The sequence below is a fragment of the Micromonospora sp. L31 genome, from assembly GCF_052068075.1.
Lineage (GTDB): Bacteria > Actinomycetota > Actinomycetes > Mycobacteriales > Micromonosporaceae > Micromonospora > Micromonospora purpureochromogenes.
Genome location: NZ_JBQHDC010000005.1, coordinates 56,904 through 518,276 on the forward strand (window position 1 = coordinate 56,904; position 461,373 = coordinate 518,276).

357 protein-coding genes, 9 pseudogenes and 1 riboswitch (2 of these 367 running past the window's edge) are annotated in these 461,373 nt (G+C 73.7%); of the genes and pseudogenes, 177 read left to right on the forward strand and 189 right to left on the reverse strand.

The genetic code is table 11. The features are described from left to right. A protein-coding gene (gene dnaE / locus ACTMS9_RS15560) for a DNA polymerase III subunit alpha (RefSeq protein ID WP_441148108.1) crosses the window boundary here: on the reverse strand, positions 1 to 1,111 show its beginning. Its footprint begins 2,423 nt before the window's first position; only the first 1,111 of its 3,534 coding nucleotides appear in the window; the start codon lies at positions 1,109 to 1,111; the stop codon falls past the left edge of the window. Between the two features lie 242 nt (positions 1,112 to 1,353). Here dnaE and ACTMS9_RS15565 point away from each other — a divergent pair, with 242 nt between their 5' ends. Continuing rightward, positions 1,354 to 1,893: an RNA polymerase sigma factor gene (locus tag ACTMS9_RS15565; protein ID WP_357611287.1), complete on the forward strand. Its 540-nt coding sequence runs from the start codon at positions 1,354 to 1,356 to the stop codon at positions 1,891 to 1,893. Continuing rightward, positions 1,886 to 2,449 (forward strand): hypothetical protein, encoded by a 564-nt coding sequence (locus tag ACTMS9_RS15570; RefSeq protein ID WP_441165290.1) that lies wholly within the window; start codon positions 1,886 to 1,888, stop codon positions 2,447 to 2,449. Before ACTMS9_RS15565 ends, ACTMS9_RS15570 begins: the two co-directional genes overlap by 8 nt. On the opposite strand, the gene ACTMS9_RS15575 is transcribed toward ACTMS9_RS15570, so the two are convergent. Next, positions 2,446 to 3,981 (reverse strand): serine/threonine-protein kinase, encoded by a 1,536-nt coding sequence (locus ACTMS9_RS15575; RefSeq protein ID WP_441165291.1) that lies wholly within the window; start codon positions 3,979 to 3,981, stop codon positions 2,446 to 2,448. The two genes, ACTMS9_RS15570 and ACTMS9_RS15575, sit on opposite strands and share 4 nt — an antisense overlap. A 182-nt stretch (positions 3,982 to 4,163) precedes the next feature. Between ACTMS9_RS15575 and ACTMS9_RS15580 the strand changes: the two genes are divergently transcribed. The 3 genes from ACTMS9_RS15580 (at position 4,164) to ACTMS9_RS15590 (ending at position 6,271) form a co-directional block, all read left to right on the forward strand. Then, entirely contained in the window at positions 4,164 to 4,856 is a 693-nt protein-coding gene (locus ACTMS9_RS15580) for a hypothetical protein (protein WP_441148104.1), read from the forward strand. A 126-nt stretch (positions 4,857 to 4,982) separates the two neighbouring features. Next, positions 4,983 to 5,321 carry a PadR family transcriptional regulator gene (locus tag ACTMS9_RS15585; protein ID WP_441148103.1) on the forward strand — a complete coding sequence of 113 codons (339 nt, stop codon included), beginning with the start codon at positions 4,983 to 4,985 and terminating at the stop codon, positions 5,319 to 5,321. Further along, positions 5,321 to 6,271 (forward strand): permease prefix domain 1-containing protein, encoded by a 951-nt coding sequence (locus ACTMS9_RS15590; protein ID WP_441148102.1) that lies wholly within the window; start codon positions 5,321 to 5,323, stop codon positions 6,269 to 6,271. The genes ACTMS9_RS15585 and ACTMS9_RS15590 overlap by 1 nt, the downstream gene beginning before the upstream one ends. Before the next feature lie 62 nt (positions 6,272 to 6,333). On the opposite strand, the gene ACTMS9_RS15595 is transcribed toward ACTMS9_RS15590, so the two are convergent. Continuing rightward, entirely contained in the window at positions 6,334 to 6,546 is a 213-nt protein-coding gene (locus ACTMS9_RS15595; protein WP_441148101.1) for a DUF397 domain-containing protein, read from the reverse strand. Continuing rightward, a complete protein-coding gene (locus ACTMS9_RS15600; RefSeq protein WP_441148100.1) occupies positions 6,537 to 7,340 on the reverse strand; it encodes a helix-turn-helix domain-containing protein in 804 nt (267 codons plus the stop codon). Before ACTMS9_RS15600 ends, ACTMS9_RS15595 begins: the two co-directional genes overlap by 10 nt. Before the next feature lie 344 nt (positions 7,341 to 7,684). Between ACTMS9_RS15600 and ACTMS9_RS15605 the strand changes: the two genes are divergently transcribed. Next, positions 7,685 to 7,951: a hypothetical protein gene (locus ACTMS9_RS15605; protein WP_441148099.1), complete on the forward strand. Its 267-nt coding sequence runs from the start codon at positions 7,685 to 7,687 to the stop codon at positions 7,949 to 7,951. Positions 7,952 to 7,954: 3 nt separating this feature from the next. Here the strand turns inward: ACTMS9_RS15605 and ACTMS9_RS15610 are convergent, their stop codons facing one another. From ACTMS9_RS15610 to ACTMS9_RS15630, 5 genes are all read right to left on the reverse strand, one after another. After that, positions 7,955 to 8,515 (reverse strand): GNAT family N-acetyltransferase, encoded by a 561-nt coding sequence (locus ACTMS9_RS15610; RefSeq protein ID WP_377611391.1) that lies wholly within the window; start codon positions 8,513 to 8,515, stop codon positions 7,955 to 7,957. Positions 8,516 to 8,803: 288 nt separating this feature from the next. Next, complete coding sequence (locus ACTMS9_RS15615) at positions 8,804 to 9,418, reverse strand: DUF402 domain-containing protein (RefSeq protein WP_441165292.1); 615 nt, start codon at positions 9,416 to 9,418, stop codon at positions 8,804 to 8,806. 5 nt (positions 9,419 to 9,423) lie between these two features. After that, on the reverse strand, positions 9,424 to 10,176 hold the full coding sequence (locus ACTMS9_RS15620; protein ID WP_154938218.1) for a YebC/PmpR family DNA-binding transcriptional regulator: 753 nt from the start codon (positions 10,174 to 10,176) through the stop codon (positions 9,424 to 9,426). Between the two features lie 232 nt (positions 10,177 to 10,408). Beyond that, positions 10,409 to 10,711 (reverse strand): hypothetical protein, encoded by a 303-nt coding sequence (locus tag ACTMS9_RS15625; RefSeq protein ID WP_441165293.1) that lies wholly within the window; start codon positions 10,709 to 10,711, stop codon positions 10,409 to 10,411. Further along, on the reverse strand, positions 10,708 to 11,367 hold the full coding sequence (locus ACTMS9_RS15630; RefSeq protein WP_441165294.1) for an NADPH-dependent FMN reductase: 660 nt from the start codon (positions 11,365 to 11,367) through the stop codon (positions 10,708 to 10,710). The genes ACTMS9_RS15625 and ACTMS9_RS15630 overlap by 4 nt, the downstream gene beginning before the upstream one ends. A gap of 105 nt (positions 11,368 to 11,472) precedes the next feature. Here ACTMS9_RS15630 and ACTMS9_RS15635 point away from each other — a divergent pair, with 105 nt between their 5' ends. After that, complete coding sequence (locus ACTMS9_RS15635; protein ID WP_441148095.1) at positions 11,473 to 12,324, forward strand: helix-turn-helix transcriptional regulator; 852 nt, start codon at positions 11,473 to 11,475, stop codon at positions 12,322 to 12,324. A gap of 57 nt (positions 12,325 to 12,381) precedes the next feature. Here ACTMS9_RS15635 and pdxT read toward each other — a convergent pair whose 3' ends face one another. From pdxT to pgsA, 6 genes are all read right to left on the reverse strand, one after another. Continuing rightward, the gene (gene pdxT / locus ACTMS9_RS15640) at positions 12,382 to 12,990 is read right to left on the reverse strand and encodes a pyridoxal 5'-phosphate synthase glutaminase subunit PdxT (RefSeq protein WP_154938222.1); all 609 of its coding nucleotides are present in this window, start codon (positions 12,988 to 12,990) and stop codon (positions 12,382 to 12,384) included. An 88-nt stretch (positions 12,991 to 13,078) separates the two neighbouring features. Continuing rightward, positions 13,079 to 13,996, reverse strand: coding sequence for a pyridoxal 5'-phosphate synthase lyase subunit PdxS (pdxS, locus tag ACTMS9_RS15645; RefSeq protein WP_441148094.1), 918 nt, complete (start codon positions 13,994 to 13,996; stop codon positions 13,079 to 13,081). 187 nt (positions 13,997 to 14,183) lie between these two features. Next, the gene (locus tag ACTMS9_RS15650; protein WP_211364372.1) at positions 14,184 to 14,678 is read right to left on the reverse strand and encodes a hypothetical protein; all 495 of its coding nucleotides are present in this window, start codon (positions 14,676 to 14,678) and stop codon (positions 14,184 to 14,186) included. A 17-nt stretch (positions 14,679 to 14,695) separates the two neighbouring features. Further along, positions 14,696 to 15,865 (reverse strand): glycosyltransferase family 4 protein, encoded by a 1,170-nt coding sequence (locus ACTMS9_RS15655; RefSeq protein WP_441165295.1) that lies wholly within the window; start codon positions 15,863 to 15,865, stop codon positions 14,696 to 14,698. A gap of 16 nt (positions 15,866 to 15,881) precedes the next feature. Next, positions 15,882 to 16,820: a phosphatidylinositol mannoside acyltransferase gene (locus tag ACTMS9_RS15660; RefSeq protein ID WP_441165296.1), complete on the reverse strand. Its 939-nt coding sequence runs from the start codon at positions 16,818 to 16,820 to the stop codon at positions 15,882 to 15,884. After that, entirely contained in the window at positions 16,817 to 17,437 is a 621-nt protein-coding gene (gene pgsA, locus ACTMS9_RS15665) for a phosphatidylinositol phosphate synthase (RefSeq protein WP_441165297.1), read from the reverse strand. The genes ACTMS9_RS15660 and pgsA overlap by 4 nt, the downstream gene beginning before the upstream one ends. Before the next feature lie 252 nt (positions 17,438 to 17,689). Here pgsA and ACTMS9_RS15670 point away from each other — a divergent pair, with 252 nt between their 5' ends. Then, positions 17,690 to 19,852 (forward strand): elongation factor G-like protein EF-G2, encoded by a 2,163-nt coding sequence (locus tag ACTMS9_RS15670; RefSeq protein WP_441165298.1) that lies wholly within the window; start codon positions 17,690 to 17,692, stop codon positions 19,850 to 19,852. 113 nt (positions 19,853 to 19,965) lie between these two features. Here ACTMS9_RS15670 and ACTMS9_RS15675 read toward each other — a convergent pair whose 3' ends face one another. Then, positions 19,966 to 21,024, reverse strand: a complete 1,059-nt coding sequence (locus tag ACTMS9_RS15675) for an aldo/keto reductase (protein ID WP_441148089.1) — start codon at positions 21,022 to 21,024, stop codon at positions 19,966 to 19,968. Between the two features lie 67 nt (positions 21,025 to 21,091). Here ACTMS9_RS15675 and ACTMS9_RS15680 point away from each other — a divergent pair, with 67 nt between their 5' ends. Beyond that, complete coding sequence (locus ACTMS9_RS15680; RefSeq protein WP_441165299.1) at positions 21,092 to 21,601, forward strand: hypothetical protein; 510 nt, start codon at positions 21,092 to 21,094, stop codon at positions 21,599 to 21,601. 227 nt (positions 21,602 to 21,828) lie between these two features. On the opposite strand, the gene ACTMS9_RS15685 is transcribed toward ACTMS9_RS15680, so the two are convergent. The 3 genes from ACTMS9_RS15685 to thrS all read right to left on the reverse strand — a co-directional run bounded on the left by ACTMS9_RS15685 (position 21,829) and on the right by thrS (position 25,254). Next, positions 21,829 to 22,461, reverse strand: coding sequence for a CG0192-related protein (locus ACTMS9_RS15685; protein WP_441165300.1), 633 nt, complete (start codon positions 22,459 to 22,461; stop codon positions 21,829 to 21,831). Positions 22,462 to 22,511: 50 nt separating this feature from the next. Further along, a complete protein-coding gene (locus ACTMS9_RS15690; RefSeq protein WP_441165301.1) occupies positions 22,512 to 23,081 on the reverse strand; it encodes an HIT family protein in 570 nt (189 codons plus the stop codon). Between the two features lie 166 nt (positions 23,082 to 23,247). Further along, the gene (gene thrS / locus ACTMS9_RS15695) at positions 23,248 to 25,254 is read right to left on the reverse strand and encodes a threonine--tRNA ligase (RefSeq protein ID WP_441165302.1); all 2,007 of its coding nucleotides are present in this window, start codon (positions 25,252 to 25,254) and stop codon (positions 23,248 to 23,250) included. 210 nt (positions 25,255 to 25,464) lie between these two features. On the opposite strand from thrS, the gene ACTMS9_RS15700 reads away from it, so the two are divergent. Next, positions 25,465 to 26,325 carry a DUF1775 domain-containing protein gene (locus ACTMS9_RS15700; protein WP_441165303.1) on the forward strand — a complete coding sequence of 287 codons (861 nt, stop codon included), beginning with the start codon at positions 25,465 to 25,467 and terminating at the stop codon, positions 26,323 to 26,325. A 2-nt stretch (positions 26,326 to 26,327) separates the two neighbouring features. On the opposite strand, the gene ACTMS9_RS15705 is transcribed toward ACTMS9_RS15700, so the two are convergent. After that, the gene (locus ACTMS9_RS15705; protein ID WP_441165304.1) at positions 26,328 to 27,245 is read right to left on the reverse strand and encodes an ADP-ribosylglycohydrolase family protein; all 918 of its coding nucleotides are present in this window, start codon (positions 27,243 to 27,245) and stop codon (positions 26,328 to 26,330) included. Between the two features lie 73 nt (positions 27,246 to 27,318). Between ACTMS9_RS15705 and ACTMS9_RS15710 the strand changes: the two genes are divergently transcribed. The 3 genes from ACTMS9_RS15710 (at position 27,319) to ACTMS9_RS15720 (ending at position 29,919) form a co-directional block, all read left to right on the forward strand. Then, entirely contained in the window at positions 27,319 to 28,008 is a 690-nt protein-coding gene (locus tag ACTMS9_RS15710; RefSeq protein WP_441165305.1) for a response regulator transcription factor, read from the forward strand. Positions 28,009 to 28,037: 29 nt separating this feature from the next. Next, positions 28,038 to 29,441: a HAMP domain-containing sensor histidine kinase gene (locus ACTMS9_RS15715; RefSeq protein ID WP_441148083.1), complete on the forward strand. Its 1,404-nt coding sequence runs from the start codon at positions 28,038 to 28,040 to the stop codon at positions 29,439 to 29,441. 283 nt (positions 29,442 to 29,724) lie between these two features. Beyond that, positions 29,725 to 29,919: a hypothetical protein gene (locus tag ACTMS9_RS15720; protein WP_441148082.1), complete on the forward strand. Its 195-nt coding sequence runs from the start codon at positions 29,725 to 29,727 to the stop codon at positions 29,917 to 29,919. An 81-nt stretch (positions 29,920 to 30,000) separates the two neighbouring features. Here the strand turns inward: ACTMS9_RS15720 and ACTMS9_RS15725 are convergent, their stop codons facing one another. Continuing rightward, complete coding sequence (locus tag ACTMS9_RS15725) at positions 30,001 to 31,026, reverse strand: adenosine deaminase (protein WP_441148081.1); 1,026 nt, start codon at positions 31,024 to 31,026, stop codon at positions 30,001 to 30,003. Beyond that, positions 31,023 to 31,817 carry a trans-aconitate 2-methyltransferase gene (locus ACTMS9_RS15730; RefSeq protein ID WP_441165306.1) on the reverse strand — a complete coding sequence of 265 codons (795 nt, stop codon included), beginning with the start codon at positions 31,815 to 31,817 and terminating at the stop codon, positions 31,023 to 31,025. Before ACTMS9_RS15730 ends, ACTMS9_RS15725 begins: the two co-directional genes overlap by 4 nt. 85 nt (positions 31,818 to 31,902) lie before the next feature. On the opposite strand from ACTMS9_RS15730, the gene ACTMS9_RS15735 reads away from it, so the two are divergent. Both ACTMS9_RS15735 and ACTMS9_RS15740 read left to right on the forward strand, forming a co-directional pair. Continuing rightward, the gene (locus tag ACTMS9_RS15735; protein ID WP_441165307.1) at positions 31,903 to 32,886 is read left to right on the forward strand and encodes an aldo/keto reductase; all 984 of its coding nucleotides are present in this window, start codon (positions 31,903 to 31,905) and stop codon (positions 32,884 to 32,886) included. A gap of 88 nt (positions 32,887 to 32,974) precedes the next feature. Continuing rightward, positions 32,975 to 33,169, forward strand: coding sequence for a hypothetical protein (locus ACTMS9_RS15740; protein WP_441148078.1), 195 nt, complete (start codon positions 32,975 to 32,977; stop codon positions 33,167 to 33,169). 149 nt (positions 33,170 to 33,318) lie between these two features. Here the strand turns inward: ACTMS9_RS15740 and ACTMS9_RS15745 are convergent, their stop codons facing one another. From ACTMS9_RS15745 to ACTMS9_RS15775, 7 genes are all read right to left on the reverse strand, one after another. Then, positions 33,319 to 33,522 carry a cold-shock protein gene (locus tag ACTMS9_RS15745; protein ID WP_007075740.1) on the reverse strand — a complete coding sequence of 68 codons (204 nt, stop codon included), beginning with the start codon at positions 33,520 to 33,522 and terminating at the stop codon, positions 33,319 to 33,321. Between the two features lie 288 nt (positions 33,523 to 33,810). Beyond that, complete coding sequence (locus ACTMS9_RS15750; RefSeq protein ID WP_179804235.1) at positions 33,811 to 34,083, reverse strand: DUF4235 domain-containing protein; 273 nt, start codon at positions 34,081 to 34,083, stop codon at positions 33,811 to 33,813. Then, complete coding sequence (locus tag ACTMS9_RS15755; RefSeq protein ID WP_441148077.1) at positions 34,080 to 34,421, reverse strand: DUF3618 domain-containing protein; 342 nt, start codon at positions 34,419 to 34,421, stop codon at positions 34,080 to 34,082. Before ACTMS9_RS15755 ends, ACTMS9_RS15750 begins: the two co-directional genes overlap by 4 nt. Beyond that, a complete protein-coding gene (locus ACTMS9_RS15760; protein ID WP_357616012.1) occupies positions 34,418 to 34,852 on the reverse strand; it encodes a phage holin family protein in 435 nt (144 codons plus the stop codon). The genes ACTMS9_RS15755 and ACTMS9_RS15760 overlap by 4 nt, the downstream gene beginning before the upstream one ends. 184 nt (positions 34,853 to 35,036) lie before the next feature. Beyond that, positions 35,037 to 36,233, reverse strand: a complete 1,197-nt coding sequence (locus tag ACTMS9_RS15765; RefSeq protein ID WP_441165308.1) for a mechanosensitive ion channel family protein — start codon at positions 36,231 to 36,233, stop codon at positions 35,037 to 35,039. A gap of 68 nt (positions 36,234 to 36,301) precedes the next feature. Further along, positions 36,302 to 37,123 (reverse strand): DUF1206 domain-containing protein, encoded by an 822-nt coding sequence (locus ACTMS9_RS15770; RefSeq protein WP_441165309.1) that lies wholly within the window; start codon positions 37,121 to 37,123, stop codon positions 36,302 to 36,304. Between the two features lie 61 nt (positions 37,124 to 37,184). After that, positions 37,185 to 37,550 (reverse strand): hypothetical protein, encoded by a 366-nt coding sequence (locus tag ACTMS9_RS15775; RefSeq protein WP_441165310.1) that lies wholly within the window; start codon positions 37,548 to 37,550, stop codon positions 37,185 to 37,187. An 83-nt stretch (positions 37,551 to 37,633) separates the two neighbouring features. On the opposite strand from ACTMS9_RS15775, the gene ACTMS9_RS15780 reads away from it, so the two are divergent. After that, on the forward strand, positions 37,634 to 38,860 hold the full coding sequence (locus ACTMS9_RS15780; RefSeq protein ID WP_441165311.1) for a cysteine desulfurase-like protein: 1,227 nt from the start codon (positions 37,634 to 37,636) through the stop codon (positions 38,858 to 38,860). Next, the gene (locus ACTMS9_RS15785) at positions 38,857 to 39,144 is read left to right on the forward strand and encodes a GNAT family N-acetyltransferase (protein WP_441148072.1); all 288 of its coding nucleotides are present in this window, start codon (positions 38,857 to 38,859) and stop codon (positions 39,142 to 39,144) included. Before ACTMS9_RS15780 ends, ACTMS9_RS15785 begins: the two co-directional genes overlap by 4 nt. Positions 39,145 to 39,204: 60 nt before the next feature. On the opposite strand, the gene ACTMS9_RS15790 is transcribed toward ACTMS9_RS15785, so the two are convergent. Continuing rightward, positions 39,205 to 40,689, reverse strand: coding sequence for a glycoside hydrolase family 3 protein (locus ACTMS9_RS15790; protein WP_441148071.1), 1,485 nt, complete (start codon positions 40,687 to 40,689; stop codon positions 39,205 to 39,207). A gap of 141 nt (positions 40,690 to 40,830) precedes the next feature. Here ACTMS9_RS15790 and ACTMS9_RS15795 point away from each other — a divergent pair, with 141 nt between their 5' ends. The 5 genes from ACTMS9_RS15795 (at position 40,831) to ACTMS9_RS15815 (ending at position 45,612) form a co-directional block, all read left to right on the forward strand. After that, complete coding sequence (locus ACTMS9_RS15795; RefSeq protein WP_255541416.1) at positions 40,831 to 40,956, forward strand: hypothetical protein; 126 nt, start codon at positions 40,831 to 40,833, stop codon at positions 40,954 to 40,956. Between the two features lie 78 nt (positions 40,957 to 41,034). Then, complete coding sequence (locus ACTMS9_RS15800; protein WP_441165312.1) at positions 41,035 to 41,985, forward strand: TIGR03557 family F420-dependent LLM class oxidoreductase; 951 nt, start codon at positions 41,035 to 41,037, stop codon at positions 41,983 to 41,985. Between the two features lie 282 nt (positions 41,986 to 42,267). Next, positions 42,268 to 43,899, forward strand: coding sequence for a RecQ family ATP-dependent DNA helicase (locus tag ACTMS9_RS15805; RefSeq protein WP_441165313.1), 1,632 nt, complete (start codon positions 42,268 to 42,270; stop codon positions 43,897 to 43,899). 50 nt (positions 43,900 to 43,949) lie between these two features. Beyond that, positions 43,950 to 44,453 (forward strand): hypothetical protein, encoded by a 504-nt coding sequence (locus ACTMS9_RS15810; RefSeq protein WP_441165314.1) that lies wholly within the window; start codon positions 43,950 to 43,952, stop codon positions 44,451 to 44,453. Positions 44,454 to 44,562: 109 nt separating this feature from the next. Further along, positions 44,563 to 45,612, forward strand: a complete 1,050-nt coding sequence (locus tag ACTMS9_RS15815) for a helix-turn-helix domain-containing protein (RefSeq protein WP_441148067.1) — start codon at positions 44,563 to 44,565, stop codon at positions 45,610 to 45,612. A gap of 175 nt (positions 45,613 to 45,787) precedes the next feature. On the opposite strand, the gene ACTMS9_RS15820 is transcribed toward ACTMS9_RS15815, so the two are convergent. Genes ACTMS9_RS15820 through ACTMS9_RS15855 form a run of 8 tightly spaced genes read right to left on the reverse strand, consistent with a single transcriptional unit; the run spans position 45,788 to position 54,461 of the window. Further along, the gene (locus ACTMS9_RS15820) at positions 45,788 to 46,771 is read right to left on the reverse strand and encodes a DNA topoisomerase IB (protein WP_441165315.1); all 984 of its coding nucleotides are present in this window, start codon (positions 46,769 to 46,771) and stop codon (positions 45,788 to 45,790) included. Next, a complete protein-coding gene (locus ACTMS9_RS15825) occupies positions 46,755 to 47,696 on the reverse strand; it encodes a glycosyltransferase family 9 protein (protein WP_441148065.1) in 942 nt (313 codons plus the stop codon). The genes ACTMS9_RS15820 and ACTMS9_RS15825 overlap by 17 nt, the downstream gene beginning before the upstream one ends. Then, positions 47,693 to 48,391 carry an SDR family oxidoreductase gene (locus ACTMS9_RS15830; RefSeq protein WP_441165316.1) on the reverse strand — a complete coding sequence of 233 codons (699 nt, stop codon included), beginning with the start codon at positions 48,389 to 48,391 and terminating at the stop codon, positions 47,693 to 47,695. Before ACTMS9_RS15830 ends, ACTMS9_RS15825 begins: the two co-directional genes overlap by 4 nt. Then, entirely contained in the window at positions 48,388 to 49,884 is a 1,497-nt protein-coding gene (locus tag ACTMS9_RS15835) for a PfkB family carbohydrate kinase (protein WP_441165317.1), read from the reverse strand. The genes ACTMS9_RS15830 and ACTMS9_RS15835 overlap by 4 nt, the downstream gene beginning before the upstream one ends. Before the next feature lie 11 nt (positions 49,885 to 49,895). Continuing rightward, positions 49,896 to 50,588, reverse strand: a complete 693-nt coding sequence (locus tag ACTMS9_RS15840) for a D-sedoheptulose-7-phosphate isomerase (RefSeq protein WP_441148062.1) — start codon at positions 50,586 to 50,588, stop codon at positions 49,896 to 49,898. Next, entirely contained in the window at positions 50,588 to 51,805 is a 1,218-nt protein-coding gene (locus tag ACTMS9_RS15845) for a glycosyltransferase (RefSeq protein WP_441148061.1), read from the reverse strand. The genes ACTMS9_RS15840 and ACTMS9_RS15845 overlap by 1 nt, the downstream gene beginning before the upstream one ends. Then, entirely contained in the window at positions 51,790 to 52,764 is a 975-nt protein-coding gene (locus ACTMS9_RS15850) for a glycosyltransferase (protein WP_441148060.1), read from the reverse strand. Before ACTMS9_RS15850 ends, ACTMS9_RS15845 begins: the two co-directional genes overlap by 16 nt. Continuing rightward, positions 52,761 to 54,461 carry an HAD-IIIA family hydrolase gene (locus tag ACTMS9_RS15855; RefSeq protein ID WP_441165318.1) on the reverse strand — a complete coding sequence of 567 codons (1,701 nt, stop codon included), beginning with the start codon at positions 54,459 to 54,461 and terminating at the stop codon, positions 52,761 to 52,763. Before ACTMS9_RS15855 ends, ACTMS9_RS15850 begins: the two co-directional genes overlap by 4 nt. A 208-nt stretch (positions 54,462 to 54,669) precedes the next feature. Here ACTMS9_RS15855 and ACTMS9_RS15860 point away from each other — a divergent pair, with 208 nt between their 5' ends. Continuing rightward, positions 54,670 to 55,110, forward strand: coding sequence for an SRPBCC family protein (locus tag ACTMS9_RS15860; protein WP_441148058.1), 441 nt, complete (start codon positions 54,670 to 54,672; stop codon positions 55,108 to 55,110). Positions 55,111 to 55,192: 82 nt separating this feature from the next. Continuing rightward, the gene (locus tag ACTMS9_RS15865; RefSeq protein WP_441148057.1) at positions 55,193 to 55,960 is read left to right on the forward strand and encodes a polyprenol monophosphomannose synthase; all 768 of its coding nucleotides are present in this window, start codon (positions 55,193 to 55,195) and stop codon (positions 55,958 to 55,960) included. A gap of 132 nt (positions 55,961 to 56,092) precedes the next feature. Here ACTMS9_RS15865 and ACTMS9_RS15870 read toward each other — a convergent pair whose 3' ends face one another. Next, complete coding sequence (locus ACTMS9_RS15870; RefSeq protein ID WP_441148056.1) at positions 56,093 to 57,697, reverse strand: phytoene desaturase family protein; 1,605 nt, start codon at positions 57,695 to 57,697, stop codon at positions 56,093 to 56,095. A 72-nt stretch (positions 57,698 to 57,769) separates the two neighbouring features. Here ACTMS9_RS15870 and ACTMS9_RS15875 point away from each other — a divergent pair, with 72 nt between their 5' ends. After that, complete coding sequence (locus tag ACTMS9_RS15875) at positions 57,770 to 59,203, forward strand: aldehyde dehydrogenase family protein (protein ID WP_441165319.1); 1,434 nt, start codon at positions 57,770 to 57,772, stop codon at positions 59,201 to 59,203. Between the two features lie 60 nt (positions 59,204 to 59,263). Here the strand turns inward: ACTMS9_RS15875 and ACTMS9_RS15880 are convergent, their stop codons facing one another. After that, positions 59,264 to 59,686: a ChaB family protein gene (locus ACTMS9_RS15880; protein WP_441148054.1), complete on the reverse strand. Its 423-nt coding sequence runs from the start codon at positions 59,684 to 59,686 to the stop codon at positions 59,264 to 59,266. A 146-nt stretch (positions 59,687 to 59,832) separates the two neighbouring features. On the opposite strand from ACTMS9_RS15880, the gene ACTMS9_RS15885 reads away from it, so the two are divergent. The 4 genes from ACTMS9_RS15885 to ACTMS9_RS15900 all read left to right on the forward strand — a co-directional run bounded on the left by ACTMS9_RS15885 (position 59,833) and on the right by ACTMS9_RS15900 (position 62,206). Next, the gene (locus tag ACTMS9_RS15885) at positions 59,833 to 60,816 is read left to right on the forward strand and encodes a YihY/virulence factor BrkB family protein (RefSeq protein ID WP_441148053.1); all 984 of its coding nucleotides are present in this window, start codon (positions 59,833 to 59,835) and stop codon (positions 60,814 to 60,816) included. Positions 60,817 to 60,874: 58 nt separating this feature from the next. Further along, positions 60,875 to 61,291 (forward strand): DUF2795 domain-containing protein, encoded by a 417-nt coding sequence (locus ACTMS9_RS15890; protein ID WP_210777383.1) that lies wholly within the window; start codon positions 60,875 to 60,877, stop codon positions 61,289 to 61,291. Between the two features lie 52 nt (positions 61,292 to 61,343). After that, positions 61,344 to 61,805, forward strand: a complete 462-nt coding sequence (locus ACTMS9_RS15895; RefSeq protein WP_154938296.1) for an SRPBCC family protein — start codon at positions 61,344 to 61,346, stop codon at positions 61,803 to 61,805. Positions 61,806 to 61,945: 140 nt separating this feature from the next. Beyond that, a complete protein-coding gene (locus tag ACTMS9_RS15900; protein ID WP_441148052.1) occupies positions 61,946 to 62,206 on the forward strand; it encodes a hypothetical protein in 261 nt (86 codons plus the stop codon). Between the two features lie 94 nt (positions 62,207 to 62,300). Here ACTMS9_RS15900 and ACTMS9_RS15905 read toward each other — a convergent pair whose 3' ends face one another. Further along, complete coding sequence (locus ACTMS9_RS15905; RefSeq protein WP_441165320.1) at positions 62,301 to 63,140, reverse strand: MFS transporter; 840 nt, start codon at positions 63,138 to 63,140, stop codon at positions 62,301 to 62,303. 162 nt (positions 63,141 to 63,302) lie between these two features. Between ACTMS9_RS15905 and ACTMS9_RS15910 the strand changes: the two genes are divergently transcribed. After that, positions 63,303 to 63,512: a hypothetical protein gene (locus ACTMS9_RS15910; protein WP_280837228.1), complete on the forward strand. Its 210-nt coding sequence runs from the start codon at positions 63,303 to 63,305 to the stop codon at positions 63,510 to 63,512. A gap of 64 nt (positions 63,513 to 63,576) precedes the next feature. Here the strand turns inward: ACTMS9_RS15910 and ACTMS9_RS15915 are convergent, their stop codons facing one another. Then, positions 63,577 to 64,038, reverse strand: coding sequence for a hypothetical protein (locus ACTMS9_RS15915; protein ID WP_441165321.1), 462 nt, complete (start codon positions 64,036 to 64,038; stop codon positions 63,577 to 63,579). 165 nt (positions 64,039 to 64,203) lie between these two features. Between ACTMS9_RS15915 and ACTMS9_RS15920 the strand changes: the two genes are divergently transcribed. Beyond that, entirely contained in the window at positions 64,204 to 64,572 is a 369-nt protein-coding gene (locus ACTMS9_RS15920) for a DUF6401 family natural product biosynthesis protein (RefSeq protein WP_280837231.1), read from the forward strand. Between the two features lie 68 nt (positions 64,573 to 64,640). Here ACTMS9_RS15920 and ACTMS9_RS15925 read toward each other — a convergent pair whose 3' ends face one another. Next, entirely contained in the window at positions 64,641 to 65,516 is an 876-nt protein-coding gene (locus ACTMS9_RS15925; protein WP_350796623.1) for a mechanosensitive ion channel family protein, read from the reverse strand. 202 nt (positions 65,517 to 65,718) lie between these two features. On the opposite strand from ACTMS9_RS15925, the gene ACTMS9_RS15930 reads away from it, so the two are divergent. The 5 genes and pseudogenes from ACTMS9_RS15930 (at position 65,719) to ACTMS9_RS15950 (ending at position 71,590) form a co-directional block, all read left to right on the forward strand. After that, complete coding sequence (locus ACTMS9_RS15930; protein ID WP_441165322.1) at positions 65,719 to 67,845, forward strand: ATP-binding SpoIIE family protein phosphatase; 2,127 nt, start codon at positions 65,719 to 65,721, stop codon at positions 67,843 to 67,845. A gap of 93 nt (positions 67,846 to 67,938) precedes the next feature. Then, positions 67,939 to 68,115 (forward strand): annotated as a pseudogene (locus ACTMS9_RS15935) (IS607 family transposase); the annotation flags it as partial. A 2-nt stretch (positions 68,116 to 68,117) separates the two neighbouring features. Continuing rightward, on the forward strand, positions 68,118 to 69,524 hold the full coding sequence (gene tnpB / locus ACTMS9_RS15940; protein ID WP_441165470.1) for an IS607 family element RNA-guided endonuclease TnpB: 1,407 nt from the start codon (positions 68,118 to 68,120) through the stop codon (positions 69,522 to 69,524). Then, positions 69,521 to 70,234, forward strand: a complete 714-nt coding sequence (locus ACTMS9_RS15945) for an HAD family hydrolase (protein WP_441165323.1) — start codon at positions 69,521 to 69,523, stop codon at positions 70,232 to 70,234. The genes tnpB and ACTMS9_RS15945 overlap by 4 nt, the downstream gene beginning before the upstream one ends. Before the next feature lie 69 nt (positions 70,235 to 70,303). Continuing rightward, positions 70,304 to 71,590 carry a cation:proton antiporter gene (locus tag ACTMS9_RS15950; RefSeq protein ID WP_280837235.1) on the forward strand — a complete coding sequence of 429 codons (1,287 nt, stop codon included), beginning with the start codon at positions 70,304 to 70,306 and terminating at the stop codon, positions 71,588 to 71,590. Here the strand turns inward: ACTMS9_RS15950 and ACTMS9_RS15955 are convergent. Together ACTMS9_RS15955 and ACTMS9_RS15960 are read right to left on the reverse strand one after the other, a co-directional pair. Further along, the gene (locus ACTMS9_RS15955; protein WP_441165324.1) at positions 71,549 to 72,541 is read right to left on the reverse strand and encodes an anti-sigma factor RsbA family regulatory protein; all 993 of its coding nucleotides are present in this window, start codon (positions 72,539 to 72,541) and stop codon (positions 71,549 to 71,551) included. The genes ACTMS9_RS15950 and ACTMS9_RS15955 overlap by 42 nt on opposite strands. Positions 72,542 to 72,640: 99 nt before the next feature. Beyond that, entirely contained in the window at positions 72,641 to 73,588 is a 948-nt protein-coding gene (locus tag ACTMS9_RS15960; protein ID WP_441165471.1) for an NAD(P)/FAD-dependent oxidoreductase, read from the reverse strand. A 100-nt stretch (positions 73,589 to 73,688) separates the two neighbouring features. Here ACTMS9_RS15960 and ACTMS9_RS15965 point away from each other — a divergent pair, with 100 nt between their 5' ends. Beyond that, the gene (locus tag ACTMS9_RS15965; RefSeq protein ID WP_441165325.1) at positions 73,689 to 73,904 is read left to right on the forward strand and encodes a DUF3072 domain-containing protein; all 216 of its coding nucleotides are present in this window, start codon (positions 73,689 to 73,691) and stop codon (positions 73,902 to 73,904) included. 3 nt (positions 73,905 to 73,907) lie between these two features. Here ACTMS9_RS15965 and ACTMS9_RS15970 read toward each other — a convergent pair whose 3' ends face one another. The 3 genes from ACTMS9_RS15970 to ACTMS9_RS15980 are packed head-to-tail and all read right to left on the reverse strand — an operon-like array spanning position 73,908 to position 77,083. Beyond that, positions 73,908 to 74,408 carry a metallophosphoesterase family protein gene (locus ACTMS9_RS15970; protein WP_280837237.1) on the reverse strand — a complete coding sequence of 167 codons (501 nt, stop codon included), beginning with the start codon at positions 74,406 to 74,408 and terminating at the stop codon, positions 73,908 to 73,910. A 48-nt stretch (positions 74,409 to 74,456) separates the two neighbouring features. Beyond that, complete coding sequence (locus ACTMS9_RS15975; RefSeq protein ID WP_280837238.1) at positions 74,457 to 75,236, reverse strand: glucose 1-dehydrogenase; 780 nt, start codon at positions 75,234 to 75,236, stop codon at positions 74,457 to 74,459. Further along, entirely contained in the window at positions 75,236 to 77,083 is a 1,848-nt protein-coding gene (locus ACTMS9_RS15980) for a glycoside hydrolase family 15 protein (RefSeq protein ID WP_441165326.1), read from the reverse strand. The genes ACTMS9_RS15975 and ACTMS9_RS15980 overlap by 1 nt, the downstream gene beginning before the upstream one ends. A gap of 108 nt (positions 77,084 to 77,191) precedes the next feature. Here ACTMS9_RS15980 and ACTMS9_RS15985 point away from each other — a divergent pair, with 108 nt between their 5' ends. After that, positions 77,192 to 77,779 (forward strand): general stress protein, encoded by a 588-nt coding sequence (locus ACTMS9_RS15985; protein WP_154938322.1) that lies wholly within the window; start codon positions 77,192 to 77,194, stop codon positions 77,777 to 77,779. A gap of 52 nt (positions 77,780 to 77,831) precedes the next feature. Here ACTMS9_RS15985 and ACTMS9_RS15990 read toward each other — a convergent pair whose 3' ends face one another. Continuing rightward, positions 77,832 to 78,422, reverse strand: coding sequence for a DUF1684 domain-containing protein (locus tag ACTMS9_RS15990; RefSeq protein ID WP_441165327.1), 591 nt, complete (start codon positions 78,420 to 78,422; stop codon positions 77,832 to 77,834). Between the two features lie 24 nt (positions 78,423 to 78,446). After that, entirely contained in the window at positions 78,447 to 78,974 is a 528-nt protein-coding gene (locus ACTMS9_RS15995; RefSeq protein ID WP_441148043.1) for a GNAT family N-acetyltransferase, read from the reverse strand. Between the two features lie 186 nt (positions 78,975 to 79,160). Here ACTMS9_RS15995 and ACTMS9_RS16000 point away from each other — a divergent pair, with 186 nt between their 5' ends. Together ACTMS9_RS16000 and ACTMS9_RS16005 are read left to right on the forward strand one after the other, a co-directional pair. Next, entirely contained in the window at positions 79,161 to 79,613 is a 453-nt protein-coding gene (locus tag ACTMS9_RS16000) for a MarR family winged helix-turn-helix transcriptional regulator (protein ID WP_247658476.1), read from the forward strand. Positions 79,614 to 79,623: 10 nt separating this feature from the next. Next, entirely contained in the window at positions 79,624 to 80,610 is a 987-nt protein-coding gene (locus tag ACTMS9_RS16005; protein ID WP_441148042.1) for a pirin family protein, read from the forward strand. 46 nt (positions 80,611 to 80,656) lie between these two features. Here ACTMS9_RS16005 and ACTMS9_RS16010 read toward each other — a convergent pair whose 3' ends face one another. Further along, positions 80,657 to 80,785 (reverse strand): hypothetical protein, encoded by a 129-nt coding sequence (locus ACTMS9_RS16010; protein ID WP_257028442.1) that lies wholly within the window; start codon positions 80,783 to 80,785, stop codon positions 80,657 to 80,659. Positions 80,786 to 80,921: 136 nt separating this feature from the next. Here ACTMS9_RS16010 and ACTMS9_RS16015 point away from each other — a divergent pair, with 136 nt between their 5' ends. Further along, the gene (locus ACTMS9_RS16015; RefSeq protein ID WP_441165472.1) at positions 80,922 to 82,511 is read left to right on the forward strand and encodes a phospholipase D family protein; all 1,590 of its coding nucleotides are present in this window, start codon (positions 80,922 to 80,924) and stop codon (positions 82,509 to 82,511) included. Here the strand turns inward: ACTMS9_RS16015 and ACTMS9_RS16020 are convergent. After that, complete coding sequence (locus ACTMS9_RS16020) at positions 82,440 to 83,216, reverse strand: hypothetical protein (RefSeq protein WP_441165328.1); 777 nt, start codon at positions 83,214 to 83,216, stop codon at positions 82,440 to 82,442. The genes ACTMS9_RS16015 and ACTMS9_RS16020 overlap by 72 nt on opposite strands. A gap of 378 nt (positions 83,217 to 83,594) precedes the next feature. On the opposite strand from ACTMS9_RS16020, the gene ACTMS9_RS16025 reads away from it, so the two are divergent. After that, entirely contained in the window at positions 83,595 to 84,419 is an 825-nt protein-coding gene (locus ACTMS9_RS16025; protein ID WP_441148040.1) for a SigB/SigF/SigG family RNA polymerase sigma factor, read from the forward strand. A 377-nt stretch (positions 84,420 to 84,796) separates the two neighbouring features. On the opposite strand, the gene ACTMS9_RS16030 is transcribed toward ACTMS9_RS16025, so the two are convergent. From ACTMS9_RS16030 to ACTMS9_RS16040, 3 genes are read right to left on the reverse strand one after another with little or no spacing between them, the layout of a single operon-like run. After that, the gene (locus ACTMS9_RS16030) at positions 84,797 to 85,390 is read right to left on the reverse strand and encodes a GNAT family N-acetyltransferase (protein ID WP_441165329.1); all 594 of its coding nucleotides are present in this window, start codon (positions 85,388 to 85,390) and stop codon (positions 84,797 to 84,799) included. Beyond that, positions 85,387 to 86,910: an APC family permease gene (locus ACTMS9_RS16035; RefSeq protein WP_441165330.1), complete on the reverse strand. Its 1,524-nt coding sequence runs from the start codon at positions 86,908 to 86,910 to the stop codon at positions 85,387 to 85,389. Before ACTMS9_RS16035 ends, ACTMS9_RS16030 begins: the two co-directional genes overlap by 4 nt. Before the next feature lie 50 nt (positions 86,911 to 86,960). Continuing rightward, entirely contained in the window at positions 86,961 to 87,587 is a 627-nt protein-coding gene (locus tag ACTMS9_RS16040) for a GOLPH3/VPS74 family protein (RefSeq protein ID WP_441148132.1), read from the reverse strand. Positions 87,588 to 87,731: 144 nt separating this feature from the next. Here ACTMS9_RS16040 and ACTMS9_RS16045 point away from each other — a divergent pair, with 144 nt between their 5' ends. Genes ACTMS9_RS16045 through hrpB form a run of 3 tightly spaced genes read left to right on the forward strand, consistent with a single transcriptional unit; the run spans position 87,732 to position 91,353 of the window. Further along, positions 87,732 to 88,574: a helix-turn-helix domain-containing protein gene (locus ACTMS9_RS16045; RefSeq protein ID WP_441165331.1), complete on the forward strand. Its 843-nt coding sequence runs from the start codon at positions 87,732 to 87,734 to the stop codon at positions 88,572 to 88,574. Between the two features lie 40 nt (positions 88,575 to 88,614). After that, positions 88,615 to 88,815 (forward strand): DUF397 domain-containing protein, encoded by a 201-nt coding sequence (locus tag ACTMS9_RS16050; protein ID WP_441165332.1) that lies wholly within the window; start codon positions 88,615 to 88,617, stop codon positions 88,813 to 88,815. Positions 88,816 to 88,839: 24 nt separating this feature from the next. After that, positions 88,840 to 91,353 carry an ATP-dependent helicase HrpB gene (hrpB, locus tag ACTMS9_RS16055; protein ID WP_441165473.1) on the forward strand — a complete coding sequence of 838 codons (2,514 nt, stop codon included), beginning with the start codon at positions 88,840 to 88,842 and terminating at the stop codon, positions 91,351 to 91,353. Between the two features lie 12 nt (positions 91,354 to 91,365). On the opposite strand, the gene ACTMS9_RS16060 is transcribed toward hrpB, so the two are convergent. Beyond that, a complete protein-coding gene (locus ACTMS9_RS16060; protein WP_441148036.1) occupies positions 91,366 to 92,091 on the reverse strand; it encodes a PP2C family protein-serine/threonine phosphatase in 726 nt (241 codons plus the stop codon). A gap of 243 nt (positions 92,092 to 92,334) precedes the next feature. Between ACTMS9_RS16060 and ACTMS9_RS16065 the strand changes: the two genes are divergently transcribed. Next, positions 92,335 to 94,944 (forward strand): glycoside hydrolase family 9 protein, encoded by a 2,610-nt coding sequence (locus ACTMS9_RS16065; RefSeq protein ID WP_441165333.1) that lies wholly within the window; start codon positions 92,335 to 92,337, stop codon positions 94,942 to 94,944. Between the two features lie 131 nt (positions 94,945 to 95,075). Here the strand turns inward: ACTMS9_RS16065 and ACTMS9_RS16070 are convergent, their stop codons facing one another. Together ACTMS9_RS16070 and ACTMS9_RS16075 are read right to left on the reverse strand one after the other, a co-directional pair. After that, positions 95,076 to 95,588, reverse strand: coding sequence for a GNAT family N-acetyltransferase (locus ACTMS9_RS16070; RefSeq protein WP_441165334.1), 513 nt, complete (start codon positions 95,586 to 95,588; stop codon positions 95,076 to 95,078). 240 nt (positions 95,589 to 95,828) lie between these two features. Next, positions 95,829 to 97,031: a snapalysin family zinc-dependent metalloprotease gene (locus tag ACTMS9_RS16075; RefSeq protein ID WP_441165335.1), complete on the reverse strand. Its 1,203-nt coding sequence runs from the start codon at positions 97,029 to 97,031 to the stop codon at positions 95,829 to 95,831. A gap of 209 nt (positions 97,032 to 97,240) precedes the next feature. On the opposite strand from ACTMS9_RS16075, the gene ACTMS9_RS16080 reads away from it, so the two are divergent. The 3 genes from ACTMS9_RS16080 to ACTMS9_RS16090 all read left to right on the forward strand — a co-directional run bounded on the left by ACTMS9_RS16080 (position 97,241) and on the right by ACTMS9_RS16090 (position 103,523). Then, positions 97,241 to 100,975 (forward strand): S8 family peptidase, encoded by a 3,735-nt coding sequence (locus tag ACTMS9_RS16080; RefSeq protein ID WP_441148033.1) that lies wholly within the window; start codon positions 97,241 to 97,243, stop codon positions 100,973 to 100,975. Between the two features lie 137 nt (positions 100,976 to 101,112). Continuing rightward, positions 101,113 to 102,105 carry a helix-turn-helix domain-containing protein gene (locus tag ACTMS9_RS16085; RefSeq protein ID WP_441148032.1) on the forward strand — a complete coding sequence of 331 codons (993 nt, stop codon included), beginning with the start codon at positions 101,113 to 101,115 and terminating at the stop codon, positions 102,103 to 102,105. Between the two features lie 125 nt (positions 102,106 to 102,230). Then, positions 102,231 to 103,523: an MFS transporter gene (locus ACTMS9_RS16090; RefSeq protein WP_441165336.1), complete on the forward strand. Its 1,293-nt coding sequence runs from the start codon at positions 102,231 to 102,233 to the stop codon at positions 103,521 to 103,523. Positions 103,524 to 103,540: 17 nt separating this feature from the next. On the opposite strand, the gene ACTMS9_RS16095 is transcribed toward ACTMS9_RS16090, so the two are convergent. The 5 genes from ACTMS9_RS16095 to ACTMS9_RS16115 are packed head-to-tail and all read right to left on the reverse strand — an operon-like array spanning position 103,541 to position 108,106. Beyond that, the gene (locus tag ACTMS9_RS16095) at positions 103,541 to 103,798 is read right to left on the reverse strand and encodes a UBP-type zinc finger domain-containing protein (RefSeq protein WP_441148030.1); all 258 of its coding nucleotides are present in this window, start codon (positions 103,796 to 103,798) and stop codon (positions 103,541 to 103,543) included. Further along, the gene (locus tag ACTMS9_RS16100) at positions 103,795 to 105,375 is read right to left on the reverse strand and encodes a Na+/H+ antiporter (RefSeq protein ID WP_441148029.1); all 1,581 of its coding nucleotides are present in this window, start codon (positions 105,373 to 105,375) and stop codon (positions 103,795 to 103,797) included. The genes ACTMS9_RS16095 and ACTMS9_RS16100 overlap by 4 nt, the downstream gene beginning before the upstream one ends. 36 nt (positions 105,376 to 105,411) lie before the next feature. After that, the gene (locus ACTMS9_RS16105; protein ID WP_441148028.1) at positions 105,412 to 106,377 is read right to left on the reverse strand and encodes a TIGR03885 family FMN-dependent LLM class oxidoreductase; all 966 of its coding nucleotides are present in this window, start codon (positions 106,375 to 106,377) and stop codon (positions 105,412 to 105,414) included. A 40-nt stretch (positions 106,378 to 106,417) separates the two neighbouring features. After that, positions 106,418 to 107,830 carry an NADP-dependent succinic semialdehyde dehydrogenase gene (locus tag ACTMS9_RS16110; protein WP_441148027.1) on the reverse strand — a complete coding sequence of 471 codons (1,413 nt, stop codon included), beginning with the start codon at positions 107,828 to 107,830 and terminating at the stop codon, positions 106,418 to 106,420. 12 nt (positions 107,831 to 107,842) lie between these two features. Continuing rightward, positions 107,843 to 108,106, reverse strand: a complete 264-nt coding sequence (locus ACTMS9_RS16115) for a DUF6343 family protein (RefSeq protein WP_179804193.1) — start codon at positions 108,104 to 108,106, stop codon at positions 107,843 to 107,845. Positions 108,107 to 108,550: 444 nt separating this feature from the next. Here ACTMS9_RS16115 and ACTMS9_RS16120 point away from each other — a divergent pair, with 444 nt between their 5' ends. Continuing rightward, a complete protein-coding gene (locus ACTMS9_RS16120; RefSeq protein WP_210778629.1) occupies positions 108,551 to 109,162 on the forward strand; it encodes an antibiotic biosynthesis monooxygenase in 612 nt (203 codons plus the stop codon). Between the two features lie 130 nt (positions 109,163 to 109,292). Next, entirely contained in the window at positions 109,293 to 110,144 is an 852-nt protein-coding gene (locus ACTMS9_RS16125) for a GDSL-type esterase/lipase family protein (RefSeq protein ID WP_441165337.1), read from the forward strand. A 161-nt stretch (positions 110,145 to 110,305) separates the two neighbouring features. On the opposite strand, the gene ACTMS9_RS16130 is transcribed toward ACTMS9_RS16125, so the two are convergent. The 3 genes from ACTMS9_RS16130 to ACTMS9_RS16140 all read right to left on the reverse strand — a co-directional run bounded on the left by ACTMS9_RS16130 (position 110,306) and on the right by ACTMS9_RS16140 (position 112,210). Further along, positions 110,306 to 111,085, reverse strand: coding sequence for an EcsC family protein (locus ACTMS9_RS16130; RefSeq protein ID WP_441165338.1), 780 nt, complete (start codon positions 111,083 to 111,085; stop codon positions 110,306 to 110,308). A 35-nt stretch (positions 111,086 to 111,120) separates the two neighbouring features. Further along, positions 111,121 to 111,267, reverse strand: a complete 147-nt coding sequence (locus tag ACTMS9_RS16135) for a hypothetical protein (protein WP_170285326.1) — start codon at positions 111,265 to 111,267, stop codon at positions 111,121 to 111,123. A 73-nt stretch (positions 111,268 to 111,340) separates the two neighbouring features. Next, a complete protein-coding gene (locus ACTMS9_RS16140; protein WP_441165339.1) occupies positions 111,341 to 112,210 on the reverse strand; it encodes a peptidase M23 in 870 nt (289 codons plus the stop codon). Positions 112,211 to 112,629: 419 nt separating this feature from the next. Here ACTMS9_RS16140 and ACTMS9_RS16145 point away from each other — a divergent pair, with 419 nt between their 5' ends. The 3 genes from ACTMS9_RS16145 (at position 112,630) to ACTMS9_RS16155 (ending at position 114,959) form a co-directional block, all read left to right on the forward strand. Further along, on the forward strand, positions 112,630 to 113,550 hold the full coding sequence (locus ACTMS9_RS16145; protein WP_441148023.1) for a proteasome assembly chaperone family protein: 921 nt from the start codon (positions 112,630 to 112,632) through the stop codon (positions 113,548 to 113,550). Positions 113,551 to 113,743: 193 nt separating this feature from the next. After that, a complete protein-coding gene (locus ACTMS9_RS16150) occupies positions 113,744 to 114,541 on the forward strand; it encodes an exodeoxyribonuclease III (RefSeq protein ID WP_441148022.1) in 798 nt (265 codons plus the stop codon). A gap of 97 nt (positions 114,542 to 114,638) precedes the next feature. Continuing rightward, complete coding sequence (locus tag ACTMS9_RS16155) at positions 114,639 to 114,959, forward strand: antibiotic biosynthesis monooxygenase family protein (RefSeq protein ID WP_441148021.1); 321 nt, start codon at positions 114,639 to 114,641, stop codon at positions 114,957 to 114,959. 12 nt (positions 114,960 to 114,971) lie between these two features. On the opposite strand, the gene ACTMS9_RS16160 is transcribed toward ACTMS9_RS16155, so the two are convergent. Continuing rightward, entirely contained in the window at positions 114,972 to 115,655 is a 684-nt protein-coding gene (locus tag ACTMS9_RS16160) for a class F sortase (protein ID WP_441148020.1), read from the reverse strand. 8 nt (positions 115,656 to 115,663) lie between these two features. Then, the gene (locus tag ACTMS9_RS16165; RefSeq protein WP_441148019.1) at positions 115,664 to 116,251 is read right to left on the reverse strand and encodes a hypothetical protein; all 588 of its coding nucleotides are present in this window, start codon (positions 116,249 to 116,251) and stop codon (positions 115,664 to 115,666) included. Positions 116,252 to 116,383: 132 nt separating this feature from the next. Between ACTMS9_RS16165 and trmB the strand changes: the two genes are divergently transcribed. The 3 genes from trmB (at position 116,384) to ACTMS9_RS16180 (ending at position 120,554) form a co-directional block, all read left to right on the forward strand. Next, positions 116,384 to 117,097, forward strand: a complete 714-nt coding sequence (trmB, locus tag ACTMS9_RS16170) for a tRNA (guanosine(46)-N7)-methyltransferase TrmB (RefSeq protein ID WP_441165340.1) — start codon at positions 116,384 to 116,386, stop codon at positions 117,095 to 117,097. A 184-nt stretch (positions 117,098 to 117,281) separates the two neighbouring features. Further along, a complete protein-coding gene (locus ACTMS9_RS16175; protein ID WP_441165341.1) occupies positions 117,282 to 119,786 on the forward strand; it encodes a DEAD/DEAH box helicase in 2,505 nt (834 codons plus the stop codon). A 120-nt stretch (positions 119,787 to 119,906) separates the two neighbouring features. Next, entirely contained in the window at positions 119,907 to 120,554 is a 648-nt protein-coding gene (locus ACTMS9_RS16180) for a hypothetical protein (protein ID WP_154938380.1), read from the forward strand. A 164-nt stretch (positions 120,555 to 120,718) separates the two neighbouring features. On the opposite strand, the gene ACTMS9_RS16185 is transcribed toward ACTMS9_RS16180, so the two are convergent. From ACTMS9_RS16185 to ACTMS9_RS16210, 6 genes are all read right to left on the reverse strand, one after another. Beyond that, the gene (locus ACTMS9_RS16185; RefSeq protein WP_441165342.1) at positions 120,719 to 122,230 is read right to left on the reverse strand and encodes an MFS transporter; all 1,512 of its coding nucleotides are present in this window, start codon (positions 122,228 to 122,230) and stop codon (positions 120,719 to 120,721) included. Beyond that, positions 122,227 to 124,011 carry an IucA/IucC family protein gene (locus tag ACTMS9_RS16190; protein ID WP_441165343.1) on the reverse strand — a complete coding sequence of 595 codons (1,785 nt, stop codon included), beginning with the start codon at positions 124,009 to 124,011 and terminating at the stop codon, positions 122,227 to 122,229. Before ACTMS9_RS16190 ends, ACTMS9_RS16185 begins: the two co-directional genes overlap by 4 nt. Continuing rightward, positions 124,008 to 124,577, reverse strand: coding sequence for a GNAT family N-acetyltransferase (locus ACTMS9_RS16195; RefSeq protein WP_441148014.1), 570 nt, complete (start codon positions 124,575 to 124,577; stop codon positions 124,008 to 124,010). Before ACTMS9_RS16195 ends, ACTMS9_RS16190 begins: the two co-directional genes overlap by 4 nt. Further along, a complete protein-coding gene (locus tag ACTMS9_RS16200) occupies positions 124,574 to 125,866 on the reverse strand; it encodes a lysine N(6)-hydroxylase/L-ornithine N(5)-oxygenase family protein (protein ID WP_441165344.1) in 1,293 nt (430 codons plus the stop codon). Before ACTMS9_RS16200 ends, ACTMS9_RS16195 begins: the two co-directional genes overlap by 4 nt. 26 nt (positions 125,867 to 125,892) lie before the next feature. Beyond that, entirely contained in the window at positions 125,893 to 127,440 is a 1,548-nt protein-coding gene (locus tag ACTMS9_RS16205; protein WP_441165345.1) for a pyridoxal phosphate-dependent decarboxylase family protein, read from the reverse strand. 114 nt (positions 127,441 to 127,554) lie between these two features. Next, a complete protein-coding gene (locus ACTMS9_RS16210) occupies positions 127,555 to 127,890 on the reverse strand; it encodes a hypothetical protein (protein WP_441165346.1) in 336 nt (111 codons plus the stop codon). A gap of 99 nt (positions 127,891 to 127,989) precedes the next feature. Between ACTMS9_RS16210 and ACTMS9_RS16215 the strand changes: the two genes are divergently transcribed. Beyond that, on the forward strand, positions 127,990 to 130,056 hold the full coding sequence (locus ACTMS9_RS16215; RefSeq protein ID WP_441165347.1) for a penicillin acylase family protein: 2,067 nt from the start codon (positions 127,990 to 127,992) through the stop codon (positions 130,054 to 130,056). Then, positions 130,053 to 130,610 carry a GNAT family N-acetyltransferase gene (locus ACTMS9_RS16220; RefSeq protein WP_441148009.1) on the forward strand — a complete coding sequence of 186 codons (558 nt, stop codon included), beginning with the start codon at positions 130,053 to 130,055 and terminating at the stop codon, positions 130,608 to 130,610. Before ACTMS9_RS16215 ends, ACTMS9_RS16220 begins: the two co-directional genes overlap by 4 nt. 87 nt (positions 130,611 to 130,697) lie before the next feature. Here the strand turns inward: ACTMS9_RS16220 and ACTMS9_RS16225 are convergent, their stop codons facing one another. Genes ACTMS9_RS16225 through ACTMS9_RS16240 form a run of 4 tightly spaced genes read right to left on the reverse strand, consistent with a single transcriptional unit; the run spans position 130,698 to position 134,816 of the window. After that, positions 130,698 to 131,642, reverse strand: a complete 945-nt coding sequence (locus ACTMS9_RS16225; protein ID WP_441165348.1) for an ABC transporter substrate-binding protein — start codon at positions 131,640 to 131,642, stop codon at positions 130,698 to 130,700. Then, positions 131,642 to 132,613, reverse strand: coding sequence for an ATP-binding cassette domain-containing protein (locus ACTMS9_RS16230; protein ID WP_441165349.1), 972 nt, complete (start codon positions 132,611 to 132,613; stop codon positions 131,642 to 131,644). The genes ACTMS9_RS16225 and ACTMS9_RS16230 overlap by 1 nt, the downstream gene beginning before the upstream one ends. A 26-nt stretch (positions 132,614 to 132,639) precedes the next feature. Continuing rightward, on the reverse strand, positions 132,640 to 133,713 hold the full coding sequence (locus ACTMS9_RS16235) for a FecCD family ABC transporter permease (protein ID WP_441148006.1): 1,074 nt from the start codon (positions 133,711 to 133,713) through the stop codon (positions 132,640 to 132,642). A gap of 56 nt (positions 133,714 to 133,769) precedes the next feature. Beyond that, positions 133,770 to 134,816, reverse strand: coding sequence for a FecCD family ABC transporter permease (locus tag ACTMS9_RS16240; RefSeq protein WP_441148005.1), 1,047 nt, complete (start codon positions 134,814 to 134,816; stop codon positions 133,770 to 133,772). A gap of 136 nt (positions 134,817 to 134,952) precedes the next feature. Here ACTMS9_RS16240 and ACTMS9_RS16245 point away from each other — a divergent pair, with 136 nt between their 5' ends. Continuing rightward, positions 134,953 to 135,312 carry a YciI family protein gene (locus ACTMS9_RS16245; RefSeq protein ID WP_441165350.1) on the forward strand — a complete coding sequence of 120 codons (360 nt, stop codon included), beginning with the start codon at positions 134,953 to 134,955 and terminating at the stop codon, positions 135,310 to 135,312. A 55-nt stretch (positions 135,313 to 135,367) separates the two neighbouring features. On the opposite strand, the gene ACTMS9_RS16250 is transcribed toward ACTMS9_RS16245, so the two are convergent. Beyond that, entirely contained in the window at positions 135,368 to 135,841 is a 474-nt protein-coding gene (locus ACTMS9_RS16250) for a cytidine deaminase family protein (protein ID WP_441165351.1), read from the reverse strand. Positions 135,842 to 135,986: 145 nt separating this feature from the next. On the opposite strand from ACTMS9_RS16250, the gene hrpA reads away from it, so the two are divergent. Further along, positions 135,987 to 140,027, forward strand: a complete 4,041-nt coding sequence (hrpA, locus tag ACTMS9_RS16255; RefSeq protein WP_441165352.1) for an ATP-dependent RNA helicase HrpA — start codon at positions 135,987 to 135,989, stop codon at positions 140,025 to 140,027. Between the two features lie 10 nt (positions 140,028 to 140,037). On the opposite strand, the gene ACTMS9_RS16260 is transcribed toward hrpA, so the two are convergent. Next, a complete protein-coding gene (locus ACTMS9_RS16260) occupies positions 140,038 to 141,318 on the reverse strand; it encodes an amidohydrolase family protein (RefSeq protein WP_441165353.1) in 1,281 nt (426 codons plus the stop codon). Positions 141,319 to 141,416: 98 nt separating this feature from the next. Here ACTMS9_RS16260 and ACTMS9_RS16265 point away from each other — a divergent pair, with 98 nt between their 5' ends. Then, complete coding sequence (locus tag ACTMS9_RS16265; RefSeq protein ID WP_441148001.1) at positions 141,417 to 141,935, forward strand: MarR family winged helix-turn-helix transcriptional regulator; 519 nt, start codon at positions 141,417 to 141,419, stop codon at positions 141,933 to 141,935. On the opposite strand, the gene ACTMS9_RS16270 is transcribed toward ACTMS9_RS16265, so the two are convergent. After that, positions 141,932 to 142,861 (reverse strand): LysR family transcriptional regulator, encoded by a 930-nt coding sequence (locus ACTMS9_RS16270; RefSeq protein WP_441165354.1) that lies wholly within the window; start codon positions 142,859 to 142,861, stop codon positions 141,932 to 141,934. The genes ACTMS9_RS16265 and ACTMS9_RS16270 overlap by 4 nt on opposite strands. Positions 142,862 to 142,896: 35 nt before the next feature. Between ACTMS9_RS16270 and ACTMS9_RS16275 the strand changes: the two genes are divergently transcribed. From ACTMS9_RS16275 to ACTMS9_RS16300, 6 genes are all read left to right on the forward strand, one after another. Beyond that, complete coding sequence (locus tag ACTMS9_RS16275; protein ID WP_435828278.1) at positions 142,897 to 143,628, forward strand: succinate dehydrogenase cytochrome b subunit; 732 nt, start codon at positions 142,897 to 142,899, stop codon at positions 143,626 to 143,628. Positions 143,629 to 143,630: 2 nt separating this feature from the next. Beyond that, positions 143,631 to 145,568 (forward strand): fumarate reductase/succinate dehydrogenase flavoprotein subunit, encoded by a 1,938-nt coding sequence (locus ACTMS9_RS16280; RefSeq protein ID WP_441147999.1) that lies wholly within the window; start codon positions 143,631 to 143,633, stop codon positions 145,566 to 145,568. Then, on the forward strand, positions 145,565 to 146,326 hold the full coding sequence (locus ACTMS9_RS16285) for a succinate dehydrogenase/fumarate reductase iron-sulfur subunit (protein ID WP_154938411.1): 762 nt from the start codon (positions 145,565 to 145,567) through the stop codon (positions 146,324 to 146,326). Before ACTMS9_RS16280 ends, ACTMS9_RS16285 begins: the two co-directional genes overlap by 4 nt. A 162-nt stretch (positions 146,327 to 146,488) precedes the next feature. Next, on the forward strand, positions 146,489 to 147,673 hold the full coding sequence (locus tag ACTMS9_RS16290; protein ID WP_441147998.1) for a zinc-dependent alcohol dehydrogenase: 1,185 nt from the start codon (positions 146,489 to 146,491) through the stop codon (positions 147,671 to 147,673). Beyond that, complete coding sequence (locus ACTMS9_RS16295; protein ID WP_441147997.1) at positions 147,670 to 148,623, forward strand: SDR family NAD(P)-dependent oxidoreductase; 954 nt, start codon at positions 147,670 to 147,672, stop codon at positions 148,621 to 148,623. Before ACTMS9_RS16290 ends, ACTMS9_RS16295 begins: the two co-directional genes overlap by 4 nt. Before the next feature lie 295 nt (positions 148,624 to 148,918). Next, positions 148,919 to 150,064 (forward strand): MBL fold metallo-hydrolase, encoded by a 1,146-nt coding sequence (locus tag ACTMS9_RS16300; protein ID WP_280837453.1) that lies wholly within the window; start codon positions 148,919 to 148,921, stop codon positions 150,062 to 150,064. Between the two features lie 49 nt (positions 150,065 to 150,113). Here ACTMS9_RS16300 and ACTMS9_RS16305 read toward each other — a convergent pair whose 3' ends face one another. Next, complete coding sequence (locus ACTMS9_RS16305; RefSeq protein ID WP_441165355.1) at positions 150,114 to 151,625, reverse strand: deoxyguanosinetriphosphate triphosphohydrolase family protein; 1,512 nt, start codon at positions 151,623 to 151,625, stop codon at positions 150,114 to 150,116. 103 nt (positions 151,626 to 151,728) lie between these two features. On the opposite strand from ACTMS9_RS16305, the gene ACTMS9_RS16310 reads away from it, so the two are divergent. Together ACTMS9_RS16310 and ACTMS9_RS16315 are read left to right on the forward strand one after the other, a co-directional pair. Then, entirely contained in the window at positions 151,729 to 154,254 is a 2,526-nt protein-coding gene (locus ACTMS9_RS16310) for a Tex family protein (RefSeq protein ID WP_441165356.1), read from the forward strand. 551 nt (positions 154,255 to 154,805) lie between these two features. Continuing rightward, positions 154,806 to 155,240: a hypothetical protein gene (locus ACTMS9_RS16315; protein WP_441147994.1), complete on the forward strand. Its 435-nt coding sequence runs from the start codon at positions 154,806 to 154,808 to the stop codon at positions 155,238 to 155,240. Here ACTMS9_RS16315 and ACTMS9_RS16320 read toward each other — a convergent pair. Further along, positions 155,203 to 156,174, reverse strand: coding sequence for a DUF389 domain-containing protein (locus ACTMS9_RS16320; protein ID WP_441147993.1), 972 nt, complete (start codon positions 156,172 to 156,174; stop codon positions 155,203 to 155,205). The genes ACTMS9_RS16315 and ACTMS9_RS16320 overlap by 38 nt on opposite strands. A gap of 280 nt (positions 156,175 to 156,454) precedes the next feature. Here ACTMS9_RS16320 and ACTMS9_RS16325 point away from each other — a divergent pair, with 280 nt between their 5' ends. Continuing rightward, positions 156,455 to 158,584, forward strand: a complete 2,130-nt coding sequence (locus ACTMS9_RS16325; RefSeq protein ID WP_441165357.1) for an acyltransferase family protein — start codon at positions 156,455 to 156,457, stop codon at positions 158,582 to 158,584. 436 nt (positions 158,585 to 159,020) lie between these two features. On the opposite strand, the gene ACTMS9_RS16330 is transcribed toward ACTMS9_RS16325, so the two are convergent. The 4 genes from ACTMS9_RS16330 to ACTMS9_RS16345 form a co-directional block, all read right to left on the reverse strand. Further along, positions 159,021 to 159,359 carry a DUF389 domain-containing protein gene (locus tag ACTMS9_RS16330; RefSeq protein WP_441147991.1) on the reverse strand — a complete coding sequence of 113 codons (339 nt, stop codon included), beginning with the start codon at positions 159,357 to 159,359 and terminating at the stop codon, positions 159,021 to 159,023. Positions 159,360 to 159,595: 236 nt separating this feature from the next. After that, positions 159,596 to 160,513 (reverse strand): NAD-dependent epimerase/dehydratase family protein, encoded by a 918-nt coding sequence (locus ACTMS9_RS16335; RefSeq protein WP_441165358.1) that lies wholly within the window; start codon positions 160,511 to 160,513, stop codon positions 159,596 to 159,598. Beyond that, the gene (locus ACTMS9_RS16340) at positions 160,510 to 161,262 is read right to left on the reverse strand and encodes a sugar transferase (RefSeq protein ID WP_154938431.1); all 753 of its coding nucleotides are present in this window, start codon (positions 161,260 to 161,262) and stop codon (positions 160,510 to 160,512) included. Before ACTMS9_RS16340 ends, ACTMS9_RS16335 begins: the two co-directional genes overlap by 4 nt. A 117-nt stretch (positions 161,263 to 161,379) precedes the next feature. Beyond that, positions 161,380 to 162,816, reverse strand: coding sequence for a hypothetical protein (locus tag ACTMS9_RS16345; protein ID WP_441165359.1), 1,437 nt, complete (start codon positions 162,814 to 162,816; stop codon positions 161,380 to 161,382). Positions 162,817 to 163,689: 873 nt separating this feature from the next. On the opposite strand from ACTMS9_RS16345, the gene ACTMS9_RS16350 reads away from it, so the two are divergent. From ACTMS9_RS16350 to ACTMS9_RS16365, 4 genes and pseudogenes are all read left to right on the forward strand, one after another. Further along, a complete protein-coding gene (locus ACTMS9_RS16350) occupies positions 163,690 to 164,739 on the forward strand; it encodes a polysaccharide biosynthesis protein (RefSeq protein WP_154938435.1) in 1,050 nt (349 codons plus the stop codon). 46 nt (positions 164,740 to 164,785) lie between these two features. Beyond that, positions 164,786 to 166,054 (forward strand): glycosyltransferase family 4 protein, encoded by a 1,269-nt coding sequence (locus tag ACTMS9_RS16355; protein WP_441147987.1) that lies wholly within the window; start codon positions 164,786 to 164,788, stop codon positions 166,052 to 166,054. Continuing rightward, positions 166,051 to 166,962 (forward strand): dTDP-4-dehydrorhamnose reductase family protein, encoded by a 912-nt coding sequence (locus ACTMS9_RS16360; protein ID WP_441165360.1) that lies wholly within the window; start codon positions 166,051 to 166,053, stop codon positions 166,960 to 166,962. The genes ACTMS9_RS16355 and ACTMS9_RS16360 overlap by 4 nt, the downstream gene beginning before the upstream one ends. Before the next feature lie 98 nt (positions 166,963 to 167,060). Continuing rightward, a pseudogene (locus ACTMS9_RS16365) lies at positions 167,061 to 167,539 on the forward strand (zinc carboxypeptidase); the annotation flags it as partial. A gap of 67 nt (positions 167,540 to 167,606) precedes the next feature. On the opposite strand, the gene wecB reads toward ACTMS9_RS16365, so the two are convergent. Next, positions 167,607 to 168,728 carry a non-hydrolyzing UDP-N-acetylglucosamine 2-epimerase gene (gene wecB / locus ACTMS9_RS16370; protein ID WP_441147985.1) on the reverse strand — a complete coding sequence of 374 codons (1,122 nt, stop codon included), beginning with the start codon at positions 168,726 to 168,728 and terminating at the stop codon, positions 167,607 to 167,609. Between the two features lie 138 nt (positions 168,729 to 168,866). Beyond that, positions 168,867 to 170,066, reverse strand: coding sequence for a glycosyltransferase family 4 protein (locus ACTMS9_RS16375; RefSeq protein ID WP_441165361.1), 1,200 nt, complete (start codon positions 170,064 to 170,066; stop codon positions 168,867 to 168,869). Between the two features lie 410 nt (positions 170,067 to 170,476). Between ACTMS9_RS16375 and ACTMS9_RS16380 the strand changes: the two genes are divergently transcribed. After that, entirely contained in the window at positions 170,477 to 170,905 is a 429-nt protein-coding gene (locus ACTMS9_RS16380; protein WP_441165362.1) for a hypothetical protein, read from the forward strand. Further along, entirely contained in the window at positions 170,881 to 171,243 is a 363-nt protein-coding gene (locus ACTMS9_RS16385; protein WP_441165363.1) for a hypothetical protein, read from the forward strand. The genes ACTMS9_RS16380 and ACTMS9_RS16385 overlap by 25 nt, the downstream gene beginning before the upstream one ends. A gap of 92 nt (positions 171,244 to 171,335) precedes the next feature. On the opposite strand, the gene ACTMS9_RS16390 is transcribed toward ACTMS9_RS16385, so the two are convergent. Continuing rightward, entirely contained in the window at positions 171,336 to 172,055 is a 720-nt protein-coding gene (locus ACTMS9_RS16390) for a class I SAM-dependent methyltransferase (RefSeq protein ID WP_441165364.1), read from the reverse strand. An 898-nt stretch (positions 172,056 to 172,953) separates the two neighbouring features. On the opposite strand from ACTMS9_RS16390, the gene ACTMS9_RS16395 reads away from it, so the two are divergent. Continuing rightward, positions 172,954 to 174,177: a hypothetical protein gene (locus ACTMS9_RS16395; protein WP_441147983.1), complete on the forward strand. Its 1,224-nt coding sequence runs from the start codon at positions 172,954 to 172,956 to the stop codon at positions 174,175 to 174,177. A 110-nt stretch (positions 174,178 to 174,287) separates the two neighbouring features. On the opposite strand, the gene ACTMS9_RS16400 is transcribed toward ACTMS9_RS16395, so the two are convergent. Continuing rightward, complete coding sequence (locus tag ACTMS9_RS16400) at positions 174,288 to 176,012, reverse strand: asparagine synthase-related protein (protein WP_441165365.1); 1,725 nt, start codon at positions 176,010 to 176,012, stop codon at positions 174,288 to 174,290. 98 nt (positions 176,013 to 176,110) lie between these two features. Further along, positions 176,111 to 176,321: pseudogene (locus tag ACTMS9_RS16405) on the reverse strand (transposase); the annotation flags it as partial. Between the two features lie 396 nt (positions 176,322 to 176,717). On the opposite strand from ACTMS9_RS16405, the gene ACTMS9_RS16410 reads away from it, so the two are divergent. Both ACTMS9_RS16410 and ACTMS9_RS16415 read left to right on the forward strand, forming a co-directional pair. Then, positions 176,718 to 179,834, forward strand: a complete 3,117-nt coding sequence (locus ACTMS9_RS16410; protein ID WP_441147981.1) for a M14 family zinc carboxypeptidase — start codon at positions 176,718 to 176,720, stop codon at positions 179,832 to 179,834. Between the two features lie 89 nt (positions 179,835 to 179,923). Next, complete coding sequence (locus ACTMS9_RS16415; protein WP_441147980.1) at positions 179,924 to 180,853, forward strand: NAD(+)/NADH kinase; 930 nt, start codon at positions 179,924 to 179,926, stop codon at positions 180,851 to 180,853. 12 nt (positions 180,854 to 180,865) lie between these two features. On the opposite strand, the gene pgm is transcribed toward ACTMS9_RS16415, so the two are convergent. Together pgm and glgC are read right to left on the reverse strand one after the other, a co-directional pair. Then, positions 180,866 to 182,509 (reverse strand): phosphoglucomutase (alpha-D-glucose-1,6-bisphosphate-dependent), encoded by a 1,644-nt coding sequence (gene pgm / locus ACTMS9_RS16420; RefSeq protein WP_441147979.1) that lies wholly within the window; start codon positions 182,507 to 182,509, stop codon positions 180,866 to 180,868. A gap of 69 nt (positions 182,510 to 182,578) precedes the next feature. Beyond that, positions 182,579 to 183,811, reverse strand: coding sequence for a glucose-1-phosphate adenylyltransferase (glgC, locus tag ACTMS9_RS16425; RefSeq protein ID WP_280837472.1), 1,233 nt, complete (start codon positions 183,809 to 183,811; stop codon positions 182,579 to 182,581). Positions 183,812 to 183,883: 72 nt separating this feature from the next. Between glgC and glgA the strand changes: the two genes are divergently transcribed. The 4 genes from glgA (at position 183,884) to ACTMS9_RS16445 (ending at position 191,170) form a co-directional block, all read left to right on the forward strand. Continuing rightward, positions 183,884 to 185,092 carry a glycogen synthase gene (gene glgA, locus ACTMS9_RS16430; protein WP_441147978.1) on the forward strand — a complete coding sequence of 403 codons (1,209 nt, stop codon included), beginning with the start codon at positions 183,884 to 183,886 and terminating at the stop codon, positions 185,090 to 185,092. 38 nt (positions 185,093 to 185,130) lie between these two features. Further along, positions 185,131 to 187,224, forward strand: a complete 2,094-nt coding sequence (locus ACTMS9_RS16435; protein ID WP_441147977.1) for a maltotransferase domain-containing protein — start codon at positions 185,131 to 185,133, stop codon at positions 187,222 to 187,224. Further along, entirely contained in the window at positions 187,212 to 189,314 is a 2,103-nt protein-coding gene (gene glgB / locus ACTMS9_RS16440; protein ID WP_441147976.1) for a 1,4-alpha-glucan branching protein GlgB, read from the forward strand. The genes ACTMS9_RS16435 and glgB overlap by 13 nt, the downstream gene beginning before the upstream one ends. A 398-nt stretch (positions 189,315 to 189,712) precedes the next feature. Continuing rightward, positions 189,713 to 191,170: a hypothetical protein gene (locus tag ACTMS9_RS16445; protein WP_441165366.1), complete on the forward strand. Its 1,458-nt coding sequence runs from the start codon at positions 189,713 to 189,715 to the stop codon at positions 191,168 to 191,170. 36 nt (positions 191,171 to 191,206) lie between these two features. Here ACTMS9_RS16445 and ACTMS9_RS16450 read toward each other — a convergent pair whose 3' ends face one another. Then, positions 191,207 to 192,250: an App1 family protein gene (locus ACTMS9_RS16450; RefSeq protein ID WP_441147974.1), complete on the reverse strand. Its 1,044-nt coding sequence runs from the start codon at positions 192,248 to 192,250 to the stop codon at positions 191,207 to 191,209. A gap of 118 nt (positions 192,251 to 192,368) precedes the next feature. Here ACTMS9_RS16450 and ACTMS9_RS16455 point away from each other — a divergent pair, with 118 nt between their 5' ends. The 4 genes from ACTMS9_RS16455 to ACTMS9_RS16470 all read left to right on the forward strand — a co-directional run bounded on the left by ACTMS9_RS16455 (position 192,369) and on the right by ACTMS9_RS16470 (position 196,579). Continuing rightward, a complete protein-coding gene (locus ACTMS9_RS16455) occupies positions 192,369 to 193,991 on the forward strand; it encodes a hypothetical protein (RefSeq protein ID WP_441165367.1) in 1,623 nt (540 codons plus the stop codon). A gap of 22 nt (positions 193,992 to 194,013) precedes the next feature. Continuing rightward, positions 194,014 to 194,808: a peroxide stress protein YaaA gene (gene yaaA, locus ACTMS9_RS16460; RefSeq protein ID WP_441165368.1), complete on the forward strand. Its 795-nt coding sequence runs from the start codon at positions 194,014 to 194,016 to the stop codon at positions 194,806 to 194,808. A gap of 100 nt (positions 194,809 to 194,908) precedes the next feature. Further along, the gene (locus ACTMS9_RS16465) at positions 194,909 to 195,556 is read left to right on the forward strand and encodes a hypothetical protein (protein ID WP_441165369.1); all 648 of its coding nucleotides are present in this window, start codon (positions 194,909 to 194,911) and stop codon (positions 195,554 to 195,556) included. Positions 195,557 to 195,616: 60 nt separating this feature from the next. Further along, complete coding sequence (locus ACTMS9_RS16470; protein WP_441147970.1) at positions 195,617 to 196,579, forward strand: TAXI family TRAP transporter solute-binding subunit; 963 nt, start codon at positions 195,617 to 195,619, stop codon at positions 196,577 to 196,579. Between the two features lie 105 nt (positions 196,580 to 196,684). Here ACTMS9_RS16470 and ACTMS9_RS16475 read toward each other — a convergent pair. Together ACTMS9_RS16475 and ACTMS9_RS16480 are read right to left on the reverse strand one after the other, a co-directional pair. Continuing rightward, positions 196,685 to 198,153, reverse strand: a pseudogene (locus tag ACTMS9_RS16475) (ATP-binding protein); the annotation flags it as partial. 10 nt (positions 198,154 to 198,163) lie between these two features. Continuing rightward, entirely contained in the window at positions 198,164 to 198,820 is a 657-nt protein-coding gene (locus ACTMS9_RS16480; RefSeq protein WP_088962950.1) for a response regulator transcription factor, read from the reverse strand. 132 nt (positions 198,821 to 198,952) lie between these two features. On the opposite strand from ACTMS9_RS16480, the gene ACTMS9_RS16485 reads away from it, so the two are divergent. Continuing rightward, positions 198,953 to 199,291: a DUF952 domain-containing protein gene (locus ACTMS9_RS16485; protein WP_441147969.1), complete on the forward strand. Its 339-nt coding sequence runs from the start codon at positions 198,953 to 198,955 to the stop codon at positions 199,289 to 199,291. Between the two features lie 58 nt (positions 199,292 to 199,349). Here the strand turns inward: ACTMS9_RS16485 and ACTMS9_RS16490 are convergent, their stop codons facing one another. The 3 genes from ACTMS9_RS16490 to ACTMS9_RS16500 all read right to left on the reverse strand — a co-directional run bounded on the left by ACTMS9_RS16490 (position 199,350) and on the right by ACTMS9_RS16500 (position 204,184). Further along, the gene (locus tag ACTMS9_RS16490; RefSeq protein ID WP_441147968.1) at positions 199,350 to 201,107 is read right to left on the reverse strand and encodes a CDP-glycerol glycerophosphotransferase family protein; all 1,758 of its coding nucleotides are present in this window, start codon (positions 201,105 to 201,107) and stop codon (positions 199,350 to 199,352) included. A gap of 219 nt (positions 201,108 to 201,326) precedes the next feature. After that, a complete protein-coding gene (locus ACTMS9_RS16495; protein ID WP_441147967.1) occupies positions 201,327 to 203,411 on the reverse strand; it encodes a DUF6077 domain-containing protein in 2,085 nt (694 codons plus the stop codon). 173 nt (positions 203,412 to 203,584) lie between these two features. Next, complete coding sequence (locus ACTMS9_RS16500; RefSeq protein ID WP_357916184.1) at positions 203,585 to 204,184, reverse strand: TetR/AcrR family transcriptional regulator; 600 nt, start codon at positions 204,182 to 204,184, stop codon at positions 203,585 to 203,587. Between the two features lie 215 nt (positions 204,185 to 204,399). Between ACTMS9_RS16500 and ACTMS9_RS16505 the strand changes: the two genes are divergently transcribed. The 4 genes from ACTMS9_RS16505 to ACTMS9_RS16520 all read left to right on the forward strand — a co-directional run bounded on the left by ACTMS9_RS16505 (position 204,400) and on the right by ACTMS9_RS16520 (position 209,472). Beyond that, a complete protein-coding gene (locus ACTMS9_RS16505; RefSeq protein WP_441165370.1) occupies positions 204,400 to 205,293 on the forward strand; it encodes an ABC transporter permease in 894 nt (297 codons plus the stop codon). Further along, complete coding sequence (locus ACTMS9_RS16510) at positions 205,286 to 206,104, forward strand: ABC transporter ATP-binding protein (RefSeq protein WP_441147965.1); 819 nt, start codon at positions 205,286 to 205,288, stop codon at positions 206,102 to 206,104. The genes ACTMS9_RS16505 and ACTMS9_RS16510 overlap by 8 nt, the downstream gene beginning before the upstream one ends. A gap of 113 nt (positions 206,105 to 206,217) precedes the next feature. After that, entirely contained in the window at positions 206,218 to 207,729 is a 1,512-nt protein-coding gene (locus ACTMS9_RS16515; protein WP_441147964.1) for a D-ribitol-5-phosphate cytidylyltransferase, read from the forward strand. 27 nt (positions 207,730 to 207,756) lie between these two features. Beyond that, positions 207,757 to 209,472, forward strand: a complete 1,716-nt coding sequence (locus tag ACTMS9_RS16520; protein WP_441165371.1) for a CDP-glycerol glycerophosphotransferase family protein — start codon at positions 207,757 to 207,759, stop codon at positions 209,470 to 209,472. Between the two features lie 41 nt (positions 209,473 to 209,513). Here the strand turns inward: ACTMS9_RS16520 and ACTMS9_RS16525 are convergent, their stop codons facing one another. After that, positions 209,514 to 210,095, reverse strand: a complete 582-nt coding sequence (locus ACTMS9_RS16525; protein ID WP_441165372.1) for an HD domain-containing protein — start codon at positions 210,093 to 210,095, stop codon at positions 209,514 to 209,516. Next, complete coding sequence (locus ACTMS9_RS16530; protein WP_441147961.1) at positions 210,092 to 211,222, reverse strand: helix-turn-helix domain-containing protein; 1,131 nt, start codon at positions 211,220 to 211,222, stop codon at positions 210,092 to 210,094. Before ACTMS9_RS16530 ends, ACTMS9_RS16525 begins: the two co-directional genes overlap by 4 nt. Positions 211,223 to 212,013: 791 nt before the next feature. Between ACTMS9_RS16530 and ACTMS9_RS16535 the strand changes: the two genes are divergently transcribed. The 3 genes from ACTMS9_RS16535 to ACTMS9_RS16545 all read left to right on the forward strand — a co-directional run bounded on the left by ACTMS9_RS16535 (position 212,014) and on the right by ACTMS9_RS16545 (position 214,548). After that, positions 212,014 to 212,187, forward strand: a complete 174-nt coding sequence (locus ACTMS9_RS16535; protein WP_441165373.1) for a hypothetical protein — start codon at positions 212,014 to 212,016, stop codon at positions 212,185 to 212,187. A 447-nt stretch (positions 212,188 to 212,634) separates the two neighbouring features. Next, positions 212,635 to 213,492, forward strand: coding sequence for an FG-GAP repeat domain-containing protein (locus tag ACTMS9_RS16540; protein ID WP_441165374.1), 858 nt, complete (start codon positions 212,635 to 212,637; stop codon positions 213,490 to 213,492). A gap of 438 nt (positions 213,493 to 213,930) precedes the next feature. Continuing rightward, on the forward strand, positions 213,931 to 214,548 hold the full coding sequence (locus tag ACTMS9_RS16545; RefSeq protein WP_441165375.1) for a hypothetical protein: 618 nt from the start codon (positions 213,931 to 213,933) through the stop codon (positions 214,546 to 214,548). A gap of 350 nt (positions 214,549 to 214,898) precedes the next feature. Here the strand turns inward: ACTMS9_RS16545 and ACTMS9_RS16550 are convergent, their stop codons facing one another. Together ACTMS9_RS16550 and ACTMS9_RS16555 are read right to left on the reverse strand one after the other, a co-directional pair. After that, entirely contained in the window at positions 214,899 to 215,024 is a 126-nt protein-coding gene (locus ACTMS9_RS16550; protein WP_441165376.1) for a hypothetical protein, read from the reverse strand. A gap of 456 nt (positions 215,025 to 215,480) precedes the next feature. Beyond that, complete coding sequence (locus ACTMS9_RS16555) at positions 215,481 to 216,386, reverse strand: hypothetical protein (protein ID WP_441165377.1); 906 nt, start codon at positions 216,384 to 216,386, stop codon at positions 215,481 to 215,483. 231 nt (positions 216,387 to 216,617) lie between these two features. Between ACTMS9_RS16555 and ACTMS9_RS16560 the strand changes: the two genes are divergently transcribed. Further along, complete coding sequence (locus ACTMS9_RS16560) at positions 216,618 to 217,046, forward strand: PPOX class F420-dependent oxidoreductase (RefSeq protein WP_441147955.1); 429 nt, start codon at positions 216,618 to 216,620, stop codon at positions 217,044 to 217,046. 196 nt (positions 217,047 to 217,242) lie between these two features. On the opposite strand, the gene ACTMS9_RS16565 is transcribed toward ACTMS9_RS16560, so the two are convergent. From ACTMS9_RS16565 to ACTMS9_RS16585, 5 genes are all read right to left on the reverse strand, one after another. Beyond that, the gene (locus ACTMS9_RS16565) at positions 217,243 to 217,998 is read right to left on the reverse strand and encodes an alpha/beta fold hydrolase (protein ID WP_441147954.1); all 756 of its coding nucleotides are present in this window, start codon (positions 217,996 to 217,998) and stop codon (positions 217,243 to 217,245) included. Positions 217,999 to 218,104: 106 nt separating this feature from the next. Then, positions 218,105 to 218,929 (reverse strand): C39 family peptidase, encoded by an 825-nt coding sequence (locus tag ACTMS9_RS16570; protein WP_441165378.1) that lies wholly within the window; start codon positions 218,927 to 218,929, stop codon positions 218,105 to 218,107. A gap of 236 nt (positions 218,930 to 219,165) precedes the next feature. Then, positions 219,166 to 219,306, reverse strand: a riboswitch (cyclic di-AMP (ydaO/yuaA leader). Positions 219,307 to 219,609: 303 nt separating this feature from the next. After that, complete coding sequence (locus ACTMS9_RS16575) at positions 219,610 to 220,368, reverse strand: hypothetical protein (RefSeq protein WP_441147952.1); 759 nt, start codon at positions 220,366 to 220,368, stop codon at positions 219,610 to 219,612. 151 nt (positions 220,369 to 220,519) lie between these two features. Then, complete coding sequence (locus ACTMS9_RS16580) at positions 220,520 to 220,927, reverse strand: hypothetical protein (RefSeq protein WP_441147951.1); 408 nt, start codon at positions 220,925 to 220,927, stop codon at positions 220,520 to 220,522. A gap of 204 nt (positions 220,928 to 221,131) precedes the next feature. Continuing rightward, positions 221,132 to 222,343: an acyltransferase family protein gene (locus tag ACTMS9_RS16585; RefSeq protein ID WP_441165379.1), complete on the reverse strand. Its 1,212-nt coding sequence runs from the start codon at positions 222,341 to 222,343 to the stop codon at positions 221,132 to 221,134. Positions 222,344 to 222,645: 302 nt separating this feature from the next. Between ACTMS9_RS16585 and ACTMS9_RS16590 the strand changes: the two genes are divergently transcribed. The 3 genes from ACTMS9_RS16590 (at position 222,646) to pseI (ending at position 226,386) form a co-directional block, all read left to right on the forward strand. Continuing rightward, positions 222,646 to 223,971 carry a polysaccharide pyruvyl transferase family protein gene (locus ACTMS9_RS16590; RefSeq protein ID WP_441165380.1) on the forward strand — a complete coding sequence of 442 codons (1,326 nt, stop codon included), beginning with the start codon at positions 222,646 to 222,648 and terminating at the stop codon, positions 223,969 to 223,971. Positions 223,972 to 224,060: 89 nt separating this feature from the next. Continuing rightward, positions 224,061 to 225,194, forward strand: a complete 1,134-nt coding sequence (locus ACTMS9_RS16595) for a glycosyltransferase family 2 protein (protein ID WP_441147948.1) — start codon at positions 224,061 to 224,063, stop codon at positions 225,192 to 225,194. Positions 225,195 to 225,336: 142 nt separating this feature from the next. Further along, positions 225,337 to 226,386, forward strand: coding sequence for a pseudaminic acid synthase (pseI, locus tag ACTMS9_RS16600; protein ID WP_441147947.1), 1,050 nt, complete (start codon positions 225,337 to 225,339; stop codon positions 226,384 to 226,386). 209 nt (positions 226,387 to 226,595) lie between these two features. On the opposite strand, the gene ACTMS9_RS16605 is transcribed toward pseI, so the two are convergent. From ACTMS9_RS16605 to ACTMS9_RS16620, 4 genes are read right to left on the reverse strand one after another with little or no spacing between them, the layout of a single operon-like run. Further along, positions 226,596 to 227,033 (reverse strand): hypothetical protein, encoded by a 438-nt coding sequence (locus tag ACTMS9_RS16605; RefSeq protein ID WP_441147946.1) that lies wholly within the window; start codon positions 227,031 to 227,033, stop codon positions 226,596 to 226,598. Then, the gene (locus ACTMS9_RS16610) at positions 227,017 to 227,763 is read right to left on the reverse strand and encodes an SDR family NAD(P)-dependent oxidoreductase (protein ID WP_441147945.1); all 747 of its coding nucleotides are present in this window, start codon (positions 227,761 to 227,763) and stop codon (positions 227,017 to 227,019) included. Before ACTMS9_RS16610 ends, ACTMS9_RS16605 begins: the two co-directional genes overlap by 17 nt. Next, on the reverse strand, positions 227,756 to 228,994 hold the full coding sequence (locus ACTMS9_RS16615; protein WP_441147944.1) for an AMP-binding protein: 1,239 nt from the start codon (positions 228,992 to 228,994) through the stop codon (positions 227,756 to 227,758). The genes ACTMS9_RS16610 and ACTMS9_RS16615 overlap by 8 nt, the downstream gene beginning before the upstream one ends. Beyond that, entirely contained in the window at positions 228,991 to 229,242 is a 252-nt protein-coding gene (locus ACTMS9_RS16620; protein WP_436682724.1) for a phosphopantetheine-binding protein, read from the reverse strand. Before ACTMS9_RS16620 ends, ACTMS9_RS16615 begins: the two co-directional genes overlap by 4 nt. A gap of 89 nt (positions 229,243 to 229,331) precedes the next feature. Between ACTMS9_RS16620 and ACTMS9_RS16625 the strand changes: the two genes are divergently transcribed. Next, positions 229,332 to 229,832, forward strand: a complete 501-nt coding sequence (locus ACTMS9_RS16625) for a GNAT family N-acetyltransferase (protein WP_441165381.1) — start codon at positions 229,332 to 229,334, stop codon at positions 229,830 to 229,832. Between the two features lie 78 nt (positions 229,833 to 229,910). On the opposite strand, the gene ACTMS9_RS16630 is transcribed toward ACTMS9_RS16625, so the two are convergent. After that, positions 229,911 to 231,647: a hypothetical protein gene (locus tag ACTMS9_RS16630; protein ID WP_441147942.1), complete on the reverse strand. Its 1,737-nt coding sequence runs from the start codon at positions 231,645 to 231,647 to the stop codon at positions 229,911 to 229,913. Between the two features lie 338 nt (positions 231,648 to 231,985). Between ACTMS9_RS16630 and pseB the strand changes: the two genes are divergently transcribed. From pseB to ACTMS9_RS16665, 7 genes are read left to right on the forward strand one after another with little or no spacing between them, the layout of a single operon-like run. Then, positions 231,986 to 232,969, forward strand: a complete 984-nt coding sequence (gene pseB / locus ACTMS9_RS16635; protein ID WP_441147941.1) for a UDP-N-acetylglucosamine 4,6-dehydratase (inverting) — start codon at positions 231,986 to 231,988, stop codon at positions 232,967 to 232,969. Then, on the forward strand, positions 232,966 to 234,126 hold the full coding sequence (locus ACTMS9_RS16640) for a DegT/DnrJ/EryC1/StrS family aminotransferase (protein WP_441165382.1): 1,161 nt from the start codon (positions 232,966 to 232,968) through the stop codon (positions 234,124 to 234,126). The genes pseB and ACTMS9_RS16640 overlap by 4 nt, the downstream gene beginning before the upstream one ends. An 11-nt stretch (positions 234,127 to 234,137) precedes the next feature. Beyond that, complete coding sequence (locus tag ACTMS9_RS16645) at positions 234,138 to 234,974, forward strand: hypothetical protein (protein WP_441165383.1); 837 nt, start codon at positions 234,138 to 234,140, stop codon at positions 234,972 to 234,974. Then, entirely contained in the window at positions 234,971 to 236,785 is a 1,815-nt protein-coding gene (locus ACTMS9_RS16650; RefSeq protein WP_441165384.1) for a class I SAM-dependent methyltransferase, read from the forward strand. Before ACTMS9_RS16645 ends, ACTMS9_RS16650 begins: the two co-directional genes overlap by 4 nt. 17 nt (positions 236,786 to 236,802) lie before the next feature. Continuing rightward, positions 236,803 to 237,534 (forward strand): cytidylyltransferase domain-containing protein, encoded by a 732-nt coding sequence (locus tag ACTMS9_RS16655; protein ID WP_441165474.1) that lies wholly within the window; start codon positions 236,803 to 236,805, stop codon positions 237,532 to 237,534. Then, positions 237,531 to 238,601 carry a PseG/SpsG family protein gene (locus ACTMS9_RS16660; protein WP_441148126.1) on the forward strand — a complete coding sequence of 357 codons (1,071 nt, stop codon included), beginning with the start codon at positions 237,531 to 237,533 and terminating at the stop codon, positions 238,599 to 238,601. The genes ACTMS9_RS16655 and ACTMS9_RS16660 overlap by 4 nt, the downstream gene beginning before the upstream one ends. 12 nt (positions 238,602 to 238,613) lie before the next feature. After that, complete coding sequence (locus ACTMS9_RS16665) at positions 238,614 to 239,249, forward strand: alpha-ketoglutarate-dependent dioxygenase AlkB (RefSeq protein ID WP_441165385.1); 636 nt, start codon at positions 238,614 to 238,616, stop codon at positions 239,247 to 239,249. Between the two features lie 198 nt (positions 239,250 to 239,447). On the opposite strand, the gene ACTMS9_RS16670 is transcribed toward ACTMS9_RS16665, so the two are convergent. From ACTMS9_RS16670 to ACTMS9_RS16685, 4 genes are all read right to left on the reverse strand, one after another. Further along, positions 239,448 to 241,934, reverse strand: coding sequence for a DNA gyrase/topoisomerase IV subunit A (locus tag ACTMS9_RS16670; RefSeq protein WP_441147936.1), 2,487 nt, complete (start codon positions 241,932 to 241,934; stop codon positions 239,448 to 239,450). A 31-nt stretch (positions 241,935 to 241,965) separates the two neighbouring features. Next, positions 241,966 to 244,077, reverse strand: a complete 2,112-nt coding sequence (locus ACTMS9_RS16675) for a DNA gyrase/topoisomerase IV subunit B (protein WP_441165386.1) — start codon at positions 244,075 to 244,077, stop codon at positions 241,966 to 241,968. 170 nt (positions 244,078 to 244,247) lie between these two features. Further along, positions 244,248 to 244,889, reverse strand: a complete 642-nt coding sequence (locus ACTMS9_RS16680) for a class I SAM-dependent methyltransferase (protein ID WP_441147934.1) — start codon at positions 244,887 to 244,889, stop codon at positions 244,248 to 244,250. Positions 244,890 to 245,046: 157 nt separating this feature from the next. Next, complete coding sequence (locus tag ACTMS9_RS16685; RefSeq protein ID WP_441165387.1) at positions 245,047 to 245,484, reverse strand: RrF2 family transcriptional regulator; 438 nt, start codon at positions 245,482 to 245,484, stop codon at positions 245,047 to 245,049. Positions 245,485 to 245,630: 146 nt separating this feature from the next. Between ACTMS9_RS16685 and ACTMS9_RS16690 the strand changes: the two are divergent. The 13 genes and pseudogenes from ACTMS9_RS16690 (at position 245,631) to ACTMS9_RS16750 (ending at position 259,472) form a co-directional block, all read left to right on the forward strand. Continuing rightward, positions 245,631 to 246,852 (forward strand): annotated as a pseudogene (locus tag ACTMS9_RS16690) (globin domain-containing protein). 114 nt (positions 246,853 to 246,966) lie between these two features. Next, a complete protein-coding gene (locus tag ACTMS9_RS16695) occupies positions 246,967 to 248,619 on the forward strand; it encodes a carbamoyltransferase family protein (protein WP_441165388.1) in 1,653 nt (550 codons plus the stop codon). Continuing rightward, the gene (locus ACTMS9_RS16700) at positions 248,616 to 249,638 is read left to right on the forward strand and encodes a glycosyltransferase family 2 protein (protein WP_441165389.1); all 1,023 of its coding nucleotides are present in this window, start codon (positions 248,616 to 248,618) and stop codon (positions 249,636 to 249,638) included. The genes ACTMS9_RS16695 and ACTMS9_RS16700 overlap by 4 nt, the downstream gene beginning before the upstream one ends. Next, positions 249,638 to 251,254: an HAD-IIIA family hydrolase gene (locus ACTMS9_RS16705; RefSeq protein ID WP_441165390.1), complete on the forward strand. Its 1,617-nt coding sequence runs from the start codon at positions 249,638 to 249,640 to the stop codon at positions 251,252 to 251,254. Before ACTMS9_RS16700 ends, ACTMS9_RS16705 begins: the two co-directional genes overlap by 1 nt. 9 nt (positions 251,255 to 251,263) lie before the next feature. Next, complete coding sequence (locus tag ACTMS9_RS16710; RefSeq protein ID WP_441165391.1) at positions 251,264 to 252,238, forward strand: glycosyltransferase; 975 nt, start codon at positions 251,264 to 251,266, stop codon at positions 252,236 to 252,238. Beyond that, positions 252,223 to 253,440 carry a glycosyltransferase gene (locus tag ACTMS9_RS16715; RefSeq protein ID WP_441165392.1) on the forward strand — a complete coding sequence of 406 codons (1,218 nt, stop codon included), beginning with the start codon at positions 252,223 to 252,225 and terminating at the stop codon, positions 253,438 to 253,440. The genes ACTMS9_RS16710 and ACTMS9_RS16715 overlap by 16 nt, the downstream gene beginning before the upstream one ends. After that, a complete protein-coding gene (locus ACTMS9_RS16720) occupies positions 253,440 to 254,240 on the forward strand; it encodes a D-sedoheptulose-7-phosphate isomerase (protein WP_441147919.1) in 801 nt (266 codons plus the stop codon). Before ACTMS9_RS16715 ends, ACTMS9_RS16720 begins: the two co-directional genes overlap by 1 nt. After that, the gene (locus ACTMS9_RS16725) at positions 254,237 to 255,652 is read left to right on the forward strand and encodes a PfkB family carbohydrate kinase (protein WP_441165393.1); all 1,416 of its coding nucleotides are present in this window, start codon (positions 254,237 to 254,239) and stop codon (positions 255,650 to 255,652) included. Before ACTMS9_RS16720 ends, ACTMS9_RS16725 begins: the two co-directional genes overlap by 4 nt. Next, entirely contained in the window at positions 255,649 to 256,344 is a 696-nt protein-coding gene (locus ACTMS9_RS16730) for an SDR family oxidoreductase (protein WP_441147915.1), read from the forward strand. The genes ACTMS9_RS16725 and ACTMS9_RS16730 overlap by 4 nt, the downstream gene beginning before the upstream one ends. Then, positions 256,341 to 257,282: a glycosyltransferase family 9 protein gene (locus ACTMS9_RS16735; protein ID WP_441147913.1), complete on the forward strand. Its 942-nt coding sequence runs from the start codon at positions 256,341 to 256,343 to the stop codon at positions 257,280 to 257,282. Before ACTMS9_RS16730 ends, ACTMS9_RS16735 begins: the two co-directional genes overlap by 4 nt. A gap of 20 nt (positions 257,283 to 257,302) precedes the next feature. Beyond that, positions 257,303 to 258,166: an alpha/beta hydrolase family protein gene (locus ACTMS9_RS16740; protein ID WP_441165394.1), complete on the forward strand. Its 864-nt coding sequence runs from the start codon at positions 257,303 to 257,305 to the stop codon at positions 258,164 to 258,166. A gap of 176 nt (positions 258,167 to 258,342) precedes the next feature. Beyond that, positions 258,343 to 258,975: a hypothetical protein gene (locus ACTMS9_RS16745; protein ID WP_334574703.1), complete on the forward strand. Its 633-nt coding sequence runs from the start codon at positions 258,343 to 258,345 to the stop codon at positions 258,973 to 258,975. Positions 258,976 to 259,082: 107 nt separating this feature from the next. After that, a complete protein-coding gene (locus tag ACTMS9_RS16750; RefSeq protein ID WP_441147909.1) occupies positions 259,083 to 259,472 on the forward strand; it encodes a hypothetical protein in 390 nt (129 codons plus the stop codon). A 161-nt stretch (positions 259,473 to 259,633) separates the two neighbouring features. Here the strand turns inward: ACTMS9_RS16750 and ACTMS9_RS16755 are convergent, their stop codons facing one another. Both ACTMS9_RS16755 and ACTMS9_RS16760 read right to left on the reverse strand, forming a co-directional pair. Then, the gene (locus tag ACTMS9_RS16755) at positions 259,634 to 259,864 is read right to left on the reverse strand and encodes a GTPase activator (protein ID WP_210779368.1); all 231 of its coding nucleotides are present in this window, start codon (positions 259,862 to 259,864) and stop codon (positions 259,634 to 259,636) included. Between the two features lie 58 nt (positions 259,865 to 259,922). After that, positions 259,923 to 260,819, reverse strand: a complete 897-nt coding sequence (locus tag ACTMS9_RS16760; RefSeq protein ID WP_441165395.1) for a DUF72 domain-containing protein — start codon at positions 260,817 to 260,819, stop codon at positions 259,923 to 259,925. A 120-nt stretch (positions 260,820 to 260,939) separates the two neighbouring features. Here ACTMS9_RS16760 and ACTMS9_RS16765 point away from each other — a divergent pair, with 120 nt between their 5' ends. From ACTMS9_RS16765 to ACTMS9_RS16775, 3 genes are all read left to right on the forward strand, one after another. Next, complete coding sequence (locus tag ACTMS9_RS16765; protein WP_441147905.1) at positions 260,940 to 261,446, forward strand: DinB family protein; 507 nt, start codon at positions 260,940 to 260,942, stop codon at positions 261,444 to 261,446. Positions 261,447 to 261,670: 224 nt separating this feature from the next. Beyond that, a complete protein-coding gene (locus ACTMS9_RS16770) occupies positions 261,671 to 262,426 on the forward strand; it encodes a hypothetical protein (protein WP_441147903.1) in 756 nt (251 codons plus the stop codon). A 59-nt stretch (positions 262,427 to 262,485) separates the two neighbouring features. Continuing rightward, positions 262,486 to 263,208 (forward strand): Pr6Pr family membrane protein, encoded by a 723-nt coding sequence (locus ACTMS9_RS16775; RefSeq protein WP_441147901.1) that lies wholly within the window; start codon positions 262,486 to 262,488, stop codon positions 263,206 to 263,208. 49 nt (positions 263,209 to 263,257) lie between these two features. Here ACTMS9_RS16775 and ACTMS9_RS16780 read toward each other — a convergent pair whose 3' ends face one another. Both ACTMS9_RS16780 and ACTMS9_RS16785 read right to left on the reverse strand, forming a co-directional pair. After that, positions 263,258 to 265,324 (reverse strand): amylo-alpha-1,6-glucosidase, encoded by a 2,067-nt coding sequence (locus ACTMS9_RS16780; protein ID WP_441165396.1) that lies wholly within the window; start codon positions 265,322 to 265,324, stop codon positions 263,258 to 263,260. Continuing rightward, positions 265,321 to 265,695 carry an SCP2 sterol-binding domain-containing protein gene (locus ACTMS9_RS16785; protein WP_441147897.1) on the reverse strand — a complete coding sequence of 125 codons (375 nt, stop codon included), beginning with the start codon at positions 265,693 to 265,695 and terminating at the stop codon, positions 265,321 to 265,323. The genes ACTMS9_RS16780 and ACTMS9_RS16785 overlap by 4 nt, the downstream gene beginning before the upstream one ends. A gap of 221 nt (positions 265,696 to 265,916) precedes the next feature. Between ACTMS9_RS16785 and ACTMS9_RS16790 the strand changes: the two are divergent. Beyond that, positions 265,917 to 266,821 (forward strand): annotated as a pseudogene (locus ACTMS9_RS16790) (glycoside hydrolase family 88 protein). A 7-nt stretch (positions 266,822 to 266,828) separates the two neighbouring features. Here ACTMS9_RS16790 and ACTMS9_RS16795 read toward each other — a convergent pair. After that, positions 266,829 to 267,338, reverse strand: coding sequence for a mycothiol transferase (locus tag ACTMS9_RS16795; RefSeq protein ID WP_441147895.1), 510 nt, complete (start codon positions 267,336 to 267,338; stop codon positions 266,829 to 266,831). An 81-nt stretch (positions 267,339 to 267,419) separates the two neighbouring features. Between ACTMS9_RS16795 and ACTMS9_RS16800 the strand changes: the two genes are divergently transcribed. Beyond that, entirely contained in the window at positions 267,420 to 267,935 is a 516-nt protein-coding gene (locus ACTMS9_RS16800) for a 2'-5' RNA ligase family protein (protein WP_441147893.1), read from the forward strand. A 46-nt stretch (positions 267,936 to 267,981) separates the two neighbouring features. Then, a complete protein-coding gene (locus ACTMS9_RS16805) occupies positions 267,982 to 268,374 on the forward strand; it encodes an MmcQ/YjbR family DNA-binding protein (RefSeq protein WP_210779555.1) in 393 nt (130 codons plus the stop codon). A gap of 33 nt (positions 268,375 to 268,407) precedes the next feature. On the opposite strand, the gene ACTMS9_RS16810 is transcribed toward ACTMS9_RS16805, so the two are convergent. Further along, entirely contained in the window at positions 268,408 to 268,863 is a 456-nt protein-coding gene (locus ACTMS9_RS16810) for an SRPBCC family protein (protein WP_441165397.1), read from the reverse strand. A gap of 854 nt (positions 268,864 to 269,717) precedes the next feature. On the opposite strand from ACTMS9_RS16810, the gene ACTMS9_RS16815 reads away from it, so the two are divergent. Then, complete coding sequence (locus tag ACTMS9_RS16815) at positions 269,718 to 271,277, forward strand: phenylalanine aminomutase (D-beta-phenylalanine forming) (protein ID WP_441165398.1); 1,560 nt, start codon at positions 269,718 to 269,720, stop codon at positions 271,275 to 271,277. Next, the gene (locus ACTMS9_RS16820; protein ID WP_441165399.1) at positions 271,274 to 272,254 is read left to right on the forward strand and encodes an ACP S-malonyltransferase; all 981 of its coding nucleotides are present in this window, start codon (positions 271,274 to 271,276) and stop codon (positions 272,252 to 272,254) included. The genes ACTMS9_RS16815 and ACTMS9_RS16820 overlap by 4 nt, the downstream gene beginning before the upstream one ends. Positions 272,255 to 272,263: 9 nt before the next feature. Here ACTMS9_RS16820 and ACTMS9_RS16825 read toward each other — a convergent pair whose 3' ends face one another. The 11 genes and pseudogenes from ACTMS9_RS16825 to ACTMS9_RS16875 form a co-directional block, all read right to left on the reverse strand. Beyond that, positions 272,264 to 273,835 carry an amino acid adenylation domain-containing protein gene (locus ACTMS9_RS16825; RefSeq protein WP_441165400.1) on the reverse strand — a complete coding sequence of 524 codons (1,572 nt, stop codon included), beginning with the start codon at positions 273,833 to 273,835 and terminating at the stop codon, positions 272,264 to 272,266. Between the two features lie 17 nt (positions 273,836 to 273,852). Continuing rightward, complete coding sequence (locus ACTMS9_RS16830) at positions 273,853 to 274,755, reverse strand: proline iminopeptidase-family hydrolase (RefSeq protein WP_441165401.1); 903 nt, start codon at positions 274,753 to 274,755, stop codon at positions 273,853 to 273,855. Continuing rightward, entirely contained in the window at positions 274,755 to 275,057 is a 303-nt protein-coding gene (locus tag ACTMS9_RS16835) for a hypothetical protein (RefSeq protein WP_357917058.1), read from the reverse strand. The genes ACTMS9_RS16830 and ACTMS9_RS16835 overlap by 1 nt, the downstream gene beginning before the upstream one ends. A gap of 75 nt (positions 275,058 to 275,132) precedes the next feature. Beyond that, positions 275,133 to 287,147: a type I polyketide synthase gene (locus tag ACTMS9_RS16840; RefSeq protein WP_441165402.1), complete on the reverse strand. Its 12,015-nt coding sequence runs from the start codon at positions 287,145 to 287,147 to the stop codon at positions 275,133 to 275,135. Then, the gene (locus ACTMS9_RS16845; protein ID WP_441165403.1) at positions 287,144 to 303,055 is read right to left on the reverse strand and encodes an SDR family NAD(P)-dependent oxidoreductase; all 15,912 of its coding nucleotides are present in this window, start codon (positions 303,053 to 303,055) and stop codon (positions 287,144 to 287,146) included. Before ACTMS9_RS16845 ends, ACTMS9_RS16840 begins: the two co-directional genes overlap by 4 nt. 23 nt (positions 303,056 to 303,078) lie before the next feature. Further along, positions 303,079 to 307,875: pseudogene (locus tag ACTMS9_RS16850) on the reverse strand (type I polyketide synthase); the annotation flags it as partial. Between the two features lie 6 nt (positions 307,876 to 307,881). Beyond that, the gene (locus ACTMS9_RS16855) at positions 307,882 to 317,193 is read right to left on the reverse strand and encodes an SDR family NAD(P)-dependent oxidoreductase (protein ID WP_441165404.1); all 9,312 of its coding nucleotides are present in this window, start codon (positions 317,191 to 317,193) and stop codon (positions 307,882 to 307,884) included. A gap of 56 nt (positions 317,194 to 317,249) precedes the next feature. Continuing rightward, entirely contained in the window at positions 317,250 to 318,659 is a 1,410-nt protein-coding gene (locus ACTMS9_RS16860; RefSeq protein ID WP_441147876.1) for an NAD(P)/FAD-dependent oxidoreductase, read from the reverse strand. Beyond that, on the reverse strand, positions 318,656 to 319,849 hold the full coding sequence (locus ACTMS9_RS16865) for a DUF993 family protein (RefSeq protein ID WP_210778549.1): 1,194 nt from the start codon (positions 319,847 to 319,849) through the stop codon (positions 318,656 to 318,658). Before ACTMS9_RS16865 ends, ACTMS9_RS16860 begins: the two co-directional genes overlap by 4 nt. Before the next feature lie 134 nt (positions 319,850 to 319,983). Continuing rightward, positions 319,984 to 320,235 (reverse strand): ferredoxin, encoded by a 252-nt coding sequence (locus ACTMS9_RS16870; protein WP_441147874.1) that lies wholly within the window; start codon positions 320,233 to 320,235, stop codon positions 319,984 to 319,986. Next, positions 320,232 to 321,443 (reverse strand): cytochrome P450, encoded by a 1,212-nt coding sequence (locus ACTMS9_RS16875; protein WP_441165405.1) that lies wholly within the window; start codon positions 321,441 to 321,443, stop codon positions 320,232 to 320,234. Before ACTMS9_RS16875 ends, ACTMS9_RS16870 begins: the two co-directional genes overlap by 4 nt. 305 nt (positions 321,444 to 321,748) lie before the next feature. On the opposite strand from ACTMS9_RS16875, the gene ACTMS9_RS16880 reads away from it, so the two are divergent. After that, on the forward strand, positions 321,749 to 322,531 hold the full coding sequence (locus tag ACTMS9_RS16880; protein WP_441165406.1) for a TetR/AcrR family transcriptional regulator: 783 nt from the start codon (positions 321,749 to 321,751) through the stop codon (positions 322,529 to 322,531). Positions 322,532 to 322,767: 236 nt separating this feature from the next. Here ACTMS9_RS16880 and ACTMS9_RS16885 read toward each other — a convergent pair whose 3' ends face one another. The 6 genes and pseudogenes from ACTMS9_RS16885 to ACTMS9_RS16910 all read right to left on the reverse strand — a co-directional run bounded on the left by ACTMS9_RS16885 (position 322,768) and on the right by ACTMS9_RS16910 (position 345,379). Beyond that, the gene (locus ACTMS9_RS16885; RefSeq protein WP_441165407.1) at positions 322,768 to 323,541 is read right to left on the reverse strand and encodes a thioesterase II family protein; all 774 of its coding nucleotides are present in this window, start codon (positions 323,539 to 323,541) and stop codon (positions 322,768 to 322,770) included. Positions 323,542 to 323,647: 106 nt separating this feature from the next. Further along, the gene (locus tag ACTMS9_RS16890) at positions 323,648 to 324,928 is read right to left on the reverse strand and encodes an LLM class flavin-dependent oxidoreductase (protein WP_441165408.1); all 1,281 of its coding nucleotides are present in this window, start codon (positions 324,926 to 324,928) and stop codon (positions 323,648 to 323,650) included. A gap of 127 nt (positions 324,929 to 325,055) precedes the next feature. Then, positions 325,056 to 325,646, reverse strand: a complete 591-nt coding sequence (locus ACTMS9_RS16895; protein ID WP_441147865.1) for a flavin reductase family protein — start codon at positions 325,644 to 325,646, stop codon at positions 325,056 to 325,058. A 20-nt stretch (positions 325,647 to 325,666) separates the two neighbouring features. Next, positions 325,667 to 327,013, reverse strand: a pseudogene (locus ACTMS9_RS16900) (type I polyketide synthase); the annotation flags it as partial. Between the two features lie 26 nt (positions 327,014 to 327,039). Next, positions 327,040 to 343,764, reverse strand: coding sequence for a type I polyketide synthase (locus ACTMS9_RS16905; RefSeq protein ID WP_441165409.1), 16,725 nt, complete (start codon positions 343,762 to 343,764; stop codon positions 327,040 to 327,042). Between the two features lie 76 nt (positions 343,765 to 343,840). After that, positions 343,841 to 345,379, reverse strand: a complete 1,539-nt coding sequence (locus tag ACTMS9_RS16910; RefSeq protein ID WP_441165410.1) for an AMP-binding protein — start codon at positions 345,377 to 345,379, stop codon at positions 343,841 to 343,843. A 104-nt stretch (positions 345,380 to 345,483) separates the two neighbouring features. Between ACTMS9_RS16910 and ACTMS9_RS16915 the strand changes: the two genes are divergently transcribed. Then, positions 345,484 to 345,756: an acyl carrier protein gene (locus ACTMS9_RS16915; RefSeq protein WP_210779689.1), complete on the forward strand. Its 273-nt coding sequence runs from the start codon at positions 345,484 to 345,486 to the stop codon at positions 345,754 to 345,756. 227 nt (positions 345,757 to 345,983) lie between these two features. Here ACTMS9_RS16915 and ACTMS9_RS16920 read toward each other — a convergent pair whose 3' ends face one another. Both ACTMS9_RS16920 and ACTMS9_RS16925 read right to left on the reverse strand, forming a co-directional pair. Then, complete coding sequence (locus ACTMS9_RS16920; protein ID WP_441165411.1) at positions 345,984 to 348,809, reverse strand: AAA family ATPase; 2,826 nt, start codon at positions 348,807 to 348,809, stop codon at positions 345,984 to 345,986. A gap of 1,335 nt (positions 348,810 to 350,144) precedes the next feature. Continuing rightward, positions 350,145 to 352,265, reverse strand: coding sequence for an MMPL family transporter (locus tag ACTMS9_RS16925; protein WP_441165412.1), 2,121 nt, complete (start codon positions 352,263 to 352,265; stop codon positions 350,145 to 350,147). Positions 352,266 to 352,692: 427 nt separating this feature from the next. Here ACTMS9_RS16925 and ACTMS9_RS16930 point away from each other — a divergent pair, with 427 nt between their 5' ends. Continuing rightward, positions 352,693 to 354,261 (forward strand): acyl-CoA carboxylase subunit beta, encoded by a 1,569-nt coding sequence (locus ACTMS9_RS16930; RefSeq protein ID WP_441165413.1) that lies wholly within the window; start codon positions 352,693 to 352,695, stop codon positions 354,259 to 354,261. A 44-nt stretch (positions 354,262 to 354,305) separates the two neighbouring features. Beyond that, positions 354,306 to 354,479, forward strand: a complete 174-nt coding sequence (locus ACTMS9_RS16935; protein ID WP_441165475.1) for an acyl-CoA carboxylase epsilon subunit — start codon at positions 354,306 to 354,308, stop codon at positions 354,477 to 354,479. Between the two features lie 110 nt (positions 354,480 to 354,589). Here ACTMS9_RS16935 and ACTMS9_RS16940 read toward each other — a convergent pair whose 3' ends face one another. Next, positions 354,590 to 354,820 (reverse strand): hypothetical protein, encoded by a 231-nt coding sequence (locus tag ACTMS9_RS16940; protein ID WP_441147849.1) that lies wholly within the window; start codon positions 354,818 to 354,820, stop codon positions 354,590 to 354,592. Positions 354,821 to 355,732: 912 nt separating this feature from the next. Here ACTMS9_RS16940 and ACTMS9_RS16945 point away from each other — a divergent pair. Beyond that, positions 355,733 to 356,710 (forward strand): ATP-binding cassette domain-containing protein, encoded by a 978-nt coding sequence (locus ACTMS9_RS16945; RefSeq protein ID WP_441147847.1) that lies wholly within the window; start codon positions 355,733 to 355,735, stop codon positions 356,708 to 356,710. After that, positions 356,703 to 357,494 (forward strand): ABC transporter permease, encoded by a 792-nt coding sequence (locus ACTMS9_RS16950; protein ID WP_357917113.1) that lies wholly within the window; start codon positions 356,703 to 356,705, stop codon positions 357,492 to 357,494. Before ACTMS9_RS16945 ends, ACTMS9_RS16950 begins: the two co-directional genes overlap by 8 nt. 138 nt (positions 357,495 to 357,632) lie before the next feature. Here ACTMS9_RS16950 and ACTMS9_RS16955 read toward each other — a convergent pair whose 3' ends face one another. Next, positions 357,633 to 358,379: a TylF/MycF/NovP-related O-methyltransferase gene (locus ACTMS9_RS16955; protein ID WP_334575458.1), complete on the reverse strand. Its 747-nt coding sequence runs from the start codon at positions 358,377 to 358,379 to the stop codon at positions 357,633 to 357,635. A gap of 155 nt (positions 358,380 to 358,534) precedes the next feature. After that, entirely contained in the window at positions 358,535 to 359,383 is an 849-nt protein-coding gene (locus ACTMS9_RS16960; protein ID WP_210774616.1) for a mycofactocin-coupled SDR family oxidoreductase, read from the reverse strand. Between the two features lie 270 nt (positions 359,384 to 359,653). Here ACTMS9_RS16960 and ACTMS9_RS16965 point away from each other — a divergent pair, with 270 nt between their 5' ends. Then, the gene (locus ACTMS9_RS16965) at positions 359,654 to 360,457 is read left to right on the forward strand and encodes a hypothetical protein (RefSeq protein WP_441165414.1); all 804 of its coding nucleotides are present in this window, start codon (positions 359,654 to 359,656) and stop codon (positions 360,455 to 360,457) included. Between the two features lie 270 nt (positions 360,458 to 360,727). After that, entirely contained in the window at positions 360,728 to 362,305 is a 1,578-nt protein-coding gene (locus tag ACTMS9_RS16970) for a Na+/H+ antiporter (RefSeq protein ID WP_441165415.1), read from the forward strand. Positions 362,306 to 362,319: 14 nt separating this feature from the next. Here the strand turns inward: ACTMS9_RS16970 and ACTMS9_RS16975 are convergent, their stop codons facing one another. The 3 genes from ACTMS9_RS16975 to ACTMS9_RS16985 form a co-directional block, all read right to left on the reverse strand. After that, entirely contained in the window at positions 362,320 to 362,661 is a 342-nt protein-coding gene (locus ACTMS9_RS16975) for an MmcQ/YjbR family DNA-binding protein (protein WP_441147841.1), read from the reverse strand. Positions 362,662 to 362,700: 39 nt separating this feature from the next. After that, the gene (locus tag ACTMS9_RS16980) at positions 362,701 to 364,080 is read right to left on the reverse strand and encodes an NAD(P)/FAD-dependent oxidoreductase (RefSeq protein ID WP_441147839.1); all 1,380 of its coding nucleotides are present in this window, start codon (positions 364,078 to 364,080) and stop codon (positions 362,701 to 362,703) included. Positions 364,081 to 364,320: 240 nt separating this feature from the next. Then, entirely contained in the window at positions 364,321 to 364,755 is a 435-nt protein-coding gene (locus ACTMS9_RS16985) for a winged helix-turn-helix transcriptional regulator (RefSeq protein ID WP_441147837.1), read from the reverse strand. A gap of 111 nt (positions 364,756 to 364,866) precedes the next feature. On the opposite strand from ACTMS9_RS16985, the gene ACTMS9_RS16990 reads away from it, so the two are divergent. Both ACTMS9_RS16990 and ACTMS9_RS16995 read left to right on the forward strand, forming a co-directional pair. Continuing rightward, positions 364,867 to 365,724, forward strand: a complete 858-nt coding sequence (locus ACTMS9_RS16990) for an SDR family oxidoreductase (RefSeq protein ID WP_441165416.1) — start codon at positions 364,867 to 364,869, stop codon at positions 365,722 to 365,724. 206 nt (positions 365,725 to 365,930) lie between these two features. Further along, entirely contained in the window at positions 365,931 to 367,031 is a 1,101-nt protein-coding gene (locus tag ACTMS9_RS16995; protein ID WP_441165417.1) for an L-dopachrome tautomerase-related protein, read from the forward strand. Between the two features lie 45 nt (positions 367,032 to 367,076). On the opposite strand, the gene ACTMS9_RS17000 is transcribed toward ACTMS9_RS16995, so the two are convergent. Both ACTMS9_RS17000 and ACTMS9_RS17005 read right to left on the reverse strand, forming a co-directional pair. Continuing rightward, the gene (locus ACTMS9_RS17000) at positions 367,077 to 367,199 is read right to left on the reverse strand and encodes a 50S ribosomal protein L36 (RefSeq protein WP_210774610.1); all 123 of its coding nucleotides are present in this window, start codon (positions 367,197 to 367,199) and stop codon (positions 367,077 to 367,079) included. Positions 367,200 to 367,399: 200 nt separating this feature from the next. Further along, entirely contained in the window at positions 367,400 to 368,110 is a 711-nt protein-coding gene (locus ACTMS9_RS17005) for a TetR/AcrR family transcriptional regulator C-terminal domain-containing protein (protein WP_441165418.1), read from the reverse strand. 130 nt (positions 368,111 to 368,240) lie between these two features. Between ACTMS9_RS17005 and ACTMS9_RS17010 the strand changes: the two genes are divergently transcribed. Continuing rightward, positions 368,241 to 368,945 (forward strand): DUF4386 domain-containing protein, encoded by a 705-nt coding sequence (locus ACTMS9_RS17010; protein WP_441165419.1) that lies wholly within the window; start codon positions 368,241 to 368,243, stop codon positions 368,943 to 368,945. 63 nt (positions 368,946 to 369,008) lie between these two features. On the opposite strand, the gene ACTMS9_RS17015 is transcribed toward ACTMS9_RS17010, so the two are convergent. After that, positions 369,009 to 369,755, reverse strand: coding sequence for an ABC transporter permease (locus ACTMS9_RS17015; RefSeq protein ID WP_441165420.1), 747 nt, complete (start codon positions 369,753 to 369,755; stop codon positions 369,009 to 369,011). A gap of 60 nt (positions 369,756 to 369,815) precedes the next feature. Continuing rightward, positions 369,816 to 370,325: a DinB family protein gene (locus tag ACTMS9_RS17020; RefSeq protein WP_441165421.1), complete on the reverse strand. Its 510-nt coding sequence runs from the start codon at positions 370,323 to 370,325 to the stop codon at positions 369,816 to 369,818. A gap of 128 nt (positions 370,326 to 370,453) precedes the next feature. Here ACTMS9_RS17020 and ACTMS9_RS17025 point away from each other — a divergent pair, with 128 nt between their 5' ends. Both ACTMS9_RS17025 and ACTMS9_RS17030 read left to right on the forward strand, forming a co-directional pair. Then, positions 370,454 to 371,509, forward strand: coding sequence for a nitronate monooxygenase (locus ACTMS9_RS17025; RefSeq protein ID WP_441165422.1), 1,056 nt, complete (start codon positions 370,454 to 370,456; stop codon positions 371,507 to 371,509). A gap of 73 nt (positions 371,510 to 371,582) precedes the next feature. Then, positions 371,583 to 372,326, forward strand: a complete 744-nt coding sequence (locus ACTMS9_RS17030; RefSeq protein ID WP_441165423.1) for an N-acetyltransferase — start codon at positions 371,583 to 371,585, stop codon at positions 372,324 to 372,326. Positions 372,327 to 372,330: 4 nt separating this feature from the next. Here ACTMS9_RS17030 and ACTMS9_RS17035 read toward each other — a convergent pair whose 3' ends face one another. From ACTMS9_RS17035 to ACTMS9_RS17055, 5 genes and pseudogenes are all read right to left on the reverse strand, one after another. Continuing rightward, complete coding sequence (locus tag ACTMS9_RS17035; protein ID WP_441165424.1) at positions 372,331 to 372,777, reverse strand: SRPBCC family protein; 447 nt, start codon at positions 372,775 to 372,777, stop codon at positions 372,331 to 372,333. 114 nt (positions 372,778 to 372,891) lie between these two features. Further along, positions 372,892 to 373,353 carry a deaminase gene (locus ACTMS9_RS17040; RefSeq protein WP_441147817.1) on the reverse strand — a complete coding sequence of 154 codons (462 nt, stop codon included), beginning with the start codon at positions 373,351 to 373,353 and terminating at the stop codon, positions 372,892 to 372,894. Next, a pseudogene (locus tag ACTMS9_RS17045) lies at positions 373,350 to 373,730 on the reverse strand (dihydrofolate reductase family protein); the annotation flags it as partial. The gene ACTMS9_RS17040 and the pseudogene ACTMS9_RS17045, both read right to left, overlap by 4 nt. Before the next feature lie 15 nt (positions 373,731 to 373,745). Continuing rightward, entirely contained in the window at positions 373,746 to 374,759 is a 1,014-nt protein-coding gene (locus tag ACTMS9_RS17050; RefSeq protein WP_441147815.1) for a glycosyltransferase, read from the reverse strand. A gap of 111 nt (positions 374,760 to 374,870) precedes the next feature. After that, positions 374,871 to 375,344, reverse strand: coding sequence for a hypothetical protein (locus ACTMS9_RS17055; RefSeq protein ID WP_441147814.1), 474 nt, complete (start codon positions 375,342 to 375,344; stop codon positions 374,871 to 374,873). 128 nt (positions 375,345 to 375,472) lie between these two features. Here ACTMS9_RS17055 and ACTMS9_RS17060 point away from each other — a divergent pair, with 128 nt between their 5' ends. The 3 genes from ACTMS9_RS17060 to ACTMS9_RS17070 all read left to right on the forward strand — a co-directional run bounded on the left by ACTMS9_RS17060 (position 375,473) and on the right by ACTMS9_RS17070 (position 380,260). Next, entirely contained in the window at positions 375,473 to 377,293 is a 1,821-nt protein-coding gene (locus ACTMS9_RS17060) for an FG-GAP-like repeat-containing protein (protein WP_441165425.1), read from the forward strand. A gap of 45 nt (positions 377,294 to 377,338) precedes the next feature. Next, on the forward strand, positions 377,339 to 377,761 hold the full coding sequence (locus ACTMS9_RS17065) for an acyl-CoA thioesterase (protein WP_210774600.1): 423 nt from the start codon (positions 377,339 to 377,341) through the stop codon (positions 377,759 to 377,761). A 216-nt stretch (positions 377,762 to 377,977) separates the two neighbouring features. Further along, positions 377,978 to 380,260, forward strand: a complete 2,283-nt coding sequence (locus ACTMS9_RS17070) for an alkaline phosphatase family protein (protein ID WP_441165426.1) — start codon at positions 377,978 to 377,980, stop codon at positions 380,258 to 380,260. A gap of 16 nt (positions 380,261 to 380,276) precedes the next feature. On the opposite strand, the gene ACTMS9_RS17075 is transcribed toward ACTMS9_RS17070, so the two are convergent. Beyond that, positions 380,277 to 380,858, reverse strand: coding sequence for a DedA family protein (locus tag ACTMS9_RS17075; protein ID WP_441147809.1), 582 nt, complete (start codon positions 380,856 to 380,858; stop codon positions 380,277 to 380,279). After that, positions 380,855 to 381,616 (reverse strand): MBL fold metallo-hydrolase, encoded by a 762-nt coding sequence (locus tag ACTMS9_RS17080; RefSeq protein WP_441147807.1) that lies wholly within the window; start codon positions 381,614 to 381,616, stop codon positions 380,855 to 380,857. Before ACTMS9_RS17080 ends, ACTMS9_RS17075 begins: the two co-directional genes overlap by 4 nt. Before the next feature lie 233 nt (positions 381,617 to 381,849). Here ACTMS9_RS17080 and ACTMS9_RS17085 point away from each other — a divergent pair, with 233 nt between their 5' ends. After that, the gene (locus ACTMS9_RS17085; protein ID WP_441147806.1) at positions 381,850 to 383,697 is read left to right on the forward strand and encodes a thiamine pyrophosphate-requiring protein; all 1,848 of its coding nucleotides are present in this window, start codon (positions 381,850 to 381,852) and stop codon (positions 383,695 to 383,697) included. A 182-nt stretch (positions 383,698 to 383,879) separates the two neighbouring features. Then, positions 383,880 to 384,878, forward strand: coding sequence for a hypothetical protein (locus ACTMS9_RS17090; RefSeq protein WP_441148124.1), 999 nt, complete (start codon positions 383,880 to 383,882; stop codon positions 384,876 to 384,878). A 72-nt stretch (positions 384,879 to 384,950) separates the two neighbouring features. Here the strand turns inward: ACTMS9_RS17090 and ACTMS9_RS17095 are convergent, their stop codons facing one another. After that, positions 384,951 to 385,877 (reverse strand): MBL fold metallo-hydrolase, encoded by a 927-nt coding sequence (locus ACTMS9_RS17095; RefSeq protein ID WP_441165427.1) that lies wholly within the window; start codon positions 385,875 to 385,877, stop codon positions 384,951 to 384,953. A gap of 245 nt (positions 385,878 to 386,122) precedes the next feature. Then, positions 386,123 to 386,683, reverse strand: a complete 561-nt coding sequence (locus ACTMS9_RS17100; protein ID WP_441147804.1) for an NADPH-dependent FMN reductase — start codon at positions 386,681 to 386,683, stop codon at positions 386,123 to 386,125. A 137-nt stretch (positions 386,684 to 386,820) separates the two neighbouring features. On the opposite strand from ACTMS9_RS17100, the gene ACTMS9_RS17105 reads away from it, so the two are divergent. From ACTMS9_RS17105 to ACTMS9_RS17115, 3 genes are all read left to right on the forward strand, one after another. Beyond that, the gene (locus tag ACTMS9_RS17105) at positions 386,821 to 387,285 is read left to right on the forward strand and encodes a MarR family winged helix-turn-helix transcriptional regulator (protein ID WP_441147802.1); all 465 of its coding nucleotides are present in this window, start codon (positions 386,821 to 386,823) and stop codon (positions 387,283 to 387,285) included. A 156-nt stretch (positions 387,286 to 387,441) separates the two neighbouring features. Then, complete coding sequence (locus ACTMS9_RS17110) at positions 387,442 to 390,990, forward strand: glycosyltransferase (protein WP_441165428.1); 3,549 nt, start codon at positions 387,442 to 387,444, stop codon at positions 390,988 to 390,990. Positions 390,991 to 391,176: 186 nt separating this feature from the next. Then, positions 391,177 to 391,941, forward strand: a complete 765-nt coding sequence (locus ACTMS9_RS17115) for a DUF1223 domain-containing protein (RefSeq protein WP_441165429.1) — start codon at positions 391,177 to 391,179, stop codon at positions 391,939 to 391,941. Positions 391,942 to 391,964: 23 nt separating this feature from the next. On the opposite strand, the gene ACTMS9_RS17120 is transcribed toward ACTMS9_RS17115, so the two are convergent. Beyond that, positions 391,965 to 393,155: an MFS transporter gene (locus ACTMS9_RS17120; protein ID WP_441165430.1), complete on the reverse strand. Its 1,191-nt coding sequence runs from the start codon at positions 393,153 to 393,155 to the stop codon at positions 391,965 to 391,967. Between the two features lie 234 nt (positions 393,156 to 393,389). Between ACTMS9_RS17120 and ACTMS9_RS17125 the strand changes: the two genes are divergently transcribed. The 4 genes from ACTMS9_RS17125 to ACTMS9_RS17140 all read left to right on the forward strand — a co-directional run bounded on the left by ACTMS9_RS17125 (position 393,390) and on the right by ACTMS9_RS17140 (position 397,389). Then, positions 393,390 to 393,941 carry a DUF5872 domain-containing protein gene (locus ACTMS9_RS17125; protein ID WP_441165431.1) on the forward strand — a complete coding sequence of 184 codons (552 nt, stop codon included), beginning with the start codon at positions 393,390 to 393,392 and terminating at the stop codon, positions 393,939 to 393,941. Between the two features lie 119 nt (positions 393,942 to 394,060). Beyond that, positions 394,061 to 394,435, forward strand: a complete 375-nt coding sequence (locus ACTMS9_RS17130; RefSeq protein WP_441147792.1) for a PadR family transcriptional regulator — start codon at positions 394,061 to 394,063, stop codon at positions 394,433 to 394,435. Further along, on the forward strand, positions 394,432 to 395,805 hold the full coding sequence (locus ACTMS9_RS17135) for a permease prefix domain 1-containing protein (protein ID WP_441147790.1): 1,374 nt from the start codon (positions 394,432 to 394,434) through the stop codon (positions 395,803 to 395,805). Before ACTMS9_RS17130 ends, ACTMS9_RS17135 begins: the two co-directional genes overlap by 4 nt. 240 nt (positions 395,806 to 396,045) lie before the next feature. Further along, complete coding sequence (locus ACTMS9_RS17140; RefSeq protein WP_441147788.1) at positions 396,046 to 397,389, forward strand: glycoside hydrolase family 18 protein; 1,344 nt, start codon at positions 396,046 to 396,048, stop codon at positions 397,387 to 397,389. An 87-nt stretch (positions 397,390 to 397,476) separates the two neighbouring features. Here ACTMS9_RS17140 and ACTMS9_RS17145 read toward each other — a convergent pair whose 3' ends face one another. The 3 genes from ACTMS9_RS17145 to ACTMS9_RS17155 form a co-directional block, all read right to left on the reverse strand. Next, on the reverse strand, positions 397,477 to 397,947 hold the full coding sequence (locus ACTMS9_RS17145; protein WP_441165432.1) for a phage holin family protein: 471 nt from the start codon (positions 397,945 to 397,947) through the stop codon (positions 397,477 to 397,479). A gap of 143 nt (positions 397,948 to 398,090) precedes the next feature. After that, positions 398,091 to 399,032, reverse strand: coding sequence for an anti-sigma factor RsbA family regulatory protein (locus tag ACTMS9_RS17150; protein ID WP_441165433.1), 942 nt, complete (start codon positions 399,030 to 399,032; stop codon positions 398,091 to 398,093). A gap of 116 nt (positions 399,033 to 399,148) precedes the next feature. Then, positions 399,149 to 400,477 (reverse strand): PP2C family protein-serine/threonine phosphatase, encoded by a 1,329-nt coding sequence (locus tag ACTMS9_RS17155; RefSeq protein WP_441147782.1) that lies wholly within the window; start codon positions 400,475 to 400,477, stop codon positions 399,149 to 399,151. A gap of 313 nt (positions 400,478 to 400,790) precedes the next feature. Here ACTMS9_RS17155 and ACTMS9_RS17160 point away from each other — a divergent pair, with 313 nt between their 5' ends. The 3 genes from ACTMS9_RS17160 (at position 400,791) to ACTMS9_RS17170 (ending at position 404,060) form a co-directional block, all read left to right on the forward strand. Then, positions 400,791 to 401,798: an LLM class flavin-dependent oxidoreductase gene (locus ACTMS9_RS17160; protein ID WP_441165434.1), complete on the forward strand. Its 1,008-nt coding sequence runs from the start codon at positions 400,791 to 400,793 to the stop codon at positions 401,796 to 401,798. Between the two features lie 41 nt (positions 401,799 to 401,839). Further along, entirely contained in the window at positions 401,840 to 402,832 is a 993-nt protein-coding gene (locus tag ACTMS9_RS17165; RefSeq protein WP_441165435.1) for an inositol-3-phosphate synthase, read from the forward strand. An 85-nt stretch (positions 402,833 to 402,917) separates the two neighbouring features. Then, positions 402,918 to 404,060, forward strand: coding sequence for an RNA 3'-terminal phosphate cyclase (locus ACTMS9_RS17170; RefSeq protein ID WP_441165476.1), 1,143 nt, complete (start codon positions 402,918 to 402,920; stop codon positions 404,058 to 404,060). Positions 404,061 to 404,088: 28 nt separating this feature from the next. Here ACTMS9_RS17170 and ACTMS9_RS17175 read toward each other — a convergent pair whose 3' ends face one another. Continuing rightward, on the reverse strand, positions 404,089 to 405,723 hold the full coding sequence (locus ACTMS9_RS17175) for a family 10 glycosylhydrolase (protein ID WP_441165436.1): 1,635 nt from the start codon (positions 405,721 to 405,723) through the stop codon (positions 404,089 to 404,091). Between the two features lie 182 nt (positions 405,724 to 405,905). Between ACTMS9_RS17175 and ACTMS9_RS17180 the strand changes: the two genes are divergently transcribed. Further along, positions 405,906 to 406,565 (forward strand): TOPRIM nucleotidyl transferase/hydrolase domain-containing protein, encoded by a 660-nt coding sequence (locus ACTMS9_RS17180; RefSeq protein ID WP_441147776.1) that lies wholly within the window; start codon positions 405,906 to 405,908, stop codon positions 406,563 to 406,565. Between the two features lie 48 nt (positions 406,566 to 406,613). On the opposite strand, the gene pdxY is transcribed toward ACTMS9_RS17180, so the two are convergent. The 11 genes from pdxY to ACTMS9_RS17235 all read right to left on the reverse strand — a co-directional run bounded on the left by pdxY (position 406,614) and on the right by ACTMS9_RS17235 (position 416,189). After that, on the reverse strand, positions 406,614 to 407,465 hold the full coding sequence (gene pdxY, locus ACTMS9_RS17185) for a pyridoxal kinase PdxY (protein WP_441165437.1): 852 nt from the start codon (positions 407,463 to 407,465) through the stop codon (positions 406,614 to 406,616). 125 nt (positions 407,466 to 407,590) lie between these two features. Next, complete coding sequence (locus ACTMS9_RS17190) at positions 407,591 to 407,881, reverse strand: GNAT family N-acetyltransferase (RefSeq protein ID WP_441165438.1); 291 nt, start codon at positions 407,879 to 407,881, stop codon at positions 407,591 to 407,593. Beyond that, positions 407,874 to 409,307 (reverse strand): multidrug effflux MFS transporter, encoded by a 1,434-nt coding sequence (locus tag ACTMS9_RS17195; RefSeq protein ID WP_441165439.1) that lies wholly within the window; start codon positions 409,305 to 409,307, stop codon positions 407,874 to 407,876. The genes ACTMS9_RS17190 and ACTMS9_RS17195 overlap by 8 nt, the downstream gene beginning before the upstream one ends. A gap of 169 nt (positions 409,308 to 409,476) precedes the next feature. Then, complete coding sequence (locus ACTMS9_RS17200) at positions 409,477 to 410,709, reverse strand: acyl-CoA dehydrogenase family protein (RefSeq protein ID WP_441165440.1); 1,233 nt, start codon at positions 410,707 to 410,709, stop codon at positions 409,477 to 409,479. Next, complete coding sequence (locus ACTMS9_RS17205) at positions 410,709 to 411,737, reverse strand: phosphotransferase family protein (protein ID WP_441165441.1); 1,029 nt, start codon at positions 411,735 to 411,737, stop codon at positions 410,709 to 410,711. Before ACTMS9_RS17205 ends, ACTMS9_RS17200 begins: the two co-directional genes overlap by 1 nt. Further along, positions 411,734 to 412,186 carry a MaoC family dehydratase gene (locus ACTMS9_RS17210; protein ID WP_441165442.1) on the reverse strand — a complete coding sequence of 151 codons (453 nt, stop codon included), beginning with the start codon at positions 412,184 to 412,186 and terminating at the stop codon, positions 411,734 to 411,736. Before ACTMS9_RS17210 ends, ACTMS9_RS17205 begins: the two co-directional genes overlap by 4 nt. Positions 412,187 to 412,203: 17 nt before the next feature. Next, on the reverse strand, positions 412,204 to 412,959 hold the full coding sequence (gene fabG / locus ACTMS9_RS17215; RefSeq protein WP_441147762.1) for a 3-oxoacyl-ACP reductase FabG: 756 nt from the start codon (positions 412,957 to 412,959) through the stop codon (positions 412,204 to 412,206). Then, positions 412,956 to 413,669, reverse strand: coding sequence for an HAD family hydrolase (locus tag ACTMS9_RS17220; RefSeq protein WP_441165443.1), 714 nt, complete (start codon positions 413,667 to 413,669; stop codon positions 412,956 to 412,958). The genes fabG and ACTMS9_RS17220 overlap by 4 nt, the downstream gene beginning before the upstream one ends. Beyond that, positions 413,666 to 414,649, reverse strand: coding sequence for an NADPH:quinone oxidoreductase family protein (locus tag ACTMS9_RS17225; RefSeq protein ID WP_441147759.1), 984 nt, complete (start codon positions 414,647 to 414,649; stop codon positions 413,666 to 413,668). The genes ACTMS9_RS17220 and ACTMS9_RS17225 overlap by 4 nt, the downstream gene beginning before the upstream one ends. After that, complete coding sequence (locus tag ACTMS9_RS17230) at positions 414,646 to 415,428, reverse strand: SDR family oxidoreductase (RefSeq protein ID WP_441147757.1); 783 nt, start codon at positions 415,426 to 415,428, stop codon at positions 414,646 to 414,648. Before ACTMS9_RS17230 ends, ACTMS9_RS17225 begins: the two co-directional genes overlap by 4 nt. Then, positions 415,428 to 416,189 carry an SDR family oxidoreductase gene (locus ACTMS9_RS17235; protein WP_441165444.1) on the reverse strand — a complete coding sequence of 254 codons (762 nt, stop codon included), beginning with the start codon at positions 416,187 to 416,189 and terminating at the stop codon, positions 415,428 to 415,430. Before ACTMS9_RS17235 ends, ACTMS9_RS17230 begins: the two co-directional genes overlap by 1 nt. Before the next feature lie 168 nt (positions 416,190 to 416,357). On the opposite strand from ACTMS9_RS17235, the gene ACTMS9_RS17240 reads away from it, so the two are divergent. Next, positions 416,358 to 416,954, forward strand: coding sequence for a TetR family transcriptional regulator (locus ACTMS9_RS17240; protein ID WP_441147753.1), 597 nt, complete (start codon positions 416,358 to 416,360; stop codon positions 416,952 to 416,954). Between the two features lie 69 nt (positions 416,955 to 417,023). Here ACTMS9_RS17240 and ACTMS9_RS17245 read toward each other — a convergent pair whose 3' ends face one another. Beyond that, entirely contained in the window at positions 417,024 to 417,500 is a 477-nt protein-coding gene (locus ACTMS9_RS17245) for a MarR family winged helix-turn-helix transcriptional regulator (protein ID WP_441165445.1), read from the reverse strand. 102 nt (positions 417,501 to 417,602) lie between these two features. Between ACTMS9_RS17245 and ACTMS9_RS17250 the strand changes: the two genes are divergently transcribed. The 4 genes from ACTMS9_RS17250 to ACTMS9_RS17265 all read left to right on the forward strand — a co-directional run bounded on the left by ACTMS9_RS17250 (position 417,603) and on the right by ACTMS9_RS17265 (position 426,712). Beyond that, positions 417,603 to 418,163 carry an NADPH-dependent FMN reductase gene (locus ACTMS9_RS17250; protein WP_441165446.1) on the forward strand — a complete coding sequence of 187 codons (561 nt, stop codon included), beginning with the start codon at positions 417,603 to 417,605 and terminating at the stop codon, positions 418,161 to 418,163. Between the two features lie 64 nt (positions 418,164 to 418,227). Further along, the gene (locus tag ACTMS9_RS17255; RefSeq protein WP_441147747.1) at positions 418,228 to 418,998 is read left to right on the forward strand and encodes an SDR family NAD(P)-dependent oxidoreductase; all 771 of its coding nucleotides are present in this window, start codon (positions 418,228 to 418,230) and stop codon (positions 418,996 to 418,998) included. A gap of 130 nt (positions 418,999 to 419,128) precedes the next feature. Beyond that, positions 419,129 to 422,293: a hypothetical protein gene (locus tag ACTMS9_RS17260; RefSeq protein WP_441165447.1), complete on the forward strand. Its 3,165-nt coding sequence runs from the start codon at positions 419,129 to 419,131 to the stop codon at positions 422,291 to 422,293. 123 nt (positions 422,294 to 422,416) lie between these two features. Then, positions 422,417 to 426,712, forward strand: coding sequence for a GH92 family glycosyl hydrolase (locus ACTMS9_RS17265; RefSeq protein ID WP_441165448.1), 4,296 nt, complete (start codon positions 422,417 to 422,419; stop codon positions 426,710 to 426,712). 67 nt (positions 426,713 to 426,779) lie between these two features. Here ACTMS9_RS17265 and ACTMS9_RS17270 read toward each other — a convergent pair whose 3' ends face one another. From ACTMS9_RS17270 to ACTMS9_RS17280, 3 genes are all read right to left on the reverse strand, one after another. Continuing rightward, complete coding sequence (locus ACTMS9_RS17270) at positions 426,780 to 428,249, reverse strand: dynamin family protein (RefSeq protein ID WP_441165449.1); 1,470 nt, start codon at positions 428,247 to 428,249, stop codon at positions 426,780 to 426,782. Next, positions 428,246 to 430,099: a dynamin family protein gene (locus ACTMS9_RS17275; protein WP_441165450.1), complete on the reverse strand. Its 1,854-nt coding sequence runs from the start codon at positions 430,097 to 430,099 to the stop codon at positions 428,246 to 428,248. Before ACTMS9_RS17275 ends, ACTMS9_RS17270 begins: the two co-directional genes overlap by 4 nt. A 114-nt stretch (positions 430,100 to 430,213) precedes the next feature. Next, a complete protein-coding gene (locus ACTMS9_RS17280; RefSeq protein WP_441147737.1) occupies positions 430,214 to 431,131 on the reverse strand; it encodes an IniB N-terminal domain-containing protein in 918 nt (305 codons plus the stop codon). A 302-nt stretch (positions 431,132 to 431,433) separates the two neighbouring features. Between ACTMS9_RS17280 and ACTMS9_RS17285 the strand changes: the two genes are divergently transcribed. From ACTMS9_RS17285 to ACTMS9_RS17310, 6 genes are all read left to right on the forward strand, one after another. Further along, positions 431,434 to 432,708: an Hsp70 family protein gene (locus ACTMS9_RS17285; RefSeq protein ID WP_441147735.1), complete on the forward strand. Its 1,275-nt coding sequence runs from the start codon at positions 431,434 to 431,436 to the stop codon at positions 432,706 to 432,708. Continuing rightward, complete coding sequence (locus ACTMS9_RS17290) at positions 432,705 to 435,269, forward strand: LuxR C-terminal-related transcriptional regulator (protein WP_441165451.1); 2,565 nt, start codon at positions 432,705 to 432,707, stop codon at positions 435,267 to 435,269. Before ACTMS9_RS17285 ends, ACTMS9_RS17290 begins: the two co-directional genes overlap by 4 nt. Then, positions 435,266 to 437,125: a nitrate- and nitrite sensing domain-containing protein gene (locus tag ACTMS9_RS17295; protein ID WP_441147731.1), complete on the forward strand. Its 1,860-nt coding sequence runs from the start codon at positions 435,266 to 435,268 to the stop codon at positions 437,123 to 437,125. The genes ACTMS9_RS17290 and ACTMS9_RS17295 overlap by 4 nt, the downstream gene beginning before the upstream one ends. Before the next feature lie 63 nt (positions 437,126 to 437,188). Then, positions 437,189 to 437,569 (forward strand): DUF742 domain-containing protein, encoded by a 381-nt coding sequence (locus ACTMS9_RS17300; RefSeq protein ID WP_441147729.1) that lies wholly within the window; start codon positions 437,189 to 437,191, stop codon positions 437,567 to 437,569. A gap of 56 nt (positions 437,570 to 437,625) precedes the next feature. After that, entirely contained in the window at positions 437,626 to 438,375 is a 750-nt protein-coding gene (locus ACTMS9_RS17305) for a cellulose binding domain-containing protein (RefSeq protein ID WP_441147727.1), read from the forward strand. Positions 438,376 to 438,618: 243 nt separating this feature from the next. Continuing rightward, on the forward strand, positions 438,619 to 439,560 hold the full coding sequence (locus tag ACTMS9_RS17310; RefSeq protein WP_441147725.1) for a TerC/Alx family metal homeostasis membrane protein: 942 nt from the start codon (positions 438,619 to 438,621) through the stop codon (positions 439,558 to 439,560). A gap of 11 nt (positions 439,561 to 439,571) precedes the next feature. Here the strand turns inward: ACTMS9_RS17310 and ACTMS9_RS17315 are convergent, their stop codons facing one another. Both ACTMS9_RS17315 and ACTMS9_RS17320 read right to left on the reverse strand, forming a co-directional pair. Further along, a complete protein-coding gene (locus tag ACTMS9_RS17315; protein ID WP_441165452.1) occupies positions 439,572 to 440,015 on the reverse strand; it encodes a hypothetical protein in 444 nt (147 codons plus the stop codon). Between the two features lie 121 nt (positions 440,016 to 440,136). Further along, positions 440,137 to 440,886 carry an SDR family oxidoreductase gene (locus tag ACTMS9_RS17320; RefSeq protein ID WP_441165453.1) on the reverse strand — a complete coding sequence of 250 codons (750 nt, stop codon included), beginning with the start codon at positions 440,884 to 440,886 and terminating at the stop codon, positions 440,137 to 440,139. A 321-nt stretch (positions 440,887 to 441,207) separates the two neighbouring features. On the opposite strand from ACTMS9_RS17320, the gene ACTMS9_RS17325 reads away from it, so the two are divergent. Beyond that, on the forward strand, positions 441,208 to 444,531 hold the full coding sequence (locus tag ACTMS9_RS17325) for a S8 family serine peptidase (protein ID WP_441165454.1): 3,324 nt from the start codon (positions 441,208 to 441,210) through the stop codon (positions 444,529 to 444,531). Positions 444,532 to 444,574: 43 nt separating this feature from the next. Here the strand turns inward: ACTMS9_RS17325 and ACTMS9_RS17330 are convergent, their stop codons facing one another. The 3 genes from ACTMS9_RS17330 to ACTMS9_RS17340 form a co-directional block, all read right to left on the reverse strand. Continuing rightward, positions 444,575 to 447,397, reverse strand: coding sequence for an AfsR/SARP family transcriptional regulator (locus ACTMS9_RS17330; RefSeq protein WP_441165455.1), 2,823 nt, complete (start codon positions 447,395 to 447,397; stop codon positions 444,575 to 444,577). Positions 447,398 to 447,518: 121 nt separating this feature from the next. Beyond that, positions 447,519 to 447,998, reverse strand: a complete 480-nt coding sequence (locus ACTMS9_RS17335; protein WP_441147718.1) for a sigma-70 family RNA polymerase sigma factor — start codon at positions 447,996 to 447,998, stop codon at positions 447,519 to 447,521. A 302-nt stretch (positions 447,999 to 448,300) separates the two neighbouring features. Next, the gene (locus ACTMS9_RS17340) at positions 448,301 to 450,223 is read right to left on the reverse strand and encodes a BTAD domain-containing putative transcriptional regulator (RefSeq protein ID WP_441147716.1); all 1,923 of its coding nucleotides are present in this window, start codon (positions 450,221 to 450,223) and stop codon (positions 448,301 to 448,303) included. A gap of 302 nt (positions 450,224 to 450,525) precedes the next feature. Here ACTMS9_RS17340 and ACTMS9_RS17345 point away from each other — a divergent pair, with 302 nt between their 5' ends. From ACTMS9_RS17345 to ACTMS9_RS17365, 5 genes are all read left to right on the forward strand, one after another. Continuing rightward, positions 450,526 to 452,151, forward strand: a complete 1,626-nt coding sequence (locus ACTMS9_RS17345; protein WP_441165456.1) for a glycoside hydrolase domain-containing protein — start codon at positions 450,526 to 450,528, stop codon at positions 452,149 to 452,151. Positions 452,152 to 453,271: 1,120 nt separating this feature from the next. Further along, the gene (locus ACTMS9_RS17350) at positions 453,272 to 456,412 is read left to right on the forward strand and encodes a glycosyltransferase (protein WP_441165457.1); all 3,141 of its coding nucleotides are present in this window, start codon (positions 453,272 to 453,274) and stop codon (positions 456,410 to 456,412) included. Positions 456,413 to 456,784: 372 nt separating this feature from the next. Further along, on the forward strand, positions 456,785 to 457,264 hold the full coding sequence (locus tag ACTMS9_RS17355) for a hypothetical protein (protein ID WP_441147712.1): 480 nt from the start codon (positions 456,785 to 456,787) through the stop codon (positions 457,262 to 457,264). A 147-nt stretch (positions 457,265 to 457,411) separates the two neighbouring features. Then, positions 457,412 to 458,182, forward strand: a complete 771-nt coding sequence (locus ACTMS9_RS17360; protein WP_441165458.1) for an arsenate reductase/protein-tyrosine-phosphatase family protein — start codon at positions 457,412 to 457,414, stop codon at positions 458,180 to 458,182. A gap of 13 nt (positions 458,183 to 458,195) precedes the next feature. After that, a complete protein-coding gene (locus tag ACTMS9_RS17365; RefSeq protein WP_441147709.1) occupies positions 458,196 to 458,600 on the forward strand; it encodes a VOC family protein in 405 nt (134 codons plus the stop codon). Between the two features lie 140 nt (positions 458,601 to 458,740). Here ACTMS9_RS17365 and ACTMS9_RS17370 read toward each other — a convergent pair whose 3' ends face one another. Then, positions 458,741 to 459,163: a DUF6223 family protein gene (locus ACTMS9_RS17370; protein WP_441147707.1), complete on the reverse strand. Its 423-nt coding sequence runs from the start codon at positions 459,161 to 459,163 to the stop codon at positions 458,741 to 458,743. A gap of 217 nt (positions 459,164 to 459,380) precedes the next feature. On the opposite strand from ACTMS9_RS17370, the gene ACTMS9_RS17375 reads away from it, so the two are divergent. Both ACTMS9_RS17375 and ACTMS9_RS17380 read left to right on the forward strand, forming a co-directional pair. Further along, positions 459,381 to 460,508, forward strand: a complete 1,128-nt coding sequence (locus ACTMS9_RS17375) for a sensor histidine kinase (RefSeq protein WP_441165459.1) — start codon at positions 459,381 to 459,383, stop codon at positions 460,506 to 460,508. Then, positions 460,505 to 461,167, forward strand: a complete 663-nt coding sequence (locus ACTMS9_RS17380) for a response regulator (RefSeq protein ID WP_441147703.1) — start codon at positions 460,505 to 460,507, stop codon at positions 461,165 to 461,167. Before ACTMS9_RS17375 ends, ACTMS9_RS17380 begins: the two co-directional genes overlap by 4 nt. Positions 461,168 to 461,184: 17 nt before the next feature. Here ACTMS9_RS17380 and ACTMS9_RS17385 read toward each other — a convergent pair whose 3' ends face one another. Then, positions 461,185 to 461,373 carry the 3' portion of an iron chaperone gene (locus tag ACTMS9_RS17385; RefSeq protein ID WP_441147701.1) on the reverse strand. The gene runs 261 nt beyond the window's last position, so the window shows 189 of its 450 coding nt (coding positions 262–450); its start codon lies beyond the right edge, outside the window; the stop codon is at positions 461,185 to 461,187.

The window sequence follows — 461,373 nt, forward strand, 5'->3', positions numbered from 1 at the left end:
TGCCCTGGCTCTTGGCCCACTGGATGAAGTCGGCGACCACGAGGAAGTACGAGGGGAAGCCCATCTGGTTGATGACGCCCAGCTCGTACTCGGCCTGCGCGACGTGCCCCTCCGGGATCCCGTTGGGGTAGCGGCGGGCCAAGCCGGCGAAGGTCTCCTTGCGGAACCAGGACTCCTCGGTCTCCCCCTCGGGCACCGGGAAGCGCGGCATCAGGTTGTGGAACTCGAACATCCCGGTCGGGTCGACCTTCTCGGCGACCAGCAGGGTGTTGCGGCAGCCCTGCTGCCACAGCTCCGAGGAGTCGACCGCGCGCATCTGCTCGGCGGACTTGATGAAGTAGCCGCCGCCCTCGAACCGGAACCGGTTCGGGTCGTCGATGTTGCTGCCGGTCTGCACGCAGAGCAGCACGTCGTGCGCGGTGGCCTGGGCCTCGTGGGTGTAGTGCGAGTCGTTGGTGACCACCGGCGGGATGTCCAGCTTGCGGGCGATCTCGGTGAGCCCGTCGCGGACCCGGCGCTCGATCGAGAGGCCGTGGTCCATGATCTCCAGGAAGTAGTTCTCCTTGCCGAAGATGTCCTGGTAGCTGGCCGCGACCTTGAGCGCCTCGTCGAACTGGCCCAGCCGCAGCCGGGTCTGCACCGCGCCGGAGGGACAGCCGGTGGTGGCCATGATGCCCTCGGCGTGCTCGGCGATCAGCTCCATGTCCATCCGGGGCCACTTGACGTAGTGGCCCTCCATGGAGGCGCGCGAGTTGAGGGTGAAGAGGTTCTTCAGGCCGGTGGCGTTCTTCGCCCACATGGTCTTGTGGGTGATGGCGCCGTTACCCGAGACGTCGTCGCTCTTCTGCTCCGGCCGGCCCCACTTGACCCGCGCCTTGTGGAAGCGCGACTCCGGCGCGACGTACGCCTCGACGCCGAGGATCGGCGTGATGCCGGCGGCCATCGCCTGCTTGTAGAAGTCGTTCGCGCCGTGCATGTTGCCGTGGTCGGTGATCGCCACCGCCGGCATCCCGAGCCGGTTCGCCTCGGCGAAGAGGTCCTTGAGCCGGGCCGCCCCGTCGAGCATCGAGTACTCGGTGTGTACGTGCAGATGCGCGAACGAATCGCCCATGCGTGGCGCCCCCCCGGGTCGGTCTCATGGGTGGTCGGAAGTCGGTCGGCCCACCCTATCCCCGGGCCCACGGACGGCTCCAGCAGCCGCGCGGACAGACCGCCGCCGGGTGGTGTGGATCTCCCGGGGAGCCCGCCCGAGGGGGTCGCGGCCGGGTCGCCTGCCCGACTCGGGGATCCCGGGAAGGCCGGCGCCGCCGTAGCCTGGACGGCACGGCGCACCGGCGGACCGGGGACGGTGTGATGCTTCTCGCGGACGACATCGACGACCTGGCCAGGGCGGCCGCGCGCGGCGAACCGGGCGCGGTCGACGCGCTGCTGGCGGCCGTGCGTCCCGAGGTGCTGCGGCTCTGCGCCCGGCTGCTGCCGCACCGGGAGGATGCCGAGGAGGCGTGCCAGGACGCCCTGCTCGCGCTCGCCCGGGGCATCGGCCGCTTCGAGGGCCGGTCGTCGTTCCACACCTGGCTCTACCGGCTCACCGCCAACCGGGCCCGGTCGACGTACCGGGCGCTGCGCCGGCGCTGGCTGGTCGAGTCCGGCGGCGTGCCGCTGCCCGATCCGCCCGACCCGAGGCGCACCAGCGTGGTCGCCGGCACCCGGCTGGACCTGCTCGACGCGCTGGACGCGGTGCGCCCCGAACTCGCCGAGGCGGTGACGCTGCGCGACGTGCTCGGGCTGAACTACCGCGAGATCGCCGCCCTGCTCGACGTGCCGGAGGGCACCGCGAAGTCCCGCGTCCACCTGGCCCGGAGGCAGGTCCGACAGCGGATGTCCGGTGACTGAGACCGGGCACCGCCGGACCGTCGCCCTGCTCGCGGCCGCCCGCCGCTCGTCGGGTCCGGTGGCCACGCTGGCCGTGCTCGCGGCGGTGGCGGCCTGCGGGCAGACCCCGGTCGCGCCGCTGCCGGTGCGGCCGCCGACCCCGGCGGTCACCCCGTCGACCTCCGCCGCGCCGGCCCCGTCCGCACTCCCCGGCCCGGCCACCCTCGCCGCCACGCCGCGACCGCCCGCCCCGGTCGGACCCGCGCCGACCCGCGGCAGGGGTACCCGCTCACCGTCGCCGAGCCCGCGGTCGAGCGCCTGCCTCGGCCCGGTCCGCTACGACCTGGTCCTCGCCGAGACCGAGGTGGCCCTGCTGAAGTCGCTGTGTCTGGCCGCCGGTGGGGTGCTGCGCATCCAGGGCATCGGCCCGGGCGAGGTGACCGTGGACCGGGAGGACCTGGTCTCCCGCAGCTACGAGGCCGGGGTGGTGGACATCCGGTTCCTGCGCGCCGGCACGGTCCGGGTGACCATCCCGCAGGGCGGCGAGTCCCACCCGGTCGCCGTGGTGGTGGTCTAGTCGCCGGTGGCGCGCACCCGCACCCCGGCCAGCAACGCGTCCACGAAGTCCGTCCCGCCGCCGGGGGGCGGCGCGACCTGCACGTAGAGCAGGGCGTCCCGGCCTGCGGCGAGGCCGGCCGCCTCGACGAGCACCGGCCGGCCGGCCGGGCAGGCGTACCGGGCCACCACCCAGTCGACGCCGGCCTGCCGGGTACGCCGCACCGGCGCGGCCACACAGTCCGCGTGCGGGCGCTCGGCGACGAACCCCTCCGGCGTGGTACGCCGGGCGGCGCTGGCGGAGAGGCCGACGAAGGCGCCCGGCACGTCCGGGTCGGCGGCCCAGCGGCCCGGGTCGGCCGCGACGATCAGCGCCGGTTCGAGCCTGCCGTCGTCGCCGTACTGTCCGGCCCAGCCGGTGCCGGTGGCCCGCCATCCCGCCGGCAGCGCGACGCTGAGCGGCCCGCTGGTCCTCCGGATGCCGTCGGGGTGGGGCCGGCCGCCGTCATTGGCCAGGGCGCCCAGCGCGACGAGCGTCAGGGCGCCCGCACCGGCCAGGCCGAACCGGCGGGCCGGCCCCCGCCCCCGGCGGGCGGCCGGCGCGGCGCTCCCGGCCAATGGCGGGTAGGTCCGGTGTCCCGCGCCCCTCCCCCGGTCGGCCGGGTGTCCGGTGCCCTGCGCCCGGTCGGCCCCATGTCCCGCGCCCGCCGCCCGGTCGGCCCGACGCCCCCCGTGCGACCCGAGGTCGGAGGGGCGCCCGTCGTCCGCGGCGCCGTCGGCCGGAGAGATGGCGCGGCGCAGTGCGGCCCGGAAGGCGTCGGCGTCCGGGTAGCGGTCGGCGGGGCGGAGCGCGGTGGCCCGGCGCAGCACCGACGGCACGGCGGCCGGGACGCCCTGCCGCCACCGGCGTGTCGGGCCGGGAGCGCCGTCGGGGTCGCCGAGCAGCCGCAGCCCGAGCCGACCCAGCCCGAACACGTCGCTGCGGGTGTCCACCACGGCCAGTGGGTCGTCCTGCTCGGGGGCCATGTAGCCGGGCGTCCCGGCCCGGGCGGTCAGCCCGGACGCGGCGGCCAGGGCCTTGGCCAGTCCCAGGTCGGCGATGAGTACCCGCTCGCCGGTCGGACCGGAGGCGAAGAGGATGTTGCCCGGGGTCAGGTCGCGGTGCACCACCCGGTGCCGGTGCAGGACCGCGACCCCGGCGGCGATCTCGCCGAGCAGGGCCAGCGCGTCCGCCGCCGGCAGCGGCCCCGTGCCCAGCCGGTCCCGCAGGCTGCCGCCGTCCGCCCAGGCCAGCACCGCGTACGGGCGGCCGTCGGGCAGTTCGCCGACGCCGTGCACCCGGACCAGCCGGGGGTGGTCGAGCCGCCGCAGCAGCCGCGCCTCGTCCAGGAACCGTTCCCGCACCCGCAGGTCGTGACTCCAGTTCTCGGCCAGCACCTTGATCGCCACCCGGGAGTCCAGGACGGGGTCGTGGCCCAGCCAGACGGTCGCGAACGAGCCCGCGCCGAGCAGTCGCTCGATCCGGTAGGAGCCGATCCACGCCGGAGTGCTCATCGCCCCACCCTCGTCGGCAGTCCCCGCTGCGACGGTAACCGGTGTGGACGGGTGGCGGAGACCGCCCGGGACGGGGGTCCGCCCGACCCAGTGCGGCCCGGTCGGAAACCCGACGAACCGATGTGGCGAGCGGGGAGACGAACAAGACGACAGGACAGCACCACCCACGAAGGAGTTCCGCCATGAACCGTCTGTCGTCCACCGTCCTCACCGGCGCGCTGGCCCTCTGCGCCGTCGTACCCGCGCTGGCCGGCCCGGCCGCCGCGCGGCCCGCCGCCGACGCTCCGACCGCCGTGCGCCCCGGCACCGCCGCCGCCGCTCCGACCCGCTCCGGCACCGCCGCCGGGGCCCCGGCCGCCGTCGCCGTCGCGTCCGCCGACCTCGCCGAGCGGCGTCGTCCCGCCCAGGCCACGATCGTCCAGGTCGCTGGTCCGGTCGACCTGCTCAGCGTCCGGGGCGCCGGACCGTTCCGGATCGGCGCGAGCCTGACCCGCCTCTCGGCCGACGGCCTGATCGACTGGACGGCCGCCGGCTGCGCCGGCGTGGTCCACGCCGGCGTCACCGGCGACTGGGCCGGGAAGATCATGCTCGCCTTCCGGGACGGGCGGCTGGTCGCGGTCGGCACCGCCACCGCGCCGCCCCGCTCGCCGGCCGGAGCGAGCGTCGGCATGTCCTTCGCCGAACTGGAGGAGATCTACGGCCGGCGCGGTGAGCTGATCAGCAACGACGCCGGCGACGCTACGGCGTACCTGGTCCGGTTCGGCAGCCGGGTGGAGCTGTTCACCGGACACCCGATCCGCCCCGGCGTCGGCTGGTTCGAGGCCGGGCGCGCGGACTTCGTCGAGCGCGGCTTCCGGCAGGGCCAGTCCTGCTGAACGACCGCACCGAGGGGCGCCGGCATCCCGCCGGCGCCCCTTGTCGGCGGAGCGACACATCGTTCCCCTCCGGCACGACAGTATTGGGCTCGACAACACTGTGTGGCACACAGTATGGTGTGACGCATGGTTAGCGAGGAGATCCTGCGGACCCATCTCCAGGAGTTGCGCCGCGGCACGGTGGTGGTGGCGAGCCTGGTCGCCCTGCGGCACCCCGACTACGGCTACGCGCTGCTGCAACGGCTGGCCGCGCACGGCTTCCCGGTCGACGCCAACACGCTCTACCCCCTGCTGCGCCGACTGGAGGAGCAGGGCCTGCTGACCAGCGAGTGGAACACCGAGGAGAGTCGCCCGCGCAAGTTCTACCGCACCAGCGAGGAGGGCGAGGCCGTGCTGCGCCGACTCCTCGACGACCTCGCCGCCGTGCAGACCTCCGTCGCCGGGCTGATCGAAGGAGTGGATTGATGAGTTCCCTGACCGACCGTTACGTCGCCGCCACCCTGCGGGCCGTGCCCGCACCACGCCGGGCGGAGATCGCCACCGAGCTGCGCGCCTCCATCGAGGACATGATCGACGACCGGACGGGAGGCGGGCAGGACGCCGCCATGGCCGAGCGGGAGGTGCTCACCGAGCTCGGAAACCCGGAGCAGCTCGCCGCCCGCTACGCCGACCGCCGGTTGCAGCTCATCGGCCCCGCCTACTACCTGGTCTGGCAGCGGCTGCTGAAGCTGCTGCTCTCCTTCGTACCGGCTCTGGTCGGCGTCGTGGTCGGCCTGGTGGAGGCGACCGACGGGGAGAATCCGGGCGGCGCGGTCGGCGCCGGTATCGCCGCAGCCCTCCAGGTGGTGGTCCAGATCGCCTTCTGGGTCACGCTGGTCTTCGCGGTGCTCGAGCGGACCAACGCCTCGCTGGACCTGCCGGCGTGGAGCGTCGACCAACTCCCCGAGGACCGGACCGACCGGCAGATCACGCTGCCCGACGTCGTCGCCGCGATCGGCTGGCTCGTGCTGGTCATCGCGTACCTCCCGATGCAGCACTTCCACTCGTTCGTCCCCGCCGAGGACGGCGGCAACCTGCCGATCCTCGACCCGGCGCTGTGGAGCTTCTGGCTGCCGTTCCTGATCGCCGTGCTGGTCGCCACCGTGGCCCTGGAGATCGCCAAGTACCGGGCCGGGGGCTGGACCTGGCCGCTGGTCACGGTCAACGCGGTGCTGGACCTGGCGTTCGCGGTGCCGGTGGCCTGGCTGCTGCTGACCGACCGGCTGCTCAACCCCGAGTTCGTGGCACGCTTCGAGTGGCTCGGGCGAGGCGACAACCTGGACACGGTGGCGACCGTGGCGGTGGTCGGCACGATCCTGGTCGTGCTCTGGGACATCGTCGACAGCGTGGTCAAGGCGTACCGCAACCGGCACTGAGCCGCAGCGACCGTCGCGGCCCGGCACGCACGGGGGTGCCGGGCCGCGGCACGTCCGCGGGGCTACCGGTCGCCGCCGGGTCGCAGGGTGCCGGCGGTGGCCGCGGCGAGGAAGCCGGTCCACGCCGCGGGGCCGAAGGCCAGCACCGGACCCTGCCGGTCCTTGCTGTCCCGTACGCCGACCACGCCGGGCAGGTTCGTCGCCACCTCGACGCAGGTTGCACCACCGTTGTCGCTGCGGGTGGACTTGCGCCAGACGGCACCGGTCAGGTCCACGACTCCGCCACCTCCCGAATCAGCTGCTGGGACGCCCGGCGGGGCAGCGCCTCGCCCCGCAGACTCTCCCACCTACGTTGAAGGCTATCAACGTCGTCTGAGCGGTCGCTCAGGTGCGCGCGCAGCGGGGTGTCCAGGTGGGCCACCTCGCCGCCCTCCGGGGTCCGGGCCAGGATGAATGCGCCGGCCAGCCCGGCGTGCATGCCGGCGTCGACGGGCACGACGAGCAGGTCGACGTGCGGCAGTTCGGTGACCCGCAGCAGGTGCGCGAACTGCTCCGCCATCACCGCCGGACCACCGATCCGTCGGCGCAGCGCCGCCTCGTCGACGACGAAGACGACCTCGGGCGGGGCGTCCCTGGCCAGCACCGCCTGGCGGGCCAGCCGGGAGGTGAGCCGCTGCTCGATCTCGACCTCCCGCAGCATGCCGCCGCCGGAGAGCACCGCGCGGGCGTACTCCTCGGTCTGCAACAGGCCCGGGATGAGCGACGGCTCGAACCAGCGGATCAGCGTCGCCTCGGCCTCCACCGAGATCCACTCACGGAACCAGGGCGGCGCGGCGTCCGCGCGCACCAGCGCCAGCAGCCGCGCGAAGAACCCGCCGGCCTGCAACGCCGCGTCGACCCGCCCGACGAAGTCCTGCGAGGGCGTGCGGTGCCCGATCTCCACCATGCCGATCAGCGAGGACGAGTAGTTGATCCGCTGCGCCAACTCCTCCTGGCTCAGCCCGCGCTCCTTGCGGACCCGCCGCAGTTCGTCGCCGAGGAACTCCAGGGTCGAAACCTGACCGGTCATCACACCTCCGCCACACACCGGTCCACCGCCGCCAGGCCCCACCACCCCGTCGGGACGATGTCGGCACAGGCGACGGGTGGGGCCCGGATCCCTTCCGACCGTAGTCGTGTCCACAGCAGAGTGTGAACAGGCACGACGGAGGAGGCCCGGATGAAGCCCGTACCCCTGGCACCGCGACACCGCCGCGACTGGTCCCGCTGGGGCCGGTACTGCGTCTGCGGCCTGCGCTGGCGCTGCCCGGACCGGCATGCCCCGGTACCCGTGGCGGAGCCGCCGCCGAGGCCGGTGGCGTACCGCTGCGTCGTCCGCCGGTCCACCGGCCGGCGTCGGTCGGGATGAGGCCGGTGTCCGTCGCGGACCTACGCCGGCACGTCGCCGCCCGGCCCGCGTGGCGGTGCCGGGTCTGCGCGGCGCCCTGGCCGTGCCCGGCCGCGAAGCTGGGCCTGCGGATCGAGTACGCCGACGACCCGGTCGCGCTCTCGGTCCACCTCTGCGGGCTGCTGCACGACGCGGCCGGCGACTGGCTGCGGCTGCACCCCCGACCGGCCGACCCGGCGGAACTCTTCGCCCGCTTCGTCGGCTGGACCCGCCCGTGGCGAGCGTCGCGCTGACGGTCAGCGGGCGGCCCGCCAGTCCCGGGCCAGCAGCGCGTAGACCAGCTCGTCGCACCACTCGCCCTTGACGAACTCGTTCTCCCGCAGGTGCGCCTCACGGCGCATGCCGAGCCGCTCCAGCACCCGGGCCGAGGCGGTGTTGCGGGCGTCCAGCCGGCCGACGATCCGATGCAGGCCCAGCCGGTCGAAGCCGAGCCGCAGCATCTCCCGGGACGCCTCGGTGGCATACCCGCGACCGGCGTGGTCCGGATGCAGCACGTACCCGATCTCGCCCTGCCGGTGCTCGGCGCTCGTCCAGGTCAGCAGCACGTCCCCGACCACCTCACCGGTCTCCCGCCGCACCATGGCCAGGTTCAACACGTCGCCCGGCTCGCGCAGCGCGACGCGCGCCCGCTTGCGGGCCAGCGCCTCCCGGCTGGCGGCCTCGTCGTTGGGACCGAAGTAGAGGTAGCGGGTGACGTCGGGACGGGACTGGTAGGCGTGCAGGGCGTCGAAGTCGTCGGCGGTGAACAGGCGCAGGTCGAGGCGTGCGGTGCGGACGGGAAGGTCGGGAACGAGCATTCCGGCAGGCTACGGCGGCGTGTGCGCCGCGGTCAGCCCAGTTTCGTGACGGTGCGTTCCCGACCGGGCGCTCTCTCCGCAGCTGTGGAGGCGACGGCGTGAAGGGTTCACCCGCGCGGGCCCGGTGACGGTCGCGGTACGGCCGTGGGCACGCCGTCCGGTCGACGCCGGACCCACCGGTTGCCGGCCGGGTACCAGGGTGAGTCGTTCACGACATCAGCTCGAAAGGGCCCGCCGAGGACATCCGGCGGTCAGCCGACGACGCCCGGAAAGCGACTCCGACCGAGATCAGCAGGGGACGGTGTCCCAGCCGGCCGGCAGGCGCGGCGCCGCCCAGGACGGGTCCGGGCGCCAGTCGGCCCAGCCCTCGTCCCACCAGCGCCGGCCCGCGTCGAGCAGGGCGGCGATCCGGTCCCCCTCCCCGCGGATGGCGTCGGCCATGCCCGGGTAGCGCCCCTCGGTGAGGCGCTGGGCGAACATCTCCACGTCCTTCCAGACGTACCGGTCGGCGCCCGCCGGCCACCACAGGTCCAGCTCGTGGTCGAGGGTGTCCACCCCGATCGGGGTACGCCGGAACGGGTCCTGGAGGTTGAAGTACCAACCGGCGAAGGCGCGGTCCTCGCCGGACCAGAAGACGTCCACCGAGTGCGCCTCACCCGGACGCTGGAGCATCAGCTTGCCGTGCCCGGACCAGGCCGTGTGGCCGGCCGTCTGCCAGGGGTGCCGTCCACACGGGAAGGTGCCGCCCTCCGGGAAGCCGAACTCGGCCCCCGGCGGCAGGTAGAGCGCGAGCAGGTCGGCGGAGTCCTCGACGCAGATGGTCGGGCAGCCGAACCAGACCTCGCCGCGCAGCACCTCCCGCCGGACGACCACGTCGCCCGGCGGGAATCGCCGTCCGGTCACCGGGGTCAGGCGTCGACCGCGGCCATGACGTCGTCGGAGACGTCGAAGTTGGCGTAGACGTTCTGCACGTCGTCGCAGTCCTCCAGCACGTCGATCAGCTTGAAGACCTTGCGCGCGCCGTCGGCGTCCAGCGGCACGTTGACGCTGGGGATCAGCGAGGACTCGGCCGACTCGTACTCGATCCCGGCGTCCTGCAGGGCGGTGCGGACCGGAATCAGGTCGGTCGGCTCGGAGACCACCTCGTACGCCTCACCGAGGTCGTTGACCTCCTCCGCGCCCGCGTCGAGCACGGCCATCATGATGTCGTCCTCGGTGGTGCCGGCCTTGGGGACGATCACCACGCCCTTGCGGGAGAACATGTACGACACCGAGCCGGCGTCGGCGAGCGAGCCGCCGTTGCGGGTCAGGGCGGTGCGGACCTCGGTGGCGGCCCGGTTGCGGTTGTCGGTCAGGCACTCGATGAGCATCGCCACGCCGTTCGGGCCGTAGCCCTCGTACATGATCGTCTGCCAGTCGGCGCCGCCGGCCTCCAGGCCGGAGCCCCGCTTGACCGCGCGGTCGATGTTGTCGTTCGGTACCGAGTTCTTCTTGGCCTTCTGGATGGCGTCGTAGAGCGTCGGGTTACCGGCCGGGTCGCCGCCGCCGGTGCGCGCCGCGACCTCGACGTTCTTGATCAGCTTGGCGAACATCTTGCCGCGCTTGGCGTCGATGACCGCCTTCTTGTGCTTGGTCGTCGCCCACTTTGAGTGGCCGGACATCTGTTACCTCCGTTGCTACCCGCCGTCGCATCGACCGCACCGCACGCGCCCCCGCTCCCGCCGGCGCACGCGGAGGTGCCGGTCAGCCCTGGTGGAAGCCGTGGCGGGCAGATGGCCCTGCCGAATCTCGGCAATCCTACCGACGCCCGGCGGCCCGCTGTCACCGCGCCGCGCGCCGCCGGCCGCCCCGCCCGCCCGGAACGGGACGGACGGGACGAAACGGCTGGCCTGGTCAGGGTCCGAAGCCGTACGAACCCAGCACGGTGAACCCGGACGTGGACCGCTCCTCGCACCGGTTCTCCAGCCCGGGCCGGTAGCGGCGGAACGACTCCAGCCCCGGCAACGGCCCCGGCAGCTCGGGTGCCATGGCGATGTCCACGAGACTCCGCTCGTCGTCCAGCTGAAGCGTCACGTACCGCAGCCCGGCCGGCCGGACCCGGGCCACCTCCTCGTGGACGGCCCGGAGCAGGAGCAGGTGCTCCGACAGGTGCTCGGCACGGACCCGGTAGCGGATGAGGATGGTTTCCATGCTCACCGGACCCGCTCCGGGCTTCCGTCCGCCGCCACCGGGTCGCCCGAGCGCGGCTCGCGCGCCCGCATGACGATCTCCGTCAGCATCGCCGACACGTCAGCCGCCCGCCCGGCGGCCGGCGCGATCCGCCCCGGTGCCGTCGGGTCGCCCGGATCCGACCCGGAGAAGTCGAAGTCGGTGAAGACGGTCAGGGAGGCCACCGCGGGCACGACCACCGCCCGAACCTCGGCCAGGATCTGCCGCAGGTGCTCGCCGGCCCGGGTGCCGCCCTGCACGCCGTAGCTCAGCACCCCGGCCGGCTTGCCGTTCCACTCGACGAACAGGTAGTCGACAGCGTTCTTCACCGCGGCGGGGACCGAGTGGTTGTACTCCGGCGTCACGAACACGAACGCGTCGCAGGCCGCAACCGCGACGGACCAGCGACGCGTGTGCGGATTGCGGTAGTCGCCGAACATCGCCGGCACCGGCTCGTCGAGCAGCGGCAGGGCCTGCTCCGCCAGGTCCAGCACCTCGACGACGGCGGTGCCGGCGCGCACCGCGTCGTGCCGCGCCGCCACCTCCCCGACCCACCCGGCGACCGCCGCGCCGCGCCGGCCGGGACGGGTGCTTCCCACGATCAGGCCGATCCGGACCGGCCCTGTCGTCTGTGTTTTCTCCATGCCGACGAGCCTGCGGCCGACCCGTCGGCGGGGGGGAGGCCGCCGCGAGAGTGGCCCCGACAGGGCCACCCAGGCTCCGCGGGACGCTGTCAGACTGGCTCGGTGATGGACGGAGAGTTGGGCGCGTTCCTGCGCAGCCGCCGAGAGGCCGTGCAGCCAGCCCAGGTCGGCCTCGCCACCGGCGCCCGACGGCGCACGCCCGGGCTGCGCCGGGCCGAACTGGCAACGCTTGCCCAGGTCAGCATCGAGTACCTGACCCGCCTGGAACAGGGCCGCGACACCCGGCCGTCGCCCGAGATCCTCGCCGCGCTCGCCGACGCCCTGCTGCTCGACGACGCCGACCGCGAGCACCTGCGGCAGCTGGCGGCGGCGAACCACAGTCGCAGTCTGTGCCCTGGCGAGCGGCCGGCGGTCTCCCGCACGGTCCGCCCGACCGTCCGCGCGGTGCTCGACGCGCTGCGGGACTCCCCCGCGTACGTGCTCAACCGGCTCGGCGACATGCTGGCCTGGAACGATCCGTTCGACCGGCTGGCCCGCCCCCTGGGCCTGTTCGACGGCCACCGCCCCAACCTGGTGTGGTTCGTGCTGTCCGATGAGCGCGCCCGCGACCACTTCCCGGACTGGGCGCAGCTGGCCGACGACCAGGTCGCCGAGCTGCACCGGCTGCGCCAGGGCGACCGGGCCACCGACGACTTCGCCGAGCGGCTCGCCCGCACGGTCGGCGCGCCCTTCACGCAGCGGTGGCAGCGGCGGCCGGTGACCGCGCCGGTCACCGGCGTACGGGGTCTGCGGCATCCGGAGGTGGGGCTGCTGCGACTGACGTACGAGACGCTGGAGTTCGCCGACAGCGACCACCAGCGTCTCGTCGTCCACCTGCCCGCCGACGCGGCCACGGCGGCCGGGTTGGACCGGCTGCAGGGCCGCCTGCCGGGGCACCTGCGGTCGGTGGCCGGCTGAGGTTCGAAGACGGCACCTCCGGTCGGCGGAACCCCGTCGGCCGTCCGTCGGGACCGGTCAGCGGGCGGCCCGCACCAGCTCCACGAAGTACGCGTGCACGCGCAGGTCGCCGGTCAGCTCGGGGTGGAACGAGGTGGCCAGCAGGTTTCCCTGCCGGACCGCCACGATCCGCCCGGCCGTGGGGCCCTGGGTGACCGTGCCGAGCACCTCGACGCCGTCGCCGACCCGCTCGACCCACGGGGCCCGGATGAAGACCGCGTGGAACGGCTCGCCGGCGACCCCGGCGATCTCCACCGGCGCCTCGAACGAGTCGACCTGCCGGCCGAACGCGTTGCGCCGCACGGTCATCTCGATGCCGGCGAAGCCGCGCTGGTCGGGCCGGCCGTCCAGGACCTCGGTGGCCAGCATGATCATGCCGGCGCAGGACCCGTAGACCGGCATGCCACCGGCGATCCGCTTGTCGATCGGCTCGCGCATCTCGAAGATGTCGGCCAGCTTGCTGATCGTGGTGGACTCGCCGCCGGGAATGACCAGCCCGTCGACCGCATCCAGCTCCTGTGCACGGCGTACCGGGCGGGCGTCCGCGCCGGCCCCGGCCAGGGCCGCGACATGCTCGCGGACGTCTCCCTGCAGGGCGAGCACACCGATGACGGGTGCGTCGCTCATCTGAGCGCTCCTTCTGGTTCCTGCGCGACGGCGGGCCGGCGCGCCGGCCCGCCGTGCGTTCCCGGTCCCGGCGTACGCCGGAACCTGCTCACCAACCGCGCTCGGCCAGCCGGTGCGGCTGCGGGATCTCGTCGACGTTGATGCCGACCATCGCCTCGCCGAGGCCGCGGGAGACCTTGGCCAGCACGTCGGGGTCGTCGTGGAAGGTGGTGGCCTTGACGATCGCGGCGGCGCGCTGGGCCGGGTTGCCGGACTTGAAGATGCCGGAGCCGACGAAGACGCCCTCGGCGCCCAGCTGCATCATCATCGCGGCGTCGGCCGGGGTGGCGATACCACCGGCGGTGAAGAGCACCACCGGCAGCTTGCCGGTCTCGGCGACCTCCTTGACCAGCTCGTACGGGGCCTGGAGCTCCTTGGCGGCGACGAACAGCTCGTCGGCCGGCAGCGAGCTGAGCCGGGCGATCTCCTGCCGGATCTTGCGCATGTGCATGGTGGCGTTGGAGACGTCACCGGTGCCGGCCTCGCCCTTGGAGCGGATCATCGCCGCGCCCTCGGTGATCCGGCGCAGCGCCTCGCCGAGGTTGGTCGCGCCGCAGACGAAGGGGACGGTGAAGGCCCACTTGTCGATGTGGTTGGCGTAGTCGGCCGGGGTGAGCACCTCGGACTCGTCGACGTAGTCGACGCCGAGGGACTGCAGGATCTGCGCCTCGACGAAGTGGCCGATCCGGGCCTTGGCCATGACCGGGATGGAGACGGCGTTGATGATGCCGTCGATCATGTCCGGATCGCTCATCCGGGACACCCCGCCCTGGGCGCGGATGTCGGCGGGCACGCGCTCCAGCGCCATCACGGCGACGGCGCCGGCGTCTTCGGCGATCTTGGCCTGCTCGGGGGTGACCACGTCCATGATCACGCCGCCCTTGAGCATCTCGGCCATGCCGCGCTTGACGCGGGCGGTGCCGACGAGGGAGGTGGCGCCGGCGTTCTGGGAGGTGGTTTCGGGCACGGGTTATCGCTCCTCGGACCTGCTCGGGGGGTGGCTACGGCTGATGCTACGGCGGGTGCAACGCCGGGCCGACAGCCAATCAGACCCCCGGTGGCCTGCACTGTGGCTGCCATCACCCGGGATCGGACACCCCACCCGGACCGCCGCCAAACCCGGCAGTCGGCACCAGCGGTGCCGAAAGCCGACGTCAGCTCGCGGGAGCCTCGGCGGCGACCACGAGCGTCGGGTCGTCGACGTCGAAGTAGCGGGGCCACGGGTGTCGGCGCCCCATCCGGCACAGCCGCACCAGCGGCCGGCTGCGCGCCGCCCGGGCGTCGCGGACCAGGTCGGTGTGCACCTGCCGGGCCAGCGCCAGCCGCCGGCTGGCGGCGATCACCGCCTCGCAGACCGGGTCGGCCGGGTCCAGCCGCACCGTGCGCAACTGCCGGGTCAGGTCGTTCTCGGCGGCCTCCCGCTCCTCCGGCGGGGCGTCCAGCGCGATCCGCGCCGCCGCGTACAGCTCGACGCCGTAGCGCCGCTCGGCCAGCACCGCGGCGGCGGCCGCCCGGCGCAGCAGGTGCGCGTCGAGGGCCCGGGCCGCGGACTCCGCCCGGGACTGCAGCCGCTCGACCCGGCCGGCCGTCCAGACCAGGTACGCCGCGACCAGGGCGACGACCACCGTCGCGCCCACCACCCACCACATGTGCGGCATCGTAGTGCTCACACCGCCCCGCCCAGCCCCACCCATTCCTGGTCGATGACCCGGCCGTCGGTGGCCTCGATGGCGGCGGCGTAGACCTCCAGGACCCGGCGAGCGATCACCGGCCAGTCGTAGTGCGCCACCACCTGGTCCCCGCAGGCGGTCAGCGCGGCCCGGCCCGGCGGGTCGTCGAGCAGTTCGGCCAGGGCGGTACGCAGCGCAGCCGCGTCCCCGGTCGGGAAGAGCCGGCCGGCCCGCCCGCCGTCGAGCACCCGGCGGAACGCGTCGAGGTCGCTGGCGACCACCGTGGTGCCGGCGGCCAGCGCCTCGGTGAGGATCATCCCGAAGGACTCCCCGCCGGTGTTCGGGGCGACGTAGAGGTGCACGCTGCGCAGCATCCGGGCCTTCTCCTGCTCGGGCACCATGCCGAGGAAGGTCACCCGGTCGCGCAGCTCGGCCGGGAACCGCCCGAACAGGTCGTCCGGGTCACCGGGGCCGGCCACCAGCAGGCGCAGGCCGGGCCGGTGCGGCGCCAGCGCGACGAAGGCGTCGCGCAGGATCGGGAACCCCTTGCGGGCCTCGGTGAAGCGGCCGAGGAAGCCGAGCGTGCCGCCGGTGCCCGGCGCGCACTCCCCCGGCCAGCCGGGCAGCGGCTCGACGCCGGCGAACTTCGCCACCGCGACCCCGTTGGGGATCTCCACCGCGCCGCCGTCCATGTGCTCGACCTGGACCTTGCGGGCCAGGGCGCTGACCGCGATCCGGGCGGTGATCCGCTCCAGCACGATCTGCAGGACGCCCTGCGCGGCGGCGAGCACCCGGGACCGGGTCATCGCGGTGTGGAAGGTCGCCACCACCGGGCCGTTCGCGGAGAGCACCGCCAGCATCGACAGGCTCAGCGTCAGCGGCTCGTGCACGTGCAGCACGTCGAAGTCGCCCCGGGTGAGCCAGCGGCGCACCCGGGCGGTGGAGACCGGGCCGAACGCGATCCGGGCCACCGACCCGTTGTACGGCAGCGGCACGGCGCGCCCCGCCGAGACCACGTAGGGCGGCAGCGCGGACTCCTCGTCGGCCGGGGCGAGCACGCTCACCTCGTGACCGAGCCCGATCAGTGCCTCGGCGAGGTCCATGACGTGGTTCTGCACCCCACCGGGTACGTCGAAGGAGTACGGGCACACTATGCCGATCCGCACGTAGGCGCCCTTCCCGTCAGGCCTGGCCGGTGACCGGCGCGGGTGGTGTCGCGCCGCTGTCCGTGCTCCGCTGCTCCAGCCACATCCGCTGCAACATGTGCCAGTCTTCCGGATGCCGGGCGATGCCCGCCGCCAGAGCGTCGGCAATCCGCTGGGTCAGCAACCGGACCCGCTGGTCCAACGGCGCCGAGTCCGGGTCCGGCAGCGGCAGCGGACCCTCGAGCGAGGCGCAGGCGGCGTCCGGTTCGTACCACATCGACGCGACGTAGAGCGGGGCGCCGGTGCGGACCGCCAGCAGCGCGGGGCCGGCCGGCATCCGGGTCCGGCCGCCGAAGAAGTCGACCTCCACCCCCCGGGCGGAGAGGTCCCGATCGGCCAGCAGCGGCACCACCGTACCGGCGCGGACCCGGTCCACCAGCACGTCGAAGGCGGGCCGGTCGCCGCCGTGGGTGGGCAGGATCTCCATGCCCAGGCCCTGCCGGAAGGCGAGGAAGCGCTCGTAGACCGCCTCGGGCTTGAGCCGCTCGGCGACGGTGGTGATCGGCCAGCCGGTGGCGGCGACCCAGGCGCCCGCGGCGTCCCAGTTGCCGGCGTGCGGCAGGGCGACCACCGCGCCCCGGCCGGCGGCCACGTCGGCGGCGAGCAGGTCCACCCCGGCCGGGTCCAGCCGGAACCCGGCGAGGATCTGGGCATGGCTCAGCGCCGGCAGCCGGAACGCCTCCATCCAGTACCGGGCGTACGAGCGCATCCCGCGTCGGACCAGCGCGTCCAGCTCCGCCTCGGGCAGGTCGGGGCCGACCACCCGGCGCAGGTTGGCGCGCAGTCGGGCCGTACCCGGGCCGCCTCGGCGGTGGGCGCGGTCCGCGCCCGCGGCGAAGGCCGCGGCCACCACGGGCCGGGGCAGCGCGCGGGCCAGGCGCCAGCCGGCGACGTAGCCGAGCTCGGTGAGGTTCACTCCTTGCCGACCAGCTGGGCCTGCCGGTACACGTGCGCCATGCGCTGCCCCACCGTGAAGATTGAGACGGCGGCGAGCAGCCAGAGCGCGACCTCCAAAGCGGGGTCCACGCCGAGCCCGGTCAGCAGGCCGCCCACCCCCACGATCAGCAGCCGCTCGGTGCGCTCGGCGATGCCCACGTTGGCGGTCATGCCGAGCCCCTCGGCGCGGGCCTTGACGTAGGAGACCAGGCTGCCGGCGGCCAGGCAGAGCAGCGCCGCGGCCACCCCGGAGTAGTCGTGCTCGGTGGCCAGCCAGTACGCCACCGCGCCGAAGACGGCGCTGTCGGCGATCCGGTCCATGCTCGAGTCGAGGAACGCCCCGAACCGGGTGGCACCGCCGCTCATCCGGGCCATCGTCCCGTCGAGCAGGTCGGTGAGCGCGAAGAACGTCACGATGAGGGCGCCGGCGACCAGGTCACCCCGGGCGCCGAAGCCGAGGGCGCCGACGAGCACGCCGAGGGTGCCGGTCACGGTGACCGCGTTGGGGGACACGCCGGCGCGGAGCAGGCCGCGCGCGACCGGCTCCACGACACGGGTCATCCCCGCGCGGGCCGTCACTTGGAAGATCTTCGCCATGGCGGTCCCACGATATCGGCCGGCAGCGGTCGGCGACACAGCCGGTCGTCCGACCCGCGTGGCGCAGGCTTGTGTCGGGTCGGTAACGGGTGTGAGATCGGGTGTGGGGGGTGAGCCAGCTCACCGGCCCACCCGGCTGAATACCCGTCGTCCAGGAGAGCACCGGAGGATATCGCCGCGGCACCCGCCCGGGCCCGCTTCCCCGTCGCGCGCGGCGGTCGCCACCAACCACGCTGAGGGAGGTGCGCCGCGATGGCGCAGAAGAACCAGGAGAAGGGTGTCACCGGCGCGGCGCCGGTGGTGACCGAGCCCAGCAGGGTTCGCAACGTGGTGCTCGTCGGGCACTCCGGGGCGGGCAAGACGACCCTGGTCGAGGCGCTGCTCGCGGCCACCGGCACGATCGGCCGGGCCGGCAGCGTCACCGACGGCACCACCGTCTGCGACCACGACCCGGCGGCGGTACGCCAACAGCGCTCGGTGAGCCTGGCCTGCGCGCCGCTCATGCACCAGGGCGTCAAGGTCAACCTGCTGGACACCCCGGGGTACGGCGACTTCGTCGGCGAGCTGCGGGCCGGCCTGCGGGCCGCCGACGCCGCGCTGTTCGTGGTCTCCGCGGCCGACGGGATGGACATGGCCACCGCCGCCCTGTGGGAGGAGTGCGCCGCGGTGGACATGCCGCGGGCCGTCGCGGTCTCCCGGCTGGACCACCCGCGCGCCGACTTCGACGAGGCGGTGGCGCTGTGCCAGCGGGTGTTCGGCGACAACGTGCTCCCGCTCTACCTGCCGATGCTCGGCGACGACGGCGTGTCGGTGGTCGGCCTGATGGGCCTGATCACCCGCCGGGTCTTCGACTACTCCGCCGGGCTGCCCGCCGCTGTGCGCGAGCCGGACCCGGAGCACCTGCCGGCGATCCTGGAGTCCCGCAACGAGCTGATCGAGGGGGTCATCGCCGAGAGCGAGGACGAGACCCTGATGGACCGCTACCTCGGCGGCGAGGAGATCGACACCGAGGTGCTGATCACCGACCTGGAGAAGGCGGTCACTCGGGGCCACTTCTACCCGGTGGTGCCGGTCTGCGCGGAGACCGGCGTCGGCCTGGACGCGCTGCTGGACGGCCTGGTCGCCGCCTTCCCGTCCCCGCTGGAGCACGAGGTGCCCGCGGTCACCGGCGTGGACGGCTCGCCCCGGCCGCCGCTGAGCTGCGACCCGGACGGTCCGCTGGTCGCCGAGGTGGTCAAGACGACCGTCGACCGGCACGTCGGCCGGGTCTCGCTGGTGCGGGTCTTCTCCGGCACGCTCCGCCCCGACCAGGTGGTGCACGTCTCCGGGCACGGCATGGCCGAACGCGGGCACCCCGACCACGACGCCGACGAGCGGGTCGGGCACATCTACACCCCGCTGGGCGCGACGCTGCGCGAGGTGACCACCTGCGTGGCCGGCGACCTCTGCGCGATCACCAAGTCGGGCAGCGCGGAGACCGGCGACACCATCTCCGCCAAGGAGGAGCCGCTGCTCGTCGCCCCCTGGGCGATGCCCGAGCCGCTGCTGCCGGTGGCGATCGTGGCGAAGAGCCGGGCCGACGAGGACGCCCTGGCCCGCAACCTGGGCCGGCTGGTCGCCGGCGACCCGACGCTGCGCCTGGAGCGCAACCCGGAGACCCACCAGCTGGTGCTCTGGTGCATGGGCGAGGCGCACGCCGACGTGGTCCTCGACCGGCTGCGCAGCGGCGGCGTGGAGCTGGAGACCGAGCCGGTACGGGTGGCGCTGCGCGAGACGCTGACCGTCGGTGGCCGGGGCCACGGCCGGCACGTCAAGCAGTCCGGCGGCCACGGCCAGTACGCCGTCTGCGACATCGAGGTGGAGCCGCTGCCGCGCGGCGGAGGCTTCGAGTTCGTCGACCGGGTGGTCGGCGGGGCGGTCCCGCACAACTACATCCCGTCGGTGGAGAAGGGCGTGCGGGCGCAGATGGAACGCGGCCTGGTGGCCGGCTACCCGGTGGTGGACCTGCGGGTCACCCTCGTCGACGGCAAGGCGCACAGCGTCGACTCCTCCGACGCGGCCTTCCAGACCGCCGGCGCGCTGGCGCTGCGCGACGCCGCCGAGAAGGGGCAGCCGGCGCTGCTGGAGCCGGTGGACGAGGTGGTCATCCGGGTGCCCGACGGCTCCGTCGGCGCGGTGATGGGTGACCTGTCCAGCCGGCGCGGCCGGGTGCTCGGCACCGAGCCCGACCCGGACGCCGACGGGCGCACCCTGGTCCGCGCCGAGGTGCCCGCCACCGAACTGCTCCGCTACGCGGTCGAACTCCGCTCGATGACCCATGGCACGGGCACCTTCACCCGCGACTTCGCCCGCTACGAGCCCATGCCCGCCCACCTGGCCGACCAGGCCCGCAAGGAACACACCACCCGCACCTGACCCACTCCCTCCCCCGGGCCCCTGCGCCGCGCACCTTCAGAGAAGGAGTGCCCATTCCCCGCTGGACAGCCACGCTTTCTCTGAAAGCGCGGATCGTGGGGGCGGCGGAGGGGTCAGGGGCGGGCGGTGGGGATGGGGGGCATCGGCCAGTGGGGGCGGTCGGCGTCGCGCAGGGCGGCGGTGCGCAGGGCGGCGAGCTGACGTTCGACCTCGGCGAAGTGGTCCGGGGCGAGCGGGCCGAGGCGCAGCGCGGCGGCGTTCTCCTCGACCTGGGCGACCGTCCGGCAGCCGGGGATCGGCACCGTCCGGGCGCTGCGGGCCCAGATCCAGCCCAGCGCGCCCTGGCTGAGGGTGCGCCCGTCCGCGGTGAGCGCGCCACGTACCGCCGCGACCCGGCGCAGCCACTCCGGCGCCGGGCGCCCGCCGCGGAACCACTCCAGCCAGGTCGGGGCGACGCCGCGTACGTCGTCGCGGGGCAGCGTGGACGCCGCGGTGTACTTGCCGGTGAGCAGCCCCATCCCGAGCGGGCCCCGGTTGACGCTGGCCAGGTCGTGCTTGTCGCAGACGGCCAGCATCACCGGGGTGTCCCGGAGCACGGAGAGGGTGTGCTGCACGGCGGTGGCGTGCGGGGCCGCCTCGGCGAAGGCCGCCGCCCGGTCGGCCCGGTCGGTGCTCCAGCCGTACGCGCGGACGAGTCCCTCGCCGACCAGGTCCTCCAGCGTGCCGAGCAGCGCCTCCACCCGGGGCAGCGGCAGGTCGCCCAGGTGCAGCTGGTAGAGGTCGATCCGGTCGGTGTCCAGCCGGCGCAGTGAGTCGGTGACCGCCCGGCGCAGGTACGCCGGGGACGGGTCCTCACCGGTGGCCTGGCGGGTCTGCTCGTCGAAGGTGTAGCCCCACTTGGTGGCGATCACGGCCTCGTCCCGCCGACCGGCGAGCGCCCGGCCGAGGACCCGCTCGCCGTGCCCGGCCCCGTACGTGTCGGCGGTGTCGAAGAGGGTCACGCCGAGGTCCAGCGCACGCCGTACGGCCCGGACCGACTCCTCGTCGTCGACCCTGCCCCAGCCCAGCGGCCGGGCGCCCTCGGCCCAGGGGCCACCGATCGCCCAGCACCCCATGCCGAGGGCGCTGACCTCGATGCCGCTGCGGCCCAACGTCCGCGTCGTCACTGCCATCGCCGCATCCTGCCACCTCGAACCGACAGACGGGCGGGAACGTCACCTGTCGTGCAGGATCGACCCCATGGGACGGCTGGGCGTGGACGTCGGCGGTGTGATCATCGAGCTGAGCGACGGGAACGAGGACACCTCGTTCTTCGGAGACAACTACCTGCGCACACCCCCGCTGGACGGGGTGTTCGGGGCACTGGCCGCGCTGGTCCCCCGCTTCGACGAGGTGTACGTGGTGTCGAAGTGCGCCGAGCCGACCGAGCAGCGGACCCGGGACTGGCTGGCCCACCACGACTTCCACGCCCGTACCGGGATCGGCCCGGAGCGGCTGCGCTTCTGCCGTACCCGGCCGGAGAAGGGGCCGATCGCCGCGCAGCTCGGGCTGACCCACTTCGTCGACGACCGGCTGGAGGTGCTGGGCTATCTCGACACGGTGCCGCACCGGTACCTGATGCGGCCCCGGGAGGACGAGGTCGCTGCGCACCGGGCCCATCTGGCCGGGGTGCGGCGGGTCGAGAGCTGGCCGGCGCTGGTGGCGCGGATCTCCGCGGACGCCGGGGAGGGCACCGCCGACCGGCGCTGACCCCGCGACACCCCCCATCCGCCGCGCACCCGATGGCGGTACGGCCCGGCGCGCGGCCGGCGGCCGTCAGCGCTGGGGCGGACAGGAGCCAGCCGTCAGCGCCGGAGCGCGGAGACGCGCGGCGGCCGCCGGCGCCCGAACGCGGAGACGCGCGGCGGCCGCCGGCGCCCGAACGCGGAGACGCGCGGCGGCCGCCGGCGCCCGAACGCGGAGACGAGCGGCGGCCGTCAGCGCCGGATCGCGGAGGCGAGCGGCAACGGGGTCGGCTGGCCCTCCCAGCTGCCGGTCAGCACGGCACCGGCCGGCGAGGTGCCGCGGTCGAGCCGGCGGACGACCGCCAGCTCGACGGTGTCGGTGACGATCAGCGTCGGGTCGGCGTCCACCACCCGGCGGGGCGTACCCACCTCGGGCAGCCCGGGGTCGTCGGCCCCGCTGCTGTCGATGGCCATCGTCGGCGCCCGCCGCTCCTGCCCACCGTTGACCTCGACGTACTCCTGGGCCTGGCCGGATCCGGTGAGGATCGCGGCGGCCAGCGCGGCGGCGTAGACCGGGTCGCCGCAGGCGTCGTAGACCCAGCGCCGGCCGAGCACCGAGTGGGCGGTGGTGCCGACCAGCCGGTCGTCGGCGCCGTCCAGCGGCGCGCCCCGGTAGGTGAGCGGGACCTGGTGGACCGGCCCGTCACCGGCCCGGACGAGCAGGGTCTCGATGCCGACCTCTCCGGCCGGGTCGTCGAACCGGTAGCCCGCGACGCGCACCACCTCGACGCCGGCGGGTCCGTCGTACCAGCCGCGGCCGGGCAGCCACTCGGTGAGCAGTTCCAGCTTCGTGGGGCGCAGCGTGGCGCGGTGCAGCAGGGCCATGCACAAGATCGTATGCCCGACCGGCCGCGCGAGCCGGCCCGGCGCGGGGGTCAGGCCGGCCAGGCCTTGGCGAACAGGTCGCGGGTGTCGGCCAGCAACTGCGGCAGGACCTTCGTCCGGCCGATCACCGGCATGAAGTTGGCGTCGCCGCCCCAGCGCGGCACCACGTGCTGGTGCAGGTGGGCGGCGATGCCGGCGCCGGCGACGCCGCCCTGGTTCATGCCGAGGTTGAACCCGTGCGCGTTGCTGACCGTGCGGACCACCCGCATCGCGGTCTGGGTGTACACGCCCAGCTCGATGGTCTCCGCCGGGTCCAGGTCGGTGTAGTCGGCCACGTGCCGGTACGGGCAGACCAGCAGGTGCCCCGGGTTGTACGGGTAGAGGTTGAGCACCGCGAAGACGCGCTCCCCGCGCGCCACGACCAGGCTCTCCCCCTCGGGCAGGCCGGGGGCCAGGCAGAACGGGCAGCCGGTGGGCTTGTCGTAGCCGCCCTCGGGACGGTCCTCGCCGGAGATGTAGGTCAACCGGTGCGGCGTCCAGAGCCGCTCCAGCCCGTCCGCCAGGCCGGTGTCGCCGGTGATGTCCGTGCCGTCGTCAGAGTGCCGCGCCGCCCCAGTCACACGCCGATCCTACGGTCACCCGACAGACCCCACCCGTCCCCACCGCCCCACCCGAACCGGGCCGCGCTCCCCCTCGCGGGCACCTTCCGAGAAAGGGTGGCCATCCGTCGAGGAACAGCCACCCTTTCTCGGAAAGTGCGTGGATCTTGCGGTCGGCCCCGCGGGGTCAGCTCTTGACGGACGGGCCGGAGTTGGAGCGGGAGCTCACCACGTCCAGCACGTGGGTGACCGCCTCGGCCATCGGCACGCCGTTGCGCTGCGAGCCGTCCCGGTAGCGGAAGGAGACCGTGCCGGCGGCCACGTCGTCGTCGCCGGCGATCACCATGAACGGGATCTTCTGCTGCTGGGCGGTACGGATCTTCTTCTGCATCCGGTCGTCACCCGCGTCCACCTGGGCGCGGATCCCCTCGGCGCGCAGCGCCGCGACGAAGCCGTGCAGGTAGTCGGTGTGGTCCTCGCGGATCGGGATGCCGACCACCTGCACCGGGGCCAGCCAGGCCGGGAAGGCACCCGCGTAGTGCTCGGTGAGCACGCCGAAGAAGCGCTCGATCGAGCCGAAGAGGGCCCGGTGGATCATCACCGGCCGCTGCCGGCTGCCGTCCGCCGCCTGGTACTCCAGGCCGAAGCGCTCCGGCTGGTTGAAGTCGACCTGGATGGTGGACATCTGCCAGGTCCGGCCGATGGCGTCCTTGGCCTGCACCGAGATCTTCGGGCCGTAGAAGGCCGCGCCGCCCGGGTCGGGCACCAGGTCCAGCCCGGACGACTCGGCGGCAATGCGCAGCGCCTCGGTCGCCTCCGCCCAGTCCTCGTCCGACCCGATGAACTTGGGCGAGTCGTCGCGGGTGGACAGCTCCAGGTAGAAGTCGTCCAGGCCGTAGTCGCGCAGCAGGTCCAGCACGAACGACAGCAGGGTGGACAGCTCACCGGGCATCTGCTCACGGGTGCAGTAGATGTGCGAGTCGTCCTGGGTCAGGCCGCGTACCCGGGTCAGGCCGTGCACCACGCCGGACTTCTCGTACCGGTAGACCGTGCCGAACTCGAACAGCCGCAGCGGCAGCTCCCGGTAGGACCGCCCGCGCGCCCGGAAGATCAGGTTGTGCATCGGGCAGTTCATCGCCTTGAGGTAGTAGTCCGCGCCCTCCAGCTGCATGGGCGGGAACATCGTCTCGGCGTAGTAGGGCAGGTGCCCGGAGGTCTCGAACAGGTGCGCCTTGGTGATGTGCGGCGTGTTGACGAACTCGTACCCGGCCGCCTCGTGCCGGCGGCGCGAGTAGTTCTCCATCTCCCGGCGGATGATGCCGCCCTTGGGGTGGAAGACCGCCAGACCCGAGCCGACCTCGTCGGGGAAGCTGAACAGGTCGAGGTCCGCGCCGAGCTTGCGGTGGTCGCGCCGGGCGGCCTCCTCCAGCAGCTTGAGGTACGCCTTCAGCTCGTCCCGGGTCGGCCACGCGGTGCCGTACACCCGCTGCAACTGCGGATTCTTCTCCGACCCCCGCCAGTACGCGGCGGCCGAACGCATCAGCTTGAACGCGCCGATCAGCCGGGTGGTGGGCAGGTGCGGCCCCCGGCACAGGTCGGACCAGCAGACCTTGTCCTCGTTCGCGGCGAGGTTGTCGTAGATGGTCAGCTCGCCGCCGCCCACCTCCATCACCTCGGAGGAGTCCAGCCCCTCCCCCTTGACGTCGATCAGCTCCAGCTTGAACGGCTCGGCGGCCAGCTCGGCCTTCGCCTCGTCGAGGCTGTTGAAGCGGCGACGGCGGAACCGCTGGCCGGACTTGACGATCTCCTGCATGCGCTTCTCGAGCTTGCTCAGGTCGTCCGGCTGGAACGGCTTGTCGACGGCGAAGTCGTAGTAGAAGCCGTTCTCGATGGGCGGGCCGATGCCGAGCTTGGCCTCCGGGAAGACGTCCTGCACGGCCTGGGCGAGCACGTGCGCCGTCGAGTGGCGCAGCACGTTGAGCCCGTCCGGCGAGTCGAGGGTGACCGGCTCGACGCTGGTCTCCTCGGACGGCTTCCAGTCCAGGTCACGCAGCACGCCCTGCGGGTCGCGGACCACCACGATCGCCTTCGGCCCGGCCATGGGCAGCCCGGCCGCGGCCACCGCGTCGGCCGCCGTCGTCCCGGCGGCGACGACGACGGGGTCGGCCACGACGGGGGTACGGGGTGCGGACACGGTGACTCCTCAACTGCAGACGGTACGGATGCTGCCGGTTCCGGCTCCTGCGATGCTATCGGTCGCCCGTTTCCGCCCGGTCGTCGGGAAAGGATGGGCCCGCGTGTCCGACCCGCCGCGCAGATCGTGCCGGCGCGGATTGAACCTTTCCGACCCGCGATCCGAACTACCCGGTGTGGCCGGAAACCGGAGCCGGCCGCGTGGAGACGGATGGGGGCACAGATGGCGATCACCCGCAACGGCGGCCGGCGGGCGGGTCTCGTGCTGGCCGCCGCGGTCGCCGGGGCGCTGGCCTGGCCGGGCGCGGCGCTGGCGGCGGACGTGACGACCACGCCGACGCAGGCGACCCAGGGCGACGCGGTGGAGCTGACCTTCGTGGTGCCGGAGGAGCGGCCCGGCGCGCGCACCGAGAAGATCGAGGTCAAGCTGCCCCCGGACGCGCCGATCGGGGAGGTCTACCCGTTGTCGGTGGACGGCTGGGCGCCCCTGATCACCTCCCGCGACCTGGACGCCCCGGTGGCCGGCATCCACGCGCCCTCGGTGACCACGGTGACCGCCGCGGTGGTCTGGACCCGGGCCGCCGGGAAGCCGCAGCCCGGCCCCGCCCGGCTCGCCCTGGCGATGGGCCCGCTGCCGCAGACCGACCGGATGAGCTTCGAACTGGTGCAGACGTACTCCGACGGCACGGTGGTGCGCTGGGCCGACCCGGCCGGTGGCGCCCACCCGGCCCCGACCCTGGCCCTGCTTCCGGCGGCCCCCGGGGCGGCGACCGGACACGGCCACGGCGGCCCGGACGCCGCGCCGGCCGACGGCGGGGACGAGGCGGCGGCCGACCCGGGCGCGGCGGACGGCGGTCCGAGCGCGGACGTGCTGCTCGGCGGCGGTCTGCTGGTCGGCCTCGGCGGTGGCGCCCTGGTCGGCTGGGCGGTGAGCCGGGGACGGCACCGGGCCGAGCCGGCGGACGACGTCGAGGGCGACCAGCCCGACGGCGAGCCGTCGACGGACGAGCAGCCGGAGGGCGAGCGCTCGCTGACCGACCGGGCCAAGGGCGAGCCGGTGGGGTCGCGCTGAGTTCAGCGCGCCCAGTCCGGCAGCGGCTCCCGCGCCGCCAGCCAGCCGCCGGGCACCCCGCCCGGCGTACCGACCCCGGTGTGGGCGGCGACGATCGCGCCGACGATCGCGGCGGTGGTGTCGACGTCCCCGCCCGCCTCGACGCAGGCCCGGATCGCCGCCGGATAGTCGTCGAGGTGGGTGGCGGCGACCCAGAGGGTGAAGGCCACGGTGTCCTGGGCGGTCACCCGGGAGCCGTTGCCGAGCGCCTCGACGGCCTCCGGCAGCCCCCGGCCGAGCAGCCCGACGGCGCGGCGTACCCGGCGGTGCACCTCGGCGGCCGGGTCCAGCGCGGCGGCGACCGCCGCGAGCAGCCGGGCCGGGTCGGGGCGGTCGCCGTCCAGGCGGGCCCGGGCGGCGAGCGCGGCGGCCACGGCCACCGCCACGGCGCCGGCGATCCCCTCCGGATGGGCGTGGGTGATCTCGGCGGAGGCGCGGGCCTGCGCCGCCGCCCGGGTGGTGGAGTCGGCGAACCAGGCGCCCAGCGGCCCGACCCGCATCGCCGCGCCGTTGCCGCAGGAGCCCTGCCCGTCGAACGCCGACGCGGCGGCCACCGGCCACGGCGTGCCGGCCCGGATCAGTTCGAGCAGCTCGACGGCGCCGGCGCCGTAGCGGCGGGCCGGGTCGTAGCGGGCGGCGAACGCGGCGGCGAGGGCGTCCCGGTCGATCGTGCCGGTGTCGGCCAGGCAGCCCACCACCGAACAGGCCATCTCGGTGTCGTCACTCCACGGCCACGGCCCGGCCGGCAGGCCGTCCCGCCAGGGCGCCACGCCCCGCCCCGGCACGAAGAACATCCCGCCCAGGGCGTCGCCGACGGAGAGACCGGTGAGACTGTCCCGGGCCAGGGCCAGCCGGGTGTCGGGAAACAGGGTGAACGTCATCGTCGTGCCAGCTTGCCCGGTGCGCGGGCCCTCCGCAACGCGATCAACTTGCCACGGGCAGTACGGTGCTGACGTGGCCACCGTGCTCCTGGTCGAAGACGACCACGTCGTACGCGGCGCAATGCTGCGTTCACTCAGCGAGCGGGGGCACGCGGTGCACGCGGTCGGCACGGCGCTGGACGCGCTGCGCCGGGTCGCCGCCGAGACCCCCGACCTCGTCGTGCTCGACCTCGGCCTGCCCGACCTGGACGGCTCGGACGCGCTGCGGATGCTGCGCGGCATCACCGACGTACCGATCATCATCGCCACCGCCCGCGACGACGAGCAGTCGGTGGTCCGGCTGCTGCGGGCCGGCGCGGACGACTACATGGTCAAACCGTTCACCGGCGCGCACCTGGACGCCCGGATCACCACCGTGCTGCGCCGGGTCGGCCGGGCCAGCCGATCGGTGCAGCCGGCGGTGCACACGGTGGGCGGCCTGCGGATGGACGTGGGCGAGCGCAGCGCGGTGCTCGACGGGGAACCGCTGGCGCTGACCCGCAAGGAATTCGACCTGCTGGCGTATCTCGCCGCACGACCCGGCCGGGTAGTGTCCCGGCGGGAGCTCTTGGAGGAGGTATGGCGGCAGCCGTCGGTCGGCGAGGACCAGACCATCGACGTTCACCTGTACTGGCTACGACGAAAGATGGGCGAGTCCGCGGCGAAGCCGCGCTACCTGCGCACCGTGCGGGGGGTGGGCTTCCGACTGGTGGCCCCGGACTGAGGCTGGCGCTGGCCTACCTCACGGCCGGCATGTGCGCGCTGGTCGCGCTGGCGTTCCTGATCCCGCTCGGGGTGAGCCTGCGCGACGACGTCCGCGACGAGGCGCTGGCCGACGCGGCCCGGCGCAGCGCGCTGGTCACCGGAGCGTTGGCGGTCAGCACCGAACCGGCGGCCGTGCGGCGGGCCGTGGAGGCGACCGGGGACGACCCGGCGACCCGGCCGGTGGTGCACGGGCTGGGCGGGGACGAGACGAGCGGCCGGGCCGCCGAGGCGGACCTGCAACGGGCCCGCACGCAGAAACGGTCGGTGGTCACCGACGTCTCCGGCGGGGTGCTGCGGCTGGACCCGGTGGTGCTCGACGGCCAGGTCGCCGTGGTGGAGGTGTTCGTCCCCGAGGCCGACCTCGACGAGGGCTCCGGCGGTACCTGGCTGCTGCTGAGCGCCGTCGCCGTGGCCCTGGTCGGCGCCGCGGTGATCGTGGTGGACCGGGTCGCGGCCCGCGCGGTCGACTCCACCCGGGGGCTGGTCAAGGCGGCCCTGGCCGTCGGCGACGGCGACCTGGGCGTACGCGTCGAGCCGAGCGGCCCGCGGGAGCTGGCCGAGGCCGGGTACGCGTTCAACCGGATGGCCGACCGGCTGGTCGCCTCGCGCACCGACGAACGGGAGCTGGTGGCGGACCTGTCGCACCGGCTGCGGACGCCGCTGACGGTGCTGCGGCTGGACGCCGAGGGGCTGGACTCCGACGACACCAGCGTCGGCTCGTTCACCCCGGCCGAGCTGGACCGACGGCGCACGATCCGGCGCATCCGGCAGGCGATCGTCACCCTCGAGGGCGAGATCGACGTGCTGATCAAGACCACCCGCAAGGCGGTGGCCCACGAGGCCGGGCCGGCGGAGTGCGACGTCAGCGAGGTGGTCCGGGACCGGATGGTGTTCTGGGCGGCGCTGGCCGGCGACCAGAACCGGCCGCACCGGGTCAGCGGCGCCCAGCTGCGCATCCCCGCGCCGGTGCCCCGCGCCGAACTGGCCGCCGCGTTGGACGCGGTGATCGGCAATGTGTTCCGCTACACCCCGCAGGGGACGGCGTTCGAGGTCGCGGTCTCCCGCCGGGACGGCTACGTGGCCATCCGGATCGACGACGCCGGCCCCGGCATCGCCAATCCGGACCGGGCGCTGCGCCGGGGCACCAGCGACCAGGGCTCCACCGGGCTGGGGCTGGACATCGCCAAGCGGGTGGCACTGCAGGCCAACGGTTCGGTGAGCATCGACCGGGCCCGGCTGGGCGGGGCCAGCGTGGTGATGTTGCTGGCCGACCCGGAGGCGACGCCCCGGCAGGTCAACCGCTTCGGGCTGGTCGGCCGGATGGCCCGGGAGGCCCGGGAGCAGAAGACCGGCGGGCGGCGGTGGCCCCGGCAGCGTCCCGCCGACGACTGACCACCACGACGGGCAACGCCGTTCCGGCAGCCGAGACGCCCGGCGGCGGGGCGGGAACCCCATTGGTTGTGGGGTGGCGCAAGTCTTCCTTAGATCCGGGTTAACGCGGGCGCCAGGGCGGCCGGACGCTGCCAGGATCAGGGAGAACCCATCAGCTCCACCGGTCTTGTCGCCCCTGACAACTGCCGGCCGGTGGAGCCCGAGCGCGCGGCGGGGGCACGGTCCCCCCACACCCGCTCCCGCCGCGCGCCCCACCTCTCACCGACAGTCGTGAGGTGCCCCGATGAGCCCGTCCGTGACCCGGCTGCTGCGCTGGGCCGCCGTGGTCGGCGCGGGCATCGCCCTCACGCTCGCGCTCTGGCAGGACCCGGTGCTGGCGCACGGCGGCGCCCCGCCCGCCACCCGGACACCGACCGCCGCCGCACCGGCCGCGCCCACTGCCCCGACCGCTCTCGGACTGGCCGCCTCGGCGCCCTGATGCTCCGGCGGGGACCGGCGCTGGCCGGCCGCCGGCGCGGCCCGGCCGACCTGGCCCGGCCGCGCGACGCGCCCCGAAGGCTCAGCGCGTCCCGGTTGCCGACCAGGCGTCGATCTCGGCGCTGATCCGGGCCTTCTCGCCCGGTTCGAGGAACGAGGCGGTCACCCCGTCCCGGGCCAGCGCGGCCACCCCCTCGGGTCCGACGTCGAGCAGCGCGGCGGCCACCGCGTACTCATCGTTGAGGGTGGTGCCGAACATCGGCGGGTCGTCGGAGTTGATGCTGACCAGCACGCCGGCGTCGACCAGCCGCCGCAGCGGGTGCTCCGCCAGCCGCGCCACGGCCCGGGTACGGACGTTGGAGGTCGGGCAGACCTCCAACGCGATCCGGTGCTCGGCCAGGTACGCCAGCAGCTCCGGGTCCTCGGCGGCGGAGATGCCGTGCCCGATCCGCTCGGCGCCCAGATCACGCAGGGCGTCCCAGACCGTCTGCGGGCCGGTGGTCTCACCCGCGTGCGGCACCGAGCGCAGCCCGGCCGCTCGGGCCTGGTCGAAGTACGGCTTGAACTGCGGCCGGGGCACCCCGATCTCGGGGCCGCCGAGGCCGAAGCTGATCAGCCCGTCCGGCCGCTCCTCCAGCGCGATCCGCAGGGTCTCCTCGGCCGCCGGCAGCCCGGCCTCGCCGGGAATGTCGAAGCACCAGCGCAGGGCGATGCCGAAGTCGGCCTCGGCCCGCTTGCGGGCGTCCTCGATCGCCTCGCAGAACGCCGGGGCGGGGATGCCCCGGCGCACGTGCGAGTACGGGGTGATGGTCAGCTCGGCGTACCGGACCTGCTGGCGGGCCAGTTCGCGGGCCACCTCGTGGGTGAGGATCCAGACGTCCTCCGGGTCGCGGATCAGGTCCACGACGCTGAGGTACACCTCGATGAAGTGGGCGAAGTCGCGGAACGCGAAGTAGTCGACCAGCGCGGCCGGGTCCGCCGGGACCGGGCTGCGGCCCTCGTGCCGGGCCGCCAGCTCGGCGACGATGCGGGGCGAGGCGGAGCCGACGTGGTGCACGTGCAGCTCCACCTTGGGCAGTCCGGCGATGAAGGTGGGCAGGTCGGTCACAGATTCTCCTCTGCGCGGGCGCCGGTACGGGCGACGGTGAAGATCCGGCGGAACGGGAAGTACACCTGCCCCTGCCGCACCGGGTACGCCTCGGCCAGGCGTACCCCCAGCTCGGCCCGGAAGTCCGCCCAGCCGGCGGCGTCCAGCGCGGCCCGGACCGGTCGCAGCGCGGTCCCCTCCATCCAGGCCAGCACCGGGTGGTCGGCGGCGGGGTCGGCCGGCAGCAGGTGCACGTAGACAGTCTCCCAGGCGTCGACCGCGCAGCCGGCGGCGGCCAACGACGCGGCGTACCCGACGGCGTCGTCGACCGGGGTCTCGCGCAGCAGCGGCGCCAGCGTGGCGGCCCAGCGGTCCCGGCGGGCGACCTCGCGCAGCGCCCGGTGCGAGGGGGCGTCGAAGTTGCCCGGGACCTGGAACGCCAGCCAGGCGCCGGCGGGCAGCTCGCGGGCCCAGCGGGCGAGCAGCTCCCGGTGCTCCGGCACCCACTGGAGCACGGCGTTGCAGACGACCACGTCGACGTCGGGTGTGGGGCGCCAGTCCCGGACGTCACCGACGGTGAACTCGACCGGGGTAGCCAGGGCGGCGGCCCGCTCGATCATCTCCGGGGACGAGTCGAGACCGCGGATCTCGGCGGCCGGCCAGCGGGCGGCGAGGGTGGCGGTCAGGGTGCCGGGCCCGCAACCGAGGTCGACCACGGCGCGCGGCCGGTCGGCCGGGACGCGGGCGACGAGGTCGTGGAACGGGCGGGACCGTTCGTCGCCGTAGCGCAGGTAGGTCGTCGGATCCCACATCGCCGCCTCCAAACCGTACGTACGTCTTGCAATGACCCTACGGCCCGCACTGCGGTCCGGCAAGGCGATCACTAGGCTTCCTCCGATGGAACAGCGCAGCTTCGACCGGCTCGGCCGGCAGGTGGGTGTGGTCGGCCTCGGCGCCTGGCAGCTCGGCGCGGACTGGGGTCGGGTCACCGAGAGCGACGCCCTGGCCGTGCTCGCCGCCGCCGTGGACGCCGGAGTGACCTTCCTCGACACCGCCGACGTCTACGGCGACGGGCGCAGCGAGCAGCTGATCGGGCGGTTCCTGCGCGAGCGGCCCGGGCACGGCCTTACCGTGGCCACCAAGATGGGCCGCCGGGTGGAGCAGACGCCCGAGGCCTACACCCTGGACAACTTCCGGGCCTGGACCGACCGGTCCCGGGCCAACCTCGGCACGGACACCCTGGACCTGGTCCAGCTGCACTGCCCGCCCACCGCCGTCTTCGCCGACGACCGGGTCTTCGACGCCCTCGACACGCTCGTCGCCGAAAAGCGCGTCGCCGGGTACGGGGTCAGCGTGGAGACCTGCGACCAGGCGCTCACCGCCATCGCCCGGCCCGGCGTCGCCAGCGTGCAGGTCATCCTCAACGCGGTCCGGCTCAAGCCCCTGGAACGGGTGCTGCCGGCCGCCGCCGCGGCCGGGGTGGGCATCATCGCCCGGGTGCCGCTGGCCAGCGGCCTGCTCTCCGGCCGGTACGACGAACACACCACCTTCGCCGCCGACGACCACCGCAGCTACAACCGGCACGGGGAGAGCTTCGACGTCGGCGAGACCTTCTCCGGCGTCGACTACGACCTCGGCCTGGCGGTCGTGCGGCGGCTCGCCCCGCTGGTCGGCCCGGAGCGCACGATGGCCCAGTTTGCGCTGCGCTGGATCATCGACCAGCCGGGCGTCACCGTGGTCATCCCCGGCGCGCGGGACGCCGCGCAGGCGCGGGGCAACGCCGCCGCGGCCCACCTGCCGCCGCTGACCGCCGCCGAGCGGGACACGGTCCGGGCGGTCTACGACGAGCTGGTCCGTGCCCGGGTGCACGACCGGTGGTGAGCCGCCCCGGGGCGGTGCTCGCGTACCGGCCGGACGGGCCGCATGCTGACCGGAGGCCGGGACCACCGGCGCGGGTGAGGAGGAACCGATGAGGGGCTGGCTGACGCTCGCCCTCGGGCTGCTGGCCGTGGTGGCCGGAGCGGTGTGGACGGTGCAGGGCCTCGGGTACGTCGGCGGCAGCGTGATGACCGACCACCGGATCTGGGCGGTGGTCGGCCCGGTGGTGATCCTGATCGGACTCGTGGTGCTCTGGCGGGGCCTGAAGGCCCGCCGCCGCACCTGACCGAACGCGCAGTAGGCGCCCGACGGGCGCGCGGTGGGCCGGCGCCGGGCCCGGATACGCGGAAAGCCCCGCGTCCCTGCAGGACACGGGGCTTCTCGTCGATCCGGGGGGCCGGATCACCCGGGCCGGCGGCTGCCGACCGGCACTACTCAGATGGGGCGGACCTGCTCGGCCTGCGGACCCTTCTGACCCTGGGCGATCTCGAACTCCACCCGCTGGTTCTCCTCCAGCGTGCGGTAGCCGCTGGTCTGGATGGCCGAGAAGTGGACGAACACGTCAGCACCCCCGCCGTCGACGGTGATGAAGCCGAAGCCCTTGTCAGCGTTGAACCACTTCACGGTTCCCTGCGCCATGTGTATCTCCTTCTAAAACTGGCGGCCGAGCACGCCGTGCGGCCGATTGGCCGTTTTCGAGCAGCGGCGCCTGAGGCGGCCCCCACGAAGGAGACTTCTCCCAACCCACGCCATCTCGCAACAGCCGGGCCAGCTTAACCACGTACGCAAAAACTCTGCACTGCCTAGCGGACGAAATTCTCCGACATGTGACCTGACGGATGCCGAAGATCGCTGGGCGGGTGCCGGCGGCCGTGCGAAAGGCCCCCCACCCGTCGATGCGGTGGGGGGCCTTCGACCCGCTCGGATTCAGTCCGGCCAGCGGCCGGTCAGCCGTCGTACGCCGACCGCGCCGCCGCGGTCCACCGCCGCCCGGACCACCGCGAAGATGGCGCCCTGCAACGCCGCCGCGGCCAGGATCTCGCCCCAGCCGCGGTCCTCGTCGGTCGCGCTGGGGGCCTCGCCGTCGCCGGCCGTCATCGTCCAGACCTGCCGGAAGATCGCCCCGGCGACCGTACCGGCGGCCAGCCCGAGCAACACCCCGACGGGCTTGTACGCGGTCCTGCCGATGCCCCTGCTCATCTGCGCCTCCCCCGGACGATCAGCAGCACGACCACCGCCGCCACGGCACCGGCCGCCACCGTCGCCCACGGCATCGGATTACGCCGGACCACCGCACCCTTCTCCGACGCCTGTGTCCGCGCCACGTCCGCCTTCTGCGCCGCCTGCCCGCGCACCCGGGCGACGGTCTGCGCGGCCTGCTCGCGCATCCGCTCCTTCGCCTGGCCGGCGGACTCCCGCAGCCGGGCCTTCACGTCGGCCCTGGCGGCCAACAACTCCATCGTCTCGCCCAGCTCCACCCGGGTACGCCTGATCTCCTCGCGGAGCGCCTCGGCGTCGCCGGTCCCGTTGCCCGTCATGCCCGTCCCCTGTCCTTCACCGCGGCGGTGACGACGTCCACGTCCGCCCGGAGGCTCTGCACCGTCGACGCCGGCACCGGGGGGACCGCCTGGCTGACCTGCTTCTTGCCCACCAGGGCGAGCACCCCGGCGACCAGGAAGAGCAACACCGCCACGATCAGGGCGGCCAGCCACGCCGGCATGACCAGGTCCAGCAGCAGCACCGCGGTGACGACCAGCGCGCCCAGCCCGTAGAAGGCCAGCGCCCCACCCCCGCCGAAGAGACCGATTCCGATCCCGGCGTGCTTGCCCTTCCGGGTCAACTCCGCCCGGGCCAGCGCCAACTCGTCCCGTACGAGGCGGGAGACCTGCTCGGTGGCCCGCTGCACCAGTTCGGCGGTGGACGGCTCGCTCCCGGTCCGGGACGTCTGTTGGTTCGCGACGTCAGCCATGCTGTCCTCCTTTCATCATCACCGCGCTGTATGCCCGGAGTCGCCGCCCGTCAATCCTGCGCGCAGTGACCAACCACATCTGACCGCAGGTGGACCCGCACCGTCCGGCGAAACGCGGAAGCCGGTACGACGAAGCACCCGCCGACGGCGCGCGGGCCGGTCGGCGGGTGCGGTGGAGGGTGGTTCAGCGGCGGTAGTCGGCGTGCTCCTCGGGGCCGACGAAGGCCTCGCTGCGGGCGTCGCCGTCGTGGCTGCCGCCGAAGACGCGGGCGTCGTCGGGCACCTCCGGCTCCTGGAGCCGGCGCACCGGCCGGCGGGGCTGGGCCCACTGCCAGGGCAGGGCGCCGGCGGCGTCGCCGATCTCGGTGCGGGTCCGGGGCAGGGCCGTGGGGCGGTGGTCCCGGATCCAGCCGACCAGGTGCTCGCGGACCAGGCAGCGCAGGTCCCAGAGGCTGCCCGCGTCGGCGGCGCTGACCAGCGCCCGGACGGTGATCGTGCCGCCGGTCGCGTCGGTCACCTGGAGCACGCAGACCCGGCCGTCCCACAGCTCGGTGCTCTCCACCAGGCGGCGCAGTTCCTCCCGCATCGCCTGCACCGGGACCGCCCAGTCCACCTCGAACTCGGCGGTGCCGAGGACGGCGGCCTCGGTGCGGGTCCAGTTCTGGAACGGCTTGCTGGTGAAGTACGAGGTGGGCAGGATCAGCCGGCGGTCGTCCCAGATCTGCACCACCACGTAGCTCAGGGTCAGCTCCTCGATCCGGCCCCACTCCCCCTCGACCACGACCACGTCGTCGAGGCGTACCGCGTCGCTGAAGGCGAGCTGGAGGCCGGCGATGACGTTGCCGAGCAGGCTCTGGGCGGCCAGCGCGGCGACCACACCCACCACACCGGCGGAGGTCAGCACGCCGGCGCCGATGCCGCGTACGGCGGGGAAGGTCATCAGCATCACGCCGACCGTCAGCACCACGATCACCGCGATGGTCAGCCGGCGCAGCAGCACCACCTGGGTGCGGACCCGGCGGGCGTGCCGGTTGTTCGGCACGTCCACCCGGAACCGGGCCAGGGCGGTGTCCTCGATCGCGACCAGCAGCGCGGCGACCAGCCAGGCCACGGCGGCGACCACGGCCAGCACCAGTGCGTGCAGCACCACCTGCCGCCAGGGCGTGCCGACGGCGTACCCGGTGGTGAACCGGACCGCGAACTGGACGGCGAGGACGGTGCCGGCCACCTGGAACGGGCGGTGCGCGTGCTCGGTGAGCTCGGTCATCAGCAGCGAGCCCCGGCCGAACCGCCGGATCACCCGGTGCACCACCTCGACCAGCAACAGGGCGATCGCCGCCGCGGCAGCCGCGGCGGCGATCGTCTCCAGGTACTCCTGCACGCTCTCTCCCTCCGGCCGGGCTTCGGGCAAAGGCCCTATGGTGCCCGGTGGTTCCGGAATCGGCCAGCTCAGACCTTGCGGTACCGGGACTGGAACAAGCAGAACGTGCCGAAGGCGGCGATGCCGAGGGCGACCAGCACCAGCAGCGCCTGGCCGTAGGACTGGTCGCGCAGGGTGTGCAGCGCGGCGTCCAGGCCGCGGGCCTTCTCCGGGTCGTACTTCAGCGCGGCGACGACGATCAGCACGCCGGCGATGCCGTACGCGACGCCCTTGGCGACGTAGCCGGCGATGCCGAGCCGGCGGGCCACGGTGTGGGTCTTCGGGCTCATCTCGCCGGTCTTGAGGTGCTTCTCGAAGCGCTTGACCAGCCCGTAGATCACCAGACCGACGCCGATCGCGGCGAGCACCAGCCCGGCCAGGCCGACCACCAGCCGGCCGCCGCCGGAGGTCATCAGCTTGCCGGTGAGCGCCTCCTGCTGGTCGGCGCTGTTGGAGCCGGCGTCCTTGAAGACCTTGAAGGCGGTCCAGGCGAAGTAGAGGTAGACGAGCGTCCGGCCGGCGGAGGCGAGCCGCTCCCAGACGCGCTCCCTGCCCTGCTCGACGCGGTGCCCGACGGCTGCTTCCAGGCCCTGCCAGATGGCCATGGCCAGCAGGCCGATCGCGATCAGGGCGACCAGCGTCCTGCCCAGCGGCTGGGCGGCGATGGTCCGCAGCGCACCGGACTGGTCGCCGTTCTCACCGGGCTTGCCGAAGGCGATCTGCAGGGCGAGCCAGGCGAACAGCAGGTGCACGACCCCGTAGCCGATGAAGCCGGCCCGGGCGAGGAGTTCCAGCCAGCGGCTGTCCGCGGTGCGGGCGGCGGTGGCTTCGGCGTTCCGGGTGAGTGACATGGCGCCACAATCTCCGAATGGGAAGATCCACAAACGTGGCGCCTCGCCGCCGGAGACGCCGTCAGCTGCTGGTGTTGCGCGCCACCCGGATCTTGACCTGCTGGTCGGTGACGCTGTCCAGGGTGACCGCGAAGCCGCCCACCTCGGTGGCCTGCTGGCCGACGGTGAGGGAGAGCTGCTCGCCGGCGACCTCGACGGTGACCTGGTCACCCTGGGCCCCGATCAGCTTCGCCTCGACGCCGAGGACGTTCGCCTTGGCGTCGACGCCCCGGTCGAAGGTGACCGTGCAGGCGTCCAGGCCGCAGTCGGTGTCGGCCCCCTCGGAGCTGCAGCCGGCCAGCACGGCCACGCCAAGGGCCAGGCCGGCGAGCAGGCCGGCAACGCGGCGGGTGGGGGTGGGCGGGGAGGTAGCGGATCGCGTCGTCACGCGACAAGGGTACGAGACGGCGGCGAGATCGGCACCGCCGCGTGATCATCAGGCGCCCCGGTGCCGCGCGTTAGGGTCCGGTCATGCCGTTCGACATCGCCCGGACCCGGGCCGCCTACCCCGCCCTGACCGAGGGTTTCGCCCACTTCGACGGTGCCGGCGGCACCCAGACCCCGCAGTCGGTGATCGACGCGGTCAGCGGGGCGATGGGCACCGCGCTCGGCAACCGCACCCCCGCCTTCGCGCCCGGCCGCCGGTCGCTGGAGCTGGTCCGCGCCGCCCGCGCCGCGGTGGCCGACCTGCTCGGCGCGGCGCCGCGCGGGGTGGTGCTCGGGCCGAGCGCGACCGCGCTGACGTACACGCTGGCCCGGACCCTGGGCGCGACCTGGCGCCCCGGCGACGAGGTGGTGGTCTCCCGGCTCGACCACGACGCGAACGTGCGGCCCTGGGTGCAGGCGGCCTCGGCGGCCGGCGCGACCGTGCGCTGGGCGGAGTTCGACCCGGCCACCGGCGAGCTGCCCGCCGGCCAGTACGCCGAGCTGGTCGGCGAGCGGACCCGGCTGGTCGCGGTGACCGCCGGCAGCAACGCCGTCGGCACGATGCCGGACGTGGCGGCGATCGCCAAGACCGCGCACGCGGCCGGGGCTCTGGTCTGCGTCGACGGGGTGCACTCCGTGCCACACGGTCCGACCGATCTCGCCTCGACCGGCGCGGACTTCCTGGTCACCAGCGCCTACAAGTGGTCCGGCCCGCACCTGGCCGCGATGGTGGCCGACCCGGCCCGCTGGGAGTCGCTGCGCCCGGCCAAGCTGGTCCCCTCCTCCGACGCGGTGCCCGACCGGTTCGAGGCGGGCACCCCGAGCTTCCCGCTGCTGGCCGGGGTGGCCGCCGCGGTCGACCACCTGGCCGGGCTGGACCCGACCGCCACCGGCGACCGGCGGGAGCGGGTCCGGGCCGGACTGGCCGCCGCCCAGGCGTACGAGGAGACGCTCTTCGACCGGCTGCTGGCCGGGCTGGCCGACAACCCCGCGGTGACCGTGTACGGGGCCGCCGCCCGGCGCTGCCCGACGGTGTCGTTCCGGCTCGCCGGCTGGTCGCCGGCCGGGCTGGCGGCGGCGCTGGGCGAGGCGCGGCTCTGCCTCTCCTCCGGCGACTACTACGCCTACGAGTACTTCCGGGCGATGGGGCTGGGGGAGACCGGCGGCGCGGTCCGGGCCAGCGTCTACCACTACAACACGGCCGACGAGGTGGACCGGTTGCTCAGCGAACTGCACACCCTGGCCCGGCGGCGGGAGACAATGGGCGGGTGAGCTTCCTGGTCGAGGAGAACCCCGCCAAGCACCGCTTCGAGATCCTCGTCGACGACGCGCTGGCCGGCTTCACGGCGTACCTGCCGCGCGGCGAGGTGCGGATCTTCACCCACACCGAGGTGCGCCCGGAGTTCCAGGACATGGGGGTCGGCGCCGCGCTGGTCCGGGCCACCCTGGAGCAGGTGCGCGAGCAGGGCGGCCGGTTGGTGCCGCAGTGCCCGTTCGTGCGGGCGTACATCGAGCGGCACCCCGAGTACGCCGACCTGGTCTTCGAGCCGGCCTGACCGGCACCGACCCGCCGCACCGCGGCGATGATCGTCGCGCGGTGCGGCGGGGCGGAGTGGTCAGCGGGGGCCGGCGAGCAGCTCCGCGGCGGCCAGCGCGCCGGCCCGGGTGGCGCCGTGGGTGGCCACGTGCACCCGGCCGACGACCAGCTCGGGCACGCCCAGCTCGACCACGACCGCGTCCGGCCGGGCGGCGAGGGCCCGCTCGACGGCGGACCGCATCCAGTCGTGCCGGTGCAGGTCGCGGACGACCAGCACGACCGGTCGGCCGCCGGCCGCGGCCGTCGGGTCCGCCGGCACCTCGAACTCGGCGAACCGGGCGGTGGTGGTGCCGGGCCGCAGCGCGGCCAGCGGGGCGGCGATGCCCCAGGGGGTCTCCGGGCCGATGGCGATGTTGCGCGGCGGGGCGAACTCCACCACGTGGGCGGGGGCGACCAGCGGCAGGGCGGCGGTGGCGCCGCTGACCCGCAGCGCCCGGCGCGCGGCGGCCAGGCCGACCGGCGAACCGTCGTGGGCCGGCACGGCCCACGCGGGACGGTCGGCGCGGGCGGCCACCGTCCAGGCGGCGAGCTGACCGACCCGCTTGGCCGCCTCGGCGAGCCGTTCCTCGGGCAGCTCCCCGGCCATGACGGCGGCGACGATGGCGTCGCGCAGGTGGCGGGCGGCGTCCTCATCGGCCCGTTCCCCGCCGACGCAGACCGCGTCGGCCCCGGCGGCCAGGGCGCGCACGGCGGCACCGGCGAAGCCGTACCGGTCGGTGACCGCCCGCATCTCCACCGCGTCGGTGATCACCACGCCGGAGAAGCCCAGCTCCTCGCGGAGCAGGTCGCCGAGGATGCGGGGGCTGAGGGTGGCGGGCAGTTCCTCGTCGAGGGCGGGCACGAGCAGGTGCCCGGTCATCACGGCCTGCACCCCGGCCGCCACGGCGGCCCGGAACGGGACCAGCTCGCCGGCGTCGAGGCGGGCTCGGCTGGCGCCGATGCGGGGCAGGTCGTGGTGCGAGTCGACCCGGGTGTCGCCGTGGCCGGGGAAGTGCTTGGCGCAGGCGGCGACGCCGGCGGACTGGAGGCCGCGTACCCAGGCGGCGGTGTGCCGGGCGACCAACTGGGGGTCGGCGCCGAAGGACCGGACGCCGATCACCGGGTTGGCCGGGTTGTTGTTGACGTCGGCGTCCGGGGCGTAGTTGAGGGTGATGCCGAGCGCGGCGAGGTCGGCGCCGAGGTCCCGGGCCACCTCCTCGGTCAGCGCCGGGTCGTCGACCGCGCCGAGGGCGAAGTTGCCCGGGCGGGAGCTGCCCAGCGCCGACTCGATCCGGGTGACGTCGCCGGCCTCCTCGTCGATGGCCACCAGCACGTCCGGGCGTTCGGCGCGCAGGGTCGCGGTGAGCGCGGCGAGCTGCCCGGGGTCGACGACGTTGCGGGCGAACAGGACCACCGAGCCGAGCCCCTCGCCGAGCCAGCGGCAGACCCACTCGGGCGGGGTGGTGCCGACGAAACCGGGCTGTAGGACGGCGGCCGCCAGGCCCGCCAGGTTGCGCTCGCTCATGCGGCCCCCGTACCCCCGTGTGGTCGTCCGACGGCCGGTCGCCGTCGCGGTGCTGCCATGGTCACACCGGGCCAGGAAATAGTCAATAAACCTTACTGTTACCGTCTGGCGCCCTCCGGGGCGGCGTGCGACAGTGCGGGAATGGATCTGTTGCCGCTCGCCGACGCCACCTCGCCGGCCGACGTCCCCGGCGTGCGCCTGCTCGGGGTGGTGGTCGGCGGCCTGCTGCTGCTCGCCGCCATCCGGGCCATGTTCGGCCGCCGCTGACTGATCCCCCGAGTCCGGGGTAGGGCATCCCCTGGTCGGCCCGGCGCGACCGGCGTCGGGCGACGGCGAGGGGGAAAGATGAAGATCGGTTACTTCCTGTCCAGTGAGGAGTTCACCCCGGCGGAGCTGCTGGAGCAGGCGCGCGGCGCCGAACGGGCCGGCTTCGAGGCGCTGTGGATCTCGGACCACTACCACCCGTGGGTGGACGCGCAGGGGCAGAGCCCCTTCGTCTGGTCGACCGTCGGCGCGCTCAGCCAGGTCTGCTCGCTGCCCGTCACCACCGCGGTGACCTGCCCGACCGTCCGCATCCACCCGGCGGTGCTGGCCCAGGCCGCGGCCACCAGCGCCGTTCTGCACTCCGGGCGCTTCGTGCTCGGCGTCGGCTCCGGCGAGGCGCTCAACGAGCACATCCTCGGCGACGCCTGGCCGCAGACCGACGTCCGGCTGGAGATGCTGGAGGAGGCGGTCGAGGTGATGCGCGAGCTGTGGCAGGGCGGATTCGTCAACCACCACGGCAAGCACTACACCGTCGAGCACGCCCGGATCTACACCCTGCCCGACGCGCCCCCACCGGTCTACGTCTCCGGCTTCGGTCCCAAGGCGATCGACCTGGCCGCCCGGATCGGCGACGGCTACGTCAGCGTCATGCCCGACGCCGACATGGTCCGCCGGTTCCGGGAGAGCGGCGGCGGCGACAAGCCGTGCCAGGCCGGCTTCAAGGCGGCGTACGCCGACAGCGAGGAGGAGGGCGCGCGGCTGGCGTACGAGAAGTGGCCGAACGCCGGGGTGCCGGGCGAGCTGTCCCAGGTGCTCCCCTCCCCGCGCCACTTCGAGCAGGCCACCCAACTGGTCAAGCCGGAGATGATGAAGGCGTCGTTCGTCTGCGGCAACAGCGCCGACGCGCACCTGGAGATGATCGACAAGTACGCCAAGGCCGGCTTCGACGAGGTCTACGTGGCCAACACCGGCCCGCACACCCAGGGCCTGTTCGACCTCTACCAGCGCGAGGTGCTGCCCCGCCTGCGCTGACAGCCTGGCCTGGCCAGCGGCGTTTCGCGGCTCGTCGCGCCCACGGACGGTGCCCGGCGCCCGGCCCGACACCCCGACGAGCGTGATACCTCAGAGTCATCTTGATACCCGTCAGGTATCACGCTCAGGACGGGACGGGGCTGCGCAGCAGCCCGCCGGGCAGCGCCGGAGCCTGCTGCGCGGTGTCCCGGCGGGTGGCCCGCGCGGCGTTACGGCTCTCCCGACCGATCGGCCGCTGTCGACGGTTTCGGCGCTGATCTCCTCGGGTACCTCCGGCCCTCGATGAAGCTGTCCATGCACTCGACGACGTTGCGCCGCGCGGCGCGGAGCCTCTTCGGCTGGACCGCGCTGCGGCCCAACCAACTCGCCGCCATGCGCGCGGTGATGAAGCGACGCGACGCCCTGGTGGTCCTGCCCACCGGCGCCGGCAAGTCGGCGATCTACCAGATCCCGGCCAGCCTGATCCCCGGACCGACGGTGGTGATCTCCCCGCTGCTGGCGTTGCAGCAGGACCAGATCGCCGCCCTCAACGAACGGCAGCGCCCGGAGCTGCGGGCGGTACGGATCAGCTCCGACGAGTCCCCGGCCCAACAGGCCCAGGCGATCGAGGAGATCCGCGACGGCCGCGCCGAGTTCCTCTTCATCACCCCGGAGCAGCTCAGCAACCCCGACCGGATGGCCGAGGTCAGGGCGCTGAAGCCGGCGCTGGTGGCGATCGACGAGGCGCACTGCATCTCCGCCTGGGGGCACGACTTCCGCCCTGACTACCTGGCGCTGGGCCACCTGATCGAGGGCATCGGCCGGCCGCCGGTGGTGGCCCTGACCGCCACCGCCTCACCCCCGGTACGCGACGACATCATCGCCCGGCTGCGGCTGCGCGACCCGGAGGTGGTGGTCTCCGGGCTGGACCGGCCCAACCTCTTCCTGGAGGTGGCGCACTGCCCCACCGACGACTACCGGTGGCGGCGACTGGTGGCGCTGCTGCGCGACGACCGACGCCCCGGCATCATCTACGTGCCGACCCGGCGGGCCGCCGAGGAGCTGGCCCAGCGGTTGACCGACGCCGGCTTCCCGTCGCAGTACTACCACGGCGGAATGCCCACCGGTGCCCGGCACGAGCTGCACGAGGCGTTCCTCGCCGACCAGGTGCCGATCATGGTGGCGACGTCGGCGTTCGGCATGGGCATCGACAAGCCGAACATCGCCTGGGTGGTGCACATGGCGCTGCCGGACTCGCCGGACAGCTACTTCCAGGAGATCGGCCGCGCCGGCCGGGACGGCGCGCCGGCCCGAGTGCTGCTGCTCTGGCAGGCCGAGGACGTCGGGCTGCAACGCTACTTCAGCGGCGGCCTGCCGGACTCCACCGAGCTGCGCGACCTGGCCGCGCTGCTGCGCAAGGAGGCCCGGACCAAGAAGGAGCTGCGCGAGGTGACCGGACTCGGTGCGCGCAAGCTCGGCCAGTACCTGTCGCTGCTGGAGCAGATCGGCGCCGCCGAGCCGCGGGCCAGGCAGAGGATCGGCGCGCCCCGCTACTCCCCCAGGCCGGTGGACGCCGCCGCGGCGGCCCTGGCCGAGGCGGAGCGGCAGCAGACCGTGACCCGGTCCCGCACCGACATGATGCGCGCCTTCGCCGAAACCACCGCCTGCCGGGGCCAGACGCTGCTGGCGTACTTCGGTGAGCAGATGTCGGAGGTCTGCGGGCACTGCGACAACTGCCACGCCGGCACCAGCACCGCCGACGACGGCGCGGTCGGGCCGTTCCCGGTGCACAGCCAGGTCCGCCACCCGGACTGGGGGACCGGACTGGTGCTCAACTACGAGGAGGACCGGATGACGGTGCTCTTCGACGAGGTCGGCTACAAGACGCTCTCCGTGCCCGTGGTGTCGGAGCAGGGCCTGCTGACGCGGGACTAGCCTGACCGGGGCACCGGGCACAGACGCAACGAAACGAGAGGGGCTCAGTCGTGATCGAACAGCCGGCGTACACCGGGTTCGGGTTCTCCGACGAGGAGTGGGGGCTGCTGGTCGGCCTGCCGCAGGCGGTCCTGACCGCGGCCAGCGCCGCGGAGCACGACGGCAGCCGGCGCACCCGCGCGGAGAACGCCGCCGGGCTGGAAACCATCTCCGCCGGCCGCGAGTCGGCCAACCCGCTGGTCGCGGCGGTCGCCGGGGAGATCGTGTCTCGGGTGGGCGACCCGGAGGCCGGCGAGGAACTGCCGGTCATCGAGCCGGCGGACCCGCAGGCCCTGATCGACGACGTGCTGGCCCGCGCCGGTCAGGCGTCGGCGCTGCTGGCCGCCCGGGTGGACGAGGGCGAGGCCGGGGCGTACAAGCACTGGCTGGTGGAGATCGCCGAGCAGGTGGTCGGCGCCGCCCCCACCGGCGGCCTCCTCGGCCTCGGCGGCGACCAGGTCAGCGACTCGGAGCGGCGCTTCCGCGACCGGCTCTCGCACGTGCTCAACGACTGACCGGCACCGCCGCGGATCCGCGCGCCCACCCGGTCGCGCGGATCCGTCGTCTCCGCGCTCTTTCGCCGGCAGGGCCGTCATCGACAATGGGCCGGACACACGCGGAACCATGGAGGCGGGAAAGATGCTGGACCGGAACGTCATCGACACGGAGGCGCTGCCGCCGCGCGAGCGGTTCGGCATGTGGCTGGACCTCGTCGCCCGCACCGCGTCGCCACTGCGGATGCGGTCCGCGCACGCCGACGACTTCACCGCCCGCGCCGAGATCATCCCCCTCGGCCCGATCCAGCTGGTGAACTACCGCTACCCCTCGCTGGACGCCGTACGGACCGCCAAGCTGGCCCGGCAGACCGAGGTGGACTACTTCCTGCTCGCCCTGACCACCACCGGCACCGGCTCGTCCGGGCAGGCCGGCCGGCAGAGCGTGCTCGGGCCGCGCGAGTTCACCTTCTACGACGGGTCGCGTCCCCACCAGGTCAGTCACGAGGGTGCGCAGGGCGGACAGCAGCACGCCAGCTCCGTGGTGGCTTTGATCCCGTACGGCGCGCTGCCGCTGCCCCCCGACCGGCTCGCTCCGCTGCTCGCCGGCCGGATGTCCGGCACCGAGGGGGTGGGCGCCCTGCTGGCCCAGTACCTGGTGCAGATCACCGCTCATCCGGAGCAGTATCACGCGGCGGACGCCGACCGGCTCGGCACGACCGCGCTCGACCTGATCGTCACCATGCTCGGCCGACACCTGGTCGCCGAGGACGCGGTGCCCCGCGAGGTACGCCGTCGGGCGCTGCTCGCGCAGGTGCGCGGCTACATCCAGCGTCACCTGGGCGATGCCACGCTGAGCCCGCAGAGGATCGCCGACGCGCACCACGTCTCCGTCCGGACCCTGCACCGGCTCTTCGAGACGGAGGAGACCACGGTGGCGTCGTACGTGCGCGACCTGCGCCTGGACCGGTGCCGCCGCGACCTCGCCGACCCGGCGCAGGCGCACCGGGCGATCCAGGCCGTCGCCGCCCGCTGGGGCTTCGGTGACAAGGCGGTCTTCAGCCGTGCCTTCCGCGCCGCCTACGGCGAGACCCCGCAGGGGTACCGCGCGGCCCGGCGGGAACAGGCACGGATCGTCAACGACGCGGCATCCGTCGTCAACTCGACGTCGACATACTGAACCCGGATCGGCGGTCGGCAGGCCCGTGCCGGCCACCGATAACGGGGGACCGTGGTGGCGCCCGTGACCTCCTTGTCACGGGCGGCCGCCCCGGTTGCCGCGCGGACGGCCCGCCACCCGGCCACACCGACTCCGGCCCCGTCGCTCTTCCCCCCAGGACCGACGACGGGGCCGGTCAGGCCTCCTCCAGCAACTCCAGGACCGTCCGCTCGGCCTCGGGCTTCGGGGTGTCCGGCCGGACCGGCGCCACCACCCCGTCGTGGTAGAGGTCGACCACCCGGGGATCCACGTAGGACGTCCGGGCCACCGTGGGGGTGTTGCCCAGCAGCTCGGCGACCTCCTTCATCACCCCGGCGACCGCCTTCTTCCGGGCGGTGGCGGACCGCTGCACGCCCACGGTGGCCAGTTCCGTCGCCGCGAGCACCGTCGCGTGCCAGGTGCGGAAGTCCTTGGCGGTCATCTCGCCGCCGCTGGCGTCGCGCAGGTACTCGTTGACCTCGTCGCTGCGCACGTCGCGCCACTGCCGCCCGTCCCAGTAGCCGAAGAGGCGGTCCTCCGCCCGCCGCCGCCGGCGCAGGTTGGTCAGCACCTGGCACAGCTCCGCGTCCTCGATCCGGCGGACCTGCTCGATGCCGCCCTTGGCCGGGAACTCGAAGACCACGCACCCGCCCCGGGAGCGGGCGTGCTCGGGGCGCAGGGTGGAGACCCCGAAGGTGGCGTCCTCGCCGACCGCGTACTGGTCGTTGCCGACCCGGAACATCCCCATGTCCAGCAGCCGGGCGACGGTGGCCAGCACCCGGTCCCGGTTCAGGCCCTGCCGGCCCAGGTCGTCGGCGATCCGCGCGCGCAGCACCGGCAACCGGTGGGCGACCTCCAGCACGTGGTCGAACTTCGCCTCGTCGCGCTTGCGCCGCCACTCCGGGTGGTAGAGGTACTGCTTGCGGCCGGCCGCGTCGACGCCGGTCGCCTGGATGTGCCCGTTCGGGTACGGCGAGATCCAGACGTCCTGCCAGGCGGGCGGGATGACCAGCTCGCGCAGCCGGGACAGTTCCTCGGGGTCGCGGACCGGCTCGCCCCGGGGGTCGAGGAACACCCAGCCCTTGCCGGCCCGGCGGCGCCCGTACCCCGCCCGGCCCGGATCACTACGCCGCAATCGCACCGGAGACCCGCACCGCCTCTTCGGCCTCGTTCACGGCGGCCAGCACCCGGTCCACGGGCAGGGCCGCCAACGTCGGGTGGCTTCCTACCCCGGGCCGGTCCGGCCAATCCCGGGCGCCGCTCCACAGCGCCCGGTGCCGGGGCCGGTCCGGCGGCGGGCCCCACTCGCCCGGCGGGACCGGGCCGAAGAGCAGCACGGACGGGGTGGCGTAGGCGGTGGCGAGGTGGCCGACCCCGGTGTCGCCGCTGACCACCAGGCGGGCGTGGGCGACCAGCGCGGCCAGCTCGCCCAGGTCGGTCCGGCCGGCCAGGACGGCGGGGTCGGGCAGATTCGCCCCGGCGGCCACCTGGCGCGCCAGCTCCCGCTCGTCGGCCGAGCCGGTCACCACCACCCGGTGGCCGCGCTCGGCGAGGGTCCGGGCCAGCGCGGCGAAGCGCGCTGCCGGCCAGCGCTTCTCGGGGATCTTGCTGCCCGGGTGGACGACCGTGACCCCGGTCGGTGTCCGGTCCGCCGCCGGCCGGCGTAGGGCGAGGTCGCCGGGGTCGGCGGGGATGCCGTACCAGGCCAGCAGGCGGCACCAGCGGTGCACCTCGTGCTCCCCGGGACGCCACCGCGGGCCGTCCGGGTGGCCGGCCTCGGGGCAGCGGAACGCCAGCAGCCGGCCCGCGCCGGCCAGCATCCGGTGCGAGTCGGGCCCGCGCCCGTGCAGGTTGACCGCGACCGGCGGGGGCGGCCACGGCGGGGAGCCGAGGCCGTCGGTGGGCACCAGCCGGTCGACGCCGCCGACCAGGTCGACCAGCGGCCCGAGCCAGGCCGGCGCCGCCAGCGCCAGCTCCCGGTCGGGGTACGCGGCCCGCAACGCGCGCAGCGCCGGCACCGCCGTGGCCAGGTCGCCCACGCCGAGGGCGCGGAGCACGAGGATCACGGGTACGAGGTCTCCTGCTCGGCGCAGACCACCATCTCGCGTACCGCGCAGCCGGGCGGCTGGGAGAGGGCGAACATCACCGCGGCGGCGGTGTCGGCCGGGTCGTTGAGCTTGGCCTCCGGGCCGGGCCGGTACTGCGGGTCACGCGCGTCGAAGAAGGCGGTGCGCATCCCGCCGGGAATCAGCAGCGTCACGTTCACCCGGCCGGCGAGTTCGGCGGCGAGCGCCCGGGTGAAGCCGACCACCCCGAACTTCGCCGCGCAGTACGCGGTGGCGTCGCTGACCGCCTTCACCCCGAGGGTGGAGGCCACCGTGACGATCCCGCCCCGGGACGCCTCCAGGTACGGCAGCGCCGCGCGGACCACCGCCACCGTGGCGAGCAGGTCGACCGCGACGATCCGTTCCCAGGTCTCCCGGGGCACGTCGGCGAGCTTGCCGGGCACGTCGGTGCCGGCGGCGGTGACCACCGCGTCGAGGCCGCCGGAACGCTCCGCCAGCTGCCGGGTGGCCTCCTCGGCGGCCCGGGTGTCGGCCAGGTCGCACTCGACCCAGGGCACCCCGTCACCGGGGCGCTGCCGGTCCAGCACCAGCGGCCGCCCGCCGGCCCGGGCCACCGCGGTGACCACCGCCGCGCCGAGCCCGCTCGATCCGCCGGTGACCAGGACGATCGGGCCGGCACCCGGTGCACTGCTCATCGCGCTCCCTCCGCCGTCGGACGCTGCGCACCGGCGGCCCTGACGGCGCCGGTGGGTGCGGCACGGTACGCCCCGGGGCGCTCACCGCGGGCCGCCGCGATCATGTCGGTGGTGGAGCGTCCGTCCAGGTACGGCACCACCACCGAGTGCCCGCCCCAGCGGCGCAGCGCCTCGGCCTCCGGCAGGCTCGCCGGGTCGCCGCCGCCGGTGGCGTAGTCGCCACCCTTGACCCAGATGTCCGGGCGCAGCCAGCTCAGCACCGCGTCCGGGGTGGACTCGTCGAAGACCAGCACCGCGTCGACGCAGCTCAGCGCCGCGAGCAGCCGGCTACGGTCGCCCTGCGGCACGACCGGGCGGTCCGGCCCCTTCAGCCCGGCGACGCTGGCGTCGGAGTTGAGGCAGACGATCAGGCAGTCGCCGAGCTGCCGGGCGGCCTGCAGGGTCGCCACGTGCCCGGCGTGCAGCAGGTCGAAGCAGCCGCCGGTGGCGACCACGGTGCCGCCGGCGGCGCGTACCTCGGCCACCACCGCACCCGCCGCGGCGGCCCCGATCCGCTCCCCGCCGCCGCCCAGTGGCGGCGGCGCGGCGGCGCGGACCTCGGGCGGCAGCGCGGCCGCCACTCCCCCGCCGGCCACGTACGCCGACGCCTCCGCCACCGCCTCCTGCACCGCCTCGGAGACCAGCGCGCCCCGGGCCAGCGCGAGGCTGGCCGCCGAGGCGAACCGGTCCCCGGCCCCGCAGGTGTCCCCCTCGGCGTTGACCGGGGCGGCGACCACCAGCGGGGTGGCGCCGGCGTGGCAGAGCAGCGCGCCGTCGCCGCCCAGGGTCACCGCCACCGCGCCGGCCCGCCACCGCTCGCGCAGCCCCTGCGCGCCCCGGGAGGCGGTGGCCAGCCGGGACGAGCCCGGCGGGACCTCGGTCAGGTCGCGTACCTCCGCCTCGTTCGGGGTGGCCAGGGTGACCCCGGGCACCGCCGCCGGTCCGCGCGGGTGCGGGTCCCAGACCACCGGCGCGCGGGTCGCGGCGAGCGCCGCGCGCAGCGCGGGCTGCCGGGCGACGCCCCGGCCGTAGTCGCTGACCAGCACGGCGGACGCCTCGGCGATCAGCCGGAGCACCGCCTCGCTCGGCGGCCCGGGGTCGGCGGCCGACCCACCCCGGTCGTGGCGCAGCAGCACCCGGCCGCGGGCCCGCAGCCGGATCTTCTCGGCGGTGGCGCCGGGCAGCGGCAGCGCGTACACCTGCACGCCGGCGGCGCTGAGCAGGCAGCTGAGCCGGGCGCCGCCGGCGTCGTCGGCGAGCGCCGTCACCAACGCCACCTCGCCGGCGCCCTGGGCGGCGGCGAAGACCGCGGCCAGGCCGGCGCCGCCAGGGCGGTCGGCGTACGTCGTCTCGTCGAGCACCGGTACGGGCGAGTCGGGGCAGAGCCGGTTCACCACGCCCTCGACGTCGCGGTCCAGCAGGGTGTCGCCGATGACCACCAGGGGTCCCCGCACGGCCGGCCTCCTCATCCCGCCTCCACCCGCCGGTCGCCGCCGTCGAGCACCACCTCGACGCCGGCGCGCACCGGCGCGGTGGGCCGTTCGACGGGGGCGGGGCCGGCCGTCCCGGTCACCGCCAGCGCGGCCGGCAGGGCCCGGTCGACGTACTCGCAGAGCACGTGGGTGGAGACCAGGTGCAGCTCCTGCACCACCTGGCTCTCGGGCGAGGCGATGGCGAGCGTCTCGTGGCAGGCGTCGGCGAGCGGGTTGGGCGCCGGGCCGGTGAACGCCCAGCAGCGCAGCCCGACCTCCCGGCCGGCGCGGGCGGCGGCCAGCAGGTTGGCGCTGGCCCCGCTGGTGGACATCAGCAGCAGGATGTCGTTCTCCCGGCCGTGCGCGCGGACCTGGCGGGCGAAGACCTCGTCGTAGCCGTAGTCGTTGCCGATCGCGGTCATCGCGGAGGTCTCCGCGTGCAGCGCGATGGCCGACAGCGGCTGCCGGTCGTCGCGGAGCTTGCCGACCAGCTCGGCGGTGAGGTGCTGGGCCTCGGCCGCGCTGCCGCCGTTGCCGGCGACCAGCAGCCGGCCCCCGCCGGCCAGCGTGGCGGCCAGCTCGGTGCCCCAGCGGGCGAGCTGCTGCTCCGCGGACCGGAACGGCAGCAGCGCCTCGGCCAGCAGGGTGAGGTGCGCGTCCAGCAGCCCTTCGGTGGCCGTGGTCATCAGGCGACCACCCGGGTCGGCCGGCGCACGGCGGCCACCTCGCCGTACAGCTCGGCCAGCCGCTCGGCGGTGGTCGACCAGGAGTAGCTGCGCCGGGCCCGTTGCAGCGCCGCGGTGGCGTACCCGAAGCGGCGGATCCGGTCGTCGAGCAGGCGCTGGATCGCCGTGCCCAGGGCCCGGGGGTCCCGGGCCGGGACCAGGTCCCCGGTCACCCCGTCGACCACGGTGTCCTTGATCCCGCCCACGGCGGTGCCGACCACGGGCACGCCGCAGGCCATCGCCTCCAGCGGGGTGAGCCCGAACGGCTCGTACCAGGGGGCGGCGACCAGCACGTCGGCGGAGCGGTACCAGCGCCCCATCTCCTCCCGGGGCACCGCGCCGACCAGCCTGACCCGGTCGGCCACCCCGCAGGTGGTGGCGAGGGCGCGCAGCCGGCGGGCGTACGGGTCGGTCTCCAGCAGGCCGGCCGGCGGGCCGCCCACCACCACGCACTCGGCGTCGGGCACCAGGGCCATCGCCCGGATGACGGTCTGGAAGCCCTTGCGTTCCACCAGCCGCCCGACGGTGAGGATCCGGGGCCGGTCGGGCTCCCGCTCGACGGCCGGGCCGAGCGGGGCGAAGCTGGCGAGGTTGACCCCGGACGGCACGACGGTCATCCGCGAGCGCGGGACGCCGAGGCGGACCAGCTCGCCCACCTCGTCCTGGCACTGCGCGACCACCCGGTCGACCGCGCGGCCCAGCTCCCGCTCGTACGCGATCCGCCGCGCCGGGCTGGTGTCCTGCACGCCCTGGTAGCGCCGCTTGACCGTGCCGAGCGCGTGGTACGTCTGCACCACCGGCACCCCGGTCTGCCGGCTGGCGGCCAGCGCGGCGAGCCCGCTCATCCAGAAGTGCGCGTGGATCACCTCGGGCACCCAGTCGCCGCCGCGCCACCGTTCCACCAGCCAGCCGCTGAACTCCTTCATGTGCGGCAGCAGCGCGTCCTTGGCCAACGGCTCGGCCGGGCCGGCCGGCACGTGCACCACGTCGTACCCGTGCGGGGCGCGGACGGTGACCGGCAGGTCGACCGCGTCGCGTCGGGTGTAGACCCGGACGTCGTGCCCGGCGGCCGCCAGCGCGGCGGAGAGCTCCGCGACGTGGGTGTTCTGCCCACCGGCATCCTCACCGCCCAGGACGGCGAGCGGGCTGGCGTGCTCGGAGATCATCGCGATGCGCATACTTCCTCCTCCAGCAGGCGGTCCCAGTCGGCGAGGAAACGGTCCAGGCCGTAGCGGGCCCGGGCGGCGGTGCGCGCCTCGGCGCCGGCGCGGCGGGCCTCGGCGGGTTGCGTGACGAACCGCCCCGCGGCCTCCAGCAGCGCGTCCACCCGGGTGGAAAGGGCGCCGGCCCCGGGCGGCACGGCCTCGACGGCCTCGGTGGTGGCCAGCGCGACGACCGGCATGCCCATCGTCATGGCCTCGATCAGGCTCAGCCCCAGCGACGTCCACCGGCACAGGTGCAGGTACGCCCGCCGCCGGGCCAGCTCGGCGTGCATCCGGTGCTGCGGCACGTCGTCGTGGCTGGCCAGCCGGTCGGCCGGGAGGCCGAGGTGTTCCGCGAGCCCGGCGACCTTCATGCCGAACACGTCCAGCGGGGCGATCTCGGCGAAGCGGGACAGCAGGTCGGTGCCGGTGACCCGCCAGCGGCGTACCGGCTCGTTGATGACGACGGCGAGCCGGTCCAGCTCGCCGGTCCACTGCACCGCCGGCGGGACCACCCCGTGCTCGACCACGGCGGTGCGGGTGCCGCCGTTGTCCCAGAACAGCTCGTTGAAGTGGGTGACGTGGGTGAGCAGCAGGTCGTCCCGGTCAGCCATCGGGTGGCGGGTGTTGGGCACGTCGCCCTTGGGGGTGTTGTGCTCGACGTAGATCGCCGGCAGGTCCCGGCCGGCCCGCCGGCCCAGCCAGTCGCAGGCCAGGTCCATCTCCTCGGGCCGTTGCAGCAGCACCACGTCGACCTCCTCCCGGCGCAGCTGCTGCGGCGTGACCTCCACCGCGCTGTCCGGCCAGGGATAGGTGCGGGCCCGACCCAGCCCGTACGGGCCGCGGTCGGGGGTGACCGGCACCAGGTAGCGGTGCTTGCCGTGCACGAACGAGGTGGTCCAGGAGCCGTGCACGTGCCACACCAGGATGTTCATCGGGCGCTCCCGCCGCCGGCGATCACCGGATCGATGCCGACGGTGGCCGGCGCCGCGCCCGGCGGGGGCGCGTCGGCGGGTACCCCGAGCAGGCGTACCGCCGCCAGGACGTGGTCCGGCTCGACGGCGGACAGGCAGGGGTGGCCGGGCACCGGGCAGCGGGTGGCCCGGGTGCCCCGGCAGGGCGCGGCGGCGTCGCCGAGGCGTACCGCCGGCACCCGGTACGGCCCCCACTGTCCGAACGGGACGGTGGGGGCGAAGAGGCTCACCACCGGCACGCCCAGCGCGGCGGCCAGGTGCGCCGGGCCGGTGTTGCCGACCACCAGCGCGCCGGCGTCGGCCAGCACGGCGGCGAGCTCCGCCAGACCGGTCCGCCCGCCCAGGTCGACGCCGGTGTCGCCGGCCACCCGGGCGGTCAGCTCCGTCTCGTCCGGGCCGCCGGTGACCGCCACCCGGTGGCCGGCCGCGGTGAGCACCCGGACGATCCGGGCGGCCAGCTCGGGCGGGCAGGCCCGGGTCTGCACCGCCGAGCCGGGGTGCAGCACCACGTAGCCGGGCCGGCCGAGGCGGGCCGGCGTGGGCGGCAGGCCGTCGGTGCGGATGCGCAGCGCCGGGTCGTCGGCGGCCGGGAGCGGGAAGCCGGCGGCCGCGGCCAGCGAGAGCGCCCGCTCGGGCTCGGGCAGCCCGTCGGGCACCCGGTGCCGGACGTCGAGCAGCGCGCCCGGGTAGTCGTCGCTGATCGCGCTGACCCGGGGCACGCCGGCCATCCGCAGCAGCAGCGCGAGCGGGAGCGGTGACTGGTGGAAGGAGGTGAAGACCACCGCCTCGTCGGCGCGCACCCCGGCGAGGCGGTCGGTGAGCCGGCGGATGTCGTCCGGGTCGACCGGGGCGGGGTCGCCGTCGATCCAGGGCAGCGGCCATTCGACGAGTTCGTCGACGCCGGGCAGCAGGGCGGCGGCGTGCCGACCGCGGGGCCCGTGCAGCAGGACGACCCGTTCGGCGCCGGCGGCGACGGCGCGGACGGCCGGGCCGGTGACCAGCACGTCGCCGGCGGAATCGCTGCGGACGACCAGCACGGTGCCGGCCCGGCGGGGCGCGCTCGGGCGCAGCGCGGCCTGCCGCCGCAGGATCTCCTCGATGGCCGCCGGCAGGTCGCGGGCGACGTGCGGGGCGGCGGCCACCTCCTCGGGCCGGGTGACCGGGGTGGGGACCAGCAGGCCGGTGGCGCCGGCGGCGAGCGCGGCGGTCATGTCCCGGCCGATGTCGCCGACCAGCACGCACCGGGCGGGCGTGGTGCCCAGCGCGGCGGCGGCCCGGTGGACCAGGCCGGGGGCGGGTTTGCGGCAGGCGCAGCCGTCGCCGTCGTCGTGCGGGCAGACCTGCCAGGTGTCGAACGGGCCGAGCAGGGCCTCGATCCGGGCGTGCACCGCCCGCATCTGCGCGGCGGTGAACAACCCCTTCGCCAGCCCGGACTGGTTGGTCACCACGCCGAGGCGCAGGCCGGCCGCGCGCAACCGGTCCAGCGCCGCCCGCGCGCCCGGCATCGGCCGCACCTTCTCCGGGTCACCGTTGTACGGCACGTCCTCGACCAGGGTGCCGTCCCGGTCCAGCAGCACCGCGTCGAACAGGACCGGCCGGATCACGGCCCGGTCGACGGCCGGGTCGACCCGGCCTGACCTGCGCTGATCCGGCTCCATCTGGTCCCGTCGCACGGGCGGCGGGTTCCCGGAGCCCCGGGGAGTAAACATCATCTACCGGGCGGTACGGCTCGTCGCCGTCCCGGCCGCGCGGGGCTCGCCGACCCGGCCTTACCCGTCGCCCCGGAGAAGCTAACGCCCGGTCCGCCCCGCCGGTTAGCCCCGGTCGTCGTCGGGGTACTGGACGTCAGTGGCGATTGTGGAGAAAGTGATCGACGCGCCCCCGCAGCGGGTGTTCGACGTGCTGGCGGACGGGTGGACGTACAGCGACTGGGTGGTCGGGACCGTGCACGTGCGGGACGTCGACGACACCTGGCCGCGGGTGGGCAGCCAACTGCACCACAAGGCCGGGCCGTGGCCGCTCTCGTTGCATGACTCCTCGACCGTGCTGGCCTGCGAGCCGCCGCACAAGATGGTCATCAAGGCCGGGCTCTGGCCGGCCGGTGAGGCGATCGTGGTGTTCACCCTCGAACCGGTCGGCACCGACGCCACCCGGGTGCGGATCGGCGAGGACTTCGCCGCCGGGCCGCTGCGCTGGATCCGCAACAAGCTCAACGACCTGGTCCTGCACCAGCGCAACAAGGAGACCCTGCGGCGGCTCTCCGACATCGCCACCCGCCAGAAGGCGGACGAGGCCGCGGAGAGCTGAGGGGCGGGGAGCCTCGACGGGGCCCGACGGGGCACTGGCTACCCTTTGGGGGAAAACCGTCGGCAACCAGAGGATGTCCGTCATGATCGAACCCGTGGAGCTGCCCTCGCCGTGGCGGGAAGCACGCCTGACCGTCGTGGTCCCCACCTACAACGAGGCGGGCAACCTCCCGGCGCTGGTCGAGCGGCTCCTCGCCCTGCCGCTGCCCGGCCTCAAGATGCTGGTGGCGGACGACAACTCCCCGGACGGCACCGGCGAGGTGGCCGACAAGCTGGCCATCGAGCACCCCGACCGGATCCAGGTCGTGCACCGGGCCGGCAAGGAGGGCCTGGGCCGGGCGTACGTCGACGGGATCGGCCGGGCGCTCGACGGCGGGGCCGACTACGTGGCGCAGATGGACGCCGACCTGTCCCACCCGCCGGAGGCGCTGCCGGGCATGCTCGGCGCGCTGCTCTCCACCCAGGCCGGCGTGGTGATCGGCTCCCGGTACGTGCCCGGTGGCGAGCTGGACGAGAACTGGCCGCTCTACCGCCGCGCGCTCAGCGGCTGGGCGAACCTCTACGTGCACACCCTGCTGCGGGTGCGGATCCGTGACCTCACCGCCGGCTTCAAGATCTGGCGGGCGGACGCGCTGCGCGACATCGGCCTGGAGCGGGTGCAGTCCAACGGGTACAGCTTCCAGGTCGAGATGCACTACCTGGCCACCAAGCTGGGGCACACCATCCTGGAGGTGCCGATCCGCTTCGAGGAGCGCCGCGACGGCGACTCGAAGATGACCACCGCCACCAAGGTGGAGAGCGCGCTGATGCCGTTCAAGCTGCGTACCCGGCACCGCAACCTGGAGCGCTGACCCACCCGTCGCACCCGCATCGTCACGCGGCGTGACGGGTGCGGCGGACACCGTCGTGAGCGACCTGTCCGAGGGGCATGCGAATGCCGCTCGGGCAGGTCGCTTGTCTCCGGCAGGGGCAGCCGCGCCGGGTCAGCGGTAGACCGCGCGGTGGGCGGCGCCGATCGCCCGGGCGTACAGGCCGCCGGTGAGGGTGCGGTTGCGGCTCAGCGCCGCCTGCGCCGCGTTCGCGCCCGGCGCGCCGTGCACCCCGCCACCCGGGTTGGCCGAGGCGCTGGCCAGGTAGAGCCGGTCGACCGGGGTGTCCGGCCGGCCGAGCCCGGGCACCGGACGCAGGAAGAGCTGCTGGTACGCGGCGGCCGTGCCGCCGCCCACCGAGCCGCCGACCAGGCTCGGGTTGCGCTCCTCCAGATCGGCCGGGCCGGCCACGAAGCGGCCCCGGACCAGGGCCTTGAAGCCGGGGGCGTAGCGCTCCAGCACCGCCTCCATCCGGTCCACGTGCGCGGCCACGTCCTCGGCCCGCCAGTCCCGTCGGAACGGCAGGTGGGTGTACGACCAGAGCGACTCCGTGCCGGCCGGTGACCGGCTCGCGTCGGCGGTGGTCATCTGCCCGACCAGCAGGAACGGGTCCTCCGGCAGCTGCCCGCAGGCCAGGTCCGCCGCGTAGCGGGTGAGCCCGTCGACGTCCGTGGCCAGGTGCACGGTGCCCGCCCCGGCGACCTGCGGGTTGGTCCACGGCATCGGCCCGTCCAGCGCCCAGTCGACCTTCACCGTCGACCCGTCCCAGCGGAAGTGGTCGAGGTCCTCGACCAGCCGGGGCGGCAGCCGGGCCGCGCCGACCAGGTCCAGGTAGAGCGCCGGCGCCGGCACGTCGGCCAGCACCGCCCGACGGGCCCGCCAGGTGGCGCCGCCCTCGGTCCGTACGCCCATCGCCCGGCCCCGGGCGACGAGCACCCGGTCCACCCGGGCGGAGTAGGTGATCCGGCCGCCCTTGGCGATCAGCCGCGCCACCAGCGCGTCGGTGATCCGCTGCGCGCCGCCCACCGGCACCGGCCAGCCGACCTCCTGGCCGAGCATGGCGAGCAGCCAGCCGTAGATGCCGGAGCCGGCGTCGTCGGGCGACAGGTCGGTGTGCAGGGCGCAGCTGGCCATCAGCGCGGGCGCGCCCTCGCCCCGGAACACCTCGTGGCCGAACTGCCGGCTCGGCAGCACCAGCCGGCGGGCCAGCCGCAGCGCCCCGGCGGTGCGCAGCCGGCCCAGCAGCTCCAGCCCGTCGCGGACCGGCGGGAAGGGGGTGAACAGCGCGTTCACCAGGGGACGGGAGATCGTCCGCCAGTCGTCGTACGTGTCGAGCCAGCGCTGCCCGTCGCCCGGCGCGAACGCCTCCATCGACGCGGCGCTGCGGTCGGGGTCGCGGTTGAGCACCGCCGCCCGGCCGTCCGGCAGCACGTGCGCCAGCACGTCGGGCGCGTGCGTCCAGGCCAGCCCGTACGCGTCGAGGCCGAGCCGGCGCAGCACCGGCGAGGCGTAGCCGAGGGGGTAGAAGGAGCTGTAGAGGTCGCTCAGGTAGCCGGGGGCGGTCACCTCGGCGGACCGGACCGCCCCGCCGGGGGCGCCGGTGGCCTCCAGGACCAGCACGTCCCAACCGGCGTCGGCGAGCAGGTTGGCGGCCACCAGTCCGTTGTGCCCGGCGCCGATGACGACGGCGTCCGCGGTCTCGATGCCGGTCCCGGTCATCCGATCCGCCTACCCGGCCAGCAACCGGGCGAAACGCGTTTGCCTTGCCGGGACCGGGGCATCCACTGCCGCATGTACAGGGTTGAACAGCTCATCGGTGGAGTGTGGGGCGCGGGCGGTGCGGGCGGTGAACTGGTCGTGCACGATCCCGCCGACGGCACGCCGGTCAGCACCGTACCGGTGGCGACGGCGGACGAGGTGGCCAAGGCGGTCGAGGCGGCCCGGGGCGCGGCGGCGGAGTGGGCGGCGACGGCCCCGGCGGAGCGGGCGGCGGCGCTGCACCGGGCCGCGGACGCGCTGGCCGCGGCGGCGGACGAACTGGCCGAGGCGACGACGGCGGAGATGGGCAAGCCACTCGCCGACGCCCGGGGCGGCGTGGAGGCGGGCATCGGCACGCTGCGACAGTACGCCGAGCTGGGGCCGGTGCGGGGCGGGCGGACGCTGCACGGCGGCACGCACGCCATCGACTTCATGGCGCCGGAGCCGCGCGGGGTGGTCGCCGCGATCACCCCGTGGAACGATCCGGTGGCGGTCTCCTGCGGGCTGCTCGGCGCGGCCCTGGTGACCGGCAACGTGGTGCTGTACAAGCCGAGCGAACGGACCCCGGCCACCGGGTGGCTGCTGGCCCGGGTCCTCGACGGCGCGCTGCCGGCCGGGGTGCTGTCCCTGCTGACCGGCGGTGGCGAGGTGGGCGCGGCGCTGGCCGCGCAGGAGGTGGACGTGGTGGCCCACGCGGGCTCCACCACCACCGGCCGGGCCATCGCGGCGGCCTGCGCCCGGACAGGCGCGAAGGCGCTGCTGGAGAACGGCGGCAGCGACCCGCTGATCGTCGACGCCGGGCTGGACCCGGTCTGGGCGGCCGGGCAGGCGGCGATCGGTTCGTTCGCCAACGCCGGCCAGATCTGCGTCGCCGTCGAGCGGATCTACGTGCACCGGGACGTGGCCGAGGACTTCGTCGACGCGCTGGTCGACCGGGCGGAGGCACTGCGGGTCGGCCCGGGCCGGGACCCGGAGACCGAGCTCGGCCCGCTGGTGGACCGGCGGCACCGCGACCACGTGCACGGCCAGGTGACCGCGGCGGTGGCCGAGGGGGCGACGCTGCGCACCGGGGGTGTGCTGCCGGAGGGGCCGGGGGCGTTCTACCCGGCGACGGTGGTCACCGGTTGCCGGCACGAGATGACGCTGGTCCGCGAGGAGACGTTCGGGCCGGTGGCGCCCGTGGTGGTGGTGGACTCGTTCAGCGAGGCGTTGCGCTGCGCCGCCGACTCCCCGTACGGGCTGGCCGGCACGGTGCTCACCGCCTCGATGAGCCACGCGCAGCGGGCCTGGCGGGAGCTGCCGGTGGGCACCGTCAAGGTGAACGCGGTGTTCGGCGGGGCGCCGGGCGGCGCCGCGCAGCCGCGCCGCGGCAGCGGCCAGGGCTTCGGGTACGGCCCGGAGCTGCTCGACGAGTTCAGCACGGTGAAGACGGTGCACCTGGAGGCCCCGGGCGGCGGCCACTGGTGAGCGGGAACGCGGGAGCCCGGGACCGTGCGGTCCCGGGCTCCCGTGCGTCGTACCCCCCGCTCAGCGACCGCTGCGCGCCTTGGACTTCTCGCGGGCCTCCGTGGTCTGCCGAAGGTTCGCCTTCTGGATCGCCTTGACCAGTTCCGGCTTGGTCATCCGGGACCGGCCGGGTACGTCCAGCTTCTTGGCCACCTCCATCAGGTGCTCCTTCTTGGCGTTGGCGTCCACGCCGCCCGCCGTGGGAGCCCGTCGGGCCGGTCCGCCACCCTGCGCCTGGCGGTCGCTGGGTCCCTTGCGTCCCTTCGGCTCCCAGTGGTCGCCGACCTTCTCGAACTCGTGCTTGACCGCGGCGAACGCGGTGCGGTGCGCCCGCTCGCCCTCGCCGTACGTCTCCACCGCCGAGTCGTGCGTCTTCTCCCAGGTGCGCTTCGCCTTGTCCGGGGAGCGCCGCAGCGTGCTGGGCAGTACCTCGCGCCCGGGCATCTCGTCCTCCTCCGCGTCGATGTCTGCGTATGGACGGTTCCCCGGGCCCTCATCGGCAAACTCACCCGCCGGGTTTGTCGATTTCCGGCACCGGGTACCGGCGGGGCCAGCGGGTGCGGGTGCGCCGGCGGGGACGGGAGCGGGAGATGGCAGCGACGACGGAGCCGACCGCGGTCGCCGGTGGCCGGGACGGCCTGCGGGTCCCCCGCCGGGTACGCCAGCTGAGCTGGTCCACCTGGCGCGGGGCGCTGGTGCGCAGCGGGCGCAACTTCGTCAAGGACAACTGCGCGGACTGGGCGGCGGCGCTGACCTACTACGGCGTCCTCGCGCTCTTCCCCGCCACCGTGGTGGTGGTCGCCCTCGTCGGCCTGGTCTCCGACGGCGAGCGCACCGTCGACACGGTGCTGGGGCTGGCCCGCGACATCGGCGCCGGCTCGGTGGTCGCCAACGACGGTTTCGTGTCGGTGGTGCGCACCGTGGTCGACCAGCAGAGCGGGGCGGAGGTGCTGCTCAGCTTCGGTCTGCTCGGCGCGCTCTGGTCGGCGTCCGGGTTCATCGGCGCGTTCACCCGGGCCTCCAACGCGATCTACGGGGTCGAGGAGGGGCGGCCGTTCTACCGGTTGCGCCCGATGCAGATCGGCCTGGCGGCCGTGTCGCTGGTCCTGCTCGCCGTGGTGGCGCTCGGCCTGATCGTCAGCGGGCCGGTGACCGACGCGGTGGGCGACCTGCTCGGCGCCGGCGGGTTGGCCCGCACGGTGTGGAGCGTGGCCAAGTGGCCGGTGCTGGCGCTGGTGATGATGACGCTGCTGTCCCTGCTGTTCTGGATCGCCCCGAACGTCCGGCAGCCGAGGTTCCGCTGGCTGACCCCCGGCGGGGCGGTGGCCCTGCTCTCCTGGATCGTCGCCTCCGCCGGTTTCGGCCTGTACGTCGCGAACTTCGGCTCCTACGACGTGACGTACGGCAGCCTGGGCGCGGTCATCGCCTTCCTGGTCTGGCTCTACCTGTCCAACTGCGCGCTGATGTTCGGCGTGCAGATCAACGCCGAGCTGCAACGGGGCCGGGTGCTCCAGGCGGGGGCGGAGGATCCGGGCGAGCCGGTCCTGCTTCCGAAGGCCCCCGCCGATTCGTGACCGCGTGCCGGGTTCGGCGTTTCCCGGGGGCCGCCAGGGGTAGCACCAAGGCATGGAACTGGAACGTGGCAGCAGCAAGCACGGACCGAGGCTCGACGAGCAGATGAGCCAGGAGGTCGCCGGCCTGGTCCAGGGCCCGGGCACCGGGGGCTCGCGCGCCGAGGAGTTCCGCGAAGCCGAGCCGGCCGGCGAGGATCAGCCGGGTACCACCACGGCGCCGGCGGGTGAGCTGCGCAGCGGCGCCCCGAAGGGGATGAGCTCTCGGGACGTCGAGGACCGCAGCCGGCTCGGGCGGTTCATCACGATGAGTGCCCTGCCGGGCGACCGCGAGACGCTGATCGCCAACGCCCGCGAGAACCAGGCGCCCGCCGACCTCATCGAGGATCTGGAGCGGCTGCCCGACGGTACGCGGTACCGCACCGTTTCCGAGGTGTGGGCCGCCCTCGGTCACAAGAACGAGACGACCCGCTGGTGACCGGATCGGCCCACGATCCGGACGAACACCGGCGGCCAGAGGAGGAATCTTCATGAGCGGCGTTACCGAGCACGTGGACGTCTCCGTCCCGATCCGCACCGCGTACGACCAGTGGACCCAGTTCGAGGAGTTCCCCCACTTCATGGAGGGGGTGCAGGAGGTCCGGCAGCTGACGGACACGATGACCCACTGGACCGTCGAGATTGCCGGGGTCAAGCGTGAGTTCGACGCCGAGATCACCGAGCAGCTCCCCGACGAGCGGGTGGCCTGGAAGTCGACCGGCGGCACCCAGCAGGCCGGCGTGGTCACCTTCCACCGGCTCGACGAGGGCAGGACGCGGGTCACCCTCCAGATGGACTTCGAGCCGCACGGCGTGGTGGAGAAGGCCGGCGACAAGCTGGGTGTGGTGGACCGGCGTGCCAAGGGCGACCTGGAGCGGTTCAAGCAGTTCATCGAGCGCCGCGGTCAGGAGACCGGCGCCTGGCGGGGCAAGGTCGACCGCCCGCAGCCGTGATCCTCTCCCCCGCACCTCACCCGTCCGATGGCCGCCGGAGAATCCGGCGGCCATCGCCGTGTCCGGTTCCGGGTGCCGTCGCCGGGCCCGACGAGTGGGCGCGGCCGTTTGCGATCATCAGCCCCGGGTACCGCCAAGGAATGACGGAGAACGACGACAGCGTGTGGCGAGACGAGCAGAAGATCCCGCTGAGGGAGCTGGACCGGGCGATCGCCCGCTCCACGCTCGACGGGCAGAGCGACGACGTCACCGGCAACGACGCCGGCGAGGAGGCCGCCTTCGGTCACGGGCCGGAAGCGGCGGACCGGGGTGCCGGGGAAGCCGAGCGGCGCGAGATGACCGACTCCGAGCGGGCGTACCGCCCCTCCACCACCGGCCGGACCGGCCCCGACACGATGTGACCGGCGGGGCCCCGGGCGGGACGACGTCGGTGCCCCGGGGGTCGAAGGCACTGCCGGGCCGCGCGAGCCTGTCCCGGTGCTGCGGCTGGTCGGCTCACCCCGTGGCGGCCCCCGGTCTGCGCCCGGCGAGGGCGTGCAGGAGCAGCAGCAGCACCGCCGGCACGGTCAGCGCCGGCCCCAGCAACGCCACCGAGGTGTGCCCGAACAGCACCCCGAGCCCGCCGGGGATCAGCGCCGCGCCGAGCCCGGCGGTCCCGATCTGGACGCCGATGGCGCGGTCCGCGTGCGCCGCGCCGACCCGCTCCGGGGTGGCGAGGGTGAGCAGCGGGTAGACCGGCGCGGCGGCGAAGCCCACCAGGACCAGGCCGGCCAGGGCCACCCAGGCCGGAGCGGGCAGCGCGATCAGCAGGGCGCCGGCCGTCATGCCGAGCAGGCTGCCCCGCAGCACCCGACCGACGCCGAGGCGCTCGGCGGCCACGCCCTGCACGACCCGCCCCCAAGCGAAGAGGCTCCCCCATTGACGTTCTCCCTGCCCTGAAGGACGGGGATTCCCTCCGTGCTGCGCGTGGAACAGTGCGTTGAGCCCGGAGTCGACGGCGCCCGAACCGAGCCCGAGGACCAGCGCACAACCGATCATCAGGGCCAGCTCCGGCGTCGAGGCGTACCCGGTGAGCGCCAGGCTGGCCAGCACCGTGCTGCCGGCCAGCAGCCGACCGACGCCGAGTCGGGCCAGGGTGAAGCCGGCGAGCACGCTGGAGGTCAGATAGCCGACGGTGCCCGCGGTGAGCACCAGCCCGACTGCCTCCGTCGGTACCCCGAGGTCGGCGCGGATCGACGGCCAGTCGACCCCGATCAGCCCGTCGGGCAGGCCGAGGCTGACGAAGGCGAGGTAGGCGAGCAGGAGCAGGGAGGCGCGGGGCGGGGTGACGGACACGGGGGGCCATCCTGCCGTACCCGCCGAGAACGCTTCCGGCCGGCGACGACTTCCCCCGAACCGGCAAAAAGCAACGCCCGGACGGGCAGGAATGCGGACAGCCCATCCAGAATCGGCCGATCGGGTGACGGCAACCGGGGGGCGCCGCGTCAGACTTTCGGGATGCAACAGGGCTCCGGCTTCCTCACCCCACGTCAGCGGCGTCTGGCCTGGCTCGGCTTTCTGCTCGCCGCGCTCCAGGCCCCGGTCTCGGCCAAGCTGGTCGCCGACGACTCCTGGCTGTTCAGCCTCTGCGTCGCGCTCATGGTGGCGACCGTCATCATCGCCGACGACACCAGCCGTCGCCGGCCGGCCGACGCGCCGTCCGACTGACACCCGGCTCACTCCCCTCGATGGGGGCAGATGGGAAGTCCGGAGCCGTGACCTCCGGGCGCCCTCAGTTCCGGGGTGAGCCGGGCTCGGCGGGGCGGGCCTCGTGCCCGGGTCGGCCCCGGGTCCGCCGCCGCTCCTTCATCTCCGCCTCGTAGAGATGGCGGCGGCCGTCCACCAGCTGGTCCCGGGCGGCGCGGTCCAGCTCGCGGAAGACCGCGTAGTAGTTGTCGTCGAAGTCCTCGACGATCTGGAACGTCCACCGACCGGCGATCACGTTGCGGCCGAGCAGCTCGGTGCGGACCCGCTCCGCGAGGTCCTCGTGGCCGGCGGCCCGCAACTGCGCGACCGCGTCGTCGAGCATCAGGTCGGCGTGCCCGATCAACTGGTGCAGCGAGTAGAGGTGCCCGCGCGCCCGCTCCACCGTCTCCAGCGCCTCGCTGAGCTTGCCCAGCGCGGCCACCGTCTCGTCGGTCACGCCGTCCGGCCGGCGGTGCTGCTGGTCCGGGCCGTCGTCGTGCTGTCCCATCCGTCCCTCCAAGGTGCCGGCTGCGCCCATTCGCGCGCGGTTCTCCTTCTGCCCACGCTCCGCCGGGTCAATCCCGGCGGAGGAGGGCGGCCGACCGGAAGAGGACCCGGGACCGGCCGAGCGGCCGAGGCCGCCCGGGCCGCCGGGTGACTACCCTCGGTCCCCATGCGTCTGCCGTACTCCCAGGTCGCGACCCGGACCGCCGCGAGCGCGGCGCGGTCCGCCCTCGCCCTGCTCAGCGCCTCGGTCGGCGTCTCCGGCCTCGCCGCGGCGGCCGCCAACCCCGGCCTGCTCGCGATGGTCGACCAGCACGCGGCCGCGGTACGCGACAGCCTCGACGGCGACCGGCGGCGGCTGACCCCGGCGGCGCTGGTCGGCTACGCCGACGGGCTGCGGGCGGCCGCGCTGGAGCACGGCCTGACCCTGCCCACCGGCACGATCGACTGGACCGAGCCGGACTGGCTGCGCATCCGCCTGCTGGCGGTCTGCGCGCTGGCCCGCACGCTCGACCCGCGCCACCTCGAAGCGGCCTGACCCACTCCGGAGACGACGGAGGGGCGTCCGCGCCACGCACGGACCCCCTCCACCGGTACGCCTCCGACTCAGGTCCCCGGACGGCGGAACTGCTGGGTCTCCTCGCCCACGTTGCCGGACTGGTACGTACCCCGGCCCCCGGCCGCCGCCCTGGCCTCCTCGGCGCTCGCCATCGGCTGAACGCGCTCGGCGCCCCGATCGGCCATCTGACGGCTCATGTCGCCCCGCCCGGCCGCCTGGGCCTGGCGGTGCACCTGGATCGCCCGCGACTCCTCGGCCATCCGGTCCAGCCATCGGTCCCAGCGGCTCTGCATCGGCTTCACCAGACCACCGCCGACGCCGACGATCAGGATGCCGGCCACCGTGGCGAGCACCGCGATCAGCACCGGCGTGGTCACCGTGGTGGCGACGCCCACCTGGTTCAGCGCGGCGATGATGCCGAGCGCCAGGATGAAGACCGCCGTCAGGTCGCCGAGGATCCGGCCGTACGAGAGGCCGCCCAGCGCGCCGGTGACCAGGTCCCGGACGGCGTTGGCGATCGCGGCCGCCACGACCACGATGACGATCGCCACGAACGCGCGCGGCAGCCAGGCCACGACGCCCCGGATCAGGTCACTGATCGCGTTGGGTCCCCACACCCCGAAGGCGAACTGCAGGGTGAACAGCAGGACCGCGTAGTACGCGAGCTTGGCCAGGATGTCACTGGCGTCGTACTTCGTGCGTTCCAGTGCCCGTTTGATGCCACCCCGTTCGACCGCCCGGTCGAACCCCACCCGTTCCAGTACCTTGTCCACGATTTTGAGTACCGCTCGGGCGATGATCCAGCCCACCACGAGGATCGCGATGAACGCGATCGCCCTCGGGATGAAGAGCAGCACCGACCTCCACATGTCGGCCACGGCGTCGCCGATGTCGGCCTGCCTGACCGCAAGGGTTTCCGGCATGATGTCCCTCCTGTCGCATGGACTGCGCCGGCCGGATACCCGGTCGCTCAGGGTGCACGCCGCGACACCCAGGATCAATTTCCCGACATATCCCCCGAAAGACCTCCTGACCTGCCCTAACATCACCGCGCCCGGGGCCGTCCGGCACGGTCGGGAGGCATGATCCAAACCTCTGCGCGACGCTCCGGCTAGGCTGCGTAACATGCCAGGCACGGTCGGGCGAGTCCCCACGCCACCACCCGCCGCCCCCGGACCGGCCCCGGTCTCGCAGGTGACGGCGACCGTGCTCGCCCACCCCTGGGCGGGCACCCCGCTCGGGCCGCCGCAGCGGTGGGACCCGGCGGTCCGCGCCCTGGTCGACGTGATCCTCTCCTCGCCGGTGCCGATGGCGCTCTACTACGGCGACGAGTTCGTGCTGCTCTACAACCAGGGCTACTCCGAGCTGATCGGGGACCGGCACCCGGACGCCCTCGGCCGGCCCGCCGGCGAGGTCTTCGCGGACCTCTGGCACACCCCCGGGGTGGGCGACGTGATCGAACGGGCCTACCGGCGGGGCGAGTCCTTCCTCCAGCGGGAGTCGATGCTGCCGGTCGACCGGCACCTGGCCGCCACCGGCGACCACGCCGTCTTCACCCGCGGCCACTCGCCGGTACGCGACAGCACCGGCCGGATCGTCGGCGTGTTCACCGTGGCGGCGCAGACCACCCAGCTCACCCAGCAGTTGCAGAGCCTCAGCGACTTCGCCGCCGCGCTCTCCGGCACGCTCACCCTCGACGACGTGGCCCGGGTGACCCTGCGCTACGCGCTGCACTCCTTCGACGCCGACCGGGTGACCTTCGCCGTCGACGACGGCCCCGGCTGGCGGATGGTCCGCCGGATCCGGGGCGAACTGCTCGACGAGGCCGACGAGCGGCTGCCTCCGCTGTGGCGGCCCACCGCCGCGGACTCCCCCTTCCCGGTGGTGGTGACCGCGCGCAGCGGCGTGCCGTACTTCGTCGGCGACGGTGAACCGCTGCGGGCGAGCGCGATCGACCGGCACGACCAGAAGATCCGCTCGCTGGCCGCGCTGCCGCTGCGCTCCTCGGTGATCCGCGGCGGCCTCGCCGTCGGCTACCGGACGCCGCACGGCTGGTCTGCGGCGGAGCGGGCGTTGCTGGCCGCCTCCGCGGAACTGGTCGGCCAGGCGGCCGAGCGGGCCCGCCGGTTCGAGACCCAGCACGGCACCGCCCAGCTGCTGCAACGCAGCATGCTGCCGGAGCGGCTGCCGGCGCTGCCCCGGCTGCGCATCGCCGCCCGCTACGACCCGGGCGTCGACGGCAACGCCGCCGGCGGTGACTTCTACGACGCCTTCGTGCTGCCCACCGGCGACCTGGGCGTGGTCCTCGGCGACGTCGCCGGCCACGACGTGCAGGCGGCGGCCCGGATGGGCCAGGTACGGGCGGCACTGCGCGCCCTGGCGCTGGCCGACCCGCGCCCGGACGCCGTGCTCACCGGGCTGGACCGGCTGGTGGCCAGCCTCGGCACCGAGACCGGCACCCAGGAACTCTTCGTCACCGTGGTCTTCGGCGTGGTGGACGCCGACCGCGGCGAGATCACCCTGGCCAGCGCCGGGCATCCGCCGCCGCTGATCCGGCGCTGCCACCCCGACGGCTCGGCGACGGCCGCCTTCGTCGAGCTGCCGGCGGGCGCCCCGCTGGGGCTGGGCTGCCGGCCGCGTACCGCGACCGTGCCGTTCCAGCCCGGGGACACCCTGCTGCTGTACAGCGACGGGGTGGTCGAGCGGCGGCGGCAGAGCCTCACCGCGGGGCTGGACGTGCTGGTCACGGCGGTGGCCGACGCGGCCAGCGGCGACCCGCGCGCGCTCTGCGCGGTGGCCACCGGAGCGGTGGACGGGGCGACCGAGGACGACGTCGCGGTGCTGGCGGTGGAGCACGCGCGGAAGCCGAGCCGCTCGGCGAGCATGGAGATGCCGGCCGAGCCGACCGCGCCGAGCCGGGTGCGGCACTGGCTGACCGCGCAGCTGACCGACTGGCGGGTGCCGGAGGCGGTGATCGGCGCGGCGGTGCTGTGCACCAGCGAGCTGACCACCAACGCGCTGCTGCACGCCGGCACGGCCGCCCGGGTGGAGATCGACCTGAGCCCGGAGCGGCTGCTGGTGTCGGTCGCCGACTCGGGCACCCGGGGCACCGTGACCCGGGCGCAGACCGACACGTTGAGCAGCCGGGGCCGGGGCCTCGGCCTGATCGAGCAGCTCTCCGACGCCTGGGGCACCGACCCCACGGTCCGTGGTTCGACGGTCTGGTTCGAGATCCTCATCCCGGCGGGATGAGCACGGGCGTCAGGGCCGCCCGAACGGGGTGCCAGGAGCGAGCTTGTCGAGCCCTTTGGTGTCACCTGGAGCGCTATGGTGTCTTGCGTGAATCTGGCGCAGGGTCGACGGCTGCTGGTCGTGGATCCGTCCGGGGTCGACGACGACCTGGTGCGCGACGTGACGGAGATCCTCACCTCGCTGTGCGCTCGCCTGCACGGCGACAGTGCACCGACCAGCCGCGCGTGGCGGGCGATCAACGCCGCCGCCGAGTCGGGCGAGCCGACGTGAAGATGATGCAGGCGTACCGCTACGCGCTCGACCTGACTCCACGGCAGGAACGCGCGGTGCTGGCGCACGCCGGGGCGGCCCGGGTGGCGCACAATTGGGCCCTCGCCCGGGTGAAAGCGGTGATGCACCAGCGCGCCGCCGAACGCTCCTACGGCGTGCCCGATGAACTGCTCACCCCGGCGATCGGGTGGACGCTGCCAGCCCTGCGCAAGGCGTGGAACGCCAGCAAGGATGAGGTTGCGCCGTGGTGGCGGGAATGCTCCAAGGAGGCGTTCAACACCGGACTCGACGCCCTGGCTCGAGCGTTGAAGAACTGGGGCGACTCACGTAAGGGCGCGCGCAAGGGGCGCCTCGTTGGCTTTCCCCGGTTAAAGTCGCGCCGCCGCAGTGCGCCGACTGTTCGATTTACCACCGGCGTAATCCGCGTCGAGGCCGACCGGCGGCATATCACCCTTCCCCGGCTGGGTGCGCTGCGCTTGCACGAGTCGGCTCGTAAGCTGGCTCGGCGGGTGGAGGCAGGCAGCGCGCGGATCCTGTCCGCGACGCTGCGACGCGAGGGCAGGCGCTGGTTCGTGTCGTTGACCTGCGAGGTGCAGCGTGCCACCTGCATCCCCGCCCGGGCTGGCTCGGTAGTCGGCGTAGACCTCGGCGTGAAGCACCTCGCGGTGCTGTCCACCGGCGAGCAGATCCCCAACCCGCACCACCTCGTGGCCGCGTCGCGGCGGATGCGGCGCCTCGCCCGCGCGGTGACCCGCTGCGTAACCCCCGACCGACGGGTGCACCGAGCAGGATCAAAGCGGTGGGTACGTGCCCAGGATGCGCTCGCCCGTACTAACGCCCGCGTGGCGAACCTGCGGCGTAACGGCCTGCACCAGTTCACCACCCGACTGACACGGGAGCACGGCACCGTCGTTGTCGAAGACCTCAACGTCGCCGGGATGCTGCGCAACCGCCGTCTGGCCCGGCACATCGCCGATGCCGGCTTCGGCGAACTGCGACGGCAGCTCGCCTACAAGACCGAATGGAATGGAGGTCGGCTGGTCACTGCCGACCGCTGGTATCCATCCTCCAAGACGTGTTCGGGCTGCGGCGCGGTGAAAACCAAGCTGGCCCTGTCCGAGCGAACCTACGCCTGCACCGCCTGCGGCCTCATCCTCGACCGAGACTTGAACGCCGCGCTCAACCTCACCGCCCTGGCGCGCGAGGTTGCCGACGCCCGGAGTGGCCGGGAGTCGTCAAACGGACGTGGAGCCGACCGTAAGACCTTGCTTGCGGGGCTGGTGGCTGCGAAGCGTCTACCCGGCACCGCGAAAGCGGGTCAGACCGGGACCGTCCCACCGCAAGGCGGGACTACCAACCGTGTACTCAGCAAAGCCCACGGAACGGTAACGGTAGGAGGACGCCCATGAGCGCAGAGAGTCCCTCCGGCGTCCTCTTCGACGTCGACGGCACGCTGGTCGACACCACCTACCTGCACACGGTGAGCTGGTGGGAGGCGCTGCGGCAGGCCGAGCACCGGGTGCCGATGTCGCTGATCCACCGGTCCATCGGGATGGGCTCGGACAAGCTCCTGGACCACCTGCTCGGCCCGGAACGGGATCGGTCCGCCGACGGCAAGCTGCGCGACGCGCACGACAGCCTCTTCGCCGAGTACTGGGAGCGCCTCGCCCCGCTGCCCGGCGCGGCGGAGCTGCTGCGCGCCTGTGCCGCCCGGGGCCTGCGGGTGGTGCTCGCCACCTCCGCCGCCGAGCACGAGGTCGGCGCGTTGCGCGCCGCGCTGGACGCCGACGACGCGGTCGACACCGTCACCTCGTCCGCCGACGCGCAGCAGAGCAAGCCGGCGCCGGACATCCTGGTGGCCGCCCTGGAGCAGGCCGGCCTGGACGCCCGGCGGGTGGTCTTCGTCGGCGACTCGGTCTGGGACGTCGCCGCCGCCGCCAGGCTCGACATCCCCTGCATCGGGCTGACCTGCGGCGGTACCAGCCGGGGTGAGCTGGCCGGGGCGGGCGCGGTCGCCGTCTACGACGACCCGGCGGCGCTGCTGGCCGCGTTGGCCGACTCCCCCCTCGTCACACCGAGGCGGACGTCACCGCGGGACAAGCCGGACACCGAGGCTTAGCTCCCCGGAGCACGGGGCACAGTCCCCACCTCGCGCGCGGGCGCGGGCGAGGTGCGAGAGGTGGTGGGCGTGGAACCGGTCGATGTCGCGTTCGCGCTGGTGGGCGTGGGCGCCCTGCTGGCCGGGATCCTGCCCCGGGTGCTGGAGCGCCGCCCGCTGTCCATGCCGATCGCGTTCCTCGGGCTGGGCATGCTGGTCTTCCTGCTGCCCACCGGGCTGCCGTCACCGGACCCGCTGGCCCATCCGGAGCTGACCACCCACCTGACCGAGGTCGGGGTGATCGTCGCCCTGATGGGCGCCGGTCTCAAGATCGACCGGCCGTTGAGCTGGCGGCGGTGGTCGTCCACCTGGCGGCTGCTGGCGATCGCGATGCCGGTGTGCATCGCGGCGGTGACGCTGCTCGGCTGGTGGTGGGCCGGCCTGGTGCCGGCCGCCGCGCTGCTGCTGGGGGCGGCGCTGGCCCCGACCGACCCGGTGCTCGCCGCCGACGTGCAGGTGGGCGAGCCCACCGATGTGGAGGACTCCGAGGACGAGGTCCGTTTCGCCCTCACCTCGGAGGCCGGCCTGAACGACGGGCTGGCCTTCCCGTTCGTGTACGCCGCCATCGCCATCGCCACCACCAGCCTCGCCCCGGCGGACTGGCTCGCCGACTGGTTCACCGTCGACGTGCTCTACAAGCTCGTCGTCGGCGTCGGCGGCGGGCTGCTCGTCGGCTGGCTGCTCGGCAAGCTGTTCTTCCGCGCCCCCAGCGAGCTGCGGCTGGCTCGGCACGCCGAGGGCTTCCTCGCCCTGGCCGCCACCTTCCTGGCGTACGGGCTGGTGGAGGTGATCGGCGGGTACGGCTTCCTGGCCGTCTTCGTGGCCGCGCGGGCGATCCGGGCGGCGGAGCGTACCCACGAGTTCCACTCGGTGCTGCACGACTTCGCCGAGCAGGTCGAGCGGCTGCTGACGGTGCTGTTGCTGCTGCTCTTCGGCGGCGCCGTGATCGACGGCCTGCTGGCCCCGCTGACCTGGCCGGCGGCGGCGGTCGGACTGGCCCTGCTCTTCGTGGTCCGGCCGCTGGTGGCCTGGCTGTCGCTGCGGGGCGCGCCCGGCCGACCGGCCGAGCACTGGGTGATCTCGCTGTTCGGCATCCGTGGCGTCGGGTCGTTCTACTACCTGGCGTACGCCACCAGCAGGACCGACTTTCCCCAGGCCGACCTGATCTGGGCGACCGTCGGGCTGGTGGTGGTGGTGTCCGTGGTGGTGCACGGGATCGCCGCGACCCCGGTCATGCAGCTGCTCGACCGGGCGGGCGAGCGCACGAAGGAGCCGTCAGAGCGGGGCGAGCCCGCACTCGGCGGCGTCCGGGGCTGACCGCGGGGCGGGCACCGCGACCGGCGCCGGCAGGTCCAGGTGCACCCGGACGGTGGTGCCACCGTCGACGGTGCGGATGTCGACCAGGTCGCAGAGCTGCTGCACGAGCAGCAGCCCGCGTCCCCGCTCGGCTGACGCCGGGGCCGGGATCCGGCCGGCGAACGGGTCGGTCAGCGTGCCGTGACTGCTGATCTCGCAGACCAGCTCGTCCGGTGCCGCCACCCACCAGCGGGCCGTGGCCGGCCCGCCGGCGTGGGTGATCGCGTTGGCGGCCAGCTCGGTGACGGCGATCCGCAGGTCGTCGACGCGGTCGGCGGGCAGTCCGGCGGCGACGGCGGTGGCGGCGACGGCGGCCCGCAGCGCGGCCAGGCCGGCCGCCTCGACCCGCAGCGTCGCCGCGTCGTCCGGGGCCGGGGGCAGCGCCTCGGCGCAGCCGGCCAGCACCGTCTCGGGCTGCTGGTAGCCGGCGCTGGGCCGGGCCAGCGCCCCGCTGCGCACGACGGGGTGGGTCCGCCCCACGTCGGCGAGGGCGTCGGCGGGCAGCCGGGAGCGGTCGAAGAGGCAGAGCGCGCTCAGCGGGTACGTCCGGAGCGCCAGGTTGATCATGGCTTCGTGCTCGACGCAGTGCCGGTACGCCGCGGACCGGCGGCCCGGCCAGAGCGACTCCCCCACGATCCGCAGCCGGCGGCCGGGGAACCGGTGCACGAAGTCGCGCAGGGCGGTGGGGATGATCGCCGCCGGGTTGCGCCCGATGGTGCTCATGTCGGCGAGGGTCACCCCGGCGACCGCGCCGAGAGCGGTCCCGACCTGGGCGAGCCGGTACGCGGGGACGGCGACCAGGACCGGCTCGTCGGCGGCCCGGCCGGCCGCCACGAAGGCGGTGATGGCGTCGAGGTAGTCGTGGTCGTCGGCGTAGAGCAGCGCGTCGTGCCGCAGGCCCCGGCCGGTCACGCCGTCCCCCGCCGTCCGGAATCCCCGTCCACGTCGCGCACACCTCCCCCGAGGCGACGATACGCCCCCGGCCGGCGGCGGTGCGCGCACCGGTACCGGTCAGCCACGCACGGCGAGCACCCGCTCGGCCAGGGCGCGCCCCAGGTCCCGCCCGGAGCGCCACGCGCTCTGCACCCGGGGCCGGCCGAACGCGTCGCCGGCCAGCCCGACCCCGTCGTCGTCAAGGTGGTACGTCCCGTCCCCGCCGGCGGTCGGACGGGCGTACGTCCAGCGGTGCACGTGCACCAGCTCGGCCGGCTCGGGCAGCCCGAGCAGGTCGCGCACCGCCTCCTCGACGGCCGGCCCGGCGGCGGTGGGCTGGGCCAGGTGACGGGCGGCGAACTCCGGCGTGGTGTGCGCGACGAGCACCGGGGCGCCGTCGCCGCGCCGGTCGCCGTCGTCGCAGACCAGCGCGAGCAGCGGGTGGTCGTTGACGAAGGCGCCCCGGAAGTCGGGCCAGCGGCGGCTCGGAAAGCGCAGCACCGCGCTGAGCGTCGGCGCCCAGCGCTGCTGAAGCGCGGCACGCGTCGCGGCGGCCAGCTCCGGGTCGAGCAGCAGCGCCGCCTGGGGGCCGGGCATGCACAGGGCCACCGCGGCGCACCGGGCTCCGTCCACCGTCGGGCCCGGCTGTACCGCCATGACCAGCCGGTCCACGCTCACCGGCAGGTCCCGGGCCAGCTCCTCGACCAGTGAGCGCAGGCCGCGCGGGGCGGCCCAGCGGGTCGGACCGGTCACCTCGCGCCGGCCGTCCGGGCCGTACGCCACGAAGGTGTCGGTCCACTCCCGGACCAGCCCGGCGGCCCGCCACCCCCGCACGACCTCGGCGAAGTCGGGGTCGTCGACGGTGAGGTACGCGGCGCCGGTGTCGGCGGGGCGGCCGTCGAAGCGGCGGCTGGCCAGCCGCCCGCCCGCCACCCGGCCCCGTTCCCGGATCTGCACGTCGACGCCCGCCCGGACCAGCTCCATCGCGCACGCCACGCCGGCGATGCCGGCCCCCACCACGATCACGCCCGAGTTCACCGGGTGATCGTATGTGCGTCGGCGGCGGGCGGCATGAAGGACCGACACCGCGGGTAGGGGTACACCTGTTCGAAGAAAGGTGGACATCATGGCCGACCGCAACAGGCAGCAGCCCGAACCGCGGGGCGCGATCAAGGACCCGGACGAGTGGGTGACCGGCGAGGAGCCGCCGACCGCCGCCCAGGAGTCGTACCTGCACACGCTGGCCCGGGAGGCCGGCGAGGAGGTGCCGGACGACCTGACCAAGGCCGAGGCGTCCCGGCGGATCGACGAGTTGCAGGAGGAGACCGGCCGGGGCCGGTGACGCTCAGCGCGGGGGCAGGCGGTGCAGCTCGACCTCGTCGAGCCGCCCCGCCGCTACCCGCGCGGTCAGATAGGTGGCGTACGGCTGGGACCGCCGGTCGGTGGGCGAGCCGGGGTTGAGCAGCCGCAGCCCGCCCGGCGCGACGCTGTCCCACGGGATGTGCGAGTGGCCGAAGATCAGCAGGTCCCGGTCGGGGAAGCGGGCCGCGCAGCGCTCCTCGCGCCGGGTCTTCGGCCCGGTCTCGTGCACCACCGCCACCCGCAGGCCGTCCAGCTCGACCCGGGCCACCTCGGGCAGTCGGGCCCGCAGCTCCGGGCCGTCGTTGTTGCCGTACACGCCGACGAGCCGGCGGGCCCGGGCGCTCATCGCGTCGAGCAGCGCCACGTCGACCCAGTCACCGGCGTGCACCACCACGTCGGCGGCCTCCACCGCCGACCAGACGGGCGCGGGCAGGTCACGCGCCCGCTTCGGTACGTGGGTGTCGGCGAGGATGACCAGGCGCATCCCGCCATTCTCCGCCAGGCATCGGGTGCGGGTGGGCACCCGGCGCGCTCAGGCGCCCTGGCCCTGGTTCTGCATCAGGCCGCCGTCCATGAAGTACGTCGACCCGGTGACGTAGTCGGCGTCGTCGCTGGCGAGGAAGACGGCCAGCTTGGCGATCTCGCCGGGCTGGGCGGCGCGCTTCCACGGAATGGACTGCACCTGTTCCTCCAGGTACTGCGGATCGTCGATGGCCCGCTGGTTGAACGGGGTGAGCACCATCCCAGGTCCGATGTTGTTGACGTTCATCCGCATCGGCGCCACCTCCAGGGCGAGGCTCTTGGCGAACTCCAACATCGCGCCCTTGCTGGTGTCGTAGTCCGCGCCGCCGGCCCGGGCCACCTCCTGGTGGATCGAGGTGATGTTGATGATCTTTCCCTGCCCGCCCTGGTCGCGGCGGTGCCGCACGAACCGGCGGGAGCAGAAGAACGTCCCGTAGACGTTGATCCGGATGGCCCGGTCCCAGGTCTCGGTGTCCAGGTCGGCGACGGGGATGCCGGAGGCGTCCACGCCGGCGTTGTTCATCAGGACGTCCAGGGTGCCGAACTCGGCGAGGGCCTCGTCGAACATCGCCTCGACCTGGTGCTCGACGCTGATGTCGCCCTGCACCACCATGGCCCGCTGGCCGGCCTTCTCCACCTCGGCCCTGGTGTGGTTGGCCCCGGCGTGGTCGTGCAGGTAGTGCACCACCACGTCGGCGCCCTCCCGGCCGAACTCGATCGCCGTGGCCTGCCCGATACCCGAGTCCGAGCCGGTGATCAGGGCGGTCCTGCCTGACAGTCGTCCGGTCATCAGCGTGCTCCCTCCCTGGGTCCCGTACCGGCCGGCACGGGCTGTCGGTCGCCTTCCCTGGCCCTGCGAGCCCGCTCGTCGGCGGCGGTGAGATGACCCGCCGCGTTGATCAGGCCGATGTGCGAGAACGCCTGCGGGAAGTTGCCGAGGTGTTCCCCGGTCGCCTGGTCGATCTGCTCGGCGTACAGCCCGAGGTCGTTCACCCGGGCGGCGAGCTGTTCGAAGATCCGGCCCGCCCGGTCCCGCTCCCCCGCCATGGCCAGGCAGCCGACCAGCCAGAACGAGCAGATGACGAAGCCCGCCGGATCGTCGTCCCAGCGGCGCAACAGGCCGTCGCGGGACAGCCGCCGCTCCACCACGTCCATCGTGGAGCGCATCCGCGGGTCGTCCGCCGGCAGGAAACCGACCAGCGGCATGAGCAGCACCGAGGCGTCCAGCTGGTCGGAGTCGAAGGCCCCGGTGAAGGCGCCGAGCCGCTCGTTCCAGCCGCGCGTCAGCACCGCCGCCCGCACCTCGTCGCGGGCCGCCGCCCAGCGGGCCACGTCCGCCGGGCCACCCAGCCGGGAGCCGAAACGGACCGCCCGGTCCAGCGCCGTCCAGCACTGCACCTTGGACGAGACGTAGTGCCGCTCCGCGTCGCGCGCCTCCCACATCCCGGCGTCCGGCCGCCGCCAGTCCGACACCGCCCGGTCGGCCAGCGCACGCAGCAGGTGGCGGACGTCCGGCGACATCGGGTCCAGGTAGTACCGCATCAGCCAGGCCGCGTCGAGGACCTCGCCGAGCACGTCGGTCTGCCGCTGCCGCCAGGCGTCGTTGCCGACCAGGACCGGCCGGCTGTTGTCGTAGCCGGAGAGGTGGGCGAGGGCATGCTCGGTGAGGTCCCGTCCGCCGTCGACGCCGTACATGATCGGCACCGGCTCGTCGCCGATCCGGCCCATCGCCCGGCCCACCCAGGAGAACTGCCGGTTCGCCTCGTCCGGGCAGGCCGCCAGCCAGAGCGCCTGAAGGGTGAGGCTGAAGTCGCGCACCCAGACGAAGCGGTAGTCGTAGTTGCGGTCACCGCCCAGTTGCTCGGGCAGCGACGTGGTCGCCGCGGCCACCACCGCTCCGCTGGGCCCGTAGGTCATGCCCTGCACCACCATCGCGCTGCGCCGCACCGCGTCGCGGTAGCGGCCCTGGTAGTCGTCGTGCAGAGCCGCCCAGGACCGCCAGCCGGCGACGGCATCGGCGACCACCTGGTCGGCGTCGGGCGTGGCCGGCTGCGCGTCGCCGTAGGCCGGGGCGTGCCCGAGGGTGAAGCGGTAGGTGTCGCCGGCGCGGACGGTGATCCGGGCGGTGGCCCCGTCCTCTCCGCAGTCCAGCGCGACGTCGGCGCGCAGTCGCAGTCGGCAGCCGCCGCCGGCCGCGTCGATCACCCCATCGGAGTTCGTCAGATAGGCGCTGACCCTCCCGTACTCGAACCGGGGCTGGTAGTCCACCAGCATTGGCACCTCGCCGGCGAGTCCCTCGACCACCCGGGCGAGCACCCGCGGGGAGCGCCGGCCGATGTCGTGCCCGCGCGCCCCGGGCTCCAGCGCCAGGGCGTCGGTGACGGCCACCGCGCCGGTCGTGGTGGTGAAGACGGTACGCAGCACCAGCGTGTCGTCCAGGTAGGAGCGTTCGCTGGTGTACCCGCCCTCGGGCTGGATCGACCAGTGCCCCGCCCGGTCGTCGAGCAGCCGCCCGAACGCCGACGGCGCGTCGAACCGGGCGGGGCACCACCAGTTCACCGAGCCGGCACGATCCACCAGCACGGCGCTGCTGCCGTCGGCCAGGAACCCGTGCTCACTGATCCGTCCGCTCTGCACGCCGGTGCCTACCCGGGCCGGCGAAGCAGCATTCCTCGACGTCGGCGGCGGTTGGGCGTTACCGGTGGGGACCGTCGGGAAGACGGGTGGCCGACGAAGGAGGCAGCGATGACCAGACCCTCGAACCCGACCGCGGCCTGGCGTCCCGGGATGCCGGGCGACGAGAACCTCCCGTCCGGTCCGGCCGGCCGGCCGGCCGCGCCCAGCGGTGACGGGCACGGCCCGCAGACCGGGCCGCCCACCGTGACGATCGGCTCGTACCCGGACTATCCGTCCGCACAGCGGGTGGTGGACTACCTGGCCGACAACCGGTTCCCGGTGGAACACACCGCGATCGTGGGGACGAACCTGACCCTGGTGGAGACCGTGCTCGGCCGGTTGACGACCGGGCGGGCCGCGTTGCTCGGCGCGGGCACCGGAGCCTGGTTCGGGCTCTTCATCGGGCTGCTGTTCGGCATCTTCACGGTCGGCAACTGGCTGGCGGTGATCCTGGTCGGGCTGGTCATCGGCGCGATCTGGGGTGCCGTCTTCGGCGCGGTCGCGCACGCCATGTCCGGCGGTCAGCGCGACTTCACCTCGGCCAGTTCGCTGCGCGCCGGCCAGTACGCGGTCACCGTGGACGCGAACCTCGCCGACCAGGCGCGTCAGCTGCTGGGACGGATGCACCTCACCCCGACCGGCGCGACGGCCCGCTGAGCACGTACCCCGACGCCCCGGCGCATCGCGCGCCGGGGCGTCACGGCGTGGGTCAGGCCCGGTGGTACGCCAGCTCGCCGGCCCGGATCGGCACGTCGACCCGGTTCTCCGGCGGGGCGAGCGGGCAGGTCCACCGGTCGTCGTAGGCACAGCTGGGGTTGTAGAGGTAGTTGGCGTCCAGGCGTACCCGGCCGCCGGGCAGCACGGTGAGCCCCCGGCCGTACGTGCCCTTGACGGTGTCGGTCAGGTACCGGCCGCCACCGTAGCTCTCCCGGCCGCTGGTGCCGTCGCGCAGCGGCACGAAGAGCCCGCCCCCGTACGCCTCGATCCACCACAGGGTCAGCGGGCCCCACGGGGTCTGCGCCACCGCCACCCGCCGGTAGGTCACCACGCCGTCCGGGCCGCCGGTGTCGATGCTCTCGGTGCCCGAGGCGGGGCGCAGCGGCGCCTCCACGACGGCGTCCGGGTTCGGCGGGAACCAGCCCAGCCCGGTGAAGGCCGCCCGGTCGGCGGCGGGCACCGGACTCTGCGGGTGCCCGGCGAACAGCTCGTCGCGGGCCGCCCGGAAGCCGGCCAGGTCGAGGTCGGAGAGGTAGAGCCGGGCCACCCGCTCCCGCCAGTCGAGCAGTTCGAGATCGTCCACCCGCCGAGCCTAACCGGGCCCGGGTCAGGGGTCGGTGGCCAGCCGGGCGTGCAGGTGCTCGTCGTGGCGGCGGCCGTCGCCGTACCGGTGGGAGTCACGCATGGTGCCCTCGATCGGGTACCCGGCCCGCGCGGCGACCCGGCAGGAGGCCGGGTTGGCGACCGCGTGGCAGAGCTCGATGCGGTGCACCCCCAGGTGGGCGAAGGCCCACCCGCCGAGCGCGGTGACGGCCCGGGAGGCCACTCCCCGGCCCCGCGCGGCGGCGGCCGTCCAGTAGCCGATCGAGGCGTTGCCGTCGTGGATCTGGAAGAGCGAGGCCCCGCCGAGCAGGGTGCCGTCGGCGGCGTCGGTCACCGCCAGGGACAGCCGGTCCACCGCCGTCGGGTCCGCGCGCCGACGCAGCCACTCGCGCGCCCCGGCCTCGTCCCGTACGCCCTGCGGGTTCCACCGCTCCACCTCGCGTTCCCGCAGCGCCCTGAGCACGGCGGCGGCGTCCCGCGTCCGCCAGGCGCGCAGCAGCAGACCGGGGGCGGTCAGCTCGACGGGATCCACGGGCCGGAGTGTGGCACGGCGTGCCGCCGGCCCGCCCGCGCTTTCCGCCGATCGCGTTCCTTCACAACTGAAGCACCCGGCCGCTCGACCCCGCTCCGCCGGTCGTCGACAGCTCGAAGAGAGCTTGTTTAAATTTAAAGGAGTGCTACAGTCGTAGCCGTGACGGAGGGTCTGGACAGCGCGCGGATGGCCGGCTGGCGCGCGTACATCGAGGCGAGCCAGCGGTTGTTCACCCAGCTGGAGGACGACCTGCGCGCCGACCGCGGCCTCAGCTTCGCCGACTACCACGTGCTGGTCCTGCTCGCCGAGGCGCCGGGGCAGCGGCTGCGGATGGGCGAGCTGGCCGACCGCCTGGTCTTCTCCCCCAGCCGGCTGACCTACCAGATCACGTCCATGCAGCGGCGCGGCCTGGTCGCCCGGGAGTCCTGCCCGCAGGACCGCCGGGGCAGCGAGGCGGTGCTGACCGCCGCCGGGCTGCTCGCCCTGCGCGAGGCCGCACCGGGGCATCTGGCCTCGGTCCGCCGGCACCTGATGGACGACCTCGACGACGCCGAGGTCGCCACCCTGACCCGGGTCTTCGAACGACTCGGCCGGCGCCTGCGCGCCGACCGCGACGCGTCGTCCACCCTGAGCGACTAAGGAGTTCGCGATGCCCGCCATCACCGTCGACGACGTCCTCGTCCTGCCCCGCCTGCCCCGGCTCGACGAGAGCACCAGCTTCCGTCCGGTGCGCCGCCTGATCACCGCCCCGCGCGGCTACGAGGGCGAAGGCTTCCCGGTGCGCCGGGCCTTCGCCGGGGTGCCGATGACCGAGCTGGACCCGTTCATCCACCTGGACCAGATGGGTGAGGTGGACTACGCGCCGGGCGAGCCGAAGGGCACCTCGTGGCACCCGCACCGCGGCTTCGAGACCGTGACCTACATGATCGACGGGATCATGGACCACCAGGACTCGCAGGGTGGTGGCGGCACCATCACCAACGGCGACACCCAGTGGATGACCGCCGGCCGTGGCCTGCTGCACATCGAGGCGCCGCCGGAGCACCTGGTGATGAGCGGTGGCCTCTTCCACGGCCTCCAGCTCTGGGTCAACCTGCCCAAGGTGGCGAAGATGAAGCCGCCGCGCTACCAGGACATCCGTGGCCGGGAGGCGGCGCTGCTCACCACGCCGGACGGCGGGGCGCTGATCCGGGTGATCGCCGGCGAGGTGGCCGGGCACCGGGGTCCGGGCTCGACCCACACCCCGATCACCATCGCGCACGTGACGCTCCAGCCCGGCGCCGAGCTGAGCCTGCCCTGGCGGCCGAACTTCAACGCGCTGGTCTACGTGCTGGGCGGCCGCGGCACCGTCGGCACCGACCGGCGGCCGGTGCGCACCGGCCAGCTGGCCGTGCACGGCCCGGGCGACGCGCTGCGGGTCACCGCCGACGCCCGGCAGGACGCCCACACCCCGGCGCTGGACCTCTTCATCATGGGTGGCCGGCCCATCCGGGAGCCGGTGGCGCACTACGGGCCGTTCGTCATGAACACCCGCGCCGAACTGGTCCGGGCCTTCGAGGACTTCCAGGCCGGCCGGCTCGGGGTCGTCCCCGCCAAGCGCCTGCCGCACACCGGCGGCCAGGGCAGGCGTCCCTGATCGCACGCCGGGGCGCCCCGGTCCACCGGGGCGCCCCGCGTCGGTCTCAGGAGACGGCGAAGATTCCGGCGACCCCGAGGATCACCATGAGCAACACCGCCAACAGCGCACCCCGTTCACTCTCCACCGCCTGAGGGCGGTACTCGGTCACGGGGTTCGTCGTCTCGGCGGGCATGCTGTGGCCTCCTCGGTATGCGCGTCTCGGGTCCGACAGGTGCCACCACCAGGGCACGCGGAGCAGGCCCGGCGTGCGTACCGGCGGCAGGACACCTACCGTGAGGACGTTGTCGACGACCTCGGGGGGCTGGAACGTGGCGACGCAGGATTGGTTCCTGACCGCTGACGAACGCGCCAACCCGGTCTCGGTGTTACCCGTCTGGACGGCGGGAAACCTCGCCGAGCCGTTGATTCACGGTGCGGCGTACTTCGACCGGCTGGTCGACGAGGTGGAGGCGCTGCGCGCCGGTGACCACCTGTTCTTCACCGACTGGCGTGGCGACCCGGACCAGCGGATGCGCCCGGAGGGCCCCACGGTGGTCCAGCTCTTCGCCCGGGCCGCCCAGCGGGGCGTCGTGGTCAAGGGGCTGATCTGGCGCTCCCACCTCGACGCCCTCTCCTACAGCGAGACGGAGAACCGCAGCCTCAGCGAGGCGATCTGCGCGGCCGGCGGCGAGGTGCTGCTCGACCAGCGGGTCCGGCGGGGCGGCTCGCACCACCAGAAGCTGGTGGTGCTGCGACACCCCGACGCCCCGGAGCGCGACGTCGCCTTCGCCGGCGGCATCGACCTGTGCCACAGCCGGCGCGACGACGCGGCGCACCGGGGCGACCCGCAGGCCGTGCGGATGTCCCCCCGGTACGGCCCGCACCCGCCCTGGCACGACGTGCAGCTCGCCGTCCGCGGCCCGGTGGTCGGCGCGCTGGACACCACGTTCCGGGAGCGCTGGACGGACCCGATGCCGCTGGACTCGGAGAACCCGCTGGCCTACCTGCGCGACCGGCTGCGCGGCGCCGACCTCAGCCCCGATCCGCTGCCCGAGCAGCCGGCCGACCCGCCGCCCTGCGGCCCGCACCGGATCCAGGTGCTGCGCACCTACCCGGCGGTCCGCCCCCGCTACTCCTTCGCCCCGGACGGCGAGCGCACCGTGGCCCGCGGCTACACCAAGGCGGTACGCCGGGCCCGCCGGCTGATCTACCTCGAGGACCAGTACCTGTGGTCCACCGAGGTGGCCGAGCTGTTCGCCGACGCGCTGCGCGACAATCCCGACCTGCACCTGGTGGCGGTGGTGCCCCGCTATCCGGACGTGGACGGCCGGCTGGCCCTGCCACCGAACATGGTCGGCCGCGAGCAGGCGCTGTCGCTCTGCGACAAGGCCGCCCCGGACCGGGTGCACGTGTTCGACCTGGAGAACCGCGAGGGCGAGCCGGTCTACGTGCACGCGAAGGTCTGCGTGGTCGACGACGTCTGGGCGAGCGTGGGCAGCGACAACTTCAACCGCCGGTCCTGGACGCACGACAGCGAGCTGTCCTGCGCGGTGCTCGACGACACCCGCGACGAGCGCGCGCCCACCGATCCGACCGGCGCGGGCGACGGCGCCCGGGTCTTCGCCCGGGAGCTGCGGCTGCGGCTGTGGCGCGAGCACCTCGACCGCGACCCGGACGGCGGCGAGGACGCCGACCTGCTGGACCCGGAAGCGGCGGTGAAGGCGATCACCTCGGCGGCCGACGCCCTCGAGCGATGGTACGACGGCGGCCGGCAGGGCCCCCGGCCCCCGGGCCGGCTGCGCCCGCACCGGCCGGAACGGCTGCCCCGGCTGACCCGGCTCTGGGCGCTACCGGCGTACCGGCTGGTCTACGACCCGGACGGCAGACCGCTGCGGGCCCGGCGCGCCGGCACCTGGTGAGGCGTCGCCACGCGCCTCCGCCCGCGCCTGCTGCCCGAGGTACGGGGTCAGCCCACCCGGGTACGCGAACGCGGTGCGCGGGGCGTAGAAGCCCCAGGTGATCAGCAGCGGGTTCTCCGGGCGCAGCGCGTAGACCGGGTGCCCGGGCTCCAGGAACTCCACCGATTCGATCTCGAAGGGGTCGACCGTCTCGGAGATGAACGGGTAGACGGAGCTGACCAGCTGCCCGGCGCAGCGGGTGAAGTAGCGGTTGTGCCCGGCGTGGACCACGTGCCCGGTCTCGCCGATCCGCGCCCGGGCGCGGATCAGCGGCGACCCGTCGGCCACGGTCTCGGCGACCAGCGCCTCGCCCCGCACCTCGATGGTGGTCCGGCCGAGCACCGCGGGAGCGCCGCGGGCGGCCGCGTACTCCCGCACCAGCGGGCTCGAGGTGACGTAGTGCGTCCACCAGCCGCCCGGCCTCACGCCGCCGGGCGCGTTCACCCCGTCCAGGGCCACCCCGAGGTAGGTCAGTGAGTAGGCGCCGAAGCCGGAGGTCTGGGCGGCGTCCTCCACCACGTACTGGTTCATGAAGACCTGCCGGTCCCGGCGCGGCCGCAGCCCGGGCGGCACGAGCGCGGCGACGGCGTCCGGATCCGCCGGCAGCCAGCTGAAGTGCAGCGTGCGACTGTCGACGACGAGTTGCGGATCCGCGGGGTCCAGCACGACGCCTCCGTACCGATGGGTGTAGGGCGACGCTACGTGCGGTCCTGTCAATGGGACAAGGACGGAAAGCCGACACTCGTCCGCCATGTCGGTTCCGCGATTGACCGTCCGGTCGAGCAGGCGGGGCCAACCGGACCGGACGAACGGGTGTCCGTCGGACACCGCCATCGGTCGAGCGACCCGGTAACCGTGATCACAAACCCGCGAGTTTATGCCCGGTACACACCTTTGATGGCTCAAAATTACTTAAGTACATCGTCCTTTCGGCTAGATTTCGTCAAGCCGATCAGGCTAAGGTGAGTCCCGAACGGACCATCTGAAGCTAAACCAAAGCGTCACGTCTTTTTGTCCGCGGACGAGGTGCAGGGAGGACCACCCATGACCGCGCCAGCGACCACCGAGCAGCCGGCCACCGCCGCGCCGAGCACCGAGAAGCTGGACCCGCGCGCGCTCACCGACAGCGCCGCCGACCTGCTCAACGCGATGGCCGCGCTGCCCGCCAACCATCCGTCCCGCGCCGCGATGCGGGACCGGGCGATCGAGGCCTGGCTGCCGCTCGCCAACCACCTCGCCCACCGCTACAGCGGTCGTGGCGAGCCCACCGACGACCTGGCGCAGACCGCCGCCGTCGGCCTGATCAAGGCGATCGACAAGTTCGACCCCTCCCGCGGCGTGGACTTCGCCGGCTACGCCATCCCGACCATCATCGGTGAGCTCAAGCGGCACTTCCGCGACCGCACATGGGACATCCGGGTGCCCCGCCGCCTCCAGGAGCTGCGGCTGGCCATCTCCGACGCCAACAGCTCGCTGCTGCAGACCCTCGGCCGGTCGCCGACGGTCGCCGACATCGCCGCCCACCTCAAGCTCACCGAGGAAGAGGTCCTGGAAGGCCTGGAGGGCGCCCGCGCGTACAACGCGGTCTCGCTGTCCACCCCGACCGGCGACGGCGACCGGGCGACCGAGCTGGGCGACATGCTCGGCGGCGAGGACAGCGAGTTCGAGCTGGCCGAGCTGCGGGTGGCCCTCGGCCCGGCGCTCGCCACGCTCGACGAGCGTGAGCAGAAGATCCTCACCCTGCGCTTCTACGGCAACCTGACCCAGTCGCAGATCGCCGAGCAGATCGGCGTCTCGCAGATGCACGTCTCGCGGCTGCTGGCCCGGGCGCTGACCAAGCTGCGGGGTCAGCTCGACGGAACCTACTAGGGTGCGCTGACGGCGGCCGGGTCGGCGGACCCGGTCACCGTCGCGTGCTTCGGGCCCGGTCGGCGGTTCGCCGACCGGGCCTTTCCGTGCCCATACCCCACACCGCGGGCCGCGCGCATCCGGCGAGGCGCCCCGCGCCGCACGGTCTGCGGCGTGTCGCGGCGTCCGGGGCGGCCGACATGCGGGCGCGCATCCGGAGGACGTCCCGCGCCGCACGCTTTGCGGCGTGTCGCGGTGTCGGGGGCGGCGGATACCGCGACACGCCGCAAACGGCGCCGCGTGCCGACGGCCGGCGCTGGCCGTCGCCCGGCGCCGGCCGTCGGGCACCGCGAAGGCCGGCACCGGCGGTCGCGGGTGCCGGCCTTCGGGGCCAGTGCTCAGCGGGCGCCCGGCTCCCGCCACATCGGGTAGAACGGGGAGCCGTCGGGCAGCCGGAACGGCTCGCCACCCCGGTAGCCGTGCCGGGCGTACAGGTCGCGGCTGCGCTCGCTGCTCGCCTCCAGGTACGCCGGCACGCCCGCCGCGTCCAGCGCCGCGTGGTGGTGCCGCAGCAGGGCGGTGCCGACGCCCCGCCCCTGCCGCTGCGGGGCCACCGCCAGGAATGCCAGGTGGTGGTGGTCGTCGTGCGGGTGGTGCGCCTCGAACAACGTGTCGAGGTGCTGGAACCGCTCGGTCCACTCGCCGCAGGCCGCGGCCAGCCGCTCGTCGTAGTCAGCCGGTGGCGGCGCCGGGTCGCCGGACTGCGGGAACCAGACCGCGACGCCGGACCGGTCGACGGTGGCGTGGACCAGGCCGTGCCGCATCGCGTGGTCGACCAGGATCTCGAAGTTGTCCGCCAGCACGGCCTCCCGCTTCGCGGCGTCCGGCACCAGCCACCGCGTCGCCGCCAGGTCGTGGAACGCGCCGGCGATCCGCTCGGCGACCGCCCGGGTCTCCGCCGGCCCGAGCCGCTCGACGGTCAGCCCGGTCACCGCCGCACCCCCGCCCCGGCCGGCGTCGGCCGGCCCGGCTCCGGCAGCACGGCCACCGCTGCGCTCTCCGCGCCCAGGCCGATCCGCGCGTACACGTCGGGCCGGCTACGCCGCAGGAACAGGCCCCAGAGCACGCCGAGCAGCGCGGCGACCGGGTAGACCGCGGGGATCGCCCAGCGCAGCGGGGAGTCCGGCGCGACGCCGAGCAGATTGGCGAAGTTGTCCAGCGCCAGCACGATGATCACGGCCAACGCGACCGCCGCCAGGCCCGGGGCGATCGCCCGCCGCCACAGGGTCTCCCGTACCCCCTGCCGGGCGAAGAACGAGATCACCGCGACCGAGGTCGCCGCGATCAGCAGCAGCACGCCGAAGCCGCCGCCGGTGCCGGCCCAGTAGAACAGCTTCAGCACCGGATCCCAGCCGTTCACCGCGTAGAGCACGATCACCAGCAGACCGAGGACGCTCTGCGCGAGCGACGCCACCCGGGGCGACCCGGTGCGCGGCGAGGTCTGCCCGAACGCGGCGGGCAGCACCCGCTCCCGGCCGAGCGCGAAGGCGTACCGGGCGGTGGTGTTGTGGAACGAGATCATCGCGGCCAGCACCGAGGTCACGAAGAGCGCCTGGCCGATCAGCACCGCGGTGTCGCCGAGGTGCTCGCCGGCCAGGTTGAAGATGAGCAGGACGCTGTCCTCGCCGGCCCGCTCGGCGATCCGGTCCGGCCCGGTGGCGACCGTCATCGTCCAGGACGACAGGGCGTAGAGCGCCGCGATGATCGCGATCGAGAGGTAGGTGGCCATCGGCACCGTCCGGCGCGGGTCCTTGCTCTCCTCGCTGAACACCACCGAGGACTCGAAGCCGACGAAGCCGGTGATGGCGAGCACGAGCACCGCCCCGGCGCCCGGCACGAAGAGGTTCTCCGGCGACAGCGCGGCGACGCTGACCTCCCCGCCGGCCGGGTGGGTGAGCTGGGCGAGGTCGTAGCCGACGATCACCGCGATCTCGGTGACCAGCAGCACGGCCAGCACCAGCCCGTTGATGTCGACCCGCAGCAGGCCCAGCACGGCGACCAGGCCCCAGGCGACCAGGGCCACCACCCACCACTGCGGGTGGCCGCCGAAGAGCCGGTCGAGCACCGGCTCGGCGGCGATGCCGATGGTGCCGTAGAGCCCGACCTGCAGGGCGTTGTACGCGATCAGCGCCACCCAGGCCGCGCCGACGCCGGCCGGCCGGCCCAGCCCGCGGGAGATGTACGCGTAGAACGCACCGGCGTTGGCGACGCGGCGGGCCATCGCCACGTAGCCGACGGAGAAGAGCACGAGCACCGCGGCGACCGCCAGGAAGGCCAGCGGGATGCCGGTCACGCCGGTGACCGCGTACCCGGTGGTGACCACCCCGGCGACCACCGTGAACGGCGCGGCGGCGGAGAGGACGAAGAAGATGACCGAGGGGACGCCCAACCGGCCACGGGCCAGGGCGTCGGAGACGTTGCTGGGGCGTTTCGGCGTCGACGTGGGAGACATGGGGGCGACTCCGGTTCGAGGGGGGATGAGGGGGATGGTGGTGGCGCAGATCAGGGGATGCCGCGCAGCACGGCCGCGCCGACCGCGGCTTCGGTGTGCGCGACGAGTTCCCGCAGGGGGGCGGGCAGGGCGGGGATGAGCACACCGAGCCGGTGGTGCGCCCGGGGTCCGGCGCTCCAGAGCACCTCCCGGCTCAGCCCGGCGGCGCAGACCAGGCCGAGCAGGACGGCGTCCGGCACTCCAGGGGGATCCGGCCGTTCCAGCAGGGCGCGCAGCCGGGTGGCCGGCCAGGCCACCACGTTGAGGTCGATCGGGACGTAGCTGACGCTGGTGCGCAGCAACCGCCGGCTCTCCTGCCGGCGCAGCACCCCGGCGCGGGCCAGCCGCTCCCCCACCGACGTGGTCGCCGTCTGGGCCAGGAAGCTCAGCCAGGTACGCAGGGACTGGTGCTGCGACTCGCCGTTCAACTGGTCCAGCACGGTGTGCGCCAGGGCGTCCGGCGGTGGACGCCGGTCCAGCACCGTGACGAGCCCGCCGGAGACGGTGATCTGTCCGAACAGGATCAGCTCGCCGAGGAGGGCGCCGGCGAGCCCCAGCCCGGTCGCGGCCGGGTGCAGTTTCGCCTTGCCCCGGCTGTCGTTGTGGGCGATGAGGAAGAACTCGTCGGCGATGAGCAAACGAGCCTCCAACGCGGGTTGTCCACAAGTGATCGACGCCGGGTGACAGGATGCCCGCACCCTCCGGCCATTGCAACTCCCGGATTCGATGGTTGCACTCCGTACTTGCGCGACCTGCGGATCTTGCCGTGCCAGACTCAGAGGGTGACCGCCAGCCCCACCGTCCGCCGCCGCCGGATCGCCCGCGAACTTCGTCAACTGCGCGAGCGCGCCGGCATGACGCTCGACGTCGCCGCCCGCCAGCTCGACATGTCCAAGAGCAACCTGTCCCGGATCGAGAACGCCCAGATCGGCATCAAGCCGCGCGACGTACGGGCCGCCCTGGCGCTGTACGCGGTCACCGGCGCGGACGCGGAGGCGCTGATCGAGATCGCCCGCGGGGCGCAGCAGCGCGGCTGGTGGCAGAACTACAGCGACGTCCTGCCGGAATGGTTCGAGTTCTACGTCGGACTGGAGGCCGAGGCGGCGACGCTGCGCACGTACGAGGCGGAGTCGGTGCCCGGTCTGCTCCAGACCGAGGCGTACGCGCGGGAGATCTACCGGCGCACCGCGGGCGAGGAGGGGCTGGAGCGCAAGGTCGCCGCCCGGCTGCGCCGACAGGAGGTGCTGCGCCGGGAGTCCCCGGTCCAGCTCTCCGTGGTGCTCAACGAGGCGGTGCTGCTGCGCCCGGTCGGCGGTGCGGCGGTGATGGCCGAGCAGCTGACCCACATGGCTCGGATCGCACAATCACCGAACGTGGCTATTTACGTACTTCCATTCACGGCCGGGGCGCATCCGGCGATGAGCACCCCGTACGTCATCCTGCAGTTCGCCGACGCCGCCGACGCCTCCGTGGTTTACCTGGACAATCTCACGATGGGGCTGGCTCTGGAGGATGCCGGTCACGTGCGCGGGTATAGCCTTGTGCACGAGGAGCTGTGCCGGATGGCACTGGATCCGGCGGACTCCGTGGCCCGCCTGGAGGCCGCTTCTCGTAACTTTGCGTGACCGCATCGCGGCACGCCCGCAGAAGACGAGAGGTACGGGGATGACCGCGCTCGACCTGACCCGGGCGGAATGGCGCACCAGCACGCGCAGCAGTGGCAACGGAAACTGCGTGGAGGTCGCCACCGTCGACGGTCGGGTCGCCGTCCGCGACAGCAAGGACCGGGGCGGGCCGGTGCTGGTCTTCTCGTCCGCGACCTGGGTCGCCTTCGTCACCGGCGTCGACGCGGTGCGCCCCGGCTGACCGCCGGGTGCCACAGTGGGCACCGTGCTCTCCGACGTACCCCTGAGACTGCCGGTCAGTCCGGTCCTGCCGGCGCTGGTCGCGGCGCTGGCCGAGGCCGGCGGCGCGGTGCTGGTGGCGCCGCCTGGCACCGGCAAGACCACGCTCGCGCCCCTCGCGGTGGCCGACCGGGTCGAGGGCCGGGTGGTGGTGGCCCAGCCGCGTCGGGTGGCCGCCCGCGCGGCGGCCCGCCGGATGGCCGACCTGCTCGGTGAACGGGTCGGCGGACGGGTGGGGTACGCGGTGCGCGGGGAGCGCCGGGTCGGCCCCGGCACCCGGATCGAGGTGGTCACCACCGGCCTGCTGGTCCGCCGGCTGCACCACGACCCGGAGCTGCCCGGGGTCGGCGCGGTGCTGCTCGACGAGGTCCACGAGCGGCAGCTCGACGCGGACCTGGCGCTGGCCTTCGCGGTGGACTCCCGGGCCGCCCTGCGCCCCGACCTGTGGCTGCTGGCGATGTCGGCGACGCCGGAGGCGGACCGGTTCGCCGCGCTGCTCGGCACGGACCGGCCGGTCCCGGTGGTCCGGGCCGAGGCGGCGCTGCACCCGGTCACCCGAATCTGGGCGCCCCCACCCCGGCCGGTGACCCCACCCGGCGCCGGTCGGGTGGACCCGGCCCTGCTCGACCACGTGGCGGCCACCATCCGGCGGGCGCTGCACGAGCGCGAGGGGGACCTGCTGGTCTTCCTGCCCGGGGCCGGCGAGATCGCCGGCGTCGCCCGGCGGCTGGCGGACCTGACCGACCGGGTGGCCGTCCTGCCGCTGCACGGGCGGCTGCCCGGCGCCGCGCAGGACGCGGCGCTGCGGCCGGCCGACCGCCGCCGGGTGGTGCTGGCCACCTCGGTGGCCGAGAGCAGCCTCACCGTGCCCGGCGTCCGGGTGGTGGTGGACGCGGGGCTGAGCCGGGTGGCCCGCACCGACCTGTCCCGCGGCCTGGGCGCCCTGGTCACCGTCCCGGTCTCCCGGGCCGCCGCCACGCAACGCGCCGGCCGGGCCGGGCGGGAGGCACCCGGCCACGTCTACCGCTGCTGGTCCGCGGCCACCCACGAGCGGCTGGCGGCGCAGCCGGAGCCGGAGATCGCCACCGCCGACCTGACCGGCTTCGCCCTGGAACTGGCGGCCTGGGGCAGCCCGGACGGCACGGCGCTGGCCCTGCCCGACCCGCCGCCGCCGGCGGCGCTGACGGTGGCCCGGGAGACGCTGGCCAGCCTCGGTGCCGTCGACGCGGACGGCCGGATCACCGGGCGGGGCCGGGCGATCGCGGCCGCCGGCGCCCATCCCCGGCTGGGCCGGGCCCTGCTCGACGGTGCGCCGCGGGTCGGCGCCGACCGGGCGGCGGAGCTGGTCGCGCTGCTGGCCGAGGAGGGCCTGACCGGCCGGGACGACGACCTGGTCGCCGGCTGGCGGCGGCTGCGCGGCAACGCCGATCCGGGGGCCACCGCCCGCTGGCGGGCCGAGGTACGCCGGCTGCGCGCCGCCCTGCCCACCGCTGCCGGTGCCGGGGGCCGGGACCACCTGCCCGACGACCTGGCCGCCGGGCTGCTGGTGGGGCTGGCGTACCCGGAACGGCTGGCCCGGGTCCGCCGGGCCGGCGGGAGGTCGTACCTGATGGCGGGTGGGACCGCGGCGGAGCTGGCGCCCGGGTCGGGGCTGGCGGGCGTCGACTGGCTGGCCGTCGCGGTGGCCGACCGGTCACCCGGGGCGCCGACCGCCCGGGTGCGGCTGGCGGCGGGGTTGGACGAGGCCACCGCCCGGGAGGCGGGCGGACCGCTGCTGCGCGAGGCGCGGGAGGTCGGCTGGGTCGACGGTGACGTGGTGGCCCGGGAGGTGGTCCGGCTCGGTGCGATCGAGCTGCTGGCCCGCCCGCTGGCCCGGCCGGAGCAGACGTTGCTGGCGGCGGCGCTGCGCGACGGGCTGCGCCAGGAAGGGCTGTCGGTGTTGACCTGGACGCCGGCGGCCCGCGCGCTGCGGGAGCGGATGGCGTTCTGCCGGCGGGCGCTCGGCGAGCAGTGGCCCGAGGTCGGCGACGACGCGCTGCTCGCGGCCGTCGACGACTGGCTCGGCCCGGAGCTGGCCGCCGCGCGACGGCGGGCCGACCTGGCCCGGATCGACGTGGCCGCCGCGCTGCGCCGGCTGCTGCCGTGGCGGCAGGCGGCCCGGCTGGACGAGCTGGCGCCGGAGCGGATCGAGGTCCCCAGCGGCTCGAAGATCCGGGTCGACTACGCGGACCCGGCGGCGCCGGTGCTGGCGGTGAAGCTCCAGGAGACGTTCGGCTGGCCGGCCGCGCCCCGGATCGCCGACGGCCGGGTGCCGGTGCTGCTGCACCTGCTCTCCCCGGCCGGCCGGCCCGTGGCGGTCACCGCCGACCTGGCGTCGTTCTGGCGTACCGGATACCCGCAGGTCCGCGCCGAGCTGCGCGGCCGCTACCCGCGCCACCCGTGGCCGGAGGACCCGGGCAGCGCCACGCCCACCCGGCACGCCACACCCCGGCGCCGCTGAACCGGCTCCGGCTCACTCCTCGACGATGTCGGCGATCAGCACGGTGACGTTGTCCGGGCCGCCGGCCCGCAGCGCGAGGTCGATCAGACGGCGGGCGCACAGCTCCCGGTCGGCGGTCTCGGCCAGCACCTCGGCGAGGGTGTCCGGGCGGACCACGTTGGAGAGGCCGTCGCTGCACAGCAGCCAGCGGTCCCCCGCCCAGGGGACCATGGTCGCGTACGTCGGGGAGACGTCCTCGCCCTGGAGCGCCTGGGTGACCACCGCCCGCCGGGGGTGGCTGGCGGCCTCCTCGGGGCTGATCACGCCCTGGTCGACGAGCATCTGCACGAAGGTGTCGTCCCGGGTGATCTGCTTGAGCGTGCCCTCGCGGAACAGGTAGGCCCGGGAGTCGCCGATGTGGGCCAGGGCGAGGCAGCTGCCGGTCCGGGAGAAGAGCAGGGCGGTCAGTGTGGTGCCCATGCCCTGCCGTTCCGAATCCTCGGCGACCGCCTGGCGGATCCGCGTGGTGGCCAGCTCGATGCCGCTCTGCAGCGCCGCCACCAGAGCGTCCTCGGGGGTCTCCACGTCCAGGGGCGCGATCGCGTCGATGGCGATCCGGCTGGCCAGGTCGCCGGCCGCCATCCCGCCCATGCCGTCGGCGACGGCGACGAGCCAGGCACCGGCGTGCAGGGCGTCCTGGTTTCCGCTTCGGATCAGCCCACGGTCGCTCGTCCCGACGGAACGAAGCTTCAGGGTCATGGGAGGCAGCCTGCCAGGCGAAGGCCGCTGTTGTCTCTAGGAGATCAGGACGACGGGTCGTGGCGCGGCGAATCTCACTGTCCTTCACGTTCCCGGGGGTCGTCCACCTCGGCCGGAAGGTCATCCAGCCCGATCAATTGACATCGACGAGATGCGCTGGAAACATCGGGGCGGTGGTGGGAGCGCTCCCAGGTACCGCTCCCTCCCGACCCCCACCGCTCCCCCGCCCGGAAGGAATCCCCCGTGATCCCAATCCGACGCCAACACCTCGCGTTGCTGGCGGCGACCGCCCTGGCCCTCACCGGCGCCGGCACCGGCGTGGCCCGCGCCGAGGTCCCGCCGGACGCCCCCGAACAGCTCAGCAACGGCGACTTCAGCGCCGGTGTCTCCCCCTGGTTCTCCTACGGCACGGGCGCGCTGGACGCGGCCGACGGCCGGCTCTGCACCACCGTCCCCGGCGGGTCGGCCAACCCCTGGGACGCCGGCATCGGCCAGGACGGGGTACGGCTCAACGCCGGCGCGGAGTACCGGCTCGGCTTCGACGTCTCCGCCACCCCCGGCACCGCGATCAAGGCCGTCCTCCAGCTCGGCAGCGCTCCCTACACCACGTACGCGGCCGTGGGCGCCACCGCCGGCCCCGAGAGCACCCGGGTCGAGCAGACCTTCACCGTGCCCGACGACAACCCCGCCGCGCAGCTGATCTTCCAGGTCGGCGGGTCCGCCGCCGAGCAGCGGATCTGCCTCGACAACGTCTCGCTGCGCGGCGGCGAGGCGGCCCCGCCCTACCAGCCGGACACCGGCCCCCGGGTGCGGGTCAACCAGGTCGGCTACCTGCCGGGCGGGCCGAAGAACGCCACGGTGGTGACCGAGGCGACCGACCCGCTGCGCTGGGAGCTGCGATCCGCGGCCGGCGCGGTGGTGGCCAGCGGCGAGAGCACCCCGCGCGGGGTGGACGCCGCCTCCGGGCAGCACGTGCAGACCGTCGACTTCTCCGCGTACCGCACGCCGGGCACCGGCTACACGCTGGTCGCCGACGGCGAGACCAGCCACCCGTTCGACATCTCCGGCGGCCTTTACGACCGGCTGCGTGCCGACTCCCTCCAGTTCTTCTACGCCCAGCGCAGCGGCACCCCGATCGACGGCGACCTGATCGGCGCCGAGTACGCCCGCCCGGCCGGCCACGTCGGCGTCGCGCCCAACCAGGGCGACACCGAGGTGCCCTGCCAGCCCGGCGTCTGCGACTACTCCCTCGACGTGCGCGGCGGCTGGTACGACGCCGGCGACCACGGCAAGTACGTGGTCAACGGCGGCATCGCCACCTACCAGCTGCTGAACACCTTCGAGCGGACCAAGACGGCGGAGACCGCCGACGGCGGCGCGGCGCTGGGCGACGCGACCCTGCGGGTGCCCGAGCGCGGCAACGCGGTTCCCGACGTGCTCGACGAGGCCCGCTGGGAGCTCGAGTTCCTGCTGCGCATGCAGGTGCCGGCCGGCCGGCCGCTCGCCGGGATGGCCCACCACAAGATCCACGACCGGAACTGGACCGGGTTGCCGCTGGCCCCACACGAGGACCCGCAGCCGCGCGAGTTGCACCCGCCGTCCACCGCGGCCACCCTCAACCTGGCCGCCGTCGCCGCCCAGTGCGCCCGCCTCTTCGCCCCCTACGACGCGGCCTTCGCCGCCCGCTGCGGCACCGCCGCGAGGACCGCGTACGCGGCCGCGAAAGCACACCCGGCGATCTACGCCAGCGCGGCCGACGGCACCGGCGGCGGGGCGTACGACGACACCACCGTCACCGACGAGTTCTACTGGGCGGCGGTCGAGCTGTACCTGACCACCGGGAAGAAGAGCTACCTGGACGACCTGACCGCCTCGCCGCACCACACCGGCGACGTCTTCGCCGCCGGCGGGGCCTTCGGCTGGCAGAGCGTGGCCGCCCTCGGCCGCCTCGACCTGGCCACCGTGCCGAACGGCCTGCCGGCCGCCGAGAAGGCCCGGATCCGCGCCTCGGTGACCGAGGCCGCCGACCGGTACCTGGCGGCGCTGCGCGCCCAGGCGTACGGCCTGCCGCTGCCCGCTGACGCCGGCAACTACGTGTGGGGCAGCAACAGCAACGTCGTCAACAACGCGATCGTGCTGGCCACCGCCTTCGACCTGACCCGGAACGCGACCTACCGGGACGGGGCGGTGCAGGCGACGGACTACCTGCTCGGCCGCAACGCGCTCAACATGTCGTACGTGACCGGCTGGGGCGAGCAGCACGCGCGCAACCAGCACAGCCGCATCTTCGGCCACCAGCTCAACCCCGACCTGCCGAACCCGCCGGCCGGTTCGCTGGCCGGCGGCCCGAACGCCGCCCTCCAGGACCCGTACGCCGCCCAACTGCTCGCCGGCTGCAAGCCGATGTTCTGCTACGTCGATGACATCAACTCGTACGCGACCAACGAGGTGGCGATCAACTGGAACTCGGCGCTGGCCTGGCTCGCCTCGTTCCTCGCCGACCAGGGCGACGCCGGGGCGGTACCGGCGCAGAGCTGCGCCGCCACGTACCAGGTGCACGGCGCCTGGCCGGACGGCTTCAACACCCAGGTGACGATCCGCAACACCGGCACGAGCGCGGTGAACGGCTGGACCGTCCGGTACGCCTTCACCGGTGACCAGAAAATCGAGCAGGCGTGGACGGCGCAGGTCAGCCAGTCCGGCGCCACCGTGACGGCCCGGAACCTGTCGTACAACGGGAAGATCCCGCCCGGCGGCAGCGTCACCTTCGGCCTGCTCGGCAAGGCCGGCACCCTCGCCAACCCCACCCCCAACCTGATCACCCTCAACGGCGCCGCCTGCACCCTGTCCTGACCCCTCATTCCGGCACCCCACGCGCCGGTCAGGATCCGCGCACGTTCACGGAAAGAGTGGCCTCCCGGAGCCGGGAGGCCACTCTTTCCGTGAAACTGCCGCCACTGGAGCCGGCGGGCGGCGACCGCCCGCTAGCCCGTCGCCCTGCGCATTGCGACCCGGTCGGTCATGTCGAGGCCCAGCGCCGCCTCGGCCGCCAGCACCTCCGCCAGGCCGGGGCCGACCTGCGCCGCTGACAGCTCCACGAACCCGCACCGGGCGTAGTACGGCGCGTTCCACGGCACGCTGCGGAAGGTGGTCAGCGTCAGCGCCGGCAGGCCCCGCTGCCCCGCCCAGCCGGCAACGTGGTCGAGCAGCCGCCGGCCGACGCCCCGGCGGGCGTGGCTGGGGTGGACGCTGAGCTGCTGGACGTAGGCGCAGCCGTCGACCAGGTGCGCCACGGCCAAGGCGATCGGCTGGTCGTCCGGCCCGAGGGCCACCCAGACCCGGCCGGCCCGCTGGCCCTCGCCGAGCACGTCCAGGTCGAGCGGCGGCGCGTCGGCGATGTCGACCATGCCGATCTCCCGGAACGGCGCGCCGGAGGCGACCTCGATCCGTTGCAGGTCGGCGAGTTCGTCCGTCCGGGCCGTTCTGATCCGCTCCACGGCCCAGACCCAACCAGCCGCGGCGCGTGCGGCCCACCGAATTTCGGGCCGCCCCGACCCGGACCGCCCGGCTCGGGGCGGCAGCGGTCACGCCGCCCGGCCCGCGCCCGGCCGGCGGCGGTCAGGCCGACGAACCGGACCGCCGCGACCGCTTCCGGAAACGGCGGCGGTCGGGGCGGCCCGGTGGGGCGTCCGCGCCCGCTGCGGAAGGAACGGACGCCCCGGGTGTACGGGTCGCGCTCAGGCGGGCAGGCCGCCCACCTGGGTGTTGATCCAGGAGCGGATCGACGGCAGGTCGACGTAGATGGACGGGCCGGTGGCGCAGGTGGGGTTGTTGTTGCCGGCCCGGCTGGTGGCGCCGATCAGGTTCCACACCCCGTTGATCCGCCGCACCTGCGGGCCGCCGGAGTCGCCGTAGCAGGCGCCGGAGTTGCCGTTCGTGTTGTTGGTGCAGATCTCGTACGTCGCGTTGATGCCGATGCAGCGGCTGTCGGCGACGATGGAGGTGTCGAGCTCGTTGGCGACCGCGGGTGCGGAGCCGCAGCCCCGCTGCGGGCAGGTCTGCCCCCAGCCGATGATCCGGGTGGCCGTGCCGACGGCGCCGGAGGTGCCCGGGATCGGCGCCGGGGCGTAGCTGACCGAGCTGGCCAGTTGCAGCAGCTTGACGTCCACGGACGGGTGGCTCACCGCCCTGGTCACCCGGACCACGGTTCCGCCGGTGGTGCGGTTGACGCTGCCCACCCGCACCGACGACGGGGTCGAGCAGTGCCGGGCGGTGACCGCCCAGTTCGCCTTGATCAGCGTCCCGGTGCAGCCGGAGACGTAGACCATCCACGGGTAGTTCTCGCTGGCCGGGCGGCCACCGACCACGAACGGCCCGGGGTCCTCGGCGCCGTTCCAGGTGTAGCTGACCCCGGTGGTGGGCGCGGTGAGCGTGCCGCCGAACAGCGAGTTCACCCGGGACGCCTCGGCGGCGCTCGGGTAGGCGTTCCTGCAGGACACCGGCGCGCTGCTGCCGGACATCAGGTCGGAGCAGAGCCCGGTACGCCGGTCGGGCAGGCCGAGGATGTGGCCGATCTCGTGGCTGGCGATCCGGGTCCGGTCGTACCCCTGGTTCACCGCCTGCCGGCCCATCCACACCCGACCGGAGCCGAGCCCGGTCGGCTGCGCCCGGGGCCAGCCGTCGTCGACGTAGATGGTGACGTTGCCGGGGGTGCGCGGCGCGAGCCGCACGGTGCTCACCGAGCTGTTCCAGATCGTGGCGGCCTGGTCGAAGTTGGTGCGGAACTCGCCGGCCCGGCTGGCGTCGTAGTAGACGGTCCGGACGGCCGCCGAGGCCGCCGTCGTCTCGACCGCCACCAGGCCGAGCGCCGCCAGCACCATCGCGAGCAGGGCGCCCGCCGTACGCGGAAGATTGTGTCGTCGGAACATCCGACCTCCCATCGATAGATGTCCATTGATGCTAGATGTATCGATGGGTGTCTGTGGAATACCGGATTCGTCATATGCTGGCCGTGGCACGGCGGGCGGGCGGTCGAGGTGGGCGAAAGCTCCGGGTATCGCGCGATCCTGGTTGGCGGATCCGCGCCATGGCAGAAGACCGTCGTCACCAGCCCTTCACGCGGTCGCCGGCGTACCGCTAAACCCGTGACATGTCCTCACCCTCAAAGCCATCTCGCCGGCGCCGCGGTCGCTGGCAGCTGGTCGCGGCGGCCGCCATGGTCCCGGTACTGGCTGCCAGCGCCGTCGTCGCGCAAGCGCCCGGGCAGGCCGCGCCGTCCAGGCCCACCGTTCCCCCCAAGCCTTCCGCGACCCACAAGGTCACGCTGGTCACCGGCGACGTCGTCACGATCACCACGCTGGCCGACGGCCGGCAGATCGCCGACGTCGACCGGCCCGACGACGCCGTCGGCGGCGTACGCATGCAGGAGATCAAGGGCGACCTGTACGTCGTCCCCGACGAGGCGGCGGCGCTGCTGAGCGCCGACAAGCTGGACCGCCGGCTGTTCAACGTCTCCGACCTGGTGGAGATGGGCTACGACGACGCGAAGGCCGGCGGCGTGCCGCTGATCGCGACCTACGCCGGGCCGACGGCCCGCGCGGCGGTCCAGCCGACCGCGCCCCGCGGCAGCAAGGTGGTCCGCAAACTGGCGGGCATCCACGGCGCCGCGCTCGCCGCCGACAAGAAGCAGGCCCGCACCTTCTGGTCCGCCGTCGCGCCGGCGGCCGGCCCGGCGCGCGGCGGCAAGGCGGAGCTGGGCGCCGGCATGGCGAAGCTGTGGCTCGACGGCCGCGTCAAGGTCAACCTCAAGGAGAGCGTGCCGCTGGTCGGCGCGCCCGAGGCCTGGTCGGCGGGGTACGACGGCAAGGGCGTCAAGGTCGCGGTGCTCGACACCGGCGTCGACGTCGACCACCCCGACCTGAAGGACCAGATCGACGGCACCGCCAGTTTCGTGCCGGGTGAGGCGATCACCGATGTCAACGGGCACGGCACCCACGTGGCCAGCACGATCGTCGGCAGCGGCGCCGCCTCCGGCGGCGAGCTCAAGGGCGTCGCCCCCGGCGCCGACCTGATCGTCGGCAAGGTGCTCGGCGGCGAGGAAGGCTCCGGCCAGGACTCGTGGATCATCGCCGGCATGCAGTGGGCGGCCGAGTCCGGTGCCGACGTCGTCAACATGAGCCTGGGCGACACCATGCCCTCCGACGGCAGCGACCCGATGTCGCAGACGGTCGACGCGCTGTCCGCGCAGTACGGGACGCTGTTCGTCATCGCCGCCGGCAACGCCGGCCCGGAGACGATCTCCACCCCGGCCGCGGCCGCATCGGCCCTGACCGTCGGCGCGACGGACAAGCAGGACGGTCTGGCGGGGTTCTCCAGCACCGGCCCGCTGGCCTGGTCCGGTGGCATGAAGCCGGACATCTCGGCGCCCGGCGTGGACATCACCGCAGCGCGCTCGCAGGCGATGACCGACGGCGGGGACGGCCCGTACCGCACCATCAGCGGCACCTCCATGGCCACCCCGCACGTCGCCGGCGCGGCGGCGATCCTGGCCCAGCAACACCCGGGGTGGACCGGCGCTCAGGTCAAGGAGCACCTGATGAGCAGCGCGAAGGGCCTGGCGGAGTGGTACTCGCCGTACGAGGTCGGCACCGGCCGGCTCGACGTCGCCGCCGCCACGCGCACCACGGTGACCGCCACCGGCTCACTGTTCTTCGGCAACTACGACTGGCCCCACGAACCGACCGACGTCGCCGTCACCAAGGACCTCGTCCTCACCAACCACGGCGCCACCGACGTCACGCTGAACCTGGCGCTGACCAGCACCGGCGGCCAGTTCACCCTCGGTGGGTCCACGGTGACGGTGCCGGCCGGCGGCAAGGCGACGGTGCCGGTGACCGGTGACCCGCGGGCCGCCGACTTCGGCCGGTTCACCGGCTACGTGGTCGGCACAGACGCGGCCACCGGCCGAGCGGTGACCCGCACCTCGGTGGCCCTGGTCAAGGAGGAGGAGCGCTACGACCTGAAGATCAAGCTGGTCGGGCGGGACGGCAAGCCCGCCGCCGGCTGGGTCGGGATCAGCAAGTCCGGCGACTCCTGGCCGTGGGCGATCCACGTCGACGGCGAGACGACCATGCGCATGCCGGTCGGCACGTACCTGGTCGCGGCCAACCTCGACGTGGCCGGCGAGCGGGCGGACCGGTCCGGCCTGGCGGTGCTGGTCGATCCGGAGACCGTGCTCCAGCGCGACACCGAGGTCGTCCTGAACGCGAGCGAGGCTCGCCTGCTGCAGACCGACGCGCCGCAACGCACCGAGGACCGGCAGCGCAAGGTCGACTTCAGCGTGGTGGACGGCTTCGGCCTGACGTTCCGCAACGCGTACCTGGTCCCACCGAACTACGACGACCTGTACGTCTCGCCCACCGAGCCGATGACGCAGGGCCAGTTCACGCTGACCACCCGCTGGCGCAAGGGCGAGCCCATGCTCGGGCTCAGCGCACCGGATGGCCAGCCGGCATTCGAGACCCTGGTGCAGCGGGGCAGCACGCTGGCGGACGCCCGCGACACCGTGGGGTCGGCCTATGCGGGCACGGGTGCCGCCGACGACTACCGGAAGGTCGACGCGAAGGGCAAGGTCGTCGTCGTCAGACGCAGCGACGCGGTCACGCCCGAGGAACGCACCGCCGCCGCTGTCGCGGCCGGCGCCAAGGCGCTCATCGTCGTCAACGACGGTGTCGGCGGCCTGACGGAGTACGTCGGCCAGTCGCCGATCCCCGTCGCCACCGTGCACCGCGACGCGGGCAAGGCCCTCATCGCGCTGGCCCGGCTCGGCCGCAAGCTGACCGTCACCCAGTCCGAGTACAGCGACTTCGTCTACGACCTGACCCGGGACTACCCGGGGCGGGTGCCGGACCGGCCGCTGGTCTACCGGCCCAGCCAGCACGACCTCGCCCGGATCGACGCCCGCTACTACGGCGTGCGCGACGGTGAGGGCTCCGGCTACCGCTACGACATGACGCTGATCCCGACGCTCGGCGAGCACGAGCGCGAGTGGCACCCGGGCACCAGGACCGAGTGGGTCAGCCCGGACCAGGTCTGGGCCGAGTCGCACGCCCAGAACATCCACGGCGCCCTGCCGTGGGAGGTGGTGTCGGGCGTCAACACCTTCCCGGCCGGCGCCACCACCCGGCTGGACTGGTTCGCCCCGGCGGTGCGCCCGGCGTTCAGCGACGCCTTCTCGGTGACCAACGAGCGCTGGCAGAACTTCATGACCTGGAACGTGCAGCCGTGGAGCTCGTCCAGCGAGGTCCAACGCCTGGGCGGCTACCTGCCGTGGGGTGAGACCCCGACCCATCTGCGGGTCTTCCAGGGCGACACGCTGATCCACGACAACCCGTTCAGCACGGACATGCAGTGGATGGAGGTGCCCGCGGGCGACCTTCCCTACCGCGCCGTCCTCGACGCGGAACGCCCCGGCGACGTGTTCCGGCTGTCGACCCGCACCCACACCGAGTGGACGTTCCGCTCCGACACGGTCGACGCGGACTTCATCCGGCCGTTCTCCGTGCTGCAGCTGGACTACCGGCTGGCGACCGACCTGCGCGGCGACGTCCAGGCGAACGCCGTCCACCAGATCGCCGTGCGGCCGCGACCCTCGGACGCCGGCACCATCCCGGGCAAGATCACCAGCGTCACGCTGGACGTCTCGTCGGACGACGGCGCCACCTGGCGGTCGGTGACCCTCACCAGGAACGCCGACGGCTGGTGGAACGGCACCTTCCGCGCGCCCGCCAAGGCGAACGGGTTCGTCTCGGTGCGCGCCGGCGCCGCGACAGACAGCGGGTACGGCATCGAACAAGAGATCATCCGGGCCTACGGCCTGCGATGAGCCAGCTCAGCGGGCCCTGGGGCGACCACGTCCCAGGGCCCGTCCCGCCGGGCACCGGCTCGTGCCGACCTACCGAAGTCAGCAGCCATGGCGCATACTCTCCCCGCTACCGCGTACGGCGAGAGGGACGGGTACCGATGCTGGCCGCGCTCGGGCTGGAGCCCGCCGAGGAGGCCATCTACCGCGCCCTGCTCAACCGACCCAGCGCCACGGCGCTGCGGATCGCCGAGCTCCTCGAACTGGCGGAGCCGGACGCCGCCAGGGCGCTGGCCCGGCTGGAGGACGTCGGTCTGGTCAACCGCGACCCGACCGGCGCGTACCGGGCGACGCCACCTGCCGTCGGGCTCGGCGCGCTGATCACCGAGCGGCGGGACTCGCTCCGGATGGCCGAGCACGCGCTCGTCACCCTCGCCGAGGAGCACCGGGCGGCGGTGGCCGGACGCACGATCGGCGAGCTGATCGAGGTGGTGACCGGGGTCGACGCCATCCGGCACCGCTTCCTCCAGCTGCAACAGGCCGCCCGCACCCAGCTGCGTCTGTTCATCACCGCGCCGTTCATCGCCGTGCCGCCCGGCGAGAACACGGCCGAGACGGCGGCCGTCGAGCGCGGGATCCGCTTCCGCGCCGTGCTCGAGCGTGCGGTGCTGGAGCAGCCCGGTCACGTCGAGGAGACCGTCGACTCGCTGGGCCGCGGCGTCGAGCTGCGCGTGGTCGACGAGTTGCCGATGAAACTGGCCATCGCCGACGCCGACCTGGCGTTGGTGCCGCTCGCCGTGGCGCCCGGTGGTGAGCCGGGAGCGGTGCTGCTGCACCGCAGCGGACTGCTGACCGCGATGGAGGCGTTGTTCGACGCGGTATGGCAGCGCGCCCATCCGCTGGAGCTGTCCACCGTCGGGGCCGGCCCGGCGCAGCTCGCGGAGCTGGCCACCGACGAACCCACCGACCTCGACCGTAAGATCATCGCGCTGCTGCTCGCCGGGCTCACCGACCAGGCGGTCGCGACGCAGCTCGACCTGTCGCTGCGTACGCTGCAACGACGGCTGCGCCACCTGATGGACACGGCCGGTGTCCGCACCCGGATGCAACTGAGCTGGTACGCCGTCCAGAACGGGTGGGTGGGCCACGCCTGAGCGCCCGCCAACCGGGCGTTCTCACGGCGGACAAACACCGCCAGGCCCCGAGTGCGGCGAAGGTGTGACCGGCGTCGCCCGCCGCGGGTCCCCGCAGGCGGCGGCCGGTCCCTACGGTCGAGCCGATGACCGTTCCCGGGCGCTGGTCGCCACTGCCGCCGCCCGGTCGGCTGCGCACCCTGGCCCTGGCCACGCTTGCCAACACCGTCGGCTCGGGGCTCTGGCTGGCCGGCGCGCCCCTCTACCTGACCCGGGACGTCGGGCTGAGTCCCGCCTCGGTCGGGCTGGGGCTCACCCTCGCCGGGCTGCTGGGGCTGACCGCTGCCGTCCCGCTCGGCGGCCTGGCCGACCGCCGCGACCCGCGTACGCTGCGCGCGCTGCTGCAACTGCTGCAGGCCGCGGTCGCCGGGGCGTACCTGCTGGTGGCGTCCTTCCCCGCGTTCCTGATGGTGGCGGTGCTGGACGCGCTGCTCACCGCCGGCAACCTGGCGGTCCGCGCCGCCCTGGTCGCCGCCGTCGGCGGACCCGCGGGGCGGGTGCAGGCGTTCGCCACCCTGCGCGCGGTGGCGAACCTCGGCATCGCGCTCGGCGCCGGCCTGGCCGGGTTCGCCCTGGCGGCCGACACGCACCTGGCGTACCAGGTGCTGGTGGTCGGCAACGCGACCACCTATCTGGTGTCGGCGGCGCTGCTGATGCGCCTGCCCGGCTACCCGCCCCCGGCGGCCCCGGCGCGGCCGGCCACGTCGGGTCGGGCGCGGGCGCTGCGGGACCTGCCGTTCCTGGCCGTCAGCGGAGCGTCGGCAGTGCTGGCACTGCACGCCACGGTGCTCACCCTGGTCGTGCCGCTGTGGACGGTGAGCCGGACCGGTGCCCCGCCGGCCGTGGTGTCGGCGGTGCTGCTGGTCAACACGTCACTCACGGTGCTGCTGGCCGTGCGGCTCGCCCGGGGCGCGGACACCGCCGTCCCGGCCGCCGCCGCGATGCGCCGGGCCGGCCTGGTGCTGGCGGTGGCGATGCTGCTGTACGCGGCCACCACCGGCAGACCGGCCGGGCCGGCGACCGGCCTGCTGCTGCTCGCCACCGCCGTCTACACGGTCGGCGACCTGTGGCACAGCACCGCCGGCGCGGGGCTCGCCTACGGGCTGGCCGCGCCGGAGTCGATCGGGGCGTACCAGGGGGTGGACGGGTTGCTCGCCGGCCTCGCCCGGGCCGGCGGACCGGCGCTGCTGACCTGGGCGGTCCTCGACGGCGGGGTCGCCGGGTGGTGCGCGCTGGCCCTGCTCTTCGCGCTCGTCGGGCTGCTCGTCCCGACCCTGACCCGGCGGGCTCTCGCCGGCGGTGCGGGGCAGGCGGCGAACGACCTGCCTGCACCGGCGCCCGGTGCTGGCGCTCGACGGAGAGCCGCCGGCCGCCCCTGATCCGGGGACCGGACCGGTCAGCCGATCTCCTCGTCGACGAAGCACCAGCGCCAGGTCTCCCCCGGCTGGATCGAGCGCATCACCGGGTGCCCGCTGGACTCGAAGTGCTTCGTCGCGTGCTGGTGCGGCGAGGAGTCGCAGCAGCCGACGTGCCCGCAGGTCAGGCAGGCGCGCAGGTGCACCCAGTAGTCGTTGCCGATGGCGACGCAGTCCGGGCAGACGTCCTCGGCCTGCGGCTCGGCGTCGCCCGCCTCGGTCAGGTGCTGGCAGCTCACTCGTCGGCCTCCCGGGTCAGCAAAGACTCCTCCAGGTCCAGGTCACGGTACGCCCGCACCAGCACCTCCTCCGGTATCCGGCCGGAGTCACGCGCGGCCCGGTACACCTCGCGCTCGGCGTCGATCATCTCCTGCCGCAGCCGGCCGTACGCCTGGGACGGGGTTTCCCGGCCCTCGCCGCCCAGCTGCTCCCAGGCCAGGTTGGTCCGTGCCTCCAGCAGCTCGCGCAGCCGCTCCACCACCGACGACGGCGCGCCGGGCGCCAGCTCGTACAGCCGGTCCCGGGCCGCCTTGCTGGCCTGCTGCTGCACCGCCGCGGCGGAGAGCGCGTCCTGCACCGGGTCGTCCGGCGGCAGCTTCAGCCGGCGAGCCACCATCGGCAGGGTGGCCCCCTGCACCACCAGGGTCACCACGATCACCGCGAAGGCCAGCCAGATGAACAGCTCCCGCTGGTAGGGCCGGCCCCCGGCCAGGGTCAGCGGCAGGGCCAGCGCGGCGGCGAGCGTCACCACCCCGCGCATCCCGGCCCAGCCCAGGACGATCGGCACCCGCGCCGGTGGGGCCGGGTCCCGGCGTCGCACCCGGGGCACCAGCCGGGCCAGGTAGGTGGCGGGGAAGAGCCAGACGAACCGGGACAGGAAGACGGCGAGCAGCACCGCCAGGGTGACGCCGGCCAGCCGGCCGATCGGTTCGTCGAGGTCGCGGACCACCTCCCGTAGTTGGAGGCCGACCAGCAGGAAGACCAGCCCCTCCAGCAGGAACCGGGCCAGCCGCCAGAACGCGCCGACCTGCAGCCGCGAGGCCGCCGACATCAGCAGCGGCATCTTGTGGCCGATCCCGAGCCCGGTCACCACGACCGCGACCACCCCGGAGGCGTGGATCTCCTCGGCGGCGAAGACCACCGCGAACGGCACGATCAGCGACAGCGCGTTGTCCAGCAGCGCGTCACCGGTTCGCTTGTGCAGATAGCCGAAGACGACCACGCCGAGCAGGCCGACCAGGATGCCGCCGCCGGTGGAGCGCAGCACCTCCCAGGCCACCTCCCCGAACTCCACCCGGCCGCCGCTCACGGTCGCGGCGATGATCGAGACACGGAGCAGCACCAGCGCGGTGGCGTCGTTGACCAGGCTCTCGCCCTCCAGGATGGTCACGATTCGGCGGGGCAGCCCGACCCGGCGGGCCACCGCCGTGGCGGCCACCGCGTCGGGCGGCGCCACCACCGCGCCGAGCGCCAGGCAGATCGCGTACGGCAGGCCCGGCATGAGCAGGTACACGACGGTGCCCACCACGAACGCGGTGAACAGCACCAGTCCCACCGCCAGCAGCAGGATCGGCCGCAGGTTCAGCCGGAACGCCGGCACCGACGTCTCCAGGGCCGCGACGTAGAGCAGCGGCGGCAGGATGCCGACCAGGACCAGGTCCGGGTCGAGCCGCACCTGCGGGAAGCCGGGCAGGTAGGACAGGGCGAGACCGAGGACCACCAGCAGGATGGGCGCGAGCACGCCGAGCCGCCGGGCCAGCGCCGCGCCGAACGTCGCGATCGCGAGGAAGACCACGACCTGGAACAGAGCCTCCATGGGTACGAGCCTAGGGGGCCCGCCGGCGGGACGAGATCAGGCCGTGGTCCGCAGCTTCGGCAGCACCTGCGCGCCGAACGTGTCGATGAAGGCGCGCTGCTCCTGCCCGACGTGGTGCAGGGCGATCTGGTCGAAGCCGAGTTCGACGTACTCCTCCAGCCAGCCGACGTGCCGGCCGGTGTCGGCCGAGATGTTGACGACCTCGGCGACCTTTTCCATCGGCACCTGCTCGGAGACCGCGTCGAAGTGCTCCGCGGTGTCCAGGTCCCAGCAGACCGGCGGGGCGAAGACGTTGCTGCGCCACTGGTCGTACGCGATCGCCTCGGCCTCGGCCTGCTCGGGCGCCCAGCTGACGTGCACCTGCAGGTGCAGCGGGCCGCGCCCGCCGGCGTCCCGGTAGGCGTCGATCATCTGCCGCAGGTGTGCGGTGGGGGCGTTGACGGTGATCAGGCCGTCCGCCCACTCGGCGCACCAGCGCGCGGTGGCGGCGCTGACCGCCGCGCCGATCAGCGCCGGCGGCTGCTCCGGGCGGGTCCAGAGCCGGGCCCGGTCGACCCGGACCAGGCCGTCGTGGCTGACCTCCTCGCCGGCGAGGAGCGCCCGGATGACGTCGACGCACTCGCGCAGCCGGGCGGCGCGCACGTCCTTGCGCGGCCAGCCGTCGCCGGTGACGTGCTCGTTGCTCGCCTCGCCGGTGCCCAGCGCGGCCCAGAACCGGCCCGGGTACATCGCGCCGAGGGTGCCGATCGCCTGCGCGATGATCGCCGGGTGGTAGCGCTGGCCGGGCGCGTTGACCACGCCGAACGGCAGGCCGGTGGCCTGGAGGGCGGCGCCGAGCCAGGACCACGCGAAGCCGGACTGGCCCTGCCGGGCGCTCCACGGCGAGAAGTGGTCCGAGGACATGGCGGCGTCGAAGCCGGCCCGCTCGGCGTGGATCACCGCATCCAGCAGCCGGCTCGGGTGGATCTGCTCGTGGGAGGCATGGAAGCCGAACACCGTCATGGGCTATCCCTACCCATGACGGTGTCCGGCCAAAAGCGGGCTACTCGGCGTGCGCGCCGGCACCGGCCGATGCCGCGCCCTCACCCACCCAGACGGTCTTGGTGTTGCAGAACTCCCGCATGCCGAGCGCGGACAGCTCCCGGCCGTAGCCGGAGTTCTTCACGCCGCCGAACGGCAGCTCCGGGTACGAGGTGGTCATCCCGTTGATGAACACGCTGCCGGCGTCCAGGTCGACGGCGAAGCGCTCCTGCTCCTGAGTGTCGGTGGTCCAGGCGTTCGAGCCGAGGCCGAAGGCGGTGCCGTTGGCGACCTCGATCGCCTCGGCGTAGGACGACACCCGGAACAGGCCGGCGACCGGCCCGAAGACCTCCTCCGACCACATCCGCATCTGCGGGTTCAGGTCGGTGACCACGGTCGGCGGGTAGAACCAGCCGGCGCCAGCGGGCTTCTCGCCGCCGCAGAGCACGGTGGCGCCGTGGTCGACCGCGTCCTGCACCTGGGCGTGGATCTCGTCCCGGCCGCGCTCGCTGGCCAGCGGCCCCACGTCGGTGTTCTCGTCCATCGGGTCGCCCACCCGCAGCGCGGACATGTTGGCCGCGAACTTGTCGGCGAAGGCGTCGAAGGCGTCGGTGTGCACGATGAACCGCTTGGCGGCGATGCAGGACTGGCCGTTGTTCTGGCAGCGGGCGGTGGTGGCGACCTCGGCGGCGCGGTCCAGGTCGGCCGACGGCATCACCACGAACGGGTCGCTGCCGCCGAGTTCCAGCACCGTCTTCTTCAGCTCCCGCCCGGCGATCTGGCCGATCGAGCGGCCCGCCCCCTCGCTGCCGGTCAGCGTGGCGGCGCGGACCCGCGGGTCGCTGAGGATCGGGTCCACGGCCTCCGAGCCGACCAGCAGGGTGGTGAACGCGCCCTCGGGGAAGCCGGCCCGGCGGAACAGCTCCTCCAGGTAGAGGGCGGTCTGCGGCACGTTGGAGGCGTGCTTGAGCAGGCCGGTGTTGCCGGCCATCAGCGCCGGCGCGGCGAACCGCATCACCTGCCAGAGCGGGAAGTTCCACGGCATCACCGCGAGCACCGGCCCGATCGGCTGGTACCGCACGAAGGCCCGCCTGGCCTTGACCGCGCCGGCGTCGGCCGGCTCGTCGGCGAGCATCCGCTCCGCGTTGGCGGCGTAGAACCGGCAGGCGGTGGCGCACTTGGTCACCTCGGCCTGCGCCGCGACGTACGTCTTGCCCATCTCGGTGGTCATCAGCCGGGCGGTGGCGTCCCGTTCCGCGTCGAGCAGATCGGCCGCGGCGTTCATCCACTGCGCCCGCTGGGCGAGCGTGGTGCCGTGCAGGTCCCGGAACGCCACGTCGGCCCGGTCGATCGCGGCGTCGATCTGCTCGGCCGACATCGGCTCGTACGACTTGAGCAGCTGCCCGTTGGCGGGATTGGTGGTGGCGATGGGCATCTCGTACTCCTGTCACTCGAAGAGTGAGTGCCGCACGCCCGGCTCCTCACGGCGGCGCGCGGCGCGGCGGCGCTGGATGACGACCAGGTCGACCACGGCGACCACGGCGAAGACCGCGCACACCACCCCCAACCAGACCACGTCGGCCCAGAACGCCAGCACCGCGAAGACGGTCATGGTGACCAGGCCGAACAGGGCCAGCGCGAGCCGGAGGTTTAACGCGCTGTACGCGTGGCCGACCGTGCCACGGGCACGCCGGGGCTGCGATCTCGTCATTCCTCCGGCCTACCCCCGCAGGACGGGCCCTAACCGCCCGCCCCAGCCGCCGCACCGACCGCCGCCGTCCCGCCCGCCGCCCGCCCGCGAACCGGACCTCGGGGCCCCGTTTGCGGCGTGTCGCGCCATCCCGTCCCGACGTCACCGCGACACGCCGCAAACAGCGAGTCACGCCACGGCGGCCGCTGCAGGACAACGCGTCTCGGCCATCGCGGCCGCGGCACGCGCTTTGCGGCGTGTCGCGCCATCCCGGCCCGACGTCACCGCGACACGCCGCAAACCGGGCCGGGACCGACGCGCTCAGGGGTCCGGGGTGGCTCGGGAGGGCGGGGCGGTGATGCCGGCCACGGAGCGGGTATGCCGCGGATGCGGCCGGCGGTGGGTTGCGTTACACCGACGCGCCACGACCGGGCCGGCCCCGGCGCGGGCGGGAAGGATGAGGGCATGACCATGACCCACGCGGTGCCGGTGACCGTCGCCATCGCCCGGCGCGCCGACCCCGCGCGCGCCCACGAAATGGTCGCCTGGATGCGGGCCGGCAGCGCGCTGGCCGAGAGCTTTCCGGGGTTCCTCGGCATGGGCTGGGTGCAGAGCGCGCCCGGCTCGCCGGAGTGGCACATGCTCTACCGGTTCGCCGACCACGAGACGCTGCGCCGCTGGGAGGAGTCCCCGCAGCGCAACTGGTGGCTCACCTCGGCGCAGGGCATCGTCGAGCACACCCGGGTCGAGCGGCGCACCGGGATCGAGGGCTGGTTCGACCCGCCGGTCGACCACGTGGTCGAGACCCTGGCGCCGGCCGTCGGCGAGCCGGCCGCGCCGGTGTCCCCGCCGCGCTGGAAGCAGGCGGTGACGATCTGGCTGGCGTTCTTTCCGCTGAGCCTGGCCGCCACCCTGCTCACCGCCCGGTTCATCGGCGGGGTGCCGCTGGCCGCGCGGACGCTGCTCATGACGCTCTGCCTGACCCCGCTGATGACGTACCTGGTGCTGCCCCGGATCACCCGGGCGCTGCACTGGTGGCTGCACGGGCAGCGGCCGCCGTGGCGGGCGTCCCGCTGACCCGTCCTATCAAATCCATGTTTCTAAATATTTACTCTGCCTGAAAGTCGACACGAACAGCCCAACCCGGCCGGCCGCCCCCGTAGAGTTACCGCGCTGTCGCTCTGCGCCGCCGGACCGGGGGAACACAATGCCTCGACGCTGGGTCGCCGCCGTCGCCTGCCTGCTGGCGCTGGTCGCCCTCGCGTGCGAGGAGGGCGGCAACGCCTCGCCCCGGCCGACGCGGGAGCCCGGCCAGTCCGGCCTGCCCACCACCATGGCCGCGCTCGGCGACTCGGTCACCACCGGCTTCGGCTCCTGCCTCGTGCTCACCTCCTGCCAGCGCAACTCCTGGTCCACAGGGGACGGCATCCGGGTGGAGAGCCACTACCGCCGGCTGCTCGAGGCCAACCCGGACATCCGCGGCCGGGCGCACAACCATGCCGTGCCCGGGGCGCGGGCCGAGGCGCTCGCCGGGCAGGCGCAGGCGGCCGTACGCGACAAGGCCGACTACGTGACCGTGCTGATCGGCGCCAACGACGCCTGCCGCGACGACATCGACACGATGACGCCGGTGGCGACGTTCCGCACCGAGGTCGACCGTGGCCTGCGGGTGCTGCGCAAGGGGCGACCGAAGGCCCGCGTGCTGGTGGTGAGCATCCCCGACCTGTACCGGCTCTGGGAGGTCGGGCACACCGACTCGCGGGCCACCCGGATCTGGCGGGCCGGCATCTGCCCCTCGCTGCTGGCCCACGCGACCTCCACCGCCCCGGCCGACCGGGCCCGCCGGGCCAGGTTCCGCGACCGCATCGACGACTACAACGCCCAACTGAAGGCGGCCTGCCGGGCGTACGGGACACGCTGCCGGCACGACGGCGGGGCGGTGCACCGGGTGCGCTTCACCCTGGACGAGGTGAACGGGCTCGACTGGTTCCACCCCAACGTGGCCGGGCAGAACCGGCTCGCCGACGTCAGCTTCTCCACCGCCGGCTGGCGACTCTGACGAGCATTCCGAGCGGGTCACCGGGACGCTCGGGCCGACCGGCAGAGCCTGAGGTGGAACGGTCGGCCGCCGACCGCGGGCGGCGTGGACCGCTGTTGCCCACCGGGCACGCGAAACGGCGGTGCCCCGGAGACCGGGGCACCGCCGTCCTGCCGTGCGGGTCAGGAACGGCGAGGCTGCGGCACGCCGCCCCGACCGGCCCGGTAGAGCGCGCAGGCGCGCTCGGCGAGGTCCTTGGTGGCCGAGGAGTTGGCCCAGGTGCCGAGGATGATGGCAGCGCCCGGCACGACCTTGGCGAACATCCGCTTCGCCGCACGGACCCCGGCCATCTGGGCCAGCCGCACGCCGAGGCGGAGCATCACCTTGCCGAGCGGGTTCTGCGCGCCGTGGCCGAACAGGGCTCCGGCGCGTTCCCGGCCCGCCGCCACGCCCAGGGCCAGCCGGGCGCTCTCGGCGACCTTGTGCACCTTCTGCAGCACCAGCAGGTCGGTGGCCCGGTCCGGATGCACCGGGTCCACCCCGTACGCGGCGGCGATGTGCAGCACCAGCCGGGCCTGGGTCCAGGCCAGCACGCCGACGTCGATCACCGCGCCGGGCAGCCCGGCCACGCCGGAGACCGCCCCGGAGAGGCGGGCCCGGTTGACGAACTTCCGGACCGCCTGCTCGGCGAGGTCGTCGGCGGAGACGTCGGGGCGCTCGGCACGGGCCCGAGCCGCCCACTCGGCGGCCTCCGGCCCCAGCCGGCGCACCGCCTCCAGGGCGAGGTGCTCCGGCGCGTACTGCGGGTCCTCCCGCATCCGGTCCCAGAGCCGGGCGGGCGGCGCCTCGGGGGCGTCCGGCTCCCCCGCCCGGGTGGCCGGCGGGGTGACCGCCGCCGCCGGGCTGGCCGGCGGCGGGGTGGGGGTGGTGGGTTCGTCGTCGACGGGGGCGGAGTCGGTCACGGGGGCTCCCGGTGTCGAGGGCGAGCGGGGGACGATCAGCGGCGGCGGCTGGAGAACCGGTTGGCCACCTGCCTGAGCTTGGCCTGGTTCTCCGGCTTGGCCAACTCACGCCGGCCCCGGTCGACCAGCTGTTGCCCGCGCGGCGAGCGCAGGAACGCCCTGATCCGTTGCACCAGTGACATGTCGTCCTCCGTTCGATGGTCGTGCATCATGTGTACCCCGAACGGACAACCGGCAACCGACAACCCGGGACGATCAGGCCAGGATGGCCTCGACCACCTCGGTCGCCCGCCACTCGTGCTGGGCGTAGGCCCACGGGAACGCCGAGACCTGCACGGCCTGGGCCGCGTCGGTCAGCGCCAGGTTCTGCCAGCCGGGGATCTCCAGCAGCGCGGAGAGGAACGCCTGGGTGGCGTACTCGGGGTCCATCAGGTCGCGGACCTCGCCCCAGCCGCTGCTGGGCCGCTGCTGGAACAGCCCGACCGAGTCGTGGTCCCAGCCGATGGCCTGGTGGGGGTAGTTCTGGGACTCGGGCAGCACGCCGCTGGCGTAGTTGTAGAGGTTGCTCTCCTGCATCGCGGTGGCCACGGCGATGATCAGGGCCTGTCGGGGCACGCCCATCTTCCGGCCGGCCTTGACGATGGCCTTGGCGTTGTCCATCTGGGCCTGGTCCAGGCCGGCGACGGGGGCGATCCGCTTCGGCTTCGGCTTGGGCTTCGGCGTGGCCTTCTTCATCGCGGTCGGCGACGGCGAGGCGGTCCGGGTGGCGGCGGGGGTCGGGGTCGCGGTGACCGGGGTACGCGCCTGGCCTCGGGAGGCCACGCCCTCCTGCGCCCGCTCGGTGAGTGCCGGCTGGGCGGCGACCGGATCGAGCCGGTCGGCCGGCAGGGCCTGCACGCCGGCGAAGGCCGCCACGCCGAGGCAGCAGACCACGCCGGAGGCGAGCGCCACCCGCGACGGGCGGCGGGTCAGGGGGTTAACGAGGGCGCCGAGGCGGGTACGGAGCGAGGGAGCGGCCTCGCCGCCACGGAGAACGCCGACCTGAACGGACGAGGGGGTATCGTCCGAACGGCCAGTCGGGCCCTCGTGGGCGTACTGGTCGTCGATGGTGTCGTCGTCACGCATCCGACGACGTTAGGCAGGCGTTTTACGGGCCACCCACCGTGAGCGAGTGGCCCTCGCCACAATCCGACGGGTCGAACCGGGACGCGTCGGTGGTGCCCCGTGGCGGCAGGGCGTAACCCCGCAGAACCGGCATCTCGGGAAGACCCCCCGGCGGCGGGAGTTCCGGAACGACGGGGTCGACATCGCCGCCCCGGCCCGCATGATCGACCATATCCCCCGTTGGTATGAGCGATTGGTAGACCAACGGACAACCGCGCCTCGGATGATCGGCGAAATGCGCGCTTCGTCCGTCTTTACTCGCCAGGATCGCCGCGAGCCGCCCGTTGCTGGAATGGATACCGCGGGCGGGTACGTTCGGCGAACCGGGAGCCGTGCGCGCACGGCGGCCCGTACGCGCGTTTCCTCAGGAGGTCCGACCGGTGCTCGACCCACACGAGCTCTACCAGCTCACCGACGACCTGCCCGACCTCGGGCAGCCGGTGCTGATCCAGGCCCTGACCGGCTTCGTCGACGCCGGCAACGCGAGCCGCCTGGCCCGTGAGCAGCTGCTCACCTCGCTGGAATCGCGTCAGATCGCGACCTTCGACGTCGATCAGCTCTTCGACTACCGCTCCCGCCGTCCGGTGATGACCTTCGTCGAGGACCACTGGGAGCACTACGACGCGCCGGAGCTGGCGCTGCACCTGCTGCACGACGACGACGAAACCCCCTTCCTGCTGCTCACCGGCCCGGAGCCGGACCTGCAGTGGGAGCGGTTCGTGGCCGCGGTCGCCGCCGTGGCCACCCGACTCGGCGTCCGACTGACCGCCGGGCTGAACTCCATCCCGATGGCCGTGCCGCACACCCGCCCCACCGGGGTGACCGCGCACGCCACCCGGCGCGAGCTGATCTCCGGCTACGAGCCCTGGCTCCAGCGGGTGCAGGTCCCCGGCAGCGTCGGCCATCTGCTCGAGTACCGGCTGGGCGAGGCGGGCCGGGACGCGATCGGCTTCGCCGCGCACGTGCCGCACTACGTCGCCCAGACCGAGTACCCGGCCGCCGCCGAGGTGCTGCTCTCCTCGGTCTCCCGCAGCACCGGGCTGCTGCTGCCCAGCGACAGTCTGCGCACTGCCGCCGAGGTGGTGCGGGTCGAGATCGACCGGCAGGTCGCGCAGACCGACGAGGCCGCCGCGCTGGTCCAGGCCCTGGAGGAGCAGTACGACGCGTTCGCCCGTGGGCGCGGCGAGAAGAACCTGCTGGCCGCCGAGGCCGGGCCGCTGCCCACCGCCGACGAGCTCGGCGCCGAGCTGGAGCGGTTCCTGGCCGAGCAGACCCGACCCGGCGACACCCCGAACGGCTGACCCGGCCGACCGCTGAACAACCGGCGGTCGGCGCCGTCACCAACCGCGCCGACCGCCCTGCCTGGCCCCGCCGGGCACTGAGCCCGGATACGGCAGACCGCCCGCCCGCGCGCGGCCGGCTCCATAGCCGATCATGCGGCGCGCCGGGCCGGCTGGCCCGGCGCGTCGGGGCCGGATACGGCAGGCTGAAGGCATGCGTCTGGCGACCTGGAACGTGAACTCGGTGAAGGCCCGCCTGCCCCGGCTGCTCGACTGGCTGGCCACGACCGGCCCGGACGTGGTCTGCCTGCAGGAGACCAAGTGCCCCGACGGTTCCTTCCCCAGCGCCGAGGTGGGCGAGCTGGGCTACGAGGTGGCCAGCCACAGCGACGGCCGGTGGAACGGGGTGGCGATCCTGTCCCGGGTCGGGCTGGCCGACGTGGCGGTCGGATTCCCCGGCGAGCCCGGGTTCCCCGAACCGGAGGCCCGGGCCATCTCGGCCACCTGCGACGGGGTCCGGGTCTGGTCGGTGTACGTCCCGAACGGCCGCTCCCCCGACGACCCGCACTACGCGTACAAGCTGGCCTGGTTCGCCGCGCTGCGGGACGCGCTGGAGCCGGAGCTGGCCGGCGGGGCGCCGGTGGCGGTCTGCGGCGACTTCAACGTCGCCCCCACCGACGCCGACGTCTGGGACCCGGCGCTCTTCGTCACCTCCACCCACGTCACGCCGGCCGAGCGGGCCGCCCTGGCGGCGCTGCGCGACCTCGGGCTGGTCGACGTGGTGCCGACCCCGATGAAGGGCCCGCACCCCTTCACGTACTGGGACTACCGGGCCGGGATGTTCCATCAGAACAAGGGCATGCGGATCGACCTCGTCTACGCCTCCGCGCCGTTCGCCCGGGCGGTCCGCTCCGCGTACGTCGACCGGGAGGCCCGCAAGGGCAAGGGCCCGTCCGACCACGCCCCGATCGTGGTCGACGCCGAGCTGGTGCCGGCCGTCGAGTCGTTCTGAGCCCTGCCTCGACGCGGGTGGTCCGGCGGCCCCGGCCGGCGTCGGGGAGCGGGCGGGGCGTCCACCCGGCTGATCGGCCGCTGGTTAGGGTGGAGCCATGGCAGTCGTGAAGATCAACGCGATCGACGTCCCGTCCGGCGCCGGCGAGGAGCTGGAGAAGCGGTTCGCCGCCCGGGCCGGCGCGGTGGAGAACTCCCCCGGGTTCCTCGGCTTCGAGCTGCTGCGCCCGGTCGCCGGGGAGAGCCGCTACTTCGTCTACACGCGGTGGGAGAGCGAGGAGGCGTACCAGGCGTGGGCGGCCGGCCCGGCCCGGGCCGCGCACGCCGGCGGCGCGGGCGGGGAGCAGCGGCGGCCGGTCTCCTCGGGCGCCACGCTGCTGGAGTTCGAGGTCGTCCAGCAGGTCACCGGCAAGGGCTGAGCGCCCGGCCGATCAGGGCTGCCGGGTCTCGGCGAGCGAGGCGAAGGCGATGACGTTGTCCTCGTAGCCGGTCCGGCCGCCGACCCAGGCGCCGCCGCAGGTGATCAGCCGCAGCGCCGGCGGCCCGTCGTCGCCGTAGACCCGGTCGGCCGGCAGGTGGGACTTGTCGAAGTACTCGACCGAGTCGACGGTGAACACCGCGACCTTGCGATCCTCGCGGGTCACCTCGATCCGGTCGCCGGGCTTGAGCTTGCGCAGCTCGTAGAAGACGGCCGGGCCGCTCTTGGAGTCGACGTGCCCGACGATGATGGCCCGGCCGGGCTCACCCGGGGTCGGGCCGCGGTCGTACCAGCCGGTCTCGTGGTGCCGGTTCAGCGGCGGCACGTCGATCGACCCGTCCCTCGCCTTTCCCACCGGGGCCACCGGGGCGGTCACCTGAATGGCCGGCACCGCCAGGCTCACCGGCCGGCTGGCCGGCAACCCGCCGCCGCGCCCTGCGTCGGGCCGCTCCTGCGCGTCCGCCGGGCGTTGCTGGCCGGCCGCCCAGTCCAGCGGCCCGACGGTACGCCCGAGGCCCGCGCCGGTCGCGAAGACGCCGAGCAGCACCAGGGCCGCCGCGAGCGGCACCGACCAGGGGCTGCGTGCCGAGGCACGGTCGCCGCGGGCGGCCGGTGTCGAGGCGGGTTGCGAGGCCATCGCGCCGCTCAGCCTCGGGCGGCGCCACGGGGGCGGCGGGCCGCGATGATGCCGACCGTCGCGCCGGCGATGGTCAGGGCCAGGCCACCGGGTACGAGAAGGCCGGTGAGGTTGGCGCCGGCGGAGCCGCCGAAGCCGGTGTGCGGGCCGGGGCTGGGCTTCATCGACTTGACCACCTGGAGCATCGTCGAGGCGGTCGCGCCGTCGCGGCACTCCAGCTTGACCCGGTAGTTGCCCGGCCGGGTCCGCTCCCGGACCTCGGCCGAGGCGGTCAGCTCACCACGCTGGGGGTGCACCTGCACCCGGCCGAACGCGTCGGAAACGACCGTCGCCGGGATGGAGTTGTCCCGGCAACTGGCCCGGATGCCGACCAGGAAGCCGGGCTGCACCGGGGTCGGGCGTACCTCGACGAAGACCACGTTGGGAGTCGGCTGCGGCTCGCCGGCCTGCAGCGGCCAGACCTCAGCCGGCTCGCTGGGGGCCAGGGCCGCCGCCGCGGGTGGCGGGGCGGCGAGCGCCGCGCCCGCCCCGAGCAACGCCGGGCCGAGGGCACCGAACGTGATGGCCAACGCGGTGCGCTGGAGCGTGATCGACATCCTGCCCCCTTCCGGCCGCCTCGGGCAGCGCCGGGACAGCGAGCGCCGGCCTGCCGTACGGGATGAATCGTCTCACCCCCGGGCGTACATCACATCCGATACGACGGAACCGTCGCGTACGCTCGGGTCGCTGTGACCTCCACCGACCAGAACCCCGCCGTCCCGGCGGCCCCGCCGGCCGCCCGGATCCGCACCTTCCACCCCCGCCGCGGCCGGATGAGCGGCCGCCAGACGGACGCGCTGGAACGGCTCTGGCCGGAGTACGGCATCGACATCGCCGAGCTCGACGGCCCCTTCGACCCGGCCGCGCTCTTCGGCCGGGGCGCCCCCGTGGTGCTGGAGATCGGCTCCGGCATGGGCGACGCCACGGCGGCGATGGCCGTCGCCGACCCGGACCGGGACTACCTGGCCGTCGAGGTGCACACGCCCGGCCTCGGCAAGCTGCTGGAACTGGTGGAACGGCACGGGCTGACCAACGTCCGGGTGGCCAAGGGCGACGCGCTGGACCTGGTCCGTGCCATGCCGACCGACGCTCTGGACGCGGTGCACGTCTTCTTCCCCGACCCCTGGCCGAAGGCCCGGCACCACAAGCGGCGGATCATCCAGCCGGAACACGTGGCGTTGCTCCGCTCCCGCCTGCGGCCGGGTGGCATCCTGCACTGCGCCACCGACTGGGCCGAGTACGCCGAGTCGATGCGGGAGACCCTGACCGCAGACCCCGGCCTGGCGGACCCGCACGGAGACTTCGCCCCCCGCCCCGCACACCGCCCGGTCACCAGGTTCGAGCGCCGCGCCCTGACCGCCGGCCGCCCCGTCTTCGACCTCATCCACCCCCGCCACCCCTGACCCACCCCACCCCTCCCCTCCCCGCCGCCGCGCCCACCCGGCCGACGCCGGGTGCTCTTTCCGAGAAAGAGTGCCTATCGGGGCGGGAATAGCCACGCTTTCTCTGAATCTGCGACGCGCGAAGGGCTGGGGGCGCGTACCCGGTTGGCGGGCGGGCGTGCGGGGCGGGCACGATGGAGCGGCTATGACGCTCACTGCCGCGCTGCCTCGAAGCGCCGACCCCGACACCCTCTACGACGCGTTCGCCGGCTGGGCGAAGGAGCGCGGCCTCGACCTCTACCCCCACCAGGAGGAGGCGGTCATCGAGATCGTCTCCGGCGCGAACGTGATCATGAACACCCCGACCGGCTCCGGCAAGAGCCTGGTCGCGATCGCGGCGCACTTCGCCGCCCTGGCCGACAACCGGACCACCTTCTACACCGCGCCGATCAAGGCGCTGGTGTCGGAGAAGTTCTTCGCCCTCTGCGAGGTCTTCGGCGCGGAGAACGTCGGCATGCTCACCGGCGACGCCAGCGTCAACGCCGACGCCCCGATCATCTGCTGCACCGCCGAGATCCTGGCCAACCTCGCGCTGCGCGAGGGGTCCCGGGCGGACGTCGGCCAGGTGGTCATGGACGAGTTCCACTTCTACGCCGAGCCCGACCGGGGCTGGGCGTGGCAGGTGCCGCTGATCGAGCTGCCGCAGGCGCAGTTCGTGCTGATGTCGGCCACGCTCGGCGACACCACCCGGTTCGTCGACGACCTGACCCGGCGCACCGGGCGGTCCACCGCCGTCGTCCGCTCCGCCGAGCGGCCGGTCCCGCTGCTCTTCTCGTACGCGATGACCCCGATGCACGAGACCCTCGAGGAGCTGCTGGAGACCAAGCAGGCCCCGGTCTACGTCGTGCACTTCACCCAGGCCGCCGCGCTGGAACGCGCCCAGGCGCTGATGAGCGTCAACGTCTGCACCCGGGCCGAGAAGGACATGATCGCCCAGGCGATCGGCAACTTCCGGTTCACCTCCGGCTTCGGCAAGACCCTGTCCCGGCTGGTCCGGCACGGCATCGGCGTGCACCACGCCGGCATGCTGCCCAAGTACCGCCGACTGGTGGAGACCCTCGCCCAGGCCGGCCTGCTCAAGGTCATCTGCGGCACCGACACCCTGGGCGTCGGCATCAACGTGCCGATCCGCACCGTGCTCTTCACCGGCCTGTCCAAGTACGACGGGGTGCGTACCCGGCTGCTCAAGGCCCGCGAGTTCCACCAGATCGCCGGGCGGGCCGGGCGGGCCGGCTTCGACACCCTCGGCCGGGTGGTGGTGCAGGCCCCCGAGCACGTCATCGAGAACGAGAAGGCCCTGGCCAAGGCCGGTGACGACCCGAAGAAGCGGCGCAAGGTGGTCAAGAAGAAGCCGCCGGAGGGCTCGGTCGGCTGGGGGCAGCCCACCTTCGAGCGCCTGGTCGAGGCCGAACCGGAGCCGCTGACCTCCAGCTTCCAGGTCAGCCACTCGATGCTGCTCAACGTCATCGGCCGGCCCGGCGACGCGTTCGCCTCGATGCGGCACCTGCTCACCGACAACCACGAGGACCGGGCCGCCCAGCGCCGGCACATCCGCCGGGCCATCGCGATCTACCGGGCGCTGCGCGCCGGCGGGGTGGTCGAACAGCTCGACGAGCCGGACGAGGCCGGCCGGCGGGTCCGCCTCACCGTCGACCTCCAGCTCGACTTCGCGCTCAACCAGCCGCTGTCGCCGCTGGCGCTCGCCGCGATCGAGCTGCTCGACGTCGAGTCCCCCTCGTACGCCCTCGACGTGCTCTCGGTCGTCGAGTCGATCCTCGACGACCCCCGGCAGGTGCTCTCCGCGCAACAGTTCAAGGCCCGCGGCGAGGCGGTGGCCGCGATGAAGGCCGAGGGCATCGAGTACGAGGCCCGCCTCGAACTGCTCGACGAGGTGACCTGGCCCAAGCCGCTCGCCGAGCTGCTGGGGGCCGCGTACGAGATGTACCGGCAGGGCCACCCCTGGGTCGCCGACCACCAGCTCTCCCCCAAGTCGGTGGTCCGGGACATGTACGAGCGGGCGATGACCTTCACCGAGTACGTGCAGTTCTACGGGCTGTCCCGCTCGGAGGGCCTGGTGCTGCGGTACCTCGCCGACGCGTACAAGACGCTGCGGCAGACTGTGCCCGAGGACGCCAAGACCGAGGAGCTGGTCGACCTCATCGAGTGGCTGGGCGAGCTGGTCCGCCAGGTCGACTCCAGCCTGATCGACGAGTGGGAGCGGCTGCGCAACCCGTCCGACGTGGCGGAGCTGGCCTCGTCGCTGGCGGACAAGCCGCCGGCGGTCACCCGCAACGCCCGCGCCTTCCGGGTGCTGGTGCGCAACGCGCTGTTCCGCCGGGTCGAGCTGGCCGCGCTGCGCCGCTGGTACGACCTGGGCGAGCTGGACTCCGCGTCGGGCTGGGACGGCGACGCGTGGGCCGAGGCGCTGGAGCCGTACTTCGAGTCGTACGACTCGATCGGGGTCGGCCCCGACGCGCGCGGGCCGGCGCTGCTGATGATCGAGCAGGGCCGGGAACGCTGGACGGTACGGCAGATCCTCGACGACCCCGAGGGCGACCACGACTGGGGCATCAGCGCCGAGGTGGACCTCGCCGCGTCCGACGAGGCGGGCGCCGCGGTCGTCCGGATCACCGACGTCGGGCAGCTGTAGAAAAGAGTTTCGCGGGGCCGTCCGGAGTGTCCGGGCGGCCCCTTTCGTTCCCTGGGCGATGTCACTCCTGTCGATTAGAATGTGTGTACTAATCGAGGTTCCTGACCTGGGAGGACGCTCGTGACCGCGCCCACCTCCGCCGCCCCGCTCACCCCCTACGCCACGCTCCTCGGCTTCACCCGGTACGTCGACCGCACCGGGCCGACCAAGGCCACCTTCGTCGGTGGGCTGCGCAAGCAGCGGGCCAGCCGGCACGGGTTCAACCCGCACGGCCAGTTCGTCAAGGCCCTCAAGGCCGACATCGCCTTCCACACCGGCGGCACCCACCTCGCCGGCGTGGCCGACGTGGTCAAGCCCCGGTGGCGCCCGCTCTACCAGGCGCTCGTCCCCGGGGCGACGGCCTGGCTGGAGTCCCTCGGCGAGCCGGCCGGCATCGACCTGGCCCAGACCCGCGACGCGCTCGCCATGCTGGGCGACCTGCCCGTCAAGATCAACCCACACTTCGGCGTCCGGTACGCCGACGGCCACGCCGAGGCCGTCCGGCTGCACTTCGACGAGGCCCCGCCGAGCGAGGAGGCGACGCTGGCCACGCTGCACCTGATGGCCCGGCACATGGACGCGGTGCTGCCGCACGCCGAGCCGGTCCTGGTCGACGTGCGGCGGGGCGAGGCCCACCGGATGCCCGACACGATCAAGCCCGAGCAGGTCGAGCAGTGGCTGGCCGGCGAGGCCGCCGCCTTCCGCGCCATCTGGTCCACCGCCGCCTGACCCGACGCTCCCGCCGGGCCGGCCACGGCCCGGCCGGGTGCGGGCGTGGTACCCCCGCCCGGGCCGGCCACCGGTCCGGACGGACGGGCGTGCTGCTCCGGCGCGCCGCCATCTCGGGACCGGTGGCGGCGCGCCGGGTCAGCCGGCGGGGTGGGTCCGGCGGATCAGCCGGTGCGGTCGGCCCGGCGCAGCAGCCCGGCGGTGACGAGGCCGCCGACGAGAACCGCGACGGCGCCCACCGTCTGGCCGGTCTCCAGTGCCGCGCGGAACGCGTCGGAGACAACCTGCCGTTCGGTCTCCGACCGGGCGGCGGCCACGGCGGCGGGGAGCGATCCCGCGCCGGCCAGGGCGGGTGGCAGCAGCGCGGCGAACCGGGCGTTCAGCACGGCCCCCAGCACGGCGATGCCCAGGCTGCCGCCGACCTCGGTCATGGTGCCGTCCACGCCCGCGCCGGCGCCGGCCTTGCGCGCCGGCACGGCGCTCATCACCGCCTCGACGATGGCCGGGTTGGCCAGCGCGCAGCCGGTGCCCATCAGCAGCAGCCCGCCGAGCAGCACGGGGTAGCCGTCCCCCGGTGCGTGCGTGACGACCGTGAGTCCGCCGGCCAGCAGCGCCATCCCGACGGCGATCGCCGCCGGCGACCCGAGCCGGCGGATGACCCGGGCGGCGACACCGGCGAGGTTGAGCACGACGATGGAGAGCGCGAAGGGCACCATCCGCAGTCCCGCCTCCCACGCCGAATAGCCGCGCACGAACTGGAGGTGCTGGGTCAGCAGGAACAGTGCGCCGGTGGCGCCGAAGGTGATCAGGACGACCCCGCAGACCGCGCCGACGAACCGGCGTTCGGAGAACAGACCCATGTCCAGCATCGGGGCCGGGATCCGCCGCTCCCACGCCACGAAGAGCACCAGCAGGAGCACGCCGGCACCGGCCGCGCCGAGCACCGCCGGCGTCGCCCACCCGTGCTCCGGCCCGGAGATGATCGCCCAGACCACCCCGGTGAGGCCGGCCGTGGAGAGCAGCACGCCGAGCAGGTCGAGGCGGCCGTCCACCGGATCGCGGGACTCCGGCACCAGCGCCCCGGCGGCCAGTAGGCAGACCAGCACGATCGGGACGTTGACCAGGAAGATCGCGTTCCACGGCAGGTGGGCGAGGATGGCGCCACCGATCGGCGGCCCGGCCGCGAAGCCCAGCGCGCTGGTGGCCGCCCAGAGACCGATCGCCCGGGTCCGCTCGGCGGCGTCGAAGATCTGCATGGCGACCGCGAGGGTGGCGGTGACCAGGAGGGCCCCGCCGATCCCCATGCCGGCCCGGGCGGCGATGAGCTGCCCGCTGGTCCCGGCGAGCCCGGCGGCCAGCGAGCCGGCGCCGAACAGGACCAGGCCGGCGAGCAGCATCCGCCGCCGCCCGTACCGGTCGGCGGCGCTGCCGGCGGTGAGCAGCAGGCCGCACTGCACCAGCGCGTACGCGTTGATCATCCATTGGACGTCGGCGGTGGTGGCGTCCAGTTCGCCGGTGAGCACCGGGATCGCCACGGTCAGCACGGTGTTGTCGAGGACCACGGTGACCTGAGCCAGGCAGAGCACGGCCAGGATCAACCAGCGGTGCCGGACCGGGCCGGCCGGCGGGGTCCCCGCCGGCCGGCTGCCGTCGCGCACCGCGCCGGGGGCGCTCATCGCGGTGGGGCGAAGCGGGCGAGCGGGTTGGCCAGGGTGCCGACGAACTGCAACGCGGCCGACGGGTCGGCGAGGTCGACCATCTGTTGGTTGTTGCGCAGTTGCAGCCGGTTCAGGCAGGACAGCGGGAACTCGGCGGTGAAGAGGTCGTGCCGGCGCAGCCGCTCGGCCAGGTGCGGGACGCCGCGCTGGTAGTCGGCGGCGCACTCGGCCACCGTGCGCCAGAACTCGTCCTCGGTCAGGACGCCCTCGGTCACCAGGATGGCGTTGAGGTGACGCAGGAAGCAGTCGAACACGTCGGTGAAGATCGACAGGATCTTCTCCTCGTCGGGGACGGCGACCCGGATGCGCCGCACCGCGGGCGGCAGGTCGGCCTCGGGGTCCAATACCGCGATCTCCTCGGCGATGTCCTTGAAGATCACCCGCTCCACCACCCCGTCGTGCACCACCAGGATCACGTTCTCCCCGTGCGGCATGAAGACCAGGTCGTGGGCGTAGAGGCTGTGCAGCAGCGGGACCAGGTAGGCGTCGAGGTAACGGCGCAGCCAGACCGTCGGCGCCAGCCCCGACTCCGCCACCAGCGCGCCGGCGACCGAGCGGCCGCCCCGGTCGACGTGCAGCAGGGACGCCATGGTCGCCAGCCGGCGGCCCGGCTCCAGCCCGGCCACCGGGCTCTCCCGCCAGAGCGCGGCCAGCATCTTCCGGTACGGGGAGTACCGGTCGGTCGCCGCCTCGTACTGCCGGTGGCGGTAGCCGATCGCGGCGCGTTCCCGGATGATCGTCAGCCGGCTGCGCCGGAACACGGGGTCGGTGGCGACGAGGTCGGCCAGCCAGTCGTTGATCGCCGGGGTGTGCTCCATGTACGCGGCGGACAGCCCGCGCATGAAGCCCATGTTGAGCACGGACAGGGCGGTCTTGACGTAGTGCTTCTCCGGGTGGGTGACGTTGAAGAAGGTGCGGATGGACTGCTGGGCGAGGTACTCGTCGGGGCCCTCGCCGAGGCAGACCATCTGCCGCCGGGCCACCTCGCCGGCGAAGGTGACGGAGAGCTTGTTCCACCACTGCCACGGATGCACCGGGAGGAGCAGGTAGTCGGCCGGGTCCAGGCCCAGCCCGGTGAGGGTACGGGCGAAGCCGGCGAGCGTGTCGTCGCCGAGTTCGGCGCGGACCAGGGTGTCGTAGTCCAGGTCGGCGGCGCAGCTGAAGGTGGTGTGGTCGCGGTGTGCGGCCAGCCAGATCAGCCGGACCGGCCGGGCGGCCTCCGGGGCGTACCGGTGGTACTCGTGCACCCCGAAACCGATCCGGCCGTTGTTGGCCACGAAGCAGGGGTGCCCCTCGGTCATCTGCGTCTCGACGTCCTGGAAGTCCGCCCGGGCCAGCTTGGTGGCGTCCATCGCCGGCTTGCCGAGCTTGTACGCGGTGCCGGCCAGCGTCGAGGTGATCTCCTCGAGGTAGACCGGCAGGATCTCGTCGGTGAGGCCGAGCGCCCCGCGCAGGTCGAGGCAGAGGTCGACGGCGTCCAGCGGCAGCTCCCGGCCGTCGGAGTGCCGGGTGATGCTGGCCGCGTCGACCTGCCAGTGCCGCAGGGCGAGCAGCCGGGCGGTGAACCGGTACTCGACGGTGCCGTCGTCGCCGGGTACCCGGTAGCGGTCCGCGCCCAGCGGCTCGGGGGTGATCAGTCGTTCGTGGGCGAACTCCGCGAGGGCCTTGCGGACCAGCAGCCGGTTGGCCTCGGCCCAGTGCCCCGGGGTCAGGTGGTCCACGGATGCGAGCGGGTTCACGCGGGCAGGTCTCCTCGGGTGGCGGCCAGGAACTTCTCACGGGTGCAGACGCTGAGCAGAGCGTCCTTCTCGGGCTTGCGGATCGGGCCGACGACGGTGAAGCCCACGGCGGCGTTGAGCGCGTGCACGGCGTGGTTGCGCACGTCCGGTTCGACGACGACGCGGCGGACGGCCGGGTCGGCGAAGAGCCACGCCATGACCGTGGTGATCACGGCGCGGGTGAAGCCGTGCACGGGGTTGTCGGCGGGCGCGCAGAGGAAGTGCATGCCGACGTCGCCGTCGGCGGCGCCGTACAGGCCGACGAGTTCGACGTGGGCCGGGTCGTACCGCTCGGCGAGGAACGCCGGCCGGCCGCGCCACGAGCCGAGGTACGCGTCGTGGTGCGGGTGCGCGGCGATCCGCCGGTACTCCTGCGCCACCCGGGCCACGTCGGCGTCCTGCATCAGCCAGAACCCGGCCTTGGGGTGGGTGACCCAGCCGTGCAGCAGCGCGGCGTCGCCGTCCGGATCAAGGGTACGCAGGGCGAACTCGCCGAGCCGGTCGTCGACCCGGCGGAACACCGTCATGCGGTCACCGCCACCGGCGCACCGAACTCCTGGAAGGCGATGCGCCGCTCGATCGGGTAGTGCTCGCGCCCGGTCAGCTCCCGGATGATCCAGGAGTTGCGGTACGCGCCCATGCCGAGATCCGGCGAGGTGATGCTGTGCGCCTGGGTGCTGGCGTTCTGGAGGAAGACACCCCGGCCGGTCTGGTCGACCGAGTAGTTGCGGGCGACGTCGAAGCGGCCGTGCGAGTCCCAGCGGAGCCGGTCGCGGATGGGCTCCAGGAAGTCGGGCACCCGGTAGTGGTAGCCGGTGGCCAGCACCAGCCCCTCGGTGGTGAGGGTGAAGTCGCGGCCCTGCTCGACGTTGCGCAGGCCGAGCGTGTACATCCCGCTCGCCGGGTCGTGGGTGGCGGTGCTCAGCGCGGTGTTGGTCATCAGCCGGGTGGGCACCGGGCCGGCCACGCTGCGGGCGTAGAGCAGGTCGAAGATGTCGTTGACCAGGTCGGCGTTGATGCCCTTGAACAGGCCCTTCTGCTCGGCCTCCAGCCGGTACCGGGTCGCCTCGGGCAGGGCGTGGAAGTAGTCCACGTAGTCCGGCGAGGTCATCTCCAGGGTGAGCTTGGTGTACTCCAGCGGGAAGAACCGCGGCGAGCGGGTGACCCAGTTGAGCTGGTAGCCGTGGGTGCCGATGTCGGAGAGCAGGTCGTGGTAGATCTCGGCCGCGCTCTGCCCGCTGCCGACCACGGTGACGCTGCGCTTGGCCCGCAGCGCCGCCCGGTTCTCCAGGTACCGCGAGTTGTGGATCACGTCGCCGCCGAGGTCCCGGCAGGCGTCGGGCACGTGGGGCGGGGTGCCGGTGCCCAGCACCAGGTGCCGGGCTCGGTGGATGACCCGCTCGCCGGCCGCCGTGGCGTGCACGACGTACCGCTCGTCGGCCGGGTCGTACTCGATGGAGGTGACCTCGTGGCCGAACCGGACGCTGGACAGCTTCGCCGCCGCCCACCGGCAGTAGTCGTTGTACTCGCTGCGCAGCGGGAAGAAGCTCTCCCGGATGTAGAACGGGTACAGCCGCCCGGATTCCTTGAGGTAGTTCAGGAACGAGTAGGGCGAGGTGGGGTCGGCCAGGGTGACCAGGTCGGCGAGGAACGGCGTCTGCAGGCGGGTGGACTCCAGCAGCATGCCGGGATGCCAGTTGAACTCGTCGCGGGCCTCGAGGAAGAGGCCGTCGAGGTCGCGGATCGGCGCGGTCAGGCAGGCCAGGCCCAGGTTGTACGGGCCCAGCCCGACGGCGATGAAGTCGTGGGTCGACATGGGGTTCTCCAGGGCGGGACGGCCGGTCAGCGGATGGGGCAGGACAGCTCACCGGCCGTGCGGGTACGCACGTACCAGCCGGCGTGTTCGGCGATCAGGTCGAGGACGTGGGCGATGTCGTCCACGGTGGTCTCGGGGTTGAGCAGGGTGAACTTCAGGTGGTGCGCGCCGTCCACGGTGGTGCCCGCGACGAGGGCGGCACCGGACGCGGCCAGCGCCTCGCGGGCGTACAGGTTGGCCTCGTCGACGAGTGCCCGGCCGGGACCGGAGGGCAGGTAGCGGAAGACCACGGTGCTGAGCTGGGATCGGGTCACCACCTCGAAGCGGGGGTCCTCGGTGAGCAGTTGCCAGGCGGCGGCGGCCCGGTCGATCACCTCGTCGAAGAGCGCCCCGACCGCGTCCGGGCCCATGATGCGCAGGGTGAGCCAGAGCTTCAGGGCGTCGAAGCGACGGGTGGTCTGGATGCTCTTGTCGACCTGGTTGGGGATGCGCTGCTCGACCGCCCGGGCGGGGTTGAGGTAGTCGGCGTGCCAGGTGGCGTGCCGCAGCACCCGGCGGTCGCGCACCAGCAGCGCGCTGGAGCTGACCGGCTGGAAGAAGGACTTGTGGTAGTCCACGGTCACCGAGTCGGCCCGCTCGATGCCGTCGAGCAGGTGCCGCCGGGTCGGCGAGACCAGCAGCCCGCAGCCGTACGCGGCGTCGACGTGCAGCCACACGCCGGCCGCCGCGCAGATGTCGGCAATCTGCGGCAGCGGGTCGATGGTGCCGAAGTCGGTGGTGCCGGCGGTCGCCACCACGGCCATCACCCGCAGCCCCTCGCGGCGGCAGCGGTCGATCTCCCGGGCCAGTTCGTCGGTACGCATCCGGCGGTCGGCGTCGGTGCCCACCGCGACCACCGCGTCGGCGGCGAGGCCGAGCAGCTTCGCCGCCTTCTGCACGCTGAAGTGGCCGGCCGCCGAGGTGAGGACCCGCAGCCGGGACAGCGCTTCGGGGCGGGCGGCCGCGCCGCCGTCCGCGGCGACGGCCTCCTCCCGGGCGAGCAGCATCGCCTGGAGGTTCGACTGCGTCCCGCCGCTGGTGAACACGCCGTCGGCGGCCGGGCCCAGCCCGACGCGGTCGACCGTCCAGTCGATCAGCCGGCGCTCGATGAGGGTGCCGCCGGCGCTCTGGTCCCAGGTGTCCATGGAGGAGTTGACCGCACTGAGCACCGCCTCGCCGAGCAGCGCGGGGATCACCACCGGGCAGTTCAGGTGCGCCAGGTAGCGCGGATGGTGGAAGTACACGGCGTCGCGCAGGTAGACGTCCTGGAGTTCGTCGAGCGCCGCCCCGGTGTCGCCGAGCGGCCGGTCCAGGTCGATGCCGGCGATCCGGGGGGCGAGGTCCTGGGGGGTGACGCCGGTGAAGGGACGGTCGGTGGCGGCCACCCGCTCGGCCACCCGGTCGATCCCATCGGCCAGCACCCGGCGGTAGTGCGCGACGGAGCCGGCGGTGAACAGGTGGGCCCGGTCGGCGGTCGCCGGAGCGGGAACCGCTGCGGTCGGGAGAGCCTGAACGGTTGCTCCGGGCAGCTTCATGGCAGTCCTCAATGGTCGAGAGTGGACACGGCGGGAGGACGGGTGACGGCGCGGCGTCCACCAGCGGTCCCGAGTTGATCGAGTGAAGTTAGGTTACCCTAACCTAAGTTGCGATCAACGCCGCACCGGCTCGGCGCGCCGGAGTTCGGCCGTCGGCTCCGGCTCTGCCGCAGGGTCGGAGCCGGACGCGGGGGCGAACCGCCGCTGGCGGGCGACGCCCACCACGACGCCGAGCAGCACCAGGACCACGCAGGCCGCCGCGACCACGGGGCACCCCGCCCCGTCGGCGGCGGCCAGCCCGACCGAGGCCGCCACGAACGAGCAGACCAGCCCGAAGGGCGGTGAAGTCGGTTGCCGCCGGTGCCGGGCCGGGAGTAGTCCATGGTGACCGACGGTGATGAAGCCGTCCCGACACCTTGAGCACCAGAGGGCCTCCCAGTTGCGTCTCACGCCCCGGCCTCCAGTAAGGTTCGCCTTAGTTAGGGGAGGGTAACCTAAGTTGATATTCGTGGAGCACGCGGCTCACCGGGGCTCCGGACCGGCCGCACGATGACCGGCGTCTACCGCGACGCCCGGGGCGTGCCGCACCTGCGCGCCGATTCGGCCGACGAGCTGGCCCGGCTGCAGGGCCGGGTGGCGGCCCTCGACCGGGCCTGGCAGATCGAGGTCGAGCGGTGGCGCTCCGAGGGGCGACTCGCCGCGCACGTCGGCCCCGACGCGCTGGGCTGGGACCGGTTCGCCCGGCGCGCCCGACTCGACGACACCGCCCGGCGGTGCTTCCACCGCCTCTCCCCCGGCACCCGGCGCTGGGTCGCCGCCTACGCGGCCGGCGTCAACGACGGGCTCGCCGAGGGCGCCGCCGGTGCCCCCGAGTTCGCGGCGGTCGGGGTGGCCCCCGGACGCTGGCAGCCGTGGTCGCCGCTGGGCGTCTTCACCGTCCAGCACATCCTCTTCGCCACCTTCCCGAACAAGCTCTGGCACGCCCACGTCGCCGCGACCCTCGGCCCGGACGCGACCGACCTCTTCGCCGTCGAGGGGCCCGGCGGCTCCGGCAGCAACGCCTGGGCGGTGCCCGGGGACACCGCCACCGGCCGGGCGCCGGTCATCGCCGGCGACCCGCACCGACTGCTCGAACTGCCCGGCATCTACCAGCAGGTACGCCTGGCCTGCCCGGAGTTCGACGTGCTCGGCTTCGCCTTCCCCGGCGTGCCGGGACTGCCCCACTTCGGACACGCCGGCGAGGTCGCCTGGGCGGTCACCAACGCGATGGCCGACTACCAGGACCTGTACCGCGAGCAGCTGCGGCGCGACAGCGACCGGGTGCTGGTCCGCGACGCCGACGGCTGGGTGCCGGCGCGGCGGCACGTCGAGCGGATCGACGTACGCGACGGCGACCCGGAGACCGTGGAGGTGATCGAGACGCCGCGCGGGCCCGTGATCGACCACGACCGGCACACCGGCGAGGCGATCAGCCTGCGCATCCCGGCCCGGGTCGAGGCGGACCTCGGCTTCGAGGCGCTGCTGCCGCTGCTACGCTCCCGCACCGTCGACGACGTCGCCGACGCGCTGCGCGCCTGGGTCGAGCCGGTCAACAGCGTCCTCGTGGCCGACCGGAGCGGGGCCGTGTACCAGCTGGTCGCCGGGCTTGTGCCGAAACGCGACGAACGGTGCCGGCGGGAACCGGTGCCCGGCTGGGACCCGCGCTACCGCTGGCGCGGGGGCTACGCCGAGACCAAGCCGGTCGCGGTCGACGGCATCGCGGTCTGCGCCAACGACCGCCGCCCCGACGTGGCCGACCTCGGTGCCGACTTCGCCCCACCACACCGCGCCGACCGGATCCGCGCCCTGCTGGCCGACGACGTCGCGCCGGACGACGTACACATGGACACCCGGCTCGCCGCGACGCCGCTGCGCGCGCTGCTCCACCGGCTCGATCCCGGCGACCTCGACCCGCCCGCCCGGGAGCTACGGGACCGGCTCACCGCCTGGGACGGCGCGATGCGGGCCGACAGCACCGACGCGGGCGCCTTCGCGGCCTGGCGTACCGCCCTGGCCCGCCGGTTGCACGAGCACCCGAGCCTGCGCCCGTTGCGCGCCCCCGGCGCGTACGACGAGCTGTTCACGCCGTGGACGGACCCTCTGGCGCGCATCGGCCACGCCCTCGACGGCGTCGTCGCCGGGCTGCACCGCCTCGGGGTCGACGTGGCGCCGGTGGCGGCCGCGGCCCTGACGGACGTGGCCGCCGAGGGGCCGCCGACGCCTTGGGGCCGGCGGCACCTGCTGCATCCGCTGCACCTCGGCGTGGCCCCCGCCGTCGACGCGGCGGTGGCCGCCATGCGGGCCGCGACTCCGCTGGCCGGCGACACCGACTGCGTGCTCGCCACTACCAGCGTCCCCGGGGTCTCCGACGCCTGCTGGCGCGGGCCGGTCGCCCGCTACGTGTGGGACCTCGGCGACCGCGCCCGCAGCCGCTGGATCGTCCCCTTCGGCGCGTCCGGACGCCCCGACGACCCGCACTTCGCCGACCAGCTGCGCCGCTGGGCGGCCGGCGAACTCGACCCGGTGGACACCGATTGGCGACACCTGACCCGAGAAGCAGGAGACGAGAACACGTGACGTACCAGCAGGACATCCCCGGCTTCGGCGAGCTGCGGCTCGTCGTGGTCGACCCGGCCGCCCACGCCGAACTGCTGCACGGCTGGGTGACCCAGCCACGCGCGAGGTTCTGGGGCATGGGCGGGTACACGGTGGACGAGGTGCGCGAGGTCTACGCGTTCATCGACGGGTTGACCACCCACCACGCGTACCTGATCATGCTCGACGGCACCCCCGCCGGCCTGTTCCAGACCTACCAGCCGGAGGCGGACCCGGTCGGCGAGCGGTACCCGGTGCAGCCCGGCGACATCGGGATGCACCTGCTGTTCGCGCCCGCCCCGGAGGCACCGCGCGGCCTGGCCACCGCCGCCTTCCCGGCCCTGGCCCGCTTCCTGTTCCGCGACCCGACCCGGCAGCGGATCGTGGTCGAACCGGACGTCCGCAACCACCGGTCGCTGCGCCTCTTCGAACGCGTCGGCTTCACCTTCGACGAGGAGATCGAGATGCCCGACAAGCGCGCCCGACTAGCCTTCCTCACCCGCTCCCGCTTCGAATCCGACCACCCCACCCCCTGACCGTCCCCCAACACCGAAAGGGTGCCTATTCCACGTGGAATAGGCACCCTTTCTCGGTAAGTGCGCGCCGAGGTGGGCGCGAGGGGGTCAGGCGGTGAGGTACTTGGCGAAGTCGTCGAGGATCTTGTTGGCGGCACCGACGCCGATGCCGGTCATCCAGACCTCGTCGGAGACGACGTGCGCCTTGCCGGCCTTGACGGCCGAGAGGCCCTGCCAGAGCGAGCCGGCGGTGACCTTGGCCTGCTCGGCGGCGGCCTTCTCGCCGTACGCGGTCACGAAGATGACGTCACCGTCGACCTCGTTGATCCGCTCGGCGCTGACCAGGTCGAAGCGCTTGTCCTCCTTGCCCTCCAGGCGCTGCCGCTCGGGGCGACCCAGCCCGGTGTCGCCGACGACGATGCCGGAGAACGAGTCCGGGCCGTACACCCGGATGTTGCCCGGGATGAAGCGCACGATGGAGACCTTGCGGGAGGCGGCGTCGCCCAGCTTCTCGCCGAACTCCTTGGCCCGCTTCTCGTACGCGGTGAGCAGGTCGCGGGCCTGCTGCTCCTTGCCGAGCGCCTTGCCGTCGAGGAGCAGGTTCTCCTTCCAGGTGATGCCGACCTTCTCGGTGAAGACGGTGGGCGCGATGGCGCTCAGCTCGTCGTAGAACTTCTCCTGGCGGAACTTGCTGCCCAGGATCAGGTCCGGCTTCAGCGCGGTGATGGCCTCCAGGTCGGGCTCGGTGAGCACCCCGACCTCCTTGATGCCGGCGAGCTTCTCCGCACCGAAGTAGGTCGGCCAGCTCTTCGCCTCACCGGCGGTGGCGGCGCCGACCGGCGTGACCCCGAGCGAGAGCGCAGTGTCGATCTTGTCGGTGTCGAGGACCACCACGCGCTTCGGCTCGGCCGGGACCTTGGTGCTGCCCATGGCGTGGGTGATCTCCCGGGTCTCCCCGGTGGCGGTGCCGGCGACCGGGTCGCTCTCCCCGCAGGCGGTGAGGCCCACGCCGAGGGCGAGGGCCGCGGTGAGGGTGGCGGCGAGACGACGCATCAGAGTCCTTTCGAGGGGTACGGGCCGACGCGCGGGATGTCCGCGTCGTCGATGGGAGTGCGGGCCGCCGGAGCGGTCGGACCCACGGGATTCGAGCCGGCCGGGCCGGCAACGGAGGGTGTGCCGGCGGCCGGAGCCGAATCGGCGGGCAGCGGGGCGCCGGGCAGCGGGGCGCCGGGCAGCGGGGCCAGCGACGGGCTGGTGAGACCGGGCACCACCAGCGGGGCGCCGGTGACCGGGCAGGGGACCACCACGCAGTCGAGCCCGAAGACGTCCCGGACCAGCTCCGCGGTGAGGATCTCCCGTGGCGGCCCGGCGGCGACCACGGACCCGGCCCGCATCGCCACGAGGTGGTCGGCGTAGCGGGCGGCCTGGTTGAGGTCGTGCAGCACGGCGACCACGGTGCGGCCGCGCTCGGCGCGCAGCCGGTGCAGCAGGTCCAGCACCTCGACCTGGTGGGCCAGGTCGAGGAAGGTGGTCGGCTCGTCCAGCAGCAGCGCCTCGGTGTCCTGGGCGAGGGTCATCGCGATCCAGACCCGCTGCCGCTGGCCGCCGGAAAGGGTGTCCACCGGCCGGTCGGCCAGCCCGGCGACGTCGGCGAGCGCCATCGCCCGGTCCACCGCGACGGCGTCCTGCTCCGACCATTGCCGCCACCACCGCTGGTAGGGCTGCCGGCCCCGCCCGACCAGGTCGGCCACGGTGACGCCCTCCGGCACCAGCGGGCTCTGCGGCAGCACACCCAGTCGGCGGGCCACCTCCCGGGTGGGCAGGTCGCGGATGGCGGTGCCGTCCAGCAGCACCGCGCCCCGGCGGGGCGTGAGCAGCCGGGCCATGGTGCGCAGCAGGGTGGACTTGCCGCAGGCGTTCGGCCCGACGATGACGGTGAACGCGTCGGCGGGCAGCTCCAGGTCGAGCCCGTCCAGCACGGTCCGTTCGTCGTAACCGGCGACCAGGTCGCGGGTGGAGAGCATCGCGCCTCCTGTGCCAGGGGTGGACGTCACGACGACCGCCGACGGCCGCGGACCAGCAGGAACATCAGGTACGGCCCGCCGATCGCGGCGGTGAGCACGCCCGCCGGCAGTTGGGTGGGGGCGAACAGCCGCCGGCCGGCGAGGTCGGCCAGCACCAGCAGCAGGGCGCCGAGCAGCGCGGCGCACACCATCGGCGGCCGCTCGGCCCGGACCAGCCGGCGGGCCACCTGCGGGGCGACCAGGGCGACGAAGTCGACCGCGCCGACCTGGGCGGTGACGGTGGCCGCGACGACGACGCCGGTGGCGGCCAGGCCGATCCGGCGGGCCACCGGCCGCAGCCCGATCCCCCGGGCGGTGTCGTCGTCCAGGGCGGAGCCGTTGAGCGCCCAGCCGGCCCAGGCCAGCACCGGCAGCAGCACGGCCAGGGTGAGCGCGATCCAGACCGTCTCGGTCCAACCCTTGCCGGCGAGGGTGCCGATCAGCCAGATCTGCGCCCGTAGCCCGTCGATCGGGTCGGCGGAGAGCATCACCACCTCGGTCAGTGCCCGCAGGGCGAACGCGACGGCGACGCCGGCCAGCACGAACCGCTGCGCGGCCAGCCCGTGCCGGGCGCCGAGCGCGAGCAGCAGGACCGCGGCGGCCAGCCCGCCGACCAGGGCCGCCGGGGCGACCAGCACGGCCGCCGCACCGGTGGTGATCGCGACGGTGGCGGCCAGGCCGGCGCCCTGGGTGATGCCGATGACGTCGGGGCTGGCCAGGGGGTTGCGGGCGACGCTCTGGATCAGCGTGCCGGCGATCCCGAAGGCCGCACCGGCCGTCGCGGCCAGCACGAGCCGGGGCAGCCGCAGGTCGAGCACCACCAGGTCGTACGGGGTGCCGGCGCCGGAGAGCGCGCGCAGCACGTCGGCCGGCGCGACGTACGGGGTGCCGAGGCAGAGGCTGAGCAGCGCGGCGAGGGCGAGCAGCACGGTCGAGGCGAGCGCGACGAGCACCGCGCGGCGGCGCACCTGGAGGCTGACCGGCCCGACCCGCACCAGCGACCGCCCGGGCAGCCCGGTCAGGCCGGTCGGAGCGGCGGCGGTCAGGTCGTGGACGCTCACGGTGCCAGCCTCAGTTCGCGACTGCGGGGCTCGCAGACCCGGCTCACTCCTCGCGCTCACGCGGTCACCACCTTGGCGCGGCGGACCAGGTACGCCAGCAGCGGCGCGCCGATCAGGGCGGTGATGATCCCGGCCGGCACCTCACCGGGCGGGGCGATCAGCCGGCCGACGATGTCGGCGCCGAGCAGCAGGGTGGGGCCGAGCAGGGCGGAGACGCCCAGGGTCCAGCGGTGGTCGGCGCCGACCAGGGCGCGGGCCAGGTGCGGCACGGCGAGCCCGACGAAGGCGATCGGCCCGGCCGAGGCGACCGCGGCGCCGGTGAGCAGCACGGCGGCCGCGCCGCCACCGAGGCGTACCAGGCCGATCCGATGGCCCAGGCCACGGGCGACGTCGTCGCCGAGGGCGAGCGCGTCGAGGCCCCGGGCGACCACCGCGGCCAGGGCCAACCCGGCCAGGACGAACGGCAGCACCTGGGCGGCGACGCCGAGATCCCGCCCGGTCAGCCCGCCGACGACCCAGAACCGGTACTCCTCGAAGGTGCGCGCGTCGATGCTGAGCAGCGCGTACACCACGGAGGCGAGGCTGGCGTCGAGGGCCGCGCCGATCAGCGCGAGGGTGACCGGGCTGGCGCCCTCGCGGGTCCGGTTGGCGACGGCGAAGACCAGCAGGCCGGCGCCGAGCGCGCCGGCGATGCCGAACCAGACGTACCCGGCGAGGCTGCCGACGCCGAGGACGGCGATGGCCAGCACGACGCCGAAGGAGGCGCCGGCGCTGATGCCGAGGATCCGCGGCTCGGCGAGCGGGTTGCGGGTGAGCGCCTGGAAGAGCACCCCGGCGACCGCGAGGGCGAGGCCGACGACCAGACCCAGGGCGGTACGCGGCATCCGCAGCTCGCGCACGATGGTGCTCGCCGTTCCCCCGTCCGGGGCGACCAGGGCGGTCCAGACCTGGCCCACGCCCAGCGGCCGGCTGCCGAGCGCGAGGCTGGCCAGGACGGCCAGGAGCAGTGCCAGCGCGGCCGCGACGGCGACGGCGGTGCGGCGGCCCCGCTGTGCGCCGGTGCGGCGGGCGGCGCCGACCGGACGTGCGGCGAGGGTGGTCACGATGCTCCCGAGCTGGAACTAAGGTACGCCTTACCTTAGCCGAGAGGCCGAGGGTGACCTAAGAGAGCAGCGTCGATAGGCCGTGGACCCGGGCAGACAGGAACCAACCGGGGAAAATCACCCCTACCCTGGGTCCATGCGATTCGACCAGCACACCCTCGTCCTCTTCAGCCGCCCGGCGGACGCGCCGGAGCTGCCCCGGGACGCGGCGGATCTGCTGCACGACACCCACCTGGCCCACCAGGCGGGGCTGGTGGAGCAGGGACTCCTGCTCGCCGCCGGCCCGTTCGTGGACCCGGACGATGCGACCCTGCGCGGTCTCGCGGTGCTGCCGATCAGCCCGAACGAGGCCCGCGAGCTGTACGCCAACGACCCGGCGGTGCGCGCCGGTCAACTCGTGGTGCGGGTGGCGAGCTGGCTGGTGCCGGAGGGCAACGTGCGCTACGAGAGCGTCGGCGTGCCCCGCTCGATGCTGGAGGCCGCCGCCGGCGACTGACCCGCCGGCGCGGAGGGCCGAGGCGCCGCCGGCGACTGACCCGCCGAGCGGAGGATCAGTCCTCGGAGGCCGGCCGGCTGCTCGGCACGGTGGGCATCGGCCACTGCCCGGTGCGCACCGCCATCGGCGCGTCGAGCTGGTGGTCGCCCCAGACGTACGTCTCGGGGAGCAGGTCGGCGACGGGCACCGGGCGCAGCGCGTCCATCGGCCCGACGATCACCTTGATCGACGGGAAGTAGTCCAGCAGCACCTGGCGGCACCGCCCGCAGGGCGGGATGACGCCCCGCCCCCGGTCACCCACCGCGACGATGGCCTCCAGCTCGCCGGCCCCCTGGGTGGCGGCGGCGCCGATCGCGACCACCTCGGCACACGGGCCACCGGTGAAGTGGTAGACGTTGACGCCGGTGAAGACCCGGCCGTCGGCGGTCCGGGCCGCGGCGGCGACGGTGTGATTGTCGCTGCGGCAGCGCAGCTTGGCGACCGCGATCGCCGCCTGCACCAGCGCGCGGTCGGTGTCCAGCATCGTCATGTCGCCGCCCCCGGATCGGTGTCGCCCGGCCGAAACTCTAGCCTGACCGGCCCGCCGCCCCGGGCAGCGACGCCGACGGGGTACGGCGCGACCGGAGGTAACCCGGGGGCGCTCCGGCGGCGGGCTGCCTATCCTTGGCGACGACATGCAGAATCCAGCCGTACCCGCCGAGGCCGTCACCGTCCGCGACCTGCACCGCCGCCTCTCCTCGCTGATGTTCCGCGACCAGCGCCGCCTGCAGCGGCGGCTGGACGGGGCACGCAAGCTGCGGGAGCCCGAGCGGCGCGACGGCGCGCTCGCCGAGATCGCTGTGGACGTGGCCCGCGCCGAGGCGCGGCTGGCGGACCGGCGGGCCGCCGTGCCGGTGATCACCTATCCGGCGCAGTTGCCGGTCAGCGAGCGCCGGGACGACATCGCCGCCGCGATCCGCGACCACCAGGTGGTCATCGTGGCCGGCGAGACCGGCTCCGGCAAGACCACTCAGCTGCCCAAGATCTGCCTGGAGCTGGGGCGCGGGGTGCACGGCCTGATCGGGCACACCCAGCCCCGCCGGCTGGCCGCCCGGACGGTCGCCGACCGGATCGCCGAGGAACTCGGCACCGAGCTGGGCGACGTGGTCGGCTACAAGGTGCGCTTCAGCGACCAAGTGAGCGATCGCAGCCTGGTCAAGCTGATGACCGACGGCATCCTGCTGGCCGAGTTGCAGACCGACCGGATGCTGCGCCAGTACGACACGTTGATCATCGACGAGGCGCACGAGCGCAGCCTCAACATCGACTTCATCCTCGGGTACCTCCGGCAGCTCCTCCCCCGCCGCCCCGACCTGAAGGTGGTCATCACCTCGGCGACCATCGAGACGGACCGGTTCGCCCGGCACTTCGCCGACGCCGACGGCGAGCCGGCCCCGATCGTCGAGGTCTCCGGGCGGACGTACCCGGTCGAGGTGCGGTACCGGCCGCTGGTCGAGGTGAGCGAGGCCGAGGAGGACGAGAGCGACGACGAGGAGAACGTCCGCGACCAGATCCAGGCGATCGGCGACGCGGTCGAGGAACTGGCCGCCGAGGGGCCGGGCGACATCCTGGTCTTCCTCTCCGGCGAGCGGGAGATCCGGGACACCGCCGACGCGCTGGGCAAGCTGGTGGAGAAGAAACGGTCGCTGCTCGGCACCGAGATCCTCCCCCTGTACGCCCGGCTGTCGACCGCCGAGCAGCACCGGGTCTTCGCCCCGCACCCCGGGCGGCGGGTGGTGCTGGCGACCAACGTCGCCGAGACGTCGCTGACCGTCCCCGGCATCAAGTACGTGGTGGACCCGGGCACGGCCCGCATCTCCCGCTACTCCAGCCGGCTCAAGGTGCAGCGGCTGCCCATCGAGCCGGTCTCGCAGGCCTCGGCCAACCAGCGCAAGGGCCGCTGCGGGCGTACCTCGGACGGCATCTGCATCCGGCTCTACGACGAGCAGGACTTCCTCTCCCGGCCCGAGTTCACCGACCCGGAGATCCTGCGCACCAACCTCGCCTCGGTCATCCTCCAGATGACCTCGATCGGGCTCGGCGACATCGCCGCGTTCCCGTTCATCGACCCGCCGGACCGGCGCAACGTCACCGACGGCGTCAACCTGCTGCACGAGCTGGGCGCGCTCGACCCGACCGAGTCCGACCCGGCGAAGCGGCTCACCCCGCTGGGCCGGCGGCTGGCCCAGCTGCCGGTCGACCCCCGGCTGGCCCGGATGGTGCTGGAGGGCGAGCGCAACGGCTGCGCCACCGAGGTGATGGTGATCGCCGCCGCGCTCTCCATCCAGGACCCGCGCGAGCGGCCGGCGGAGAAGCAGGCGCAGGCCGATCAGGCGCACGCCCGGTTCGCCGACAAGGAGTCCGACTTCGTCGCGTTCCTCAACCTGTGGCGCTACCTGCGGGAGCAGCAGCGGGCGCTGTCGTCGAGCGCGTTCCGCCGGATGTGCAAGGCGGAATACCTGAACTACCTGCGGGTCCGCGAGTGGCAGGACATCGTCAGCCAGTTGCGCCAGGTGCTGCGTACCCCGGATCAGGGCGGCGGCGGGCGCGGCCGGCGCGGCGCGACGGAGGTCCCGGCGGACGGCGGCCGGCGCGGCCCGACCGCGGACCTGCCGGAGGAGATCGACACCCCGAAGGTGCACCAGTCGCTGCTGCCCGGCCTGCTGTCCCACGTCGGGCTCAAGGACGCGCAGAAGCACGAGTACCTGGGGGCGCGCGGCGCGAAGTTCGCCATCTTCCCCGGCTCGGCGCTGTTCCGGAAGCCGCCGCGCTGGGTGATGGCCGCCGAGCTGGTGGAGACGTCCCGGCTCTGGGGCCGGGTCGCCGGGCGGGTCGAGCCGGAGTGGGTCGAGCCGCTGGCGCAGCACCTGGTCAAGCGCAGCTACAGCGAGCCGCACTGGGAGAAGAAGCAGGCCGCGGTGATGGCCTACGAGAAGGTCACCCTCTACGGCATCCCGCTGGTCACCTCCCGCAAGGTCAACTTCGGCCGGATCGACCCGGCGCTGTCGCGGGAGCTGTTCATCCGGCACGCGCTGGTGGAGGGCGACTGGCAGACCCACCACCAGTTCTGGCGGGACAACCAGCGGCTGCTCACCGAGATCGAGGAGCTGGAGAACCGGGCCCGGCGGCGGGACATCCTGGTCGACGACGAGACGATCTTCCACTTCTACGACCAGCGCATCCCCGCCGACGTGGTCTCCGGCCGGCACTTCGACTCGTGGTGGAAGAAGACCCGCCGGGAGCAGCCGGAGCTGCTCACCTTCACCCGCGAGCTGCTGATCAACGCCGGTCGCGGCGGGCTGGACGAGGCCGACTACCCGGACGAGTGGCAGGCCGACGGGGTCGCCCTGCCGCTGACCTACACCTTCGACCCGGGCACCCCGACCGACGGCGTGACCGTGGACATCCCGCTGCCGCTGCTCAACCAGGTGCCGGCGGAGACCTTCGACTGGCAGGTGCCGGGGCTGCGCGAGGAACTGGTCGTCGCGCTGATCCGGTCGCTGCCCAAGGCCATCCGACGCAACTTCGTCCCGGTGCCGGACTACGCCCGGGCCGCGCTGGCGGCGATGCCGGCGGGCGAGGAACCGCTGCTGGACGCGCTGACCCGGCAGCTGCGCCGGATGACCGGCGTCACCGTGCCGCGCGACGCCTGGGACGTCGACCGGCTGCCGGCCCACCTGCGGGTCAGCTTCCGGGTGCTCGACGAGGAGAACAAGCCGGTCGCCGAGGGCAAGGACCTGCCGGCCCTGCAACGCCAACTCCGCCAGGAGGTACGCCAGGTCGTGGCCGCCGCCGCGCCGGACGTGGCCCGGACGGGCCTCCGTGAGTGGAGCATCGACGATCTTCCTCGCACCATCGAGCAGGTCCGGGCCGGTTACGCGGTGACCGCGTACCCGGCGCTGGTCGACGAGGGCGCGACGGTCGGGGTGAAGGTGTTCGACTCCGAGGCCGAGCAGGCCGCGGCGCACTGGGCGGGCACCCGGCGACTGCTGCGGCTGACCGTGCCCTCGCCGGCCAAGTTCCTCCAGGGCCGGCTCTCCAACGAGGCGAAGCTGGCGCTCAGCCGCAACCCGCACGGCGGGGTGCAGGAGCTGATCTCCGACGCCGCCGGGGCCGCGATCGACAAGCTGATCGCCGACGCGGGTGGGCCGGCCTGGGACGCCGAGGGCTTCGCCGCGCTGCGCGAGCGGGTCCGTGCCGATCTGATCGACACGGTGGTCGACGTGATGGACCGGGTCCGCCGGGTCCTCGCCGCCGGGTACGCGGTGGAGCAGCGGCTCGGCGCGACCCGGAACCTGGCCGTGGTGGCCGCCCTGGCCGACATCCGCAACCAGCTCTCCGGGCTGGTGCACAAGGGGTTCATCACCGAGGCCGGGTATGCGCGCCTGCCCGACCTGCTGCGCTACCTGACCGCGATCGAGCGGCGCCTGGACCGGCTGCCGGGCAACCCGCAGCGGGACAAGCAGCAGCAGGACCGGATCGCGGTGGTGCAGAAGGAGTACGCCGACATGCTCGCCGCGCTGCCGCCCAGCCGGCGCAACTCGGCGGCGGTACGGCAGATCCGGTGGATGATCGAGGAGTTGCGGGTGAGCGTCTTCGCCCAGGCGCTCGGCACCCCGTACCCGGTGTCGGAGCAGCGGATCTACCGGGCGATGGACGACGCCGAAGGGCGCTGACCCGCGCCCCTCACCGCAGCACCCGGGTGGCGAGGTCGGCCCCGGCCGCCCGCAGCGCGGCCAGGTCGTGGTCGACGAGCCGCCCGTGGCGTTTGACGAACCGGCCGGCGACCAGGACGTCGGTGACGTCGGCCGGCCCGGCCATGGCCACCACCGCGCCGGCCAGCCGCCCCGGCTCGGGGCGGCCGACCAGGTGTTCCAGGCCGCGCAGCAGCACCACGTCGGCCTGCTTGCCCGGGGTCAACGAGCCGGTCCGGTCAGCCAGTCCGATCGCGGCGGCGCCGTCGACGGTCGCGGCATGGAGCAGGTCCCCGGCGGCCGGGGCGAGCGTCGTGGGTTCCCGCCCGACGTCCAGTGCGGCCCGGTGGTGACGGTCGCGCTCCAGCACCAGCGTCGCGCGCAGCTGGTCGAAGAGGCTGTGCCCGGCGGTGACGGCCACGTCGAGGCCGACGGCCGGCCGGGCGCCACGGGCGGCGAAGCGCCCGTACGCCGAGGGCCCGTGCCCCATCATCGCCTCGACGCCGGGGGTCACGGTGACCCCGGCCCCGCTGTCCACCAGCAGTCCCACCTCGGCGTCGGTGATGGTGTTGCCGTGCACGAAGTGCAGGTCCGGCCCGAGCAGGCCGGCCCGGTGCAGGGCGGCGACGGCGCCGGCCCGACCGCCGTGGGCGCCGCAACCGACGTGCATCGAGGCGACCAGGCCCAGCTCCCGGGCGACAGCGAGGTGCCGCCCGGTCTGCTCCATCGGCGCGTGCTCGTTGCTGAGCATGGCGACCGCCCCGGTGACCAGCCCGGCACGCGCGGCGAGGTCCGCCAGGCCGGCATGCCGCTCCGGGTCGCCGTGCCCGTACACCGCGCGGGCTCCGGACTCCGCCAGACCGGCGACGGACGCGTCCGCGTGCTCGTCGCTGCGGGTGGCGTTGCAGTAGTCGAAGACGGTGGTGACGCCGGAGTGCAGGGCCTCGGCCGCGCCGAGCAGGGCGCTGAGCCGCAGATCCGCCGGTTCCATCCGGGACGCCACGGTGCCCAGCAGCAGCGGCAGGTACGCCGACAGGCTGAGGTCGGCCCCGATCCCGGCCAGCGCCGACTGCCAGAGGTGTCGGTGCGAGTCGACCAGGCCGGGCAGCACGACGTGTCCGCGGACGTCCTGGACCGCGGCGTCGGCCGGGTCGAGCCCGGGGCCGACCGCGACGATCCGGTCGCCGTCGATCAGCACGTCGGCGCGGGGCAGCTCGCCGAGGGCGTCGTCCATGGTCAACAGGTGGCCGCCGCGCAGGAGCAGCTTGGGCATCGATCCCCCTTCAAGGAAAGCTTTCGCGAAAGCTTTTCCGGAAGGTATCAGGGTGTCGTCGGCCCGGCAATCCCCGCGCGGGTCGCTATCCTCGCCTCGTGGACAAGCCGGATCAGGGTCGGGACACCGTCGACGAGATCGTCGCGGCGTGGCAGCGGGAACTTCCCGCCGTCGCGACCCTGGAGCTGGAACTCACCAAACGCGCGACTCGGCTCGGCGCACTGCTGGCGGAGGCGGCGAACCGGAAGCTCGCCGAGTCGGGGCTGACCAAGGCCGAGTACGAGGTCCTCGCCGCGCTCAGGGCGACCGGGGCGCCGTACCGCCTCCGCCCGACCGAGCTGGCGAGCCGACTGCTGCTCTCCTCGGGCGGGACCAGCAACCTGCTGCGCCGTCTCACCGCCAGTGGACTGGTGATACGGGAAGCCGACTCGCGCGACGCCCGCAGCTCGTGGGTGCGGCTCACCGATGCGGGGGTCACCACCGCCGAGACCGCCGTACGCGCGGCCACCGCCGCCCAGCGGGAACTGCTCGCGGTCGTGCCGGAGAGCACCGGCCGGGTGGTCGCCGACCTGCTCCGCGAGGTCCTGATCGCGCTCGGCGACACACCCCGCGGCTAGAGCGGCTCCACCCCCGGCGGCAGCTCGTCGGCGGCGGTGGCGTCGTGCACGTAGTCGAGCAGTATCCGGCGCAGCTCCCGACCGGCGTGGGTCGGCACCACGTCCCGGCGGCGGGCCACCGCGATGGTCCGCCGTACGCCCGGCGGGGCGAGCCGGGTGACCCGGACGCCGGCCCGGCGGGCGACCACGATGCCGGGTACCAGGGCGATGCCCAGCCCGGCCTCGACGAAGCTGAGCACGGCGTCCATCTCGCCGCCGTCGACCGAGATGGTCGGTTCGAAGCCGGCCTCCCGGCAGGCCTGGATGGTGGCGTCGCGAAGGTCGTAGCCCTCGCGGAACATCACCAGGGGCTGGTCACGCAGGTCGGTGATGCGCAGCTGACCGTTGTCCCGGGCGGCGGGCAGCGGGTCCACCGACGCGACGACGAGGCTCTCCCGCAGGATCGGGTCGGCGCGCAGCCCCGGGTCGGCGCCCTGGGCCGGCATGATGATCAGCGCCAGGTCGAGGTCGCCGCGCAGCAGGTCACGGACCAGGTCCTGGGAGCCGCTCTCCTCCACCCGCAGGTCCACGGTGGGGTGGGCGTCGCGGAACCGGCGCAGCACCGGTGGCGCGAGCGAGGTGGCCAGGCTGGGGGTGGCACCGAGGCGGACCCGGCCTCGGCGCAGGCCGACCAGCTCCTGCACCTCGCGGGTGGCGGTGTCGACGTCGGCGAGGATCCGCTTGGCCAACGGCAGCAGCACCTCGCCGGAAGCGGTGAGGGCGATGTTGCCCCTTACCCGTTCGAAGAGCGGGGCCCCCAGGTCGGTCTCCAGGGCGTGAATTTGCTTACTCAGCGAGGGCTGGGTTATGCCGACGAGCTCGGCGGCTTGGGTGAAATGTCGTACTTCTGCGACCGCCACGAAGTACTTGAGCTGATGGAGCTGCATCTACATAGCTTATGGCTATCAAGACTGCGAGGTCGATGCATTGGACGACTGATCAAAGTCCTCCTAGCGTCGGTCAGGTGGTAATCACGAAAACTCGGTCGCCCATCCGCTCGAACGTCGGCCTGAAGGCCGTCATGGCGGTGACGGGCATCCTCCTGGTGCTCTTCCTCGTCGTCCACATGCTGGGGAACCTGAAGATCTTCACCGGCGAGACGTCGTTCGACCACTACGCGCACTGGCTGCGGGAGATCGGCGCGCCGCTGCTGCCCACCACCTGGTACCTGTGGTTGCAGCGCACCGTGCTCACCGTGGCCGTGGTCGCGCACATCGTGGCCGCCACCGTGCTGGCCCGCCGTGCCCGCGCCGCCCGCCCGGTGAAGTACGCCCACCGCAAGAAGATCCAGGGCAGCTACGCCGCCCGCACGATGCGCTGGGGTGGGGTGATCATCCTGCTCTTCGTGATCTACCACATCCTGGATCTGACCACCGGTCACCTGAACCCCCAGGGCGACGCCAGCAACCCGTACGGCAACGTGGTCGCGGACTTCGCGCCGGAGCGCTGGTACGTCACGCTCTTCTACACCCTGGCGATCGTCACCGTCGGTTTCCACCTGCGGCACGGCATCTTCAGCGCGCTGCGCAGCCTGGGCCAGCAGACACCGAAGGGTGAGCGTCGCAACCGGGCGATCGCGCTGGTCGTCGCCGTCGGCCTCTGCGTCGGCTACCTGGTGGTCCCGTTCGCCGTACTCACCGGATTGGTGTCCTGACCATGGATCTCTTCACCGAGGGCGACCCGATCGCCGACACCAAGGCACCCGAGGGCCCCGTCGAGAAGCGCTGGGAGACCCGCCGCTTCGAGGCCAAGCTGGTCAACCCGGCCAACCGCCGGAAGATGACCGTGATCGTGGTAGGCACCGGCCTGGCCGGCGGCTCCGCCGCGGCGACGCTGGCCGAGCAGGGCTACCGGGTCAAGTCCTACTGCTACCAGGACAGCCCGCGCCGGGCGCACTCGATCGCCGCGCAGGGCGGCATCAACGCCGCCAAGAACTACCGCAACGACGGCGACTCGGTGCACCGGCTCTTCTACGACACCGTCAAGGGCGGCGACTTCCGCTCGCGGGAGTCCAACGTGCACCGGCTGGCCGAGGTCTCGGTCAACATCATCGACCAGTGCGTGGCGCAGGGCGTGCCGTTCGCCCGCGAGTACGGCGGCCTGCTCGACACCCGCTCCTTCGGTGGCGCGCAGGTGCAGCGGACCTTCTACGCGCGGGGCCAGACGGGCCAGCAGCTGCTGCTCGGGGCGTACCAGGCGCTGGAGCGGCAGATCGGCCTGGGCAACGTGGAGATGAACGCCCGGCACGAGATGCTGGAGCTGGTCGTCGTCGACGGCAAGGCCCGGGGCATCGTCGTCCGGGACCTGGTCACCGGCGAGATCAGCACCGAGATGGCCGACGCGGTCGTGCTCGCCTCCGGCGGCTACGGCAACGTCTTCTACCTCTCCACCAACGCCAAGGGCTGCAACGTCACCGCCACCTGGCGGGCACACCGCAAGGGCGCGTACTTCGCCAACCCCTGCTACACGCAGATCCACCCGACCTGCATCCCGGTCTCCGGCGACCACCAGTCGAAGCTGACCCTGATGAGCGAGTCGCTGCGCAACGACGGCCGGGTCTGGGTGCCGAAGGCCAAGGGCGACGACCGCGCGCCGCGGGACATCCCCGAGGACGAGCGGGACTACTACCTGGAGCGGATCTACCCCTCCTTCGGCAACCTGGTCCCCCGCGACATCGCCTCCCGCGCCGCGAAGAACGTCTGCGACGAGGGCCGGGGCGTCGGCCCGACCAAGCTCGGCGTCTACCTCGACTTCGCCGACGCCATCAACCGGCTGGGCCGCAAGGCGATCGAGGCCAAGTACGGCAACCTCTTCGAGATGTACGAGCGGATCACCGGCGAGGACCCGTACGAGGTCCCGATGCGGATCTACCCCGCCGTGCACTACACGATGGGCGGCCTCTGGGTCGACTACGACCTCCAGTCGACCATCCCGGGTCTGTTCGTGATCGGTGAGGCGAACTTCTCCGACCACGGCGCGAACCGGCTCGGCGCCTCGGCGCTGATGCAGGGCCTGGCCGACGGCTACTTCGTGCTGCCCACCACGATCGCCAACTACCTGGCCACCGGCCCGCTGGAGAACGTCGACGCCAGCCACCCCGAGGCGATCGCGGCCCGCCGCGACGTCGAGGACCGGATCACCCGGCTGCTGGCGGTCAACGGCGACCGGACCGTGGACTCGTTCCACCGGGAGCTGGGCCAGATCATGTGGGAGCACTGCGGCATGGAGCGCAGCGAGGCCGGGCTGCGCAAGGCCATCGACGAGATCCGCACGCTGCGGGATGAGTTCTGGCGGCGGGTGCGGGTGCCGGGCGACGGCGAGGGGCTCAACCAGTCGCTGGAGAAGGCCGGCCGGGTGGCCGACTTCTTCGAGCTGGCCGAGCTGATGTGCATCGACGCCCTGCACCGCGAGGAGTCCTGCGGCGGCCACTTCCGGGCCGAGCACCAGACCCCGGACGGCGAGGCGCAGCGCGACGACGACCGGTTCGCCTACGTGGCGGCCTGGGAGTACACCGGCACCGGTGAGCCGGTCGTGCTGCACAAGGAAGACCTGAAGTTCGAATACGTCCACCCGACGCAGCGGAGCTACAAGTGAACCTGACCCTGCGCATCTGGCGCCAGTCCGGCCCTGAGGACAAGGGTCGGATGGTGACCTACCAGGTCGACGACGTCTCCCCGGACATGTCGTTCCTGGAGATGCTCGACGTCCTCAACGAGCGGCTCATCCTCCAGGGCGAGGAGCCGGTCGCGTTCGACCACGACTGCCGCGAGGGCATCTGCGGCATGTGCGGTCTGATGATCAACGGCGACGCGCACGGGCCGCAGCGCGGCACCACCGCCTGCCAGCTGCACATGCGGCAGTTCTCCGACGGCGAGACGATCGACATCGAGCCGTGGCGGGCCCGCGCCTTTCCGGTCATCAAGGACCTGGTGGTCAACCGGAGCGCGTTCGACAAGATCATCGCCGCCGGCGGGTACATCACCGCCCCGACCGGCAGCGCCCCCGAGGCGCACTCCACGCCGGTGGCCAAGGCCAACGCGGACGCCGCCTTCGAGTCGGCCGCCTGCATCGGCTGCGGCGCCTGCGTGGCGGCCTGCCCCAACGGCTCCGGCATGCTCTTCACCGCCGCCAAGCTCACCCAGCTCTCGCTGCTGCCGCAGGGCCAGCCGGAGCGCTACACCCGGGTGATCGGCATGGTCGACGCGCACGACGAGGCCGGCTTCGGCGGCTGCACCAACGCCGGTGAGTGCACCGTGGTCTGCCCGAAGGGCATCCCGCTGAACACCATCGGCCGGCTCAACCGCGACTACCTGAAGGCCACCACCAAGGGCGCGGGCACCCCCGGCTCCTGACGCCAGTTGCGCACCGACCGCCGCATCCCCCAGGGGTGCGGCGGTCGGCGTTTTCCCGGGGGTACGCCGGGAAAGCAGCGCCGGCCCGGGCGGCCCGCCGGGTTCGAGCCGCCCACCTCGGGTAGCAGTCCCATGGACGGCACCGAGAGGGGACGATCAGGCATGAAGGCACTGACCTGGCACGGCAAGCGGGACGTCCGGGTGCAGGAGGTACCCGACCCGCGGATCGAGGAGCCCAGCGACGCGATCGTCCGGATCACCTCCACCGCGATCTGCGGCTCCGACCTGCACCTGTACGAGGTGCTCGCGCCGTACCTGAAGCCCGGCGACGTCCTCGGGCACGAGCCGATGGGCATCGTCGAGGAGATCGGCCCGGGCGTGACCCGGCTCGAGCCGGGCGACCGGGTCGTCGTCCCGTTCAACATCTCCTGCGGCGACTGCTGGATGTGCCGGCGGCAGCTCTACGCCCAGTGCGAGACCACCCAGGTCACCTCGGAGGGCAAGGGCGCGGCGCTGTTCGGCTACACCTCGCTCTACGGCTCCGTCCCCGGCGGCCAGGCCGAGTACCTGCGGGTCCCGCACGCCCAGTTCGGCCCGGTCAAGATCCCGGAGACCGGCGCGGACGAGCGCTACCTCTACCTCAGCGACATCCTGCCCACCGCCTGGCAGGCGGTGAAGTACGCCGACACCCCGCCCGGCGGCACCCTCGCCGTCTTCGGGCTGGGGCCGGTGGGCCAGCTCTGCGCCCGGATCGGCCGCCACCTGGGCGCCGAGCGGGTGATCGGGCTGGACCTGGTGCCGGAGCGGCTGGAGATGGCCCGCCGGCACGGCATCGAGACCCTCGACGTCAGCGAGCTCGAGGACGTGCCGGCCACCCTGGTCGACCTGGTCGACGGGCGCGGCCCGGACGCGGTGATCGACGCGGTCGGCATGGAGGCGCACGGCGCCACCTCGGGCAAGCTGGCCCAGGCCGCCGCCGGGCTGCTGCCCGACAAGCTCGCCCAGACCATGACCGACAAGGTCGGCGTCGACCGGCTCGTGGTGCTCAAGGCCGCGCTCAAGGCGGTCCGCCGGGGCGGCACCGTCTCCATCTCCGGCGTGTACGGCGGCGAGGTGGACCCGCTGCCGCTGATGGAGATGTTCGACCGGGGCATCCAGTTGCGGATGGGGCAGTGCCACGTGCGCCGCTGGACCGACGAGATCATGCCGCTGCTCTCCGGCGACGACGACCCGCTGGGCGTCGAGGACCTGCGTACCCACCGGGTGCCGCTGGCGCGGGCGCCGCAGGCGTACGAGATGTTCCAGAAGAAGCAGGACGGCTGCGTCAAAGTCGTGCTCGCACCGTGAGCCGGGTGGTGGTGGTCACCGGGGCGACCAGCGGCATCGGCCGCGCGGCCGCCCGGGAGTTCGCCGGGCGCGGGGACCGGCTGGTCCTCGCCGCCCGCTCCCCCGCCACCCTGGCCGAGGTACGCCGCGAGTGCCGCGACGCCGGCGCCGAGGTGCGTGAGGTGCCCACCGACGTGACCGCCCCCGGCGCGCTCGACGCCCTGGCGGAGGCGGCGCTGCGGGAGTTCGGCCGGATCGACGTCTGGGTGCACACCGCGGCGGTGATGGCGTACGGGCGCTTCGAGGAGATCCCGGCGGAGGTCTTCGACCAGGTGGTGCGGACCGACCTGCTCGCCTCCGCCGGGGTGGCCCGGGTCGCGCTGCGGCAGTTCAAGGCCGCCGGCGGCGGCACCCTGATCCTCACCGGCTCGGTGCTCGGGCACATCACCGCGCCCTACCTGAGCGGCTACGTCACCAGCAAGTGGGGCCTGCACGGCCTGGTCCGGACGTTGCAGCAGGAGTCGCGGGACCTGCCCGGGGTGCACGTCTGCCTGGTCACCCCCGGCAGCGTGGACACCCCGGTCTACCAGCAGGCCGCCAACTACCTGGGCCGGATGGGCCGACCGCCGCTGCCGATCACCACCCCGCAACGGGTGGCCCGGGCGATCGTGGACTGCGCCGACCGGCCCCGCCGGGAGATCTCGGTGGGCCGGGTGAACCTGCTCATGCGGGCCGGCTTCACCGTGCTGCCCGGCGTCTACGACGCGCTGGTCGGGCCGCTGATGCGCTGGGGCGGGCTGACCGACCGGCAGGTGCCGCCGCACGAGGGCGTGCTGTTCGCCCCCAACCCGGCCGGCGAGGCCGTCCGCGGCGGCTGGCTCCCCGACCTGCCACGCCTGGCCCGCACGGTCGGCAACACCGCCACCTCCGCGGTCACCGCCGGAGCCGCCGCCCTCCGCCGCCTCCGCTGACCATCCACGCCCCGTCCTCGCTCCTCCCACCACCGTCCGCCGCCCCACCTCCCCGGCCCCGCCGCGTCCCCGAACCGCGCCATCTTCTGGCCGCGCTTTCAGAGAAGGCGTGGCTATGGCGCGCGGAATAGCCACGCCTTCTCTGAAAGTGCGTGGGGCGATGCGGGGCGTGCCGGGCGACGTGGGGACGCGTTCTTGGAAAGTGCGCGGGTGGGGTGTGGGTGCGGCGGCGGTCCGGCGCGGGGGTGACGCGGTGGCTACCGTGTACTCGGGAGACGGCGGAGGGGACGTGGCGATGCGGGCACCAGCGGACCGGGAACTCGACCGGGCACTCGGCGGGCGGCTGTGGCGGATGACGGGGCTGGCCGCGGTGGCCGGCCTGGCCTGGGCGGCGCGGGACGTGCCGGCGGCGCTGGGCGGGCGGCTGACCGGGGCCCGGGCGGAACGGGCCGCCCGCTCCCCCCAGTTCCGCGACGGCACCTTCCACAACCGGGCCGCCACCCGGACGATGACCACCGGTGACCCGGGTCGGAACCTGGTCTGGGAGCTGATCTTCGGCAAGCAACGCCGGCGCCCCACCGCCCCGGTCCCGCTGCTGCCCCCGACGCCCCCGCCCGCGACCGACGTCGAGCGCGAACTCAACATCGTCTGGTACGGCCACGCCTCGGCGCTGATCGAGATCGAGGGGCGGAAGGTCCTGATCGACCCGGTGTGGAGCGACCGCTGCTCGCCGTCCGCCGCGGTCGGGCCGAGGCGGCTGCACCAGCCCCCGGTACGCCTGGCCGACCTGCCCCCGGTCGACGCCATCCTGATCTCCCACGACCACTACGACCACCTCGACATGGCCACCGTGCAGGAGTTGACCCGGCGACAGTCCGCGCCGTTCCTGGTGCCGCTGGGGGTCGGCGCCCACCTCGACCGGTGGGGCGTGCCGGCGGAACGGATCGTCGAGCTGGACTGGTCGGAGCGGCACCGGGTGGGTGGGCTCGAGATCATCGCCACCGCCGCCCAGCACTTCTCCGGCCGGGGGCTGCGCCGCGACGGCACCCTCTGGAGTTCCTGGGTGGTCGCCGGCGCGCACCGCAAGGTCTTCTACACCGGCGACTCCGGCTACTTCGACGGGTACGCCGAGATCGGCGCGGAGCACGGGCCGTTCGACGTCACCCTGATGCAGATCGGCGCGTACGACCGGGCGTGGCCGGCCATCCACATGTTTCCCGAGGAGGCCGTCTCGGCCCACCTCGACCTGCGCGGCGGGCTCTTCCTCCCGGTGCACTGGGCGACGTTCAACCTGGCCCTGCACGACTGGTCCGAGCCGGTGGACCGGCTCTGGGCCGAGGCGAAGGCGCGCGACGTGCGGCTGGCGGTGCCCCGCCCCGGCGAGCGGGTGGTGGTCGACGACCCGCCGCCGGTGGACGGCTGGTGGCAGGCGGTCGCCTGACGTACCCGCCGCCGGTGCCGGCCCACCGGCCGTCGCCCTGGCCGGGCGCTCAAAGGACGAAGGCGTCGGTCCAGAGGGCGCCGGAGCGGCCGGAGAGGGCGTCCAGCATGGCGACCGCCTGGCCGTCGGTGAGCTGGGCGACGAAGTCGACGATGGCCCGGCCGCGGGCCCGGCCGATCCGGTCCGCCGTACGCGGGTGCAGTTCCGCCTCGGCCAGCTCGACCAGGTCGTGCAGCCGGCGCGGCAGCCGGGACTCCTCCTCGGGGTCGAGCAGCCACTCCCACAGCGCCTCGACCAGCGTGCCCAACAGCCGGGCCTGACCCCGCTGGTGCAGGGCCAGGTCGGGGCGGGCCAGCACGAACCGGTGGTGGACGAACTTGAGCACCTGCACCTCGTGCCACTGGGCCGGGGCGAGCAGCACGTGTCCGGAGCGCACCGACGGCCGGCGGACCACGGTGATCGCGTCCACGAAGCGGGTGGTCCAGCGGGCGGAGAAGCGGGCCACGTACTGCTCGGCCTCGATCGAGCCGTCGAAGGGCATGGCCAGCAGGCCCTCGACCAGTTCCTGCCGGACGTGCTCGACGGCGGCGGAGAACGCGTCGTCGTCGGCGATCCAGCCGTCCTTGCGGTGCAGCTGGCGGCGCAGCCGCTCGATCGCCGAGCCGGGCCGGCGGGCCGCGCCGGTCAGCGCCGCGTCGGTGACCGCGCGCAGGTGACCGCCCTCCCGCTGCCAGGCCATCAGCTCGGCGGCGACCGCCCCCTGCTGGAGCACCCCCACCCGGTAGAAGTCCTCCACGTCGTGGATCGCGTACGCGATGTCGTCGGCGGTGTCCATCACCGAGGCCTCGACGGTCTGCTGCCAGTCGGCGATCCGGCCGGCGAACGGCTCCCGGGCCTGCCGCAGGTCGGCCAGCTCGGTCCGGTACGCGCCGAACTTCGCCGACCCGCTCTCCGGGTCGTCGGGCGGGGCGGCCGCGCCCCGGGGCGCCGGGGTGAGGTGCCGCGGGTGCGGGTCCGGATGGTCCAGCCGGGTCCACGGGTACTTCAGCAGGGCCGCGCGGACCGCGGCGGTGAGGTCGAGCCCGGTGGTGGCCGCGCCCCGGATCTCGGTGCTGGTGACGATCCGGTACGACTGCGCGTTGCCCTCGAAACCGTCCGGCAGGCCGAGCCGCTGCCGGGCCAGCCGGTCCAGCACCCGCTCCCCCAGGTGGCCGAACGGCGGGTGGCCGAGGTCGTGGGCGAGCGCGGCGGCCTCGACCACGTCCGGGTCGAGGCCGCCGAGCTCGTCGAGGAGCCGGCAGTGCGCCGGGCCGGCGGTGAGCCGCTCGGCGATCGCCCGGGCCACCTGGGCGACCTTGAGGCTGTGGGTGAGCCGGTTGTGCACCAGCAGGCCGGACCCACCCGGGCTGATCACCTGGGTGACGCCGTTGAGCCGGGCGAAGAACGGCGAGCCGACGATCCGGTCCCGGTCGGCCCGGAACGGGCTGGCGGCCAGGTCGCCGAGCGCCCGGGCGCTGCCGCCGAAGAGCCGGCGGGCCCGCGGATCCGCTGGTTGTTCCATGATCGCAACGCTAGCGCAGGCGCGTCCGGCGGGTGTCGCGAGCGCCGTCGGGGGCGGGCGGCAGAATGCAGCACGGAACCCACAGCGAAGGCGGATCAAGATCGTGACCCAGTCAGTTCATCAGCGGATCGCCGACGAGCTCGGCGTCGCGGAGCGTCAGGTGCGGGCGGCCGTGGAGCTGCTCGACGGCGGCGCCACCGTGCCGTTCATCGCCCGCTACCGCAAGGAGGCCACCGGCCTGCTCGACGACGCGCAGCTGCGCACCCTCGAGGAGCGGCTGCGGTACCTGCGTGAGCTGGACGAGCGGCGGGCCGCCGTGCTGGAGTCGATCCGCGGCCAGGGCAAGCTCGACGAGGCCCTGGAAGCGCAGATCATGGCGGCCGACTCGAAGTCCCGCCTGGAGGACATCTACCTGCCGTACAAGCCCAAGCGGCGGACCAAGGCGCAGATCGCCCGCGAGGCCGGGCTGGAGCCGCTCGCCGACACCCTGCTCGCCGACCCCGCGCGGGACCCGCGCGAGACGGCGGCCGGCTTCGTCGACGTCGACCGGGGCGTGGCCGACGCCGCCGCCGCGCTGGAGGGCGCCCGGGCCATCCTGATCGAGCGCTTCGGCGAGGACGCCGACCTGATCGGCACCCTGCGCGAGCAGATGTGGTCGCGGGGCCGGCTGGTCTCCCGGGTACGCGACGGCCAGGAGACCGCCGGCGCCAAGTTCGCCGACTACTTCGACTTCGCCGAGCCGTACCCCAGGCTGCCCTCGCACCGGATCCTGGCGATGTTCCGGGGCGAGAAGGAGGGCGTGCTCGACCTGACGATGGACCCGGAGGCCGAGGGCGACACCGACGCCGTGGTCACCGGCCCGACCCGGTACGAGGCGGCCATCGCCGGCCGGTTCGGGATCAGCGACCAGGGGCGGCCCGCCGACAAGTGGCTCGCCGACACGGTGCGCTGGGCCTGGCGTACCCGGATCCTCATCCACCTCGGCGCGGACCTGCGGATGCGGCTGTGGCAGGCGGCGGAGGAGGAGGCCGTCCGGGTCTTCGCCACCAACCTGCGTGACCTGCTGCTCGCCGCGCCCGCCGGGACCCGCGCGACGATGGGCCTGGACCCGGGCCTGCGCACCGGCGTCAAGGTCGCGGTGGTCGACGCCACCGGCAAGGTGGTCGCCACCGACACCATCTACCCGCACGAGCCGCGCCGGCAGTGGGACGCCTCGATCGAGACCCTGGCGAAGCTCGCCGGGGCGCACGGCGTCGAGCTGGTCGCCATCGGCAACGGCACCGCCAGCCGGGAGACCGACAAGCTCGCCGGTGACCTGATCAAGCGGTACCCGCAGCTCAACCTCACCAAGGTGGTGGTCTCCGAGGCCGGCGCGTCGGTCTACTCCGCCTCCGCGTACGCCTCCCAGGAGCTGCCCGGGCTCGACGTGTCGCTGCGCGGCGCGGTCTCCATCGCCCGCCGCCTCCAGGACCCGCTCGCCGAGCTGGTCAAGATCGACCCGCGCTCGATCGGCGTCGGGCAGTACCAGCACGACCTGTCCGAGGTGAAGCTCTCCCGTTCGCTGGACGCGGTGGTCGAGGACTGCGTCAACGCGGTCGGGGTGGATGTCAACACCGCCTCCGCACCGCTGCTGACCCGGGTCTCCGGCATCGGCGCCGGCCTGGCGGAGAACATCGTGCTGCACCGCGACGCCAACGGCCCGTTCCGGTCCCGAGCGGAGCTGAAGAAGGTGCCCCGGCTCGGCCCGAAGGCGTTCGAGCAGTGCGCCGGCTTCCTGCGCATCCCCGGCGGCGACGATCCGCTGGACTCCTCCAGCGTGCACCCCGAGGCGTACCCGGTGGTGCGGCGGATCCTCGCCAGCACCGGGCAGGACCTGCGCTCGCTGATCGGGAAGTCGGCGATCCTGCGCGGGCTGCGGGCCACCGACTTCGTCGACGAGACGTTCGGCCTGCCCACCGTCACCGACATCCTCGCCGAGCTGGAGAAGCCGGGCCGCGACCCGCGGCCGGAGTTCCGCACCGCCACCTTCGCCGAGGGGGTGGAGAAGATCAGCGACCTGACCCCGGGGATGCTGCTGGAAGGCGTGGTCACCAACGTCGCGGCGTTCGGCGCGTTCGTCGACGTCGGCGTCCACCAGGACGGCCTGGTGCACGTGTCGGCGATGTCCCACACCTTCGTCAAGGACCCGCGGGACGTGGTCAAGTCCGGCGACGTGGTCCGGGTCAAGGTGCTGGACGTGGACGTGCCCCGAAAGCGGATCTCGCTCACCCTCCGGCTGGACGAGGACACCGCCGGCAGCGCCGGTCGCCCGTCGGCCTCGGCCGAGGGCGGGCGCCGGGAGCGTGGCGGGGCGCGCGGCGACCATGGTGGGCGGACCGGTTCCGACACCCGCGGGCAGCGCGGGGGATCCGACGCGCGCGGCGGCTCCGACCCGCGGGGCGCTGACGGGCGTGGCGGCACCGGCGGACGTGGCGGCACCGGCGGACGTGGCGGCGGCGAAGGCGGGCAGCGCGGGGAGCGGGACGGCGGGCGCGGCGGGCCGCAGCAGCGGCAGGGCCGTGGCGGCTCTGCCTCCGCCCCGGTGAACGACGCGATGGCCGAGGCGCTGCGGCGGGCCGGCCTGGCCTGACCCCGGCGGTATCGCGTGGTCCCGCCCGCGCGGCGATCACCCGATGCCGGTGCGCAGGAGGGCGATCACGCGATGCCGGTGCGCAGGGTCCGTTGTCTCCACCGGGGCCGCTCGGCGGTGCCTGCCTGGCACCTCCTTGGGCAGGCACCGCCGGCCAGTGCTTTGCGGCATGTCGACCGCGCGTGTCGGGCGGGGCCGGCGTGTGACTATCGAGCGATATGCCTGTGAGGCATATTTATGACTCACAGGCATATCGCTCACCACGGTCCATCCCGTGAACGACCTGACTCTCCGTAACCCGCCAGCCGAGAGTGCCGTGGCCCGACCAGCTGCGGCGGCGGTCGAACGGCTCACCGCCTGCCTCCCCCGCCCGGCCGGACGAGGCGGCAGGACCAACTGGGGCGACCAGGCAGGACCCGCCCAGGCGACCAGGCAGCACCGGACCGGGAGCTGGGCGGGGCCGGACCGGGCGACCGGGCAGGACCGACCCGGTCGAGCAGGCAGGGCGCGCCCGGGGCGGAGGCCCGGGGTGGTGGGCGTACCGTCGCGGCATGGGTGCGGACGACGGCCTCCAGTGGCGGGAGCGGCAGCAGCGGGCGGTGCGGGCGCACGCGGCGGCCGCCGATCGGCAGCGGGCGGCCGAGCACGCGGAGGCCGCTGAGCTGGTCGCGTGGTTCGCCGCCGAGGCGACCCGGCGCGGCCTGCGCACCACGCCGTTGGTCGCCCGCGGGCACGACGGTCGCGGTCGCTACCGGACCCGGCTGACCGGCTGGTACGTCGACCGCGCCGGAACCCGGGCGGTGGACACGGCGGGCCGGTTCCACCTGCTCAGCGTGCCGCCCAGCCTGCGCGGCCGGCTCTTCGGCGTCGACCCCGAGCCCGATCCGGCGCCGCTGGTGCTCGGCCGGGGCGGCCGGGACGGCGAGTCGATCCCGCTGCGGACGCTGCTCACCCGCCGACTGGAGGCTGGGGACGACTGGCGGTGACCCGGCCGGCGCGCCGGCCCACCCGCCACCACCACAGCTGCTGCACGGCGAGGGTGGCCAGCCCGGCGAGCACGATCGCACAAATGTTGATCACGAGTTGGAGCGCCGACCCGGCCGCCTCGTGCCACACCCCGTACGCGGCGGCGACGGCGACGTTCGCGGCGGCCGGCACGGTGGTGACCGAGATCAGCACCCCGACCAGCGAGCCGGACTTCTTCGAGGTGAGCGAGAGCATCCCGGCGATCCCGGCGAGGATGCCGACGACCCAGGAGAGCGCGTCGGGCCGCCAGATGAAGTCGGTCAGCGGCCGCTCGGCGAGCAGCATCTCCCGGTTGACCAGGTCGACGGCGGTGAGCGCCCAGGTGCTCAGCACGGTGGCCACCATGGCGACGAGGAAGCCCACCGTCAGCGCCTGCACCGAGCGGACGATGGTGCGGGGCTTGCGGCGCAGCAGCGCGACGCAGAGCGCGGCGAGAGGGCCGAACTCGGGGCCGACCACCATCGCGCCGACGATCAGGATCGGCTGGTCCAGCAGCACGCCCACTCCGGCGATCATCGTGGCGACGATGATCAGCGCCAGGTACGTCCCGGTCAGGTCGGTCTGCTCGCCGGTCTTGGCGGCGATCTCGTCCCAGACGACCGCGTCCTCGCCGTGACCGGGGGCGTCCCGGGCGGCCTGCTTCGCGGCCCGGGACAGGGTCAGCTCGACGTCGTCGGCGGAGATCCCGCCGTGCGCCTCGACCCCCAGCTCCTGCAACTGGTGCAGCACCCGGTCGGCGCTCTCCCGGACCACGTCGCAGAGGACCAGGTCGCCGGGCGGCTGCCGGGCCGCGCCGGGGATCACGGCCAGGTGCGCCACCCCCGGGTTGTCGGCGAGCAGGTCGGCCACCTGGGACGACCGGTCGGCCGGCGCGATGATCCTCAAGTGCAGCAAGAATCGCTCCCCTCGAGGCACGAACCGCCCGGCGCGGCCCGGAGAACCCTACCGCCCGCGCCGGGGCCCGTCGCCACGCGCACCTTCGAGATGTCGGCCTCACGGTCCAGGCCGGACGGACACCGCTCCAGCTCCGCTCACCCCGCACGGGAGCGGCGGACGGCCGAACTCCGACGACACGGCGACACGGCGCAAGACCGCGAAAACCGGACGAACGTCCGTTTGTGGGATATAACCCCTAACGGCAACGCTAACCGGATTTCTAGCGCAGGGCGTGACAATGACCCAGACACGAAGCAGGCCGAAGGCCGCACCACGGGCATCCTTCCGGGGCGACATCGAGGGACTGCGCGCCCTGGCGGTCCTGCTGGTACTGGTCGGCCACGCCGGAAGCCAGTTCATCCCCGGCGGCTTCGTCGGCGTGGACGTCTTCTTCGTGATCTCAGGCTTCCTGATCACCGGCCTGCTCGTCGAGGAACTCGACCGCACCGGACGGATCTCGCTGGTGGGCTTCTACGCCCGACGGGCGAAGCGGCTGCTGCCGGCCGCCGGCCTGGTGCTCGTGGTCACCCTGCTGCTCACGTACCTGTTCCTGCCGAAGGTGCGCTTCTCCAACACCGCGTGGGACGTGGTGAGCAGCGCGCTGTACGTGATGAACTGGCGGCTCGCCGAGCAGTCGGTGGACTACATGTTCGTCGACCAGGCACCCAGCGTCGTGCAGCACTACTGGTCGCTCAGCGTCGAGGAGCAGTTCTACCTGATCTGGCCGCTGCTGCTGCTCGGGTTGGCCGTTCTCGGTGGCCGGCGACGGCTACGCCGCGGCGTGCTGATGGTCGGGTTCGCCGTGGTGGCCCTGCCGTCCTTCGCCTGGTCGGTATTCCTGACGTCGGCCGATCGGGCACCGGCGTACTTCGTGACCACCACCCGGATCTGGGAGCTCGCCCTGGGCGGCGCGGTGGCCATCGTCGGTGCCCGACTGCACCGCACCCCCCGTCCGCTCGCCGTCGTGCTCGCCTGGTCCGGGTTGGTCACCGTGGTCGCCTCGGCCTTCCTGCTGGACTCCGCGTCGGCCTTCCCCGGGTACGTCGCCCTGCTGCCCACCGCCGGCACAGCGGTGGTGATCGCCTTCGCGGTGGCCGCCGGGCGGGCCGGGCCGGCCGGGCTGCTCAGCCTGCCACCGATGCGCGGCGTCGGCGCGCTGTCGTATTCGCTCTACCTGTGGCACTGGCCGCTGCTGATCGTCGCCGACTACCGGTTCGGCGAGCTGAGCGCGTCCGCGCGCCTGGCGGTGGTCGCGCTCTCCGCGGTCCCGGCGGTCCTCACCTACCACTTCGTCGAGAACCCCATCCGCCGCTCGCAGACGTTGCACTGGCAGCCGGCGCAGGCGCTGGGGATCGGCGGCCTCTGCACGGGCACGGCGGTGGTCGCCGGCCTGCTCTTCCAGCTGACCGTCTGGTCGCCGGCCCGACCGCCGGTGTCCGCGTCTGCGGTGCCGCCACCGGGTGGGAGCAGCGCGTCGGCTGGCGCCCCCGCCCCGGCCGGACCGCCGGGAGCCGCCGTCCTGAGCAAGTCGCCCCGGGGTGATCAGGCCGGGAGACCGGTCGACCGGGTCGACTCGATCACCCCCGACCCGCTGGTCGCCGCGAAGGACGTCCCGGCCACGAGCCGCACCAACTGTCAGGTCCAGCAGAACAGCAGCGAGCCACTGACCTGTGTGTACGGGGTCAAGGACGCCTCCTACACCGTCGTGCTCGCCGGCGACTCCCACGCCGCGCAGTGGCTGCCGGCGCTGGAGGCGGTCGCGGTGCAGCGGAGGTGGCGGGTGGTGACGCACACCAAGTCCTCGTGCCCGTTCCTCGCGATGGAGGTGGCGCTGGACGGCCAGCCGTACACCAGTTGCACCGAATGGAACCAGCGGGTCCGCGGCCAACTGCGCGCCGACCCGCCCGACCTGCTGCTGGTGGGCAACTCCCATTACCTGACAGTGCGCGACGGCGAGTTGGTGACCCGGGATGCGCACGACATCCTGGCCGACGGGCTACGGAACACCTGGCGGGAGATGACCGGGATCGGAGTGCCGGTGGTGGTGCTCCGGGACCCGCCGTACCACCGTCGGGACCCGGTCGAGTGCGTCTCCGCCAACCCGAACCGGCTCACTCGGTGCGCCCCGCAACGTGACGAGGTGCTGGCTGGCGGGGGTGGCATCGCGCAGGAGCGGGCCGCCGAGGGACAGCCGGGAATCCACCTGGTCAATCTCAACGACGCGATCTGTCCCACCGACCGCTGCGCGCCGGTCATCGGCGGCGTACTCGTCTATCGGGACACCAACCATCTCACCGCCACCTACGCCCGGACGCTCGCGCCCCGGCTCGACAACGCCCTGGCCACCGTACGGACGGGCGGAAGCTGAAGCCTCACACCCCCGCCCCACGCCACCACGTGGCCCGGGGGCGACCGCACCGTCCCAGGCGCCGCTGATCGTAAGCGCGAGCGGCAGGGACGGCGAGTCTGTGCCGCTGCGGGCCCTGCTCACCCGCCGACTGGAGGCCGGAAACGACCGAGAGTGAGTCGCCGGGCAGCGGCGGCCCGGCGAGGGATCACCTGGCGCCCCACCCGCCACCACCAGAACTGCTGCACGGCCAGGGTGGCCAGACCGGCCAGGACGGTCGCGCAAAGGTTGATCACCAGCTGGAGGGCCGAACCGGCCGGCGGCCGGGACGGTGGTAACCGAGATCAGCACGCCGACCAGCGAGCCGGACTTCTTCGACGTCAGCGAGAGCATCCCGGCCACGCCGGCGAGCAGGCCGAACCCCAGGAGAGCGCGTCCGACCGCCAGATGAAGTCGGTCAGCGCCGCTCGTCCTGCAGCATCTCCCGGTTGACCAGGTCGGCGGCGGTGAGCGCCCAGGTGCTCAGCACGGTGGCGACCATGACCGTCAGGAACCCCACCACCAGCGGCTGCACCGAGCGGAGGATCCGGTGCGGGGTGCGCCGCAGCAGCGCCACGCAGAACGCCGCGAGGGGACCGACCTCGGGTCCGACCACCATCGCGCCGACGATCAGGATGGGCTGGTCGAGCAGCACCCCGATGCCGGCGATCATCGTGGCGACCACGATCAGCACCAGGCAGGTCCCGGTGAGCACGATCTGCTCGCCGGTCTTGGCCGCGATCTCGTGCCAGACCACGGCGTCCTCGCCGTGGTCCGGAGCGTCCTGGGCCGCCTCTTCACGCCGCCGACACGGTCAGTTCGACGTCGTCGGCGGCGATGCCGCCGCGGGCCTCGACACCGACCTCCTCGAGCCCGTGCAGCACCCGGTCGGCGCTCTCGCGCACCACGCGGTCGGACGTGTGCCTGTCGCTGGCCGCAGCACTGTACCGACTCCAGTCAGGAGCGCTGCACGTCCACTGCGGTTCCACGGATCTACGGCACGAGCTCCGGCGTCGGCCGGCCAGCGGCCGTCTCCTGCCAGAGCGCCATCAGCGAGGCGGTCAAGGTGTGTCGCGGGGCCCAGCCCAACGCACGGGCGCTGCGCCCGATGTCGGCGCACATCCACGGAACGGCGGCCGACCGACCGGCGTCGGGCGCCAACGAGCCGTCGCCTACCTCTCCCGTGAAGCCCGCGACCTCGGCCAGCCGGCCGATCGCCTCCCGGGTGGCCACCGCCCGCCCGCTGCCGACATTGAAGATCCGCTCGGCGAGCGGCCCGCTGCGGATCGCGGCCAGCACCGCGTCCGCCACGTCCCGTACGTCGACGAAGTCCCGGTAGGTGCTGAGCAGGCCGAGTGACACCCGCTCCTCCCCCCGGGCCAGCGCCGTCCTGATCAGCGTCGCCGCCCGGCCGAGCACGTTGCCGGCCGGCATGCCCGGACCGACCGGGTTGAACACCCGCAGGACCACCGTGTCCACCCGGGCCGACTCCCCGGCGAGCTGCGCCAGCCGGGTGGCGGTGAGATGGCTCAGTCCGTACTCGCCCACCGGGCTGGCGGGATGGTCCTCCGTCACGGCGCTCCCGTGCGGTACGGCGCCGTACTCCGCCGCGGAACCGATCCGGACCAGCCGGGCCTGGGGCGCACCGGCAGCCACCGCCTCGATCAGTTTGGCGGTGGTGGCCACGTGCGCCTGCACGAAGTCGTACCCGGAGCCGCTGATCCGACCCGCTGCGGTCACCACCGCGTCCGGTTTCTCCCGGCGGAGCAGGGCGACCAGCGCCGACAGTTCGATGCCGACCAGGTCGCACTCCCATCGATCCGGCGCCAGGACCATGGAATGCGACGCGAGCGCACCGTGGATGTGCCGGCCCAGGAAGCCGCCGGCGCCGAAGAGCAGTACCCGGCTCATCGAGCGCCGGGACGGACGGACTCTCCGGCGGGCCGCAGCAAGCCGGGGTCGGGCTCCGCGTTGCCGGTGAACTCGTGCCAGGTGGCGGCGCCCGGCGCCGAGATGCCGTCCCGCCTGAGCACCACCCGCACCGTCGCGGCGAGGATCCGCACGTCCAACCAGAACGATCGCCGGTCGACGTACTCGACGTCGTACTCGAACTTGTGCTGCCAGTCGAGGGCGTTGCGGCCGCGCACCTGGGCGAGCCCGGTGATGCCGGGTCGCACCTCGTGCCGCCGCGCCTGTCGCGGGCTGTACAGGGTGAGGTAGCGGACGAGATGGGGCCGCGGCCCGACGATGCTCATCTCACCGCGGAGCACGTTCCAGAACTCGGGAAGCTCGTCCAGGCTGGTGGCACGCAACCACCGACCCAGCGGGTTGAGCCGGTCGGCGTCCGACACCAGTCCGCGCGCCGGGTCGACGGGGTGCATGGTGCGGAACTTGACCAGCTCGAACAGCCTGCCGTCGCGACCGGGCCGGGTGTGCCGGAACAGCACCGGACGGCCCAGGACGAGCAGGATCGCGCCGGCCACGACGGCCATCACCGGCGCGGCGAGGATCAGCACGACGATCGCACCGACGATGTCGATCAACCGCTTCCAGCGGTCGTACGGCCGCCCCGCCAAGGCGCCGGAACGGGCCTGGTCGGCGGCGGCAGGGGGGTGAGCCAGGGCGCGCCCCACCGGTTCTTCGAGAATGCCTTTAGCCATACAACAGTCCTATCAGCATGAAAAGCCATGAAAGGCCACAAAGCGGAACAAAACGGCCCTTCATGTCTCGGCGCTCCCCGCGCTCTCCGACCGTCCGATGGCCGGCCGGGCGCGCGGTCATCCGCCTCCGTGCGGGGGTCGGCCCACCGCCGGGTCCTGGCGGCCAGGCGCGGAGGACGACGTGCCCGCAGCGGCCGGGAGCAGCCGCTCGGCGTGGACCCCGGCGCCGCCGGGCCGGTGCGGCACCGCGGTCGTCCGCTGCGCCGCAGCGCCCTTGGGGATGATCAGGAGCAGCGCGGCAAGCACCAGCAGGCGGCACCCGGTACGTCCGGCGAAGGTGGCGGCGCCGACCCAGATGACGTCGAAGAGCCCCACGGTGAGGACGATCCCGGTCACGTACGCCAGCACCGTCCGGGGCGTCATCAGCGGCACCGACGTGATCCGTCGGGCGAGCCGGTCGAGGTACTGGATAGCCAGACCGGCCGCCGGGATCATCAGCGCCAGACCGCCGACGCCAAAGTTGAACAGCCACTCGCCGAAGAAGAGCGCCGCGTCGGACTGGTTGGTTCCGACCATCTCGGGAGACAGGAACGGCACCAACTCGGCGCCGAGTCCCAGCGGCTTGTCCGGCCAGACGGCCCTCGGCACCAGGAAGACGGCCGCGGCGTAGAACGTCCCGCCCCATGCCCGCGGCAGCAGACCGAGGTCGTTCATGCTGAGGAGCTGAGCGAAGTCGCGCAACGGCCACACCACCGAGTAGAGGCCGTCGATGTCCCGATTGGCGTTGTCCACCACCGACTCGACCGGGGCGGCGGCGCGGATCCGCGCCAGCACCAGGATCGCGATCGGCGTCAGGGCGAGGATCGCGACCTTGACGTGCCGTCCGCGACCGCTCCGGTCGATCAGGACGGCTGCCAGGGCAAGACCGAGCGAACCCACGACGATCCGACCGAAACCGTCGAAGAGAAAGGTGCAGTAGACGGCGAAGCCGGCGACCGGCACGAGGCCGTACACCAGCGGCGGCTTGCGCAGCGGGGTACGCAGCAATCCGACGCTCAACAGCACGACACCGACGAATCCCGCCGCGTTGATGAGGATGTGCTTGTACTGCTCCGGCAGCGATAGCTGAAGGAGGACCGCCAGGGTCAGCAGGGTCAGACCCCACCGGACGGCCCACCGGGAGACGGCCGGGTCGACCCGCAGGACCGGGCTCGTGGCCGGCCTGGCGGACGGCGCGCTCCAGAACAGCAGCCAGGTCAGAACGTGGACGAAGTAGCAGAGGGTCACCGCGCGGAAGAGCGGAAGCTCCGGTGACGTGTCCCGGACGGCGTGGTAGGCGGCGGCGAAGCCGACGAACAGCGCGAAGCCGAGGTTGTAGGTGCCGACGACAGTGATCCTCGGCCCGCCATCCCGCCAGAAGACCCAGATCCCGAAGAACAGGGCGAGGACGGCGAAGACCATGGTGCCGTGGTAACGCCGATCCTCGATCCCGGTCAGGGAGTCGAGGACGAGCGGAACGCACCCCAGGCAGAGCCAGCCCAGACCGGCCAGCACCTGCGCGTACCGCCGCTCGGCGAACCGAGTTCGCGCCTCGGGCTCGACCGACCCGACCGGGCCGCCCCCGGGTGCTCCGACGAGGGGCCGCCCTCGCGGCTCGAGTGGACGCGGTTCATCCGGCCGGCGATCCCCCATGACGACTACCTCCTGAGCGCTGCGCAACTGCCGGCCGGAGCGGATGCACAGGTGAGCGCACCGACGAGCGAGCAACGGCCTTCCGGTCGCGACCGGAGAACCGGCGCGGTCGCGACCAGCTCGGGTGCGACGTCGGCGAGGAGTCACCTCCGACCGGGCCGGAACACCGGGCTCAACGGGAGCGTCGCGGGTTGGTTACGGCCGTCACCACCCGGGAGGCGCCCCGCCGGTGACCGTACGCGGGCCGTCGTCACCGGGTGCACCGCTCGTCGTTGACCAGGCAGGCCGCCGGAACGACGCGGCGGTCCGCCGACTGCGCGTCCGACCTGAGGTCACGACGGCGGCGATCTCGTGACGCGACCGGCGGTCGGGCCAGCGCCAGCGGTCAGGTCGACCAGAGGTCGCGGCCGACGACGGGACCCCGATCGGGTGGCCCGAACTCCGGGCGGGCGACCCGTGCGTCGCCTCCGACGTTCAGCCGCTCCGCGCCGGCTCCTACCGCACCCGCGCGTCGTTTCCGAGGCCCGGTCGTCGGGCGGGTCGCACTCGGGCCGGCCGCCGGGGGGCGGGACCCGCCGGACGCCGCCGATGCTTCGGGGCGCAGGTCCCGCCTTACGTCGAAAAACCTATTTTGTCGCTTTAAGGGGATAGAGTCCGATTCTGGGCTAACGTCAGCCTTTGGCGAGACCGGCCCGACCCGGCTCCGGCCGGAGGTCGAAGACGAAAGGACAAAGGGTGACGCCTTCGCTAGCGAACGGACGATTCTTGATCACCGGCGGGACCGGCTCATTCGGTCAGACGATGGTCGACCGGCTGCTGTCCACCGGGGCGGCAGAGGTCCGCGTACTCAGCCGGGACGAGTCCAAGCAGGACGCCATGCGGCTCCGGCTCCGGGACGACCGCGTCCGGTACTACGTGGGTGACGTGCGCGACCTCGATACCGTGTCGAAGGCGAGCCGCGGGGTCCAGTTCGTGTTTCACGCCGCGGCGCTGAAGCAGGTCCCCTCCTGCGAGTTCTTCCCGCTCGAAGCCGTCCGGACGAACATCCTGGGCAGCGCGAACGTCGCGGACGCGGCGGTGCAGAACGGCGTCGAGGCCGTGGTATTCCTGAGCACCGACAAGGCGGTCTACCCCGTGAACGCCATGGGCATGAGCAAGGGCCTGATGGAGAAGGTCGCCCAGGCGCACACGCGGAACAATCCCGGTGCCCGCACCCGCATCTGCATCGTCCGGTACGGCAACGTCATGTGTTCGCGGGGCTCGGTCATTCCGCTCTTTCTCGACCAGATCGGCAACGGCGTGCCCTTGACGGTCACCGATCCGGAAATGACGCGCTTCCTGATGTCACTGCCGGAGTCCGTGGAACTCGTCGAGCACGCGTTCCAGCACGGGCGCAGCGGCGACATCTTCATCAAGAAGGCCCGCGCCTGCACGATCGGCGACCTCGCCACCGCCATGTGCAACCTGTTCGAGGTCCCCGCCAAGATCGAGGTGCTGGGTATCCGGCACGGCGAGAAACTGCACGAGACGCTGGCCAGTCAGGAGGAGTTGGCCAGGGCGGAAGACCTCGGGCAGTTCCTCCGCGTACCGGTGGACAGTCGGGACCTCAACTACTCGCTGTACTTTGAGGAGGGAGACCCCCGCCGGCACCACCCGTGGGACTACACCTCGCACAACGCCGAGCGCCTCGACGTCACTGACGTCATGAGGTTGCTGGACACGCTCCCGGAGGTGCGTGCCCGGCTGACCGAGGTCATGGACCTCGCTGGCGCGGGAAGGGCCTGACGGCAGCGTGCGCGGCCAACACGTCCAGTCGGAGGCGCCCTGCCGGGTGACACTCATCACCCAGTGGTTCCCACCCGAGCCCACCCCCGTCCCGCTGAGCATCGCCCACTCCCTGCACCGGCGGGGATTCGAGGTGGACGTCCTGACCGGCATGCCGAACTATCCCGACGGCAAGCTCAAGCCGGGATATCGGGCCTGGCGTCGGACGACCGGAACGGAGCACGGCCTGCGCGTTGTCCGGACCCCGCTCTACCCCAGCCACAACCACTCGGCGGCGGGCCGGGCCGCGAACTACCTCAGCTACGCCGCCTCGTCCTCGGCCCTCGGCGCGAAGGCGCTCCGGGGCGCCGACGTGGCGCTGGTCTATTCCGGCCCGGCCACAGCCGCGACGGCGGCCATGACCGCCCGGCTCCGGTGGCGGACGCCCTACGTGGCCATGGTGATGGACCTCTGGCCCGACTCGGTCTTCGCGTCCGGGTTCCTGACCGGGGGCGTGAGCCGGCGGGTCGCGGAGAACGCCCTCAGCTGGTTCACCAACCAGACGTACCGGCGCGCGGACCACGTCACCGTCACGTCTCCGGGCCAACGCGATGCGATCGTCGCCCGGGGAGTGGCCCCGGACCGGGTCTCCGTCGTCTACAACTGGGTCGACGAGAAGGTCATGCACCCGACGGAGCCCGACGGGGAGCTGCGCCGGCAGTTGGGCCTCACCGACGAGTTCGTCGTGATGTACGGCGGCAATCACGGCATGGCCCAGCGACTCGACGTCGCGATCGAAGCCCTGGCACGCCTCGACGATCTATCGGACGTCCACCTCGTGTTGGTCGGTGACGGCATCGAGAAGCGCGCGCTGCAGTCGCTGGCCGACCGGCTCCGCCTGCGTACCGTGCACTTCCTGCCGGCGCAGCCACCGGAGCGGATGGCCGGCCTGATGGCCTCGGCCGACATCCAGCTGGTGTCCCTGGCGGACGAACCGCTGTTCAGGATCACCATGCCGAGCAAGATCCAGTCGATCTTCGCCTGCGGGCAGCCGGTGGTGGCCTGCGTACCGGGTGACGCGTCGAGGGTGGTCGACGAGGCCGGTGCGGGCCTCACCTGCCCGCCGGGCGATCCGGCCGGACTGGCCGCGGCGCTCCGACAGGCGCACGCCGCCTCCGCAGACCGCCGGCGAGCCATGGGGCAGGCCGGGCGCGCCTACTACCTCGAACACATGAGCGAATCCGTCAGCTCGCAGCTGCTCGCGGACGTGGCCGTCGCCTGCGCGGCCCGGCACACCGGCAGGGTGCCACGCGGGCGGGGACAGGAGATGGCATGAGTCAGCGGGTGCTCGTCCTCGGCGCCACCGGAATGCTGGGGCACACGTTGCTGCGAGAACTGGACCGCGGCGGTGAGCTGGACGTGTTCGGCTCGGCCCGCTCCGCTGACGACCTGTCACGCTTCTTCCCGCCGCACCTCGCACGTCGCATCACGCCCGGCGTCGACGCTCTCGACACCGACCGCGTCTGTCGCCTGCTGGACGACGTCCGACCCGACCTGGTGGTCAACGGCGTCGGTGTGATCAAGCAACGGTCCGATGTGCACGACGCCGTCCGCACGGTCACGATCAACGCGCTCCTTCCCCAGATCCTGGCCCACGAGTGCGGGACGCGCGGTGTCCGCCTGGTCAGCGTGAGCACCGATTGTGTCTTTTCCGGCGACCGTGGCAACTACATGGAGACGGACATTCCCGATCCCCCGGACCTTTACGGTCGGTCCAAGCTGCTCGGGGAGACCGCTCCCCCAACCCTCACGCTTCGGACGTCCATCATCGGCCACGAGCTGACCAGCAACCGGTCACTCGTGGACTGGTTCCTGTCCCAGACGACCGACGTCCAGGGCTACACCAAGGCGATCTACACCGGGGTCACCACCACCGAGTTCGCCCACTTCCTCAGGACGGTCGTGCTGCCGCGCGAGGATCTTCAGGGGCTCTACCACCTCGCGGCCGCGCCCGTGTCCAAGTACGACCTGCTCCGGCTCGTCGCCCGCACCTACGGCTGGACGGGACGGATCCTGCCCGAGGACGGCTTCCGCTGCGACCGATCCCTGTCGGCCGACGCGCTCTTCGCCGCCACGGGGTACCGCCCGCCCGCCTGGCCGGAGATGATCAGCCAATTGCACGAGGCGATGTCGCGGTGGAACTTGCCGGCGGGACGCCTGGCAAGTCTGGCTCCGGCCAGCTGACCGACCTCGGACACTCGTCCAGCCGGGTGGTCGCCCGGCCGAACGAGTGTGTCCGCCCGGGTGGCGGCGGGCCCGGCGGCCAGGTCAGGCACTCGGGTACCACGTACGACATCGAGGAGAACTGGGACTTCCTCATCGTCGAGACGCACGAGGCGGGCAGCGACGCCTGGACCACGCTGCCGGACGCCGGCGGCCTCACCGGTACGGAGACCGGGGACAGCTGCGCCGGTGGCTGGGCCGAGTTGCACCCCGTTCCTCGCCCACTACCAGGCCGCCGACTGCCCCTCGATCGGCAGCACCGGCATTGGAACACGGCCACCGGTTCCTCGAGCGGCTGGAAGGTGTTCACCGCCGAGATCTTCGTTCGAGACGCCGGACCTGGGCGGCTGGACGGTGGCCCGGCGGCCGCCCGGCTCCGCGCCCGGCGCCCGGCGCCAACGACTGAGCCCACAGCCAGCAGGCGTTTTCCGAGGGCGCGGCGGTGGTCACCGACGACACCGTGTACCTCGGCTTCGGCCTGGTGGGACTGGCCCCGGCCGCCCGGGACGACCTGGTCGCCCGGGCGCCGGCGCACCTCGGCCAGCCGCTCCCGACCGTGAGCCGGGTCGGCCCGAGACCGGTCCTGACCGGTCCCGGGGCCGGCCTCACCGCCGGATGCCGGCCCACCCGTGGTGCCGGCGGACGGTGGACAGCATGAAGTCGACGACCCGGCGGGAGGTGTCGCGCACCTGGTAGTCGGCGGGGCACGGGACGCCTTCCCGGCTCTGGTCAACCGTGACCCGGACGGCCTCCGACACGCCGGTCGGATCCAGTCCGGTCATGATGACGCTGCCGACGTCCAATGCCTCGGGACGCTCGATGGACTCCCGCAGCGTCACCGCGGGGAAGCCCACGATCGCCGCCTCCTCGCTGATGGTGCCGCTGTCCGAGAGCGTGCAGCGGGCGTTGCGCTGGAGCTGGATGTAGTCGAAGAGGCCGAATGGTTCGTGGAAGGCCAGGCCGTCGAGGTCGCTGGGGTCGGGGGCGAGCGCCTCAAGCCGTTTGCGGGTGCGCGGGTGGGTGGACACCATCACCGGCAGGTCCCACTCGTCGCGTACCGCCCGCAGGCAGCCGAGCAGCTGGCGCAGCCGCTCCGGCTGGTCCACGTTCTCCTCGCGGTGGGCGCTCACCAGGAAGTAGCCGCCCGGGTCGAGTTCCAGCTGCCGGAGCACGGTCGAGGCGTTGATGTCGGCGCGGTAGTGATCCAGCACTTCACGCATCGGTGACCCGGTGTGCAGGATGCGGCGGGGGTGCAGCCCCTCGGCCAGCAGGTTGCGCCGGGCGTGTTCGGTGTAGACCAGATTGAAGTCCGAGACGTGGTCGACGAGGCGTCGGTTGGTCTCCTCCGGCACGTTCAGGTCGAAGCACCGGTTGCCGGCCTCCATGTGGTAAACCGGCACCCGCATCCGCCGGCCGATGAGGGCGGCGATGGAACTGTTCGTGTCGCCGAGGATCAGCATCGCGTCCGGCCGGACCTCCCGGATGACGTCCTCGACACCGGCGAGCACCCCGCCCAGCATCCGGCCCAGCGACGTGGTGTCGACGTTGAGGAACCGGTCGGGTTCGCGCATCCGTAGCTCGCGGAAGAACACGTCGGACAGCGCCGGATCCCAGTTCTGCCCCGTGTGGACGAGCACCTGGTCGACCGTGCGGTCGAGCCGGTCAATGACCCGGGATAGCCGGATGATCTCCGGTCGCGTCCCTACCACCGTCACAACCCGCGTCATCTCACGTCCCTTCCGACCGGCGACCGGTGTCCGACGCACCGTGCGCCCGTAAACACAACGAATCGTGGAGTCGACGAGAAACGTCACCGATCGAAATGGTGGATGTGGCGGCGGATCCGAGATGACCCGGCGGCGCGGTCAGCCCAGCAGGCGTACCTCTTCGAAGAGGTTGGTGAAGCGCTGCTGGCCGCGCCAGGCCCCGAAGGCCTCCGCGGCGCGGTCCCTGGCCCGCCGGCGGTCCGTCGGCGAGAGGGCGGCGAAGCGTTCCACTCCGGCGGCGACCGCGTCGGCGGTGAGGGGCCGCACGACAGCGCCGCCGCCGGCCTCGATCAGATCGTTCCACGGGGTCTCGCCAGAGCAGATCAGCGGGCAGGACGCTGCCAGGCTCTCCAGGATGACGTGACCGAAGTTCTCGCCCCGGGTAGGCAGCAGGAAGGCGTCGTACTCGTTGAAGGTACGGATCACCTGCTCGGGCGGCAGCGCTCCGCGGTAGCGGACCGCGACGTTCGCCGGCATGCCGGCCATCAGCCGCTGGCAGCGCGCCCAGTAGGCCTGATCCTCGAGTGGGCCGAAGATGTCGAAGTTCACCGGCCGGGTCACCTTGCGCAGGGCGGCGAGTGCCAGGTCGAGGTTCTTCATCGGCGAGATCCGGCTGATGAAGACCAGGCGCAGCGGCCCGTCGGGACGGTCCTGCGGCGACCTCGGGTCGTCGGGCAGGGACGTCTCCTGGTGGTGCACGATGATCCGGGCCCAGGGGAACCGCGCGGCGATGTGCCGTGCCTCCAGATCGCTGCAGGCATGCCAACGGACCCGCAGCCGCTTGAGCAGCGGCGCCCAGAACAGCAGGAAGAGCCGCTTCTTGCTGGCCTTGAGGCGCAGCGCGCCCGGCGAGAGTTCACCCCGGGGCGCCAGGAGGATGCTGCGCACCGGCAGCAGCCCCACGGCGGCCGCGAGCACCGGCACCTGCGAGAAGAGCGACCACAGGCTGTTGACGTAGAGCAGGTCGATCCGGCGGGCCCGCAACTGCCGGGCCAGGCGCACCCAGTTGCGGACGTCACCGACCCGCAGATAGTGGACCAGCGCCCCCCGGCGGCGCGACCACCGCCCCGAGAGGCCGGGGTACGGGTCGGGCGTGCCCAGGTCCCGGTCGCGCGTGACGAGCATGACCTCGACGTGCGCCGGACAGCTGTCCAGGATCTTCTCCAGGGATCGGACCGGACCTCCGCCGCGGAAGCCCGGCTGGAAGGCCCGGCTGGTGGCCAGTACGCGGTAGGTCACCGGTGTCCGGTCCGACGTCTGGTCGATGTCGATCGACAGCAACCCGCGGTCTCCGCTCACACCGACCTCGCCTCCGTACGCATGCGATCACCTCAAACACCGACCCGAAGAGCCTGCTGGGGGTCGGTCCGGCCGGATACCGGGGCCGCCCGTCATACAAACCTGTTTCCGCACGTGGAGGTCACGGATGACCGCGACAAGCGCGGTAATCCTTGACCGCCGCTTCCGACGGCATGAAACAGAGCGCCATTCAGAAGCCCCGAAATCACCTTTGGTCAGCTTTATCGGTGGTAGGAACCCTTCGACAGGGGATTCAGCATTTGGGGGGCGGTCAGTGGATGTTGCGGACGAAGTCCTCGAACCGCACGACTCACGCCAGCGGTCCACCGCTCTCCGGCACCGACACGCCGACACCGCGCCACCGACGCCCGCAGATACTGCCTCAGCTCCCCTCGTCCACCCGCAACTCGTTGATCGTCTCCTCCTCGGGGCTGGCGAGCGGTCTGCTGAACGCGGCGGTGCTCGCGCTGAGCGCCCGAAACGGCCAGACCGGGGAGATCGCCACCTACGCCGTCGTCACCGCCGCCCTGACCCTCGTCGCCGTCGCCGTCGCCGGCAACTCGCCACTGCTGTACATCAGCGGAGACGCGGGGCAACGCCGCGCGGTGCGCAGCCAGTGGGTCTTCCTGACCCTGCCGATCATGGCGCTCGGCACGCTGGCGGTGGGTGCGTTCTACCGCCGCTCCGGCTACGAGTGGCCAGCCATGCTGGCGGTGGGGGCGGTCGCCATGGGCAACAACCTCGGCCGATGGTCGGGCGCGTGCGCAGCCGGCAGGGCATCGGCAGCGCCGCACCCGATCGACAGGCGGAGCTGGTGGCCGTCCTCGGCGCGGCGATGATCGCGGCGGTGACCATGGTCGCCGCCCCGTGGATCGTCGGCGACCTGCTCCGACTGCCGTCGCCCGGGGCGGTGCTCTGGCTGATGCTGTTGGCCGCCGCGCTGCCCTTCCTGACGGTCGTCCGGGCGGTCACCCTCAACCAGATCGGCGACGCGGCGTACCGGCAGGCCACCCGGATCATGCTGCTCAACGCCGGGCTGATCACTCCGCTGGCGCTGGTGGCCATACCCCTGGCGGGCCCGACCGGGGCGGCCGCCGCCACCCTCGCGGCCGAGGTGCTCACCGCTGCGGCGCTCGGCCTGGCCGTGCTGCGCCGGCGTGGCCGGCTGTCGGCCTGATCATCAACCCGCCGCCGGCAGGCCGGGATCGGCGGTGACCGCGGGTCGCGGCGGTACGCGCCCGGCCCTGCGGTCGACCCGGTCCGCGCCGTTCACAGGTCGGCGATCCGCCAGACGCCCATGACCCGCCCGTCCTGGACCGCGTCGTCCCTGATCTCGTACAGCGGCGCTGGCAGGTGGAACGGACGCTTGCGCAGGTTGAGCACCCGAAAGTCGCCGGTGCGGATGTCGGCGTTGAACGCGGTCGCCTCGTCGGTCGTCGCGATGAGGTACCGAGCGCCGGACGCCCGGATGTTCGACAACAGGCTCGTCGCGTCGGCGAACGAAAGGTGAAAGAGGACCTCCCGGCAGAGCACGACATCGGCGGCGGGCAGCCGCTCGGTGACCGCGTCGACGCACCGGAACTCCCGCAGCGGGGAGCCGTGCCGCCTCTGGTTCTCCTCGATGACCGACTCGACGATGTCCACCCCCAGGTAGGGAACCCCGAGTTGCACGTGCCGCATCCAGGTGAAGTCGCCACATCCGACGTCCAACAGGGAGTCGGCGCCGAGGTGCGCGATCATCTTCGGCAGCTCGGCCTGGAGCACGGCCGTCGCCTCCAGCCGGGAGCCGGCGCCGGAGAGGCAGTCGTGGTTCGGACCGACCAGCCAGATCCCCTGTCGGTAGATTCGCTCGAACGCCTCCTTACGGGCCCCCGTCCGCAGGTAGCTCACGTCCAGACCGCGGGACGCGCGGCGTCGGAGCAGGAGCTGGTCGAGTGACGTGGCGTGTAGGCCGTGCCGCACCAGCTCGCGAACAGTGATCTTGTTCATGCTGTCCGTTCCTCCGGGAAAATCCTGGAATGCAACGTTCGAGTCAGGTAGGCGCCCGGCGACGCGGAACGCCCTGCGACGTTCCTGGAGATTACCGGCTAAAAATGCGTTATATCGCATTTAGGGTTATCGTGGCGGCTGCCCGCCGCCACGCCCGTGGGACGGGCGCGGCCCGCGGGATTGAGGTGGAATCCGGTGGGGAGGTACCGGTTCGGGCAGGTCCGCATCCGACCCGGGACGTGTCCGAGGCCGTCGACACGGGCGCTCCGGCTGAGCGCCGACACTCCGACCGAGCAGTTCCGGCGTCACCGACTCGAACTCTTCAGCGTTAGTCCAGCGTGGCTGAATTGTCCGACGCCCCCCTTGGCGGCAACACGCGCTCAGCTTCGAACCATATTCTCGGCCCAGGGGATTCGCCGTGACGGTCCATCAGGGGCGACCCACGGCACGTCCCGGGGAAAACACCCATCCACCGGCACCCTTCCGGCCGATTCGTGTGCTGCTGACGGGTGACTTCTTCGAGCCGGGATTTCGCGCCGGGGGGCCAGCCCGATCCATCGCCCAGTTGCTCGACGTCGTGTCGCCAGCGGTCGAGGTCACGATGGTGACCAGGGATCGGGAGCTGGGCTCGTCGGAGCCGTCTGAACATTCTCGACCGGATCAGGCTGACAGTCGGGGGCACTGACGCCGGATCGTCGGGAGCCTGTGGGGCCAGCCTCACCGGCGGGCAATCAACCATTGGCTCGTCGACCCGCTCGTTGCCGCGAAAGGAATGCGCTTGAACGACCGGTTGACGCGGGAGACGATGGCCCCCTCGCCCGCCGCGCCTCCCAGGGCGGGCCGGACCCGCGCGACAGGAGTCCGGTCGAACACCATCGTGGCGTCTGCGTCGAGTCTGGTGAGTGGCGTACTCAACGCCGGGATACTCGCTTACAGCGCACGGCAGGGGCAGACCGGTGAAATCGCCGCCTACAGCGTCATGACCGCCGCGCTCACCTGGATCGCGATTCTGATCATGGGCGGATCGTCGCTCCTCTATGCGACGGGGAACGAGGACGAACGTCGGTCGGTCCGCTGTCAGCGCCTGCTGATCGCGGCGCCGGCCATGGCCGCCGCCACCGTGCTGCTCGCCTGGCTGTACGGCGGTCGCGGGTACGGGACGGTGGCCCTGCTGAGCGCCGGCGGCGTAATGATCCTGAACAGTCTCGCCGAGCTACGCTTCAGCGATCTCGTCCGCCAGATGAGATTCATCGCGGCCTCGGCAGCGATGACCGCCACCCGGCTCTTCGCGCTGGTGCTGCTGATCGCCGGCGTGCCGCTGACGATCGCGCTGGCGGCCGGCGCGGCCGCCTACCTGGCCACGACCGAGGCGCTTGTCTGCCGCAGCCCGTCCGGCGGCCCCCCGATGTGGACCGGGTTGTCGCCCTCGTGGGCGAGGCGGGCGTTCCGGTTGAACCGGCAACTGTTCACCCACAGCTTCGCGGAGTCGCTCACCGGGCGAGCCGGCACGATCGCCCTCTCCCTGGTCGCCAGCCCGCACGTCGTGGGCTGCTTCGGTGCCCTGGTCAGCGTCTATCAGGCGCTGGTCGCCGTCGTCTTCAGCGGGCTGCGGGTGCCGATGGCGATGCGCACGCGGCGCCGGCACAATCTGGGGCCGACCGGTGCGGTCAGCCGGGAGGCCGAGGTTATCTCCGTGACCACCGGGGCGGTGATCGCCGCAGGCGTCGTCGCCTGGGCTCCCTGGATGGCCACCAGCCTGCTCGGCCTGCCGATCCCCGAATCGGCGATCTGGTTACAACTGCTGGCGCTCGCCCTCCCGTTCGCCACGGTCAACCGGGCCTTCATGCTGAATCGCATTGGCGACGGCAACTACCGGGCCGCCACCCGGGTGGCCGTGTCCATCGCCGTGGTGGTCACCGGTGGACTGCTCGTCCAGGCCCTGACGCTCGGTCCGACGGGCGTCGCCGCCGCAACCTGCATCGCGGAAGCGGCCGTCGCCGGCGTCTTGGTCGCGCTGGCCGCGTTGCGCTGGTACGGACGCACGAGGGCGAACGGGTCGCACACCGCTGCCGCCGGTCAGGATCGTGACCGGCCCCGTTCCTCCACTGCCGTCGGCAGGTGACGAGCAGCGCTCCGGCGCGCCGGTGGCGCGGCCGCCAAGTCACATCCGCCCAACCCAGAGAAAGCACTTTCATGTTCCCGACCCACCACCGCCAGCCTGAAGGCGCGAGGCTAATCGGCAAACCACGGCTGCTGATCCAACCAGAGCTTCAAGAAAGTCACCATCCAGACGAAGTTCCTCACACCCTGGGTCAACGGCTGGCCCTCTGCAGCGCGTTCGACGATCCGCCGTAGACGGGTGATCTCGAGGTAATCGGCCAATGCCCCAGGTTCTGCCGAGATCCGCTGCACAACACCACGCAGCGGCTCCTCGGTCAGCCACCGGTCTAGCGGCGGAACGAAACCGGACTTGGGGCGGTAGACCAGCTCAGCCGGTACGGACGCGGCAAGGCTGTTTTTCAGCGCTAGTTTGGCATCTCGGAAGGTGTACTTGATCTCCCGCGGCATGGCGAACGCTTCGGCGAGCAGATCTGGCTCCAGGAAAGGGAAGGATGCACGTACTCCCCGCATGCGCAATGGATCGAAGCTCTTGGCCGCATACTCGCCGGCGCAGACATGGAGAAGGTCCAGCCATTGATACTGGTCACGGACGTCGGTCGAGGGCGCGCAGTCGATGATGTACGTGCGTATCGCCCGCGACAGGTACGCGCGGTCCGGCGGGGGCAAGCGGTAGAGGACGCCGTCGAGTGCATTGGTTGCCACCACCGCGGCTTCCAAGAGCGGCATTTGGGCGGCTCGCCGAAGAGCCCTCGTGCGATGTTCGAACCGGCTTGGCCGCCGCCATAGTCCGGCCCAGGAGTAGAGCCCTGCTGCGCCAAGCAGTAGCGGCCGAGGCAGCCGGTAGAGCTTTTGCCACCTTGCCAGTTGACCGACGCCGAAAGCGCCGTCCGCGCCGGTTCCGTCGATGAACTGCGGGGCGTCGGGGGCCATCTTGATGCCGGCCCGCACCATCAAGTTGGCAGATATGGTGGCGAAATCCCCGAACGGGTACGTGTAGTCGCGGCCGATGTCGGCCAGAAACGCGTTCATCTCCGTGGACTCGTAGGTCGTCTGCTCGAAGTCCAGGTGGAAATGCCTGGCCATCGCGGCCGCATGCTTCGCTTCCGGGTCGGCGTCGCCGAAGGAGAAGTTGAGCAACCAGACATCGGTACGCCGCAGGGCGGACAGTCGGGCCGCGAGAAGCCCCGAATCCACTCCACCGCTGAAGGTCAGTACCGAACCCTTGGGCGCGGTGTCAAGGATGGCGTCGAGACATCGATCGAAGCGTATGCCATCGGCAGCCTCGCGTGGCTGAAGGGGATCGACGGCGGCGGTTGCCACGCCGCTCCTGATATCAATGCTGGTGACATGCCCGGGTGCCGCACGCTCGACGCCGGACAGCAGGGTGAGCGGAGCCGGGATGGCGCCGTACTGCAGGAGCGCGTGCACCGCGCGGCGATCGAGGCGACTGCGCCCGATACGGCCGAGGAGGCGTAGGTCGTTGCTGAGGCAGAAGGCGCCGTCCGCAGCCCGGAAGACCACCTGTTCCGGCGTAGCTGGCGGTACGTGGACCTGCACGGTGTCAGTGCCCAGCCGGTGATCGATCCGGATGTCGTTCCCAGTCGGCTCGCTGGCCGCGATCGCCATGGCGTTGGCCGCCGTTGATCGCGTCGTACGAAGCCGGATCGCATCACCGATCTGACTGATCGCAGGGGATTCCCCGAGCTTGGAGAGCTGTGCGCACGTAAAGGCTCCATACGTGACATACGCCGATACCAGGCCGAGCCAGCGGGCATGCTCCTCAACCTGCCGGCGCCAATCGAGCTGGCCCGGGCCACGGTACATGGCGAAAATCACTCACTCCTCCAACGCAATTAGACAAGCCCGAAGTGCAATATTAAGGCCTTTAATCAACCCGCGGGTGTATCCGGAAATCATCCGCCTGGAAGTGTGGATCGGCGGCGGCCGGTGCCGGTGAGGTCCAGGCTCATCAGGGCCATGTACACGCACTTGAGTGCTGCTTGCTCGTTGGGGAGGCACCCGCGGGCGCGTACGGCCTTGCGGATTGCGGGCGTTGACGCTCTCGATCGCGTTCGTGGAACAGATGACTTTGCGGAATTCGACGCCGACGGCGAGGAACGGCGTGAACTCGGCCCGGGCGTTCTTCACAGCCGGACGATCGGCCCACCTGACTGGGCGTCCGCGCCGGTAGCGGTCGGGGGTGCGCCCGGCGCTCGTCATGCAGGGCAGCCTTCCGGGCGAGTTGCCGACGACGCTCCGCGAACATCACCTTCGCCCGCGTCAACGCATCCACCTCCAATCGCTCCCTGGGTTGGCTGCCGACCGTCGGGGCGTCCTGATCTTCGCCGCACCGCCCATTCATCAGCACCTCCCTAAACGAGGCGACAGAATGCGGGTTACGAAGGCAGGCCGGCCAGGTGGGCCACCACCGACGACAGTGACGGCATCCCGGGACACCGGCGGAGCCGAGCGCCCCATTGACACGCGTGAGTCATGTTGGGAAGGCTCTCCGTTACCGGTCCTTCCACCGAAGGGGATGCGATGAGACCAACACGGCTGGCGATCGCCGGCGTGTTCACCCTGGTCGGCGCGCTGGCGCTGACCGCACCGGCGAGCGCACGGCCACCGTCTGACCCGGGCGGCCGCGACAGCTTGGAGGTGTACGTCGGCACGCTCGACCCGCAACAGCTGGAGAAGCTGCGCGCGTCCGGCGTCGACCTCGGCCACGACCACCGCGGCACCGATGAGAACGGGGCCACCCGGGTCGAGACGGTGCTCAGCAGACGGGAGGCGGCGCGCCTGGCCGACCAGGGCGTGCGGCTGGAGGTCAAGAAGGTGCGCGGCAAGGAGGCCTCCCGGGCGCTGCGCGAGCAGGCGGCGGCCGGCTGGGACGCGTTCCGGTCGTACAGCGAGCCCGGTGGCCTCCGGGACGAGATCACCGCCACGGCAGCGCGCTTCCCGAAGCTGGCCAAGCTGGAGACGATCGGCCGCACCGTCCAGGGCAAGCCGATCCTGGCGGTGAAGGTGACGAAGAACGCGCGGACCGTGCCGGACGGGCGACGCCCGGCGGTGCTCTACGGCAGCGCGCAGCACGCCCGCGAGTGGATCACCCCGGAGATGACCCGCCGCCTGCTGCACCACGTGCTGGACAACTACGGCAGCGACCCGGAGATCACCCGGTTGGTGGACCGCACGGAGCTGTGGTTCCTGCCGGTGGCGAACCCGGACGGCTACGACCACACCTTTACCCCGGGCAACCGGCTGTGGCGCAAGAACCTGCGCGACAACGACGGTGACGGGCAGGTCACCACCGCCGACGGCGTCGACCTGAACCGCAACTTCAGCTACAAGTGGGGCTACGACGACGAGGGCTCCTCACCGGAGCCGAACAGCGACACCTACCGTGGTCCCGCGCCCGACTCCGAGCCGGAGACGAAGGCGCTGGACCGGCTCTTCAAGCGGGTCGGCTTCGAGTTCTTCGTCAACTACCACTCGGCCGCCCAACTGCTGCTCTACGGCGTCGGCTGGCAGGTCAGCACCCCGACCCCGGACGACGTCATCTACCAGGCGATGGTCGGCGACGACGCGCACCCGGCGGTGCCCGGCTACGACCCGGACATCTCCGCCGAGCTGTACACCACCAACGGGGACACCGACAGCCACGCCACGGTCCGCTACGGCACGCTCGGCTTCACCCCGGAGATGTCCACCTGCCAGTCGGCGGCCGCCTCCGACCCGGACGACCAGTGGCGGCCGGAGGACTGCATCAGCGGGTTCATCTTCCCCGACGACGAGAAGTTGATCTCCGCCGAGGTGGCGAAGAACCTGCCGTTCGCGCTGTCGGTGGCGAAGTCCGCGGCCGACCCGGACGACCCGGTGTCGGTGGTCGGCCGCAGCACCCCCGACTTCGTGGTCGACTCCTTCGGCACCTCCTACGGGCGTACCCAGCAGGTCGCGTCGATCACCCGCCGCGCGCTGCGCGACGTCCGGATGCACTACGTGGTCAACGGTGGCCGCCCGAAGACGGTCAAGGTCCGCGAGTGGCGCGGCGGCGAACGGTACGGCGACACCCACGACGACTACTACGCCGAGCTGCGCGGCACGGTCACCGGTACCAAGCCGGGTGACCGGGTCGAGGTGTGGTTCACCGGGGTCAAGCCGCGCAGCGGCCCGGTGGCCAGCGAACACTTCACCTACCGGGTGCACACCGCCATCGGCGGGGACGTGCTGGTGCTCGCGGTGGAGGACGTGACCGGGCTCAGCCCGGTGCAGACCGGCGGCCCGACCGCGAAGTACGCCGACGAGATCGCCGCGTCGTTGGCCAAGGCCGGCCGCAGCAGCGACGTCTACGACTTCGACGCGATGGGCCGCGCCGCCCCGCACCCGCTGGGCGTGCTGTCGCACTACCGGACGGTGGTCTGGGAGACCGGTGACGACGTCATCCTGCGCTCCCCCGGCCAGGTCGGCGGCACCGCCGCCCGGGCGGCCCTCGACACCGAGCTGGCCGTGCGCGACTACCTCAACGAGGGCGGCAAGCTACTGGTCAGCGGCAAGTACGCGCTCTTCGCCCAGGCCGCCAACGGCTCGTACGTCTACCAGCCGGACCCGGCGGTGGCGGAGTGCGCCGACCCGGACGACGCCACCTGCCTGCCGTTGTTGAACGACTTCCAGCAGTACTACCTGGGGGCGTACAACTACGTCAGCGACGGCGGCAGCGACCCGGACGGCACGCCGTACCCGCTGCGCGGCGCGGACGGCGCCTTCGCCGGCTTCGAGGGGCAGCTCAACGCGCCCGGCTCGGCGGGGAACCAGGACCACACGGCCTCGTTCCTCACCACGTCGAGCTTCCTGCCCCCGGACCGGTTCCCGCAGTTCGCCAGCTCGGCGGCGGTGGACTGGGCCCGGCCGGGCAGCGCCCCGTTCGACCCCCGCACCGGCGAGTGGTACCTGTACAGCGGGCGGTCCGACGAGTCGTACAAGCGGCTCACCCGCACCGTGGACCTCACCTCGGCGACCAGCGGGGAGCTGCGCTTCTTCACCTCGTACGACATCGAGCAGAACTGGGACTTCCTGATCGTCGAGGCGCACGAGGTGGGCAGCGACGACTGGACGACGCTGCCGGACGCCAACGGCCGTACCGGCACCGAGACCGGCGAGAGCTGCGAGTCGGGCTGGGCGGAGACCCTGCACCCGTTCCTCGCCCACTACCAGGGCGCCGACTGCTCCCCCACGGGCAGCACCGGCAGCTGGAACGCGGCCACCGGCAGCTCCGGCGGCTGGCGGGAGTTCGCCGTCGACCTGTCGGCGTACGCCGGCAAGCAGGTCGAGGTCTCCATCTCGTACGTCTCCGACTGGGGCACCCAGGGCCTGGGTGTCTTCCTGGACGACGCGCGGGTGATCACCGACGGCACGGTCGTCTCGGAGACCTCCTTCGAGACGCCGGACCTGGGTGGTTGGACGGTGGCGGGCCCGCCGCCGGGCTCCGCGCCCGGGGGCAACGACTGGGCCCGTAGCCAGCAGGCGTTCACCGAGGGCGCGGCGGTGGTCACCGACGACACCGTCTATCTCGGCTTCGGCTTGGAGGGGCTGGCCCCGGCGGCCCGGGACGACCTGGTCGCGCGGTCGCTGGCGCACCTGAGCGGACGGCCCCGGCGGTAACGCCACGCGGGTGCGGCGGCGGTGTCCCACCGCCGCCGCACCTGTCCGTACGGCTGCCGGAGCGGCGGCCCGTGTGATGAGCTGTACCGGTGGCGGGGTTCCTGTTCGGTCTGGTGCTGCATCCCAGCCGGGACGTCTCCGAGGTGGTCGGGATCGTCGACCGGTGGGCGTCCCGGCACGGCAAGAGCCTCGCCGTCCGCGCCGAGGACGGGCACCGGGTGCCCCCGTCGGTGGAGCTGGTGCCGGAGGCGGAGCTGGCCCACCGGTCGGACGCGTTGATCAGCATCGGCGGGGACGGCACCATGCTCGGTGCGCTGCGCTCGGCCGTGCGGGACCCGAAGCCGGTGCTCGGGGTGCACCTGGGCAAGCTCGGCTTCCTCGTCGAGGTCGAGCCGCCGGATCTGCCCCGGGCGCTGGACCGGCTGGTCGCCCACGACTTCACCGTCGAGTCGCGCGCCTGCCTGGCGTGCGACGTGTGCGGGGACGACGTGGTGGCGTTCAACGACATCGCCCTCGTCCGCCATCCCGGGTCCGGCTTCGTCACCGCCACCCTCGCCGTCGACGGGCAGCGGTACGGCTACTACCGCTGCGACGCGCTGGTGGTCAGCACGCCGACCGGCTCGACGGCGTACAGCTACGCGGCGGGCGGGCCGCTGATCTCGCCGGCGACGCAGGCGCTGGTGCTGACGCCGTCGGCGCCGATGAGCGGCATCTCCCGGTCGGTGGTGCTCTCCAGCGACGAGACCATCCGGTTGGAGCTGCTGCCCGACTCGGCGCCGGTGGCCGTGGAGATGGACGGCGTGATCATCCGGGACGCCTCGACCGAGGGCGCGGTGCACGTGCGGTACCAGCAGGACGCGGGGCTGGTGGTGCGCCTGGACCCCCGCCGCTTCCAGGAACGCAAACAGCTCAAGCTCAGCCTGCTGGACCTGCCGCTGCTGCCGGAGCAGCTGCGCGAACTGCTGCCGGACGGGATGCGGGAGCAGTTGAACCGCCGCGAGCTGCCCCCGCCGCGCTGACCGCGCGCCCCGTCAGGCCTTGGCCAGCACCCCGTCGACGAGCGCCTTCGCCTCCTCCTGGATGCGGGCCAGGTGCTCCGGCCCTTGGAACGACTCGGCGTAGATCTTGTAGACGTCCTCGGTCCCGGACGGGCGGGCGGCGAACCAGCCCGACTCGGTGGTCACCTTCAGCCCGCCGATCGCCGCGCCGTTGCCGGGCGCGGCGGTGAGCGTCGCGGTGATCGGCTCGCCGGCCAGCTCGGTGGCGCCCACCTGGTCCGGGGAGAGCTTGCCGAGCACGGCCTTCTGCTCTCGGGTGGCCGGGGCGTCGATCCGGGCGTACGCGGGGGCGCCGAAGCGCCCGGTCAGCTCGGCGTAGTGCTGGCTGGGGGTCCGGCCGGTGGTGGCGATGATCTCCGAGGCGAGCAGGCAGAGCAGGATGCCGTCCTTGTCGGTGGTCCAGGTGCTCCCGTCGCGGCGCAGGAAGGACGCGCCGGCGCTCTCCTCGCCGCCGAAGCCGACCGCGCCGTCGAGCAGCCCGGGCACGAACCACTTGAAGCCCACCGGCACCTCCAGCAGCGGACGACCCAGGTCCGCCGCGATCCGGTCGATCATGGAGGAGGAGACCAGCGTCTTGCCGACCGCCGCCGCCGGGCCCCACTGCTCCCGGGTACGGAACAGGTGCCCGATCGCCACCGCCAGGTAGTGGTTGGGGTTCATCAGGCCGCCGTCGGGGGTGACGATGCCGTGCCGGTCGGCGTCGGCGTCGTTGCCGGTGGAGACCTGGTAGTCGGCGCGGGCGGCGATCAGCGAGGCCATCGCGTTGGGCGAGGAGCAGTCCATCCGGATCTTGCCGTCGCCGTCCAGGGTCATGAACCGCCAGGTCGGGTCGACCGTCGGGTTGATCACGGTCAGGTCCAGCCGGTGCCGCTCGGCGATCTCCCCCCAGTACGCGACGCTGGCCCCGCCGAGCGGGTCGGCGCCGATGCGCACCCCGGCGTCGCGGATCGCGTCGATGTCGATCGCGGCGGGCAGGTCGTCGACGTAGCCGGCGAGGAAGTCGTACCCGCCGGTGGTGTCCGCGGCGCGGGCCCGCGCGTACGGGATCCGCCGGACCTCCTTGAGGCCGGCGGCCAGGATGGCGTTGGCCCGGTCCTGGATCCACTTCGTGACGTCACTGTCGGCGGGCCCGCCGTGGGTGGGGTTGTACTTGAACCCGCCGTCGTCGGGCGGGTTGTGCGACGGGGTGATGACGATGCCGTCGGCGAGGCCGCTGGTGCGCCCCCGGTTGTGGGTGAGCACGGCGTGCGAGAGCGCCGGGGTGGGGGTGTAGCCGTCGCGGCTGTCCCGCAGCACGGTGACGCCGTTGGCGGCGAGCACCTCCAGGGCGTCGGCCTCGGCGGGGGCGGAGAGCGCGTGGGTGTCCCGGGCGAGGAAGAGCGGGCCGTCCAGGCCCTGCTTGCGGCGGTAGTCGCAGAGCGCCTGGGTGACCGCGAGGATGTGGTCGGAGTTGAAGGCGTTGCGCAGCGACGACCCGCGGTGCCCGGACGTGCCGAAGGAGACCTGCTGCGCCGGGTCGTCGGGGTCCGGGTGCTCGGCGTAGTAGGCGGTCACCAGCCGCGGCACGTCCACCAGGTCGGCGGGCTCGGCGGGCTGTCCGGCGCGGGGATGGGCCACTGCTGCAACCTCCAAGGGCGGTACTCCGACGTTCACTGCTTCCCGGCGGAAGCCGGGGTCACACCTGGTTCACGGCTCCACGCGCTGGCCCTTGCCGATCACCACGATGCCGTTGTCCGAAACGGTGTAGCGCTGCCGGTCCTTTTCCAGGTCGACACCGATCTCCGCGCCCTCGGGGACGAAGACGTTCTTGTCCAGGATGGCCCGGCGGACCACGGCGTGGCGGCCGATCTCGACGCCCTCCATCAGCACCGCGCCGTCCACGTGCGCCCAGGAGTGGACCTTGACCTTCGGCGACACGATCGAGTTCTCCACCAGCGAGCCGGAGACCACCGCGCCGGGCGAGACCATCGAGCCGACCGCCCGGCCGACCCGCTCGCCCCACTGGTGGACGAACTTCGCCGGCGGGTACGGCGGCTGGTTGCTGTAGATCGGCCAGTCGAAGTTGTAGAGGTTGAACACCGGGTGCACGTTGATCAGGTCCATGTGGGCGTCGTAGAAGGAGTCCAGCGTCCCCACGTCCCGCCAGTAGCCGCGGTCCCGGTCGGTGCTGCCCGGCACCTCGTTGTCCTTGAAGTCGTAGACGTTGGCCTCGCCCCGCTCCACCAGCATCGGGATGATGCTGCCGCCCATGTCGTGCTTGCTGGTCTTGTCCTCCGCGTCCCGCTCGACCGCCTCGCAGAGGGCGCCGGTGCTGAACACGTAGTTGCCCATCGAGGCGTAGATCTGGTCCGGGGCGTCGGGGAGGCCGACCGCGTCGGTGGGCTTCTCGCGGAACGCCCGGATCCGCCGGCCGTCCTCGCCGACCTCGATCACCCCGAACTGGTCGGCCATCGACAGCGGCTGCCGGATGCCGGCCACGGTCACGCCGGCGCCGGAGGCGATGTGGTCGTCCACCATCTGCCGGGGGTCCATCCGGTAGATGTGGTCGGCCCCGAAGACGATCACGTAGTCGGGCTGCTCGTCGTTGATCAGGTTGAAGCTCTGGTAGATCGCGTCGGCGGACCCGGCGAACCACCACGGGCCGCGGCGCTGCTGCGCCGGCACCGGGGTGACGTAGTTGCCGAGCATCGTCGACATCCGCCAGGTCTGGGTGATGTGCCGGTCCAGCGAGTGGGACTTGTACTGGGTCAGCACGACGATCTTGAGAAAGCCGGCGTTCGCCAGGTTGGACAGGACGAAGTCGACCATGCGGTACATCCCGCCGAACGGGACGGCCGGCTTGGCCCGGTCCGCGGTGAGCGGCATGAGGCGCTTGCCTTCTCCGCCGGCCAGGACGATCGCGAGCACCTTGGCAGCCATGCACCGACGCTATCCATCCCGCTACGACTTCACCACTCGTACGGGCACAGTTCTGCACTAGGGTGCGGGGGCATGACGGAATCGGCACGGCTGCGCGTGGATCTGCTGACCCGGGAGTACCCGCCCGAGGTGTACGGCGGCGCCGGCGTGCACGTCGAGTACCTGGCCCGCGAGCTGCGCCGACTCGCCGACGTACGGGTGCACTGCTTCGGCGCGCCGCGGATCGAGCCGGGCGTCACCGCGTACGCCGAACCGGCCGGCCTGGCCGGCGCGAACGCCGCGCTGCGCACCATGGGCGTCGACCTGGCGATGGCCGCGGGCTGCGCCGGCACCGACGTGGTGCACAGCCACACCTGGTACGCCAACCTGGCCGGGCACACCGCGAAGCTGCTGTACGGCGTGCCGCACGTGGTGACCGCGCACAGCCTGGAGCCGCTGCGGCCGTGGAAGGCCGAACAGCTCGGCGGCGGGTACGCGCTCTCGTCCTGGTGCGAGCGCACGGCGGTGGAGGCGGCCGACGCGATCATCGCGGTCAGCGCGGGGATGCGCCGCGACGTCCTCACCGCGTACCCGGAGGTGAACCCGGACCGGGTCCGCGTGGTCTACAACGGCATCGACACCGCCCAGTACGCCCCGGACACCGGCACCGACGTCGTCGACCGGCTCGGCATCGACCCGTCCCGCCCCAGCGTGGTCTACGTCGGCCGGATCACCCGGCAGAAGGGACTGCCCTACCTGCTGCGCGCGGCCCGGGAGCTGCCCGCCGGCACCCAGCTGGTGCTGCTCGCCGGCGCACCCGACACCCCGGAGATCGCCGCCGAGGTCGAGGGCCTGGTCGGCGAGCTGCGGGCCAACCGCTCCGGGGTGGTCTGGGTGGCCGAGATGCTGCCCAAGCACGAGGTTATCCAGGTGCTCACGCACGCGACGATCTTCGTCTGCCCGTCCGTCTACGAGCCGATGGGCATCGTCAACCTGGAGGCGATGGCCTGCGAGACGGCCGTGGTGGCGACCGCCACCGGCGGCATCCCCGAGGTGGTCGCCGACGGCGAGACCGGGCTGCTGGTGCCGATCGAACAGGCCGGCGACGGCTCCGGCCGGCCGCTGGAACCGGAGCGGTTCGTGGCTGACCTGGCCGCCCGGATCAACGAGGTGCTGGCCGACCCGACGCGCGCCGCCGAACTCGGCCGGGCCGGGCGGCGGCGGGCGGTGGAGCACTTCTCCTGGGACGCCGTCGCGGCCCGCACCATGGAGGTGTACCGGTCGGTGGGAGCCGCAGGCTGACCCGAGCGCGAAGCGATCTCGGGCAGTAGGTTGGCGGGGTGAGCGGACGGTTCCCGATCGAAGACGTCTCCCCCGTCGTCGCCTGCGGTCGCTATCCGGCCAAGGCGGTGGTCGGCGAGGTGGTGCCCGTGTCGGCCCGCGCCTACCGGGAGGGGCACGACGCACTCGGCTGCAACGTGGTCTGGCTCGGCCCGGACGGCGCGGCGCGACCCTTCACCCGGATGCGCCCCGGCGAGCCGGGCCAGGACACCTGGCACGCCACCATCCAGCCCGACGCGGTCGGCGACTGGGTCTTCACCGTCGAGGCGTTCGGAGACCCCTACCTCACCTGGCAGAACGCGGTGACCAAGAAGATCGCCGCCGGGCAGGGGCCGGCGGACCTGGCCAACGACCTCGCCGAGGGCGCCCGCGTGCTGACGGCGGCGGCCGAACTGGTGCCCGCCGCCGACGTCGTGCGGGTGAAGGCCGCCGTGGCCGCGCTGCGCGACACCGAGCTGGACCTGCCCCGCCGGGTCGCCCCGGCGCTGGAGCTGGCCGACCTGCTCTGGGAGCACCCGGTGCGCGAGCTGGTCACCACCGGCGAGGAGTACCGGCTCTGGGTGGACCGCCCCCGCGCGCTCTTCTCCGCCTGGTACGAGTTCTTCCCCCGCTCCGAGGGCGCGATCCCGGCCACCGTCGACTCCCCGGCCCGCTCGGGCACCTTCGCCACCGCGATGGAGCGGCTTCCGGGCGTCGCGGCGATGGGCTTCGACGTGCTCTACCTGCCGCCGATCCACCCGATCGGCCGGGTCAACCGCAAGGGCCCCAACAACTCGCTCACCGCCGGGCCCGACGACGTGGGCTCGCCGTGGGCGATCGGCGCCGCCGAAGGCGGCCACGACGCCATCCACCCCGACCTGGGTACGCCGGAGGACTTCCGCGACTTCGTCGCGGCCGCCGCCGAGCAGGGCCTGGAGGTGGCGATGGACCTGGCGTTGCAGTGCGCGCCGGACCACCCCTGGGTGACCGAACACCCGGAGTGGTTCACCACCCGGGCCGACGGCAGCATCGCGTACGCGGAGAACCCGCCGAAGAAGTACCAGGACATCTACCCGCTGAACTTCGACAACGATCCGGAGGGGATCCGGGCCGAGGTGCTGCGGGTGGTGCTGCACTGGGTCGGCGAGGGGATCCGGATCTTCCGGGTGGACAACCCGCACACCAAGCCGTTCGACTTCTGGCACTGGCTGATCGCCGAGGTCAAGAAGGTCGACCCGGACGTGCTCTTCCTCGCTGAGGCGTTCACCCGGCCGGCGATCATGCACGGGTTGGGCAAGATCGGGTTCACCCAGTCGTACACGTACTTCACCTGGCGCACGTCGGCGGCGGAGATGCGGGCGTACTGCGAGGAACTGGTCGCGGCGGCCGACTACATGCGACCGAACTTCTGGCCCAACACCCCGGACATCCTGCACTCCTCGTTGCAGCACGGCGGCCCGCCGATGTTCAAGATCCGGGCGGTGCTGGCCGCGCTGCTCTCCCCCTCCTGGGGCGTGTACGCCGGGTTCGAGCTCTTCGAGCACGTCGCCCGCCCCGGCGCGGAGGAGTACCTGGACAACGAGAAGTACGAGCTGCGCCCCCGGGACTGGGCCGGGGCGCAGGCGCAGGGCCGCTCGCTGGCGCCGTTCATCGCCACCCTCAACCGGGTACGCCGGGACAACCCCGCCCTGCACCAGCTCCGCAACCTGCGCTTCCACGACATCGACAACCCGGCGCTGCTCTGCTGGTCCAAACACGACCCGGACAGCGGCAACACCGTCATCGTGGTCTGCTCGTTCGACTCGCGCGGCGTGCAGTGGGGCAACACCACCCTCGACATGCCCGCCCTCGGCCTCGACTGGCACGAGCGGTTCACCGTCCACGACGAACTGACCGGCGCCCGCTACGAGTGGGGGCAGCGCAACGCCGTCCGCCTCGACCCGTACCTTCAGCCCGCCCACGTGTTGACGGTGCGCCGCCCGGCCGCCGCGGCCGCGGCGGAGCCCACCGGGCACGCCCCGGCCGACCTCACCGTCGCCGACGTGCCGACCGACCTTTCGGGCGGCACCGCCCCGACCGCTCCCGCCCCGGAGGACGCGCGATGGACCAGCTGATCGCCGGCGAGACCCACGACCCGCACGCCCTGCTCGGCGCGCACCCCGCCGACGGGTGGACCACCATCCGCGCGATGCGCCGGGGCGCCGGCGACGTGATGCTGCTGGTCGGCGAGGAGCGGCACCCGATGAAGCGGGTGCACGACGTCGGCGTCTTCGAGACCCGGGTCGAGGGCACCGTGCTCGACTACCGGATCGAGGCCGACGGGCAGGTCACCGACGACCCGTACCGCTACCCGCCGACCATCGGCGAGCTGGACCTGCACCTGATCGGCGAGGGGCGCCACGAGCGGCTCTGGGAGGCGCTCGGCGCGCGGGTCTTCGACGAGGGCGTGGCGTTCTCGGTGTGGGCGCCGAACGCCCGGGGCGTGCGGGTGGTCGGCGACTTCACCGGCTGGGGCCCGGACGACGGCTGGCCGATGCGCTCGCTCGGCTCCAGCGGCGTGTGGGAGATCTTCGTGCCGCAGGCGCGGATCGGCGCCCGGTACAAGTACCGGGTCCTCGGCGCCGACGGGCGGTGGCGGGACAAGGCCGACCCGCTGGCCGCGTACGCGGAGGTGCCGCCGGCCACGGCCTCGGTGGTGCACCACTCGACGTACGAGTGGTCGGACGCCGTCTGGCTGGACCGGCGGGCCCGGCGGCAGCCGCACCAGGAGCCGATGAGCGTGTACGAGGTGCACCTCGGCTCCTGGCGGCCCGGCCTGGGTTACCGGGAACTGGCCGAGCAGCTCACCGCGTACGTCACCGAGATGGGCTTCACCCACGTGGAGTTCCTGCCGGTGATGGAGCACCCGTTCGGCGGGTCCTGGGGCTACCAGGTCACCGGCTACTTCGCGCCGACCTCCCGCTTCGGCGACCCGGACGACTTCCGCCACCTGGTCGACCGGCTGCACGGCGCCGGCATCGGCGTGATCCTGGACTGGGTGCCGGCGCACTTCCCCAAGGACGAGTGGGCGCTGGCGCGCTTCGACGGCACCCCGCTGTACGAGCACGCCGACCCGCGACGCGGCGAGCACCCCGACTGGGGCACGTACGTCTTCGACTTCGGCCGCCGCGAGGTGCGCAACTTCCTGGTCGCCAATGCGCTCTACTGGTGCGAGGAGTTCCACGTCGACGGCCTGCGGGTGGACGCCGTCGCCTCGATGCTCTACCTGGACTACTCCCGGCAGGAGGGGCAGTGGGCCCCGAACGTGCACGGCGGCCGGGAGAACCTGGAGGCGATCGCGTTCCTCCAGGAGGTCAACGCGACCGTCTACAAGCACCACGCCGGGGTGGTGATGGTCGCCGAGGAGTCCACCGCCTGGCCCGGCGTGACCCGGCCGACCGCCGACGGCGGGCTCGGCTTCGGGTTCAAGTGGAACATGGGCTGGATGCACGACACCCTGCTCTACACCTCCAAGGACCCGATCTACCGCCAGCACCACCACCATCAGCTCACCTTCTCCCTCGCGTACGCCTGGAGCGAGAACTACGTGCTGCCGATCAGCCACGACGAGGTGGTGCACGGCAAGGGGTCGCTCGCCGCCAAGATGCCCGGCGACACCTGGCAGCGGCTGGCCAACGTGCGGGCGCTGCTGGCGTACATGTGGGCGCACCCGGGCAAGCAACTGCTCTTCATGGGCTGTGAGCTGGCCGACGACCGGGAGTGGAGCGAGGAGCGCGGCCTCGACTGGTACCTGACCCACGACCCGGCCCGGGCCGGGGTGCAACGCCTCGTCGGAGACCTCAACACGGTCTACCGGGCGACGCCGGCGCTCTGGGCGCAGGACACCGACCCGGCCGGCTTCCGGTGGATCGCCGGCGACGACGTCGCCCACAACACCGTCTCGTTCGTCCGGATCGCCCCCGACGGCGCCACGCTGGTCTGCGTGGCGAACTTCTCCGCGCTGCCGCTGGAGGACTACCGGATCGGGCTGCCGGCCGGCGGCACCTGGACCGAGGTGATCAACACCGACGCCCACCACTACGGCGGCTCCGGGGTCGGCAACCTCGGCGCGGTACACGCGCAGGACGTGCCGTGGCACGGGATGCCGGCGTCGGTCGCGCTGCGGGTCCCGCCACTGGGCGTGCTCTGGCTCCGCCGCGACTGACCGGGCTGTTTCGGGTCGGCTGACCGGTCGGTCGGGTCGCGGGCCGGTCGGTCGGGTCGCGGGCCGGTCGGTCGGGTCGCGGGCCGATTAGTCAGCTCGCGGGCGGGTTGGTCAGCTCGCCGCTGGGGAGAAATGTTCGTGGTGAGCGATATACCTGTGAGTCATAAATATGCCTCAGAGTCATATCGCTCAACCCAACACCTACCAGCCATGCACTACTGTCAGTAGCCAGAGGCGCCCCAACTTTCACCCTCCGTCGAACGTTGCGTCGTAGCTGTGCCGCGACGTGAACCGTCTCCGCAGTCGCCGCCGTATCCCGCATCGGATGCCGGACACCGTGACGACGAGGCGGAGGAGCTTCGATGGCGTGGAGCAGGGGCACGACGAGCAGACGAAGGATGACGGGTTCGTCCCGTCAGCGGAAGATCGCCGGCGGGGTGGCGCTCGCGGTGACGGCCGGCGCGGCGTTCGCGGTCGCGACCGGGACCGGTCAGGCGGCGGAGAACTGCCAGGGCCTGGACACGGCCCTGCGCAACAACCTGACCTTCATCGCCGGACAGCGGCAGAATCCGGACGCCAACTCGCCGGCCCGGATCGCCAACCGGCAGGCCGTGGTCGACCTGATCCAGCAGCGCCGCGCCGCCGCCGGCTGTGACGGCGACGTGGACGTCGCCGGGGCCGCCTGCCCGATGGTCCCGTGGGAGGTGGCCATGGCCACCCGCCTGGACCAGGCGTGGGCGATCACCGAGCAGCTGACCGGGAAGCGGACCGGCCAGCTCGCCGACCCGCAGGCAACCCAGGCCCGGGTGCAGCGGCTCGACGGAATCTTCGGCGGCGTCCGCGACATCGTGCAGGGTGCGCAGCAGGCCCAGGCCGGAAAGGCCGCTCCCGGCGAAAGCGCGGCCCCCAGCGAAAGCGCGGCCCCCAGCGAAAGCGCGGCCCCCAGCGAAAGCGCGGCCCCCAGCGAAGGCGCGGCGGCCGACGAAGGCGCGGCGGCCGACGGCGGCGCGGCGCGGGCGGCCGGGATCATCGACGCTGTGGGTGGGCTGCTCGGGCAGATCGCCGACATCATCGAGGCCGCCGGGGCTGGCCAGCAGGCCGGCGCCGGAGAGCAGGGGGCCGGTGGGCAGCAGGCCGGCGAGGAACAGGGCGCAGGGCAGCAGGCGGCCGGCGGACAGCAGGCCGCAGGTGAGCAGGAGGCCGGCGAGCAGGAGGCGGGCGCCGAGCAGGCCGCCGGCCAGCAGGCGGGGAACGCCGGCGGCCAGAAGGCCGGAAACGCCGGCGGCGAGAAGGCCGGGAACGCAGGCCAGAAGGCCGGGAACGGTGGCCAGAAGGCGGCGAATGCCGGCGGGCAGGTCGCCAACCGGATCCAGCAGATCCGCGTCCGGATCCAGCAGCTGCGGGCGATCGTGCAGCAGGTGCGGGCGGACCGGCAGGCGGCGCGCGACCAGGCCGCAGCCGAGGACCAGGCGCAGAACGAGACCGGTGCACAGAATCAGAACGAAGCCGGGAACCAGGCCGACGCACAGAACCAGGCCGGAGCCGAGAACCAGGCTGGCGCCCACGAGCAGAGCGGCGCAGCAGACCAGGCCGGAGCCGAGGACCAGGCCGGGGCACAGGACCAAGCCGGAGCCGAGGACCAGGCCGGGGCACAGGACCAAGCCGGAGCCGAGGACCAGGGCGCCGGTGCCGGTTCGGTCTACATGGTGGCCGACCCGAGTGCGCCGGGCTGCGCCGACGCAGCCGGGGAGAAGTCCGGCGGGTCCGCCGCCGACGGCGGGACGGCCGACACCGGCACGGGCGCGGGTGCCGACGGTCGCAGGGCCGGCACGGTCAGCGGGTCACGCACCGACTAGGACCGGCGCGGTGGGCGCGGCCTGGTCGGGCGTACGTCAGACCAGGCCCGCGTCCCGCAGCAGCTTCCAGAGCCCGGCGCCGTCCGGCGCGGAGAGCCACTTCTGCCCCACCGGCCCCGAGGAGGAAGACTGGCCGGCCGGGGCGGGCAGGCTACCGGCCAGCACCGACTGGGTCGGCGAGAGGCGGCGGATCGCCACTCCGGCGACGTTGTCCGGGTGGGCGGCGGCGAACTCGCGGTAGATCTCCTGGTCGTGCTGCCCGTCGTCGCCGATCAGCAGCCAGCGCACCTCGGGGAACTCCCGGGCCAGCCGGGCCAGGGTGGCCCGCTTGTGCTCCCGGCCGCTGCGGAACCACCGGTCGGCGGTCGGGCCCCAGTCGGTCAGCAGCAGCGGGCCGGCCGGGTAGAGGTGCCGGGAGAGGAACCGGGTCAGCGTCGGCGCGACGTTCCACGCCCCGGTGGAGAGGTAGAAGACCGGCGCGCCCGGGTGGGCGGTGGCCAGCCGCTCGTAGAGCACCGCCATGCCGGGCACCGCGGCCCGGGCGTGCTCGTCCAGCACGAAGGTGTTCCAGGCGGCGAGCAGTGGTCGGGGCAGCGCGGTCACCATGACCGTGTCGTCGATGTCGGAGAGGATGCCGAACCGGACCTCCGGGTCGAGGATCCGCACCAACGCCTCGGCCGGCTCGGCGTCGGCGACGCTGAGGCGGACCGAGGACCAGCCGGGGGTGAAGTCGCCCTCGACGACGATGTCGACGAAGCCGCTCCGGTCGGCCTGTGCCTCGTGGGTGACCCCACCCGCCTCGATGGTCACCTTGACGTGCTTGGCCGGCAGGGTGGTGAAGCTGCGCCAGCCGCGTACCTTGTCCAGCCGGCCCCGCTGCCGGGTGTCCGGGCGGCCGAGCAGCACCCGGCAGAGCACCCGCGCCCAGCCCGGCGCACCGTAGCCGGCGTACGCGACGATGTTGGCCTGCCAGCCGGTGCGGCGCAGGCGACGCTCCACCAGCTGGTGCACGGCGTCCTCGAGCCGCGCGGCTCGGTGCAGGTTCGGTACGGCCAGCTGGCCTGCGGGAGTGGGTGGCACGCTGCAACCCTGCCACACGTGGGCGGAAGCGGCCACGCGAGAGATGCCCGGCTCCCGGGATCCGCCCCGGGCGTCCGGTACGGCGTGAAACACTCCGGTCGGGACGACGACGGGGGCGTTGGTCGTGTCGACATCAGGATCGCAGGACCACGCGGAGCGGCCGCGGCTCGACCGGCCGGCGCTCGTCGCGCTGCTGCTCGGGGCGGTCGGGGTGGGTTACCGGCTGGTGCTGACCCTGCTGACCGTGCCCCCGTCGAACAGCGACGAGGCCACCTTCGGGCTCGCTGCCCTGCACATCGCCGCCGGCCGGGAGCGCCCGGTGTTCCTCTACGGGCAGCACTACATGGGCATGGTGGAGGCGTATCTGGCGGCGCCGCTGGTGGCGCTGTTCGGGCCGAGCTGGCCGGTGCTGCGGCTGCCGCTGCTGGCGCTGTACGCGCTGTTCCTCTGGTTGTCGTACCGGCTGACCCGTCGGCTCTACTCGCCCTGGTTCGCCACCTTCGTGGTGGGTCTGCTGGCGCTCGGCACGGAACGCGTGGTGCGCGACCAGTTGACCGTGGTGGGCGGCCGGCCCGAGGTGAAACCGGCGGTGCTGGCGATGCTGCTGATCGCGGTGGCGCTGGCCCAGGACCGGGTGCGGCGCCGGTGGGCCGCGATCGGCCTGGCCGGGCTGCTGGCCGGGCTGGCGCTCTGGTCGGACTGGCTGATCGTGCCGTACCTGGCGGTGGCCGGGCTGCTGCTGCTCTACGCCGCCCGCCGGGACCTGCTCGGCTGGCCGGGGCTGCTGCTGGTGGCCGGTTTCGCCGTGGGGGTGGCGCCGATGATCTGGGACAACCTGGTCGCGCCGCCCGGGTCGGACTCGCTGTCGGTGCTCCGTGAGATCAACTCCACCGGCGGCCCGCCGCCGCCGTGGTCGCTCCGGCTGCGCGGCGGTCTGCTGGAGGGGGTGCCGCTGGCCACCGGGCTCTGCCCGATCACCGGCTGCGCCCGCTGGCAGGAGTGGTTCGGTGTGCTCTACCCGATGCTGCTGGCGGTCGCGGCGCTGCTCGCGCTGGTCGCGTACCGCCGGACCGCCGGCCTGCCCACGGCCCGGCGGGTCCGGCCGGTCGCGCAGCTCACCCTGGTCGTCGGCGCGGCGCTGACCCTGCTCGCGTACGTCCGCAGTCCGCTCACCGTGACGGACCCGCTGGGCAATGCTCGTTACCTGTCGGTGCTCCAGCTCTCCCTGCCCGCGGTGCTCTGGCCGCTCTGGGCGGCGGCGGTGGCCTGCTGGCGGGGCACGGTCGGTGCGGCGGGCCGGCTGGCCGGGGCGACCGCGACCGCCGTGCTGGCCGGGCTGACCGCCACCGCCGTGGTGGCCACCGGGCTCTTCCTGACCGGGACGGAGGCGGCCCAGGACGAGGAGCGGCAGGCGCGGGAGCTGGCCGACGCGATGCGCCGGACCGGGCTGCGCGAGGTGTACGGCGACTACTGGACCTGCAACCGGCTGACCTTCGCCACCGGCGAGCGGGTGGTCTGCGCGGTGCTCGACGGCGCGCTCACCCCCGGGCAGAACCGCTACCGGCCGTACTGGGAGCAGGTCGGCCGGGCGGAGCGGCCCGGGTACGTGGTGGAGGTCGGCTCCGCGGCGGACCGCCGGCTACGCCGCCTGCTCGGCGAGCAGGCCGACGCCGCCACCCTGGTCGAGGTCGCTGGATATCGCGTGTACCACCCGCCGACCGCCGTGCGGCCGTGGCGCTGAGCCCGGCCCGTACGCTGGCGGCGTGCTCATCCTGCTGCCGCCCTCCGAGGGGAAGGCCGACGCCGGCACGGGCCGGCGGCTCGACCTGACCCGGCTCTCCCTGCCCGAGCTGACCCCCGCCCGCCAGGAGGTGCTGACCGCGCTGATCGCGCTCAGCGGCGGCGACGAGGCGGCAGCGCTGGCCGCCCTCGGACTCAGCGCCGGACAGCGGGGCGAGCTGGCCCGCAACGCGCGGCTGGACCGGGCGGCGACCGCACCGGCGGGGCAGGTCTACACCGGGGTGCTCTACGAGGCGCTCGACCTGGCCTCGCTGCCGGCCCCGGCACAGCGGGCGGCGCGCCGGACCGTGCTGATCAGCTCCGGCCTCTGGGGCGCCGTACGCCTCACCGACCGGATCCCGCCGTACCGCTGCCCGATCGGGGCGAAGCTGCCGGGGGTGGGGGCGCTGTCGGCGTACTGGCGTCGGGCGTTGGCCCCGGCGATGGCGGCGGCGGCCGGCGACGGGCCGGTGCTGGACCTGCGCTCCGGCGCGTACGCCGCGACCTGGGCGCCGCGCGGCGAGCAGGCCGGCCGGACGGTGACCGTGCGGGTGCTGCACGAGCGGGAGACGCCGGCCGGGCCGACCCGCAGCGTGGTCAGCCACTTCAACAAGGCCACCAAGGGCCGGCTGGTCCGCGAGCTGCTGGTGGCCGGGGCCCGGCCGCGCACCGCCGCCGGGCTGGTCACCGCGCTGCGTGACCTCAAGTACACGGTCGAGGAGCAGCCGACGCCGCCCGGGCGCCCCCGGCAGCTCGACGTGGTGGTCACCGAGCTCTGACGAGCCGCAAGATTTCCTCAAGGCTGGGCCGGATCGGTGGAACCCGGCCGGCGCGCGGGTGACGGTATGGGGACCCCCGACGCCGACAAGGAGCGGTCCGATGGCCCCGCAACCCACTGTGCTCGACCGGCCCCGCGTTCCGCCGCCCCCGCCGCCGATGGACTGGCTCACCCTGGGCGACGCGTTCGAGGTGGCCTGCCTGGTCCGCTGCACACCCCCACCGGCCGCCGAGCGCGGCCCGGTCGAGCCGTACCGGCCGGTGGAGTTCAACCGGGAGGACGCCGCGCTGCGGATGCGGCAACTGCTCAACCGCCTGGCCGTGCCGGTGGAGCACGAGGTGGTCAGCGGTGGCCTGCGCCGCCGCTACGAGCTGCACCGGCTGCACGTGCCCCGGGAACACCGGGCGGCGTACACGGAGCTGCGTGAGTCGGGCTGGCGGCGGGGTCGCCGCGAGCTGCTGAGCGGGCCGGTCCCCGGCGCGTCGACGGCCCGGGCCGCCTGGCGGTCCCGGCTGGCCGCGGCGGCCTGGCGGTCGGCGCTGCTAGCCGGCGGCCGGCACGTGCGCCGGCACATCCTGGGGATCCGGCTGACCGACCGGGAGCTGGCCGCCGTGCTGGTCCGTAGCGCCGCCCTGCTGGACGTGCCGGCCCTGCTCCGGCCGGGCGCCGGCTGCTTCGTGGTCAGCGTCGCCGACGGCCCGGACCGGCTCAGGATCATGGACCGCGCGGCGCTCGCCCCGGCCCGCTGACCCGGTACGCCGACCGGGCGGGCTTGCGCCCGGGGCGGTGCGCGGCGCAGAGTGCTGCGCGTGAGTCGTTGCTGGTCTGTCCCCGGCCGGCGGCGTGCTGCCGCCCCGGCGGCGCTGCTGATGCTGCTGCTCGTGTCGGCGGGCGGGCTGGGCGCCTGCCGCGATTCCCCGACCGAGCCGGTGCCGATCCGGATCGCCACCGGCAGCGCGACGGCCGTGTACCACGCCTTCGGGCAGTCGCTGGCCGCCATCCTCAACCGGGAGCTGCCCGGGGTGCGGGCCAGCGTGGTGGTCACCGCCGCCTCCGCCGAGAACATGCGGCTGGTCGGCGCGGGTGCGGCCGAACTCGGGTTCACCCAGGCCGACGTGCTGCCCACCGGCCCCGCCTCGCACCCGTCGGTGCTCGCGGTGGCCCGGGTCTACGACGACCTGCTGCACCTGGTCACCACCGCCGGCGGCCCGGTCCGGACGGTCGCCGACCTGCGCGGGCGGCGGGTGTCGGTGGGCGCGGCGGGCTCCGGCACCGAGGTCACCGCGACCCGGCTGCTGGAGGTGGCCCGACTCGGCGGCGACCGGGTCCAGCAGAAGCACCTCAACCTGGACGACTCGGTGGCCGCGCTGCGGGCCGGCGAGATCGACGCGTTCTTCTTCTCCGGCGGGCTGCCGGTGCGCGCGGTGCGCGAGCTGACGGCCGACTCGGCCACCCGGGTCGTCGATCTCGGCGAGTGGACCGAGCCGCTGCGCCGCAGCTACCGCGAGGTGTACGTGTCGCGGGACATCCCGCGCTCGGTGTACCACCTCGACCCGGTCACCACGGTGGCCAACCCGAACTACCTGATCGTCCGGGCGGACCTGCCGGAGCCGCTGGTGCGGGAGGTGACCCGGCTGCTGATGGAGCGCCGGGCCGAACTGGCCGCGGCCCATCCGGCGGCCGGTCGGATGAGCCCCCGCTCGGCGATCGCCACCGCGCCGCTGCCGCTGCACCCGGGCGCGGCGGGCTGGTACCGCTCCGTCAAACCCTGACCCGCTCAGGTCCCGGCCGGCGCCCCGTCGACGCCCACGTCTGCGGCGGAGCGCCCCGGGCCCGCCTGCTTCGGCACCGGGGCGTCCGTCGGGGTGGGCCCGGTGGCGGCCAACGCCAGTGGCGGGTCGACCGGGTCCGGTGGTGGATCGTCGGGTGCGGGGCCGTCGGGGGCGGCGGGCGATCCCTCGGCGCCGCTGGTCGCGCCGTCCCAGGGGGCCGGGAACCACAGCTCCGCGACCAGGCCGCGCGGCTCCCCCGCCCGCATGGTCAGCCGCCCGTCGGAGGCGTCCACCAGCACCGCGACGATGGTCAGCCCGAGTCCCGCGCCGTCGATGTTCTGCGCGTCCGGCGCCCGCCAGAACCGCTCGGTGGCCTGGTCGAGCTGGCCCGGCGTCATGCCCGGCCCGGTGTCGCGTACCTCCAGGGCGGTGCCGCCGTCGGCGTACCGGACGGTGACGGTGACCTCTCCCCCGGCCCCGCTGAACTTCACCGCGTTGTCGATCAGCGCATCGAGGGCCTGGTCGACGGCGGTGGGCACGGTCCGGGCGTACGCCGGGCCACGGGCGCGCAGCCGGAGGGCCACCGAGCGGTGCCGGGCCAGCGGCTCCCACGCGGCGACCCGCGAGGCGGCGACCTCCGCGGCGTCCACGGTCACCCGCTGGTTCTCCTCCCGCTCCGCCCGGGCCAGGGTGAGCAGGGCGTCGAGCACCAGCGCCAGCCGGTCGGTCTCCTCCAGCGCGAGCCGGTGCTCGGCCCGGCCGTCCGGGTCGGTCAGGCTCGGCCCCAGCTCCTCCACCCGCAGTCGCAGCGCGGTCAACGGGTTGCGGAGCTGGTGGCTGGCGTGGGCGACGAACGCGCGCTGCCGGTCCATCACGTCGGAGACCGCGTCGGCCATGTTGTTGAAGCTGGCCGCGAGGCGGCGCAGCTCGGGCGGGCCCAGCCGGTGCTGCACCCGCGCACCCCCGTCGCCCTCGGCGATCTCGTGGGTCACCGCGTCCAGCTCGGTCACCGGTCGCAGCACCCAGCCGGCCAGTCCGAACGCGGTGGAGACGCAGGCCAGCACGGCGAGCAGGCCGATCCCGGCCAGCAGCAGCCACCAGACCGTCACCGTGCGCCGGACCTTGCCGGCCGGGGTGGCGGTCACCACCGCGCCGAGCACCTCGCCGCCGTCGTTGATCGGCACCGCCACCACCAGTGGGCCGTCCACCCACGGCCAGACCGCCTCCGGCCCGCTGAACTGCTGGCCCGCCAGGGCCGTGTCGCGCGCCGTCTCGGCGTCCCGGCCGGCGCGCCAGTCGGGCGACACCACCACGGTACGGCCGTCCCGGTCGACCACCGCCGCGCCGATGCCGTACAGCTCCTCGTAGGCGGCCAGTTCGCCGCTGAGCGGTCCGGGCACGCCGCCGCGCAGCGCCGGCCCGGCCAGCGAGGCGAACCGGGTCGCGTCGGCGAGCCGGTCGGCGCGGACCCGGTCGGTCTCCCGGGAGGCGAGGGTGGCCGCCAGCGGGGTCTCCAACGCCAGCAGCACCAGCACCATCAGCAGCAGGTAGCTGATCACCAGTCGGCGACGCACCGGCCGCCCCTCACTCGCCGCGGAGCCGGTAGCCGACCCCGCGCACGGTCTCCACCAGGCGGGGCTCGCCGAGCTTGCCGCGCAGCGAGCCCACGTGCACCTCGACGGTGTGCCGGTCGGCCCAGGTGGTGCCCCAGACGTCCAGCAGGATCCGGTCCCGGGGCACCGCGACGCCGGGCTGGCGGGCCAGCGAGAGCAGGATGTCGAACTCCTTGCGGGTCAGCGCCACCGGCCGCCCTGCGACGGTGACCGTACGGCCGGCGACGTCGATGCGCACGGCGCCGGCCTCGATCAGGTCCCGCTCCGGCACGGTGTGTGACGCGCGGCGCAGCACCGCCTCTATCCGGGCCTGGAGTTCCACCATCGAGAAGGGCTTCACCACGTAGTCGTCGGCGCCCAGCCGCAGGCCGAGCACCCGGTCGCGTTCCTCGCCCCGGGCGGTCACCGCGATGATGCCGAGCTGGCTGCTGCGCCGGCGCAGCTCCCGGCAGACCTCGGTGCCGTCCCCGTCGGGCAGGGTCAGGTCCAGCAGCACCAGGTCGCACGGGGCGGCGGAGAGGGCCGCGGCGACGGTGGCGGCGTGCTCGACCTCGTACCCGCGCCGGGTCAGCGCCGAGGAGAGGGCGGCGGCCACCCGACGGTCGTCCTCGACCAGCAGGATGCGCACGGGTGACCCCCATTCGTCGTACGGATGACGTGCGAATGGTGGCAGAAGAGCGCGACGGGCGGGAGGCCCGGTCCGGCCATCGGACAGCTCGACCGGCCCCGGGGCCGCCGGAGCGGGCCGTACGCTGCCGTCATGATCTACAAACTGGTGACCCTCGACGAGTGGGCGCGGGCCGGGGTGGACGGGTATGTCCCCGCCTCGGCCCTGGACCGCCAGGACGGGTTCCTGCACCTGTCGGCGGCGGACCAGATCGTGGAGACCGCCCGGCGGCACTACGCCGGCGCCACCGGGCTGGCCCTGCTCACGGTCGAGGAGGACCTGCTCGGCGACGACCTGCGCTGGGAGCAGTCCCGCGGCGGCGCCTGGTTCCCGCACCTCTACGGCGCGCTGCCGCTGGAGGCGGTCACCGGCGTCGCGGAGCTGCCGGCGGACGTGCCCGCCGCCGAGGCGGTGGCCGACCTGCTGCGCTGAGCCGGCAGCCGAGGAGGCCCGGGACGAATCGTCGTCCCGGGCCTCCTGGTGTGCTGGGTCAGCGGCAGAGCCGCCCGATCTCCTCCTGGAACCGGTCCATCGGGTTCGCCTCGGCCGGGCCGAGCAGGTAGGTCTTCAGCTCGCGCCGGGCCTCGGTCATCGGGTCGTCGCCGGTGCGGGTGAGCGCGAGGATCTTCTCCAGCTCGCCGCAGTCGACCGAGAGCAGGTACGCCGCCCGCGAGGTCGGGAACTCCCGGCGGAACTCGTCCTCGGGCAGCCCGCTCGGGTTGGCGACCACGTACGGCCGCTGGCTCTGCACGAAGTCGGAGACCACGCTGGACACGTCGCTGATCAGCAGGTCGGTCTGGTTGAAGCAGTCGAACAGCGCCGGGACGCGGCCGGTGACGACCCGGTGGCCGGGGCCGTCCAGCGAGGTGGCGTCGACGTCGCCGCCGGCCGCCCGGACCAGCGACACGATCCGCTCGTGCGCGGCCTTGGCCTCCTTGGAACGGGAGCCGGTCAGCGGGTGCGGCTTGTAGATCAGCCGGACCGCGGGCGAGGTGGCGAGCAGTCCCTTGACGATCCGCTCGCCCATCAGCACCACGGAGGTGTGGTACGGGTCGTCGTCGAGCCAGCCCTCCCAGGTGGGGGCGTAGAGGACGGTGAACGGCCGGTCCTGCGCGGGCGCGCCGAAGGTGTGCACACCGGCGAGCTGCGGCCGTCCGATCTCGACGATGTCCTCGTCACGCACGCCGACGTCGGCCCGGGCGTAGCGCTCCCGGCCGGCGAGGCCGGCGACCCACACCTCGTCGTACACCTTGCTGTAGGGGTTGACGCTGGCCTGCTTGTCGCTGTCGCCGTGCCCGACGAAGACGTGCTTCATGCCCGGCTCGCGGAGCATGTGGATGTTCGCGCCGACGTTCGCGGCGTAGAGCGCGGCGCGGACGGTGCCCAGTTCGAGGTTCATGAAGTCGACCCCGGCCGGTACGCAGACCACCGGCAGCCGGGTGTCGGCCAGCTCGAGGAACGCCTCCTTGCTGCGCATCAGCACGATGCCGCGCTGGTTCAGCGCCTCGGTCGGGGCCAGCCACATGTTGGCCTGGTAGACGTCCTTGGCGGGGCCGGCGAAGTAGAGCGCCACCTCGGGCCGGTAGCTGTCCAGCCAGCGCTGGAGCACCGGCAGCACCGGGCTCTTGCCGGTGCCCCGGCCGCGCAGCCAGGTGAGGGCGATGATCGCGCCGACCGCCGCGGCGGCGATGACGGCCACCGCGCCGACGACCAGGACCGGGGTGACGTCGTCCTGGACCGCGGCCACCACGGCGGCCGGGATCAGCAGCACGTTCGCCACCGCCAGCGGGACGCCGGCGAGGTCGGACGCCCACTGCGGCGGGCGCGGCGCGGACCGGATCGGGCCCAGCTCGATGTTGCGGACCAGCGCGGAGATCGGGTTGCGACGGTCGATCATCGTGTTGAGCGCGCCGGAGAAGACGGCGATCACCCACACCACGGCCGGCAGGATCAGCAGCCAGGTCACCTCGATCGCGGTCAGCCGGACGGTCGCGGCGACCAGCAGCACCGTGGCCAGGTCGCGGCTGAGCTGCCGGTAGCCCCGGTTGAGGCCGACCTTCTCCAGCAGGAGGTCCGACGGCGGCGACCACCGGGAGAGGGCGAACTCACCGACGACGGCGGCCAGCCCGGCCACGGCGAAGACGGGCACCCAGCCGAGGGCGCCCGCGACGAGCATGACCAGATAGGACAGCACCAGCAGCGCGCCACGGGCGGCGACGCCGATGCGTTCCATTAACGTGCCGAACAACGGTTACGCTCCTATGAGATCGATGACGGGCGTTGCCCGTGTCGTCGACGTCACGCCGCGACGTGGGTGGTATTTCCCGCGCCGTGTCCGGTTCGACCCGGCTGCGGGTGACTGCGACCTTAACGCGAGTGGATGCCCCGGCGTCGCTCGGGTGTCGGGAACGATCATCGTCGCCGCGACCCGGGCCGGCGCGCCGCCGGGGCGTGGGTGTCGGACCGCTCAGCCGGCCGGTCGGTAGCAGGTCATCGCCCCCGGCCCCTTGCGCGCGGCGAACTCCTCAAAGCCGAGGTCGACCACGGTGTCGCGGGCGTACCGGTTGCCGTTGTAGACGCAGATGGTGCCCACGCCGACCCGCCGCACCGCCGTGGCCACCTGGTCCTTCGGGGGCTGGATCCGGCCGTCGGCGAACCTGGCGAGCAGCAGCCGGTCCTTGGCGAAGTCCGAGTTGAGGTCGTACTCGACCAGGTAGAAGTCGCGCGGCAGGACCACCCGGACCTCGCTGGTGACGATCAGCGAGGTCCGCATGATCACCGACGGGGCGAGCAGGAGGCCGTCCGGCCGGTCCTGGTCGGAGATCCAGAACGCGATCTTCTGCCGCTGCTGGGGCAGCTTCCAGGTGGGCCGGTCGTGGGTCTCCACCCAGCTCTCCGGCGACCACATCGGAGTGGCCCAGATCGCGAAGCAGGCGACCATCGCCGCCGCGAGCACGGCCCCGACCGCGCCGCGCAGCAGCGGCGCGGGTGACGGGACGTCCACCGTGCAGAGCAGGCCGATCAGCGCCGGCAGGGCCAGCAGCCAGGGCACCCGCCAGAGCACCACGGAGATGCCGCTGAGATCGCCCAGCACCTCCAGCACGCCGGGGATCAGCAGCACGCTCATCGTCAGGGTGGCGCCGGCGGCCAGCAGCGCCGGGGTGCGGCGCCGGGCCAGCAGCGGGCCGCACCAGAGCGCCAGGCCGCTGATCACGCCGACGATCCCCACCAGCAGCGTCCGCCGGTAGGTGTACTCGGCGTCGAAGAAGGCGTCGTCCGCGCCGGTCGCGTTCATCCCGCCGAGCACCAGCCGGGACACCACGATCGCCCCGATCGGGTACGCGACGGCGGCCACCCCGCCGATCAGGGCGTCCTTCCAGCGGCCGACCAGCAGCATGGCCAGCCCCGCCGCGCCGACCAGCATCGGCAGGATGATCGCCGAGGTGGTGGTCAGGCCGGCGGCGGTCACCGACAGCGCGAAGACCAGCAGCAGCGACCGGCGCGAGCGGGTGTCGAACCACTCGGTCAGGTAGAGCCACATCAGCGGGATGACCGCCGAGACGAACATGCCCTTGCCCTCGTAGAGCCGGGGCAGGTGGAAGGTGCCCAGCGCGGCGTCCGCCCCGGCCACCAGGTAGAGGTAGGCGACGGCGACGCTGAAGGCCAGCACCGGGCGGCGGGGCGCCCACCGGTGGACCAGCCGCCAGAGCGCCAGGATGGCCAGCACGGCCAGCGCCGGCAGCAGCACGTACCAGGTCGCGGAGGCGCCGTGGATGCCGAGCACCCGGCCGAGCGCGCCGGCGAACACCTCGATGGAGGGGGTCGGCGGCTGCGAGCCCATCGCCGGGGCGACGTTCTCGGTGAAGAGGAAGTCGTTGAGCGGGACGATGTCGCGCTCGGCCACCCAGACCGACTTGCCGACGTAGTAGACGTCGTCGGGGGTGTTGCGCGCGATGAACAGCGAGGAGATCGCCACCCCGACCGAGATCAGCAGCGCGTACGCCGACTGGAGCGCGGTCGGCGCGGGCGCCGCCGGCTCCGGCGCGGGCCCGGCCAGCCAGGCCCGCCGGGTCAGCAGCATCACGCCGACAGCCGCGACCATCCCGGCGGCGGCCGGCACCCACCAGGAGATGCCGTCCCCGGCCGGCGTGCCGGCCAGGCCGGCGGTGATCGCCGCCACGGCGGCGGCCGCCACCACCGGCAGCACCCAGCGGCGCGGGTGAGCGGCGGGGGCCGGGCTCGGCGCCACCGGCGTCGACGCGGTGGCCGCGCCGCTGCGCCGCCAGGCGCGCACCCCCGCCCAGCCGGCCAGCAGGACGCCGGACGCCACCCAGATCAGGAAGGTCACCGACGGGCGGAGGCTGAACAGGAACGCGGCGTGGTAGAGCACGGTCCACAGGGCGAAGCCGACCACGCCCGCGTCGGTGACGGCGGCGGGCGCCGCCGCGATCAGCGCGGACAGCCGGCGCCGACCGGTCGCGTGCGGGCTCTGCGGGGACGCGTCCGCGGGAGCGGGACGCTCCTCGACGGCAACGTGGTCGGCGTTCGACACGGGTCGTCCTTGTCGTTGTGTGGGCGATGTGCGCGACAGGCATGCGGCGGGCGGCGCCACGGGGGCGGCCCGGCTCCGGTCCGGGTTGCAGAGTAGCCGGAACCACCTTTTCGTGATGTCCGACAGGTGGCGTGGCGGTGACGCGTCGGGGCGGCGCACCGGTGTTTCCCGGGTCAGCCGGACACCGGCGCCTCGCGCTGGCGGGGCAGTGCCGGTTCGGCGCCGAGGCCGGCCGCGACCGCCTCGGCCAGGGTGTCGAGGTAGGTGTCGGTGAGCGGGGTGCGGGCGATGGCGAGCCGCCAGTAGAGCGGCCCCACGATCAGGTCGACCGCGGCGTCCGGGTCGGTGCCGGCCGGCAGCTCGCCGCGCTCGATCGCCCGGCCGATGAGCTGGCCGCCGATCTCCTGCTGCTTGCCCCGGAGCACCTGCTGCAGGGTCTGGTCGATGGTCGGGTTGCGGGCCGCCTCGGCGAGCAGGTCGGGGATGATCTGCGAGGCCAGCGGGTGGCTCAGCGCGTGCGCCATCACCTGGAACAGCAGCGCCAGGTCGCCGCGGAGGGTGCCGGTGTCCAGCGCGGGCAGCTTGCTGCCGGCGGCGGCGACCACGTTTTCCAGGACCAGTTCGAGCTTGGAACTCCACCGCCGGTAGATGGCCGTCTTGCTGACCCCGGCCCGGCGGGCGACCGCCTCGATGGAGAGCCGGCCGTAGCCGACCGCGGCGAGCTCCTGCATCAGCGCGCGCCGGATGGCCTTCGTGATGTCGCCCCGGAGCACCGCGGCGCCGGCCGGCGTACGCCTCTTCTCGCTGGTCATCGGGGACCTTCCGCAGCTGTCACGTGGGCCAATGTACCGCAACGACGGTACGGTTGCGTCCCGACGTGTTTTGGACTACCGTCCACGCAGCGACGAGGCGGCCTCCGCGAACAGTCCCTCGTAAGATTCCATCGTCGCGAGCATCCCGTTGGCACGAAAGATCGGAGTGCCCTTCCATGGCCGACACCGCGCTGGTCGACCCCGAAACGGGCCTGACCCAGGCGCAGCTGGCCGCCCGGCACGGACTACGGGTCGCCGGTGAGCGCCCCTCCCTGGCCGAATACAGCCGCCGGCTGTGGTCCTACCGGCACTTCATCGCCGCGTACGCCAACGCCAAGCTCGTCGCCTCGTACAGCAACGCCAAGCTGGGTCAGGTCTGGCAGGTGCTGACCCCGCTCACCAACGCCCTGGTCTACTACCTGATCTTCGGGATCGTGCTCGCCCAGAACCAGATCCCGAACTTCATCGCGTACCTGACCACCGGGCTGTTCATCTTCAACTTCACCCAGAGCGCGGTGCTGGCCGGCACCCAGTCGATCAGCGGCAACCTCGGGCTGATCCGGGCCCTGCACTTCCCCCGGGCCAGCCTGCCGCTGGCCGCCACGGTCACCCAGTTCCAGCAGCTGCTGGCCTCGATGGTCGTGCTGGTCGGGATCGTGCTGGCGACCGGCGAGCCGATCACCCTCAAGTGGTTGATGGTGGCCCCCGCGCTGCTGCTCCAGGCGGTCTTCAACGCCGGCATCGTGATGCTGGTCGCCCGGATGGGCTCGAAGGCCAGCGACCTGAAGCAGGTCATGCCCTTCATCCTGCGGACGTGGATGTACGGCTCCGGCGTCCTCTACAGCGTCAGCCTCTTCGAGCGGCTGCCGGGCTGGGCGACGACGGTGGTCCAGTTCAACCCGATGCTGGTCTACATCGAGCTGGCCCGCTACTCCCTGCTCGAGCAGGCGCCACTGCTCAACGAGTCGCTGGCCCAGCTCTGGCTGGTCGGCGCGGCGTGGGCGGTGCTGGCGGGTGTCGGGGGCTTCATCTACTTCTGGCGCGGCGAACAGGAGTACGGCCGTGGTTGACCACTACGAGGCGTCCAACGACGCCACCGTCACGCTGCCCCGGATTACGGAGCGGATCCCCACCGTGGTGGTGGACGATGCGCACGTGATCTACCGGGTGCACAAGGGCGCCGGTGGGGGCAGCACGCCGGTGGCTGCGCTGCGGCGGCTGGTGAAGCGGTCCTCCGCGCCGAACATCCAGGAGGTGCACGCGGTCAAGGGGGTCTCCTTCACCGCGTACCGGGGCGAGGCGATCGGGCTGATCGGCAGCAACGGCTCCGGCAAGTCCACCCTGCTGCGCACCATCGCCGGCCTGCTGCCGGTGAACCGGGGCGCGGTCTACACCCAAGGCCAGCCCTCGCTGCTCGGCGTGAACGCCGCCCTGCTCAACGACCTGTCGGGTGAGCGGAACGTCACGCTCGGCTGCCTGGCCATGGGCATGCACCCGGACGACGTGGCCCGGATGACCCCGGAGATCATCGAGTTCTCCGGGATCAACCAGCGGGGCGACTTCGCCAGCCTGCCGATGCGGACGTACTCCTCCGGCATGGCGGCCCGGCTGCGCTTCTCCATCGCGGCCGCCAAGAAGCACGACGTGCTGCTGATCGACGAGGCGCTCGCCACCGGCGACAAGGGCTTCCGCAAGCGCAGCGAGCAGCGGGTCCGCGAGCTGCGGGAGGGGGCCGGCACGGTGTTCCTGGTGAGCCACCAGCTCTCCTCGATCCGGGACACCTGCGAACGGACGATCTGGCTGGAATCGGGCGTGCTGCGGATGGACGGACCGACCGACGAGGTCATCCGGGCATACGAGGCGTTCTCGAACGGTAAGTAACATCCCGGACCGCGTCGCCCCGTTGGGGCGGCGCGGTCCGCGCGTTAAGGTTCAACCCGTCGCCACTCGGACGCAATCTTTCGTTCAGGCATTCCTGGAAGTGAGGATCGGCAATGACGCAGGACCACACCACTGGCCCGGACGCCACACCGGAGACCCCGGCGCCGTGGCGGCCCTCGCGGACGGTGGCGGTGGTGCTGGCCGGTGGCACCGGGACCCGGCTCGGCCTGGGCATCCCGAAGCAGCTGCTGAAGATCGCCGGTAAGCCGATCATCGAGCACACCCTGGCCGTCTTCGAGGCCGCGGCGGAGATCGACGAGATCATCGTGCTGATGGCCACCGGCCACGTCGCCGACGCCCAGCAGATCGTCGACAAGGCCGGCTTCCGCAAGGTCAGCAAGGTGATCGAGGGCGGCGACACCCGCAACGACACCACCCGGATCGCCCTGGACGCGGTCGGTGAGGGCGACGTCAACATCCTCTTCCACGACGCGGTCCGGCCGCTGGTGAGCGCCCGCATCGTGCGGGAGTGCGTGAACGCGCTCTGGACCTACTCCGCGGTCGACGTGGCGATCCCCTCGGCCGACACGATCATCCAGGTCGACGAGAACGAGTGCATCACCGACATCCCGGTCCGCGCCACGCTGCGCCGTGGCCAGACCCCGCAGGCGTTCCGCTCCGGCACCATCCGGGAGGCGTACCGGCGGGCCGAGGGTGACCCGGACTTCGCCGCCACCGACGACTGCGGCGTGGTGCTGCGCTACCTGCCCGGCACGCCGATCAAGGTGATCGACGGCTCGGACGAGAACATCAAGGTCACCCACCCGGTCGACGTGCACCTGGCGGACAAGCTCTTCCAGCTCGCCGCCGCCCAGGCGCCCCGGCTGACCGACCACCGCAGCTACACCGAGGAGCTGACCGGCCGGACGATCGTCATCTTCGGCGGCAGCTACGGCATCGGCCACGACCTGGCCGAGCTGGCCCGCCGCTACGGCGCTCAGGTCTTCCCGTTCAGCCGCTCCTCCACCGGCACCCACGTCGAGCGCGCCGAGGACGTCGAGGCCGCGCTGAAGACCGCCTTCGAGGCGACCGGCCGGATCGACCACGTGGTGGTCACCGCCGGCATCCTGGAGAAGGGCTCGCTGACCGACATGGACCAGGAGACGATGGACCGGGTGCTCCAGGTCAACTTCGTCGGCCCGGTCATCGCCGCCCGGCAGTCGCTGCCGTACCTGCAGCAGACCAAGGGTCAGCTGCTGCTCTACACGTCCAGCTCCTACACCCGGGGCCGGGCCCAGTACGCCCTCTACTCCGCCACCAAGGCGGCCCTGGTCAACCTGACCCAGGCGCTGGCCGACGAGTGGGCCGAGTTCGGCGTGCGGGTCAACTGCATCAACCCGGAGCGCACCGCCACCCCGATGCGTACCAAGGCCTTCGGTGAGGAGCCCGAGCACACCCTGCTCGCCGCCGAGACGGTGGCCCAGTCCTCACTGGACGTGCTGATCTCCGACCTGACCGGCCAGGTGATCGACGTACGCCGGGCGCCGGGCGAGCCGGCCCCGGTGCCGGCGCAGCCCACCGCCGCCGACCAGGACCGGCTGGCCAGCGGCGTCGACGCCGGCTGACCCGCGACCCGGAGGCGAGTGGGCGACATGCGTGGTGACCTGGTCAGCAAACTGATCGCGCGGGGCCTGACCATCGGTCTGGCCGTGGTCGCGTTCCTGGTGGTGGCGCTGACCGGCGCCACCGGCTGGGGTCTGGCGCTGGCGGTGGCCGCGCTCGTCGCGGCCGCGGCGGAGCGCCGGGTCCGGCCGGGCGCCGACATCAGCGCCGAGTCGGTGCTGCTCGCCGCCGGGATCCTGGTCGGTTACGCCCGCCGGCTCGACGGCGGCTTCGACCCGGCGCTGGTGCTCACCGCGCTGGCGCTGCTCGGCCTGGTGCTGCTGGTCGGGCCGCTGCGCGACGCCGGCAACCTGGAGATCCGGGCGGCGAACCTGCCGGTGCGCACCTGGACCCCGCTGGCCGCCGCGCGACTCGGCGGCGCGCTGCTGGCCCTGCTGGGGGTGGTGGCGGTGTGCGCCGCGCTCGCCCTTCCCGCCGTCGTCGCGCTGGCCGCCAGCCTGCTGGTGGCCGGCGCGTGCGCGGCGGTCGGGCTCGACCTGGCCCGCCGGCGGTTCCGGCCGGCGGCGGGCGGCGGGCCGGTCGCCCGGGCGCTGCGGGCGCACCAGCCGGAGTTCCTGCTCTACTTCTCCGCTCCCCCCGGCTCCGAGTACCAGGTCACCATGTGGCTGCCGTACCTGGAGCGGCTCGGCCGGCCGTTCATGGTGCTGCTGCGGGAGCCGGAGTTCCTGCCGGCGGTCGCCGCCGCGACGAGCGCCCCCGTCGTCTACTGCCCGACGCTCAAGGCGATGGACGAGGCGCTGGTGCCGAGCCTGCGGGTGGCGTTCTACGTCAACCACGGCGCGAAGAACAGCCACTGCATCCGGTTCTCCCAGCTCACCCACGTGCAGCTGCACCACGGCGACAGCGACAAGGCGCCGAGTGCCAACCCGGTGTCGGCGATCTTCGACCGGATCTTCGTGGCCGGTCCGGCCGCCGTCGAACGGTACGCCCGCGCCGGGGTGGAGATCCCGGCGGAGAAGTTCGTCGTGGTCGGCCGCCCGCAGGTCGAGGCGATCGAGGTACGCACCGAGGCGGTCACCGGCCTGGCGCACCCGACCGTGCTCTACACCCCGACCTGGACGGGGCACCACGCCGACGCCAACTACTGCTCCCTGCCGGTGGCCGAGACGCTGCTGCAACGGCTGCTGGACCGGGGGGCGACGGTGATCCTGCGGGCCCACCCGTACACCTCGCAGAACCCGGCCTCGGCCCGGCAACTGGCCCGGCTGACCGAGCTGCTGGCTGCCGACCGGGCCGGCACCGGCCGGCAGCACCTCTGGGGTGCCGCGGCGAGCCGGGAGCTGTCCCTGGTCGAGTGCGTCAACCGGGCGGACGCCCTGGTCTCCGACGTCTCCGGGGTGATCTCCGACTTCCTCTACTCCGGCAAGCCGTACGCGGTGACCGACATGGGGGTGGACGGCGACGACTTCGTGGCACGGTTCCCCCTCGCCGGCTCCGGTTACGTGTTGCGGCGGGACATGTCCAACGTGGACGATGTGCTGACCCGGCTGCTGGACACCGATCCGCTGGCCCCGGCCCGGTGGGAGACCCGCCGCCGCTACCTCGGCGACTTCCCGGCCGACTCGTACGCCGACGGCTTCCTCGACGCCGCCCGGCGGGAGCTGGAGCCGGGGTGGGAGCCCCCGTCGCCCCGCGCCGCCGAGGCGGTGGCGCCGGAGGGGTCATCCCTCTCCCCCACCGCCTGAACGTCTGCGTGCACCGGCCTCCACGACAAGTGAGTTACTGCCTACTCCGGCTGTCGGGGTGGATTGAGCCAGGCGAGGGGTTGTCCGCTGAGTGCCGCGTCGGCGAGGCGGTGAGCGGATGTGGTCGTGAGCGCCGCGCGGGAGCTGTCGATCCAGCGCTGGACGTTGTCGACGCCTTGGTGGCGGTACTCGACGGCTTGGACGAGGCATTCGAGCTTGTCGGCGTCGCGGGCGACGACGGCCTCCAGGGATTCGCCGGCTTCGTACTCGGCGACGGCCGCGGTGATGATGTCGGCCACGGCTGGCGGGCAGGCCGCAACCTGGTCGGCCGTGACGGCGGTGTTGGGTGCGGCGGTGAGGTAGCGCTTGGCGATGTGAGGGATGTCGGTGATCCGGGTTTCCTGAGTGTCGTGCAGGAGGCACAGCATCGACACCCGCGCCGGGTCGGCGCCCTCCATGGCGGCGAGCATCATCCCGATGAGCCCCGTACGGAACGAGTGCTCAGCGATGGACTCGGGGTGCTTGACGCCAGCGAACCACCAGCCGGTGCGGGCGGCGCGTTTGAGTACGCCGGCTTCGAAGACGAAGCTCATGGCTCCGGCGGCGTCGTGGTCGTCGCTCATCTGCCCGTCCCTGTGCCGGTGAGTCCGTCTGCTCGGAGGCTGTAGACGATAGACGTTAGTTCCTGCCGGGACTGCGCGGAGACTCGGTCGCAGTCCAGGAGTGCAGTACTGCGGTCGACGAGCGCCTGCCCGGTGCCGGGGTCGTCAAGGGCGAGGCCGCGACGTGCGGTGAGCAGGGACCAGACGTTGTGGATGTTGAGGTCCACGAACGGGTGCCCTGCTTCGAGGCGCTCGACCAGATGACGGAAAAGCAGGGAGCCTCGCCAGTCGGGATGAACAGCAGCCATAAATGAGTCGTCTCGTTGGCGACAGGGGATCTCGCCGACCCAGTAGGCCGAGTAGTTGAGGGCGGCCCGCTCGCAGGCGTCGTCCGGGTGCGCGCGGGCGATGAAGTCTCGTAGTGGTTCCGGGTCGCCCTGGTTCGCCAGCGAAGTGACGACCGAGCGCGCATCGGGCCACAGCGGTGACCAGGTATGGAAGGTGGTTGTCCGGCGGGCTGAGCGGGCGTTGCTCTGGGAGAGCCAGGCCGCGGACGCCCCGGTGGGGTCCATGCCGGCGAGGAAGCAGGATTGGCGGTGTAGCAGGACGTTCGGGTGGCGCCCGACGGTGGAACGCTCGGCGAGCACGTGCAGGTGCGCGAAGAAGGCGCGTCGCTGGCCGATGGGCAAGATCGGCCCGGCGGTCACCGGGCCTCGCCGGCGTTGCGGTCTGGAAAGGCATCTGACGAAGGTGGGGGGCTGCCCCAGAACCGCCCAGAGGATCATGTCGGTCAGGCGGTGGGTGAGGACGGACCAGCCGAGCGGCTGCTCGGCCACGTCGGTGCGTTCCACCTGGTTGTCCAGGATCGCCGTGAGGATGAAGTCCGCTTCAGCGGCGTCGTCGAGGGCGGCGAGCAGCGTCGTGTTTGCTCCGAGCCGTCCGAGCCGCTGGCGGGTCGCGATCGCCTGACCGAACGGCACGGCCGTGAAGGGCCGCCGTCCGGACTCCCAGCTCTGCACCGTCGCACGGTCGACGCCCAACTCCACGGCGAGCTGTTCCTGCGTGAGCGGGATCGACTCCCGGATCAGCTTCAGCAGATAGCCGGTAACCTCGCCGCGCTGTGGCGTTGATCGTCCGCGACCCGCCATCCGATGTCCCTACGTCGACTGGTGGTTGACGTTCCCCGCCAGAACCCCTCGTGGCCGGGACATGTGGCCTGCTCACTCGTACTGCTGGTGAGTCCAACGGCCGTCGCCGTGATCGTAGCGTCGCAGTTACCGAACGTTCCAGACCCGGTCCCGTGGTTCGGGGTCGGCCATGTCGCGTTGCCCGGCGGAGGGAGAAAGCAATGCGGGACAGGACACCGCCGCGGCGAGTCTCCTACGACCAGTACCTGAGCGCAGTCGCGATGAGCCTGGCCCGGCGGCACCGCCCGGTGTGGTCCTGGCGGAGGTGGAAGTGGGTCTGCCGATGCGGAGCCGATCTTCCGTGCCGCAACCGACACCGCATCCCGATCAACCGTGGTCACTGGCCCACCCAGGAGGAGCAGTGAGCAACGACCAGGAGCGGCGGATTCTGACCACGCATCTGCCAGGGATGGACGGCATGTGCACCGGGTGCCGGGCGTGGTGGGCTCGGCTCACGCCGTACCCATGCTGGCAGGTTGAGTGGGCGACCAGCCGGCGGGCGCGGCATCTGACCGCGACAGTGCTCGGGGGCCGCGGGTGACCGCACACGGGCCTGTTTTGCCGATCTGGAGCTGCGGCGGCTGCGACGCGCCCTGGCCCTGTCGCACGCGGCAGCGAGAGCTGCGCGCAGAATTCGACGGCGCGCCGGTGTCCCTGGCCCTCTACATGGGTGCCCAACTGGTGCGTGCCGCGCCGGATCTGTCCTGGGTGCCGGCAGGCGTGCTACACCGACGCTTTCTCGGCTGGATCCGATGAGCCTCCTGCGGCCCGGGGACGAGAAGTTCCACTACAGCGACGGCTCGCACAGGTGGATCCCACCTGACCCGGACTACGACCAGGCGGTCTGGGACGAGCAGGTCCGCCAGCACAAGCAGGGCCACCTGAAGAACGAGCGCCCGAAGGTCCGTGTCCAGCGCCTCGTGTGACGCCAGCAGTACAGCAGCGAAGTACGGCAATCGTGTCAGCCGAGCCGGACGCGTCAGCAGGCCGTCTGACCTCGCATCAAGCCCGAACCGACCGCCTTGCCGAGAGTTCACACCGACGAGGTCACTGGTTCGATCCCAGTATCGCCCCACCATGAATAGGGCAAGCTCAAGGCCCCTCAAACGAGGGGCCTTGACTCTTATCTGAGGGTCACTCGTTGCCCGAAGGCAGCGAGAAGGCAGCAAGCACCGAGGGATCTTGGCATCCGCTGTAGCGGTAGGTCCGCAGGTCGGGCCGGGCGAGCGAGGTGGGCGAAGGCTTCACGGGCGATGTAACGCTTGTGGGCGAGATCGGCTGCCCCCCGCCGAGATGTCGGCGGTGATAGCGTCCGGCTTGGTGATTCACCTGCATGGATGCGGGGAACGCCTTCTCGGGGGAGGAGCACGTCCTTGCGTAAATGGATGGGGTTCGTCGTTGTTGCCGCCATGGCTGCGGCAGCCGTCCTGGTGGGAAGTCCTGCACAGGCCACGATTTATGACAAGCGGAACGACTTCAACCGCGACGGTGTCAGCGACATTCCGTTCATCTTGTCCAGCGGCGGCATGATGGTCCAGGTGGGTGACGGTAGCGGCGGTGTCGACCGTTGGGCCGATGTCGGCTTCGGATGGTTCCCCTACAGGTACGACCTGTCCGCTCCGGGCGACCTGAACCGGGACGGTGTCGGTGATCTTGTCTCCATCCACTACGACAACGGCTGCCTGTACCGCTGGTACGGAGACGGCGACGGCACGGTCAGCGGAGGGACGCAACTCGGATGCGGTTGGGGCCCCTACAGCCTTGCCGGTGCCGGCGACCTGAACAACGACGGCAACGGCGACCTCGTTGCCGTCAACGGGAACAACGACTGCCTGTACCGCTGGTACGGCAACGGCAACGGCGGGTTCGGCACGGGCGTGCAACTAGGCTGCAGCGGCTGGAGCCTGTACGCAGGCGCGCTGACGGGCGCGGGCGACCTGAACGGTGACGGCAACGCCGACCTCGTCGGTATCAATAACGGCAACAACTGTCTGTATCGCTTCAACGGTAACGGCAGCGGAGGTTTCAGCAGCGGCGTGCAGGTCGGCTGCGGCTGGGGCAACTTCATTGACATCGCCGGACTCGGAGACTTCAACCGCGACGGCAAGGGCGACCTGGTCGCCCTGCACTCGAACGGCGATCTCTACCGCTACCACGGCAACGGAAGCGGAGGGTACGCCTCACCTTCGGTGATCAGTGTCGGGATGGAGTGGTACTTCCTGGCTAGTTGAACCTGCCCAAGCGTCCGCCGAGGGCGGCCACTGTCAGCAGCCGCCCGAGTGCTCCACAGGCTCGGGCGGCTCGGCGGAAGAAACAGCGAACAGGCATCGATATGACAGCGGTGGCCGGTAGAGGTCACTGGTTCGATCCCAGTATCGCGCAGGCAGGTCAAAGGCCACTGCCCAGTATTGGGAGCTGGCCTTTCTGCTGCCGTACAGCAGCTAATTACAGCAATGGTCAAGTGCCGAGGGAATCGCCGAGGCGCTTGAGTGCTTCCCACAGGTCCATTCGCACCGCGTCGAAAGACGTTGACGGAGATCATCTTGCTGGCTAGGTTGATCGCGCCGTGACGTTCTGATGATGCGGGGGCTGGAATGTTTGTCGGACTAACCTCGGGGGCGCGGACCGGTGCTACTCGCCGCGCGCTCGCTGCAACCGCCGCGTCGCTGATGCTGCTGGCCGCCGGTACGACGCTGGTGGCGTCGCCAGCGTCGGCGGCCGTCGGGCGGGCAGGCGGGACGAAGGTGCCCCTCCAACCGGCGATCAGCTTCCCGAACGGGGACAGCGTCGCCGGAGGTGGCCAGATCGCCATTCGGTTCGACGCGAACGGGGACACCACGGTGACCAGGTTCCGGTACAGCGTCGACGACACCAAGCTGGACAGCGAGGTCCCAGCGGCGCCGGATGGTACGGCCAATGTGACGATCGACGTCGGCAGCGTGGGCGGTGAGCATCCGGTGTACGCGGTGGCGGTCGACCGCCACGGCCGGCTCAGCCCCATGACGCAGGGAACCTTCACGGTGTCCGCCATCTCGAACCTCAAGGGCCAAGCGCTCGACGCGACCACCTGGCTGCCGGTGGAGGGGGCGACGATCCGGCTGGAGCCGGCTGGGATCGAGGTTGTCACTGGCCCCGACGGTGGCTTCCAATTCGCCGTCGATCCGGGCCTCTACACCCTCACCGGCACCCATGCTGGCCCCCCCAGCCTCTACGGCAGCCAGCAGTTGCTGCTTGACAACCAGGAGACGTGGTTCGACCTGTACCTGTTCCCGGACTCCGGGAGCTGATGACCAGCCTCCGCCAGGATGAATGGGCTCGATGGCCCCGGCGCCCAGCGCCGGGGCCATGGTCTTGCCGTCTGGTCAGCGCGGCTTGGTGGTCCGGAGCACGGTACAGCCGAACCCTAGCTGCAACAGAGACCAACGCAGCGACGCCTGGTTCCTGCACGACCGCCCCTGCCTAGGCCGACGAGCGGTAGCGGCGAGCCGGTCAGGCAGCCCTCGCCTACGTCGAGGAGACGCGGACAGGTAGGGGTAGGCAGATGCAGCCATACTGCGGCGCGCAGGCGTTGACATCCGACGGGGTCATGAACGACGGGTCGGAGGCGCCCGAGCCGACGAGATGCCGTTGCGGCGTGTCACCACAGCTCATCGAGGGCTGCGATCTGCTTGCGGACGGTTCGGGCGTCCTTCGGCGGCAGGACGGCAACGGCGACGTCCAGGATCCAGCGCAGCTCGGGCGGGTTCGGACAGCACTCCATCACCCCACAGACGGCAGTGTGGGGTCCCACAAGCGATGCGAAGGGTGGCGCACGAACCATGACCAGGTCCGCAGTGCATCAGACACGGCCTGGTTCCAGAGGCGGGTGCGTTCGAGGTAGGCGATGGCTCTCAAGCCCCGGACCGAGAGCCCGGGGATGACAGAGGTTGACCCGTCAAGCCGTCGCCGGTAAATGGAGTCGGCACGCAGTTGTGTGGGGCGCCTACGCGGCATTGCCCTTTCGTGGAGTCGACATGCCGATCATCGTTGCACACCGCGTTCGCGCGCACACCTGCCCGACGACCTACGTGGGTGGGGACCGGACCACAACGGTTGAAGATCCCGACTATGCGGGGACTGGTCAAGCAAGCTCCTGCGGGGCTAATTACGTTTCCGCAGCTGGGGCCGCGTCCAGCAGGAAGTGCAAACCCGTTCCTGAACCGTGTGTCGCAGCGACAAGTCAGCCGAGACCGAGCCGGTGCAACGCGAGGGCCACGAACCCGCGCACCGACCGGTACCAGCCGGGTACTTCGGCATCGACGTCGGAGCTGCGGGCGTCGGTGAGGACGTCGAGGGCCAGGTCGGGTAGCTGGTCGCCGAGCCGGTACGCCAGTCCCACTGCCGCCGTGACCCGGACGACCGCTGTGTTCGCGGACAGCAGCTCGCGGAGGCGGGCGTCGATCCGTTCCGAGCCGACCGGCCAGTGGGCGAGGGTCAGGTTGGCGCTCGCCCGAGTGGCGGCGCCAGCCTCGTCACCAGGGACCGAGATGAGCCCGGCCAACGCGGCCTCGTCCGGTGCGAACCAGACGAGTAGTTCGGCGGCGTACGCGGCCAACTGCGGGTCCGGATCGGTGAGCCAGCGGACGTACCGGTCGGTGTGCCGGGCTCCAGCATGGAAGGCGTCGGCCTCCCAGCGGACCGCCACGTTGTCAGCCAGCTCCGCAACCTCCTCGTGCTCGAACAGGTCCTCGGCCTCCAGATGCCGCTCCACCAGGGCCGCCTGGTCGTCGGTGATCCCCTCGGCGGCGGCGAAGGTCCGCCGCGGGTCGAACGGCAGCTCGTCGTCGCGCCGGTCGCCGAGCACCACCGAACGGAGCAGGTCGGCCACCGCTGCCCGGTCCGGGGTGTCCGGGTCGTCAGCGAGCGCCACCAGGAACGGCACCACGTGACAACTTGCCCCCCACCGCGTGCCCTGGTGGTAGACGTTGCCGAACAGCTCGGACAAGGCACGGCGCCGGACCGGCACCTCCGCCGAGCGCAACGCCCGCAACTGTTCCGGTACGTCGACGGCCGGCCCATACGCGTGGTGCAGCGACTCCCACGGGACCTCGTCGAGCCCGGCAACCGGGTCGGTCAGTTGATCCATCCAGCGGTTCTACCAGCAGCGGGCAGGGAGCCGACAACAGCGGCTGACATCACTCGTTGACATCAACGATGGCGGCCGAAGCCAGATGAGTGCGAACGGGCGTCGGCTCCGACCCGAACCTGGTGGACGCCAGCGGACGCTACGACTCTTGACGAAAGCGCCTTGTAGGCGAGGCGTCAGGCAGCAGCAGTCTGCGATGGTTGAGACGCCGGACGGCACCATAATGGCCGCATGGCGAAGTCGATGATCGACGGGGAGTGGCAGCAGTTCGTCTCGTACGGCACCCGCACCGGCAAGCTCGCGACGACCCGGGCCGACGGCTCGCCGCACGTCGTCCCAGTGTGGTTCGTACTCGACGGCGACGACGTGCTGTTCAACACCGGCAAGACCTCGGTGAAGGGCCGCAACCTCGCCCGCGACGGCAGGGCCGTGCTGTGCGTCGACGACGAGAAACCGCCGTACGCGTTCGTGACGCTGCGTGGGCGCGCGACGATCACCGAGGACCTGCCCGAGATGCGGCGGTGGGCGATCCGGATCGCCGAGCGCTACATGGGGCCGGACCTGGCCGAGGCATACGGGGCGCGCAACGCCGTGCCGGGCGAGCTGCTGGTGCGCCTGACCGTGGAGAAGGTCGTCGGGCACACCGGCATCTCCGACTGAGCGACCGCCCGCGCGGAAGCAGCGAAGAAGCATCGAACGTGCCGCCTGCGGCCGACCCGTCACGACAGCAGGCGGCGTGGCAGCCGAGCTGAGCGGCGCCGTGGCGAGGTCCGGTATGGACGGAGAGCTCGAACGTCCGGCAGGTGGTCCCGAGCCGCATGCGACCCACGACGGCGACGCCCGCGTCCGCAACCGGTCACAGGTACGGGTCGAGCAGGGCCAGCACCGCCGCCGGGTCCTCCACGTGCGCGTTGTGGCCGAGGCCGGGCAGGGTCGCCACCGGCACGCCCAGCTCGGCGAGCTGCGCGTCGCTGACCATCGGGTCGTGCTCGCCCCGGGCCAGCAGCACCGGGACGTCGGTGGCGGCCAGCAGGGCCGGCAGCTCCGGCGCGCCCACCGCGAAGGCGGCCGGGTCCATGGCCAGCCGCCAGCGGCCGTCCTCGGCACGCAGCCCCGCGTCGACCACCGGATGGTCCGGCGCGAAGAGCCCGCCGAGGCCGGCCACCTTCAGGTAGCGGCGGGCCGCCTCGTCCCGGGTGGCGAACCAGGTCACCGGGCGCTCCGCCAGCTCGCGCGCCCGGGCCAGCTCGGCCGGCGACCAGACCGCCTTGATGCCCAGCCCGACCACCGCGTCCACCGGGAGCCCGGCGTCGCGGGCGGCCAGCGCCAGCGCGACCACCCCGCCGAGGGAGTGGCCGAGGACGACCAGGCGGTCACTCGGGCGGGCCCCCTCGGGCACCGGGCCGAGCCCCGCCGCGACCTGCTCCGCGAACCCCGCGAAGGAGTACCCCGGCAGCGGCGGCGAGAAGCCGTGGCCGGCCAGGTCCGGCGCCAGCCAGCGGCCCGGCCAGCGGTGTTCCAGCAGCGGCGCCCAGGGCAGCCACACGTCGCCGGTGGTGCCCATCCCGTGCAGCAGCAACAGCAGCCGGCGGGTACCCGAGTCGTCGGTCATGGGCCGCAGTGTGCCACCGCCCGGTCGCGGCGCGCGAGACCCGCGCCAACGGCGACGGGCACCGGCCCCCAGGGGAGCCGGTGCCCGGACGAGCGACGGTATTGGATCAGGCGGAGTAGCCGCGGGTGGCGATCCAGTTCGCCAGGTCGATGGTGCTGACCCAGTACGACGGCAGGTTCGGGTCCGCCGAGTCGGCGATCCGGACCGTCCGGCCGTCGTTCTTGTAGCCGACCACCGCGATGTAGTGGCCGCCCGGGAAGGAGTGCCAGCCGCCGTCGGTGTCGGTGGCGCTCCCCGCCACGTTCACCACGACGCCCCGGCCGTCGGTGATCGCCGCGATCACGTCGGCCTGGAGCCGGTCGATCTGCGCGGAGCTGGGGGTGCCCCGGAACATCCGAGTCCGGTACGGGTCGCCCTTGACGATCTGGTTCAGGACCCGGGTCGTGTCCAGCGCCGAGTTGGTGCCCATCTCGGTGGTGCCGAGCGGGCCGGCCAGCTCGTCCTGGGTCCGCTCGATGCCCGCCGCGCTGAGCGCGTTGCGCACCGCGGCCGGACCGCAGTTGTAGAAGGTGGTCTGCGCCTGGTAGTCGTAACGGAGGACCTTGGTCGACGGCGGCTTGGGGGCCGCCTTGCGGGTCAGGTCCGGGTCCGCCTTGGCCTTGGTGGCGCTCGCCGACGGCGAGGGGCTGGCCGAGGGCGACGGCTTGTGGGACGGGGCGGCGACGCGGGCCTGGCTGCGGGTCGCGACGTCGTCCAGCCGGGGCGCCACCTCGGCGACGGCGGCCGAGGTCTGCTGGCGGGCGGGCGCCTCGTCGGCGAGCAGCGTGCTGGCGCCGGAGACGAGCACGAGCGCGGCGGCCGAGCCGGCGACCAGCTGGTAGGACCGCTCGGTGGCCAGGCGTCGCAGCTGCCGCTTCAGGGGGTGCTTCACGTGTTTTCCTCCACGGTACGAGGGCGGGAGCGGCGTGCCGGACCGGCGCGTGACGGGACGTCACGCGCGGCGTCAGAACCGGTGTGCGAGGCCGCTCGGCGGGGGTGCGCCCGGTCGGTGACCGGGCGGCGAGGTGGGGCCGGGATCAGCGCGCGAGGGCGCGGCGGACCGGCACGAACACCCCGGTACCGAGGTGGAGAGCAAGCCGAGGAATGCGAGGGAGCAGCAAAAGTTGGAACTCCTTCCGACACCGCCTACCGGGTTAGCTGACGGATTCGGGCGGGAAGAGCGCCCTACCACGGGCCGTGGCCCGCGGATTCACCCCGGACGTGCATGGGTCCCCGGTTCGTGGAATCACGATTGAGCGGGTCGGCGCGGCGTCGCCTCTTGCGATCGGAAACCGCACCGGACCCGGGCGACATTACTGGTCGGTCACGTGTCGGCCAAGCGCCGCCAGCTGCTTAAACATGATCAGGGCGACAAATTTGCCGTACAGTTCGACACTGACGTCACTCAATGGGACAGGCGGTTGTTCCGGGACCGTCGGGCGACAACCGGACAGCGCGGCGGCAAACACTGCCGATCGTCGCGATCGATGTCACCGCCTGTGACCGGATGACCGGTTTCCCGATCGCCGTGACGCGACTCACGGAAATACGGGTAACAATTTGGTCGCGTCCTCAGCCCACCCGGGCCGGCCGCCACCGCGCCGCGAGCGCGGTCCGGGCCGTCGCCGTCGCCGTCCGCTGGGCGGGCAGCCGCGCGGGACGCAGCCGCTCCGCCGCCGCGTACGCCTCGACGGCGAGCGCGCGGGCCGCCTCGGCGGCCAGTTCGGCGTCCCGCCACGCCGACCGCTCCCGCCCGGCCGCCGCCCGGTACGCGTCCCGCCGGCCGTCGCGTACCGCCCGGGCCAGCAGCACCTCCTGCTCGACGGGGTGCCGCCGGGGGTCCCAACCGTCCCGGTGCGCGAAGACGTCCCGCAGCCGCTCCACCGGCAGCTCACCGCGCCAGTGGGCCGCCACCGCCGCCTGGTGCAGCCAGCGCTCCCGGCCCGCGTACTCGGCCGGCGTGCGCGGGGTACGCGGGGCGGGCAGCGCGGCGGCGCCGGTGAACCGGCGGGCGGCGGTCTCCGCCTCGTCGTACGCCGTCCAGGCCCGGTCCACCTCCTCCTGGGCGGCCAGCCAGGCATCCCGCCACCGGCGCGCGGTCTGGGCGGCGCCGGCCGCCGCGACGGCGACCTCCTCGGCGTACCGGCGCAGGTCCGCCAGCTCGGTCGCGGGGTCGGCGGCCGGGTCGACGACCGGCTCGTCGGGGGCCGGGTCCCGCTCGGGGCGGGCGACCAGCACGGTGAGCACGGTCAGGGCGAGCACGAGCAGGGCCGACCAGATGGCGGCGGCGGTCGGGACCTCGACGAGGAACTGGTAGAGGACGGTGTTCACGGTGGGCACCTCCCGGAAGCGGGATGCGGAAAGAGGAGTCCCACACCGGCCCGGGGGGCGACGGGGCGAGGCCGGGGCGGCGCCGCGTGCCGGGGGCGGGTGCGGTGGTGAGGTTCTCGAGGGCGCGGTCGCGGGTGGCCCCGCGTGGCGGTCAGCCGAGCGGCGGGGCGCGGGGACCGGTCGCGGCGGCGGCCAGCCCGGTCAGGGGCAGCGGCGGCGAGGTGACCGGATGGGCCGGCCGGCCGACCGGGTCGATCGAGGTGACCGGAGCGAGCGGGGCGGCGGGCGGGGCGACGAATGCGCGGCCCTCGCTCTGGGCGTCGCCGGCGGCGAGCGCCACGGCGGGGACGGCGGCCGCGCGGACCGCGAACCCGTCGGGCACCGCCAGATCGACGAGGATCGGTGCGCCCGCCGGGCTGGGAGCGGCGGTGAGCGCGCCGGCGTCCGGCACGGCCGGACCGCCGAGGGAGAGCGCGACCGCCAGGGCGAGGCCGGTCAGCAGCCGGGAACTCCAGCGCGCCACCCACCACAGAGGACTGGTGAGCGCGACCGGGAGCACGGCACCACGCTACCGCCGATGCCGGGTGATCGCAGCGTCGCCGGGCGTGTCGGCGCGGCGCTCACCAACGTGCGTCGCGACAGTCGCCCGCCCGTTTGCGGCGTGTCGCGCCCTCCCCGGCGAACGTCACCGCGACACGCCGCAAACCGCGCGAGGCGCACGGGCAGCGGACCGGACCGGGTACCGGCCGGGGTGGACGGGGGGTCAGTGGGGGTCGCGCGGGCCCGCGTACTCGATGGGTCGGCCAGCCGGCGCGCCGTCGGCGGCCGCCCGCGGCGCCGGCGTGGGGCGCGGCGTCGGCGCCGCCGCCGCGTCCAGGGTGGACGGGGCGGGACGGGGCCGGCGACGGGGTGCCAGGCGGCGCATCATCGGCGTCTCGACCCAGCGGTGCAGCAGGGCGGCCAGCACCAGGTTCACGGCCAGGAAGCCGAGCACCGCCAGCGGTCCCCACCAGCCGGGCAGCCCGACGCCGAGGTGGCCGGTGGCCCGCAGCACGGTGACCATCACCAGCACGTGCACCAGGTAGAAGGCGAAGGAGACCTCACCGAGCCAGACCAGCCGGCGGTGCCGCCAGGGCGAGGGCCGACCGCGCACGTCGGCGTCCGCCGCGGCGGTGATGACCAGGATGTACGCCACGGACAGGATCGCCGCCCAGAGCTCGGCGCGGATCCACTGCCCCGCCACCACCCAGGTGACCACGAAGATGAGGCTGGCCAGCGGCAGGCCGGGCCCCCGCCAGCGGCCCCGCCGCATCAGCTCGGCGGCCGCCACGCCCAGCCAGAACTCCAGCGAGCGGACCACCGGGAAGATCTGGGTGAACCACCAGGTGCTCTCCTCCGGCACCAGCGCCTGCCCGGGCCAGAGGGCCACGATCAGCAGCGGCACCGCCGCCACCACCGCCCAGAGCAGGCCGGCCCGGGCCCGGCGCAGCGCCGGCAGCACCAGCGGCAGGCAGAGGTAGAAGAACAGCTCGCAGGAGAGCGACCAGCTCACCGTGTTGATGCTGTAGAAGTAGCCGGGCGTCGGGTCCCAGGCCTGCACGAGCAGGAGGCTCTCCAGCGCGGCGCGGGGCACGATGGTGTCCGCGAACCACCACATCACGAGCAGGGCCGCCACCCAGGTCAGCACGTGGTTCGGGTAGATCTTGGCGAGCCGCCGCCGCCAGAAGTCGCGCCGCCGCTCCCCGTCGCGGGCCGACCAGACCAGCACGAACCCGCTGAGGATGAAGAAGAACTGCACCCCGGACAGGCCCAGGGTGAACACCCCGCCGACGACCGCCTGGTAGTCCGGTTCACCGACGATCCGCATGGTGCCCGCGTGGTAGCCGAAGACCAGCATCGCGGCCACCCAGCGCAGCCCGGTCAGCGAGGGCAGCCGGCTCGCCGTGGCCGTCGGTGCGCCCACCGCGCTCGTCATGCCGGGCACCCCGCCGTCGCCACGCTCACCCGCACGTACCTCTCCTCCCCCGGCCGCTCGCCGCCGCGACCGCGGCCCGGCGCCGGACGGCGGCACCGGTCGTGCCGCCGTCCGGGCACCCTACCGGCTGGTGGGGCCGCCACGACCGGGTCGGGGGACGCCGACCCACCGGGAGATGTACGCGGGCTGCAGATTGCCCTAATATTCCCCGGACCCCCGCCGACGTCGTGCCCGGCGGCGGGCCGGCCGGCGCCCTCCCACCGGGCCGCCCCGGCACGCGTGGACCACGAGATGGAGCGGCGATGCACGAGCGGATCCTGATGCGGGCGAAGAAGGGCCCGTTCGACGTCCGCTCCGCCGAGGAGGCCTTCGAGGGCGACTGGATCGGGGCCAACAACGGCAACCTCGTCTTCAGCCACGCCGCCCACAAGCTGCTCGGCACGACGACCGCCGCGATCACGCCGACCGAGTTCAAGGTCAACCCACGCGAGACCGACGAGATCAACGAGAAGTACGACGTCTACGTCATCCCGCTGGCCAACGCCTTCCGGCGCAGCTACACGCACCGCATCGAGCTGATGACCCGGCTGGTCGAGCGGCTGAAGATCCCGGTGGTCGTGCTCGGGGTCGGGGTGCAGACCGACGTCACCGGCGACCGGGAGTACCTGCGCCCGATCGACGCCGTGGTCAGCCGGTTCGTCCGGGCCGTGCTCAACCGCTCGCCCAGCATCGGCGTACGCGGCGAGATCACCGAGAGCTACCTGCGCACCCTGGGCTTCTCGGCGGTCGACGTGATCGGCTGCCCGTCGATGTTCCTGCACGGCGACCGGCTGACGGTGGAGAAGACCAGGCCGACGCTGGAGCCGGACGCCCGGGTGGCGCTGACCGTCTCCCCGTACGTCAAGTCGATGGCGAAGATCATCGCCGCGCACCACCGGCGCTACCCGAACCTGCGCTACCTGCCGCAGGACCTCACCACCCTCGGCACGCTGCTCTACGGCGACGCCCCGGAGGACCGGGGAAAGACCAGCCAGATCCCGGTGCACACCTCCCACCCGCTGTTCGTCGAGGACAAGGTGCGGATGTTCCTGGACCCGTGGACCTGGATGGACTACCTCTCCGGGTTCGACTTCGCCTTCGGCACCCGCATCCACGGCACCATCACCGCGCTGGTCGCCGGGACCCCCGGCTACCTCTTCGCGCACGACTCGCGCACGCTGGAGCTGGCCCGGTACTTCGACATCCCGCACCGGACGATGAAGGAGGTGCCCGCCGACATCGACGCCGCGCAGCTCTACGCCGAGGCGGACTACACCGCCATGCACGCCGGCCACCGGGACCGCTACGAGCGGATGGCGGCGTTCCTGGCCGCGCACCGGCTCGGCAACGCGTTCGACGACGGGGACGCCACCGCCCGCTTCGACGAGCGGGTCCGCGCCACCAGCTTCCCGCCGGCCGTCCGGCCGGCCACCGCGACCTCCCCGGAGGCCCTGCTGGAGCGGATCCAGTGGCTGCGGGACCGCAACACCGCGCTGGACGGCCAGGTGCGCACGCTGGAGGAGCAGCGGCTGCGGGCCCGGGTCAGGCGCGCGGTCGGCGCGCCGGTACGGCGGATCCTGAGTCGTTAACCCGCCGCTCGGCGGCTGTTCAGTAACTCCATCTCCACCGGATACGTCAGGTTCCGAGGCCGTCCACCCGGGTGCACCAGGGTGGCGGCGTGGTCAACGAGCCGACGCGCGCCACCCCTCTGCTGAGCATCGTCGTGCCGGTCCACGGGGTGGAGGCGTACCTGTACCAGTGCCTCGAGTCGATCCGGGCGGACGTCCCGGCCGACGAGCGGGGCACGGTCGAGCTGGTCGCCGTCGACGACGCCTCCCCGGACCGGTGCGGGGACATGCTGCGTTCGTACGCCGCCGGCCGGTCCGAGGTCCGCACCGTGCACCTGAGCAGCAACGTCGGGCTGGGCCCGGCCCGCAACGCCGGCCTGGCGGTGGCGACCGGCGACTACGTCTGGTTCGTCGACAGTGACGACTGGCTGCCGCCGGGCACCATCCCCGCGGTGCTGGACCGGCTGCGCGCGCACCGCCCCGACGTGCTGCTGCTGGACCACGTGCGGGTGCACGAGGGCGGGCGGCGCGAGCTGGACGCCAGCAGTCCCCTGCTGCGCGGGGTGCCCGACGTGGTCCGGCTGGCCGACCGGCCGCAGCTGCTGCGGGTGCAGCACACCGCCTGGAACAAGGTGGTCCGCCGCGCCTTCATGGACGAGCTGGAGCTGCGCTTCCACCCCGGCTGGTACGAGGACATCCCGTTCAGCCACCCGCTGCTGATCGGCGCGGAGAAGATCTCGGTGCTGGACCGGGTCTGCTACCTCTACCGGCAGGGCCGGCAGGGCGCGATCACCTCCACCCGCAGCGGCCGGCACTTCGACGCCTTCGACCAGTACGACCGGCTGCTGGACTGGGTCGGGCGGCGGTACCCGGACGAGCGGCTGCGGGCCGAGCTGTTCGGGCTGATGGTCAACCACATGCTGGTGGTGGTCGGCAACGACGACCGGCTGCACCCGCACCTGCGCCGAAAGTTCTTCCACCGGGTGGCCGCCCAGTATCGTCGCCACCTGCCGGCGGGCGGCTACCCCCGCCCCGCCGGGGTGGCCGGGCTCAAGCACCGGCTGGTGGGCCGGGACAACTACCTCGCGTACGCGGCGCTGCGCCAGGCCCACCGGCTGGCCGGTCGGCTGCGCCGGCCCGCCGCTCCCCCGGCCGGCGCCGCCGTCGCATCGGCGGCTGCGGACCGGGTCGCCGCCGACCCGGCCGAGGCGAGCGACGCGCTGGCCCGTCACGGCACGCCGTGACGGCGAGGGTCGACACGTCGTGCCGCCGTGATGCCCGGACCCGGTTGGGGCGGCACCCGGCGGCGGAGTTTTCCAGGTCGTCCCCGGACGACGAGGCAGGGACCGCGCGCCTGCGCGGACGCACAGCGGACAGAGGTCGGGCATGACGACAGTGAAGATCGGGCCGCACGTGGTCGGCGCCGGGGAGCGGCCCTTCGTGGTCGCCGAGATGTCCGGCAACCACAACGGTGACCTGGACCGGGCGCTGGCCATCGTGGACGCCGTCGCGGCCAGCGGGGCGCACGCGCTGAAGCTCCAGACGTACCGGCCGGACACGATCACCATCGACGTCGACACCCCGGCCTTCCGGATCTCCGGTGGGCACGAGCTGTGGGGCGGGCAGAACCTGTACCGGCTCTACGAGCGGGCGCACACGCCGTACGAGTGGCACGCGCCGATCTTCGCCCGGGCCCGCGAGCGGGGGCTGACCGTCTTCTCCTCGCCGTTCGACGCCACGGCGGTGGAGCTGCTGGAGGAGCTGGACGCGCCGGCGTACAAGATCGCCTCGTCGGAGCTGGTCGACCTGCCGCTGATCCGGCTGGTCGCCGGCACCGGCAAGCCGCTGGTCATCTCGACCGGGATGGCGACGGTGGCCGAGATCGACGCCGCGGTGCGGACCGCCCGCGAGGGCGGGGCCGGCGGCATCGTGCTGCTGGCCTGCACCGCCTCCTACCCGGCGCCGCCGGCGGACAGCAACCTGCGCCGTATCCCGGTGCTCGCCGACGCGTTCGGCGTGCCGGTGGGGCTCTCCGACCACACCCCCGGCATCGGCGTGCCGGTCGCCTCCGTGGCGCTGGGCGCGTGTTTCATCGAGAAGCACGTGACGCTGGACCGCGCCGACGGCGGGGTGGACTCCGACTTCTCCCTCAACCCGGACGAGCTGGCCGCGCTGGTGGTCGAGTCGGGGCGGGCGTACGCGGCGCTGGGCGGCACCGCGATCGGCCCCACCCCCGCCGAGCGGGAGGGGCTGCGGTTCCGCCGTTCGCTCTACGTGGTCGCGGACGTGCGCGCCGGCGACCCGGTGACCGCCGACAACGTGCGGTCGATCCGGCCCGCGGGCGGGTTGCCGCCGGTGGAGATCGAGAAGGTGCTGGGCCGCACCTTCGCCGTCGACGTCCCGCGCGGCACCCCGCTGAGCTGGGACCTCGTCTGAGCCGTCGCTGACCGACACCGGCTCCGGGCTTCCGGGGCCGGTGTCGCCGTCCGCCGGCCGGCAGGGTGTCCGGTCGCCTTTCGAGCTGATGTCGTCAACGACTCAACCGACCGGGCCGCGGTCGTCTCGGAGGCGGCGTCGCGCGTCCCGGGCTCCCGCTGCGCGGCCCGCACCGCGAAGCGCGGGACGGCTGGGCGAGAGGCGGCTGGTCAGGGCGCGAAGGCGACCGTCACCACCACGTCGTCCAGGCGCAGGGTCCGCCACACCGCCCGGCTCTCCGGGGGTACGGCCAGCCCGTGCCGCCGCCACCAGGCGGCCACCGGCACGTCGGCCAGCTTGCAGAGGCTCTCCGCCCGGGTCCAGCGGGCCCAGAAGTCGGCCCGCCCGAACCGGTGCGCCAGGGCGGGCGGGACGTCCGCGTCGGCCCGTTCGGCGTCCACCGCGACCCGCCAGCCCGGGGTCGGTGGGCCGTACCAGCCCACGCAGCGTCCGTCGTCGAGGTGGCTGCGGGTGACGGCGTACCCCAGGTCGGCCGGCCGGCCCACCCGCAGGTGCCGTTCGGCGGCGCCGAGCAGGGCCGGCACCGGCCGGGGCGCGCGGGCGGCGGGCCCCGGCCGGGACAGGGCGGCGTCAGACGGAGGCCGCACCGTCCACCACGATCACCTGGCCGTTGATGTTGGTCTGCTCGCGCAGCAGCATCCGCACCACCGGCACGACCTCCTCCGGCTCGGTGAGGTGGCCGGTGGGGGTGCGCCGGACGATCTGGTCGAGCTGGGTGCTGCCCAGCACGGCGGACATCTCCGAGGCGAAGAAGCCGGGCGCCACCGAGTTGACCAGCATCCGGCCGCCCAACTCGCGGGCCAGCGAGCGGGTGGCGGCGTCCATGCCGCCCTTGGTGGCCGAGTACGCCACCAGTCCCGGGAAGCCGCGCTGCGCGCAGATCGAGGTGATGTTGACGATCCGTCCGCGCAGCCCCTTGCCCAGCATCCGCCGGATCACCAGGCGGGTGAGCTGCAACGGCGCGGTCAGGTTGGTCTCGATGATCCGGGCGATGTCGCCGGTGGAGGTGTGCACGTGCAGCGAGTCCTGCCCGACGGCGGCGTTGTTGACGACGCCGTCGATCGGGCCGAGCCGCTCCTCCACCTCCCGCACGAAGGCCAGGGTGGCGGCCGGGTCGGTGACGTCGACCGCGCCGACGTGCACCCGGTCGGGATGCTCGGCGGCCAACTTCTCCAGCTCCGGCGTGACGGTACGGGCGAAGGCCGCCACCCGTACGCCGGCGTCGAGCAGGTCGGTGACGATGGCCAGGCCCAGCCCCCGGGAACCGCCGGAGACGAGGACCACGGTGCTGGGCGGGACGAGCGGGGAGTCAGACATCGCTCTTCAACGTCTCCTTGACGGGGATCTCGGTGAACATGCGGATGCGGCGCGGCACCGCGTAGTCGGGGAGCCGGTCGGCGCACCAGCGCACCAGCATGGCCTCGTCCAGCGGGTCGCCGGACGGCGTCGGCACCACCTCGGCGACGACCATCCGGCCGAGCACCGGCGCCCGCCGACCGGTGACCCGGGCCCAGGCCACCCGGGGGTGGGCGGTGAGCACGTTCCGGACCAGCCCGGCGGAGACCTTGCTGCCGCCGACGTTGATCTCGTCGGAGTCGAGCCGGCCGGTGATCAGCACCCGGTCGTCGACCACCTGCACCCGGTCGCCGGTGCGCACCGGCCCGTCGAGCCCGACCCCGTGGTACGGCGAGCTGACCACCAGTTCCTCGCCGTCGACCGAGAGCCGGGGCCGGCCGGGCACCTCCCGGTCCAGCCAGTCGACCGGGAACCCGGCGCGGCCGTCGTGCACCACGATGGACGCGCCGACCTCGGAGGAGGCGTAGATCCAGGAGATCCGGGCGGTCGGGAAGACCGCGCGGAGCTGGTCCAGGACGGCCTGGTCGACCGGCTCCCCGCCGAGGGTGAGCTGGCGCAGCGGCACCCGGGCCAGCGCCGCGCCGTCGCGGTGCAGGGTGCGCCGCCAGAAGGTCGGGGTGCCGGAGGCGGCGTCCACGCCGTGCGCGGCGGCGACGGCCGGCCACTCGTCCAACTCGTCCGGGTCGACCACCACGAGGTGCTGTCCGGGCTGGGTGAGCGACAGCGTCACCACCTGCCACCAGGCGTACGTGCCGGGGGCGTACGGGCAGAGCCAGGTCCGCTCCGGCTGGGCGCCCCGGACGGTGGTCAGCGAGTCCAGGGTGTGCCCGACCCGCTTGGGCCGCCCGGTGGAGCCGGAGGTGAGCAGCCAGAGCCGGCCGGGCTCGGCCGGGCGGGCGGTTGTCGGCGGGACGGTCACCGGGCCGGCGGCGTCCAGGGTGGCCAGCGCGAAGCCGGCCTCGCGCAGCTCGTCCCGCATCGCCGGGTCGACCCGGTGCGCGGTGCTGAGCAGCAGCTCGGTGCCGTGCTCGGCGTGCTGCCGGGCGGCGGCCAGCGCGTCGGCGGAGCCGGCGGCGAGGACGGCGGCGGGCGACGGCAGCGCCGGCGCGGGCAGCGCCCGCCAGGTGCGCGCGGTGCCCCCGACGACGACCCGGTTGTCCAGGCCGGCCGGGGTGGAGGTCGTGACGGTCACTGCCGCTGGAGCGTGCCGAGGAAGTCGAGGACGTCGCCGACGGTGGCGATCCGGCGCAGGCCGGGGGCGTCGAAGTTGAGCTCCTCCCCCGTCTCGTCCTCGACCCGCAGGGCCAGCTCGGAGAAGTCCAGCGACCGGAAGCCGATCTCCCGCAGGTCGGCGTCGTCGTCGTCCGGGAGCACCTTGCCCTGGTTGGCGAGCACCTGCGCCATGAGGTCGCGGATCTGCGCGCGACTCAATTCGTTCATGCGGCGGAGTGTACAGCCCGGGAATTGACCTCACCATTTCCCGGGTAGGGTTCCCGAGGCCCGCAGGAATCGAACGGAAAGAGGTCGGCGTGCTGCGTGAGGCGACCGAGGACGACGTTAACCTGATGTTGTCCTGGCGTAATCAGGAAACCAACCGGCAGGTCAGCAAGAACAGTCACGAGATCACCGCCGAGGAGCACGCCGCGTGGTGGTCGCGGGTGCGCACCGACCCCACCCGCCGGGTGCTGGTGTACGTCCACGACGGCCGGCCGTGCGGCGTGGTGACCTTCTTCGACCTGCGCCTGGCCGGTCCGCGTACCGGTTCCTGGGGCTTCTACCTGGACGCCGAGGGGCTGGCCGAGCGGGGCGAGACGCTGCCGGCCTGGCTGGCGGTGATGCGGGCGGCGGTGGACCACGCCTTCGACGAGTTGCGGCTCGACCGGCTCGACGGGGAGGTGCTGGCCGACAACACGGTGGTCCGCCAGATGAACCGCCGCTTCCGGTTCGTCGAGGGCAGTGCGGAACAGCAGGTGCACGACGGGCGGGAAATCACCGTCGTCCCCGTTTCGCTGCATCGGGAGAATCGTTGACGGCGCTGATGTCGACAATTGTCCGCCGCGCATTAACCGGCCGGCCATTTCCCGTTCATCGAGGTCGGGAAAGAATCGTCAGCCGCGCCGCCAGGCCGCCCAGTGCTGGCCCGGATTGCCGCCGAGGCGGACGAAGCCGTAGCGGGTGCCGTCCCAGTCGTCCGCAGCGCCGGGCGCCCAGCGGGCGAAGACCACGTCGGCGGCGGCCGGCGGCCGGTCGCTGAACCACCGCACGTCGCTCCAGGTCACCTGGTGGCTCAGGTTGAACCGCAGGATGTAGTGCACCCCGACGGAGGCGTAGACCCGCTCGCCGGGCCGTACCCCGAGGTCGGCGACGCGCGGGGTCGGCGCGGTGGCCGCCACCATCGGCCGGACCAGCCGGTCGGTGATCACCTGCATGGTGCCGAGGTTCACCACGACCAGCACGGCGAGCACCGGCACCCGCAGCCTCGGCACCCGGACCGCGGCGACCAGCAGCAGGCAGGCCACCGCGCCCACCGCCGCCCCGGTGAACGGGCGGAACTCGCGCCAGCCGCCGGTCAGCGCCATCAGGTCGGGGGCACCGAAGCCGCCGTAGCGCAGCTCGTGCCCCCGACTCGCCACGTAGGCGAGCCGGGCGGCGATCAGCGCCGCACCCCCCACCAGCAACGCGACCGCGACGGCCGCCCGGGCCAGCAGCACCCGGTACGCCACGGTGAGCAGCACCGCCACCCCAACCAGCAGCCAGAACGGGGCCAGCATCTGCACGTACCGCCCGTAGATGGCGTCCAGCGGCTTGGTGGTGATGCCGGCCAGGATCACCGACGCGCCGCCGGCCACGCCGACGCTCGTCACCAGGGCGACGCCGAGCGTCCAGCGGACGGCCGGGTCGCCCCCGCGCCGGCGCAGCTCGCGCACCGCGGCGGCCCAGGCGATCCCGGCCATCCCGAAGGTGATCACCACCAGGTACCAGAGCTGCGTGGCGACGGCCGCCCCCAGCCGCAGCAGCCCCTGCCCGGAGGCGACGGCCCGGACGGTGCCGCCGCCGGGCGGGTTGCCCAACAGGTAGACCCGGTCGCCGAGCAACCGGATGCCGACGGCGTTCACCAGGGCCAGGGCCAGCACGGGCAGCACCGCGGCCAGCGCCTGGCCGAGGGTGACCCGGCGGCGGACCAGCAGCAGCAGGACCAGACCGGCGTGCACCGCCACGATCACCAGGCCCCGGGAGTGCAGCAGGTGGAACGCGCCGACCAGCGTGCCCACCGTCGCGGCGGCCAGCACTCCCGGCCGGGCGACCCACCGGTGCACGGCCAGCAACCAGGCCAGCACCAGCGGCGCCAGCACCGCGTCGATCATCGCCACCTCGGCGTAGAAGGCGGTGGCCGGCAGGGTGGCGGCCACCGCGGCGGCGACCAGCGCGTACGACCGGCGCAGCGCGAGCAGCCGACGCGCCAGCAGGTACGCCAGCGGCAGCACGGTGGCGTTGACCGCCGCGTTGATCAGCTGCACCAGGCGGTAGCTGTCGGTGAAGTCCCGCTCGCCGAGGAACGCCGGGGAGATCAGCATCGGGTAGCCGACCCGGCGCAGCGGGCCGTTCTCGCTGCTGAAGCCGCCCGGCCCGCCGGCCAGCGCCCGGGCGGTGTTGAGGTAGCTGTCCTCGTCGGTGTGCGCGATCGGCAGGGCGACGTGCCGGGCCAGCCACATCCGCCAGGCCACCCCGGCGAGCCAGCCCAGGACCAGCAGCGCCGGCACCAGCCAGCGCCGCCGGGCCGGCGCCGCCGGCGCCTCGACCGGGTCGGCCGGGTCGGCGACCCGGTCCCGTACGTCGGACGTCATCTCGTCTCCTGGTCGCTGGTGAGCGCGCCGGCCGCGCGGCGGGGCGCGGCGGGCGGGTCGGGCGGAGGGGTCGTGGCGGGCGGCGCGGGGCCGGAGGGCGACCGGGCCGGGGGCCGGCCGTCGCGTACGCGGGGCCACTGTAGCCAGCACAGTTCCCGCCGGTCAGCCGCTCGGCGGGGGCGACGCAAGTGTTCGCCTGCCGGGTGTCCGGCATTCACGGGACCAGCGCGGGCGGTTCACCCGGGCGCGTCGGGGTGTTAACCCGCCGTGGCTAGCGTCCGTCCGGTCGCGTGGCCCCCGGCCGCCGACGCACAACCTGCGATCATGGGAGCACCACATTGAGCGAGCTGACGGGATCCTCCATCCTGGTCACCGGCGGCACCGGTTCCTTCGGTAGGACCTTCCTCCGGCACATCCTGGCCGAGGCCGACCCGGCCCGGGTGGTGGTCTTCTCCCGCGACGAGCTGAAGCAGTACGAGCTGCGCCAGCAACTCGGCGACGACCCGCGGCTGCGCTGGTTCATCGGCGACATCCGGGACCGGCACCGGCTCACCCGGGCCATGCACGGCGTCGAGCACGTGGTGCACGCGGCGGCGTTGAAGCAGGTGGACACCGCCGAGTACAACCCGTCGGAGTTCATCGCCACCAACATCACCGGCTCCCAGCACGTGGTGGACGCCGCGATCGAGGCCGGCGTCAAGAAGGTCATCGCGCTCTCCACCGACAAGGCGTCCAGCCCGATCAACCTGTACGGCGCCACCAAGCTGGTCGGCGACAAGCTCTTCGTCTCCGCCAACCACTACGCCGCCCAGCACCCCACCCGCTTCGCCGTGGTCCGCTACGGCAACGTGGTGGGCAGCCGCGGGTCGGTGGTGCCGCTGTTCCGCCGGCTGGCCGCCGAGGGCAAGAGCCTGCCCATCACCGACAAGCGGATGACCCGGTTCTGGATCACCCTCGACCAGGCCGTCCAGTTCGTCATGGACAGCTTCGACCAGATGCAGGGCGGCGAGCTGTTCGTGCCGCGCATCCCCAGCATGCGCATCCTCGACCTGGTCGAGGCGGTCGCCCCGGACGCCACCACCCACGAGATCGGCATCCGGCCGGGCGAGAAGCTGCACGAGGAGATGATCGCCCCGGACGACAGCCGGCGGACGCTGCGCGCCAAGGACCGGTTCATCGTCCAGCCCACCATCGCCACCTGGGGCTACCAGCCGCCGGTCGGCTGCGAGCCGGTGCCGGACGGGTTCGCGTACCAGTCGGACACCAACGACGAGTGGCTGAGCGTCGAGCAGCTGCGCGACATGCTCGGCCTCGGCGCGTGACGGCGATGCTGCCGTACGGGCGGCAGTCGGTCACCGCCGACGACGTCGCCGCCGTGGTGGCCGCGCTGCGCAGCGACTGGCTCACCACCGGCCCGCAGGTCGACGCCTTCGAGACCGACCTGGCGAGCTGGACCGGCGGGGTCGGCTGCGCGGCGGTCTCCAACGGCACCGCCGCCCTGCACGTCGGGTACGCGGCGGCCGGGGTGGGCCCCGGCGACGAGGTGGTGGTGCCGCCGATGACGTTCGTCGCCACCGCCAGCAGCGCGGTGGCGCTCGGCGCGAAGGTGGTCTTCGCCGACGTCGAGGAGGAGACCTTCACCCTCGACCCGGCCGCGGCGGCCGCCGCGACGACCTCGCGTACCCGGGTGGTCTCCGCCGTCGACTACGCCGGCCACCCGGCCGACTACGACGCCCTGCGCGGCGCCCTCGCCGGCAGCGACGCGCTGCTGCTGGCCGACGCGGCGCACTCCATCGGCGCCACCTACCGGGGCCGGCCGGTCGGCTCGCTGGCCGACCTGACCACCTTCTCGTTCTTTCCCACCAAGAACCTGACCACGGCCGAGGGCGGCGCGGTCGCCGCGCTCGACGCGGAGCTGCTGACCCGGGCCCGCCGGTTCCGCAACATCGGGCTGGTCCGCGAGCGGGACGCGCTGCGCTGGCCGGACGAGGGCGGCTGGCACCAGGAGGTGCACGAGTTCGGCCTGAACTACCGGCTGCCCGACGTGCTCTGCGCGCTCGGCCGCAGCCAGCTGCGCCGGCTCGGCGACTTCCTCGCCGCCCGGGACCGGCTGGTCGCCCGGTACGACGAGGCGCTGGCCGACCTGGACGGCGTGCGGCGGCCCGGCCGCCGCTCGTGGGCCGCCCCGGCCTGGCACCTCTACCCGATCCGGGTGCTCGACGGCCGCCGCCGTGAGGTGTACGACCGGATGCGGGCCGCCGGGATCGGCGTCCAGGTCAACTACCTGCCCGCGCACTGGCACCCGGCCTTCGCCGACCTCGGCTACCGGCGCGGATCCTGCCCGGTGGCCGAGTCGTTCTATGAGCAGCAGCTGTCGTTGCCGCTCTTCCCGAGCCTGACCGACGCCGACCAGGATCGCGTGATCGACGCGCTGGGCGCGGCGCTGCGGGGCGTCACGGCACGTCCCGCCGCCGCCTGACGGGGGAACCGATGCACCACGCGAACCATTTCTACGGCCACGCGCACGTGCTGGCCCGCTACTGCGGGCTGGGCGACGGGCACCCGCCCCGGATCAACGGGTACGTCCAGCACGGCTGGAACATCGGCGACGGGCTGGCTCCCGGCCACCCGTACGCCGAGTTCACCCCCAGCCTGCTCTGGTCCGAGCAGACCCGGCGGCGGGCCTGGTCGGTGGGGCGGCGCAACGTGGTCACCGTCGGCGCGCCGTTCACCTACCTGCTGTCGCTGCGCCCGCAGGACCCGCCGGAGGCGGAGCGGGCGGGCACCATCTGGTACCCGTTCCACGGCTGGGAGGGCCAGCACGTCAAGGGCGACCACAAGGAGCTGATCGCCCGGATCCGGGCCACCGAACCCGGCCCGGTCACGGTCTGCCTCTACTGGCACGAGTACGGCATGCGCCGGGTGCGCCGGCTCTACGAGAACGCCGGCTTCCGGGTCATCTGCCACGGCTACCGCGGCCACTGGTGGAAGGACACCGACCCGCTCTTCCTCGACAAGCAGCTCACCGAGCTGCGCCGGCACAAGCGGGTCGCCTCCAACCGGCTGACCAGCGCGATCTTCTACGGCATCGCCGCCGGCTGCGAACCCGCCGTCTACGGCGACCCGATGATCCTCGCCGCCGAGGACCCGACCTTCGGCGGCACCGCCCGGATCCGCCGGCAGTGGCCGGAGCTGCACGGCGAGTCCGTCGACCTGCCGACCGCCGTCGAGATCGCCCGCGCCGAACTGGGCACCGACCACCGCTGTACGCCGGCCGAGCTGCGCGAGCTGCTCGGGTGGGCGAACCTCCAGGAGGAGAAGAGTTGACGACTGAGACGGCGGCCCGGATCGCGCTGCCCGGCGGGGAGATGCTGGCCTGGTCCGACCTGCCGGAGGAGCGGCTGCCCGACGGCGGGCCGCTGGCCGCGCTGACGGCCCGGGTCGTACCGGCGGGGGCGCGGGTGCTGCTGGCCGGGCCGCACGACCCGGCGCTGCTGACCCGGCTGGCGCACGCGGAGGTGACCTGCCTGCTGCGCAGCCACCCGGACGGGGTGGCGCTGGCCGAGCGGGGCGCCCGGGTGGTGGTGGGCGGCCCCTCCGGCCTGCCCGCCGGCGAGACCTTCGACGTGGTGGTGGCCGCCGCCGGGCTGGACGCCGTGGAGTCGGTGGAGGGCCCCCGGCTGGGCTGGGACGGCGTGCTGGACCGGCTGGCGCGGGCACTGCGCCCGGGCGGCAAGCTGCTGCTGCGGCTGGACAACCCGCTCGGCGTGCACCGGCTGGTGGCCACCGCCCCCTGGTACGCCGACCGCGCCGACTCCGCCTGGACCATCGGCGGGGTGCTCGACACCGACCGGCCGGCCAACCGGGAGCAGTTGCGCGACCGGGTCACCGGGGCGGGACTGCGGCCGGCGGCCTGCTTCGCGGCGTACCCCGATCCGACCGCGCCGACCGCGCTGGTGGCCGCCGACGAGCTGGACCGGCGGACCACGTCGGGGCTGTTCGACGCGGTGCTGCACGGTGCCTGCGCGGACGGCGCGGCCACCGTGCTCCAGGACCCGGCCCGGCTGGCCGTCGACGCGCTGCACGCGGGCCTCGGCTCGGCGCTGGCGCCGGGCTGGCTGCTGCTCGCCCACCGGCCCGCCGACCCGGACACCGGCCCGGCCGACCCGTCGCCGGCCGCGCTGCCCGTGGCGCTGGTGCAGACCGGGCCGCCGGGGATCGGCGTGGTCGAGGTGGTCGACGGACCGGACGGCTGGCGGTGGCGGGTGGGCGGCCGGGTCAGCCGGCCGGAGCCGGCGCCGTTCGCCACCCGCGAGGCGGCCTACCGGGACGCGGGCGCGCTGGACGGGCCGGTCCCCGAGGGGCGGCTGCTGCGCACCCTGCTGCTCGACGCCTGCCTGCGCCGCGACCTGGACACCCTGCGCCGGCTGCTGCGCGGGTACGCGACCTGGCTCGCCGCCGGCGCCGACTCCCACGGTCGACTGGGCGGCGCGGTGGCCCTAGCCAGCACGGACAACGTGGTGGTGGCCGGCGACGAGCACGCGGTGCTCGACCCGAGCTGGCGGGCCGCCGCGCCGATGGACGTGGACGTGGTGCTCGCCCGGAGCCTGTGGCGGTTCGCCGCCGCGCTGCTCACCGGCGGGTACGCCCACCCCTGGCCGTCCACCCTGGACGTCGCCGGCCTGACCGTGGTGCTCGGCGGCCTCGCCGGCCGGGAGCTGGACCGGCGCACCGTCGACGCGGCGATCGAGGCGGAGGCGGCGGTCTCCGCCGCGCTGCGCGGCCTCGACGCCGACGGGCGGGTCCGCCTCGCCACCGAGCTGCGCGCGGTCGAGCCGACCGACCCGCCGGCCGGGCCGCGCAGCTACCAGCAGCTGCGCGAGGCGTGGCTGCGCCAGCGGGAGGAGCTGACCCGGCTGGGCGCGCTGCTCAAGTGGACCGAGGAGCTGCTGACCTCGCGGGAGCGGGCGTTGCGCCGGGCCGACGCCACCATCAACCTGCTCAGCGGTTCGCTGAGCTACCGGGTGGGTCGGCTGGCGATCACGCCGGCCCGGCTGGCGAAGCGGGGCGCCCGTGCGGCCAAGCGCCGCGCCCGGGAGGCGCTGAACCAGCGCGGGCCGCGGGAGGAGCAGCAGTGAGCGGGGAGGTCGGGTCGGTGCCCCGAATCGTGGGGATCGTGCAGGCGCGGATGGGCTCGTCCCGGCTGCCCGGCAAGGTGCTGCGCCCGCTGGCCGGGCGCAGCGTGCTCGGCCGGGTGGTCCGGGCCGCCCGGGACAGCGGCGTACTCGCCGACCTGGTCGTGGCGACCAGCACCGACGCTGTCGACGACGCGGTGGCGGCCGAGTGCGACCGGCTGGGCGTGCCGTGCCACCGGGGCCCGGTCGACGACGTGCTGGGTCGCTTCGTCGGCGCCCTGGACACTTACCCCGGTGACGCGGTCATGCGGTTCACCGCCGACTGCCCGCTGCTCGACCCGGAGATCATCGCGCTGGTGGCGTCGGTGTACCGGGCGGTGCCCGGGCTCGACTACGCCAGCACCTCGATCGCCCGTACGCTGCCGCGCGGGCTGGACGTCGAGATCATCCGGGCGGACGCGCTGCGCACCCTGGACCGGCTCGCCACCGACCACCACCGGGTGCACGTCACCTCGTACGCGTACACCCACCCGGAGCTGTTCCGGGTGCTCGGGGTGACCCTCACCCCGGACCGGTCGGCGCTGCGGCTCACCCTCGACACCGAGCAGGACTGGGCGCTGGTGCGCGCGGTCACCGACCACTTCGGCGACGTCAGCGTGCCGCTGGCCAAGCTCGCCGACTGGCTGGACGGCCAGCCCGCCCTGCGCGCCCTCAACGCCGACGTACGCCAGAAGCGCCTGGAGGAGTCCTGAACCCGCCACGGATCGGGCTGCGCTGCGACGCCGGGCCCCGGCGCGGCGTCGGGCACCTGGTCCGCTGCCTGGCCCTCGGCGAGGAGTTCCTGGCCCGGGGGGCCCGGGTGGAGCTGTTCGGCACCGTCGAGCGGATCGGCTGGGCGCAGGCGCAGCTGGCGGCCCGGGGCATCCCGGCGCACCGGGGCCCGGACACCCCGGCCGGGCTGGTCGAGGCGGCCCACCGGCACCGGCTGGACGCGATGGTGCTCGACTCGTACGAGCTGGACCCGGCCGGCGCCGGGGCGCTGCGCGCGGCGGGCGTGGTCACCCTGGCGGTGGTCGACGGCGACACCCGGGGGCAGGACGCCGACCTCTACCTGGACCAGAACTTCGGCGCCCGGACCGACGCGCCCGCCGGGCGGCTGCTGGCCGGCACCCGGTACGCGCTGCTGCGCGACTCGGTGATCGGCGCCCGGCCGGCCGCCCCGAGCCAGGCCGCGCCGGTGGACCGGCCCCGGGTGCTCGCCTTCTTCGGCGGAACCGACGCGCTCGGCGCCGCCCCGGTGCTGACCCGGGTGCTGCTCGCCACCGGGCACCCGATGGAGCTGACCGTGGTGGTGGGCCGCCCCGACGTCGAGGCGGAACTGGAGGCGCTGACCCCCGGCCGGGGCCAGTCGCTGCGTCCGGTCCCGCCCACCGACGAGCTGCCCGCCCTGATCGGGGCGGCGGACCTGGTGGTCAGCGCCGCCGGCACGTCCACCTGGGAACTGTGCTGCCTCGGGGCGCCGTCGGCGCTGGTCTGCGTGGTGGACAACCAGCGCGAGTCGTACCGCCGGGTGGTGGACCACGGGCTAGTCGCCGGCCTGGGCGAGCTGCCGGAGCTGGCCGGGGCCGGGGTGGCCGGGCGGGCGGCCCGGGCGGCGGCCGCGCGGACCCTGACCGGCCTGCTCGGCTCCCCCCGGCGGCGGGCCGCGCTCGCCGCACGGGCCTGGGCCACCGTCGACGGGCGCGGCCGGGCCCGGGTCGCCGACGCGCTGCTCGACCTGGTCCAGCGCGGCGATCGTACGCCTGTACTAAACCGCTGATATGGTGGCGGCATGACGCAGGCCGCCTACCAGCCGTCGATGCTCGACCTCGCCGACGCCGGTCCGTCGCTCGGGCCGCTGCCGGGCGCGCTGCGCCGGCACGTGCTCACCCGGGGCGCCTGGGTCGACCACCTCCCCGGCTGGGTGCGCGGCTCCGACGCGGTGCTCGACACCCTGCTGACCGAGGTGCCCTGGCGCGCCGAGCGCCGCACCATGTACGACGCCGAGGTCGACGTCCCCCGTCTGCTCTGCTGGTACGCGGGCGGCCGCCCGCTGCCGCACCCGGTGCTGACCGAGGCCCGCGAGGCGCTGACCCGGCACTACGCCGCCGAGCTGGGCGAGCCCTTCGTCACCGCCGGCATGTGCCTCTACCGCGACGGCCGGGACAGCGTCGCCTGGCACGGCGACACCCAGGGCCGGTCGGCGCACACCGACACCATGGTCGCCATCGTCTCGTTCGGCTCGCCCCGGCCGCTGCTGCTGCGCCCGCGCGGCGGCGGCGCCAGCCTGCGCTTCCCGCTCGGGCACGGCGACCTGGTGGTGATGGGCGGCTCCTGCCAGCGCACCTGGGAGCACGCCATCCCCAAGACCGCCCGTCCGGTCGGCCCCCGCGTCAGCGTCCAGTTCCGCCCCACCGGCGTAGCCTGACCCACCCCACCCCACCCCACCCGGTCCCGGCACCACCGCCCCCCTCTCGGCTCGGTGATCACGAAGTTGTTGTCGCGACACGCCGGTGGGCAGGGCGACAACTTCATGATCGACGCGGGGACAGCGGCGGCGCGGGGGATGCGGGGGATGCGGAAGGGGCCCGGGGGCGTCAGCCTCCGGGCCCCTTGCGCGTGCGGGTCAGCGCTCGATGAGGTGGCCGAGGACCGTGGGGCCGAGCATGACGGCGAAGCCGCTGCCGTCGCGGCGCGGGTCGGCGGGGGGCAGCTCCACCGGGTCGCCGGTGGCGGTCGCGCCGACCGGCCGGGCGCCGACCCAGGCGACCACCAGGTCCGTCTCGCCCTTGAGGAAACGCTGGGCGCGCACGCCGCCGGTCGCCCTCCCCTTCGCCGGGTACGCCCCGAACGGCGTCACCTTGACCGTCGCGCCGGTGGAGGTCACCACCATCGGCTCCCCGTGCCCGGGGTCGTCCGTGCGGACCGCCCCGAACCAGACCACCCGCGCCCCGTCGGGCACGTTGACCCCGGCCATGCCGCCACCCTTGAGCCCCTGCGGGCGGACCAGCGTGGCGGCGAAACGCAGCAGCGACGCCTCCGAGGTGATGAAGGTCAGCGCCTCCTGGCCGTCGGTGAGCCAGGTCGCCCCGACCACCTCGTCCCCCTCGCGCAGGCCGATCACCTCGAACTCGTCCGAGCGGACCGGCCACTCCGGCGCGCAGACCTTGACCACGCCCTGCCGGGTGCCGAGCGCCAGGCCCGGCGACCCCTGCGCAGCCGCCCCGAGCGGGGCCAGCCCGACCACCGTCTCGCCGGCCTCCAGCGGCACCAGCTCGGCGGCCGACATGCCGCCGCGCAGCGAGACCGTGCCGGCCTGCTCCGGCAGCACCGGCAGCGGCAGCACGTCGATCTTGAACGCCCGGCCGGCGCTGGTCACCAGGAGCACCCGGCCCCGGGCGGTGGTGTGCACGACGGCGCGTACCGTGTCGTGCTTGACCCGGCCGTTGCGCCGGCGCCCCTCGGCGGCCTCCTCCGACTCGGCCGCGGTGCGGGCCACCAGCCCGGTCGCGGAGAGGATCACCTGGCAGGGGTCGTCGGCCACCTCCAGCGGGCCGGCCGGCACCGACGCCGCCAGCACCTCCTTGAGGTCGCCGTCGACCAGGGTGGTACGCCGCGGCGCGCCGAACTGCTTCACCACCGCCGACAGCTCGTCGGAGACGACCTTCTTCAGCACCTTGTCGTCGTCGAGGATCTTGGACAGCTCGGCGATCTCCCCGCGCAGCTTCTCCTGCTCGGCCTCCAGCTCGATCCGGTCGTACTTGGTCAACCGGCGCAGCGGAGTGTCCAGAATGTAGGTGGCCTGGATCTCGGAGAGCTTGAACTTCTGCATCAGGCCGTCCTTGGCCGCCTGGGCATCGTCGCTGGCCCGGATCAGCCTGACCACCTTGTCGATGTCGAGCAGGGCGATCAGCAGGCCGTCGACCAGGTGCAGCCGCTCCTCGCGCTTGCGCCTGCGGTACGCGCTGCGCCGGGTGACGACCTCGTAGCGGTGGGCCAGGAAGACCTCCAGCAGCGCCTTCAGCCCGAGCGTGCGCGGCTGGCCGTCGACCAGCACCAGGTTGTTGACGCCGAACGACTGCTCCAGCGGGGTGAGCCGGTAGAGGTCGGCCAGCAGCGCCTGCGGGTTGACGCCGACCTTGCACTCGATGACCAGGCGGGTGCCGCTCTCCCGGTCGGTGAGGTCCTTGACGTCGGCGATGCCGGTCAGCCGCTTGGTCTTGGTGACCTCGTTGGTGATCGCCGCGATGACCTTCTCGGCGCCGACGCCGTACGGCAGCTCGACGACGGTGATCGCCTGCCGGCCCCGGCTGCCCTCGAGGGGGCCAATCTCCACCTTGCCGCGCATCCGCACCACGCCGCGTCCGCTCTCGTACGCCCGACGCACCTCGTCCAGGCCGAGCAGCAGACCGCCGGTGGGCAGGTCGGGGCCGGGAACGAACTCCATCAGCTTGTCGAGGTCGGCGTCCGGGTGGTTGATCAGCCAGCGGGCGGCGGAGACCACCTCGCCGAGGTTGTGCGGGATCATGTTGGTCGCCATCCCGACCGCGATCCCGGACGCGCCGTTGACCAGCAGGTTGGGGAAGGCGGCCGGCAGCACGGTGGGCTGGGTCAGCGAGCCGTCGTAGTTGGGCTCGACGTCGACGGTGTCCTCGCCCAGCTCGCCGACGAGCAGCATCGCCTCGCGGGAGAGCCGGGCCTCGGTGTAGCGCGCGGCGGCGGGGCCGTCGTCCGGGGAGCCGAAGTTGCCGTGCCCGTCGATCAGCGGCGCGTTCAGCGAGAAGTCCTGGGCCAGCCGGACCATCGCGTCGTAGATCGCGGTGTCGCCGTGCGGGTGGTACTTGCCCATCACGTCGCCGACGACCCGGGCGGACTTGACGTGCCCCCGGTCCGGCCGGTGGCCGGCCTCGTGCATGGACCAGAGGATGCGCCGGTGCACCGGCTTGAGCCCGTCGCGCGCGTCGGGCAGGGCGCGGGAGTGGATGACCGAGAAGGCGTACTCCAGGTAGGAGTCGGAGACCTCGGTGACCAGCGGGTTGTCGAAGACCCGCGCGCCGGCCTGGTCGAAGGCGGACAGGTCCACCTTGGCGCGGTCTTCCTTGCGGCGTGCCATCGTCAGCTCTCCCCTCGAACGGACCCGGTGCTCATGCGTCGATCGCTTCCCGGTCGACCCGGTCGGAGGAGTCGATCAGCCAGTTGCGGCGCGGCTCGACCTTCTCCCCCATCAGCAGTTCGAGGATCCGCTCGGCGGCGTCGACGTCGTCGAGGGTGATCCGGCGGACCGCCCGGGTGGCGGGGTTCATCGTGGTCTCCCACAGCTCGTCGGCGTCCATCTCGCCGAGGCCCTTGAAGCGCGGGATCGGGGTGACGATCTGCTTGCCGGCCTTCTCCAGCTTGCGGACCGTCGCCTCCATCTCGGCCTGGGTGTAGGTGTAGATGGTCTGCGGGTTGCGCCCCTTGGTGGTGATCTTGTGCAGGGGCGGCATCGCGGCGAAGAGCCGACCGGCCTCGATCAGCGGCCGCATGTAGCGGGCGAAGAGCGTGATGAGCAGGGTACGGATGTGCGCGCCGTCCACGTCGGCGTCCGCCATGATCAGGACCCGGCCGTACCGCAGGGCCGACAGGTCGAAGGTACGCCCCGAGCCGGCGCCGAGCACCTGCACGATCGCGGCGCACTCGGCGTTGTCCAGCACCTGCTGGAGGTTCGCCTTCTGGACGTTGAGGATCTTGCCGCGGATCGGCAGCAGCGCCTGATACTCCGCCGACCGGGCGAGCCGGCCGGTGCCCAGGGCGCTGTCCCCCTCGACGATGAACAGCTCGCTGCGGTCGATGCCGGCCGCGCGGCAGTCGACCAGCTTGGCCGGCATCGACGCGCCCTCCAGGGCGGTCTTGCGCCGGGCCGCGTCCTTCTGCTGCTTCTGGGTGAGCCGGACCCGCGCCGCGTCGACGATCTTCTGGAGCACCGTGCGCGCGTCGGCCTTGGTGCGTCGGTCCTCCAGCCAGGCCTTCAGGTGCTGCTCGATCAGGGACTGCATCACCTTGGTGATGCCGGCGGTGGAGAGCTCGTCCTTGGTCTGTGAGGTGAACTGTGGCTCCGGGATGCGCACGTGCACCACGGCCGTCATCCCCTCCAGGACGTCGTCCAGGGTGGGCGGCTCCTCCTTGGCCTTGAGCAGGCCCCGCGTGTTGCGTACGGCGTCGGCGAGGGTGCGCGCCAGCGCCCGCTCGAAGCCCTTGCGGTGGGTGCCGCCGTGGGCGTTGCGGATGGTGTTGGTGAAGCACTCCACGGTGCGCTCGTAGCCGGTGCCCCAGCGGAGGGCCACCTCGACCTCGGCGCGGCGCTGCACGTTGGACTGCATCACGCCGTTGGCGTCGGCGGCGTTCTCCCGGTAGGTGCCCTCGCCGGTGACCAGCAGGGTGCCGGAGACCGGCCGGTCGCCGGCCGGGGCCAGGAACTCGACCATGTCGGTGAGGCCGTTGGGGAAGTGGAAGCGCTCCTCGGCGGGCTGCTCACCGGTCTCGTCGCGCAGCCGGTAGTCGACCCCGGGCACCAGGAAGGCGGTGTTGCGCAGCTTCATCCGGACGGCGTCGACGTCGAGCGTCGCGCCAGTCTCGAAGTAGCGGGCGTCGTGCCAGTAGCGGATCGAGGTGCCGGTGCGCTGGCCGCGCTTCATCGCCCCGACGATCTGGAGGCCGGGACCGGCGGTGAACGGGGCGTCCGGGCCGTCGCCGTCGAAGATCCCCGGCACGCCGTGCCGGAACGACATGGCGTGCACCTTGCCGCCGCGCCGGACGGTGACGTCGAAGCGGCGGGAGAGCGCGTTGACCGCCGAGGCGCCGACGCCGTGCAGGCCGCCGGAGGTCTTGTAGCCGGAGCCGCCGAACTTGCCACCGGCGTGCAGCCGGGTGAGCACCAGCTCGACCCCGGAGATGCCGGACTTGGCGTGCACGTCGGTGGGGATGCCGCGGCCGTCGTCATCGACCTGCACCGAACCGTCGGCGTGCAGCGTCACCTCGACCTTCCTGGCGTGACCCGCGACACCCTCGTCGGTGGAGTTGTCGAGGATCTCGTTGACGAGGTGACCCACGCCACGGCTGTCGGTGGAGCCGATGTACATGCCGGGACGCTTGCGGACGGCGTCCAGGCCCTCGAGGTGGGTGAGGTCGTCGGCCCCGTAGAGGGTCTCAGGCTGTGCGGTCAACTGGTCGTACTCCCAGGTCTCGGCGGTGTGGTGCCGCTCACCGTCTTGATCCACCCTGACTCGATCTCCACGCGCGGCGCGCCGCAGCGAGCCTAGCCGCACGCCCCGACACAACCGCGCAGCCCCGCTGGAGCCATCGCGAACGGGGCGCGCGTCGTCGGTCTCCCGGCAGCAACGCCGGTCCCCGCCGGGGTGTTCCCGGGTACGGGCCGCCCGACGACGCCTCAGGGCCGGATCGCGGCGCCGAGCACGTGCGGCGACGCCGGTGCCGGCAACCGCCCGGGCGGGAAGCGGAACCGGTCCAGCCGGACCACGCTGAAGCCCGCCGCGACGATCGCCGACACCGTGTCCCGTCCGGTGTGGCAGCCGCCGCAGAGCAGCGGCCAGCAGGTCGCGTCGACCACCCGCTGCGTCCGGCGCAGCCCGGGGGTGCCCGCGGCGACGTGCTCGTAGAAGCGCAACCACCCGCCGGGACGCAGCACCCGGTACGCCTCCCGCAGCGCGACGGCCTGGTCGGGGACCGAGCAGAGCACCAGCGACATCACCACGGCGTCGGCGCTGGCGTCGGCGACCGGCAGCGCCTCGGCCAGCCCGTCGGTGACCGTCACCGGCACCGGCGCGTGCTCGGCGGCGCCGCGGGCGGCGGCGCGCAGCCAGGGCTCGGGCTCCACCGCGAGCACGGCGTCCACCTCGGGCGGGTAGTGCGCGAACATCCGGCCGTTGCCGGCGCCCACCTCGACCACCCGCCCGCGCAGGCCGGCGACCAGTCGACGCCGGTGCTCGGCCGCGCCAGCCCGGTCCAGGGCCACGCTCGCCCGGGCGAACAACCGGGCGAACAACGGGTGGGACACCCGGGAGTTGGACATCGGCGCTCCGCTCGACGTGGGTCGCTCGTCCGGCAGGCTACCGCCCGTCCGCCACCGCACCGCCGCCCCACGCCCGCCCCACCGGGGCAGCCCACGCAAATCCGGCAGCTACCCGGCCGGCAGCGGGGAGGCGCCGGGCGGTGACCAGCGGAACTCCTCAGGGGGTACCCGGGCGTGCGGTGAGCGTGAGCAGGACGGGAGCGGCGGGACTGCCGGCGAGGTCGCCGAGGCGGACGTCGTCGAGGACGGCGAGGAAGGCGGCCTGGGCGCGGCGCAGTTGGATGCGGAGCCGGCAGTCGGCCCGCAGCGCGCAGCCGGACTCCTCGCAGGCGACGACCTCGCCCTCGCCCTCGAAGGCCCGCACCACCTGGCCGACGGTCAGCTCCTCCGCGCCCTCGGCGAAGGCCACGCCGCCGGAGCGCCCGCGGATGGTGACCAGCACACCGAGCCGTTGCAGCCGCTGCACCACCTTGGCGACGTGGCTGCGGGGCAGGTCCAGCCGCTCGGCCAGTTCGTCGACGGTGGTCCGGGTCGACGCCGGCGCGGTCAGCATGGCGATCCGCAGCGCCATGTCGGTGGACCGGTTGAGCTTCACGGACCGACCCTAGCCAGCGCGTCCCGGCCCGGACAGGGGCCGGGAGACAGTGACGCCGGCAACACCGGACCTGGGACTTTCGGCCCTGAAGAGGCATCAGATTCCTGTTTAAGTGCTCGCGTAGGCAACGCAGAAGGAGGAGCACCGTGCTCTCGGAATCGTCCAAGGCCGTGGTGATCGCGACCCTGCCCGTCGTACGGGCACACGGGGAGGAGATCACCGGCCGGTTCTATCCGCGGATGTTCGCCGCCCACCCGGAGCTGCTCAACCTGTTCAACCGGGGCAACCAGGCGACGGGCCAGCAGAAGGCCGCGCTGGCCGCCTCCGTCGTCGCGTACGCCGAGCACCTCACCGGCACCGGTGGGCCGGCGTGGGACGCGATCCTGGACCGGATCGCGCACAAGCACGCCTCGCTGGGTATCACCCCCGACCAGTACACGGTCGTCGGCCGGCACCTGATGGCCGCCATCGGCGAGGTGCTGGGCGCGGCCGTCACGCCGGAGGTCGCCGCGGCCTGGGACGAGGTGTACTGGCTGATGGCCTGCGAACTCATCGCCCGGGAGGCCCGCCTCTACACGACGGCCGGCGTGGCCGGGGGCGGCGCGGTCTGGCGCGACTGGCGGGTCACCGGGGTGGTGCCGGAGGCCACCCGACGTCATCTCGCTGACCCTCGTGCCGGCCGACGGCGGCCCGGTCCCCGGCTTCGTCCCCGGGCAGTACGTCTCGGTCGCCGTCGACCTCGACGGCGGGCTCGGCCAGCAGATCCGGCAGTACAGCCTCTCCGGCCGTCCCGGCGCCGACCACTGGCGGATCACGGTCAAGCGGGTACGCGGCGTCGGCGGCGCGCCGGACGGCCTGGTCTCCACCGTCCTGCACGAGCGGACCGCCCCCGGCGACACGCTCCGGCTCAGCCCGCCCTTCGGCGAGGTCAGCGCGGTGGCCGGCGACGGGCCGCTGCTGCTGGTCAGCGCCGGCATCGGGCTGACCCCGGCGATGTCCGCGCTGGAGCACCTGGCCGCCACCGCGCCCGAGCGGCCGGTGGTGCTGGTGCACGCCGACCGGGACGGGGCCGCGCACGCCCACCGCGACGAACTGCCCCGGCTGCACGCCCGGCTGCCCAACCTGCGGCTCAAGCTCTGGTACGAGGAGACCACCGACGGCGACGACCGGGCGGCGCTGACCGCCGAGGTGGCCAGCGGCCGGATCGACCCCGAGCTGATCCCGCTCTCCCCCGACGCGCACGTGCACCTCTGCGGGCCACTGCCGTTCATGAACGAGGTCCGGACCGGGCTGCTGCGCCGGGGCGTACCGGTGGAGCGGATCGCGTACGAGGTGTTCGGGCCGGGGATGCTGCGCGGCGGCGTCTGACCCCTCCGGTGGGACTCGCGGCGGCCACGAATCTCCAACCTGGAGATTCGTGGCCGGCGGGAGAAGTCGATGATCTACAGGTTAGGAGGAGAAGGCGAGGGTACGGACCTTGGCATGCGCGTCCTCGGTATCAATGCGATCTTCCATGATCCGGCCGCCGCCCTGGTGGTCGACGGACAGGTGGTGGCCGCCGCCGAAGAGGAACGGTTCAGCCGCCGCAAGCACGGCAAGCGACCGGTCCCGTTCTCCGCCTGGGAACTGCCCGAACTCTCCGCCGCCTGGTGCCTGTCCAGCGCCGGCGTCGACGTCGACAGCCTCGACGCGGTGGCCTACTCCTTCGACCCCGGCCTGTGCCGCGACGCCGCCGACCTCGGCCTGGCCGACCCGTGGGACTGGCTGCGCGTCGACTACGCCCGGCGGGCCCCGCAGTTCCTCGCCGCCGCCCTGCCCGGCCTCGATCCGGAGAAGGTCCGCTTCGTCCCGCACCACGTGGCGCACGCCGCCTCGGCCGGGCTGGCCGCCCCGCCGGCCGGCGACGACACCGCCGTCCTGGTGCTCGACGGCCGCGGCGAGGTGGCCAGCCACCTGGCCGGCGTCTACCGCGACGGCGACCTGAGCCCGCTGTACTCGCAGGAGCTGCCGCACTCGCTCGGCCTGCTCTACGAGGACCTCACCCGCCACCTGGGCTTCCTGCACTCCAGCGACGAGTACAAGGTGATGGCGCTGGCCTCGTACGGCCGGCCGAAGCACCTCGGGCTGCTGCGCGAGCTGGTCCGGGTCACCGACGCCGGCGGCTTCCACGTCGACCGGATCGACTGGGCGAGCCTGGCCAAGGCCGCCGAGCCGGGCGCCGAGCTGACCGAGGACCACGCCGACCTGGCCGCCAGCGTGCAGGCCCGGCTGGAGGAGGTCGTCCTCGACCTGGCCCGTTGGCTGTACGACGCCTCGGGCGGCGCCCCGACCCTGGCGATGGCCGGCGGGGTGGCGCTGAACTGCGTCGCGAACGCCCGGCTGGCGGCCGAGGGGCCGTACCGGGACGTCTGGGTGCAGCCGGCGGCCGGCGACTCCGGCACCGCGCTGGGCGCCGCCCTGCACGTCGCCGGCTCCCTCGGCGACCGGGCGACGCCGATGAGCGGGGCGGACCTCGGCCGCGGCTGGTCGGACGAGGAACTGGAGGCGGAGCTGCGCCGGGCGGCGCTGCCCTACTTCCGGCCGGGCTCGATCGCCGCCGAGGCGGCCCGGGTGCTCGCCGACAACGGCATCGTCGCCTGGTACCAGGGGCGCAGCGAGTACGGCCCGCGCGCCCTCGGCCACCGCTCGCTGCTGGCCCACCCCGGCGACCCGGCGACCACCGCCCGGATGAACGACGTCAAGGGGCGGGAGCAGTTCCGCCCGATCGCGCCGATGGTCCGCGCCGAACGCTTCGCCGACATCTTCGACGGGGTCTTCCCCAGCCGGTACATGCTCTTCGTGCACCGGGTGAAGCCGGAGTGGCGCGATCGCATCCCGGCGGTCACCCACGTCGACGGCACCGCCCGGGTGCAGACCGTGCACACCGACACCGAACCCCTCGTCGCCGAGCTGCTGGCCGAGTTCGAACGACTCACCGGGCTGCCGGTGGTGGTGAACACGTCGCTGAACACCGCCGGCCGGCCCATGGTGGACACCCCGCGCGAGGCGATGGAGCTGTTCGGCTCCGCCCCGGTGGAGCTGCTGGCCCTCGGCCCGTTCGCGGTGCGCCGCGGCGCGCTCGGCGGTGGCCGGTGATCAGCATCGTGGTGCCGACCCTCGGCCGGTCCAGCCTCGGCACGTTGCTCGACGCCCTCGCCCCGCAGCTCGCCGAGCTGCCCGACGTGGAGATCCTGCTGGTCGACGACCGGCGCGACGCCGCGGGCGAGCTGGCGGTGCCGGGGGGGCTGTCCGCGTACGCCAAGGTGGTGACCGGTCGCGGCGCGGGCCCGGCGGCGGCGCGCAACGTCGGCTGGCGGGTGGCCCGCCGGCCCTGGGTGGTCTTCCTCGACGACGACGTGGTGCCGGCACCGGACTGGGCCCGGCGGCTGCTCGCCGACCTGGCGGTCGGCGACCGGGTCGGCGGGGTGCAGGGGGTGGTGGCGGTGCCGCTGCCGGGCGACCGGCGCCCCACCGACTGGGAGCGGAGCACCGCCGGCCTGGCCGAGGGCGAGTGGATCACAGCGGACATGGCGTACCGGCGGGCCGCGCTGGCGGCGGTCGACGGCTTCGACGAACGCTTCCCCCGCGCCTACCGGGAGGACGCCGAGCTGGCCCACCGGGTCCGGCGCGCCGGGTGGGAGCTGGTCCGGGGCCGACGCGTCGTCACCCACCCGGTCCGCCCCGAGGACCGCTGGGTGAGCCTGCGGGTGCAGCGCGGCAACGCCGACGACGCGCTGCTGCGCCGGCTCTACGGCCCGGACTGGCGCGCCGAGCTGGGGTTGCCGCCCGGCCGGCGGCCCCGGCACGTCGCGACCGCCGCCGCTGCGGCGCTGGCGGTGACCGCCGCCGCGCTGCGGGCCGTGCTGCCCCGCGACGGCGCGCCGCGCCGGATGCTCGGCGCGGTCGCCGCCGCCGGCGCGCTGGGCTGGGCGGCGGGCACCGCCGAGTTCGCCGCGGTGCGGATCGCGCCCGGGCCGCGCACCCGCGACGAGGTGTCCACCATGCTGCTGACCAGCGCGCTCATCCCGCCGGTCGCCGTCGCCCACTGGGTACGCGGCTGGTGGCGACACCGACCCTCCGGTGCGGACGGTGATCTCACCGGAGCACAGAGTTGATGTTTACTTCTCCTGCCCAGGGCAACTGGTCTGCCATGAACGGGGGCGCGGCGATCACGCACGGCCTCTTCGACGCGGTGCTCCTCGACCGGGACGGCACGCTGATCGAGGACGTGCCGTACAACGGCGACCCGGAGAAGGTGCGCCCGCTGCCCGGCGCGCGCGAGGCGCTGGACCGGCTGCGCGCCGCCGGCCTGCGTCTGGGCGTGGTCACCAACCAGTCCGGCCTGGCGAAGGCGCTCTTCACCACCGACCAGATGCGGGCGGTGCACGCCCGGATCGAGGAGCTCCTCGGCCCGTTCGACGACTGGCAGATCTGCCCGCACGACGACGGCGACGGCTGCGGCTGCCGCAAGCCCGCGCCGGGGATGGTCCACGCGGCCGCCGCCGCGCTCGGCACCTCCCCCGGGCGCTGCGTCATGGTCGGCGACATCGGGCGGGACATGGCCGCCGCGCTCGCCGCCGGCGCGACCGGCGTCCTGGTGCCCACCCCGGTCACCCGGCCCGAGGAGGTCGCCGCCGCCCCGCACGTCGCCCACGACCTGCCCGCGGCCGTCGACGAGATCCTGCGCCGGCAGGCCGCCGTCCGGCCCACCGCGCCGCGCCGCGCCGGCACCGTCCTCGTGGTACGCAGCGACTCCGCCGGCGACGTGCTGGTCACCGGCCCGGCGATCCGGGCCGTCGCCGCCGGGGCGCGGCGGGTGGTGCTGCTCTGCGGTCCCCGGGGCCGGGCCGCCGCCGACCTGCTCCCCGGCGTGGACGAGATCGTCGAATGGCCGCTGCCCTGGATCGACGGCGACCCCGCCCCCGTCGACCCCGACGACATCCGCGCGCTGACCGCCCGGCTCACCGCCGTCGGCGCCGACGAGGCGGTCGTCTTCACCTCCTTCCACCAGTCGGCCCTCCCCCTCGCGCTGCTGCTGCGGATGGCCGGGGTGGGCCGGATCAGCGCGATCAGCGACGACTACCCCGGCTCCCTGCTGGACGTACGGCACAAGGTGCCGGTCGGCGTGCCGGAACCGGAGCGGGCCCTCTCCCTCGCCGCCGCCGCCGGCTTCGGCCTGCCCGTCGGCGACGAGCCGACGCTGCGCGTCGAGGCGCCCCCCGCCGCGCCACCCGACGGCCCGTACGTGGTGGTGCACCCCGGAGCGTCCGTGCCGGCCCGGGCCTGCCCGCCGGAGCGGTGGGTGGAGATCGTGCGCAGGCTTACCGCGAGCGGCTATCGGGTAGTGGTCACCGGGGGGCCGGTCGAGACCGTGCTGACCTCCCGGGTGGCCGCCGCCGGCGGCACCGACCTCGGCGGGCGTACCGGGCTGGCGGAGCTGGCCGGAGTCCTCGCCGGGGCGAGCTGCGTGGTGGTCGGCAACACCGGCCCCGCCCATCTCGCCGCCGCCGTCGGCGTACCCGTCGTCAGCCTCTTCGCCCCCACCGTCTCCTTCGGCCAGTGGGCGCCCTACCGGGTGCCGCTGGTCCGCCTCGGCGACGCCGCCGCGCCCTGCCGGGACAGCCGGGCCACCCGCTGCCCGGTGCCCGGCCACCCCTGCCTCACCGCCGGGGTCGACCCGGCCGACGTGGTCGCCGCGGTCCACCTGCTCACCACCGGAATCCGACGCTGAAGGAGGGTCATGAACGTCCTGCTCTGGCACGTGCACGGCTCCTGGACCACGTCCTTCGTGCATGGCACGCACCGCTACCTGGTGCCGGTCACCCCCGACCGCGGCCCGTACGGGCTGGGCCGGGCCCGGACCTATCCGTGGCCGGCCAGCGCGGTCGAGATGACCCCCGAGGAACTGGCCGACGCCGACGTGGACGTGGTCGTGCTGCAACGCCCCGAGGAGCTGGAGCTGGCCGAGCGCTGGCTGCGCCGGCGGCCCGGGCGGGACCTGCCGGCGATCTACGTCGAGCACAACACCCCCAAGGGCGACGTGCCCACCACCCGCCACCCGATGGCCGACCGGGACGACCTGCTGCTCACCCACGTCACCCACTTCAACGAGCTGTTCTGGGACAACGGCGGCACCCGCACCACCGTCGTCGAGCACGGCATCGTGCCGCCGAGGGTGGAGTGGACCGGCGAGCTGGACCGGCTCGCCGTGGTGACGAACGAACCCATCCGGCGCTGGCGGGTCACCGGCACCGACCTGATGCTCCGCTTCGCCGAGATCGCCCCGCTGGACGTCTTCGGCATGGGGGTGACCGGGCTGGCCGACCGGCTCGGGCTGCCCGGGCAACGCCTGGCCAGCCACGACGACCTGCCGCAGGACGTCATGCACACGGAGCTGGCCCGGCGGCGGGCGTACCTGCACCTGTGCCGGTGGACGTCGCTGGGGCTGAGCCTCATCGAGGCCATGACGATCGGCATGCCGGTCGTCGCGCTGGCCACCACCGAGGCCGTGGACGCGGTGCCACCCGACGCGGGGGTGCTCTCCACCCGGGTCGACACGCTCGTCGAGGCGGCCCGCTGGCTGACGGAGGACCGCGACGCCGCGTACCGGTTGGGTGCGCGGGCGCGGGAGGTGACGAAGGAACGCTTCGGGCTCGACCGGTTCCTCGCCGACTGGGACCGGATCCTTGAGGAGGAAACATGCGCATCGCGATGATCTCGGAGCACGCCAGCCCGCTCGCCGTCCTCGGCGAGGAGGACGCGGGCGGGCAGAACACGCACGTCGCCGAACTGGCGGCGGCCCTGGTCGGCGAGGGGCACGACGTGCGGGTCTACACCCGTCGGGACGCGGTCGACCTGCCCGACGTGGTCGACGCGGCCGCCGGCTACCAGGTGCGCCACGTGCCCGCCGGGCCGGCGCAGCGGGTGCCCAAGGACGAGCTGCTGCCGTACATGGGCGAGTTCGGGCGGTGGATGGCCAAACAGTGGGGCGAGCAGGGCTGGCGGCCGGACGTGGCGCACGCCCACTTCTGGATGAGCGGCCTGGCCACCCTGCACGCCGGCCGGCGCACCAACACCCCGGTGGTGCTGACGTACCACGCGCTGGGCTCGGTGAAGCGGCGCCACCAGGGGGCCCGGGACACCAGTCCACCGGGCCGGGTCGGCTACGAACGGGCGCTGGGCCGGGCGGCCGACCGGGTGATCGTCCAGTGCCAGGACGAGATCGGCGAGCTGGTCCGGCTGGGCGTGCCGCGGTCGAGGATGGCGCTGGTCCCGTCCGGGGTCAACGAGGAGATGTTCCGTCCCGAGGGGCCGGTCGCGCCCCGCCACCCGACCCGCCCGCGCATCCTCACCGTCGGGCGGTTGGTCGAGCGCAAGGGCTTCCAGGACGTCATCCGGGCCCTGCCGGCGGTGCCGGAGGCCGAGTGCGTGGTGGTCGGCGGCCCGGCGGCCGAGCTGCTGCCCGCCGACAGCTTCGCCCGCCGGCTGGGCGCGCTCGCCGAGTCCTGCGGGGTCGCCGACCGGGTCAAGCTGGTCGGCGCGGTCCCGCGCGAGGAGATGGCTGCCTGGTACCGCTCCGCCGACGTGCTCGTGGCCGCCCCCTGGTACGAACCGTTCGGGCTCACCCCGCTGGAAGGGATGGCCTGCGGCGTGCCGGTGGTCGGCACGAACGTGGGCGGCATCGCCGACACGGTGGTCGACGGGCTGACCGGTGATCTGGTGCCGCCGCGCGACCCGCGCGCGCTGGGCACCGCGATCCGCCGGCTGCTCGCCGACCGGGTGCGCCGGTTCGCGTACGCCACGGCGGCGCTGGACCGCATCCGCAGCCGGTACTCCTGGAAGCGCTGCGCCGAGCAGCTGAGCGCGGTCTACGCCACGGTCAGCACGGTCGGTCGAGTCGCCCCGGCGGTGGCCTGATGAACGACGCGATGTCCGCCCTCGACGGGCACCTGTCCGGGCTGGCCGCCGCGCTGGTGCCGTACCGGCGTACCGCCGAGCGGCTGGCCGGCTGGGGCACCCAGTTGGCCTGGACGCTGGCCACCGGCGGTCGGCTGCTGGCGGCCGGCAACGGCGGCAGCGCCGCGGAGGCCCAGCACCTCACCGCCGAGCTGGTCGGCAAGCTGCGCGACGACCGGGAGCCCTACTCGGCGATCGCGCTGCACGCGGAGACGTCGTCGCTGACCGCGATCGGCAACGACTACGGCTACGACGAGGTCTTCGCCCGCCAGGTGCGCGCGCACGGCCGGGAGAACGACATCCTGCTGCTGATGTCGACCAGCGGCACCAGCACCAACCTGCTGCGGGCGGTGGCGGCGGCCCGGGAGGTCGGGGTGCGCTGCTGGGCGTTCACCGGTCCCGCGCCGAATCCGCTGGCCGAGGTCTGCGACGACGTGCTCGCGGTGCCCTCGCCGGACAGTCAGGTCGTGCAGGAGCTGCACCTGGTCTCGCTGCACCTGCTCTGCGAGTACGTCGACGAGGCGCTGCCGCTGGTCCGCCAGCTCCCGCGCACGGCGGACCCGCGGCGGACCGTCGAGTTCACCGGCCGGCTCCCCGGCGGCGCCGACGCACCCGCCCTCGCCGCCGCCGGCAGCGGCCCCGGGATCAACCGGCACGCCCTCAACGGCCACTCCACCAACGGACACGGCGCCAACGGCCACACCACCAACGGACACGGGCCGAACGGGCACGGGTCGAACCGCCGCGGGTGCCCGTCGTGAGCCGGCCGCTGGTGGTCGTCGGCGACGCCCTGCTCGACCGGGACGTCCAAGGCGCGGTCAACCGGGTCTGCCCGGACGCGCCGGTGCCGGTGCTCGACGAGCGGGCCAGCACCGACCGGCCCGGCGGCGCGGGGCTCGCCGCGCTGCTCGCCGCCGCCCAGGGCACCGAGGTGGCGCTGGTGACCGCGCTCGCCGACGACGCCGCCGGAGCCCGCATCGCGGAACTGCTCACCACCGCCGGGGTACGCCTGTACCCGCTGCGGCTGCCCGGGGCGACGCCGGAGAAGATCCGGCTCCGGGCAGGCGGGCAGACCCTGCTGCGGCTGGACCGTGGCGGTGCGCCGCGGCCCCCCGGCGAGCCGCCCGAGGCGGCGCTGGAGGTGCTCGCCTCGGCCGGCGCCATCCTGGTCAGCGACTACGGCCGGGGCCTGGTCCGGCAGCCCGCGCTGCGGGCCGCGCTCGCCGACGCGAGCGCCCCGGTGGTCTGGGACCCGCACCCCCGGGGGCCGGTCGCGGTGCCGGGCGCCCGGCTGACCACCCCCAACCTCGCCGAGCTGCGACAGCTCACCGGCGACGCCGGCGCGGGGTCGCCACTGTCCACCGCCACCCGCGCCGGGCACGAGCTGCGCCGGCGCTGGCGGGTCGGCGCGGTGGCGGTGACGATGGGCGCCGACGGCGCGGTGCTCTGCCACTCCGGCAGCACCCCGCTGGTGGTGCCGCCACCGTCCGACGTGGAACGGGCCGAGGACACCTGCGGCGCCGGGGACCGCTTCGCCGCCACCGCCGCCACCGCGCTGGCCGCCGGGGCGGTCACCTCGGAGGCGGTGCAGGAGGCGGTCGCCGCCGCGTCCGCGTACGTCGCCGCCGGCGGGGCGGCCGGGCTGGCCCGCCGGGAGCCCGAACCGGCCGGGTCGCGCCGCCCGACGTCCGCCGCCGAGGAGCTGGTGGCCCGGGTACGCGCCGACGGCGGCACCGTGGTGGCCACCGGCGGCTGCTTCGACATCCTGCACGCCGGGCACATCGCCACCCTCCAGGCGGCCCGCCGGCTCGGTGACTGCCTGGTGGTCTGCCTCAACTCCGACCGCAGCGTCCGCGCCCTCAAGGGTCCGGACCGCCCGGTCAACCCGGCAGCCGACCGGGCCCGGCTGCTGGCCGCGCTGGACTGCGTCGACGCCGTCGTGGTGTTCGACGAGCCCACGCCGGCCACCGCGCTGGCCCGGCTGCGCCCCGACGTCTGGGTCAAGGGCGGCGACTACGCCGGCGACGGCGCACCCGAGCTGCCCGAGGCCGAGCTGGTGCGCGGCTGGGGCGGCCGGGTGGTGACCGTGCCCTACCTGGCGGGCCGGTCCACCACCGCGACGATCAGCGCCGCGCGCTCGCGCGGCGCCCGACTGGTCAAGGGAGCGCGATGAGCAGGGATCTGAACGGATCGGCGGTGCTGGTCACCGGCGGGTCGAGCGGCCTCGGCGCGGCGGTGGTGACCGCCGTGACGAAGGCCGGCGGTCGGCCGTACGTGCTGGACCGGCAGCCGCCGGCCGACGGGGTGCCGTGGGTCGAGTGCGACCTGGGCAACACCCGCGCCGCCGAGGAGGCCACCCGGCGCGTCGCCGAGCAGGCCGGCGGGCTGACCGGCCTGGTCACCGCCGCCGGGATGGACGTACCCGGCAAGCTCGCCGACATCGACGGGGCGACCTGGGACCGGATCGTCGGCATCAACCTGCTCGGCACCGCCGCCGTGGTCCGGGCGGCCCTGCCGCATTTGGAGCGCGCGCACGGCACGGTGGTGACGGTCGCCTCGACGCTCGGGATCAAGGCGGTCAGCGACGCCACCGCGTACTGCGCGGCGAAGTTCGGGGTGGTCGGCTTCACCCGGGCGCTCGCCGCCGAGCTGGCCGGCCGGGTCGGGGTGACCCTGCTGGTCCCCGGTGGCATGCGGACGGCCTTTTTCGACGACCGGGACGACCGGTACAAGCCGGGTCCGGACGCGATCCTCAACGACCCGGCCGACACCGCCGCGGCGGTCATGTTCGCCCTCTCGCAGCCGCCCGGCTGCGCGGTACGCGAGCTGGTGGTCTGCGCCGAACAGGAGTCCTCGTACCCGTGATCCTGGTGTTACGGGCGCTCGGCGTCGGCGACCTCGCGACCGGGGTGCCGGCGCTGCGCGCGCTGCGGGCCGCGTACCCGGACGAGGAGCTGGCACTGGTCGCGCCGCGCTGGCTGGCCCCGCTGGTCGACCTGGTCGGCGGGGTCGACCGGCTGGTCGAGGCGGACGGGCTGGGCCACCTGGCGTGGCCCGGCCCGTCGCCGGAGCTGGCGGTCAACCTGCACGGTCGCGGCCCCCAGTCGCACCGGATGCTGGCCGGGGTCCGGCCGGGCCGGCTGCTCGCCTTCGCCAACGCCGAGGCCGGCCACCGCGACGGCCCGGACTGGCGGGCCGAGGAGCACGAGATCGACCGCTGGTGCCGGATGCTGGCCTGGTACGGCATCCCCGCCGACCGCACCGACCTCGCCCTGCGTCGCCCAGAACCGGGACGGACGCCGACCGGGGTGAGCATCGTCCACCCGGGAGCGAAGGCGGCGCAACGGCGCTGGCCGCCGGCCCGGTTCGCCGAGGTGGCCCGGGCGCTCACCGACCGGGGACACCGGGTGGTGGTCACCGGCACCGCCGGCGAGCGGAGCATCGCCGAGCAGGTGCGCGCCCTGGCCGGGCTGCCGGCCGACGCGGTGCTCGCCGGGGAGACCGGCCTCGGGGAGCTGGCCGCGCTGGTCGCCCACGCCCGCCTGGTGGTCAGCGGCGACACCGGGATCGGTCACCTGGCCACCGCCTACGCCACCCCGTCGGTGCTGCTCTTCGGCCCGGTGCCGCCCGCGCAGTGGGGTCCCCCGCCGGACCGGCCCTGGCACCAGGCGCTCTGGGTAGGGCAGCGGCAACCGGTCGACGCCGCCGCCGTGCACCCGGCGCTGGCCGCGCTGGACGTGCCGGCGGTGCTGGCCGCCGTGGAGCGGGCGGAGCGGGGCACACCCCTTGCTACCCGCCGGTAGCTTCCGCTTAGGCTGGGGCGGTGAGCGGGGACATCGAGTACAGCCAGGAGTTCGTCGACGTCGACGGCGCGCGCATCGGGGTGCAGGTCTACCCCGAACCGGACGGGCCGGCCGGCGCGCCGGTGGTGGTGCTCTGGCCGGCGATGGGCGTCCGGGCCCGCTACTACCGCCCGTTCGCCGCCGCGCTGCGCGACGCCGGCCTGGCCGTGGTCGTGGCCGACCTGCGCGGCACCGGCGCCAGCACCCCCGCACCGAGCCGCGCCTGCCGCTACGGCTACGCCGAGCTGGCCGGTGACGTCGGGGCGGTGCTCGACGCGCTCAAGCCCCGGCTGGACGGGCGTACCCGGCTGCTGCTCGGGCACTCCCTCGGCGGGCAGGCGGCCCTGCTGCACCTCGCCCTGCACGGCGCGGACGCGGTCGACGGGCTCGCCCTGCTCGCCGTCGGCATGCCGTACTGGCGCAGCTACCCCGGCGCCCGGCGGTACGGGGTGCTGCCGTACACCCAGGGCATCGCGGCGACCGCGGCGGCACTGGGCGTCTGGCCGGGCTGGGGCTTCGGCGGGCGGCAGGCGCGCAGGGTGATCCGGGACTGGGCGCACACCGCCCGGACCGGGCGCTTCCCGGTGCTGGACGGGGTGGACGCCGAGGTGGCGGTGGGGCGGATCGGCACGCCGGTGCTGGCGGTCAGCGTCGACGACGACCAGTACACCCCGCACAGCACCCTGGACCACCTCTGCGCCAAGCTGACCGCCGCGCCGATCACCCGGGACCGCTACACGACCGCCGAGGCCGGCGCCCCGCTGGACCACTTCACCTGGGTGCGCGCCGGGCGGCCGCTGGCCGCCCGGGTGGCGGCCTTCGCGGCGGGCCTGCCCCGCCGCTGAGCGGCCGTACCGGCCCGCCCCACCCCCGGATTCCCGGCGGCATCCCCCGGATTCCCGGCGGCACCGCCGGGACGAACGGCGCGTGAAGGGACGTCCCGACCGCCGGTGAGATCGGGTGCGTAGCCGCGCGTCGGGCGGGTATGCCGCTGCGCCCGAATACGGTGGAGGGGGATCAGATGTCCGAACGGCACACCGCACTGCGCTCGATGCACGATCTGGGCCTGGCAGCCTGGTTCGGCGGCTCCCTGATGGGAGCGCTCGGCGTCAACGGGGCGGCGGCGCGGATCAGCGACTCGACTCAGCGACTCCCGATCGCGTCGGCGGGGTGGTCCCGCTGGACGCCGGTGAACGCGGCGGCGATCGGCGCCCACCTGGCCGGCGCGGTCGGCGAACTGGCCACGGAGAGCCCGCGGGTGTTCGGCCAGCGGGGCGTGGGGAGGATCAGCGCCGTCAAGACGGCGCTGACCATCGGCGCGCTCGCGGTGACCGGCTACAGCCGGTTGCTCGGCATGCGGTTGGAGAAGGCCGGCAACCCGCCGGTCCAGGGGACCACCGAGCCCAACTACCAGACCCCGTCCGACGTGGCCTCCTGCCAGCGGCAGATGAAGCTGCTCCAGTGGGCCGTTCCGGCGCTGACCGGGGCGCTGGTCGTGGTCACGTCGTACATGGGCGAGCAGCAGAAGCCCGGCCAGGTGTTCCGCGGGATGCTGGGACGTGCCGGCGGGATCATGAGCGCGCCGACGTCGATCGGGAAGCTCGCGGCGATGGGCACGGCCAACCGTCAGCGCCGGATGGCGATGGCCGGCTGAACGCCGGGCCCGACCGGTGCGCCGGTGGCCGTCGGCGACGGCGGCCGGCGTACCGGTCGGGACGGGCGCGACAACGGCCGGTCGGGAAGACGAGCTGCGAGGTGGCCATGACGGCGAACAAGGGACCGAGGCGGGGCGCGGGGCGGGGGCCGGAGTCCGCCGCCCCCTGGGGCACCACGGACGGCTTCGACGCGGACCCGCCCTGGGGCGCGGGCAAGCACGACCCGATGGACGAGGGCAGCGAGGAGACCGCCGTGCCGGAGGGCCGGCGGGGTGAGCGCCGCGCCGGCGCGCCGAGCGGGCCGTCCGGGCGGGAGGGCCGGCACGGCTTCGGTTCGGTGGAGCCGACCCGCTACACGGACGCGGGGCCGGGCGCACCGCCCGACCCGGCGCCGTCGGCACGCACCTTCCCCGACGACACGGCCGGCGGGGACCTGCCGGACAACGCGCTGGAGGAGGCCACCGGGATGCACCCGGAGGGGGTCACCCGGGACTGACGTGGGGGTGACGGGCCGTGCCCGGGACAGGCGTCCCCGGCACGGCCCGACCGCACCTCGGCCCGGTCACCGCGGGTACGCGGACGGGACCGGCCACGGCGACCCGTGGCCGGTCCCGCCGGCGTCCGTCCCCGGACCGGACCAGCGGTCCGTCATCCGCCTCAGGAGCCGGTGCCGTCCTCCTCGGCGGCCGGTGGCGGCGGCGGCTCGGCGACGGGCCGGCCGGTCTCGTCCACCAGTCCCGGCGCCATGCTGCCGCCGTGCGCCTCCTCCGCCTCGCGGACCCGGCGGGCCTCGGCGTCGTCCGGTACGGCCCTCATTCGGTCCGGAGCGCCGCCTAGCGGCGCGGAGGCCGAATTATGGCCGTCGCCCGGCTGTTGTTCCTGCGTCATCGCGGCACCTTTCTGTCGTTGCCGGCGCGGTACCCGAGCCCCGGGACGACAAACCGCCTCACACCCCGGCGCGCTCCGGCGCGGGGGTCACGCCGAGCAGCTCGGCCAGCCGGGCGGCGTCGCGCTGGGCCTGTCCCTCGCAGCAGTTGTTGAACAGCACGTGCAGCTCGCCGGCGCTCTCGGCCAGGTCGACCAGCAGCTCCGCCCAGCGGCGCAGCTCCCCGTCGGAGTAGGCGTAGCGGAACCGGTCCTCCTTGCTGCCGCCCTCCCAGTGGGCGCTGTGCCCGTGGAACCGGACCACCGCCGGCTCGGCCGTGGCGACCATGATCGGTGGCACCGAGGACGGGTGGCCCTGGGGCATGTCCACGCAGACCATGCCGAGGTCGTTGTCGCGCAGGAAGGTCACCGTCTCGGCGGCGGCCGGGTCCTCGAACCAGGAGGCGTGCCGCAGCTCCACCGCCACCGGCCAGGGCCGGCAGCGCCCGGCCAGCTCCACGATCCGCCGCCGAGCGGCCTCACCCCGCGTCAGCCACGGCGGGAACTGCAACAGCACCGCGCCGAGCCGGTCGTCCGCCGCGAGCGGCTCCAGCGCCGCCCGGAACCGGCGCCACAGTTCCTCGTACGCCCGCTCGGGCAGCTCGCGGCGGCGGATCCGGGCCGGGCCACCGGCCGGCCGCAGGTCCTTCGGCAGCATCGACACCGGCGTCGGATGGCCGGTGAAGAGGCTGAACGCCTTGACGTCGAAGGTGAACCCGGGCGGGGTGGCCTCGACCCAGCCGGCGGTGGTCTCCGGTGCCGGGACCGCGTAGTACGAGGTGTCCACCTCGACCAGTCCGAAGTGGCGGGCGTAGAAGCCGAGCCGGTCGGCGGGGGTCTTCGCCGACCGCGGGTACCAGCCGGACCGCAGCAGCGTCTGGTCCGCCCAGGAGGACGTGCCGACCAAAATGTCACCCATGTAGTTCAGTGGACCGCCGGAGCGCCGGATCGGCAACCGCTGGCGTCACGTGGCGGGCGCGGAAAGTGTCGGTGCACCGGCCTAGCCTGAACCTCGACGACATCGACGGAAGGTGCAGCGATGACCACTTCGGAGCGGGTTCTCACCGGCGAGCGGGCCGACCTGACCCAGACCCTCGGCCGGCACCGGGGTTTCCTGCGCCAGACGGTGCGCGGGCTGACCGACGAGCAGGCCGCGGCGCGCACCACCGTCAGTGAGCTCTGCCTCGGCGGGCTGATCAAGCACGTGGCGGTCACCGAGGATCGCTGGATGCGGTTCGCGGTCGGTGGCGCGGAGGCGATGCAGAGCGAGCCGCTGGACTGGGCGAACGGGTTCCGGATGGTCGAGGGTGAGACGCTCGCCGGGCTGCTCGACCACTACGCGCAGGTCGCCGCCCGCACCGACGAGCTGATCGCCACCCTCGACCTGGACGCCGCGCAGGCGCTGCCGGTGGCGCCCTGGTTCGAGCCGGGTGCGAGCTGGTCGGTACGCCGGGTCCTGCTGCACCTCATCGCGGAGACCTCGCAGCACGCCGGGCACGCCGACATCCTCCGCGAGGTGATCGACGGCGCCAAGACGATGGGCTGACCCGCCCCGGTCAGCGGGCTCGATCGAGGTCGCAGACGTCCCGGGTCCCGCCGATCTCGCTGGCCTGCCCCTCAACGCATCGGGCAGCGCAACACCCTCATTGTCACGCACCGTAAGGGTGCTGGCGCGTCGCGGTTGACCTGACAGGTGTCGCCGCGTGATCAGCGCCACCCTCAGGGCGGAGATGTGACGTCGGGGGGGTGCCCGGCGCTGAGGGACACGAGATGAACGCACATCGGATGGACCAGGAAACCGTCGAGCGGTTGCTCGTCGGCCCGGTCGTCGACGCGCACGACGGGCCGGAGCCGCTCGTCCGGCTGCTGACGGCGGTGCGTGCCGCGCCGCACCCCGGCGAGCTGCGCGGGGAGAGCGCCGCGATGCACGCGTTCCGCAGTGCCCGCGCCGGGTCTCCGCTGCCGGCTCCGTCGCCCGTCCGCTCATTCTCCCTGGCCCGACTGGCCGGGCTGAAGGTCGCGCTCGCCGGTCTCGCCGTGGCCGCCACCGGGGGCGTCGCCTTCGCCGCCGCCACCGGCACGTTGCCCGGACCGCTGCACCGCGACGCGCCGGTCACCCCGCCGTCCGCCGTGCCGCAGTCCACCTCGCCCACCACCGCCGGGCCCGGCGGGTCCGCCGCTCCGTCCAGCGTGAAGCCGGAACCGAGCCGGCCGACACCGGCCGCGTCGATCCTCGGGCTGTGCCGCTCCTACCGCGCCGCGGTCGGGGAGAACCCCGGTCGGGCCCTGGACAACCCGGCCTTCGCCGGCCTCGTCACCAGGGCCGGTGGCCGGGACGAGGTGGCCGGCTACTGCGAGCGCGTGGTCCGCGACAGCGCGGTCCCGGCACCGCCCTCCGCATCCCCCTCGGCCGCCCGTTCGACGCCCACCGAGCGGCCGACCGGCCGGCCGTCGGACGCGCCCTCCACCGCGGGCGGCAAGCCGGACGCCCCCGCCCGGACCGTCCCGTCCCGCCCGACCGGCTGACCATCGCCGGCCAGCCGGCTCCGCCGGCTGGTGAGCGGCGGGGCTGGTAGCTTGCGCCGATGAGTCTGCGGCGTCGACGCGTGGCGGTGGCCTTCCGCCTGGCGATCGTCATCGGCGTGCTGGCCGGGATCGTGCTCACCGCGCTCGGTCCGGCCACGGTCACCGGTCTCCTGCCGTACTTCACCATCCAGAGCAACGTCGCGGTCGGGCTGTTCGCGGGCCACGCGGGGTGGCGGGCCTGGCGGGCCCGGCCCGAGCCGCCGTCGGCGCTCAAGGGCGCGGTCACCCTCTACATCACCATCACCGGGGTGGTCTACCACCTGGTCCTGGCCAACCCGGCCAGCCCCTTCGCGATGCCCCAGCCGGACCGCGCGCTCGGCGAGGCGCTGGGCAACCAGTTCCTGCACACCGTCGTGCCGCTGCTGGCGATCGCCGACTGGGCGCTGTTCGACCAGCGCGGCCGGCTACGGCTGCGCTACGCCGCCTGGTGGCTGGCCTTCCCGCTGGCGTACCTGGGCTTCGCGCTGGTGCGCGGGCTCCTCGTGCACCGGTACCCGTACCCGTTCATCGACGCCGGGCAGCTCGGCTACGCCGGGGTGTCGGTCAGCGCGATCTTCTTCGCCTTTGCGTTCTGGCTGCTCGGCCTGCTCTTCGTCGGCGTCGACCGTGGGCTGTCCCGGCGGGTCGCCGCCCGGCCGGCCGACGCCCCGGCGCCCGCCGTTCCCGCGCCGGGCCCGGCCCCCGACGACGCCGCGACGGAGACACCCGCCGCACAGCGGTGACCGCGCCGCGGCCACCGTCGAGGGCGGTACGCGCGACGTGGTCGCGCGGTCAGCGCGAACGGGGACGCCGCCCGTTCGCGCGGGCCGAGCGGTCCCGGCCGTACGCGTCGGCGTGGCCCCAGCGCCCGGGGACGTCCAGCAGCTCCAGCCGGCCGAAGCCCTGCGGCACGGCCGGGGTGACCAGCAGTTCGTCCCCGCAGGGCCGCAGCCCGAGGATGGTGCCCAGCAGCATCAGCAGCGCGCCGGAGGCCCAGGACTGGGGGCGGCCCGCCATCGGCAGCTGGACGGGGTACCGGGTGATCTCGCGCGGGTAGCCGGCGATCACCTCGGGCACCGGGCCGCCGAGCAGTTCCGCGACCGCGAGGACGCCGGCCGCGACCCGGGCCGCCTCGTCGTCGTGGTGGTAGCGGCGCAGGCCGGCGGCGATCAGCGAGTTGTCCGACGGCCAGACGGCGCCGACGTGCGCTCCCACCGGGTTGTACGGCAGCTGCCCCTCGGCCAGCGTCCGCACGCCCCACCCGGTGAACATCTCCGGCCCGAGCAGGTGCTCCGCGACCTGCGCGGACCGCTCCTCCTCGACGATCCCGCTCCACAGCAGGTGGCCGATGTTGGAGGTGAGTGTCTCCACCGGGGTGCCGTCCGGCTCCAACGCCAGCGCGTAGTGCCCGCGCCGGGGCAGCCAGAAGTCCCGGTTGAACCGCTCCTTGAGCGCCGCCGCCTCCCGCTCCAGCCGGTGGGCGTACGCCGGGTCGCCCCAGAACTCCCGCGCCAGCCGGGCACCCCGCAGCTTCGCGTCGTACGCGTACCCCTGGAGTTCGCAGGTCGCTCGCGGAAGGGCGGCCTGGCGGCCGTCGCGGTGCACGATCGCGTCGGGCGAGTTCTTCCAGGTCTGGTTGACCAGCCCGTTGCGCGAGTTGCGCCGCTGGTAGCGCAGGTAGCCGTCGCCGGTCAGGTCCCCGTACGCGTCGATCCAGTCCAGCGCCATCCGGGCCGGGTGCTGCAGCTCCCGGACCAGCGCGGCGTCGCCGGACCAGCGCTCGTACTCGTCGAGCAGGACGACGAAGAGCGGCGTGGTGTCGGCGGCGCCGTAGTAGAGCGCGGTCGGCTCGTCGCCGAAGCCGGCGGACTCGCCGTAGCGCAGCTCCCCGAGGATCTTGCCGGGCTCCTCGTCGTGGTAGTCGTCGAGTCGCCCGCCCTGGAGCAGAGCCAGCAGCCGCAGGGTGGTCGGGGTCAGTTCGGGGGTGAACGGCAGCGCCTGGAGGCAGGTGATCATGGCGTCCCGGCCGTAGAGCGCCATCGCCCAGGGCAGGCCGCCCACCGGCACTCGCCCGGGGTAGGACAGCGGCGGGTAGCGCAGCGCGGCCAGGTCGGTCAGCGCGCCGTGGTAGACGTCCGTCAGGACGTCGCGCTCGGCCACCAGCCGCGGTGCCCGGTCCAGCCAGTCCCGCAGGTCATGACGCATGTCGTGGTCGACCCGCTGCCGGTGCGTCCCCAGGCTGGCCCGCACGTCACGACCGCCCGCGCCGTGGATGATCATGTTGACGTGTAGGTCGGTGACCCACTGCCCGTTCGGGGGCACGGTGATCCGGTAGGTGATGCCACCCGCGTCGACGTGGCCCGGGGCGGTCGTGGAGACCGCCGCCTCCCGGCAGAACCGTTCCCGCTCGTACCGCAGCCGGAGCACCCCCTCGTTCGGGAAGGCGGTCGCGGTCGTCCGGCGCGGCCGGGGGCTGCGGATCTCCGAGGTGTCGGCGAAGTCGGCGTCGATGTCCATCCGGACGACGAACTGGGCCGGGCGGGCGGAGTGGTTGAGCACCGCGATCCGCTCGTTGAAGCTGTCGTCGATGGAGCGGTGCCGGATGACCGAGACGTCCGCGTCGACGTAGTGGCTGGCCGTGCCGGGTACCAGGAAGAACTGGGTTTCGAAGTGGCTCATGTCGTCCCGGGACAGGGCGTGCAGCCGCTCGCCGTCGACGGTGAGCACCCAGCGGGACAGGAACCGCGTGTCGAAGGAGAAGAGCCCGACCGGCGCCCGCGGGTCGACCTCCATGTCGCCCTGGGCGTCGCTGGCCGCGAAGGCGTTGCCGGCGATGACGTGGACGAGTTCCTGTCTCACCGGCCCAGGCTCTCTCGGGCGACGTCGCGGGGGTGCCGGGCGTCGACCGGCCCCGGGAAGATCCGTCGCAGGGCCAGCAGCAACCGCATGTCGCCCTGCACGGTCAGGTCGTTGCGCAGCAGCGACTGCACCACCTCCGTCCGGCCGTTGACGAGCCGGTCGAAGACCTCCCGGTCGGCCCGCACCACCAGGTCGGCGTCGTCGGGCGAGCGTTTTACGTCGAGAGACTGGTCGTGCAGGGTGAGGTACCAGTGCTCCGTGCGGCCCCCGTCGTGCAGGTCGAGCCGGATCGTGCCGGTGAGGGTCTCGGGCAGTCGCGGGCGGCGGCGCGACGACAGCCGCTCCAGGAACTCGGTCCCCGACGTCGCCATGGCACCCCTCCCCCGTCGGTCCGCAGCCCGGTGAGCACGATCGCAGGCGCCGGGGTGAGACCGCCTCACCCGTACCGGGTGAGGCGGCCCGGTCCCTCCCCTCGGCAGCCGAAAGGCTCACGGGTGCCCCGCCGGATCCGGGGTAGCAGGAGCGGAGGGAGGCGACGATGCGTGAACCGGACGACCCCCGGGTGGGCCGGGTGCTCGCGGCGCTGCTGGCCATGCAGCGGCAGTCGTGGGAGCAGGGGGTGACCGGCCAGGCGCTGCTCGACCTCGGGCTCGACCAGCAGGCGGTGCTGCTCGCCGACGCGGCGGTGACCCGTCAGCACCCGGACGGCCGGCTCGGCGACGTCTCCGGGGAGGACGGCGCGGTCAACGGCGCGGCCTGCGGGGAGGCCCTGCGGCACGCCGTCCGGGCGCATCCGGACGAGCGGTGGGCGGCGGCGCTGGACCGGCAGCTCGACTGGCTGCTGACCCGGGCGCCCCGGGCCGGCGACGGCACCCTGTTCCACCTGCTCGGCAACCGGCAGGTCTGGGCGGACACGGTGTACATGGTGGTGCCGCTGCTCGCCCTCTGCGGGCATCCCGGACCGGCGGCGGCCCAGGTCGACGGTCACCGTCGCCGACTGTACGACGAGCGCAGCGGGCTCTACGCGGCGCGCTGGGACTCCGACCGGGCACGGCTGGACCAGCCGCAGCACTGGGCACCGGCAACGGCTGGGTGGTCGCCGGCATCGCCCGCGCGCTGCGGCTGCGGCCCGACTGGCCGACCGGGCAGCGCGAGGAGCTGGCCGGACACGCCCGGACGGTGCTCGACGCCTGCCTGACCCACCGCCGGCCGGACGGGCTCTTCCACGACGTGCTCGACGACCCCGGCAGCTTCGTCGAGGCCAACGTCGCGCAGATGCTGGCGTACGCGGCGCTGACCGGGGTCGCCGACGGCTGGCTGCCGGCCGCCTACCGGGACGTCGGGCGGGACCTGTTGGCCGCCGCCACCCGGCAGGTCGACCGGCACGGGTTGGTCCGGCCGGTCAGTGGCGCGCCGCACTTCACCCGCCCCGGCACCTCCCCGGAGGCGCAGGCGTTCCACCTGCTCGCGTACGCCGCCCTGCGCCGGGCCGGGTGACGGCGGCTCACCCGGCGCGGAGCAGGCCCCGGACGTAGCCGGCCTGGCCGGCGTGCTGGAGCCCGTCGTCGGCCACGCTGACCAGCCGCACCCCGAGGGTCACCGGTGGGTCCCACGCCTCGTCCACCACCCGGTCCAGGTCCGCCGGCCGCAGCCCGGCCAGGAACGTCCGGGTACGCCCCGCGACCGCGTCGTAGTAGTCGACCAGGGCGCGGGAGCTGTCCGGGCGTACCGAGGCGACCCGCTGCGGGGTGTGGCCGTAGCCGGTGTCGTTGGGATCGGGGTCCAGGCCGAACCGAGCGGCCCAGTCACCGGCGGTCCAGACCTGCTCCGCGCCGAGCAGGTCGGCGACATGGTGGTCCTGGATCCGGGTCAGGTGCCAGACCAGCCAGCCGACCGGGTTGCCGCCGGGCGTCGGCGATCGGCGCAGCTCCGCCGGGCTCAGCCCGTCCACCGCCGCGCGCACCAGGTCGGGCAGCCGGTCGTAGATCTCGGTCAGCAGGTCGTCCACGTCCACCGGAACACTCCTTCGCGGGCCGCCGTCTCCGGTCGGGTACCGCCGGCCGGGGCCGGTAAACCCGGCATCTAGGGTGATCACGTGGTCGCGGCGCTGGAGCTGTATCTGGACACCGACGCCACCCGTCGCATCCGGGTGCTCTGGGACGCGCTGGAGGCCGAGGGCGTACAGAGCATGCGCTCGCTGCTGGAGCAGCGGCACCGGCCGCACGTGTCCCTCGCCGTGGCGCCCCGCCTCGACCCGGAGCGGGTGGCCGACGCCCTGCGCGGAACGGTGGTCGCCACGCCGCTGCGGCTCAGTTTCGACCACGCCGGCCAGTTCGTCGGCCGGGTGCTCTGGCTCGGCGTCACCCCCACCGTCGAGCTGCTGGCCCAGCACGCCCTGGTGCACGAGCGGCTGACCCGGGCCGGGATCACCCTGTCCGAGCAGTACCACCCGGGGCGCTGGGTGCCGCACTGCACCCTGTCCATGCGGGTGCCGAACGTGCTGATGGCCGCCGCCGTCCGACGGTGCCTGGAGATGCTGCCGCTGGAGGCGACGGTGGTCGCCGCCGCCGTCGCCGACCACGCCCGCAACATCTCCCACCCCCTCCCCTGAGCGCCCGGTCCTTTTCCCGCCGGGCCGGCGGTCGTATGGTCGGACCGTGGCCACCTGGGACGATGTACGTCGGCTCGCGCTCGCCCTGCCGGAGACGACGGAGCGGCCGTCATACGACGGCGCGCCGGCCTGGCGGGTACGCGACAAGCCGTTCGTGTGGGAGCGACCGCTGCGCCGGGCGGACCACGACGCCCTGGGCGACGCCGCTCCCGACGGTCCGATCCTCGGCGCGCAGCTGCCCGACCTAGGTGCCAAGGAGGCGCTGCTCGCCGACGACCCGGCGATCTACTTCACCACCCCGCACTTCGACGGCTATCCGGCGGTGCTGGTCCGGTTGGACCGGATCACCGTGCCGGAGCTGACCGAGCTGGTCCTGGACGCCTGGTACGCCCGGGCGCCGAAACGGCTCGCCGCGGCCCACCGCGCCGGCGAGGCGTAGGCACACCCCGGGGGAGCTGAAGGGCGGGTTCAGTCAGCGGCGCCAGTCGCGGAAGACGAACCGGTGCACCGCCTTGAGCCCGATCCCGACGGCCAGGGCCCGGGCCCACCGGAACCGACCGCGCACCTCGACCCGAGTGCTGCGGGTGAGCCGCGTCGCCCGGCCGCCGGCCGCCGGCGTCAGCTCGAAAGTGTCGGTCAACGCGCCGACGCACGGGCCGAACGGCAGGTCGGTGCGCTCCATGTGGAACGCCAGCCGGGCCGGCGGCGACCACTCGGTGATCCGCTGGTACACGACCCCCTGGTCGGAGACGCACTGCCGGGGCGCGCCCACCGCGCCGGGCCCCGCCGGCAGGAAGCACTCGACCGGGGTGGGCGCGCCGAGCCGGAACACCGGGCAGCGGGGCGTCGAGGTGATCCGCGAGTCGCAGAGCAGCGGCCAGACCGCCTCCGGCGGCCGGCGTACCAGGGTGGTGGTCCGCACCAGCATCAGCGCCCACCCCCGCCGGTGAGCGCGGCGGACGTAGCGGCACCTGTCGTATCCATGCCGCTGACGCTACGAACGCGCCGCCGCGGCAGCCTCCCCCGGCGGAGGGAACCCACTCCCCCAGGCCGGTGTCACCGCGGTCGTTCGGCACCCATGGTGTTCCACGCGTCAGTCGGCCGGCGTGGCGCGTTGCGGGCGCCGTGGTGGTCGGCGCCCGGCGCGGTAGGGGTTCTGAGCCTTTCGAGCTGATGTCGTGGACGACTCAGCCGACTGGATGGCGGGCGCCATCCCGCAAGATGGTGCTCATCCGCCTGGTGGTGGCCCGCTGCGGCCGACCGACACCACTGCTTCCAGATTGGCGCGATCCGCCCGTCGCGGCATCCACCCCGACAGGGCTGATTCGTTTACGTCATCAGCTCTACAGGGCCGCATGACACCACCCCACTCCCCGCAGCGACTGCGGCTCAGCCCAGGTGATCAGGCTCCGCTCGGAGAGCCCAGCCCCGCTCGGCTAGGTTCTGCCGAAACGGGGTGCCGGACTGGACCGGACACCCCGGCCTCGCGTACCCGATGGGGACCTTCCGCCACCGCGAGCCGTTCCAATGGGCGCGGCTGGCGCCGGCCGGGGCAAGGGGTCCGGGCCGGGCCCCGGTTAGGGGCCGCTCGCGCCCTTCTAGGGGTACGCCCGGTCTGTTCCACCCGCGACGGAGGCGGCTTGACTGACCCTGCGCACCCGTCGGGTTCCACGGGGCACCTGTTCAGAGGCAGTGCGACACCGCGCTGCCCGATGGTCCCACCCGACGCGGACAACGCTGACATCCGTCCCGCGGAGGGGGTTCGATCTCGTGGAATTCACTGTGGCAGCCGACCAATGGGTCCGGCTGGAGCAACTGGAGGCGGCGGCCACGCACTCGGTGCCGGTCGGCCTCGACGACAAGGTCTGGCAGCGCGTCCAGACCTCCCGGGAGACGCTGCAGCGTTTCGTCGACGAGGGCCGGGTCATCTACGGCGTCAACACCAGCATGGGCGGCTTCGTCGACTGGCTGGTGCCGGTCACCATGGCCCAGCAGCTCCAGGAGAACCTGATCAACGCGGTGGCCACCAACGTCGGGCCGCACCTGGACGACCGGACGGTCCGGGCGATCATGCTGTCCCGGATCGTGTCGCTGGCCCGGGGCAACTCGGCGATCTCGCCGGCGAACCTGGAGAAGCTGATCGCCGTGTACAACGCCGGGATCATCCCGTGCGTACCGGAGAAGGGGTCGCTGGGCACCAGCGGAGACCTCGGCCCGCTCGCCGCGATCGCGCTGGCCTGCGTCGGCCAGTGGCGGGCCCGCTACCGGGGCGAGACCATGCCTGCCGCGGAGGCGCTGCGGCTGGCCGGCATCGAGCCGATGACGCTCAGCTTCAAGGAGGGGCTGGCGCTGATCAACGGCACCTCCGGCATGGTCGGCCTGGGCGGCCTGGTCTTCGCCCAGGCCGGCCGGCTGCTGGAGACGTACCTGACGGTCTCGGCGCTGTCCGTGGAGGGGCTGCGTGGGATGACCAAGCCGTTCGACCCGCGGGTGCACGAGTTGAAGCCGCACAAGGGTCAGCGCGAGATCGCCGCGCGGCTCTGGCGCACCCTGCAGGAGTCCACCCTGGCGGTCAACGAGCAGGAGACCGAGGCGGCGCTGGCCGCCGAGATGGACTCCTCGGCCAAGGCCGGCTCGCAGCCCATCGAGGACGCGTACTCGATCCGGTGCACGCCGCAGATCCTCGGTCCGGTGCTGGACAGCTTCCTCCGGATCGGCGAGACGCTGGAGGCCGAACTCAACTCGTCCAACGACAACCCGCTGGTGGTGCCGGACGAGAACGACGTGTTCCACAACGGGCACTTCCACGGCCAGTACGTGGCGATGGCGATGGACCACCTGGTCATCTCGCTGACCACCCTGACCAACCTGGCCAACCGGCGGATCGACCGGTTCCTCGACAAGAGCAACAGCAACGGGCTGCCGGCCTTCCTGTGCCGGGAGAACCCCGGCCTGCGGCTCGGCCTGATGGGCGGGCAGTTCATGACCGCCTCGCTGACCGCCGAGACGCGGGCCCTGGCGGTGCCGATGTCCGTGCAGTCGCTGACCAGCACCGGCGACTTCCAGGACATCGTCTCGTTCGGCTTCGTCGCCGCCCGGCGGGCCCGGGAGGTGCTCGCCAACGCCACCTACGTGGTCGCCTTCGAGTTGCTCTGCGCCGCCCAGGCGGTCGACATCCGGGGCAACGAGGGGCTCTCCCCGGTCACCCGTGAGCTCTACGAGCGGACCCGCGAGCTGGTCCCCTACCTCGACCGGGACGTCACCATCACCGACTACGTCGAGGCGATCGCCACCCAGATCCTGGCCGCGCCGCCGGCGTACCGGTCGGAGGTCCTGCTGTGACCGGCCCCGTGCCCGACGGCGCCGGGGCGGAGCCCGGCGGTGGGGCCACCGCCGTGGTCTTCCCCGGCATCAGCCCCAGCTCGTTCGCGCAGGTCGGGCGCTTCCTGCTGATCAACCCGGAGGCGCGCCGGCTGACCGCGCAGGCCGACGAGGCCCTCGGCTGGTCGCTGGTGGACCGTTACCGGCAGGCCGAGGGGGGCTACTCGGAGAGCGAGCGGGTGGCGTTCCTGGTGGTCTGCCTGGCGCTGGCGTACTGGGCCGAGGACGCGCTGGACGTCCGGCCCGACATCGTCGTCGGGCCGAGCTTCGGCGGCACGCCGGCCGCCGTCTACGCCGGGGCGCTCAGCTTCCCCGACGCGGTACGGCTCACCGTCGGCTGGAACCGGCACCTGGACGAGTACTTCGCCCACGCCCACAGCGACGTGGTCACCCAGTCCTTCGCCCGGACACCCCGGGCCCGGCTGGCGGAGATCCTCGGCGAGTTGGACGAGGCCGGCGAGTGGTACGAGACGGCCTGCCACGTCGACGACGACTTCTGGATGCTCTCGGTACGCCGGCACCGCCTGGACTGGCTCCAGGCGGCCGTGCGGGCGCGCGGCGGCCTGCCGCTGTACACGATGAGCCCGCCGATGCACTCGGCCGCCTTCGCCCCGCTGCGGGCGACGATGGAGCGGGAGCTGGTGGCCGGGCTGCCGTTCACCGACCCGCGGCTGCCGATGGTCTCCGACCACGACGGCGCGGTGCTGACCCGGGGCGAGCAGGTGCGTCGGTTGCTGCTGGACGGGATCGTCCGGCAGGTGCGCTGGCCCGGGGCGCTGGAGACGCTGCGCGCCCACGGGGTGTCCCGGCTCTGCGTCTCCGGCCCGGACGGGCTCTGGGGCCGGGTGGACGCGGCGCGGCGACCGTTCGACGTGCTGACCCTGACCCCGGCGCTCGCGCTGCGGCCCCGGCCGCGGCAGCGGACCCTGGTGGGATGATCCGGCGGCCTACCGGGCCGCGCGGGCCAGTTCGGCCAGCGCGGTCCGGTTCGCCTTTCCGTTGGCGGTCAGCGGCAGCTCGGTGAGGAAGTGGAACCGCGCCGGGACCATGTACGCCGGCATGGTGCGCCGGCACCGCTCCACCAGCTCGGCCGCGCCGACGGTGGCGCCCTGCCGGGGCACCACGAAGGCGTGCAGGCTCGGCTCGCCGTCGGCCGCCGGGGCCGCCACCGCCACCGCCGCGCCGACCGTCGGGTGGTCCAGCAGCCGGCGTTCCACCTCGCCCAGCTCGATCCGGTTGCCCCGGATCTTCACCATCGAGTCGGTCCGGCCGCAGAAGTACAGCTCCCCGTCGGCCCCCCGGTACGCCAGGTCGCCGGAGCGGTAGACGAGCTGCCCGGAGCGGGGCTCCAGGGGGTCGGGCACCAGCACCTGCCGGGTGGCCGCCGGGTCGTCCCAGTAGCCGCTGAACAGCGACGGGCAGCGGACGTGGATCTCGCCGACCGCGCCGGGCGCGTCGACCACGCTGCCGTCGGAGTCGACCAGCAGCAGCTCGGCGCCCGGGTAGCCGTCGCCGATGGAGAGCCGCTCGGCGTCGGCGGGCAGCGGGTCGGGCACCTCGGCGAAGGAGCAGGCCACCGTCTCGGTGGCGCCGAACGCGTTGACCACCCGCAGTCCCGGGTGCAGTTCGCGCAGCCGGCGCAGCTCGGCCAGCGGGAAGTTCTCGCCGGCAAAGAGGATGCCGCGCAGCCGGTCCAGGGCGGCCAGGCCGTCGGGCTCGTGGCGCAGCAACGGCCGCCACAGCGAGGGCACGCCGTGCACCACCGTCGCGCCGGCATCGCGGAGGAAGCCGAGCAGCCGGCGCGGGAAGCTCAGGAACTCGCGGGGCACCGGCGCGAGGGTCGCCCCGCTGCCCAGCGTGACCCCGAGGTCGAACAGCGAGACGTCGAAGGCCAGCGGCGAGGTGCTGGCCACCACGTCGTCGGCGGCCACCACCGGAAAGCGCTGGGCGCCCCGGTAGAAGGCCAGCGCGGCGTGGTGGCTGAGCACCACACCCTTGGGCTGCCCGGTGGTCCCGGAGGTGAAGATCAGGTACGCCGGGTCGGTGCCCACCACCGCGCGGCGACGGCGCTGCCGGGGCTTGCCGGCGGGGGCGACCAGCCCGTCCGGGCTGAACTCGGCGACGGCGGTGGTCGACGGCAGTTCCCGGGCCGGACGGCCGGCGGGCCGGAGGTGCAGCACCGGGTCGGTCGCCTCGACGATGGCGCGTACCCGCAGGTCCGGGGTGTCCGGGTCGACCGGCACGAACGCCGCGCCGAGCCGGGAGCAGGCGAGCAGCAGCGCGATGGCGGCGGCGGAGGTCTGCGACTCGATGACGACGCGGTCGCCGGTGCCGACGCCCGCCTCGGCCAGCGCGGAGGCCCGCACGTCGACCGCGCGGGCCAGCTCGCCGTACGTGACCGTCACCAGCGCGCCGCCGGCCCGCTCGATCACCGCCGGCTTGTCCGGGGTGCGGACGGCGGGGCCGAGTACGAACTGGTCCAGGGTGTCGGCGGGGAACCGCCCGACCGCGTCGGTCATCGGATGTCCGTCCTTCTTCACACCTGCGCGACGGTCTTGAGGTAGTCGCCCACCGTCTGGCGGAACCGCTCCGGCTCCTCCAGGTGCGGCACGTGGCTGGAGTCGTCGAACAGCTCCCAGCGCGCGTCCGGGATCAGGTCGATGAAGGGCCGGACGGTGGCCGGGGTGGCCTCGTCGTGGCGGCCCGAGATGACCAGGGTGGGCACCGCGATGTCGGCGAGACAGTCGGTGACGCCCCAGTCCTTCAGCGACCCGATGACGTGGAACTCGCTCGGTCCGTTCATCGCGAGGTAGACGGTCGGGTCGTTGTAGAGCTCGTAGAAGGAGGCCTGGTAGTCGCGGGGCCACGGGTCGAGCCGGCACAGGTGCCGGTCGTAGAAGACCTTGGTGGCCGCGTGGTACTCGTCGCTGTCGGTGGTGCCCGCCGCCTCGTGCCGGCGCAGCGTGTCGTCGACCCCGGCCGGCAGCGCGGCGCGCAGCTCCGCCATCGCCGCCAGCCACAACGGGTACGACGCCGGGGCGTCGGCGATGATCAGGCCCTTCAGGCCGGTCGGCGCCGCCGCCGCGTGCTTCGCCGCCAGCAGGCCGCCCCAGGAGTGTCCGAACAGGACGTAGTTGTCGGCGATCCCGAGGTGGCGCAGGAGGTTGTCCAGCTCGTCGAGGAAGAGCTGGACGGTCCAGAACTCGGCCGGCCGGCCCGGCAGGTGGGTGGAACCCCCGTTGCCCAGCTGGTCGTAGTGGACGACGGGGGTGCCGCCGTCGGCGAACACCGAGAGGCTGGTCAGGTAGTCGTGGGTGCTGCCGGGGCCGCCGTGCACGGCCACCAGCGCGGTCCGTTGCGGCGACAGCTCCCCCGTGACCCGGTACCAGGTCCGGAATTCGCCGAACGGCGCCGTCCCCTTGGTCGTCGGTGCGGTCACTAGACGCGGCGGCCGGTGACCGGGAAGGTACCGAACATGCCCGGCTTGGCCTTGCCGGTCATGGTGTCGCCGTTGACGGTGACGGTGACCTTCATGGTCAGCGGGACCGGCTTGCGGCACTTGATCTTCCACGAGGCGACGTCGCCGACCAGCTCGCCGTCGATGATGTCGGGGTCGATGACCTGGCCGTTGGCCCGGGCCTTGCCGATCAGCTTCTCGCCCTCGGCGGTCAGTTCGACCCAGAGGCTCTGCTTGCCGAGCGGGCTCTCGATGTCCAGCTGCCAGCTGCCGTCGGTGCTCATCCGTTGCTCCCTATCGTGCGTCGATCGCTTCCCGTGGCAGACACTATGGATCCCGGCGGGCGGTCCATACCCCTATCAGCCCCTAGGGGCGAGCGTCCCGAGCCACTCCTCGACGACCTCCGCGGCGGCCGCCGCCCGGTCCTCGATCATGGTGAAGTGGGTGGCCGCGACGGTGCGGTACTCGTGCGTCGGCTCCCAGGGCCGGGCCTGCCAGGAGCCGTCGTCCGCCGCGTCGGGCCGGAACGGCTCGGCCGCGCCGACGAAGAGCACCGGCGCCTCGACCGGGTCCAGCCGGAACCGGGGCACCAGGTCGAAGTAGCGGTTCATCCCCGACAGGGCGGCGCTGTTGAGCATCCCGAAACGGGCGTCGGCCTGGACCAGCCCGACGGTGAGCTGCTCCATCAGCCGGGACTGGTCCCGGTCGTCGGTGTCGACCCGGTAGGTGTCCATCAGCACCACCCCGGCGGGGCGCACCCCCAGGCTCCGTTCCAGGTGCCCGGCGGTGGCGTAGGCGAGCGTCCCGCCCGAGGAGTAGCCGATGAGGACGAACGGGCGCCCGGCGGCGGCCCGGACGACGCTCTCGGCGAGCACGTCGACCACCGCGTCCACCGAGTCGGGCAGCCGCTCCCCCGCGACGAAGCCCGGGTTGGTCAGCGACACCATCGGACGCCGGCCCCGGAACGCGGCGGCCAGCCGGGCGTGCTGGTGCGGGCCGCCGGTGGCCATCGGGGTGCTGATCCCGATGAGCACGGGCGACCCCGGGCCGTCGGCCATGGTGACGCCCGGTGGCACCGCCCCGAAGTCGGCGGCGGAGGTGAACCGGGGTCGCAGGTCGGCCACCGCCCGCAGCAGGTTGAAGCCCTTGAGCACCTCGTTGCCCAGCACCGCCGCCCGGAACAGCCCGGCCAGGGTGTCCGGCTCGCCGGCCGGCTCCGGTGCGGGCGCGCCACCGGCGGCCGGGGCCAGCTCGGCGCGCAGGTGCCGGGCCAGCGCGGCCGGGTTCTTGTTGTCGAACACCGCCATCGGGGCCAGCCGCAGCCCGGTCGCCGCGTTGAGCCGGTTGCGCAGCTCCACCGCGGCGAGGGAGTCGAAACCCAGTTCGAGGAAGTCCCGCTCCGGGTCGACCGCTTCGGGGCCGTCGTGGCCGAGCACGGCGGCGGCGTGGCCGCGTACCAGCTCGGTGACCTGGCGCTCCTGTTCGGCCGGGGACTGCCCGGCGAGCCGGCGGGCGAACCATTCCGGGTCCACGGCGGCCGCGGCGCTGCGCCGGCGTACCCGGGGCAGCAGGCCACGCAGCAGCGCGGGCGGCTCGTCGGCGCGGGCGCGCAGCGCCGCCACGTCGACCTTCACCGGCACCAGCGTGGCGCGGGGACTGCGCAGCGCGGTGTCGAGGGCGGCCAGCCCCTCCGGCACGGTCAGCGCGGGAAGGCCCTGCCGGGCCATCCGTTGCAGGTCCGCCTCGGTGAGCCAGGCGCCCAGGCCGACGTCGGTGCCCCAGAGCCCGTAGGCGACCGAGGTGGCGGGCAGGCCGGCCGCCACCCGGTGCTGCGCGAGCGCGTCGAGGAAGACGTTCGCGGTGGCGTACCCGCCCTGCCCGGCGGCGAGCACCAGCCCGCCGGCCGAGGAGAAGAGCACGAACGCGGCCAGGCCGGCGTCGCGGGTCAGCTCGTGCAGGTGCCAGGCGGCGTCCACCTTCGGGCGCAGCACCCCGTCGATCCGCTCCGGGGTCAGCGAGCCCACCACCCCGTCGTCCACCACCGCCGCCGCGTGCACCACCGCGGTCAGCGGACGCCGGTCGGGCACGCCGGCGAGCAGCGCCGCGAGCTGGTCGCGGTCGCCCACGTCGCAGGCCACCACGTCGGCGGTGGCGCCGAGCGCGGCCAGGTCGGCGCGGAGCTCGTCCACCCCGGGCGCCACCGGCCCGCGCCGACTGGTCAGCAGCAGGTGCCTGATCCCGTACGCCCCGGCGAGGTGCCGGGCCACCAGGGCGCCCAGCCCACCGGTGCCACCGGTGATCAGCACGGTGCCGTCGGGGTCCAGCCCGGCCGGGGTGTCGGCCGGGGCGTACGGCTCGCGGACCAGGCGGGGCACCAGGACACGGCCGGAGCGGATCATCAGTTCCGGCTCGTCGGTGGCCAGGGCGGGCCCGAAGGCGTCCCGGGAGGCGGCGGTCCGGTCGGTGTCGAGCAGCACGAAGCGGCCGGGGTTCTCCGCCTGGGCGGCCCGGAGCAGGCCCCAGATCGGCGCCTGGGTCAGCGCCACGTCCGCCCCGTCGGCGCCGACCGCGCCCTCGGTGAGCAGGACCAGCCGGGCGGCGGTGAAGCGGGGGTCGGCGAGCCAGCCCTGGACGAGGTCCAGGACCTCGTATACGCAGCCGCGGACACCGGCCAGGACGTCGATGTCGGTGTTCGGCCCGCTCCGGTCGGAGCGCCCGGCGGTGTTGGGTGTGGTCTCCGGGCGGGGGACCCGGAAGAGCACCACGTCGGGCGCCGAGAGGCCGGCGTCCACGGCGGCGCCGAGCGCGGCGAGGTCCGGGTAGCAGTGAAGGCTGCCGTCCCCACCGGGCGCGGCGAGATCCAGGTCGTTCGGCGGGCCGCCGTCCCCGTCGTGCACGGCGAGATCCCCGTCGTTCGCCGGGCCGCCGTTCCGGCCGAGCGCCGGCAGATCCCGGTCGTTCGCCGGGCCGCCGTTGATGCCCAGCGCGGCGAAATCCCCGTCGTTCGCCAGGCCGACGGCCCGGCCGAGAGCGTCAAGGTCCGGGGCGGTCGCCGGAACGGCGTCGATGCCGGAAGCGGCAGGGGCCGGGGCGTTCGCCGGACCGGGGTCGGCGCCGGGCGTGGCGCGGTGCGGGCCCGGCTGGCCGATAACGGCCCATCCGGTGCCGGTGGTGGCGGTCGGCAGCTCGGCGGCGGGGGTCCAGGCGAGCCGGTACAGGCCGTCCTGCCGGCCCGGCGCGGCGGTCCGGAGCTGCGCCGCGTCGACCTCCCGCAGGGCGAGGGAGCCGACGGCGGCGACCGGCGCGCCGGAGAGGTCGGCCAGGTCGAGCGAGACCTCGCGGGGCCCGGTCGGGCGGATCGCGACCCGCAGCCCCCGGGCGCCGGTGGCGTGCGGGGTGACGGCGTTCCAGGAGAACGGCAGCATGGTGCCGCCCTGGTCGTCGGCGTCGCCGTCGGCGAGCCCGAGCACGTGCAGCGCGGCGTCGAGCAGGGCCGGGTGCAGCACGAACTGCTCGGCCTCGGCGTGCGCGGCGTCCGGCAGGCTGATCTCGGCGTACAGCTCGTCGCCGCGCTGCCAGGCGGCGCGCAGCCCCTGGAAGGTGGGTCCGTAGCCGTAGCCGCGCTCGGCCATCCGCTCGTACGCGTCGCCGGTCGGCAGCGGGGTCGCGCCCGGCGGTGGCCAGGCGGTCAGGTCCACAGCGGGCGCCGTGCCGCCAGCGCCGATCCGGCCGTCGGCGTGCCGGGTCCACGGGTCCGCCTCGCCGGTACGGGAGTGGACGGTGACGGAACGGGAGCCGCCTTCGTCGGGTGGGCCGACCGCGACCTGGAGGGTGACCGCCGTGTTCTCGGGCAGTATCAGCGGGGCGTGCAGGATCAGCTCCTCGACCACCGGCGCGTCGGTCCGCTCGCCGGCGGCGACCGCCAGCTCGACGAAGCCGGTGCCGGGGAAGAGGACGGTGTCGCCGACCGCGTGGTCGGCGAGCCAGGGCTGGGTGTCGACGGAGAGCCGGCCGGTGAACAGCACGCCGTCCGTGTCGGCGAGGGTGACCGACGCGCCGAGCAGCGGATGCTCGGTCGCGGCGAGACCGGCCGGGGTGGCCCCCTCGCCACCGGGCCGTTCCGGACGCCAGTAGCGCTGCCGCTGGAACGGGTAGGTGGGCAGGTCGACGCGGGTGCCGGTGAGTAGTGCGGTCCAGTCGACGGTGGTGCCGGTGACGTGCAGCCTGGCCAGGGCGGTGAGGGCCTGCCGGTGTTCGTCGTGTCCCCGCCGCAGGCTGGGGATGACGGTGACGTCGTCGGTGAGGATGCCCTCGATCATCGGAGTGAGCGCGCCGTCCGGACCGAGTTCCAGGAACGCGGTCGCTCCCGCCTGATGCAGAGTGGTGATGCCGTCGGCGAAACGGACCGCCTCGCGGACGTGCCGGACCCAGTAGTCGGGGTCGGTCAGCTCCCTGCTGGCCAGGGCGCCGGTCAGATTGGACACGACCGGGAGTTGCGGCTCGGTGTAGGTGAGGCTCGCCGCGACGGCCCGGAACTCGTCGAGCATCGGGTCCATCAGCCCGCTGTGGAACGCGTGGCTGACCCGCAGGCGGGTGGTCTTCCGCCCCAGGGTGGTGAAGTGCTCGGCCATGTGCAGCACGGCCGCTTCGGGGCCGGAGATGACCACGGACCGGGGGCCGTTGACGGCCGCGATGTCCACACTGCCAGCCGCTGCCAGACCGCCACCATCACCCGTGCCCGTGCCCGTGCCCGTGCCGCTGCCCATGCCGTTGGCCGCGACCTGGCCGACGCCGTCCTCGGTGCCGTTGGCGTTGGCGTTGGCGTTGGCGGCTGAGTCGTTTACGACATCAGCTCCAAAGGAGCCGACCACCACACCCGGACCCGCCAGCGCCGCCCGCACCTCCTCCTCCGACGCCTGCACCGCCACCATCGCCCCACCAGCCGGCAACGCCTGCATCAACCGCCCACGAGCCGCCACCAGACGCGCCGCATCCGACAGCGACAACACCCCGGCCACATGCGCGGCAGCAAGCTCACCAATCGAATGCCCGGCCACGAAATCCGGCCGCACACCCCACGACTCCACCAGCCGGAACAGGGCGACCTCGACCGCGAACAGACCGGCCTGCGCATAACCCGTCCGCCGGATCAGCTCCTCGTCATCACCCCAGACCACCTCACGCAACGGCCGATCCAGGTGCGCGTCCAACTCCGCCACCACCGCGTCGAACGCAGCGGCGAACACCGGGAAGGCTGCGTGCAGCGAGCGACCCATCCCGAGGCGCTGCGCGCCCTGACCGGTGAACAGCACCGCCAGTCGACCGGCCCGGGCCGTCCCCGACAGCATGGGTGCGGCCGTCCCGCCGTCGGCGAGGGTGGCCAGCCCGGCGAGGAGTTCGTCGCGGTCGGCGCCCAGCACGGCGGCCCGCTGTTCCAGGGCGGCGCGGCCGGTCGCCAGCGAGTACGCCACGTCCGGCAGCCGCAGCTCCGGCCGGCCCGACAGGTGCCGGTGCAGCCGGGCGGCCTGGGCCCGCAGCGCCACCTCGGAGCGGGCGGAGAGCAGCCAGGGCAGCGGCCTCTGCGTCCCGCTTTCCGGCTCCGCGGGGGCGGTCGGGGGCGGTGGGGCCTGTTCGAGGATGACGTGGGCGTTGGTGCCGGAGAGCCCGAACGACGAGATGCCGGCCCGGCGCGGGTGCCCGTTCGCCGACCACTCGCGGGGCCGGGTCAGCAGCTCGACCGCCCCGGCGGACCAGTCCACCTGCGGCGAGCGCTCCTTGGCGTGCAGCGTCGGCGGCAGCAGGCCGTGCCGCATCGCCAGGACCATCTTGATCACGCCGGCGACACCGGCGGCGGCCTGGGTGTGCCCCAGGTTCGACTTGATCGACCCCAACCACAGCGGCCGGTCGGCGGGCCGGTCCTGACCGTACGTGGCCAGCAGCGCCTGCGCCTCGATCGGGTCACCAAGCGTGGTGCCGGTGCCGTGCGCCTCCACCACGTCCACCTCGGCGGCCGGCACACCGGCCGACGCCAGGGCGGCCCGGATCACCCGCTGCTGCGAGGGGCCGTTCGGCGCGAAGAAGCCGTTCGACGCGCCGTCCTGGTTGACGGCCGAGCCCCGTACCACGGCCAGCACCGGGTGGCCGAGCCGCTGGGCGTCGGACAGGCGCTCGACCAGCAGGAAGCCGGCGCCCTCGGCCCAACCGGTGCCGTCGGCGCCCGCCCCGAAGGAGCGGCACCGGCCGTCCGGGGAGAGGCCGCGCTGCCGGGAGAACTCGATCAGGATCTCGGGGGTGGCCATCACGGTCACGCCGCCGGCGAGCGCCAGCGAGCACTCCCCCGACCGCAGCGCCTGCACCGCCAGGTGCAACGCGACCAGCGACGACGAGCAGGCGGTGTCCACCGCCACCGCCGGGCCCTCCAGGCCCAGCACGTACGACACCCTGCCAGCCGCCGCACTGCCGCCCGCGGAGCTGCCGTACCCGTAGTCGTGGTACATCAGGCCGGCGAAGACGCCGGTGGGGCTGCCCTTGAGCGTGCCCGGATCGATCCCGGCCCGCTCGAACGCCTCCCAGGCGCACTCCAGCAGCAGCCGCTGCTGCGGGTCGACCGCGTACGCCTCGTTGGGGCTGATGCCGAAGAAGCCGGCGTCGAAGTCGGCGGCGTCGGGCAGGAACCCGCCGGCCCGGGCGTAGCAGCGGCCGGGGCGGCCCGGCTCGGGGTGGTACAGGTCGTCGGCCCAGCCCCGGTCGGTGGGCAGCGGCGCGATCGCGTCCACCCCGTCGGCGACCAACCGCCACAGCTCCTCCGGCGAGCCGACCCCGCCGGGGAAGCGGCAGCTCATCCCGACGATGGCGATCGGCTCGTCCACCGGGCGCGGCCCGGCCTGGGCGGGGGCGTCGGCGGAGACCCCGCCGAGCAGCGAGTCGAGGTACGCGGCGACGGCGTCGGCGGTCGGGTAGTCGAAGATCAGCGTGGCGGGCAGCCGCAGGTCGGTCGCCGCGCCGAGCGCGTTGCGCAGTTCCACCGCCGACAGCGAGTCGAAGCCCAGCTCGGAGAAGGCGCGGTCCGGCTCCACCGCCTCGGCGGAGTCGTACCCGAGGACGGCGGCGACCTGGGCGCGGACCAGGTCCCGCAGGGCGCGGAGCCGGTCGGGCCCGGACAGGCCGGCGAACCGCCCGGCGGCGGCCGGGGTGTCGGTGGCCCGGCGCAACCGCCGGGGCGCCCGGACCAGGGCGCGCAGCAGCGCGGGAATGCCGGCGTCGGTGCGCACGGCGGCCGGGTCGATCCGCAGCGGGACGAGGGTGACCGGCCGGTCCCGCAGTGCGGTGTCGAACGCGGCCAGCCCGTCTGCCTCGGTGAGCGCAGGGAAGCCCTGTCGGGCCATCCGTTCCAGGTCGGCGTCGCTGAGCACGGCACCCAGCCCCGCGTCGGTGCCCCACAGCCCGTACGCCAGCGAGGTCGCCGGCAGCCCTCGCGCGGCCCGGTGCTCGGCGAGCGCGTCGAGGAAGACGTTCGCCGCCGCGTAGCCGGCCTGGCCGGCAGCGAGCACCAGCCCGCCCGCGGAGGAGAAAAGCACGAACGCGGACAGGTCCGCCTCGCGGGTCAGCTCGTGCAGGTGCCAGGCACCGTCCACCTTGGGCGCGAGGGCGGCCGCGAGCCGTTCCGGGGTGAGCGTGGCGGCCACGCCGTTGTCGGCGACCCCGGCGGCGTGCACCACGATCCGCAGCGGGTGGGCGGCGGGGATGTCGGCCAGCACGGCGGCCAGGGTCTCCCGGTCGGCGGCGTCGCAGGCCGCCACCCGTACCGTCGCGCCGAGCGCGGTCAGGTCGCTGACCAGCGCGTCCACGCCGGGGGCGGCGGGCCCGCGCCGGCTGGTGAGCACCAGGTGGCGGACGCCGTGCGCGCTGACCAGGTGCCGCGCCACGAGCGCGCCGAGCCCGCCGGTGCCCCCGGTGACCAGCGCCGTGCCGTCGCTCGGGCCGCCGGCCGCCTGGTCGTCGCCGATCGCACGGTGGTCGCGCGTGCCGAGGTCCGTCGCGGCGCGGTCGCGCGTGCCAGCGTCGACGGCGGTGCTGCCGAGCGTCGTAGCGGGTGCGGTGGCGTCGGTGGCGGCACCGCTGGGCGTCGCGGAGTCGGATACCGGGACGAGCCGGGGCACGAACAGGCGTCCGGCGCGCAGCGCCAGCTCCGGCTCCCCCGCCGCGAGGGCCGCCGGCAGCGCGGCCGAGGATTCCGGCCGGCCGTCGGTGTCGGCGAGGACGAACCGCTCCGGGTTCTCCGCCTGCGCCGCCCGGACCAGGCCCCAGACCGGCGCCTGGTCCAGCGCCACCCGGTCGTCGGGGCCGGTGACCACGGCCTCCCGAGTGAGCAGCACCAGCCGGGAGTCGGCGAACCGGTCGTCGGCCAGCCAGGCCCGCACGGTCGCCAGCGCCGCCCCGGTCACCTCCCGGACCGCCGCCGGCACGTCGCCGTCGCCGGCGGCGAGCGGCAGCAGCACCACCTCCGGTACGGCGTCCGCCGCGCCGACCGCGTCCAGATCCCCGTACGACGGCACCCCCGGCACCGCGACGGCGTCGCCGACCACCGCCCAGCGGGACAAGTCCGGCGCCCCGTCCGGGGTGGCCGCCGGCTGCCACCGCACCCGGTGCAGCACCTGGTCGCGGCCGGCCCGGACGCCGTCGAGTTGCGCGGCGGAGACCGGCCGGGAGACCAGCGACCCGACGGTGAGCACCGGCTGCCCGGACGGGTCGGCGACGGTGAGGGTGACGCTGTCCGGCCCGGCGGGCGCCATCCGCAGCCGCAGCGCGGTGGCGCCGACGGCGTGCCGGGAGACGCCGTTCCAGGCGAACGGCAGCAGCGTCGCCCCGGAGCCGTCGTGGTCCTGGAGCAGGGAGGCGTGCATGGCGGCGTCGAGCAGGGCCGGGTGCAGGCCGAACCGGGCGGCGTCCGGGTGCGCCTCGTCGGGCAGGGCCACCTCGGCGTACAGCTCCTCGCCGCGTTCCCAGGCGGCCCGCAGCCCCTGGAACGTCGGCCCGTACGCGTACCCCCGCCCGCGCAACCGCTCATACGCGCCCTCGGTGGCCAGCGGGGTCGCGCCCGGCGGCGGCCAGGCGGTCAGGTCGACGGACGGCGCGGCGGCGTCGGCGGCGAGCAGCCCGTCGGCGTGCAGTGTCCAGCGGCCGCCGGTGGCCCGGGAGTAGACGCCGACGGTACGTCGCCCGGCGCTGTCGGGGTCGCCGACGACCACCTGCACCATGACGTCGCCGCGTTCGGGCAGCACCAGCGGCGCGGTGAGGGTCAGCTCGTCGAGCCGGTGGCAGCCGGCCTCCTCGCCGGCGCGCAGGGCGAGTTCGACCAGGCCGGTGCCGGGCAGCAGCACGGTGCCGAGCACGTCGTGGTCGGCGAGCCAGGGCTGGGCCTGCCGGGACAACCGGCCGGTGAGGACGAGGCCGTCGGCGTGGGCGGTGGCCACGGCGGCCCGCAGCAGCGGGTGGTCGACGGGGGTCAGGCCGAGCGCGGCCGGGTCGTCGCCGAGCGCGCCGGCCAGCCAGGACTCGGTGAGGTAGTCGAGGGTGTGCAGCCAGTACGGCTGCCGCTGGAACGGGTAGGTGGGCAGCTCGACGGTGCGGGTGGTCTGCGGGAGCAGCGTGGTCCAGTCGACGGTGGTGCCGGTGACGTGCAGCTTCGCCAGGGCGGTGAGGGCTTGCCGCTGTTCGTCGTGTCCTCGCCGCAGGCTGGGGATGACGGTGACGTCGTCGGTGAGGATGCCCTCGATCATCGGGGTGAGGGCGGCGTCCGGGCCGAGTTCCAGGAACGTGGTCGTGCCTGCCTGATGCAGGGTGGTGATGCCGTCGGCGAAACGCACGGCCTCGCGGACGTGCCGGACCCAGTAGTCCGGGTCGGTCAGCTCGGTGGTGGCGAGGGCGCCGGTCAGGTTGGACACGACCGGGAGTTGCGGCTCGGTGTAGGTCAGCTCCGCGGCGACGGCCCGGAACTCGTCGAGCATCGGGTCCATCAACCCGCTGTGGAACGCGTGGCTGACCCGCAGCCGGGTGGTCTTGCGACCTTGCTTGGTGAAGTGCTCGGCCAGGTGCAGCACGGCGGCTTCGGTGCCGGAGATGACTACCGAACGGGGGCCGTTGACGGCCGCGATGTCCACAGCGGCGGCGCCTGCGGCCCGACTGTTGCCGGCGCCAATGCCGAAGCCGTTGGCCGCAACCGAAACAGTGCCGCTGCCGGTGCCGTTGGAGTCTGAGTCGTTTGCGTCATCAGCTCCAAAGGATCCGACCACCACACCCGGACCCGCCAGCGCCGCCCGCACCTCCTCCTCCGACGCCCGCACCGCCACCATCGCCCCACCAGCCGGCAACGCCTGCATCAACCGCCCACGAGCCGCCACCAGCTTTGCGGCATCGGTCAGCGACAACACCCCCGCGACGTGCGCGGCAGCCAACTCACCGATCGAGTGTCCGGCCACGAAATCAGCCCGCACACCCCACGACTCCACCAGCCGGAACAGGGCCACCTCAACGGCGAACAACCCCGCCTGCGCATAACCCGTCCGCCGGATCAGCTCCTCGTCATCACCCCAGACCACCTCACGCAACGGCCGGTCCAGATGCGCGTCCAACTCCGCCACCACCGCGTCGAACGCAGCGGCGAACACCGGGAAGGCCACGTGCAGCGAGCGACCCATCCCGAGGCGCTGCGCGCCCTGACCGGTGAACAGCACCGCCAGCCGACCGGCCCGGGTCACGCCGGCGACGGCGTTGGGCGCGCGCTCCCCCGCCGCCACCGCCGCCAGTCCGACGGACAGCTCGGCCGGGTCCGCGCCCAGCACCACCGCCCGGTGGCCGAACGTCGCCCGACCGGTGACCAAGGTTCGGGCCACGGCGCCCAGATCCACCGGCGACAACTCTCCGGCGACCGGGGCGAAGCGGTCCGCAAGTTCCTGTAGCGCCGGGTCGGACTTCGCCGACAGCACCCAGGGCACCAGCGACGACGGCACGCCGGCGTCCGGCTGCGGGGCGGCCTCCGGGGCCTGTTCGACGATGACGTGGGCGTTGGTGCCGGAGAGGCCGAACGACGAGATGCCCGCCCGGCGCGGATGCCCCTCCGCCGGCCACTCGCATGCCTCGGTCAGCAGCTCGACCGCGCCGGACGACCAGTCCACCTGGGGCGAGCGTTCCTCGGCGTGCAGGGTCCGGGGCATCAGCCCGTGCCGCATCGCCTGCACCATCTTGATGACGGCGGCCACGCCGGCGGCCGCCTGGGTGTGCCCGAGGTTCGACTTGATCGACCCGAGCCGGAGCGGACGGTCGGCGGGCCGGTCCTGCCCGTACGTGGCGAGCAGCGCCTGCGCCTCGATCGGGTCGCCGAGGGTGGTGCCGGTGCCGTGCGCCTCCACGACGTCCACCTCGGCGGCCGGGACGCCGGCGGAGGCGAGGGCGGCGCGGATCACCCGCTGCTGGGCGGGGCCGTTCGGGGCGAAGAAGCCGTTCGACGCGCCGTCCTGGTTGACGGCCGTGCCGCGAACCACGGCGAGCACCGGATGGCCGAGGCGTTGGGCGTCCGAGAGGCGTTCCACCAGCAGGAAGCCGGCGCCCTCGCCCCAGCCGGTGCCGTCGGCGCCCGCCCCGAACGACTTGCACCGGCCGTCCGGGGCCAGCCCCCGCTGCCGGCTGAACTCGACGAAGGCCTCCGGCGTCGCCATCACCGCCGCGCCACCGGCGAGCGCCAGGGTGCACTCCCCCGAGCGCAGCGCCTGCACCGCCAGGTGCAACGCGACCAGCGACGACGAGCAGGCGGTGTCCACGGTGACCGCCGGCCCCTCCAGCCCCAGCGCGTACGCCACCCGGCCGGAGGCGACCGAGCCGGTGGCGTGGCTGCTGGCGTAGTCGTGGTACATCAACCCGGCGAACACCCCGGTACGGCTGCCGCGCAGCGTGCCGGGGTCGATGCCGGCCCGCTCGAACGCCTCCCAGGCGCACTCCAGCAGCAGCCGCTGCTGCGGGTCCATGATGGTCGCCTCGTTGGGGCTGATCCCGAAGAACGCCGGGTCGAAGGCGGCGGCGTCGGTGAGGAACCCGCCCTGCCGGACGTAGCTGGTGTGCGGCCGCTCGCCGGTCGGGTCGTACAGCTCGTCGACGTTCCAGCCCCGGTCGGCGGGGAAGTCGCCGATCGCGTCGACCCCGTCGGCGACCAGCCGCCACAGCTGCTCCGGCGTGCTCACCCCGCCGGGGAAGCGGCAGCTCATCCCGATGATCGCGACCGGCTCGTGGGCGGCCGCGGTGAGCCGCCGGTTCTGCGCGCGCAGCCGCTCGGTCTCCTTGAGCGAGCTGCGCAGCGCGGCGACGAGCTTGTCGTCGGTCATCGAGGGTCTCCCGTCATGAGGTCGTCGAGGTCCTGGTCGCCCAGCGCCATGCTGATCAGGTCGTCGGCGTCCATCTCGTCGATCGAGCGGCCGGCCTCGTCGTCCGCCGTGGCCGTGTCCGGCGTGGGGGCGAGCCCACCGAGTTCGAGCAGCCGGTCCAGCAGTCCGGCCTCCCGCAGCCGGCTGAGCGGGATGCCCTGGAGGACCTCCCGCACCCTGTCCTCGGGCAGCCCGTCGGCCGGCGCCGGGGCCAGCGCGGTGGCCAGTTCGGCGGCGAGGACCCGCGCGTTGGGGTGGTCGAAGACCAGGGTCGCGGGCAGGCGCAGGCCGGTGGCGGTGTTGAGCTGGTTGCGGAACTCCACCGCGCTCAGCGAGTCGAAGCCGAGTTCCTGGAAGGCCCGGTCCGGGTCGACGTCCTGCGGGCCGGCGTGCCCGAGGATCGCCGCCGCCTGGGTGAGCACGACGTCGAGCAGCGCGGCGTCGCGCTCGTCGGCCGGCAGCGCGGCGAGCCGCCGGGTCAGCGCCGCGGTGTCCGGTCCGGCCCCGCCACCGGCGCGCGCCGGTCGCCGCACCAGGCCGCGGAAGAGCGGCGGCAGGTCGGGTACGCCGGCCAGCGCCGCCAGGTCCAGCGCCACCGGTACGACCACCGCCGCGTCGGTGGCGGCGGCCGCGTCCAGCAGTGCGAGCCCTTCGGCGGGCGCGAGCGGGCGGACGCCGGTCCGCTCGACGCGGGCGCGATCGCCGGCGGTGAGGTCGGCGGCCATTCCCGCGTCGCCGGCCCAGGCTCCCCAGGCGAGCGACTGGGCGGGCCGGCCGGCGGCCCGGCGGTGGGCGGCGAGCGCGTCCAGGCAGGCGTTGGCGGCGGCGTAGCTGCCCTGGCCCGGGTTGCCGACCACACCGGCGGCGGAGGAGAAGAGCACGAACGCGGTGAGCGGCAGGTCGGCGGTCAGCTCGTGCAGGTGCAGCGCCGCGTCCACCTTGGGGCGGAACACGACGTCGACGCGGTCCGGGGTGAGCGACCCGATCACCCCGTCGTCGAGCACACCGGCGGAGTGCACGACCCCGGTGAGCGGGTGCGCCGGGTCGAGCCCGGCCAGCAGGGCCGCCACCGCGTCCCGGTCGCCCATGTCGCAGGCGGCGAGCCGGACGTCCGCGCCCAGCGCGGTCAGCTCGGCGACGAGGTCGTCCGCCCCGGCCGCCGCGGCGCCCCGCCGGCTGGTGAGCAGCAGCCGGCGTACGCCGTGCGTGCTGACCAGGTGCCGGGCGACGAGCCGGCCGAGCAGGCCGGTCGCGCCGGTGACCAGCACCGTCCCCTCGGCGCCGAACACGCTGGCCGGCGGGGCGTCCGGGGTGGCCGCGAGCCGGGCGAGCCGGGCGACGTGGGCGACGCCGGCGCGGACGGCGACCTGCGGTTCCCCCGTGGCGACGGCCAGGGCGAGCGCCGCCGGGTCGTCCGGGTCGTCGAGGTCGGCCAGGACGATCCGGTCGGGCTGCTCGGACTGCGCGGAACGGACCAGCCCCCAGACGGCGGCACCGGCCAGGTCGGCGGCCTCCTCGTCGGCCACCGCGACCGCCCCCCGGGTGATCACCACCAGGCTGGACCGCGCGTACCGGTCGTCGGCGAGCCAGGTCTGGACCCGCTCCAGGGCCCGGTGGGTCGCCCGGTGCACGGCGGCGGCGTCCCGGCCGGGCTCCGACCGCAGCACCACCACCTCGGGTACGTCGTCGCGGACGTCCTCCCACGCCGCCCAACGCACCGGGGGTGCGGTCACCGGCGCGGCGGGCTGCCAGGTCAGCCGGTACAGCGGTTCCTGGCGGCCGGCGGCGAGCTGGGCGGCGGAGAGTTCCCGCAGGGTGAGCGACTCCACCGAGGCGACCGGCAGGCCGGCGGCGTCGGCGATGTCGAGGCGTACCCCGTCGCCGGCCGGGTTGACCCGGACCCGGACGGTGGTGGCGTCGGGCACCGCAACGGTGACACCGGCGAAGGCGAACGGCAGCCGGACCGGCCCGACCTGGCCGGCGTCGAGGCCGACCGCCTGGAGGCAGGCGTCGAGCAGGGCGGGGTGCATCCGGTACCCGTCGTCGGCGCCGTCCCCGGCTGGCAGGGCCACCTCGGCGTACACCTGCTCGCCGGCGGTCCAGGCGGCGCGCAGCCCCTGGAACGCCGGCCCGTACGCCAGTCCGGCGGCGGCCTGGGCGTCGTACCGCCCGGTGAGGTCGACCGGGACGGCGCCCGGCGGCGGCCACGCGGCCAGGTCGAACGACGGCGGCCGGGTAGCCGGGGCGACGGCGCCGGTGGCGTGCCGGGTCCACGGCTGGTCCGGTCCGCCGTCCCGGGAGTGGACGGTGACCGGCCGGCTGCCCGCCTCGTCGGCCGCGCCGAGCAGCACCTGGACGGTGACCCCGCCGCGTTCCGGTACGACCAGCGGCGCCTCGAGGACCAGTTCGGTGAGTGCGTCGCAGCCGACCTGCCCGCCCGCGCTGAGCGCCAGTTCCACAAGCCCGGTGCCCGGCAGGAGGATCGCGTCGCCCACCACGTGGTCGGCCAGCCAGGGCTGGCTGTGCACGGAGAGCCGTCCGGTGAGGACGGTGCTGTCCGAGCCGGCGAGGGTGACGGCAGCGCCGAGCAGCGGGTGGCGGGCGGCGTCGACCCCGACCGCGCCGAGGTCCCCGTCGGCGGTGCTGGTCCGCTGCCAGTACCGCTGCCGCTGGAACGGGTAGGTGGGCAGGTCGACCGTGCGGGCGGTCTGCGGGAGCAGCGCGGTCCAGTCGACGGTGGTGCCGGTGACGTGCAGCCTGGCCAGGGCGGTCAGGGCCTGCCGGTGTTCGTCGTGTCCCCGCCGCAGGGACGGCACGACGGTGACCTCGTCGGTGAGGATGCCCTCGATGAGCGGGGTGAGCGCGGCGTCCGGACCAAGTTCCAGGAACGTCGTGGCTCCCGCCTGGTGCAGGGTGGTGATGCCGTCGGCGAAGCGGACCGCCTCGCGGACGTGCCGGACCCAGTAGTCGGGGTCGGTCAGCTCGCTGCTGGCCAGGGCGCCGGTCAGGTTGGACACGACCGGGAGTTGCGGCTCGGTGTAGGTGAGGCTCGCCGCGACGGCCCGGAACTCGTCGAGCATCGGGTCCATCAGCCCGCTGTGGAACGCGTGGCTGACCCGCAGCCGGGTGGTCTTGCGACCCTGCGCGCTGAAGTGCTCGGCGACCGTGAGCACGGCAGCTTCGGGGCCGGAGATGACCACCGACCGGGGGCCGTTGACGGCGGCGATGTCCACACCAGCGCCTGCCGCCAGGCCGAGGCCGGTGCCGTTGGCGGCTGAGTCGTTTACGACATCAGCTCCAAAGGACCCGTCCACCACACCCGGACCTGCCAGCGCCGCCCGCACCTCCTCCTCCGACGCCTGCACCGCCACCATCGCCCCACCATCGGGCAACGCCTGCATCAACCGACCCCGCGCAGCGACCAACCTTGCGGCATCCGGCAGCGACAACACCCCGGCCACATGCGCCGCAGCCAACTCACCGATCGAATGCCCCGCCACGAGGTCCGGCCGCACACCCCACGACTCCACCAGCCGGAACAACGCCACCTCGACGGCGAACAACCCCGCCTGTGCATAGCCCGTCCGGCGGATCAGCTCCTCGTCATCACCCCAGACCACCTCACGCAACGGCCGGTCCAGATGCGCGTCCAACTCCGCCACCACCGCGTCGAACGCAGCGGCGAACACCGGGAACACACCGTGCAGCGAACGACCCATGCCCAGCCGCTGGGCGCCCTGACCGGTGAACAGCACCGCCAGCCGACCACCCGGCCGGGCCACGCCGGTGACCAGGCCGGGAGCGCCGGCGCCGGCGGTCAGGGCGGTCAGGCCGGCGGACAGCTCCGCCGGGTCCGCGCCGAGCACCACGGCCCGGTGGCCGAAGAGCGCCCGTCCGGTGGCGAGCGTCCGGCCCGCCGCCGGCACGTCTGCCGGGTCGATCCGGGCGGCGAGGTCGGCCAGCCGTCCGGCCAGGTCGCGTACGGCGGTGTCGGACCGCGCAGACACCAGCCAGGGCACCGGGCCGTCGACCGGTCGGGGCGTGGACGAGTCACCGCTGGCGGGCGGCTCCTCGATGATCACGTGGGCGTTGGTGCCGGAGAGCCCGAAGGAGGAGATGCCGGCCCGGCGCGGATGCCCGTTCGCCGGCCACTCGCGTGCCTCGGTCAGCAGCTCGACCGCGCCGGCGGACCAGTCGACCTGCGGCGAGCGCTCCTCGGCGTGCAGGGTGCGGGGCATCAGCCCGTGCCGCATCGCCAGGATCATCTTCATCACCCCGGCCACCCCGGCGGCGGCCTGGGTGTGGCCGACGTTCGACTTGACCGATCCCAACCAGAGCGGCCGGTCCCCCGGGCGGTCCTGGCCGTAGGTGGCCAGCAGCGCCTGGGCCTCGATCGGGTCGCCGAGGGTGGTGCCGGTGCCGTGCGCCTCGACCACGTCCACCTCGGCGGCCGGCACCCGGGCCGAGGCGAGCGCCGCGCGGATGACCCGTTGCTGGGCGGGGCCGTTCGGCGCGGTCAGGCCGTTCGACGCGCCGTCGGAGTTGATCGCCGAGCCGCGCACCACGGCGAGGACGGGGTGCCCGTGGCGGCGGGCGTCGGAGAGGCGTTCCACCAGCAGCAGGCCAGCGCCCTCGGAGAAGCCGGTGCCGTCGGCGCCCGCGCCGAAGGACTTGCACCGGCCGTCCGGGGAGAGCCCGCGCTGCCGGCTGAACTCGACGAAGGTGTCGGGGGTGGCCATCACGGTCACCCCGCCGGCGAGCGCGAGCGTGCACTCCCCGGACCGCAGGGCCTGGGCGGCCAGGTGCAGCGCCACCAGTGAGGACGAGCAGGCGGTGTCGACGGTGACCGCCGGCCCCTCCAGCCCGAAGGCGTACGCGACGCGACCGGAGGCGATCGAGCCGGTGTTCGTGTTGTCCTGGTAGTCGTGGTACATCACGCCGGCGAAGACGCCGGTGGGGCTGCCCTTCAGCGTGCCCGGGTCGATGCCGGCCCGCTCGAAGGTCTCCCAGGCGCACTCCAGCAGCAACCGCTGCTGCGGGTCCATCGCCACCGCCTCGTTCGGGCTGATGCCGAAGAAGCCGGCGTCGAACTCGGCGGCGTCGGCGAGGAAGCCGCCGGAACGGGAATAGGTTCGCCCCTCCGCGCCGCGCTCCGGATGGTAGATGCCGTCGACGTCCCAGCCCCGGTCGGCGGGGAACTCGCCGATCGCGTCCACGCCGTCGGCGACCAGCCGCCACAGCTGCTCCGGCGAGCCGACGCCGCCGGGGAAGCGGCAACTCATCGCGACGATGGCGATCGGCTCGTCGGCCGGCCGCGCCACCGGGGCGTCCGTGGTCGGGGCCGCCTCACCGGGGGTGAGCACCTCGTCGAGGTGCGCGGCCACGGCGAGCGCCGTGGGGTGGTCGAAGACCAGGGTGGCCGGCAGCCGCAGCCCGGTGACCGCGGTCAGCCGGTTGCGCAGTTCCACCGCCGTCAGCGAGTCGAAACCGAGGTCCTTGAACGCCTGGTCGGGCTGGACGGCGTCCACCGTGGCGTGGCCGAGCACGGCGGCGATCTCGACGCGTACCAGATCGAGGAGGGCCTCGCGACGCTCGGACCCGGACCGGCCGGCGAGCCGGCGGCGCAGGTCGTCACCGCCAGCCGGCGCGGTCGCGCCGGCTCGCGCGACCGGCCGGGCCGGCGGGACGAGGCCGCGCAGGGCGGCCGGGAGGGGTTGACTGGCGGCGACCGCGCGCAGGGCCGGCAGGTCGAGCCGGACCGGCACCCGCAGCGGCTCGACGGCGTCGAGCGCCGCGGTGAACAGGGCCAGCCCTTCGGTGCGGGTGAGCGGGGGGAAGCCGTTGCGACCCAGCCGGCGCAGCTCGGCGGCGGTCAGCCGCTCGCCCATCCCGTCGGCCGCCCACAGTCCCCAGGCCAGCGAGACGGCCGGCAGCCCGGCGGCGCGGCGGTGCGTGGCCAGGGCGTCGAGGAAAACGTTCGCGGCGGCGTAGCCGCTCTGACCGGGCGCGCCGAGCACCCCGGCCGCCGACGAGAAGAGTACGAACATCCGCAGGTCACGGGTGAGTTCGTGCAGGTGCCAGGCGGCGGTCGCCTTGGGGGCGAGGACGGCGTCGACCCGCTCGGGAGTGAGCGCGGCGAGAACGCCGTCGTCGAGCACGCCGGCGGCGTGCACCACCCCGGTCAGCGGGCGGGCGGCGGGCACGCTGGCCAGCAGCCGGGTCAGCGCGTCCCGGTCGGCCACGTCGCAGGCGGCGACGGTGACGTCGCCACCCAGGTCGGCCAGCTCCGCGACCAGGTCGCGGGCGCCGGGCGCGTCGATGCCGCGCCGGCTGGTCAGCAGCAGGTGCCGGACGCCCAACTCGGTGACGAGGTGCCGGGCGACCAGTGCGCCGAGACCGCCGGTGCCGCCGGTGACCAGGACGGTGCCGTGCTCGTGCGGCGCGGCCGGGGTCGCGGCCTCCGCCGCGCGGACCAGCCGCGGCACCCGGATCTCGCCGCCGCGCAGCGCCGCCTCCGGCTCGCCGCAGGCCAGCGCCGCGGGCAGGCGGCGACCCGATTCGACGGTACGGTCGACGTCCAGCAGCCCGAACCGGCCCGGATGCTCGGCCTCCGCCGCCCGGACCAGGCCCCACAGGGGCGCGGTGACGAGGTCCACCTCACCGTCGGCCACCGGTACGGCCGCCGTGGTGAGCAGCACCAGCCGGGCCGCGCCGAAGCGGGCGTCGGCGATCCAGTCCTGGGTCAGCCGCAACGTCCACGCCACCGCCGCGCGCAGTCGCGCCGGCACGTCGTCGCCGGTGAACGCCGGCACGGTGACCAGCACCCGGTCGGGCAGCGGGGCGCCCCCGTCGACGGCATCGGCGAGCGCGGCGAGGTCGGGGTGGGCCGGCAGCTCCGCCGCGCCCGCCGGTGGCGTACCGACCAGCACGACCGACCCGGTCCCGGCCGGTGGGGCGGGCGTGGTCAGCGGCACCCAGTCGAGCCGGTACATCGCCTCGGGTCGGGTGCCGGGGTCGAGCTGCTCGGCGCTGACCGCGCGGTAGTCCAGCGAGTCGACGGTGAGCACCGGCTGCCCGGCCGCGTCGGCCACCCTGACGGTGGCGCTGCGCGGGCCGCGGCGGGTGATGCGTACCCGCAGCGCGGTCGCACCGGCGGCGTGCAGGGACACCCCGCTCCAGGAGAACGGCAGCAACGCGTCCCCGGTCGACGGGTCAGCGGCGTCGCGGTCGGCGGCGTCGAGCAGGGCGGCGTGCAGGCCGGCGTCGAGCAGGGCGGGGTGCAGGCCGAAGCGGGCCGCGTCCGGGTGGGCCGGCTCGGGGAGCACGACCTCGGCGTACACCTCGTCGCCGTGCCGCCAGGCCGCCCGCAGGCCCTGGAACGTCGGCCCGTACGCGTAGCCGTCGGCGAGCAGCCGCTGGTAGCCGTCGTCAACGGGCAGCGGGCTCGCTCCGGCCGGCGGCCAGGCGTCCAGCGGCGCGGCCGGTGCGGGTACGGACGCCGATAGCAGCCCGGTGGCGTGCGTCGTCCAGGCGGTGTCCTCGGCGTCGTCGCCGGAGTAGATGGCGACGGTACGGTTGCCCGCCTCGTCCGCCCCGCCGACGACCACCCGCAGCACGACCGCCGCGTGGTCGGGCAGCGGCAGCGGCGCCTGGAGGGTCAGCTCGACCAGGTGGGGGCAGCCGACCCGGTCACCGGCGTGCACGGCCAGGTCGACGAGGGCGGAGCCGGGCAGCAGCACCGTCCCGGCGACGGCGTGGTCGGCGAGCCACGAATGGGTGGCGAGCGAGACCCGTCCGGTCAGCACCACCTCGCCGGAGTCCGGTACGACCAGCTCGGCGCCGAGCAGCGGGTGGCGCAGCGCGGCGAGGCCGGCGGCGACGACCTCGCCGTCGCCCGCCCCGGCCCAGGCGTCGGCCCAGTACTCCCGGGCGTCGGCCCAGTAGCGCTGCCGCTGGAAGGGGTAGGTGGGCAGCTCGACGCGATTGCCGGTGAGCAGTGCGGTCCAGTCGACGGTGGTGCCGGTGACGTGCAGCCTGGCCAGGGCGGTGAGGGCCTGCCGCTGTTCGTCGTGACCCCGCCGCAGGCTGGGCACGACGGTGACGTCGCCGGTGAGGATGCCCTCGATCATCGGAGTGAGCGCGGCGTCCGGACCGAGTTCCAGGAACGTGCTCGCGCCGGCGGCGTGCAGGGCGGTGATGCCGTCGGCGAAGCGCACCGCCTCGCGCACGTGGCGGACCCAGTAGTCGGGGTCGGTCAGCTCGGAGGTGGCGAGGGCGCCGGTCAGGTTCGAGACCAGCGGGAGCTGCGGCTCGGCGTAGGTGAGGCTCGCCGCGACGACCCGGAACTCGTCGAGCATCGGGTCCATCAGCCCGCTGTGGAAGGCGTGGCTGACCCGCAGCCGGGTGGTCTTCCGGCCCAGGTTGGTGAAGTGTTCGGCGACCGCGAGCACGGCGGCTTCGGGGCCGGAGATGACCACGGACCGGGGGCCGTTGACGGCCGCGATGTCCACACCACCAGCCGCCACGTGACCGCCACCATTGCCGGTGCCCGCACCGCTGCCGTTGCCGTTGCCGTTGGCGGCTGAGTCGTTTACGACATCAGCTCCAAAGGAGCCGACCACCACACCCGGACCCGCCAGCGCCGCCCGCACCTCCTCCTCCGACGCCCGCACCGCCACCATCGCCCCACCAGCCGGCAACGCCTGCATCAACCGCCCACGAGCCGCCACCAGACGCGCCGCATCCGACAGCGACAACACCCCGGCCACATGCGCGGCAGCCAACTCACCGATCGAGTGCCCGGCCACGAAATCGGCCCGCACACCCCACGACTCCACCAGCCGGAACAGGGCGACCTCGACCGCGAACAGACCGGCCTGCGCGTAGCCCGTCCGCCGGATCAGCTCCTCATCGTCACCCCAGATCACCTCACGCAGCGGCCGGTCCAGGTGCGCGTCCAGTTCGGCCACCACCGCGTCGAACGCAGCGGCGAACACCGGGAACACCGCGTACAGCTCACGACCCATGCCCAGGCGCTGCGCGCCCTGACCGGTGAACAGCACCGCCAACCGGCCACCCGATCGGGCCACGCCGGACACGAGCGTCGGGTCGGGCGTGCCGGCCGCGAGGGCGTCGAGGCCGCGCCGCAGCTCGGTCCGGTCGACGCCGAGGACGACGGCCCGCCGTTCCCATCGGGCCCGTCCGGTGGCGAGGGTCCACCCGATGTCGCCGTCGCGCAGGTCGGGGTGCTCGCCCGCGTACGCGGAGAGCCGCCCGGCCTGGGCCCGCAGCGCCGCCTCCGACCGGGCGGACACCAGCCAGGGCACGACCGGGCCGGCGGCGGCCCCGACAGGGCCGGCCGGCGCCGGGGTGTCGTCCGGGGCCTGTTCGATGATGACGTGCGCGTTGGTGCCGCTGATGCCGAACGACGACACCGCAGCCCGGCGCGGATGCCCGTTCACCGGCCACTGGCGCGCCTCGGTCAACAGTTCCACCGCACCGGCGGACCAGTCCACCTGCGGCGACGGCGCGTCCACGTGCAGCGTCCGGGGCATCGCCCCGTGCCGCATGGCGAGGACGACCTTCATCACCCCGGCCACCCCGGCCGCCGCCTGGGTGTGGCCCAGGTTCGACTTGACCGAACCCAGCCAGAGGGGCCGGTCGGCGGGGCGCTCCCGGCCGTACGTGGCGAGCAGAGCCTGCGCCTCGATCGGGTCGCCGAGGGTCGTGCCCGTGCCGTGTGCCTCGACCAGGTCGACCTCGGCGGCCGGGACGCCGGCCGAGGCGAGCGCGGCCCGGATCACCCGCTGCTGCGACGGGCCGTTCGGCGCGGTCATGCCGTTCGACGCGCCGTCCTGGTTGACCGCCGAACCGCGCACCACGGCGAGGACCGGGTGACCGTTGCGGCGGGCGTCGGAGAGGCGCTCGACCAGCAGGAACCCGGCGCCCTCGGCGATGCCGGTGCCGGCCGCGCCGGCGGCGAAGGCGCGGCAGCGGCCGTCCGGGGACAGTGCCCGCTGCCGGCTGAACTCGACGAAGATCTCCGGGGTGGCCATCACGCTGACCCCGCCGGCCAGCGCCAGGTCGCACTCCCCCGACCGTAGCGCCTGCGCGGCCAGGTGCAGCGCCACCAGCGACGACGAGCAGGCGGTGTCGATGGTCACCGCCGGCCCCTCCAGGCCGAGCACGTACGCCACCCGGCCGGAGGCGACCGCGCCGGTGCCGCTGTTGGCCGGGTAGTCGTGGTACATCAGGCCGGCGAAGACGCCGGTGGGGCTGCCCTTGAGCGTGCCCGGGTCGATGCCGGCCCGCTCGAAGGTCTCCCAGGCGCACTCCAGCAGCAGCCGCTGCTGCGGGTCCATGCCCAGCGCCTCGTTCGGACTGATCCCGAAGAACGCGGGATCGAAGTCGGCGGCGTCGTGGAGGAAGCCGCCGGAGCGGGTGTAGCTGCTGTTCGGCGTGGTGAAGTCGGGGTCGTGGAGCTGGTCGACGTTCCAGCCCCGGTCGGCGGGGAAGTCGCCGATCGCGTCCACCCCGTCGGCGACCAGCCGCCACAGCTCCTCGGGCGAGCTGACCCCGCCGGGGAAGCGGCAGCTCATGGCGACGATGGCGACCGGCTCGTCGACCGGCTTCGCCGTCGCCACGGCGGACGTCACGGCGGCGGTACCGGAGAGCTCGTCGACCAGGAAGCGGGCCAGCCCGGCCGGTGAGGGGTAGTCGAAGACCGCGGTGACCGGCAGCCGCAGGCCGAGGGTCTGGTTGAGCCGGTTGCGGAACTCGACCGCGGTGAGCGAGTCGAAGCCCAGCTCGCGGAACGCCCGCTCCGGGGCGACGGCGGCGGCGGAGGTGAAGCCGAGCACCAGCGCCACCCGGTCCAGCACCAGGTCGAGCAGCGCCTGCTCACGGTCCGCCTCGGGCAGCCGGAGCAGCCGGTCCACCAGGGAACCGGCGTCGGCGCGTACCCCGGCGGCGCTGCGCCTGGCGACCGGCAGCAGGGTACGGAACAGCGCTGGCACGTCGCCCTGGGCGCGTACGGCGGCGAGATCGAAGCGGACCGGCAGGAGCAGGGCGTCGGGGCGGTCCAGGGCGGCGTCGAGCAGGGTCAGCCCCTCGTCGACGGTGAGGCCGATCATGCCGCTGCGGGAGATGCGCGCCCGGTCGACGCCGCCGAGCCGCCCGGTCATGCCGGTGGCCTGCGCCCAGAACCCCCAGGCCAGGCACTGGCTGGCGAGCCCCTGCGCCCGGCGGTGCGCGGCGAGGCCGGCGAGGAACGCGTTCGCCGCCGCGTAGTTGCCCTGCCCGGGCGCGCCGACCACGCCGGCCGCGGAGCCGAACAGGACGAACGCGCCGAGGTTCGCGTCGCGGGTCAGCTGGTGCAGGTGCAGCGCCGCGTCCACCTTCGGGGCGAGCACGGCGTCGAGCTGTTCGGGGGTGAGCGAGGCGATGGTGCCGTCGTCGAGCACGCCGGCGGTGTGCACCACCGCGGTCAGCGGCCGTCCGGCCGGGACGTCGGCCAGCACGGCGGCGAGGGCGTCGGAGTCGGTGACGTCGCAGGCGACCTGGTCGACCGAGGCGCCGAGGCCGGTCAGCTCGGCGGCCAGGTCGGCCGCGTCGGGGGCGGCCGGTCCGCGCCGGCTGAGCAGCAGCAGGTGGCGTACTCCGTGGGCGAGGACCAGGTGGCGGGCGACGATGGCGGCGAGGGTGCCGCTGGCGCCGGTGACCAGCACGGTGCCGGCCGGGTCGATCCGGCCGGCCGGCGGCTCCTCGCCGGTGGCCGGCGCGCGGACCAGCCGGGTGGCGAGCAGGTCGCCGGCGCGTCGCAGCAGTTGCGGCTCACCGGCGGCGACGAGGGTCGGGGCGAGCGCGACGGCGTCGGTGACGTCGACGTCGGTGTCGGCGAGGACGATCCGGTCCGGGTGCTCCGACTGGGCGGAGCGGACCAGGCCCCAGACGGCGGCGCCGGCCAGGTCGGTGACGTCCTCGCCGTCACGGCCGACCGCGCCGCGGGTGAGCACCAGCAGGGTGGTGGCGGCGTACCGGTCGTCGGCCAGCCAGGTCTGCAGGTCGGCGAGCACGCGGCGGGCGGTGTCGTGCACCGACGCCGCGTCGGCGCCGCCGGTGACCGGCAGCACCACCACGTCGGCGACCTCGCCGGCATCCCACCGTCCGACCTGGACGGGCGCGGGCGGCGGGGTGGGCACGGGCGTCCAGGCGGTGCGGTAGAGTGCCTCGGCGACCGGCCCGGCCGCCGCCGGGGCGAGGTCGGCCGGAAGCGGCCGCAGGACGAGGGAGTCCAGCGAGAGCACCGGCGCGCCGGTGGCGTCGGCAGCCTCGACGGCGACCTCGCCGGCGCGCAGCGGGGTGATCCGCACCCGCAGGCTGGACGCCCCGACCGCGTGCAGGGTGACCCCGGTGAAGGCGAACGGCAGCAGCGCCCGGTCGTCGACGGCGTCGGTGAGGGCGACCGCGTGCAGCGCGGCGTCGAGCAGGGCGGGGTGCAGGTCGGCCCGCTCGGCGTCGGCGGTGGCCTCCTCGGGCAGCTCCACCTCGGCGTACACCTCGGCGCCGGCCCGCCAGGCGGCCCGCAGCCCCTGGAACACCGGCCCGTACGCCAGCCCGGCGTCGGCCAGCTCCGGGTAGAGGGCGGCGACGTCCACGGCGGTGGCGCCGGCCGGCGGCCACTGCCGCAGGTCGTCGGCGGGGCGGGCGGTGGCCGGGGCGAGCTGGCCGGTGGCGTGCCGCTGCCAGGGCGCGTCGGGGGTGGCGTCCTCGGGCCGGGACCAGACGCTGACCGGGCGGGTGCCGCGCTCCCCCGCCGCGCCGACGGCGACCCGCAGTTGCACGCCGGCGCCGTCGGCAAGCACCAGCGGCGCGCCGATGGTCAGCTCGTCGACGGCCGGGCAGCCGACCTCGTCGCCGGCGCGCAGCGCCAGCTCGACCAGGCCGGTGCCGGGGACCAGCACGGTGCCGGCGACGGCGTGGTCGGCCAGCCACGGGTGGGTGCCGGTGGAGATGCGTCCGGTGAGCACCACCCCGTCGTCGGCGGGGGTGGCGACGACCGCGCTGAGCAGCAGGTGGTCGGCGGGGTGCTGGCCGGCGCCGGTGACGTCCCCGGTGCCGGTGGCGGCCGCGTCCAGCCAGTGCCGGCGACGCTGGAACGGGTACGTCGGCAACTCCACCCGCCGCCCCGGCCGCCCCTCGAACAGCGGCAGCCAGTCCACCGCGACGCCGTGGACGTACGCCTCGGCGAGCGAGGCGGCGAGGCGGTCCGGTCCGCCGTCGTCGCGGCGCAGCGTACCGATCACGACGGCCGGGGCGCCGGCGTCGGTGACGGTCTCCTCGATACCGACCTTGAGCGTCGGGTGGGCACTGGGCTCGACGAAGACGGTCAGCCCGTCGGCGAGCATGGCCCGGGTGGCGTCGGCGAAGAGCACGGTCTGCCGCAGGTTGGTGTACCAGTAGCCGCCGTCGAGGGCGGTGGTGTCCAGCAGGGCACCGGTGACCGCCGAGTAGAACGGCACCTCCGCGGTGCGGGGCCGGACCGGGGCGAGCAGCTCGGCGAGCCGGTCCCGGATGCCCTCGACGAAGACGGAGTGCGAGGCGTAGTCCACCGGGATCATCCGGGTGCGGATCTCCTCGGCGGCCAGTTCGGCCTGGAACGCGGTGAGGGCGTCCACCTCGCCGCAGACCACCACCGAGCCGGGGCCGTTGACGGCGGCGAGAGAGAGCCGACCCGCCCAGCCGGCGAGCCGCGCGCGGGCGGCGTCGGCGGGCAGCGAGACCGACATCATCCCGCCCAGGCCGGCCAGCTCGGCGGCGATGACCTGGCTGCGCAGGGCGACCACCCGGGCGCCGTCGTCGAGGGTGAGCGCACCGGCGACGCAGGCGGCGGCGATCTCGCCCTGCGAGTGGCCGACCACGGCGGCCGGTTCGATGCCGTGGCTGCGCCACAGCTCGGCCAGCGAGACCATCACCGACCAGAGCACCGGCTGCACCACGTCGACCGGGTCGAGGGTGGGCGCGCCGGGCGCCCCGCGCAGCACGTCGACCAGGTCCCAGTCGACGAAGGGTGCCAGCGCGCGGGCGCACTCGGCGATCGTCGCGGCGAAGACCGGCGACGAGTCGAGCAGCTCGACCGCCATCCCGGCCCACTGCGAGCCCTGGCCGGGGAAGACGAAGGCCACCCGGGCGTCGGTGCGGGCGGTGCCGCGGACCAGGTTGGCGGCCTCGCGGTCGTCGGCGAGGGCGGCCAGGCCGGCCAGCAGCGCGGCGGTGTCCGTACCGGTGACGACCGCGCGGTGGTCCAGCGCGGAGCGGCCGGTGACCAGGGCGTGCCCGACGTCGGCCGGGTCGGGTCCGGCCGCGCCGGCGGCGAGCCGCGCGGCCTGCGCGCGCAGCGCCTGCGGGTCGCGGGCCGACAGGACCCAGGCGAGGGTACGCCCCGACGGCGCCGGCTCCGGCGTCGTGACCTCGGCCGACTCCTCCTCGGGGGCCTGCTCGATGATGGCGTGCGCGTTGGTGCCGCTGACGCCGAAGGAGGAGACGCCGGCCCGGCGGGGGCGGCCCAGCTCGGGCCAGGGCAGCGCCTCGGCGAGCGGCCGGACGGTCCCCGGTGTCCAGTCCACGTGCGACGACGGGGTGCCGACGTGCAGGCTCTTCGGCAGCAGGCCGTGCCGGATGGCCTGCACCATCTTGATCACACCGCCGACCCCGGCGGCGGCCTGCGCGTGCCCGAAGTTGGACTTCAGCGAGCCGAGCCAGAGCGGCCGGTCCGCCGGCCGGCCCTGTCCGTACGTGGCGAGCAGCGCCTGCGCCTCGATCGGGTCGCCGAGGGTGGTGCCGGTGCCGTGCCCCTCGACCACGTCGACCTCGCCGGGCGGGAGCTGCGCGTTGGCCAGGGCGGCGCGGATGACCCGCTGCTGGGCCGGCCCGCTGGGGGCGGTGAGGCCGTTGGACGCGCCGTCCTGGTTGACCGCGGTGCCGCGCACGACGGCGAGCACCGGGTGGCCGTTGCGGCGGGCGTCGGAGAGCCGTTCGAGCAGCAGCACGCCGGCGCCCTCGGCCCAGCCGGTGCCGTCGGCGTCGTCGGAGTACGCCTTGCAGCGGCCGTCGGGCGCGAGTCCGCGCTGCCGGCTGAACGCCACGAACGGCGCCGGGGTGGACATCACCATCACCCCGCCGGCCAGCGCGAGGGTGCACTCGCGCCGGCGCAGCGCCTGCACGGCCAGGTGCAGCGCGACCAACGACGACGAGCAGGCGGTGTCCACGGTCAGCGTGGGCCCCTCCAGCCCCAGCGTGTACGCGACCCGCCCGGCGATCACCGAGGCCGCCGCCGCCGTGCCCAGGTACGCCTCGGCCGCCTCCGGGGCGGCGTTGAGCAGGTCGCCGTAGTCCTGGTAGCCGGAGCCGGTGAAGACGCCCACCGGCTTGCCCCGGACGGCGTCGGGGGCGATGCCGGCGCGTTCCAGCACCTCCCAGGAGACCTCCAGCATCAGCCGCTGCTGCGGGTCCATCGCCGCGGCCTCGCGGGGGGAGATGCCGAAGAAGGCGGCGTCGAACTCGGCGGCCTCGGCGAGGAAGCCGCCCTCGGCGACGTAGCTGGTGCCGATCCGGTCGGGGTCGTCGGCGAGCAGCCGGGCGAGGTCCCAGCCCCGGTCGGTGGGGAGCGGACCGACCGCGTCCACCCCGCCGGCCACCAGGTCCCACAGCTGCTCCGGGGTCCGCACGTCCCCCGGGTAGCGGCACGCCATCGCCACGATCGCGATGGGATCCCGCTCGACGCCCTCGACCTCCTGGAGCCGCTGGCGGGTCTGCGTGAGATCCGCCGTCACCCGCTTCAGGTAGTCGAGAAGCTTGCCGTCCTCCGCCATGCCGGTCCTCACCCCTGTGCGGGTCAGCGCAACCCGAGTTCGTTGTCGATGAAGTCGAAGATCTCGTCGGCGGTCGCCGCCTCGCCGAGCCGGTCGTCGCCGGCGGAGGGGTCGACCAGGCCGATCAGGGCGCGCAGCCGGGCGGCGAGCGCGGGCCGGGCGGCGTCGTCCTCAGGCAGCGCGGCCAGCGACGCCTCCAGCCGGTCCAGGTCGGCCGCCGGCCCGGTCGTCGCGTCGGCGGCGCCGACCCCCATTTCCGCGCCGAGGAACTCCGCCACGGCGGCCGGCGTCGGGTGGTCGAAGACCAGGGTGGCGGGCAGCGCCTGGCCGGTGGCGGCGGTGAGCCGCTGCCGCAGGTCCATCGCGGCGACCGAGTCGAAGCCCAGGTCGGCGAAGGGGCGGACGGGGTCGAGGGCGGCCGGGCTGTCGTAGCCGAGCAGCGCGGCCACCTCGGCGCGGACGGTGTCCAGCAGGGCCCGCGCCCGCTGGGCCGGCGGCAGCCCGGCGAGCCGGTCGGCCAGCCCGGTCGGGGCGCTCGTGGTGTCGCCGGCGACCGCCTCGGCCACCTCCGGCAGCGCGTCGAGCAGCGGTCGCCGCCGGGCCATGGTGTAGACGGGGGCGAAGCGCGACCAGTCGATGTCGGCGACGACGAGGTCCCCGGCGTCGGCCCGGTACGCCTCGGGCAGCGCGGTGATCGCCAGCTCCGGTCGCATCGGCGGCGCGCCGAGGCGGCGCATCCCGGCGGCCAGGTCGGCGTCGACCATGCCGCTGTCCCAGGAGCCCCAGGCGATCGAGGCGGCGGCGAGGCCCCGGGCCCGGCGGCGGGCGGCCAGCGCGTCCAGGTAGGCGTTCGCGGCGGCGTAGCCGGCCTGCCCGGCGCTGCCCCAGACGGCGGCGCCGGAGGAGAAGAGCACGAACGCGTCCAGCTCGGTGTCGGCGAGCAGGTCGTCGAGGTGGGCGGCGCCGGCCACCTTGGCGGCGGCCACGTCGGCGATCTCGGCGAGGGTCAGCTCCCCCACCGGGGCGATGCGCTGCATGGCCCCGGCGGCGTGCACCACGGCGGTCAGCGGCCACCGGGCGGGCAGCCCGTCGAGCAGGTCCCGGAGCTGGTCGCGGTCGGCGACGTCGCACGCGGCGAGGGTCACCTCGGCGCCGAGGCCGGTCAGCTCGGCGGCCAGCGCGTCCGCGCCGGGGGTGTCCTTGCCGCGCCGGCCGACCAGCACCAGGTGCGCGGCGCCGGCCCGGGCCAGGGCGCGGGCGACGTGCGCGCCGAGGCCGCCGGTGCCGCCGGTGACCAGCACGGTGCCGCGCGGCCGCCACGACGGCGGCGCCACCGGCCGGGCGGCCCGGACCATCCGGCGGGCGCGCACCCCGCCGTCGCGGATGGCCACGTGGTCCTCGCCGCCGGTGGTGGTGACCAGGGCGCGCAGCCGGCGCAGGGCGGCCGGGTCGGGGAACTCGGGCAGGTCGACCAGCCCGCCCCAGTGCCGGGGCAGGTCGAGGGCGAGGCCGGTGCCGAGGCCGTGCACGGCGGCCTGGGCCGGGTCGGCGGACTCGCTCGGGTCGACGGCGACCGCGCCGGTCGTGAGGCACCAGATCGGGGCGTCGAACTGGGCGTCGCCGAGCGCCTGGACCAGCGCGACCGTCCCGGCGAGGCCGCGGGTCAGCGCCGGGTGGTCGGGATGCGGCCGGTCGTCGAGGGCGAGCAGGGAGAGCAGCACCGTGCCGGGGCCGGGCAGTTCGCGCAGCCGGGCGGCGAGGGCGGCCCGGTCGGCGTCGGCCACCGGGAGGCGGACCACCTCGCCGCCGTGCTCGGCCAGGGTGGCCGCGATCATGCCGACCCGCAGGTCGTTGTCGTACCCGTCGGGCACGGCGACCAGCCAGCGGGCCGGCGCCGGACCCGGCTCGGGGTCGGCGACGGACTCCCACACCACCCGGTAGCGCCAGCCGTCCACCGCGGACCGGTCGGCGTGCCGGCGGCGCAGCGCGGACAGAGCGGGCAGCACCTGGCCGAGGGCGGCCGGGTCGACGCCGAGGTCGGCGGCGAGGGCGGCGGGGTCGGCGGCGGCGAGGTCGTCGAGGAAGCTCGGGTCGGCAGCGACCGGCTCGGGCGCCTCCCACCAGTACCAGCGGCGCTGGAACTCGTAGGTGGGCAGCTCGACCCGGCGGGCGCCGGGGTGCACCGCCGCCCAGTCGACCGCCGTGCCGCGGGTGTGGGCGCGGGCCAGTGCGGTGACCAGCTCCCGCTCCTCGTCCCGGTCCCGGCGCAGCAGCGGCACGAAGACCGCGTCCCGGCCGTCGCCGACGCAGTCCGGGCCGGTGGCCGAGAGCGCCGCGTCCGGGCCGAGCTCCAGGAACGTGGTGACGCCCTGGTCGGCGAGCCACCGTACGGAGTCGTGGAAGCGGACGGTGCCGCGCACCTGGCGTACCCAGTGCTCCGGGTCGGTCAGCTCGCCGGTGACCGGTTGCCCGGTCAGGGTGGAGACCACCGGCAGGGTCGGCGCGGTGTAGCGCAGCGACCGGGCGACCTCGGCGAACTCGGTGAGCATGGGTTCCATCAGCGGGCTGTGGAAGGCGTGCGAGACAGCCAGCCGCCGGGTCCGCCGGCCGGGGCCGCGCAACTGCTCGGCGACGGCCAGCGCGGCGGCCTCGACGCCGGAGACCACCACGGCGGTCGGGCCGTTCACCGCGGCCAGGTCGACCCGCTCGTCGAGCAGCGGCCGGACCTCCGCCTCGGTCGCCTCCACGGCGACCATCGCCCCGCCGGGAGGCAGCGCCCCCATCAGCCGGCCCCGGGCGGCGACCAGCGCCGCCGCGTCGGGCAGGGTGAGCACGCCGGCGACGTGCGCGGCGGCCAGCTCGCCGATGGAGTGCCCGACCAGGTACGCCGGGCGCACCCCGCAGCTCTCCAGCAGCCGGTACAGCGCCACCTCCAGCGCGAAGAGCGCCGGCTGGGCGTACCCGGTGTCGTTCAGCGGGTCGGCGTCGGCGCCCCACACCACCTCGCGCAGCGGCCGGGCCAGGTGCGGGTCGAGGGCGGCGACGGCGGCGTCGAACGCGTCGGCGAAGGCCGGGAAGGTGGCGTGCAGCTGCCGTCCCATGCCGGGGCGCTGGGCGCCCTGCCCGGTGAAGCAGAAGGCGGTGCGGCCGTCGACGCGTACCGTGTCGCGGACCAGGTGGGCGGCGGCGGTGCCGTCGGCGAGCGCGGCCAGGCCGGCGCGGAGCGCGGCGTGGTCGGCGCCGATCACGGCGGCCCGGTGCTCCAGCGCGGCGCGGGTGGTGGCCAGCGAGTACGCCACGTCGGCCGGGGCCTGGTCGGCGCGCTCCTCCAGGTGGCCGGCGAGCCGGCGGGCCTGCGCCCGCAGCGCCGGCTCGTCCCGCCCGGAGACCAGCAGCGCCACCGGCCGCGCCGACGGCGCGCCAGCGTCGTCCCGGGCGGCGGGGGCGGTGTCCTCGACCGGGGCGGTCTCGGCGGGCGGCTCCTCGACGATGACGTGGGCGTTGGTGCCGCTGAGCCCGAACGCGGAGACCCCGGCCCGGCGGGGGCGGTCGCCGCGCGGCCAGGGCCGGGCCTCGGTGAGCAGCCGCACGTTGCCGGTGGACCAGTCCACGTTGGGGGTGGGTTCCTTGACGTGCAGGGTCTGCGGCAGCGTGTTGTGCCGCATCGCCGCCAGCATCTTGATGATCCCGCCGACCCCGGCGGCGGCCTGCGCGTGCCCGACGTTGGACTTGAACGAGCCCAACCAGAGCGGCCGGTCCGCCGGCCGGCCCTGTCCGTACGTGGCGAGCAGCGCCTGCGCCTCGATCGGGTCGCCGAGGGTGGTGCCGGTGCCGTGCGCCTCGACGGCGTCGACCTGGTCGGCGGTGAGCTGCGCGGCGGCCAGCGCGGCCCGGATCACCCGCTGCTGGGCCGGTCCGTTGGGGGCGGAGAGGCCGTTGCTGGCGCCGTCGGAGTTGACCGCGCTGCCCCGGACCAGCCCGAGCACCGGGTGGCCGTGGCGGCGGGCGTCGGCGAGGCGTTCCAGCAGCAGCAGGCCGATGCCCTCGCCCCAGGCGGTGCCGTCGGCGTCGGAGGAGAAGGACTTGCACCGGCCGTTGGGGGCCAGCCCCCGGTCCTGGCTGAACCCGACGAACGAGTCCGGGGTGGACATCACCGTCACCCCGCCGGCCAGGGCCAGGCCGCACTCGCCGGCGCGCAGCGCGTGCGCGGCCAGGTGCACCGAGACCAGCGACGAGGAGCAGGCGGTGTCCACGGTGACCGCCGGGCCTTCCAGGCCGAGCGCGTACGCGACCCGGCCGGAGGCGACGCTGGCGAGGCTGCCGACGCCCTTGGCGGCGTAGTCGTGGTAGACGAGGCCGGCGAAGACGCCGGTGGCGCTGCCCTTGAGCGAGGCGGGGTCGATGCCGGCCCGCTCGACGACCTCCCAGGCGGTCTCCAGCAGCAGCCGCTGCTGCGGGTCGGTCTCCCGCGCCTCCCGTGGGCTGATCTTGAAGAAGTCGGCGTCGAACTCCCCCGCGTCGTGCAGGAACCCGCCGTTGACGCAGTACGTCCGCCCGGGCGTGGCCGGCTCCGGGTCGTACAGGCCGGCGACGTCCCAGCCGCGGTTCTGCGGGAACCCGCTGATCGCGTCGCCGCCGGAGGCGACCAGCTCCCACAGGTCGTCGGGGGTGCGGACACCGCCGGGGAACCGGCAGGCCGCGGCGACGATCGCAATGGGTTCGTGCCAGCGCTGCTCGGCGTCGTGCAGCCGCCGCCGGGTCTGCTGGAGGTCAGCCGTGGCGCGCTTGAGGTAGTCGCGCAGCTTGTCGTCGGTCGCCATCGCCGCTCAGCCCATCCCCAGGTTGTCCAGCACCGCGAACAGTTCGTCGTCGGTCGCCGTGGCCAGGTCGTCGTCCGTGCCGTCCGGCCCGGCCGGGTCGTGCCGGGTCCGCCACTCGCGCAGCACCGCCTCCAGCCGGGCGGTGACCCGGGCCGGGTCGCCGTCGGTGGGGCCGGCGAGCACCGCCGCGAGCCGGTCCAGTTCGGTCAGCACCCGGTCGTCCCCGGCGACGTCCCGCGCGCCCAGCTCGGCGGCGAGGTGGGCGGCCAGCTCCCGCGAGGTCGGGTAGTCGAAGACCAGCGTCGGCGAGAGCCACCGCCCGCACGCCTCGCTGAGCGTCCTGCGCAGCTCCACGGCGGCCAGCGAGTCGAAGCCGAGGTCCTGGAAGGCCCGGTCCGGCTCGACCGAACGCCAGTCGGGGTGGCCGAGGACGGCGGCGACGTGGGTGCGGACCAGCTCCAGCAGGAAGCGGTCCCGCTGGTCGTCGGGGAGCCCGGCGAGCCGCTGCGTCAGGTCGGGACCGGTCGGCGCGACGCGGCGGGCCGGTACCCGGACCACCTGGCGCAGCAGCGCCGGCAGCGCGTCGCCGGTGGCGCGCAGCGTGGCGACGTCGAGGCGTACCGGGACCAGGGCGGGGGTGGCCTGCCCGAGCGCCCGGTCGACCAGGGCCAGCCCCTCGGCGACGCCGAGCGGGTGCAGGCCCATCCGGTCCAGCCAGGGCGGCCCGGCCTCCCACGCGCCGAAGGCGAGGGCGGTGGCGGGCAGCTCGCGGGCGGCCCGGTGGGCGGCGAGCGCGTCGAGGTAGGTGGCCGCCGCGGCGGTGGCCGGCCGGCCGGCGCCGAACATCAGCCCGGCGGCCGAGGAGACCAGCACGAACGCCGCGAGGGGCCGGTCGGCGGTCAGCTCGTGCAGGTGCCAGGCCGGGTCGACGGTGGCGCGCAGGGCGGCGGCGAACGCCTCCGGCGCGGTGGTGGCGAGCAGGCTCTCCTCGCGTACGGCGGGGGCGTGCACCACGGCGGTGAGCGGGTGCGCCCCGGGGATCGAGTCGAGCAGCGCCCCCACCGCGTCCCGGTCGGTCAGGTCGCACGCGGCGACGGTGACGTCGGCGCCGAGGTCGGCCAGCTCGGCGAGGAGGTCCTTGTCGGCGTCCTCGGCGGGGTCGACGGCGAGCAGCAGGTGGTCGATCCGGTGCTCGGCGACCAGGTGCCGGGCGATGGCCGCGCCGGGTCCGCCGGTCCCGCCGGTGACCAGCACCGTGCCGTCGGTGTCCCAGCGCGGTGGCGCGCCGGCCCCGGCGGTGGCCCGGGTCAGCCGGGGCAGCAGCGCGCGGCCGTCGCGGACGGCCAGCTCCGGTTCGTCGTACGCGAGCAGCGCCGGCAGGGCCACGCAGGAGGGTCCACTGCCGTCGGTGTCGACGAGTACCAGCCGTCCCGGCTGCTCGGACTCGGCGGCGCGGACCAGCCCCCACACCGGCGCGAGCACCGGGTCGGCAGGCAGCTCCCCCGCTCCGACCGCGCCCTGGGTGAGCAGCACCAGCCGGGTCCGGGGCAGCCGGCTCTGCGCCAACCAATCTTGCAGCGTGCCGAGCAGGTCGGTGAGCAGGGCGCGGACCGCCTCCGGCCCCTGCCCGGCCGGGGTGGCCGGGGCGTGCAGCACATACGCCGGTTCCGGCGCGCCGGCGTCCACGGCGGCGAGCAGCGCGGCCAGGTCGGGTTGCGCGGGCGCGTCGGGGACCACCCCGAACGGGTCCGCGCCGAGCACCGCCCAGGTGGCCGGCGCGGCGTCCGGGGCGGCCTCGGGCGCGGGTACCCAGTCGAGGCGGAGCAGGCTCTCGTCGCCGGCGCCGGTGACGGCGGCCAGTTCGTCGGCGCCGACCAGCCGGCTCTCCAGGTGTCCGACGGTGAGCACCGGGCGGCCGTCGGCGTCGGTGGCGGTCAGCGTGACCCCGCCGCCGACCGGCACCAGGTGGACGCGCAGCGTCGCCGGGGCGGCGGCGTGGCGGGTGACGTCCCGCCAGACCGACGGCTGGACCGGTCCGGCGGCGTCGTCGAGGCGGTGCGGGTGCAGGGCCGCGTCGAGCAGCGCGGGATGCGTCTCGTGGCCGTCGGCGGTGACCCCCTCGGGCAGGCTCACCTCGGCGAACAGCTCGGTGCCCCGGCGCCACACCGCCCGCAGGCCCTGGAAGGTCGGGCCGTACCCGTAGCCGTGGCGCAGCAGGCCGCGGTGGACGTCCTCGACGTCCGCGCGGACCGCGCCCGGGGGTGGCCAGGCGGCCGGCGGCGGGGGCGGGGTGGGTCCGCCGCGGGCGAGCACGCCGGTGGCGTGCCGGGTCCACGGCAGCTCCTCGTCGGCGCCGCGGGTGTGCACCCCGACCGGCCGCGCGCCGTGCTCGCCGGGCGACCCGACCACCACGCGTACGGTGACCGCCTCGTCGGTGAGGACCAGCGGGGTCTCGGCGGTCAGCTCCACCAGCCGGTCGCAGCCGACCTGCGCACCGGCGTGCAGGGCGAGGTCGAGCAGGCCGGTGCCGGGGAAGACGACGCGGCCGTGCAGGTCGTGGTCGGCCAGCCAGGGCTGCCCGGGCAGGGAGATCCTGCCGGTGAGCACCAGCAGGTCGTCGTCGGGGACGCTCACCTTGGCGCCGAGCAGCGGATGGCCGGTGGCGACCTGCCCGAAGCCGGAGAGGTCGGCGGTGGAGGGTGCGGCGAGCCAGTAGCGCTGCCGCTGGAAGGGGTAAGTGGGCAGATCGATCGTGCCGGTGGTCTGCGGGAGCAGTGCGGTCCAGTCGACGGTGGTGCCGGTGACGTGCAGCCTCGCGAGGGCGGCGAGGGCCTGGCGGTGTTCGTCGTGTCCCCGCCGCAGGCTGGGGATGACGGTGACGTCGTCGGTGGGGATGCCCTCGATCATTGGGGTGAGCGCGGCGTCCGGACCGAGTTCCAGGAACGTGGTCGCGCCTGCCTGATGCAGGGCGATGATGCCGTCGGCGAAACGCACGGCCTCGCGAACGTGCCGGACCCAGTAGTCGGGGTCGGTCAGCTCGCTGCTGGCCAGGGCGCCGGTCAGATTGGACACGACCGGAAGTTGCGGCTCGGTGTAGGTCAGGCTCGTCGCGACAGCGCGGAACTCGTCGAGCATCGGATCCATCAACCCACTGTGGAACGCGTGACTGACCCGAAGCCGGGTGGTCTTACGACCAAGCGTGGTGAAGTGCTCGGCGACCGTGAGCACGGCGGCCTCGGGGCCGGAGATCACCACGGACCGGGGGCCGTTGACGGCCGCGATGTCCACACCACCAGCCGCCACGTGACCGCCACCATTGCCGGTGCCCGCACCGCTGCCGGTGCCGGTGCCCGCACCGTTGCCGATGCCGTTGCCGGTCCCGGCTGAGTCGTTTACGACATCAGCTCCAAAGGATCCGACCACCACACCCGGACCCGCCAGCGCCGCCCGCACCTCCTCCTCCGACGCCTGCACCGCCACCATCGCGCCACCATCGGGCAACGCCTGCATCAACCGCCCACGAGCCGCCACCAGACAAGCCGCGTCCGCCAACGACAACACCCCGGCGACATGCGCGGCAGCCAGCTCACCGATCGAATGCCCGGCCACGAAATCCGGCCGCACACCCCACGACTCCACCAACCGGAACAGGGCCACCTCGACGGCGAACAGGCCGGCCTGCGCATAGCCCGTCCGCCGGATCAGTTCCTCGTCGTCCCCCCAGATCACCTCACGCAGCGGCCGGTCCAGGTGCGCGTCCAGTTCGGCCACCACCGCGTCGAACGCAGCGGCGAACGCCGGGAACGCCCCGTACAGCTCACGACCCATGCCCAGGCGCTGCGCGCCCTGACCGGTGAACAGCACCGCCAGCCGACCACCCGGCCGGGCCACGCCGGTGACCAGGCCGGGAGTGCCGGCGCCGGCGGCCAGGGCGGTCAGGCCGGCGGACAGCTCCGCCGGGTCCGCGCCGAGCACCACGGCCCGGTGGGGGTGCAGCGCCCGGCCGGTCGCCAGGGTCCGGGCCGCCGCGGCCGCGTCCGCCAGGTCCATCGGGCCGGCGACCTCCGCCAGCCGACCCGCGAGGGCCCGCAGCGCCGGTACCGACCTCGCGGACACCAGCCACGGCAGCACGCCCGTCACCCCTGAGTCCGCGCCGGGGCCGGACGCACCGGTCGACGCGTCGTCCGGGGCCTGCTCGATGATGATGTGGGCGTTGGTGCCGCTGATGCCGAACGACGACACCCCGGCCCGGCGGGGGCGCCCGTCGACCGGCCACTCGCGCGCCTCGGTCAGCAGCTCCACCGCACCGGCCGACCAGTCCACCTGCGGCGAGGACTCCTCGGCGTGCAGCGTCCGGGGCAGCACACCGTGCCGCATCGCCAGGACCATCTTGATCACGCCGGCCACACCGGCGGCGGCCTGGGTGTGCCCCAGGTTCGACTTGATCGACCCCAACCACAGCGGCCGGTCGGCGGGCCGGTCCTGACCATAGGTCGCCAGCAGCGCCTGCGCCTCGATCGGGTCACCGAGGGTCGTACCCGTGCCGTGCGCCTCCACCACGTCCACCTCGACGGCCGGCACGCCGGCCGACGCCAGGGCGGCCCGGATCACCCGCTGCTGCGACGGACCGTTCGGGGCGGTGAGCCCGTTCGACGCGCCGTCCTGGTTGACCGCCGAGCCGCGCACCACCGCCAGGACCGGGTGCCCGTTGCGGCGGGCGTCGGAGAGCCGTTCGACCAGCAGCAGGCCGACGCCCTCGGAGAAGCCGGTGCCGTCGGCGCCCGCGCCGAAGGAGCGGCACCGGCCGTCCGGGGAGAGCCCGCGCTGCCGGCTGAACTCCAGGATCACCTCGGGGGTGGCCATCACGGTCGCCCCACCCGCGAGGGCCAGCGAGCACTCCCCGGCGCGCAGCGCGCGGACTGCCCAGTGCAGCGCCACCAGCGACGACGAGCAGGCGGTGTCGACGGTGACCGCCGGCCCCTCCAGTCCGAGGGCGTACGCGACCCGACCGGAGGCGATGGAGCCGGTGGCGGTGCTGCCGGCGTAGTCGTGGTACATCAGGCCGGCGAAGACGCCAGTGTCGCTGCCGCGCAGCGTGGCCGGGTCGATGCCGGCGCGTTCCAGGGTCTCCCAGGCGCACTCCAGCAGCAGCCGCTGCTGCGGGTCCATCGCCACGGCCTCGTTCGGGCTGATCCCGAAGAAGTCGGCGTCGAACTCCCCCGCGTCGGCCAGGAACCCGCCCGACCGGGTGTACGTCCGCCCGGCCAGTCCCGGCTCGGGGTGGTACAGGCCGTCGGTGTCCCAGCCGCGGTCGGTGGGGAACCCGGAGATGGCGTCCGCCCCGTCGGCGACCAGCCGCCACAGTTGCTCCGGGGAGCCGACCCCACCGGGGAAGCGGCAGCCCATCGAGACGATCGCGATCGGCTCGTCGGCGACGGCCGGCGCCGCCGCGACCGGGGTGGCCGGGTGGGCCGCGCCGAGCAGCGTCGCGGCGAGGTGGGCGGCGACCGCCGAGACGGTCGGGTGGTCGAAGACCAGCGTGGCGGGCAGCCGCAGGCCGGTCGCCGCGTTGAGCCGGTTGCGCAGCTCCACCGCGGTGAGCGAGTCGAAGCCGAGTTCCTTGAGGGCGCGGCCGGCGTCCACGGCGTCCGGGGTGGCGTGGCCGAGGACCCCGGCGACCTCGGCGCGGACCAGGTCCAGCAGGGTGCGGCGGCGGTCCTCCTCGGGCAGCCGCCGCAGCCGGTCGGCCAGCGAGGCGGCGCCGGTGCCCCGGTGGGCCTGGCGGCGGGGCACCCGGACGAGGTCGCGCAGCACGGCCGGCAGCGCCCCGGCGGTGGCCTGGGCGCGCAGGCCGGCCCGGTCCAGCCGGAGCAGCACCGGCGCGGTGACGTCGCCGGCCAGCGCGGCGTCGAACAGGGCCAGCCCGTCGGCCTCGGAGAGCGCGTCGAAGCCCTGCTGGCGCAGCCGGCGCAGCGCCGTCTCGTCGAGGTGCCCGGTCATCCCGGTGCCGCCGGCCCAGAGCCCCCAGCCCAGGGAGTGCGCGGGCAGGCCCCGGGCGCGGCGGTGCGCGGCGAGGGCGTCCAGGAAGAGGTTCGCGGCGGCGTAGTTGGCCTGCCCGGCCGGGGCGAGCACCCCGGCGGCCGAGGAGAAGAGGCAGAACAGCGCCAGGTCGGCGTCGCGGGTCAGCTCGTGCAGGTGCCAGGCGGCGTCGACCTTCGGCGCCAGCACGGCGTCCACCCGCTCGGGTGTCAGCGACTGCACGAGGCCGTCGTCGAGCACCCCGGCGGCGTGCACCACCCCGGTCAGCGGGTGCGCGGCGTCCACGGCGTCGAGCAGGGCGCGCAGCGCCACCGGGTCGGCGACGTCGCAGGCGGCGACGGTGACCCGCGCGCCGAGGTCGGTCAGCTCGGCGCGCAGCGCGTCGACGCCGGGGGCGTCCGGGCCGCGGCGGCTGGTCAGCAGGAGGTGTCGCACGCCGTGGACGGCGGCCAGGTGGCGGGCCACCAGGGCGCCGAGGCCGCCGGTGCCGCCGGTGACCAGGACGGTGCCGTCGGGCGCCAGCGCCGGCGGGGCGTCGCCGTTCGCGGGGGCGCGCACCAGCCGGGGTACGGCCGCCGCGCCGGCCCGCAACGTCACCTCGGGCTCGCCGAGGCGCAGCACGGCCGGCAGCGCCGCCAGGGAGACGGGATCGTCGTCGGCACCGACCAGCAGGAAGCGACCCGGGTGCTCGGCCGCGGCGGCCCGGAGCACGCCTCGCACCGGCGCGGTGCGCAGGTCGTCGTCGGCGTCGGGCAGGAGCGCCACCAGCGTCGCGCCGGCCAGCCGCTCGTCGGCCAGCCACTCCTGGACGACCCGCAGTGCCCGCCGGGCCGCCGCGTGCGCGCCGTCGATCACGTCGCCGGCGCCGGCGCTGACGGGCCAGAGCGCCACCTCGGGTACGGCGGCACCGGCGTCCAGGTCGGCCCGGAGCGCGGCCAGGTCGGGGTGGTTGGTGGCGGGCGCGCCGATGGGCGGGTCCGCGCCGAGCACCGCCCAGCCGTCGAACGAGCCGACGCCCGCCGTCAGGTCGACCGGTCGGCGGTCCAGGCGCAGCGGCTCCACGGCCGGGGCACCGCCGGCGGCGGCCAGCTGCTCGGCGGCGACCGGGCGGGCCACCAGCGCGCCGACCGAGATCACCGGTGCGCCGGCCGGGTCGACCGCCTCGATCGTGGCCCGGTCCGGCCCGAGGCGCCGCACCCGTACCCGCAGCGCGGTGGCCCCGACGGCGTGCAGGGTGACGTCGGTCCAGGCGAACGGCAGCAGGGTGTCCCCGCCCGCGTCGGAGATCACGCCGGCGTGCAGGCAGGCGTCGAGCAGCGCCGGGTGCACCCCGAACCGGTCGGCGTCCGGCTGGGCCGCCTCCGGCAGGGTCACCTCGGCGAAGAGGTCGTCGCCGTGCCGCCAGAGCCCGGTCAGTCCCTGGAACGCCGGGCCGTAGCCGTAGCCCCGCCCGGTCAGCCGGGCGTACCCGTCGCGGATGTCGACGGCGGCGGCGTCGCGCGGTGGCCAGTCGGCCGGTGCGGCGGCGGGGGCCGGGGCGGCGGGCGCGAGCAGCCCCTCGGCGTGCCGGGTCCACGGCTGGTCGGAGTCCTCGGGGCGGGAGTGGACGCTGACCGGGCGCGCGCCGTCGGCGTCGGGGGCGCCGACGACGACCTGGAGCGCGACGGCGCCGCGCTCAGGCAGTACCAGCGGCGCGCCGAGGGTCAGCTCCGCCACGCCTGGCAGGTCGACCTGCTCGCCGGCGTGCAGGGCCAGCTCCACCAGGGCGGCGCCGGGGAGCACCGGCCGGCCGTGGACCTCGTGGTCGGCGAGCCAGGGTTGCCGGGTCACGGAGAGCCGGCCGGTGAGCAGCAGCCCGTCGCCGTCGGCGGGCCGGACCAGTCCGGTCAGCAGCGGGTGGCCCGGGGCGCCCTCACCGGCGCCGGTGGTGCGCCCGGTCGGGTTCTTCCAGTAGCGCCGCCGCTGGAAGGCGTAGGTGGGCAGGTCGACGATCCGGCCGCCGGCGAGGAAACCGGCCCAGTCCACCGGCGCGCCGTGCACGTACGCCTCGGCGAGCGAGGTGGCGAAGCGGCGCAGCCCGCCGTCCTCGCGGCGCAGCGACCCGATCGGTACGGCGGTGACGCCGGCCGCCTCGGCGGTGTCCTGCACGGCCGAGGTGAGCACCGGGTGGGCGCTGGACTCCACGAACACGCGGTGCCCGTCGGCGAGCAGCGCCCGGACGGCCTCGGAGAAGCGGACGGTCTGGCGCAGGTTGCGGTACCAGTAGTCGGCGGTCACCGTGGCGGTGTCCAGCGGCCCCCCGGTGACCGTGGAGTAGAAGGCCACCCCGGCGGTACGCGGGCTGACCGGGGCGAGCGCCTCGATCAGCTTCTCCCGGATGCCCTCGACGTAGTGCGAGTGCGAGGCGTAGTCGACGGCGATCCGGCGGACCTGCACACCGTCGGCGGTCAGCTCGGCGTGGAACTCGTCGAGGGCGGCGACCTCGCCGCAGACCACCATGGACGACGGGCCGTTGACGACGGCGAGCTGGAGCCGGCCGGCCCACCGCTCCAGCCGGGCCTCGACGGCGTCGCGGGGCAGCAGCACGGACATCATCCCGCCGAGGCCGGCGAGTTCCGCGCCGATGAGCCGGCTGCGCAGGGCGACGACCCGGGCGCCGTCGTCCAGGGTGAGCGCGCCGGCGACGCAGGCGGCGGCGATCTCGCCCTGGGAGTGGCCGACCACCGCGGCGGGCCGTACCCCGTGTTCCTGCCAGAGGTGGGCCAGCGACACCATGACCGCCCAGAGCATCGGCTGCACCACGTCGACCGAGTCCCAGAGCGGGGAGTCGGGGTCGCGCAGCACGTCCAGCAGCCGCCACTCGACGTACGGCTCGAGCGCGGTGGCGCACTCGGTGAGCCGGGCGGCGAAGGCCGGCGCCTCGTCGAGCAGCGCCCGGGCCATTCCGGGCCACTGGGAGCCCTGGCCGGGGAAGACGAAGACCGCCCGGGCGTCGGGCAGGACCGTGCCGGTCACCACGCCGGGGGCGTCGGCGGCGTCGGCCAGTGCGCGTACCCCGGCCAGCAGCTCGGCGCGGTCCGCGCCGAGCACCACGGCGCGGTGGCCGAGCCGGGCGCGGGTGGTCAGCAGCGAGTGACCGACGTCCGCCGCCCGCGGGTCGGCGGCCTTTTCCAGGTACGCCGACAGCCGGGCCGCCTGCCCGCGCAGCGCGTCGGCGCCGCGCCCGGAGAGCACCCAGGGCAGCACCGCGCCGTCCCGCGACGGCATCTCCTGGTTCACCGGGTACCACCGCCTGTTCCGATCGCGAGGTGAGCCGTCTGCGGGTCGTGCATGGGTCAGGCCGGACTGGCCGTGGACCGGGGCGCCGCGTCGACCTTGACGAGGTCGCCGAACTCGGGGAACTGCGCGATGGCCTGCTCGGCGGTGAGCGCCGGCGTACGGGGGCCGCGCAGCACCGCCCAGAGGAAGGCGGGGGTCATCATCCGGGTCATCGGCGCGCAGAGCGACGCCACGTTGAACACGGTGTTGATCACCATGCGGTTGCCGCAGCCGGTCCGGGCGACCCGGGCGGCCATCTTGTTGGCGAACGCGCCGCCGCGCAGCGGTACGTTGGCCCGCACGTGCGGCAGCCCCTGGTCGGTGTTGACGGCGATCTGCCAGGCGCCCTGGTTGATCTTCGCGATCGCGGCCTGCACGTTGCGGGAGAAGCCGGGGCGCAGGCCCCGCACGTCCAGCTCGGTCCGCAGCGCCAGCGCGCACTGCGCGGCGACCGACATGCCGGTGCCGTGCACCGGGTTCAGCGCCTGGGCGGCGTCGCCGATCACCAGGAAGCCCTCCGGCACGGGCAGCTTCTCGAAGCGTCGCCGCTGGTCGGGGATGCTCCGGTAGGCCCGGATCGGCCCGGCCGGGCGGGCCTGGGCGATCAGGTCGGCGATGATCGGGTGGTGCCGGTCCCGGGCGAACTGCGCGAAGCCCTCCTCGTCGGTGGGGGGCTCGCCGCCCCGGCTGCCGAAGAGGCTGAGGATCCAGCGGCCGTTCTCCATCGGCAGCAGCCCGGCGCCCTGGCCGGGGCGGCCGGTGCCCGCCTGCATCTGGATCATCACGCCGGGGAAGTCGTCGCGGGTGCCGGGCGGTGCGGTGAACCAGCGGCTGACGTAGACGATGCCGGCGTCCACCACGTCCTCGCGGACCTGCGGCAGGCCCAGGTCGACCAGCCACTTGGGGGCGCTGGTGGCCCGGCCGGTGGCGTCGACCACCAGGTTGGCGTCGAGGGTGCGTTCCGCGCCGCCCTGCTCGACCCGCACGCCGGTGACCCGGTCGGCGTCGCCGACCAGCCCGGTGACCCGGGTGCCCTCCCGGACGCCGATCCGCTCCTCGCGCAGCACCTGCTCGCGGACCACGTGGTCGAGCAGTTCCCGGCTGCACAGCAGCAGGTACGCGTCGGTGTCCAGCCGTTCCATCCAGCCCTCGGGGCCGCGGGCCAGCGCGCCGGAGGGCAGCCCCCGGCGCTTGGCGCCGGCGGCGTACAGCCGGTCGGTGACGCCGGGCAGCAGCTGGTCGAGGGCCTCGACGCCGCCGCGCATGAGGATGTGGCTGTGGTGGCCCTGGGGCAGCCCCTTGCGCGGCTGCGGCTCGGCGGGGAGCTGGTCCCGTTCGAGGACGGTGACCTCGTCGACGGCGCGGGCCAGCGCGGCGGCGGCGAGCATCCCGGCGAGGCCGCCGCCGAGGACGACGGCCCGGCTCACTGTTCGATCCCCGAGGTGGCGAGGAAGAGCTTCATCCGCCGCTCGGCGAGTTCCGGGTCCGGCAGCGCGCCGAGGCTGTCGGCCAGCCGGTACGCGGCGGCCAGGTGCGGCACCGAGCGGGCGGACTGCTCGCCCCAGACCATCCGGAAGTGGTCGTGGTGCCCGGCCAGCCAGCCGAGGAAGACCACCCCGGTCTTGAAGAAGAAGATGCTCCGGCCCTCGCCGCTGAACAGGTGCCGGTTGAGCGGCAGGGTCTCCTCCAGCAGCCCCCGGGCCCGGCTGTCGTCGCCGGCGTCGAGCGCCCGGAAGGCCTCGGCGGCGATCGGCACGACCGCGTCGATGACCGGGGTGAGCGGGTGGCTGTGCCCGGACCCGTCGCCGACGAACATCTCCGGGTACTCGGTGGTGTCGCTGGTGTAGAACTTCACGCCCTCGGGCAGCCGCTTGCGCCACTCGACCTGCCGGGCCAGCGACGCCGGTCCGATCTTGACGCCGTCGACCTTGTCCAGGTTGTCGCGGACGATGGCGATCAGCGCGTCGTACGCGTCGTCGGGCTCCTCGTAGCCGAAGTACTCCGAGTTGCGCGGGTCCCACTCCGAGGTGATCCAGTGCACGATCGCCGGCTGGCTCGACTGGCGCAGCAGGTTGCCGTACACGGTGGCGAAGTCCTCGGGGCCGCGGACGGCGACGTTCAGGTGCGGGCTGCACATGATCACCGGCTGCGCGCCGGCCTCCTCGACCACGGCCAGCTGCTCCTCGTAGGCGGCCTGGACCTCGGCGAGGGTGACCGGGGCGAACGGCTCCAGCTGGTCGGTGAGGACGGCCGCGGCCATCCGGCCGCCGACCGCCTTCGCCTCGGCGCCGCAGCGGCGGATCAGCTCGGCGGCGCGGGGCCAGTCCAGCCCCATGCCGCGGTGGGCGGTGTCCATGCCCTCGCAGAGCGTGAAACCGTACGACCACAGGTGCCGGCGGAAGGCCAGGGTCGCCTCCCAGTCCAGCGACTGCGGCGGCGGGTCGCCGCCGGGCGGACCGAAGGGCTCGTTGTCGGCCAGCGGGTCACCCAGCACGTGCGCGGTGGCCAGCACGGAACGGGTCCGAAACGGGGAGGGGTCGGCGGGCTGCACCACGCGCGGCGCCTGGGTCGGGTGGTAGACGGTCAGGGTGCCGTCCGACTCCGGAAGCTTGATCATTTTTTTTCTGCTCCGAACCGTCGTCTGGATCGAGTCGGCACAATTCAAGCGACTCACGGGAGTGCGGTTCCATAGCGGCGACCCCCTAATTCCGGGGCAACCCCTCAACGGCTTCCGCCGGCCCGACCGCGCCCCTAGGGGGCGGGCCGGACCGGCGGGCTGCCGGAATTGGTCCGATCGACGGAGATGGCACCGACCGGACAGTTCAGCGCGGCCGTACGGGTCGCCGCGCGCAGCGCCGGTTCCGGCGATTCCACCAGGACGACCACGAGACCGTCGCGGTCGTCCTGGTCGAACACGGTGGGCGCGAAGTGCACGCAGTTGCCGGAACCGACGCAGGTTTCCCGGTCGACTTCGACACGCATTGTCGGCGACCCGTCGCTCACCAGGTGACGGGCAGTTCGTGCAACCCGTACGCGTGCGCGTCGAACATGTACGACAGTTTGTCGACGTCGGCGGCCAGGCGCAGCTCCGGAACGCGCGCGAAGAGCGTACGGAAGACGGTTTCGAGCTGCATCCGGGCCAGGTTCGCGCCGGGGCACATGTGGTTGCCGTAACTGAAGGCCAGGTGTCCTTCGGCGTTGCGGTGGATGTCGAACTTCTCCGGTTCCGGGAAACGCTCCGGGTCCCAGTTCGCCGCGCCGTTGAGGGCGAGCACGCCCTCGCCCTTGCGGATGGCGCCGCCGCTGACCTCGACGTCGTGGGTGGCCACCCGCACGGTGGCCGAGTCGAGGATGCTGAGGAAGCGCAGCAGCTCCTCGACCGCACCCGGCCACAGCGACGGGTCCGCCTTGAGCTCGGCGAGCTGCTCCGGGTGCTCCAGCAGCACCACCGTGCCGAGGGAGACGACGTTGGCGGTGGTGTCGGAACCGGCGATCACCAGCACCCGGGCGATGGCGACCAGGTCCTCGTGTTCGAGGGTGGGCTCGTCGGGGAGCCGGGCCGCGATCCGGCTGAGCAGGTCGTCGCCCGGGTTCTTGGTCTTCTCGGTGATCAGCTCGTCGAGGAACTCGTCCATCTCGGCGATCGCGCCGGCCACCGCCTCCTGCGTCGAGTCCCGGCCGGTGGTGGTCTCGGCGTAGCGGCGGAAATAGCCGATGTGCACCGGGTCGACGCCGAGCATCTCGCAGAACAGCAGCGCCGGCACGGGCAGCGCCAGCTCGGCCATCAGGTCCAGCGGGCCGCCCTTGGCCAGCATCTGGTCGATCTGCGTGTCGACGATCTGCTGCATCCGCGGGCGGAGCTTGTTGATCCGCGCGGCGGTGAATTCGGGGATCACCATTCGCCGGCGGACGGTGTGCTCCGGCGGGTCCATCGCCGGGAACGGGAAGGCGATGTACGGCAGCATCTCCTCCGGCACGTGGAACTGCGCCGGGTAGGCGGGGTTACGCGCATTCGAACTCATCGACGGGTCACCCAGGACCTGGCGCACGTCCCGGTAGCGGGTCAATGCCCAGACGGGTTTACCGGTCATCCGGTTGGTCACCGGAGCGAGTGGGTTCTCCTCACGCATCCGCTCGTATTCCTGCGGAACGGCGAGCGGGCACCGGCGCCGGTCCAGCGGAAAATCCGGGCGCTCGGTACCGGTGGTCACGGCATCGGCTGTTTCGGTCATCGCTGCGACGCCTCTCTCTTCAGGGGGCGGCGGGGAATCGATCGGATCGATTCAAGCAGCGCGCCGGCACGGCGGACAGGTTCCGCACCCCCTAAGGTCGGCGATGAGCCCCCTATGCCGGCACCACGGGACGGGGTGGAACGGTTACTGTCACGGCACCGACGGTCCGTTTCCCAATCCCGTGCAGACATCGTTCGGGCGGCGGCATACCCTGAACCGCAGCGACGGGCAGCGGCGAAGGGCGGATGACCGCGGCCGGGCGTCTCAGAGGGAAAGTGGAGTCGATGGGCGGAAGCATTGATCCGGGGCTGCCGGGATACATCGGGGACGCCTGGGGTTTGCGGGACCGACCGAACAAGGGTCCCAAGCGCGCGCTGAGCCTTCCGCGCATCGTCGACGCGGCGGTCGCCATCGCCGCGTCGGAGGGTCTGTCGGCGGTGTCGATGAGCCGGGTCGCGTCGGATCTCGGCGCCTCGACCATGTCGCTGTACCGCTACCTGTCGGCCAAGGACGAGCTGCTCCAGCTGATGATGGACGCGATCTACCAGACGCCGCCGTCCGGGCCCGACTCGCCGGACGAGGGCTGGCGCGCCGGGCTGGCCCGGTGGACCTGGGAGCAGCACGCGATCCTGCGCAAGCACACCTGGGCGCTGCACATCCCGACCCTCGGCCCGCCGGTCACCCCCAACCAGATCATCTGGCTGGAGCGGGGGCTGGAGTGCCTGGGCGGCACCGCCCTGGGCGAGGGCGAGAAGCTGTCGGTGATCATGTTGCTGAGCGGTTTCTGCCGCAACGACGCCACCGTCTCCGCCGACGTGCAGGCCTCGTTCATGGCCAAGGCCCCCGACGAGCTGGCCGCGATGTCCTCCTACGGTCAGCTGGTCCGCAAGCTCGCCGGGCCGGACCGCTTCCCGGCGTTCACCGCGGTGATCGACGCCGGCGTGCTGGACACCCCGGCCGGCCCGGACGACGAGTTCGTCTTCGGCCTGGAGCGCATCCTCGACGGGGTGGGCGCCCTGCTCGAGCAGCGCGCCGCGGCGAGGGGCGCGGGCGGCGACGGGCACTGACCCTCCGCCCGGACGGCCCGCCCCCGCCGAGCGACGCACAGCCTGTTCCCGTCGCTGTGGACCTGATGTCGTGAACGACTCAGCCCGCACGCTGATCCGTCGCGGTGACCCGCGGCGCGGGACCTCGGCTCGCGGGGCGACCGCCGCTGCCCGGCCGGCGAGGGCCGCGAGTCGTCCACGTCATCAGCTCGAAAGCGCCCGCGCACGGCTGTTTCGCCGGCGGCGGCCTGAGCCGGTCAGGCGCGGGCGTGGCCGACCACCACCCCGTCCGCGGCGTGCCGGCGGATCAGGGCCATGACCTGGGCGGCGTGCCGGTTGAGGTAGAAGTGCCCGCCGGAGAAGACGTGCAGCGCGAACGGGCCGGTGGTGTGCTCCCGCCAGCTCTCCGCGTCGGGCACGTCGACCTGCGGGTCGGCGTCACCGGTCAGCGCGTACACCGGGCAGGTCAGCGGCGGACCCGGCTGGTAGCGGTAGGTCTCGGCGGCCTTGTAGTCGGCGCGCAGCGCCGGCAGGATCATCCGCACCAGCTCGGGGTCGGTGAGCATCTGGGCGTCGGTGCCCTCCAGCTTCAGCATCTCGCTGATCAGCACGTCGTCGTCGCCCTCGTGCACCCAGGCGGGGCGGTGCCGCGACGGCGCCCGCCGGCCGGAGGCGAACAGCGCGGACACCTCGGTCCCGCGCGCCTGCAGCCGCCGGGCCACCTCGAACGCCACGGTCGCGCCCAGGCTGTGCCCGAACAGCGCCAGCGGCCGGTCGGCCCAGACGGCCACCTGGTCGACGAGGGCGTCGACCAGCCGGGGCACGTCCTCGAAGGCCGGCTCGGCGCGGCGGTCCTGGCGGCCCGGGTACTGCACGGCCAGGACGTCCAGGCTGGGGCTCAGCGCCTGGGACACCGGATAGAAGTACGACGCGGAGCCGCCGGCGTGGGCGAAGCAGATCAGCCGGGTGGGGGCGTCCGGGGCGGGGTGGAAGCGGCGGATCCAGGCGCCGTTGTCCGTGGGTACGGCCATCTCGTGCATCCTTCGCGTCGGTGCGCCGGCGCGGCCGGCGCGGGAGGAACGGCCCGGCCGCCGCCGGCCCGGCCGGGGGTCGACCCGGCCGGGGACTCGGCGGTGGTCAGTCGTCGTCGTCGTCGCCGTAGAGCGACATCTCCGGGGCGATGACGAAGTCGGAGACGTCCTTGCTCTGCCGCTTGACCCGGCCCAGGGCCGCCTTGACGGCGACGTCGAGCCGGTCCCGCTTGGCGGCCTCGCGGGCCTCCCGGCGGTCGACGAACTCCGGCATCACCTCGCGGGCGAACAGCTCCAGCGACTCCATGATGTGCTCGTGCTTGTTCTTGCCGATCTGCACCGAGAAGATGATCTGGTCGACGCCGACGGACTCGTACCGGCGGATGATGTCGGCGATCTGCGCCGGCGTGCCGATGCCCCGGCGCAGCTGCCCGACCTGGTCCATCATGGCCTGCGACTCGGCCGACTGGAGGTCCTTCTCGTCCGGCACGATCGCGTCCCGGGTGAAGCCCATGCTCTCCCGGGCGTCCTGGAAGCCCTGCCAGATGTCGGTCACGCCCGGCTGGTGCTGACCGGTGATGTAGTAGTGCATCAGGGCGTACGAGAAGAAGTAGGCGCCCTCCAGCCCGCGGTCGAGGGCGACCTCCTCGTCCTCGTGGCACATGAACGGCAGCACCATGGCGACGTTGGCGTTGACCGCCTGGCCGATCGGGACGCAGTCGTCCGACTCCAGCGTCCGGTAGTAGGCCTCGACCCACTCCTCGGCCTCCTCCGGGTTGACGAAGGAGAAGGCGAGCGCGCCCATGCCCTCGCGGGCCGCATCCTGGATGCTCTCCCGGCGGGTGCAGGCCCGCCACAGCGGCGGGTGCGGCTTCTGCTTCGGCTTGGGGATGACGTTGCGGACGGGCACGTCGACCCACTTGCCCTTGTGGCCGGTGAACGGGGTCTCGGTCATCATCCGGATGACCACCTCGAGCGCCTCGTGCCACTGATCCTGCTTGTCCGCCAGCTCGATGCCGAAGGCGCCCACCTCCAGCTGGGAGCTGCCCTGGCCGGAGCCGAAGTCCACCCGGCCGCCGGAGATCAGGTCCAGCATGGCCAGCCGCTCGGCGATCCGCACCGGGTGGTTCACCGCCGGCGGCATGTGGATGATGCCGTGCGCGAGCCGGATGTTCTTGGTCCGGGCCGCGGCGGCGGCGAGGAAGACCTCCGGCGCCGAGGAGTGCGAGTACTCCTCGAAGAAGTGGTGTTCGGTGCCCCAGGCGTAGTCGAAGCCGAGCCGGTCGGCCAGCTCGATCTGCGCCAGCGCCTCCTGGAACAGGCGTTCCTCGCTGTCCTCGGCCCACGGCCGGGGAAGTTGGTGGTGATAGGTCAAGCCGAAGCGCATGCGTTCCTCCGCGTGACGAGAAGCTGCCCGGTGGCCATGACGCTAGGGCCGCGGCCGCCGGATCCGGCCTGGCGGAGGCCGTAATCAGGGGGCCGGCGGGGCCCGTTCAGGGGTCGGCCGGCGCGGCCTAGGGGGTGCCCGGGACGGCGGGCGCGGTGCCGCCTGCGGCCAGCACCGATCCGGGTACGACGGGGGCCGGCGGGACGGCCGGGGCGGGACGGCGGAACCCGGCGAGGAAGAACAGCAGCGGGTCGGCGTCGCCGTCGACCACCTCCAGGTCGCGTACCCGGCCGACGGCGATGACGTGGTCCCCGCCCGGGTACTCCGCCTCCACGGTGCACTCCACCCAGGCCAGCGAGCCGGGCAGCCGGGGTGAGCCGGTCACCGGGCCGGGCGTCCAGTCCACCCCGGTGAACTTGTCGACGGCCCGGCTGGCGAAGGTCCGGCACAGCCCCTCCTGCTCGGCGGTCAGGATGTTCACCCCGAACGCGCCCCGGGCGCGGATCAACGGCCAGGAGCGGGAGGTGCGGGACACCGAGAAGGAGACCAGCGGCGGGTCGAGGGAGAGCGAGACGAACGACTGGCAGGTGAAACCGACCGGGCGTACCCCGTCGCCGGCGGCGGTGATGATGGTGACCCCGGTGCAGAAGAGTCCGAGGACGTGCCGGAAGGCGCCGGGGTCGACCCGGCCCGCCGTGGTGCCCGTACGCGATGTCATCGCTCTCCCGCCCGTCAGCCCGGCGCCGGCGCCGGGGCGTCCCCGCCCTCGGCCGGCGCCTCTTCGAGGATCACGTGTGCGTTGGTGCCGCTGATGCCGAAGGAGGACACGGCGGCCCGGCGCGGCCGGCCGGTCTCCGGCCAGGGCCGGGCCTCGGTCAGCAGCTCCACCTGCCCGGCCGACCAGTCGACCTGCGGGGTGGGCGCGTCGACGTGCAGCGTGGCGGGGAGCAGCCCGTGCCGCATGGCGAGCACCATCTTGATCACTCCGGCGACCCCGGCGGCGGCCTGGGTGTGCCCGAGGTTCGACTTGACCGACCCCAGCCAGAGCGGCTCCCCCGCCCGGTCCCGCCCGTACGTGGCCAGCAGCGCCTGGGCCTCGATCGGGTCGCCGAGCCGGGTGCCGGTGCCGTGCGCCTCCACCGCGTCCACGTCGGCCGGTCGCAGCCCGGCGCTGTCGAGGGCCTGGCGGATGACCCGCTGCTGGGCGGGCCCGTTGGGCACGGTGATGCCGCTGGACGCGCCGTCGGAGTTCACCGCGGCGCCCCGGATCACGGCGAGGATCCGCCGGCCGTTGCGGCGGGCGTCGGAGAGCCGTTCCAGCACCAGCAGGCCGCTGCCCTCCCCCCAGCCGGTGCCGTCGGCGGCGGCGGCGAACGACTTGCATCGGCCGTCCGGGGCGAGCCCGCGCTGGGAGCTGAAGTAGACGAACGTCTCCGGGGTGGACATCACGGTGATGCCGCCGGCCAGTGCGAGGGTGCACTCCCCGGAGCGCAGCGCGTGGCCGGCCAGGTTCAGCGCGACCAGCGAGGACGAGCAGGCGGTGTCCAGCGAGACGGACGGCCCCTGCAGGCCCAGCGTGTAGGAGATCCGGCCGCTGGTGATGCTGCCGCCGCCGTCCGCGCCGTCGTAGTCGTGGTACATCACCCCGCAGTACACGCCGGTGCGGCTCTCCTTGAGCGAGAGCGGGTCGATGCGCGCGTGCTCCAGGGCCTCCCAGGCCGTCTCCAGGATCACCCGCTGCTGCGGGTCGATGTCGCGGGCCTCCCGGGGGGAGATGCCGAACAGGTCGGCGTCGAAGTCGGCGGCGTCGTGCAGGAACGCGCCCTCCCGGGTGACGGTCCGGCCGGGGCGGCCGGGCTCCGGGTCGTACAGGGCGTCGGTGTCCCAGCCGCGGTCGGTGGGGAACGGGGTGACCGCGTCCCGGCCCTGGGCCAGCAGCTCCCAGTAGCTCTCCGGGGAGTCCACGCCGCCGGGCAGCCGGCAGGCCATCCCGACGACGGCGATCGGTTCGTCGGCGGCCTGGGCGAGCCGGGCGTTCTCCTGCCGGAGCCGGTCGTTCTCCAGCAGCGAGGTCCGCAGCGCCGCGACGATCTGGTCGGTGTCCACGCCGCTCACCGGTGCGCTCCGTTCGGGTCGGCGCCGCCGAGGGCGGCGCGGACCAGGTCGTCCACCGCCATGTTCCGGATCTCCTCGCTGCGGTCGGCGGCGGCGGGCGCCGCGCTGGGCGGGGGTTCGACGCCCGGCGCGGTGAGCCGCAGCAGGGCGTCGAGCAGGCCCGCCTCGCGCAGCGCGTCCAGCGGGATGGTGGCCAGCCGTCGGCGTACGTCGTCCTCGTCCTCGGCGTCCGCCGGCCCGGCGGGCGCGTCGGCGGACGGCCCGACCGGCACCTCCTCGGCGAGTTCCTCGCGCAGCAGCCGCGCCACCTCGGCCGGGGTCGGGTGGTCGAACATCAGCGTGGCGGCGAGCCGCAGCCCGGTCGCCGCGCTGAGTCGGTTGCGCAGCTCGATGGCGGCCAGCGAGTCCAGACCGAGCTCGGTGAAGCCCCGGTGGACGTCGATCTCGCCCGGTTCGGCGTGCCGGACGGCGGCGACGTGGCCGCGGACCAGGTCCAGCAGCATCCGCTGCCGGCCCTCCTCGGGCAGCGCGGCGAGGCGCTGGACGAGGCTGCCCTCGTCCACCGGGGCCGCCGGCGCCTCGGCGGTGGCGGCCGGGGTGGCCGCCGGGGCGGGCCGGCGACCGGCGGCGGCGCGGGCGACGTCGCGCAGCTTGGCCGGGATCTCGGTGCCGGTCGGGTCGGGGCGCAGCGGCACCAGCACCGGCTCGTCGACCCGCAGCGCCTGGTCGAACAGGGCGAGGCCGTCGGCCGGTGACAGCGCCGGCATGCCCATCGCGGCGAGCCGCCGGGTCACCCCGGGGTCCGTGCCGCCGGCCAGGCCGGCGCCCTCGCCCCACAGGTTCCAGACCAGCGAGGTGGCGGGCAGCCCCATCGAGCGGCGGTGCCGGGCCAGCGCGTCGAGGAAGCTGTTCGCCGCCGCGTAGTTGCCCTGCCCGGCCGGGTCGAGCAGGCCGGCCACCGAGGAGAACAGGACGAACGCGGTCAGTTCCCGCTCCTCGGTCAGCTCGTGCAACGCCCAGGCGGCGTCCACCTTGGGCGCCAGCACCGCGGTGAGCCGGTCCGGGGTGAGCGAGGTGAACAGCGCGTCGTCGAGCACGGCGGCGGCGTGCACCACGGCCGTCAGCGGCTGCGGCAGCCCGTCGACCAGCGCCGCCAGGGCCTTCGGGTCGGTGACGTCGCAGGCGGCGACGGTCACCTCGGCGCCGAGCGCGGCCAGCTCGTCGCGCAGCCGCGCCGCGCCCGGGGTGTCCGGGCCGCGCCGGCTGACCAGCGCCAGGTGCCGCACGCCGTGCGTGCCGACCAGGTGCCGGGCGACCAGGGCGCCGAGGCCGGTGGTGCCGCCGGTGACCAGCACCGTGCCGTCGGGCCGCCAGGGCGACGGGGGCAGCTCGGTCGGCACCGGGACGGGAGCCAGCCGGGGCACCTTCACCTGGTTGCCGCGTACGGCGACCTCCGGCTCGGGCAGCGTGACCACGGCCGGCAGCATCCGCAGGCTGGCCTCGTCGGAGTCGAGGTCGACCAGCATCAGCCGGTCCGGGTTCTCGGCCTGCGCGGCGCGGAGCAGGCCCCAGACGGGGGCGACGGTCAGGTCGAGGTGCCCGCTGTCGTCGTCGGCCGCGAACCAGGTCAGCACCACCAGCCGGGTGGCGGCGAACCGCTCGTCGGCGAGCCAGGCCCGGGTGGTCTCCAGCACCCCGGCCAGGCCGTCGCGGACCGCCTCGGGCACCTCGCCGTCCGCCGGCTCGACCGGCAGGAACACCACATCGGGTACGCCGCCCGTCGCGGCCGCCGCGGCCAGCGCCGCCAGGTCCGGGTACGCGGGCACGTCCGCGCGGCCGAGGTCGACCTCGCCGCCGAGCACCGCCCACCGCCCGGGTACGGCCTCGGCGGCCTCGCCCAGCGGCAGTTGGGGCCAGTCGACCCGGAACACCGAGTCGAGGTGGCGGGTGCCGGTCATCGCCGCTCCGGCGGCCACCAGCCGGTCCGCGGTGACCGGCCGGACCACCAGCGACTCGACGGTGGCGACCGGGGTGCCGGTGGTGTCGGCCAGGTCCAGGCGGACCGCCTCGGAGCCGGCGCTCTCGTCGGAGTTGGTCCAGTTGATCCGTACCCGCAGGCGGCTGCGGCCGCCGGAGTGCAGCCGTACCCCGGTCCAGGAGAACGGCAGCTGGCCGGCACCGATGTCCTGCGGCTTGCGCCCACCGAGGAAGTCGGTGGCGCTGAGCGCGGCGTCGAGCAACGACGGATGCAGCCGGTACGCGGCCGCGTCCTGCCGGGCCCCGTCGGGGAGCGCCACCTCGACGAAGAGGTCCCGGCCGCGCAGCCAGACGGCACGCAGCCCGCGGAACATCGGCCCGAAGTGGTAGCCCTGCGCGGTGAGGTAGTCGTAGACGCCGCTGATGTCGACCGGCTGGGCGTCGGCCGGCGGCCACTGACCCACGCCGACGCCGAACTCCTCCGGGTTGACCGGCGGCGCGTTCTCGGTGGCGAGCCAGCCGGTGACGTGCCGGGTCCAGCCCACCTCCGGCGGGGCGTCGTCGAACCGGGACCAGATGGCGATGCTCCGCCGGTTGCCGGCGTCCGGCTCCCCCACCACCACCTGGACGGCCGCGCCGCCGTGGTCGGGCAGCGGCATCAGCTGCTCGATGATCAGTTCCTCGACCACGTCGCAGCCGACCTCCTCGGCGGCCCGCAGGGCCAGCTCGACGAAGCCGGTGCCGGGGAGCAGCCCCATGCCCATCACGTTGTGGTCGGCCAGCCAGGCGTGGGTGTCGAGGGCGAGCCGGCCGGTGAGCACGACCCGGCCGCCCTGCGGCGCCACCATGACGGCGCTGAGCAGCGGGTGGTCGGCGTCGCGCTGGCCGTGCCCGGCGGCGTCGCCCGCTCGGGTCTTCGGGGCGTTCAACCACAGGTGCCGCCGCTCGAACGGGTACGTGGGCAGGTCGACCCGGGCGCCGCCGCCGAGGACCTCCGTCCAGCGGACCGGGGTGCCGGTGACGTGCAGCCGGGCCAGGGCGTCGAGCAGCTGGGTCACCTCGGGCCGGTCCCGGCGCTGGGCCGGCGCGACGACGGTGTCGGTCACGACGCCCTCGATCATCGGGGTGAGCGCGGCGTCCGGGCCGAGTTCCAGGAACGTGGTCGCTCCCGCCTGGTGCAGGGCGGTGATGCCGTCGGCGAAGCGCACGGCCTCGCGGACGTGGCGCACCCAGTAGTCGGGGTCGGTCAGCTCGCTGCTGGCCAGGGCGCCGGTCAGATTGGACACGACCGGGAGTTGCGGCTCGGTATAGGTCAGCTCTGCCGCCACAGCACGGAAGTCGTCGAGCATCGGGTCCATCAGCCCGCTGTGGAAGGCGTGACTGACCCGCAGGCGAGTCGTCTTGCGGCCAAGGTTGGTGAAGTGCTCGGCGACCGCGAGCACGGCGGCCTCCGGGCCGGAAATCACCACCGACCGGGGGCCGTTGACGGCGGCGACGTCCACACTGCCAACTGCCGCGAGACCGCCACCATGACCCGTGCCCGTGTCGATGGCCGCGCCCTGGCCGACGCCGTCCTCGATGCCGGTGACGGCGACCGGACCAGTGCCGGTGCCGGTGCTGGTGCCGGTGCCGGTGCTGGTGCCGGTGCCGGTGCCGGTGCCGGTGCCGGTGCTGGTCCCGTTGCCGTTAGCCGCGACCGAATCAGAGCCAGTGCCAGTGCCGTTGCCGTTGCCGTTGCCGTTGCCGTTGCCGTTGCCGTTGGAGTCTGAGTCGTTTACGACATCAGCTCCAAAGGATCCGACCACCACACCCGACCCCGCCAGCGCCGCCCGCACCTCCTCCTCCGACGCCCGCACCGCCACCATCGCCCCACCAGCCGGCAACGCCTGCATCAACCGACCCCGCGCAGCGACCAAACTTGCGGCATCCGGCAACGACAACACCCCCGCGACGTGCGCCGCGGCCAACTCACCGATCGAATGCCCCGCCACGAAATCCGGCCGCACACCCCACGACTCCACCAGCCGGAACAACGCCACCTCAACCGCGAACAAGCCAGCCTGCGCATAACCCGTCCGCCGGATCAGCTCCTCGTCATCACCCCAGACCACCTCACGCAACGGCCGATCCAGATGCGCGTCCAACTCCGCCACCACCGCGTCGAAGGCCGCCGCGAACACCGGGAAGGCGGCATGCAGCTCACGGCCCATCCCGAGGCGCTGCGCGCCCTGACCGGTGAAGACGACCGCCGTCCGGCCGCCGGAGCGCGCGAGGCCGGTGACCACGCCGGTGGCGACCTCCCCGGCCGCCAGGGCGGCCAGGCGGGCGGTCAGTTCGTCCCGGTCCGTGCCGAGCACCACGGCCCGGTGCTCCAGGGCGGCCCGGCCGGTGGCCAGGGACCAGGCGACATCCCGGTCGGCCAGGTCGTCCCGGCCGTCGAGGTGGGCGGCCAGCCGCTCCGCCTGGGCCCGCAGCGCCCGGTCGGTACGCCCAGACAGCAGCCACGGCCGCACCGGCGCCGGCTGGGCGTCACCGGCCGGCGGGTCGGCGGGACGGTCCGGACCGGCGAGGTCCGCCGGCGCCTCCTCGATGATCATGTGAGCGTTGGTGCCACTGAGCCCGAACGACGAGACCGCCGCCCGGCGGGGGCGTCCCTGCGCCGGCCACTCCCGCGGCCGCGTCAGCAGCTCCACCGCACCGGAGGACCAGTCCACTTCATCGGAGGGGGCGTCGACGTGCAGCGTCGCCGGCATCAGCCCGTGCCTCATCGCCTGCACCGCCTTGATCACCCCCGCCACGCCGGCGGCCGCCTGGGTGTGCCCGAGGTTGGACTTGACCGACCCGAGCCACAGCGGACGGTCCCGCTCCCGGCCGTACGTGGCGAGCAGGGCCTGCGCCTCGATCGGGTCGCCGAGTGCGGTGCCGGTGCCGTGCCCCTCGACGAGGTCCACCTCGGCCGGGGCGAGCGCGGCGGCGGCCAGGGCGGCCTCGATGACCCGCTGCTGGGAGGGGCCGTTCGGGGCGGTCAGCCCGTTGGACGCGCCGTCCTGGTTGATCGCCGACCCGCGCACCACGGCCAGCACGGGGTGGCCCTTGCGCCGGGCGTCGGAGAGGCGTTCCACCAGCAGCAGTCCGATCCCCTCGGACCAACCGGTGCCGTCGGCGCCGTTCGCGTACGCCTTGCACCGGCCGTCCGGGGCGAGGCCCCGCTGCCGGCTGAAGTCGACGAAGACGTCCGGTGTCGGTAGCACCGTCACGCCGCCGGCCAGCGCCATCTCCACCTCGCCCTGGCGCAGCGCCTGGCAGGCGATGTGCAGCGCGACCAGCGACGAGGAGCAGGCCGTGTCGATGGTGACCGCCGGCCCCTCCAGACCCAGCGCGTACGCCACCCGCCCGGAGGCGATGCTGGCGCCGCTGCCGCCGCTGAGGTACGCCGCGATCTCCTCGGGCACGTGCTGCTGCACCCGGCTGCCGTACTCGGTGTACATGACGCCGACGTAGACGCCGGTGCGGCTGCCCCGCATCGAGGCGGGGTCGATGCCGGCCCGCTCGAACGCCTCCCAGGCGCCCTGGAGCAGCAGCCGCTGCTGCGGGTCCATGGCGAGCGCCTCACGCGGCATGATGCCGAAGAACTCCGGGTCGAACTCGGCCGCGTCGTGCAGGAACCCGCCGGTCTTGACGTACGTCTTCCCGGCCGCGCCGGGCTGCGGGTCGTAGACCGCCTCGACGTCCCAGCCCCGGTCGACCGGGAACTCGGAGATCGCGTCGCGCTCCTCCACCAGCAACCGCCACAGGTCGTCGGCGGAGCGCACCTCGCCTGGGTAGCGGCAGTGGATCGCGACGATGGCGATCGGGTCGTCGTCGGGCGCGGCCGGGGCGGTCGGGGCGAGCACCGGTGCGGCGGCGGGGGCGGCCCCGACCAGCCGGTCGGCGAGGAAGCGCGCGGCGGCGTCGGCGGTCGGGTGGTCGAAGACCAGGGTGGCGGGCAGCCGCAGACCGGTCGCCTCGTTGAGGGCGTTGCGCAGCTCGACGGCGGCGAGCGAGTCGAAGCCGAGGTCCTTGAACGCCCGATCGGGGGCGACCGCCTCGACGCCGGAGTGCCCGAGCACCGCCGCCACCCGGGCGCGAACGAGTTCGACCAGGATGCGGTGCCGTTCCGCCTCGGTGACACCGGCGAGCCGTTGGGCCAGGCCGCTGGCCGTGCCGCCGCCGCTGGTCGTACCGGCGGCGGCGCGCCGGGTGGGGGCGGTGACCAGGCCCCGCAGCAGGGTCGGCACGTCGCCGCGGGCCCGGACGGCGGCCGGGTCGACGCGCAGCGGCACGACCAGCGGTTCGCCGGTCGCCACGGCGGCGTCCAGCAGGGCGAGGCCGTCGTCGACGCCGAGCGCCGGCAGGCCGAGCCGGCGCACCAGGGCGACGTCGTCGGCCGAGGCGTTGCCGAGGTCCCAGAGGCCGAAGGCGACCGCGGTGGCGGGCAGGCCGGCGGCGGCCCGGTGGGCGGCGAGGGCGTCCAGGAAGACGTTCGCGGCGGCGTAGTGCCCCTGCCCGGCGGCCAGCACCAGGCCACCGGCGGAGGAGAGCAGCACGAACGCGTCGAGCGGCAGGTCCCGGGTCAGCTCGTGCAGGTGCCAGGCGCCGTCCACCTTGGGCGCCAGCACCGGGTCGAGCCCGTCCGGGTCGAGGTCGGCGACCAGGCCGGCGCCGGGTACGCCGGCGGCGTGCACCACGGCGGTGAGCGGGTGCTCGGCGGGGACGGCGGCGAGCACGGCGGCGACGGCGGCGCGGTCGGTGACGTCGCACGCGACGACGGTGACCTCGGTCGCGCCGAGCGCGCGCAGCTCGTCGTGGAGCGCCGCCGCGCCGGGCGCGTCGGTGCCGCGTCGGCTGGTGAGCACGATCCGGCGTACCCCGTGGGTGGTCACCAGGTGCCGGGCGATCAGCGCACCGAGCCCGCCGGTGCCGCCGGTGACCAGAACGGTGCCGTCCGGGTTCCAGCCGGGCGCGCCGTCGGCGGGGCGCAGCCGGGCCAACCGGGGCACGCTCACCCGGCCGGCGCGGACCGCCGCCTCGGGTTCGGCGGCGGCGACGGCGGCGAGCAGCCGCGCGGAGTCGGCGCTGCCATCGGTGTCGAGCAGGCCGAACCGGCCCGGCTGTTCGCCGGCCGCCGCCCGCAGCAACCCCCAGACGGGGGCCTGGGCCAGGTCGACGTCGTCGCCGGTCGCGGTGGCGACGGCCTGCCGGGTGACGACGGTCAGCCGCGCCCCGTCGAGCCGCCCGTCGGCCAGCCAGGACCGCACCGTGCGCAGCGTGTCGCGGGTGACGGCGCGGGCCGCCTCGGCCGGGTCGCCCCCGCCGGTGGGGGCGGCGAGCAGGACCAGGTCCGGGGTGCCGGTCTCCCCCGCGTCGAGCGCCGCGCCGAGCGCGGCCAGATCCGGGTACGCGGGCAGTCCGGTCCCCGGCAGGTCGCCGAGCACGACGGCCCGGCTGGTCGCCGGCTGCACCGACGCCGGGGTCCACTCCAGGCGCAGCAGCGCGCCGGCGCGATCGTCCCGCGCGAGCTGCCCGGCGGAGACCGGCCGGACCAGCAGCGACTCGACGGTGGCGACGGGACGCCCGTCGGGGTCGGCCACCCGGATCCGGCACTCCTCGTCGCCGCGCAGCCGTTCCAGGTGTACGCGCAGCGCGCGGGCCCCGGCGGCGTGCAGGGTGACCCCGGACCAGGAGAACGGCAGCAGCGTCTCGCCGTCCAGCGGACCGTCCTCGCCGAGCTGGTCGGCGTGCATGGCGGCGTCGAGCAGGGCCGGGTGCAGGCCGTACCGCTCGGCGTCCTCGCCCTCGGGGAGCGCGACCTCGGCGAAGACGTCCTCGCCGCGCCGCCAGGCGGCCCGCAGGCCCTGGAACGTCGGGCCGTAGCCGTAGCCGCGGGCGCGCAGCCCCGGGTAGAAGCTCTCCACCGGCAGCGCGGTCGCACCCGGCGGCGGCCACTGGGTGAGGTCCCAGGTGGCCGGGGCGGCGGTCGGCGCGATCGCGCCGGTGGCGTGCAGGGTCCACCCCCCGTCCCCGCCCTCGGGTCGGGAGTGGATCCCGATCTGGCGTACGCCGTTGTCGTCGGGCGACCCGACGATCACCTGGACGGCCACCGCGCCCCGGCCGGGCAGGATCATCGGCGCCCGGTGGGTCAGCTCCTCGACCCGGCCGCAGCCGACGTGGTCACCGGCGCGGACGGCGAGTTCGACGAAGCCGGTGCCGGGCAACAGCACCGCACCGAGGATCTCGTGGTCGGCCAGCCAGCGCTGCCGGTCGACGGCGAGCCGCCCGGTGAGCACCACCCGGTCGGTGTCGGCGGCCGGTACGGCGGCGCCGAGCAGCGGGTGCCCGACCGGATCGAGCCCGACCGAGCCGACGTCGCCGGCGGGCGGCAGCGGGTTCAACCAGTAGCGCCGCCGCTGGAACGGGTACGTGGGCAGGTCGACCGTGCGACCGGTCTGCGGGAGCAGCGTGGTCCAGTCGACGGTGGCGCCGGTGACGTGCAGCCTGGCCAGGGCGCTCAGGGCCTGCCGCTGTTCGTCGTGTCCCCGCCGCAGGCTGGGGATGACGGTGACGTCGTCGGTGAGGATGCCCTCGATCATCGGCGTGAGCGCGGCGTCCGGACCCAGTTCCAGGAACGCCGTGACTCCCGCCTGGTGCAGGGCGGTGATGCCGTCGGCGAAGCGGACCGCCTCGCGCACGTGCCGGACCCAGTAGCCGGGGTCGGTCAGCTCGGAGGTGGCCAGGGCGCCGGTCAGGTTCGAGACCAGCGGGAGCTGCGGCTCGGCGTAGGTCAGGCTCGCCGCGACGGCCCGGAACTCGTCGAGCATCGGATCCATCAACCCGCTGTGGAACGCGTGGCTGACCCGCAGCCGGGTGGTCTTCCGCCCCAGCTTGGTGAAGTGCTCGGCCACGTGCAGCACGGCGACCTCGGGGCCGGAGATGACCACCGACCGGGGACCGTTGACCGCCGCGATGTCCACCCCAGCACCTGCCGCCGGGCCGTTGCCGATGGAGGCTGAATCGTTTACGTCATCAGGTCGGTAGGACACGAAAGAGGCACCCGGATCCGCCAGCGCCGCCCGCACCTCCTCCTCCGACGCCTGCACCGCCACCATCGCCCCACCAGCCGGCAACGCCTGCATCAACCGCCCACGAGCCGCCACCAGACGCGCCGCATCCGACAGCGACAACACCCCGGCCACATGCGCGGCAGCAAGCTCACCAATCGAATGCCCGGCCACGAAATCCGGCCGCACACCCCACGACTCCACCAGCCGGAACAGGGCGACCTCGACCGCGAACAGACCGGCCTGCGCATAACCCGTCCGCCGGATCAGCTCCTCATCATCACCCCAGACCACGTCACGCAACGGCCGATCCAGGTGCGCGTCCAACTCCGCCACCACCGCGTCGAACGCAGCGGCGAACACCGGGAACACCGCGTGCAGCGAGCGACCCATGCCCAGGCGCTGCGCGCCCTGACCGGTGAACAGCACCGCCAGCCGACCGGCCCGGGCCACCCCGGACACCACCGCGGGCCCGGACTCGTCGTCGGCGAGCGCGGCGAGGGCCGGCGACAGCTCCGCCGGGGTCGCGCCGAGCACCACCGCCCGGTGGTCGAAGAGCGCCCGACCGGTCGCCAGGGTCCGGGCCGCGGGTGCCACCTCCGCCGGTTCCATCGACCAGGCGAACTCCGCCAGCCGACCCGCCAGGCTCCGCACCGCCGCCTCGGACCGGGCGGAGAGAAGCCACGGCACCGCCACCGGGGGGCCGGCGGACCCGACCGGGCCGGGGACGTCGCCGGCAGGTACGACCGCCGGGAATTCGTCCGGGGCCTGCTCGATGATCACGTGCGCGTTGGTGCCGCTGATGCCGAACGACGACACCGCAGCCCGGCGCGGATGCCCGTTCACCGGCCACCGGCGCGCCTCGGTCAACAGTTCCACCGCACCGGCGGACCAGTCCACCTGCGGCGACGGCGCGTCCACGTGCAGGGTGGGCGGCAGGACGCCGTGGCGGATCGCGTGGACCATCTTGATGATCCCGGCGACCCCGGCGGCGGCCTGGGTGTGCCCGAGGTTGGACTTGATGGAACCGAGCCAGAGCGGGCGCTCCGCCGGGCGCTCCTGGCCGTACGTGGCGAGCAGCGCCTGCGCCTCGATCGGGTCGCCCAGGGTCGTACCCGTGCCGTGCGCCTCCACCGCGTCGACCTCGGCGGCGCTGACACCCGCCGAGGCGAGCGCGGCCCGGATCACCCGCTGCTGCGACGGGCCGTTCGGCGCGGTCATGCCGTTGGACGCGCCGTCCTGGTTGACCGCCGAACCGCGCACCACGGCGAGGACCGGGTGACCGTTGCGGCGGGCGTCGGAGAGCCGCTCGACCAGCAGGACGCCGACCCCCTCACCCCAACCGGTGCCGTCGGCCGACGCGGCGAACGACCGGCACCGCCCGTCGGAGGAGAGACCGCCCTGCCGGTTCATGTCGATGAAGGTGTCCGGGGTGGACATCACCGTCACGCCGCCGGCGAGGGCCAGCTCGCATTCCCCGGTGCGCAGCGCCTGGATCGCCCAGTGCAGGGCCACCAGCGAAGACGAGCAGGCGGTGTCCACGGTCACCGCCGGCCCCTCCAGCCCGAGCACGTACGCGACCCGCCCGGAGACCACGCTGGTGTGGCCCCCGTTGCCCAGGTAGCCCAGCGCCTCCTCCGGCATCTCGCCGGGCCGGGTCGCCCAGTCGTGGTACATCACCCCGGCGAACACCCCGGTACGCGAGCCGGCCACCGAGTGCGGGTCGACGCCGGCCCGCTCGAACGCCTCCCAGGACGCCTCCAGCATCAGCCGCTGCTGCGGGTCCATGGCGCTGGCCTCGCGGGGGCTGATCCCGAAGAAGTCGGGGTCGAACTGGGCGGCGTCGTAGAGGAAGCCGCCCTCCTTCGTCGAGGTACGCCCCGACCGGCCCGGCTCCGGGTCGTACAGTTCGTCGACGTCCCAGCCCCGGTCGACGGGGAACTCGCCGATGGCGTCCACACCCTCGGCGACCAGCCGCCACAGCTCCTCCGGCGAGCTGACCCCGCCCGGGTAGCGGCAGCTCATGCCGATGATGGCGATCGGCTCGTCGGGGATGGCGCGCACCGCGGTCCGGACCGGCTCGGCCGCCGGGCGCAGGTCGAGCAGCTTCTCGACCAGGTGCCCGGCCAGCGCGCGGGGGTTCGGGTAGTCGAAGACGAGGGTGGCGGTCAGCCGCAGACCGGTGGCCGCGTTGAGCCGGTTGCGCAGCTCCACCGCGGCCAGCGAGTCGAAGCCGATCTCGTTGAACGCCTGCCGGGGCGCGATGGCGTCCGCGCCGCTGTGCCCGAGCACGGCGGCCACCTGGGTACGGACCAGGTCCAGCAGGACCGACGTACGCTCCGCCTCGGTCAGCTCGGCGATCTGACGCGCCAGGGAGAGCTCGACCGGGACGGCACCGGCGGCGGCCCGGGCGGCGGGCCGCCGGGGCGCGCGGACCAGCCGGCGCAGCAACGGCGGCAGCTCGGCGGCCCGCTGCTGCAGATCCGCCAGGTCGAAGTGGAGCGGCGCCAGGAACGCCTCGTCCACGCCGAGCGCGGCGTCGAAGAGGGCGAGGTTCTGCGCGACGGTGAGTTCGCGCAGCCCGAGGCGGCTCACCCGGTGCGCGGCGACGTCGTCCACCCCGGCGCCCATGCCGATGTCCCGGGGCCAGAGCCCCCAGCCGAGGCTGGTGGCGGGCAGCCCGGCGGCCCGGCGGTGCGCGGCGAGGGCGTCCAGGAAGGTGTTGGCCGTCGCGTAGTTGGCCTGCCCGGAGCCGTCGAGGAAGCCGGCGGCCGAGGAGTAGAGCACGAAGGCGCGCAGGTCGGCGGCGCGGGTCAGCTCGTGCAGGTGCCAGGCGGCGTCGGCCTTGGGGCGCAGCACCGCGTCCAGCCGCTGCGGGGTGAGGCCGTCGAACGTGCCGTCGTCGACGATGCCGGCGGCGTGCACGACGCCGGTGAGCGGCTGGTCGGCGGGGACCGTGGCGAGCAGCGCGGCGAGGGCGTCGCGGTCGCCGACGTCGCAGCCGGCGAGGGTGACCTGGGCGCCGAGGGCGGTCAGTTCGTCCCGCAGCGCGGTGGCGCCCGGGGCGTCCGGTCCGCGCCGGCTGGCCAGCAGCAGGTGCCGCACCCCGTGGGTGGTGACCAGGTGCCGGGCCAGCACCGCACCGAGTCCACCGGTCCCGCCGGTGACCAGGACCGTGCCGTCCCAGGCGGCGGGGGCGGCGGCGCGCGGGCGGCGGACGGGCACCAGGCGGGGGGCGAGCAGCCGGCCCTCGCGCAGCGCCACCTCCGGTTCACCGGCGACGGCGGCGCCGGGCAGGGCGGTGGCCGGGGTGGCGGCGTCGAGGTCGAGCAGGAGCAGCCGGCCCGGGTTCTCGGCCTGGGCCGCGCGCAGCAGGCCCCACAGCGGCGCGGTGGTCAGCGCGATCCGGTCCCCCGGCAGCGCCGCCACGGCGTGTCGGGTCACCACGACCAGCCGGGTGTCGGCGAGCCGGTCGTCGGCGAGCACGTCCTGGGCCAGCCGCAGCGCCCGGTGCGCGGCGGCCCGTACGCCGGCCAGGGTCTCGCCGGCCCCGGCGTCGAACGTCGCGACCAGCAGGTCCGGCGCGGCCTCGACGGCCTCCGGACCGGTCAGCACCGGTACGCCGAGCGCGCCGGCCAGCCCGAACGGGTCCGGGCCGACGACGGCGACGGACGCCTCGGCCGACGCGGGCAGCGGTTGCTCGGTCCACTCGACGCGGAGCAGGTCCCCGCCGCCGGTGCCGGCGCCGAGCTGTTCGGCGTCGACGGTGCGGACCAGCAGCGAGCCGACGGTGGCGACCGGCGCGCCGGAGCCGTCGGCCAGCGCGACCCGGACGGTGTCCGGCCCGGTCGCGGTGAGCCGCACCCGCACGGCGGTGGCGCCGGAGGCGTGCAGGGTGAGGTCGTACCAGGTGAACGGCAGGGTGACCCCGGTGGCGGGCTGCGGCAGCGCCAGGTCCAGCGCGTGCAGCGCGGCGTCGAGCAGCGCGGGGTGCAGCCCGTACGCGCCGCCGTCGGTGCTGGACTCGGGCAGCGCCACCTCGGCGAAGACCTCGCCGTCGCGCCGCCAGACCGCGCGCAGGCCGTGGAAGGCCGGCCCGTAGCCGTAGCCCTGTTCGACCAGGCCCGGGTAGAAGTCGGTGACGTCGACGGCTTCCGCGTCGCGCGGTGGCCATCGGGTCAGGTCGTCGTCGCGGGTCGGTACGGCGCCGGCCGGGGCGAGCACCCCGCTGGCGTGCCGGGTCCAGTCGCCGCCGGCCGGGGCGTCCTCGCGGCGGGAGTGGAACTCCACGGTCCGCCGCCCGTCGGTGTCGGGCGGGGTGACCACGACCTGGAGCGCGACCCCGGTGTCCTCCGGCAGGACCAGCGGCGCCTCCAGGGTCAGCTCCTCGACCAGGGCGCAGCCGACCTGGTCGCCGGCGTACGCGGCCAGTTCGACCAGCGCGGTGCCGGGCACCAGGTTGACCCCGCCGATGACGTGGTCGGCCAGCCACGGGTGGGAGCGGCGGGACAGCCGGCCGGTGAGCACCGTGCCGTCCTCGGTGGCCAGGTGCAGCAGCGCGCCGAGCAGCGGGTGGTCGGCGACGAGCTGCCCGATCCCGGACGCGTCGCCGGTGGCGGGCGGGGAGGTCAGCCAGTAGTGCCGGTGCTGGAAGGCGTAGGTGGGCAGCTCGACGCGGCGGGCGCCGCTGCCGGCGTAGCAGGCCGACCAGTCGACGTCGGCGCCCCGGACGTGTGCCGCCGCGACCGCGGCCAGCACCTCCCGCTCCTCGTCGTGGTCGCGGCGCAGGGCGGCGACGAACGCGCGGTCACCGTCGGGCGCGACGCACTCCTGCGCCATCGCGGTGAGCACCGCGTCGGGCCCGAGTTCGAGGTACGTGTCGACGCCGGCGGAGTCGAGGAAGGCGATCCCGTCGGCGAACCGGACCGGCTGCCGCACGTGCCGCACCCAGTAGTCGGGGGTGCACAGGTCGGCGCCGGCGAGCGCGCCGGTGACGTTGGAGACCACCGGGACGCGCGGCTGCTCGTACGCGACCAGCTCGGCGACCCGGCGGAACTCGTCGAGCATCGGCTCCATCAGCGGCGAGTGGAAGGCGTGGCTGACCCGCAGCCGCTTGGTGCGCCGGCCACGGCCGGCGAGTTCGGCGGCGATCCGCAGCGTCTCGTCCTCGACGCCGGAGATCACCACGGCGGCCGGGCCGTTGACGGCGGCGAGGTCGACCCCGTCGACCAGCAGCTCGCGGACCTCGTCCTCGGCGGCGGCCACCGCGACCATCGCGCCGGCCGACTCCAGCTCCTGCATGAGCCGGCCCCGGGCGGCGACCAGCATGGCGGCGTCGGGCAGCGAGAAGACCCCGGCCGCGTGGGCGGCGGCCAGTTCGCCGATGGAGTGCCCGGCGACGAAGTCCGGCCGCAAACCCCACGACTCGACGAGTCGGTAGAGCGCGGTCTCGACGGCGAAGAGCGCCGGCTGGGCGTACCCGGTCTGGTCGAGCAGCGCCGCTTCGTCGGTGCCCTCGGCGGCGAAGAGCACGTCCCACAGCGAGTGGTCCAGTTGCAGGTCGAGGTGGCCGATCGCCTCCTCCAGCGCGTCGGCGAAGACCGGGTACGCGGCGTGCAGCCGGCGGCCGGTGCCGAGGCGCTGGCTGCCCTGGCCGGTGAAGAGCAGGGCCAGCCGGCCGCCGGTGGCGGTGCCCCGGATCAGCCCGGGGGCCGGGTCACCGGCGGCGAGGGCGCGCAGTCCGGCGCGTACCTCGTCGGTGTCGCGGGCCAGCAGCACCGCGCGGTGGGTGAGGGCCGCGCGGCCGGTGGCCAGCGACCAGCCCAGGTCGACCAGCTGCGGTGGCGGGCCGGCGGGGTCGGTGGCGTCGAGCAGCCGGGCCGCCTGGGCGGGCAGCGCCGGCGCGGTCCGGGCCGAGACGACGACCGGGCGCAGCGCGGCGGCGACGGGCGGCCCCGGGTGCGGCGCCGGTGCCGGCACGGCCGGCGGCGGCTCCTCGACGATGACGTGCGCGTTGGTGCCGCTGACCCCGAACGACGAGATGCCGGCGCGGCGCGGGGCGCCGTCGGCGGGCCAGGGCCGGGCCTCGGTGAGCAGTCGCACGGTGCCGGTGGACCAGTCGACGTGCGGGGTCGGTGCGTCCACGCCGAGGGTGCGGGGCAGGGTGCCGTGCCGCATCGCCATCAACACCTTGATCAGCCCGGCGGCCCCGGCGGCGGCCTGGGCGTGGCCGAGGTTGGACTTGATCGAGCCGAGCCAGAGCGGGGCGTCGGCCCGGTGCGCCCGCCCGTACGTGGCGATCAGCGCCTGCGCCTCGATCGGGTCGCCGAGGGTGGTGGCGGTGCCGTGCGCCTCCACCGTGTCCACCTCGGCGGGGGTGAGCCCGGCGTCGGCCAGCGCCTGCCGGATGACCCGCTGCTGGGCCCGGCCGTTCGGGGCGGTCAGGCCGTTGCTGGCGCCGTCGGAGTTGATCGCGGTGCCCCGGATGACGCCGAGCACGGGGTGGCCGTGGCGGCGGGCGTCGGAGAGTCGCTCGAGGACGAAGAGCCCGACGCCCTCGGCCCAGGCGGTGCCATCGGCAGCGGCGGCGAACGGGCGGCAGACGCCGTCCGGGGCGAGCCCGCGCTGGCGGCTGAACGAGGTGAACGCGCCGGGGTTGACCAGCACCGACGCCGCGCCGGTCAGCGCCAGGGTGCACTCGCCGCGTTGCAGCGAGCGGACGGCCAGGTGCAACGCGACCAGCGAGCCCGAGCAGGCGGTGTCGACGGTCAGCGTGGGCCCCTCGGTGCCCAGCACGTACGCCAGCCGACCGGAGACGACGCTGGGCGAGTTGCCCGTCATCAGGTAGCCGTCGAGGCCGTCCGGGGCCTCGTGCAGCCGCATGCCGTAGTCCTGCGGGTCGGCGCCGATGAAGACGCCGGAGCGGCTGCCGCGCAGCGACTGCGGGTCGATGCCGGCCCGTTCCAGGGCCTCCCAGGCGGTCTCCAGCACCAGCCGCTGCTGCGGTTCCATGGCACTGGCCTCGCGGGGGCTGATGCCGAAGAACTCGGCGTCGAAGCCGGCGGCGTCGTCGAGGAAGCCGCCGTGCCGCACGTACGTGGTGCCGGGGTGGTCCGGGTCGGGGTGGTAGAGCCCGTCGAGGTCCCAGCCCCGGTCGGTGGGGAATCCGGTGACCACGGTGCCCTCGTCGGCGACCAGCGCCCAGAGCTGGTCCGGGGAGTTCACCCCGCCCGGGTAGCGGCAGCCGATGCCGACCACGGCGATCGGCTCCTCCTCGGCCGGCGGACGGGCCGGGGCCGGCTCGGACGCCTCCGGCCCCTCGCCCAGCAGCAGGGTGCGCAGGTGGTCGGCGAGGGCGATCGCGGTCGGGTGGTCGAAGCCGACGGTGGGTGGCAGGGTCAGGCCGGTTGCGGCGGTGAGCTGCCGTTGCAGCTGCACCAGTCCGAGCGAGTCCAGGCCCTGTTCGCGCAGCGGCCGGCCGGCGTCGACGGTGTCCGGCGCGTCGTCGGCGCCGATCTCCCGCAGCACGGCCGACGCCTGCGCGCGGACTAGGTCGACAAGGACGCGCGTCTGCTCCGGTCCCGGCAGGCCCGCCAGGCGGGCGACCGACGCGGGCGTTCCCCGGTTCTCCGTACCCTCTTCTGCCACCCGGCCAGAATTACGTTCCGACGGTGCTTTCCGAATCCCCTACCAGCCCCTACCGGTGCCGATCGGGGCCGGTGGATCAGCTCGCCGCCGCCCGGGCCAGCCGGCCGCGGTCGATCTTCCGGTTGGAGTTCAGCGGGAACTCGTCGAGGTGGGTGTACCGGCGGGGCAGCATCCCCTTCGGCAGGATCTCGGCGAGCTGCTTGGCGAGCTGGGCGGCGGGCACCGGCTCGCCGGTGTAGTAGACGACGATCTCCAGCAGCCCGTCGACGGTCCGGGTGACCGCCACCGCGTCCCGTACGCCGGGGCAGCCGGCGAGCGCGTGCTCGATCTCGGCCAGCTCGATCCGCCAGCCGTTGACCTGCACCTGCGCGTCCCACCGGCCCAGGTAGATCAGTTCCCCATTGGCCAGCCGGCGCACCCGGTCGCCGGTGCGGTACCAGCGGCGCCCGTCGTGGTCGAGGAACCGTCCCTCGTCGTCGGCCGGGTCGAGGTAGCCGGGGGTCATCTGCGGGCCGGTGACGCAGAGCTCGCCCTCGTGGTCGGACAGGTCCCCGTCGGGGGTCCGCAGCAGGGCCTCGTGCCCCTCGTGCAGGTGCCCGATCGGCACCAGCCCGTTGACGCAGAGCTCCGGCGAGGTCTCCGGCGACCAGCGGTGGCCGGTGATGGTGAGGGTCAGCTCGGTGGGGCCGTAGATGTTGGCCACCGTGGACCTATCGGCGGCGGCGTGCCAGTCGGCCACGTCCGCCGCGCGCAGCGCCTCTCCCGCGAACAGGCTCCAGCGCAGCCCCGGCATGCCGCCGGGGCGCAGGCCACCCAGGCGGCGGATCAGGGTGATCGCGCTCGGCGCGGAGAACCAGACGGTCACCGCGCGCTCGGCGAGGAAGCCGGGCAGGCCCCGGTAGGCCTGCGCGGGCACCGGCTGCACGGCCGCCCCGGCACCCCAGGCGCAGAACATGTCGAACGCCGCGCAGTCGAAGTTCAGGTCGAAGGTCTGCGAGAAGACGTCCGTGGGGTCGAAGTCGTAGTGCCGGTCCACCAGCCGGAAGTAGTGGTCGGTCATGCCGTAGGTGATCGGCACGCCCTTGGGCCGGCCGGTGGAGCCGGAGGTGAACAGCACGTAGGCCACCTGCGACGCGGTGACCGGCAGCGGCGCGTCCAGGGGCCGGTCGCCCAGCGGGATCCGCGCCGCGCCGGGCACCGCGTCGGCGTCCAGGCCGGGCGCGAGCACCGGCAGCTCCAGCCCGGCGCCGGCCAGCTCACCCAGGGTGGCCAGGCCGGCCTCGTCGGCCACCACGGCGGTCGCGCCGGAGACCTCCAGCATCCGCCGGGTCCGCGACACCGGGAAGCCGGCGTGCAACGGTACGACCGTGGCGCCGGCGTACAGCACGGCCAGGATCCCCGCGTACGCCTCGACGCTCTTGCCGGTGAGCACCGCGACCGCCTCCGGCGGCTGGTCCCCGGCGGTGCGCAGGGCCCCGGCCCGGGCCAGCGCCAGCTCGTGCAGTTCCTCGTAGCTCACGGCGCGGGACCCGACCCGCAGGGCCGTGCCGGTGGGGTTGGCCGACAGGCCGCGAAGGAAACGCGCCGACAGGGCGGGACCGTCCACGTCTACCATCCGGTGCTCCAAGAGTAAGGGGCGGCAGGGGTTGTCGGCCGCACGGGCAGGTACTTGTATCGAGGTCACCGCCGACACCGGTTCCGACAGATTCGGAGTGACCCATGCTGGACGAACGGTTCGAGGGGATCCTGCGGGGTTACCTGGCCTTCCTGTCGCCGACCGACACCCTCACCGAGGACACCTCGCTGCGCGACTTCGGCCTGGACTCGATGGCCACGGTGGAGCTGATCTCCGACCTGGAGTCGACGTACCGGGTCCGGTTCGTCGACGACCTGTTGAGCCTGGAGAACTTCGCCACCCCGGGCACGATCTGGGCGAGCCTCACCGCGTTGGGCGTCACGGGCCAGGTGACCGAGGCCCGGGTCGGCCACTGACCGTGCCGCCCATGTGAGGCAATGCTGGTGCAGGCCCGTACCCGCGGAAACCCCTAGCGCCCCCTGACGTGCGCGGCCGCCGGCCGGCCTTCCGGCCGACGGTTTCCGCGGACCCCGGTGGACATACACGGCGTCCCGGCCGCTTCGGTCGGGACGCCGTCGTGCGTCCGGACAGCGGGGCGCCCGCCCGAAGCACGGTCCCGGGTGCTCCAGGCGGGCGCGGTCCCTCAGCCGGCCAGTTCCTCCCAGTCCTGCCCGGCGTGGAGCAGCCCGGTGGTCCCCTCGCCACGGGACTCCGAGAGCCGCTTGCGCAGCTCGTGCTCGGCCGGCAGGTCGGTGCGCCGGGTGATGCCTAGCTTGCGGTAGACCCGCGTCAGGTGCTGCTCGACGGTGCTGACGGTGATGTACAACGTCTGGCTGATCTCCCGGTTGGTGTGCCCCAGCGCGGCCAGCTTCGCCACCCGCCGCTCGGCCTCGCTGAGCACGTGCCGGCCCTCCTTCTCCCGGTCGTGCCAGCGGCCCACCAGCGCGGGCGGCTCGACCGGTCGGTCCCCGCCGGCGGGGGCGGCCGGCCCGGTCGTACCCGCCTGGGCCACCTGCGCGGCCCGCCGGGCCAGCACCCGGGCCCGGTCGAACTCGCCGAGCTGCTGCCGGACGACGCTGAACGCGGTCAGCGCCTTGGACAGCTCCAGCCGGTCGTCGGCCGCCTGGAGGCACTCCACGCTCTGCCGCAGCAGCGTCGGACGCTGCGCCGGCTCGCTGGCGGCGGCGAGCACCCGCAGCGAGATGCCCCGCACCCGGACGTCGGCCGCGCGCGCCCGCTCCAGTTGCTGGGTGAGCAGGTCCCGGGCCTCGACGGAGCGGCCCAGCCGGAGGTTCACCTCGGCCAGGTCGCTGCGCCACGGGATCAGCGCCGGCACGTCCACGTCCCATTCGCGCATCAGCCGGCCGCACAGCTGGAAGTCCCGTCCGGCGGCCAGCACCCGGTCGGTGGCCAGGTGGAACTGCCCTCGCGCCCGCAGGTACGGCAGGCTGAAGACGGTGCCGAACATCGAGTCGGGCACCGGCGCCTGGAGCACCTCGGCCGCCTCCCGGAGCTCGCCCCGGGCGGTGCGCGCGACGATCAGGGTGGCGCGCGGCTGACCGATCAGGACGCCCCAGCCCTTCTCCGGCAGCAGGGCCAGCGCCTGCTCGGCGTGCCGGATCGCGTTGACCAGGTCGCCGCGCCGGTAGGCGATGCTGCCGGCCAGCGAGGAGAGCACCGCCTGCCAGGTGACCTCGCCGCGCTCCGCGGCCTGCCGCATCAGCCGATCACACCAGGTGCGGGCCAGCTCCGGCTTGTTGCCGCGCTGCACCGCGAGCACCGCCGCGGCCACCACCTCCAGCGGCGTCTCACCGATCTGGCAGCTGCGCAGGATCTGCTCGGCACTGGTGGTGGCGGCCTCCCCGCCGCCCCGGCCCCAGAGCGAGGTGAGTCGCTGCGCCGCGTCCGCCCAGAGGTCCCTTGAGTGGGTGGTGCCGGTGGGCCCGAACTCGGACAGGCGCCCCCGGGCCGGACCGAGGAACCAGTGGAAGCTGACGGCCAGCTCGGCCGCCGTCTGCGCGTCGATCGGATCGGCGGACGCGCCGAGCGCCGTGGCGGCCCGGGCCGCCGCGTCCTCGTCGCCGTTCCACAGGCTGTAGCGGATCACCGCCGCCGCATCCGGCCCGTGCAGTTCCCCGTCCTGCACCGCGCCCTGCAGACAGGGCAGGTACGCCAGCGTGGCCGCCGGGTTCCGTCGCCAGAGCGCGCCGGTGAGCGCGTGCATGATGGCGATCCGTTCCTTGCGGTCGGTGCAGCCGGAGAGCGCGAGCTCCAGGCAGCGCACCGCCAGGTCCGGGTCGTCCGCGGCCAGCGCCTGGTCGGCCGCGGTACGCAGCACCCCGACCGCCCAGTCGGCGGGCACCTGCTCGGCGTTGAGCAGGTGCCGCCCGACCTCGGCCGCCGGCGCGCCCTGCTGGTGGAGCAGGTCGGCGGCGCGGACGTGGACGGCGGACCGTTCCGCCGGGGTCATGCTCTCCAGCACCGTGGTGGCGCCGAGCGGATGGCGCATGCGGCAGTCCCGCAGTACGCCCGCCTCGGTCAGTATTCCGACGATCTCCTCGGCGGTTTCGTTCCGCATTCCGAGAAGACGGCCGATCAGGGCCGGATCCGAACGCTCGTTCAGTACCGCGGCCGCGGCGGCCACGTCCAGCAGCTGCGCGTCCCACCGGTGCAGGCCGGCCAGCACGGCGTGGGCATATCCGTCACCGACGACGGGCGTGGCCCCGTCCCCGATCCCGGCGTCCGACGCATTGTCGTCGAGCAGCGCGTGGACCAACAGCGGATTACCGTTTGTCAGATCGCGGTATTCCTGGGCCACGGACTCGGGCGCCGTCTTTCCCCATTTCTCGGTGAGCAGATCGGCGATGTCCGGCACCGTCAACGCCGACAACCTGATGCTCTCGTGCGGCTGCCGGGTCAGTTCCGTGTAGAAAAGCGGCAGGGTCGGCCGGCGTCGGTGCCATTTACCCAGGACGAGCAGCATTCGGGCCGCATCCATCCGTCGCTGCAGAGACAACAACAGCCGCAGCGAGGCCGAATCGGCGAACTGCAGATCGTCTATCACGATCACGAGGGTGCGCTCCCGGGCCAGGCCCAGCAGCACTCCGCAGAACTCACGCATCCAGCCCGATCGAGCATCCGGCTCCGCCAGCGGGTCCGACCATCCCCCGTCCTGGTCGGCCGCATCGGCCGAACCGATGAGCCGGGCGGCCCGTTCGGGCAGCGCGTCCACCAGGTCGGCACTGCGGAACAACTGATCGACCACTCCAAGCGGCACCGACTGCTCCGCCCGCGATGCCGTACCACTGAGAAGTAACGCCCCCGTCTCCACCGCGTAACGCGAAAATTGATGGAGCAGATATGTTTTACCGCTGGCGAGTCCCCCCTCGACGAGCGCCAGTCGACCGCTTGAGCCGTCGCATTGGCGAAGGAGCCCTTGCAACAGCGACAGGGCCCCCTCATATCCCATGGTCGCCACGTTTGCATACCCCTAAGTAGCGTAGTAGTCGAAACGCTCCAGCACTGGTAGCCACGTTGCGGCGTATCATATCCACAGATCGACGGTGATGCCAGTCCGCCCTCTTTAGCACAGATCGGGCACAAGACCCTGGTCAGGCGGTTCTGTCGGCGATCCGATCCGGGCGAATTGCAGAATGTCCAGTTCGCCGGTGTTCCCATTTTTAATGCGACTGAGCACGCCGCCGCTAATCAATCCGGGAACGACGTGAGCGATCTTCAAATATCACGAACCGTTACTTGATCCGGCAACTTATCGTTCACTTTTCGGTGATCGGCGACGGCGCGATCCCGGCATTCGCGCAGGTCGGTCCGCTCCTGCCGGGCTGCATCCGCCAAGCGCTCACACCCGCCGTCCGCCCGGTCGTCACCCGGCGGCGGTTGTGTGACCTGGCCGTGACCTAACCCGACCGGCGGGACGCCTCGACGACCCGGACGAGAGGCGTTCCCCGCGCCGGCCGTCCGGCCTGTACTCGCCGCCGAACAGCGATCCGAGACGCGACGTCGGGACGACCCGCCGGCCCGTCCTCACCCCCGTGTGGGCCCGTCGACCTGGCCGATTCCCGACAGGTGGCCCGGCCCACATCTCCGCAGATCCGGGCGCGTCCGGGACTCCGGCGGCGGCCCGATCCTCGTTGCGTCACGTCGATCCGATGATGCCCTCGGACGCTGCGCGCTGGACGGCCGGCGACGAGCGCCGGACAGCCGGCGACACCCGCGCGGTCGACCGGCCGGGGCGGCGCGGACAAGAGTCCCCCGCTTTGCGGCATGTCGCGCTGTCCACACCGGCCATCACCGCAACACACCGCAAACCGCGTCCCACCAGGAGGCAGCGCCCCGACACCCGACGGTGCAGCGCGGACGAGGTCTCCCCCGCTTTGCGGCAAGTCGGGCCGTCACCGCCGGCCGTCACCGCAACACACCGCAAACCGCGTCCTACCGGGAGGCAGCACCTGGACACCGGACGGGGCGAACTAGAGGTCCCCGCTTTGCGGCATGTCGCGCTGTCCCCGCCGGTCGTCACCGCGACACGCCGCAAACCGTGCCGCACCAGGCACGGCGCGGCGACAGCGTCCCTGCGCCAGGCGGCAGGGACGGCTCTCGGGAACGACGAAGCGGCGCGCCCGACGAGGTCGTCGGGCGCGCCGCCGGAGCGAATCGCACGTCCTGCTCGGGCTCGGTGCCGCCTCACGGTCGCCCGGCCAACGCCGGCGACCACCGCCCGCGGAAGAGCGCCAAGCCCCACCGGAGGCCGGAGCGGGCCCAAGGACCCGCCCCGGCCCGGTGGCTACTTGCTGGCCCGCACCGGCCCCGGCACTCCAGGGCTGACCGGCGCGGAGGCCTGCTTGCCGAGGTCCCGGTAGAGACGCCCGGGCCACCAGCTCGCCCGGCCGATGTCGAAGGAGAGCGCCGGCACCAGCAGCGTCCGCACCAGGAAGGCGTCGAGCAGGACGCCCACAGCGACGACCACACCGAACTGGATCATGTCGACCACCGGCATGGAGGCGAAGACCGCGAAGGTCGCCGCCAGCACGATGCCGGCCGAGGTGATGACGCTGCCGGTGGTGGACAGACCACGGCGTACGCCTTCGGCGTGGCCGTGTCGCGCGGCCTCCTCGTGCACCCGGGTCATCAGGAAGATGTTGTAGTCGACGCCGAGTGCCGCGAGGAAGACGAAGCTGACCAGCGGCAACTGCCAGGCCGTCCCCTCGTGCCCGAACACGTGCTTGAAGAGCAGGTGCGACGCGCCCAGCGCGGCGAAGTAGGACGCCACCACCGTGCCGAGCAGGACCAGCGGCGCCACCAGGGCGCGCAGCAGGATGATCAGGAACAGCAGGATCACCGCGAGCACGACCGGGATGACCACCTGGGCGTCCCGGCTGGAGGCCCGGTCGATGTCCAGGGTCTCCGCGGTGGTGCCGCCGACCTTCGCGTTCGCCCCGGGTACGGCGTGCACCGCATCCCGGATCTCGTCGATGGTCTCCTTCGCCGCGTCACTGTCGGGCGCGTCCCGGAGCACCACGTCGATGATGACCCGCTTGCCGTCGGGGCTGGGCGACTCCTGGCCGACCGTCGTGCCGTCCACGCCGGCGGCGGCGGCCTTGACCGGCCCGGCGGCAGAGGCGTCGGCGACGAGGATGGCCGGGTCTGAGGCGCCGGACGGGAAGTGCCGGGCGAGCTTCTCCTGCGCGGTGACCGACTGGGGCTTGGTCTGGAACACCTCGGTCTGGGCGAGGCCCATCTTGATGTCCAGCGCGCTGACGGCGAGGCCGCCGATCACGATCAGGCAGCCGAGCCAGACCACCCGGGGGTGGCGGCCGACGGCCGTGCCGATCCGGGACCAGAACCCGCGCCCGGCCCGCGCCTCCTGGCCGAACTTCGGCACGAACGGCCAGAACACCCACCGGCCCGCGATCACCAGCAGCGCCGGCAGGATGGTGACCATCGCCAGGTACGCGCAGAGCACACCGGTGGCGCCGACCAGGCCGAGGCTGCGGGCGCTCTGCATGTCGGCCAGGGCGAGGCAGGCCAGGCCGACCACGACGGTCGCGGCGGAGGCGAGGATCGCCGGGCCCGAGCGGCGCAGCGCGATGCCCATGGCCAGGTGCTTGTCGGCGTGCCGGCGCAGCTCCTCGCGGTAGCGGGCGATGAGCAGCAGCGCGTAGTCGGTGCCGACGCCGAACAGCAGGATCATCAGCAGACTGGAGCTGGCCGGGTTGACCGGCAGCCCGGCGTGTTTGGCGAGCAGGTACGCGACCCCCTGGGTGAGCGCGCTGGCGAAGCCGACGGCCAGCAGGGGGAAGATCCAGAGGAACGGGCTGCGGTAGATCAGCAGGAGCAGCACGATGACGATCGAGCTGGTCGCGATCATCAGGTTGACGTCGAGGTTCTCGAACGCCTGCGTGTAGTCGTTGAGCAGGCCGCCGGGGCCGCCGAGGTCGACGTCCAGCCCGGCCGGGGCGCCGGCCTGGGCGGCGGTGCGCAGGTCCTTGACCGCGAAGTCGATCTCGACGTCGTCACGGGTCAGCGGCACCACCAGCATGAGGGCCTTGCCGTCCTGGGACGGGATGGCCGGCTGGATGGCCGCGCCGTCGGCGAACTTCGCGAACGCCGTACGGTCGGCCTCCACCTTGCTGCGGTCGGCGTCCTGGATCCCGGACTCGCGGGTGTAGACGGCGACCACCGGGACGGCCTCGGAGGCGGAGCGGTACTTGTCCAACTCCTCCATGACGGCGGTCGACTCGGCGCCGCGCGGAAGGCTGCCGGACGGAGTCCGGTCCTCGTAGTCCTCGATCTTGCCGAAGAGCGGGCCGAGCACGACGGCGAGGACTATCCACAACGCGAGGATGGCCCACTTGGAACGCCGACCACTCGGCAATTTGGCCAGTAGCCCGACAGAATCGCTCATTGAGCCGAAACCCTTCTATGCCCGTCTATGCCGATTTCATCGTTCAGGGCACGGAGATCCCGGCGTCGTCCGCCTGGGACGGGGACAAGACCTCGTCACTCATCGGGCCTGACGGCCATTTCCAAAGGTGCCCCACCACGCGGGGCATGCTTCTGCGTATGCCCCACGCGTACATGCTATGCAGTACGGCGGAACAGCGTCAAGCACTTCGGCAGAGTGTCCGACCAGTTGGGAAGAAGCGCTCGCACCCCGGTTTAGCTGCGGAAATGCCGATGGCCCTGGGGTCGTCGGGCGGGCGGCTAGGGGATCTGGCGGCCGGGTTAGGGGGCGGCCGTTCTGTTCGTGCCGCCGTCGCCGGTGGTTACGTGAGAGCCCGACCAGCCGGTTGACGCGGGTCGACGTCGGCGAGCGTGAGGGGCGACGACGCATGGTGGACAAACCGCATTCCTACCTCGGGTCCCGGGTGGCCGAGCTGCATTCCGTCAAGGCCACGGCCGTCGCCGGCCCGGGGCCCCGGGCGTCGGCGCAGCAGCACGCCAAGGGAAAGCTCACCGTCCGGGAACGGCTCGACCTGCTCTTCGACGAGGGCACGTTCCGGGAGATCGAGCAGTTGCGCCGGCACCGGGCGGCCGGGTTCGGGCTGGAGGACCGCCGCCCGCACACCGACGGCGTGGTGACCGGCTGGGGCAAGGTCGACGGCCGGACGGTCTTCGCGTACGCGCACGACTTCCGGATCTTCGGCGGCTCGCTCGGCGAGGCCCACGCCGAGAAGATCCACAAGATCATGGACATGGCCGAGTCGGCCGGCGCGCCCCTGGTCTGCCTCGGCGACGGCGCGGGTGCCCGCATCCAGGAGGGCGTCACCGCGCTGGCCGGGTACGGCGGCATCTTCCGCCGCAACGTGCAGGCGTCCGGGGTGATCCCCCAGATCAGCGTGATGCTCGGGCCCTGCGCCGGCGGCGCGGCGTACTCCCCGGCGCTGACCGACTTCGTCTTCGCCGTCCGCAACGTGGCTCAGCTCTACCTCACCGGGCCGGACGTGGTGCAGGCGGTGACGGGCGAGACCGTGACGCACGAGCAGCTCGGCGGCGCCGAGGTGCACGCCTCGGTCACCGGCACCGTCTCGTTCGTGCACGACACCGAGGCGGAGTGCCTGGCCGAGGTCCGACACCTGCTCTCGCTGCTGCCGTCCAACAACCGGGAGCTGCCTCCGGTGCAGCCCACCGGGGACCCGCCGGACCGCCGCTGCCCGCGCCTGCTCGACCTGGTGCCCGCCGATCCCCGTGGCTCGTACGACATGCGCGAGGTGATCGGGGAGATCGTCGACGACGGGGACCTGCTCGAGGTGCACGCCTCCTGGGCCCGCAACATCGTCTGCGGTCTGGCCCGGCTGGACGGGCACGTGGTCGGCATCGTCGCCAACCAGCCCCGGATGCTCGCCGGCGCCCTCGACGGGCTGGCCTCGGCCAAGGCGGCCCGCTTCGTGCAGACCTGCGACGCCTTCAGCATCCCGCTGGTGACCCTGGTGGACGTGCCCGGCTTCCTGCCCGGCACCGCGCAGGAGCACAGCGGGATCATCCGGCACGGCGCCCAGCTGCTGTACGCGTACTGCTCGGCGACGGTGCCCCGGATCCAGGTGATCCTGCGCAAGGCGTACGGCGGGGCGTACATCGTGATGGATTCCCGATCGATCGGCGCGGACCTCTCGTTCGCGTGGCCGAGCAACGAGATCGCGGTGATGGGCGCGGAGAGCGCGGCCAATGTGGTGTTCCGCAGGGAGATCGCGGCGGCGCCCGACCCGGAGGTGGCCCGCCGGCAGCGGATCAAGCAGTACGAGCAGGAGCTGATGCACCCCTACTACGCGGCCGAGCGCGGCCTGGTGGACGACGTCATCGACCCGGCCGAGACGCGCGCGGTGCTGATCGGGGCGCTGGAGACGCTGCGGGCCAAGCGGGTGCAACTGCCGGGGCGCAAGCACGGGAACCCGCCGACGTGACCGCGGCGGAGCAGTTCGACGCGGCGGGGGTCCCGCGGCTGGTGGTGGTCCGAGGCAGGCCCACCGAGGAGGAGCTCGCGGCGGCCACGGTCGCCCTGATGTGCGCGCTGCGCGCCGCTCGGGGTACGGCCCGGACCGGCCGTCGGCGCGCCGAGGCGTCGTGGTCCCCGGCGGCGGATTACCGGGCGCCCGGTGCCTGGGCCTCGCGATGCCACTGACCGGGTCCCCGCCGACCGGGCCGGCAGCGTCGGGACCGACCGGGTCGCCGCCGCCTCCCACCGCGTCGACACCGACCCGGCGGGCACCGGAGGCGGCGGGCACCGGCGGGTCAGTCCTCGCGCACCAGGCCGGCTTCGCGCAGCTCGTCGAGCCACCGGCCGATGACCACGATGATCTCCGCGCGGTCCGCCTCCCAGCTGGTGGCCACCTCGTCCGCGGCCAGGTTGAGGTCGCCGCCGTGCCGTTGCAGCGAGATCCAGGAGACCGTGACGAAGGGCGGGTACCGGTACGTGACGGCGGTCGGCTGTCGGTGCAGGACCAGCCACCCGTCCGGAGACACCGTGACCTCCACGTTGTGTTCCCAACGCAGACCCACCATTCCTCCCGACATCACCCTCACCCGATCCCTGTGCGTTCCGATCACCGTCGCCCTCACCTCCCGAGCGATGGGCGACCACCCGAGGGTGACCCCTCCCGGGCCGTCGGCCGCCTGCGCCCTCTCGTCTGCGCCGTCTCACCGTCCGCCTCGACGACCCGCGCCGGTCGCGCCGGGCGCGAATCGACACAGGAAGTCGAACATCAATGCGACAAGTGAGAACGGAATGATTGTGGCGACTTTCCCGGCGTCAACCTCGAACCGAACAGAAATCGGCTCGGGAATAGACCCCGAAGGCTTCTGTTTATGCCGTATACCGTTGTGTGCAGACCGTACACACCGGCTACTCGACGCGTCAACCCCAGCACTGGGCACCGGACGGGAAGCGGCAGGTAGACACCCCCGACCAGGACCACCGGCGACGGTTCCGAACTCGGTCGTGAGCAGCACGAACACGGTCCACCTAGGGGTCGGCGCACGCGTCGCGGGGCCACAAATCAGGGTCATCCCCCATCTGATCCCGGATGACGGAAAATGAGTGAGGACGTTTCAGAACAGCTCAGCAAGCCGGCCGTCGGCGGCGATTCCGCGCATTGTCGAGCACGGGAAATCCAGCGGCACCGCCTCCCATTGGGGGCCGTGACGCCGCCGCCGGTCCACCCCTCGGCGACACGCCGAGCACGGCCTGCCCACCCGCGGACCGGTGCCGTCCGCGAGCCCTCATCGAAGGCGCCCGGCGCGCGGCGAGAAGGGTCTTGACTGCGGCGACGAAGCATGTTGACAGGCGAACATCGAACTGCGTACAGTCTACACGGATTAGCGTACGAGGCACGCAGAAGACCACCCGGAGCAGGGACGGCGAGGAGTGCAACGACAATGGCCTACGAATTGGCAATAGAAGCCAGCGGGCTACGAAAGTCCTATGGCGACGTGCAGGTGCTCAAGGGCGTGGACATCACCGTCCCCCGGGGCAGCGTCTTCGCCCTGCTGGGCCCCAACGGCTCGGGCAAGACGACCACCGTCCGCATCCTCTCGACGCTCACCTCCCTCGACGGTGGACAGGCCAGGATCGCCGGCTTCGACGTCGTCAAGGAGCGGCGCAAGGTGCGGCGGGCCATCACCCTGACCGGCCAGTACGCGGCGATCGACAAGAACCAGACCGGCGAGGAGAACCTGCGCATGATGGGCCGGCTCACCGGCCTGTCCAGCGCCGAGGCGCAGGAGCGCGCGAAGCAGCTGCTCGCCCGGTTCGACCTGACCGACGCCGGCGGCCGGCGACTGGCCACCTACTCGGGCGGCATGGCCCGCCGGCTGGACCTCGCCGCGAGCCTGGTCGGGGCGCCGTCGGTGGTCTTCCTCGACGAGCCGACCACCGGCCTGGACCCGCGCAGCCGCCTCGCACTGTGGGGCGTCATCGCCGACCTGGCCGCCAACGGCCTGACCATCTTCCTGACCACGCAGTACCTGGAGGAGGCCGACCGCCTCGCCGACCGGGTGGCCCTGCTCGACGGCGGCACCATCGTCGCCGAGGGCACCCCCACGCAGCTCAAGGAACGGGTCGCGGGTCAGCGGCTCGACCTGGAGCTGGTCGACCGCACGGCGCTGGAGGACGTTCTGGTGCTGCTGGGCGAGCGCGTGGTCACCAAGGATCTCGACCTGCTGACGATCGGGGTCACCACCGATGGCTCGGCCAACCAGGTGCGGGCCGTGCTGGACGAGGCAGACCCGCAGCGCAACCGGATCACGAAGTTCCAGGTGCACAGCGCCACGCTGGACGACGTGTTCCTGGCGCTGACGGGCCACCCCACCCCGAGCCCGGAGGTGGAGCGAGTTAAGGAGACTGTCGGTGACTGAGTCCATCGTCCTGCGCAACCGGCCCCGGCCCACCTCGCTCGGGACCGACATGGTGACCATGATCGGGCGCTGCACCCGGCTGACCAGCCGGGACCTGGACGCCCTGATGATGGCGCTGATGCTGCCCATCATGATGATGGTGCTCTTCGTCTACCTCTTCGGCGGGGCGATCCAGACCGGTGGGGACTACGTCACCTACGTCTCCCCCGGCGTGCTGCTGCTCTGCACGGTGTGGGGTGCCGCCCAGACCGGCGTGGGCGTCGCCAACGACATGAGCACCGGCATCATCGACCGGTTCCGGTCGATGGACGTCAGCGGCGCGGTGCTGCTCGGCGGCCACGTCACCGCCAGCGTCATCAAGAACATCGTCTCCACGGTCGTGGTGATCGCGGTGGCCCTGCTCATCGGGTTCCGGCCCGAGGCCAGCCTGCTCCAGTGGCTCGCCGCCGGCGGCATCCTGGTCACCTTCATCCTGGCGATGTCCTGGCTCTCCGCGGTGGTCGGGCTGCTCACCAAGTCCACCGACGCGGCCGCCAGCTTCGCCTTCATCATGATGTTCCTGCCCTACGTCAGCAGCGCGTTCGTCCCGATCCACACGCTGCCCGGCTGGCTGCAGGGCGTGGCCAAGCACCAGCCGTCCACGCCGATCATCGAGAGCGTCCGCGGGTTCCTGCTCGACCGGCCGGTCGGCGACAACCCCTGGATCGCGCTCGCCTGGTCGGTCGGCATCCTCGTCGTCTCCGTCACCCTCGCCGCGGTCTTCTTCCAGAAGAAGACGGACTGAGCGCGGGCGTCGGCCACCGACAGCGAAGGCCCTTCTCCTCCCCCGTTGGAGAAGGGCCTTCGCGCGTGCGCCGGCAGCACCGACACGACAAGGGCGCCGCCTCCGTCGGGAGGCGGCGCCCTGTCGGCGTACGCGGGCTCAGGCCGTCCTGCGCCAGAACACCCCGCCGTTGTCCACCGGCCGGATCTCGTCGGTGATCCCGTGCTCGTCGCGGTACTCGTGCACCGCCGCCCGGCAGGGCTCCATGTTGTAGTCGTCGATGATGATGAACCCGCCCACGGAGAGCTTGGGGTAGAGCGGGATCAGCGCCTCCCGGGTCGACTCGTACAGGTCGCCGTCGAGGCGGAGCACGGCGATCGAGGAGATCGGCGCCGCCGGCAGGGTGTCCTTGAACCACCCCTCCAGGAACTCCACCTGCTCGTCGAGCAGGTCGTACGCCTTGAAGTTGGCCCGGACCGCGTCCGCCGAGACGCTGAGCATGCTGTTCAGGTTGTGCAGCGCCATCTCCTGGTCCAGCGGGTGGCTGCCCTCCCCCGCCTCGGGCACGCCCTCGAAGGAGTCGGCGGCCCAGACGCGCCGGTCGGTGACGCCGTGCGCCTTGAGGATGGCGCGCATCAGGATGGTCACACCGCCGCGCCACACCCCGGTCTCGACCAGGTCCCCGGGGATCCCGTCGGCCAGCACCCGCTCGACGCACTCCTGCACGTTGTCCAGACCCTCGAGACCGACCAGCGTGTGCGCGGCGGAGGTGCCCGGAAGGCCCCCCTCGGGCACCGCGGCGCCCTCGGCCCCCGTCCACCAGGGAGCGGCGTTGTCGGTGTAGATCTCGTTGGCGATCACCTTCTTGATCAGCTCAAGGTAGAGCGTGACTCCCGTGTCGGTCATCTGTCCGTCCTCTTCCGCGGCTGGCGCGCGTGCCGACGCCGCTGTCGATCGGTCCTTGGTTGCCCTGCCGGACGCCGGTCGGGCCGCGCCGCATCCGGCACGGCCCGACCGCCGGTGCGTCCACCACCCCGCCGTACGGATACGGCGGGACGACGTCAGAGGTGCTGCATGGCCAACGCGCCACCGTCGATCTTGATCTGGCTGCCGGTGACGTAGCGCGACTCGTCGGAGGCCAGGTAGACCACGGCGTGCGTCACGTCGGCCTGGGTCACGTGCGAGATCGGCATGGCGTGGATGGCGCTGAGGATCGGCGCGACGTCCTCGACGGTGGGGTCGTCGAGGTCCGGCCGGTAGGTCTGGAACATTCCCTTGTTGAACGCCATGTCGGTGTCCACCGTGGTCGGGTGGACCGAGTTGACCCGCCCGCTGGTCGGCGCGAGCTGCAGCGCCAGCGCCTTCACGTAGTCGACCAGGACGTGCTTGGCGAACCGGTACCCGGCGTACCCGGCGCCGGCCATCACGTCGGAGGGCATCGGCGGCAGGAAACTCGCGATCGAGCCGACGATGATGACCGACACGCCCTCGTTGAAGTGCGGCAGCGCGGCGTGCACGGTGTTCAGCACCCCGGCGAGGTTGACGTCGATGGTGCCGGTGAAGGCGGTGATCGGCTGGTCCGGCCCCATCGGCAGGATGCCGGCGTTCGGAATCAGGACGTCGATCTTCCCCAGCTCGGCGACGCCCTCGTCGATGGCCGCGCGCAGCGCGCCGTAGTCGCGGACGTCCGCGTGCCGGACGACCACCCGGCGGCCGGCCTCCTTGACCAGGCGCGCCGTCTCCTCCAGGTCCTCGTTGCCGGCCATGCCGTAGCCGGCCGAGTCGATGTCCCTGCAGATGTCGATCGCGATGATGTCGGCGCCCTCCTCGGCCAGCCGGACCGCGTGGCTGCGCCCCTGACCACGGGCCGCGCCCGTGATGACGACGACCTTGTTCTCCGCCCGCCCCATGTGGGTCTCCCTCTGCCGGATCGCGTGAAAGGTGAGTCGAGACCGACCGGGAGCAGCGCCGCGTGCGGCGGTGGTTTCTCGCGTACGGTGGCCCGCTCGGGGCCGACGCTAATCAGGTACGGGACTCCTCTGAACCCCTTCCGACCCCTACTGGTCCCTTGAAGGACGCGGCCGGCGGGGCACAGAATGGGCGGCACCGGTGTCGCGACCCCGGCGGCGATCAGGGCCGTCCGGGCTGAAACGTCGACTCTTCGCCGAAGGGACGACGGCATGCACCCGATGCTGCGGCGGCTCGACGACCTCGCCGCCCACCTGCGCACCCGCCCCGATGCCGTGGCGCTGCTCGGCCTCGGCTCGGCCGGGGTGGCGTACGACCGCCTGGACGAGCACTCCGACCTGGACTTCTTCGTCGTGGTCGCCGACGACGCGGTGCCCCGCTACGTCGAGGAGATCGGCTGGCTGGCGGCGCCGTGCCCGGTGGCGTACAGCTTCGCCAACGAGCGCAACGGCCGCAAGGCGCTCTACGCCGACGGGATCTTCGTCGAGTACGCGGTGTTCACCGTCGCGGAGCTGGCGCGGTTGCCGTTCACCGGCGCCCGCGTCGTCTGGCAGCGGGACGACGCGCCCGCCACCCTGGCCGAGTGCGGCCGGGCACCGGGCGGGCCGGCGTACGACACGGTGGAGTTCCACCTCAACGAGGCGCTGACCAACCTCTACGTCGGCCTGCACCGGGAGTTGCGCGGCGAACGGCTCACCGCGGCCCGCTTCATCCAGTCGTACGCGGTGGACCGGGTGATCGCGCTGCTGGGCCTCACCGGGGCCGGTGCGGGGCACCGGCGCGACCCGTTCGACGCCAGCCGGCGCGTCGAGCAGGCGTACCCGCCGGAGGTCCTGCCGCTGGCCGCGATGGTCCCGGGATACGCGCGCAACCGCGAGGCGGCGCGGGCGGTGTTCGGCTGGCTGGCGGAGCGGTTCCCGGTGGACCCGGTGATCGGCGAGGCCGTCCGGTGGCTGCTGGACGTCCCGCCCCCGCCTCCGTCGCAGCGCGACCTCCCGGCGCCGGACGCACCATGACGATCCACCCGAACGTCGACGTCCCGACGACGAAGGCGCGCGGCCCGAGGGCAGGTCGCTGATCCGGTCCCCGCCGTCGCGTCGGGCGCGGGCCGGATCGATCGTTCCGGCCCGCGCCGGCCACCGGCCGTATCACGATGTTCGGGGTGGCCGGCGACCGGCGGGCCCGCCCCCGGCCGCACGGGGCGGGCGGCGGCCGTCGGCCCGGAACCGGTCGGGACGACGCCCCGCGGCGGCGGCGTGCCGACCGCCGCCGGCGGAAGGGGTGACGTGGAGGCGCTGTTCCTGATCGTGGTCCTGGCCGCCACGGTGCTGGTCGGCACCACCCTCGGTGGCCGCTACAGTGTGGCCCCGCCGGTCCTGCTGATCACCATGGGTGCGCTGCTCGCGCTGCTCCCACCGCTGTCCCACGTCGTGCTGGAGCCGGAGGTGGTGCTGCTGCTCTTCCTGCCGGCGATCCTCTACCGGGAGAGCCTGGTCGTCAGCATCCGCGAGATCCGGGCGAACCTGCCGGCGATCGCGTTGCTCGCCGTGGTGCTGGTGGGGATCACGATGGTCGCGGTGTCCCTGGCCGTACAGCAGCTCGGGGTGGAACCGGCCGCGGCGTGGGTGCTGGGCGCGGTGCTCGCGCCGACCGACGCTGCGGCGGTCGCCGGCCTGGCCAAGCGGATGCCCCGCAGGCTCCTGACGACGTTGCGCGCGGAGAGCCTGATCAACGACGGCACCGCGCTGGTGCTCTTCGCCGTCACGGTCGGACTGATCGTCGGCGGCGCCTGGCCGAGCGCACCATCCCTGCTCGGTGAGTTCGGCGGCGCGGCCGGGGGCGGGATCGCCGCCGGCCTGCTGGCCGGCGGGATTGTGATCGCGATCCGCCTACGCCTCGACGACCCGCTGCGCGAGGGCGCGCTGAGCGTGCTGACCCCGTTCCTCGCGTTCCTGCTCGCGGAACTCGTCCATGCCAGTGGCGTGCTGGCCGTGGTGGTCGCCGGTCTCATCCTGTCCTACTACGGGCCCCGCGTGATCCGGGCCCGCTCCCGAGTGCTGGCCTACGCCTTCTGGGACCTCTCCACATTCCTGATCAACGGTTCGTTGTTCGTCCTGCTCGGCATGCAGATCCCCCGGGCGGCGGAGAGCATCACCAGCACCTCGACCACGCAGGCGTTGGCCATCGGGGCGGTGGCGGCGGCCGTGGTGGTGGTGACCCGGATGGTGATGGTGCAGATTGCCGGGTTCGGCCTGGAACTCGTCGAACGGCGTAAAAGGCAGCGCCGGGGCCCGATTGGCTGGCGGGTGCGCACTGCGGCCGGGTGGGCGGGATTCCGTGGCGCGGTGTCCCTCGCGGCGGCGCTCGCGGTGCCGACGACGACCGCCTCGGGGGCCCCGGTCGCCGAACGTGACCTGATCATCTTCTGCACCGCGATGGTCATCCTGCTGACGATCCTGATCCAGGGCACCACGCTGCCGGCCGTGCTCAACTGGGCGCGGCTCAGGGGCGACACTGAGCAGGAGGAGGAGGTCCGGCAGGCCCGGACGGCGGCCACCAGGGCCGGCCTGGCCGCGCTGCCCGAGGTCGCCGCCAGAATCGGTGTCGACCCCGACGCGGTCCACCGGCTCCGCACCGACTACGAGCAGCACCTCGACGACATGCGCACCGCCGAGACCGGGGACGAGGCCGCCGAGGCGCGGGAGCGCGACCGCCGCCTCCGGCTCCAACTGCTCGACCACAAGCGCCGCGAGATCAACCGGCTGCGCGACAACAACGAGATCGACGACGCCGTGCAGCGGGAGGTGCAGGCCGCCCTGGACATCGAGGAGATCCGGCTGCTGGGGCCGAGCACCAGCGAATGACGCGCCGGCCGGCGTCAGGCACCGAGCCGTTGGCGCGCCAGGAACTTCGGCACGACCATCCGCCACGCCTCGGTCACCAGCTCGGTCATCTGGTCGTGGTCGAGCCGGTCGAGTCGGCAGCAGACCCAGTGGAAACGCAGGTCGGACGCGCCTGGCAGGAAGAACACGTCCGGCTCGGCGGCGACGAGCCCGTCGCGTTCCTCCTTCGGGTAGCCGAAGCCCATCGTCGTCTCGTCGCAGGAGAACGCGACGTAGACGATGGCGCCCACCCGGAACTTCACCCGGTCGCGGATCAGGTGCTCGGTGGTGCGCGGCAACGTCAGTGCCAGCGACCGTACGTCGGCGACGGTGACCATGCGCCGACCGTAGCGGCGGGGGCCGACATCCCCGAAGGCTCAGCGCCCCCGGGCCTGGTTGACCCGCACGGCCCGCAGCAGGGTGCGGGGGGCGGCGAGCGCGTTCGGGTGGCGGCGCATCTCGACGACGGCGTCGAAGCGCCGGGCGGTCACCGGGTCGGTCACCGACGCGGCGGTGATCTGGTCGGCCACCCATCGGGAGATCCGGTGTCCCGGCGGGCGGGGGCCGGGCACCGACGGGCGGGCCAGGTCGGCGGAGGTGGACATCCCCCAGGCCGCGTCGACCACGACCCGCTGCAACGCGAGGAACTCCCGGGCCGGCCGGCGCAGATCGGCGCCGGAGCGGAGGTACTCCGAGAGGCAGGAGGCGTGCAGGGCCGCCGACGACATGCCCTGCCCGTAGATCGGGTTGAACGAGGAGACCGCGTCACCGACCGCGACCAGCCGGGCCGGCAGCCGGCGCAGGCGGTGGAAGTCCCGGCGCCGGCTGTCGGCCTGCCGGTAGGTGCGGACCGTCCCGAGCATCTCGTTGGCCACCACCCGGGCGAACTCCGGGGGAAAGTCCTCCCGGCACCGGCGGACGAGGTCGTCCGCGTCGCGGCCGGGCCGGTCCCCGCCGTAGCTGCCGAGCATCACGATCCACCGGTCGCCCTCGATGGCGGAGAAGGCGGCGCCGGCGAGGTCGCCGCCCGCCGCGGCGGTGCAGCCGGCCAGCACCGCGACCGGCACCGGGTGCTCTTCGGTACGCCGGAACGTGGCGGTCGCGTAGTGCAGGTTGATCGCCATCCGGCGCATCGGGGGGCGTTCCCACCCGCCCTGCTCCAGCCAGTCGCCGAGGCGGCTCGACCGGCCGGTGGCGTCCACCACGAAGTCGGCGGGCGTGACGACCGGGCCGGTGGCGCTCTCGTGCCGTACCCCGGTGACCGCGGTGCCGGCGAAGTCCAGTCCGGTGACGCGTCCGGGCAGCAGGGTCACGTTGGGCAGCGCCAACGTGCGGCGGCGGAGCAGCTCCTCCAGGAAGGGCCGGCTCGCCGCGATCATGTCGACGTCCGAGCCCGGGACCTTGCGCCGGCCGTCGAGGTAGCTGCGGCGGGCGGCGGCGGGAAGCAGGACGGCACCCTCGGCCACGGCCTGGCGGGAGAAGCCGGGGAACCACCGGTCGATCTGGTCCCGGCCCGCCGGCAGCAGGACGTGCATCTGAGTGCCGTGCGGCACACCGGCCCGGTGTCCGGTGCCCGCGCCCAGCTCGTCCCGGTCCACCACGAGCACGCTCTCGGCGTGCTCGGCGAGCACCCGGGCCGCCAACAGCCCGGCCACGCTCGCGCCGAGCACCACGGCCCGGCCCATGATCAACGATGGCGCCGGCACCGGCCCGGTGGCGCCGAGCCGGGCGAAGACGCGCGCGGGCGACTGGTACATCACGACCTCCCGGGGGGCGGCGGTCCGGGTGCCGGCGTCGTGGCGCGCGGCCGGGCGTCCTCGCGGGTGCGAGGGGAGACCGGGCTGCGGGCATCGACGGGGCAGGCCGAGGGGATTGGCTCTGCGGTGAGCCTCGCCGGCGAATCTAACCGCCCGGCCGCCCGCCGGCCTCCCGTCGCCATTCCGACGCGGTCGCCGCAAACGGATGAAACCCCCCACCCCGCGCTTCCGCGACCGGGCCTACCTCCGCCGGTTTCGGTCCGCCGCCGCCCGGTCGTACTCGGCCTGGGCCGCCAGCACGGTGCCCAGCTCGCTCTCGACCAGCTCGATCAGCCCGATCAGCCGCTCGGCCACCCGGGCGCCGAGCGGGGTGAGGCTGTACTCGACGTGCGGCGGGATGGTCGTCTGCACGTCCCGCCGCACCAGGCCGTCCCGCTCCAGCGCCTGGAGCGTCTGGGACAGCATCTTCTCGCTGACCCCGTCGACGCGGCGGCGCAGCGCGTTGAACCGGTACGCGCCCTCGTGCAGCGCGGAGAGAGCCAGGATCCCCCACTTGCCGGCGATGTTCTCCAGCGTGCGACGCGAGCCGCAGCCGCGGGCGAAGACGTCCGCGACGAGCTGGTCGTCGGCGTCCCTGGCGTCCGCTCCGGCAGGGTTGGTGAGGGGAGCAGTCATGGCTCGACCGTACCCGGCCGACACCCTCCGATCCACCGCACTTACCTACGGGTTGGCACTTTCCCAGAGTTAGTGCATGCTTCGAGGGACCCGTCATCCCGAGGAGTGACCATGATCGTCGTAACCGGAGCCACCGGCCTGCTCGGCCGCCTCGTCGTCACCGAACTGCTCGACCGGGGCGTTCCCGCCCAGCAGATCGTCGCCGCGGTCCGCAACCCGGAGAACGCCGCCGACCTGGCGGCCCGGGGCGTGCTCGTACGGGAGGCCGACTACGACCGCCCCGAGACCCTGACCGGTGCCCTCGCCGGCGCCGACCGCCTCCTGCTCGTCTCGGCCAACGAGGTCGGGCGGCGGGTGGCGCAGCACCGCGCCGTCGTCGACGCCGCCGTGGCCGCCGGGGTACGCCTGATCGCGTACACCAGTGTCCTGAAGGCAGACACCGCCACCTTCCCGCTCGCCGCCGAGCACCAGGCGACCGAGGAGCTGATCCGGGCCTCCGGCCTGCCGTACGCGCTGCTGCGCAACGGCTGGTACACCGAGAACTACACCGGCAACCTGGCCGCCACGCTCCAGCACGGCGCGGTCCTCGGCAGCGCCGGTGACGGCCGGGTCGCCGCCGCCACCCGGGCCGACTACGCCGCCGCTGCCGCCGCCGTCCTGGCCGACGACGGCCACCAGAACGCGGTCTACGAGCTGGGCGGCGACGAGCCGTTCACCATGGCCGAACTCGCCGCCGAGATCTCCCGGCAGAGCGGCACCGAGGTGGTCTACCGCGACCTGCCGGCCGAGGAGTACGCGACGGCACTGGTCGCCGCCGGCCTGCCGGAGCCGTACGCGGCCACCCTGGCCGAGTGCGACCGGGGCATCGCCCGGGGCGAGCTGACCACCGACAGCGGTGACCTGCGCCGCCTCGCCGGCCGTCCCAGCACCACCCTCGCCGACGCGGTCGCGGTGGCGCTCAAGGGCTGATCCCCTCGGCGCCGGTGGCCAGGGTGCGCCCCGGGCCACCGGCGCCCGCGCCGAGCACGTCGTGGTTCGGGCGTTTGCGGCGGTGGGCGGCGGGAAGGACCGACCTCCACCTGCCGAACGGAGATGACGTCGATGGAGGACCTGGTCCACCGGTGCCCGCGCACCCTCGCGGCGCGAGCGAGCGGGCGGACGCGACGGAGCACGTCGTGACCGGGCCGGTGCCCGACGAGCCGCTCGGTGAGCTGGAACTCGTGCATCGCTTCACCGGGCCGATGCCGACCGGGGTCAGCGTCTCGCACACCGGCCGCGTCTTCGTCAACTTCCCCCAGTGGGGCGACGAGGTGCCGGCGACGGTGGTCGAACTGCGCGACGGCGCGGAGGTGCCCTTCCCGGACCAGCGGTGGAACAGCCCGTCCGGCAACGACGACGCGACGGCGTTCGTGTCGGTGCAGAGCATCGTGGTCGACCCCGCCGACCGGCTCTGGGTGCTCGACACCGGCAGCCCGATGTTCCGACCCACCGTCCCCGGCGGGCCGAAGCTGGTCCGGGTGGACCTGGACACCGACAGCGTCGGCCAGGTCATCACCTTCCCGACCGACGTGGCGCTGCCCACGACGTACCTCAACGACGTGCGCTTCGACCTGCGGCGCGGCGAGGCCGGCACCGCCTACATCACCGACTCCTCCGACTCCGGCCCGAACGGGATCATCGTGGTGGACCTGGCCTCCGGGGCGTCCTGGCGACGGCTGCACGACCACCCGTCCACCAAGGCCGAGCCGCTGGCGACGTTCCGGCCGGTGGTCGAGGGCCGACCGCTGCTGGAACGCCCCGCCGACGGCCCGCCGAAGCCGATCGCGATCGGCTCGGACGGCATCGCCATCTCACACGACGGCGCCCGGCTGTACTACTGCCCGCTCGCCTCGCGGCACTGGTACAGCGTGTCCACCGACGCACTCGCCAACCCGGCGGTCGACGACGGCCTGGTCGCCGCGTCCGTGGCCCACGAGGGCGACAAGGGCGGCGGCTGCGACGGGCTGGAGTCCGACGACGCCGGCCGGCTCTACCTCACCTCGTACGAGCACAACGCGGTGCTGCGCCGCCGCGCCGACGGCGAGTACGAGACGCTGGTCCACGATCCCCGGCTGCTCTGGCCCGACACGATGTCGGTCGCCACCGACGGGTACCTCTACGTGACCGCCAACCAACTGCACCGCCAGCCGACGTACCAGCGTGGCCAGGACCTGCGGCGCAAGCCGTACGCCCTGTTCCGGACCCGGATCGACGCCGGACCGGTGCTGCTGCGCTGACGCCGGGGGCGCGCGGGCGGGCCCCGCGCCGCGCGGGGCCGCCGCTCAGCCCTGCCGCGCCTTCTGGCGCGGGTCTGCCTTGTTGAGCACGAACAGCTTGCCTCGGCGGCGGACCACGATCGAGTTCGCCTTCCGCTTCAACGACCGCAGGGAGCTTCTGACCTTCATCCCGAGCCATCCCTTCCTGTGGTGACGCGCAGCCGTGATCGGTGGACGGTCGGCCGGCACGAGGCGGCCCCGGGCCGTCGGCACACCGCGGCTGGTGTACCCGACCCGGCAGCGGGCATTCGCCATACCCGCGGCGGGCCGCGGCCGGGTGCGGGCCTGACGGGCCGCCCGGGGTGACCGGGCGCTACCTCGGCGCGCGGCTACGACCGGTGGTGGCTCCGCTGGGTGGTGGAGGTCCACCCCTTCCGCCGTAGTCGGTCGAACCCGTCCAGCAGGAGGTCGAGAGCGAACTCGAACTCGAACTGGTCGTCACAGCCGGGACCGACGACGGACCGCCCGTCGTGGTCGGCTCGCGAGGCGACCTCCGCGATGTGGGGGTACCTGCGGGACATCTCCCGCAACGCGGCCGCCTGCGTGCCCGGGTCGGGGCCCGGCCCGCCGTCGTTGAACAGCTCCTGGCTGAATCCGAGGACGCGGCTCCCGAGCGCGTGCATCACGTGGTGCGTGAGGTCGACGGAGAGACCGCCGGCCCGGAACATCCCGATCATCGAGTCCAGGTACGCCAGGGTGGCCGGCGTCGGCCTGGTACGTGACTCGATCACCCGCGACGCCCACGGGTGACGCAGGAGTGCCTGTCGGGCGGACAGGATCCGCTGCCGGACGCCGCTCTTCCAGTCGACGTCGGGGTCCGGCGGGTCGATCTCCCCGACGACCACGTCGGCCATGCCGTCCAGCAGCTCTTCCTTGTTCGCGACGTGCTTGTAGAGCGCCATCGGGACGACGCCGAGTTCCTGCGCGAGCCGGCGCATGCTGAGCGAGTCGATCCCGGTGGTGTCGGCGAGCGCGACGGCGGCGCGCAGCACCCGCTCGGTGTTCAGCGGGCGACGCCCGGCCTCGCTCTGCTCGGTCACCGGCTCGCCCTTTCCACTCCCGCTTGACAGGTGTACAGCGTACACCTAGAGTCCGTGCGTACTCAGGTGTACGGCGTACACCTGACCGTCGCGGACAGGAGTCGACATGAGCCCCACGAGAAGGACCGCGGTGACCGCGGGACTGTTCTTCCTGATCACCGAGATCGCCGCGATCGCGGGGCTGGTGCTCTACCGCCCCGTGCTCACCGACGTCGACTACGTCCTCGGGGCGGGCGCCGACCCTCGGGTGCTGCTCGGCGGCCTCTTCGAGCTGATCCTGGTCGGCGCCATCGTCGGCACGGCGGTCACGCTCTACCCGGTCGTCAGGCGGCAGCACCACGCCGCCGCTCTCGGCTACCTCTGCGTACGCGTTTTGGAGGCGGTCGTCATCGTCGTGGGCATCCTCAGCGTCCTGGCGGTGGTGACGCTCCGCCGGGACGTCGCCGGGACGGCCGGCGCCGACGACGCCTCACTCGTCACCGCCGCCCGGGCACTCGTCGCCCTCCACGACTGGGCGTTCCTGCTCGATCCCAACGTCGCGCTCGGGGCCAACAGCCTGCTGCTCGCCCTCCTGCTGTACCGGTCGCGAATGGTGCCCCGGTCCATCACCGTGCTCGGGCTGGTCGGCGGGCCGCTCATCTGCGCCTCGGCGACCGCCGTGCTGTTCGGGCTCTACGACCAGGTCTCCACCTGGGGCTCGCTCGCCGCGCTGCCTGTGTTCGCGTGGGAGCTCAGCCTCGCCGGGTACCTCATCCTCCGCGGCTTCGCGCCGGCCGCCGCGTCCGGCGGCGACGTCCCGACGGGCCCGGTACGCGCCGAACTGTCGGCCGGGTGAGCGGTCCGGCCGCGGTGGTGCCGGGGATCGCCGGCCGGCAGCCGCGGCACCGGCACCGGCCGGTCACGGCGTCGGACGCAGCCGCCCACGGGCCACCAGCTCGACGGTCAGCACCACCGCGACCGCCTCCACCGCCAGCAACCCGACCAGGACGACCAGCTGGGTGATCCCAGCGGCGAGCGGACCCGCCCCGCCGAGCAGCATCCCGACGAAGGCGCCGGGCAGGGTCACCAGGCCCACCGTGCGGGTCTGGTCCAGCGCCGGGATCAACGCCTGGCCGGCCGCCGGACGGCAGACCAGCAGCACCGCGTCGCGGGGCAGCATGCCCAGCGCCAGGGCCGCCTCCACCTCGCCCCGGCGGCCGGTCAGCTCGTCCAGGGCCCGCCGGCCGGCCAACGAGGTGGCGGTCATCGCGCCGCCGATCAGGATCCCGGCGACCGGGATGACCGCGATCCCGCGCGCCGGCACCAGGCCCGCCAGCAGCAGACCCAGCACGACGGAGAGGCTGCCGGCCACGATCGGCACGACGGCCCACCATCCGCGCGCCCCGCCGGTGATCCGCCGGCCGGAGGTGCCCGCTGCGACCACGCACATCACGACCACGAAGGCGGCGGTGGCCCACAGCGACGCCACGAGGGCGGCGATCAGCAGCGACACCGCCGCCAACTGGACCGCCGCGCGGACGGCGGCGACCGCGATCTGGCGGCCGTGCCCGAGCCGGCCGACGGTGGCCACGGCCGCCGCCACGGCGGTCAGCACGACCAGGGTCACCGCCAGCTTCGGGCCGACCACCAGCATCGTCGAGGACATCGGGTCAGTCTCCCGCGACCTCGCGCGCTCCGCGCGGCACCGCCCACCCGCGGCGCCGGGTCAGCGGGCGGCTTCGGCGCCGGAGGCGCGGGTGATGTCCAGCAGGTGGTGTTCGATTTCGTGGATCGTGTGCTGGCCGAGCCAGAGCAGCGTCCGGGCCCGGGGTTCCGGCCACGGGTAGACGCCGGTGCGGGCGAGGTCCGCCTGGTCGAGTACGGAGAACCGGGTCGCCAGGTCGGTCGCGGCGGTGGCCAACGCGGCGAGCACCAGCGTCGGGTCCTGTTCGTTGTAGGCGTCGGTGACGGCCCGTTCGTCGCGTCCCATCGGGGTGAACTCCGGCTGGTTGACGGTGAGCGCCAGGACCAGCCGATCGGTCTGGACCCGGAGCCCGTCCCGGACGTGGCAGGTGTACTCCAGTGGCGACCACACCCCCTCGGCCGGTCGCCGCCGCAGGTCCGCCACCCCGCCCAGCGCGGTCGCGTACCGCTCCCCGACCGCGGCCAGGAGCCGCGGCAGGTCGGCGGCGGCGACGCCGGCGTAGTCGAAGCCGCACTCGTCGCATTGATCCACCCGCTGAGGCTAACGGCACCAGCACGGGGAGGGGACCCCACGGCGGCCGGCGGCGACGGAACTCCCGCGCGTGGGCGGAACTCGGGCGGCGTCCGCTGGAAGCGACGGCGATCCGGCAGGATGGGTGGATGTCCGTGCTGTCCGTGTTGCCCCGCCCGATCATCGCCGCGCCGATGGCCGGCGGCCCGTCGACACCGGCCCTCGCGGCGGCCGTCTCGGCCGCGGGCGGCCTGGGCTTCCTGGCCGCCGGGATGATCAGCGCGGACCGGCTCGCCGCCGACGTGGCCGAGGTCCGTACTCGCACCGACCGCCCGTTCGGCGTCAACGTCTTCCTGCCGGACGCGAACGGCGGTGCGGTCGACGCGGTCGCCGTCCGGGCGTACGCCGAGCGGCTCGCCCCGGAGGCCCGGCGGCACGGGGTGACGCTCGGCGAACCGGTCGGCGGCGACGACGCGTACCCGGAGAAGCTGGCCGCCCTGCTCGCGGACCCGGTGCCGGTGGTGTCCTTCGTGTTCGGGCTGCCCGACCGGGCGGCGGTGGCCGCCCTGCGGGAGCGGGGCACCGAGGTCTGGGCCACGGTCACCAGCCCCGACGCCGCCTCCGAAGCGGTCGGGCTCGGCGTGGACGCCGTCGTCGTGCAGGGCACCGAGGCCGGCGGGCACCGCGGTGGCCTGCCGGACGACGACGACTACGGGGTGCTGTCCCTGCTCCGGCTGGTCGCCGCCCGCTGCGACCGGCCGCTGGTGGCCGCCGGCGGCATCGCCGACGGCGCCGGGGTGGCGGCCGTGCTGACCGCCGGTGCCGCCGCCGCCCAGGTCGGTACGGCCTTCCTGCGCTGCCCGGAGGCGGGCACCTCCCCGATGCACCGGGCGGCGGTGTCCGGCACCGCGCCGACCGCGCTGACCCGCGCGTTCACCGGGAAGCGGGCGCGGGGAGTGGTCAACGACTTCCTTCGCCGGCACGACGGGTCGGCACCCGTCGGCTACCCGCAGGTGCTGCACCTCACCCGCCCGCTGCTGGCCGCCGCCAAGGGCAGCGGGGACGCCTCGGTGGCGAACCTGTGGGCCGGTCAGGCGCATGCCCTGGCGACGGAGACTCCGGCGGGTGATCTGGTGGCCGAGCTGACCGCGGGGGCCCGGGCCGCGCTCACGGCGGCCGTCGAGAGGTCCGGCGCCTGGGGCTGAGCAGCCACGGCCTTCCCGGGCGGGCCGTGAATTGGGATGCGCCGCCCCGGTGGCCGCCCTACGGTGTCCCTCCGTGACGATCGACATCGTGAGCCTCGCGGACCGCCCGGACCTCGCTGCCCTGTTCGACGAGGATTTCGACGGGGCGTGGCCGCAGTTCATGCTCTGGGACCCGATGGGTGGCATCTACTACAACGTCGCCCACGACCTCTATCCCGAGTTCGTGTTCGCCGCCGTCGACTCCGCCGAGCCCGGGCGCGCCGTCGCGAAGGCGTACGCCGTGCCGCTGCGCTGGACCGAGCCGGAGCTGCCGGACGGCGGCTGGGACCGGGCGATCCAGCGGGCCACCGTCACCCGCCTCAGCGGGGCCACCCCGAACATCGTGTCGGCCATCGAGATCTGCGTCCGACCGGACCGGCGGGGCGCCGGGTTGTCCGCCCGGATGCTCGCCGCCATGCGGCGGGCCGTCGCCGATCGGGGGTACGACACCCTGGTCGCCCCGGTCCGCCCGAGCGGCAAGCACGCCGACCCCGAGCTGCCGATGACCGAGTACGCGGCCCGGGTCCGCGACGACGGTCTGCCGGTCGACCCGTGGCTGCGGGTGCACGTGCGCGCGGGCGGACGCATCGAGCGGGTGGCCACCCGGTCCATGATGATCAGCGGCAGCCTCGAGGACTGGCGCCGCTGGACCGGCCTGCCGTTCGACACGAGCGGGCCGGTGCACGTGCCGGGCGCCCTGGTGCCGGTGCACTGCGACGTGGCGCACGACCACGCCGTCTACGTCGAGCCCAACGTCTGGGTCCGGCACCGGCTGTAGGTGGTCAGGAGACTCCTGCCTCGAGCCGCTCCTTCAGGTGCCGGTAGCTCGCCGGCGCGCCCTTCGCCGCCAGCCGGCGGACCATCGGCACGAGCGGCACACCGACCCCGTGTCCGGCGAAGTCCAGGGCGAACGTCACGCGCGACCGCGCGCCCTCGTCGAGAGGTTCGACGGTCACGGTCACGCTCGGCCTGATCGGCCCGTCGACCCCGCGCACGGCCCACCGGCCGGGCGGACTGTCCTCGGTCACCTCCTGGGTCATGGTGCGCTCGACCCCGCCGATCCGGCGGGTCGTGGTGAACCGAATGCCCAATCCGACCGGGCCACCCGACTCCACGCGTACGCCCACGACGTCGTGCTGCCACTCGGCGAACCGCGTGGGATCGGTGACGTACGCGAACACCTCGTCCGGCGGCCGGTCGATGTCGATGGTGGAGACGGCGGCGGTCATGGCTCCTCCTGCTCGTGCTGACGCGGCGGGTCGAGGGTGTCCGCCCCACCACTCATGACACACCGCGAGCGGAGGATGTGACCGGGCGCGTCCGCCACCCCGACGGGCAAGGGCTCAGGCGCCCGGCAGATCCATGACGTACCCGTTGATCGCGCGTACCTGGTCCGCGAGGTCCGGCAGCTCGACCACCTCGACCCCCGCCGCCGCCAGCAGCTCGACGCCCTGGCAGTCCACGAAGATCGGCGGTTCCCGCATCGCCAGCACGACCCGACGGATACCCGCGGCCAGGATCAGGCTGGTGCAGGTGGGCGACCGATGCTGACGCACGCTGCACGGTTCCAGGGAGCTGTAGATGGTCGCTCCGGACAGGTCGACCCCGCGGAGCTTGACCAGTGCGGACTCCTCGGCGTGCACATGGGAATCGGTCTCCCGGGAGTACCCCCGGGCCAGCTCGGTCCCGTCGCGGCCGACCACGATCGCGCCGACCGCGTACGCGGTGGCCTTCGGCGGGCACCGCCGGGAGAGGTCGACCGCGTCCTGGAGCCAGCGGCGGTCGAGGGCGGGCGGCGGGGTCACGGGGTGCCGAACCGTTCCGACAACGCACACCGCAGCAGCACCACGTCCCCCATCTCGCGTACCTCGGCCGGGCGGGCCCGGTGGCCCGGGTGCCGACGTGGACCGCCGGCGACGAAGCGGTGCGCCCCGCTGTCTCCCACGAAGAACGGGGCCAGCACCAGGTGCAGCTCGGCGGCCGGACCCGCTTCGCGGAACTGAGTGTGCATCGTCGCGCCGCCTTCGACCATGAGCCGGCGCACAACCCGCTCGGACGAAGTACCGCGCCGTCGGCTCCAGGTCGGCCCGGCCGGTGACGGTGACCCTGACCGGTGACGAGAGCAGCACGCGTGGCCCGGCGCGACCCGGACCGCACCAAGCAACCGTCGATCGTCCCGGCGGCGCGACCGCTTTTCTCACCCGCGCGAAAGATCGGGCAGTTGGCGGGCCACCTCGGCCGGGGAGGGCATCCGGGCGATCTCATCGGCGATCGCGCGGGCGGCGTCCCGGTGGTCGGTCCGCCCGGCGCGCGGCAGGAGCCGCCGGGTGTGCTCGGCGATGGCCGTGGCGCTCGCCTCGTCGCCGAGCAGGCGCAGCGCGGCGCCGGCCGCGGTGACCGCTTCGGCGTTGGCGAACTGGTCGGCGCCCTGCGGCAGGATCAGCTGTGGGACGCCGGCGGCGAGCGCGCCGAGGGTGGTGCCGCTGCCGCCGTGGTGCACGACGAGATCGGCGTGCGGCAGCAGCTGCGCCTGCGGCACCCAGCGCTGCACGCTGACGTTGTCCGGCACGTCCCCGAGCTGGTCCAGGGGCACCCGGCCGGCGGCGACCACCACGCGCGCGTCCAGCGCGGCCAACCCCTCGATGGCCGCGCTCAGCAGCTCCCGGGTGCCGAAGGCGGTGCCGAGCGTCAGGTAGATCAGCGGCAGTGACCTGCGGTGGCTGTCCCAGGCGGGCAGCGCCGCCGGCGTCGAGTACGCGACGGGCCGCAACTCGATCCGGTCCGCGCTGGCGAGGAAGTGCTCGTCCTGCAACGACGGCGGGCAGATGTCGACGTGTGGCCGACCGGCGGCCTCGGCGTTCCGGGTGGGCAGTTCCAGGCCGATGCCCTCGGGGATCATCCGCCCGAAGCCGTGCCAGATGCCCGGGATGCCGGCCCGATGGGCGGCGACAGCCGCTCCCGGCACGCCCCATTCGTGTACGACGAGGTCGGGCTCCAGCCGGGCGAGTTCCGGTGCCAGGTCCTCGGCGTAGATCTCGTAGAACGCGTCCGCGGGACGGAAGGGGCGCAGGCCGTTCGCGGCGAGCGGTGCGTGCACCTCCTCGCCGACGGCGAAGTGCACCTCGTGTCCGGCCTCCCGGACGGCCACCGCCAGTGGGATCAGCGGATAGGTGTGACCGACCGATGCGAGGCTGGCGAACAGTACGCGCATTCCGACGAAGGTACGCCGCGCCTTTGGGCACGTCGCGGCCCCCGGGGTCGGCACCGATGGTTACTTCAAGACATATGCCGGTAGATCATTCGATGGGCTCGGTCCACGCCTTCAGCCGGCGGGGTTCCACCGGGCCGGCAGCCGGCCACAGCCGCACCCGCCACCGTCGCCCGGTCGCGTCGAGCCGGGCCAGCCCCGCGACACGAATCCGCGGCCTGCGACCTGGATCCGGTACCGGCCGGGCGGTACCGGGCAGTGCAGCCGCGCCGCGGTCGGGGAGTCGAACAGCAGCAGCCCTTCGGCGTCGACGGCGAGGCCGCCCTCGAACGCCTCCTCCCAGTCGGCGAGATCGTCGGCCGGTGCGGCGGCGGTCACCTCCACCCGGATCGGCATCGCGACGTTGGCCTGGTGGGGCGAGAGCACCAGCACGCTCTGGCCGTCACCGGCGATGCCCGCCCCCTGCTGCGCCCGCCGGAACAGCGCGTCGTCGGGCGGGTCGGCGGGACTGCCCCCACGGATGACGAACTGCCCGTACCACATGTCCATCACGAGGTCGTGTGCGACGACGAGTTCGGCTCCGGCCACCGGCACAGTGTGCGGCATCCGGACGCGACGGCGTGCCAGCAGCCCGCCGCCGGCGCCGGGATTTCTGGTGCCCCCCGGCCGGCCGAGCGGCGTGTCATCATGACGCCTACATCGCGGGGGAGAAATTCATGCGGGCGTACCGGTTGGTGGGCGGTGCCGCGGTCCTGGGTGGACTCGTCGCGGCGAGCATGACGGCGAGCACCCCTCCCCCGGGTCCGGGCGTACCGACCTCGTACCTCGACCCGACGGTGGTGGGCGCCGCCCAGCCGGCCCAGCCGGCCCGGCCGGGCCCGATCGGCGCACGCCTCGCGCCGACGGGCGCGGCCGCGGAGCGCGGCACCGCGCAGGGTGCCACGGCGTCCGGTGGCACGACGCGGACGCCGACCGCGACGGGGGCCGTGAAGCCGGTGCCCACGAATCCTGTCGGCCGTCATTTCCGGCCGATCACCGGGCTGAACGAGGTGCGCAGCGACTTCAACGGCGACGGCCGGCCGGATCTCGCCGTGGCGGAGCTGCGCAAGGTGGTCAACGGCGGGCAGACCGGCGCCGTCCACGTCCTCTTCGGCGATCCCAGGGGTGGTTTCACCACCGCGGGGAGCCAGTACTTCGACCACACGACGCCGGGCATGCCGACCGACGAGGGCTCGCCCGACCCGCACGGCGAGATCAACGACTTCGGCCGCGCGCTCGGCTCCGGTGACTTCGACCACGACGGCTTCGCCGACCTCGCGATCGGCAGCGTGCACGACCGGTTCCGCATCCTCTACGGCGGTCCGTCGGGGCTGACCACCGCCGAGGCCCGGATGATCCGGCTCGCCGACGTGGCGCCGGAGGCCGACGTCCCCGGTGAGGGCGTCACCGGCGAGAACCTGTTCGGCTCCGCCTTCACCGTGGGCGACTTCAACGGTGACGGCACCGACGACCTGGTGACCGGGGCACCCCGCGCCGGCCGTCCCTGGGTCGGTGGCGTCGCGCTGTTCCGCGGTACGCCCGACGGGCTGAGTCCCGCCGCCGCCCAGTACGTCCCCGGCAACGCGGCCGGCCTGCCCGTCCGCCCGGAGACCGACGGCTTCGGTGCCGTGCTGGCGGCGGCGGACTTCGACAACGACGGCCGCGACGACCTCGCGGTCGGCTTCCCGCGCGACCACTTCGGGTCCGCGTACTTCGCCGGATCGGTGGTCATCCTGCCCGGAACGGGCGACGGTCTCGGCATCGCCGGAGCGCAGCTGTTCTACCAGGACACGCCGGGCGTGCCGGACGTCGCCGAGTACGGTGACGGCTTCGGTCACGCCCTCGCCGCCGGCGACCTGACCGGAGACGGCTACGCGGACCTCGTGGTGAATGCCCAGCGCGAAGGCTTCAGCTCCGACACGGTGAACCGGGGCGGCTCGGTCACCGTGCTGCGTGGCTCGTCCACCGGTCTCACCGTCAACGGCGTGCAGTACTGGACGCAGCGGAGCCCCGGCGTCCCGGGCAGCGACGACCCGTCGGCGTTCTTCGGTACGGAACTGGCGTTCGGCGACTTCGACAACGACGGTCGGGGCGACGTCGCCGTCGCGAGCCCGCAGGAGACTGTCGGGGGTGTCGCCGGGACGGGCGCGATCACGGTCTTCCGGGGCGGCGCACAGGGGCTCACCACCACCGGGCTGCGCAGGCTGGACTGGAAGACACCGGGCGTACCGGCGAGCGCCGGCAGCCCGTACTTCTACCTCGGCGACGTCCTCCGCACGGTGCGCCAGCCCGACGGTGCCGCCGGCCTCGTCGTGGGCTGCTGGAACGCGACGGTCAACGGGTTGCAGCGGGCGGGCTCGGTGATGGTCGTCCGTAGTACACCGGCGACGCCGGAGGCGCCCGGCGGGGTCACGGTCAACGGCCTCAGGACATGGTCGGCGGCCGACCTGCCGGTCGGGCCCGAGGCTTTCGCGGGCTTCGGCATGCATCTCGGCTAGCGGTTCCGGAAGCGGCGTCGTACCCACCGCCTACGCTCCCGGTGCATGGGAGATCCCTTCACGGTGCGCATCGCGGTCCGGGGCTACGAGCTCGACACCCAGGGCCACCTGAACCAGGCCGTCTACCTCCAGTACGCCGAGCACGCCCGGTGGGAATGCCTGCGTGCCGCGGGCATCTCGCAGGACCGGCTCATCGCCACCGGCGTGGGACCGGTCGCCCTGGAGGTCACCCTGAGATACCTGAGGGAGCTGCGCGGCGGGGACGAGGTGGACGTGTCCTGCGAGTTCCACTGGGGCGAGGGCCGGACGTTCCGGATCGAGCAGGACTACCGCCGCCTGGACGGCACCCAGGTCGCGACGGTGACCGGGGTGGGCGGCCTGCTCGATCTGTCGACCCGGCGGCTCGTGGCCGACCCGCGGGAGCGGTTCCGGGAGCTGGCCACCGAGCCGGGACCGCTCCGCCTCTGAGGCGGCGCGCCAACCGGGCGGCGACCGACAGCTCGGGGTACGCGACGGGACGCCGCCACCGGCCGCCTGGGCAGCCGGCCGGCCGGCTTCTCGGTGCTCTGACGGCGCGTCGACCGTCGGCCCCGGCGGCATCCGGCGGACCGGTGGCGGAGCTGCCCGGACGACCGGCTCCGCACCTGCCGATCTTGGTGGGCGGGGTGTGGCATCGTGATGGGGATGGAGCCGGACGGTGACGCCGAGGCGCGCCGGACGCTGCCCGAACCGCTGCGGGTGGGCCTGCGGGTGCTGCGCGACTACCGGCCCACGCTCGGGCGGCTGCGGGCGCTGCTGCGCAGCATGGTGACCTCGTTCGTGGTGCTCAGCCTGACGCTGTGGCTACTGCCGGGAGTCACCGCCAGCGGCCTGGTCGCGATGCTGTGGCTGGTCGGGCTGATCGCCGGGATCGGTGCGGTGCTGCGCCCGCTGCTGTTCGCGCTCTCCACCGCGCTGGGCGGCCTCGGGGCGCTGGCCATCGGCGTGTGCGTACAGGCCGTCGTCATGTACGTCGCATTGCGCCTGGACCCGGAGGCGCACGTCCGCGGGTTCGCCGACGCCTTCGCCGCCGCGTGGCTCGCCGTGGCGCTGGCCGCGATCCTGAACTGGCTCGCCGACGCCGGCACCGACGACGCGTTCGTCAGCGAGATGCTGTGGGTGATGAACCGGGTACGCCGTGGACCGGCTCGCCACCGGCGACCGGCGTGGCACCGCCGCGGCGCCGGCGGGGTGCCACCCGAGCGGGAGACGGCCGACGCCCTGCTCGTCGTCCAGCTCGACGGCGTGGCCGCGCCGCTGGTGCAGTGGGCCATCCGAGCCGGCAACCTGCCCACGATCGGTGGGTGGCTGCGCTCCCGCAGTCACCGGATGACCCACTGGCACACCGGCCTGCCGGCCACCACGCCGGCGGCGCAGGCGGGCCTGCTGCACGGCGAGGTCCGGCGGGTGCCGGCCTATCGCTGGTACGAGAAGGCGACCGCGGACGACAGCGCCAGCCGTCTCATGGTGACCAGCCGGCCCCGCGACGCCGCCGAGGTCGAGCGGCGGCTGTCGACCGGGCAGGGACTGCTGCGGGATGGCGGGGTCAGCATCAGCACGGTCTTCTCCGGCGACGCCCCCACCAGCCTGCTCACGGTGAGCCGGGCCGGGCTGCCCGGGCGGTCCACCCGGGGCTACGCGGCGTTCATGGCCAGCCCGTACGGGTTCGCCCGGGCCATCGTGCGCGGCGCCGGGCAGGTGGTTCGCGAGCTGTACGAGGCGCGGCGGCAGCGACTGCGCGGCGTACAGCCCAGGGGGCGGCGCAGCGGCTCCTACCTGGCGCTGCGCCCGATGGCGAGCCTGCTCAGCGACCTCAACGTGTCGCTGATCGCCGAGCAGATGGCCGGTGGGGCGCCGGTGATCTTCTGCGACTTCCTCGACTACGACGAGGTGGCCCACCACGCCGGGCCGGCCCGGCCGCAGGCGCTGGCGGTCCTCGAAGCGCTCGACCAGACGCTCGGCATCCTCCAGCGGCTGGCGGCCGAGGCGGCGCGGCGCTACCACATCGTGGTGTTGAGCGACCACGGGCAGAGCCAGGGCGCCACGTTCCGCCAGCGGTACGGCGAGTCGCTGGCACAGGTGGTCGCCCGGCTCGCCGCGCCCACGGTGCGCCCGACCGCCCCCGACGGGCGGCCAGGGCCACCGACGCCGGTGCGGGAGGCGGCGACCGCCGAGGCGGCCGGCCCGGTCGAGGAGTGGGGACGGGTCAACACGCTGCTCACCGAGGTGGCGGGGCGGGGCGGGGCGACCGGCACGGCGACCCGGGTGGCGGTGCGGTCGCACACGGACGGGGGCGAGGTCACCCTGGGCCCGGCCGACGAGGAGGCGGCGGCGGCGACCCGGACCGATCCGGAGACCGTGGTGGTGGCGTCGGGCAACCTTGCGATGATCTATCTGCCCCGCCATCCGGGGCGGCTGACCCGCGAGCGGGTCGACGCCCTCGTACCGGGGCTGATCGACGGCCTGGCCGCGCATCCCGGCATCGGCCTGGTCGTCGTCGACTCGGCCGCCGGGCCGCTGGCCATCGGGGCGCGCGGCTGCCACAACCTGCGGGACGGACAGGTCGACGGCGATGACCCGCTGGCCCCTTACGGCCGGCGGGCGCGTCAGGACCTGCTGCGCCACCAGACGATGGACCACGTCGGTGATCTCGTGGTGATCAGCGCGGTGGATCCGGGTCTGGAGGAGGTGGCGGCCTTCGAGGAGCTGGTCGGCTGCCACGGCGGACTCGGCGGCTGGCAGACGGACGCCCTGCTCATCCACCCCGCCGACTGGCCGCAGGAGGGCGAGCTGGTCGGCCCGGAAGCCGTGCACGGGCAGTTGCTCGCCTGGCTGCGCCGGCTCGGGCTGCGCCGTCCCGACGAGCACCCCGACGAGCGGAACGACCCGGCGGGTCGCACAGTGGACCCCGACGTGGGCGACGCCTAGCGCAGGCGGCCGTCGGTTACGGTGCCACCGGCGGCTCGCCCGGCAGGGCCCGGCGCCGGGCCAGCCAGCTCAGCCCCTGGCTGACCAGCACGACGAGCAGGATCGCGGCGACGACGCTCTGCCACGGCTCGGGGAAGATCGCCCGCCCGAGGACGCCGATCGCGGCGTACAGCACCGACCACAGCAGGCTGGCCGGCGCGTCGGCGAGGGCGAAACGCCGCCAGGTCAGCCCGGACAGGGCCGCCGCCAGCAGCACCGGGATCCGGCCGCCCGGGATGAGCCGGGACACCAGCAGCGTCGAGACGAGTTCCTCGCGCACGCGCGCCGTCATCCGGCCGACCCGCTGCCGGCCACGCAGCCAGTGCAGGCGCCGGGCGAGCCGCTCGCCACCCCAGCCGAGCATGCCGTAGGTCGCCAGGTCGCCCGCGTACGCTCCGCACGCGCCGGCGATCACGACGAGCACCACGGTGACCGGATGCTGGTGGGCGGCGAGCGCGGCGGCGCCACTGACCGCCGCGCCGGTCGGCACCACCGGGACGACGGACCCGAAGAGCACCACCAGGACCAGCGAGCCCAGCACGCCGAGCGTCGCCGTCACGGCCGGCGCACCGCGACGGACTCGCCCGGCCGCAGCACGCGCACCCGGGTGCCCGGGGAGACCGCCTCGGCGTGGCGGGCGAAGTCGTCCCCCGGGTCGAAGAACCGGTCCGGCCGGACCCGCTCGCAGCCGACCGGCCAGAAGGTGCCGAAGTGGATGGGCACGGCCCACGCCGCCGCCACCCGCCGGACCGCCTCCGCGGCGCCCGCCGGATCGAGGTGGCCGGGCCCGAGCGTGGGTCCCCACCCACCGACCGGGACGAGCGCCAGGTCGAGCGGCCCCAGCCCGGCCATCTCGTCGAAGAGACCGGTGTCCCCGGCGAACCAGGTCCGCAGCTCGCCGTCGATCAGGTAGCCGAGGGCGGGTGCCCGGTGCCGGGACCACGGGCCCCGGCCGGCGTGGTGGGCGGCGGGGACGGCGGCGACCGTCACCCGGCCGATCGTGGTGCGGTCGCCGACCGCGAGCTCCGTGCAGCGCCGGGCGGCCGCCGCGCCCAGCGCCTGACGGACCACGCGGCCCGCACCCGCCGGCACCACCAACGCGGTGTCCGGGGGCAGCCGGCGCAGCGACGCGAAGTCCAGGTGATCGGCGTGCAGGTGCGAGACGAGTACGGCGTCCGGGGCGCCCGGCAGCCGCGGGGTGGGCCCACGGCGTCGCCGCAGATGGGCGAGCCGGTCACGCAGCAGCGGGTCGGTCAGCAGCCGGGTGCCGGAGTCCTCGATCCACACGGTGCTGTGCCCGTACCACGTCAGCCGCACGGCACCGCCTCGGTCACGCCTGCCACCGTATCCGGCGGTGCCACCGCGCGGCCCGAACCTGACGTGCCCGCCGGGCCGAGGCGGGCCTCCTCCCCCGGACGGTCGGCGCAGGGGTCGAATCGGCCATTCTGCCGGAAATGCTGCCACATACTCATACCGTCCGGCGGCGGCGGGCGGGACGGTCCGGCGGAGGCCGGCGCCCGCCCCGTGGACCGAGTGGAGGGATCAGTCAGGTGAGCGTGGACGGCGACGGGCGGGTGCCGGCGGATCCCTGGCCGCTGCCCAGGGACGCCAAGGTGGCGGATCACCTCGTGCAACGGTTGGCGTGCTGGGGCGTCCGCCGCTACTTCGGCTACCCGGGCGACGGCATCAACGGGATGACCTCGGCGCTGCAACGCACCAACGAGCGGGCGCAGTTCGTACAGGTCCGGCACGAGGAGACCGCCGGCTTCGCGGCGTCGGCGCACGTGAAGTACGGGGGCGGCCCGCTGGGCTGCGTCCTGGTCACCAGCGGGCCGGGGGCGATCCACGCGCTGAACGGCCTGTACGACGCCAAGCTGGACCACCAGCCGGTGGTGGCCCTGGTCGGCCACACCGCCCTGACCGCCGAGGGTGGCGGGTACTACCAGGAGGTCGACCTCCTGGCGCTCTACAAGGACGTGGCCGCGGCGTTCCTGGCCCAGCTCGACCATCCCGCCCAGGTGCGCCACCTGGTGGACCGCGCCTGCCGGACCGCGCTGGTCAGGCGCACCGTCACCGCCCTGGTGCTCCCCCTCGACGTGCAGGACGAGCCGGCGGTGCCGGAGCCGCCGTACGCCCACGGGTACTACCACACCAGCAGCGTGCCGAGCAGCGGCCCGACCGTGCCACCGGAGGCGGAGGTGCGCCGGGCGGCCGACGTGCTGCGCGGCGGCGAGCGGGTGGCCATGCTGGTCGGGCAGGGCGCGCTCGGCGCCGAGAACGAGGTACGCGAGGTCGCCCACCGGTTGGGCGCGGGCGTCGCCACCGCGCTGCTGGGCTTCCCTGCGGTCGACCACCGGGAGCCCTGGGTGACCGGCGCGATCGGGCTGCTCGGCACCCGCCCGAGCTGGCAGCTGATGCAGAACTGCGACCGGCTGCTGATCGTCGGCAGCAACATGCCCTACTCGGAGTTCTATCCGCCGCCGGGGCGGGCCCGGGCGGTACAGGTCGACCGGGACGGCACCCAGCTGGGGCTGCGGTACCCGACCGAGGTGAACCTGACCGGCGACGCGGCCGCCACCCTCCGCGCGCTGCTGCGTGAGCTGGGGCCCGGCCCCGCGCCGACCGGCTGGCGGGAGACGATCTCCGCCGAGACCCGGGCGTGGCGACAGACGCAGCGGGATCTCGCCGAGCAACCGGCCGACCCGGTCAACCCCCAGCTCCTCTTCGCCACCCTCAACGACCGACTGCCCGACGACGTGATGATCTCGGTGGACTGCGGCACGACGACGGCCTGGTACGCCCGGCACCTCCAGGTGCGCCCGGGCATGCTGGCCAGCCTCTCCGGCACCCTGCTGTCGATGGGCGGCGCGATGCCGTACGCGCTGGCGGCGAAGTTCGCCCACCCGGACCGCCCGCTGGTCGCGCTCATCGGCGACGGCGCCATGCAGATGAACGGCGTCAACGAACTCATCACGGTGGCCAAGTACTGGCGCAGCTGGGCCGATCCGCGGTTCGTGGTGCTGGTGCTGAACAACCGGGACCTCGCCTTCGTCAGCTGGGAACAGCGCTCCACCGAGGGGACGCCGATGTTCCCGGACAGCCAGGAACTGCCGGACATCGGCTACCACCGGTGGGCGGAGGTGCTCGGGCTGGGTGGCGAGCTGGTCGACGCGCCGGAGCAGATCCCCGGCGTCTGGGAGCGGGCGCTGAACGCCGACCGGCCGGTGGTCGTCAACGCTCTCGTCGACCCCGCCGAGCTGATGCTGCCCCCGCACTTCACGCTGGAGCAGGCCCGCAACACCGCCGGGGCGCTGCTGCGCGGTGACACCGACTGGGCCGGCATCATCCGCCGGGGTCTGCCCGCCACCCTCACCGCCTACCGATCACGTCGCAGGTGAGCAACGAGCGGGGCGGGGTGAGCGGCACCCGGCACCGTCCGGAGCGAGGCCCGTCCTGACGCCCGGTACGCCGCGGGCGGAACCGGGCCGCCGGCCGGTTCGCAGTTGGACGGAACCGGCCCTGGGTGCCGGCCGCCGCCGCTAGCGTCGAGAGCATGCCCGCCCGCCCGTCCCGCTGGACGATGCCGCTCCGGGTACTGGAGGCGCCGTCGTACCTGCAGGCGTTCGTGCTGTCCGGGGTGGTCACCGTGCTGCTCGTCCGGGCCTTCCTCCAGGCGGCCGGGTACCCGCAGCTCGGCGGCGGTGGGCTGCACATCGCGCACGTGCTCTGGGGTGGCCTGCTGATGACCACCGGGCTGGGTGTCGCGCTGGTCTTCCTGGGCAGCGCGGCGCGCAACCTCGGCGCGGTCCTGGGCGGGATCGGCTTCGGGCTGTTCATCGACGAGGTGGGCAAGTTCGTCACCGCCGGGACCGACTACTTCTACGCCCCGGCGGCCGGCATCATCTACGGCGCCTTCGCCCTGCTCGTGGTGATCACCCAGGCGATCCGGGGCCGGATCCGCCTCACCGGTCCGGAGCGGACGGCGAACGCGCTGTACGCGGTGGTCGGCGGGCTGCGCACCGGCCTCACCGACGACCGGCGGGCTGCCGCAGCCCGGCTGGTGCGCGGATGCGGCCCGGACGTCGAGGACGCGATCACCCGGCTGCTCGACACGGTGCCCCGACGCGAGGCACCCGGACCCCGGTTCTGGCAGCCGTGGCTGCGCCGGGCCCGCCGGGCCGTGGTCTGGGTGACCACGCACCGGTGGGTGGTGGCGCTGGTGGTGCTCTACCTGGTCGGCGAGCCGTTCGTCGTCGTGCTGGGCGTCCTGCTGGACACGATCACCGGCCAGCTGCACGACCAGCGGGAGTGGCGGGCCGTGCTCGGGGTCTCGATCTCCGCGCTGATCACCGCGGTGCTCAGCATCCGCGGGGCGTCGCTGCTGCCTCGCGACCGGACGCGGGCCTTCCGGCTGTTCAAGCTCGCCCTCCTGGTCGACCTGCTGTTCGGGCAGATCTTCAGCTTCACCGTCAACCAGTTCGGGGCGCTCACCGCGCTCACCGTGGACCTCTTCCTGCTGGGCGTGGTGACCGCGGAACACCGACGGCTCTGCCGGCAGGGCCCGGAGCCCGACCGCTGAACTCCGCGGGCCCGACCACGGTCGCCCGGGAATCAACGTCCGGCGCCGTGCCGGCCGCCGACCGGCCCGACCTCAGGGCAGCCCGCTCCAGGGGTCCTCGCGGCGCCAGATCGTCGGCAGGTGCAGGGCGACGCCGTCGCGGTCGGCGAGGCGGCCGAGCACGCGCATGGTGGTGTCGAGGTCGTCACCGGCGTACGGCAGCGCGCGCAGTGGCCGGTCCAGTGGGCGGAAGAAGTCGTCCCAGTGGGTGAGGACGACCCGCCGGGCACCGACGGTCCGCACGGTCTGCGCCCAGTAACTCGTGAGGTACCCCTCGTCGCGCGCGCCGAGCTGACCGACCCCGAGGTACGCGACGTCGGCGCGGTGCCCCTCCAGCGCCCCGGGAACAAGGCCCGCGCTGCCCTGCACCAGGGCGGTGCGACCGCTGTCGTGCCGGACCAGGAGCGACCACGCCTCACCGCACCGGTAGGCACGGGCCCTGACCGGCGGCACGACGGGTTCGGTGATGTGCCCGGGAAAGCGGTCCGGGGGGCAGTGTTCCGACGTCACGAACCCGAGGGTGAACGCACCCGACGTGACCTGCTCGCCGGGGGTCACGACGCGGATCCGGTCCGGCGGCAGGCCGTGGGCGCGCCCGACGTTGGCGGCCGACTCGCCACCGAGGAGCGTCGCGTTGGTGCGCTCCGCGACGACGGCGGAGTCCAGGACATGGTCGAAGTGGGTGTGCACCGGCACGACGGCGTCCAGCCGGCGGTCGGAGAGCCCGGCCCGGGCCAGCGCGTCGGCGATCCGCTCCTGGTCGGGAGCGATCCTGGAGAACGCGACCTTGAGCAGCGAGGGCCGGGAGAAGAACCCGTCGGTCAGGATGGCGGATTCGCCGTCGTCCAGCAGCAGCGTGGACACGCCCAGGAACACGGCCGCGAACCTTCCGGCGGCCGGCGGCACGTCGAACCGGGCCTCGTAGCGGTGGAGGTCGGGACGGCCGAGCTTCAGGCGCATGGGCGGGATGCTAGCTCGCCGGGGGTCGCGGCAGACGCCGCTCGTTGTCCGGCGCGGGGGGCACCGAGGCCGCCCGGACCGTCGTCCGGCTCCGCGCGGCCTTCTCCCCGGCGGTCGTCGGCGAGCGACGACGTGGTCCCGCCGATCCGGCCTCGAACGGAGGCGGACCGGCGGGACCCGTCGGTCTCGACAGGTTGCCGCGCAGCAGATCCCGCGGCGATCGCCGGATCAGGGTGCGGACGCGGTCAGCGGGTGCGCAGCGGGGCGAGCGCGGTGCTCCAGGCCACGACCTGGTCGAGCGTGGCGGTGAGAGCGTCCTGCTGGAACTGGGTCGGCTTGAAGACGCTGAAGTTCTCGAAGTCGGTGAAGAGCGACAGCGCCACCTGCGCGCGCACGTCGGCCATCTGGAGCTCGCCGGCGATCAGGCGGAGGTGCTCCACCGCCCGGGTGCCGCCGGCGGAGCCGTAGCTGACGAAGCCGACGGCCTTGTTGTTCCACTCGGCGTAGAGGAAGTCGATGGCGTTCTTGAGGGCACCCGAGGTGGAGTGGTTGTACTCGGGGGTGACCATCACGAACCCGTCGAACGACGCGATGGTGTTGGCCCAGCGGATCGTGTGCGGCTGGGTGTACTGGCCCATCGCCGGCGGGTACGCCTCGTCGAGGTGCGGCAGCTGGTGGTCGAGCAGGTCGATGAGCTCGAACTCCGCGTCGGAGCGCTGCTTGGCGACCTCGAGGGCCCAGCGGGCGACGGCTTCGCCGTTACGCCCCGGGCGGGTGCTGCCGAGGATGATTCCGATCCTGGTCATGACTGTGCCTTTCAGAAGTCCTTGACTGGCACCGTGAAGGCTAGCCAGTGCTTGCTTGGTCAAGCAATTACCTGAGCCGTGCCAACCGTCACAGCACCGGCGCCGATTTGTTTGGTCAAGCAACTAGAATGGGCGCCATGTCCGGTAGCTCCGCCACACCCCTGCGACCTCTCAACCCCGACGAGGAGGCGCTGGTCCGCGCCCTGGGCCAGCTGATGTACGTCCTGCCACGGGCGATCGACGCCGACATGGTCGGCGCACACCAGTTGCCCTTCACCGAGTACAACGCCCTGCGGATCCTCTCCGAGGCGCCGGACCGGCGATTGCGGATGAACGAACTCGCCGCCGCCTGCCAACTCTCCCTGAGCGGGATGAGCCGCACGATCAGCCGCCTGGAGACCCAGGGCCTGGTCGAGCGGGTCCGGAGCGGGGAGGACGCGCGGGGCTGGAACGCCGTCCTCACCGATGCCGGCTTCGCCCGCCTGGAGGAGTCCTGGCCGAGCCACCTGGCCGCCGTGCGGCGGCGGTTCCTGGACCACTTCGAGGGCTTCGACCTCGCCCGGTTGGCCAGCGCGTTCCAGCGGGTCGGCACGGCCGACTGAGCCGCCTCGACGTCGCGATCCCCCGGGCCGAGGTGGCACACCGAGCCGCCACCGGCTCACCCCCGGTCTCTCGACCGGGTCGAGCCGCATCCGGAGAATGGTCGATACTTCGCCTGGCAGACACAACACAGCGTCGTCATGGGGTATCAAGGAGCAGTGGCAGCCGAGCAGGGCCCCGTGGCCATCTCCGATCTGGTCGGCGCCGAACGCCGGGCGGTGGCGGAAGAGCTCTGGCAGAAGTGGCGATTCGAGGGCCGCGGCGCGGCCCTGCTCTTCGGGTTCGCCGGTGTCGGCAAGTCGGACCAGGTCGTCCGACCACTGCGGAACTGGGCGGCGAGCCAGTCCATTCCGACGGCATGGGTCGACGTGCCCGTGGGGACAGCCGACGTGGCGACGACGATCGGCGGCCGCATCCTGGAGGAGCTGAAGGACGGGGGTCACCCGGGGGTGGCCGCCACGGTGTCGGCCGACGCCACCCTCGCCGACATCCTCCGCTCGCTGCTGGCGGCGGGCGCGCTCGTCGTCATCGACGAGTTCCAGCGGCTGCTCGACCCGCAGGGCAAGCCGTCGGCGTCCATGGCGCGAATGCTGGAGCAGCTCGCCCGGCGCCCGACGGACCGGGGTTGCCTGCTGCTGGTGTCGAACCGGCACCTCGACTGGACCTGGACCGAGCACTTCCACGTCACCGAACTGCTGCCGCCCGACGACGCCGACGCCATCACGATCGTCCTCGACCATCTCGGCGCGCAGCAGGCCGACGCCCGGTTCCCGCACCACCGGCGGCCGGAGGTCGTACGCCGCCTCGGACGGAACCCGAGAGTGCTGCGGCTGCTCGGCTACCTGCTCAAGTCACACCTGTTGGAAGGGCTGTTGCCACCGAGCGGGAGTGCTCCCGAGGAACCCTTCGACTCGAAGCTCGTCGAGGAGATCGAACGGACGCTGCTCGCCAAGGCCGCCGAGGGCCTGCCGGAGTCCACCCGCGCCTTCCTGCGCGACATGTCGGTGATCCGCGACTGGGCCGACTGGGACCTCATCGAGGCGATGGGCGGCGGCCGGGGTGAGGTCCGGGAGCTGGTGCGCGGCGCCCAGGAGCGGTACCTCCTGCAGGCCCGCACCCAGACCGACCGGCCGGGAGCCGGTCCCGCCGGGCGATACCAGGTGCATCCGCTGCTCCGCGAGGCGGACGGCGTCCAGCTGCGACGGGACGGCGCCGCATGGCGTGCCGCCCACGCCCGCGCCGGCGACTGGTACGCCCGGAAGCTGCAGGCCGCCGGACGAACCGAGGTCCACGACCGGACCCTCCTGCTCGGCCTGGACGGCGCCGCGTACCACTACACCGCGGCCGACGCGGAAGAGGCCCTGCTGACGGCGATCGAGCCGGCCAGGCGCTACATCGGGCAGCGCTACGGGTGGATGTCAGTGCGGGTGAACACCGTCGGGGAACGGGACGCCCGCATCGCGCTGCTGGAGCTGTACAACAGCCGGTGGGGCACCCCGGGCACCCACTACCACCTGGCCATGCTCCTGCGTGATCGCGGCCGTCCGGAGGACCTCTCCCGAGCGGTCCCCCAGGCCGAGTCGGCCACCCTGGACCAGGATCACGCCGACCCCTGGGTGTTGTGGGCCAAGCTCGTCTGGGCGGTGGACGGCACCGAGGCGGCGATCGCGGTGGCCCGCGAGGCCACCGCCCACGTCGCGCCGGCCAAGAGCCTCTTCTCGGTGTACCAGCAACTCGGCGGTTACCTCAACGAACGGCGGCGTGCCGGGGAAGCCATCGCGGCGCTGCGCGAAGGTGTGGACCGCGCCCGGGGCAACACCGAGCGACTGGCCGCGCTGGCCGCCCAGTACGCGGCCGGCGCGCCCACCGACGACCTGCTCGAAGAGGTGGTCGCCTGGTTGCGGGAGAAACCGGAACTCGAGGTCCAGTACCGGTTGGCGCAGGTGTACCTGCTGGAACGCGGGCAGCGCTGGCATGAGGCGCTGGCGCTCCTCGCCGACGGCCGACGGTTGAGCCCGAGATACATCAACTTCTCCGTGCACGAGGCGCTGTGCCACCTCGCGCTGGGCGACGCCGTGCGGGCCCAGGAGGCCGTCGACAACTACCCCGCCCAGAAGAGCTTCTCCACGTCGTCGGCCTCCACCTGGTGCGCGGCCTTCGTCGCCCTCGAACTCGGCCGGACCTCGGACGCGTCGGAACTGGCCGGGACCTATCTCGGCAGCGACGTCGCCGTCTCGACTCCGGACGAGCTCCGGGCGCTGTTGCTCCACAGTTGGGACACCAGCGTCGGCCGCCTGGACTTCACGTCCCCGCCCTCGTTGGTGTTTCCGATCCTGCCGCCCGCCCTCAGCGGCCTGTCGACCATCGCCATCCGGCCCCAGTACGGCGACCCCGTCCTACCCGGGAGGCAGCCGGACTCTGCCGCCACGACCCGCGACGGCCGGCGGCACGTCCTCGCACTGGCCACCGAGTGGTCCTCCTCGCTCGGCGGCCTGAGCACCTTCAACCGGCAGCTGTGCGGCTCGCTGACCGCGCACGCCCGGGTGACGTGCGTGGTGTTGCGGGCCACCGACGAGGAGCGCCGGGACGCCACCTCGGCGGGCGTCACGCTGATCGAGGCCCCGGAGGCGCCCGGAGCCTCGGACGTCGACCGGTTGTCCCGCCGGCCGCCGCTTCCCGAGGGCACGGCTCCCGACGTGATCATCGGACACGGCCGGTGGACGGGCCCGGCCGCCCACCACCTGGGCGACGACTTCCCGCACGCCAAGCGCCTGCACTTCCTGCACGTCATTCCCGACGACATCGAGCGCCACAAGGCGGACCGCGGGGTGGACGCGGGGGTGCTCGCCGAGGAGCGGCAGGAGGTCGAGCTGGCGCTCAGCGCCGAGGCCGACCACGCCGTGGCGGTGGGGCCGCGGATGTACTACTGGTTCCTGCGGGACCTGGAGGCTCGCGGCGTCGACCCGGCGCGGTTGATCCGCTTCGATCCCGGCTTCGACCTCGGCGTCGGACCTCCCCGCCAGCCACCACAGGGCCGGCCCTGGACGGTGCTCCTCGTCGGCCGGACGGAGGACGACCGACTCAAGGGGCTCGACCTGGCGGCGCGCGCCTTCAACCTGGCGCGCCGCCGGCGTGGCGCCGGCACTCCCCGGGTCGAACTCCTCGTCCGCGGCGCTCCTCCGGAGACGTGCTCCACCCTGGAGGACCGGATGCGGGGCTGGGCCGCAGACGCGTCGCTGCCGGTGCGGGTGCGCCCGTACTCGACCAGGGCGGAGCGGCTGGCCGCCGACCTACGGGCGGCCAGCCTGCTCCTCATGCCCTCCCGGGCCGAGGGTTTCGGCCTCGTGGCGGTGGAGGCCATCCTCGCCGGCACGCCGGTGCTGGTGAGCAGCGAGAGCGGCCTGGGAGAGCTGCTGGAGGAGCGGCTCGGGCCGGAGGAGGCGGCCCGGATCGTGGTACCGACGACGGGTGACGACGAGCGGGACGTCGAGAACTGGAGCAACGCCATCCACGGTGCGCTGCGCAAGCGGGAGGCGGAGTTCCCCGGGATCGCCGAGCTTCGCGCCCGGCTGGCCAGCGAGCTAACCTGGTCCACGGCGACCGCCACCCTGCTGGACCGCGTCCTGAACACGGCGGACACCAGGCCGCCGGCGCCCCGGTCACCCGAGGAGTCGCCGTACGAACGGCCGGCGGCACCGCGAGCCTGACCGCGCGGAGCCGGACCCGGGTCCGACCGCCCACCCTCTCCACCGGTCATGATCGGCGGTCCGGCCGAGCCGTCGCGGCAGAATCCCGCCCACCGGCCCTGCCGTGGAGCGGCGGGCGACCGGGCATGGTCGCGGCCGGATCGGGAATCGCAGGGCCGCCAGCAGGACCGACGGAGGAGACACGCCATGACGGACCCATCGCGCACCGGGTCGACCAGTGCTCGGCCACAGTCCTCGCCGCAGGAACGGGACCTCGGGCCGGCCGGCGGCGGCTTCGCCGTCGTGGAGATGTTCACCTCCCAGGGCTGCAACAGCTGTCCACCCGCGGAGGAACTGCTGACCGAGATCGAACGCGAGGCCCGACAGGAGGGACAGCCCGTCTACGCCCTCGGATTCCACGTCGACTACTGGGACGACCTGGGCTGGCCCGACCCGTTCGCGGACGGGGCGTACACCACGCGACAGGGGGCGTACGCGCGCGCCTTCGGCTCCGGGGGGTTGTACACCCCGCAGATGATCGTGAACGGCACCGTCGAGTTCGTCGGCTCCGACCGCCGACGGGCGGCGACCGCGATCGCCGCCGCCCTGACGGAGGCAGCCACCACGCCGCTCGCGCTCTCGGTCGAGGAGGCCGCCGGGGGTGACGGGCACCGGGTGGTGGTGGACTACCGGGCCGAACGGCCGCCGGGGCGGGCGGTGTTGAACATTGCGGTCGTGGAACGTGGCTTGGAGAACGACGTCCCCCGGGGCGAGAACGCCGGGCGGACGCTGCGGCAGGACAACGTGGTGCGCGCCTTCGCGTCGGTGGGCCTGGACGTCCCGAGCGGCCGGGTCGAACTGGCGGTGCCGCCGGACCTCGATCCTGGACATGCCTCGGTGGTCGGCTATGTGCAGCACCACGGCAACAAGGCGATCGTCGGCGCCACGGCCGTCGAGGTCTCGCCCGGATGAGGCGGTGATGTCCCCGCCGTGGGTCATCGGCCGGCCGGCGCCCGGTTGGCCTTGCGCAGCCCGAGCAGGGCCACCAGGGCGAGCAGGATGACGGCGACGGCGTACTCCTTGGCCGTCCGGAGCAGGCCACCGTGGACCACGCGGAAGCCGGCGATGACGGTGGGCAGGCCGAAGCCGACGTAGCAGACGATGTAGAGCACGGAGAGCACGCTGGCGCGTTCGTGCGCCTCGACCAGCGGCACGATCGTCTTGAGGCTGCCCTGGAATCCGGCACCGAAGCCGACGCCCCCGAACGCGAGCCCGACGAAGAATCCGGCGACGGATTCGGCGGTGACCGACACCAGCGTGATGATCATGCCCAGGATGAGTGCGCTGATTCCGGTGAGCATCACCGTCCGCGCGGGGGCGTTGCGCAGCAGCAGGATGGCGATGGTCCCGAAGACGGCGAAGACGAAGACGACCAGGCCGCCGGCCACGATCGAGCTCTCCATGAGGGCGCGGGTGAGCGCCGGACCGAGCGCGCCGAAGAAGCCGGCCAGCGCCCAGACGGAGAAGACCACCGGCGCGACGACGAGTACCGGCGCGCGTACGGCGCGGGGCAGTCTGATCTCCGGTCGAAGACTCTGCAGCGCCCCCCTCATCGGCGTGACCGTCTCCCCCATCAGCACCACCCCGACGCCCTGGATCAGCAGGACGACGAGCAGGATGACGTACACCAGTCGGGTCGGCGCGGGGAAGAACTGGATGAGCAGCGCCGAGAGCAAGGCACCGGTACCGGTCCCGACGCCGGGGGCGATCGAGTTCGCGAGCGTGCCGCGTGCGGGGTTGAGGTCGAGCATGGCAGCCCCGACGGCGCCGGTGGCGGCGCCGGCCGCGAGCCCCTGTACGACGCGGGCGGCCACCAGCGTGGGTACGCCCCCGGCGAAGACGAAGAGGACCAGCGCGATCATCTGGATCGCGATCGTGACCAGCAGGACCGGCCGCCGCCCGACGTGGTCGGAGAGCTTGCCGAACGTGAGCAGGGACGCCAGCACCGCGAGGGCGTAGACGGCGAACACCACCGTGGTGGTGATCGGCGAGAAGTGCCAGCGCTCCTGATAGATCCCGTAGAGGGGGGTCGGGGCCGCCGACGCGGCCAGGAACGACACCAGGATCGAGGCGAGCAGAAACAGGGCGACACCCGGCGAGATCCGCCCCTGTCCGGCGTTCTGCATCAGACGTGCTCCTCAGGGTGAGCTGCGAGCGGCGGTCCGGCGCGGTCGATCCGGACGCTTTCCCGCTGAAAGGCCGCAGCGGAGTACCCCTTGCGCCACGTCGCACGCGACGTGAACGGCGCGTCTCTTCGCGCGACTTCCTCGCGGCGTTGGACAAGGCGGTCGATCCGGGTCAGCCGGACGGTGGCCCAGGGCGGGGCGCATAGGCCAGGTCGCCTCGGGAAAATGCTGCGTATGGCCAGGTACACGAAGCCCGAGCTGAGGAACCAGATCAAGGAAGAGCTGCAGGCTTCGGACAAGGGCGGCAGGCCAGGGCAGTGGTCGGCGCGCAAGTCGCAGCTGCTCACCAAGGAGTACCAGAAGCGGGGCGGAGGCTATCAGGGCCCCAAGGATGAGCGGCAGAAGTCCCTGCAGCGTTGGGGCGCCGAGGACTGGCAGACCAGGAACGGCGCCACCCGGGCCCGCAAGGGCGGCGAAACCAAGCGTTACCTGCCCAAGCATGCCTGGGAACGACTCTCGGAGGACGAGCAGCGCGCAACGGACACCAAGAAGCGCGAGGCGTCCAGGTCCGGCAGGCAGTTCGTCGCCAACACCGCGCCCGCCAATCGCGCGCGCCGGAAGGCCACGTCGGTCGACCGGCTGTCGGAGGTGACGGTCGCCGAGGCGGCCGGGCTGGTCCGTGGTCTCGACACCGACGAACTCAAGGCGGCGCTGAAGCAGGAACGCGCCGGCAAGAACCGCAAGACGCTCGTCCAACGACTGCAGTCGGAACTCAAGCGCCGCTGACTCCGGGCGGCGCCGCACCACATCCGGGATATCGCGTACGGCGACAGCCCTTCCAATCCGTTGCGCGGCCGCCATACCTAGAACTACTATGCATTGCAGTTCTAGGGTTAGGTGGTCACATGCACATCACCAAGGATCTCGTCGCGGCCTCGGCGACCCCGCTCGTGCTGGGGATCCTCGCCGAGGGCGACAGCTACGGCTACGCGATCCTCAAACAGGTCAACGAGTTGTCGGGCGGGCAGCTGGAGTGGACCGACGGTCTGCTCTACCCGCTGCTGCACCGGCTGGAGCGGCTGGGGCACGTCGAGTCCGCCTGGGAGACCCCACCCGGGGGCCGCCGCCGCAAGTACTACCGCATCACCGAGCAGGGTCGGGCCGAGCTCGCCGAGCAGCGCCGCCAGTGGGCCGCCGTCGTCGACGCCCTGCGGGGCGTCTGGAACGCCACCCAGTCCATCACGCCGATCGCGGCACCGGCCTGGGAGGCGGGACGATGAGCGTCAACAGCGACAACGATCTGGAGGGCCAGATCGCCGAGTGGCGGGCCTACACGCACCGCCGCCGGGAGCTGCACCACACCGATGCCGAGGAGCTGGAAGACCACCTGCGCAGCCGGATCACCGAGCTGACCGAGGCGGGCCTGCGCGCCGACGAGGCCTTCCTCATCGCCGTCAAACGGATGGGCAGCCTCGACGAGCTGTCGCGGGAGTTCGCCCGCGAGCATTCCGAGCGGCTGTGGAAGCAGCTCGTACTGCCCGGGGAGCCGGACACGCCCGCCGCCGCCCGTACCCGTCGGGAACTGCCCGTCATGGTGCTCTGCGCGGCCGTCGCGGCGCTCTCGATCAAGGTGCCGGCCCTGTTTGGCCTCGACCTGTCCTCGGGCGACCACGGCGCCTTCTACGCGCGGAACGTCAGCCTGTTCGCGCTGCCGGCGCTGGCCGCCTACTTCGCCTGGCAACGCCGGGTCGGCCTGCGCGTCATCGGGGTGCTCGCGGCGCTGTTCGTACTCGGCGCGGTCGCCGCGAACGCGTACCCGCTGGCGGACGACTCGCAGACCCTGGTGCTGACGGCGATCCACCTGCCGCTCGCGCTGTGGCTGGTGGTCGGCGTCGCCTATGCGGGCGGCGACTGGCGTTCGGACCGGCGGCGGATGGACTTCATCCGGTTCACCGGGGAGTGGCTGATCTACTTCGCCCTCATCGGACTGGGTGGCGGCGTGCTCACCGCCTTCACGGTGGGCACCTTCAAGGCCATCGGCATCGACGCCGAGGGATTCATCCAGTCGTGGCTGGTGCCGTGCGGTGCCACCGCCGCGGTCATCGTGGCGGCCTGGCTGGTGGAGGCCAAGCAGAGCGTCATCGAGAACATGGCGCCGGTGCTGACCCGCGTCTTCACGCCGCTGTTCGCGGCCGCCCTGCTGGCCTTCCTGGTCGCCATCGTCTGGACCAGCAACGGCATCGACGTCGAGCGGGACGCGCTCATCCTCTTCGACCTGCTGCTGGTCGTCGTGCTGGGCCTGCTGTTGTACGCCATCTCCGCCCGTGACCTCACGGCCCGGCCGAGCCTCTTCGACCGCCTACAGCTCGCGCTCGTCGTCAGCGCCCTGCTCATCGACGCCCTGGTGCTGCTGGCGATCACCGGCCGGATCACCGAGTGGGGCTTCAGTCCGAACAAGACCGCCGCCCTCGGCGAGAACGTCATCCTGCTCACCAACCTGGCGTGGTCGGCATGGCTGTTCCTCGGCTTCGTCCGTGGCCGCATGCCCTTCGCCCGCCTGGAACAGTGGCAGACCCGTTACGTGATCGTGTACGCGGTCTGGGCCTGGACAGTCGTCCTCGCCTTCCCGCTCGTGTTCGACTTCGCCTGATCCCGGATCCGACCCCGCTCAACCCCGTCCGGGTGCCCGGACGGGGTTGAGCGTCTCAGCCGAGCGTGCCGCGGACGCGGAATGACGGCGGTCCGCCGCTACTCGGCCTCCGCCACCGCTATCGAGCCGGAGGCAACGCCTGTCCCCGTCGACCCTCTTGACCCCGGAATGCCGGTCCGCTTAGGTTCATCAATCAGAAAGGTCTCTTTACTAATTCTCTCCACCGTCGTGGGAGTGCCGATGCGACCGTTCCGTCACCGCCGCCTCACCGCCGTCGTCGCCCTGGCGACCATGCTGGTCACCACCGCCCCGCCCGCGGCCGCCAGCGCGGACGACAGCAGGAACCGCCGTGCCGGTTACCACCGGGTCGGCTACTTCACCCAGTGGGGCATCTACGGCCGGGCCTTCCCGGTGAAAAAGCTCGACACCTCCGGGGCGGCAAGCCGCCTCACCCACGTCAACTACGCCTTCGGCAACGTCAGTGAGGACGGGCGCTGCTTCGTGGACGGCGGGCCGGGCGAGGGTGACGCCTGGGCCGACTACCAGCGTCCCGTCCCGGCGGAGGAGAGCGTCGACGGCGTCGCCGACGCCTGGGGCGAACCGCTCAACGGCAACTTCGGCCAGCTGGCCAAGCTCAAGGCCAAGCACCCCGGCCTGCAGGTGATGATCTCGCTGGGCGGCTGGAGCTGGTCGACGTACTTCTCGAACGCCGCCCGCACCGACGCCTCCCGCAAGGCGTTCGTGGCCTCCTGCATCGACCTCTACCTCAAGGGCAACCTTCCGGTCCTCGACGGTGGCAGTGGCGGCCCGGGTGCCGCCGCCGGCGTCTTCGACGGCATCGACCTCGACTGGGAGTGGCCGAACTGGCCGGGTGAACCGGGCAACGTGGTCCGCCCGGAGGACCGGCGGAACTTCACCGAGCTGGTCGCCGAGTTCCGCCGCCAACTCGACGCGTACGGCCGGACGACCCGCCGGCACCACCCGCTGACCGCCTTCCTGCCGGCCAACCCGGCGACCATGGACGCCGGATACGAGGGTCGCGAGATCTTCCGGTACCTCGACTTCGCCACGGTGCAGGGGTACGACTTCCACGGCGCGTGGGACTCGGTGACCAACCAGCAGTCGGCGCTGCGCGTACCGTCGGGAGCGCCGGACAACCCGGACTTCTCCGCCGAGGTGGCGATCGACGGCTGGCTTGCCCGCGGTGCGCCGCGCGGGAAGCTGGTCCTGGGCATCCCGTACTACGGCCGAGGCTGGACCGGCGTCAGCGGGAGCGGCAACGGGCTCTTCCAGCCCGCGACCGGGCCCGCGCCGGCCACCTTCGAGGCCGGGTACGAGGACTACCGGCGGCTCAAGACCCTGGCCGGCAACGGCTTCACCGTCCACCGCGACCTTCGTGCCGGGCATGCCTGGTTGTTCGACGGCACGACCTTCTGGACGTACGACGATCCGGCGGTGGTGTTGCAGAAGACGCTGTACATCCGGCGGGCCGGCCTGGCCGGAGCGATGGTCTGGTCGTTGGACGGCGACGACGACAACGCCACGTTGACCAAGACGATCGGCCTCGGGCTTGCGACGCCGTAGCCGCGCGCCGCGGCCGTCGTAGCGCTCCTACCAGGCAATCCCCCGGGACGGCTGGTGCTGCCGGCGGCGGAGATGGGGAGGTCGACGTCAGTGGCCCTGCCGGTCGGAGGCCCACCGGTCGAATTCTTCGCGAACGGCGGCGGCACCGGCCGGCACCACCTGACTCGCGGTGGCGGAGACGGCGTCCTGCATCTCGTCCGCCAGCCAGGCCGGGCCACCGCCGGCCGCCCGCAGCTGCGTCAGGCCGGCCCGGCCCAGCACGACGGCAGCGACGAAGTAACCCCCGGTGAGTCCCGCGGTGGCCAGCCTGCGGGGCAGGAAGGTCTCCAGCAGGCGCAGCGCGGTCGCCGAGGCGGCTCCGGCTCCCAGGACCACACACCCTCCGGCGGTGGCGAGCAGCGCCAGACCGACCCCCGCCGGACGAACCGCCCTCAGCAGGTGCGTGCGTACGTCGCGGACCTCCGCACGCACCATCTCCGCCACCTCGGCAGCCAAGCGCTCACTCGGACCGGCCGCCCGTCCGATTCCGCCGGACCGTCCCGCTGCCGCGTCACTCATGGGTCCGCTCCTCCTCCGTTGGGGGCAGGCGCTTACCCATGAACGTCACCGCCATACCTGTCCCGACGCCCGGGGCGGAAGCCAGGACAAAGGTGACAAGGTGGTTGCGGGAGTCGAGCTGTGCCCGGAAGCGGTCATCCGGCTCAACTGTGCATGTGCAGGCGGATCGTGGTGGCACCGGGCCTGGTGTGGACGCGCACGAGATCGCAGAGTTGGTTGACCAGGACGAGTCCTCGGCTGCCCGGCTGCCGGGGCGGCACGGGAAGCCGGCCGGCGAGCGGATTCGTGATGTGCCCGGTGTCGGTGAGCTGGCAGATCAGGCGCGTGCTGTCGGTCCAGACCGCGAGGGTACCGCCCCCGGTGGTGTGTCTGACCGTGTTCGCCGCCAGTTCGTTGACCGCCAGGGTCAGGTCGGAGACGCGGTCCGGGTGCAGCCCGGCGGCGACGGCGTGCGCGGTCACGAACCGACGGATGGCCGGGAGAGCGTGCACGTCGATGGCGATGGTGGTCGCCCGGGCAGGCGGATCCGGCAGCGGCAGGTTGAACCCGGCGGCCACCGCGACCGGGTCCGCGTAGTACGGGCTCGCCCAGTCCGCGCCGTCCTTCTGCAGGACGGGGTGGGTGCGGCAGGCGTCGTCGAGCCAGCTCCGGTCCAGTCGGCTGGTGTCGTAGGGACAGAGGATGGTGGCCTGCCGGCCGGTGAACGCCGCGTTGATCAGGGCCTCGTGCTGGGCGCAGGCGGGGTATTCGACAGCGCTACGGCCGGCCCAGATGGGTTCGCCGATGATGCGTACCCGCTTGCCCGGATGCGCGGCGGCGAAGGCGAGCAGGACGCCGGGAATGATCCGCCCCGGGTTGCGCCCGGCCTCGCTCATGTCGTGCAACTGCACCCGGTCCGCGTCGACGCCGAGCGCGGTACGGATCTGGTGGAGGTTGTCCCCCGGCACCGCCACCATGACCGGCTCGTCGGCGGCGAGGCCGGCGTGGATGAACGGCACCGTGCCGGCCAGGTACGCCTCGCGGTCGCCGTAGAAGAGGGCGGGGTGGACGAAACTGTCGGTCCTGGTGGCGACCGAGATGCTCATGCGGCAGCCTCCGAGTGCGTGGTCCAGCCGCCTCGTCGGGCCACCGCAGCGTCAGTCCGGATACCTGGTCGGCACCGGTCAGGTGAAGTGTACGGGCGGCGCGACGTAACGGCCGGTCAGACCCGACCCGGCCCCGGCTGCCGCTGCGGGCCCGGCCCTGGCTGTCGCCGCTGCCGGAGCGGACGAGTCCCGCCGGCGGCGGCCCGGCGGTGACGGTCGGCGCCCGGGCCCGGGCGGGACCTGCCGGTTGCCTGGATGGCGAGCAGGGCGATGTCGTCGGTCGGCTGTTCGCCGGCGAGTGTGGTCATGATGCCGGCGCAGACCGCTTCGACGGCACCTGGTTCGACGGCCGCGCAGAGCCGTTCGATGCCGGTGTCGATGACTTCGCCGCGGCGTTCGACGAGCCCGTCGGTGTAGCAGACCAGCACCGCCTCGGCAGGGAACGCGACCTCGGTGTATCGGCGGGCCGGTCGATCCGGGCGCACGCCCAGTGGAAGATCGACCGGAAGGTTCAGCGTATCGGCCGACTGTCCCGGTGCGGCCAGCACGGGTTGCAGGTGCCCGGCGAGGGACATTCGAATGGTGGTGCGGTCCGGGGAGATCATCGCGTACAGGACCGTGGCGAGGTTCCCGGCCTCGAAATGGTGGATCTTGCGGTCCAGCAGCGTCAGCGCGCTCGCCGGATCGTCGCAGATCAAGGCGTACGCGCGCAGCGCGCTGCGCAGGCGCCCCATCACGACCGCCGAGCGCAGCCCGTGTCCCGACACGTCGCCGATGACGACGCCCAGCCAGCCGGACGGGAGGGTGAACACGTCGTACCAGTCGCCGCCCACGCCGGCGTCGTGGCCGGGCACGTAGCGGGCGGCCATGTCCACGCCGGGCGCATCGGGCAGGTGGGTGGGCAGCAGGCTGCGTTGCAGGGCGAGGGCGGCGGTGCGGTCGATGCTGCTGGCCCGGCTCCGGCTGGCCAGGCTCGCCCGATCGGCGGCGAGTTGGAGCACCTGCACGTCGTCGCCGGTGAATCGGTGCGGCTGGAGGCAGCCGACGTGCAGTACGCCGATCACCTCGCCGCCGGCGAGCATGGGCACCCCCAACAGCGAGCAGACCCCTCTGTCGAACAGCGTTGGGTCGTCCGCGGCCGTGACCTCGTCCAGCACGACGGGCTGCTTCTCCCGGGCGATCCGGCCGGCGAACCCGCGGCCGACGGAGATCCGCGAGCCCGGCCGGACCTCGTCCGCCAACCCTCTCTCCGCGGTGGCCACGAACTGCCGGGCGTGCACGTCCAGCAGCAGGATGGCGGCGGTGTCGACCCGCAACACCTCGCGGACCCGGTCGAGGAGTTCGTCGAGAAGGTCGTCGACGTCAAGCTTGGACAGCGCCGCGTCGGTGATCGCCTCGATACGGCGCAGCCGCTCGTCGCTCCCACCACCCTGCACGCCAATCACGGCAAGAGCCTAGTCCTTGCCGGGCCCGGAGCAGCCCTTCAGGAGCGCCCAGTCGGGCTTCGACCTCGGGTACGGCGACGAGGTTGCCGTACCCGAGCAGCCTGTCGCGCACCGCCGATGGTCACTGCCGCCGCCTACCTTGCCGGCAGTCGACAGGCACCCGACCGACGTGCCGGAACTCTTCCGCTCCGGTGGTCGCGAACGGTACTCAACCCTGTACCAATCGTCATCGTCGATCTACACTCCGCTGAACAAGGCCAGCTCACCGACGTCACTAATGCGGAGGCAACCGTCCCGACGGGTGGAGGGGTTGGTGGAGTATCACATCAAGCTACGCGACGTACGGGACGTGGAGCAGCTCCGCCAGAAGGTCCAGCTCTGGGAGGACCTCGGGGTGGCCGGTGTCACCGTCTCCGACCATCTCTACACCACCCGTGGAGGCGACGGGAGAGGGCCCGCGCAGCGCCGACACGACCCGTATGTGCTGCTGGGGGCGGTCGGTGCCCTGTCCTCGCGCCTCAGCCTCGCGGTCCTCGTCGCCAACTCGTCCTACAGCAATCCGTACCTCACGATCCGTCACTTCGTGGAACTCGCTCGACTTTACGGCGGTCGACGGGTCTACGCGGGGCTCGGCGCCGGTTGGAACGCCGAGGAGTTCGACGCGCTGGGCATGGACATGCCGCCGCACGCGGAAAGAGTCGAACGGCTCGCCCAGACGGCCGCCGCAGCTCGGTCGCTCTTCGACACCGGCGTCGCCTCGCTCGACGGAAGTGTGCTGACGCTTCGACACGCCCCGCTCAGCCCGAGCGTGGCGGAGCCGCCACGCCTTGCCGTCGGTGGCGGCTCCTTCGCCGTCATTCGAGTGGCCGCCGGGTACGCCGACCACCTCGACTTCGACGCGCCGTCACACCGTCTGCCACTGACCCGATCCCTCGATGGCGCCACGACCCGCGCTCGTGATCTGCGCAGACGGATGCTGACCACGTTCGACGATCTCGTGACGATGCGCCGATACCTCCACCAGCAACTGGACGCGAACGGTCGAACACCCGGCGCCGTGACCACATCGATCAACATCACCGCACTGCGGATCCAGGACAGGAACCCGGCCGACTGGCTCACGGCGTTGAACGACACATACTCGCTGCGCCTGCACGAGGGACACATCGCGGAGGCATGTACTTCGAGCCCGTTCTTCCTGCTGGGTCCGGCAACCGCGATAAGGGAGCGGCTCGCCCGGCACGCCGCGGAGTTGGGCGTGAAGTTCGTCGTGCTGCCCGACAGCCCGGACACCGAGCGCCTGTTGCGACTAATGGCATGAGCAGGACCAATCACGTTCCGCAGGGGTGGAAGGAGCGCAGGATGGTCGATCACATCCGGATGGCGGTGGCCGGCGTGGGGAACAACGTCTCGGCCTTGTTGCAGGGCATCGAGTACTACCGGCACAAGATGGGCGACCCGTCGCTCGTGGGAGTCCCCCACCCCCGGCTCAATGGGTTCGGCGTCGAGGAGATCCGGTGTGTCGCCGCGTTCGACGTGGATCCGGCGAAGATCGGGCACCCGCTGACCGAGGCGATCCACGGCAGCACCAACAATTTTCCCCACATCGTCGACGCGATCAGCGAGTCGGTCACCGTCGAGGACGGTATCCGCGGCGACGCGATGCACCCGTCTCACGTCGAGCAGGTCGTCCGGCGCCTCCATGACACGGCGGCTGAGGTGCTGCTGCTCTCGCTGCCCACCAGCCGACCCACCGCCGCGCTCGCCTACGCCGAGGCCGCGCTCTCGGCCGGCGTCGCCGTCGTCAACTGCTCGGCCGACTCCGTCGCCCGGGATCCGGCCCTGTTGCGTCGCTTCACGTCAGCGTCTCTGCCGCTGCTGGGCGACGACCTGGCCAGCCAGTTCGGCTCGTCGCTCATTCACCGTGCGCTGCTCGACCTGCTCAGCCGCCGAGGCCTGCACATCGACGGCACCTACCAGGTGAACCTCGGGGGAAACGAGGACTTCCGCAACCTCCGCGACTCCGGGGCGCCGAAGCTGACCTCGAAGTTGAACGTTCTCTCCACCGTTCCGGGCATCGCGTCGCTGTCGGTGATCCCGTCCGGAGGTCACGTCCCGTTCCTCATGGACCGGAAGGTCGCCCATATCAGCATCGAGGGTCGCGGCTGGGCGGGCGCCAGGGTGGCGGTGGAGGTACGCCTGGAAGTGCAGGACTCGAGCAACGCCGCGGGCGTGATCATCGACCTGGTACGGATAGCGGCCGAGGGACGCCGACGGGCGGTCGGCGGCTTTCTCGGCGAGGCGGCCGCACTGCTCAAGTCTCCGCCCCTCGACGGAAACGGATCCGGACGGTAGGGATCGGCGGCCGAGCAGCGCGGCGAAGGGGCACCGGTGAAGGTGACTGACGATCCGGAGGCGCGTGGTGCCTGAATTGACGGCCGTGGACTGCTCGATCGGCGAAGGCGGCGGTGGTGCCCTGCGCGCCGCCCTACCGTTGGCGGTCCTGACGGGCCGGCCTCTTCATCTCGTGAAGGTCAGAGCCGGCAGGCCCGATCGCTCTCGTGGAGTCGGCTGGACGCACAAGAGTTACATCGACGCGGTGTGCCGCTGGACCTCGAGTACGGCGGGCTACGAGATGGGCCGGACGGAGTTGACGTTCCATCCGGGCGGCATACCGGCGGGCGATGTGCAGGTCGATCTGGACGACCCGGACGGAACGTTCGGCGCCAACAGCGTGTCCGGGCGGCGGAACTACGCGGAAGCAAGCGACCGGTTCGCGGAGAACATCGACAACGTCGGCGGAAGAGGCCTCATGGGCAACGCTGTGAGTGTCTTCTTCGTCGGGCTCCTCCCGCTGCTCTACGCCGCGCCCGCAAGTGCTTCGATCGAGGTGTCGGGAGGGACCGAGACGCTCGGGGCCCCGTTCGTCGACGCGGTCCGCGACATCCTTTACCCGGCGGCCAACGAACTGACGGGTAGGGATGTCCACCTCAGCGTCGAGCGGCGAGGGTGCATCGGCCGCGGTGGGGGTTTCGCCATGGCGGCCCACCGTACCGACCGACTTCGTGATCCCACCCAGCGGCTGCCCGCCCGGGAGGCATCCGTGAGCCGGGACATCTCCGCGCGGTTCTACGTCTTCGGTGCTCGCCGATGGCGGGACTCGATCGCCGAAGAGGCATTGCGCCTCACTGCGCAGCTCAGCTCGCGGCTCTCCCGGAGGGTGTCGCCGGAGTTCGAGATGGTGCCCTACCCGGTCAACCGGGTCCAGGCCATGTTCCTCATCGGCACGGGTGGTTACTCGCGGGACGTCAGTTTCTGCTTCGAGGAAGCGGGCCGAGGTGTCTTCGACGTCGAGACGGTACTGGATCGACTCCGTCCCGAGCTGGAACTGTCCGGCTGCACCAGTCGGTTCATCGCTGAGCAGTTGCTGCCGTTGATGTGCACAAGGCCGGGAACGTCGCGGATCACCACCGAACGCCTCACCCCTCATCTGCGTACGGTGGTAGGTCTGGCGCGCAGCATCACGGGCAGGAAGATCGACTTCACGCCGTCCGACCGTGGGATCGCCATCGTGGTCTCCTAGCCGGTCAGCTCCCGCTCACCAGGCTCGTTCAGGACCCCGAAGAGCTCACGGAGACCGGCGCGCTGAGTCCGCCCTCGTTCCCGCTGCGATCCAGGCCGGACACGCAGTAGGAGAGCGGGCGGTCCACGGGGGCGGTGCGGTCGACCCAGCCGGTCCCCCGGGCGGTGCCGACGAGCCGGGCCGCGTCGCCGTCCACCCGGTAGACGGCGAAGCTCGCGGCACCGTCTCCGCGCCAGGTCAGCGCCACCCCGCCGGCGTCGCGCCGCGCGCCGGTGATCGCGGGTACGGCGGGCGCCGCCGCCGGTAGCTGCGCCATCGCGGGCACCAGCGCCGGGCCGGCGTAGTGCGCTGCGCTGTAGCGGCTGACCGCGCCGAGCTTGTCGGCGCGCACCTGGCGGGCGCTGAAGTGCACGCTTCCGCTCACCCCGTGCCGGCGGTTGAGGGCGAGCTGGCGGTCCAGCTCGGCCGGGTCGCGCCAGGCGCCGCGCTCCCCCACCCGGTAGTCGGCCTGGCCGATGTAGAGCTGCACCCGGGTGGCCTTCACCGTGGCCGCCCACCACGGCAGCAGCTTGGCGTAGTCGGCCCGGTCGAAGCCGATGTGCCAGTAGAGCTGCGGCACCACGTAGTCGAGCCACTGCTCCCGCACCCAGAGCCGGGTGTCGGCGTAGATGTCGTCGTAGCTCTGCAGACCGGCGGTCGGTGAGCCGGCCGGGTCGGTGCGCTTGTTGCGCCAGATACCGAACGGGCTGATGCCGAACTTGACCCACGGCTTGATCGCCTTGATCCGCTCGCTCATCTCGCGCACCAGCGTGTTCACGTTGTCCCTGCGCCAGGCGTGCTTGTCCGCGAACCGCCGGCCGTACCGGGCGAACGCCGCGTCGTCCGGGAAGTCCTGCCCGGCCTCCGGGTACGGGTAGAAGAAGTCGTCGAAGTGCACGCCGTCGACGTCGTAGCGCTGGACCGCCTCCAGCATCGAGTCCTCGACGAACGTGCGCGCCTCCGGGATGCCCGGGTTGAAGTAGAGGCGACTGCCCGGCCGGTCGGCGCTGGGATAGGTCACCACCCAGTCGGGGTGCCGCCGCAGCGGGTGCGTCGGCGCCAGCTGGTCCAGCCGGGGGCCCGGCCCACCGACGGTGGCCGGCTGCCCGCCCCGGTACGGGTTGAACCAGGCGTGGAACTCCAGGTTGCGGGCGTGCGCCTCGCTGACCATGAACTCCATCGGGTCCCAGCCCGGATCGCGACCGTCGCGGCGTCCGGTCAGCCACTCCGACCAGGGCGCGTACTTCGACGGCCAGAGGGCGTCCCCGCTGGGCCGCACGTGCACGAAGACGGCGTTGTGGTTGCGCCGCACGGCCAGGTCGAGCCAGCCCCGGAACTCCGCCCGCGCCGCCTCGGCCGGCAACCCCCGCCGGCTCGGCCAGTCGATGTTGTTCACCGTCGTGATCCACATGCCGCGCAACTCGCGCGGCGCCCGCGCCGCCCGGCCGACGCAGCTGGAGGCGGCGGGCGCCGGGCCGAGGGCGGCCACGGCGCCGCGATCGTCGTCGACGACCCGCTCTCGCACAGACCAGGCGCCGACCGCGACCGCCAGGGCGAGCGCGGCGACGACGGCGATGAGGACGCGGGTACGACGGCGGTGAGCGGGCGGATCGGCGGCGGGCATTGCCCCAGTCTGCCCAGTGCCGCCCCGCCGGGTGAACCGGGTGGAGGGTTACTTAACGGTCAGCTAAGGCCGGTGGGTCCACCGCGAGTCGGCCCGGAGGGTTCCGGCGTCACCTCGCCACGCTGCTACCTGACCACAATTCCGGTGGCGGTCCGGGACCGGCCGTTGCGAGACTCTGCTCTGTGCGAGAGCCGGACCGTTTCCGCGCCGCCGTCGGCACGTGGGCGGCCGGCGGCACGGACGCCGTGGCGGCGGCCGCGGTGGCCCGCGAACTGGCCGAGGACGGCCTGGCAACGGTCGTCCTCGTCGAAGGGGTCAGCGACCGGAGCGCGGTGGAGGCGCTGGCCGTCCGGCGCAACCGGGATCTGGCCGGCGAGGGCGTGTGCGTCCTGCCGATCGGCGGCGCGATGAGCGTCGGTCGGTTCCTGCGGCTCTTCGGCGCGCAGGGGCTCGCCGTGACCATCCGGGGGCTCTGCGACGAGGCCGAAGAGGGCTACTTCCGGCGCGGGTTGGAGCAGGCCGGCCTCGGTAGCGGCCTGACCCGCTCCGGAATGGAGGCGTTGGGCTTCTACGTGTGCGTCGCCGACCTGGAGGACGAGCTGATCCGCGCGCTGGGCACGGCCGGGGTCGAGCGGGTCCTGGCGGCCGAACAGGATCTGGCCCGCTTCCGGGTCTTCCAGAACCAGCCCGCGCAGCGGGGACGCGCGATCGAGCGGCAACTGCGCCGGTTCATGGGTACGACCAGCGGTCGCAAGGCCCGGTACGCCCGCGCGCTCGTCGACGCCCTCGACCCGAACCAGGTACCCCGGCCGCTGGATCACCTACTCCCGTCCCACTCCTGACCCCCGATCCGGCCCGCCTGCGCGGTGCACGCCCCCGAGGGACGTCCCTCAGCGCAGCCGCCGGGCGGCGAACCTGGCGGGTGGCGCGGCGATCGCGTCCTGGGCCGCGATCAACTGGATCTCCCGGGTGCCCGCCGCGAGGGTCGCCTCCAGTACGGCGAAGACGGAGGCGATGGTGCGTTCCAGCGCCGTGGCGGGCGAACCGGTCGTCCACAGGTGCGCGAGGTACAGCGCCGCGGTGACGTCGCCGCCGCCGTTGGGGCTGATCGGCAGCAGCGGGGTGGTCACCGCCCAGGCGCCCTCGTCGGAGACGGCCACCACCTCCAGCGACCCCACCGGCACGTCGCCGTGGAGCACGCTGGTGACCAGGACGTGCCGCGGTCCCGTCTCGCGTACCACGTCGACCGCGTCCAACAGCTCCGCCAGAGAGTTGGTCGCCCGGCCGGCGAGGAAGTCCAGCTCGAACTGGTTCGGGGTGATGATGTCCGCGCGCGGGACGACGGTGTCCCGCAGGTACTCCGGAATGCCCGGCCGGACGAACATCCCGCGGCCGGCGTCGCCCATCACCGGATCGCAGCAGTACACCGCGTCCGGGTTGGCGGCCTTGACCTTGTCGACCGCGTCGAGGATCACGGCACCCATCGCCGGGTCACCCTGGTAGCCCGACAGCACCGCGTCGGCGGTGCCGAGGACCCCGCGGTCGCCGATACCCGCGATCACCTCGGCCACGTCGGCCGGCGCCAGCAGCGGCCCGCGCCACGCGCCGTACCCGGTGTGGTTGGAGAAGTGGACCGTCACCACCGGCCACACCTCGTGCCCGAGGCGCTGCAGGGGGAAGGCGGCCGCGGAGTTGCCGACGTGGCCGTAGGCGACCGAGGACTGGATGGACAGGATCTTCACCGGCTCATCATGGCGCTTCCCGCCGGCACCGCGCGTACGGCCCGCCGTTCCTGTCGGGTGACCCACTCCGGGCCGGCGTGCCTTCAGGACACCGACCGTCGGAGCCTGTCGGGGTCGGGCGCTGGCTAGCGGACCTTACGCGTCGATCGCACCACGATGTCGTCGTACTCGGGGTGCTTGCCCAGCCACTCGGCGAGGAACGGGCAGATCGGCACCACCGTCCGGCCCCTGGCCCGCGCGTCGTCCATCACCGCGCGAGCGAGGGTCGATCCGACGCCCCTGCCCTCGAACTGCGGATCGACCTCGGTGTGCGTGTAGGCGATGATGGTGCCGGTCAACTGGTAGGTGACCACCCCGGCCAGCGCACCCGACTCGTCCCGCGCCTCGAACCGCTCCCGCTCCGGCGCGTCATTCACGGTGAACTCCACCCCACCATCGAAGCACGCCTGCCCGCGGAACCGGGTGTGAGGCCGGCAACGCTCCCGGGCACCGCGGCCCGGACGAACCGGGTCGTCGGTGCTGGCTCACCGGGGCGTCAGTCGGCGACCGAGGTGACGGTGGAGCTGTGTGCGCTGCCACGACCACCGCTTCCGGCGCCAGGCCGGCGAGCCGGGCCGGCCGCACGACGACGAGCAGCACCGCCATCGCCGCCACCATGCCACCGGCGACGACGAGGGCCATGGCCACCGCGCCGGTGCCCAGCACGCCCACCAGGGGCGCGGCCACCGCGCCGACGCCGAACTGCACGGCGCCGAGCAGGGCGGAGGCGGTACCGGCCGCTTCCCCGTGCCGGGACAGGGCCAGGGCCGGCGCGTTCGGCATCGCCAGGCCGGCCGCAGCGAGCACCACCCACAACGACACCAGCAGGCTCGGCAGCCCGCCGAGGCCGGTCACGGCGAAGGCGAGCAGCGCCAGTCCGGCCACGGTTCCCACGCCGAGGGCGACGACGAGGATCCGCTGCGGCGAGTGGCGGCGCAGCAGCCGTACGTTGAACTGGGTCGCCGCGATCAGTCCGACCGCGCCCGCGCCGAAGGCCAGCCCGAACTGCTGCTCGTCCAGCCCGTACTGCTGTTGCAGGACGAACGAGGAGCCGGCGACGTAGGCGAACAACGCCGCCATGGCCAGCCCGGCGACCAGCACCAGACCCACGAACGTCCGGTCCCGCAGCAGCCCGCCGTACACGGTGAGCGTCGCGACCACCCCGCCGCGCCGGCGGCGCTCGGCCGGCAGCGTCTCGCGGAGGCCGAGCGCGGCGACCACGACCAGCAGCACACCGAAGGCGGCCAGGGCCACGAACACGCCACGCCAGTCGGTCCAGCGCAGCAACCCGCCACCGAGGGTCGGCGCGAGGATCGGCGCCGCCCCCATGACCAGCAGCAGCCGGGAGAGCAGCTTGGCGAAGGCCGCGCCGTCGAACAGGTCGCGCACCACGGCCATCGCGACGACCGAGGCGGCCGCGACGCCGAGGCCCTGCACCACCCGCAGGCCACCGAGAACCGCGACGTTCGGTGCGACGACGCAGAGCACCGACGCCACGACGTGCAGCGCGATGCCGGCGATCAGCGGCGCGCGTCGGCCGACGGCGTCGGACAGCGGGCCGATCAGCAACTGGCCGACGGCGAGGCCCGCCAGCGTGCCGGTGAGGGTCAGTTGGACCGCCGCCGGCGTCGTCCGGAAATCGGCGACGATCGCGGGCAGCGCGGGCAGGTACATGTCGATGGTCAGCGGACCCACCGCGATCAGCGACCCGAGCACCAGGACGAGCCGCAGGCGTTGTCGGGGGGTCATCAGGTCGCCCGGTGTCAGCGGGCCCGCCCGCCGCTGCGGGGCGTCGACGGTCATCGGGTCGTCTCCGATCGGCCGTCACGGAGCCGGGCCGGGTGCGGGGCAGGAGTCACACCTGATTCCAAATCCCGATCCGGTGATCTGATTCCCCGTCGCCCAACAGGTAACGCAGGTCACAGCCGGGCGACGGCGGCCAACCGGCGATCCGGCAGCGGATTCCGGAGGGTCAGGCCAGGTTGGCCCGCCTCGCCGCCTGGCGCCGCAGTTCGTGGCGGGCCAGGGCGTTCTTGTGCACCTCGTCGGGTCCGTCGGCGAAGCGCAGGGTGCGGATGCGGGCGTAGGCGCCCGCCAGCGGGAAGTCCTGGGAGAGGCCGGCGGCGCCGTGCACCTGGATCGCCTTGTCCAGGATCCACAGGACGGTCTCGGGGGTGGCGATCTTGATCGCCTGGATCTCGGTGTGCGCGCCCTTGTTGCCGACGGTGTCCATCAGCCAGGCCGTCTTGAGCACCAGCAGTCGCAGCTGCTCGATCCGCACCCGGGACTCGGCGATCCAGTCGCGGATCACCCCCTGCTCGGCCAGCGGCCTGCCGAACGCGGTCCGCTGCTCGGCGCGGGCGCACATCAGCTCGACGGCCTGCTCGGCGACGCCGATGGAGCGCATGCAGTGGTGGATGCGGCCGGGGCCGAGCCGGGCCTGCGCGATCGCGAAGCCGTCGCCTTCGCCGCCGATCAGGTTCTCCACCGGCACGCGTACGTCGTGGAACTCCAGCTCGGCGTGCCCGCCGTGGTCGTGGTCGTCGTACCCGAACACCTCCATGCCGCGCTTGATCACCAGGCCCGGGGTGTCCCGTGGGACCAGCACCATGGACTGCTGACGGTGCCGCTCGGCGTCCGGGTCGGTCTTGCCCATGACGATGAGGATCCGGGCGTTCGGGTTCATCGCGCCGGTGATCCACCACTTGCGGCCGTTGATCACGTACTGGTCACCGGACCGCTCGATCCGGGTCGAGATGTTCGTCGCGTCCGAGGACGCCACGTCCGGCTCGGTCATGGCGAACGACGACCGGATCCGACCCTCCAGCAGCGGCTCCAACCACTGCTTGCGCTGCTGCTCGGTGCCGAACATCGCCAGCACCTCCATGTTGCCGGTGTCCGGGGCGGCGCAGTTCAGGGCGGCGGGCGCCAGGTGGCTACGTCCGGTGATCTCCGCCAGCGGGGCGTACTGCAGGTTGGTCAGGCCGGCTCCGTGCGTACCCGGCAGGAAGAGGTTCCACAGCCCGCGCTTCCGCGCGGCGGCGCGCAGCTCCGCGAGCACCGGCACCGCGTCCCAGGCCCAGCGGTTGCCGAGTTGCCCGAGTTGCTCGTGGAAGGCGTGCTCGGCCGGGTAGACGTGGCTGTCCATGAAGTCCAGGAGGTTGTCCCGCAGCCCCTCGGTCCTCGGGTCCAGGGCGAAGTCCATCAGTGCTCCTTGAGGTAGGTCAGGCCCGCGTCGAGCAGCAGCTCGGTGACCTCGCCGAGGCGCTCGAAGCCGGAGCCGACGGTCTGGCCGCGCAGGTGCCGGTAGTGGATGCCCTCGAGGATCGCGGCCAGCTTGAAGGCCGCCAGCCCGAGGTGGAAGCCGAGTGGCGGGAGGGGGCGGGTGCTGCTCGCCGCGTACCGGTCGAGGATCTCGTCCTCGGTCAGGAAGCCGGGCGCGGACGAGGCGTCGGCGACGGCCACTCCGACGAGCCGCCCGAGGCGCTGGTAGAGCACCAGCAGCGCCAGGTCGGTGAGCGGGTCGCCGAGGGTGGCCATCTCCCAGTCGATGACGGCCGCGAGGCGGTCGCGGTCGTCGGTGAGGACGTTGTCGAGGCGGTAGTCGCCGTGCACGATGCCCGGCGTCGACTCGCTCGGCACGCCGGACGCCAGGCGGGCGTGCAGCTCGTCGGCGGCCGGCAGGTCCCGGCAGTACGACGCGTCGAGCTGCTTCTTCCAGCGACTCACCTGCCGAGCCAGGAAGCCGTCCGCCCGGCCGAAGTCGGCCAGCCCCACGGCCACCGGGTCGACCGCGTGCAGCGCGGCCAGGGTGTCGACCAGCCGGGTCGAGATGACCCGGGTACGTTCCGGGCCGAGCCGCTCGAGCTCGGCCGCGTGCCGGTACGCCGTACCGTCGACCCGCTCCATCACGTAGAACGGGGCGCCCAGCACGTCGGCGTCGGAACAGAGCGCGTACGTCTTCGGCACCGGCACGTCGGTCGTCCACAGCGCCGACATGACGCGGTACTCCCGGCTCATGTCGTGCGCGGTGGCCAGCACGTGCCCCAGCGGCGGCCGCCGGACGATCCAGGTCCGCCGCCCGTCACCGACCTCGTAGGTGAGGTTGGACTTGCCGCCGGCGACCAGCCGGGCGGTGAGCTCCCCGGCCGCCTCGGGAACCGCGGCGGCGAACCAGTCGGCGAGTCGGGCCAGGTCGAGGCCCGGCGGGCCGAGCCGCTCGTCGGCGGTCACGGCACCAGGATGCTGACGGTCTCGACCACGCACGCCGGCTTCTCGGCGCCGGCCAGCTCGACGGTCACCTTCGCCGTGAGCTGGTAGCCACCGCCGCCGGGCACCAACGACAGCAGCTCCACCCCGGCCCGCACCTGAGAGTCGACGGGGACCGGGGAGGGGAAGCGGAGCTTGTTGGCGCCGTAGTTCACGCCCATGCTGAGCCCCTCCACCTTGTACACCTGCCAGACCAGCATCGGCACCAGCGACAAGGTCAGGTATCCGTGCGCGATGGTGCCGCCGAACGGGCCGTGCGCCGCCTTCGCGGGGTCGACGTGGATCCACTGGCGGTCACCCGTCGCCTCGGCGAAGGCGTCGATCTGCTGCTGCGTGACGGTGTGCCAGTCGGAGTAGCCGAGGTGGCTGCCGACCGCCTGCTCCAGCTCATTGATGCCGTGGAAGACCTTCATCATCTCTCCTTTCCCGGTCAGGCCTTCGGCCCGCCGGCGACGTACAGCACCTGGCCGGACACGAAACCGGCTCCCTCGCTGGCGAAGAACGACACGGCGTGCGCGATGTCCTCGGGCGTGCCGGTACGGGCGACGGGGATCTGCGCCGCAGCGGCGTTCTTGAAGTCCTCGAAGGCCATGCCGACCCGCGCCGCGGTGGCGGCGGTCATCTCGGTCTCGATGAAGCCGGGGGCGATGGCGTTCGCCGTGACGCCGAACTTCCCGAGTTCCAGGGCGAGCGTCTTGGTGAAGCCCTGCAGGCCGGCCTTGGCGGCCGCGTAGTTGGCCTGACCCCGGTTGCCCAGGGCCGAGGTGCTGGACAGGTTGACGATCCGCCCCCAACCGGCCTTGGTCATGTAGCCCTGCACGGCACGGCTCATCAGGAACGAGCCACGCAGGTGCACGTTCAGGACCGCGTCCCAGTCGTCGGCGGTCATCTTGAACAGCAGGTTGTCGCGGGTGATACCGGCGTTGTTGACCAGCACGGTCGGCTCGCCCAGTTCCTCGACGACCCGGTCCACGGCGGCCTGCACCGCCTGCTCGTCGGCGACGTTGGCGCCGACGGCCAGGGCTCGGCCGCCGCCGGCCTGGATCTCCTCGACGACCGGCTTGCCCGCCGCTTCGTCCAGGTCGACGACGGCGACGGCGAAGCCGTCCCGGGCAAGGCGCGTGGCGACGGCGGCGCCGATGCCACGGGCCGCTCCGGTGACGACTGCGGTGCGGGTGACGGTCATGGGGTCAACTCCTCGGTGCGGGCGGGATGGGGCAGGTCGGCTCCGGGCCGCGGCCGTGGGAGGCCGTTGCGGCAGGCGGGAAGCAGCTCGGCGATCGCGGCCCGCGTGCTGTCGGCGTCGGTGTGCAGCAGCGTCCGCATGCCGACCGCGCGGGCGCCGAGCACGTTCGGTTCGGCGTCGTCGACGAAGAGCACCCGGTCGGCCGGCAGCCCGAGCCGCTCCAGGGTGAACGCGTAGATCGGCGCGAGCGGCTTGCGCAGGTTGACCTCGCCGGAGATGACGACGGGATCGAAGAGTCCGTCGATCAGCTCGCGCGGGTACGTGTTGCCCCAACTGTTGGAGAGCAGGCCGACGCGCACGCCGGCGTCGCGCAACTGCCGGGCCAGGTCGAACATCGCCGGGTCGGGGCGCATCCCGGCGAAGAGCCGGGCCAGGACGCCGACCGGATCGACCGCACGCCCGTCGAGCGTGGTGAGCTCGGCGGCGAGCAGCGCGTCGAACTCGTCGACGCTCAGCGCCCCGGTCTCCAGGCGGTGGACGGGGGTGCCGTCCGGGGCGGCGCGGGACAGCCAGGCCTTGAGCGTGCGCGAGAACGAGGCCGGGTCGATGCCGTCGGCGTGCAGCCACGCGGCGATCGAGTCCCGGACCGGTCCGGTGAGCACGCCGCCGTAGTCGAAGACCACGGCATCCACCTGGTTGGCGGTGCTCACGAGACGTACACCACCCGGCCGACGGTGACGCCGTCGGCGAGCTCCTGCACCCCGTCGGCCACCTCGTCGAGCGCGAGGCGTTGGCTGACCAGGGGTCGTACCGCACCCTGGGCGGCCAACGCGGTGAGGGCCCGATGGCATTCGGCCACGGCCGCCGGGTCGTAGCGGTGGTACAGACCCCAGTGCAGGCCGACGATCGAGTAGTTCTTCACCAGGGCGTGGTTGAGCGCGGCGGACTGGATCTGACCGCCGGCGAAGCCGACCACGAGGATCCGGCCCTCGAAGGCGACGCACTTGGTCGAACGCTGGTAGGTCTCGCCGCCGACCGGGTCGTAGACGACGTCGGCGCCCCGACCACCGGTCTCGGCCTTGACCACCTCGACGAAGTCCTCTTCCCGGCGGTCCACGACCACGTCGGCGCCGAGCGCCCGGGCCACTGCCGCCTTCTCCGGACCGCCCACGACGCCGATCACCCGGGCGCCGGCCGCCTTGCCCAGCTGGACGGCGGCGCTGCCGACGCCGCCGGCCGCGGCGTGCACCAGCAGCGTCTCGCCCGCGCGCAGCCCGACCCGCCGGTGCAGGCCGAACCAGCCCGTCTGGTACCCGATGTAGAGCGAGGCCGCCTCGGCGTCGTCGAGCTGCGCGGGCGCGGGGAAGGTGGCCGCCGCAGCCAGCAGGGCGAACTCCGCGAACCCGCCGTACGGCAGCGTCGCGCCACCGAGCACCCGGTCGCCGACGGCGAACCCGTCGACACCTTCGCCGAGCGCGACGACCTCGCCACACAGCTCGACCCCCGGGGTGAACGGAAGCTCCGGCTTGACCTGGTACTCGCCACGGCACATCAGGACGTCCGGGAAGTTGGCCGGAGCGGCCAGCACCCGCACCACGAGCTGCCCGGGGCCCGGCTCCGGCTCGGCCACGTCGACGAGCCGCAGCACGTCGCGGGGCTCACCGAGCTCGGCGACCCGCCATGCCTTCATCGGGCTGCCCCCTGGTCCTCGAGTCGTCGCTGGAGCTTGTTCATCCCGTTGAGCCAGCGATCGGTGTCGGTGGCGCGGTGTGCGTAGTAGGTGGCCACCTGGGGATGCGGCAGGACGAGGAACCGGTCGTCGTGGAGGGCCTGCCACGTCGCCTCGGCGACGTCCTCGGGGGTGAGCGCCGCATCGTGGCTGAGCAACTCCTGCAACGGCCGGGCGTTGTCGAGCATCCGGGTCCGCACCCCCTGCGGACAGATCGCCTGCACCACGACGCCACGGTGCCGGTAGGTCAACGACAGCCATTCGGCGAACGCCACGACGGCGTGCTTGCTGACCGAATACGTCGGGCTCCCGATCATCGTGAGCAGCCCGGCCGCCGACGCGGTCACCACGAACCGACCCGAGCCGCGCTCGACCCAGCCGGGGACCAGCAGTCGCGCGGCCCGTACGTGCGCCAGGACGTTCACCTCGTGGCTGGCCGCCCAGTCCTCCTCGGTGGCCAGCAGCCCGTTGCCGCGGTCGATTCCGGCGTTCCCGACCCAGACGTCGATGCTGCCCAGGTGACCTCGGGCCGCCTCGACCAGCGCGGTAACCCCCTGCTCGGTGGCGGCGTCGCCGGGGGCGGGGCAGCCACCGATCTCCTCGGCCACCCGGACGGCCGCCTCGGCGTCGAGGTCGTTGACGACGACCCGCGCGCCCTCAGCGGCGAGTCGGGTGGCGAGCGCGCGACCGATGCCGTGGCCGGCGCCGGTGACGACCACGCCCTTGTCCCGTACCGGCATCACACACCTCCGGTCAGGGTGACGCCGCCGTCGACCACCAGCAGCTGACCGGTCATCCAGGCGGCGTCCGCGGAGAGCAGGAACGCGACGACGCTCCCGATGTCGTCGGGGACGCCGAGCCGCTTGAGCGGGTACGCCGCGGCCACCTGCTCCTCCCGACCCTCGTACAGGGCGGTGGCGAACTTCGTCTTCACCACGGCCGGGGCCACCGCGTTCACCCGGATGTCCGGGCCGAGCTCGACGGCGAGCTGCTGGGTGAGGTGGGTGAGCATCGCCTTGCTGGCCCCGTAGAAGCCGATGCCGGGCGCGGGCCGCAGGCCGGCGACCGAGGAGACGTTGACCACGGCGCCGCCGTGCTCCTTCATCCAGCCCCGATAGGCCTGCTGCACCCAGGACAGGGCGGCGAGGCAGTTCACCTCGAAGATCTTGCGGGCCGCGGCCAGGTCCAGCTCGACCATCGGGCCGTACGTCGGGTTGATGCCGGTGTTGTTGACCAGCAGATCGACGCCGCCGAAGGTGTCGACCGCGCGCGCGACGACCTCGGCCTGGTGGTCGGCGTGGCCGGCGATGCCGAGCGCGTGCTCCGGGCCCAGCTGGGCGACGGCCTGGTCGAGCGCCTCCTGTTTCCGGGCGGTGATGACGACCTTGGCGCCCTCGGCCACCAGTCGCTCGGCGATCGCCAGGCCGATGCCCCGGCTGGCACCGGTCACGATCGCCGTTCGTCCGGTGAATCTCGTGGACGTCGCTGCAGCTTGGGACACGGGCCTCCCCTTCAGGGTTACTAAGCGCTTGCTTACGTTAGGCTCGATGAAGTGTGCGACGCCGCAGCGGCTGCCGTCAACAGGTCCGGCCCGGTGGTCGACATCCGGCCGGCCCACCGGGCGTTGTGGTATCAATGCCGGCCAGGCAGAAGGAAGGATGGACGCGGGTTGACCTACACCGCCGATCACTCTCGCGCCGACGCGACCCGCGCCCGGCTGCTCGAGGCGGCCGTCGACGCGTTCGCCGAGCGAGGCTTCCACGGCACGACGACACGCGACATCGCCGCCGCGGCCGGGCTGAGCCCGGCCGCGCTCTACGTGCACCACAAATCCAAGGAGGAGCTGCTCTACCTGATCGCACGATCAGGACACGACCATGTGCTGCGCCTGGTGCAGGAGGCGATCGCGTCGTCCGACGACCCGGCCACGGCGCTGCGGCGGGCGGTCCACGACTTCGTCGTCTCGCACGCCCGCGACCACACCCGCACCCGGGTCGTGAACTACGAGCTGGCCGCACTGAGCCCCGAGCATCTCGCCGAGATCCGTGCCGTGCGCCACCGGATCGAGCAGGCGTTCCGCCAGCTCGTGGAGGCGGGCGTCGCCGCCGGTGTCTTCGACACCCCCGATCCGCGCATCGCCGGGGCGGCCCTGCTGTCCCTCGGCGTCGACCTCGGCCGGTGGTACCGCGACGACGGCGGCTGGAGCCCCGAGTACATCGCCACCCAGTACGCCGAGGTGGCGCTCCGTATCGTCGGGGCCCGCTGAACGACACAGCGGGGCGATCGGGCCCCGGACCACGACCAGCTGGTCGTTACTGGGAAGCCGCCCGTCGGCTCAGGTGCCCACCTTTCCCAGGGCCTCGGCGAGCTGCTTGAGGTCGAGGCCCGCCAGGTGGTCGAGGAAGTGCCGGCGTACGGCGGCCAGGTTGGTGGGCCAGGCCTGCGTCAGGCGGGCCAGGCCGGCGTCGGTGAGGACGGCGTTCCAGCCGCGGGCGTCCTGCGCGCACCTGACCCGCTGGACGTACCCCTGCCGTTCCAGCCGCTGCACGACGCGGCTCATGCCGCTGAGCGACATCTCGCAGGCGGCGGCCAGCTCGCTCATGCGCAGTCGCCGGTCGGGCGCCTCCGAGAGATGCATCAGGGTCTCGTACTCGATGCTGGGCAGTCCCTGCTCGCGTACGAGGTCGGCGTCGATGGCGCGGGGCAGGGCGTGAATGATCCGCGGGAGGGCCCGGACGACGGCCTCTTCGTCCGCGTTGAGAGGTTGCGGCCCTTTCGGGGCCGGTGGCGACTTCGGTGTGACGGTGGACATGCCCCCAGCATACTTGCTTGACGGAGCAATTACCCGCGCTATGGTTGCTTCGCGAAGCAAGGACATCCGGAGGGGGTGTCCGATCGTCACCAGGGGGAGCACATGACCAGGATCGGAATCATCATCGGCAGCACCCGGCCGGGGCGTAACGGAGCGGCCGTGGCCCAGTGGGTGTACGACGTCGCCAAGGAGCGCACCGACGCCGAGTTCGCCCTCGTCGACCTGCTCGACTACAAGCTGCCGCACCTCGACGAGGTCTACCCGCCGGCGATGGGGCAGTACCAGCAGCCGCACACGCTGGAGTGGGCCAGGACGATCGCGTCGTTCGACGGGTTCGTGATCGTGACGCCGGAGTACAACCACTCCACGTCCGGCGCCCTGAAGAACGCGATCGACTTCCTCTACAACGAGTGGAACAACAAGGCCGTCGGGTTCGTCAGCTACGGCTCGGTGGGTGGAGCCCGGGCGGTGGAGCACCTGCGGCTCATCGCCGGCGAGCTGCAGATGGCCGACGTGCGGTCCCAGGTGGCCCTCTCGCTCTTCACCGACTTCGAGAACTTCAGCGTCTTCAAGCCCAACGACTTCCAGCGGGACGCGCTGACCGTGACCCTCGACCAGGTCGTGGCCTGGAGCGAGGCCCTGAAGCCGCTGCGCACCAACTGATCAACCGCACCACCGATAGCCGTTGCTACCGGAACTGAACTTCCAATGGTGAAGGGACAGGACAATGCGTGGACTCACAGGCAAGGTCGCCCTCGTCGCCGGTGCGGCACCGGGCAACATCGGCGGCGCGACCGCGATCCGGCTCGCCGAGGAAGGCATGCTGGTCGTCGCGGCGGATCTGAACCAGGCCGCCGCCCAGACCGTGGTCGACGAGATCACCGCTGCCGGCGGAACAGCCGTGGCGCGGAGCTTCGACATCACCGACGGGCAGTCCTACCGCGAGCTGATCAACTTTACGGTCGACCGGTTCGGCGGCCTGCACGGCCTGTTCAACGTGGCCGCCGATCTCTCGCCACAGAACGTGGGACGGGACACCGACGTCATGTCGGTACCGGACGACGTCTGGCAGCACACCATCGACGTCACCCTCACCGGATACATGCACGGCATCCAAGATGCGCTGCCGATCATGATCAAGCAGGGCGCCGGCTCGATCGTCAACACCATGTCGAGTGCCGTCTGGATGGGCGAGAGCGACCACGTCGCCTACCAGGCGGCCAAGAGCGGACTGATCGGCCTCACCCGGCACACCGCGACGGTCGGCGGCAAGCACGGCGTTCGTACCAACCTGGTGTCGCCGGGCGTGATCCTCACCGGCGCGGCGCTCAAGACCACCACGGCCGAATTCCGGGAGCAGATTCTCGCGTCGGTTCGTTCGACGAGGCTGGGTAGGCCGGAGGACCTCGCCGCGATGGTGGCCTTCCTCTTCTCCGACGACGCCGCCTACATCAACGGCCAGTCGCTGCTGGTCGACGGCGGCGCCAACTTCACCTGATCCCACCAGACGCCGGCGCGCGCCCGATCCGAGCGCGCGCCGACGTGCATCTGCCGCCGGGCCGCGACCGGACAGCCCGCCACCGGTTCGGTCCTGTCCAACAGGTCAACCGCACCCCTACTATGCGAGCGTGATTCACGTTGCCCCGGTCCGGCGGCCGTACCCGCTGCTCGCCGCCGCGATCGTCCTGGTGTTGCTCGGCGCGGGCGTGGCCTGGGGAGTCGGGGACGCGCTCGGGCTGAGCCACACCCCCGCCGCCGTGCCGCGCGAGGACGTCGCCGCCGCGCCGCAGCGGGTGGCCGCACCGGCGCCGCCGCTGGCGTCCATGGTCGTGCCGGACGAGCCGCGCACCATCAAGGCCGCGGCCGCCGTCGCCGACGCGCTCGTCTCCCGCGGCCTGCCCCGCCCGGTCGTCAACCCGCCGGCGCCGGGCCGCACGCCACCGGCCGGGACCGCGACCACCGCGCAGCCTGCCGTCGGTACGCGGAGCACGGCCGGACTGGCCACGGGCACCCGGCAGGCCGGCGCGGCCGGTACCGCCGCGCCCTCGGCCCCGGCGGGCACGGCGGTGACCACGCTGCGGGCGGGCGTGCTCGCCACCCTGGCCACGGCGCCGGAGTCCTACCGGCTCAGCGTGCGCGGAACCGAGCTGGCCGTCGAGGGGGGCGACGTCGCGGGCATCGCGGCCGGGCTGTACCGGCTCGCCGACCGGATCCGCTCCGGCGCCGAGGCGCTGCCACCCGCCGAGGCGGGCCGGGTGGTCACGCCCCGGCTCGGCCTGCGGCTGACCGACGCCGGCTCGGTGGGCCGCGAGCCCGACCCGGCCGCCTTCGCCGCCGGCGACGACTACAACCTGAACGCCGACGTGGTCGGGCAGGCGCTGCTGCCGCAGGCACCGTGGGTGGACGCGGACGCGGTGGCCCGCATCGACGCGCAGTTCCGGCAGTTCGTCGACCACTCCGTGGCGCAGGGCTACAACGCGGTCGTCGTGCCCGGCTTCCTGGAGTACGTCACCTTCGCCAAGGTCGGCGACGGGCACGCGGTGTATCCGGCCGGCGACACGCACGTCGAACGCGCGCAGGCGATGGTCGCGGCGTTCGGCCCGGTCTTCCGGTACGCCGAGGAGATGGGCGTGAAGGTCTTCCTGCTCACCGACATGCTCGCGGTGTCACCGCCGCTGGAGGCGTACCTGACGAGGACCGTCGGCGGGCTCGACGTGGCCGACCCCCGGCTGTGGGCCGTCTACCAGGCCGGGCTGGCCGAACTGTTCGAGAACATGCCGTTCGTCGACGGCCTGATGGTCCGCATCGGCGAGGGCGGCGAGGTGTACGCCGAGGACGGCTGGGACTACTCGTCGAAGCTCGCCGTCACCACCGACGCGTCCGTGCGGGCGATGCTGCGGGCGCTGCTGGACACCGCGGGGAAGGCCGGCAAGGAGGTCATCTTCCGCACCTGGACCGTCGGCGTCGGCGCCGTCGGCGACCTGCACACCAACCCCGAGTCGTACGCACAGGTGCTGGGCGGGTTCGACGACCCGCACCTGATCGTCTCCACCAAGTACACCCTCGGCGACTTCTACAGTCACCTGCCGCTGAACACCACCCTGCTGGCCGGTGAGCACCGCCGCATCGTGGAGTTCCAGGCCCGGCGCGAGTTCGAGGCGTTCGGCTCGCTCCCCAACGACCTCGGCCCGCTGCACCGCCAGGCGCTGCGCGAGTTCCTCGCCGCCAACCCGAAGGTCGAGGGCGTCTGGAACTGGACCCAGGACGGCGGCCCGCTGCGCGCCGGGCCGATGTCGCTCTACCTGCGCACCGGATTCTGGCAGCTGTACGACCTGAACACGTACGCCGTCGCCCGGCTGGCCTGGGATCCGGACGCCGATCCGGCCCAGGTCACGGCGGACTGGGCGTACCGCACGTTCTCCGCCGACCCGGCCACCGTCGGCGCGATCGGGCAGGCCATGGCGCTGTCCCGGCAGGCGGTCACCAAGGGCCTCTACATCGGGCCGTACGCCGACAGGTCGGTACGGGCGCTCGGGCTGGAGCCGCCGCCGATGATGTGGATCTTCGAGTGGGACATCCCGACCGGCGACTCCGCCGCGCTCGACAGCATCTACGCGGTCACCGGCGGTCGCGTCGACGCGGCGATCGACGAGGGCGAGCAGGCCGTCGCGCTGGCCCGGCGGATGCGCGATCTGGTCGCCGCCACCGACCCGGCGACCTGGCGGGACGCCGGGCTGCGCGAGCACTTCACCAGCACCCTCGACTACCAGGTGAACCTCTTCGAGACGCTGGGCGCCTACCGGACCATGGTGCTGCGGCACGCGCAGTGGCTGGACACCGGCTCGGCGGCCGCCCACGACGGCTGGCGGCTGGCCGAGACGGCCTACCGCGACGCGCGCGACGTGCACCGGCAGCGCTACGGCACCGACCTGGACCTACCCGCGTACAACTTCACCGCCGCCGACCTGGGGGCGCAGCGCGCGGACCGGGACCCGGCCATGGCCTGGGCGGCCCGCGTGCTGCTGGGGCTGATCCTGGTGGTGGTGCTGCTCGGCGTGCGCGGGCGCGGGTTCGGCGGCGCCGCCGCGCGGGGTCTGCTGCTCGGCGCGGTCCGGCCGTGGCGGGTCGCCGCCCTGCCGGCGCCGCAGTCGCGGTCAGACCGGGTGCTGGTGTGGCTGGTCCCGGCCGTGGTGCTGGTGGCGAGCCGGCTCGTGTTCACCTGGTTCGCCGCCCCCGCGCACCTGCTGGTCACCCTGGGCGGGTGGGCGCTGTTCGCCCTGGTCGTACGCCTCGTCGTCGGCCGGCGGGACCCGTTCCACCTGTGGGCCGTGGTCGGCGGCGTCGCGCTGCTGCGCAGCGTGCTGCTGCTGGCGGCGCTCGCCGGACGCGGGCCGGGGAAGTACTGGTTCGCCTTCTGGACCGCGCCTGCCCTGCGCACGGTCTACGTCACCGTCGCGTTCGCGGCGTTCTGCTGGCTCTTCGTGGCCACCGCCGTGGTGCTGCGCGACCGGTACGGTCTGCGGCGCCGCAGCGCCGTCGGGCTGACCCTGACCGCCGCGGGTGTCCCACTCGGACTGCTGTCCGGCCTGGTCACGGCGGTCGGGCTGGAGCGCGCGCTGACGGTGTGGAACGACCAGCTGGCGCTGCTGCCCTGGGGCCTGTCCCGCATTCTCGGCATCACCGTCTACCTGGGCATCCCCGCCGGCCTCCCGGGGTACGCCGCCGTGGCCGGCGCCGCCCTGACCGCCGTCGGTCTGCTGCTGTCGGTCAATCACGGCCGGCGGAGAGCCTGACCGGCTCGCGTCGGAACTTTAGTTAGGGCTCTTGACAGCTTTGTCATGTGCCGCGAACGCTGACGAAATCTCCAACCGGGTGCGCGACCGTCGCATTCGGCCGTCCCCTCTGGAGGTTTTCGCATGAGGCGTAGTAGACGCAGGTTCCTGGTGCCGGTCGTGGTGGTGGCGAGCCTCGCGGTTCCCGCCGCACCGCCGCCCGCGCTGGCGGCCCCCGAAGCGTCCGCCACCGACTTCTCCACCTCGCTGGAGGCCGGCGATCCCCAGCCGACCTGGATCAACACCACCGAGACCGACGCCGGTGGCGCCGAGAAGACCTCAGGGGTGACCGGCAGCCCGGTCAAGGGAATCCCCGGCAACCTGGCCGGCCGGATCACCGAGGTCACCGCCAACGGGGAGAACCCGCCCAGCGAGACCGCGGACCGGGTCATCGACGGCAATGTCAGCACGAAGTGGCTGACCTTCACGCCGACCGGCTGGGTACGGGTCCGACTCGACGCGCCGGTCGCCGTCGTGCACTACGCGCTGACCTCCGCCAACGACGCACCGGAACGCGACCCGAAGGACTGGACCCTGCAGGGCTCCGCGGACGGGGAGAACTGGACCACGCTGGACACCCGGACCGGGCAGCAGTTCTCCGAGCGCTTCCAGACCAGGGAGTACCGGTTCGACAACGCCACCGCGTATCCCTACTACCGGCTCAACGTCACCGCGATCGGCGGGGGCGGCATCACCCAGCTCGCCGAGCTTCAGCTCTCCAACGGCGACACCACTCCCCCGCCGCCCAGCAACATGCGCACCATGAGCAGCGGCGGCCCGGTCAACGGCCCGACCATGAAGCCGAACGTCGGCTGGACCGGGGTCCGCGCGCTGCAGTACTCCGGCGGGCAGACCGTCAGCGGGCGGGGGTACGCGTACAACAAGGTCTTCGACGTCGACCTCACGGTGACCGACCGGACCGAGTTGTCGTACGTCATCTTCCCGGAGCTGACCGGGCAGGACCTGGACTACCCGAGCACCTACGCGGCGGTGGACCTGGCCTTCGACGACGGCACCTACCTCAGCGAGCTGGGCGCGGTGGACCAGCACGGCTTCGGGCTGAGCCCGCAGGCGCAGGGTGAGTCCAAGTCGCTCTACGCCGACCAGTGGAACGTCAAGCGGTCCCGGATCGGCGCGGTCGCCGCCGGCAAGCGCGTCGACCGCGTCCTGCTGGCCTACGACAGCACCACCGGGACCGGCCTGTTCAACGGCTGGGTCGACGACATCCGGATCACCGGCAACCCGGCCGAGGTGGCCAAGCCGCGCCCCTCCGACCACGTGCTCACCACCCGCGGCACCAACTCCAGCGGCAGCTTCTCCCGGGGCAACAACATCCCGGCGACCGCCGTGCCGCACGGCTTCAACTTCTGGACCCCGATGACCAACGCGGGCTCCATCAGCTGGCTGTACGACTACCAGAGCCGCAACACCGCCACCAACCGCCCGGCCCTGCAGGCGTTCACCGTCAGCCACGAGCCGAGCCCGTGGATGGGTGACCGGCAGACGTTCCAGGTGATGCCGTCACCGGCCACCGGGGTGCCCGCCGCCGGCCGGTCCGCCCGGGCGCTGCCGTTCGGGCACGAGAACGAGGTGGCGAAGGCGCATTACTACGGCGTCACCTTCGACAACGGCCTCAGGACGGAGCTGGCACCGACCGACCACGCCGCGCTGTTCCGGTTCACCTTCACCGGCGACCGGGGCAACCTGATCTTCGACAACGTCAACAACAACGGTGGCCTCACCCTCGGCGCCGACGGCGTGGTCAGCGGCTACTCGGACGTGCGCAGCGGGCTGTCCAACGGCGCCGGCCGGATGTTCGTCCACGGCGTCGTCGACGCCCCGGTCACCGCCAGCGGCCGGCTCACCGGCGGCGGTGGGTCCAACGTCACCGGCTACCTGGCCTTCGACACCCGACAGACCAAGACCGTCGAGTTGCGGATCGCCACCTCGCTCATTTCGGTGGAGCAGGCCCGGCGCAACCTCGAGAACGAGATCGGCCGCGACGACACCCTCGAGACGGTCCGCGAGCGCGCGCAGCGCCTCTGGGACGACAAACTGCGGGTGATCGAGGTCGAGGGGGCCACCGAGGACCAGCTCACCACCCTGTACTCCAACCTCTACCGGCTCTCGCTCTACCCCAACTCCGCACACGAGAACGTGGGCACGCCGGAGGCGCCGCTCTGGAAGCACGCGGTGCAGTCGACCACGTCGAGCACGATCCCGGCCGGCACCACCCCCACCCGGACCGGCGCCCCGGTCGTGGACGGCAAGGTGTACGTCAACAACGGCTTCTGGGACACGTACCGCACCACCTGGTCGGCGTACACGCTGCTCGACCCGGACACCGCCGGCGAACTGGTCGACGGGTTCGTGCAGCAGTACAAGGACGGCGGCTGGGTGTCGCGCTGGTCGTCGCCCGGGTACGCGAACCTGATGACCGGCACCAGCTCGGACGTGTCGTTCGCCGACGCGTACGTCAAGGGCGTGCGCGACTTCGACGTCAAGGCCGCGTACGAGGCGGCGGTGAAGAACGCCACGGTCAGCCCGCCGGGCAGCAACCCGAACAACACCAGCGTCGGTCGCAAGGGACTCCAGACGTCGATCTTCCAGGGGTACACCGCGTCGGACGTACCCGAAGGGGTCTCCTGGGCGCTGGAGGGCTACCTCAACGACTTCGGCATCGCGAACATGGGCGCGGCCCTCGCCGACGACCCCGCCACCCCGGAGACCGACCGGGCCCGCTACCGCGAGGAGTCGGAGTACTTCCGCAACCGGGCGCAGAACTACGTGCACATGTTCGACCCGCACGTCGACTTCTTCCAGGGGCGGGACGCCGCCGGGAAGTGGAAGTCCACCCCGGCGGAGTACGACCCGCGGGTCTGGGGCCACGAGCACGACTACACCGAGACCAACGGTTGGAACTTCGCGTTCCACGTCCCGCAGGACGGCCAGGGCCTGGCCAACCTGTACGGCGGTCGGCAGCAGATGGCCGACAAGCTGGACGAGTTCTTCCGCACCCCGGAGACGGCGAAGTTCCCGGGCTCCTACGGCGGCACCATCCACGAGATGATCGAGGCGCGGGACGTCCGGATGGGCATGTGGGGCTTCAGCAATCAGGTGGCCCACCACATCCCGTGGATGTACACGTACGCGGGGCAGCCGGCGAAGACGCAGGCCAAGGTCCGGGAGGCGCTGTCGCGGATGTACCTCGGCAGCGAGATCGGCCAGGGCTACGCGGGCGACGAGGACAACGGCGAGACCTCCGCCTGGTACCTCTTCAGCGCGCTCGGCTTCTACCCCCTCCAGGTGGGCAGCGCGGACTACGTGATCGGTTCGCCGCTGTTCCGCAAGGCGACGGTGCACCTGCCCAACGGCCGGCAGATCGTCGTCAACGCACCCGAAAACAACGCCCGCAACGTCTACGTGCAGGGGTTGAAGATCGACGGGCAGGCCCACCGGAAGTCCTCGATCTCGCACGGTGAGCTGGCCGACGGCGCGGTGCTGGACTTCGAGATGGGCGAGTACCCGTCGTCCTGGGCCACCGCGGCCGAAGACCTGCCGACCTCGCTCAGCAAGCCGGGACCGGTCGCCCGGCCGCTGGCGGACATCACCGTCACCGGCGGGGCCGCCGCGCTGCGGGACGACAGCTCGGGTACCACCGTCGCGGTCGACGACCCGGTGCAGTGGAAGGTCTCCGGCACCCCGGAGCAGGTCACCCACTACACGCTCACCTCCGGCAAGGTCGCCGGCGACCTGCACGGCTGGCAGCTCAAGGGGTCGTACGACGGCCGTAACTGGACGGTGCTCGACGACCGGGCCGACGAGTCGTTCCCCTGGCGGTCGCAGACCCGGTCGTTCCAGGTCGACCAGCCCGGCCGGTACGCCCACTACCGGCTGGAGGTGACGGCCGCCGACCCGACCGCCACGCTCGCGGAGGTGGAGTTGCTGGCGAAGCCGTCGCCGGCCTGTACCTCGACGATCACCGGACGGCGGGACGCCGCGCTGACCGTCACGTCCGGCGTGACGTGCCTGACCGGCGCGACGATCAACGGGACGGTGACCGTGCAGCCCGGTGCCGCGCTGTTCGTGCGGGGTGGCGTGCTCTCCGGCGGGGTGTCGGCCAGCGGTGCCGACGCGGTGGTGCTGCACGGCGTGACCGTGCGGGGTGGCGTCACCGTGGCCGGTACCACCGGCGAGGTCGCCATCGAGGCAAGTCAGGTTGTCGGCGCGGTCGGCCTCGTCGGCAACGCGGATCCGGTGCTCGCCGCCAGCACGGTCACCGGCGCGCTGTCCTGCGCCGACAACGTCCCGGCGCCCCGCGACAACGGGCTGCCCAGCACGGTCACCGGTGGCTCCTCGGGACAGTGCGCCCCGCGCTGACCGGCGAAATCGGGGCGCCCGGCGAACCGCCGGGCGCCCCGAACCCTGCCCGCCGGCGGGCGACAGGTCACCGGCCGCCCTCGGCCAGCTCGGCGAGCATCCCCTCGCAGCTGCGGACGACGACCTGCGCGCCCCGCCGCTGGGCGAGCCGGAGCAGCGGATCCTCCGCGCGGTTGCGCCACTGCCACTGCGCCTCGGCGGCGACCTCCCAGAGCCGCTGTACGGGCGCGTCGTGCTCCAGGCCGAGTCGGGCGGCCAGGCCGACCCCGTCACCGCCGACCAGGCGCTGCGCCTCCGCCGCCAGCTCGGCGTCGAACCCGAGCCGGGTGGTCCGCAGCGCCGCGAGCAGGCGCAGCTCCCGGAACTCGTGCGCACCGGCGAGGATCTGCTCCACCGCGCTGAGCAGCTCCCCGGTGCCCGGGCCGGGTTCGGCCTGCAGCAGCGCCTCCACCGCGGCGAGCGCGGAGCGGGCCTTGAGCGTGTCCCGTCGGTCGACGAAGAACCGGCTGATCGACTCGCGCAGCTCGGTCAGGCCGCTGCGCCGGATGAGTTCGGCGGCCAGCTTGCCCCGGCTGTCGCAGCCGGTACGGACCAGGGTGGTCGCCAGCCGGACCCCGATCAGGCCGAGCCGGTTCAGCAGCGCGGCCCGTACCTCGGTGTCCAGCCGTACCGGCAGCTCGGCGCGGACGAAGCGGTCGGCGGAGAGCAGGTGCCGGTCCAGCTCCTCCCGCGACACCTCGGCCAGCTGCGCGAGCGCGGCGAAGTCCGACTCGCTGAGCACCCGTCCGGCGAGACCGAGCAACCCGCTGCACGCCACCAGGTTCACGCAGAGCGCGTTCACCCGGGGGTCGCGGTGCTGCCGTCGGGCGAGCTGGCGGGCGGTGAGCAGCCCGTCGATCCGTCCGCCGCCGGTCTCGTCCACCCGGGACAGCACCAGGATCACGTTCACCGGGGCGGCCTGCCCGACCCGGCTGTCCCGGGTGGACTCCAGCACCCGCAGGTCGGTGCCGCGACCGTCGCGGGTCAGGTACAGCACCGCGTCCGCGTCCCGCAGCACCCGGTCCATGACCGGCGCCCGCCCGTGCTCGTCGGCACCGACGATCGCGGGCGTGTCGATCAGGGTGACCTGCCGCAGCGCCCGGGTCGGCCACTGCACCACGATGTCGCGCAGCTCGCCCTCCCGCCAGCCGACGAGGTCCACCCGCATCCCGGTCGCCGACTTGAGCACCGTCAGCTCCTGCGGGGGTTGGCTGCTGGAGTAGGCGGTGGCGCGTGGCTGCGGACCGTCCTCGTACCAGGTGAAGATGCCGCTGCCGTCCGGGCCGTCGATCGGCGCGACCTCCTCGCCCATGATCGCGTTCAGCACGGTCGACTTGCCCGACCGCCACGGGCCGGCGACCGCGACCCGCAGCGGTTGCTCCAGCCGGGCCAACTGGTGCCGGAGGTGACCGGTCGCGCGGGGGTTGTCCCGGTAGAGCTGGAGGGCCTGGTGCAGCAGCCCCCAGACCGCCTCGTCCAGCCGCAGGCCGACCGTCATGCCCGGGGCTCCAACGGCGCCGGAGCGGGCCGGGCGGCCGTCAACTGCTGGGCCTGCTCGTAGACGGCGGCCAACCGGCTCATCTTCAGCCGGATCTCGCGCTGGCGCTGGTCGCGGGCGGCCGCGTCGGTGTCGGCGGCCTGCTTCGCGGTACGGAACGACTGGACGATGGCCTCCTGCAACTCCTCGGTCAGCGCGGTGAAGTGGTCCCGGAGCATCCGCTGCACCTGCCGCGCGGTGTCCCGACAGTCCTTGGTCGTCCGGACGAAGAAGTCGTCGACGTGCCGCTGGATCGCCGTCTTGGCGCTCGCCTGGCGGCGGCGGAGCAGCTGCCTGCTCTCGTCCCGGATGCTCTTGCCGCCGAAGAGCGCACCGGCGCCGATCGAGACCGGGTTGATCATCGGCATGCCGGCGAGGGTCATCGCCAGGCCGAACATCAGCAGGCCACCGTACGAGCCCTTCATGCCGGTGATCACCTTCTGGCTCGCGGTGAACCGGTCGATGGTCGGCCGTTCCATCTCGGGCAGCCGGTCCACGAGATCCTCCGGCACCCTCATGGACCAGGGCGGCAGCACGTCGTAGCCGTACCGGGCAAAGTTGCCGGCGACCCGCCGGGCAGCGAAGTCGCAGCGCTGGGCCAACCACTCGTGGTTGGCCTCGGCGGCCTCGACCAGGCTGCGCTGCAACCACTCCTGGAAGGTGTCCCAGGAGACCAGCGGGTCGGCCGTGTCGAACGCCTCGTCGACCATCCGCAGGATCTGCCGGGTCCGGTCGCGCAGGTCGTACTCGATGTCGGAGAGCAGGTCGGCCATCTCGTCGGCGAGGGTGTTCTGCCAGCGGGTGGAGCAGCGGCGCAGCTCGTCGACCTCGCGCTGGGCCGCGTGCAGCCGGGAGATCGGGCCGGACTGCTCCTCCACCTCCTGGCTCTCCAGCTCGGCGCGCAGCGGCGCGGCGAGCTGCTCCACCACGGTGCGGGCGATCATCGCGACCGAGGCCCGGGCCAGCCCGTCGCCCTTGCCGGCCAGGTCCCGCTGCAGGCGCGCGATCAGCTGCGGGAAGCCCGACTCCGCGTTGAGGCCGTGGTCGTCGGTGACCGCCGCGCGCAGGCGCAACGCCGCCGAGACCGGGATCAGCGCCGCCGGTACGCCCGCCTCGGCCAGGTGCTGGCGGTTGCGCTCGGCGACCGCGCGCCAGTCCGGCACCAGGTCGATCTTGGTCTGCACCACCGCCACGTTCGGGTGCGACCGGGTGACGTGCAACAGCATGTTCAGCTCGGCGACGGAGAGTTCCCGGGTCGAGTCGGAGACGACCAGCACCGCGTCGGCGCGGTTCAGCGCGGCGGCCGGGGCGCCGGCACCGATCAGGGCCACCTCGTCGGTGCCGGGGGTGTCCACCAGCACCAGTCCCGCGCCGAGCAGCGCGCGCGGCAGTCCGATCTCGACGTACGCTGGGCCGCCGCCGGACCGGCGGCCCAGCGTGCCGGCCACCCCGGCCGCGATCTGGTCCAGCGGTACCGGGGTCCGCTCGGCGGTCGTCGGTACGGAGGCGCCGGCGGGTCGCCCGGAGGCGGACGCCGCCTGGACCACCGTGGCCGACGCGACCTCGGCGTGCTGCACCACGGTCGGCAGGACGGTGGTGCGGCCGTCGCCGACCGGGCACACCGGTGCGTTCACGATCGCGTTGACGAGTTGGCTCTTACCCTGGTGCGGTTCGCCGACGACCAGGACGCGCAGCTTCGGGTCGAGCAGCTGGGCGCGCTTCTGCCGGACCGCCTGAAGCAGGTCCGCCCGCCCGTGCTCGCGGCACGTGCGGGCGATCCCGTCGAGCGCGTCCAGCCAGATCCCCGCCATCACCGCACCAAGTGTGCGGATTTCGGAGCAATTAGCAAGTAGCGAACTGGCAAGAACGGGCGGAAAGCCGGATCGCGCGTGGCGATCCGGCTTTCCGCCTTCGCGGAGCCCCGATCAGAGCAGGCCGTCGCCGAGACCCAGCAGCCCGCCGCCGGCCGACGCGGACGCATCGGCGTGGACCCCGGAGTCGCCGCTCACACCGCCGTTGACGTCACCGGTCACGCTGCCCACCGTGCCGGTGACGCCGGAGACGACACCGTCCACCTGGTGCGTCACGCCGCCCACCGTGGACGACACGTCGACCTGCGGGACCAGGCCGCCGGAGCCGCTGACGCCGAGCCCGCCCAGGGTGTCGGTCACACCGAGCCCGCCGAGGGTGTCGTCGACGCCGAGCGAGTCGACGACCCCGCCGACCTGGCCGTAGGTGCCCGAGAGCGGGCCGCCGAGCAGGCCGTCCGGGGTGCCGAGCAGGCCGGCGTCGGTGCCGTCGAGCAGGGCGTCCGGGTTGCCGGCGATGCCGGCCACGTCACCGACCGCCGGGTCGGCCACGGTGTCCACCGCGCCCACCACGTCGGCGTCGAGGGTGTGTGCCACGTCGTGCACGCCGGTCAGGTCGGTCTCGAGGCCGCTCGGCCCGACGCCCAGGCCGATCCCGGGCAGCAGCGTCGCCCCGGCGGCGACGCCCGTCGGGTCGACGGCGATGGCGCCCAGCACGCCGGCCTTGACGTCCACTCCGGAGTAGGAGCTGCTGATGGTGATGTCCTGCGGCACGGCCTGGAGCTGGGCCACCACGTCGGTGGTGTCGGCCAGCAGCGGGTCGGCCCCGAGCTGCCCCGCCACCGGGGCCACCGGCGCCAGCCCGTGCACCGGGGCGTAGTCGACGACCAGCGGGACCACGTCCTGCACGTCGGCAGCGGTGATGTCGGTGAGCCCGGCGGCCTGGAGCGCGCCCTCCGGGTCGAGGTCGAACGCCGACTTGGCGTCAGGGTTGGTCAGCAGGTTGAGCACGAAGTCGTGCAGGGTCTGGTCCATGTGCCGGTTTCTCCTCGGACGTTGGCGTCAGCGACCGTGATCGTCAACAGGGACACTATGGCCGGGCGCCGGCATCGGTCATCGGGGATCGGCCCGCAATCCGCCCCGCCGGATTAGGGTGCTCACCGTCTCGTACGTTAGGGGGACTGGGGGAACCGGGCCGGCCAGATTTAGGGTCCCGATGCGGGAGCGATCTCTGGTACGAACGTAGGAGCCCACGGGGTGTCGCCGGGGGTGGGTCGCCGCACGGTGCCGACACCGTCGCCACCGGCCGGCCAACTCACGGTGAAGGAAGATTGCGGATGCCGTACGTCCTGGGGATCGACATCGGAAGCACCACCACCGCGGCCAGCGTGGCCCGGCGACGGGGTGCGACCTGGGCGCGACCCGAGGTGGTCACGCTGGACGGCGGGTCGGTGACCGTACCGTCGGTGTTGCACCTGGCAGCCGACGGGACGCTGGTGGTCGGTGAGCCCCCCGTCGAGGACGGAAGCCGGACGGCCCGCGGGTTCGTCCGCCGGGTCGGCGACGACGTTCCCCTGCTGCTCGGCGGCGAGGCCTGCCCGCCGGAAATGCTGACCGCGCTGCTGGCGGCCTGGGTGGTGGAACGGGTCCTCGACCGGGAGGGTGAGCCCGCCGAGGCCGTCGTGCTCAGCCACCCCGCAAACTGGGGGCGGCACCGGCGCGAGCTGCTGCACGAGGCGCTGTGGCAGTTCGGCCTGGGCAACGTGACGCTGCTGCCCCGTACGGTTACGGTGGCGGAGAGCCACGCGGCGCGCGGTTTCCCGGGCAGCGCGGCGGCCGTCTACGCCCTGGGCGGCAATTCCTTCGAGGCGGCCCTGGTCCGCCGCACCCCCCGCGGCACGTACGAGACGTTCGGCCTGCCGCAGGGGCTGGACTGGCTCGGCGGCGCGGACTTCGACGAGGCGCTGGCCGAGCACGTGCGTACCGTGCTCGCCCGGGAACTCGCCGCGGCCGGGCCTCGGCAGACGCACGCCACGCTGCGCGCGCTGCTGCCCGAGTGCGACCGGGCCAAGCGGGAACTGACCGTCGGCACGGAGACCGACGTGCTGCTGACCCTGCCGACCGGGCCGGTCCGGGTGCCGGTGAGCCGGGTGCGGTTCGAGGACATGATCCGGCCGGCCGTGCAGGCGACCGTCGACCTGCTGACCCGGACCGTCCACTCCGCCGGGTTGCTGCCGGCGCAGCTCGACGGCGTCCTGCTCGCCGGCGGCTCCACCCGGATCCCGCTGGTCGTCGAGCTGCTCGCCGCGGCCTTCCCGGTACCGGTGGAGGTGGAGCCCGATCCGCAGCTGACCGCCGCCACCGGCGCGGCGCTGGCCGCCTGCCAGGTGGTGTCGCCACGCCCGCGCCGGCCGGAGCCGGACCGCGGGCCCGCCCCGGCCGTCGAAACCGGACGGGCCGCCGCGCCGGCCGTCACGGCGCAGCGTGGCCCCGACCACGACCGTTCCGCCCGTAGCGAGCCACCACCCCGTCCCCCGGTCCGGATCACCCCGCTGGAACTGCCGCGGGCCTCCCGCCTGGTGCTGGCCCGCGGCCGGGGACGTGAAGGATGACCACCATGATCATGAGCGGCGTGGCCGGGTCCCGGCTGGTGCTGGACCGGGGGCCGCAGGCCCTGCTCGACGCGGTCGCGGCCGATCCGGACGCGCCGCTCGCGCTCGGCGTGACCGGGCCCGGTGGCCACGGCCGCAGCGCGTACCTCCAGGAGCTGGCCCGCGTCCACCGGCGGGCCGGGAGCACCGTGCTGGAGGGCGTCCCCGACCGTCCCGAGGAGATCGAGCCGGACGCCGTGCTGGTGGTCGACGACGCCCACCTGCTCGACGACGCCCGGCTCCGGGCGCTGCGCGAACTGGTGGTCACCCGCCGGCACCGCCTCGCCGTCGGCTACCGGCCGTGGCCCCGGCCGGCGGCGCTGGTCGAGCTGGCCGACGCGCTCCGACGGGACGGGCACCTGGTGCTGCTCACCCCGTTCACCCGGGAGCGGACCGCCGCCTACCTCAGCGCGGTGCCGGAGGTCGGCCGGCGGCCCGACCTGGTCGACTTCGTGCACGGGCAGACCGCCGGCGTTCCCCGCGACGTCGAGCGGCTGGTCCGCGGCCTGCGGGGGACGGAGATCCCGCCGGGCGTCCCGACCGAGCCGCCCCGGCAGGCCGTCCTTGAGTTCGGACCGGACCTGGAGGACCTGGCGCCCGACGTCCGCCGGCTCCTGCTCGCCGTCGCCGCCGGCGTACCGCTGCCGGTGGACCTGCTCGGGGCGCTGCTCGACCGGGAGCCGGGTGACGTGGACGAGCTGATCGCCGCGACCCGGGCGGCCGGCCTGCTCGGCGCGGACGGCCGGCTCGCCCCGATCGTGCGGCGCGCGGTGACCGCGCTGAGCCCGGCCGCCGACCGCGGCGCGGTGTGGCGCCGGCTCACCGAGCTGCAGCTCGCCCGGGGTGGGCCGGTGCTTCCGCTGGTCCGCTCGCTGTACGCGGCGCACGTGGCCGCCGACTGTCCGGCACCGACACTGGAGGCCGCGGCGGAGGAGGCGCTGGCCGGCGAGCCGGCCCTCGCGGCGGAGCTGTTCGCGGCGGCCACGGCCGCCGGGCGGCCGGCCGCGGTCCGACATGCCGTGGCCGCGGCCCTGGCCGGCGATCTGGACACCGCCCTCCGGCTGGCCGACCGACTCCTCGCCACGGCCGCCCCGGCCGACCGGGCGGAGGCGGCGGCGGTCGCCGCGACCGCGCTGGCGCACCGTGGTCAGGTCGGTCGCAGCGTCGAGCTGTACCGATGGTCGGGTACCGCCTCGGCGGAGTCCTTCGCCGCCGTCGGCGCGCTCGCGGCCGGCCGCGCCGCCGACGTGGCGACCCCGTCCGGGGACGACCGGGCGGGCGGACCACCCACCCTGCACGCCAGCGCCGCCCGGCTGATGGCCGAAGGAGTCCGGGACAGCCTCGCCGGCCCACCGACCGCCGCGCTCTCCACCCTCGTGCAGGCGGCCGCACTGCTGGAGCCGGCCGGCCGGGCGGCGCTCCTGCCGGACAGCCCGGCGGCGCTCGCCGCGTTGACCGGCCTGCACTGCGGCGAACTGGACATCGCCGAGCGGGTGCTCGACCGCGCCGCCACCAGCGGGACGGGCGGCCCCCTGATGGCCCGCCGCCACCGGTTGCTGCAGGCGTGGATCGCGATGGTCCGGGGCCGTACCGTCGTCGCGGCCGACCACCTCGCGGCGGTGACCGGCGACGGCCGGCCGATCGAGTCCCGGGACCTGCTCTTCGCCTCCGCGCTGGAGCTGGGGATCGCCCGGCGCAACAGCGACCTCGGCGCGCTCCAGCGCAGCTGGGGGCACGCGCTGGAGGCCGTCGTCCGCCACCCCGTCGACCTGTTCACGCTGCTGCCGCTGGGCGAGCTGGCCATCGCCGGCGCCCGGCTGGGCGACCTCGGCCGGCTGGAGCCGTACCTGCGGGAGGCACGCCTGCTGCTGGCCCGGCTCGGCGACCCGCCGCTGTGGAGCACGCCCCTGCACTGGAGCGGACTGCACGCGGCGATCCTGGCCGAGGAGCCGGCGGCAGCCGACGACCACGTGGCCGCCCTGGTCGCCGCCGCAGACCACAACCGGTACGCGGCCGTGGTCGCCGCGGCCGCCGCCGCCTGGGTGGACGTGCTGCGCGGAATGGTCGACCCGGTCCGGGTGGAGGCCGCCGCCCGCGGCCTGCACGACGCCGGCCTGTGCTGGGACGGCGCCCGCCTCGCCGGGCAGGCGGCGATCCGCACCTCGGACCGGCGGGCGATGACCACGCTGCTCGACTGCGCCCGCATGCTGCAGGGTCGGCCGGCGGGGGCCAAGGCCGGGCAACAGCCCGCGTCCGTCGACGCCCTCGCCGGTCCGGCTCCGCACCGGCTCAGCGACCGGGAGCGGGAGGTCGCCGAGCTGGTGCTGGCCGGGTTGACCTACCGGGAGATCGGAGACCGGCTCTTCATCTCCGCCAAGACCGTCGAGCACCACGTCGCCCGGATGCGCTCCCGGCTCGACTGCGCCAACCGGACGGAGCTGCTGGCCCTGCTGCGGACGATCCTGGCCGACCGGTCGCGCCAGGTGGCCGGGCAGCCCTGGCCGGAACGGTCCGGGTCGTGAGCCGGACCCAGACCGGCGGCCACGGCATGCGGACCCGGCTCGTCGCGCTGGCAGTCGTCCTGATCACGCTCTGGTCGTACGCGGCGTATCTGACCGGCCGGGACGCGGCCGACCTGCTCCGGGTACGGGCGCTGGCCCAGACCCTCGGCCAACCCACCGACCGGCTGATCCTCGAACTTCAGGTCGAGCGCCGGCTCACCGCCCGGGCGGTCGCCGGGGGCGGGCGGGCGGGTTCCGCGCTGGCCGGGGCACGCGACGGCACCGACCGTGCGGTCGCCGGGCTGCGCGCCTCCGTCGCCGACGGCCTCGGGCTGCTCACCGGCGGCGGCCGGGAGCGGGCCGACGAACTCATCCGGCAGCTGGGTGGGTTGGCCGGCCTGCGGGCGGTGGCCGACACCGGCCGGGCCGACGCGGTCGCCGGCTACGACCGCCTGATCGACACCGCCTTCACCGTGTACGGCCCGGAATGGAGCGTGCGGGACAGCGAGCCGGCCGCCGAGACCCGGGCGATCGTCGCGCTGGCCCGGGCCCGGGAGCTGCTCGCCCGGGAGGACACCCTGCTCACCGCCGCGCTGGCCGGCGACCGGATCACCGCCGACGACCGGCGCCGCCTCGCCGCGCTGGTCGCCAACCAGCGGTACGCCCGCGGCGAGGCCGTCGCCGGACTGCCGGCGGCCGACCGGAACGGCTACCAGGCGCTGGTGGACGGCACCCGCTTCACCGGCCTGCTGTCCCTGGAGGACGCGCTGCTCCGCGCCGACGACGGCCAGCCGGTGGTCACCGAGGAGGACTGGCGCGCCACGGCGGACGCGGCCCTGACCGGGCTGCACGAGTTCGTGCGGGCCACCGCCCGGGACAGTGCCGAGCGGGCCACGCCGGACGCGGCTCTGGTGGTCGTCCGCACCGGCGCCGTGCTGGGGCTCGGCCTGATCGCGGTGCTCGCCCTGCTCCTCACCTGGACCGGCGCCGTCCGCCGGCTCATCGGGCGGCCGGACTCCGCTACGCTGCCGGCCGGACCCGACCTGACCGAGCCCGCCACCCGGGAGCTGTTCCTGCGGCTCACCCAGCGCAACCAGGTCCTGCTGCGCGACCAGCTCACCCTGCTCGACGCGATGGAGCGGCGGGAGTCCTCGGCGGAGGAGACCGCCGACCTGTTCCAGCTCGACCACCTCGCCGCCCGGCTCCGGCGAAACGTCGAGAAGCTGATCATCCTCGGCGGCGCGACGCCGGCCCGGCGTTGGCGGCGGCCGGTGCCGCTGCTCGAGGTGGCGCGCGGCGCGATGGCCGAGGTCGCGGACTACCGGCGGGTGCTCGTCGCACCGCACTGGCCCTGGTCACTCACCGGACCCGCCGTCACTCCGGTCGTCCACCTGCTGGCCGAGCTGATCGAGAACGCACTGCGGTGCTCACCGGCGGACACCACGGTGCGGGTCGCCGGTGAGCCCGAGGCGGAGGGCTGCGCCATCGTGGTCACCGACGACGGACCGGGCCTGAGCGTGAGCGACCTGGCCGAGGCGAACGAACTGCTTGCCGACCCGCCCGCCGACGGCCCGCCCGTCGGCCGGGCCGGGCTGCACGCCGCCGCGCTGCTCGCCGCGCGCTGCGGCGCCCAGGTCTCGCTGCGTTCCGGCTCGCGCGGCGGAACGGCGGCGGTCGTGCTGCTCCCCGCCGGCCTGGTCACGCCGACCACGCCGCAGCAGGCAACCGCCGGGCCGCACCCCGCTTCGGTGCGGGAGCCAGGTGAGAACGGCGACGAACTGCCGGTGCCGGCCCACGGTGGACCACCGCCGTCCCGGCCCGACATCGCCGACCCCACGCAGATGCCCACCACGACCGCAGCAGAGGACGGCAGATGATCCCCCAAAATGGCGCCCCGGACGACCTGGAACGGCCCTGGACGGCGACGAGCGGAGACACAAATGCCGACCGCCGGCGACCCTGACGAGGCCTGGTACGACGACGACACCGGGCTCCTGGCCCGGCCGTACGTGGTGACCCGTGCGGCCGGCGTGGACGACGCCGGGCGTCTCGACCTCATCACCGTGGTCGTGGCCCGGGCCGCGGCTCCCGCGGCCACGCCGCTCTTTCCCGAGCAGGCGCGAATCCTCGAGCTGTGCCGACATCCACTGTCGGTGGCGGAGGTCGGCGCGCAACTGGACCTGCCGCTGGGTACGGTTCGGGTACTGCTCGGTGAGCTGCTGGACGCCGGGCTGATCGAGACGCACGTGTCGCCGACGCTGTCCGAGCTGCCGTCCCGGGAGCTACTCGAAGCGATGCTCACCGGGCTCCAGGCGCTGTGACCGACGGCGTGGGCCGGGGACGCGCGCACGGTGAGGGATCTGAGGGAGAAGAGCACGTGCCGTCATCACCGCCCCAGCCACGGCGGACCGTAGCGGTCATCCTGCTCGACCGGACCGTGGCCCTGGCCGGGCACGCGCGGCGCGCCATCGGCGGCCTCGGGGCCTCGTCCCGGCGTACCCGGGTCCTGCTGGCCGCCACGCTGGTGGTCCTGGTCGCGACGACGGCCTCGGTCGTCCTGGTCCTGCGGACGCCGGAGCGGCTGGCCCCGGTGGCCCTCGACCCGCCGCCGGACGTCGCCCTGCCCACGGACCCTGCGGTCAGTGGGCCCGACCCGCAGGCCAGGCCGGCCGCCTCCAGCCCGGCGGCGGCGAGGCGGACGACGACCGCGGCCGGCCCGCCGGTCGGCGCGGCGGCCCCGCCGGCGACGGCACCGTCCGGGCGAACCCCGTCAGCGGCGGCGGGGTCGAGCACCTCGGCCGCGTTGCGCGCCGCCTTCGCCATCGAGGAGCGCGCCCTGCTCAGCTACGGCGCCGAGGTGACCATCAGCAACGCCGGTCGGACGAGGGTGACGAACTGGACCCTGGTCATCACCCTGCCTCGGGAATCCCTCGAGATCTCCTCGGTCACCGGCGCCCGAGCCACCCGCGCGGGCGCGACCTGGACCTTCGTGCCGGACGAGACGACCGCAGAGGTGGCGGCCGGCAGCTCCGTCCAGGTCACCTTCCGGGTCAGCGGCGCGCCGATCAGCTCGACTCCCACGGCCTGCACCATCGACGGCGCGGCCTGCACCGGCCTGCCCGACTGACGGTTGCCGGCCACGGGCTGGTGACATCAGCGGCGGGCCGCCCCCGGACGGGTGACGCCGACCGAGCAGACAGCAGTGCGGCGTGATCGCTGGCTAAGCTCAGCGACGTTGCGTCCCGGCGACGGAACACCAGCTGACCGCTCCGCTCGCACGGTAGCCGCTTGCCTGTGATCCGGCTGCACGGCGGCGACAGCCGCCGTCGATTCCTCTGGTGGATGCGGAGGGCGTCTGATGGACCCGGGCATGTTCCCGGCTCCGCTCTGGGCCTGGGCCGCGATCGGGGCCGTCATCGCCGTCATGCTCGCGGTGGACATGCTCTCCCACCGCGACAACCACGTGATCGAGCTGCGGGAAGCGCTGATCTGGAGCGCCGTCTGGATCGCCGCCGGGCTGGCCTTCGGCCTGATCGTCTGGGTGGGGTGGGGCGGCGAGCCGGCGGTCGCGTACTACTCCGGCTACCTGCTGGAGAAGGCGCTCTCCATCGACAACGTCTTCGTCTTCGCGCTGCTGTTCGGCTACTTCCGGGTGCCCGAGGGATACCAGCACAAGGTGTTGTTCTGGGGTGTGATCGGCGCGCTCGCGTTCCGACTGGTCTTCATCTTCGCCGGAGCGGAACTGCTGCACCGGTTGGCCTTCGCCGGGTTCGTGCTCGGGGCGTTCCTGATCTGGACCGGGTGGCGCCTGGCGGTGCGGGGCGAGCCCGACGTCGACCCCGACCGCAACGTCGTGGTCCGGTTCTTCCGACGGGTGGTGCCGACCGAGCAGCGGTACCACGGCGGCCGGTTCACCGTCCGGGTCGACGGCCGGCGGCATGCAACGCTGCTGCTGGTGGCGCTGGTGGCGATCGAGGCGACCGACGTGGTGTTCGCGATCGACTCCGTGGCGGCGATCCTGGCCATCACCACCAACACCTTCCTGGTCTGGACGGCGACGGCGTTCGCCGTGCTGGGGCTGCGCAGCCTCTACTTCTGTCTGGCCGGACTGCTGCGGCACTTCGGGCACCTGCGCTACGGGCTGGCGGTGCTGCTGGCGTTCGCCGGGGCGAAGCTGATCCTGGCCGAGACGCCGGTGGGCGCGCTGCCGCTCTGGCTCACCCTGCTGGTGGTGGTGGTGACCCTGTCGGTTTCGATCGGCTGGAGCGTGCTGTCGGCCCGCCGGGACCGGCGCCGCCACGCCGCCGGCTGAGGAGCTGGGCGTCACCTGGCGTAATAGAAGTCGGCGGCCTCCCCGGCCCGCGCCGGCGCCTTGATCTGCTGGGCCTTCCCGTGGCCGCTCATCATGGTGGTCATCGTCAGCTTCGGGCCCGCACCGGGCGTGAGCTCCGCCCTGATCGAGGTGACCCAGCCCCGGTCGTCGGTCGTGATCGTGAACGGCGACAGGGGCATACCGATCGAGACGATGCTCGGCGCGCCCACGGGCAGAAACGACTCCACGTCCTCACCGTCCGGGTCGAAGCGGCCGGTCCAGGAGTGCGGGCCGGTCAGCTGCGCCGAGGTGATCGTGGAGGTGAACGTCTTCAGGCCGGTCGGGTCGGCCCAGTCGAAGCGCAGGAAGGGGTCGTCCCGCTTCACCCGCTTCAGGTCGACGTGCACCCAGTCCTTCTCGTCGGACGGCCGTACGTAGCTGTCGGTCCCGATCACGATCCGGCTACCCTGTGCGGTGGTTCATGGTGATTCCCGCGTGGTGGCCGGCCGGGTGGCCGGAACGAGGGCACGATAGCGAGCGATCGGTGCCGGTAATGCCCCCCGGCCCGGGTCGTACTCAATCGGCCGCCTGCTCCGCGAGCCAGTCGTCGAAGGTCGTGGCTGCTATCCGGGCATCCGGTCCCGGCAGTAGCACGTTTCCTGCCATGTCCGCGCCGAGGATCGCCTCCCAGGTGGGGACGATCTTCAGGTCACGTCCCACCGCCTGATGGGTCCGGCGCGCCATGTCCACGAGGTCGTGACGATCGGGGCCGGCCACACCAGGATGGCGTCCCTGCGGTGAGCCACCTGCGGCCACCGTCAGGAATTCGGCGACGTCAGCCGGCGCGATCGGCTGGACGAGCAGTGGCGCGAGGTAGGCGGTGCCATCCCGTTCGGTCCATCCGGCCACCGTGGCGGCGAAGTCGAAGAACTGGGTGGCGGGCACGATGGTCCACGGCACCGGTCCGGTGGACACCAGGCGCTCCTGCTCGCGCTTGCCCGAATAGTGCGCGGTGCCCGCGATGCGGTGCACCTCGACGATCGAGAGCAACACGTGGTGTCGCACCCCCGCCTGCTGCTCCGCTCGCAGCAGGTTCTGCGTGGTGGTGGCGAAGTACCTCGCCGTGGCTTCGCGGTCGGCAGGTGGCGCGCTGATCGCGTCGACGACGACGTCGACGCCGCTCAGGGCCTCGTCCAGCCCCCGTCCGGTCAGCAGGTCGACGCCGTGCGACCGGCTGATGGGTACCGGGTCGTGCCCGTGACGTTGCAGGGCCGTCACGGTGAGGGACCCGATGTTGCCGGATGCGCCGGCGACCGCCACCCGCATGGTGCGCTCCTGTCTCAGACCCGGTGCGAGGCGCAGCGGACGGGACAACCAGACACGGGATCGCCGCCGTACCCGACGACCCAGGACATGGCCGGCTCGCCCGACCGCACCCGCTTGCCGAGCGGGCTCGATGCGATGACAGCGCGGTGGTCGCCGGCCTCGCCTGAGCTACAGGGTAGGGGCGGTCGAGGTGCCGCGTGGCGCGAACCAGGACGCCCGCGGATCGGGGCAGGAAGTGACCCAGGTCACACCGGATGAACTTTCATCCGCCGGTCACGTCCGGAGCACTCGGATACCTCTCGCGTTTCTCCAGGGAGAATGATGCGCTCAATTCGCAAGATATCGGCGCTGGCACTGCTGGTGCTCGGCGTCTCGGCGGCGGCTCCGGGGGGTGTGCCGGCATCGGCGCAGCCCGGGGCCGCGAAGCCGACGACCACACCCAAGGTCGCGGCCGAGCCCCGGACGGTCACTCTGCTCACCGGCGACACCGTCCACCTCGGCACCGTGAACGGCCAGACGACTGTCGACGTGGTGCCGGGCAAGGGACGGGAACGGATTCCGTTTTTCACCCACAGCGCCGGCAAGGACGTGCGGGTCATCCCCGCGGACGCCGTCGGCCTGCTCAACCGGGGCAAGCTCGACACGCGGCTCTTCGACATCTCGAAGCTGGTCGAGTTCGGCTACGACGACACCCGGGCCACCCTGCCGCTCATCGTCCAACACGGCAGCGGCACCGCCGCCGGCCTCACCGGCGCCCGCACCACCCGGCAGCTCTCCGGGGCGAGCGCTGTCGCGGAGAGCCGCGCGGACGCGGTGTCCTTCTGGAACACCGTCACGTTCGCCGGGAGTGGCACCGAGCGGCAGCTGCGGGCCGGGTTCGACAAGATCTGGCTCGACGGGCTGCGCCAGCCCACCCTCGATGTCAGCGTCCCGCTGACCGGCGCGCCGCAGGCCTGGCAGTCCGGCTGGACGGGAACGGGGGTGAAGGTCGGCGTCATCGACACCGGCGTCGACCAGACCCACCCCGACCTGGCCGGCCGCGTCGCCGCTGCGGAGAACTTCACCGCCGAACCGGACGCCCTCGACCGGGTCGGCCACGGCACCCACGTCGCCTCCACCATCGCCGGCAGCGCGGCCGCCTCGCAGGGCCGGCATAAGGGCGTGGCGCCCGGTGCGACCCTCTACAGCGCCAAGGTCTGCATGGCGGAGGGCTGCCCGGAGTCGGCGATCCTGGCCGGCATGACCTGGGCGGCGGAGCAGGGCGTCAAGGTCGTCAACATGAGCCTCGGCGGCCCGGACAGCCCGGGGACCGACCCGATCGAGGCGGCCCTGACCGACCTCACTTCCCGCCACGGGGTGCTCTTCGTCGTCTCCGCGGGCAACAGCGGCGAGGCCGGCGAGTCCACGGTGAGCTCGCCCGGCGGTGTGGCCGAGGCGCTGACCGTGGGCGCCGTGACCAAGACGGGCGAGCTGGCCGAGTTCTCGAGCCGGGGGCCGCGCGCGGGCGATGCCGGCATCAAGCCGGACATCACCGCGCCCGGCGTCGGCATCGTCGCCGCCCGCAGCTCGACCTCCGACCTCTGGCCGAACGACGAGAACCCGCAGTACGCCAGCCTCAACGGCACCTCGATGGCGGCTCCGCACGTGGCCGGCGCGGCGGCGATCCTGGCCCAGCAGCACCCGGACTGGACGCCTGACCGGATCAAGTCCACGCTGATGGCGGCCGCGCAGCCGAACGCCGGCATCGGTGTCTACGAGCAGGGCGCCGGCTTCCTCGACGTCGCCCGGGCCATCCAGCAGACCGTCACGGCGAGCCCGGTCAGCGTCGCCTTCGAGCGGACCACCGTTGCGCAGCAGCACACGATCACGTACGCGAACAGCGGCTCTTCCGCCCTCACCCTGGCCGTCTCCCTCGACGCCAAGGACGCCGAGGGCGCACCGGCGCCGGCCGGCCTGTTCAGCCTCAGCGCCTCCTCGGTGACGGTCCCGGCCGGCGGTACGGCCACCGTGACCGTCACCGTGCAGGCCGGCGCCGACCTGCCCGACCACTACTTCGGCGGTGAGGTGACCGCCACCGGCGGCGGCGCGCAGGTGCAGACCCCGGTCGCGCTCGACGTCGCCCGCCACGATCTGGCCCTCAAGCTCATCGGGCCGGACGGTGGAGCGCCCACGCCCGAGCAGGGCTGGGTGACCGTCCTGACCGACCTGGACCGGCAGACCATCCAGGTGTTCGGCGACCTCGCGACCACCGGGTACCGGGTCCGCGCGGGCCGCTACCTGGTCCAGACCTACCTGGTGAGCGGCGACGACGTCATCACGCTGGTACGCCCGAGCCTCGACCTGACCACGGACCAGGCGCTCACCATGGACGCCCGCATGGCGAGGCCGATCGCGGTGTCGGTGCCGAATTCGAAGGCCACCGCGGTCCACCAGGAGTTCGGCTGGACGATCCGGACCGAGGAGCCGCAGATCTGGGGCAGCAACGACCTGTACGGCGTGCTGATGAACATCCCCTTCGACCACCTGCGGACCGCACAGATCGGGGCCGGCGAGACGCCCGGCTTCGTCTCCTACGTCAACGGCATGTGGGGCCAGGTGACCCCGGAGTTCACCCTGCACAACAGCCCGTACGCCTACCGGGTCTACCTGTACGAGCCGAAGAAGATGATGACCGGGCTGACCCGCAAGCTGCGCGCGGGCGACTTCGCCACGGTCCGCTCCCAGATCAGCGCGGACGTGGCCGGCGTGCCGGTTGCGCGGACCGCGGTCGCGCACGCGCCCGGCAACTCGCCGATCTACCGCGACGAGCGCAACATCCCGCCGAGCTTCACGTACGACGCGCCGAGCACCATCACCGAGTACTACAACCAGGACAAGCAGGCGGTGTGGAAGTCGACCTCGGCCCAGCTGAGGTACACGTACTACGAGTCGCCGTGGACCAGCTTCCGGCCCGGGCGCACGTACACGGTGAAGTGGGCCAACGCGGTGGCCGGGCCGGTCTTCCCGGAGCCGAACTTCGGCCAGCAGTTCGCCACCCGCTACTGGGGCGACCTGATCGGCGGGCCGGGGCCGCTGCACGGCGACGGCACCGGGCACATGGGCTTCCGGCATGTGCGCGGCGGCAGCGTGGAGGTCAACCTCTACCGCAACGGGGTCAAGGTCGGCGACGCGAACCAGACGCCCTGGGTGTGGAACGTGCCGGCGGAGACGGGTGACTACCGGCTGGCGGCGACGTTCCGCAGCGACCCGGCGTTCACCCTGTCGACGGTGGTCGACGCGGAGTGGACCTTCAAGTCCGGGCACGTGGGCGACGGCGAACTGGTGAAGCTGCCGATGACGGCGATCCGGTACACCCCGGAGCTCGACATCGACAACCGGGCGCCGGCCGGCCGGATGTTCGCGATCCCGGTCTCGCTCGACCGTCAGGTCGGGGCGGCGCCGGGCCAGACCACGGCGCTGACCGTGGAGGCGTCCTTCGACGACGGCAAGACCTGGCAGGAGCTGACCGTGCGGCGGTCCGGCGAGAAGGCGGTCGCCTGGGTGCGCAACCCGGCCGGCACCGGCTTCGTCTCGCTGCGCGCCGCTGCGACGGACACCAGCGGTAACACGGTCAAGCAGACCGTCATCCGCGCCTACCGGTACTGAGAACGGCCCCCGGACGCGGCGCCCACCGGCGCCGCGTCCGGGATCACCGGTGCCAGAGCAGCCGGTCGCGGATCCGCCGGGCCATCGGCGAGTCCGTCCCGTCGAGCTCGGCCAGGGCCTCGCTCCACGCCTGCCCGGCCAGGGCCGGGTCGCCGTTGGCCGAGTGGAAGTCGCCGATGGAGACCAGCACCTCCGCGGTGTGGTGGGTGGCCCGGGCGTCGCGGAAGATGTCGATCGCCTGCTGCCAGGTCGCCATTGCGTGCGGCACGTCGTCAATCATCGAGTACGTGTGCGCCAGCCAGGCCTGGGTGGTGCCCGTCCCGTGCAGGTCGCCGAGGGCCTCGAACTGCCGGCGCGCCTCGACGAACATGCCCAGCGCCTCGGCGTGCCGGCCGAGCCAGCCCTGTGCCCGCGCGATGACCAGCAGGGCGTTGGTGGCGCCCCGCACGTTGCCCTCGGCGCGAAAGAGCGTCCGCGCGGCCTCCGCATGCCGGATCGCCTCGTGGTAGCGCCGCTGGTCCAGCCGGATCTCGGCGATGTTGTTCTCCGCGTGGCCCTGCTCGTTGCGCCGGCCGAGCCGCTCGAAGAGCGCCCGGGCGTGCTGCAGGTGCGACAGCCCGCGGTCCAGATCGGCCAGGAAGTAGCAGGCGCCGGCGAGGCTGCGGTGCAGCAGGGCCTGGGCGGCGGGGTCGTCCCCGGTCGCGGCGAGGCCGGTGCTCATCGTTGCCGCCCACTGCCGGAACTGCGCGGTGTCCTGGAAGAAGTTCTGCAGGGCCAACGCGATCTGCCAGGCCGTGCGCGGCCGGCCGCGCTCCTTGGCCCGCGCGACGATGGCGGTCAGCACCCGCTGCTCGGCGGCGAACCAGGCCATCGCGTCGGCCCGGCCGGTGAAGCCGCGCCCGGTGACCCCGCGCTCGGACGGCTCCGGCTCCGGCAGCGGCACCTGCGGCTGCAGCGGCAGATGCGCCGCGTACGCACTGAGCTGGTAGTAGTCGTAGACCCGCTCGACGGCGGCGTCCCGCTCGGCCGCGTCGTCGTGCTCCTCCCCGAGCTCCACGGCATAGGCGCGCAGCAGATCGTGCATCCGCCACCGGCCGTTGCCGGGCTGGACCAGCAGCTGCGACCCGAGCTCGGCGAGCAGGCCGCGGGCGCAGCGCAGGGACAGGCCGCCCAGGGCGGCCGCCGCTTCCGCGCTCAGCTCCCCGGCCGGGTGCAGGGGCAGCAGCCGGAAGAGCCGGGCCGCGTCGGCAGTCAGGGCCCGGTAGGACCAGGAGAAGATCGCCTCCAGGTCGGCGTGGGTGTCCCCGAAGCCGGTCAGCCGGCCGTCGGCCTCGGCCAGTTCGCCGGCGACCGCGGGCAGGCTGAGCCCGGGCCGGCCGACGCTGCGGGTGGCCACCAGCGCCAGGGCCAGCGGCAGTCGGCCGCACCGCGCGATGATCTCGTCGACGGCGGCCGGGTCGGCGGCCGCCGCGTCGCCCAGCCGGCGGGTGAGCAGCTCGCGGGCCTCGGCGTGGGTGAGCAGGTCGAGGTGCAGCGGGTGGGCGCCCGCCTGGCCGGCCACGCCGGTGATCCGGCGGCGGCTGGTGGCGATGACGAGACTGCCGCCGGTGCCGGGCAGCAGGTGCCGGATCTGGTCCCAGTCGCGGCAGTTGTCGAGCAGGATCAGCATCCGACGCTCGGCCAGGATGCTGCGGTAGAGGCCGGCCTGGGCGTGCAGCTCGGCCGGGATGGCGGCCGGCGCGACCCCGAGGGACCACAGGAAGCCGCGCAGCGCCTCCGCCGGTGTCATCACCGAGTCGCCGGAGTCGAAACCGCGCAGGTCCGCGTGCAACTGCCCGTCGGGGTAGCGGGCGGCCAACTGGTGGGCCAGGTGCACCGCGAGGGTGGTCTTCCCGACGCCGGGCATTCCGTCGATGACCAGCGCGCTGGTCCGCCGCTCCCCGGCCAGCAGCTCCTCCGCGGCGGCCAGGACGTCGCGGCGGCCGGTGAAGTGGGGGTGGTCGGCCGGCAACTGCGCCGGCGGCTCGGCCCGGGTCGGCTGCGACAACTCCAGCTCGGCGCGACTGACGCCGCGCCGCGACCTGGAGCCGTCGCTCGAGGCGTCATGGTCGAGCACGCTGTCCCGGGCCGCGCGCAGGTCGCCGCCCGGCTGGATGCCGAGTTCGTCGGCGAGCCGGTGCTCGATGTCGGCATAAGCCGCGAGGGCCTCCGCCCGCCGGCCGTCCGCGGCGAGCGCGAGCAGCAGCCGCGCCTGCAGTGCCTCGTCCAGCGGCTCGTATTCGGCGGCCAGCCGGATCGCGGGCAGCACCGCGTGGACGCACCCGGCCCGCAAGGCGGCGTCGGTCGCCGCCCGGACGGCCGCGAACCGCTCGCCGTCGACAGCGACGAACTCCGGATGGGCCCGACCCCCGGGCTGCAGGCCCGAGGCGCACCGGTCCCGCCACAACGCCAGCGCCTCCCGGTAGAGCTCGACCGCCGGCTCGCCGGACCTGGCGGCGGCCTGGGCGACCAGGCGCCGGAAGCGCAGCAGGTCGAGCGCCTCCCCGTCGATCCGCAGCCGGTACTCTGCGCCGTCGCGGATCAGCACCGAGCCCGCTGCCCGCGTCGGCAGGCCCGGCTCGAACCGCCGCCGGAGCATCCCGACGTGCCGGTGCACCACGTTGACCGCGCTGGGTGGGGGGTCGGACTCCCAGAGCAGGTCGACGAGTTCGGCGACGCTGACGGCGCCGCCGGCCCGGGCGAGCAGCAACGCCAGGATCAGCCGCTGCTGCCGGGTACCCAGGTCGACCTCGGACTGGCCGCGCCAGGCCCGCACCGGGCCGAGCACGGCGAAGGAGAGCGGGGTGGTCATCTCGATGCGATCCACACAGGGCTGGTTGCCACGATCGCCATAGCATGGCAGGGCCCGCGCCGCCCGACGGGCGCGCCGTGGCAATGTGATCTTCGACTCAGCGGCGCCGATCGCCGGTCGGCGGAGTCGTCCCTGCTCAGGCTGCCTTGAGACCGGTGCGCAGGGCGCGCAGCGCATAGTGGGTCCGGGACTTCACCGTGCCGATCGGCACCCCCAGCCGGCCCGCGACCTCTTCCGGTGACCGCCCGACCAGGTAGACCTCGGAGAGCAGACTGCGCTGCGCCGGGCTGAGCCGGCTGAGCGCGTGCCGGATGGCGTGCGACGCCAGCGCGCTGCCGGTGGTGTCGTCACCAGCGGGAATCCAGGTCATGTCGACGAGATGGACCTCGGCCGGGCGGCCCCGCCGCAGCCGGACCCCGTCGATGACGAGCCGCCGGGCGACGGTGCAGAGCCACCGGCGGGCGGCATCGGGCTCGGCCGGCACCGAGTCGAGGTGCCGCCAGGTCCGCAGCATCGTCTCCTGGAGCAGATCCTCGGCGGTCTGCCGCTGACCGTGGGTCAACACCAGCAGGAGACGCAGCACGGCACGGGCGTGCTCCGCATGCAGCGCGGTCATGCGCTCAGCCCGGCCGACCGGCGAGTCATCGAGTGCCCGGAGCACCATGTTTCCCCCCACAGGCAGGAGCAACGGTGAATGAGGCACGAGCCTAGGGACGATCGATGCGAATAAAATGACGCGTAAGTGCGGATCGAGTGCCGTCGCCGATCGCAACCGGTCACGGACGCGACGTGACCGCCACGAGCAGGCCAGCCAGCCGCCGACCGGTCCCGGCCTGCGCGTAGGGGATCAGGGCCAGCAGCTCAGAGCGTCGCCGTGGCCGGCGAAGCGCAGCGGAGCCTCGCCCGGCGCCGGCTCGATCATCGGGTGGTGGTCGGCGTAGGCCAGCAGCCCCCGGTGCGCCGGTCAGCCGGTGCCGGCTGGAACTGCCGGCAGCGCAGCTCCGCGGCGACACGCTCGGCCGGGCTGTCGTGCTCCTCACCGAGCTCGGTGGCATAGGCCAGCAGCAGGGCATGGGCGCGGTAACGGCCCGGCAGGTCCTCGCTGATCAGGTGCGCGCGGCTCAGCTCGCCGATCAGCGCCCGCCCGGTCCGCAGCGGGACGCCGGCCAGGGCCGCTGCCCCGGCGATCGAGATGTCGGGGCCGGGCTGGATCGGCAGCAGCCGGAAGAGCCGGGCGGCCGGGGCGGAGAGTGCCTGGTAGGACCAGGAGAAGGCGGCACGCAGGCCGGTCTGCGGGTCGTCGCCGTCGAAGCCGTCCAGGCTCCCGGGCGCCTGGGCCAGCTCGGCGGCGATCTGTGCCGGTGGCGTCGGTGGCAGGCTCGCCATGCGGGCGGCCACCACGGCCAGCGCGAGCGGCAGCCGCCCGCAGCTGGCGATGATGGCGTCGATCGCGACCGGGTCCGCCGCGCCGCCGCCGGCGCCGAGCGCTGGCAGGAGCAGCGCGCGGGCCTCGTCGACGCTCGGCAGGCCGACCGGCAACGGGTGGGCGCCGGCCGTGGTCAGCAGGGTGCTGAGCCGGCTGCGGCTGGTGACGATCACCAGACAACCGGGGCTGCCCGGCAGCAGGTGCCGGATCTGCTCGGCATCCCGGCAGTTGTCGAGCAGGATCAGCACGCGCCGGCCGGCAAGTCTGCTGCGGTACATCCCCGCCTGGGCGTGCAGCTCGGCGGGAATGCCCTCCTGGGGCACCCCGAGCGAGCCGAGGAAGCCGCGCAGCGCCTCGGTCGGGCTCATCGCGGCCTCCCGGCCGTCGTATCCGCGCAGGTCGACGTAGAGCTGCCCGTCCGGGTAACCGGCGGCGAACTCGTGGGCGAGGTGGACGGCGAGGGCGGTCTTGCCGATCCCGGGCATGCCGTCGATCGCGAGCACCGCCGGCCCGCCCGGGCGCGCGACCGCCGCGCGGGCCTCGGCGACGAGGTCGTCCCGGCCGTTGAAGAAGGGCAGGTCCGGCGGCAGCTGCGCGGGCCGGGGAAACGGCGACGGCGATTCGGTACGCGCCGGCTGGGTGCGCTGGTGCAGCAGCCGGTCGTACGCCTCCCGCAGCTCGTCGCCCGGATCGACGCCCAGGTCGTCGGCGAGTCGGCGGCGCACCATCCGGTACATCTCGACGGCTTCCGCCTGGCGGCCGTCGGCGGCGAGCGCCAGCAGCAACCGGCTCTGCAGCGACTCGTCGAGCGGGTGCTGCTCGGCGGCCTGCCGCAACGGCGCCAGCACCGCGCTCATCCGGCCGCAGCGCTCGGCGGCGTCGGCGGCCTCGCGCACGGCCTCGGCGCGTTCGGCCTCCACGGCGAGGAACGCGGGATGCAGGCGGGAGGCCGGTTCCAGGCCCGCGGCGCACCGGCCGCGCCACAGCCGCAGCCCGTCGAGGGAATGCCGCAGCGCCGACTCGGGGTCGCCGTCCTGCAGGCTCCGGCCCGCCAGCCGGCTCAGCGACCGGAACTTCAGCAGGTCGAGGGACTCCTCGTCGGCGCGCAACCGATAGCCCGAGAGCTCCCGGAGGATGTGCCGGCCCGCCGACCGGGTAGGCAGGCCGGGCTCGAACAGCCGCCGGAGCACCCCGACGTGCCGGTGCACGACGTTCGCGGCGCTGGCCGGGGCCTCCTCGTCCCAGAGCAGGTCGACCAGCTCGGCCAGGGAGACCGGTGAACCGGCCCGGGCCAGCAGCAACGCGAGCACCAGACGCTGCTGGCGGGCCCCCAGATGCAGCTCGGCGCCGGCGCGGACGACCCTGATCGAGCCGAGCACCGAGAAGCCGATCGTCTCCCCCGCCTCCGCCCGCACACCGGCAACGGTAACCGGCGACCCGCCAACCGGACCTTTCGACCACCGGGTCTCCGGGACGGCGACGAAAACGGCGGGGCCGGCAACTCCTCGTCGACCCGCCGCAACCGTTCCCCCACACCGCTGCACGAGGTCCACCTTGCCGTCGCCGGTCATGCCGGTACGCCACGCCGCGGTCGCTCGGAACGCCTCCGAGCAGCAGCCGAAACCAGCCCGTTCGGCTCTGGTGAAACCATGTCTGACCTGGTCCGCTGAGGGATAGGACCACTCGGTTGGTCATCTGGACCGGAATCGAGACCGGCATGGACAACATGTATCTCCCTCGAAGCGCGCGCCGCCTGAGCTGCGCCCTCCTGGTCGGCGTCGTCACCCTGCTGGCGTTCGGCGGAGCAGCGCCGGCCTCCGGCCGCACCACCGCTGCCCCGGCCACCGCCGGCCGCACGACGGCGGCCGCGGTGACGGGCCCGTCGCCCGGCACGTTCACCGGACTGGGCTTCGACGCCTGCACCGCCCCATCGTCGGCGACCATGCAGGCGTGGCTGGCGGCCTCGCCCTACCGGGCGATCGTCATCTACTTCGGCGGTGTCAACCGCGCGTGCGCACAGCCCAACCTGACCCCCTCGTGGGTCGCCGCGCAGCAGGCGGCGGGCTGGCATCTGGTGCCGGTCTATCTCGGGTTGCAGGCACCGTGCACGACGTCCACCAAGCGCTATCTCATCGACGCAGCGGACGCGGCGGCGCAGGGACGCACCCAGGCGGACGACGCGGTCGCACAGGCGAAGGCGCTGGGCCTGGCGCCGGAGAGCGTACTCATCTTCGACATGGAGGCGTACCGGACCGACGACTCGGCCTGCCGCTCCGCGGTGCTCGCGTTCATGAGCGCCTGGACGGCGCGGCTGCACGACCTCGGCTACCTCTCCGGCTTCTACAGCAGCATGGCCTCGGGCGTCGCCGACCAGGTCGCGGCCTACAACACCCCCGGCTACGTCCGCCCCGACTACCTGGACTTCGCCCGCTGGGACGGAGTCGCCACCGTGTCCGACCCGGCGATCCCCAACTCGTACTGGTCTCCCCAGCGACGGATGAAGCAGTACCGAGGCGACCACAACGAGACGTGGGGCGGGGTGACGATCAACATCGACAACGATTACCTTGACGTCGCTCCCATTCCGGCGACTCCCTTCGGGGACTTCAACGGCAACGGCTGGTCCGACCTGCTGAGCCGCCAGCCCTCCACGGGCAACCTCTATCTCTACCCCGGCAACGGGACGTCCCTCGGCATCCGCACGACCATCGGCACGGGATGGAACGGCATGGACGTCATCGTCCGGACGGACTTCACCGGGGACGGTCACGGAGACCTCGTCGCCCGCGACAAGGCGACCGGCCATCTGTGGCTGTATCCGCGCACGCCGTCGGGGTGGGGCAGTCGGATCCGCCTCGGTACCGGCTGGAACTCCATGCGCGAGATCACCCCGGCCAACGACTTCAACCGAGACGGCTACCGGGACGTGCTCGCCGTGCAGACCTCCACCGGATACCTGTACCTGTACCCGGGCCGCGGCACGTCGTTCGGTCCACGAACGAGTCTCGGAACCGGCTGGAACACCATGGACGAACTCACCGGAGTCGGCGACTTCAACCGCGACGGCTACCAAGACCTGCTCGCCCGGCAGAAGTCCACCGGCAACCTCTTCCTCTACCCGGGACGGGCAGGCGGGCTCGGTACGAGGCTGCAGGTCGGCACCGCGTGGAACAGCATGCGTGACCTCGTCGGCGTCGGTGACTTCAACCGCGACGGCTACCCGGATCTGCTCGCCATCGAGAAGTCCACGAGCTACCTGTACTTCTACCGCGGTCAGGGCACGAGCTTCGCCGCCAGAATCCGGCTCGGTGTGAGCTGGGGCGGGATGCAACCCCTGCTGTGAAGTTCGGCCGTCCGCGAGCGGCGGCATCGAGCGTCGACGTCGGACCCCGCGAGCCCGCCGGCAGGCAGGGCGCGAGGACCGGCTGGCCCTACCGGCCCACCGGACCGCCCCGGCTCGCCGGGTATGAGGCTGCCTCACTCGCGGCGCGCCCCAGCGTTTTCTGCCTCTGTGTCCTGTTCGGTCGCTCAGAGTTCCAGTGTTTTCAACCTTTACATCCTGTTCAGTCGCTCAAGGTTTGGATGTTCTGTTTGGTATGTCTATGACCCGAAATTCGAATGCGCAGATAGTGGTACATCCACGGACCGCTTGATTGGTCAATCAGGACATATCCCCTGTCAGCGGACTCGTAGCCTCGACCGGTGCCCTTTCGCGTCTCCTTCGATGGACTCCCCCGTCGCCCGCAGTTCGCTCCGCCAATCCTCCCGTCCGGACCCGTTAGACCGGTGTTCGTCGATGTCACCGGGACCCGCCGCAGACGGATCGGACGGGCGGGAGTGATGGTCGCCCTCGCGTCGCTGACGTACCTGCCGATGGCCGGGAGCGGCCTGCTGCCCGGTCCGCCGGCGCCGGCGCAACCCGGGCCGCTCACCGTCGGCGGCGTTCTACTCGATCGCAGCGGACGCCCGCCGGCCAGCACACCATCGCCACTCGACGCCGCGTACCCACAGACGACCGAGAGGCCTTCGGACACGGTGGCCCGGGCACCGCGTCCAGCCCGTCAGGAACGGGAGCCCAACGAGCCGGACCTGCCAGCCCAGCCGCTCGATCCCGCACCCGACCGGCCCGAGTTCGATGCGCCCCGGACCGCCCAGAGCATCGACCCGGCACCGGTCAGGACCTCGCCGGCCCGGCCCGTTCCCGGCCGGGAGGCAACGCCGTCGACCCCCGAAAGCAGCGAACCGGCACCGGTCACGGCCTCGCCGGCCCTGCCCGCTCCCGGCCCGGTGCCGGTCAGATGACCGTTCGGAGTCGCCCTCGCGCCAGTGGCCCACCCGGGCGGCGCAGGTCCGGCCGCCCCGGTCTGTGGACCGGCCGGTTCGTCTGCGCGTCCCTGTTGACGGTGGTCGTGTGTGTGCTCCTGGTCGAGGCGTACGCGAATGCGGGATTCAGACCCGACCACGTGAGCGAGTCCGAGGACCAGCTCACCGTTCCGACCGACATCCTGCGCGGCGGCCCGGTCCTCGACGCGCGGGGCGAGCAACCCCGGTCCTACCGGATGCCCGCGAAGACCATCGCTCTCACCTTCGACGACGGGCCCGATCCCACCTGGACCCCCAAGGTGCTCGACGTCCTGCGGCGGCACCGGGCCAGGGCCACGTTCTTCGTGATCGGTTCGCAGTCGGCCAGGCACCGCGACCTGGCCCGGCGGACGGTCGCGGAGGGGCACGAGCTCGGCGTGCACACGTTCACCCACCCGGACGTGAGCGTGCTGCCGAGCTGGCGGCAGCGGATGGAGTACGCACAGACCCAGATGGCGATCGTGGACGCAGCCGGCGTACGGACCAGCCTCCTGCGGTTTCCCTACTCGTCGGTGCCCAGCGCCGTCGACGACTCGAACTGGCCGGTCATCCGGGCGGCCGCCCGACTCGGCTACCTGACCGTGGTGAACGACATCGACGGCCGGGACTGGGCCCGCCCCGGCGTGGACGCGATCGTGCGGAACATGACGCCGGCGGAGGGTGCGGGTGCCGTGGTGCTGCTGCACGACGCCGGCGGCGACCGGTCGCAGACCATCGCCGCACTGGACAGGTTCATTCCCCTGATGCAGGCACGGGGCTACACCTTCACCACGGTGAGCGACGGGATGAACCGGGCGCGGCCGGGCGCGGAAGCCTTCGTCGGCAACGTCCGGGCGTCGACCGCAGACCGCTGGCGGGCGGCCCCGATCCGCTGGGCGATCGTGCTGGCCGATTCGATCCTGCGAGGTCTGGCCGTCCTCTTCGTGGTGGTCGGGGCGCTCATGCTGGGCCGGACGCTGCTGCTGGTCCTGCTCGCCCGCAAACTCGCGCGGCGACGGCGGGCGCACCGCTGGCCCTGGGGGGTCACCACCGCACCGGTGTCGGTGATCGTGCCCGCCTACAACGAACGGGCCGGCATCGTTGCCACGGTTCGTTCACTGGCCGCCAACGACCACCCGGGCATCGAGGTGATCGTGGTCGACGACGGTTCGACCGACGGCACGGCCGACCTCGTCGACGCGCTCGGCCTCGACACCGTGCGGGTCATCCGCAAGCCCAACGGAGGCAAGGCGAGCGCCCTCAACACCGGGCTCCTGTACGCCTCGCACGACATCATCGTGACCGTCGACGCGGACACCGTCTTCGAGCCGGACGCGATCCGCAGGCTCGTCGAACCGTTCACCGATCCGCGGATGGGCGCGGTGGCCGGCAACGTGAAGGTCACCAATCGGCACGGGATGCTCGGCCAGTGGCAGCACATCGAGTACGTCATCGGCTTCAGCCTGGACCGCCGGTTCTACGAGACGCTCGGCTGCATACCGACGGTGCCCGGGGCGATCGCCGCCTTCCGCCGGCGCGCCATGACGGATGTCGGTGGGATGAGCGGCGACACCCTGGCCGAGGACACCGACGTCACCATGGCGATCCTCCGTGCCGGCTGGCGGGTGGTTTACCAGGACCGTGCCCGCGCCTGGACGGAGGCGCCCGCGTCGCTGGGCGACCTGTGGCGACAGCGCTGCCGGTGGAGCTACGGCACCCTGCAGGCGATGTGGAAGCACCGGAGCGCGGTGTTCGACCGCGGCGCCTCGGGCCGCTTCGGCCGCTTCGGCCTGCCCATGCTCGCCCTCTTCGGCGTGGTACTGCCCCTGCTCGGTCCGGTGCTCGACCTGCTCGCCCTGTACGGGCTCTTCTTCATGGACACGAAGACGACGGCCGTGGCGTGGGTCGCGATGCTGGTCGTGCAGGCCCTGACCGCGGCGGTGGCCTTCCGGCTCGACGGGGAACCGCTGCGCCCGCTGCTCACCCTGCCGATTCAGCAGTTCGCCTACCGCCAACTGATGTACCTGGTACTGGCCCGGTCCGTGGTGACGGCGGTGACCGGCTCCCGCCTGGGTTGGCGCAAGGTCAAGCGCGCTGGCGACGTCGTGCGGCACCAGGCCGCGCCACCCGCGTCGACGGACGGTGGCGCGGGAGGACACCCGGTCCGGGACCGCTGGTTCGACACGCTACGGGCCGTGGCGCTGGGCCGCGTCGTCGTGTACCACATGTTCGGCGCCGCCTGGCTGAGCTTCGTCTTCCCCGCCATGGGGGTGATGTTCGCGCTGGGCGGTTCGCTGATGGCCGCCTCGCTGGACCGGGCGCCGGACCGGGCGGTCATCAGCCGCCTGCGCCGCCTGCTGCCGGCCCTGTGCGCGATGGGGCTCGTGCTGGTGCCCGTGATGGTCTGGCACGGCTGGTCCGACCGGCCGGCCTGGCCGGCGCTGTTGAGCTGGCTGGTTCCGCTGGTGCAGCCGCCGGGCAACGAGTGGGCGGCGGACGTGACAGGGGTGCTGTGGTATCTCGTGGCGTACCTGTGGCTGGTCCTGCTCTCCCCCGGGCTGCTCGCGGTGTACCGGCGGTGGCCGGTCGGGTCCGTACTCGTCCCGCTGGCCGCCGTGGTGGTGCTGCAGACGGCTGACCCGTCACCCGGCGGGCCGGTGGGGTCGGCGCTGACCGACCTGGCCACGTTCGGCGCCTGCTGGTTGGTGGGTTTCGCGCACCGCGACGGCCGGCTGCGGCGGCTTCCGTTGTCGGCGCTGCTGGCCGCCGCAGCCGGGTGCCTGGGGTTCGCGCTCGGCTGGCTCGCCACCCACCCCGCCGGGGGCCTGGACCTCAATGACATCCCCGTCGCCCAGGCGTTCTGGTCGTTGGCCTTCGTGCTGGTCCTGCTCCGGGTCACGCCCCCGATGGGCTGGCTGACCCGGATCCGGCCGCTCGACCGGTTGGTCACGGCGTTGAACAGCCGGGCCCTGACCATCTACCTCTGGCACAACGCCGCCATCGCGGTCTGCTTCGCCGTCGGCGACGGCATGGGCCTCTGGCGGGTGGGCCAGGTGGGCTACCTGGCCGTGGCCCTGGTGATCCTCGCCGGTGTGGTGCTGGCCCTGGGCTGGATCGAGGACGTCAGCGCCCGGCGTCGGCCCCGGCTGCTGCCCTGGACACGTCCCACGAGGGCGTCCGGACCCGCTCCGTCGGTCGGAGAGAAACCGGGCGGCGTCACCGCGGCGGACGTTCGGCGGCAGGAGGCGGCCGCCATGCGATGACCAGGCGACACGTACGTCCCATGCAGGCGAAATGTAACATTCATTTAATTTTGTCGTATTATTGACTCATCTTGGCGCCTCCCCCGCCACAGGTCCGGGGCGACACCGGAGGCCGCCGCGTCCGAAAGGACGACGGCGGACGGTTCCCCGGCGGGTGAGACGCCGCTGCGGGCCGACCGGACACGGACACGATCCATCCGGACGCCCGCGAGCGGGAAGACGGTGACTTGGGTGGTCACCACGGCCGGCACGGGCCTTCGCCCTCCTACGGGGCCCGTGCCGGCCACCTCCAGGGCGGGCGGTCCCGACACCGGGGCGTCGGCGAAGGACCCGCATCGACTCACCCCGTGGCGAGGGCCGAAGGGAGACAGCATGTCGTATCCACCGAACACGCCGACCGAGCGGGCACTGTGGAGCGCCGTGGTGGACGGCGTCCGCGCGGCCGGCGCATCGGATCGGGCGGGTTTCGAGGCGGCGGTCAGCCGCCTGCGACGCCTGCCCCAACCGTGGGCGGACCAGGTCCTCGACCACACCGCCGAACTACTGGCCGAGGAAATCGGCCCGCCCGGGTCTGTCCACTGGCCACTCCCGGTGCCGCCCGGTGCCGGGCTCGCGCCGTGGGCGCGGGCGGACCCGCGTCTGCTCGCCCTCCTCTCCCGGCGTGACCATCGACGACCAGCGGCGACGCCCAGTGATCCGGAGGAGACGACGCGGCGGCTGCTGTTGATCACCCACCTGGCCCTCGTGGCGCAGGTCGGGGTCGGTGCCTTTCTCGATGTGGCCCTGGTCGGTGCCGGCCGGTCCTCCCGGCCGCCGTCCGGACTGGTCCCGCACTGCCGGCTCGGACGCTGACCGAAGACCCGGTCCCGCCTCCGGTCCTGTCCCTCGTGTCTTTCCAGGATGCGGTTCTCCCACGCCCACGCGGCGATCTCGACCCGGTTGCGGGCTCCAGCGTCGGCCCGCTATTTCATCAAACTGATTTGATGTATTCTGTTGATCGTGGCGTTGTCGAGTCAGGCTCCCCCGGCGTTCGTGCGCTTGGCCGCCCACCCGCTGCGGTGGCGGCTGCTGATCGCACTCGCCGACAGCGACTACCGGGTCCGGGAACTCGTGACGCTGGTGGGTGAGCCGCAGAACCTGGTCTCCTACCATCTCCGCCTGCTGCGTGACGGCGGGCTGGTCACGGCCACGCGCAGCAGCTTCGACGGCCGCGACAGCTACTACCACCTGGATCTGGATCGCTGTACGGATGCGCTGGCCGACACCGGCGCCGCGCTGCACCCGGCGCTGCGCCGGGAGCCCGCCCCGCACACACCGGTGGACCTGCGGCGCTCGCCTCGCGTCAGCGTGCTGTTCGTCTGCACAGGCAACAGCGCCCGCTCACCGATCGCCGAGGCCCTGCTACGCCACCGCACCGGCGGCCAGGTCGAGGTGGCCAGCGCCGGCAGCCGACCAAAGCCCCGCCATCATCCCAACGCCATCCGGGTGCTACATGACGAGTTCGCCATCGACATCACCGGCCGGCGCCCCCGGCACCTGGACACCCTGACCGGCTGCCGGTTCGACTACGTGATCAGCCTGTGCGACAAGGCCCGCGAGGCCTGCCCCGACTTCCCGGACCATCCCCGGCGGGTGCACTGGAGCATCCCCGACCCCGCCACGGCCGGCAACACCGACCAGACCAGCTACCCCGCCTTCCAGCACACCGCGACAGACATCGACACCCGCGTCAGGCACCTGCTGCCCGTGCTCACCGCCACCCGGTCCTGAAGGAGATTCCGTCGTGACAGCATCCGACCAGTACGCCAACGTCCGTTACCTCGTTGATGACGTCCAGGCGGCCGTCGACTTCTACACCACCCATCTCGGCTTCACCCTGAACACCAGCGCCGCGCCCGCGTTCGCTGACGTGCTGCGCGGCCCGCTGCGGCTGCTGCTGTCCGGGCCAGCCAGTTCCGGCGCCCGCGCCACCCCCAACGACGCCACCAGCCCGGGCCGCAACCGCATCCACCTCATCGTTGACGACCTGGACACGGAGGTCGACCGGCTCCGTGGCGCGGGGCTGTCGTTCCGCAGCGAGCCGATCTCCGGGCCCGGTGGGCGGCAGATCCTGCTCGCCGACCCCGCCGGCAACCTGATCGAGCTGTTCCAACCCGCTCACCAGTCCCCCGCCACGCCGACCACCTGACCGCAGCCCGCGGGAAAAGATCCGTCGGCGTTCGTGCCGGTGGTGCGGAGGCCCGACGGGCGCGTACGGCGCGCTGGAGCCTGGTGGGGCGGTCTTCCGGCAGACCTGAGCGCGCCCTCGTATTCGCTGCGACCAGCCGGTCAGCCGGTGCGGTGGGAGCGGGCCAGACCCAGCCCGCCGAGGACCATGGCGATCAGCCCCACCACCAGGGCCACGAAGCCGCCGACTATTCCGCCGCCGGTACCGGGACCACCATCGGCGCCGGCCACAACCAGCCCGCCGATGACCGCGGCGGCCAGCCCCGCCGCCAGGGCCACGATGGCCCCTCCCTTCCCGGTGCCGGTGCCGATACGACCGGCCGAGCGGGCCAGAGCCAGCCCACCGATGACCACGCCGACCAGCCCCAGCAGCGCGGCCACCAGGGACCAGAAACGCCCGGCGGTCAAGGTGTAGGAACTGGCGGCGGCTGACTGGGCCACGACGTGCGCGGCCGACGGTGTGGCAGGCCCGAAATCTCCGAGCATGGCAAACTCGGCGGCGGCAAGCAGGTGACGGACGGACATGAGGTGCTCCTTCTCCTCTGACGACTGGACGTCGCCTGATCCTGTCCGCTGGACCCACCGCCGGTCGTCCTGCGGACGCAGGCAATTCGCGCTGCCGCCGATGCCGTAGCCGGCTGCCGCGGATGCCGCAGGCGCCGCGAAGGTACTGCGGGCGCGGTATACAGCAGTCGTCCGGGAGCGGGATTCGCTCGCAGCGGCGTCCGGCTAGGGTGCGCGCATGGACAGAGGACGGTTCGGTGTCCCGGCCGGGGTCCGAGACTGGGCGATCGCCGTCGGCGTGGCGGCGGCGCTGCTGGCCGCCGGGCTGTCCGGACAGCAGTCAGACACGAACGTCGACCTGCTCGGCTACGCGCTGTTGGCGGCGGGTGGTCTGGCGCTGGCCGCGCGTCGCCGGGCTCCGGTTCCCGTGCTGGCCGTGACCGGGTTGTGCGCGGTGGGTTACCAGGCGGCCGGTTTCGACGTGCCTGCGGTCGCGTATCTGTTCGCGGTGTACGCGGCGGTGCGGGCGGGACACCGCATCATCACGGTGGCGGCGAGCGTGACCCTGCTGGCCGCTCTCCCCCTGGCGGCCCTGGCTTCGGGCCTGCACGACACGGGCGAGGCGTTCGCGCAGGCCCGAGGCGCCCTCGAAATCGCCTGGCTGATCGCTGCCGGCGCCGCCGGGGAGGCGCTGCGGCAGGCCGAGCGGCGGGCGGACGAAGCCGAGCGCACCCGGGAGGAGACCGCACGGCGCCGCGCCGATGAGGAGCGGCTGCACATCGCGCGGGAGCTGCACGATTCGCTCACCCACCAGATCTCGGTCATCAAGGTGCAGGCCGAAGTCGCCGTCCACCTGGCCCACAAGCGGGGTGAGCCGGTGCCGGAGGCCCTGCTGGCGATCCGGGAGGCCGGTCGTGAGGCGGCCCGGGAGCTGCGAGCGACTCTGGAGGCGCTGCGCGACGACGACACCACCCCGCCGCACGGGCTCGACCACATCCCGGAGCTGGTGGAGCGGGCTGGCAGGACCGGCCTGGCGGCGACGCTGACGATTGAGGGACAGCGGCACGACGTGCCGGCCGCGGTGAGCCGGACCGCCTACCGGATCGTTCAGGAGTCGCTGACCAACATCGCCCGGCACGCCGCCGCGGCTACCGCGTCGGTCCGGATCGACTGCCGTGCCGACGTCCTCGCCATACAGGTCGATGACGACGGCAGGGCCACGCCGGACACCGCGCCGATGCCCGGCGTCGGGCTGCTCGGGATGCGCGAACGAGTCACCGCCCTCGGCGGCCGTCTGCGCGCGGAACCGCGCAGTGAGGGCGGCTTCAGCGTCCGGGCCGAACTCCCCGTGGACCAGACGTCGTGATCCGGGTCCTGCTGGTCGACGACCAGCCGCTCATTCGCAGCGGGTTCCGCGCGCTCCTCGACGTCGAGGACGACATCGAGGTGGTGGCCGAGGCCGGCGACGGGAGCGAGTGCCTGGCGCTGGCCAGGGAACACCTGCCCGACATCGCGCTCATCGACATTCAGATGCCGGTCGTCGACGGCATCGAGGCGACCCGGCGCATCGCCGCGGACCCGACGCTGGCCGGGGTACACGTCGTCATCCTGACCAACTACGGCTTGGACGAATACGTCTTCAACGCGCTGCGCGCCGGCGCGGCCGGATTCCTCGTCAAGGACATCCAACCGGAAGACTTCCTCCATTCCGTACGCGTCGCCGCGCGCGGCGACGCCCTGCTCGCACCGTCGATCACCCGCCGGCTGATCAACCGGTACGTCAACCAGCCGCTCCACACCGCCGCCGACACCGGGCTGGACGAGCTGACCAGCCGCGAACGCGAGGCCGTCGCCCTGGTCGCCCAGGGCCTGTCCAACGACCAGATCGCCGGACGCATGGTGATCAGCCCGCTGACCGCGAAAACCCACATCAACCGAGCCATGACCAAGCTGCACGCCCGCGACCGCGCCCAACTCGTGGTCCTCGCCTATGAATCCGGCCTGGCAACCCCGCGCAACTCCTGACATCGCGTCCGCAGCGGTCAGGAGACCGCGGCCTTCACCAGCTCGACGACCTTCTTCTCCACCGCGGGGCTCCACTTCTGCAGCGCGTACGCCACCGGCCACAGGTCTCCGTCGTCGAGGTTGGCCGTGTCCTGGAAGCCCAGGGTCGAGTACCGGTAGTTGAACTTGCCCGAGTCCTGGAAGAAGATGACAACCTTGCCGTCCGC

Bases quoted from the DNA above. Each gene is read 5' to 3' on its own strand.
- ACTMS9_RS17130 (WP_441147792.1), top strand. From the start codon at position 394,061: ATGCACATCACCAAGGATCTCGTCGCGGCCTCGGCGACCCCGCTCGTG.
- ACTMS9_RS15575 (WP_441165291.1), bottom strand. From the start codon at position 3,981: ATGAGCACTCCGGCGTGGATCGGCTCCTACCGGATCGAGCGACTGCTC.
- ACTMS9_RS15565 (WP_357611287.1), top strand. From the start codon at position 1,354: ATGCTTCTCGCGGACGACATCGACGACCTGGCCAGGGCGGCCGCGCGC.
- ACTMS9_RS16975 (WP_441147841.1), bottom strand. From the start codon at position 362,661: ATGGTCACCGTCGCCGACGTACGGTCGCTGGCACTGACGTTGCCGCGC.
- ACTMS9_RS15705 (WP_441165304.1), bottom strand. From the start codon at position 27,245: ATGACGTTCACCCTGTTTCCCGACACCCGGCTGGCCCTGGCCCGGGAC.
- ACTMS9_RS17065 (WP_210774600.1), top strand. From the start codon at position 377,339: ATGGGAGATCCCTTCACGGTGCGCATCGCGGTCCGGGGCTACGAGCTC.
- ACTMS9_RS16205 (WP_441165345.1), bottom strand. From the start codon at position 127,440: ATGAAGCTGCCCGGAGCAACCGTTCAGGCTCTCCCGACCGCAGCGGTT.
- ACTMS9_RS15720 (WP_441148082.1), top strand. From the start codon at position 29,725: ATGAGCCCGTCCGTGACCCGGCTGCTGCGCTGGGCCGCCGTGGTCGGC.
- ACTMS9_RS16025 (WP_441148040.1), top strand. From the start codon at position 83,595: ATGACCGCGCCAGCGACCACCGAGCAGCCGGCCACCGCCGCGCCGAGC.
- ACTMS9_RS17125 (WP_441165431.1), top strand. From the start codon at position 393,390: ATGGCCAGGTACACGAAGCCCGAGCTGAGGAACCAGATCAAGGAAGAG.
- ACTMS9_RS15920 (WP_280837231.1), top strand. From the start codon at position 64,204: ATGCGTCTGCCGTACTCCCAGGTCGCGACCCGGACCGCCGCGAGCGCG.
- ACTMS9_RS16505 (WP_441165370.1), top strand. From the start codon at position 204,400: ATGGCCGACACCGCGCTGGTCGACCCCGAAACGGGCCTGACCCAGGCG.
- ACTMS9_RS15930 (WP_441165322.1), top strand. From the start codon at position 65,719: ATGCCAGGCACGGTCGGGCGAGTCCCCACGCCACCACCCGCCGCCCCC.
- ACTMS9_RS15630 (WP_441165294.1), bottom strand. From the start codon at position 11,367: ATGGAGAAAACACAGACGACAGGGCCGGTCCGGATCGGCCTGATCGTG.
- ACTMS9_RS17070 (WP_441165426.1), top strand. From the start codon at position 377,978: ATGGAGCCGGACGGTGACGCCGAGGCGCGCCGGACGCTGCCCGAACCG.
- ACTMS9_RS16530 (WP_441147961.1), bottom strand. From the start codon at position 211,222: ATGGCGGGTCGCGGACGATCAACGCCACAGCGCGGCGAGGTTACCGGC.
- pgsA (WP_441165297.1), bottom strand. From the start codon at position 17,437: ATGGCGAAGATCTTCCAAGTGACGGCCCGCGCGGGGATGACCCGTGTC.
- ACTMS9_RS17230 (WP_441147757.1), bottom strand. From the start codon at position 415,428: ATGCCGGTACGGGACAAGGGCGTGGTCGTCACCGGCGCCGGCCACGGC.
- ACTMS9_RS16305 (WP_441165355.1), bottom strand. From the start codon at position 151,625: ATGGAACAACCAGCGGATCCGCGGGCCCGCCGGCTCTTCGGCGGCAGC.
- ACTMS9_RS15620 (WP_154938218.1), bottom strand. From the start codon at position 10,176: ATGTCCGGCCACTCAAAGTGGGCGACGACCAAGCACAAGAAGGCGGTC.
- ACTMS9_RS15635 (WP_441148095.1), top strand. From the start codon at position 11,473: ATGGACGGAGAGTTGGGCGCGTTCCTGCGCAGCCGCCGAGAGGCCGTG.
- ACTMS9_RS16665 (WP_441165385.1), top strand. From the start codon at position 238,614: ATGACGCAGGCCGCCTACCAGCCGTCGATGCTCGACCTCGCCGACGCC.
- ACTMS9_RS16390 (WP_441165364.1), bottom strand. From the start codon at position 172,055: ATGAACAAGATCACTGTTCGCGAGCTGGTGCGGCACGGCCTACACGCC.
- ACTMS9_RS15925 (WP_350796623.1), bottom strand. From the start codon at position 65,516: ATGCCGGAAACCCTTGCGGTCAGGCAGGCCGACATCGGCGACGCCGTG.
- ACTMS9_RS16760 (WP_441165395.1), bottom strand. From the start codon at position 260,819: ATGGGTGACATTTTGGTCGGCACGTCCTCCTGGGCGGACCAGACGCTG.
- ACTMS9_RS15915 (WP_441165321.1), bottom strand. From the start codon at position 64,038: ATGGGACAGCACGACGACGGCCCGGACCAGCAGCACCGCCGGCCGGAC.
- ACTMS9_RS17210 (WP_441165442.1), bottom strand. From the start codon at position 412,186: ATGAAGGTCTTCCACGGCATCAATGAGCTGGAGCAGGCGGTCGGCAGC.
- ACTMS9_RS17335 (WP_441147718.1), bottom strand. From the start codon at position 447,998: ATGACCGCGCTGCATGCGGAGCACGCCCGTGCCGTGCTGCGTCTCCTG.
- ACTMS9_RS16965 (WP_441165414.1), top strand. From the start codon at position 359,654: ATGCACCCGATGCTGCGGCGGCTCGACGACCTCGCCGCCCACCTGCGC.
- ACTMS9_RS15970 (WP_280837237.1), bottom strand. From the start codon at position 74,408: ATGCGCCTGGTCATCCTCGCCGACACCCACGTACCGAAGCGGGCGCGT.
- ACTMS9_RS16135 (WP_170285326.1), bottom strand. From the start codon at position 111,267: ATGTCACTGGTGCAACGGATCAGGGCGTTCCTGCGCTCGCCGCGCGGG.
- ACTMS9_RS16280 (WP_441147999.1), top strand. From the start codon at position 143,631: ATGGATCTCTTCACCGAGGGCGACCCGATCGCCGACACCAAGGCACCC.
- ACTMS9_RS16920 (WP_441165411.1), bottom strand. From the start codon at position 348,809: ATGGGATATGAGGGGGCCCTGTCGCTGTTGCAAGGGCTCCTTCGCCAA.
- ACTMS9_RS16110 (WP_441148027.1), bottom strand. From the start codon at position 107,830: ATGCCCATCGCCACCACCAATCCCGCCAACGGGCAGCTGCTCAAGTCG.
- ACTMS9_RS15715 (WP_441148083.1), top strand. From the start codon at position 28,038: ATGTGCGCGCTGGTCGCGCTGGCGTTCCTGATCCCGCTCGGGGTGAGC.
- ACTMS9_RS16010 (WP_257028442.1), bottom strand. From the start codon at position 80,785: ATGCCCGCCGAGACGACGAACCCCGTGACCGAGTACCGCCCTCAGGCG.
- ACTMS9_RS16560 (WP_441147955.1), top strand. From the start codon at position 216,618: ATGGCGAAGTCGATGATCGACGGGGAGTGGCAGCAGTTCGTCTCGTAC.
- ACTMS9_RS16985 (WP_441147837.1), bottom strand. From the start codon at position 364,755: ATGACTGCTCCCCTCACCAACCCTGCCGGAGCGGACGCCAGGGACGCC.
- ACTMS9_RS16160 (WP_441148020.1), bottom strand. From the start codon at position 115,655: ATGGCCTCGCAACCCGCCTCGACACCGGCCGCCCGCGGCGACCGTGCC.
- ACTMS9_RS17255 (WP_441147747.1), top strand. From the start codon at position 418,228: ATGCGTGGACTCACAGGCAAGGTCGCCCTCGTCGCCGGTGCGGCACCG.
- ACTMS9_RS16825 (WP_441165400.1), bottom strand. From the start codon at position 273,835: ATGACCGACGCGGTCGGGCGGTTCCCCGCCGACACCCTGGACCAGTTC.
- ACTMS9_RS16670 (WP_441147936.1), bottom strand. From the start codon at position 241,934: ATGGCACGCCGCAAGGAAGACCGCGCCAAGGTGGACCTGTCCGCCTTC.
- ACTMS9_RS16225 (WP_441165348.1), bottom strand. From the start codon at position 131,642: ATGCGTCGTCTCGCCGCCACCCTCACCGCGGCCCTCGCCCTCGGCGTG.
- ACTMS9_RS15750 (WP_179804235.1), bottom strand. From the start codon at position 34,083: ATGAGCAGGGGCATCGGCAGGACCGCGTACAAGCCCGTCGGGGTGTTG.
- ACTMS9_RS16335 (WP_441165358.1), bottom strand. From the start codon at position 160,513: ATGAGCCGGGTACTGCTCTTCGGCGCCGGCGGCTTCCTGGGCCGGCAC.
- ACTMS9_RS16300 (WP_280837453.1), top strand. From the start codon at position 148,919: ATGCGGGCACCAGCGGACCGGGAACTCGACCGGGCACTCGGCGGGCGG.
- ACTMS9_RS16140 (WP_441165339.1), bottom strand. From the start codon at position 112,210: ATGCGTGACGACGACACCATCGACGACCAGTACGCCCACGAGGGCCCG.
- ACTMS9_RS16930 (WP_441165413.1), top strand. From the start codon at position 352,693: ATGGTGGACAAACCGCATTCCTACCTCGGGTCCCGGGTGGCCGAGCTG.
- ACTMS9_RS16945 (WP_441147847.1), top strand. From the start codon at position 355,733: ATGGCCTACGAATTGGCAATAGAAGCCAGCGGGCTACGAAAGTCCTAT.
- ACTMS9_RS16535 (WP_441165373.1), top strand. From the start codon at position 212,014: ATGAGCCTCCTGCGGCCCGGGGACGAGAAGTTCCACTACAGCGACGGC.
- ACTMS9_RS16165 (WP_441148019.1), bottom strand. From the start codon at position 116,251: ATGTCGATCACGCTCCAGCGCACCGCGTTGGCCATCACGTTCGGTGCC.
- ACTMS9_RS15805 (WP_441165313.1), top strand. From the start codon at position 42,268: ATGAAGCTGTCCATGCACTCGACGACGTTGCGCCGCGCGGCGCGGAGC.
- ACTMS9_RS17320 (WP_441165453.1), bottom strand. From the start codon at position 440,886: ATGCGGGTGGCGGTCGCCGGCGCATCCGGCAACATCGGGTCCCTCACC.
- ACTMS9_RS17165 (WP_441165435.1), top strand. From the start codon at position 401,840: ATGGTCGATCACATCCGGATGGCGGTGGCCGGCGTGGGGAACAACGTC.
- fabG (WP_441147762.1), bottom strand. From the start codon at position 412,959: ATGACCGTCACCCGCACCGCAGTCGTCACCGGAGCGGCCCGTGGCATC.
- ACTMS9_RS16465 (WP_441165369.1), top strand. From the start codon at position 194,909: ATGGCCCCGCAACCCACTGTGCTCGACCGGCCCCGCGTTCCGCCGCCC.
- ACTMS9_RS15985 (WP_154938322.1), top strand. From the start codon at position 77,192: ATGACCAGACCCTCGAACCCGACCGCGGCCTGGCGTCCCGGGATGCCG.
- ACTMS9_RS17035 (WP_441165424.1), bottom strand. From the start codon at position 372,777: ATGACCGCCGCCGTCTCCACCATCGACATCGACCGGCCGCCGGACGAG.
- ACTMS9_RS15780 (WP_441165311.1), top strand. From the start codon at position 37,634: ATGCCGTTCGACATCGCCCGGACCCGGGCCGCCTACCCCGCCCTGACC.
- ACTMS9_RS17245 (WP_441165445.1), bottom strand. From the start codon at position 417,500: ATGTCCACCGTCACACCGAAGTCGCCACCGGCCCCGAAAGGGCCGCAA.
- ACTMS9_RS16185 (WP_441165342.1), bottom strand. From the start codon at position 122,230: ATGAGCGCCCCCGGCGCGGTGCGCGACGGCAGCCGGCCGGCGGGGACC.
- ACTMS9_RS16810 (WP_441165397.1), bottom strand. From the start codon at position 268,863: ATGCTGGTGCGGACCACCACCCTGGTACGCCGGCCGCCGGAGGCGGTC.
- ACTMS9_RS15685 (WP_441165300.1), bottom strand. From the start codon at position 22,461: ATGGCCCTGCTGCACCGCGCCACGCTGCGCCCCACGAAGCTGGAACTG.
- ACTMS9_RS17050 (WP_441147815.1), bottom strand. From the start codon at position 374,759: ATGCGCGTACTGTTCGCCAGCCTCGCATCGGTCGGTCACACCTATCCG.
- ACTMS9_RS15855 (WP_441165318.1), bottom strand. From the start codon at position 54,461: ATGGAGCCGGATCAGCGCAGGTCAGGCCGGGTCGACCCGGCCGTCGAC.
- ACTMS9_RS15735 (WP_441165307.1), top strand. From the start codon at position 31,903: ATGGAACAGCGCAGCTTCGACCGGCTCGGCCGGCAGGTGGGTGTGGTC.
- ACTMS9_RS16525 (WP_441165372.1), bottom strand. From the start codon at position 210,095: ATGAGCGACGACCACGACGCCGCCGGAGCCATGAGCTTCGTCTTCGAA.
- ACTMS9_RS16200 (WP_441165344.1), bottom strand. From the start codon at position 125,866: ATGTCGACCCACGACTTCATCGCCGTCGGGCTGGGCCCGTACAACCTG.
- ACTMS9_RS15770 (WP_441165309.1), bottom strand. From the start codon at position 37,123: ATGTCACTCACCCGGAACGCCGAAGCCACCGCCGCCCGCACCGCGGAC.
- tnpB (WP_441165470.1), top strand. From the start codon at position 68,118: ATGATGCAGGCGTACCGCTACGCGCTCGACCTGACTCCACGGCAGGAA.
- ACTMS9_RS16120 (WP_210778629.1), top strand. From the start codon at position 108,551: ATGACCATGACCCACGCGGTGCCGGTGACCGTCGCCATCGCCCGGCGC.
- ACTMS9_RS17015 (WP_441165420.1), bottom strand. From the start codon at position 369,755: ATGTCCTCGACGATGCTGGTGGTCGGCCCGAAGCTGGCGGTGACCCTG.
- ACTMS9_RS16090 (WP_441165336.1), top strand. From the start codon at position 102,231: ATGACCGTTCCCGGGCGCTGGTCGCCACTGCCGCCGCCCGGTCGGCTG.
- ACTMS9_RS15895 (WP_154938296.1), top strand. From the start codon at position 61,344: ATGAGCGGCGTTACCGAGCACGTGGACGTCTCCGTCCCGATCCGCACC.
- ACTMS9_RS16980 (WP_441147839.1), bottom strand. From the start codon at position 364,080: ATGTACCAGTCGCCCGCGCGCGTCTTCGCCCGGCTCGGCGCCACCGGG.
- ACTMS9_RS16620 (WP_436682724.1), bottom strand. From the start codon at position 229,242: ATGAACGAATTGAGTCGCGCGCAGATCCGCGACCTCATGGCGCAGGTG.
- ACTMS9_RS16445 (WP_441165366.1), top strand. From the start codon at position 189,713: ATGACGGGTTCGTCCCGTCAGCGGAAGATCGCCGGCGGGGTGGCGCTC.
- ACTMS9_RS16315 (WP_441147994.1), top strand. From the start codon at position 154,806: ATGGGTGCGGACGACGGCCTCCAGTGGCGGGAGCGGCAGCAGCGGGCG.
- ACTMS9_RS17145 (WP_441165432.1), bottom strand. From the start codon at position 397,947: ATGAGTGACGCGGCAGCGGGACGGTCCGGCGGAATCGGACGGGCGGCC.
- ACTMS9_RS15910 (WP_280837228.1), top strand. From the start codon at position 63,303: ATGCAACAGGGCTCCGGCTTCCTCACCCCACGTCAGCGGCGTCTGGCC.
- ACTMS9_RS15900 (WP_441148052.1), top strand. From the start codon at position 61,946: ATGACGGAGAACGACGACAGCGTGTGGCGAGACGAGCAGAAGATCCCG.
- ACTMS9_RS17175 (WP_441165436.1), bottom strand. From the start codon at position 405,723: ATGCCCGCCGCCGATCCGCCCGCTCACCGCCGTCGTACCCGCGTCCTC.
- ACTMS9_RS16245 (WP_441165350.1), top strand. From the start codon at position 134,953: ATGCGATTCGACCAGCACACCCTCGTCCTCTTCAGCCGCCCGGCGGAC.
- ACTMS9_RS17225 (WP_441147759.1), bottom strand. From the start codon at position 414,649: ATGAAGGCATGGCGGGTCGCCGAGCTCGGTGAGCCCCGCGACGTGCTG.
- ACTMS9_RS16880 (WP_441165406.1), top strand. From the start codon at position 321,749: ATGGGCGGAAGCATTGATCCGGGGCTGCCGGGATACATCGGGGACGCC.
- ACTMS9_RS16765 (WP_441147905.1), top strand. From the start codon at position 260,940: ATGACCACTTCGGAGCGGGTTCTCACCGGCGAGCGGGCCGACCTGACC.
- ACTMS9_RS17300 (WP_441147729.1), top strand. From the start codon at position 437,189: ATGCCGACCGCCGGCGACCCTGACGAGGCCTGGTACGACGACGACACC.
- ACTMS9_RS17135 (WP_441147790.1), top strand. From the start codon at position 394,432: ATGAGCGTCAACAGCGACAACGATCTGGAGGGCCAGATCGCCGAGTGG.
- ACTMS9_RS16195 (WP_441148014.1), bottom strand. From the start codon at position 124,577: ATGACGGTGTTCCGCCGGGTCGACGACCGGCTCGGCGAGTTCGCCCTG.
- ACTMS9_RS17355 (WP_441147712.1), top strand. From the start codon at position 456,785: ATGTCGTATCCACCGAACACGCCGACCGAGCGGGCACTGTGGAGCGCC.
- ACTMS9_RS15795 (WP_255541416.1), top strand. From the start codon at position 40,831: ATGGATCTGTTGCCGCTCGCCGACGCCACCTCGCCGGCCGACGTCCCC.
- ACTMS9_RS15700 (WP_441165303.1), top strand. From the start codon at position 25,465: ATGGGGGCACAGATGGCGATCACCCGCAACGGCGGCCGGCGGGCGGGT.
- ACTMS9_RS16785 (WP_441147897.1), bottom strand. From the start codon at position 265,695: ATGGCGACGTCGGGGACCGAGTTCCTGGAGCGGCTGTCGTCGCGCCGC.
- ACTMS9_RS15885 (WP_441148053.1), top strand. From the start codon at position 59,833: ATGGCAGCGACGACGGAGCCGACCGCGGTCGCCGGTGGCCGGGACGGC.
- ACTMS9_RS17025 (WP_441165422.1), top strand. From the start codon at position 370,454: ATGTCCGTGCTGTCCGTGTTGCCCCGCCCGATCATCGCCGCGCCGATG.
- ACTMS9_RS16590 (WP_441165380.1), top strand. From the start codon at position 222,646: ATGCACGAGCGGATCCTGATGCGGGCGAAGAAGGGCCCGTTCGACGTC.
- ACTMS9_RS17120 (WP_441165430.1), bottom strand. From the start codon at position 393,155: ATGCAGAACGCCGGACAGGGGCGGATCTCGCCGGGTGTCGCCCTGTTT.
- ACTMS9_RS16275 (WP_435828278.1), top strand. From the start codon at position 142,897: ATGCATTGGACGACTGATCAAAGTCCTCCTAGCGTCGGTCAGGTGGTA.
- ACTMS9_RS16955 (WP_334575458.1), bottom strand. From the start codon at position 358,379: ATGACCGACACGGGAGTCACGCTCTACCTTGAGCTGATCAAGAAGGTG.
- ACTMS9_RS16845 (WP_441165403.1), bottom strand. From the start codon at position 303,055: ATGGCGGAGGACGGCAAGCTTCTCGACTACCTGAAGCGGGTGACGGCG.
- ACTMS9_RS15680 (WP_441165299.1), top strand. From the start codon at position 21,092: ATGGGACGGCTGGGCGTGGACGTCGGCGGTGTGATCATCGAGCTGAGC.
- ACTMS9_RS16325 (WP_441165357.1), top strand. From the start codon at position 156,455: ATGACCCAGACACGAAGCAGGCCGAAGGCCGCACCACGGGCATCCTTC.
- ACTMS9_RS16645 (WP_441165383.1), top strand. From the start codon at position 234,138: ATGCACCACGCGAACCATTTCTACGGCCACGCGCACGTGCTGGCCCGC.
- ACTMS9_RS16260 (WP_441165353.1), bottom strand. From the start codon at position 141,318: ATGCCCAAGCTGCTCCTGCGCGGCGGCCACCTGTTGACCATGGACGAC.
- ACTMS9_RS16290 (WP_441147998.1), top strand. From the start codon at position 146,489: ATGAAGGCACTGACCTGGCACGGCAAGCGGGACGTCCGGGTGCAGGAG.
- glgB (WP_441147976.1), top strand. From the start codon at position 187,212: ATGGACCAGCTGATCGCCGGCGAGACCCACGACCCGCACGCCCTGCTC.
- ACTMS9_RS16050 (WP_441165332.1), top strand. From the start codon at position 88,615: ATGACCGCGCTCGACCTGACCCGGGCGGAATGGCGCACCAGCACGCGC.
- ACTMS9_RS15870 (WP_441148056.1), bottom strand. From the start codon at position 57,697: ATGACCGGGACCGGCATCGAGACCGCGGACGCCGTCGTCATCGGCGCC.
- ACTMS9_RS16565 (WP_441147954.1), bottom strand. From the start codon at position 217,998: ATGACCGACGACTCGGGTACCCGCCGGCTGCTGTTGCTGCTGCACGGG.
- ACTMS9_RS16125 (WP_441165337.1), top strand. From the start codon at position 109,293: ATGCCTCGACGCTGGGTCGCCGCCGTCGCCTGCCTGCTGGCGCTGGTC.
- ACTMS9_RS16630 (WP_441147942.1), bottom strand. From the start codon at position 231,647: ATGACGTCCGACGTACGGGACCGGGTCGCCGACCCGGCCGACCCGGTC.
- ACTMS9_RS16035 (WP_441165330.1), bottom strand. From the start codon at position 86,910: ATGTCTCCCACGTCGACGCCGAAACGCCCCAGCAACGTCTCCGACGCC.
- ACTMS9_RS16150 (WP_441148022.1), top strand. From the start codon at position 113,744: ATGCGTCTGGCGACCTGGAACGTGAACTCGGTGAAGGCCCGCCTGCCC.
- pseI (WP_441147947.1), top strand. From the start codon at position 225,337: ATGACGACAGTGAAGATCGGGCCGCACGTGGTCGGCGCCGGGGAGCGG.
- ACTMS9_RS16585 (WP_441165379.1), bottom strand. From the start codon at position 222,343: ATGACGAGCGCGGTGGGCGCACCGACGGCCACGGCGAGCCGGCTGCCC.
- ACTMS9_RS15610 (WP_377611391.1), bottom strand. From the start codon at position 8,515: ATGCTCGTTCCCGACCTTCCCGTCCGCACCGCACGCCTCGACCTGCGC.
- hrpA (WP_441165352.1), top strand. From the start codon at position 135,987: ATGCAGAATCCAGCCGTACCCGCCGAGGCCGTCACCGTCCGCGACCTG.
- ACTMS9_RS15945 (WP_441165323.1), top strand. From the start codon at position 69,521: ATGAGCGCAGAGAGTCCCTCCGGCGTCCTCTTCGACGTCGACGGCACG.
- ACTMS9_RS16105 (WP_441148028.1), bottom strand. From the start codon at position 106,377: ATGACGGTGTTCGGCTTCCATGCCTCCCACGAGCAGATCCACCCGAGC.
- wecB (WP_441147985.1), bottom strand. From the start codon at position 168,728: ATGACGCGGGTTGTGACGGTGGTAGGGACGCGACCGGAGATCATCCGG.
- ACTMS9_RS15880 (WP_441148054.1), bottom strand. From the start codon at position 59,686: ATGCCCGGGCGCGAGGTACTGCCCAGCACGCTGCGGCGCTCCCCGGAC.
- ACTMS9_RS15670 (WP_441165298.1), top strand. From the start codon at position 17,690: ATGGCGCAGAAGAACCAGGAGAAGGGTGTCACCGGCGCGGCGCCGGTG.
- ACTMS9_RS16775 (WP_441147901.1), top strand. From the start codon at position 262,486: ATGAGTCTGCGGCGTCGACGCGTGGCGGTGGCCTTCCGCCTGGCGATC.
- ACTMS9_RS17105 (WP_441147802.1), top strand. From the start codon at position 386,821: ATGTCCGGTAGCTCCGCCACACCCCTGCGACCTCTCAACCCCGACGAG.
- ACTMS9_RS16230 (WP_441165349.1), bottom strand. From the start codon at position 132,613: ATGCTCTCCACCCGCGACCTGGTCGCCGGTTACGACGAACGGACCGTG.
- ACTMS9_RS15730 (WP_441165306.1), bottom strand. From the start codon at position 31,817: ATGTGGGATCCGACGACCTACCTGCGCTACGGCGACGAACGGTCCCGC.
- ACTMS9_RS17090 (WP_441148124.1), top strand. From the start codon at position 383,880: ATGCCGCTCCGGGTACTGGAGGCGCCGTCGTACCTGCAGGCGTTCGTG.
- ACTMS9_RS16865 (WP_210778549.1), bottom strand. From the start codon at position 319,849: ATGATCAAGCTTCCGGAGTCGGACGGCACCCTGACCGTCTACCACCCG.
- ACTMS9_RS15800 (WP_441165312.1), top strand. From the start codon at position 41,035: ATGAAGATCGGTTACTTCCTGTCCAGTGAGGAGTTCACCCCGGCGGAG.
- ACTMS9_RS17200 (WP_441165440.1), bottom strand. From the start codon at position 410,709: ATGGACTTCGCCCTGGACCCGAGGACCGAGGGGCTGCGGGACAACCTC.
- ACTMS9_RS15975 (WP_280837238.1), bottom strand. From the start codon at position 75,236: ATGACCGGACGACTGTCAGGCAGGACCGCCCTGATCACCGGCTCGGAC.
- ACTMS9_RS16720 (WP_441147919.1), top strand. From the start codon at position 253,440: ATGAACGACGCGATGTCCGCCCTCGACGGGCACCTGTCCGGGCTGGCC.
- ACTMS9_RS16695 (WP_441165388.1), top strand. From the start codon at position 246,967: ATGCGCGTCCTCGGTATCAATGCGATCTTCCATGATCCGGCCGCCGCC.
- glgA (WP_441147978.1), top strand. From the start codon at position 183,884: ATGACGGAATCGGCACGGCTGCGCGTGGATCTGCTGACCCGGGAGTAC.
- ACTMS9_RS17100 (WP_441147804.1), bottom strand. From the start codon at position 386,683: ATGACCAGGATCGGAATCATCCTCGGCAGCACCCGCCCGGGGCGTAAC.
- ACTMS9_RS16270 (WP_441165354.1), bottom strand. From the start codon at position 142,861: ATGCAGCTCCATCAGCTCAAGTACTTCGTGGCGGTCGCAGAAGTACGA.
- ACTMS9_RS17270 (WP_441165449.1), bottom strand. From the start codon at position 428,249: ATGACGGTCGGCCTGCGGCTGGACGAGGCGGTCTGGGGGCTGCTGCAC.
- ACTMS9_RS15875 (WP_441165319.1), top strand. From the start codon at position 57,770: ATGTACAGGGTTGAACAGCTCATCGGTGGAGTGTGGGGCGCGGGCGGT.
- ACTMS9_RS17280 (WP_441147737.1), bottom strand. From the start codon at position 431,131: ATGGACCAGACCCTGCACGACTTCGTGCTCAACCTGCTGACCAACCCT.
- ACTMS9_RS17310 (WP_441147725.1), top strand. From the start codon at position 438,619: ATGTTCCCGGCTCCGCTCTGGGCCTGGGCCGCGATCGGGGCCGTCATC.
- ACTMS9_RS16925 (WP_441165412.1), bottom strand. From the start codon at position 352,265: ATGAGCGATTCTGTCGGGCTACTGGCCAAATTGCCGAGTGGTCGGCGT.
- ACTMS9_RS16835 (WP_357917058.1), bottom strand. From the start codon at position 275,057: ATGAGCACCGACGGCAGCTGGCAGCTGGACATCGAGAGCCCGCTCGGC.
- ACTMS9_RS17095 (WP_441165427.1), bottom strand. From the start codon at position 385,877: ATGCGCCTGAAGCTCGGCCGTCCCGACCTCCACCGCTACGAGGCCCGG.
- ACTMS9_RS15840 (WP_441148062.1), bottom strand. From the start codon at position 50,588: ATGACCACGGCCACCGAAGGGCTGCTGGACGCGCACCTCACCCTGCTG.
- ACTMS9_RS17370 (WP_441147707.1), bottom strand. From the start codon at position 459,163: ATGTCCGTCCGTCACCTGCTTGCCGCCGCCGAGTTTGCCATGCTCGGA.
- ACTMS9_RS15585 (WP_441148103.1), top strand. From the start codon at position 4,983: ATGGTTAGCGAGGAGATCCTGCGGACCCATCTCCAGGAGTTGCGCCGC.
- ACTMS9_RS16770 (WP_441147903.1), top strand. From the start codon at position 261,671: ATGAACGCACATCGGATGGACCAGGAAACCGTCGAGCGGTTGCTCGTC.
- ACTMS9_RS16960 (WP_210774616.1), bottom strand. From the start codon at position 359,383: ATGGGGCGGGCGGAGAACAAGGTCGTCGTCATCACGGGCGCGGCCCGT.
- ACTMS9_RS16885 (WP_441165407.1), bottom strand. From the start codon at position 323,541: ATGGCCGTACCCACGGACAACGGCGCCTGGATCCGCCGCTTCCACCCC.
- ACTMS9_RS16915 (WP_210779689.1), top strand. From the start codon at position 345,484: ATGCTGGACGAACGGTTCGAGGGGATCCTGCGGGGTTACCTGGCCTTC.
- ACTMS9_RS16005 (WP_441148042.1), top strand. From the start codon at position 79,624: ATGCCCGCCATCACCGTCGACGACGTCCTCGTCCTGCCCCGCCTGCCC.
- ACTMS9_RS17345 (WP_441165456.1), top strand. From the start codon at position 450,526: ATGGACAACATGTATCTCCCTCGAAGCGCGCGCCGCCTGAGCTGCGCC.
- ACTMS9_RS16250 (WP_441165351.1), bottom strand. From the start codon at position 135,841: ATGACGATGCTGGACACCGACCGCGCGCTGGTGCAGGCGGCGATCGCG.
- ACTMS9_RS15790 (WP_441148071.1), bottom strand. From the start codon at position 40,689: ATGAGCGAGCGCAACCTGGCGGGCCTGGCGGCCGCCGTCCTACAGCCC.
- ACTMS9_RS17325 (WP_441165454.1), top strand. From the start codon at position 441,208: ATGCGCTCAATTCGCAAGATATCGGCGCTGGCACTGCTGGTGCTCGGC.
- ACTMS9_RS16730 (WP_441147915.1), top strand. From the start codon at position 255,649: ATGAGCAGGGATCTGAACGGATCGGCGGTGCTGGTCACCGGCGGGTCG.
- ACTMS9_RS15650 (WP_211364372.1), bottom strand. From the start codon at position 14,678: ATGTGGTGGGTGGTGGGCGCGACGGTGGTCGTCGCCCTGGTCGCGGCG.
- glgC (WP_280837472.1), bottom strand. From the start codon at position 183,811: ATGGCTGCCAAGGTGCTCGCGATCGTCCTGGCCGGCGGAGAAGGCAAG.
- ACTMS9_RS15675 (WP_441148089.1), bottom strand. From the start codon at position 21,024: ATGGCAGTGACGACGCGGACGTTGGGCCGCAGCGGCATCGAGGTCAGC.
- ACTMS9_RS15740 (WP_441148078.1), top strand. From the start codon at position 32,975: ATGAGGGGCTGGCTGACGCTCGCCCTCGGGCTGCTGGCCGTGGTGGCC.
- ACTMS9_RS16895 (WP_441147865.1), bottom strand. From the start codon at position 325,646: ATGACATCGCGTACGGGCACCACGGCGGGCCGGGTCGACCCCGGCGCC.
- ACTMS9_RS16715 (WP_441165392.1), top strand. From the start codon at position 252,223: ATGCGCATCGCGATGATCTCGGAGCACGCCAGCCCGCTCGCCGTCCTC.
- ACTMS9_RS15865 (WP_441148057.1), top strand. From the start codon at position 55,193: ATGATCGAACCCGTGGAGCTGCCCTCGCCGTGGCGGGAAGCACGCCTG.
- ACTMS9_RS17375 (WP_441165459.1), top strand. From the start codon at position 459,381: ATGGACAGAGGACGGTTCGGTGTCCCGGCCGGGGTCCGAGACTGGGCG.
- ACTMS9_RS16555 (WP_441165377.1), bottom strand. From the start codon at position 216,386: ATGGATCAACTGACCGACCCGGTTGCCGGGCTCGACGAGGTCCCGTGG.
- ACTMS9_RS15830 (WP_441165316.1), bottom strand. From the start codon at position 48,391: ATGAGCAGTGCACCGGGTGCCGGCCCGATCGTCCTGGTCACCGGCGGA.
- ACTMS9_RS15600 (WP_441148100.1), bottom strand. From the start codon at position 7,340: ATGACCGGTCAGGTTTCGACCCTGGAGTTCCTCGGCGACGAACTGCGG.
- ACTMS9_RS16485 (WP_441147969.1), top strand. From the start codon at position 198,953: ATGATCTACAAACTGGTGACCCTCGACGAGTGGGCGCGGGCCGGGGTG.
- ACTMS9_RS16545 (WP_441165375.1), top strand. From the start codon at position 213,931: ATGCTGCTGGCCGCCGGTACGACGCTGGTGGCGTCGCCAGCGTCGGCG.
- ACTMS9_RS17060 (WP_441165425.1), top strand. From the start codon at position 375,473: ATGCGGGCGTACCGGTTGGTGGGCGGTGCCGCGGTCCTGGGTGGACTC.
- ACTMS9_RS17000 (WP_210774610.1), bottom strand. From the start codon at position 367,199: ATGAAGGTCAGAAGCTCCCTGCGGTCGTTGAAGCGGAAGGCGAACTCG.
- ACTMS9_RS15580 (WP_441148104.1), top strand. From the start codon at position 4,164: ATGAACCGTCTGTCGTCCACCGTCCTCACCGGCGCGCTGGCCCTCTGC.
- ACTMS9_RS15755 (WP_441148077.1), bottom strand. From the start codon at position 34,421: ATGACGGGCAACGGGACCGGCGACGCCGAGGCGCTCCGCGAGGAGATC.
- ACTMS9_RS16750 (WP_441147909.1), top strand. From the start codon at position 259,083: ATGACGGCGAACAAGGGACCGAGGCGGGGCGCGGGGCGGGGGCCGGAG.
- ACTMS9_RS16360 (WP_441165360.1), top strand. From the start codon at position 166,051: ATGAGTCAGCGGGTGCTCGTCCTCGGCGCCACCGGAATGCTGGGGCAC.
- ACTMS9_RS16745 (WP_334574703.1), top strand. From the start codon at position 258,343: ATGTCCGAACGGCACACCGCACTGCGCTCGATGCACGATCTGGGCCTG.
- ACTMS9_RS17275 (WP_441165450.1), bottom strand. From the start codon at position 430,099: ATGGCGGGGATCTGGCTGGACGCGCTCGACGGGATCGCCCGCACGTGC.
- ACTMS9_RS17150 (WP_441165433.1), bottom strand. From the start codon at position 399,032: ATGAGCATCTCGGTCGCCACCAGGACCGACAGTTTCGTCCACCCCGCC.
- ACTMS9_RS17250 (WP_441165446.1), top strand. From the start codon at position 417,603: ATGACCAGGATCGGAATCATCATCGGCAGCACCCGGCCGGGGCGTAAC.
- ACTMS9_RS15760 (WP_357616012.1), bottom strand. From the start codon at position 34,852: ATGGCTGACGTCGCGAACCAACAGACGTCCCGGACCGGGAGCGAGCCG.
- ACTMS9_RS16755 (WP_210779368.1), bottom strand. From the start codon at position 259,864: ATGACGCAGGAACAACAGCCGGGCGACGGCCATAATTCGGCCTCCGCG.
- ACTMS9_RS16175 (WP_441165341.1), top strand. From the start codon at position 117,282: ATGACGCTCACTGCCGCGCTGCCTCGAAGCGCCGACCCCGACACCCTC.
- ACTMS9_RS15815 (WP_441148067.1), top strand. From the start codon at position 44,563: ATGGAGGCGGGAAAGATGCTGGACCGGAACGTCATCGACACGGAGGCG.
- ACTMS9_RS15745 (WP_007075740.1), bottom strand. From the start codon at position 33,522: ATGGCGCAGGGAACCGTGAAGTGGTTCAACGCTGACAAGGGCTTCGGC.
- ACTMS9_RS16100 (WP_441148029.1), bottom strand. From the start codon at position 105,375: ATGGAGGCTCTGTTCCAGGTCGTGGTCTTCCTCGCGATCGCGACGTTC.
- ACTMS9_RS17285 (WP_441147735.1), top strand. From the start codon at position 431,434: ATGCCGTACGTCCTGGGGATCGACATCGGAAGCACCACCACCGCGGCC.
- ACTMS9_RS16705 (WP_441165390.1), top strand. From the start codon at position 249,638: ATGTTTACTTCTCCTGCCCAGGGCAACTGGTCTGCCATGAACGGGGGC.
- ACTMS9_RS17265 (WP_441165448.1), top strand. From the start codon at position 422,417: ATGAGGCGTAGTAGACGCAGGTTCCTGGTGCCGGTCGTGGTGGTGGCG.
- ACTMS9_RS16215 (WP_441165347.1), top strand. From the start codon at position 127,990: ATGACCGGCGTCTACCGCGACGCCCGGGGCGTGCCGCACCTGCGCGCC.
- ACTMS9_RS15590 (WP_441148102.1), top strand. From the start codon at position 5,321: ATGAGTTCCCTGACCGACCGTTACGTCGCCGCCACCCTGCGGGCCGTG.
- ACTMS9_RS15845 (WP_441148061.1), bottom strand. From the start codon at position 51,805: ATGCGCATCGCGATGATCTCCGAGCACGCCAGCCCGCTCGCCGTCCTG.
- pdxT (WP_154938222.1), bottom strand. From the start codon at position 12,990: ATGAGCGACGCACCCGTCATCGGTGTGCTCGCCCTGCAGGGAGACGTC.
- ACTMS9_RS16000 (WP_247658476.1), top strand. From the start codon at position 79,161: ATGGCCGGCTGGCGCGCGTACATCGAGGCGAGCCAGCGGTTGTTCACC.
- ACTMS9_RS15965 (WP_441165325.1), top strand. From the start codon at position 73,689: ATGGCCGACCGCAACAGGCAGCAGCCCGAACCGCGGGGCGCGATCAAG.
- ACTMS9_RS16710 (WP_441165391.1), top strand. From the start codon at position 251,264: ATGAACGTCCTGCTCTGGCACGTGCACGGCTCCTGGACCACGTCCTTC.
- ACTMS9_RS16890 (WP_441165408.1), bottom strand. From the start codon at position 324,928: ATGCGCTTCGGCTTGACCTATCACCACCAACTTCCCCGGCCGTGGGCC.
- ACTMS9_RS15850 (WP_441148060.1), bottom strand. From the start codon at position 52,764: ATGAACATCCTGGTGTGGCACGTGCACGGCTCCTGGACCACCTCGTTC.
- ACTMS9_RS17140 (WP_441147788.1), top strand. From the start codon at position 396,046: ATGCGACCGTTCCGTCACCGCCGCCTCACCGCCGTCGTCGCCCTGGCG.
- ACTMS9_RS16410 (WP_441147981.1), top strand. From the start codon at position 176,718: ATGAGACCAACACGGCTGGCGATCGCCGGCGTGTTCACCCTGGTCGGC.
- ACTMS9_RS16515 (WP_441147964.1), top strand. From the start codon at position 206,218: ATGACGCAGGACCACACCACTGGCCCGGACGCCACACCGGAGACCCCG.
- ACTMS9_RS16075 (WP_441165335.1), bottom strand. From the start codon at position 97,031: ATGGGAGGTCGGATGTTCCGACGACACAATCTTCCGCGTACGGCGGGC.
- ACTMS9_RS16910 (WP_441165410.1), bottom strand. From the start codon at position 345,379: ATGGTAGACGTGGACGGTCCCGCCCTGTCGGCGCGTTTCCTTCGCGGC.
- ACTMS9_RS17115 (WP_441165429.1), top strand. From the start codon at position 391,177: ATGACGGACCCATCGCGCACCGGGTCGACCAGTGCTCGGCCACAGTCC.
- ACTMS9_RS16990 (WP_441165416.1), top strand. From the start codon at position 364,867: ATGATCGTCGTAACCGGAGCCACCGGCCTGCTCGGCCGCCTCGTCGTC.
- ACTMS9_RS16840 (WP_441165402.1), bottom strand. From the start codon at position 287,147: ATGACCGACGACAAGCTCGTCGCCGCGCTGCGCAGCTCGCTCAAGGAG.
- ACTMS9_RS16680 (WP_441147934.1), bottom strand. From the start codon at position 244,889: ATGTCCAACTCCCGGGTGTCCCACCCGTTGTTCGCCCGGTTGTTCGCC.
- ACTMS9_RS16060 (WP_441148036.1), bottom strand. From the start codon at position 92,091: ATGACCCTGAAGCTTCGTTCCGTCGGGACGAGCGACCGTGGGCTGATC.
- ACTMS9_RS16520 (WP_441165371.1), top strand. From the start codon at position 207,757: ATGCGTGGTGACCTGGTCAGCAAACTGATCGCGCGGGGCCTGACCATC.
- ACTMS9_RS16085 (WP_441148032.1), top strand. From the start codon at position 101,113: ATGCTGGCCGCGCTCGGGCTGGAGCCCGCCGAGGAGGCCATCTACCGC.
- ACTMS9_RS16340 (WP_154938431.1), bottom strand. From the start codon at position 161,262: ATGGCTAAAGGCATTCTCGAAGAACCGGTGGGGCGCGCCCTGGCTCAC.
- ACTMS9_RS17290 (WP_441165451.1), top strand. From the start codon at position 432,705: ATGACCACCATGATCATGAGCGGCGTGGCCGGGTCCCGGCTGGTGCTG.
- ACTMS9_RS16610 (WP_441147945.1), bottom strand. From the start codon at position 227,763: ATGTCTGACTCCCCGCTCGTCCCGCCCAGCACCGTGGTCCTCGTCTCC.
- ACTMS9_RS16080 (WP_441148033.1), top strand. From the start codon at position 97,241: ATGTCCTCACCCTCAAAGCCATCTCGCCGGCGCCGCGGTCGCTGGCAG.
- ACTMS9_RS17195 (WP_441165439.1), bottom strand. From the start codon at position 409,307: ATGACCGTCGACGCCCCGCAGCGGCGGGCGGGCCCGCTGACACCGGGC.
- ACTMS9_RS16115 (WP_179804193.1), bottom strand. From the start codon at position 108,106: ATGACGAGATCGCAGCCCCGGCGTGCCCGTGGCACGGTCGGCCACGCG.
- ACTMS9_RS16155 (WP_441148021.1), top strand. From the start codon at position 114,639: ATGGCAGTCGTGAAGATCAACGCGATCGACGTCCCGTCCGGCGCCGGC.